Annotated in this window: 359 protein-coding genes, 3 tRNA genes, 2 pseudogenes and 1 riboswitch (2 of these 365 only partly in view); of the genes and pseudogenes, 178 read left to right on the top strand and 186 right to left on the bottom strand. The window is 69.1% G+C overall.

What is annotated here, in order from left to right; all coding sequences use genetic code 11:
• Together FOH10_RS02430 and FOH10_RS02425 are read left to right on the top strand one after the other, a co-directional pair.
• Nucleotides 1-1,073, top strand: partial view of an adenylate/guanylate cyclase domain-containing protein gene (locus tag FOH10_RS02430; RefSeq protein ID WP_244961543.1) — the 3' portion only. The gene continues 484 nt to the left of window position 1, outside the view; only the last 1,073 of its 1,557 coding nucleotides appear in the window; its start codon lies off the left edge, out of view; it ends in the stop codon at nt 1,071-1,073.
• Between the two features lie 390 nt (nt 1,074-1,463).
• Complete coding sequence (locus FOH10_RS02425; protein WP_143979464.1) at nt 1,464-1,913, top strand: hypothetical protein; 450 nt, start codon at nt 1,464-1,466, stop codon at nt 1,911-1,913.
• Between the two features lie 311 nt (nt 1,914-2,224).
• Here FOH10_RS02425 and FOH10_RS02420 read toward each other — a convergent pair whose 3' ends face one another.
• From FOH10_RS02420 to FOH10_RS02405, 4 genes are read right to left on the bottom strand one after another with little or no spacing between them, the layout of a single operon-like run.
• On the bottom strand, nt 2,225-4,315 hold the full coding sequence (locus FOH10_RS02420) for a thioredoxin domain-containing protein (protein WP_143983813.1): 2,091 nt from the start codon (nt 4,313-4,315) through the stop codon (nt 2,225-2,227).
• A 38-nt stretch (nt 4,316-4,353) separates the two neighbouring features.
• The gene (locus FOH10_RS02415; protein WP_143979463.1) at nt 4,354-6,117 is read right to left on the bottom strand and encodes an ABC-three component system protein; all 1,764 of its coding nucleotides are present in this window, start codon (nt 6,115-6,117) and stop codon (nt 4,354-4,356) included.
• Nucleotides 6,104-6,358 (bottom strand): ABC-three component system middle component 6, encoded by a 255-nt coding sequence (locus FOH10_RS02410; protein WP_143979462.1) that lies wholly within the window; start codon nt 6,356-6,358, stop codon nt 6,104-6,106. The genes FOH10_RS02415 and FOH10_RS02410 overlap by 14 nt, the downstream gene beginning before the upstream one ends.
• Nucleotides 6,342-7,298 carry an ABC-three component system protein gene (locus tag FOH10_RS02405; protein ID WP_143979461.1) on the bottom strand — a complete coding sequence of 319 codons (957 nt, stop codon included), beginning with the start codon at nt 7,296-7,298 and terminating at the stop codon, nt 6,342-6,344. The genes FOH10_RS02410 and FOH10_RS02405 overlap by 17 nt, the downstream gene beginning before the upstream one ends.
• A gap of 139 nt (nt 7,299-7,437) precedes the next feature.
• On the opposite strand from FOH10_RS02405, the gene FOH10_RS02400 reads away from it, so the two are divergent.
• Both FOH10_RS02400 and FOH10_RS02395 read left to right on the top strand, forming a co-directional pair.
• Nucleotides 7,438-7,662, top strand: a complete 225-nt coding sequence (locus tag FOH10_RS02400; RefSeq protein ID WP_143979460.1) for a type I restriction-modification system subunit M N-terminal domain-containing protein — start codon at nt 7,438-7,440, stop codon at nt 7,660-7,662.
• Between the two features lie 126 nt (nt 7,663-7,788).
• Nucleotides 7,789-9,042, top strand: a complete 1,254-nt coding sequence (locus FOH10_RS02395; RefSeq protein ID WP_244961541.1) for a Fic family protein — start codon at nt 7,789-7,791, stop codon at nt 9,040-9,042.
• Nucleotides 9,043-9,556: 514 nt separating this feature from the next.
• Here FOH10_RS02395 and FOH10_RS02390 read toward each other — a convergent pair.
• Entirely contained in the window at nt 9,557-10,360 is an 804-nt protein-coding gene (locus FOH10_RS02390) for an aminotransferase class IV family protein (RefSeq protein WP_143979459.1), read from the bottom strand.
• 208 nt (nt 10,361-10,568) lie between these two features.
• Nucleotides 10,569-11,402 (bottom strand): DUF3558 domain-containing protein, encoded by an 834-nt coding sequence (locus tag FOH10_RS02385; RefSeq protein WP_143979458.1) that lies wholly within the window; start codon nt 11,400-11,402, stop codon nt 10,569-10,571.
• 326 nt (nt 11,403-11,728) lie between these two features.
• Between FOH10_RS02385 and FOH10_RS02380 the strand changes: the two genes are divergently transcribed.
• Entirely contained in the window at nt 11,729-12,919 is a 1,191-nt protein-coding gene (locus FOH10_RS02380) for an NAD(P)/FAD-dependent oxidoreductase (RefSeq protein ID WP_143979457.1), read from the top strand.
• Between the two features lie 134 nt (nt 12,920-13,053).
• Complete coding sequence (locus tag FOH10_RS02375; RefSeq protein WP_143979456.1) at nt 13,054-13,992, top strand: sigma-70 family RNA polymerase sigma factor; 939 nt, start codon at nt 13,054-13,056, stop codon at nt 13,990-13,992.
• Between the two features lie 56 nt (nt 13,993-14,048).
• Here the strand turns inward: FOH10_RS02375 and FOH10_RS35375 are convergent, their stop codons facing one another.
• The gene (locus FOH10_RS35375; RefSeq protein WP_244961539.1) at nt 14,049-14,579 is read right to left on the bottom strand and encodes a hypothetical protein; all 531 of its coding nucleotides are present in this window, start codon (nt 14,577-14,579) and stop codon (nt 14,049-14,051) included.
• A gap of 228 nt (nt 14,580-14,807) precedes the next feature.
• Between FOH10_RS35375 and FOH10_RS02365 the strand changes: the two genes are divergently transcribed.
• Nucleotides 14,808-15,641: a class I SAM-dependent methyltransferase gene (locus FOH10_RS02365; protein WP_143979455.1), complete on the top strand. Its 834-nt coding sequence runs from the start codon at nt 14,808-14,810 to the stop codon at nt 15,639-15,641.
• A gap of 5 nt (nt 15,642-15,646) precedes the next feature.
• On the opposite strand, the gene FOH10_RS02360 is transcribed toward FOH10_RS02365, so the two are convergent.
• The gene (locus FOH10_RS02360; RefSeq protein WP_143979454.1) at nt 15,647-16,432 is read right to left on the bottom strand and encodes an alpha/beta fold hydrolase; all 786 of its coding nucleotides are present in this window, start codon (nt 16,430-16,432) and stop codon (nt 15,647-15,649) included.
• Nucleotides 16,433-16,547: 115 nt separating this feature from the next.
• On the opposite strand from FOH10_RS02360, the gene FOH10_RS02355 reads away from it, so the two are divergent.
• Nucleotides 16,548-17,015 carry a carboxymuconolactone decarboxylase family protein gene (locus FOH10_RS02355; RefSeq protein WP_143979453.1) on the top strand — a complete coding sequence of 156 codons (468 nt, stop codon included), beginning with the start codon at nt 16,548-16,550 and terminating at the stop codon, nt 17,013-17,015.
• Between the two features lie 273 nt (nt 17,016-17,288).
• Here the strand turns inward: FOH10_RS02355 and FOH10_RS02350 are convergent, their stop codons facing one another.
• Both FOH10_RS02350 and mca read right to left on the bottom strand, forming a co-directional pair.
• Nucleotides 17,289-17,570, bottom strand: coding sequence for a hypothetical protein (locus tag FOH10_RS02350; protein WP_029931339.1), 282 nt, complete (start codon nt 17,568-17,570; stop codon nt 17,289-17,291).
• Nucleotides 17,567-18,445 carry a mycothiol conjugate amidase Mca gene (gene mca, locus FOH10_RS02345; protein WP_029931338.1) on the bottom strand — a complete coding sequence of 293 codons (879 nt, stop codon included), beginning with the start codon at nt 18,443-18,445 and terminating at the stop codon, nt 17,567-17,569. Before mca ends, FOH10_RS02350 begins: the two co-directional genes overlap by 4 nt.
• Nucleotides 18,446-18,600: 155 nt before the next feature.
• Between mca and FOH10_RS02340 the strand changes: the two genes are divergently transcribed.
• Both FOH10_RS02340 and greA read left to right on the top strand, forming a co-directional pair.
• Nucleotides 18,601-19,020, top strand: coding sequence for a DUF4307 domain-containing protein (locus FOH10_RS02340; RefSeq protein ID WP_244961537.1), 420 nt, complete (start codon nt 18,601-18,603; stop codon nt 19,018-19,020).
• 244 nt (nt 19,021-19,264) lie between these two features.
• The gene (gene greA, locus FOH10_RS02335) at nt 19,265-19,759 is read left to right on the top strand and encodes a transcription elongation factor GreA (protein ID WP_029931336.1); all 495 of its coding nucleotides are present in this window, start codon (nt 19,265-19,267) and stop codon (nt 19,757-19,759) included.
• 226 nt (nt 19,760-19,985) lie between these two features.
• Here the strand turns inward: greA and FOH10_RS02330 are convergent, their stop codons facing one another.
• Nucleotides 19,986-21,131 carry a cystathionine gamma-synthase gene (locus tag FOH10_RS02330; RefSeq protein WP_143979451.1) on the bottom strand — a complete coding sequence of 382 codons (1,146 nt, stop codon included), beginning with the start codon at nt 21,129-21,131 and terminating at the stop codon, nt 19,986-19,988.
• 125 nt (nt 21,132-21,256) lie between these two features.
• Between FOH10_RS02330 and FOH10_RS02325 the strand changes: the two genes are divergently transcribed.
• The 3 genes from FOH10_RS02325 to FOH10_RS02315 all read left to right on the top strand — a co-directional run bounded on the left by FOH10_RS02325 (nt 21,257) and on the right by FOH10_RS02315 (nt 23,454).
• The gene (locus FOH10_RS02325; RefSeq protein WP_039817048.1) at nt 21,257-21,670 is read left to right on the top strand and encodes an ankyrin repeat domain-containing protein; all 414 of its coding nucleotides are present in this window, start codon (nt 21,257-21,259) and stop codon (nt 21,668-21,670) included.
• 131 nt (nt 21,671-21,801) lie between these two features.
• Complete coding sequence (locus tag FOH10_RS02320; RefSeq protein WP_039817049.1) at nt 21,802-22,977, top strand: acyl-CoA dehydrogenase family protein; 1,176 nt, start codon at nt 21,802-21,804, stop codon at nt 22,975-22,977.
• A gap of 135 nt (nt 22,978-23,112) precedes the next feature.
• Nucleotides 23,113-23,454 (top strand): DUF6401 family natural product biosynthesis protein, encoded by a 342-nt coding sequence (locus FOH10_RS02315; RefSeq protein WP_143979450.1) that lies wholly within the window; start codon nt 23,113-23,115, stop codon nt 23,452-23,454.
• Between the two features lie 282 nt (nt 23,455-23,736).
• Here the strand turns inward: FOH10_RS02315 and FOH10_RS02310 are convergent, their stop codons facing one another.
• From FOH10_RS02310 to FOH10_RS02295, 4 genes are all read right to left on the bottom strand, one after another.
• A complete protein-coding gene (locus FOH10_RS02310; RefSeq protein ID WP_143979449.1) occupies nt 23,737-24,831 on the bottom strand; it encodes a mechanosensitive ion channel family protein in 1,095 nt (364 codons plus the stop codon).
• A gap of 144 nt (nt 24,832-24,975) precedes the next feature.
• Nucleotides 24,976-25,599, bottom strand: coding sequence for a transglycosylase SLT domain-containing protein (locus FOH10_RS02305; protein ID WP_039817050.1), 624 nt, complete (start codon nt 25,597-25,599; stop codon nt 24,976-24,978).
• Nucleotides 25,600-26,404: 805 nt separating this feature from the next.
• A complete protein-coding gene (locus FOH10_RS02300) occupies nt 26,405-27,550 on the bottom strand; it encodes an AbrB family transcriptional regulator (protein WP_143979448.1) in 1,146 nt (381 codons plus the stop codon).
• A 277-nt stretch (nt 27,551-27,827) separates the two neighbouring features.
• Entirely contained in the window at nt 27,828-29,222 is a 1,395-nt protein-coding gene (locus FOH10_RS02295; protein ID WP_039817198.1) for a cystathionine beta-synthase, read from the bottom strand.
• An 83-nt stretch (nt 29,223-29,305) separates the two neighbouring features.
• Here FOH10_RS02295 and FOH10_RS02290 point away from each other — a divergent pair, with 83 nt between their 5' ends.
• The 4 genes from FOH10_RS02290 to FOH10_RS02275 all read left to right on the top strand — a co-directional run bounded on the left by FOH10_RS02290 (nt 29,306) and on the right by FOH10_RS02275 (nt 33,444).
• Entirely contained in the window at nt 29,306-29,800 is a 495-nt protein-coding gene (locus tag FOH10_RS02290) for a hypothetical protein (protein ID WP_143979447.1), read from the top strand.
• Between the two features lie 107 nt (nt 29,801-29,907).
• Nucleotides 29,908-31,128, top strand: a complete 1,221-nt coding sequence (locus tag FOH10_RS02285) for an acetyl-CoA C-acetyltransferase (RefSeq protein WP_039817052.1) — start codon at nt 29,908-29,910, stop codon at nt 31,126-31,128.
• 132 nt (nt 31,129-31,260) lie between these two features.
• A complete protein-coding gene (locus FOH10_RS02280; protein ID WP_143979446.1) occupies nt 31,261-31,563 on the top strand; it encodes a hypothetical protein in 303 nt (100 codons plus the stop codon).
• 252 nt (nt 31,564-31,815) lie between these two features.
• Complete coding sequence (locus FOH10_RS02275) at nt 31,816-33,444, top strand: FAD-binding protein (RefSeq protein ID WP_143979445.1); 1,629 nt, start codon at nt 31,816-31,818, stop codon at nt 33,442-33,444.
• Nucleotides 33,445-33,536: 92 nt separating this feature from the next.
• Here the strand turns inward: FOH10_RS02275 and FOH10_RS02270 are convergent, their stop codons facing one another.
• The 4 genes from FOH10_RS02270 to FOH10_RS02255 all read right to left on the bottom strand — a co-directional run bounded on the left by FOH10_RS02270 (nt 33,537) and on the right by FOH10_RS02255 (nt 36,480).
• Nucleotides 33,537-34,412 carry a Bax inhibitor-1/YccA family protein gene (locus FOH10_RS02270; RefSeq protein ID WP_143979444.1) on the bottom strand — a complete coding sequence of 292 codons (876 nt, stop codon included), beginning with the start codon at nt 34,410-34,412 and terminating at the stop codon, nt 33,537-33,539.
• A 249-nt stretch (nt 34,413-34,661) separates the two neighbouring features.
• A complete protein-coding gene (locus tag FOH10_RS02265) occupies nt 34,662-34,949 on the bottom strand; it encodes a helix-turn-helix domain-containing protein (protein WP_143979443.1) in 288 nt (95 codons plus the stop codon).
• Nucleotides 34,946-35,638, bottom strand: coding sequence for an HAD family hydrolase (locus FOH10_RS02260; RefSeq protein ID WP_186000687.1), 693 nt, complete (start codon nt 35,636-35,638; stop codon nt 34,946-34,948). Before FOH10_RS02260 ends, FOH10_RS02265 begins: the two co-directional genes overlap by 4 nt.
• Complete coding sequence (locus FOH10_RS02255) at nt 35,635-36,480, bottom strand: GntR family transcriptional regulator (RefSeq protein ID WP_143979441.1); 846 nt, start codon at nt 36,478-36,480, stop codon at nt 35,635-35,637. Before FOH10_RS02255 ends, FOH10_RS02260 begins: the two co-directional genes overlap by 4 nt.
• Before the next feature lie 139 nt (nt 36,481-36,619).
• On the opposite strand from FOH10_RS02255, the gene FOH10_RS02250 reads away from it, so the two are divergent.
• From FOH10_RS02250 to FOH10_RS02245, 4 genes are read left to right on the top strand one after another with little or no spacing between them, the layout of a single operon-like run.
• On the top strand, nt 36,620-36,871 hold the full coding sequence (locus FOH10_RS02250) for a hypothetical protein (RefSeq protein WP_143979440.1): 252 nt from the start codon (nt 36,620-36,622) through the stop codon (nt 36,869-36,871).
• The gene (locus tag FOH10_RS34655) at nt 36,868-37,038 is read left to right on the top strand and encodes a hypothetical protein (protein ID WP_186000686.1); all 171 of its coding nucleotides are present in this window, start codon (nt 36,868-36,870) and stop codon (nt 37,036-37,038) included. Before FOH10_RS02250 ends, FOH10_RS34655 begins: the two co-directional genes overlap by 4 nt.
• 2 nt (nt 37,039-37,040) lie before the next feature.
• Complete coding sequence (locus tag FOH10_RS34650; RefSeq protein WP_186000685.1) at nt 37,041-37,217, top strand: hypothetical protein; 177 nt, start codon at nt 37,041-37,043, stop codon at nt 37,215-37,217.
• On the top strand, nt 37,214-37,516 hold the full coding sequence (locus tag FOH10_RS02245; protein ID WP_143979439.1) for a Clp protease N-terminal domain-containing protein: 303 nt from the start codon (nt 37,214-37,216) through the stop codon (nt 37,514-37,516). Before FOH10_RS34650 ends, FOH10_RS02245 begins: the two co-directional genes overlap by 4 nt.
• Nucleotides 37,517-37,519: 3 nt before the next feature.
• On the opposite strand, the gene cutA is transcribed toward FOH10_RS02245, so the two are convergent.
• The 6 genes from cutA to FOH10_RS02215 form a co-directional block, all read right to left on the bottom strand.
• Complete coding sequence (gene cutA / locus FOH10_RS02240; protein ID WP_244961535.1) at nt 37,520-37,777, bottom strand: divalent cation tolerance protein CutA; 258 nt, start codon at nt 37,775-37,777, stop codon at nt 37,520-37,522.
• 235 nt (nt 37,778-38,012) lie between these two features.
• Entirely contained in the window at nt 38,013-38,936 is a 924-nt protein-coding gene (locus FOH10_RS02235; RefSeq protein ID WP_143983810.1) for an LLM class F420-dependent oxidoreductase, read from the bottom strand.
• A gap of 44 nt (nt 38,937-38,980) precedes the next feature.
• On the bottom strand, nt 38,981-40,129 hold the full coding sequence (locus FOH10_RS02230; protein WP_143979437.1) for a class I SAM-dependent methyltransferase: 1,149 nt from the start codon (nt 40,127-40,129) through the stop codon (nt 38,981-38,983).
• Nucleotides 40,130-40,261: 132 nt separating this feature from the next.
• Nucleotides 40,262-41,680, bottom strand: coding sequence for an MDR family MFS transporter (locus FOH10_RS02225; RefSeq protein ID WP_143979436.1), 1,419 nt, complete (start codon nt 41,678-41,680; stop codon nt 40,262-40,264).
• Nucleotides 41,681-41,763: 83 nt separating this feature from the next.
• Nucleotides 41,764-43,440, bottom strand: a complete 1,677-nt coding sequence (locus FOH10_RS02220; protein ID WP_244961534.1) for a DUF885 domain-containing protein — start codon at nt 43,438-43,440, stop codon at nt 41,764-41,766.
• Nucleotides 43,441-43,482: 42 nt separating this feature from the next.
• Nucleotides 43,483-44,400, bottom strand: a complete 918-nt coding sequence (locus FOH10_RS02215; RefSeq protein ID WP_143979434.1) for a ribonuclease Z — start codon at nt 44,398-44,400, stop codon at nt 43,483-43,485.
• A 175-nt stretch (nt 44,401-44,575) separates the two neighbouring features.
• On the opposite strand from FOH10_RS02215, the gene FOH10_RS02210 reads away from it, so the two are divergent.
• Both FOH10_RS02210 and FOH10_RS02205 read left to right on the top strand, forming a co-directional pair.
• Nucleotides 44,576-44,989 (top strand): DUF6153 family protein, encoded by a 414-nt coding sequence (locus tag FOH10_RS02210; protein WP_143979433.1) that lies wholly within the window; start codon nt 44,576-44,578, stop codon nt 44,987-44,989.
• An 89-nt stretch (nt 44,990-45,078) separates the two neighbouring features.
• On the top strand, nt 45,079-45,690 hold the full coding sequence (locus FOH10_RS02205; RefSeq protein ID WP_143979432.1) for a DUF305 domain-containing protein: 612 nt from the start codon (nt 45,079-45,081) through the stop codon (nt 45,688-45,690).
• A gap of 214 nt (nt 45,691-45,904) precedes the next feature.
• Here FOH10_RS02205 and FOH10_RS02200 read toward each other — a convergent pair whose 3' ends face one another.
• The 3 genes from FOH10_RS02200 to FOH10_RS02190 form a co-directional block, all read right to left on the bottom strand.
• Complete coding sequence (locus tag FOH10_RS02200) at nt 45,905-46,195, bottom strand: hypothetical protein (protein WP_029931316.1); 291 nt, start codon at nt 46,193-46,195, stop codon at nt 45,905-45,907.
• 151 nt (nt 46,196-46,346) lie between these two features.
• Nucleotides 46,347-47,855, bottom strand: coding sequence for an amino acid permease (locus FOH10_RS02195; RefSeq protein WP_143979431.1), 1,509 nt, complete (start codon nt 47,853-47,855; stop codon nt 46,347-46,349).
• A 559-nt stretch (nt 47,856-48,414) separates the two neighbouring features.
• On the bottom strand, nt 48,415-49,455 hold the full coding sequence (locus tag FOH10_RS02190; protein ID WP_143979430.1) for an NAD(P)-dependent alcohol dehydrogenase: 1,041 nt from the start codon (nt 49,453-49,455) through the stop codon (nt 48,415-48,417).
• 101 nt (nt 49,456-49,556) lie between these two features.
• On the opposite strand from FOH10_RS02190, the gene FOH10_RS02185 reads away from it, so the two are divergent.
• Nucleotides 49,557-51,044: a flavin-containing monooxygenase gene (locus tag FOH10_RS02185; RefSeq protein WP_244961532.1), complete on the top strand. Its 1,488-nt coding sequence runs from the start codon at nt 49,557-49,559 to the stop codon at nt 51,042-51,044.
• 180 nt (nt 51,045-51,224) lie between these two features.
• On the opposite strand, the gene FOH10_RS02180 is transcribed toward FOH10_RS02185, so the two are convergent.
• From FOH10_RS02180 to FOH10_RS02170, 3 genes are read right to left on the bottom strand one after another with little or no spacing between them, the layout of a single operon-like run.
• Complete coding sequence (locus tag FOH10_RS02180) at nt 51,225-51,533, bottom strand: chorismate mutase (RefSeq protein ID WP_143979428.1); 309 nt, start codon at nt 51,531-51,533, stop codon at nt 51,225-51,227.
• 11 nt (nt 51,534-51,544) lie between these two features.
• Complete coding sequence (locus FOH10_RS02175) at nt 51,545-52,138, bottom strand: TetR/AcrR family transcriptional regulator (protein WP_143979427.1); 594 nt, start codon at nt 52,136-52,138, stop codon at nt 51,545-51,547.
• 40 nt (nt 52,139-52,178) lie between these two features.
• The gene (locus tag FOH10_RS02170) at nt 52,179-53,405 is read right to left on the bottom strand and encodes a cytochrome P450 (RefSeq protein ID WP_143979426.1); all 1,227 of its coding nucleotides are present in this window, start codon (nt 53,403-53,405) and stop codon (nt 52,179-52,181) included.
• Between the two features lie 168 nt (nt 53,406-53,573).
• On the opposite strand from FOH10_RS02170, the gene FOH10_RS02165 reads away from it, so the two are divergent.
• Nucleotides 53,574-54,098: a GtrA family protein gene (locus tag FOH10_RS02165; RefSeq protein WP_143979425.1), complete on the top strand. Its 525-nt coding sequence runs from the start codon at nt 53,574-53,576 to the stop codon at nt 54,096-54,098.
• 10 nt (nt 54,099-54,108) lie between these two features.
• On the opposite strand, the gene FOH10_RS02160 is transcribed toward FOH10_RS02165, so the two are convergent.
• A complete protein-coding gene (locus FOH10_RS02160; protein ID WP_143979424.1) occupies nt 54,109-55,608 on the bottom strand; it encodes an amidase in 1,500 nt (499 codons plus the stop codon).
• Nucleotides 55,609-55,701: 93 nt separating this feature from the next.
• Here FOH10_RS02160 and FOH10_RS02155 point away from each other — a divergent pair, with 93 nt between their 5' ends.
• Both FOH10_RS02155 and FOH10_RS02150 read left to right on the top strand, forming a co-directional pair.
• On the top strand, nt 55,702-56,319 hold the full coding sequence (locus tag FOH10_RS02155) for a TetR/AcrR family transcriptional regulator (RefSeq protein ID WP_244961530.1): 618 nt from the start codon (nt 55,702-55,704) through the stop codon (nt 56,317-56,319).
• A gap of 257 nt (nt 56,320-56,576) precedes the next feature.
• Nucleotides 56,577-58,082, top strand: coding sequence for an MDR family MFS transporter (locus FOH10_RS02150; protein ID WP_143979423.1), 1,506 nt, complete (start codon nt 56,577-56,579; stop codon nt 58,080-58,082).
• A gap of 151 nt (nt 58,083-58,233) precedes the next feature.
• Here FOH10_RS02150 and FOH10_RS02145 read toward each other — a convergent pair whose 3' ends face one another.
• The 3 genes from FOH10_RS02145 to FOH10_RS02135 all read right to left on the bottom strand — a co-directional run bounded on the left by FOH10_RS02145 (nt 58,234) and on the right by FOH10_RS02135 (nt 60,356).
• Entirely contained in the window at nt 58,234-58,653 is a 420-nt protein-coding gene (locus FOH10_RS02145; protein ID WP_143979422.1) for a DUF4254 domain-containing protein, read from the bottom strand.
• Nucleotides 58,640-59,104: a hypothetical protein gene (locus tag FOH10_RS02140; RefSeq protein ID WP_143979421.1), complete on the bottom strand. Its 465-nt coding sequence runs from the start codon at nt 59,102-59,104 to the stop codon at nt 58,640-58,642. The genes FOH10_RS02145 and FOH10_RS02140 overlap by 14 nt, the downstream gene beginning before the upstream one ends.
• A gap of 196 nt (nt 59,105-59,300) precedes the next feature.
• Entirely contained in the window at nt 59,301-60,356 is a 1,056-nt protein-coding gene (locus tag FOH10_RS02135) for a mechanosensitive ion channel family protein (RefSeq protein WP_143979420.1), read from the bottom strand.
• Nucleotides 60,357-60,508: 152 nt separating this feature from the next.
• Here FOH10_RS02135 and FOH10_RS02130 point away from each other — a divergent pair, with 152 nt between their 5' ends.
• From FOH10_RS02130 to FOH10_RS02110, 5 genes are all read left to right on the top strand, one after another.
• Nucleotides 60,509-61,381, top strand: a complete 873-nt coding sequence (locus FOH10_RS02130; RefSeq protein ID WP_143979419.1) for an alpha/beta fold hydrolase — start codon at nt 60,509-60,511, stop codon at nt 61,379-61,381.
• A gap of 343 nt (nt 61,382-61,724) precedes the next feature.
• Nucleotides 61,725-62,654, top strand: coding sequence for a glucosyl-3-phosphoglycerate synthase (locus FOH10_RS02125; RefSeq protein WP_143979418.1), 930 nt, complete (start codon nt 61,725-61,727; stop codon nt 62,652-62,654).
• Nucleotides 62,655-62,688: 34 nt separating this feature from the next.
• Complete coding sequence (locus FOH10_RS02120) at nt 62,689-64,107, top strand: condensation domain-containing protein (protein ID WP_143979417.1); 1,419 nt, start codon at nt 62,689-62,691, stop codon at nt 64,105-64,107.
• Nucleotides 64,108-64,116: 9 nt separating this feature from the next.
• On the top strand, nt 64,117-65,796 hold the full coding sequence (locus tag FOH10_RS02115) for an MFS transporter (RefSeq protein WP_143979416.1): 1,680 nt from the start codon (nt 64,117-64,119) through the stop codon (nt 65,794-65,796).
• Nucleotides 65,797-65,838: 42 nt separating this feature from the next.
• Nucleotides 65,839-66,291: a flavodoxin domain-containing protein gene (locus FOH10_RS02110; RefSeq protein WP_143979415.1), complete on the top strand. Its 453-nt coding sequence runs from the start codon at nt 65,839-65,841 to the stop codon at nt 66,289-66,291.
• 22 nt (nt 66,292-66,313) lie between these two features.
• On the opposite strand, the gene FOH10_RS02105 is transcribed toward FOH10_RS02110, so the two are convergent.
• Nucleotides 66,314-66,778 (bottom strand): hypothetical protein, encoded by a 465-nt coding sequence (locus FOH10_RS02105; protein ID WP_143979414.1) that lies wholly within the window; start codon nt 66,776-66,778, stop codon nt 66,314-66,316.
• Nucleotides 66,779-66,998: 220 nt separating this feature from the next.
• On the opposite strand from FOH10_RS02105, the gene FOH10_RS02100 reads away from it, so the two are divergent.
• Nucleotides 66,999-68,009: an AraC family transcriptional regulator gene (locus tag FOH10_RS02100; RefSeq protein WP_143979413.1), complete on the top strand. Its 1,011-nt coding sequence runs from the start codon at nt 66,999-67,001 to the stop codon at nt 68,007-68,009.
• Between the two features lie 51 nt (nt 68,010-68,060).
• Here the strand turns inward: FOH10_RS02100 and FOH10_RS02095 are convergent, their stop codons facing one another.
• The 3 genes from FOH10_RS02095 to FOH10_RS02085 all read right to left on the bottom strand — a co-directional run bounded on the left by FOH10_RS02095 (nt 68,061) and on the right by FOH10_RS02085 (nt 69,761).
• Nucleotides 68,061-68,603, bottom strand: coding sequence for a carboxymuconolactone decarboxylase family protein (locus FOH10_RS02095; protein WP_143979412.1), 543 nt, complete (start codon nt 68,601-68,603; stop codon nt 68,061-68,063).
• Between the two features lie 222 nt (nt 68,604-68,825).
• On the bottom strand, nt 68,826-69,275 hold the full coding sequence (locus FOH10_RS02090; RefSeq protein WP_143979411.1) for a YdeI/OmpD-associated family protein: 450 nt from the start codon (nt 69,273-69,275) through the stop codon (nt 68,826-68,828).
• A gap of 75 nt (nt 69,276-69,350) precedes the next feature.
• On the bottom strand, nt 69,351-69,761 hold the full coding sequence (locus FOH10_RS02085) for a VOC family protein (RefSeq protein WP_143979410.1): 411 nt from the start codon (nt 69,759-69,761) through the stop codon (nt 69,351-69,353).
• A gap of 155 nt (nt 69,762-69,916) precedes the next feature.
• Between FOH10_RS02085 and FOH10_RS02080 the strand changes: the two genes are divergently transcribed.
• On the top strand, nt 69,917-70,180 hold the full coding sequence (locus tag FOH10_RS02080) for a hypothetical protein (protein WP_143979409.1): 264 nt from the start codon (nt 69,917-69,919) through the stop codon (nt 70,178-70,180).
• A 240-nt stretch (nt 70,181-70,420) separates the two neighbouring features.
• On the opposite strand, the gene FOH10_RS02075 is transcribed toward FOH10_RS02080, so the two are convergent.
• Nucleotides 70,421-70,894 carry a YybH family protein gene (locus FOH10_RS02075; protein ID WP_143979408.1) on the bottom strand — a complete coding sequence of 158 codons (474 nt, stop codon included), beginning with the start codon at nt 70,892-70,894 and terminating at the stop codon, nt 70,421-70,423.
• Nucleotides 70,895-70,946: 52 nt separating this feature from the next.
• A complete protein-coding gene (locus FOH10_RS02070; RefSeq protein WP_244961528.1) occupies nt 70,947-71,513 on the bottom strand; it encodes a sigma factor-like helix-turn-helix DNA-binding protein in 567 nt (188 codons plus the stop codon).
• Between the two features lie 32 nt (nt 71,514-71,545).
• Here FOH10_RS02070 and FOH10_RS02065 point away from each other — a divergent pair, with 32 nt between their 5' ends.
• The 8 genes from FOH10_RS02065 (at nt 71,546) to FOH10_RS02030 (ending at nt 82,631) form a co-directional block, all read left to right on the top strand.
• Nucleotides 71,546-72,058, top strand: coding sequence for an NADPH-dependent FMN reductase (locus FOH10_RS02065; protein WP_143979407.1), 513 nt, complete (start codon nt 71,546-71,548; stop codon nt 72,056-72,058).
• Nucleotides 72,059-72,394: 336 nt separating this feature from the next.
• Nucleotides 72,395-73,957, top strand: a complete 1,563-nt coding sequence (locus tag FOH10_RS02060; protein ID WP_221937918.1) for a Na+/H+ antiporter NhaC family protein — start codon at nt 72,395-72,397, stop codon at nt 73,955-73,957.
• Between the two features lie 221 nt (nt 73,958-74,178).
• Entirely contained in the window at nt 74,179-74,637 is a 459-nt protein-coding gene (locus tag FOH10_RS02055; RefSeq protein WP_186000684.1) for a DUF4231 domain-containing protein, read from the top strand.
• Between the two features lie 26 nt (nt 74,638-74,663).
• Entirely contained in the window at nt 74,664-78,908 is a 4,245-nt protein-coding gene (locus FOH10_RS02050; protein ID WP_143979404.1) for an nSTAND1 domain-containing NTPase, read from the top strand.
• Nucleotides 78,909-79,050: 142 nt separating this feature from the next.
• Nucleotides 79,051-79,869 carry a CPBP family intramembrane glutamic endopeptidase gene (locus FOH10_RS02045; RefSeq protein WP_228812487.1) on the top strand — a complete coding sequence of 273 codons (819 nt, stop codon included), beginning with the start codon at nt 79,051-79,053 and terminating at the stop codon, nt 79,867-79,869.
• 537 nt (nt 79,870-80,406) lie between these two features.
• On the top strand, nt 80,407-80,877 hold the full coding sequence (locus FOH10_RS02040; protein WP_143979403.1) for a hypothetical protein: 471 nt from the start codon (nt 80,407-80,409) through the stop codon (nt 80,875-80,877).
• Between the two features lie 9 nt (nt 80,878-80,886).
• Nucleotides 80,887-82,059, top strand: a complete 1,173-nt coding sequence (locus tag FOH10_RS02035) for a helix-turn-helix domain-containing protein (protein ID WP_143979402.1) — start codon at nt 80,887-80,889, stop codon at nt 82,057-82,059.
• 362 nt (nt 82,060-82,421) lie between these two features.
• Nucleotides 82,422-82,631, top strand: coding sequence for a hypothetical protein (locus FOH10_RS02030; protein WP_143979401.1), 210 nt, complete (start codon nt 82,422-82,424; stop codon nt 82,629-82,631).
• Nucleotides 82,632-82,640: 9 nt separating this feature from the next.
• Here the strand turns inward: FOH10_RS02030 and FOH10_RS02025 are convergent, their stop codons facing one another.
• Nucleotides 82,641-82,898 (bottom strand): VOC family protein, encoded by a 258-nt coding sequence (locus tag FOH10_RS02025; RefSeq protein WP_221937917.1) that lies wholly within the window; start codon nt 82,896-82,898, stop codon nt 82,641-82,643.
• A gap of 921 nt (nt 82,899-83,819) precedes the next feature.
• Here FOH10_RS02025 and FOH10_RS02020 point away from each other — a divergent pair.
• Both FOH10_RS02020 and FOH10_RS02015 read left to right on the top strand, forming a co-directional pair.
• The gene (locus FOH10_RS02020) at nt 83,820-84,179 is read left to right on the top strand and encodes a hypothetical protein (protein WP_143979400.1); all 360 of its coding nucleotides are present in this window, start codon (nt 83,820-83,822) and stop codon (nt 84,177-84,179) included.
• A 581-nt stretch (nt 84,180-84,760) separates the two neighbouring features.
• Nucleotides 84,761-85,087, top strand: a complete 327-nt coding sequence (locus FOH10_RS02015; protein WP_244961527.1) for a MerR family transcriptional regulator — start codon at nt 84,761-84,763, stop codon at nt 85,085-85,087.
• Nucleotides 85,088-85,495: 408 nt separating this feature from the next.
• On the opposite strand, the gene FOH10_RS02010 is transcribed toward FOH10_RS02015, so the two are convergent.
• Together FOH10_RS02010 and FOH10_RS02005 are read right to left on the bottom strand one after the other, a co-directional pair.
• Nucleotides 85,496-85,852: a YbaB/EbfC family nucleoid-associated protein gene (locus FOH10_RS02010; RefSeq protein WP_143979398.1), complete on the bottom strand. Its 357-nt coding sequence runs from the start codon at nt 85,850-85,852 to the stop codon at nt 85,496-85,498.
• Nucleotides 85,853-86,066: 214 nt separating this feature from the next.
• Nucleotides 86,067-86,789, bottom strand: a complete 723-nt coding sequence (locus tag FOH10_RS02005; RefSeq protein ID WP_244961524.1) for a HEAT repeat domain-containing protein — start codon at nt 86,787-86,789, stop codon at nt 86,067-86,069.
• 472 nt (nt 86,790-87,261) lie between these two features.
• Between FOH10_RS02005 and FOH10_RS02000 the strand changes: the two genes are divergently transcribed.
• The 4 genes from FOH10_RS02000 to FOH10_RS01980 all read left to right on the top strand — a co-directional run bounded on the left by FOH10_RS02000 (nt 87,262) and on the right by FOH10_RS01980 (nt 89,805).
• Nucleotides 87,262-87,492: a ribbon-helix-helix domain-containing protein gene (locus FOH10_RS02000; protein WP_143979397.1), complete on the top strand. Its 231-nt coding sequence runs from the start codon at nt 87,262-87,264 to the stop codon at nt 87,490-87,492.
• Nucleotides 87,480-87,911 (top strand): type II toxin-antitoxin system VapC family toxin, encoded by a 432-nt coding sequence (locus tag FOH10_RS01995; RefSeq protein ID WP_244961522.1) that lies wholly within the window; start codon nt 87,480-87,482, stop codon nt 87,909-87,911. The genes FOH10_RS02000 and FOH10_RS01995 overlap by 13 nt, the downstream gene beginning before the upstream one ends.
• A 137-nt stretch (nt 87,912-88,048) precedes the next feature.
• Nucleotides 88,049-88,621 (top strand): LysR family transcriptional regulator, encoded by a 573-nt coding sequence (locus FOH10_RS36195; protein WP_425326126.1) that lies wholly within the window; start codon nt 88,049-88,051, stop codon nt 88,619-88,621.
• A gap of 800 nt (nt 88,622-89,421) precedes the next feature.
• Complete coding sequence (locus tag FOH10_RS01980) at nt 89,422-89,805, top strand: hypothetical protein (protein WP_221937916.1); 384 nt, start codon at nt 89,422-89,424, stop codon at nt 89,803-89,805.
• A 134-nt stretch (nt 89,806-89,939) separates the two neighbouring features.
• On the opposite strand, the gene FOH10_RS01975 is transcribed toward FOH10_RS01980, so the two are convergent.
• The 9 genes from FOH10_RS01975 to FOH10_RS01935 form a co-directional block, all read right to left on the bottom strand.
• A complete protein-coding gene (locus tag FOH10_RS01975; RefSeq protein WP_244961520.1) occupies nt 89,940-91,061 on the bottom strand; it encodes a DUF3089 domain-containing protein in 1,122 nt (373 codons plus the stop codon).
• Nucleotides 91,062-91,400: 339 nt separating this feature from the next.
• Nucleotides 91,401-91,474, bottom strand: a tRNA-Leu gene (locus tag FOH10_RS01970).
• A 151-nt stretch (nt 91,475-91,625) separates the two neighbouring features.
• Entirely contained in the window at nt 91,626-92,486 is an 861-nt protein-coding gene (locus tag FOH10_RS01965) for a cutinase family protein (protein ID WP_143979395.1), read from the bottom strand.
• Between the two features lie 293 nt (nt 92,487-92,779).
• Nucleotides 92,780-94,243, bottom strand: a complete 1,464-nt coding sequence (locus FOH10_RS01960) for a peptide MFS transporter (protein ID WP_143979394.1) — start codon at nt 94,241-94,243, stop codon at nt 92,780-92,782.
• A 118-nt stretch (nt 94,244-94,361) separates the two neighbouring features.
• On the bottom strand, nt 94,362-95,336 hold the full coding sequence (locus tag FOH10_RS01955) for a Ppx/GppA phosphatase family protein (RefSeq protein ID WP_143979393.1): 975 nt from the start codon (nt 95,334-95,336) through the stop codon (nt 94,362-94,364).
• A gap of 26 nt (nt 95,337-95,362) precedes the next feature.
• Entirely contained in the window at nt 95,363-95,902 is a 540-nt protein-coding gene (locus FOH10_RS01950; protein ID WP_143979392.1) for a DUF501 domain-containing protein, read from the bottom strand.
• Nucleotides 95,899-96,471 (bottom strand): FtsB family cell division protein, encoded by a 573-nt coding sequence (locus FOH10_RS01945; RefSeq protein WP_143979391.1) that lies wholly within the window; start codon nt 96,469-96,471, stop codon nt 95,899-95,901. The genes FOH10_RS01950 and FOH10_RS01945 overlap by 4 nt, the downstream gene beginning before the upstream one ends.
• An 80-nt stretch (nt 96,472-96,551) precedes the next feature.
• Entirely contained in the window at nt 96,552-97,838 is a 1,287-nt protein-coding gene (gene eno, locus FOH10_RS01940; protein ID WP_143979390.1) for a phosphopyruvate hydratase, read from the bottom strand.
• 180 nt (nt 97,839-98,018) lie between these two features.
• Nucleotides 98,019-98,780, bottom strand: a complete 762-nt coding sequence (locus tag FOH10_RS01935) for a lytic transglycosylase domain-containing protein (RefSeq protein ID WP_143979389.1) — start codon at nt 98,778-98,780, stop codon at nt 98,019-98,021.
• A 222-nt stretch (nt 98,781-99,002) separates the two neighbouring features.
• Here FOH10_RS01935 and FOH10_RS01930 point away from each other — a divergent pair, with 222 nt between their 5' ends.
• The 6 genes from FOH10_RS01930 (at nt 99,003) to FOH10_RS01905 (ending at nt 106,307) form a co-directional block, all read left to right on the top strand.
• Nucleotides 99,003-100,076: a TauD/TfdA family dioxygenase gene (locus tag FOH10_RS01930; protein ID WP_143979388.1), complete on the top strand. Its 1,074-nt coding sequence runs from the start codon at nt 99,003-99,005 to the stop codon at nt 100,074-100,076.
• A 30-nt stretch (nt 100,077-100,106) separates the two neighbouring features.
• Nucleotides 100,107-101,069: an ornithine cyclodeaminase gene (locus FOH10_RS01925; protein ID WP_029931274.1), complete on the top strand. Its 963-nt coding sequence runs from the start codon at nt 100,107-100,109 to the stop codon at nt 101,067-101,069.
• Nucleotides 101,070-101,127: 58 nt separating this feature from the next.
• On the top strand, nt 101,128-102,546 hold the full coding sequence (locus FOH10_RS01920; protein ID WP_244961518.1) for a type III PLP-dependent enzyme domain-containing protein: 1,419 nt from the start codon (nt 101,128-101,130) through the stop codon (nt 102,544-102,546).
• 126 nt (nt 102,547-102,672) lie between these two features.
• Nucleotides 102,673-103,824 (top strand): PLP-dependent cysteine synthase family protein, encoded by a 1,152-nt coding sequence (locus tag FOH10_RS01915; protein WP_143979387.1) that lies wholly within the window; start codon nt 102,673-102,675, stop codon nt 103,822-103,824.
• The gene (locus FOH10_RS01910; RefSeq protein WP_143979386.1) at nt 103,821-105,218 is read left to right on the top strand and encodes an MATE family efflux transporter; all 1,398 of its coding nucleotides are present in this window, start codon (nt 103,821-103,823) and stop codon (nt 105,216-105,218) included. The genes FOH10_RS01915 and FOH10_RS01910 overlap by 4 nt, the downstream gene beginning before the upstream one ends.
• A gap of 135 nt (nt 105,219-105,353) precedes the next feature.
• Nucleotides 105,354-106,307 carry a phosphodiesterase gene (locus tag FOH10_RS01905; RefSeq protein WP_186000683.1) on the top strand — a complete coding sequence of 318 codons (954 nt, stop codon included), beginning with the start codon at nt 105,354-105,356 and terminating at the stop codon, nt 106,305-106,307.
• Between the two features lie 7 nt (nt 106,308-106,314).
• On the opposite strand, the gene FOH10_RS01900 is transcribed toward FOH10_RS01905, so the two are convergent.
• Nucleotides 106,315-107,769 carry a stealth family protein gene (locus tag FOH10_RS01900; protein ID WP_143979384.1) on the bottom strand — a complete coding sequence of 485 codons (1,455 nt, stop codon included), beginning with the start codon at nt 107,767-107,769 and terminating at the stop codon, nt 106,315-106,317.
• A gap of 511 nt (nt 107,770-108,280) precedes the next feature.
• Between FOH10_RS01900 and FOH10_RS01895 the strand changes: the two genes are divergently transcribed.
• From FOH10_RS01895 to FOH10_RS01885, 3 genes are all read left to right on the top strand, one after another.
• Nucleotides 108,281-108,757: a pyridoxamine 5'-phosphate oxidase family protein gene (locus tag FOH10_RS01895; RefSeq protein WP_186000682.1), complete on the top strand. Its 477-nt coding sequence runs from the start codon at nt 108,281-108,283 to the stop codon at nt 108,755-108,757.
• Between the two features lie 132 nt (nt 108,758-108,889).
• Nucleotides 108,890-109,465 (top strand): TerD family protein, encoded by a 576-nt coding sequence (locus FOH10_RS01890; RefSeq protein WP_039817089.1) that lies wholly within the window; start codon nt 108,890-108,892, stop codon nt 109,463-109,465.
• Nucleotides 109,465-109,761, top strand: coding sequence for an MTH1187 family thiamine-binding protein (locus FOH10_RS01885; RefSeq protein ID WP_143983801.1), 297 nt, complete (start codon nt 109,465-109,467; stop codon nt 109,759-109,761). Before FOH10_RS01890 ends, FOH10_RS01885 begins: the two co-directional genes overlap by 1 nt.
• Before the next feature lie 66 nt (nt 109,762-109,827).
• Here the strand turns inward: FOH10_RS01885 and FOH10_RS01880 are convergent, their stop codons facing one another.
• From FOH10_RS01880 to FOH10_RS01855, 6 genes are all read right to left on the bottom strand, one after another.
• Nucleotides 109,828-110,649, bottom strand: a complete 822-nt coding sequence (locus tag FOH10_RS01880; RefSeq protein WP_143979383.1) for a DUF5602 domain-containing protein — start codon at nt 110,647-110,649, stop codon at nt 109,828-109,830.
• Between the two features lie 107 nt (nt 110,650-110,756).
• Nucleotides 110,757-111,452, bottom strand: coding sequence for a sensor domain-containing protein (locus FOH10_RS01875; protein WP_143979382.1), 696 nt, complete (start codon nt 111,450-111,452; stop codon nt 110,757-110,759).
• A 482-nt stretch (nt 111,453-111,934) separates the two neighbouring features.
• Nucleotides 111,935-112,666 (bottom strand): nucleoside triphosphate pyrophosphohydrolase, encoded by a 732-nt coding sequence (locus tag FOH10_RS01870; protein ID WP_425326125.1) that lies wholly within the window; start codon nt 112,664-112,666, stop codon nt 111,935-111,937.
• Nucleotides 112,663-116,280 carry a transcription-repair coupling factor gene (mfd, locus tag FOH10_RS01865; protein WP_143979381.1) on the bottom strand — a complete coding sequence of 1,206 codons (3,618 nt, stop codon included), beginning with the start codon at nt 116,278-116,280 and terminating at the stop codon, nt 112,663-112,665. The genes FOH10_RS01870 and mfd overlap by 4 nt, the downstream gene beginning before the upstream one ends.
• Before the next feature lie 442 nt (nt 116,281-116,722).
• Nucleotides 116,723-117,370 carry a TetR/AcrR family transcriptional regulator gene (locus FOH10_RS01860; RefSeq protein WP_029931261.1) on the bottom strand — a complete coding sequence of 216 codons (648 nt, stop codon included), beginning with the start codon at nt 117,368-117,370 and terminating at the stop codon, nt 116,723-116,725.
• Between the two features lie 216 nt (nt 117,371-117,586).
• The gene (locus FOH10_RS01855; protein ID WP_029931260.1) at nt 117,587-118,201 is read right to left on the bottom strand and encodes a TetR/AcrR family transcriptional regulator; all 615 of its coding nucleotides are present in this window, start codon (nt 118,199-118,201) and stop codon (nt 117,587-117,589) included.
• Nucleotides 118,202-118,565: 364 nt separating this feature from the next.
• Between FOH10_RS01855 and FOH10_RS01850 the strand changes: the two genes are divergently transcribed.
• The 6 genes from FOH10_RS01850 (at nt 118,566) to FOH10_RS01825 (ending at nt 123,195) form a co-directional block, all read left to right on the top strand.
• Nucleotides 118,566-118,636: transfer RNA gene (locus tag FOH10_RS01850), tRNA-Gln, on the top strand.
• 76 nt (nt 118,637-118,712) lie between these two features.
• Entirely contained in the window at nt 118,713-120,194 is a 1,482-nt protein-coding gene (gene glmU, locus FOH10_RS01845) for a bifunctional UDP-N-acetylglucosamine diphosphorylase/glucosamine-1-phosphate N-acetyltransferase GlmU (RefSeq protein WP_143979380.1), read from the top strand.
• 32 nt (nt 120,195-120,226) lie between these two features.
• Entirely contained in the window at nt 120,227-121,171 is a 945-nt protein-coding gene (locus FOH10_RS01840; RefSeq protein ID WP_228807301.1) for a ribose-phosphate diphosphokinase, read from the top strand.
• Nucleotides 121,172-121,311: 140 nt separating this feature from the next.
• On the top strand, nt 121,312-121,620 hold the full coding sequence (locus FOH10_RS01835) for a hypothetical protein (RefSeq protein WP_029931257.1): 309 nt from the start codon (nt 121,312-121,314) through the stop codon (nt 121,618-121,620).
• Nucleotides 121,621-121,699: 79 nt separating this feature from the next.
• Nucleotides 121,700-122,554 carry a hypothetical protein gene (locus FOH10_RS34645; protein ID WP_186000955.1) on the top strand — a complete coding sequence of 285 codons (855 nt, stop codon included), beginning with the start codon at nt 121,700-121,702 and terminating at the stop codon, nt 122,552-122,554.
• Between the two features lie 5 nt (nt 122,555-122,559).
• Nucleotides 122,560-123,195: a DUF2461 domain-containing protein gene (locus tag FOH10_RS01825; protein ID WP_143979379.1), complete on the top strand. Its 636-nt coding sequence runs from the start codon at nt 122,560-122,562 to the stop codon at nt 123,193-123,195.
• A gap of 518 nt (nt 123,196-123,713) precedes the next feature.
• Here the strand turns inward: FOH10_RS01825 and egtD are convergent.
• The 4 genes and pseudogenes from egtD to egtA all read right to left on the bottom strand — a co-directional run bounded on the left by egtD (nt 123,714) and on the right by egtA (nt 128,678).
• The gene (egtD, locus tag FOH10_RS01820; RefSeq protein WP_143979378.1) at nt 123,714-124,685 is read right to left on the bottom strand and encodes an L-histidine N(alpha)-methyltransferase; all 972 of its coding nucleotides are present in this window, start codon (nt 124,683-124,685) and stop codon (nt 123,714-123,716) included.
• A 1,201-nt stretch (nt 124,686-125,886) separates the two neighbouring features.
• Nucleotides 125,887-126,043: pseudogene (locus FOH10_RS01810) on the bottom strand (ergothioneine biosynthesis protein EgtC); the annotation flags it as partial.
• The gene (egtB, locus tag FOH10_RS01805; protein WP_143979377.1) at nt 126,043-127,383 is read right to left on the bottom strand and encodes an ergothioneine biosynthesis protein EgtB; all 1,341 of its coding nucleotides are present in this window, start codon (nt 127,381-127,383) and stop codon (nt 126,043-126,045) included. The gene egtB and the pseudogene FOH10_RS01810, both read right to left, overlap by 1 nt.
• The gene (egtA, locus tag FOH10_RS01800; RefSeq protein ID WP_143979376.1) at nt 127,380-128,678 is read right to left on the bottom strand and encodes an ergothioneine biosynthesis glutamate--cysteine ligase EgtA; all 1,299 of its coding nucleotides are present in this window, start codon (nt 128,676-128,678) and stop codon (nt 127,380-127,382) included. Before egtA ends, egtB begins: the two co-directional genes overlap by 4 nt.
• 183 nt (nt 128,679-128,861) lie before the next feature.
• Here egtA and FOH10_RS01795 point away from each other — a divergent pair, with 183 nt between their 5' ends.
• Nucleotides 128,862-130,049, top strand: a complete 1,188-nt coding sequence (locus FOH10_RS01795) for an aminotransferase class V-fold PLP-dependent enzyme (protein ID WP_143979375.1) — start codon at nt 128,862-128,864, stop codon at nt 130,047-130,049.
• Between the two features lie 108 nt (nt 130,050-130,157).
• Nucleotides 130,158-131,828 carry a fatty acyl-AMP ligase gene (locus FOH10_RS01790; protein ID WP_143979374.1) on the top strand — a complete coding sequence of 557 codons (1,671 nt, stop codon included), beginning with the start codon at nt 130,158-130,160 and terminating at the stop codon, nt 131,826-131,828.
• On the opposite strand, the gene FOH10_RS01785 is transcribed toward FOH10_RS01790, so the two are convergent.
• Genes FOH10_RS01785 through FOH10_RS01775 form a run of 3 tightly spaced genes read right to left on the bottom strand, consistent with a single transcriptional unit; the run spans nt 131,814 to nt 133,004 of the window.
• On the bottom strand, nt 131,814-132,020 hold the full coding sequence (locus FOH10_RS01785; RefSeq protein ID WP_143979373.1) for a tautomerase family protein: 207 nt from the start codon (nt 132,018-132,020) through the stop codon (nt 131,814-131,816). The genes FOH10_RS01790 and FOH10_RS01785 overlap by 15 nt on opposite strands.
• A 1-nt stretch (nt 132,021) precedes the next feature.
• A complete protein-coding gene (locus FOH10_RS01780; protein ID WP_143979372.1) occupies nt 132,022-132,423 on the bottom strand; it encodes a nuclear transport factor 2 family protein in 402 nt (133 codons plus the stop codon).
• Nucleotides 132,420-133,004, bottom strand: coding sequence for a flavodoxin family protein (locus FOH10_RS01775; RefSeq protein ID WP_143979371.1), 585 nt, complete (start codon nt 133,002-133,004; stop codon nt 132,420-132,422). Before FOH10_RS01775 ends, FOH10_RS01780 begins: the two co-directional genes overlap by 4 nt.
• 95 nt (nt 133,005-133,099) lie before the next feature.
• Here FOH10_RS01775 and FOH10_RS01770 point away from each other — a divergent pair, with 95 nt between their 5' ends.
• Nucleotides 133,100-133,999: a LysR family transcriptional regulator gene (locus FOH10_RS01770; protein WP_143979370.1), complete on the top strand. Its 900-nt coding sequence runs from the start codon at nt 133,100-133,102 to the stop codon at nt 133,997-133,999.
• 10 nt (nt 134,000-134,009) lie between these two features.
• Here the strand turns inward: FOH10_RS01770 and pth are convergent, their stop codons facing one another.
• Both pth and FOH10_RS01760 read right to left on the bottom strand, forming a co-directional pair.
• Nucleotides 134,010-134,591, bottom strand: a complete 582-nt coding sequence (gene pth, locus FOH10_RS01765; protein ID WP_143979369.1) for an aminoacyl-tRNA hydrolase — start codon at nt 134,589-134,591, stop codon at nt 134,010-134,012.
• 21 nt (nt 134,592-134,612) lie between these two features.
• Entirely contained in the window at nt 134,613-135,221 is a 609-nt protein-coding gene (locus tag FOH10_RS01760; protein WP_143979368.1) for a 50S ribosomal protein L25/general stress protein Ctc, read from the bottom strand.
• 444 nt (nt 135,222-135,665) lie between these two features.
• Here FOH10_RS01760 and FOH10_RS01755 point away from each other — a divergent pair, with 444 nt between their 5' ends.
• Both FOH10_RS01755 and FOH10_RS01750 read left to right on the top strand, forming a co-directional pair.
• Nucleotides 135,666-136,055 carry a VOC family protein gene (locus FOH10_RS01755; protein WP_143983798.1) on the top strand — a complete coding sequence of 130 codons (390 nt, stop codon included), beginning with the start codon at nt 135,666-135,668 and terminating at the stop codon, nt 136,053-136,055.
• A 153-nt stretch (nt 136,056-136,208) separates the two neighbouring features.
• The gene (locus tag FOH10_RS01750; protein WP_143979367.1) at nt 136,209-137,831 is read left to right on the top strand and encodes a peptide chain release factor 3; all 1,623 of its coding nucleotides are present in this window, start codon (nt 136,209-136,211) and stop codon (nt 137,829-137,831) included.
• A gap of 14 nt (nt 137,832-137,845) precedes the next feature.
• On the opposite strand, the gene FOH10_RS01745 is transcribed toward FOH10_RS01750, so the two are convergent.
• Both FOH10_RS01745 and FOH10_RS01740 read right to left on the bottom strand, forming a co-directional pair.
• Nucleotides 137,846-138,364 carry a nuclear transport factor 2 family protein gene (locus tag FOH10_RS01745; RefSeq protein WP_143979366.1) on the bottom strand — a complete coding sequence of 173 codons (519 nt, stop codon included), beginning with the start codon at nt 138,362-138,364 and terminating at the stop codon, nt 137,846-137,848.
• A 108-nt stretch (nt 138,365-138,472) separates the two neighbouring features.
• Entirely contained in the window at nt 138,473-139,351 is an 879-nt protein-coding gene (locus tag FOH10_RS01740; protein ID WP_081592701.1) for an Abi-alpha family protein, read from the bottom strand.
• Nucleotides 139,352-139,712: 361 nt separating this feature from the next.
• On the opposite strand from FOH10_RS01740, the gene FOH10_RS01735 reads away from it, so the two are divergent.
• On the top strand, nt 139,713-141,053 hold the full coding sequence (locus FOH10_RS01735; protein ID WP_143979365.1) for a DUF445 domain-containing protein: 1,341 nt from the start codon (nt 139,713-139,715) through the stop codon (nt 141,051-141,053).
• Complete coding sequence (locus FOH10_RS01730; RefSeq protein ID WP_081592702.1) at nt 141,044-141,877, top strand: Abi-alpha family protein; 834 nt, start codon at nt 141,044-141,046, stop codon at nt 141,875-141,877. Before FOH10_RS01735 ends, FOH10_RS01730 begins: the two co-directional genes overlap by 10 nt.
• A 199-nt stretch (nt 141,878-142,076) precedes the next feature.
• On the opposite strand, the gene FOH10_RS01725 is transcribed toward FOH10_RS01730, so the two are convergent.
• The 3 genes from FOH10_RS01725 to FOH10_RS01715 form a co-directional block, all read right to left on the bottom strand.
• The gene (locus FOH10_RS01725; RefSeq protein WP_143979364.1) at nt 142,077-143,888 is read right to left on the bottom strand and encodes an ABC-F family ATP-binding cassette domain-containing protein; all 1,812 of its coding nucleotides are present in this window, start codon (nt 143,886-143,888) and stop codon (nt 142,077-142,079) included.
• A gap of 109 nt (nt 143,889-143,997) precedes the next feature.
• A complete protein-coding gene (locus FOH10_RS01720) occupies nt 143,998-144,930 on the bottom strand; it encodes a 4-(cytidine 5'-diphospho)-2-C-methyl-D-erythritol kinase (protein ID WP_143979363.1) in 933 nt (310 codons plus the stop codon).
• Between the two features lie 133 nt (nt 144,931-145,063).
• Nucleotides 145,064-145,816, bottom strand: coding sequence for an SDR family oxidoreductase (locus FOH10_RS01715; RefSeq protein WP_143979362.1), 753 nt, complete (start codon nt 145,814-145,816; stop codon nt 145,064-145,066).
• Between the two features lie 74 nt (nt 145,817-145,890).
• Here FOH10_RS01715 and FOH10_RS01710 point away from each other — a divergent pair, with 74 nt between their 5' ends.
• The 5 genes from FOH10_RS01710 (at nt 145,891) to FOH10_RS01690 (ending at nt 150,602) form a co-directional block, all read left to right on the top strand.
• Complete coding sequence (locus FOH10_RS01710) at nt 145,891-146,496, top strand: TetR/AcrR family transcriptional regulator (protein ID WP_039817106.1); 606 nt, start codon at nt 145,891-145,893, stop codon at nt 146,494-146,496.
• 102 nt (nt 146,497-146,598) lie between these two features.
• A complete protein-coding gene (locus tag FOH10_RS01705) occupies nt 146,599-146,805 on the top strand; it encodes a heavy-metal-associated domain-containing protein (RefSeq protein ID WP_143979361.1) in 207 nt (68 codons plus the stop codon).
• Between the two features lies 1 nt (nt 146,806).
• Complete coding sequence (locus tag FOH10_RS01700) at nt 146,807-147,703, top strand: hypothetical protein (protein ID WP_143979360.1); 897 nt, start codon at nt 146,807-146,809, stop codon at nt 147,701-147,703.
• Nucleotides 147,703-149,940: a heavy metal translocating P-type ATPase gene (locus FOH10_RS01695; RefSeq protein WP_143979359.1), complete on the top strand. Its 2,238-nt coding sequence runs from the start codon at nt 147,703-147,705 to the stop codon at nt 149,938-149,940. The genes FOH10_RS01700 and FOH10_RS01695 overlap by 1 nt, the downstream gene beginning before the upstream one ends.
• Before the next feature lie 143 nt (nt 149,941-150,083).
• Entirely contained in the window at nt 150,084-150,602 is a 519-nt protein-coding gene (locus FOH10_RS01690) for an LpqN/LpqT family lipoprotein (RefSeq protein WP_186000681.1), read from the top strand.
• A gap of 314 nt (nt 150,603-150,916) precedes the next feature.
• Here the strand turns inward: FOH10_RS01690 and rsmA are convergent, their stop codons facing one another.
• Both rsmA and FOH10_RS01680 read right to left on the bottom strand, forming a co-directional pair.
• Complete coding sequence (gene rsmA / locus FOH10_RS01685; protein ID WP_039817110.1) at nt 150,917-151,795, bottom strand: 16S rRNA (adenine(1518)-N(6)/adenine(1519)-N(6))-dimethyltransferase RsmA; 879 nt, start codon at nt 151,793-151,795, stop codon at nt 150,917-150,919.
• A gap of 76 nt (nt 151,796-151,871) precedes the next feature.
• Entirely contained in the window at nt 151,872-153,032 is a 1,161-nt protein-coding gene (locus FOH10_RS01680; RefSeq protein WP_143979358.1) for an alpha/beta fold hydrolase, read from the bottom strand.
• Between the two features lie 138 nt (nt 153,033-153,170).
• On the opposite strand from FOH10_RS01680, the gene FOH10_RS01675 reads away from it, so the two are divergent.
• The gene (locus FOH10_RS01675; RefSeq protein WP_143979357.1) at nt 153,171-153,938 is read left to right on the top strand and encodes an SDR family NAD(P)-dependent oxidoreductase; all 768 of its coding nucleotides are present in this window, start codon (nt 153,171-153,173) and stop codon (nt 153,936-153,938) included.
• Between the two features lie 159 nt (nt 153,939-154,097).
• Here the strand turns inward: FOH10_RS01675 and FOH10_RS01670 are convergent, their stop codons facing one another.
• On the bottom strand, nt 154,098-155,225 hold the full coding sequence (locus FOH10_RS01670; RefSeq protein WP_039817233.1) for a resuscitation-promoting factor: 1,128 nt from the start codon (nt 155,223-155,225) through the stop codon (nt 154,098-154,100).
• Nucleotides 155,226-155,434: 209 nt separating this feature from the next.
• Nucleotides 155,435-156,262, bottom strand: a complete 828-nt coding sequence (locus FOH10_RS01665) for a TatD family hydrolase (protein ID WP_143979356.1) — start codon at nt 156,260-156,262, stop codon at nt 155,435-155,437.
• A 68-nt stretch (nt 156,263-156,330) separates the two neighbouring features.
• Between FOH10_RS01665 and metG the strand changes: the two genes are divergently transcribed.
• The 8 genes from metG to FOH10_RS01625 all read left to right on the top strand — a co-directional run bounded on the left by metG (nt 156,331) and on the right by FOH10_RS01625 (nt 166,653).
• Nucleotides 156,331-157,914 (top strand): methionine--tRNA ligase, encoded by a 1,584-nt coding sequence (metG, locus tag FOH10_RS01660; RefSeq protein ID WP_143979355.1) that lies wholly within the window; start codon nt 156,331-156,333, stop codon nt 157,912-157,914.
• 404 nt (nt 157,915-158,318) lie between these two features.
• Nucleotides 158,319-159,371: a 3-oxoacyl-ACP synthase III family protein gene (locus tag FOH10_RS01655; RefSeq protein ID WP_039817114.1), complete on the top strand. Its 1,053-nt coding sequence runs from the start codon at nt 158,319-158,321 to the stop codon at nt 159,369-159,371.
• Between the two features lie 7 nt (nt 159,372-159,378).
• Nucleotides 159,379-160,293, top strand: a complete 915-nt coding sequence (locus FOH10_RS01650) for a hypothetical protein (RefSeq protein ID WP_143979354.1) — start codon at nt 159,379-159,381, stop codon at nt 160,291-160,293.
• Nucleotides 160,290-161,963, top strand: a complete 1,674-nt coding sequence (locus FOH10_RS01645) for a fatty acid CoA ligase family protein (RefSeq protein ID WP_143979353.1) — start codon at nt 160,290-160,292, stop codon at nt 161,961-161,963. The genes FOH10_RS01650 and FOH10_RS01645 overlap by 4 nt, the downstream gene beginning before the upstream one ends.
• Nucleotides 161,963-162,235 (top strand): hypothetical protein, encoded by a 273-nt coding sequence (locus FOH10_RS01640; protein WP_143979352.1) that lies wholly within the window; start codon nt 161,963-161,965, stop codon nt 162,233-162,235. The genes FOH10_RS01645 and FOH10_RS01640 overlap by 1 nt, the downstream gene beginning before the upstream one ends.
• Nucleotides 162,232-163,275: an NAD-dependent epimerase/dehydratase family protein gene (locus FOH10_RS01635; protein ID WP_143979351.1), complete on the top strand. Its 1,044-nt coding sequence runs from the start codon at nt 162,232-162,234 to the stop codon at nt 163,273-163,275. Before FOH10_RS01640 ends, FOH10_RS01635 begins: the two co-directional genes overlap by 4 nt.
• Before the next feature lie 13 nt (nt 163,276-163,288).
• A complete protein-coding gene (locus tag FOH10_RS01630; protein ID WP_143979350.1) occupies nt 163,289-164,485 on the top strand; it encodes a peptide synthetase in 1,197 nt (398 codons plus the stop codon).
• Entirely contained in the window at nt 164,482-166,653 is a 2,172-nt protein-coding gene (locus FOH10_RS01625) for an MMPL family transporter (RefSeq protein WP_143979349.1), read from the top strand. Before FOH10_RS01630 ends, FOH10_RS01625 begins: the two co-directional genes overlap by 4 nt.
• Here FOH10_RS01625 and rsmI read toward each other — a convergent pair.
• Nucleotides 166,617-167,462 carry a 16S rRNA (cytidine(1402)-2'-O)-methyltransferase gene (rsmI, locus tag FOH10_RS01620; RefSeq protein ID WP_143983796.1) on the bottom strand — a complete coding sequence of 282 codons (846 nt, stop codon included), beginning with the start codon at nt 167,460-167,462 and terminating at the stop codon, nt 166,617-166,619. The two genes, FOH10_RS01625 and rsmI, sit on opposite strands and share 37 nt — an antisense overlap.
• Nucleotides 167,463-168,111: 649 nt before the next feature.
• Between rsmI and FOH10_RS01615 the strand changes: the two genes are divergently transcribed.
• Entirely contained in the window at nt 168,112-169,719 is a 1,608-nt protein-coding gene (locus FOH10_RS01615; RefSeq protein WP_143979348.1) for a dolichyl-phosphate-mannose--protein mannosyltransferase, read from the top strand.
• 7 nt (nt 169,720-169,726) lie between these two features.
• On the opposite strand, the gene FOH10_RS01610 is transcribed toward FOH10_RS01615, so the two are convergent.
• The gene (locus tag FOH10_RS01610; RefSeq protein WP_039817128.1) at nt 169,727-170,098 is read right to left on the bottom strand and encodes a GntR family transcriptional regulator; all 372 of its coding nucleotides are present in this window, start codon (nt 170,096-170,098) and stop codon (nt 169,727-169,729) included.
• A 7-nt stretch (nt 170,099-170,105) separates the two neighbouring features.
• The gene (arcA, locus tag FOH10_RS01605) at nt 170,106-171,335 is read right to left on the bottom strand and encodes an arginine deiminase (RefSeq protein WP_051037704.1); all 1,230 of its coding nucleotides are present in this window, start codon (nt 171,333-171,335) and stop codon (nt 170,106-170,108) included.
• A 296-nt stretch (nt 171,336-171,631) separates the two neighbouring features.
• Here arcA and soxR point away from each other — a divergent pair, with 296 nt between their 5' ends.
• Nucleotides 171,632-172,147: a redox-sensitive transcriptional activator SoxR gene (gene soxR, locus FOH10_RS01600; RefSeq protein ID WP_143979347.1), complete on the top strand. Its 516-nt coding sequence runs from the start codon at nt 171,632-171,634 to the stop codon at nt 172,145-172,147.
• Here the strand turns inward: soxR and FOH10_RS01595 are convergent.
• The 7 genes from FOH10_RS01595 to FOH10_RS01565 form a co-directional block, all read right to left on the bottom strand.
• Nucleotides 172,122-172,970, bottom strand: a complete 849-nt coding sequence (locus FOH10_RS01595) for an SDR family oxidoreductase (protein WP_143979346.1) — start codon at nt 172,968-172,970, stop codon at nt 172,122-172,124. The two genes, soxR and FOH10_RS01595, sit on opposite strands and share 26 nt — an antisense overlap.
• Nucleotides 172,971-173,114: 144 nt before the next feature.
• A complete protein-coding gene (locus FOH10_RS01590) occupies nt 173,115-174,920 on the bottom strand; it encodes a putative bifunctional diguanylate cyclase/phosphodiesterase (protein WP_244962029.1) in 1,806 nt (601 codons plus the stop codon).
• 67 nt (nt 174,921-174,987) lie between these two features.
• Complete coding sequence (locus tag FOH10_RS01585) at nt 174,988-177,132, bottom strand: Rv1355c family protein (RefSeq protein WP_143979344.1); 2,145 nt, start codon at nt 177,130-177,132, stop codon at nt 174,988-174,990.
• 2 nt (nt 177,133-177,134) lie between these two features.
• A complete protein-coding gene (locus FOH10_RS01580) occupies nt 177,135-177,872 on the bottom strand; it encodes a hypothetical protein (protein WP_143979343.1) in 738 nt (245 codons plus the stop codon).
• Nucleotides 177,873-178,125: 253 nt separating this feature from the next.
• Complete coding sequence (locus FOH10_RS01575) at nt 178,126-178,560, bottom strand: effector binding domain-containing protein (protein ID WP_039817131.1); 435 nt, start codon at nt 178,558-178,560, stop codon at nt 178,126-178,128.
• Nucleotides 178,557-179,000 (bottom strand): GyrI-like domain-containing protein, encoded by a 444-nt coding sequence (locus FOH10_RS01570; protein ID WP_029931205.1) that lies wholly within the window; start codon nt 178,998-179,000, stop codon nt 178,557-178,559. Before FOH10_RS01570 ends, FOH10_RS01575 begins: the two co-directional genes overlap by 4 nt.
• A 125-nt stretch (nt 179,001-179,125) precedes the next feature.
• Nucleotides 179,126-179,818: a trimeric intracellular cation channel family protein gene (locus tag FOH10_RS01565; protein ID WP_143979342.1), complete on the bottom strand. Its 693-nt coding sequence runs from the start codon at nt 179,816-179,818 to the stop codon at nt 179,126-179,128.
• A 116-nt stretch (nt 179,819-179,934) separates the two neighbouring features.
• Here FOH10_RS01565 and FOH10_RS01560 point away from each other — a divergent pair, with 116 nt between their 5' ends.
• The 4 genes from FOH10_RS01560 to FOH10_RS01545 all read left to right on the top strand — a co-directional run bounded on the left by FOH10_RS01560 (nt 179,935) and on the right by FOH10_RS01545 (nt 182,392).
• Nucleotides 179,935-180,624 carry a uracil-DNA glycosylase gene (locus FOH10_RS01560; RefSeq protein WP_221937915.1) on the top strand — a complete coding sequence of 230 codons (690 nt, stop codon included), beginning with the start codon at nt 179,935-179,937 and terminating at the stop codon, nt 180,622-180,624.
• A 97-nt stretch (nt 180,625-180,721) separates the two neighbouring features.
• On the top strand, nt 180,722-181,087 hold the full coding sequence (locus FOH10_RS01555; protein ID WP_143979340.1) for a type II toxin-antitoxin system RelE/ParE family toxin: 366 nt from the start codon (nt 180,722-180,724) through the stop codon (nt 181,085-181,087).
• Complete coding sequence (locus tag FOH10_RS01550; RefSeq protein WP_143979339.1) at nt 181,084-181,401, top strand: helix-turn-helix domain-containing protein; 318 nt, start codon at nt 181,084-181,086, stop codon at nt 181,399-181,401. Before FOH10_RS01555 ends, FOH10_RS01550 begins: the two co-directional genes overlap by 4 nt.
• Nucleotides 181,402-181,759: 358 nt before the next feature.
• On the top strand, nt 181,760-182,392 hold the full coding sequence (locus FOH10_RS01545; protein ID WP_221937997.1) for a TetR/AcrR family transcriptional regulator: 633 nt from the start codon (nt 181,760-181,762) through the stop codon (nt 182,390-182,392).
• Here the strand turns inward: FOH10_RS01545 and FOH10_RS01540 are convergent.
• Nucleotides 182,374-183,324 (bottom strand): phosphotransferase family protein, encoded by a 951-nt coding sequence (locus FOH10_RS01540; RefSeq protein ID WP_143979338.1) that lies wholly within the window; start codon nt 183,322-183,324, stop codon nt 182,374-182,376. The genes FOH10_RS01545 and FOH10_RS01540 overlap by 19 nt on opposite strands.
• A gap of 129 nt (nt 183,325-183,453) precedes the next feature.
• On the opposite strand from FOH10_RS01540, the gene FOH10_RS01535 reads away from it, so the two are divergent.
• Nucleotides 183,454-183,526, top strand: a tRNA-Ala gene (locus FOH10_RS01535).
• 93 nt (nt 183,527-183,619) lie between these two features.
• Nucleotides 183,620-184,291, top strand: coding sequence for a type II toxin-antitoxin system VapC family toxin (locus tag FOH10_RS34640; protein ID WP_186000680.1), 672 nt, complete (start codon nt 183,620-183,622; stop codon nt 184,289-184,291).
• Here the strand turns inward: FOH10_RS34640 and FOH10_RS01525 are convergent.
• Nucleotides 184,210-185,385 carry a DUF3558 family protein gene (locus tag FOH10_RS01525; RefSeq protein WP_143979337.1) on the bottom strand — a complete coding sequence of 392 codons (1,176 nt, stop codon included), beginning with the start codon at nt 185,383-185,385 and terminating at the stop codon, nt 184,210-184,212. The genes FOH10_RS34640 and FOH10_RS01525 overlap by 82 nt on opposite strands.
• 136 nt (nt 185,386-185,521) lie before the next feature.
• Between FOH10_RS01525 and FOH10_RS36190 the strand changes: the two are divergent.
• Both FOH10_RS36190 and FOH10_RS01515 read left to right on the top strand, forming a co-directional pair.
• Nucleotides 185,522-185,566 (top strand): annotated as a pseudogene (locus FOH10_RS36190) (hypothetical protein); the annotation flags it as partial.
• 165 nt (nt 185,567-185,731) lie between these two features.
• The gene (locus FOH10_RS01515; RefSeq protein ID WP_143979336.1) at nt 185,732-186,136 is read left to right on the top strand and encodes a hypothetical protein; all 405 of its coding nucleotides are present in this window, start codon (nt 185,732-185,734) and stop codon (nt 186,134-186,136) included.
• A 76-nt stretch (nt 186,137-186,212) separates the two neighbouring features.
• Here FOH10_RS01515 and FOH10_RS01510 read toward each other — a convergent pair whose 3' ends face one another.
• Nucleotides 186,213-186,788 carry a hypothetical protein gene (locus FOH10_RS01510; RefSeq protein ID WP_143979335.1) on the bottom strand — a complete coding sequence of 192 codons (576 nt, stop codon included), beginning with the start codon at nt 186,786-186,788 and terminating at the stop codon, nt 186,213-186,215.
• A 26-nt stretch (nt 186,789-186,814) separates the two neighbouring features.
• Here FOH10_RS01510 and FOH10_RS01505 point away from each other — a divergent pair, with 26 nt between their 5' ends.
• Complete coding sequence (locus FOH10_RS01505) at nt 186,815-188,674, top strand: outer membrane protein assembly factor BamB family protein (RefSeq protein WP_143979334.1); 1,860 nt, start codon at nt 186,815-186,817, stop codon at nt 188,672-188,674.
• Between the two features lie 259 nt (nt 188,675-188,933).
• Here the strand turns inward: FOH10_RS01505 and FOH10_RS01500 are convergent, their stop codons facing one another.
• The 4 genes from FOH10_RS01500 to FOH10_RS01485 all read right to left on the bottom strand — a co-directional run bounded on the left by FOH10_RS01500 (nt 188,934) and on the right by FOH10_RS01485 (nt 192,027).
• Complete coding sequence (locus tag FOH10_RS01500; RefSeq protein WP_143979333.1) at nt 188,934-189,614, bottom strand: hypothetical protein; 681 nt, start codon at nt 189,612-189,614, stop codon at nt 188,934-188,936.
• Entirely contained in the window at nt 189,611-189,826 is a 216-nt protein-coding gene (locus FOH10_RS01495) for a hypothetical protein (protein ID WP_143979332.1), read from the bottom strand. Before FOH10_RS01495 ends, FOH10_RS01500 begins: the two co-directional genes overlap by 4 nt.
• A 72-nt stretch (nt 189,827-189,898) precedes the next feature.
• Nucleotides 189,899-190,726 (bottom strand): hypothetical protein, encoded by an 828-nt coding sequence (locus FOH10_RS01490; protein WP_143979331.1) that lies wholly within the window; start codon nt 190,724-190,726, stop codon nt 189,899-189,901.
• Nucleotides 190,699-192,027: a hypothetical protein gene (locus FOH10_RS01485; protein ID WP_143979330.1), complete on the bottom strand. Its 1,329-nt coding sequence runs from the start codon at nt 192,025-192,027 to the stop codon at nt 190,699-190,701. Before FOH10_RS01485 ends, FOH10_RS01490 begins: the two co-directional genes overlap by 28 nt.
• A gap of 74 nt (nt 192,028-192,101) precedes the next feature.
• Here FOH10_RS01485 and FOH10_RS01480 point away from each other — a divergent pair, with 74 nt between their 5' ends.
• Complete coding sequence (locus tag FOH10_RS01480) at nt 192,102-192,584, top strand: ESX secretion-associated protein EspG (RefSeq protein WP_143979329.1); 483 nt, start codon at nt 192,102-192,104, stop codon at nt 192,582-192,584.
• A 97-nt stretch (nt 192,585-192,681) separates the two neighbouring features.
• Here the strand turns inward: FOH10_RS01480 and FOH10_RS01475 are convergent, their stop codons facing one another.
• Together FOH10_RS01475 and FOH10_RS01470 are read right to left on the bottom strand one after the other, a co-directional pair.
• On the bottom strand, nt 192,682-193,887 hold the full coding sequence (locus FOH10_RS01475) for a DUF3558 domain-containing protein (protein ID WP_143979328.1): 1,206 nt from the start codon (nt 193,885-193,887) through the stop codon (nt 192,682-192,684).
• Between the two features lie 102 nt (nt 193,888-193,989).
• Nucleotides 193,990-195,816: an outer membrane protein assembly factor BamB family protein gene (locus FOH10_RS01470; protein ID WP_186000678.1), complete on the bottom strand. Its 1,827-nt coding sequence runs from the start codon at nt 195,814-195,816 to the stop codon at nt 193,990-193,992.
• A 316-nt stretch (nt 195,817-196,132) separates the two neighbouring features.
• Between FOH10_RS01470 and FOH10_RS01465 the strand changes: the two genes are divergently transcribed.
• Both FOH10_RS01465 and FOH10_RS01460 read left to right on the top strand, forming a co-directional pair.
• On the top strand, nt 196,133-197,977 hold the full coding sequence (locus FOH10_RS01465; protein ID WP_143979326.1) for an outer membrane protein assembly factor BamB family protein: 1,845 nt from the start codon (nt 196,133-196,135) through the stop codon (nt 197,975-197,977).
• A gap of 497 nt (nt 197,978-198,474) precedes the next feature.
• A complete protein-coding gene (locus FOH10_RS01460; protein ID WP_143979325.1) occupies nt 198,475-198,966 on the top strand; it encodes a DUF488 domain-containing protein in 492 nt (163 codons plus the stop codon).
• Here the strand turns inward: FOH10_RS01460 and FOH10_RS01455 are convergent.
• The 3 genes from FOH10_RS01455 to FOH10_RS01445 form a co-directional block, all read right to left on the bottom strand.
• On the bottom strand, nt 198,963-199,793 hold the full coding sequence (locus FOH10_RS01455; RefSeq protein WP_143979324.1) for a hypothetical protein: 831 nt from the start codon (nt 199,791-199,793) through the stop codon (nt 198,963-198,965). The two genes, FOH10_RS01460 and FOH10_RS01455, sit on opposite strands and share 4 nt — an antisense overlap.
• Nucleotides 199,794-200,159: 366 nt before the next feature.
• Complete coding sequence (locus FOH10_RS01450; RefSeq protein WP_143979323.1) at nt 200,160-200,561, bottom strand: PIN domain-containing protein; 402 nt, start codon at nt 200,559-200,561, stop codon at nt 200,160-200,162.
• Nucleotides 200,546-200,791 carry a type II toxin-antitoxin system Phd/YefM family antitoxin gene (locus tag FOH10_RS01445; protein WP_143983795.1) on the bottom strand — a complete coding sequence of 82 codons (246 nt, stop codon included), beginning with the start codon at nt 200,789-200,791 and terminating at the stop codon, nt 200,546-200,548. The genes FOH10_RS01450 and FOH10_RS01445 overlap by 16 nt, the downstream gene beginning before the upstream one ends.
• Before the next feature lie 239 nt (nt 200,792-201,030).
• Here FOH10_RS01445 and FOH10_RS01440 point away from each other — a divergent pair, with 239 nt between their 5' ends.
• Together FOH10_RS01440 and FOH10_RS01435 are read left to right on the top strand one after the other, a co-directional pair.
• Complete coding sequence (locus FOH10_RS01440; RefSeq protein WP_143979322.1) at nt 201,031-201,747, top strand: histidine phosphatase family protein; 717 nt, start codon at nt 201,031-201,033, stop codon at nt 201,745-201,747.
• Between the two features lie 96 nt (nt 201,748-201,843).
• On the top strand, nt 201,844-202,233 hold the full coding sequence (locus FOH10_RS01435) for a hypothetical protein (RefSeq protein WP_143979321.1): 390 nt from the start codon (nt 201,844-201,846) through the stop codon (nt 202,231-202,233).
• A gap of 33 nt (nt 202,234-202,266) precedes the next feature.
• Here the strand turns inward: FOH10_RS01435 and FOH10_RS01430 are convergent, their stop codons facing one another.
• Nucleotides 202,267-202,956: a PAS and ANTAR domain-containing protein gene (locus FOH10_RS01430; protein WP_143979320.1), complete on the bottom strand. Its 690-nt coding sequence runs from the start codon at nt 202,954-202,956 to the stop codon at nt 202,267-202,269.
• Between the two features lie 277 nt (nt 202,957-203,233).
• Here FOH10_RS01430 and FOH10_RS01425 point away from each other — a divergent pair, with 277 nt between their 5' ends.
• A complete protein-coding gene (locus tag FOH10_RS01425; RefSeq protein ID WP_029931197.1) occupies nt 203,234-203,434 on the top strand; it encodes a hypothetical protein in 201 nt (66 codons plus the stop codon).
• Between the two features lie 119 nt (nt 203,435-203,553).
• Here FOH10_RS01425 and FOH10_RS01420 read toward each other — a convergent pair whose 3' ends face one another.
• Nucleotides 203,554-203,856 carry a hypothetical protein gene (locus FOH10_RS01420; protein WP_143979319.1) on the bottom strand — a complete coding sequence of 101 codons (303 nt, stop codon included), beginning with the start codon at nt 203,854-203,856 and terminating at the stop codon, nt 203,554-203,556.
• Between the two features lie 551 nt (nt 203,857-204,407).
• Between FOH10_RS01420 and FOH10_RS01410 the strand changes: the two genes are divergently transcribed.
• Nucleotides 204,408-205,322: a helix-turn-helix domain-containing protein gene (locus FOH10_RS01410; protein ID WP_143979317.1), complete on the top strand. Its 915-nt coding sequence runs from the start codon at nt 204,408-204,410 to the stop codon at nt 205,320-205,322.
• Nucleotides 205,309-205,518 (top strand): DUF397 domain-containing protein, encoded by a 210-nt coding sequence (locus tag FOH10_RS01405; protein ID WP_143979316.1) that lies wholly within the window; start codon nt 205,309-205,311, stop codon nt 205,516-205,518. The genes FOH10_RS01410 and FOH10_RS01405 overlap by 14 nt, the downstream gene beginning before the upstream one ends.
• A 28-nt stretch (nt 205,519-205,546) precedes the next feature.
• Here FOH10_RS01405 and FOH10_RS01400 read toward each other — a convergent pair whose 3' ends face one another.
• Nucleotides 205,547-205,801: a hypothetical protein gene (locus FOH10_RS01400; RefSeq protein ID WP_143979315.1), complete on the bottom strand. Its 255-nt coding sequence runs from the start codon at nt 205,799-205,801 to the stop codon at nt 205,547-205,549.
• 18 nt (nt 205,802-205,819) lie between these two features.
• On the opposite strand from FOH10_RS01400, the gene FOH10_RS01395 reads away from it, so the two are divergent.
• Nucleotides 205,820-206,470 carry a hypothetical protein gene (locus FOH10_RS01395; protein WP_143979314.1) on the top strand — a complete coding sequence of 217 codons (651 nt, stop codon included), beginning with the start codon at nt 205,820-205,822 and terminating at the stop codon, nt 206,468-206,470.
• Between the two features lie 253 nt (nt 206,471-206,723).
• Here FOH10_RS01395 and FOH10_RS01390 read toward each other — a convergent pair whose 3' ends face one another.
• Both FOH10_RS01390 and FOH10_RS01385 read right to left on the bottom strand, forming a co-directional pair.
• Nucleotides 206,724-207,356 (bottom strand): winged helix-turn-helix transcriptional regulator, encoded by a 633-nt coding sequence (locus tag FOH10_RS01390; RefSeq protein ID WP_143979313.1) that lies wholly within the window; start codon nt 207,354-207,356, stop codon nt 206,724-206,726.
• Between the two features lie 147 nt (nt 207,357-207,503).
• Nucleotides 207,504-208,568 (bottom strand): GlxA family transcriptional regulator, encoded by a 1,065-nt coding sequence (locus tag FOH10_RS01385; protein WP_143979312.1) that lies wholly within the window; start codon nt 208,566-208,568, stop codon nt 207,504-207,506.
• Nucleotides 208,569-208,644: 76 nt separating this feature from the next.
• On the opposite strand from FOH10_RS01385, the gene FOH10_RS01380 reads away from it, so the two are divergent.
• Nucleotides 208,645-209,454, top strand: coding sequence for a dienelactone hydrolase family protein (locus FOH10_RS01380; RefSeq protein WP_143983794.1), 810 nt, complete (start codon nt 208,645-208,647; stop codon nt 209,452-209,454).
• On the opposite strand, the gene FOH10_RS01375 is transcribed toward FOH10_RS01380, so the two are convergent.
• Complete coding sequence (locus FOH10_RS01375; RefSeq protein ID WP_143979311.1) at nt 209,444-210,049, bottom strand: isochorismatase family protein; 606 nt, start codon at nt 210,047-210,049, stop codon at nt 209,444-209,446. The genes FOH10_RS01380 and FOH10_RS01375 overlap by 11 nt on opposite strands.
• 125 nt (nt 210,050-210,174) lie before the next feature.
• On the opposite strand from FOH10_RS01375, the gene FOH10_RS01370 reads away from it, so the two are divergent.
• The gene (locus FOH10_RS01370) at nt 210,175-211,146 is read left to right on the top strand and encodes a GlxA family transcriptional regulator (protein WP_244961516.1); all 972 of its coding nucleotides are present in this window, start codon (nt 210,175-210,177) and stop codon (nt 211,144-211,146) included.
• Here FOH10_RS01370 and FOH10_RS01365 read toward each other — a convergent pair.
• Nucleotides 211,143-213,041: a CocE/NonD family hydrolase gene (locus tag FOH10_RS01365; RefSeq protein WP_186000676.1), complete on the bottom strand. Its 1,899-nt coding sequence runs from the start codon at nt 213,039-213,041 to the stop codon at nt 211,143-211,145. The genes FOH10_RS01370 and FOH10_RS01365 overlap by 4 nt on opposite strands.
• Before the next feature lie 180 nt (nt 213,042-213,221).
• Here FOH10_RS01365 and FOH10_RS01360 point away from each other — a divergent pair, with 180 nt between their 5' ends.
• Nucleotides 213,222-213,887: an SAM-dependent methyltransferase gene (locus FOH10_RS01360; protein ID WP_143979308.1), complete on the top strand. Its 666-nt coding sequence runs from the start codon at nt 213,222-213,224 to the stop codon at nt 213,885-213,887.
• Between the two features lie 79 nt (nt 213,888-213,966).
• On the opposite strand, the gene FOH10_RS01355 is transcribed toward FOH10_RS01360, so the two are convergent.
• Nucleotides 213,967-214,743: a GntR family transcriptional regulator gene (locus tag FOH10_RS01355; protein WP_143979307.1), complete on the bottom strand. Its 777-nt coding sequence runs from the start codon at nt 214,741-214,743 to the stop codon at nt 213,967-213,969.
• A 183-nt stretch (nt 214,744-214,926) separates the two neighbouring features.
• Between FOH10_RS01355 and FOH10_RS01350 the strand changes: the two genes are divergently transcribed.
• Nucleotides 214,927-215,979, top strand: a complete 1,053-nt coding sequence (locus FOH10_RS01350; protein WP_143979306.1) for an aminotransferase class V-fold PLP-dependent enzyme — start codon at nt 214,927-214,929, stop codon at nt 215,977-215,979.
• Between the two features lies 1 nt (nt 215,980).
• Here the strand turns inward: FOH10_RS01350 and FOH10_RS01345 are convergent, their stop codons facing one another.
• Entirely contained in the window at nt 215,981-216,388 is a 408-nt protein-coding gene (locus FOH10_RS01345) for a hypothetical protein (protein ID WP_143979305.1), read from the bottom strand.
• Between the two features lie 525 nt (nt 216,389-216,913).
• Between FOH10_RS01345 and FOH10_RS35365 the strand changes: the two genes are divergently transcribed.
• The 3 genes from FOH10_RS35365 to FOH10_RS01335 all read left to right on the top strand — a co-directional run bounded on the left by FOH10_RS35365 (nt 216,914) and on the right by FOH10_RS01335 (nt 220,003).
• Nucleotides 216,914-217,105, top strand: a complete 192-nt coding sequence (locus FOH10_RS35365) for a hypothetical protein (protein ID WP_244962168.1) — start codon at nt 216,914-216,916, stop codon at nt 217,103-217,105.
• Nucleotides 217,072-218,424: a protein kinase domain-containing protein gene (locus FOH10_RS01340; protein WP_244962027.1), complete on the top strand. Its 1,353-nt coding sequence runs from the start codon at nt 217,072-217,074 to the stop codon at nt 218,422-218,424. The genes FOH10_RS35365 and FOH10_RS01340 overlap by 34 nt, the downstream gene beginning before the upstream one ends.
• A 229-nt stretch (nt 218,425-218,653) precedes the next feature.
• Nucleotides 218,654-220,003 carry a hypothetical protein gene (locus tag FOH10_RS01335; protein WP_143979304.1) on the top strand — a complete coding sequence of 450 codons (1,350 nt, stop codon included), beginning with the start codon at nt 218,654-218,656 and terminating at the stop codon, nt 220,001-220,003.
• Between the two features lie 88 nt (nt 220,004-220,091).
• On the opposite strand, the gene FOH10_RS35360 is transcribed toward FOH10_RS01335, so the two are convergent.
• Nucleotides 220,092-220,880, bottom strand: a complete 789-nt coding sequence (locus FOH10_RS35360) for a C40 family peptidase (RefSeq protein ID WP_244961514.1) — start codon at nt 220,878-220,880, stop codon at nt 220,092-220,094.
• Between the two features lie 398 nt (nt 220,881-221,278).
• On the opposite strand from FOH10_RS35360, the gene FOH10_RS01325 reads away from it, so the two are divergent.
• Nucleotides 221,279-222,082, top strand: a complete 804-nt coding sequence (locus FOH10_RS01325) for a hypothetical protein (protein ID WP_143979303.1) — start codon at nt 221,279-221,281, stop codon at nt 222,080-222,082.
• 30 nt (nt 222,083-222,112) lie between these two features.
• On the opposite strand, the gene sepX is transcribed toward FOH10_RS01325, so the two are convergent.
• The 4 genes from sepX to FOH10_RS01305 form a co-directional block, all read right to left on the bottom strand.
• The gene (sepX, locus tag FOH10_RS01320; RefSeq protein WP_143979302.1) at nt 222,113-223,345 is read right to left on the bottom strand and encodes a divisome protein SepX/GlpR; all 1,233 of its coding nucleotides are present in this window, start codon (nt 223,343-223,345) and stop codon (nt 222,113-222,115) included.
• Nucleotides 223,346-223,510: 165 nt separating this feature from the next.
• A complete protein-coding gene (locus FOH10_RS01315) occupies nt 223,511-224,161 on the bottom strand; it encodes a GNAT family N-acetyltransferase (RefSeq protein ID WP_143979301.1) in 651 nt (216 codons plus the stop codon).
• A gap of 9 nt (nt 224,162-224,170) precedes the next feature.
• Nucleotides 224,171-225,430 carry a molybdotransferase-like divisome protein Glp gene (glp, locus tag FOH10_RS01310; protein ID WP_029931178.1) on the bottom strand — a complete coding sequence of 420 codons (1,260 nt, stop codon included), beginning with the start codon at nt 225,428-225,430 and terminating at the stop codon, nt 224,171-224,173.
• A gap of 43 nt (nt 225,431-225,473) precedes the next feature.
• Nucleotides 225,474-226,418, bottom strand: coding sequence for a UTP--glucose-1-phosphate uridylyltransferase (locus tag FOH10_RS01305; protein WP_143979300.1), 945 nt, complete (start codon nt 226,416-226,418; stop codon nt 225,474-225,476).
• 297 nt (nt 226,419-226,715) lie between these two features.
• Here FOH10_RS01305 and FOH10_RS01300 point away from each other — a divergent pair, with 297 nt between their 5' ends.
• From FOH10_RS01300 to mscL, 4 genes are all read left to right on the top strand, one after another.
• Nucleotides 226,716-227,303, top strand: coding sequence for a 5-formyltetrahydrofolate cyclo-ligase (locus FOH10_RS01300; RefSeq protein ID WP_143979299.1), 588 nt, complete (start codon nt 226,716-226,718; stop codon nt 227,301-227,303).
• 88 nt (nt 227,304-227,391) lie between these two features.
• Nucleotides 227,392-227,700 (top strand): FmdB family zinc ribbon protein, encoded by a 309-nt coding sequence (locus FOH10_RS01295; RefSeq protein ID WP_143979298.1) that lies wholly within the window; start codon nt 227,392-227,394, stop codon nt 227,698-227,700.
• A gap of 113 nt (nt 227,701-227,813) precedes the next feature.
• Nucleotides 227,814-228,506 (top strand): SAF domain-containing protein, encoded by a 693-nt coding sequence (locus tag FOH10_RS01290; RefSeq protein WP_143979297.1) that lies wholly within the window; start codon nt 227,814-227,816, stop codon nt 228,504-228,506.
• A 132-nt stretch (nt 228,507-228,638) separates the two neighbouring features.
• On the top strand, nt 228,639-229,043 hold the full coding sequence (gene mscL / locus FOH10_RS01285) for a large conductance mechanosensitive channel protein MscL (protein ID WP_143979296.1): 405 nt from the start codon (nt 228,639-228,641) through the stop codon (nt 229,041-229,043).
• A 94-nt stretch (nt 229,044-229,137) separates the two neighbouring features.
• Here mscL and FOH10_RS01280 read toward each other — a convergent pair whose 3' ends face one another.
• The 7 genes from FOH10_RS01280 to FOH10_RS01250 form a co-directional block, all read right to left on the bottom strand.
• On the bottom strand, nt 229,138-229,803 hold the full coding sequence (locus FOH10_RS01280) for an MspA family porin (RefSeq protein WP_143979295.1): 666 nt from the start codon (nt 229,801-229,803) through the stop codon (nt 229,138-229,140).
• Nucleotides 229,804-229,867: 64 nt separating this feature from the next.
• Nucleotides 229,868-230,548, bottom strand: a complete 681-nt coding sequence (locus FOH10_RS01275) for an MspA family porin (RefSeq protein ID WP_143979294.1) — start codon at nt 230,546-230,548, stop codon at nt 229,868-229,870.
• A 433-nt stretch (nt 230,549-230,981) separates the two neighbouring features.
• Nucleotides 230,982-231,173: a hypothetical protein gene (locus tag FOH10_RS01270; RefSeq protein WP_029931170.1), complete on the bottom strand. Its 192-nt coding sequence runs from the start codon at nt 231,171-231,173 to the stop codon at nt 230,982-230,984.
• A complete protein-coding gene (locus FOH10_RS01265; RefSeq protein WP_178070443.1) occupies nt 231,163-231,663 on the bottom strand; it encodes a MogA/MoaB family molybdenum cofactor biosynthesis protein in 501 nt (166 codons plus the stop codon). Before FOH10_RS01265 ends, FOH10_RS01270 begins: the two co-directional genes overlap by 11 nt.
• 98 nt (nt 231,664-231,761) lie before the next feature.
• Nucleotides 231,762-233,258: a S1C family serine protease gene (locus FOH10_RS01260; RefSeq protein ID WP_143983792.1), complete on the bottom strand. Its 1,497-nt coding sequence runs from the start codon at nt 233,256-233,258 to the stop codon at nt 231,762-231,764.
• Between the two features lie 544 nt (nt 233,259-233,802).
• Nucleotides 233,803-235,188, bottom strand: a complete 1,386-nt coding sequence (locus FOH10_RS01255; RefSeq protein ID WP_081872904.1) for a sensor histidine kinase — start codon at nt 235,186-235,188, stop codon at nt 233,803-233,805.
• Between the two features lie 104 nt (nt 235,189-235,292).
• Nucleotides 235,293-235,979 carry a response regulator transcription factor gene (locus FOH10_RS01250; protein ID WP_029931166.1) on the bottom strand — a complete coding sequence of 229 codons (687 nt, stop codon included), beginning with the start codon at nt 235,977-235,979 and terminating at the stop codon, nt 235,293-235,295.
• 330 nt (nt 235,980-236,309) lie between these two features.
• On the opposite strand from FOH10_RS01250, the gene FOH10_RS01245 reads away from it, so the two are divergent.
• From FOH10_RS01245 to FOH10_RS01225, 5 genes are all read left to right on the top strand, one after another.
• The gene (locus FOH10_RS01245; protein ID WP_244961512.1) at nt 236,310-239,462 is read left to right on the top strand and encodes an ATP-binding protein; all 3,153 of its coding nucleotides are present in this window, start codon (nt 236,310-236,312) and stop codon (nt 239,460-239,462) included.
• Nucleotides 239,459-239,866, top strand: coding sequence for a roadblock/LC7 domain-containing protein (locus tag FOH10_RS01240; RefSeq protein ID WP_029931164.1), 408 nt, complete (start codon nt 239,459-239,461; stop codon nt 239,864-239,866). The genes FOH10_RS01245 and FOH10_RS01240 overlap by 4 nt, the downstream gene beginning before the upstream one ends.
• A 13-nt stretch (nt 239,867-239,879) precedes the next feature.
• Nucleotides 239,880-240,248 carry a DUF742 domain-containing protein gene (locus tag FOH10_RS01235; RefSeq protein WP_029931163.1) on the top strand — a complete coding sequence of 123 codons (369 nt, stop codon included), beginning with the start codon at nt 239,880-239,882 and terminating at the stop codon, nt 240,246-240,248.
• Nucleotides 240,229-240,909, top strand: a complete 681-nt coding sequence (locus FOH10_RS01230) for a GTP-binding protein (RefSeq protein WP_143979293.1) — start codon at nt 240,229-240,231, stop codon at nt 240,907-240,909. Before FOH10_RS01235 ends, FOH10_RS01230 begins: the two co-directional genes overlap by 20 nt.
• Before the next feature lie 69 nt (nt 240,910-240,978).
• Complete coding sequence (locus tag FOH10_RS01225; RefSeq protein ID WP_051037718.1) at nt 240,979-241,782, top strand: MHYT domain-containing protein; 804 nt, start codon at nt 240,979-240,981, stop codon at nt 241,780-241,782.
• 107 nt (nt 241,783-241,889) lie between these two features.
• Here the strand turns inward: FOH10_RS01225 and FOH10_RS01220 are convergent, their stop codons facing one another.
• Nucleotides 241,890-242,696 (bottom strand): VOC family protein, encoded by an 807-nt coding sequence (locus FOH10_RS01220; RefSeq protein ID WP_143979292.1) that lies wholly within the window; start codon nt 242,694-242,696, stop codon nt 241,890-241,892.
• 190 nt (nt 242,697-242,886) lie between these two features.
• Between FOH10_RS01220 and FOH10_RS01215 the strand changes: the two genes are divergently transcribed.
• A complete protein-coding gene (locus tag FOH10_RS01215) occupies nt 242,887-243,873 on the top strand; it encodes a DUF1906 domain-containing protein (protein WP_186000675.1) in 987 nt (328 codons plus the stop codon).
• Nucleotides 243,874-244,157: 284 nt separating this feature from the next.
• Here the strand turns inward: FOH10_RS01215 and rpmF are convergent, their stop codons facing one another.
• Genes rpmF through mrf form a run of 3 tightly spaced genes read right to left on the bottom strand, consistent with a single transcriptional unit; the run spans nt 244,158 to nt 245,935 of the window.
• On the bottom strand, nt 244,158-244,331 hold the full coding sequence (rpmF, locus tag FOH10_RS01210; RefSeq protein WP_029931158.1) for a 50S ribosomal protein L32: 174 nt from the start codon (nt 244,329-244,331) through the stop codon (nt 244,158-244,160).
• Nucleotide 244,332: 1 nt separating this feature from the next.
• Nucleotides 244,333-244,605 carry a type B 50S ribosomal protein L31 gene (locus tag FOH10_RS01205; RefSeq protein WP_029931157.1) on the bottom strand — a complete coding sequence of 91 codons (273 nt, stop codon included), beginning with the start codon at nt 244,603-244,605 and terminating at the stop codon, nt 244,333-244,335.
• 4 nt (nt 244,606-244,609) lie between these two features.
• Nucleotides 244,610-245,935 carry a ribosome hibernation factor-recruiting GTPase MRF gene (gene mrf / locus FOH10_RS01200; RefSeq protein WP_143979290.1) on the bottom strand — a complete coding sequence of 442 codons (1,326 nt, stop codon included), beginning with the start codon at nt 245,933-245,935 and terminating at the stop codon, nt 244,610-244,612.
• 101 nt (nt 245,936-246,036) lie between these two features.
• Here mrf and rpmB point away from each other — a divergent pair, with 101 nt between their 5' ends.
• From rpmB to rpsR, 4 genes are read left to right on the top strand one after another with little or no spacing between them, the layout of a single operon-like run.
• Entirely contained in the window at nt 246,037-246,273 is a 237-nt protein-coding gene (gene rpmB / locus FOH10_RS01195) for a 50S ribosomal protein L28 (protein ID WP_039817163.1), read from the top strand.
• Nucleotides 246,274-246,284: 11 nt separating this feature from the next.
• The gene (rpmG, locus tag FOH10_RS01190; RefSeq protein ID WP_029931154.1) at nt 246,285-246,455 is read left to right on the top strand and encodes a 50S ribosomal protein L33; all 171 of its coding nucleotides are present in this window, start codon (nt 246,285-246,287) and stop codon (nt 246,453-246,455) included.
• A 1-nt stretch (nt 246,456) separates the two neighbouring features.
• A complete protein-coding gene (gene rpsN / locus FOH10_RS01185; RefSeq protein WP_029931153.1) occupies nt 246,457-246,762 on the top strand; it encodes a 30S ribosomal protein S14 in 306 nt (101 codons plus the stop codon).
• 33 nt (nt 246,763-246,795) lie between these two features.
• Nucleotides 246,796-247,050: a 30S ribosomal protein S18 gene (gene rpsR / locus FOH10_RS01180; RefSeq protein ID WP_011211513.1), complete on the top strand. Its 255-nt coding sequence runs from the start codon at nt 246,796-246,798 to the stop codon at nt 247,048-247,050.
• A gap of 185 nt (nt 247,051-247,235) precedes the next feature.
• Here the strand turns inward: rpsR and FOH10_RS01175 are convergent, their stop codons facing one another.
• The gene (locus tag FOH10_RS01175; RefSeq protein WP_186000674.1) at nt 247,236-247,718 is read right to left on the bottom strand and encodes an SRPBCC family protein; all 483 of its coding nucleotides are present in this window, start codon (nt 247,716-247,718) and stop codon (nt 247,236-247,238) included.
• Nucleotides 247,719-247,819: 101 nt separating this feature from the next.
• The gene (locus FOH10_RS01170; protein ID WP_172544772.1) at nt 247,820-248,380 is read right to left on the bottom strand and encodes a LysM peptidoglycan-binding domain-containing protein; all 561 of its coding nucleotides are present in this window, start codon (nt 248,378-248,380) and stop codon (nt 247,820-247,822) included.
• A gap of 206 nt (nt 248,381-248,586) precedes the next feature.
• Between FOH10_RS01170 and FOH10_RS01165 the strand changes: the two genes are divergently transcribed.
• Nucleotides 248,587-249,045: a hypothetical protein gene (locus FOH10_RS01165; RefSeq protein ID WP_143979288.1), complete on the top strand. Its 459-nt coding sequence runs from the start codon at nt 248,587-248,589 to the stop codon at nt 249,043-249,045.
• Between the two features lie 110 nt (nt 249,046-249,155).
• On the opposite strand, the gene purH is transcribed toward FOH10_RS01165, so the two are convergent.
• The 6 genes from purH to sucC all read right to left on the bottom strand — a co-directional run bounded on the left by purH (nt 249,156) and on the right by sucC (nt 257,577).
• A complete protein-coding gene (gene purH / locus FOH10_RS01160) occupies nt 249,156-250,757 on the bottom strand; it encodes a bifunctional phosphoribosylaminoimidazolecarboxamide formyltransferase/IMP cyclohydrolase (protein ID WP_143983791.1) in 1,602 nt (533 codons plus the stop codon).
• Nucleotides 250,758-250,768: 11 nt separating this feature from the next.
• Nucleotides 250,769-251,425 (bottom strand): phosphoribosylglycinamide formyltransferase, encoded by a 657-nt coding sequence (gene purN / locus FOH10_RS01155; RefSeq protein ID WP_162836500.1) that lies wholly within the window; start codon nt 251,423-251,425, stop codon nt 250,769-250,771.
• Between the two features lie 64 nt (nt 251,426-251,489).
• Nucleotides 251,490-253,079 carry a cell division protein PerM gene (locus tag FOH10_RS01150; RefSeq protein WP_143979287.1) on the bottom strand — a complete coding sequence of 530 codons (1,590 nt, stop codon included), beginning with the start codon at nt 253,077-253,079 and terminating at the stop codon, nt 251,490-251,492.
• Between the two features lie 1,011 nt (nt 253,080-254,090).
• Nucleotides 254,091-255,143 carry a DUF5336 domain-containing protein gene (locus tag FOH10_RS01145; RefSeq protein WP_143979286.1) on the bottom strand — a complete coding sequence of 351 codons (1,053 nt, stop codon included), beginning with the start codon at nt 255,141-255,143 and terminating at the stop codon, nt 254,091-254,093.
• A gap of 337 nt (nt 255,144-255,480) precedes the next feature.
• Complete coding sequence (gene sucD, locus FOH10_RS01140) at nt 255,481-256,395, bottom strand: succinate--CoA ligase subunit alpha (protein ID WP_143979285.1); 915 nt, start codon at nt 256,393-256,395, stop codon at nt 255,481-255,483.
• A 15-nt stretch (nt 256,396-256,410) separates the two neighbouring features.
• Entirely contained in the window at nt 256,411-257,577 is a 1,167-nt protein-coding gene (gene sucC, locus FOH10_RS01135; RefSeq protein WP_143979284.1) for an ADP-forming succinate--CoA ligase subunit beta, read from the bottom strand.
• Nucleotides 257,578-258,765: 1,188 nt separating this feature from the next.
• Here sucC and FOH10_RS35355 point away from each other — a divergent pair.
• Nucleotides 258,766-259,602: a M23 family metallopeptidase gene (locus FOH10_RS35355; RefSeq protein WP_228807288.1), complete on the top strand. Its 837-nt coding sequence runs from the start codon at nt 258,766-258,768 to the stop codon at nt 259,600-259,602.
• Between the two features lie 111 nt (nt 259,603-259,713).
• Here FOH10_RS35355 and FOH10_RS01125 read toward each other — a convergent pair whose 3' ends face one another.
• Entirely contained in the window at nt 259,714-260,700 is a 987-nt protein-coding gene (locus tag FOH10_RS01125; protein WP_143979282.1) for an aldo/keto reductase, read from the bottom strand.
• A gap of 146 nt (nt 260,701-260,846) precedes the next feature.
• Between FOH10_RS01125 and FOH10_RS01120 the strand changes: the two genes are divergently transcribed.
• A complete protein-coding gene (locus FOH10_RS01120; protein WP_051037721.1) occupies nt 260,847-261,209 on the top strand; it encodes a hypothetical protein in 363 nt (120 codons plus the stop codon).
• 164 nt (nt 261,210-261,373) lie between these two features.
• On the opposite strand, the gene FOH10_RS01115 is transcribed toward FOH10_RS01120, so the two are convergent.
• The 4 genes from FOH10_RS01115 to FOH10_RS01100 form a co-directional block, all read right to left on the bottom strand.
• Nucleotides 261,374-261,682, bottom strand: a complete 309-nt coding sequence (locus FOH10_RS01115; protein WP_143979281.1) for a hypothetical protein — start codon at nt 261,680-261,682, stop codon at nt 261,374-261,376.
• Nucleotides 261,683-261,686: 4 nt separating this feature from the next.
• Entirely contained in the window at nt 261,687-261,875 is a 189-nt protein-coding gene (locus FOH10_RS01110) for a hypothetical protein (protein ID WP_029931140.1), read from the bottom strand.
• 68 nt (nt 261,876-261,943) lie between these two features.
• Complete coding sequence (pcrA, locus tag FOH10_RS01105) at nt 261,944-264,367, bottom strand: DNA helicase PcrA (protein ID WP_143979280.1); 2,424 nt, start codon at nt 264,365-264,367, stop codon at nt 261,944-261,946.
• An 87-nt stretch (nt 264,368-264,454) separates the two neighbouring features.
• A complete protein-coding gene (locus FOH10_RS01100) occupies nt 264,455-265,351 on the bottom strand; it encodes a bile acid:sodium symporter family protein (protein ID WP_039817261.1) in 897 nt (298 codons plus the stop codon).
• Between the two features lie 182 nt (nt 265,352-265,533).
• On the opposite strand from FOH10_RS01100, the gene FOH10_RS01095 reads away from it, so the two are divergent.
• Nucleotides 265,534-266,769, top strand: coding sequence for a PucR family transcriptional regulator (locus FOH10_RS01095; RefSeq protein WP_244961510.1), 1,236 nt, complete (start codon nt 265,534-265,536; stop codon nt 266,767-266,769).
• Nucleotides 266,770-267,083: 314 nt separating this feature from the next.
• A complete protein-coding gene (locus FOH10_RS01090) occupies nt 267,084-267,389 on the top strand; it encodes a chorismate mutase (protein ID WP_029931136.1) in 306 nt (101 codons plus the stop codon).
• Between the two features lie 217 nt (nt 267,390-267,606).
• On the opposite strand, the gene FOH10_RS01085 is transcribed toward FOH10_RS01090, so the two are convergent.
• On the bottom strand, nt 267,607-269,058 hold the full coding sequence (locus FOH10_RS01085; protein ID WP_143979278.1) for an NAD-dependent succinate-semialdehyde dehydrogenase: 1,452 nt from the start codon (nt 269,056-269,058) through the stop codon (nt 267,607-267,609).
• 298 nt (nt 269,059-269,356) lie between these two features.
• Between FOH10_RS01085 and pgi the strand changes: the two genes are divergently transcribed.
• Nucleotides 269,357-270,994, top strand: a complete 1,638-nt coding sequence (pgi, locus tag FOH10_RS01080) for a glucose-6-phosphate isomerase (protein WP_143979277.1) — start codon at nt 269,357-269,359, stop codon at nt 270,992-270,994.
• Between the two features lie 84 nt (nt 270,995-271,078).
• Here the strand turns inward: pgi and FOH10_RS01075 are convergent, their stop codons facing one another.
• Nucleotides 271,079-274,000, bottom strand: coding sequence for a helix-turn-helix transcriptional regulator (locus FOH10_RS01075; RefSeq protein ID WP_186000673.1), 2,922 nt, complete (start codon nt 273,998-274,000; stop codon nt 271,079-271,081).
• Nucleotides 274,001-274,122: 122 nt separating this feature from the next.
• On the opposite strand from FOH10_RS01075, the gene FOH10_RS01070 reads away from it, so the two are divergent.
• Complete coding sequence (locus tag FOH10_RS01070) at nt 274,123-276,888, top strand: helix-turn-helix transcriptional regulator (RefSeq protein ID WP_143979275.1); 2,766 nt, start codon at nt 274,123-274,125, stop codon at nt 276,886-276,888.
• A 24-nt stretch (nt 276,889-276,912) separates the two neighbouring features.
• Nucleotides 276,913-279,621: an ATP-binding protein gene (locus tag FOH10_RS01065; protein WP_143979274.1), complete on the top strand. Its 2,709-nt coding sequence runs from the start codon at nt 276,913-276,915 to the stop codon at nt 279,619-279,621.
• A 232-nt stretch (nt 279,622-279,853) separates the two neighbouring features.
• On the opposite strand, the gene FOH10_RS01060 is transcribed toward FOH10_RS01065, so the two are convergent.
• On the bottom strand, nt 279,854-280,993 hold the full coding sequence (locus FOH10_RS01060) for an FAD-dependent monooxygenase (protein ID WP_143979273.1): 1,140 nt from the start codon (nt 280,991-280,993) through the stop codon (nt 279,854-279,856).
• A 78-nt stretch (nt 280,994-281,071) separates the two neighbouring features.
• Nucleotides 281,072-282,442 carry a DUF1731 domain-containing protein gene (locus FOH10_RS01055; protein ID WP_143979272.1) on the bottom strand — a complete coding sequence of 457 codons (1,371 nt, stop codon included), beginning with the start codon at nt 282,440-282,442 and terminating at the stop codon, nt 281,072-281,074.
• Nucleotides 282,443-282,781: 339 nt separating this feature from the next.
• Here FOH10_RS01055 and FOH10_RS01050 point away from each other — a divergent pair, with 339 nt between their 5' ends.
• The 4 genes from FOH10_RS01050 to FOH10_RS01035 are packed head-to-tail and all read left to right on the top strand — an operon-like array spanning nt 282,782 to nt 286,873.
• Nucleotides 282,782-283,381 carry a chemotaxis protein CheB gene (locus FOH10_RS01050; protein ID WP_221937913.1) on the top strand — a complete coding sequence of 200 codons (600 nt, stop codon included), beginning with the start codon at nt 282,782-282,784 and terminating at the stop codon, nt 283,379-283,381.
• Nucleotides 283,378-285,198, top strand: coding sequence for a CheR family methyltransferase (locus FOH10_RS01045; RefSeq protein WP_143979270.1), 1,821 nt, complete (start codon nt 283,378-283,380; stop codon nt 285,196-285,198). The genes FOH10_RS01050 and FOH10_RS01045 overlap by 4 nt, the downstream gene beginning before the upstream one ends.
• Nucleotides 285,195-286,109, top strand: coding sequence for an ANTAR domain-containing protein (locus FOH10_RS01040; RefSeq protein WP_143979269.1), 915 nt, complete (start codon nt 285,195-285,197; stop codon nt 286,107-286,109). Before FOH10_RS01045 ends, FOH10_RS01040 begins: the two co-directional genes overlap by 4 nt.
• A complete protein-coding gene (locus FOH10_RS01035; RefSeq protein WP_143979268.1) occupies nt 286,106-286,873 on the top strand; it encodes an ANTAR domain-containing protein in 768 nt (255 codons plus the stop codon). Before FOH10_RS01040 ends, FOH10_RS01035 begins: the two co-directional genes overlap by 4 nt.
• Nucleotides 286,874-286,905: 32 nt before the next feature.
• Here the strand turns inward: FOH10_RS01035 and FOH10_RS01030 are convergent, their stop codons facing one another.
• Together FOH10_RS01030 and FOH10_RS01025 are read right to left on the bottom strand one after the other, a co-directional pair.
• Nucleotides 286,906-288,528 carry an acyl-CoA dehydrogenase family protein gene (locus FOH10_RS01030; RefSeq protein WP_143979267.1) on the bottom strand — a complete coding sequence of 541 codons (1,623 nt, stop codon included), beginning with the start codon at nt 288,526-288,528 and terminating at the stop codon, nt 286,906-286,908.
• Between the two features lie 9 nt (nt 288,529-288,537).
• Nucleotides 288,538-289,143, bottom strand: a complete 606-nt coding sequence (locus FOH10_RS01025; protein WP_029931129.1) for a TetR/AcrR family transcriptional regulator — start codon at nt 289,141-289,143, stop codon at nt 288,538-288,540.
• 65 nt (nt 289,144-289,208) lie between these two features.
• Between FOH10_RS01025 and FOH10_RS01020 the strand changes: the two genes are divergently transcribed.
• The gene (locus FOH10_RS01020) at nt 289,209-289,982 is read left to right on the top strand and encodes a crotonase/enoyl-CoA hydratase family protein (protein ID WP_143979266.1); all 774 of its coding nucleotides are present in this window, start codon (nt 289,209-289,211) and stop codon (nt 289,980-289,982) included.
• A gap of 523 nt (nt 289,983-290,505) precedes the next feature.
• Nucleotides 290,506-291,744, top strand: a complete 1,239-nt coding sequence (locus tag FOH10_RS01015; protein WP_186000672.1) for a hypothetical protein — start codon at nt 290,506-290,508, stop codon at nt 291,742-291,744.
• A 238-nt stretch (nt 291,745-291,982) separates the two neighbouring features.
• Here the strand turns inward: FOH10_RS01015 and FOH10_RS01010 are convergent, their stop codons facing one another.
• A complete protein-coding gene (locus FOH10_RS01010) occupies nt 291,983-292,288 on the bottom strand; it encodes a hypothetical protein (protein ID WP_029931126.1) in 306 nt (101 codons plus the stop codon).
• 59 nt (nt 292,289-292,347) lie between these two features.
• Complete coding sequence (locus FOH10_RS01005) at nt 292,348-293,037, bottom strand: pyridoxamine 5'-phosphate oxidase family protein (protein ID WP_143979265.1); 690 nt, start codon at nt 293,035-293,037, stop codon at nt 292,348-292,350.
• An 81-nt stretch (nt 293,038-293,118) separates the two neighbouring features.
• Between FOH10_RS01005 and pdxR the strand changes: the two genes are divergently transcribed.
• The 5 genes from pdxR to FOH10_RS00980 all read left to right on the top strand — a co-directional run bounded on the left by pdxR (nt 293,119) and on the right by FOH10_RS00980 (nt 299,925).
• Nucleotides 293,119-294,528, top strand: coding sequence for a MocR-like pyridoxine biosynthesis transcription factor PdxR (gene pdxR / locus FOH10_RS01000; RefSeq protein ID WP_143979264.1), 1,410 nt, complete (start codon nt 293,119-293,121; stop codon nt 294,526-294,528).
• Between the two features lie 57 nt (nt 294,529-294,585).
• Complete coding sequence (locus FOH10_RS00995) at nt 294,586-294,831, top strand: DUF2630 family protein (protein ID WP_029931123.1); 246 nt, start codon at nt 294,586-294,588, stop codon at nt 294,829-294,831.
• Nucleotides 294,832-294,909: 78 nt separating this feature from the next.
• Nucleotides 294,910-295,086: riboswitch (M-box (ykoK) riboswitch) on the top strand.
• 263 nt (nt 295,087-295,349) lie between these two features.
• Nucleotides 295,350-295,568 carry a hypothetical protein gene (locus tag FOH10_RS00990; RefSeq protein WP_143979263.1) on the top strand — a complete coding sequence of 73 codons (219 nt, stop codon included), beginning with the start codon at nt 295,350-295,352 and terminating at the stop codon, nt 295,566-295,568.
• Nucleotides 295,569-295,625: 57 nt separating this feature from the next.
• Nucleotides 295,626-298,334 (top strand): magnesium-translocating P-type ATPase, encoded by a 2,709-nt coding sequence (gene mgtA, locus FOH10_RS00985; RefSeq protein WP_244961508.1) that lies wholly within the window; start codon nt 295,626-295,628, stop codon nt 298,332-298,334.
• Between the two features lie 79 nt (nt 298,335-298,413).
• Entirely contained in the window at nt 298,414-299,925 is a 1,512-nt protein-coding gene (locus FOH10_RS00980; RefSeq protein WP_143979262.1) for a carboxylesterase/lipase family protein, read from the top strand.
• A 326-nt stretch (nt 299,926-300,251) separates the two neighbouring features.
• Here the strand turns inward: FOH10_RS00980 and FOH10_RS00975 are convergent, their stop codons facing one another.
• The 4 genes from FOH10_RS00975 to cobF form a co-directional block, all read right to left on the bottom strand.
• A complete protein-coding gene (locus FOH10_RS00975) occupies nt 300,252-301,118 on the bottom strand; it encodes an Fpg/Nei family DNA glycosylase (RefSeq protein WP_029931120.1) in 867 nt (288 codons plus the stop codon).
• Nucleotides 301,119-301,172: 54 nt separating this feature from the next.
• Nucleotides 301,173-301,817 (bottom strand): MBL fold metallo-hydrolase, encoded by a 645-nt coding sequence (locus FOH10_RS00970; RefSeq protein ID WP_029931119.1) that lies wholly within the window; start codon nt 301,815-301,817, stop codon nt 301,173-301,175.
• Nucleotides 301,818-302,238: 421 nt separating this feature from the next.
• A complete protein-coding gene (locus FOH10_RS36025) occupies nt 302,239-306,642 on the bottom strand; it encodes an AAA family ATPase (protein ID WP_143979261.1) in 4,404 nt (1,467 codons plus the stop codon).
• Nucleotides 306,643-306,713: 71 nt separating this feature from the next.
• Nucleotides 306,714-307,475 carry a precorrin-6A synthase (deacetylating) gene (cobF, locus tag FOH10_RS00960; protein ID WP_143979260.1) on the bottom strand — a complete coding sequence of 254 codons (762 nt, stop codon included), beginning with the start codon at nt 307,473-307,475 and terminating at the stop codon, nt 306,714-306,716.
• 20 nt (nt 307,476-307,495) lie between these two features.
• Between cobF and FOH10_RS00955 the strand changes: the two genes are divergently transcribed.
• From FOH10_RS00955 to FOH10_RS00925, 7 genes are all read left to right on the top strand, one after another.
• Nucleotides 307,496-308,302, top strand: coding sequence for a thymidylate synthase (locus FOH10_RS00955; protein WP_143979259.1), 807 nt, complete (start codon nt 307,496-307,498; stop codon nt 308,300-308,302).
• Nucleotides 308,299-308,805: a dihydrofolate reductase gene (locus FOH10_RS00950; protein ID WP_425326124.1), complete on the top strand. Its 507-nt coding sequence runs from the start codon at nt 308,299-308,301 to the stop codon at nt 308,803-308,805. The genes FOH10_RS00955 and FOH10_RS00950 overlap by 4 nt, the downstream gene beginning before the upstream one ends.
• Before the next feature lie 117 nt (nt 308,806-308,922).
• A complete protein-coding gene (locus tag FOH10_RS00945; protein WP_039817302.1) occupies nt 308,923-309,249 on the top strand; it encodes a cupin domain-containing protein in 327 nt (108 codons plus the stop codon).
• Nucleotides 309,250-309,344: 95 nt separating this feature from the next.
• The gene (locus FOH10_RS00940; RefSeq protein ID WP_143979258.1) at nt 309,345-310,349 is read left to right on the top strand and encodes a Dyp-type peroxidase; all 1,005 of its coding nucleotides are present in this window, start codon (nt 309,345-309,347) and stop codon (nt 310,347-310,349) included.
• 3 nt (nt 310,350-310,352) lie between these two features.
• Nucleotides 310,353-311,150 carry a family 1 encapsulin nanocompartment shell protein gene (locus tag FOH10_RS00935; protein ID WP_029930164.1) on the top strand — a complete coding sequence of 266 codons (798 nt, stop codon included), beginning with the start codon at nt 310,353-310,355 and terminating at the stop codon, nt 311,148-311,150.
• Nucleotides 311,151-311,398: 248 nt separating this feature from the next.
• A complete protein-coding gene (locus FOH10_RS00930) occupies nt 311,399-311,932 on the top strand; it encodes a hypothetical protein (protein ID WP_143979257.1) in 534 nt (177 codons plus the stop codon).
• Between the two features lie 28 nt (nt 311,933-311,960).
• Nucleotides 311,961-312,356 carry an NUDIX hydrolase gene (locus tag FOH10_RS00925; RefSeq protein ID WP_186000671.1) on the top strand — a complete coding sequence of 132 codons (396 nt, stop codon included), beginning with the start codon at nt 311,961-311,963 and terminating at the stop codon, nt 312,354-312,356.
• Here FOH10_RS00925 and FOH10_RS00920 read toward each other — a convergent pair.
• On the bottom strand, nt 312,346-313,968 hold the full coding sequence (locus FOH10_RS00920; RefSeq protein ID WP_143979255.1) for a DHA2 family efflux MFS transporter permease subunit: 1,623 nt from the start codon (nt 313,966-313,968) through the stop codon (nt 312,346-312,348). The two genes, FOH10_RS00925 and FOH10_RS00920, sit on opposite strands and share 11 nt — an antisense overlap.
• A 251-nt stretch (nt 313,969-314,219) precedes the next feature.
• Between FOH10_RS00920 and FOH10_RS00915 the strand changes: the two genes are divergently transcribed.
• Nucleotides 314,220-315,974 carry a TerD family protein gene (locus tag FOH10_RS00915; protein ID WP_186000878.1) on the top strand — a complete coding sequence of 585 codons (1,755 nt, stop codon included), beginning with the start codon at nt 314,220-314,222 and terminating at the stop codon, nt 315,972-315,974.
• Nucleotide 315,975: 1 nt separating this feature from the next.
• Here FOH10_RS00915 and FOH10_RS00910 read toward each other — a convergent pair whose 3' ends face one another.
• A complete protein-coding gene (locus FOH10_RS00910) occupies nt 315,976-316,632 on the bottom strand; it encodes a TetR/AcrR family transcriptional regulator (protein WP_029930169.1) in 657 nt (218 codons plus the stop codon).
• Between the two features lie 258 nt (nt 316,633-316,890).
• Here FOH10_RS00910 and FOH10_RS00905 point away from each other — a divergent pair, with 258 nt between their 5' ends.
• The 6 genes from FOH10_RS00905 to atzF all read left to right on the top strand — a co-directional run bounded on the left by FOH10_RS00905 (nt 316,891) and on the right by atzF (nt 323,763).
• Nucleotides 316,891-318,423 carry a high affinity choline transporter 1 gene (locus FOH10_RS00905; protein WP_143979254.1) on the top strand — a complete coding sequence of 511 codons (1,533 nt, stop codon included), beginning with the start codon at nt 316,891-316,893 and terminating at the stop codon, nt 318,421-318,423.
• A complete protein-coding gene (locus tag FOH10_RS34635) occupies nt 318,420-318,575 on the top strand; it encodes a hypothetical protein (RefSeq protein WP_186000670.1) in 156 nt (51 codons plus the stop codon). The genes FOH10_RS00905 and FOH10_RS34635 overlap by 4 nt, the downstream gene beginning before the upstream one ends.
• A 62-nt stretch (nt 318,576-318,637) precedes the next feature.
• Nucleotides 318,638-319,390, top strand: coding sequence for a DUF1989 domain-containing protein (locus FOH10_RS00900; protein ID WP_143979253.1), 753 nt, complete (start codon nt 318,638-318,640; stop codon nt 319,388-319,390).
• Between the two features lie 67 nt (nt 319,391-319,457).
• Nucleotides 319,458-320,075, top strand: a complete 618-nt coding sequence (locus FOH10_RS00895) for an urea amidolyase associated protein UAAP2 (protein ID WP_143979252.1) — start codon at nt 319,458-319,460, stop codon at nt 320,073-320,075.
• A gap of 125 nt (nt 320,076-320,200) precedes the next feature.
• A complete protein-coding gene (locus FOH10_RS00890) occupies nt 320,201-322,153 on the top strand; it encodes a 5-oxoprolinase/urea amidolyase family protein (RefSeq protein WP_143983786.1) in 1,953 nt (650 codons plus the stop codon).
• Complete coding sequence (gene atzF / locus FOH10_RS00885) at nt 322,150-323,763, top strand: allophanate hydrolase (RefSeq protein ID WP_143979251.1); 1,614 nt, start codon at nt 322,150-322,152, stop codon at nt 323,761-323,763. The genes FOH10_RS00890 and atzF overlap by 4 nt, the downstream gene beginning before the upstream one ends.
• 11 nt (nt 323,764-323,774) lie before the next feature.
• On the opposite strand, the gene FOH10_RS00880 is transcribed toward atzF, so the two are convergent.
• Nucleotides 323,775-324,938, bottom strand: a complete 1,164-nt coding sequence (locus FOH10_RS00880) for an epoxide hydrolase family protein (protein WP_143979250.1) — start codon at nt 324,936-324,938, stop codon at nt 323,775-323,777.
• 63 nt (nt 324,939-325,001) lie between these two features.
• Between FOH10_RS00880 and FOH10_RS00875 the strand changes: the two genes are divergently transcribed.
• Nucleotides 325,002-325,952: a helix-turn-helix transcriptional regulator gene (locus FOH10_RS00875; RefSeq protein ID WP_143979249.1), complete on the top strand. Its 951-nt coding sequence runs from the start codon at nt 325,002-325,004 to the stop codon at nt 325,950-325,952.
• A gap of 5 nt (nt 325,953-325,957) precedes the next feature.
• On the opposite strand, the gene FOH10_RS00870 is transcribed toward FOH10_RS00875, so the two are convergent.
• The 7 genes from FOH10_RS00870 to FOH10_RS00840 form a co-directional block, all read right to left on the bottom strand.
• On the bottom strand, nt 325,958-326,431 hold the full coding sequence (locus FOH10_RS00870) for a MarR family winged helix-turn-helix transcriptional regulator (protein ID WP_244961506.1): 474 nt from the start codon (nt 326,429-326,431) through the stop codon (nt 325,958-325,960).
• A 109-nt stretch (nt 326,432-326,540) separates the two neighbouring features.
• Nucleotides 326,541-327,959 carry a vanadium-dependent haloperoxidase gene (locus FOH10_RS00865; protein ID WP_143979248.1) on the bottom strand — a complete coding sequence of 473 codons (1,419 nt, stop codon included), beginning with the start codon at nt 327,957-327,959 and terminating at the stop codon, nt 326,541-326,543.
• A 177-nt stretch (nt 327,960-328,136) separates the two neighbouring features.
• Entirely contained in the window at nt 328,137-329,711 is a 1,575-nt protein-coding gene (locus FOH10_RS00860) for a hypothetical protein (protein WP_143979247.1), read from the bottom strand.
• Complete coding sequence (locus FOH10_RS00855; protein ID WP_143979246.1) at nt 329,699-330,463, bottom strand: ABC transporter ATP-binding protein; 765 nt, start codon at nt 330,461-330,463, stop codon at nt 329,699-329,701. Before FOH10_RS00855 ends, FOH10_RS00860 begins: the two co-directional genes overlap by 13 nt.
• Before the next feature lie 238 nt (nt 330,464-330,701).
• Nucleotides 330,702-375,101: a non-ribosomal peptide synthase/polyketide synthase gene (locus tag FOH10_RS00850; RefSeq protein WP_143979245.1), complete on the bottom strand. Its 44,400-nt coding sequence runs from the start codon at nt 375,099-375,101 to the stop codon at nt 330,702-330,704.
• 292 nt (nt 375,102-375,393) lie between these two features.
• A complete protein-coding gene (gene cobM / locus FOH10_RS00845; protein ID WP_143979244.1) occupies nt 375,394-376,158 on the bottom strand; it encodes a precorrin-4 C(11)-methyltransferase in 765 nt (254 codons plus the stop codon).
• A gap of 80 nt (nt 376,159-376,238) precedes the next feature.
• Nucleotides 376,239-376,664: a PPOX class F420-dependent oxidoreductase gene (locus FOH10_RS00840; RefSeq protein ID WP_143979243.1), complete on the bottom strand. Its 426-nt coding sequence runs from the start codon at nt 376,662-376,664 to the stop codon at nt 376,239-376,241.
• A gap of 100 nt (nt 376,665-376,764) precedes the next feature.
• Between FOH10_RS00840 and FOH10_RS00835 the strand changes: the two genes are divergently transcribed.
• The gene (locus tag FOH10_RS00835; RefSeq protein WP_143979242.1) at nt 376,765-377,418 is read left to right on the top strand and encodes a helix-turn-helix transcriptional regulator; all 654 of its coding nucleotides are present in this window, start codon (nt 376,765-376,767) and stop codon (nt 377,416-377,418) included.
• A gap of 31 nt (nt 377,419-377,449) precedes the next feature.
• Nucleotides 377,450-377,914, top strand: a complete 465-nt coding sequence (locus FOH10_RS00830) for a DUF3291 domain-containing protein (RefSeq protein WP_143979241.1) — start codon at nt 377,450-377,452, stop codon at nt 377,912-377,914.
• A 4-nt stretch (nt 377,915-377,918) separates the two neighbouring features.
• On the opposite strand, the gene FOH10_RS00825 is transcribed toward FOH10_RS00830, so the two are convergent.
• Together FOH10_RS00825 and FOH10_RS00820 are read right to left on the bottom strand one after the other, a co-directional pair.
• On the bottom strand, nt 377,919-378,317 hold the full coding sequence (locus FOH10_RS00825; protein ID WP_052373782.1) for a hypothetical protein: 399 nt from the start codon (nt 378,315-378,317) through the stop codon (nt 377,919-377,921).
• A 77-nt stretch (nt 378,318-378,394) separates the two neighbouring features.
• Nucleotides 378,395-379,114 carry an SDR family oxidoreductase gene (locus tag FOH10_RS00820; protein ID WP_221937911.1) on the bottom strand — a complete coding sequence of 240 codons (720 nt, stop codon included), beginning with the start codon at nt 379,112-379,114 and terminating at the stop codon, nt 378,395-378,397.
• A gap of 100 nt (nt 379,115-379,214) precedes the next feature.
• On the opposite strand from FOH10_RS00820, the gene FOH10_RS00815 reads away from it, so the two are divergent.
• On the top strand, nt 379,215-380,060 hold the full coding sequence (locus FOH10_RS00815; RefSeq protein ID WP_143979239.1) for a helix-turn-helix transcriptional regulator: 846 nt from the start codon (nt 379,215-379,217) through the stop codon (nt 380,058-380,060).
• Here the strand turns inward: FOH10_RS00815 and FOH10_RS00810 are convergent, their stop codons facing one another.
• Together FOH10_RS00810 and FOH10_RS00805 are read right to left on the bottom strand one after the other, a co-directional pair.
• On the bottom strand, nt 380,061-380,693 hold the full coding sequence (locus FOH10_RS00810; RefSeq protein ID WP_039817326.1) for a LuxR C-terminal-related transcriptional regulator: 633 nt from the start codon (nt 380,691-380,693) through the stop codon (nt 380,061-380,063).
• Nucleotides 380,690-381,847: a sensor histidine kinase gene (locus FOH10_RS00805; RefSeq protein WP_143979238.1), complete on the bottom strand. Its 1,158-nt coding sequence runs from the start codon at nt 381,845-381,847 to the stop codon at nt 380,690-380,692. The genes FOH10_RS00810 and FOH10_RS00805 overlap by 4 nt, the downstream gene beginning before the upstream one ends.
• A 131-nt stretch (nt 381,848-381,978) precedes the next feature.
• On the opposite strand from FOH10_RS00805, the gene FOH10_RS00800 reads away from it, so the two are divergent.
• Both FOH10_RS00800 and FOH10_RS00795 read left to right on the top strand, forming a co-directional pair.
• Entirely contained in the window at nt 381,979-383,028 is a 1,050-nt protein-coding gene (locus FOH10_RS00800) for an ABC transporter permease (protein WP_143979237.1), read from the top strand.
• 26 nt (nt 383,029-383,054) lie between these two features.
• Nucleotides 383,055-383,783 (top strand): ABC transporter ATP-binding protein, encoded by a 729-nt coding sequence (locus tag FOH10_RS00795; RefSeq protein WP_143979236.1) that lies wholly within the window; start codon nt 383,055-383,057, stop codon nt 383,781-383,783.
• A gap of 60 nt (nt 383,784-383,843) precedes the next feature.
• On the opposite strand, the gene FOH10_RS00790 is transcribed toward FOH10_RS00795, so the two are convergent.
• Entirely contained in the window at nt 383,844-384,710 is an 867-nt protein-coding gene (locus FOH10_RS00790; protein ID WP_143979235.1) for an endonuclease domain-containing protein, read from the bottom strand.
• A gap of 127 nt (nt 384,711-384,837) precedes the next feature.
• Entirely contained in the window at nt 384,838-385,443 is a 606-nt protein-coding gene (locus FOH10_RS00785) for a peptidylprolyl isomerase (protein ID WP_143979234.1), read from the bottom strand.
• A 192-nt stretch (nt 385,444-385,635) separates the two neighbouring features.
• On the opposite strand from FOH10_RS00785, the gene FOH10_RS00780 reads away from it, so the two are divergent.
• Nucleotides 385,636-386,499: a hypothetical protein gene (locus FOH10_RS00780; protein WP_143979233.1), complete on the top strand. Its 864-nt coding sequence runs from the start codon at nt 385,636-385,638 to the stop codon at nt 386,497-386,499.
• A 3-nt stretch (nt 386,500-386,502) separates the two neighbouring features.
• Here the strand turns inward: FOH10_RS00780 and FOH10_RS00775 are convergent, their stop codons facing one another.
• Nucleotides 386,503-387,465 carry a helix-turn-helix transcriptional regulator gene (locus tag FOH10_RS00775; protein ID WP_143979232.1) on the bottom strand — a complete coding sequence of 321 codons (963 nt, stop codon included), beginning with the start codon at nt 387,463-387,465 and terminating at the stop codon, nt 386,503-386,505.
• Between the two features lie 92 nt (nt 387,466-387,557).
• Between FOH10_RS00775 and FOH10_RS00770 the strand changes: the two genes are divergently transcribed.
• Nucleotides 387,558-388,694 (top strand): epoxide hydrolase family protein, encoded by a 1,137-nt coding sequence (locus FOH10_RS00770; protein WP_143979231.1) that lies wholly within the window; start codon nt 387,558-387,560, stop codon nt 388,692-388,694.
• Between the two features lies 1 nt (nt 388,695).
• On the opposite strand, the gene FOH10_RS00765 is transcribed toward FOH10_RS00770, so the two are convergent.
• The 6 genes from FOH10_RS00765 to FOH10_RS00740 all read right to left on the bottom strand — a co-directional run bounded on the left by FOH10_RS00765 (nt 388,696) and on the right by FOH10_RS00740 (nt 396,847).
• Nucleotides 388,696-390,651 carry an acetoacetate--CoA ligase gene (locus FOH10_RS00765; protein WP_143979230.1) on the bottom strand — a complete coding sequence of 652 codons (1,956 nt, stop codon included), beginning with the start codon at nt 390,649-390,651 and terminating at the stop codon, nt 388,696-388,698.
• Nucleotides 390,652-390,657: 6 nt separating this feature from the next.
• Nucleotides 390,658-391,506, bottom strand: coding sequence for an HpcH/HpaI aldolase/citrate lyase family protein (locus FOH10_RS00760; RefSeq protein ID WP_143979229.1), 849 nt, complete (start codon nt 391,504-391,506; stop codon nt 390,658-390,660).
• Between the two features lie 70 nt (nt 391,507-391,576).
• Nucleotides 391,577-392,062: a MaoC family dehydratase gene (locus FOH10_RS00755; RefSeq protein ID WP_143979228.1), complete on the bottom strand. Its 486-nt coding sequence runs from the start codon at nt 392,060-392,062 to the stop codon at nt 391,577-391,579.
• Entirely contained in the window at nt 392,059-393,219 is a 1,161-nt protein-coding gene (locus tag FOH10_RS00750) for an acyl-CoA dehydrogenase family protein (RefSeq protein ID WP_029933080.1), read from the bottom strand. The genes FOH10_RS00755 and FOH10_RS00750 overlap by 4 nt, the downstream gene beginning before the upstream one ends.
• Nucleotides 393,216-395,255 carry an acetyl/propionyl/methylcrotonyl-CoA carboxylase subunit alpha gene (locus FOH10_RS00745; RefSeq protein ID WP_143979227.1) on the bottom strand — a complete coding sequence of 680 codons (2,040 nt, stop codon included), beginning with the start codon at nt 395,253-395,255 and terminating at the stop codon, nt 393,216-393,218. Before FOH10_RS00745 ends, FOH10_RS00750 begins: the two co-directional genes overlap by 4 nt.
• Before the next feature lie 5 nt (nt 395,256-395,260).
• Nucleotides 395,261-396,847, bottom strand: a complete 1,587-nt coding sequence (locus tag FOH10_RS00740; RefSeq protein WP_143979226.1) for a carboxyl transferase domain-containing protein — start codon at nt 396,845-396,847, stop codon at nt 395,261-395,263.
• 95 nt (nt 396,848-396,942) lie between these two features.
• On the opposite strand from FOH10_RS00740, the gene FOH10_RS00735 reads away from it, so the two are divergent.
• Together FOH10_RS00735 and FOH10_RS00730 are read left to right on the top strand one after the other, a co-directional pair.
• On the top strand, nt 396,943-397,536 hold the full coding sequence (locus FOH10_RS00735; RefSeq protein ID WP_143979225.1) for an SACE_7040 family transcriptional regulator: 594 nt from the start codon (nt 396,943-396,945) through the stop codon (nt 397,534-397,536).
• 418 nt (nt 397,537-397,954) lie between these two features.
• The gene (locus FOH10_RS00730; protein ID WP_143979224.1) at nt 397,955-399,247 is read left to right on the top strand and encodes a M20 metallopeptidase family protein; all 1,293 of its coding nucleotides are present in this window, start codon (nt 397,955-397,957) and stop codon (nt 399,245-399,247) included.
• Between the two features lie 2 nt (nt 399,248-399,249).
• On the opposite strand, the gene FOH10_RS00725 is transcribed toward FOH10_RS00730, so the two are convergent.
• A complete protein-coding gene (locus tag FOH10_RS00725; protein ID WP_043602538.1) occupies nt 399,250-399,690 on the bottom strand; it encodes an SRPBCC family protein in 441 nt (146 codons plus the stop codon).
• A gap of 144 nt (nt 399,691-399,834) precedes the next feature.
• On the opposite strand from FOH10_RS00725, the gene FOH10_RS00720 reads away from it, so the two are divergent.
• Nucleotides 399,835-401,133 (top strand): TetR/AcrR family transcriptional regulator, encoded by a 1,299-nt coding sequence (locus FOH10_RS00720; protein WP_143979223.1) that lies wholly within the window; start codon nt 399,835-399,837, stop codon nt 401,131-401,133.
• Here the strand turns inward: FOH10_RS00720 and FOH10_RS00715 are convergent.
• A complete protein-coding gene (locus FOH10_RS00715; protein WP_115061467.1) occupies nt 401,130-401,429 on the bottom strand; it encodes a hypothetical protein in 300 nt (99 codons plus the stop codon). The two genes, FOH10_RS00720 and FOH10_RS00715, sit on opposite strands and share 4 nt — an antisense overlap.
• Before the next feature lie 272 nt (nt 401,430-401,701).
• Between FOH10_RS00715 and FOH10_RS00710 the strand changes: the two genes are divergently transcribed.
• The 3 genes from FOH10_RS00710 to FOH10_RS00700 all read left to right on the top strand — a co-directional run bounded on the left by FOH10_RS00710 (nt 401,702) and on the right by FOH10_RS00700 (nt 404,416).
• Complete coding sequence (locus FOH10_RS00710) at nt 401,702-402,562, top strand: esterase/lipase family protein (RefSeq protein ID WP_186000668.1); 861 nt, start codon at nt 401,702-401,704, stop codon at nt 402,560-402,562.
• Between the two features lie 134 nt (nt 402,563-402,696).
• Nucleotides 402,697-403,695, top strand: coding sequence for an AurF N-oxygenase family protein (locus FOH10_RS00705; protein WP_143979221.1), 999 nt, complete (start codon nt 402,697-402,699; stop codon nt 403,693-403,695).
• 238 nt (nt 403,696-403,933) lie between these two features.
• Nucleotides 403,934-404,416 carry a nuclear transport factor 2 family protein gene (locus FOH10_RS00700; protein WP_244961504.1) on the top strand — a complete coding sequence of 161 codons (483 nt, stop codon included), beginning with the start codon at nt 403,934-403,936 and terminating at the stop codon, nt 404,414-404,416.
• Nucleotides 404,417-404,902: 486 nt separating this feature from the next.
• On the opposite strand, the gene FOH10_RS00695 is transcribed toward FOH10_RS00700, so the two are convergent.
• The 5 genes from FOH10_RS00695 to mftF all read right to left on the bottom strand — a co-directional run bounded on the left by FOH10_RS00695 (nt 404,903) and on the right by mftF (nt 452,303).
• On the bottom strand, nt 404,903-405,118 hold the full coding sequence (locus FOH10_RS00695) for an MbtH family protein (protein WP_143979220.1): 216 nt from the start codon (nt 405,116-405,118) through the stop codon (nt 404,903-404,905).
• Between the two features lie 83 nt (nt 405,119-405,201).
• Nucleotides 405,202-430,524 (bottom strand): non-ribosomal peptide synthetase, encoded by a 25,323-nt coding sequence (locus tag FOH10_RS00690; RefSeq protein ID WP_143979219.1) that lies wholly within the window; start codon nt 430,522-430,524, stop codon nt 405,202-405,204.
• A complete protein-coding gene (locus tag FOH10_RS00685) occupies nt 430,524-448,808 on the bottom strand; it encodes a non-ribosomal peptide synthase/polyketide synthase (protein ID WP_143979218.1) in 18,285 nt (6,094 codons plus the stop codon). Before FOH10_RS00685 ends, FOH10_RS00690 begins: the two co-directional genes overlap by 1 nt.
• A gap of 538 nt (nt 448,809-449,346) precedes the next feature.
• Nucleotides 449,347-450,714 carry a GAF domain-containing protein gene (locus FOH10_RS00680; RefSeq protein WP_039817442.1) on the bottom strand — a complete coding sequence of 456 codons (1,368 nt, stop codon included), beginning with the start codon at nt 450,712-450,714 and terminating at the stop codon, nt 449,347-449,349.
• A gap of 188 nt (nt 450,715-450,902) precedes the next feature.
• Nucleotides 450,903-452,303, bottom strand: coding sequence for a mycofactocin biosynthesis glycosyltransferase MftF (mftF, locus tag FOH10_RS00675; protein WP_143979217.1), 1,401 nt, complete (start codon nt 452,301-452,303; stop codon nt 450,903-450,905).
• 196 nt (nt 452,304-452,499) lie between these two features.
• On the opposite strand from mftF, the gene mftR2 reads away from it, so the two are divergent.
• Together mftR2 and FOH10_RS00665 are read left to right on the top strand one after the other, a co-directional pair.
• Complete coding sequence (gene mftR2 / locus FOH10_RS00670) at nt 452,500-453,126, top strand: mycofactocin system transcriptional regulator MftR2 (RefSeq protein WP_051037764.1); 627 nt, start codon at nt 452,500-452,502, stop codon at nt 453,124-453,126.
• A 52-nt stretch (nt 453,127-453,178) separates the two neighbouring features.
• The gene (locus FOH10_RS00665) at nt 453,179-454,237 is read left to right on the top strand and encodes a ferredoxin--NADP reductase (RefSeq protein ID WP_143979216.1); all 1,059 of its coding nucleotides are present in this window, start codon (nt 453,179-453,181) and stop codon (nt 454,235-454,237) included.
• Nucleotides 454,238-454,320: 83 nt separating this feature from the next.
• On the opposite strand, the gene FOH10_RS00660 is transcribed toward FOH10_RS00665, so the two are convergent.
• The 4 genes from FOH10_RS00660 to FOH10_RS00645 form a co-directional block, all read right to left on the bottom strand.
• A complete protein-coding gene (locus tag FOH10_RS00660) occupies nt 454,321-455,058 on the bottom strand; it encodes a DNA alkylation repair protein (RefSeq protein WP_143979215.1) in 738 nt (245 codons plus the stop codon).
• A gap of 290 nt (nt 455,059-455,348) precedes the next feature.
• On the bottom strand, nt 455,349-456,377 hold the full coding sequence (locus FOH10_RS00655) for a hypothetical protein (protein WP_143979214.1): 1,029 nt from the start codon (nt 456,375-456,377) through the stop codon (nt 455,349-455,351).
• A gap of 101 nt (nt 456,378-456,478) precedes the next feature.
• Nucleotides 456,479-457,099, bottom strand: a complete 621-nt coding sequence (locus FOH10_RS00650; protein ID WP_029933061.1) for a TetR/AcrR family transcriptional regulator — start codon at nt 457,097-457,099, stop codon at nt 456,479-456,481.
• A 5-nt stretch (nt 457,100-457,104) separates the two neighbouring features.
• A complete protein-coding gene (locus FOH10_RS00645; RefSeq protein ID WP_029933060.1) occupies nt 457,105-457,452 on the bottom strand; it encodes an SPW repeat protein in 348 nt (115 codons plus the stop codon).
• 159 nt (nt 457,453-457,611) lie between these two features.
• On the opposite strand from FOH10_RS00645, the gene FOH10_RS00640 reads away from it, so the two are divergent.
• The 3 genes from FOH10_RS00640 to FOH10_RS00630 all read left to right on the top strand — a co-directional run bounded on the left by FOH10_RS00640 (nt 457,612) and on the right by FOH10_RS00630 (nt 459,927).
• Nucleotides 457,612-458,793, top strand: a complete 1,182-nt coding sequence (locus FOH10_RS00640) for an NAD(P)/FAD-dependent oxidoreductase (RefSeq protein WP_186000667.1) — start codon at nt 457,612-457,614, stop codon at nt 458,791-458,793.
• 69 nt (nt 458,794-458,862) lie between these two features.
• Entirely contained in the window at nt 458,863-459,639 is a 777-nt protein-coding gene (locus FOH10_RS00635) for a glutamate racemase (RefSeq protein ID WP_143979213.1), read from the top strand.
• Nucleotides 459,640-459,705: 66 nt separating this feature from the next.
• A complete protein-coding gene (locus FOH10_RS00630; protein WP_039817449.1) occupies nt 459,706-459,927 on the top strand; it encodes a hypothetical protein in 222 nt (73 codons plus the stop codon).
• Between the two features lie 78 nt (nt 459,928-460,005).
• On the opposite strand, the gene tuf is transcribed toward FOH10_RS00630, so the two are convergent.
• Nucleotides 460,006-461,196, bottom strand: coding sequence for an elongation factor Tu (gene tuf / locus FOH10_RS00625; RefSeq protein WP_029933056.1), 1,191 nt, complete (start codon nt 461,194-461,196; stop codon nt 460,006-460,008).
• A 117-nt stretch (nt 461,197-461,313) separates the two neighbouring features.
• A protein-coding gene (gene fusA, locus FOH10_RS00620; protein ID WP_039817451.1) for an elongation factor G crosses the window boundary here: on the bottom strand, nt 461,314-461,373 show its end. The gene runs 2,043 nt beyond the window's last position; the window shows 60 of its 2,103 coding nt (coding positions 2,044-2,103); its start codon lies off the right edge, out of view; its stop codon occupies nt 461,314-461,316.

Raw genomic sequence — 461,373 nt, 5'->3', positions numbered from 1 at the left:
CGGTGGCGGAGGTGCTCGGCGGCACCACGCACTGGAGTTCCACCGTGCTGGTCCGGGTGCTGGTGACCTTCGCGGTGACGGGGGCCGTCCCGCTGTTCATGCTCATCACCGTGCTGGCCGATCCGGTGCCGTCGCCGGACGACCGGATTCGGACCGGCATCTATCTCGCCATCGTCGGACTGTCGGCGGGCGTGGTGGCGACGGCGGCGCTGGCCCGCGCGGTCGCCACCCCCATGCACACACTGCGGATGGCGCTGGACCGGATCGCCCGCGGCGACCTCGACGTGCGGGTGCCCATCGGCAGCGCCAGTGAACTCGGGCGACTGGAACTGTCGGTCAACGAGCTGGCCGCGAACCTGAGCGAGCGCGAACGCATGCGCACCGTCTTCGGCCGCCACGTCGGCGCGGAAGTGGCCGAGCGAGCACTCGCCGGGGGCGCCGACCTCACCGGCGATATGCGCGTGGTGACGGCGCTGTTCGTGGATGTGACCGGGTCGGTGGCGCTGTCCACCGAACTCCCGCCGGACGCCTTCGTGGCCAAGCTCAACCGGCTGCTGTCCACGGTGGTCGCGGCCACCGAGGACAACCACGGGCTGGTCAACAAGTTCGAGGGTGACGCCGCGCTGTGCATCTTCGGCGCGCCGATCTCGCTGTCGGACAACGCCACCCCCGCCCTGCGCGCGGCCCGCCGCATTCGCGACGAGGTGGCGGCCGCCGGAGAACTCGACATCGGCATCGGCGTGGCGCGCGGCCTGGTGTTCGCGGGCGATATCGGAGCCGACACCCGCCTCGAGTTCACCGTCATCGGCGACGCGGTGAACGAGGCGGCCCGCCTCACCACCGAGGCCAAACGGGCCCCACGGCGCATCCTGGCCAGCCGCGCCGTCATCGACGCCGCCGCCGACTACGAACGCTCGCGATGGACGCTGCACGAAACCATCCTGCTGCGCGGCCGCAAGACCCCGACCGACTGCTGGACGGACCTGGCGGCGCGGCGGGTCGCGGAGCCGACGCCGCCCGAAAACACCGCCGACACAACCGAACTCGCCGAACCTGCCACCGAGACAGGCTGACCGGCACCGCAGCTCGGGACTCCGGCTCAGCGGCGGGCTCCCGGACGACTCGACGGGGGCCGGGTGGCCGTGGCGCGACGTGGGCGCGGCAGGTAGCGGTCGTTCAGGGCACGGGTGGTGTCCGCTCGATTGGGCGGCGCGAACACCCCCGATCGACGGCTGTCAGTCATGCACGGTCATCGCCTCGAGCACCACGTGCTCGTCGATCGCGCGCTGGACAGATTGAGAGGGACATGTTTCGGACTGTAGGGCCAGAGTCGGCGGTGGGCAAAAGATTATGTCGCCGAGTTCGAGAGCGGCCCCGGGGCCGTGGCCCCATACCGGCGGGTGAGTTCGAGCGATACTCGCGGGTGATCCGGTGTGCGGCCGGTCGCGCGCACAGTGGACGGCATGATCGAGAGCTCGTTGCCGGGGACCGCCGAGGTCACGCGTACCCGAGCGGCGTCAGTGGCGCTGCACTCCGTGCTGATCGCCGTGTACTGCGGTGTCGGCGAAACGCTGCTGCGGGCCGCCATGCTGCTCGAACGGCCCGATGCCGATATCGGCGGGCTGCTGCCCGGGTTGGGGCTACGGGCCGCCATCTATCTGACGGTGGTGGTGCTGGCGTTCCGGATGGCGGCCGGGTCCGCCTGGGCGCGTTGGGTTCTCGCGGGCGGACTCGGGACCGTGGGCCTGCTGTCCCTGCTCGTGGAGCCGGTGCGGGCGGTGCTCACCGCGCCTCACATCAGTGAGCTCACGATGGGCTGGACCACGGAATCCGTTGTGGTCGGCTTCCTTCGAGCCGTGCACATTCTGGCCGTACTGGTCGCCCTCCCCGCCCTGGCCCGCGCGGGCCGGTAACCGCGCCGGGGACCGCTGCCCCGATGGCGACCGTCGCCGCCCGCGACCCACCCCGACCACGCCGCCCTGCGCTCACCTCCCGCCGCGATGTCCGGGCCCTCGCCTCCCGCCGCGATGTCCCGGCACTCGCAGGTCGACCTGCCCTCCCGATCGCGCTCCCCCATGGCGCGATTCGCGGGTCGCGCCCGTGCCCGACGACCCGACGTCGACAGCACCACTCGTCCGACGCCGCGCCCCGATCTCGCGGTCGTCGCCCGGGAGATCGAGCGGTCTCGCGCTGACGTACAAGGGATTCGGAGTCCCGCCGTGGTTCAGCGGGCGAGGGAGTCGCGCAGGTCGTCGGTGGAGGTGACCGGGAGGTCGCAGACCGCGCCGCGACAGACGTAGGCGGCGGAGCGGCCGGAGACGGGGTGGCGGTCGGTGAGCAGCGGGGCACTGTCCGGGGCGCCGGTCACGATCACCGTGCCACCGGGCGCGGATTCCCATGCGGTGAGCGCCAATCCGGCCGAGTAGCCCTGACTGTCGTCGGGCGAGACGGCGACCGCCACCTGGATGGGTCCGCGCACGGCGGCCTCGGCGACGGTCAGCCAGTGCCCGCCCGAGCGGGGCGCGCGGGCCAGCACGAGCGCACCGCGTTCGAGGGTGCGGTCGGCGAGTTCGCGGTAGCGGGCGGCGCGATCCGGATCGCTGAGCGCGGCGGCGGTGAGCAGCGCCTCGGCCATCGCCGAGGCCCCGGACGGGGTGGCTCCGTCCAGGGGATCGCGCGGGCGGGCGACCAGGGTTTCGGCGTCGTCGGCGGTATCGAACCAGCTGCCGGGCGCGTCCGGATCGGCGAAGTGCGCGATGGCGGCGTCCAGGATGCGCTGAGCGTGGTCGAGCCAGCCGCGGCCGCCGATGGTCTGATGCAGCGCCAGCAAACCCGTTGTGAGCCAGGCGTAGTCCTCCAGCACCCCGGGTGCCGCACCCGCCACGCCGCCCAGCGAGGCCCGCAGCACCCGGTCGTCGACCACGTGCACGTCCAGCAGGAACAGCGCGCACGCCTCGGCGGCCGCGATCCAGTCCATGCGGCTGTGCGGGCCACCCGCCTCCGCCAGCGCGGTGATGGCCATGCCGTTCCAGGCGGTCACCACCTTGTCGTCGCGTTCGGGCTGCGGGCGGCGGTCGCGGGCGGCGCGCAGGGTCTCCCGAATGCGTTCGTAGCGTTCGTATTCGCCGCTGGGCTCGCGGTAGCGGGTGAGCACCGAGGTGCCGTGTTCGAAGGTGCCCGCCGTGGTGACGCCGAAAAGCTCGGCGGCCCAAGCCCCGTCGATGGCTCCCAGCGCGCCGTTGAGTTCGGCCGGGGTCCACACGTAGGTCGCGCCCTCGACGCCGGGCCGCCCCGGTTCCAGCTGCGTGTCCGCGTCCAGCGCCGACGCGAAGCCGCCCTGTTCGGTGCCGAGATCGTCGAGCAGGAAGCGCGCTGTCTCCCTGGTGATTCGCAACGGCAGCGATTCCGGCGCGCCCGCGTCCGGCACCCGCCGGGCCAGATGCGCGTACACCCGCAGCAGTTGCGCGTTGTCGTAGAGCATCTTCTCGAAATGCGGCACCACCCAGGCGGCGTCCACCGAATAGCGCGCGAACCCGCCGCGCAACTGGTCGTAGATGCCGCCGCGCGCCATGGCCTCCGCCGTGAACGTCACCGCGTGCAGCGCCTGCTCGTTCCCACCGCGCTCATAGGCCCGCAGCAGCCCCTCCAGGAGCGCCGACGGCGGAAACTTGGGCGCGTTCCCGAACCCGCCGCGCTCGTGATCCAGATCCCGCAGCACCGCCGTCACCGCGTGGTCGAGCAGCTCCGGCCCCACCGCCACCGTCCCGTCCGGCAGCCCGCCCGACTGCTGCCGCAGCGCCTCCCCCACCTGCGTGGCCGCCCGATCCACCTCCCCGCGCCGATCCCGCCACGTCCCCGACACCGCCGTCAACAACTGCGTGAACGACGGCATCCCGTGCCGAGGCGTCTTCGGGTAATAGGTCCCGCAATAGAACGGCTCCCCCGCCGGCGTCAGAAAACACGTCATCGGCCAGCCCCCCTGCCCCGTCATGGCGACGGTCGCCGCCATGTACACGGCATCCAGATCCGGCCGCTCCTCCCGATCCACCTTCACACACACGAAGTTCTCGTTCATGAGCGCGGCGGTGGCGGCGTCCTCGAAGGACTCGTGCGCCATGACGTGGCACCAGTGGCAGGACGCGTACCCGATCGACAGCAGAATCGGCACGTCCCGCGCCGCCGCCTCGGCCAGCGCGGCGGCATCCCACTCCCGCCAGTCGACCGGGTTGTCGGCGTGCTGAAGCAGATAGGGCGAGGTCGCATCAGCCAATCGGTTCACCTCTCCAGCCTTCCACACCGGACCCGGCCAGAACATGATCCGCGGAACGCGATCAGCTACCACATCGTGGCGCACTACCCGAAACGGAAACCGAACAGCCCACCGGTATCCGTCTGGTCGGTGAGTCGAGTAGGAAGAACGTAGGGCAGAGAATCGAAAGCACCTTCGCTCTGCGCCTCCACACTGGCCAGAAAATCGGAGTTCAACGTCACGATGTATTGAAAGCCGTGTTGCTCGGCAAGCCTGGCTCCGATATTCAGGCACGACGCGACCTGCCGTCCGTCGATCGCGTCGAAGAGGTGACTGTCGTGCACAAGAATCCGTGGGGCCCGTCCAGCTCGAATGGCCGCGATCACACAGACGATGTCCAGGATGAAGGTTTCGACGCTGCGGACCCCCGAGCTCGCGTCACCCGAGATGCTCGGCCGGATGTCGAGAATTCCCTTGGAGCTCGTCGAGATGAGCAGCGCGGCCTCCCGATCGGTGTAGATTTCCGCGCCGAGTTCGTTGAACAGCGCAATCGATTCGTCCAGGCGATCGGCTTGGTCGTGCGTCTCCGCGCGCACCGCGGTGACGAGCTCGGCGGTCTTGAGCTTGATCGTGTCGCCGATGGTGCTGATCTCACGAGCCGCATCGAGACGCCGTTCGATATCGGCGACCTCGGCCTCGCGCTGCGCGAGATCGCGCTGCGCGCTCGAGAAAGTATCGAGTGCGACGGTCTCGCTGAGCAGGTGCATGACCTGCGATCGCTGCCGGTCCAGCGCCCGACGCTCATGGTCGATCGCCTCGAGTCGCGATCCGACAGCGCCCAGTTCCTGCTCCAGGAACAGCTTTCGGTTCCGCACCACGGACTCGTGGAACGCGGCGACCTCTTCGTAACGCCGTGTCACCGAATCGGGCAGTACCAGACCGATTTCGGCGTAGACCCGCCCGAGCCGCTCGGTGAGTTCGGTGTCCTCGCTAGCCGAGAGGACATCCCGCAGCGTCTCATCCAATTCCCGTGCGCGCCGCTGCAGGCTCAGGCCTTCATCATTGAGTTTGCGGATCTCCCCGGTCAGTTGGTCGGCTTCACGCTGGTGCTCGGCGTACCTCTCGTCGACCTTGAACGCTTGCAGGTCCGCCCGGACCCGGTCGCGCAGCCTGCGGGCGGTGGCCAATTGCGCACGCAGCGCGGACTCGTCGAGCGAGAGGTGAGTGAGCGCACCCTCCTGCACGGCTTTCCGAATCGCTTTGCCCTGCTTGGAGAGCCGATCGAGCTCGCCGGCTTTGCCGAGTACCTCCGGCGACAGACCCAGCATGAATCCGAGCTTGACTCCGGACTCCCAATCGGTCTCGGACTGATGACCTTTGATGGGATTGCCGAAGTATGTGCGGAGCAGCTGTGCCCACAGTTGCCCGGCGGTCGGACGGGCGACGGTCTCCGGTATGTGAAAAACCTCGCGTGCGAGCAGCCCTCGCCAGTCGTCCACCCGGAGTTCCTCCGCGGAATCCGAACCCGGCCAGTTGGTTACTCGAACCTTCGTGCTCGGAGACACGGCGCGAGTGACCGTAGCGTTACACGTGACGCGCCGACCCGTCGTAGTGGCTGGACGACCGGCGGGGATCTGAAGCTCGGCCGTGAATCGATGCTCCGACAGCTCCGCCGCGCGGAACTCGCCGGGCAGTTCACCTCCGAGCAGGTAGCGCAGAATCTTGACGAAACTCGTCTTGCCGCTGCTGTTCCTGCTTTCTCCCTGTTCGGAACCGACGCTTCGGTCCGCGAGGAGGATATTCAGCCCGGGACCGAACCGCAGCGTCTTGAATCGCGCGTCCGATGCGGTGAGCTCAGTGAGAAACATGTGCGCGCCTCAGCCGACCGTCGTCGAGGGTATCGATCAGCCCCATCGTGTACAGGGATGCGAGGGCGAGGGAGAACCAGTCGAAGGTGATCAGCCCGGACGCCTTCGCCGTACGCTGTCGCGAGTCGTACCGCCGCCACAGCGTGGAAACCGGCACCGGATCACGCAGCTCTTCGAGGAGTTCGGAACCGATGGTGATCAACGCACGCTCCGGCGACACACCCTTAGTCGGCAGCAGCATCGGACACCTCCGCACCGGAAGCCGACCCCGCATCGGTCGGCATCTCGAAGATATGACAGGAGTCGAAGAAATACGACAGCACGGCGAACGCCGCGTTGGCTCGCGTCGCGTCCATCCGCACGTTGGGACCGGCGACCGCCGCGTAGAGGCGCTCGAGGATCTCGGACGGGGTGGTCGTGACCGCTCGCTGCTGTTCGTAGAGGGCCCGGAAGCGCGCGCCGTGCGCATCGAAAAGTCCGGGGTCCGAACAGGATTGATACCACTCGTCAATCCTCGGAGCCAAGAGTCGGCCATAGTTGAACTCGGCACGGCTGGCTTCGGACAGCGCGTTGAAGTCCATTTTGCTCGCGGGAACCGGCAGCACGGCTCCCCCGGAGTCAACCGGGCCCGCCCCAGATCCGAGCTGGTCGAGCAGTGGAATCAGGTCCTCCAGTTCGACATTGGCGATGCCGGGCGCACCGGGGAAGAGCTCGTTCAGAATTGCCGTGTCGAGGGTGGAAACGACTTCGCTCCACAGCTTCTCCGGATTCACCAGGCGAACGGTCAACGGGCGGCTCGATCCGGGACCATAGGAGCGTTGCATGTCGACGACGACCTGCGTGGCCAGCGGACCGACCGGAGCATTCGTGACAAAACGCCAGGTGTGAAACGAAGCCCACTGATCCACCGCGCGATCGAAGTCCGATCGGATCTTCTTGGCCAGTTCCCGCTCGGCATCGCGGCCCGGCCGCTGTCCATAGCAGGCGTACATGATCGTCCCGGATTCCGCGAGCCCGTCGCAGCCCCCGTCGCCGAGCCGGCCCGTGGGCGCGGGATTCATGAAGTCGTCATGAAACCGCCCGAGCACCTTCTCGACATAGTCCTCGAAGAACGAACCCGACTGGAAGCACGCTTGCTGATGCCGGCCGTGGTACCAGTCGAGCCAATTGGCCGTCAGCACCCTCGACACCTCCATCGCACCCGCTGTCACCTCGACCGGCCCAGACTACCGGCCATCGACGGGAGCGCACCGGAGGATCGAACGTGCGCGCCCGATGCGACCACGGTCGCCCCGGCCCGTTCGATAGAGTTCGGCAGTAATCACAGGCGAACTCCGCACAAAGATCGATAGTCTCTGGGATGCCTTCTGGTCGGGCGGCATCTCCAACCCCCTCGAGGTGATCGAGCAAATCACCTACCTCATGTTCCTGCGGCGACTGGATGACGTCCAGACCGCCAAGGAGCGCAAGGCGACTCGCACCGGCCGCCCGATCGACCGTCCGATCTACACCGACGAAACCGATGCGCTGCGGTGGTCGAGCTGAAGAACCTCCACCCGGATCTGATGTTCCCCCTGTTCCGCGACCAGGTGTTCCCCTGGCTGCGATAGCACGGGTACTCGCCCCTCACGTCCGGGTTAACTGGGATTGATCGTTGCACTAGTCCTGGTTATGAGGTTAACTCGGACTAACAGCGTGATTTTTCCGGGTTGGGAGGCGTTTGTGTCGACAAAGTGGCCCGCACACGGCCGGGAGCGGCGAGCCTGGCAGCAGACGCATCGCGGCGGCACCCGGGACGATCGGATGCTGCGGGAGATCGAGGTGTCCCTGCCACCAAGGATCGCCGGACAGGCAGTTGACGTCGATGCCGCATTGTCGACCGAATTGGAGGCGGCGGTGCGGGAGATCGCGGTGTTGGACGCCGCATATGGGGACCAACTCGAGGCATTGGGGTTGCTGCTACTGCGCACCGAGTCGGTGGCGTCGTCGAAGATCGAAGCCATCGACGCCGATCTCGACGACTACGCTCGCGCGCTACACGGCATTCGGAGCAATCCTTCGGCGGTGGCGATGGCCGCCGCGACAGACGCGCTGGACGCACTGATCGGCTCCGCCTCCCGCGAGCGCCGAGTCACTGTGCCGAATTTCCTTGCCGCGCACCGCATTCTCATGGCCGGTGACAAGAGCGAACACATGTATGCGGGGCACTTCCGGGACATGCAGAACTGGATCGGCGGCAGCGACCATTCGCCACGTGGTGCGCTCTACATCCCGCCACCGCCCGACACCGTGGCCGACTACATGGCCGATCTGGAGACGTTCGTCAACCGGAGCGATCTGTCGGCGCTCGCGCAAGCGGCAATCGCGCACGCGCAGTTCGAGTCGATCCACCCGTTCACCGACGGCAACGGCCGGATCGGGCGGGCGCTCATCAACAGTGTGCTGCGGTTGCGTGGCGTAACCACACTGGTGGTGGTTCCGCTCGCGTCGGCACTGGTAGCCCGCCGCGACCGCTACTTCGAGCTGCTCACGCTCTACCGCACAGGTGACGTGCGGCCGCTCATCTCGGATTTCGCGCGATGCGCGGCGGTCGCGGCGGCCCAGTCGCGGACGACAGCCGAGCGGCTGCGCGACGAGATCCCGCGCGAGTGGCGCGACCTGCTCGGCGGTGTGCGCGCCGGCAGCGCCGCCGCCGCTCTACTCGGACACTTGCCTGCCCACCCGATCCTGTCCGCCGAGGAGGCGGAAGCCCTGACACATGCTTCTCGCAGCAGCGTTTTCGCAGCGATCGACCGGCTGGCCGAAGCCGGCGTACTACGGCCGCTCACCGACCGGAAACGTAACCAGATCTGGGGTGCCGGCGCAGTCCTCGACGAACTCGACGACCTCGGCGTCCGCATCGCCGACGCGGCTCGCCCAACGTGATCCCCATGCGGGCGAGTCAACCGACCAGCTCCCCACCGTTCCGGTACCGGTCGACTTCCTCGCCGACGTCCGCATGCTGGCCAACAAGCTCGACCTGAGGAATCCCCCGGCACGGCTGCCGTGGAAGCTCTGCCGCATCAACAGCCCGGCCTCCCGATACCGCAGCGAGCCCGCTCGCGCGGCGCACCGAGAAAGCGAGTTCCCGACGTGACCGAACCTATCCCATCGGGTGAGGATCTCCGAGAGGATGACCGTTCCCTCGGTGAGCGCGAAGCCCTAGCCCAGACAGCGGCATCCTCCGCCGGACCATGCACGCCGCGGGAGACACTGGCGCTGAGTGCTCGACCCGAGCCCTCGGCAGATCAGGATCGATCCGGTCAGCATGCGTTGACCCCACCACAGCAATGGCACGGCAGAGCAAGGCCGCCTCGACTGGATACACACAGGACCGGTTGGTTCAGCAGTGACGCCGAGACCGGGGAACGGCCGCCTCCCCAGGCGGTCGTCACCATTCTCATAGCACGAGGAGTGGTTCGGCGTCATAGGCTCGGTGCAGCAGCTCGACGAACGCTTCTGTCTCGGAAAAGGAGACCGAGTCGATTCGGTGTACCGCGATGCCCGGCGTCCACGAGTTCATGACCACCGCACCGGACAACGCCGAAAGGTCCGATAGGCGGATTTCCTGGTCGCGTTGGGCGACCCCGAGCCGCTCGAGCTGCCTGCGCACTATTCCCATCGTGGTGCCGTGCAACATATCCGCCATCGGCCACACCACCGCGGTCCCGTCCCAGAAGGCCAGATTCCAGATGGATGCCTCACTGAACCGACCATGACGGTCGAGGAACGCGGCATCGTCGAAACCCTTCCCGACGGCCTCACGCAGGTAATACGTCTTGGCCACCTCGCCGACGTGCTTCACGGTGGGCAGGACCCGCTCGTGCTCGATCGCCGCGAGCGCGAGCGGACCGTCCGGACCCGACGAGGCAGGTCCGGTCCGAATCAGCACCTCGGGCTCGATATCGGTTCCGGCGACAGTGAATTCGCCTGCCGGTGAGTACACTGTCACGGTCAACGACAGGTCGGCCGGACCGTCCGCGAGCGCGGTCCGCAGATAGGCCCGGATCTGCTCGTCCGGCAATGCGCGGCCGAACATCCGCGCCGACGCATTCCGCAGCCGCTCCAGATGCAGGTCGAGCCCGCGAATGCGGCCGTCCCGCACTTGCATAGCGGTGAAGTGGGCGTACCCGGCGAAGGCAAGCGGAGTCAAGTCCTGGGCAGTCGCGGAGCGGCCATTGCTGTGAGCAACATAGGAGGTCATGCGTTCGAGCCTGCCGCCCGACGCCGGAACCAACCAGTGTGCGGCTATCGGGGGTGTAGCAACACCACCCTGCAACCTGCGCCTGCCGGATCGAACAGCGTTTCTCGATATCGCACACGAACCCGCATCGACCAGCGTCGCCGCACCGATACCGGTCGGGAGCGGGAGTCGGCGCAGGCAGGCCGCAGTGGATGTGTGGCCGGAGGAGTCAGGGCAGGGAATTGAGCAGTCCGGCGCCGACTCGCTGGATGGCGAGGCACGCGTCCTCCCCATCCGGCTGGGAGTTCCGCAGGGTGAACACGAAGCTGCCGGATTCGGCGGGGGTGACGAGCAGGCAACCGATGTTGTTGCTGTCGGATGCCGCACGGAATACGGCGAACTCGCGACCGTAGTACTCGCTGCGGCGGAGGTCCTTGTAGTTACCGGGCGTGAGGACATGATCCATCGAATCGCCCGAGTGCGTCAGGATCAGTTCGAAGGTTCGATCGGTGGACCGCCACTCGCAGGCCGCGAACATCGATTCGGTCATTCGCACCTCGGTAGCGGGGTCCAATCCCACCGCGACGAGATCGGACTCGGGAAGCGAACAGGGATCCCAGAAGGTGCCGGACGCGGACTCCGTGGTCGGCGCGGCGGTGTCGGCCCGCGTGGGTTCCGATACGGGGCTGTCGACCGGAGCGGGATCGGGCGCGGGGCTGTCAGCCCGCGTGGGTTCCGGTGCCTTCGTGCCGCCGTCTCCCGGCGGCGTCGTGGCCCCGATCCCGGGGTTTGTCGTGAGCGCGCCGGTGGTGGTCGTCACTGCGGTGGCCTCGCCTGGAGCCGCTGCACTGCCGGTGGAGTCGGTGGTGCAGCCGGCGATCGCCAATGCCGCGCCACCCAGCACCGCTGCGATGCGGAGCGCGGTGGTCCGCGTGCCGCCACCCCGGAGACAAGGGGCGGGGTGAAACTCGCGAGTGCGTGTCATGGTCGGTAGATACCTCCAGTTAGGCGGTCCGAAAGCGTGCTCCCGGAGCCGGTTTCGACTATCACGCGGCGCCTTCACCGTATGGCGCGCACCGGGATCGCACTATCGGATGAGTGCCCTAATTCCCGAGCCGTCGCCGCACTTCCGGGGTGCTCGATCGGTGAGATGGTCGATAGCGGCCCGCAGCACCGCCACGTGCGCGGGTGCGGCCGGCGATCATCCTGCCGGCCGCCGGGGCCGCGATGACCTGGGTGGTGATGCCGTTCCTGATACGTCGCTGCGCGATCTGGCTGGCCCGCTGAGCCACCGAACGGGGAGATGGTGGCCCACGTCACAACCGCACCCTGTCAGGGAATCGGAGCCTGTCTCGTTCAGGTGGTACGCGAACCAGACAGGAGCGAATCATGACCCACCGCATCGTCGTTCTCGGGGCCGGATACGCCGGGGCCTTCTCCGCCGGATACCTGGCCCGCCAACTGCACGCCGACGACTTCGAGATCACCGTGGTCAACGCCGAACCCGATTTCGTCGAGCGGCTGCGGCTGCATCAGCTCGCCGCCGGGCACGATCTTCCCCACCGTCCGCTCGCGGAAGTGTTCGCGGGCACCGGCATTCGGGTGCGGGTGGCGCGAGTGACCGGCATCGACGTCGACCGGCGGGCGGTCACGGTCGCCGACGGCGACGGCGTGGACCGGCTCGAATACGACACGCTGCTCTACACACTCGGCAGCACCGTCGCCGACCACGGCGTGCCGGGCTTCGCCGAGCACGCCTTCCATGTGGCCGCCCGGCCGGCCGCGCTCGCCCTGCGTGCCCGCCTGGACGAGCTGGGCAAGGGCGGTCAGGTGCTGGTGGTCGGCGGCAACCTGACCGCGATCGAGGCCGCGACCGAGATCGCCGAAGCCCATCCGAAGCTGCGGGTCAGCCTCGCCACCCGCGGCGAACTGGGCGGCTGGCTGGGTCCGAAGGCGCGCGCCCATCTGCTGCGCGCCTTCGACCGGTTCGGCATCACGATCCACGAGCACACCGCCATCGAACGCGTGGAGGCGGCGCGGGCCGTCGCCGCCGACGGCACCGTGTTCGCCTCCGACGCGACCGTGTGGACCGCGGGTTTCGCCGTCCACCCGATCGCCGCCGCCAGCGGTCTCGCGACCGAGCCCAACGGCCAGATCACCGTCGACCGGCAGCTGCGGTCGATCTCGCATCCGGAGGTTTACGCCGCCGGCGACAGCGTCTTCATCCTCGGCGACAACGGTCGGCCGTTGCCGATGTCGTGCGCGTCGGCGGGCTACACCGGCACGCAGGCGGCCTCGGCGATCGTCGGGGACCTGACCGGACGCAAGATCAAGACCACCGCGCTGTCGTATATCGGCAACCACATCAGCCTCGGCCGCAAGGACGGAATCTTCCAACTGGTCGACCGACATGGCGATGCCAAGCCCGGAGCGCTGCGCGGACGCTCGGCCGCACGGGTGAAAGCGGCGATCATCGCGGTCAGTGCCTGGGCCACCAGCCACCCGACCATGGGGAAGCCGAGTCACAAGTACCGATTGGCCACCACCGCCGAGCACGCACGCCAACCGGTCACACCGTAGTGGTCGCGGTGTCGTCCTCCCCGCTGTGTTCGACCACTCCGCCTGCGGAGTTCACTCCGAAGTCGGCCGCGCGCACGCGATCCGCCGCCATCGGCGCGGCACGCCCGACGTGGTCGTCACATAGGGTCGGGCACATGGACACCGCCACCGTGGCCCGTTTCGAGGCCAGCCGCGATCGGCTGGCCTCGCTGGCCTACCGGCTACTCGGCTCGGCCGCCGATGCCGAGGACACGGTGCAGGACGCGTTCCTGCGGTGGCAGGCCGCCGACCGCACCCGCATCCAGGTGCCCGAAGCATGGCTGACCAAGATCGTCACCAATCTCGCGCTGGACCGACTGCGCTCGGCCGCGGTGCGGCGCGAACGCACGGTCGGCGCGTGGATGCCCGAACCACTGCTCGACGGCGACCCGATGCTGGGCCCGGCCGATACCGCCGTGCAGCGGGAATCGGTGAGTCTGGCGGTGCTGACGCTCATGGAGCGGCTCTCGCCGGTCGAACGGGCCGTGTACGTGCTGCGCGAAGCCTTCTCCTACAGCCACGCCGAGATAGCCGAGATACTCGACATCACCGAATCCGCCAGCCAGCAGCACCTGCACCGCGCCCGGCGTCGCGTCACCGCCGAACGCCAGGCCACCGCCGCCGATCCGGCCTCCGCCCGGCGCATCGTCGAGGCGTTCGTCGATGCCGCCGCCTCGGGCCGCACCGAACGCCTGGTCGCACTGCTGACCGCCGACGCGACCGGCGTCTCCGACGGCGCGCTGGGACTGGCCGAGCAGCTGATCCGGTACACGAACCCGCAGCGGCTCGCCGCCGCACTGCGGGCCGGTTTCACACCGTCGGCGGCCAAGCGGAAACTCGTGGGCGGCTCACCCTCGATCCACGCCGCAGTGGTGAACGGCTGCCCGGCCATGCTGTTCGTCCTCGACGACCGGGTCTTGGGCGTCACGGTGCTGGAGGTCCGCGACGACAAGATCGCAGACGTGTACGGCATCGCGGCCCCGCACCGGCTGGCCCGCCTCACCGATCAGTGGCGGCGGCGCGACCATGACGCCGCGCTGATCGAATCGTGGTGAGCAGCGCCAAGTGACACGCGGCCCGGGCGGAGTCCGACTCGATCGCGACTTCGCGCCTACGGCACGAACACTTCCGCTGTCGCCGGAATCGACGGGCGGTCGGTGCGCACGGTGAGCTGCACCCGCCCCGGCCCGGTGTGCGCCACCAGGATGGCGGGAGCGTGGCGCTGCCCCGCGGGGACGAACTGGCTGACGCTGCCGGACTGACCGGTGTCGATGTTGTGCCAGTCGACCACGGCGGTGACATCGCAGGCGAGGAACTGCGGACCCCAGTAGCCGACGGGCGAGAAGCCCTGGGTGATGCGCAGGACTATCGCGTGCGTTGCGCCGGGTGCCTCGGAGTATTCGTACAGGGGGCCGTCGAAGGCGGTGCCGCCGGTGGTGAACATGCCCGCGCAGATGCCGTTGCCGAGGGTCCAGGTGGGGGCGAGGTTGAAGCTGTTCTGCTCACAGGAGCGCGGCTCCACATTCGACCAGCCGAGCTGGCAGGGGCTGCCCGGGTGTTCGGCATTGGCGGGCGCGGCGGCGACGGCCACGCCCGCGCCCAGGAAGGTGGCGGCGGTCAGGTACCGGATCGTGCGTTTCATGGTCGTACTCCACTCGACGTCGGGCGGTTGTCTACGAGCTGTCGTGCACTGCTACCGGCGGTGTCTATCACGGTCGTCGATCACGCCGGACGCGACGGGCCGACCGGTCTGCCTGTATCAATACCGTCGGCGGGACGAGACGACGCGTTACCGGGACCCGATCGCACCCGAACAAGCCTGGCAGACCGATGAGCGCGGTTTGACAGCGCCGCCCGGGATGGTTGCGGCATGGAAATCGCCAATATCGAACAGCACCGACTATGGAACGGCGCCGACGGCGCGCACTGGGCGGCACATCAGGCCCGGTACGACGCCATGGCCGCACCCGTCAACGCGGCCCTTTTCGACGCCGCCCGCATCCTGCCCACCGATCGGGTCCTCGATATCGGGTGCGGCACCGGGCAGACCACGAGAATCGCCGCCCGCCTCGCCGTGCGCGGCCACGCGACGGGCATCGATATCTCGGTCCCCATGCTGGACAGCGCCCGCCGGACGGCGGTCGACGAGGGTATCGACAACATCACTTTCGAACAGGGCGACGCCCAGGTATTCCCCTTCGCCACAGCGGCATTCGAGGTGGCGATCAGCCGGGCCGGGACCATGTTCTTCGAGGATCCGGTGGCCGCCTTCGACAATATCGGTCGTGCGCTGGTGCCGGGCGGCCGAATCGCCTTTCTCTGCCACCGAGAACTGGACGAACGAGACAACCCGATCCTCGCGACGCTCATCGCGCATCTGCCCGCAGCCGACTTCGGCGAGCAGCTGTCCGCGGTGACGGACTTCGCCGACTCCTCCGTCGTCGACGCGATCCTCGACCGCGCCGGATTCGTGGATCGCGCCGCCACCCCGGTGGTCTATCACGCCCCGCTGGGGCGAGATGCGGTGGACGCCACCGACTTTCTGCTCCGAGCCCAGTTGCGCGGCTTCGTCTCGTCCGCCGAACCGACGACGCTGCGCCGGATCCGGGATGCCCTCGTCACCGCCCTGCGCCCGTACGAGATCGACGGCGAGGTACGGCTGCCCGCAGGAGGCTGGGTCTACGCGGGGAGCTGCCGATCCTGACCGCGCTACTCGACCGGCTCTCCGGACACCTCACGCACCCCGGTGGCGTCCTCGATGACGCGGACCACCCGAGCCGGGTCGTCGATCATCGGGACGTGACCGACCCCGGTGAGCACCTCGAACCGCGCACCGGGCACCCGCTCCCGCGCAATAGCGCCATTGACGTCGAGCGGCAGAATGCGGTCATACTCCGACCAGGCGATCGTCATCGGGCACGGCACCGGGTCCAGCGGCGCGATTTCCTCGGTGGAAGCGAGGATGTCCATGGTCGCCGCACAGCCGACCAGATCGTCCACGATGGCGGTGGCGTCCGCGCGAGACAGCCGCTCACCGTGCTGTGCCACCTCGCGTAGCAACAGTTTGCGCACCGGTGGAACGGCGAGGCCCACCGGCGCGAGTCGGTGCGTGGCCGAGGCCAATCGGGCAAGCCAGCGCAGCGTCGTGGTGCCGTGCGTCTGCTCCGCTACACCGGCCGTCCAGAATCCGGCGGGCGAGAGCGCACAGACGGTGCGCGCCCGACCGCGCCGCGCGAGTTCCACCGCGATCCAGCCGCCGAGCGAGTTCCCGGCCAGATGCGCTGTCTCCCAACCTTTCTCATCGAGCAGTCGCTCCATATCGTCGACCAGATCGCGGATCCGCACCGGCCGCCGCTCCGGTGGCACGCCACCCCGATGCCCCCGCAGGGTCGGCGCGAGCACCTCGTGGCGTTCGGAGAGGCTGGGCGACAACTCCTTCCACGCCCGCCCCGACATGGTCACACCGTGCAGCAACAGCAGTGGCGGCTTCGTCATCCCGGCTCCTCCCGATCCACTTTCCCGAACTGTATCGCCGAGCGATGTCACACCCCAGTCGACCGCGTCGTCAACCTGTCGAAGCACCACGAACCCGAACAGGAAAGAGAAGACGATGACCCGGTTCGCCCTGTACGAGAACGAAGTCGCCGCCAAGTTCACCAAGCGCCTGGTGACCGCGGCCCGCGTGATCGACGATTCCACGCTGCCCAAGCCCACTCAGGAACTGGTGAAGATCCGCGCCTCCCAGATCAACGGCTGCGGCATGTGCCTGGACATGCACACCAAGGACGCGGCACATGCGGGCGAGACTCCGCTGCGCCTGGCCATGATCGCCGCCTGGCGCGAGTCGACGGTCTTCACCGAGGCCGAACGCGCCGCCCTCGCCCTCACCGAGGAAGGCACCCGGCTGGCCGACAACGGCCGCGGCATCTCCGAACAGACCTGGTCCGAGGTCCGCAAGCACTTCGACGACGACCAGATCGGCGCCCTGATCGCCCTCATCGCCACCATCAACGCGTGGAACCGCCTCAATGTCATCGCGGGTCTGCCGGGCGGAGAGTACGTCCCCGGCCAGTGGTGAGAGCCGGTTCCACCGGCCGCCTCACCTCGAACCGTTGTGTCGACGAAGCTAGGCGGCGTGGCCTGGCGTCAGGCTCGACGGCCGGCGCGTGACAGGCCCGGCGTTGCGCCGGACGCCGAAATTGAGATGCGGCGGCCGGCCCGCTCCCGCTACAGTCGACCACCGCGCCCGAGTGCACAGGTACCAGGCTCTCAGGGCGACCAAACTTCCCTCGCTCACGATCGGAGCCCGCTCCGGATGTCCGGCGCGGGCTCCGATCGGTTCGGGCGAGGCTCAGGAAGCGCCCGAGGATTCGTTCTTCCTACCCTGCTCGACCGGCTCCGCCTCGGCCCGCACGGCTCCGGGGTCGGTGCCCTCGTCCGCCGCCTGATCCGGTTCCGGGTGCTCCGGGGAGAAGGTGGCGGGCAGGTTCTTGATGTGCTTGTTCATGCTCCAGATGAGCAGCACCGTGCCCGCCAGCAGCACCAGGACGATGACCAGGCCCAGCGGGGACGCCTTGCCGAACTCCGGACCGGTCGGGGTGCCGGGGGTCTGGGCGAGCAGGGCTGTGATCATCGGGGGGCTTCCTCGTCGGCGTCTTCGATTCCGGCGAACAGGTCGGTCTCCGGGATGGCGGTGCGCACCCGGGTCTGGGCGAGTTCGAACTCCTCGGTGGGCCACAGCCGCTGCTGCATCTCCAGTGGAATCGCGAAGAACGCGCCGTTCGGGTCGATCTGCGTGGCGTGTGCGCGCAGGGCGTCATCGCGCTGCGGGAAGTACTTGGCGCATTCGACCTGGGTGGTGACCCGAGCCATGATATCGCCGCGCTCGGCGGCGTACTTGCGCATGCGGTCCATCCAGTCCTGCATGGGGAACGGTTCGCCGATGCGCTCGTACTCCTCGGCGAACAGTTCCAGCCGGGCCAGGCTGAAGCCGTGGTTGTAGTACAGCTTCAGCGGCGTCCACGGCTCGCCCGCGTCGGGGAAGCGCTCCGGATCGCCCGCGGCGTCGAACGCGGCCGCCGACACCTTGTGGCACATGATGTGGTCCGGGTGCGGGTAGCCGCCCATCTCGTCATAGGTGGTGATGACGTGCGGCTTGAATTCGCGCACCACCTTCACCAGTGCCTCGGTGGCCTCGTCGAGGGGCACCAGCGCGAAGCAGCCCTCGGGCAGCGGCGGCAGCGGGTCGCCCTCGGGCAGCCCGGAGTCCACGAATCCCAGCCAGGTCTGCCGGACGCCGAGCGCCTTGGCCGCCTCCGCCATCTCCTCGCGGCGCACGTCGGAAATCCGGTCGAGAATGCCGGGGATGTTCATGGCGGGGTTCAGGATATCGCCGCGCTCACCGCCGGTGAGGGTGACGACGAGGACCTCATGCCCTTCCGCGGCGTAGCGGGCCGTGGTCGCCGCGCCCTTGCTGGATTCGTCGTCGGGATGGGCATGCACCGCCATGAGGCGAAGTCCGCTCACTTCTCGTTCACCTCACCGATCACAGTCTTCACCTCAATGCTCTCCGCCGGGCAGTCCAGGCAGGGGGTGTCAGATCTTCATTCCCTATAGTTCCATCCGATTGTTATTTGTTCCGACCTACCCCCCGGGAGCGCGCAGTGGTGATCCAGAGACCGGCCGACCGGTACGGAACAGCACCGCGCAAGACCCCCCGATCGGCCCTGATCCTGCTCGGCATTCTGGTCGTCGTCGCCGGTCTCGTGGTCGCCTACCTGGGCTATCGCCAGTACGGACCGCAGGACATCGAGGCCGAGCGCATCGGCTACGACATCATCGACGACTCCACCGTGACCCTCGACTTCAAGGTCACGCGTGCGGATCCGAACAAACCGGTCGTGTGCTACGTTCGGGCATTGGACCCCGACCAGGTCGAGGTCGGCCGCCGCGAGGTGCTGATCGCGGGCTCAACGGACAAAACCGTCCGGATCGATACCGTCATCCGCACCTCGGCCCGTACGGGCGCGGCCAGCGTCTACGGTTGTAGCGACAAGGTACCCGCCTACCTGCACGCTGGCTGAAAAGTCCGGTAAGCGACCCGCTTTGGCGCTTCTACCTGCGCATTTCCGAATCGTGCTAAAATGATCCGACACACGGTTCCGGACCTCGGAGCCGTGTTTGCTGCATTGGCGGCCAGCGCTGTCGGGTACCTCCCCCAGAGATCGCTCTAGCCGCTCACTGTCGCTGTGCCCGCTCGAGGCGGTTTCGGCGACGGGTATCAGGGAATCCCGGCATGCCGGGAACAACTACTAGGGAGTGATCGAGATGACTGAGACGAACGTGACCTGGCTGACCCCGGAGTCGCACGAGAGGCTCAAGGGCGAACTCGACGCGCTCATCGCCAACCGTCCGGTCATCGCGGCCGAAATCAACGAACGCCGTGAAGAAGGCGACCTCAAGGAGAACGGCGGCTACCACGCCGCGCGTGAAGAGCAGGGCCAGCAGGAGGCGCGCATCCGCCAGCTGCAGGAACTGCTCAACAACGCCAAGGTGGGTGTGCCGCCGAGCAAGTCGGGTGTCGCCCTGCCGGGTTCCGTCGTCAAGGTCTACTACGACGGTGACGAGACCGATACCGAGACGTTCCTGATCGCGACCCGCGAAGAGGGTTTGGGCCGCGCCGACCTGGAAACCTACTCGCCGAACTCGCCGCTGGGCGGCGCTCTGATCGACGCCAAGGTGGGCGAGACGCGCGAGTACACGCTGCCCAACGGCAACACCATGAAGGTGACGCTGGTCAGCGCGGAGCCCTACCACAGCTGACGACCGACCGCATCGAGCATCGCGGCCCCCGGTCCTCACCGACCGGGGGCCGCACTCGATAGTGGGCGCGCACAGCACAATTCGACGAACCGAATACCGCGATGACCGCGGGGCGGGTCGCCACGCCGCATGGCACGGCCGGCCCGGGAGGTGCCCCGCTCGTCGAACGCGAACGGCCGCATCGGATCTCCTCCGATGCGGCCGTTTCGTGCTCATGGGCGGCGGCTCAGGCCAGCGCCTGCTCGATATCGGAGAGCAGATCGCTCACATCCTCGATGCCCACCGACAGCCGGACCAGGTCCGCCGGAACCTCGAGGGCCGAGCCCGCCGTCGACGCGTGCGTCATCGCGCCGGGATGTTCGATGAGCGATTCCACGCCGCCCAGCGATTCGGCCAGGGTGAAGATCTTGGTGCGGGCGCAGAAGTCGAGCGCCGCGTCCTTGCCCCCGTGCAGGCGCACCGAGATCATGCCGCCGAAGCGCCGCATCTGCTTCTGCGCCACGGTGTGCCCCGGGTGCTCCGGCAGCCCCGGGTAGATGACCTGGGCGATCTTCGGATGGTTGGCGAGGAATTCGGCCAGCGTCTCGGCGTTGTCGCAGTGCCGGTCCATGCGCAGGGCCAGCGTCTTGATGCCGCGCAACGTCAGGAAGGCGTCGGTGGGGCCGGGGACCGCGCCCGCGCCGTTCTGCAGGAAGGCGAACTTGGCGTCCAGCTCCTGGTCATCGGTGATGAGCGCACCGCCGACCACATCGGAGTGCCCGCCCAGGTATTTGGTGGTCGAGTGGATCACGATATCCGCGCCCAGCAGCAGCGGCTGCTGCAGATACGGCGAGGCGAAGGTGTTGTCCACCACCAGTTTCGCGCCGCCCCGATGTGCGACCTCCGCGATGGCCGCGATATCGCCGATGTTCAGCAGCGGATTGGTCGGGGTCTCGATCCACACCAGTTTGGTGTTGGGGCGCATGGCCCGCGCCACCTCGTCGGCGTCGCTCACCGCGGCGACCGAGTACTCGATGCCCCATTCGGTGAACACCTTGTCGATCAGCCGGAAGGTGCCGCCGTAGGCGTCGTTCGGGATCACCAGGTGATCGCCGGGCCGCAGGGTGGCGCGCAGCGCGCAGTCGGTGGCGGCCATACCGGAGGCGAACGCCCGCCCGTAGCTGCCCGACTCCAGCGCCGCCAGATTGGCTTCGAGAGCCGTCCGGGTCGGGTTGCCGGTGCGCGCGTACTCGTAGCCGCCGCGCATTCCGCCCACTCCATCCTGGGCGAAGGTGGAACTCGCGTAGATGGGCACGTTCACCGCACCGGTCTGAGGGTCGGGGTCGAACCCGGCGTGCACGGCCCGTGTGGAGAAACCCAGCTGATCGCTCATGAGCCGAGTCTATTGCGCGTGCCGATCGCCCCGAATTCGCGGTGGGTGCACGCCGCGCGGCGGCCGCGGTTCGTCTCGGGGACGATCCGCCGCCGCGATCGGCCGGTGGTGGTAGTACTGGGCTCATGAGCGATGCGAACGCCGACACCCCGCAGCCCGACGCCGACGTCATCGAGCTGGCCACCAAGATCTTCGACCTGGCCCGCCAGGGCGATGCCGCCACCCTCGCCGCCTACCTGGACGCGGGCGTCCCCCTCGACCTCACCAACGCCCGCGGCGACGGCCTGCTCATGCTCGCCGCCTACCACGGCCACCGCGACGCCACGAAGGTCCTGCTGGACCGCGGCGCCGACCCCGACAAGACCAACGACGCCGGCCAGACCCCGCTCGCGGGCGCGGTCTTCAAGGGCGACGCCGACCTCATCCGCGACCTCCTCGCCGCCGGAGCCAGCCCCGACGCCGGCGCCCCCACCGCCCGCGAAGCCGCCGAGATGTTCGGCCAAACCCACCTCCTCGAACTCTTCGGCCCACGCGCCTGATCACCGTTCGACACCGCAACCCGCCCGCGTAGACAGGTGCTCGTGGTGGCGGGCGGCTGGCGACGCGACATCTGTCGGGGGTTGTGATCGGGGGCGTTGTGGCACCGGGCTCGCCCTCATAGGCTGGCGCAATGGTCACCGTAGACGAGCTGTTCGCGATCGAGTCCCTGCTGTCCGCCGAGGAGACCGACATTCGGGATACCGTGCGGGCTTTCGCGGCGGAGCGGCTGCGGCCGAATGTGGCGGACTGGTTCGAGGCGGGCACGTTCCCGGTTCGGGAGATCGCGCCCGAGCTCGGGAAGCTGGGGCTGCTCGGCATGCACCTGGACGGGTACGGGTGCGCGGGCACCTCCGCGACGGCGTACGGACTGGCGTGCATGGAGCTGGAGGCCGTGGATTCCGGTGTGCGGAGCATGGTTTCGGTGCAGGGGTCGCTGGCCATGACCGCCATCCACAAGTACGGGTCGGAGGAGCAGAAGCAGCGGTGGCTGCCGGGGATGGCGTCCGGTCAGCTCATCGGCTGCTTCGGATTGACCGAGCCGGATTTCGGGTCCAACCCGGGCGGTATGCGGACCCGGGCCCGGCGCGACGGGGACGACTGGATTCTCGACGGCGCCAAGATGTGGATCACCAATGGCTCGGTGGCCGACGTCGCGATCGTCTGGGCGCAGACGCAGGAGGGAGACCGGCAGGTCGTCCGCGGATTCGTAGTCCCCACGGACACACCGGGTTTCAGCGCCCGCGAGATGCACCGCAAGCTGTCGCTGCGTGCCTCGATCACCGCGGAACTGTCCCTGGACGGCGTCCGGCTGCCCGCCGACGCACTGCTGCCGGAGGCGCGCGGCCTGGCCGGACCGCTCGGCTGCCTGAGCGAGGCGCGGTTCGGCATCGTCTTCGGCGCGCTCGGCGCGGCCCGCGACTGCCTTTCCGCCGCAATCGATTACGCGCGCACCCGGGAGGTCTTCGACAAGCCGCTGGCCGCCTACCAGCTCACCCAGGCCAAGCTGGCGGATATGGCCGTCGAACTCGGCACCGGCCAGCTGCTCGCCCTGCACCTGGGCCGACTCAAGGACCGCCACGAGATCCGGCCCGAGCAGATCAGCGCGGGCAAGCTCAACAGCACCCGGGTAGCCATCGCCATCGCCCGCGAATGCCGCACCATTCTCGGCGCGAACGGCATCACCCTGGAGTATCCGGTGCTGCGGCACGCCAACAACCTGGAGTCGGTGCTCACCTACGAGGGCACGGCGGAGGTGCATCAACTGGTGCTCGGCGAGGCGCTCACGGGGTCCAAAGCCTTCCGCTGACGCGACCTGACACCCCGGCACAGCCGCTCATCGCCAGGACTGTCGTCGAAACGCGCCTCCGGCACCTTCGTGCGGAATCGGTCGGTGCGCGGAAACTCACAGTGGCGAATGCCCGCCGATTGCTAGCATGAGCGGGTGTTTTTGCTCGGCTCCGCGTTGCTCGAAGTGTCGGCGCGCAAGACTCTGAAAAGCCTGCACCGGACGCACGGAGCTCCGGCGACCCTGGCAGCTTCCGCCTACCCGGCGGTCTCGGCGCTGGTCGACCAGCACGCCGCCGCCGTCCGCGACATCATCGACCTGGGTGTGGAGAATTCCGGCAACGTGCCGGTGAGCGTCCTGCTGGCGGGCTACGCGCGCGGTCTGCTGGACAACTTCCGCGAACTGGGCGGAGCCCCCGCCGCACCGCACGACTGGATCTCGGCCGACTGGCTGCACCTGCGGCTCGCGGGCGTGTGCCAGCTCGCCCACAGCGCCTGAACCGCCGCTACCGCCTCCCATACCGACCGGCGAACGCCCCGCACAGCCGAATCGCCCTCGTGCCGCACCCACGGAGTCGCTGCCGGTGCCCACGCCACCGCGCCGCGGCGGGCCTGCGGTCGGCTACCGGGCGTTTGCGCACGGCGCGGCCACTCGTCCGGATTGTTCGATTCCTTCCGCACAGCACATCGGCCGCGCACGAAAGGTGCGCGGCCGATGTAACTCGAGCTGCGCGAGCCGACCTTGCCAGCCGACTGTGCAGAGCCCGTTAGGGCAGTGTCCTCAGCGGTCGACGGAAGGATCGTCCCAGCCGGTATCGCCACCGGCCGGGCCGGAGTAGCGCCCCCGGCCGCCCATCGGCGGATCCTGGCGGTGCCAGCCGGACGCATCACCGCCGCCGTACTGTCCGCCGCTGTAATCCATCCGCTCACCGCCGGACCCCATCTGACCGCCGCCATACCCGGACTGCCCGCCGCCCTGGCCGGACTGCCCGCCGTAGCCGCGCTGTTCGGATCCGCCCGAACTCGGTTGCGCACCACCGTATCCCGGCTGCGCGCCGTAGCCCGACGCACCGACAGGCTGGTCGGCCCACTTACCGGGCGGCATCTGCTGCCCGGACGTGGACCGCTGCCGCGCGGCCTCCCGCTGCCGGGCGGCGTCCTCCCGGCCGCGCTGGTACGCCTGCGCGTGTCCCTTGAGTTCGGGCATCTCGCCCTCGATGCTGTTCAGCCAGCGATCCCAGCGCTGCTGCATGGGCCGCACCAGACCACCGCCGAAGCCGACCACCAGCACACCGCCGATGGTGGCGAGCACGGTGATGAGAATCGGCATGGTCACCGAGGTGCCGACCCCGATCTGGTTCAGGGCGGCGATGATGCCGATGCCCCAGATGAAGACGGCCGCGACCCGGCCCAGCATGCGCCCGTATTCGAGCCCGCTGAGCATATTGGAGACCAGATCCTTGACCGCGCTCGCGATCGCGCCGGCGATGCACACGATGACGATGGCGACGAAGGCCCGCGGCAGCCAGGCCACGATGCCGTTGAGCATATCGCTGACCGGGTTCGGCCCGAAGGCGCCGAAGCCGAGTTGCAGCGTGATCAGCAGGATCGTGTAGTACGCCAGTTTGGCGAGGATGTCGACCGCGTCGTAGTTGCTGTTCTCGAGCATCCGATTGATGCCGCCGCGCTCCACCATCCGGTCGAAACCGATCCGGTGCAGTATTCGTGACACCAGTTTGGCGACCACCTTGGCCACCAGCCAGCCGACGACCAGGATGACCAGGAAGCCGGCGAGTTTGGGCACGAACGTGGCGACGGAACTCCAGGCGTCGGAAAGCCCACCCTGGATATCGATAGCCAGACTCGAGGAGTTCATCAAACCCCATCCCTTCGCTATCTGTTCCAGCCGGGTTGCCAGAACTTCGCTCCAAGGGGGGTTATACCCCTGAACGAACACCCTAAATGGCAGTTTGCGAAAAAGTTGCCAATTAGGGTGTTCGGAGGCCGCGACGGCGAGTTGTCAGTACGCGCCGAAGACGTTGTCCATCGATCCGTAGCGGGCGGCGGCGTAGTTGCAGGCCGCCACGATGTTCGCGACCGGATCCCACACGTCGTACGGGGTGCCGGGGACGTGGTAGGCGGCGAAGGTGGGGTCGATCACCTGCAGCAGGCCCTTGGACGGGATGCCCATGGCCGCATTGGAGTCGTACAGGTTGATGGCCTGCGGATTGCCGCTCGACTCCCGGATGATGTTGCGGTAGATGCCCTCGTAGCTGCCCGGGATGCCGTGCGCGCGCATGATGTCCAGCGCTTCGCGGATCCAGCCGTCGAGATTATTCTCGTACACCGGGGCGGGGGCCGGCGCGGGCTCGGGAGCCGGGGCCGGAAGTTCGGGGGCGGGCATCGGCGCGGGAGCGGGCGCTTCGGCGGCCTTTTCGGCCGGAGCGGCAGGCTCCGCGGTGGCCGCGAGAGTCTCGGCGAGCGAGACCTTCTGGATCTCGGAGGAGCTGGCGTTGCCGCCCGCGGTGGCGATGGCACCGAAGACGCCCACGGCGAGCACGGCGGCACTCGCGGTGCGGGCGGCGGCAACCACCTTGCTACGTTTATGAGGGCAGCGCAGAGCGGTCAGGGTGTTGGTGGGCATGGCGAAGTTGGATTCCTATTCGGTCTCGGCCGTCGCTTGGCCTGGAAGACAGCGCGCCACACCGGGCGAGCGCCGGGGCGGCGCTCGTCGGACGCGCTATCGGTCTGTTGTGGGAGCTGCGTTCAAACCCGTTGCGGGCGAAGAGGAATCAATTCCTGTGCAGCGTGCGCGAGGCGTTCAGTGCGGGACGCGGGCGGCCGCTGCGGCCGTGGCGCCTCCCGGCGCCGGCGTCATATTCGTTTTCCGCATAGGCGTTGGAACTCCTCGCGTCGATCAGACTTGTGGTCTGTTTCTGACAAGGTCACAGCCTGATTGCGCTACATGAACACTGCCTGAACCACAGTTGAACTACAGGTGAACCACGCGAGTGTAAGTCTCGCTCACCTGCTCGAATTCCAGCCCTGACCTGGTCATCCTGTTCCAAACTGAAAGTGATGCAGCTCACTTAGAAAGTTATCGCATCGCGCTGGACATGAGCCCGAATCGCCGGATTCTCGGCGTGTCGCGATCGTTTGGCTAACGGTTCGGACCACGCGGGGCCACGGTCGCGCGGGGGTAACGTCTCGATTCCGAGCCGGTCGTAATCCCCTCCGCCGAGCCGCGGGCGGGCCGGGGCGCACCGCACCGATACCGGGTCGATGGCAAGAGCCGACAGCCGCGGTTCACCCCGCGAACACGCGGTAACTCACCGTATGCGCGAGCACGCCACATCGGTGCCCGGCACGGTCTCACCGGCAAGCGGGCCGCAAGCAGCGCGGAATCGCTGGCTCGCGCGCGACGGGAAGGCGTGGGCCACGGTCCGCGTTCACGCGGCCACCCGGACCGGCTCGGGCAGCACCACCGCCCGCTCGGGTTCCGGATCGGCGCGGCGGCGCAGCACGCGCATGATCAGCGGGAGCAGCAGCACCATGAGCAGCAGGCGTACGCTCTGCACGCTGGTGATGAGGGGCATGTTCGCGTCCATCCCCTCTCCGGTGGCCAGGACGGCGTTGATGCCGCCCGGGGTGGTGGCCAGGTAGAGGTCGGACAGCTCCAGGTCGACCACCCACGCCAATCCGAACGCCAACGCCGCGACCAGTCCGGACAGCGCCACGATGGCGGCCGTCATGCCGGGGATCATGCGCGCCATCTCGACCACCACGGCGCGGGTGAAGCGGGTGCCGACCTCGAAGCCGATGAGGACGAACAGCAACTCCTTCAACAGGTTGGTGGGCGCGTAGCCGTGGCTGATGCCGAGCGCGGTGAGCACGGCGGTGACGAGCATGGGGCCGATGAGCGCCGGGCTCGGCAGCCGCAGCCAGCGTCCGAGCCGAAGACCGATGAGGCACAACATGATCGCGATGGACAGCCCGGCGACCTGATCGCCGCGGCCGACGATCATCCAGGACGGCAGATCGGGATCGGTGACCGCGCCGCCCAGCACCGCCGCCCCGTAGCTGCCGCGCTCGCCGTCGTCCAGGAACGCCGCCAGCGCGGGCGCGGTCAACGCCACCAGGGCGACCCGCAGGTACTGCATGAACGCCACCCGCCGCGGGTCGGCCTCCAGCTCGTCGGCCACCGACACCACCGCCGCCGACCCGCCCGCCAGCAGTCCCAGCGTCGCAGTCGGCAACTCCACCTTGGCAATTCGCGCGAACACCAGCGCGATGAGGATGCTCACCAGCACCGTCGCGGCGGTCACCGCCAGCACCGGCAGCAGATCCCATCCGATCGAAACCAGCAGCGAGACTTCGAGATAGCTGCCCATGAGCACACCCAGCATGGCCTGCACCCCGAGTGACACCTCCCGCGGCAGCGGCGCGGGCAGCCGACCCAGCAGCGCCAACCCGGCTCCGACGACGATCGCGACGATCATCTGCGGTGCGGGGAACCGGACGCGTTCCAGCAGCTCGGCGAGACCGAGCACCGTGCCCAGAAGGGCCGCCCACGCAACCACCTGCCACCGGCTCATGCGTGCTGATCGTTCTCGCCGAGTATGAACAAGCAGTAACACGGTAGTTATCGCCCGTGACACGCCGCGGTGATTCGAGTCGCACCGCGATCGCCACCCCGGCCGAGGTCACGAAATGTGACCTCCACCTCGGGATTTCGATCATTTAGCTCGATCGAACCATTGTGTGCAGGCGTGGTGGCGACGAGATCCGGCTCGCCAGACGGCTATTCCCCCGCGATACGAAGAAGCCCGCCCGACATCCGGTCGGATGGGCTTCGGCGCACGGGCCGCGCGCTCAGTGCCCGAGGGCTCCGGTGCTCAGGAAGCCGAGCAGATCGTGGCGGGTGATCACACCGACCGGCTTGCCGTCCTCGACCACCATGAGGGCGTCGGTCTCCTCCAGCGCCTTGGTGGCGGCGGACACCGGTTCACCCGAACCGATCAGCGGGAACGCGGGGCTCATATGCTGCTTGACCGAATCGGTGAGGTGGGCACGACCCTCGAACACCGCGGACAGCAGATCGCGTTCGGACACGCTGCCCGCGACCTCCCCCGCCATGACGGGCGGTTCCGCGCCGACCACGGGCATCTGGGAGACGCCGTATTCGCGCAGGATCTCGATGGCGTCGCGCAGCGTCTCCTGCGGGTGGGTGTGCACCAGATCGGGCAGCGCACCGGACTTGCCGCGCAGCACGTCGCCGACGAGCGGTTCGGTGGCGGCGGAACCGTCCAGCCGCGAGCGCAGGAAGCCGTACGAGCTCATCCAGTCGTCATTGAAGATCTTCGACAGGTAGCCGCGGCCGCCGTCGGGCAGCAGCACCACGACCACCGCGTCCGGATCGCGCTCGGCGACCCGCAGCGCGGCCACCACGGCCATACCGCAGGAGCCGCCGACCAGCAGCCCCTCCTCGCGGGCCAGGCGGCGGGTCATATCGAAGGAGTCGGCGTCGGAGACGGCGATGATCTCGTCCGGGACGGCCGGGTCGTAGGCGCTGGGCCAGAAGTCCTCGCCCACGCCCTCGACCAGGTAGGGGCGGCCGGTGCCGCCGGAGTACACCGAGCCCTCCGGATCCGCGCCGATGATCTGCACTTTGCCGCCGGAGACCTCCTTGAGGTACCGGCCGGTGCCGGTGATGGTGCCGCCGGTGCCGACGCCCGCCACGAAGTGGGTGACCTTGCCCTCGGTGTCGCGCCAGATCTCCGGGCCGGTGGTCTCGTAGTGCGAGTCCGGACCGCCCGGATTCGAGTACTGGTCCGGCTTCCACGCGCCCGGAATCTCACGCACCAGGCGATCGGAGACGTTGTAGTAGCTCTGCGGATCCTCGGGCGCGACGGCGGTCGGGCACACCACGACCTCGGCGCCGTAGGCACGCAGGACGTTGCGCTTGTCCTCACTCACCTTGTCCGGACAGACGAACACGCACTTGTAGCCGCGCTGCTGCGCGACCAGCGCCAGCCCCACACCGGTATTGCCGGAGGTGGGCTCGACGATCGTGCCGCCCGGCCGTAGCAGCCCGGCCTGCTCGGCGGCGTCGATCATCTTGACGGCGATGCGGTCCTTGGAACTGCCGCCGGGATTGAGGTACTCGACCTTCGCGGCCACCAGTCCCGAGTTCGGACCCACCACGGAGTTCAGCCGGACCAGCGGGGTGTTTCCGATCAGATCGACGACATGGTCAGCAATGCGCATGCCCCCCATCGTTGCAGAAAGGAGATCGGGGCCTGCGCGCACATCGGCCGATGGCGGGGCGCGCCACACTACCCTGGGCAGCTATGACATCGCCGACGAGCGTTCGCAGTGCCGCGGTGTTCGGAGCTCTCGCCTGTGCCGCAACGGTGTTCGCGGCCACGCCCGCAGCCGCGGCGGCCGTCGAATTCCCGCAGGTGCCGAGCCTGATGCGGAACGGATACTGCGGAGGCGCGATCCGCACGTGGGCGGAGACCGGGCCGGAGTATCCGGGCCGGGCGATCATCAATGTGCAGGCGCTGCCGATCGGTGGTCTGGGACCGGGCACGTATTCGGCCGCACCGCTGTGCGAGACGGTCACCACGGTCGCCTGGCGGAATGTGAACACGGGCGCGGCGGGCGAGTACCGGGTCACCGTGGTGGCGGGGATCTACGGCAGCATCCAGTACGCGCAGTTCCAGGACACCGGGCCGGGACGGGTCGACGTGACGATCTACACGGATATGCCGAATGTGCCGCAGCACGGCAGTTTCGTCGTTCCCGCGCCGCCCCCGCCGCCCGCCGAGCCCGCCGAGCAGTGAGAAATCCCACCGTCACTGAACGGGATACCGGCATACCGGATGTTTCCCCGCTCACACGGCCGTCGTAGATTCGAATGCGGTTCCACCCCTGCGAGTAAGGAGTCCTCATGCCAGAGGCCGTCATCGTTTCGTTCGCCCGTTCGCCTATCGGCCGCGCAGGCAAGGGTTCGCTGGTGAGCATGCGCCCCGACGACCTCACGGCGCAGATGGTGCGCGCGGCACTGGACAAGGTGCCCGCCCTCGCGCCGACCGATATCGACGATCTGATCCTGGGCTGCGGTCAGCCCGCCGGTGAGGGCGGCTTCAACATGGCCCGCTCGGTCGCCGTGCAGCTGGGCTACGACACCCTGCCCGGCGTCACCCTCAACCGCTACTGCTCCTCCTCGCTGCAGACCACCCGGATGGCCTTCCACGCCATCAAGGCCGGTGAGGGCGATGTGTTCATCTCCGCCGGTGTGGAGACGGTGTCGCGCTTCCCGAAGGGCACCGCCGACGGCTGGCCCGACACCCACAACCCGCTGTTCGCCGACGCCGAGGCGCGTACCGCCAAGCGCGCGGAGGGCGGGGCCGAGGTGTGGACCGATCCGCGCGAGAACGACATCCTGCCCGACGTCTACATCGCCATGGGCCAGACCGCCGAAAACGTCGCCCAGTTCACCGGCATCTCCCGCGAGGAGCAGGACCACTGGGGTGTGCGGTCGCAGAACCGGGCCGAGGAGGCCATCAAGTCCGGCTTCTTCGAGCGTGAGATCACCCCGGTGACGCTGCCCGACGGCACCGTGGTCTCGACCGACGACGGCCCCCGCCCCGGCACCACCTACGAGAAGATCTCGCAGCTGAAGCCGGTCTTCCGCCCCGACGGCACCATTACCGCCGGTAACGCCTGTCCGCTCAACGACGGTGCGGCGGCGCTGGTGGTCATGAGCGACACCAAGGCCCGCGAGCTCGGCCTGACCCCGCTGGCCCGCATCGTGGCGACCGGCGTCTCGGGCCTGTCGCCGGAGATCATGGGCCTCGGCCCGATCGAGGCGGTGCGCAAGACCCTGAAGACCGCCAACATGACCATCGACGATCTGGACCTGTACGAGATCAACGAGGCGTTCGCGGTGCAGGTGCTCGGTTCGGCCCGCGAACTGAACATGGACCTGGACAAGCTGAACATCTCCGGCGGCGCCATCGCCCTCGGCCACCCCTTCGGCATGACCGGCGCCCGCATCACCGCCACCCTGATCAACAACCTCCAGACCCAGGACAAGCAGTTCGGCCTGGAGACCATGTGCGTGGGCGGCGGCCAGGGCATGGCGATGATCATCGAACGCCTCAGCTGAGCCGTACCCGAGTCGACCGACTCCGCCAAGCCGAAAGGCCCGCCCGACCTGACCGTCGGGCGGGCCTTCCGCTGTTGTGGGGAGAGGACGACGATGCGACGCCCGCCGGGCCAAGTCTTGTACAATTTGTACATGAATATCGAGCCTGCGAATCTACGAGACCTACCCACCGCGACATTGGCCGAAGCCCGGGCCGACCTTCCGAAGCTGGCGAACCTCGCGCACTACACCGGGCAGACCACTCTGCTCACGAGGTACGGGAAGCCATGGGCGGTCATCGCACCCATCTCGGCCGCACTCGTCGACGAACCGCACTCGCAGGGCGAGGACATCTCGCACCTCGCCGAACGTCTCGCAGCCCTGGGCGGGAGTACCGCGACCACGAGCGACATCGTCGCGGCGCTGCGAGAAGTGCGTGAGGAGGGTGATACATGATCGTTGCCGACGCGTCAGCCGTCGTAGAACTTCTGGTTGGTGATTCGAAGAAGGTCGCCGCACGGTTCGCCAGCAACCAGATATGCGTCGATAGTGACGGTCTAGCACCTGAGCGGGACCATTGCCTTCGGTTCGGTAGAGATGTCGGCCGGAGTCTCGCTCTCGCGCCCGAAACGCACCCAAACTAGAACACGTTATTGTCTTCCCACGAGTTCCGAGCGGCCGGGTGGCCGGTGTGGGAGGGTGACAGCAATGGTGCGGACCTGGGACGAGGCGGCGGACGTGCTGGTCGTCGGGTACGGCGGGGCGGGGGTCGCGGCGGCGCTCGCGGCGCGGGAGGCCGGGGCGGGGGTGTTGGCGATCGATCGGTTCGGTGGTGGGGGTGCGACCGCGCTGTCCAGGGGCATCATCTACGCCGGGGGTGGGACGTGGGTGCAGCGGGCGGCCGGGGTCGCCGATGATGTCGATGCCATGTACGCGTACCTGCGTGCCGAGGTCGGCGACGCGGTGGGCGAGGCGACGCTGCGCCGGTTCTGCGAGGAGTCACCGGCGATGGTCGACTGGCTGACCGAGCACGGTGTGCCCTTCGAGGCGTCGCTGTGCCCGTACAAGACCTCGTATCCGACCGACAGCCACTACCTGTACTACTCGGGCAGCGAAATCGCCGGTGGTTTCCGGGAATTGGCCACTCCGGCGCAACGCGGGCATCGCGCCCACGGCCCGGGTGTCTCGGGCAAGAAGGTTTTCGAACCGCTGGCCGCGTCGGCCGCGGCACACGGCGTGGACGTGCGAACCGCCACCAGGGCAACGCGACTCGTCGAGGAGGACGGGCGCGTGGTCGGCGTGGAGGCCGTGACGCTCGCGCACGCACCCCGCGCGGTGCAGCGGCAGTTCGCGGCGCTGGCGCGGATCTCGGCGAAACCCGGTGTGTACCACCCGGGTTTGCGACGCGTCGTGCAGCGCCGCCTCGACCGCATCGAACAGCGCTACGGCACCGCGACGCGGCTGCGCGCCCGCGCCGCCGTCATCATGACCACCGGTGGGTTCATCGCCGACGGCGAGATGGTGCGACGGCACGCACCCGAGTACCCGTGGCCGTCCGGCCTGCCGCTGGGCACGGCGGGCGACGACGGCAGCGGTATCCGCATGGCGCAGGAACTCGGTGCCGCCACCGACAAGATGGGCACCATCTCGACCTGGCGGTTCATCGCGCCGTCCAGCGCCTTCTTCAGCGCGCTCGCGGTGGACGTCAACGGTGAACGCATGATCGACGAGTCCCGCTACGGCGCGGCGCTCGGCGGTGCCATCGTCACCCGGCCCGGCCAGCGGGCGTGGCTGGTGCTCGACGCCGACCTGCTCGCCGAGGCCCGCGGCCAGCTCGCCACCCAGTCGGTGTGGTTCCAGCGCATGCAGACCGAACGACTGCTGCGGTTCGGCCGGATCACCGGCGGTTCGCTCGAGGAGATCGCCGCGCGGGCCGGTATCGACCCGACCGGGCTGCGGCGCACCGTGGACGCGCACAATGCCGCCATCGCAGCCGACCGCCCCGACCCGATGGGCAAGCCCGCCGATATCCGCCGCCCGCTCCAGCGCGGCCCGTTCACCCTCCTCGACATCTCGGTCCGCTCCGCGCTCACCTACCCGACGCCCATGCTCACCCTCGGCGGCGTCCGTGTGGACGAGACCACCGGTGCCGTGCTCACCGGCACCGGCGAGCCGATCCCGGGCCTGTTCGCGGCGGGCCGCACCGCCGTCGGAGTCTGCTCGAACGGCTATGTCAGCGGCCTGTCGATCGCGGACTGCGTCTTCTCCGGCCGCCGCGCGGGCGTACACGGCGCGCGGGCGACCGCCGCACACCCGGACGGACTGGCGAACGCCTAGCTCGGCGGGGAGAGCGTGCCCCTCCCGTGCGGGGCCGGACAAACGACAGGGCGGGCACCGGATTTCCGGTGCCCGCCCTGTTCTCGTCTCCGCTAGTCGTTCTGGAAGTACGACAGCAGGCGCAGGATCTCGATGTACAGCCACACCAGCGTGACGGTCAGGCCGAGGGCGACGCCCCAGGCCGCCTTCGCCGGGGCGTTGGCGCGGATGAGCTGGTCGGCGGCGTCGAAGTCCAGCAGGAAGCTGAACGCGGCGATGGCGATGACCACCAGGCTGAAGATGATGGCGATGGGGCCGCCGTCCCGCAGGCCGAAGCCGCCGGGGGTGAAGAACGCGGCGATGAAGTTACCCAGCACCAGCACCAGGATGCCGATCATGGCGCCGACGATCATGCGGGTGAAGCGCGGGGTGACCCGGATGGCCCCGGTCTTGTAGACGACCAGCATGCCGAAGAACACGCCGAAGGTGCCGAGCACGGCCTGCGCGATCATGCCCGCACCGCCCACGCCGCCGAATTCGACGCCGGTGAACATGTACGACAGCGCACCGAGGAACAGACCCTCGAACGCCGCGTAGCTCAGCACGATAGCCGGGTTGTCCTGCTTGCGCCCGAAGCTGGCGACCAGCACCAGGCCCAGACCCACCAGGCCGCCGACGATCACGAACAGCGGCGCGAGGTTGTGGTTGTACGAGGTGAGGCCGTACGACAGGATCGCGCCGAGGGTGACCACACCCAGCGTGATACCGGTCTTGGTGACCACGTCGTCGATGGTCATCGGCCGAGTGGTCGGCACCGGCATCTGCTGATAGCCCTGCGGCGGGTAGCCACCCGGAGGCTGGCCGTACCCGTACGGCTGCTGCTGTGCGAACTGTCCGGCTCCAGCGGCCGCCGAACCAAATCCGGCGTAGCCGCCGCCCTGCTGCTGCGGCGTCAGGTTCCGGAAGACCGGATTGCTTGTGGTGCGCAAGGCGCGTCCCTTTCTGGAGTCGTGGCTCACGACACTCGTGGCCTCGTTCTACAGTCTCCAACGTCCGACGGCGACTGTCAGTTCCCGACACCCACCGCGTTTCAGACAAATCGGACTTTACCGCGTGGTCGGTCTGTTGACCGACTCACGGAAGAGTCGATCATGGCTGGTATCGCTCATGACCATATCCGCGATCCGCTCCCAAAGGACCAGACCCCACCGAAATCCGGCCGCTTCCCCGGACGGGGGTCACCGGCCGCGCGCCGCCGCACGACCGTCGCGTCCGTCCGCCTCGATCGTTATGCCGTACCCGAGCTCATTCATCATCCGCGCGAGGCTGCGGACAGTGAGGTTCCGCCCTCCGCAGAGTTGTCGACTTATCTCGGCCGGCCGCACTCCCAGCCTGGCGGCAAGTTCTTCCTTGCTCGTGCCGGTGGCAGCCAAGGCTTCATGAACCATCTCCGTGGCCGCGAGCAGCAGCCGCTCTTCGGCGAGCAGCGCATCGGCTTCCGGTGTGCGTCGAAACCAGGTTGTCAACGCGCCTGGCCCTTCTCCCTCACCGACTTCACCTCGTGCAAGATCACACCCAAGTCCGTAATGGTCACGGCCGGGGCGTACGGCGCGAACCGCTCCGCTTTACCCGGCTTGTTCGCATAGGCGATGGCTGGGATGTGGGCGGCATGGGCCGCCTGGATGTCTGCTACCGAATCGCCGATGAAAACGCAGTCCTCAGAGACTACTTCGAGGTGGGACATGGCGGCATGGAGCAGGAACGGTGTGGGTTTCAGTTGACTAAGATCGGCCGAGGTTCGCCCGAAAACTCCACGAACACAACTGTCCAGGTCATGTTTCATGAGATATGCACGAATTGACGCCGCCGAGTTGTTACTGACCACTGCCACCAGACCATAGCCAGCCGCCACGGCGCGAATCACAGCACCGGCATGGCGAGTCGGCTCCGCACTGTCGACGGCATCGAGCTCGAGCCGGGTGAGTTCGCGCTCCACCCGCTCCGCCCGCTCTCCTCCGAGTTGACCGGCGTACCGGAGAACAGCGAGTGGGTCTGCGCTGGCCGCGATCTCATCGGGCACGGGAGCATCGAGCATCTCCACCAGCCGGATCGCTACGGTCCGGCTGGCGGTTCCGGCGAACACAGCGCAGATTGGTCCGTCGAAGTCGAGCAGCAGGCAGCGGCGCTCTCGCAGTAGGTCACTCGGCGCGGTCACGGTTGGTAGTCCTTCGCCACGGAGGTCCAGATGCTGTCGAACCATAGGAGGGACTGTTGGACGAACTGGCTGCCCATCGAATCCGCGTCACCGTCACGCGCGTAATGAAAAAGCGAGGCATCCTTTCCCATCAGGTCCCAAATCCCCACCACCTCACCGTCCAACTGAACGGCGTGGTCACGGATCGGGTAGTACCCAAAGAACGTCTGTTCGCCGTTCAGAATGTACAGCTTGAACAACGGCACTGCGGGATAGGTGCGCACCTGGGCTGATGCGTTTGTGACAATACCGAGTTCAGCCAGTTCGTTCACCGAATCGACCACTGCGCTGACGTGCCGCTGCATGATTCGAGCGGCGCGCGCCCGGAAGGCTGGGCTGTCCGAGAAGTCCTCGGTGCGAGCTGGCAACGTCCAGGGACGCGAAGGGTCGGGCACGAGCAGCCGCACCGTCAGAGACTCGGGTCGGAGGCGGCCCTCGCGAATCCGGTCCAATGGTTCCGCGATGGCACCATGAAGCGTTTCACCCGAGAACCCAGCGAAATCCACTGCTACAGAGGGGGCTTCGAACGCCTGCTCGATGTGTGGCCGAAGCCCCACGGGCCGTTGGGTGCGTTCACGAACAAAGGTCCCACTACCCGGCCGGGTAATTACCAAGCCCTCTTCACGGAGAGCCCGAATCGCAGCCTCGGCAGTGGCCTTCGCAACCCCGTACCGCTCCACGAGCTGAGGTCCGGATGGCAGCCGTTCGCCAGGGGCAAGTTTGCGAGTGAGGATTGCCGCTCGCAGTTGGTTGGCAATCTGCCGCGATGCCGGGCGCGGATCGTCCGGGTCTATGGCATTCATCCGCACAAGCGTATCGGATCCACCCAGATACCCTAGGGAGCTATTGAGTTCCCTAGGTAGGTTGGGTAGCCTTGCAGCTATTCGAGCAGCTCCCCTGGCCAGAACCACCCACCGACAGCTAAGTGTTGGAGGCCGAACAGTGAACATCACCGAGGCCAAAGTCCTCGCCACACTCACTCCCGGCGGACACCTCACCGCCGCCCAAATCGCCACTGGCGCAGGTATCTCCAGCAGACTGGCCGACCACGCGCTCGAACACCTCACCGATATCGGTATGGTCGGCACCCCTGCCGGTTATCGACGCGGCATCTGGGCAATCACGGCCCGTGGCCGTGCGTTCGCCGCGACGCCGCGCGGACGTGGCCTGCTCGACGTCCCTGCGGGCGTGTGACAATGGACCTCCTGGCCTTCGCCCTGCTCCTCGCAGGCATTCTCATCCTTGCCAACACCTGCGGCCACCAGCCACCGCGCCACCGCCACGGGCTGCCGTTCCGCGAGCTCCAGGCTCGCCTGGAATTCGAAACGACCCGTACCCATCTCCCGTTGCGGGGGTGGTGAGCTTGCGCTTCGAGTACCTCAACCATCACAACCGGGAATGGGGCCGCCGCGACCCCAACCTCGCCATGCAACTCCACATCGACTGCCATCCCGACACGTGCGAGACCAAAGCCGCCGCCTGGAAAGTGTTGGTGGAGGCCGGGAAGATCGTGCCGGACTCGAACCGGAGCCGCGCGTGACCGACCACAAGTGGGAGCAGATCGGCCGCGACCGCGTGCGCCGCTACTACGAGATGGAGAGCGACCGTGTCGCGGGTGCCGTCGAGTGCGGACACCGGCTGTGGGAACTGCTGCACCACGGGCTGAGGCTGGCCGCCGCCGAGGGAGCCACCCGCATGGGCGCGGAACATCTGCTGCTGCACATGCTGTGCGACCCGACCGCGATCCCTACCCGGGAACTCACCGAGATGGGGTTGGACCCAGGAACGCTGTTCACCCGCTTGGCGGACGTGACCCGCCGCGAACCACACACGCCGTGACGCCTATTCCTGTGCAGCTGTGAACTTCTCGACCCAATCGGCATAGTGGTCGGTGGCCCACTCCACGGGCGAGGCGAGGATTTCGGGTCCGGGTGCCCAGGGATGCAGTTCGAGAATCCGGGTGGCCAGCTTGTCGCGGACGGCCGTCGAGGTCTTGAGGGTTACGCGCCATTCCTGGCCTTCGCCGAGTTCACCGCTGTGCCAGAACACCGAGAACGCTGGGCCTGTCACCTCCGCACCAGCGGCGAGCCGTTCGGCCACGACTGTCCGTGCGATCCGCTGTGCATCCTCCTCGGTCGGAGTTGTCGAAGTAACCGACCACACCCTCGCCGTTGTCATGAGCCAACAGTAGGCCGCGATAGCAGCGCATGTCAGAGATCGGTCGCGGGTGGCTTCGGCATGGTGGTGTCGTATCCCATCGGAAGCACCACGTGGAGCGGGCGGCCCGTGAACATGTCCACACGCGCCGCCCACACCCACGCGCGGACGGTGGGACTTACAGCTGGCTCATGACCTTGTCCGCGATCAATTCCAGGTGGTCGAGGTCGTGCAGGTCCAGGATCTGGAGGTATACCCGGCTGGTGCCCGCTTCGTCGGCGTAGCGGCCGAGCTTGTCGACCACCTCGTCGGGGCTGCCCGCCAGGCCGTTGGTCTTCAGTTCGTCCACCTCGCGGCCGATGGCGGCGGCGCGGCGGGCGACCTCGGCGTCGTCGCGGCCTACGCAGGCGATGAGGGCGTTGGAGTAGACCAGCTCGGCCGGGTCGCGTCCGGCGTCTTTGGCGGCGGCGCGGACCCGCTCGAACTGGGCGGCGGTGTCGGGGATGGAGGAGAAGGGCATGTTGAATTCGTCGGCGTAGCGGGCGGTGAGGCGCGGGGTCCGCTTGGCTCCGTGGCCGCCGATGATGACGGGGATCTTGGGCTGAACCGGCTTGGGGAGGGCGGGCGAGTCGACCAGGGTGTAGTGGTCACCCTCGAAGCTGAAGGTCTCCCCCGCCGGGGTGCCCCACAGGCCGGTGAGCACCGCGAGCTGCTCCTCGAAGCGCGGGAACTTGTCGGCCGGGAACGGAATGCCGTAGGCGGTGTGCTCCTCGGCGAACCAGCCTGCGCCGAAACCGAATTCGACGCGGCCACCGGACATGGCATCCACCTGGGCGACCTGGATGGCGAGCACGCCAGGATGGCGGAAGGTGGCCGAGGTCATGAGGGTGCCGAGGCGGATGCGGGAGGTCTCGCGGGCCAGTCCGGCGAGGGTGGTCCAGGCGTCGGTGGGGCCGGGCAACCCGTCGGCGTCGCCCATCTTCAGGTAGTGGTCGGAGCGGAAGAAGGCGTCGTAGCCCAGGTCCTCGGTGGCCTTGGCCACGGTGAGGAGGGTGTCGTAGGACGCGCCCTGCTGCGGTTCGGTGAAGATTCGAAGATCGATTCGGGCCATGCGTCCCATTGTGCTCCGGGGACTGTTCGGTCGTTTTACCGGCCGCTGTCGTGCAGGCCGCGCACCGACCGCGTCACGGTGAACTTCCGGTTACGCCCGATCACCTCGGTCTTGCCGACCATGCGCTCCATCACCCCGCGATAGTTGAGATGCGAGTTGTAGACCGTCCACAGCTCACCGCCCGGCCGCAGCACCCGCCCGGTCTGCTGGAACATCTTGATCGCCGAGCCGGTGTGCACGGCCGCACCGACATGGAAGGGCGGATTGCACAGCACCAGATCGGCGCTGTTGTCGGGCGCGTTGGACATGGCGTCGTCACGCAGCACGGTGACCCGGTCGGCGACCGCGTTGACGGCCGCGGTGGCCCGGCTGGAGGCGACCGCGGCGGCGGACTGGTCGGTGGCCGTGACCCGCAGTCCCGGACGAGCTTTGGCCAGCGCCACCGCGAGAATGCCGGTGCCACAACCGAGGTCGATGGCCTCGCGGGCATCCGGCTTCATGCGCTTCAGGAACTCCAGCAGGTACCGCGTCCCGATATCGAGGCGCGGCCCGGAGAAGGCCGCCCCGTGCGCCACCACCTCGAGGTCACGGTCGTCGAGCCGATTGCACACCGGGAACGGCGGATCACCAACGGGTTTGGGCTCGGTGGCGGTGAGGATGCGGGACTTCTGCCGACCGCGGCTGGCCCGCACCGAGCCGAAGGAATCGCCCAGCACATCGTTCATGGCGGGGGTCAGGTACTTGTCGCGGCCGCCCGCGAACACCTCCACCTCCGGATCGGCGTAGCGGGCGATGGCGTCGGCGATCTCGGCCAGCCCGGACAGCGCACGCGGCAGGCGCAGCAGCACCACCCGCACATCCGCGAGCAGGCGGCGGCCGAGTTCGTGCGCCGCGTAGCGGTCCGCGAGTCCGACCACGCGGGCATTGTGGGCCAGGGCCTGTTCCCCGGTGAGCAGATCCTGATGCACCCGCACGCCGCGCAGGTCGTGCGCGGCGATGGCCCCGAGGGTGAGCGCACCGTAGCCGTCGTCGATCACGGCGACCCGCCCGTCCCCCGCTGTCGCGAGGGATTCCGCCGCCACATCCAGCATCAGCCGGTCGGCGGCGTCCACCGCGTAGAGGTTCTCCGCCTCCACATCCGGATACCGCCGCAACCGGCTCAACACATCCTCGACCTCAACCACACCTACAGTGTGCTAGATCATTGCCACGCTGTCCCATTCGGCCGGTTCATTGTGCTATCTCGTTACGAGATCGCCTGCGCCACCCGGCAATACCTCGCAAACCACTCGCAACTACCGCAGCGAAACTGCGAATCACTGGGTTGCTGAGGCTTCGCGCACTCGCGGCATCATGGCCGAGGCGGCGACCATGACCACCGCCATCCCGGCGACGGCGAGGAATACCAGGTGGATGGCCGGGGACAGCACCTGCGGCGCGGGATGATCGCTGCCGCCGACCCGGGAGTTCACCAGCGCACCGAACACCGCCACGCCGACGGCACTGCCGAGCGAACGGGCGAACATATTGGTCGCGGTCACCACCCCGCGCTCGGTCCAGTCGACGGCGGACTGCGCGGCGATCAGGGTCGGCGTCGCCACCAGGCCCATGCCGGTGCCGACGATGAAACAGCCGACGGCCACCCGGAGCAGCCCGGAATCGGCGTCGACGAGCAGCAGGGTCGCCGCCCCGACCGAGCCGAGCGTGCTGCCGATGAGGGCGGTGCGCCGGAAGCCGATGCGCAGGTACACCTTTCCGGCCTGAGAGGCCGCCAGCGGCCAGCCCATGGTGAGCGCACCGACGGTGAGCCCCGCCGCCAGCGCGCCCGTACCGAGCACACCCTGCGCGAAAGTCGGCACATACGAGGTCAATCCGAGAATCACCGCGCCGATGAGTAGCGACACCGTACTGCTCGCCACCACCACGCGCCGGGTGAAAACCCACAGCGGCAGAATCGGATTGGCGGCCCGACGCTCGACCAGGCCGAACAGCACGAGCGCCAGCGCCCCGCCGCCGAAGAGCGCCAGACTCGTCGGCGCACCCCAGGCCCAGGCGTGCCCGCCCTCGAGCAGGGCGAGAATGAGCGCGCCCGCACCCACCGTGAGCAGGGCCGCGCCCAGATAGTCGATGCGATGCGTCTGCCGGGTCGCCCTCTCGGTGAAGTGGCGTGCCAGCATCCACGCGGCCAGGGCGGCGAGCGGCAGATTGATCAGGAAGATCCAGCGCCAGCTCACGTACTCGGCGAAGACGCCGCCCAGTACCGGCCCGAGCACCGAGGAGGCGGCCCACACACTGGCCAGATAGCCCTGCACCTTGGCGCGTTCGGCGACGGTGTACACATCCCCGGCGATGGTCATGGACATGGGTGCCACCGCGCCCGCACCGATGCCCTGCACGGCCCGGAAGGCGATGAGCGCCACCATGCTGGTGGCCAACCCGCACAGCATCGACCCGAGCGCGAAGACCGCGATGCCGAACAGCATGACCGGTTTGCGGCCGAGCATGTCGGCGAGCTTGCCGTAGATCGGCACGGTCACCGCCTGCGCCAGCAGGTAGATGGAGAACAGCCACGGGAACTGCGCGAATCCGCCCAGTTGATCGGTGATGGTGAGCACGGCGGTGGCGATGATGGTGGAATCCAGCGCCACCAGCGAGGTCGCCAGCATGAGGGAGGCGAGCAGCGGCCCCCGCTCGGACCGGAAGCCGATGTCGGGACGCACCTCGGTGGCTGTCATCGGCATCCTCTTCTCGTTAGCTCGACTTATCAACTGGGTCGAACATATTCGAGGGGCCGCTATTCCCTCACCGGGTTTTCCGGCTACAGCGTCGCGGCCAGCTCCCGCAGCACCGGCAGGCTCACCGAGCCCGAACCGAGCACCACATCGTGGAACGCCTTGATGTCGAACCCGGCCCCGAGCCGCTGCCGCACCTGCTCGCGCAGGCGCATGATCTCCAGCTGTCCGACCTTGTAGGCGACCGCCTGCCCCGGCATGGCGATATAGCGGTCCACCTCGATGCGGATCTCCTCCACCCCCACCGGCGCGTTCGCCACCATGAAGTCGATGGCCTGCTGCCGCGTCCAGCCCTTGGCGTGCAGTCCGGTGTCGACCACCAGGCGGCAGGACCGCCAGGAGTCTCCGGCCAGCATGCCGATCCGGCCGAGATCGTCCGGATAGAGTCCCATCTCGTCGGCCAGGCGTTCGGTGTAGAGCGCCCAGCCCTCCACGAAAGCGGTATTGGAGAAGGACTGGCGCTGGAAACGCGGCAGTCCGTCGAGCTCATTGGCGATGGTGAGCTGGAGATGATGCCCCGGAATTGCCTCGTGGTAGGCAACCGAGGCGGTCTCGTACCGGTTGCGGCCCTTGGCGTCGTACTGATTGACGTAGTACGCCCCGTTGCGGGAACCATCGGCGGCGGGCGGGAAGTAGTAGGCGGCGGGCGCGTCCGCGGCCAGGAATTCGGGGACGGGGAGGATATCGCAGGACTGCCGAGGCAGTCTGCCGAACCAGTCCCCCATCACCGCACCGGCCGCGGCCAGGCAGCGCCGGGCGTCGGCCATGATCTCGTCGCCGTCGCGGTAGCGCAGCTCGGGATCCTCCCGCAGCCTGGTGAAGATCTCGCCGAGGTCGTCGGTGCCGAACAGCCGCGCGCCGACCTCGCCGTATTCGGTGCGCAGCGTGGCCAATTCGGCCAGGCCGAGTTCGTGGATCTCGTCCGCGCCCAGGTCGGGCAGGGTGGTGTGGTGGCGCAGCAAGCGGGCGTAGATATCGGCTCCGTCGTCGCCGAGCCAGGACAGGCCGGGGCGGTCGTCGGGGCGCGCCACCGGCAGCAGTTCGGTGGCGAGCGCCGTGCGGTAGGCGGCGAACGCGGGGCGGATGACATCGCGTGCCACCTCGGCGAGCTCTGCGCGCCACGCGGATTCGCCGTCCCAGTCGGGCGGGCCCGGGAAGGTGACGAAGGGGTCGGCGGCGAGATCGGAGGCCAGGTAGCCGTCGAGCTGATTGAGCGAGCGTTCGATGGTGATGCGGGCGGGGGTGCGTCCGGCGGCCACACCGTCGCGGAAGCGCTGCACCGCCTGCGCCATGAGGTCACCGAACTGCCGGTAGCGCTCGAGCAGCCCCGCCGCGTTCTCCGGTCGCGGCGCGTTGAGCTGCGGGGCCATGGTGAGCATGGCCGCGTGCACGCCGGTCATCTGGTCGGAGGCCAGCTCCGCGGGCCGCCAGCCCAGCTGGTCGATGGCGGAGGCGAGTTCGGTGCGCAGCAGGCTGCGGGTGATGCGGTCGGTATCGGACAGCCGTCCCGGATCGAGGGCGTCCACCGCACCCAGCAGTTCCTGCCAGGTGCCGAGCAGCCGGGCGTCGGCCGCCGCGGAGAGATCCTCGATGCGGTCGTCGAAGCGCCTGTCCCCCAACAGGGTTGCCTCACTCGGTGAGGATTCCAGGAACGCATCCCAGAAGCGGTCCGCCAGCTCGATCAGCTCGTCGTGTGCGTCCATGCGATTCATCATGCCGCACACCCACCCGCCGCCACGGCGGAGTTATCGTCTGGGCGGCACCGGGATCCGTGCCAGGTCCGTCGCCACCACGATCTCGCCGTCGAAGTGGGCGCGCGCCTGGTCGAGGTGGTCGTCGAGGGTGCCGTAGCGCTGGGAGAAGTGGGTGAGCACCAGGGTGCGCACGCCCGCGGCGGCGGCCACCTTGCCCGCCTGACCGGCGGTGAGGTGGCCGTACTCCTCGGCAAGGTCGATCTCCGCGTCGAGGAAGGTGGCCTCGATGACCAGCATGTCGACCCCTTCGGCGAGGGCGTACACGCCGTCGCACAGGCGGGTGTCCATGACGAACGCGAAGCTCTGGCCCGGACGCGGTTCGCTCACCTGGTCGAGACCGATTGTGCGGCCGTCGATCTCGATGCTCCCGGCATGCTGCAACTCGCCGACGATGGGTCCGGCCAGGCCGAATTCACGCAGCAGATCGGGGACGATGCGCCGCCCGTCGGGCTCGTCGATGCGGTAGCCGAAGGCTTCGACCGGATGCGACAGCGGTTCGGTGCGCAGCGTGAAACCGGCGTCGGGGGCGGGTAATTCGCCCGCGGCGGCAATGGGGCGCGGGCGGAGTTCGGCATGGTGGCGGTAGGCGGTGGAATCGCACAACCGTTGATAGAACCGTTCGCCGGAGGCCGGGTAGTACACGTCGACCGCATGCGGCACCCGGTCCAGGCTGATGCGCTGCACGACACCCGCCAGCCCCAGACTGTGATCCCCGTGGAAGTGCGTGATGCCGATGCGGGTGATGTCGGTCGCCGACAGCCCCGCGTAGATCATCTGCCGCTGCGTCCCCTCCCCCGGATCGAACAGCAACCCCTCGCCGTCCCACCTCAGCAGGTAGCCGTTGTGGTTGCGCTGCTTGGTCGGCACCTGGCTCGCGGTTCCGAGAATGACCAGTTCGCGCTGTGACACGCGCGCCACGCTACCGCCTATAGCCGACGAACCCGAGTCGGAGCGCACCGCGCGTTCCGGCCACCGGCCCCCGCCCCGGCCGGAATCGACACGGCCACGCGGCCTCGAATCGCCCACCCAAAATACCAGCAGGGGGTATACGGTCGATCCGAAATCGCGTCGCTACACTGGCCGCGTGGACGAACAGCAAACGCCGCGCGCCGCCGGGTACACCCGCGCGCTGGCCCTGTTCGTCCTGCTGGCCGGGGTCGTCATCATGCACTCGGGAGCCTTCGCACCCAGCGGCGGCGGCCACCACGGGGCAACCGGGCCGGAAGCCTCACGCCTCACCGTCCACAGCGCCGACCCGTCCGCGCACGCACCGTCCTGTTCGGGTGGTGACTGCACGCCGAACAATGCCGGATCACACGGCTGCGTCTTCGTGCTGACGGCGCTCGCACTGGCGCTGGTGCTGGCGGCCCTGTACTGGGTGGGCTGGACGCGTCCCGGATGCACCGGCCCACGCCCGCGCTGGTGGCGTGCGAAACGCTCCCGTCCGCCGCCGTGGACGGTCCTCACTCTGGCCGAATTGGCGATTCTCCGAATCTGATGGGCAGCGCCGCCGCGTCGCCTGGGCGCGGCAGCGCGATCATCCCTGCCTTCATCACATTCACACGCCAATTGCCAAGGAGTACAAACATGTTCGAATCCACCCGGGTGAAGCTCGCCGTTCTCACCGGACTCTCGTCGGCCGCCCTGGTCGCCGCCGGGTGCGGCGGGAACGACGCCGCGACGGTCCAGGCGGTCGGCGACGATGCCACCACCTCGGTCGCGGCCGCCACGCGCAGCGATTTCAATGCCGCCGACGTGGAGTTCCTCCAGATGATGTACCCGCATCACGCCCAAGCCGTGGAGATGGCGAAGCTGGTGCCGGGCCGCACGCAGAATCAGGAGCTCATCGCACTCGCGCAGGCCGTGGAGCAGGCGCAGGCTCCGGAGATGCGGCAGATCTCCACCCTGCTGGTGAGCTTCGGCAAGCCCGCACCCGGCGCGGGTGGCGGGCACGCGGGCCACGGCGGCATGCCGGGCATGATGTCGCCGGAGCAGATGACGGCCCTGGAGCTGGCCAGCGGCGCGGCCTTCGACGAGAAGTGGATGACCATGATGATCGAACACCACCAGGGTGCGATCGCCATGGCGGAGACCGAACTCGCCCAGGGCGTGAACGCCGAGGCCAAGCAGCTGGCGGAAGCGATCATCACGGCCCAGCGGATCGAGATCGACCAGATGCGCAAGATGCTGGGGCAGTAGGTGGTCTGCGTCCCGCTGCCTGACGGCAGCGGGACGCGGGGTGGGAAGTGCCCGAGCGCGCGACCCATGCGCGGTCCCACGACCGACGCACCAGTCCACCTACCACCAACACACGCCCACCAGCCTCGGCCGAGGTATGGCGGTGCACCCGAATAACACGAGGCGGGCGGGTCGATGTCGACCCGCCCGCCCTGGGTTGCACTCGCCCCGGGCGCTACGTCCCGATGACCGAGTTCATGATGGTGCCCGCACTGGTGGCGGTGGCGCCGCCGATCATGGCCCCGGCCACCATCTTCGGAGATTCGAGTCCGCCACCGCTCCACTTCTCCCAGGCGAATCGGCCACCGCCGTAGGTGATGGCGGTGACGCCCGACAGCAGCACGAACCAGTTGAAATAGCGGACCAGCTTCATGAGTTTGTCGGCGACCGGCGGCGTTTCCGGCGTCGGGTTGCCGACCTGCGCGATGACCGTCGTATACGTGTCGTGTACGGCGGCGAGAAGCATGCTCACAATCGGTTCCTCTCGGATGCTGAGGTGATGCTGGTGTGGCATGTGACGCTTATCTCGATTATCAGAGCCATTGAACATCACTCGCGGTGGTGGCGTCATGACGACACACCACCACCGCGACCTCGGAGCCGGAACCGGAAGTTAGCTACTTCCCGGTAGCAGCCTTCCCCAGCAGGGAGTGGCGACGACCGTAGAGGAAGTAGACGACGAATCCGATCGCCATCCAGACCACGAACCGCAGCCAGGTCTCCACCGACAGGTTGAACATGAGCCAGGCGCAGGCCAGCACCGACAGGATCGGCAGCAGCGGCACCAGCGGCACCTTGAAGCCGCGCGGCAGGTCGGGCCGGTTGCGGCGCAGCACGATCACACCCACCGACACCAGCACGAACGCGAACAGCGTGCCGATGTTCACCATCTCCTCGAGCGTGCCGAAGTCGACGAACCCGGCCAGCACCGCGCACACCACGCCGACGATGGCGGTCAGCCGCACCGGCGTGCCCTGCGTTCCGGTGTGCGCCAGCTGGCGGGGCAGCAGCCCGTCGCGCGCCATGGCGAACAGCACGCGGGTCTGCCCCAGGTACATGACCATGACGACCGTGGTCAGACCGGCCAGCGCGCCGATGGAGATGAGGTTCTTGGCCCAGTCGACGCCGTGCACCGCGAAGGCGGTGGCCAGCGTGGAGTTCCCCTCCAGCTCGGTGTAGGGCACCATGCCGGTGAGCACCAGCGAGACGCCCACGTACAGGACGGTCACGATGACCAGCGAGCCCAGGATGCCGCGCGGGACATTGCGCTGCGGGTCCTTGGTCTCCTCGGCGGCGGTGGCGACCACGTCGAAGCCGATGAAGGCGAAGAACACGATGGAGGCTGCGGCGAGCAGGCCGTACCAGCCGAAGGTGCTGTGGCCCGCGCCGGTGACGAAGGAGAACAGCGACTGGCGCAGGCCCTCGTTGGCGGCCTCACCGTCCTGCGACGGCGGAATGTAGGGGGTGAGGTTGGCCTTGTCGAAGTAGGTCGCGCCCACCACGATCACCAGTGCGATGACGGCCAGTTTGATGGCCACTGCCACCGCCGACACCCGCGAGGACAACTTGGTGCCGCGCGCCAGCAGGATGCCCAGGATGGCGATGAGCAGTACCGCGCCCCAGTCGAAGCTGACCGGTCCGAGGTCGACCACCGGGGTGTGTCCGCCCAGCACCACGCCCAGGTACTGCGACCAGCCCTTGGCGACCACCGCGGCGGCCAGCGCGAATTCCAGGATGAGGTCCCAGCCGATGATCCAGGCGGCGAGTTCGCCGAAGGTGGCGTAGGAGAAGGTGTAGGCGCTGCCCGCCACCGGCACGGTGGAGGCGAATTCGGCGTAGCAGAGCGCGGCCAGGCCGCAGGCGACGGCGGCGAGCACGAAGGCCAGTGAGACGGAGGGTCCGGCGAGGTTGCCCGCGGTGCGCGCGGTGAGGGTGAAGATACCCGCGCCCACCACCACGGCCACGCCGAAGATGGTGAGGTCCCAGGCGGTCAGGTCCTTGCGGAGTTTGGCATCGGGTTCATCGGTGTCACGGATGGATTGTTCGACCGATTTGGTGCGGAACAGTCCGCTGCTGCGGCCCGCCCCCTGCCCGGTCGTGTTCCGATCAGGGCCCGATAGCGCCATGGTCTCTCCTATGTCTGGCTTCTCGGCAACAATGCAGTTCGGCACCGGGCGGGTGTCCGCCCGATGCCTGTGTCGTTCGCCTTCACCGCGACCTGAGGGCACAACTGCCGGTCATGCCCCGATCGCTGCTTCCGGTCTCGGGGCGAGACAAGAGTTGTCGGCGTCACACGGAACGGTAGCACTGGCTGGTACGTACCAGTGCAGCAACCGCCGAGGCAACATGAGCTGGTCTACGGCACGGGCTCGCGGGTCGTGATCGACCGGGAGCAGCCCCGGCACGGGCGCGGTGATGCCGATTCCTCGCGGACGCATCCCTCGCGGACACACCCGCCCCGCAGCGGCGACTACCCTCGCGCCGCAATCGCCGCCCCATGCTCCCGCCCGGCACCCGGGTTGCAACGAACTCACTCGACCGGACTACCCGTCGACTCACCGGGCATGCACTCGTTCTCGCGGGTCGGGAGCGATAACCCACCCGGCACACGCGCGGCGTCACGAGCCGGGAGCCAATTACCCACCCGGGCACTTGTAACGCGGCGTCGGAAGCCGACCCAAGTCGCTACGGCACCAGGACCGCACGGCCTCGAATCTGCCCGGCGTCCAAGCGCCGCAGCGCCTCCGAACCGTCGGTGAGGTCGAAGCGTTCGACCTCCATGCGGAGCTTGCCCGCCTGCGCGAGTGCGACGCAGTCGTAGAGGTCGCGGCGGGTGCCGCCGAGGGACTTGCGCACCGAGGCGCCCCAGGGCCAGCCGGGTCCGCCCGCCGGTCCGGTGGTGATCTCCGGTGCGCCGTCGCCGATGCCGACCATCCGATACGCACCATTGGGCGCGACGGTCCGCACCGCGAGCGTGGCGGTCGCGTCGGCGCCGACGAAGTCGAAGACCGCGTCCGCGCCGCGACCGCCGGTGAGGTCGAGAATCTGCTGGGCGGCATCGTCTTCGGCGAGGATGCCGATATCGGCGCCGCAGTCGGCGGCCAGTTCCAGCTTCTCCTTCGCCACGTCGACGGCGATTACCCGCACCCCGCTGACCGCCCGCAGGATCTGCACCGCCACATGCCCGAGCCCGCCGATACCGATGGCGACCGCCGTTCCGCCGGGCCGCAGTTGCTCCCGTGCCCCCCGGATGGCGTGATACGCGGTGAGTGCGGCGTCGGCCACCGGTGCGGCCTGCACGAAGTCGAGATCTCCGATGGGAACGAACGAGGTCGCCGGTACCCGAACGTATTCCGCCATCCCGCCCTCGACGGTGAGCCCCGGACACGGCGGCATGGCGGTCCGTCCGGCGGCCAGGCACACATTCTCGTTGCCGCTCACGCATTCCCGGCATACGCCACAGGTCCAGAACAGGTACACCACGCCGCGCTCCCCGATCTCGCGGCCGGCGACGTCCGCGCCGACGGCCTCGATGGTGCCCGCGATCTCGTGGCCGAGGGTGAGCGGCTCCTCGCGGATTCGGACCGGGAAGTTCACCAGGGTCAGGTCCGAATGGCAGACACCCGCCGCGCCGACGCGCAGCAGCAGATCGCTCGGGCCGATCTCGGGGACGGGGATATCGCGGACGGCCACGGTTTCGGGGCCGGTCCACTGCAGTGCTCGCATGGTGATTCCTTCGGAGTTTCGAGCGTGATCTGGCGCACACCGTAGCATTCGCTATACACTGCGTCCAGCGAATGACTCGGTGTCCAGCGAGGAGTGTCTACGTGCCGAAACACCTTGTCGACCAGGCTTTTACCACTCCGCGCATTGCCATCGTCGGGGCCGGGATATCCGGTATCGCCGCCGCCGTGGCGCTGCGGCGGGCCGGATTCGAGGACTTCACCCTCTACGAGAGGGGCACCGACTACGGCGGCACCTGGCGCGACAACACCTATCCGGGCCTGGTGTGCGACGTGCCCTCGCGGTACTACCAGTTCACCTTCGCCATGAATCCCGAATGGACGCGGCTGTATTCGACGGGCGCGGAGATCAAGGCATACCTGTGCCGCGTGGCGCGGGAACGAGACCTGCTCCGCCGCACCCGATTCGGTGTCGAGGTGGTGGGCGCGGAGTACACCGGGGCGGGCTGGCGGGTCACGCTCTCGACCGGCGAGGTGGAGCACTGCGATTTCGTGCTGTGCGCCACCGGATTCCTGCGCGATCCGCACGTGCCCGCCATCCCGGGTCTGGACTCCTTCACCGGAACCGTCATGCATTCGGCGCGCTGGGATCACGATGTCGAGCTGACCGGCAAGCACGTCGGGGTGATCGGAACCGGCTCCACCGGAACCCAATTGGTGAGCGCGCTGGCCGGACAGGTGCCTCGGGTGGTGCTGTTCCAGCGCACCCCGCAGTGGATTCTGCCGACCGTGAACCGCGAGTACTCGGCGGCGGCCAAGGCCGTGTACCGGCGCGTACCCGCACTCGGCAGGCTGGCCTACGGCGGCAATCGCGCCGCCTTCGCGCTGTTCTCCCGCGGACTGGTGCGGCCGGGTCCGGTGCGGCGATTGGTCCAGTGGGTGGTGGCGCGCAATCTGCGCACGGTGCGCGATCCGGAACTGCGACGGCGGCTGACCCCCGACTACCAGGCCATGTGCAAGCGCCTGGTGGTCTCCGACCGCTTCTACGCGGCCGTGCAGCGCGCGGATGTCGACCTGGTCACCGCCGGTATCGACCGGGTTCTCCCGGACGGCGTGCGCACCACCGACGGCGTCGAACACCGTCTCGACATCCTGGTGCTGGCAACGGGATTCGACTCCCACGCCTATATGCGCCCGATGGCGATCACCGGCCTCGGCGGACGCACCCTGGACCAGGTCTGGTCGCATGGCCCGCGCGCCTTCGAGGGCATGATGCTGCCCGACTTCCCGAACCTGTTCATGCTCATCGGCCCGCACAGCCCCGTCGCGAACCACCCGCTCACCGCGGTCGCCGAGGCGCAATCCCACCGCATCGTGCACTGGCTGCGCCGCTGGCGCGCAGGCGAATTCACCACCGTCGCCCCGACCCGCACGGCCACCGACCGCTACAACGCCGGCCTGCGCGCCGCCGCACCCGGCACGGTCTGGACCACCGGCTGCCGAAGCTGGTACCTCGGCGCGGACGGCCTCCCCGAACTGTGGCCCGGAAGCCCCGGAGCCTACGAGAAACTCATCCGCCGCACACCCGCCCCAACCGACTACCTACTGACCCCCGCGATGAGTCGACACTGAACCACCGGCGCAGCCCGTATCGGCCCCCGCCACACCGAGCGCCCCACCGCCGCGAACAAGCGCCCGCGCGAGCAACACCAGCTCGGGCAACCGGCCACACGCCCTATCCGGACTGCTGCGCTTGGGCAGTCTGCGCCAGGGGCGCAGGGTGGGCAAGCGCAGCACACTCCAACCGTGCGCCTACTCCGCTCCCGCACCACGCCCGGCGATCTCCGCATACTCCCCGAGCTCCAACTCGATGAACGCCCCGATCATGGCCCGCCACACCGCCTCCGCGACCTCGGGTGCGAGCCCACCCGCGCGCGCCCGCTCCCGCGCCAGCCCCACCACCCGCTCCACCCGGTCGGGCGCGCGCACGGCCTGTTCGTCGGTTTTGAAACGCGCGGCGGCTCGCACCAGCCGCTGACGTTCGGCGAGCAACCCGACCAGTTCCCCGTCGAGCGCGTCGATGCGAGCACGGACCTGATCGAGCGATTCGAAATCGGACACGGTGGGCGACCCTAATGCCCCACGACCGCGCGACTCACCAGCGGGGCCACGAATTCCTCGAGCATGGCCCGCTCATCGGCCTCGTCCCGGCCGGGCGCGGCCAACAGCGACACGATCACCCGGGTCAGCCAGCGCGCCAAGCGTCCACGCTCCTCGCGATCGACGACCGAGGTCGCGAACAGCCCACCGGCGATGGCCTCGATCACCTCGGAATCCTGACTGATCCGACCGGTGGAACCGGACTCCCCGGGCCGGAACCACGCCATCAGCACCGGATCCGACCGCACCTCCCGCACCGCCGTCAGCATGGCGGTGACGACCTGTTCGGGAGCGTCCTCGACCGTCTTCACCTGCGCGAACACCCGCGCGGCGATCCGGCGCGCCTCCCGGTGCACGAACGCCAGGCGCACCGCCTGCCGATTCTCGAAGTACCGGTACAGGGTGGCTCGCGAGCATCCGGCGGCCGTGGCGATGTCCCCCATACCCACGGCCCACGGCCCCCGTTCGGCGAACAGTCGCGCCGCGGCGTCGAGTATGCGCTCGGCCGCAAGATCGGCCCGCTGCTCCGCCAGCCAGTCCCGACCTCCACGCCTGTCCTTCGCCATAGCCGCCGAGGGTATGCGATCGCTCATGGGCACCGCCCGGTCACGCCGCGCGGAACGGCACGCTGACCGGCCAGCGCACGTAGTTCCCATCCGACCACCGCACCCCGTCCAGGTCGACGCGGAACTCCGGGCAGCGCGCCAGCAGTTCCTCGAGCGCGACCCGGGCCTGCATGCGCGCGGCCGCCGCGCCGAGGCAGTGGTGGTGGCCGTGGCTGAAGGTCAGAATGCGCTTGGGCTGCCGGTGGATGTCGAGTTCGCCTGCGGTGGGCCCGAATTCGCGCTCGTCGTGATTGGCGGACGCGTAGAGCAGCAGCACTTTCCGTCCGGCCGGAATGGTGGTGTCGTGCAGTTCGACGTCCCGGGTGGTGGTGCGGGCCAAACCCTGTACGGGCGAGGTCATCCGGAGGAATTCCTCCACCGCGTCGGGAATGAGCCCGGGATTCGCCGCGAGTCGTGCGCGCTGTTCCGGATACCGGTGCAGCAGTTGCACGGCCCCGCCGAGGTTGCCGGTGGTGGTGTCGTTGCCGCCGGTGATCATGGTGAAGGCGAAGCCGAGAATCGCGAGGATGCCTTCGTCGTCGCCCTCCGCGCCCAACCCGGAGGCCAGCAGGTGCGAGATGGTGTCGTCCTCGGGTCGGCTGCGGCGGCGGGCGATGAGTTCGGCGAAGTAGCCCACCATGTCACCCAGCGCCGAGGGCATTTCGGCGCCCGCGGCGAGCTTCGCGCCATCCACCGCGCCGCCGACGATGGCGTGGGTCCACTCGTCGAACTTCTCCCGATCCGCCTCCGGCACACCGAGATAGTGGGCGACCACCATGGTCGGCAGCGGTTTGAACAGTTCGGCGACGATATCCCCGGATCCGGCCGCGCGCAGGCGCTCGATCCGTTCCACCACGAACGCCCGCACCGCGGGTTCCACCGAATTGACCTGGCGCGGTGTGAATCCGCCCGCGACGCGGCGCCGGAAGTCGGTGTGCTCGGGTGGATCCATGAAGACGAACGGCTTGATCGGAATGCCCGCCGCCTCGAGGTTCATATAGTCCACGGTCAGCCCGGAGGCGGACGAGTAGGTCTCCGGATCACGGGCCGCCGCGTACACATCCGCGTGCCGCGAGAGCACGTAGAAGTCCTCCGAGGCGCGCCCCGCCGGGAGCACCCGGTGCACGGGATCGTGTTCCCGCAGCGCGGCGTACATCGGCCAGGGATCGCGCCAGCTCTCCCCCGACATCAGCTCGAATCGAACTTCCTGAGACGCCATTGAACTCATGAATCGACGGTAAGACATATTGCGGATTCTGTCTAGAACACGTTCCAGTACCACGCCGCCGTCTCACGATGACTCAGCTCCCCGGCGGTCGACGTCCCCGCATCGAATCGACCCCGGCGGATCGGCATCGGCCGAGCGACCGCGCGGCTCGTCGGCTAGCCTGGCGGCGTGTTCCTGGTCCAGGCTGTCGTCGCACGCGTGCCGAGCCGAATGCTGTCGCTGTTCGTTCGCCACGCGGAGCTGCTGAAATTCCTGACCGTCGGCGGGATCGCCTTCGTCACCACGGTCGTGCTGTTCTTCGGCCTGAAGTGGACCGTCCTACAGGAGAAGCCGGTCACCGCGAATGTGATCGCGGTGCTGCTCGCCACCGTGCTGTCCTACATCCTCAACCGGGAATGGGCCTTCACCGCGCGGGGCGGCCGGGAGCGCCGCCACGAGGCGGCGCTGTTCTTCCTGGTGGCCGGCATCGGCATGGTGATCAACCAGTTGCCGCTGGCGGTGTCCAGCTATGTGTTCCAGCTGCGCACCCCGCACGTCTCCCTGCTGGTGGAGAACATCGCCGATTTCATCAGCGCCTCGATTATCGGCACCCTGCTCGCCACGGTGTTCCGCTGGTGGGCCATGCGCCGATACGTCTTCCCGCACACCGTCGTTCCCGATCTCGAGCGCGAGGATCCGGTCCAGCGCCGGTGAGCGCGCGCAGCTAATCCGCGGCCACCACACCGAGATTGTCCGGGTACCGATCGAACCACGGTCGGGCGGTTTCGATTTCGGCTGCCAGCTGGAGCAGCAGATATTCGGCCCCCGAGGGTCCGACGAATTGGACACCCAGCGGTACGCCGGTTTCCGTCCAATGCGTGGGCACGCTCATGGCGGGGCGGCCGGTGATGTTGGCCAGCTGCGTGAACGGCACCGCGGACAGGTTGGAGGTCACCAGATCGACGTAGAAATCGGTGCGGGAGAGCAGCTTTCCCGCGCCGAGGCGCAATAGCGGCGGCAGCACGGTATCGGCGAGCGCGGGCGTGCGATACTGCCCGATCCGCAGCGGCGGCGTGGCCAGGGTGGGGGTGAGCAACAGGTCGTAGGTGTCGTGGAAGGCCGCGAGAGCGCGGGTGTAAATGTTCCAGCGCGCGTGCGCCGCCATGAGTTCCGGACCGGTGACCGCACGGCCGACGGCGGCGAGCACCTGGGTGTCGATATCGAACTCCGTGGGCGACGCCCCGCTCACCTCGCACGCGACCGCGAGTTCCGCGGCGGCCATGGCGGTCCAGGCGGTCATGAAGTCCATGGCCATCCGCGTGCCGTCGATGGCGGGCGCGGCCGGTTCCACGGTGTGCCCCAGACTCTCCAGCAGACGCGCGGCGTCCTCCACGGCGCGCACCGCTTCGGCGTCCACCGGTGAGCCCGTAGGCGATTCGCAGGTGTAGCCGATGCGCAGGCGGCGTGGCGGTTCGGCGACCGCGTCGCGGTAGGGCCGATCGGGTCGCGCCACCGCGTACGGCGCACCGGGGTCGGGCTGACTCAGGATGTCGAGCATGACCGCCGAATCACGCACGCTGCGCGCCACGACGCCGTCGGTGACCGCGCCGAACAGCGGGTCGCCGTAGAGCGGTCCGCTGGAGATGAGCCCGCGGCCCGCCTTGAGGCCGAACAGTCCGGTGCAGGCGGCGGGGATGCGGATCGAACCGCCGCCGTCGCTGGCCCCGGCCACCGGGACGATGCCCGCCGCCACCGCCGCCGCCGAGCCGCCGGAGGAACCACCGGGAGTGCGGGTGGGATCCCACGGATTGCGGGTGGACCCGAAGGTGCGGGTCTCCACGACGGCCTTGCTGCCGAATTCCGAGGTGGTGGTCTTGCCGAAGATGACGAGACCGGCGTCGAGCCAGCGCTGTACGACCGTGCTGTGCCGTTCGGCGGTGACCTTGCGCAGCGGTCCGGTGCCGCCGGAGGTGGGGTAGCCGGCGTAGTCCTGTCCGAGGTCCTTGATGAGGAACGGCACTCCGGCCAGCGTGCCGTCGAGCGGACCGGCGGCGCGCGCTCGGCCGGTGCGCTCCATCAGCAGGCTCACGGCGTTGATCACCGGATCGATCGCGGCGCAGCGGTCGAGCGCCAGCTCCAGCAGGTCGGTCGGGTGTATCTCCCCGCGCTCGACCAGGGCGGCCAGGCCGACCGCGTCGTGGGCGCGGTACTCGTCGAATCGCATACTCGTCTCCTTCCGAGGGCCGTCCCGGGCCTCCCCACCGATAATAGGCGTACCAATCGGTTACGTAACCACTTGGAACGGTAAAATTTCCCCATGGCGGAAACCGATAAGCTGCCCGCGATGAGCGAGAAGAGGATCGACGGCCGGACGCTGCGGTTTCAGCATCGCCGCCCGGAGCTGCTCGCCGCCGCCACCGAGTACGTCCTCGACAATGGCGTACGCGACCTCACGCTGCGTCGGGCCGCGCAGGCCGTCGGCGTCAGCCACGCCACCCTCATTCGACATTTCGCCACCAAGGACGCCCTGCTGGCGGAGGTCCTCGAACATATCCGCGCCGATTTCGAACAGCGCATCCTCTCCGCGGAGATCCTGCGCGTCGAGTCGGCGGTCGACCTGCTGCGGGCGGCGTGGCGGCATCTGTGCCAGCCGCGCGAGCAGCGACAGTTCCTGGTCCTGTTCGAATTGGTCGCCACCGCCGCGCGCACACCGAACCACCCCAACGCCCGGCTCGTCACCGACTGGCTGACGGTGATCGAACGCCAGCTGGCGCGGTACGGCTGGCCGTCGGAAAGCATCTCCCGGACCGCCACCCTGATCCTGGCTCAGGTGCGCGGACTGCAATTGGATCTGATCACCACCGGGGATCGCGCCCGCGTGGACGACGCCTTCGAGGCGGTGGTGGAATTCCTGTCGCGAACACCGTCCGCCTGAAATTCCACAGCGTCGTGACCAGGGTCACAACCCCGGGCGGCGTTGCGAAAATGCCTGGTAATCAGGGAGTTTCGCGGAGCGATCGGGCCCAAGGACACGAATAATCGGATGAATCGTCGCGGCGTCGGCAGGAATACTGACGCCCGGCCGATGAGTTGTGCCGACTGTTCTCGTCTGATCAGGTGTAGCGCCCGGACGACGTCGTCTCGGCATCCGGCCGCACCGTCTTTCGCTCACGAACGCCCGGAGGTACCCGTATGCCCGCCGACATATCCGCACCGCCGTCGCGCGGACCGGCCCCGACGGGGGGAAAGACGCCGACGGTCATCCGGCTGCTGGTGCTCGCGACCTTCGTGGTGATCCTGAACGAGACCATCATGATCAACGCGATTCCGCGCCTCATGCACGATCTCGACGTCACCGAGCGCGCGGCGCAGTGGGTGTCCACCGCGTTCATGCTCACCATGGCGGCGGTCATCCCCGTGACGGGCTGGTTCCTGCAGCGGGTGAGCACCCGGCAGGCGTACGCCATCGCCATGGGCGTCTTCCTCGCGGGTACCGCCCTCTCCGCCGTCGCGCCGACCTTCGCGGTGCTGCTGGTGGGCCGCGTCATCCAGGCCGGTGGCACCGCGGTCATGATGCCGCTGCTGATGACCACACTCATGACGGTGGTGCCCGAACAGGATCGCGGCCGGGTCATGGGCAATGTCACCCTGGCCATCTCGGTGGCTCCCGCCATGGGCCCGGTCATTTCCGGACTGGTGCTCCAGGCCGGTTCGTGGCGTTGGCTTTTCGTGCTGGTGCTGCCGATCGCCGGTACGGTCACCTGGCTGGGCCTGCGTCGCCTGGACAATATCGGGGAGCCGCAGACCGGCGATATCGACTGGCTCAGTGTGGCGTTCGCGGCCTTCGGCTTCGGCGGCCTCGTGTACGGGCTGAGCAAGTTCGAGACCGATCACATCGCGGTTCCGGCCCTGCTGGTCGCCGCCGGACTGGCGCTCATCGCGGTGTTCGCGTTCCGGCAGCTGCGGCTGCAGCGTTCCGGGGTGCCGCTGCTGGATCTGCGAATCCTGTTGTCGAGCACCTACACCAAGGCACTCATCCTCATGTCGGTGGCCTTCCTGGCCATGCTCGGATCGATGATCCTGCTGCCGCTGTACCTGCAGAACCTGCGCCTGCTGTCGCCGCTGGAGACGGGTCTGCTGGTCATGCCCGGCGGCCTGGCCATGGGTCTGCTGGGTCCGACGGTCGGCCGCCTCTTCGACCGCTTCGGCGGGCGACCGCTGGTGATTCCCGGCGCCATCGGCGTCACCGTGGCGCTGGCCGGTTTCACCCGGATCTCCATGAGCATGCCGTACTGGCAGCTGCTGGCGCTGCACATCCTGCTGATGATCTCGCTCGCGGGTCTGTTCACCCCGGTGTTCACGCTGGGCCTGGGCGCGCTGCCGCCGCACCTGTACTCGCACGGCAGCTCCATGCTGGGCACGCTGCAGCAGGTCGCGGCCGCGTTCGGCACCGCCCTGGTGGTGACGGTCATGTCCGCGCGCATGACCCAGCTCGTGGAGACCGGCACCGAACCGGTGACCGCCCAACTCGACGGCATGCGCCTGGCCTTCGCCGTGTCCGCGGCCCTGTCGGTACTCGTCATCGTGACCGCGATCCTACTCCCGAACCGGGCCCCCGCCCCGGAGGAGACGGGTGAGGATGTCGCGAGCGATGCGGAGACAGCGGAGAGCGCCGCACCGCTCCTGGTCAAGGACTGAACCGACGGGCACCACGTAGGCTCGGGCACCAGCCGGTCCACGCCACCGTCCGCGGACGGCCAGCGGCTTCCGGACTCCTCCGCGCGCGGCACGAATCCCCGCACCCCCTCATGGGTGCGGGGATTCGTGCTTCGCGGCCGTCAGCGGCGGGTCACGGTGTCCTGCCGGTCAGATCGGTCCAGGCGTCGGCGAGGGCGGCCAGCCGGTGCCAGGCGGCGTGCACCCGGTCGTCGGCGATGTCGATATCGGAGTGCAGCAGGCGGTCGGCGTGGGCGTGGGCGGCGGCCATCCGATCGACGAACCCGCCGACCGATTCCGGACGCCGCGGCTCCGCGCTCACCCAGCCGTCGATGGCGGCGGCCAATTCGGCGCGACGGCAGTCGATCTCGGCGGCGTGGCCGGGCTGTGAGCGGCGCAGCCGGTGCAGTTCGGCCAGTGCCGCGGCGGCGTCGAGCAGCGGATGCCCACTCCCCTGGTCCGTGTCGGCGGCGCCGAACGCGGCCAGCAGCTCCTGCCATCTCGGCAGCGGCTCCCGCGCCGCGACCGCGACCGCGCGCTCACGCGGGAACATGGTCGGCTCCGCGCAGAATGGCCGAACGCGCCGCGTTCAGCACCATCGCCCGGTGCGGCAGGGACAGACGGCCGGGCTCGGGTTCGCAGGCCCAGTGCCAACCGAGCCGATAATCCGAGACCGGCAGCATCACCTTGCCGCCGACGGCGGGCACGGTCACGCCGTGCGCTCGCAGCCGACCGAGAAGCCGCTGCGGCACAGCGTGATACGGCGTCGGCGGGGCGACGAGAAACCACCAGTTCCGCCCGCGCGGATCGGCCACCGCGGGCGTTGCGGGCAATCCCGCCAACTGATCTCGGACATGGCGGCCCAGCCGCTGCGGCAGCCCGATGGCCTCCACCGCCCGGCCCACCGTGAGGTAGGGCCGGTCGGCGAACAGCTCCACGGGAATTCCGTAGCGCACGCGCAGCAGATGGGCGGATTCGTGTGGGGAACGGCAGGATTCGAACATCGGGACCTCCGAGCGACGAGCGGTGCGCGGGACCCAGTGTGCGCCCGGGAGTTTGCCGGTGTGATGACGCGCACATGGCGTCCGCGTGACCGTCTGTAAAGCCAGCTGTCCCAACCGTGAACGCCCGGCTGTGAGACCCGAATGCGGCCCTGTCGGCGCGTTGGCCGCGGGTTCGCTACCGCCCCCGGCGTACCCGCTATTCCGCCATGGCGGGCGTGCCGCCGCTCACCATGGCGGTCGGGATCTTCGGGAGGGCGTACGGGTGGTAGCGGGCGAGCCAGCCGAGCAGTTCCTCGCGCACCGCGCAGCGCAGATCCCAGACGTCGTCGGCATTGCGGGCCGACATGGAGGCGCGGACCACGATGGCGGTCGGGGTGCTATCGGTGACCAGCAGGTTCCACTTGCGGCCGTCCCAGTCCTTGCGGCCGCGCAGGAATTCGTGCAGGTGCTGGCGCAGTTCCGGCACCGGGGTGCTGTGGTCCAGGTACAGGAAGACGGTGCCGGTGATCTGCGGACCGCCCTTGGACCAGTTCTCGTAGGGCTTGCTGTTGAAGTACGAGATGGGCATGGTGAGGCGGCGGTCGTCCCAGATGCGCACGGTGAGGAAGGCCAGGGTGATCTCCTCGACGGTGCCCCACTCGCCCTCGACCACCACGGTGTCGCCGATCTTCACCGAATCGCCGAACGCGATCTGCAGCCCGGCCATCAGATTGCCGAGCGTGGACTGGGCCGCCACACCGGCGATGATGCCGATGACACCGGCCGAGGCCAGCAGCGACGTGCCGAGGGTGCGCAGGTTGGGGAACAGGATCAGCATCGCCACCGCGGCCGTGGTCACGACCAGCACCGTGGTGACGATCCGGCGCACCATGCCGAGCTGGGTGTGCAGCCGCCGTACCCGCGCGGTGTCGGCGGTCCGGTTGGCGTACTTGTCCAGGGTGTTCCCGGCCACCGCGTCGGCGGCGCGCATGACCAGCCACGCGGTGGCGAGTATCGCCAGGGTGGCCAGCACATTGCGGATCACGGCGTCCTGCTGGAGTTCCAGTTCCGCGAGCGGATACGTGAAATGCAGTCCGGCGCTGGCGAGCAGCGCCTGCAGGGGCAGCTGTATCCGGCGCAGCAGGGTGGCCAGCGACGATCCGGGGTGCCGGTTCGCGCTGTACCGCAGTACCCGGTCGATCAACAGTCCGGCCATGATGCTGACGGCGAGGGTGCCGCCGAAGACTATGAGCGGCCGCAATACGTCTTCCAAGGTGTCAGGACTCCTTGCCTTGGCGTCTCGGTCCTCTCTCCACGTTACATTTCGATAACGGGCGCGCCGCAAGGGGGAATCGCGACCCGCCCGGAACGCATGCGCCGACCGTGGGTTTCCCCGGCCCGACGGGACCCGTAGGGTGCTGGGTCGTGATGCCACAGGCGGTTCGGGACTGGCGCGCGGGCGGACGGATGCTGCGCTGCCGGGCGGGTTCTGTGTTCGTCCGTTCGGCCCCGGGTTCGGGTTCGGGTTCCACGGTCCTGCTGTTGCACGGATACCCTTCCAGCTCTTTCGATTTCCGCCACATCGTGGACCGGCTCGACGGTCGGGCGTGGATCACGCTCGACTTCCCCGGCTTCGGTCTCTCCGACAAGCCTCGCCCGCACCGCTACAGCCTGTTCGAGCACGCCGACACCGTGGCCGAGGTACTCGAGCGGACCGGCACCTCGGGCCCGGTCGCCGTGCTGGCCCACGACATGGGTACCTCGGTCGCCACCGAATTACTCGCCCGTGAGATCGAGGGCACGCTTCCGTTCGAACTCGACCGCGCGGTGTTGAGCAATGGCAGCGTGATTCTGGAGAAGGCCACCCTGCGACCCATCCAGAAGATCCTGCGCGGCCCGCTGGGACCGGTCGCGGCGCGCCTGGCCAATCGGATCGTCTTCACTCGCGAATTCTCCCGACTGTTCTCGGCGGCGCACCCGCTGAGCAGCGCGGAGGCGGCCGCCCAGTGGGCGCTGCTGTCGCGGGCGGACGGCCATCGCATCGCCCATCTGCTGACCGCCTATCTCGACGAGCGCGTCACCCACGCGCAGCGCTGGCACGGCGCGGTGCGGGACTGGGACAAGCCGCTGGGGCTGCTGTGGGGCACCGCGGATCCGGTGGCCACCACGGCGGTGCTGGATGGGTTGCGCGCACTGCGGCCCGGGGCGCGGGTGGTCGAACTGACCGGCCTCGGCCACTATCCGCAACTCGAGGATCCGGACGCGTACGGCGCGGGAGCTCGCGAGCTATTGCTCTAGCAATCTCTCGGCTAATATCGTGATACACGTCGTCGTACCATTTGGCACAATAAGCAATTCTCACACTATGATTCAAAACAGCGGAATTACCAGCTGAAAAGAACTTGCCTTACAGCGACCCCCGTCACTACATTATTGAAATGCGACTGCGGTCACGATTATTCCATACCGCACATGCCCGATTTGCGTGGCCTAACCGCAAATAAGTTAATGCTCGGTTACCACCGCCTGAAACCTATTACTTAAATCTGGTCAGTCGCTCAGCGGCGTTGTAGCTTCTCCTCATCGCAACGCCGCGATTCGCAGTGTCAACGCATTCCGAGCACCAGAAGAGGTGGTCGATATGACCGGTCTGTTCGCGAAATCTGATGAGGGCATCCGCACCTGGGCAAACCCGGGGTGGACGGCGCGCGACCTGATCGCCGCCAAGGACGGACGGACCGTCTCCGTAGTGCTTCCGGCACTGAACGAGGAAGCCACCGTGGGTGAGGTGGTCCGGGCCGTGCGGCGTCTGCCGGCCGGCCTGGTCGACGAGTTGATCGTCATGGATTCCGGGTCCACGGATGCCACCATGCGCGTCGCCGCCGAAGCCGGCGCCACCGTGGTCAGCCGGGAATCGGTACTTCCCGACCATCCCCCCGTTCCGGGAAAGGGCGAGGTGCTGTGGCGCTCCCTCGCCGTCGCCTCCGGCGACATCGTGATGTTCATGGATTCCGATCTCATCGATCCCGATCCGCAGTTCGTCCCCAAGCTCATCGGCCCGCTCCTGCTCGACCCGGCCCTGGTCTTCTGCAAGGGCTACTACCGTCGGCCGCTGCTGGTGGGTGAGTCGTTCGACGAATCCGGCGGTGGCCGGGTCACCGAACTCGTGGCCCGCCCGCTGCTGGCCGCGCTGCGCCCGGGGCTGCGCCACGTGGTGCAACCGCTGGGCGGGGAATACGCCGCCACCCGGCAGGCGCTCGAGCGGCTCGCCTTCGCGCCGCACTACGGCGTGGAGATCGGGCTGCTGATCGACGTCTTCGACCAGTACGGTGCGGAGGGCATCGGGCAGGTCGACCTCGGCGTGCGCAAGCACCGCAATCGGCCGCTGCACGAACTCGGGGTGATGAGCCGCCAGATCGTCGCGACCGCGCTCGGACGCTGCGGGCTCCCCGATTCCGGCGCCGGAATCGTCCAGTTCCCACTCGGCGTGGACGGATTCGTACCCCGCGAATTCGACCTGCACGCGCAGCAGCGGCCGCCCATCCGATCGCTGCTGAAAATCGCGTCCTGAATTCGACTTCCACCATTTCAGAGGACTCCTTGCCATGATGCAGAGCGGACTCATCGACGATTGGCGGCCGAAAGGCGGCCAGTTGACCGTCATCCGTCCCAGTGAAACCTCGCGGGCGGCGGCTTTTCGCGCCCGCGCCGATGCCACCCCACCGTCCTTTCAGCAGGACGCGTACCTGGAAATGGCGCGCACCGCGAAACTGTCGGGTCGCCGGTTCGATCGCCTGGTGCTGTGCGCGTTCACCCTCGACGGCGCACCCGATATTCCGGCGCTGGTCCGCGCCACGACCGCGATCGTGCGGCGACACGATTCCTTCCACAGCTGGTTCGAGATCGACGGCGCAGCCGGAATCCAGCGCCGCGTGCTCGCGCCCGAGGACATCCAGCTCACCGCCGACTCCTGGGGTGAGATCGACGGCCCGCTGGTGAGCCGCATTCTCCAGCGGCTGACCCCGGGGCCGACCAGCTGGGACTGCTTCACCTTCGCGGTGATCGACCACGGCACCTCGTTCACCTTCGTGGTGGCCTCCGATCACATCAACTGCGATGCCGTCTCCGGCGGGATCATCAGCGGTGAACTCGTGCAGCTCTATTACGACCCGAGTGGTGCGCAGCACCTGGACGCCGTGCCCGCGGCGAGCTACCGCGAGCACAGCGGCCGGGAGCGTTCCCGGGCCGCGGCGCTGGACGCGCGGTCACCGCAGATCGTGGCCTGGGCCGATCGGATCATGGCCAATGGCGGCAGGCTGCCCAGCTTCCCGCTGCCGCTGCGTGATCCCGGTACCCGAGAGTCGGCGTCGGCCGCCTCGGACCGCCGGGTGCTGCTGTCCGGCGACGCGGCCGACCGCTTCGAGGCCGAATGCGAACGTGCGGGGGTGCGCCTGGTGTCCGGCATCTTCGCCGCCGCGGCCCATGCCGAGTACGAATTGTCCGGTCGCACCCGGTATTTCAACCTGTCGCCGAAGAACACCAGGGTCAGCGCGGCCGAACGGCGCTCGGTGGGCTGGTACGCGAGCCTGATTCCGATCGCCTTCGACTTCGACCCCGCGGAGAGCTTCGCCGATACCGCCCGCCGCGCCGACGCCGCCTTCGCCGACGGCCGCTGCCTGTCGGAGGTGTCGCTGCACCGGGTCGTCGAATTGCTGGAATCCCAGGACGGATTCGAGGTCCGGCGCGGCTGGGTCGCTCCGATGCTGTCATTCCTGGACATGCGCAAGCTGCCCGGCGCGGAGTTGTTCACCGCGATCGACTTCTCCTTCTTCGGCAGCCGCGGTACCTCCGAGGAGGTGTACTCCTGGGTGCAGCGCACCCACGACATGATCTGGATGGCATCGCTGTTCCCGGATACCGATATCGCCGCGCGTTCGATGGCCCGCTACTGCGATGCGCTGACCGAGGTCATGGAGTCGATCACGCACTCCGAGACCAGCCCGCTCTCCCTCGATGTCGCGTAGGGGCAGCCCATGAGCGCACTGCGCGTATCGCGGGACACCGCCGCCCCCGCGGCGCACTCCTCGGCTTGGCTCGCGGTGACGGCCGTGTTCATCGCCGTGTTCATGCAGATGCTGGACGCGACCATCGTCACCGTCGCGATCCCGGATATCGTGCGCGAACTCGGTGCGAGTTCGGCCGAATCCTCGCTGATGCTCACGGGTTACACCGTCGCGCTGGCCTGCTCGCTGCTGCCGAGTGCGCGGCTGGGGATGCGGTGGGGGCGCGGCGGCTTCTTCACCGCGGCGCTCGCGGTGTTCGTGGGGGCGTCGGTGCTGTGCGGTATCGCGCCCACCCCGCTCGCGCTCATCGCGGCGCGCGTGCTCCAGGGTGCGGCCGCCGGAGCCGTCTCCGCGCAGCCCATCGCGATCATCAGCGCGCGGTTCGCCGACACCGGCCGCCGCAATCTGGCCTTCGCGCTGTACGGTGCGACCGCAGGTACGGCGGCCATGCTCGGCCCGCTGGTCGGCGGGCTGCTGCTGGGCGCGAATCCGCTCGACCTGTCGTGGCGGTCGATCTTCCTGGTGAACCTGATTCCCGGAGCGGTGGCGCTGGTGCTGGCCGCCCGGCAGTTGCGCGGCTCGGTGGCGTCCGAGCGCTGCACCGTGGACGTCGGTGGCGCGATACTGGCGGCGATCGGCCTCTTCCTGCTGGTCTACGGACTGTCGATCGGCCGCGAACACAGTTGGTCGACAACGATTCTCGCCATGCTGGCGGCATCGGTGGCGGTACTGGCGGCCTTCGTCGCACACGAACGCCGGACGGCCGCGCGGGGCGGTGCGCCGCTGGTCGATCCGGGCCTGTTCGTCTCGGCGCGCTTCGCCTACTGGATCGTGGCCTGCCTGGTGGTGTACGGGGTGTTCGCGGCCTATCTGTTCACCATGTCGGTATCGCTGCAATTCGGGCTCGGGTACACCGCGCTGCGCACCGGTGTGACCACCCTGCCCTTCTCGGCCGGAGCGGTGGCCGGGGCCCTGATCGCACCGAAATTCGCGCGGGCGCTGGGCAATCGGATGGTCGGTGTGGGGTGTGTGCTGTTCGGGGTGCTGCTGGTGGGCTGGCTGCTGGCCCTGGATCCGTCTCCGGCCGGGCTGTCGTGGCCGGTGCTGCTGGTGCCGCTGCTGCTCGGCGGCTTCGGTGTGGGGGTGGCGGCGGCCCGCTTGCAGATCGCGGTGGTGGCGGCGGTGCCGCCGCGGTCGATCGATTCGGCGTCCGGGCTGGTGCCGACGGCACAGCAGGTCGGGAACTCGCTGGGGGTGGCGCTGATCGGCATTCTGTTCTTCCACTCCGTCGCCGCCGGCGCCCCGGCGGCGGTGAGCACCGAACGGGACCAACTACAGCAGCGACTGACGGCGGTGACGCCGTTCGCGCCCAGCATCGCGGGCGAATTCTCCCGGTGTGCGACGCTGCAACTCCAGTCGCCCACGCCGGAGCGCACTCCGGCGGGCTGTGATCATTCCGAATCGTCTCAGCAGCAGGGTAATTCGGCGCTGCGTGAACAGGTGGCGACGGCGGTCCGCGAGTCGTCGGAGAGTCTGGCCGGGACGGTGTTCGTCTCCGCCTTCCGGGATTCGATCCTGGTACTGCTCGTTCCGGTCGGGCTGGCGAGTCTGCCCTTCCTGCTGCGTCGGCGGAAGACTCCCATCAGATAAGTTAGCCTAGGCTAGGCTAACTTATCCGAGAAGGGAGACGTGGTGCGCGTCGTCATTCTGTTCGGTTCCGAAATGGGTACGTCCGAGGCGGTCGCGGAGTGCGTCGCCGACGAACTGTCGGCGTACGACGTCTCGGTCTACGACATGACCGACTTCGACCCCGGCGACCTGACCGCCGACGATTTCCACATCGTCGTCTGCTCCACCTACGGCGACGGCGACCTGCCCACCGGCGCGGAACCCTTCTTCGACCGGCTCGACGCCACCACGCCCGACCTGGCCGGGCTGCGCTTCGCGGTCTTCGGACTCGGCGACACCGTCTACGGCGACACCTACAACCGCGGCGGCGAGATCGCGGCCGAGAAGCTGACCGCGTGCGGCGCGACCCAGGTCGGCGAGCACGGCCGCCACGACGCCTCGACCGAGGTACGGGCCATGGACATGGCGCGCGAGTGGGCGCGCACCCTGCCCATCCCGGTCCCGGCCGCGGTTTGAGTACGCCGCGCCCCTGTGAAGGTCAGCCCTGCCGTACCGGCTGCTCAGCCGGTACGTCGGCCTTCTCCTCGGTGTCGCCGAGGGCCCGCTGCGCCCGGGCGACGGCCCATTCGGCGGCGTCGAGGCAGTAGCGGGCCAGGACGACGGCGACCTCCGCGACATCCTCGGCGCTCTGTACCGCACGCGGCGAAGCCTTCCCCGTCGCCTCGCCGTGCGCATCGGCCTGCCACTGCTCGAAATCGGCTCGCATGGCCTCGAACTGGCGCTCCAGCGCGTTCTTGGTCTCGGCCCACCAGCGCTGCGTCGCCTCCCGCATCTCGGTGGCGGTGTGCTCGAACTCCTTACCCTCCCGCTCGACCGCGGTCTCGAACTCCTCCCGCCGCGTCTGCACCGCGGCCCGGTTCTTTTCCCGCGCCGCCGCCGACGCCTCCTCGATCCGCTTGACCCGATCCGACAGTTCCAGCAGCGATTCCGACAACGGTTTCATGGCGTTCCTCCTCGAAAGTCGGCGCTGCGCCGACACATTCGTTTACGACCACCTCAGCCTGATCCCGGCGGACGCCCATCCCAAGGGCAGAAGGTCACCGCACCTCGACGTCCGAGGACACCAGCGTGGCGGACTCCGGCGGCTCGAACGCGCCAGAAAGCGGACATTCCACGCCAATCATGCGGACATACTTGACAATTCTGGCGGTTAATATGCCTCGGTGATCGACAGGACTGTTCCGGCCTACCTCGCGCGCCTGATCGCGGATGCCGCCCGTACGGCGGGTATTCCGCAGGCCGAGATCGACCGGGCACTCGGGGCCGTACCCCTGGACACCGCCGACCCCCGGATACGGATCCCCACCGCCACCCTCCATCACCTGTGGGACACCGCCGTTCACGCCCTGCAACCGCTCGGCGGGGGCGTGCGGGTGTCGTCCCGCTGGGAGCGCGGCATGCTGCGCACGGGCGACTACCTCGTTTCCTCGTCGGACACCTTGGCCAGCGGGTTCGTCGCGCTCTCCGCCAATTTCGCGGCCGTTACCAGTCCGGAGTCGCGGCTGGAGGTGAGTAGTGAGGACGGTGCGCTGTCGGTCGCGTATCTGGGGCCGGAGCCGAGCGAGCTGGAACAGATCATCGGCGAGTTCGCGCTGGGGCTGGTGATCCAGCAGGCCCGCGCGGCACTGCACCGGGACATCGCTCCGCGGCAGGTGTTGCTGCCGGGCCGCGCGCCCCGCCATTACGATCACCTGCGCCGCTTCTTCGGCACCGACGCGATCGACTTCGGCGCCGACCACGCGCGGGTGCTCATCGACGAGCGCGATGCGCGCGCCGCCCTGCCCGGCTCCGATCCGGCGCTGCACGCCATCGTGACCGATCACGCGGCCACGCTGATCACCGCGGCCCGGCCGGTACTGGGCTGGCTCGACAAGGTGTACGCGGAGATCGAGGCGATCTTCGACGACGGGAGTTCACCGGATTTGAATCGGGTCGCCGCCCGGCTCGCCATGAGCCCACGCAGCCTGCAACGACGGCTCGCCGAGGAGCAGATCAGCTGGCGCGAGATGGTGGAGCGCGCCCGGCAGGAGCGCGCCACCCGGCTGCTGCGCGACGCCTCGCTGACGCTGGAATCGATCGCCGCCCGCGTCGGCTACAGCGATGTGCGCGCCCTGCGCCGCGCCTTCCACCGCTGGTACGGCACCAGCCCGGCCGAGCTGCGCCGCACCGGCTAGATCGCCCGCCCCGGAACGCGATCCGCGCCCCGGGCGGATTTCCCCGTCGATCTAGCTGTCGGCGCGCACCACCGGCCAGTCGATCTCGACGCCACCGGCCTTGTTGAAGTAGTTGGTGAACACGTTCAGCGCGACGTTGCCGAGCACCTCCGCGATCTCCTCGTCGCCGAGACCCGCCTCCCGCGCGGACTTCACATCGGCGTCCTCGATGCCGCCGCGCGTGCGCACCACGGCCGCCGCCAGCGTCAGTGCGGCCTGCGCGGTCGGATCGGTGCCCTGCCCGCGTCGCGCCCGCTCGGTATCGGACGCCTGCAGGCCCGCCAGGTTGGTGCCGATGTAGGTGTGCGCCGACAGGCAGTAGTCACACCCGTTCTCCTGCGCCACCAGCAGCGCGATCTGCTCCCGCACCGCGGCCGACAGCTTGCCGCCGCCCAGCGCGCCGGAGAAGCCCAGGTACGCCTGCAGCACGGCCGGGCTGTTCACCATCGCCTTGGTCATATTCGGGGTGACGCCGAGCGACTTCTGCACCGTGGCAAGCAGTTCCGCGGCGACGCCGGTGGCCTGTTCGGGCTGCACGAGGGGGAGACGAGACATGATTCTTCCTTTCGATGAGCGATCCCGGAAGCGCGAATCCCGTTGATTCGCTTCCGTTTTCGGACACTTCGAAAGGTACGGAGGAATCCGCCCCGCGCCGAGGGTCCGCGCCGCCACACAGCGGACGGTTCACGACCGATTCGAGGGACATTTCCCGACAGCATCGGACATCCGGAATCGGACAGGTCCGATTCCGCGCGGTCGACGCCGATCGGCCTCGGCTCAGTCGCCGTACAGTGCGGCGAGCACGGCTTCGATACGACGCTGCCGGGTGGGCGCGGTCTTCGCGTTCTCGACCGCGAGCGCGTGCTGCCGACGGCGGCTGTAGGAGAGCGCGTCGAACGCTTTGCGCAAGTTGGCTTTCCGCAACGCGGCGGCAAGTTCGTCGGGCACATCGACCTCGCGCGGCTGCTCGTCGAGGGTCAGCTCCATCTCGATCTCGTCGCCGAGTTCGATCCCGGCGGCGGCTCGATTGGCGGCGCTGAGCCCGATGAGAAGTTGCCCACGCATGGCGGCGACCCGACTGCGCCAGCTGTGCCCGTTGACGGTGATCAGCACGGGTGCCCGTCTACCCGCCCCGAAATCCTCGATGACCTGCTCCGGAACCTCCACTCCGGCCGCATTGCCGGAGGGGATCACGGTCGCCCGGAATCGCGCGTGTTTGTCCGCCATCACCACTGTCTATCACTCGCTGTGTTTGCGGTTCGGCGTCGACGCGCGCGGCGTCGACGCCGAAACGACGGTCCACTACTCGGCGTACGCCTGGTCCGCGCCCTGAGCGCTGAATCCGATGCTCCAGACATAGCCGTCCGGGTCCGCGAACGTCCCGCCGTAACCGCCCCACTCCGTCGCCGCGGCGGGCTTGAGAATCGTCCCACCGGCCTGCTCGGCCTCGTTCAGGATCTCGTCCACCCGAGCCTCACTGCGCACCACATAGGTGAACACCATCCCGCCGAACCCGCTGCCCTCCGGGCTCACCCCCATCTCCGCGGCCAGCCCGTCGCGCCCGTACAGCCCGATCAGCGTCCCCCCGTCGGCGGCGAAGAACACCGACACCCCGTAATCCCGCTCGACCTTCCACCCGAGCCCTTCATAGAACCGCTTCGACCGCTCCATATCAGCGACCCCCAGCAGCACCGAACTCATATTCGCCTTCATCCCTTGCCTCCTTGGTCCGTTCAGGCGGGTCATACACACATCAGCCACGCTATGGGCGCCCCGAAGGCCAGCGCTTCTCGATTCCTGACCGATTGCGCATCGAGGTCCGGCTACTCCCTGGTCGTCCGAATTCGCTCCCCGATTACTCTCGGTCCATGGAAGCCCTTCTGATATTCGGCGCACCAGCTGTGATGCTGGCCGCCTACTGGTGGGCATTTCGCAGAATTCGCCGCAAGCAGCGGCGAGGCGAATGGTCCAACGGTCCTCCGGGACCAACATACGGAGACTGGGCCCTCCCCGGCTTCGATCCCACCGAAAGCGCAACGGCGGAGAACCACATCGAACAGATCGACAAGGATCGACGTCCGCCACCTGCGCCGCACCGGCTCGACGACAACCGAAACAACCTGCCGGAGTGACTTCACCGAACCGAGCGCGTCAGCGCACTCCAGGTCGCGGCGATTTGGCTGAAGGACTCTTCGCGATACAGCCCGTGCACGCGGCCGACTCTCCCTGACACCGCGGCGCCGCACTGCGTTCGACCGGTGCGGCTAGAGGCTGTCGAGGAAGTCCCGGATCGGCAGTCCCGAATGGCACGCGTTTCCCTCCCAAGGGTTTTCGAGGGCCCCGGCCGGACACGACGGCACCGACAGGGCGCGTCAGGGCTCGAGGTCGACCACACCCCTGCCGCTCATGATGTCGAGCGGCACCGAGACCTGGTCGTGTGCGATCAACCAGGTGTTGTCGATCTTGCGCATCCCGAACGTCACTCGAACCCACATGCCGCTGGTTCGTGTTCCACTCCTCAGCACCCCGCTGAGACGACCGTACGCGTGCCCGAACGCCACCTCGCCGCCGACGGTGAAGGTCAGGTCGCGCAGCTCGTAGTCCACGGTCTCGAAGGCCAGGAATACCCGCGCCCAGTTCTCGAGTTTGGCCGCGATCCCGACGTGTCGCAGTGGCGGCTCGATGTCGAAGGACACGACATCGGGGGTGTACAGCCGCTTCAGGACGTCGAGATCCTTGGCTCGCAGCCCGTCGACCAATTTGCCGATGTGGCGGTGTATCTCGGCGTCGTCCGTCGTGTGTCCCGGGCGCGTTCGAAGGTCGCTGGGCGTGATCGGTTCTTCCATACTCCCTCCGACGACACAGGCGCCCGAAATGTGAGGCGGATATCGATTCAACTCACCCGGCGGTCCATGCCCGCAGCTTCTCCGGGTTCCGGACCACCCAGACCCGGGTGATCCGACCGTCGGCGATATCGAAGGCGTAGACCGAGATGATCGTGCCGTCGAGTCGCGCGACCAGGCCGGGTTGTCCGTTCACCACCCGCTCCGCCAGGGTGATCGCGGGGCCGCTGGTGGCGAGCTGCATCCAGGCGCGAGCGATCCGCTCGGCGCCGATGATCGGGTCGCGGAATGTCGGGGCCAGCCCGCCGCCGTCGGCCGTGGCGATCGCCCGCGGATCGAGCAGGCCGACCAAGGCGTCGATATCCTTTGCCTCCCAAGCCTGTTTGAACTCCCGGACCACCTCGGCACGGTCGGCACCCGGTGCGCTGCGGGAGCGGTCGACGCGGCGGCGCGCGCTGGAGGCGAGCTGCCGGCAGGCGGCCGGGGTGCGGCCGACGACCTCGGCGATCTCGGCGAAGGAGTAGCGGAAGACGTCGTGCAGGACGAACGCCACCCGCTCGGCGGGCGTCATCGAATCGAGCACGATGAGGAAGGCCATGCCGATCGACTCGTCGAGGGACACCCGATCACCGCCCCAACCGCAATGGCCCCCAGATCGCCCGGTGGGTACTCGATACGGCGTCACAGCGCACCGACGTCGAGGTCGAACTGATCGATCTGCGCGACCACCCGCTGCCGCATCTGGACGAACCGGTGGCGCCGATGTTCGGCCCATCGGTCCACCCGCACACCCGCGCGTGGGCGGAGCGAATCGCCCCGTTCGACGGCTACCTGATCGTGACACCGGAGTACAACGGCGGCATCCCCGGCGTCCTGAAGAACGCCATCGACCACCTGTTCACGGAGTGGACCAACAAGGCGGTCGGATTCGTCTCCTACGGCGCGGGCGGCGGCACCCGCGCCGTGGTGCAACTGCGGACGATCTGCGGCACCCTCGGCATGGCCGACGTGGGTTACCAGGTGGCGATCTCGGTGCTCACCGACTTCGAGAACTTCACCACCTTCACTCCCCGCGACCACCACACCGACGCCTTGCACAAGACACTCGACCAGCTCGTCGCGTGGAGCACCGCGCTCGCACCGCTGCGCGCGCTCGTCGGTTCATGAGGAAGCCGATCCTGGTCGATGCCCGCCCCGGCGCGGTGACCGGATAGACGCGTGAGATCCGCAACAGGTTTCCCATGTGCGGGAAGCGTGGGATAGAACCACCATCGCTACACCAAGTATCGTGCCACTAAGTGACGGCACATTAGATACGAGGAAGCTTTTCCGCCGCCGTCGCCAACCGGAACGCGGCCTCGCCGGGCACGGATACCACTGCGACACAACGTGTTCAGTGGACAGCGACCGTCTCCCAGCGGGAGTTCCGCCCTGGATCGCATCGGAAAGGTCGCCATGTCCACGGAATCCATAGATTCGATATCCGAGATCCGAGAAACGAGCGTGGACTCCGCTCGGCCCGGCGGACCGAGCGCCGACGCGGCGGAGGGGAAGGTCTCCCCCGCCCGGCGCATCGGCCGGTCACGCGGCCTCATCGGGGTGATCGCCATTGCGGTCGGTTTGATCGCCCTCGGATTCCTTTCTCCCGGAACGCTTCCCGGCGAGGGTGAGCATGTGGGCGCGTTCAGCCTGCTGCCTGCCCTGGTCACCTTGGTGGTGGTATTCGCCACCAAGAACGTGGTGGCGGCGCTGTTCCTCGGTGTCGTCACCGGCGGCGTCGTGAGCGCGGAGTACAACATCGTCGACGGGTTCATGCTCCCGTCGCTGGGCACCGTCTCGTTCGCGACCATCCTGCTGGTCTACCTGTGGGCACTGGGCGGGTTGATCGGCCTGTGGACGCGCACCGGCGGCGCGCAGGCATTCGCGGAGATGGCGGGCCGCACCCTGGTGCGCGGCCCCGTCAGCGCCCGGGTCTTCGGCTGGCTGGTGGGCGTGCTGTTCCATCAGGGCGGCACCATCTCGACCATCCTGGCCGGCACCACCGTGCGCCCGCTCACCGACAAGCACAAGGTGTCGAAGGAGGAGCTGACCTACATCGTCGACTCCACCGCCTCCCCGGTCGCGACCGTGCTCCCGTTCAACGCCTGGCCGCTCTACGTGGCCGGGCTGATCGTGGGGACCACCCCGCTGTTCACCACCGAGGATCAGGGCATCGCGTTCTTCATCAGCTCGATCCCGTACAACTTCTATGCGATCTTCGCGCTGCTGGCGACCCTGCTGTTCGCCTGGGGAAAGCTGCCGTGGGTCGGTGGTGCGATGAAGAAGGCCATCCACCGCGCCCGCACCACCGGACAGCTCAACTCCCCGACCGCCAAGCCGATCACCTCCGACGAGCTGGTCACCATGAAGCTGCCCAAGGACTACTCGCCGGGTCTCGCCGACTTCGCCGTTCCGATGGGCGTCCTGCTCACCGTGGTAGTCGGCTCCTATGCCATCACCGGGAAGGTGCTCATCGCGCAGGGGTTCGGCCTGGCTGTGATCACCGCGATCGTGCTGGCGCTGGTCAAGGGCCTCCCGCTCGGCGAGGCCATCGAAGGCTTCGTCGACGGCTGTAAGGGCGTGACCGTCGGCGCGCTGATCCTGGCCTTGGCGGTGACACTCGGCTATGTATCCAAACAGCTCGGCACCGCGAACTACATCGTCGAGACCACCTCGAACTGGGTGGTGGACCCGCTGCTGCCCGCCATCCTGATGGTCATCTGCATGGTGGTGGCGTTCTCCATCGGATCGTCGTGGGGCACCTTCGCGGTCGTCTTCCCGCTCGCGATGCCGCTCGCCTACGCCATCGACCCGAATCCGATCTACCTGCACCTGTGCTTCGGTGCCGTCGTCGGCGGCGCGGTATTCGGCGACCAGGCCTCCCCGATCTCGGACACGACGATCCTGTCCGCCCTCGCCTGCGGTGGCGACGTCATGGATCATGTGCGAACTCAACTCCCGCTCGCCTTCGCCGCCGCATCCCTCGCCGCGGCGACCTCGACCACCCTGGCGTTGGTGGTGCTGTAAGGGGGTTGTCGCACAGACGGATTCGTGTCCTACGGTGCGGGTGGTGACACCCGCACCGTAGCTGCGGCTCGAGCCGGATCGGATCACCGATCCAGGAGATGACAATGCCCGGTCGGCAGACGAATATCACGAATACTTAACGGCCGCTGGGTAGTTGATATACGGGCCTTTCACCATCATCGACGCAAAGTCACTCGCAGACCTGTGCTATGAGTTGTGCTGTGGTGGAGGCGAATAAGACGCACGTGGTGGGGGCACCCGGTAATGACGATCCGATATGGGCGCGACTGACCGATCAGCTCACCTGGTATCGAGTCCACGCCAGACGAGCGAAGCGGCTCTACACGACGGTGAAAGTGGTGCAGTTGCTGGTCGGTGCCACCGTGCCGGTCGTCGCCCTCATCTCCGCACCGGCGCTGTTGACCGCGAGCCTCGCGGCCGTCGTGGTCGTCGCGGAGGGGGCCGAGCAGCTGTTCCAGTGGCATTCGAACTGGCTGCGATACCGCTCCACCGCGGAATCACTCAAGCAGCAGCGGTATTTGTATCTCGCCGGCGCGGGCCCGTACGGTGCCGACGATCGCCGGCAAGCGCTGGCCGAGCGGGTGGAACGCATTGTCTCCCAGGAGACCAGCGCTTGGCTCACCGATGCCGAGCGTAGCGAGCAGGCGTCGCGGCAGTAGCGGCGGCGAGGGGAGGGGGCAGATCGGTGACGCGAATATTCCTCAGTCATTCGAGCAAGGACAATGCCGAGGCGATCGCCCTGCGGCAGTGGCTGATCGAACAGGATCCGAGCCTGGCCGAGGACATCTTCCTCGATCTGACTCGAGAGACCGGTATCCCGGCGGGGGTTCGCTGGAAGGACGCCCTGGTCCGCGCCAATGAACGCTGTGAAGCCGTCATCTGCCTACTGTCGGCCGACTGGCTGGCCTCGCGGGAATGCGCGGTGGAGTATCGCACCGCCGAGAATCTCGGTAAGCGCATATTCAGCGCCCGGCTGGAGCCGCTGACCGACACCGACATCACCCGTGAATGGCAGCGGTGCGACCTCTTCGGTGACGGCCCGCGGACCGAGATCGCGGTGGCCGGCCACTCCCCCGTCACCTTCCGCACCGAGGGCCTGCACCGCCTGCTGGACGGCTTGCGCACGGCGGGGCTGGGCGCACAACACTTTCCGTGGCCGCCGTCGAACGACCCCCAACGCTCGCCCTACCGTGGCTGGCAGCCCTTCGAAGCGGTCGACGCCGCGGTGTACTTCGGTCGTGACGTTCAGATCGTGCGCGCGATGGACATGCTGCGCGGCATGCGCGCCGGTGCGCGACCTTCGGTGTTCGCGATCCTGGGTCCTTCGGGCACGGGGAAGTCCTCGTTTCTGCGCGCGGGCCTGCTCCCGCGACTGGCCCGCGACGACCGCCGGTTCGCAGTGCTCGATATCGTCCGTCCGGAGCGGGCCGCGCTCACCGGCGCTCGGGGTCTGGCGGCCGCGATCCATGGCACGCGCACTCGGCTCGGGCTGTCCGGCCCGTCGCTCGGCGACATCAAATCCGCACTGCCGCACCGCGTCGACCTGGTCCGGCAGTGGCTGCGGGAGATCACGCGCGCCGCTCACGACCGATTGATCGACCCCGCCGCGGCCCAACCCACCCCGGTGCTGCCCATCGACCAAGCCGAGGAACTGTTCGGTGCCGACGCCGGGGTCGAAGGCGGACAGCTCCTGGACATACTCGCCCGTGTTCTCACCGACTCCGACCCCGCACCCCTGCTGGTCGCGCTGACCGTCCGCACCGATCGCTACGAGTTGTTCCAAACGGCACCGCAATTCGCCGATATCGACACGCTCGTCTTCGATCATCTGAAACCGCTGCCTCGCACCCGCTTTCGCGAGGTGATCACGGGCCCCGCGGCCCGCGCCACCGCTGCCGGCCACCGTCTCGAGATCGAGCCCGCTCTGCTCGACCAACTCCTCGTCGACTGCACCGACGGCGCCGACACGTTGCCGCTGCTAGCGCTCACCCTGTCCCGGCTGTACCAGGACTACGGCGACGACGGCATGCTGACCCTGGACGAGTACGTCGCGATGGGCGCGATGAATCGTGTGGTGCGCACGGAGATCGACAATCAACTGTCCGGCGACCCCACCGAACGCCGCACGCAACTGAAGCTGCTGCGCAGCGCGTTCATTCCATGGCTCGCGACCATCAACCCCGAGAACGACCAGCCGCTGCGCCGCATCGCCCGCTGGAGCGATCTGCCCGCCGACAGCCGACCTCTCGTCGATCTGCTGGTCGAGGCCCGCCTGCTGGTGAAGGACCATCGCAACGGCGAGACCGTGGTCGAAGTGGCGACGGAAAGCCTGCTGCGCCAATGGGATGAACTCGCCGGATGGTTGCGCCACCGGGCGGAGGAACTCAAAGACGCTGACGCACTGGAACAGTCGGCGCGCTCCTGGGAGCGCAACGAGCACGACGAGGCCTGGCTGCTCGAAGGCACCAGACTCGTCGAAGCCGAATCACTGGTGACCGAGCCCGGCTTTCGAGAGCGGCTGGAACCGGTTCGCGCCTATATCACCGCGTCTCGGGCGCGGGAGAACGAACGCGCCGAGGCCGAGAAGCGCCGGCAGCACAAAGAACTGCATGTCGCCAAGGAACGCCAGCAGGCGGCGGAAGCGCTCGCGGCGGCGGCGGCGCGTGCCGAGCTGAAGGCGCAGGAACACGCCGCCGCCATCCGGACACAGTCACGCGGACTGCTGGTGCTGGCGGCGGTTTCACTGGTGATCACCCTGGTCGCGGTGGTCGGCTTCGTGCAGGCGCGCGAGGCGAGAAACGATGTGCGGGAGCGCGCCCGGGAAGGTCTCGCGCTGCAGCTCATCGCGGAGAGCAAGGCCATGGCCAGCGGCCTGCAAGGCGGTGGATCCGTACTCGCGATGCAACTGACCCTTGCCGCACTCGAGCTCTCGGAGAACGAGCGCGTCCGTACCGCCGCGGTCGATCTGCTGTACGCGAACCCGGATCTTCGATGGGTGAACGAACTGGAGCCGATCCACACCGTGGGATTCAGCCCCGACGGCACCCGTGTCCGGGCGGGCACCACCGGCGGCGCGGTCCACAGCTTCGACGCACGAACCGGTCGCGACGCCGGTGCGCCGACGGTCGACGCACAGCTCCTGACGCGCGCCCTCAGCCCCGACGGCAGCCGGGTCGCGGTGTGGGACAATGGGTTTCGAGTGCTCGACATTCGTACGGGACAGACCCTGTATCGAGCCCCGGACGGCGAGGGATGGGTCCCGGCCGCCACCTTCAGCCCGGACGGCCGACGCATCGCCTACGCCGACCAGAACCGGACGATTCAGGTGGTGGATATCGAAACAGGCGTCGTGGTGGCCGAACCTCCGACGGATTCGCACCCTGCGCTGTCCGCCCTGGCGTTCAGCCCGGACGGCCGCCTACTTGCCGTCGTGGGCGGCACGGCGTACGTGTGGGAGATCGATTCCGGCGAGGTGATCACCGGAGCGCTCGTCGAGGACTTCACCGCCGTGGCGTTCGCTCCTGACGGACGACGAATCGCCACCGGCGATCAGGATGGTTCGGTTCGGGTGTGGGATATCACCGAGGATGAACTGACCGGTACGGGGATCCACGGCCATACCGGCCGTGTCGATGCCCTCGCGTTCGGTCCGGACGGGACGATGCTGGCATCCGGCGACGAGGACGGGACGGTTCGCGCATGGCAGATCGTCCCGAGCGATGACGGACGATCGAGCGTGATCTACAAGGCCGCGGGTCCGCTGACCGGTCATGTCGGCCCGGTGCAGGCGGTCGGGTTCAGTCCTGACGGCCGCGGCATCGTATCCGGTGGCAGCGACGGAACGGTCCGCGTCTGGGAGCCACCGCTGGGTCGGTTCCGGATCGACGACCCCGGCTTTCTCGAACGCTATATCCAGGCAGTGGCTTTCAGCCCGGACGGGTCACGTATGACCGCGGCTTATGCGAGTGGGGCGGTGCGTGTGTGGGATGTGCGCAACGGCCATGCCGCGAGCACACCCTTGGACACGCGAGTCGACGTCCCCGATGAGCTTCAGGGCTCGATAACCGTGACACTCGATGCCGACGGCAGTCGAATGGCTATGGTGCCCGAGGACGGGGCCGTGTACATCTGGAACGTCGACACGGGAACCCTGATCGCGGGGCCGGTGCGAGTGCCCGGAGACCGGCTGCGAGCTGTCGCATTCGATTCCGCCGACCGGCTGGTGGCCACGGTCGAGACGGGGAATGCGGTCCAGGTTGTCGCGGTCGAGTCAGGCCAGGTGATCGGCGATCCGATGACCGAACGCGCCCGTGATTTCACCACAACGTATCTGAGTCCGGGTGGCAGTTGGCTCGCCACCGCCGACAGCGACGGTCGCGTCCGAATCTGGGATGTCGAGAGCGGTCGCAGTCGGGGACGGCCGATCACGCCGGAGCCGCGACTGGGCACGCTCGCCGTGAGCGCGGACGGTGAGCGCGTTGCCACCGGTGGGAGCGACGGCCGGGTGTGGATCTGGCAGGTGGAGACCGGTGAGACCATTGCCGGACCGATGTCCGGCCACCTCGGCACCGTCGTGAACGCCGCATTCAGCCCGGATGGCAAGTGGCTGGTCACGGTCGGCCAAGACGGAACCACTCGGCTGTGGGACGCTGCCACGGGAAGCGCCCGGGGCAGTTCCAGGGGTATCTCCCAATTCGGCCTGGATTCTCTGTCGAGCGTCCTGACCTTCCATCCGGAAGGCAAGACCTTCGTGACCTCCGATATCGAGGGGGTCGTCCGCGAATGGCCGATATTCGAATCCGTGACGACGGAACTCTGCGGCAGGCTTACCGCGAACATGAGCCGGAAGACCTGGCGCGAATGGGTTTCCGCGGACATCGAATACCGCCGGCTCTGCCCCGCCCTCCCCATCGCTCCGGACGGCCCCTGACCCTGCACGGCCCGGCGTTCCGTATCAGCCCTTCGGAACCGAGCACCCATGTCCGCAGGCGTGTCAGGGCGGTGTCAGGGCCGTGTCAGCCGCGTTGGCGACGGTGTTGCTGTTGCGCACCACGTCATCGAAAGGAAAGTCATTGCCCACCACCGCTTCTTCGAACTCGGCCGATTCGACCTGGAACGGTATGGTGCCGGTGGCACTGGCCGAGCGCCTGCTCAGTGACCGTCATTCCCTACCGCTGTCCGTACTGCTGCACCTCGTCCCCGGTGCCGCGATCGTCGCCGCCTATCTGCTGATCGGCAGGCCGTTCACCGAGGCCATCGGCTATCCCGGCTTCCTGGGCTGGGCGATCGCCCTGTGCCTGATTCTGATCCCGATCCTGGCCGGGCTGCTGTGGCTCGGACGCATCCGCAACGGCCACGTCTCGCTGCGCGGCGTACTGCACTACCTGGATAGGCCGCTCCCACGCGGGAGACTCGTCGCCATGGTCATCCCCCTGATCGTGTGGATGATGGCGCTGAGCTTCGCGCTGGCACCGGTGAACGCCTACTTCAAACCCTTCTTCACTTGGCTGCCGTACGTGGATGCCGCCGAGCGCGGGGGTATCACCTATCTCGACGGCTACCCGCACTCGATAACCCTCATCACCATGGTGATCTGCCTACCGCTCACGGGGATCGCCCTTCCGCTCATCGAGGAGCTGTACTTCCGCGGTTTCCTGCTGCCCCGCATCGCCCACCTGGGCCGGTCGGCGCCGGTGGTCAACACATTCCTGTTCTCGCTGTACCACTTCTGGACGCCGTGGGTGCTGCTGTCCCGGGTGATCTTCACCCTGCCCGGATACTGGTGTGCCTGGCGGTACAACGACATCCGGCTGTCGATCGGCATGCACGTGGGTGCCACCTCGATCCTGGCGACACTCGGCACCCTCGCCATCGCGCTGAACCTCATGTGAGGAGTTCGACGGGCCGGGGTCGGGCGCCGCCACGGAGTTGATCGTGTCGCCGCCCCAACTCAGATCCGACTCCTCGGCGATCTCGTAAGCCTCGAAACGACTGTCGGCCAACACCGCATCGATCAGCGCCCGTGAGCCGGCGACGATCGTGGAGTCGAAGTCGATCTCGCTGGCCACGACCCACGCGTGGTCGGCGGGCCAGAGCAGCTGGGGCATCACCCCGGGAAAGTCGGTCGTCCATCCCAGGCCCGTCGCATACACCCAGCCGGGATCCGCGAGCTCGGCAAGACCAGTGTCGAACAGTAAGAAGTCACGTCCCGGCCAGCGTAGGAAAGGCCCCGACTCGACCGCCTGTCGAACCTCCGGCGCGACGGACACAGCCAATTCGGCGTCGATTCGATCGCGCTCACCCTCGACGTCCCGCGGATCGCCGTCGGTGGCCGCGACGAACACCGCATCGGCGGATGTATTCAGCTCACCGAATCCGTTCCACACCCCAGCCGTCACCTGTTCGGGTGTCTCGGTGGCCGCACGCAGGTGAACGCAGAGCGCGGCCAACAGCTTCGGATCGAACCACCCCTCGACGGTCTGGCCGACCTCCCAACCGTCGTCGAACGACATCGCCGCCTCGTCCTCATCATCGGTGAGTCTGCGCCACTGCACCAGCGGATGCATCACTCTCCCATTGCGCGCGGCGACCTCGGCCCACGGCCACATCGCCTCCGCCACGATCGCGGGATTGCCCCACTCGTCGGTGACCGTGACATCGCGGCGGATCGCCTCGACCGGATGCAGAATCCGCGCATACGCCTCGAATCCGGTACCGGCCACACTGCCGACCCCGTGCTCGCCGACCCGCCCGAGCAGCCACCCACCACGCTCGACATCCGTTGTGAACCACACCCGGTCAGCCTAGTGAGCGCGGCTCGCGGACAGTCCGGCTTCAAGTCGGCTCCGGTCGCCGGCGTGACGTCGGAAGCCGTGCACGAACAACGCGACCAGTCGTAGCGTGGTGGCATGAGTGTGGTGGCAGGCATCGGCGCGCGCCTGCAATCAATTCGACGGCGGCGCGGGCTCACGCAGAAGGAGTTGGCCCAGGCTGCGGGCGTCTCGGTGTCATGGGTCCGCAAGATCGAGCAGGGTGAACGCGAAGACGTCCGTATCGACAGCCTGCGCCGATTCGCGGTCGCGCTCGAATGCCCCCTGACCGCACTACTCGGGCCGAACCCCAGTCCGCCCGAAGGGGGCGGCGAGGGGAACGCATTGTGGTTACCGACACGTGACGCCATCGCTGCGCCGGTGCCAGCAACAGAGCCGGACCCGGTAGCTAGCCGGAGCCTCGGCGAATCGCTGGCGGCGGCGGTGACGCTGTACCACAACAATGAATACGAGACGCTGGCTCGAATGCTGCCGCGCCTGATCGAGGACAGCAAGACAGCGACGCCGCTGATGCGGTCACGGGTGCTGCAACTGGCCGGCTCGGTGATGGTGCAGACCCGCCAGCTGAAGACCGCGCGCACCGCCCTGGAACAAGCCCTGGCGGATGCCGAGGCTACCGGCAACGTCCTGGACGCGGCATCGGCGATCATCACGCTGTGCTGGCTGCTGTTGGTGGAGAGGCGATTCGAGCAAGTGCGCGAGCTGGCAGTGGCGTGGGCCGACCGGGTAGAGCCGCGCCTATCGGTAGCGAGCACGCAGGAGATATCGACGTGGGGGTGGTTGCTGCTGCGTGGCTCCGCAGCCGCGATCCGCGATAACCGGGCGGACGAGGCAGACGAGATGATGCGCCTCGCGCAGGCCGCTGCGGTTGCCGTACGCCCGAAAGCAATTGGATACCACCAGTATTGGACGACATTCGACCCCGCCACGGTCGCTATGAAGCGAGTCGAGAACGCCGTTGTCGATGATCGCCCGGACCTTGCCCTGCGACTCGCGAGAGACGTTCCCACCAGCCTGCGGCCGACGTCGGACAACCGCAATCGCCACCTGCTCGACGTCGTAGCGGCGCACGTCGAACTGCGCCGCTACGACGCGGGTTTCGAGATCCTTCAACGGCTGTCGCAGGAAGCACGGCCATGGCTCGTCGAACAGCGCATGGCGAAGGATCTGCTCGGACGCATCATCGGGCGTCGCCGGACCCTCACCGCAGATATGCGCGAGCTGTCCGACCTGATGCGACTGGAGTACTGACGGCCACAGTGCTCTCTGCACCGCGCCTGGTGGCACTTCCCGAACTCCCCTCCCGAGAGTGCCATTGTTGGCACTTCCGCCGACTGTGAGGCTCGAAGGTAGGCAGCGTCGCCGGGTGAACCCGTAGCCATCCCCGGCGCCGTCGCCTCCCAAACACCCGCTCACCGGAGGGAAACGACGGTGCGATTCGACTGCCTCAGCCACCACAACCGCGAATGGGGGCGGCAGCACCCAGGCCTCGCCATGCAGGTACATATCAACTGCCACCTCGACACCTGCCACACCAAGGCCGCGGCATGGTCGGCCCTGGTCGACGCCGGGAAGGTCGTCCCCGATTCGAACCGGCCCGTCAGGACTGAGCCATGACCGCCCGCGACGGCGGCCACCTCTCCTACCTGCACCGCGACGATGGCATCTGGCCGGTCGGCGAAGACGGTTGGCCGATCACCGCCGAACAGCTGGCCGAGCCGGATTGCGATATGCGCGGGGCGCTCAGCCTGCTGGGCCACAATGGCGAGATCATCGACGTGGAGCCGGAATCCGTCGAAGACGTCGAGCCGGACGCTCCATGACGTCCCTTCTTAGTCGACAATCTCGGACTGCGGCGCGATCCCGGCAGGCCACGACTGGGCAGGACCCAGTAGATCCCACCGGTTGCCGGCAATGTCCACGAAGACCGCGACCCGGCCATACGGCTCGGACCGCGGTTGTGTCACGAATTCGACGCCCGCTGCGAGCAGCCGAGCATATTCCGACTGAAAGTCATCGACCCGCAGGAAGAACCCCACGCGACCAGCAACCTGACCGCCGACCACGATCGCCACCAGCTCCAGATGCACCCATCTGAGCATAGGCACGCGTCCGGTGCGGCCAACCGCAGTTCAGCGGTGCTTATTGCCCTTCTTCTCGAAACCCTCGATTGCGGGCTGCGGGTTGGCGGATTTGGCCTTCTTCTCCGCTCGTTTCTCCTTCAGGGTCTTGCCCTGAGCCTTGGACATTTTGCTACGCGGAGATTTATCGGACAACTGGTTGGTCCTCTGTTCGGAAAGCCTCGATGGCCTCGTTGCCTCGACCCTACGCCACCACGGCAGGTCCCAGTTCCGTATCGGGGCAGGCGGCTCGCGATCGATCAGCGGCGCTACCGAGGGGCAGCTTCCAGTGCGGGATCGCCATGCTCCGGCTGGCCGGAGCGCAGTCTGGCGTGAACGCACCCACGCGCAACGGCCGGTCGACTCCGACTGATCAACCACTGTCGGTGCGGGCGGTCCGAGCAGATTCCACCCGCTTCCCGCGATGTCGAGGAAGACAGCAACCTGCCCGCTGGCTCGCTGCCACCTACGCCGGTGTTCTGGCCACGGCCCCCATGTGTGGTCGGTCAGCCAGAGCAGCTGAAGCGTCACCCCCGGGGATCGGATGCCCAGCCCAAGCCCGCCGCATACACCCAGCCGGGGTCGGCGAGACCGGTGTCGAACAGCAGGAGTTCACGCCCTCCCGCCCATTGCGCGCCGCGGCCTCGCCCCACGGCCAGCACGATCCTGGTAGGTCACGACTGCCGTCCGCGGAGCCCGCGCATCCTGACGACCTTCGGCTCTGCCGCCCTCGGGATCGGTTGATGCATCGTAAAGGCAGGCGACTGAAAGGAATTCGACGATGCTATCGCTGTCGAGACGCACCGAGACCGGCACATACGCAGTGCGGCACACCGACCGCGGCCACCACGAACCAGCAGACTGCTCGGATCGTCGGTTGCTCTGCTCGGCGTGGCGGCCTCCGTCCTGGTGACCGCGCCGGATGCCGCCGCGCGGGTGACCGGCCTACACGCCTCACCCGGGCTCAGCTGGGGGCCGACCCAGCAGTACGGCACCAATTGCACCTACACACTGACCGCGACCGTCGACGACGCCGCCCCGGTGTCGTTCTACGACTTCGACCCCTCGACAGTCTTCTCACCGAGCAACTACATCCAGCCGGTCGACGGTGTGGCGACCGTGCAGTGGACCCCGACGAACCCCGGCTGGCACCGGATCGTCGCCTACCAAACCTCCGAGGGCGGTCCCGCAATCAATCTCGAGGTCGGCACCGGCATCAACACCGGCTCCGCCTGCCTCGTCTTGCCGTAGCGAGCAGACGCGGGCCCTCATCCGATCGAACGAAGGTCACCCGATCAGAGCAGCGGCCACTTACACCCCGCATCGATGCACTTCGACGGGGGAATCGCCAGGTCGTGCCGCCGACTGATCCTTCCGATGGGCGATCACTCACCAGAAAATCTTCAGTGGCCACTCTAGACATTCCATATGCTGTTGGGTAATTTCACTGTTGTCAAAATGAGAGATCGAGTGACTGGGCAGGTGAACTGCCTGGTATGCGGTACCCCGCCCCGCCGCCGCAGGCGAGCATCCGGCTGGCCCACTGGCTGCTGGACCGCCGCCGGCGGGGCGGGCACAGCAAGAAGGCTCGCAGACAAGACGCGTACGCATGGAGGTGGTGGCCACTGAGTAGTCGAAACCCAGTTGTACGACCCGAGTGCTCTCGGGAGCTGTGTATGCCATCGGCCCTTGGGGGCCGGTGAGCAACTCGACCCTTTCGTATACGTATTTCCCAGGCCCCGGCGCTCAGTGCGCCGGGGCCTCTGGCCGTTGGCAAATTGAGAGGTGCTGTGCAGCAACCGGATATGACTCCCACTCCGGATAGAAGCCGGGTGGACCGACTAGACGACGAGGATTTCCCCGCCTACAGCATGGGTCGCGCCGCCGAGCTCCTCGGTGTGACCCAGGCGTTTCTGCGCTCCCTGGATGGTGCGCGCCTGTTGACCCCGCAACGCTCGGAGGGTGGGCATCGCCGCTACTCGCGCTATCAGTTACGGATCGCCGCGCGGGTGCGTGAGCTGATCGATGCAGGGAACTCCTTGGAGGGCGCCTGCCGGATCGTGATCCTGGAAGATCAGCTCGCGGAGGCGCAGGCGCTCAACGCCACCCTGCAGCACGCCCTCGATACGCACGAAGCCCGCGACTCGGAGCACCCGTAGCCCGTGCGGGCCAACGCAGGCAGCCCGCGGTGAGTGGCCAACGAAAGAGCTCCAGATGGCGCAGACGTCCTGGACGCGCGAACCCGTCTGCTCCTGCTCCACAGGTGTGCCGGCCCTCCGACTTCGATGTCGAAGCCGTGCCCCGGGGTGGCACGTACAGTATCTACAACAATGCGGTCCCGTCATGAGCTGCGAATATCCGTGCCGAACGACCGGACGATCCCGATGCGCATGTGCTGCGGGCGAAAGCGGAAGTATTGTGCGCCTGGAACGCTCGGGGGAGCGCCTACGCGAGTCAGACCTCGGCACGGCAGGTTCCACTGACTCGGCATCGAGTCGCGGAGGCTGTCACGCCGAAACCATTCCACCGCAACGGTTGTCTCATCGTCCCGTGGGTTTCGATTTTGATCACACTGTGCGTGTTATGAGCAGCGGGTTGAGTTCTTCCCACTCCGGCGTGTCCGCTGCGGTGTTCGGGCTGGGGGCTTTCTGATCCAGGAGTCCGGGCGTTTCCAGCAGTTCCGTGTACCGCTTGGCGGCTTCGGTTCGGGCCCGTTCCCGTGCGGCCTCATGGCATGCCATGATGGCCTTCGCCAGTCGCTCGGGTTCCACGGACATGGCGGCCTCTGAGATGTGCAGCTTGGTGATCGTCCCTTCCAGGTCGGTCTCGACTACTACTGCACCGCCGGATGTCTCGGCACGACCCCGGCCCGCTTCGATCGCGCTGTGTAGACGCGCGTTCCGCTGCTCCGATTCGGAACTCATGGTCGACCCCCTGATTGTCGTTCAAGCGCACCCCGTGATCTGTCCGGAGCATCGGCCACCAACTTAGGGGCGCTGAGGTGATAACCGCAATCGATGGGCGGTGCCGTTGCCCGCTTCGAGGGCGCTGCAGCCGGGGCGGGTTTCCACGAAACGGTCGTCCAGTCAGAAGTCGTTGGAAAGGACCAACATTCGGTTCTTCGCACACTGGGCTTGTCTAGGATGGCAGCTTCTCCAAAGCGCGTTTTGCCTGCTTGCGGATGGAGGCATACGGATGGTCCAGCAGTGGTTCGATCAGGTGGCGGACGCCGGTTGCTTTCATCTGGACCAGTGCTTTGATCGCGGCTTCACGCGGACCAGTGCCGAGGTAGCTGACTGCGAGATCGCGTGCTTCCGGTGTTTTGACCTTGCCGAGGTACTCGACGAGCGCGCTCTTGGGGGTGCCCTCCGGCAAGTTGGCGAGCAGGTCGGCGATCTGTGCAAAGTTCTGCTTGGCGGCGATCACCCCCAGGCCGGCGCATGCCCATTCCCGGTGCTGGGTCGGTAGAGGTGGTTGGTGCCGTACCTGGGCGATGAGGAGGTCGATGGCTTGCTGGTTGCCGCGAGCGGCGGGGTCGATGAGGTTGCGGATGAGTCCGGATCGAATGATGGAGCGGTGCTCGGTTTCGGGACCGGGGATTCGGGTCTCGAGGTGGGCGAGCCAGTCGATGAAGATGGGGATGCCCTGTGGGATGGTTCTCGGGCCGTTGGACAGATCGTCGAGGGTGTAGCACGGCACATTCACGGCCGCGAGTTCCTCCATGATCCGTCGGTCGAAACCGTGTTGACCGTGGACGTACCGGGCAGGCACGTTGTTCATCCAATCCGTGCCACCGTTTTCGCTGCCAGCGGGCATGTGTTTGTAGGTGATGGGGGCGTGATCAGGGGTCATCGTTGTCATCCAGTTCTTTTCGCAACAGCTGGATCTGGCCGGTTCGGATCTTGTCTGCGATTACAGGGTCGTCGATCTGTGTCCGGTGATCGGGTTGCGTCGCCATGCGTGGCGGTTACGACGGACGGCCGCCGCCACACAATGGGGCATGGCTACAGCGGAACGATAGGCCGTATGCACGGTCCAGGCGCGCGGGCCTGGACGGGAAGGCCATTCGGCCTGTCGCTCGGTCCGCCTTCGCAGCCAGCAGTCGATGACCCGGCTTGTCGCCACTTCGACTACCCCAACGACGCCAATCCACGCCGACGTCAGCGGAAATCAGCAGTTCATGGGGTTGGGTTGTGTCCATGCTGTACGTGCCCCCGGTCGGGCACGTACAGCACCTACAACAAACCGGGCGCGCGGTGAACTGCGGACTTTCGCTGTTTTCCACGTGAGGCGGCCTCAGCGCCACTAACATTTGTAGGTATGCTGGCATACCATGAAGCGGACAACCGTGAAGCTACCCGACGAGCTTGACGAGCGCCTGCGCCACGAGGCGGCGCGGCGCGGTATCACGGTCGCCGAGCTGACGCGCGAGGCGATCACCCAGTATCTTTGCGCACCCACCGGTGCGCGGCGACGGTTCGGCGCGGCAGCGGCGGGCCGCAGCGGGCGCTCGGATGTGTCGGCCCGGATCGATGAAATCCTCAGCCGAGAGTGGGATCGATAAGCGCCCTGATCGTCGACGCCGGGCCGTTGTACGCCTACGTCGACGCCGACGACGCACACCACGAAGCCTGCCTCGAGCTGCTCCAAACACACCACGGCCCCCTCGTCGTCCCGACCCTCGTCATCACCGAAGCCGCCTACCTCATCGCTACCCGACTCGGAACCGAAGCCGAGGTGCGCTTCCTCGGAGACTTGGCCGAGGGCCTGTTCGTGATCGAGCCCGTCCACGCGGCGGATTGGCTCCGCATCGCCGAACTCGTCGCGAAATACCGAGACCTGCCACTGGGAACTGCTGACGCCTCGGTAATCGCCGCAGCCGAACGCCGGAACCTGACCTACATCGCCACCACGGATCGACGCCATTTCTCCGTGGTCCGACCGCGTCACGTCGACGCCTTCACCCTGTTGCCCTCCCGCTGAGCCACACCGCGATTCGAGCCGTTGCGGTCTTTCCGATCGCACCCGATCGGCGCTCCGTCGGACTGTCCGATGCGCCGACCCCTCTGCCTACCGCGCCGGACGCGATCGAATTGCGCCACCTGCGGGCATTCGTCACGGTGACCGAGGAGCTCAACTTCGGCCGGGCCGCCGCCCGGCTATACGTTTCACAGCCGGCCCTGATCCGCCAGATTCGCGCGCTGGAACGACTCGTCGGCTGTGATCTGTTGCGCCGCACCACCCATCAGGTGGAACTCACCCTGGCGGGCGAGGCGCTACTGGACCGAGCCCGCCGCATCCTCGAGGGCGTGGACGAGGCGGTGCTGGCGACACGAGCGGTCAGTGGCGAACTACTGGCTCGAATCACCCGCAACTGGGAGCTGTTCGGGACAGCCGACGCCGAACTGCACTCCATGCGTACGGCATACGAGGATCTGCACGCGCAATTCCCTCCACCGCAGGACATCTCGATCCGGCCGATCACCGTCGGCGGGGTGTCGAGCTTGCCTTCCTGCCCGAAGCCGCCGATGCCCTCCGCGCCGCAGGTCGCTTCATCCAAGACCACACCGCCGCCACTCACGCCCACTCTCGTATTCGCCCCGGTGCGTAGGCTGCGCTGTGCCCCGGTGGGGCACGTACAGCATCTACAACAACGCGGACCCGTCGCGAACTGCGAATTTCCGCCGATATGAAGGTAGTTCGGGGTTCATCGCCGATCGTCACGGTGATCGGTCGACCACCGTCGATGGCCTACGGTGACGGCCCACCAGAGTGTCTCGATGGGAAGCGCGAGGAGGCGATCACCGAACGACAGGGAGTGCTGTCCGGAGTAGTCGCCGACGCCGCCGGTGCCATCGTGTGGCAGGTGAGCGTGGACTCCACCATCGCCCGCGCACCGTCACGCCGCCGACGCACGCCACGACGGCCCCGCCCAGGCCGAACCGCCCGGCGGGATCGAGGTCGAGCCCGCCGATCACGCCCTCGGCCGCTCCCGGGGCGGTTGGACCACCAAAACCCATCTGGCCTGTGAGCAGGGTCGCAAGGTGCTATCGATCGTGATCACTGCCGGTCAGCGCGGTGACAGTCCGCAGTTCACGGCCGTGCTCGACGGTATCGCGGTGCCCCGCCTCGGCAACGGCCGCCCGCGTACCCGGCCCGAGCGGGTGCGTGCAGTTCGGCCGCCAACCGCGCGCACCTGCGCCGCCGTGGGATCAAGGCGACGATCCCGATCAAGGCCGACCAGGCCGCCAACCGCAAGAAGAAGGGCTCCGCCGGTGGACTACCACCAGCCTTCGACGCCGAGGACTACAAGCTGCGTCACGCCGTGGAATGCGGTATCGGCCAGTTGAAGGAAAACCGGGCGGTGGCAACCAGATTCGACAAACTCGCCGTCCGCTGCCAGGCCACCGTCCGTATTGCAGCCATCAACCAATGGCTACGACACGGGTGAGGGCGGGCCGAATGGATCGCGCGGGGCACGTAGTCTCGCGCGGTGCACTCTCATCTGAGCTTTGAGAACCCTCCTGCGCTGCCTCACGAAGTCGTGGTCGAGACGTTGGAGCGGGCTTTGCGTGACTGCACGGCCGAAGGGGAGGCCGCGAGTGTCCTGGTCGGAAGCGCGTTGAACGACGACGACGTTGAGTTCGTCGAACACTGGTGCGTGCAGGTTGGGACACGGGCTGTGCCGGGTAGTCCGTTGCTTGGGCTGGCCGGTCTGTGCCTGGGACACGCCGCTCGGCGTTTCGGGCGTCTCAGCGATGAAGCCCTCGCACTGGCGAAGTCGCTGGCCGCGCGTGCCGAGGCCGACCCGTCGGACGTGGACAGTCGGGCCGTCGACGGGTATGACGACATCCGAAGCTACCTACACCTGTGGTGAGACGCCGCCGGTGCGGCCAGGCGGCGTTGCCTGCTGCGGCACCAAGCCGTGTGTGGCTACGACACGACTGAGAGCGGACACCCACCCACTTTCAAAACGCAGCCTAGTCGCGATTGGTCGCGGCGTTGCCGGGATCAGTTGCCGCCGACGTGCTCTCGACTCAACCAAACCCGCGTCTGGGTGGAGACGAGATGCAGCAGGTCTTGCTGGACGATATTCATGTCGAAGGCGTGCAGGCCCCAGTTCGCGTTGGGGATGACCGGCAATGCTGTGGCGGGCGGAACGCCGTTGCCGCCGCCCTCGATCATCAGGACGCGGGCCCCGTCGGTGGTGCAGTGGCCCCTGTATCCGGTCACTGCCTGCCCATTGATCATGCTGTGCAGGTCCGCGTCGGCACCGGAGGCCAGGTCGGCAGGATTGGTGCACAACACCTCGTACCCCGGCCCGTAGGGGAGGCCCCCACGAGTGAGGAGAGTGTCCGGAGCGGCCGGCACAATACCGAATTTGGTGTTCGGCGGCGGGCTACCGGCAAATGTCGACCACGCCATCACGCAGCCGATCTGGTCATCGTGGGTGCATGCGGGGACCGAGGAGAAATCACCACTGGCCGTTTCACCCACGGCGACAAGCACATCGGCCCCGGGGATGATCGCGGACACCAACTGACGTTGTTGCGGCGTGCCGTCGATGCGGTTACGGATCAAGGTGCGCAGCAGGATCGAACCCTGCGAATGCCCGATCAGCACTACGCCGCGCCCGTGGTTGTAGTGGGCCATGTAGTCGTCCCATGCGGCCTCGACGCTGTCGTAGGCGATATCCATGGCGTGAGCCTGCTCGGCGGTCGAGGCGGCCAGGCCGGCTATCGTGCGCTGCCGGTACGTCGGCGCCCAGATATCGCATCGGCCGTCGAAGGGCGCGACCTGGGCGCCGGCGGCGATCGCCGCGGTGGGCTCGACGGTCGGTTCGGCATTGATCGACGGCTGCAGCGAACTCGACGGATAGACGTAGAAGCAGTCGATCGGTGCGCCCGTGCCTTCGCCGCAGGGGTCGCCGACCTGGCCCGGTCGGCACAACCACACGGTCCCGGCGTTGTCGGCATGGGCCGGACCCGCGGCGAGCACACCGCTCGCCGCGACCAGCATCGCGGCGACGGTGCGGCCGATGAGACGCAGGCTGGCTCGGATCCGGTGACCGTCCCGGCGGCACGGGCGGCGGCCATGGCCGGTCCGCTGTCGGAAATGGTTGCTCAACAACATGATCAAAACCCCTGCCGGTTCGTGACGCGGCTCGGAAGCCATTGTTGGTTCAGATACATGACCAACAGCATGGGCAAAGGCATCGCCCGGTGTATTGGACAAATGTCCTCTTAGGGCAACGTCGTGCCCTCGGGACGTCGGCGACGTACTCGGCGAGAGCCGCCGACTTCAGGATTCCGGGGCCTTGCCGCAATGGTGTTCCCTGGGTTTCTCGGAGCCGGGTTGCTGGACTTCATGCCACGATGGTTGTGTTCTCGAACTCTATCGGGGTTCGCATGCCGAGGCTGCGGACCTGCGACGAGCCGAGACATCCGGAGTCGCCGTCCGTAGCCATGTATGTGCCCCCGGTCGGGCTCGAACCGACACTGGGCGGATTTTAAGTCCGCTGCCTCTGCCAATTGGGCTACGGGGGCGCGGGGGTCAGCCTACCGAGCCGTACGGTTGTGCCGGAATCTTCTGGGGGTGGATTCGGGTGGGTGTCACAGGTGCGCCGCGGGGGATGGCCCGGGATGCGGTGGTCGGGCCGGGTACCGGCTGGTTGGAGCTGGTACCCGGCCCGGAGGGTCAGGCGGTGCGGGCGATGCCCGCGAGCCAGTTGCGGAGCCAGGAGGTGGCGGTGGTGCCGTTGGCGTCCACCACGTAGCCGGGGTAGGACTGGTGGACGCCGGAGCGGTAGAACTCCTCCACCTGGCGGGCCCACTGCTCGCTGGCGGGGTCGTCGGCGGGGGCGGTGAGGATGGCGTTCCAGCCGGGGGTGAGGGCCTCGCCGAGGATGGCTTGGAGGGTGAGGGCGTAGTTGCCGAACTGGAGGGGGTCGGGGGCGGAGAGTTGGGTGAGGAAGCCGGCGAAGCGGCCCGCCAGGTCGTCGGTGGGGACCGAGCAGTAGAGATCGCCTGCGGCGCAGATGGTTCGGACCTTGGGGGCGAGCCAGCCGAAGCCGCCTACGCGCGCGCCGCCCGCACCGGCGCCGGGGACGGGCGGGCCGACCAGGATGTCGGTGGGTGAGCGGCGGGGGTCGGAGAGCAGGCCGACGGCGACCACCCGGTCGGGCGGGACCACGCCGAGGCCGGTGCCGATCTCGGCGGCCAGATCACCGGCGGCGTCCGCACCCTGGCTGTAGCCGACCAGGGCGAAACGTGTTGCGCCGCAGCGGGCCGCCATATCGGCGATCAGGCCGCGGGCGGCGTTGACGGCCTCGCGCTTGGAGCGGCCGTAGACCTCGCCCTCCCAAGGCAGGGCGGTGGCCGCGTAGCTGACGTAGTCGGTGCGCACGCTGCCGGGCAGACCATTGGTCACCAGGGACAACATGCCCTGTTTCGGATCGTCCCGGGAGGTCTCCCAGGTGCCTGGCACCGCCACCACGTTCAGGGCGGGGCAATCACCCGGCGCGGCGTCCGCGCGGGGTGCGCCGGTCGCCCACACCATGCCCGCCGCCACCGCGGCCGCGACGGCGACACCGGCCAGACGAATAGCTCGCGTTCCACGCCGAAGCCCAGTTGCTCGCAACGACAAGGCCACACTCCTTGCTCGGTTCTCCGCACGCAGCGGATCATCATCCACACCGCGTGGATCGCGACGCTGCGGAAATCCACGCCCAGCCGACGGCCGAAACGACCGTAGCGAACTTCAGGCTTTCCGCGAAAGTGCTTTGCGAAGGTATTAACAATCCGTTTGGCCGGAGGTGACGACAGCGGCCGTCACCTCCGGAGCCGGATCGGTCAGTGCACGCCCTCCATGAGGCGGCTCACCCGGGGCGCGATGAACCAGACGGCCACACCCACGGCGATGGTCACCAGGCCGGTGATGCCGAAGTAGGCCAGTTCGTGCGCGGGGTCGTAGTACTTCGACAGCACGCCGGACATGGAGGTGCCCATACCCACCGAGAAGAAGTACAGGGCCATCATCTGCGCGCGGAAGGCGTTCGGGGCCAGCTTCGTCGTCACCGACAGGCCGATGGGCGAGAGCATCAGCTCGGAGACGGCGAACGCGCCCAGTACCACGAAGACGAACAGGATCGGCACGGACTTGCCCTCGGTTCCGGAGAACACGGTGAAGAGCATGAAGGCCGCGCCCATCCCGATCACGCCGATGGCGAACTTGCGCGGCGTACTCGGCGCGCGGTTCCCCAGCCTCGTCCACATGATGGCGAACAGCGGCGACAGCGCGATGATCCACACCGGCTCCATGGAGCCGATCCAGTTCGACGGCGCGGTCCAGCCGAAGACATTCCAGTCGATGCGTTCGTCGGAGTACACCGCCAGCACGGTGAAGATCTGCTGGAACAGCGACCAGAACACCGCGTTCGCGATGAACAGGGGAATATAGGCCCGCACCCGCACCCGCTCGATGGGCTCCACCTTGGCGCTGGTGAGCATGATGACGAAGTAGGCGATGGAGGCCAGCACGATCACCCCGGTGGTGACGTCGGGCAGATTCTCCAGGGTGAGCAGCCCGGTCACCCACGCGAGCACCACCACCACGCCGAAACCGGCCACCGCGGCGACCGTGCGCGGAATCTCGGGGCGCGGCAGCGGGTTCGGCACCTCGCGGCCGTGGTCGCCGAGATTGCGGCGGAACACCACGTACTGCGTCAGCCCCAGCGCCATGCCGATGGCGGCCGCGCCGAAGCCGTAGTGGAAGCCGACATGCGATTGCAGCAGGCCGGTGATGAGCGGACCGGCAAAGGCGCCCAGGTTGATGCCCAGATAGAACAGGGTGAACCCGCCGTCCGCGCGGGCGTCACCCTTGGCGTACAGGGTGCCCAGCAGCGAGGAGGCATTGGCCTTGAGCGCACCGGAACCGAGCGCCACCAGCACCAGGCCGACCGCGACGCCCGCCAGGTCCGGAATGATCGCCAGCGCGATATGACCCGCCATGACGACCACGCCGCCGTAGAAGACGGTGCGCTCCATGCCGAGCACCCGGTCGGCGAGCCAGCCGCCCAGCACCGTGGAGAGATAGACGAGACCGTCGTACGCCCCGACGATGCCGGTGGCGGTGGCCTGCGGCATGGCGAGACCACCCTCGGTGGTCGAGTAGTACAGGTAGTAGCCCAGGATCGTGAGCATGCCGTAGAACGAGAAACGTTCCCAGAGCTCCACGCCGAACAGATTCGCGAGGCCGATGGGGTGCCCGAACAGGGTGCGTTCGGCCCCCTCCTTCGCGAGAGGTGTAGCTGTCATGTGCGTCACCCTCCCATATTGGGCAATTGAACAGCAACATCGGGGACGCACTCCCGTCACCGCTTGTTCAACCGCACAAACGGGCCGTGACCTGGGTTGTCGCGGCCATGCGCCGATCCTATCGCCGGGGTGCGACCGACAGCGCGATGCCGTCCAGGATGTCGTGCTCGCTGACGATCAGCGCGCCGATTCCGGCGCGGCGCGCCAGCTCGTCCGCCAGCACCTCGGTGATCACCGCACCGCCGCCGATGACGTCCACCCGGCCCGGATGCATGGGGCCCAGCGCCGCTCGCTCGTCGTGCGTCATCCCGATCAGCCGATCGCAGACGGCCCGCACCTGCGGCAGGGTCAGGCGCGTGAGATGCACCTTCTCCGAATCGTATTCGGGCAGGTCGAGGGCGACGGCCGCCAGCGTGGTCATGGTCCCGGCCACCCCGACCCAGGTGCGGGCGCGCTCCACCGGCACCACGCCGAACGCCTGCGCCAACCGTTCGGAGGCGAAGAACCGCCCGGACGCCACCTCTTCCGGCGTCGGCGGGTCGCCGCGCAGGCAGCGTTCAGTGATCCGCACACAACCGATATCGGCCGAATAGGCCGCCTGCACACCGGAACTGTCGCCCAGCACCACTTCGGTGGATCCGCCGCCGAGGTCGACCACCACGAAAGGCCCGTCGGCACTGGACAATTCGCCAACGGCCCCGGCGAAGGACAGCCGCGCCTCCTCGTCCCCGGTGATCACCTCGGCCTGCGCACCCGGCACCACGCGCCCGAGTTCCTCGCGGGTCATGGCGAAGAAGTCCTCGCGGTTGCTCGCATCGCGGGTGGCGGAGGTGGCGACCATGCGGACCCGCGAGACCCCGGCGTCGAGCATGAGATCCACGTAGTCGTGCAGGGCGGCGCGGGTGCGCTCGATGGCCTCGGGATGCAGCGAGCCGGTCGCGTCCACGCCCTGCCCGAGCCGAACGATGCGCATCTCCCGGTGTACATCGGTCAGATGCGGCGTCGCCGACGCCTCCCCGGCCGGGGCGACATCGGCGATCAGTAGTCGGATGGAATTGGTGCCGCAGTCGACGGCGGCGATCCGGTCGGTCATGAGCTACTCCTCGAATACTCCTCCGGCTACTCCGCGGCGGCCGAATCGGTCCCGTACGCTTCGTATTTCGGCCAGTCCGCGGGAATCGCGGTGCCGCGCAGGCCGTGGTCGGCGGCCAGCGCCACCGCTTCGTCGCCGAGCGGATTCACTCCCGGCCCCTTGGCCAGCGAGTGCGCGATCAGCACGTGCAGGCACTTCACCCGATCGGGCATGCCGCCACCGGCGAAATCGGTGCCCAGCGATTCGATGGCGTCGCGTTCGGCGAGATAACCCTCGTAGGCCGCGCGGTAGGCGGCGACCAGTTCGGTGTCGCGTCCCAGCCGCTCGGTCATCTCGCGCATGAGTCCGGTGGTCTCCAACCGGCTGGCCTCGGCGGTGAGCCGCGGATCGGTCAGATAGAACAGCGTCGGGAACGGGGTGCCGTCGGGCAGCTTGGGCGCGGTCTTCACGACGGCGGGCACGCCGTCGGGGGTGCGGTAGGCGATGGCGAGCACCCCGCGCGGGGCGCGCCCCAGCTGCTCGGCGACGATCTCGAGATCCCGGTCGGTGGGCTCTTCGTACGTCACCCGGGTGCTCCTTCCTGCGTGGGTGTGGGCTGCGGCTCGGAGATACTGCGCCACAGCTCGGTGTACCAGGGGTCGGGTTCCCGCGGCTTGCTGGTCGGGCTCGGCACCGCGGGTTGTTCGATACCGGGCACCTGCACGATGTAGGGGGTTTCGCCGGGCATCACCAGCCGCAGCCGGTCTCGTGCCTCGGCCCGGGTGTAGGCCGGATCCTGTTGCTGCGCACGGCGATCGCGCAGCTCCGCCACCTCGGCCTCCAGCTGTGCCCGCTCGGCGGCGAGCTGCTGGGCCTCGGCGCGCTGGGTGAAATAGGTGCGCAGCGGCACCGCGAGGGTGAGGGCCAGAGCGGCGACCACCGCGGCCAGCAGCACCGCCCGCCCGGTGGACAGGCCGAGGATCTTGTGTTCGGACCGTGCGGGTTTCGCGGATTTGGCGGCGCGCCGGGCGGCGGCCCGCGCTCCGGCGGTGGTGCGGCCCTTGCCGCTGGCCGCCGGCCGCGATCTGGCGGATCGCGACGAGCGGCGGTCCCCGCGTCCGGCCGGACTGGTACCGCGCGCTCGCCGCTCCGTCATCTCACACCTCGAAACTCAGCCGATTCGACACCCGGGGGGCCGTGCGACCCCCGGGCTACCGATTTCCCGAGCCCGATTATTCAGCCTTCGAACGCGAAACGCGGGAAGGCGACGTCACCGGCGTAGCGCGCCGAGTCGCCCAGGGCGTCCTCGATGCGCAGCAGCTGGTTGTACTTGGCCACGCGCTCCGAGCGGGCCGGCGCGCCGGTCTTGATCTGACCGGAGCCGACGGCCACGGCCAGATCGGCGATGGTGGTGTCCTCGGTCTCACCGGACCGGTGGCTCATCATGGTCTTGTAGCCGTTGCGGTGCGCCAGGTCCACGGCGTCCAGGGTCTCGGTCAGGGTGCCGATCTGGTTGACCTTCACCAGCAGCGCGTTGGCGGCGCCCTTGGCGATGCCCTCCTCCAGGCGCTCCGGGTTGGTGACGAACAGGTCGTCGCCGACCAGCTGCACCTTGTCGCCGATGGCGTCGGTCAGCGCGACCCAGCCGTCCCAGTCGTCCTCGGACAGCGGGTCCTCGATGGAGACGATCGGGTAGGCCGACAGCAGTTCGCTGTAGAACTCGTTCATCTGGGCGGCGGTGCGCACGCTGCCCTCGAACTTGTATCCCTCACCGGCGGTGTAGAACTCGGTGGCGGCCACGTCCAGGGCCAGCGCCACATCGGTGCCGAGCTTGTAGCCCGCCTTCTCGATGGCGGAGGCGATGAGGTCCAGCGCGGCGCGGGTGCCCGCGACGTCGGGGGCGAAACCGCCCTCGTCGCCCAGACCGGTGGACAGGCCCTGCGACTTCAGCACCGACTTGAGCGAGTGGTAGACCTCCGCACCCCAGCGCAGCGACTCCTTGAAGGTCGGCGCGCCGATCGGGGCGATCATGAATTCCTGCACGTCCACGCCGGTGTCGGCGTGCGCGCCACCGTTCACGATGTTCATCATGGGCACCGGCAGCACGTGGGCGTTGGGGCCGCCGACGTAGCGGAACAGCTCCAGGCCGGAGGATTCGGCGGCGGCGCGGGCCACCGCCAGCGACACGCCCAGCAGGGCGTTCGCGCCCAGGCGCGACTTGTCGGGGGTGCCGTCCAGGTCCAGCAGGGTCTGATCGACGGTGCGCTGCTCGACCGCGTCCAGGCCGATCACGGCCGGGGCGATCTCGTCCAGCACGCCCTCGACGGCCTTCTGCACGCCCTTGCCCTGGTAGCGGTCTCCGCCGTCGCGGAGTTCGACGGCCTCGTGCTCGCCGGTCGACGCGCCGGACGGCACCGCCGCCCGGGTGAGGGTGCCGTCGTCGAGAGCGATCTCGACCTCGACGGTGGGGTTACCACGAGAATCCAGGATCTCGCGAGCTCCGACCTGTTCGATGATGGCCACGAAACGACACTCCTTCGGCTGCTTGCTCGGCAGGTCGCACGGCATTCCCGTGCGGTGCCGAGCCTAACGCAAGGATGCCCGGCCGCTCGCCCGGCCAGCCGGTCCGCACGACCGGCGCAAGCGGACCGCGGCCGGTGACCGGTGGTTTCCGCCGGACGCGGTCGGCCCGGCGGACCGCGCTCAGGCTCTGCGCCCCACGCTGTAGGCCGCCGCGCGGTCGCGCACAGTGTCCATGTAGACGTTGGACTGGTTGTAGGTGAGCAGCGCCCGCTGCCAGCCCTCGGGGCCGGTGAGGTCGCCGCCGCTGGCGCACAGGTAGCGGGCGGCGGTCAGGGCCGCGTCGTCGATGCTGTCCGGATCGGCGATACCGTCGCCGTTGGCGTCCACGCCCCAGCGCTGCCAGGTCTCCGGGATGAACTGCATCGGGCCGAGGGCGCGGTCGTAGACGGTGTCACCGTCGAGCCGGCCGCCGTCGGTGTCCTCGATGCGCGCGACGCCGGGCGAACCGTCCAGGGGGATCCCGCGAATCGGCGGCGACACGGTGCCGTCCGCGGCGACATCGGCGCCGCGGTGGGTGCCGTGCCGACTCTCGACGCTCGCGATGCCCGCGATGGTGGTCCAGGCGATGCCGCAGTCCGGCCGGGCGCGCGCCATGACGGCGGCGGCGTACCCGTAGGCCTCCAGCGACACCACCGGAATGCCCAGGACGCCGGACTGTTCCTCGGCCCAGCCGCGCAACTGCGCTGCGGTGCGGCCGGGCGCGTCGATGTCGATGACGGGCAGCGGCGCACCCGGACCGGGCGGGATACCCTCCGGAATGGGCGTGAGATCCACTGCCCCGCAACCGGTTAGCAGCACGAGGGCGCACGCCGTGCCCAGCAGGCCGGCGCGGGAGATGACGGCGCCAGCGCCGGCCTTCACGAAACGCACGTTATTCATCATCCAGACGAAGCGGTGCGTCGGCCACGATGCGCCGATGCGCCCGTGCCGAATCGGCGGAATCCGGGGCGCTGGCAATCTTTCAGCACTACCCTTCCATGCCAACCCGCTATTTCTCTGCGACACGCCGGACGGGAAACACAGGCTAGCCTAACCTCATTAAGCCGTGTACTTTTCACCATCGAACGTCCGCGCACCAACGATGCGAAGAAGGGACAACCCTCGGTGAAAAGCGTTCTCTTCGAACGTAACTCGCTTCACCCCGCCGAACTCGAACGACGCGCGCTGCCCGCGGCGGCGTCACGGTCCATCCGCGACCTCGCCCATGAGATCGCCGTCACACTCGGACACGATCCGGCGATATCCACCACCCTCGCACATACGACGCTGATCCACACGATCGATTCCCGCTACCGGGAACTGCCCGACGCCGTACACGAGGCCATGCGCGCACCCGCCACCGCGGCGGGTGTCACCATCATCGGCGACCTGCCCGTGGCCGACGCCGAACTCGGCCCCACCCCCATCGACTGGCGGCAGGCGGCGGCCTGGGCTGGCGATCCCGTCCGCTGCGCCGCCTCCTTCGAACTCGACATCGCCATGCTGCTGCTGGCGCGCTGTGCCGGTGAGCCGTTCGGCTGGCAAGGCCAGCAGGCGGGACGGCTGGTCAACAACATCGTGCCCAGTCCGGGCCACGAGCAGGAGCAGACCGGGGCCAGCAGCACCACCCTGCTCGCCCCGCACACCGAGGACGCCTTCCACCCGGAGCGCGCGAACCTGCTCATGCTCGGCTGCCTGCGCAACCCGGACCGGGTCGGCACCACGGTGTCGTCGGTGCGGCGGGTGCGGCTGGAGTCCTGGCAGCGGGCACGACTGGAACGGGCGCTGCTGCCCATCCATCCGGATCTGTCCTACGGCAGCGAATTTCCCGCCAGCCCCGCGCCCGCCGTGGCCACACTGGGCAGTGACGCGGACGCGCTCACCCTGCGCTTCGATCCCGCCTACACCCCGCTCGACGAGGCGGACGCCGAATTCCGGGCCGCCTACGATCATTTGGCGCTGGAGCTCGAAAGGGTGTGCATCACCGCGGCTTTGACCCCGGGAGAACTGCTGCTGGTGGACAATGACGTTGTGGTGCACGGCCGGGTGCCCTTCAAACCCCGGTACGACGGCACCGACCGCTGGCTCAAGCGGGTGAACATCCGACTGCCCGGGCGGCATCGCGCCGAGGCCGAGAGCACCGAGAACGGGTACGGCCAGCGCACGGTGTCGCCGTTCCGCAACGACCCGAGGAATTAGCAGGTGAATACCCGATCCACCCCGCTGCGAGTGCTCAGCCGCAGCGATCTGGCCGATGTCCCGATCAGCCCGGGCGAGGTGGTGCGCGCCGTCGAAGACGCGTACCTCGCCTTCGCGGAGGGGAATTCGGATAACCCGCGCAAGCTCAGCGTGGCGCATCCGGACGGCTGGTCGGTGGCCTACGCCATGCTCGGCCGCGACGGTCGCCGCCGCGTGGTCGCCATGAAGACGTCCTACAAGTTCGATCCGCACCACGATCGCAGCACCAAGCGGTACTACACCACCATCACGCTCTACGACGACGCCACCGGGCTGCCCATCGCCATGATGGACTGCGCCCGGGTCGGCGCGCTGCGCACACCCGCGGTCTCGGCGCTGCTGGTGCGCGAGACCGTCCGGCCGGGTGCGCGCAGCGTGTTGCTGATCGGCACCGGCACCCAGGGCCGCAACGCCCTGCCGCACCTGCTGGCCGCCAACCCACAGCTCGACCGGCTCATGCTCTACGGCACCCATCCCGAGGGACTCGAGGCCGTCCAGCGCGAGCTGCTGCGCCACCAGCCGCGCGCGGAACTGGAGATCGTCTCCGACCCGCGGGCGGCCGCCCGGGACGCCGACGTCGTGCTGGCCACCGCCGGGCCGGGCACCAAGGTCGCGGTGGAGGCCGATGATCTCGCGCCCGGCGCGGTGGCGGTGCTGGTCGGTTACGGGCTGGCCCCCTCCACGCTCGGCCGGGCCGATCGCGTGATCGCCACCAATGCCGAGCAGATGGCCCTGACCGGCACCGATATGGCCGATGCCGACGGCCGACTACGTCCGGTCGACGCGGAGCTACCCCAGATCCTCAGCCGCCGCGCGACCGGACGACTATCCGACGACCAACGCATCTTCGTCTACAACAGCGGTCTCGTGCTCACCGATATCGCGGTGGCGCACGCACTGGCGACGCTCGCGATCGCCGAGGGGCGCGGCACGGAGGTGCCGCTGTGGGACTGACCGGGTGCGACAGCGAAAGGGGAGAACGCTGACGGACTTCACGAAAACCCTGACCGCGGTGGCGGATACCAACGGTGCCGGTACCGGTACCACCGATACCGACTCGCACACCGCCAACTCGCACACCACCGACCTCGATGGCATTACTCGCGATGGCATCACCGCCGCACCGCTGCCCGCCCACCGCGACGGTTGGGAGCGGAAGCTGCTGACCCACCCGAACCTGTTGCGCGAGATGGCGACCGAGATCGGCGGTCCCTTCCACGTCATGTACCCGGCCCGCGTCGGGCACAATATCCGCGCCTTCCGCCAGGCGTTCGCCACCGCCGGTGTGGTGGGCACGATCTACTACGGCAAGAAGGCCAACAAGGCCGACTGCGTGGTCGCCGAGTGCGCGGCGCACGGTGCGGGCGTGGATGTTTCGAGCACCGCCGAACTGCACGCCGCCGTGGCCGGAGGAGTCGACGGCGGGGACCTCATGGTCACCGGACCGGCCAAATCCGATGAGCTGCTGCGGCTGGCGGTGCGTGCGCGTGCCGTCATCGCCATCGACGCGCTCTCCGAACTCGATCGCCTGACCGCGCTCGGCGGTCCGGCGCGGGTGCTGTTGCGCGCGCTGCCCCCGGGATCCGACAGCCGCTTCGGCCTGCGCGGCGATCAACTCGACCTCGCCGTGGCGCAGATCGACCCGCAGACGATTCGGCTGGAGGGCTTCAGTTTCCATCTCAGCGGCTACGACTACCGGCCCCGCGCGGAACTGGCGGCGGCACTGCTCGACCGCTGCCGGGAGGCACGGGGCTGGGGGCACCCGATTACGACCATCTCGATCGGCGGCGGCTTCGGTGTCGACTACGTTGCCGAGGCGGCGTGGACGGCGTTCCGGACCCGGCTGAGTCCGCACTGGTTCCACGGCGATTGGGAACCGAAAGACCTCTACCCCTACCACTTCCCGCAGCCCGGACCGCACATGCTGACCCGGGTGCTGGAACACGACGGCCTGGCGCAGCGGCTGCGCCGCGAGGGCATCGGACTGGCGATCGAGCCCGGTCGCGCGCTGCTGGATCGCGCCGGGAGTACGGTTTTCGGCGTGCAGGGCGTGAAAGACCTAGTCGCCCACGGGCATTCGTACCTGATGCTGACCGCGAACGGCACCAGCCTCAGCCTGTCCGAGCAGTGGTTCGGCAGCGAATTCCTGCCCGATCCGGTGCTGTGGCCGCCGGAGCCGGGCACGGTGACGCCGACGGCGGTGGGCGGCGCGTCCTGCCTCGAGGACGACATGATCAGCAGGCGGCGCATTCCGCTGCCGCGCGCCGCCCGCACCGGCGATCTGCTGGTCTACCCCAATACCGCCGGTTATCAAATGGACTCCAATGAGTCCGCCTTCCACGATCTCGCCATTCCACCGAAGGTCGTTCTCCGGGACATTCCGGGCGATTCCTACGAATGGTCGGTGGAATCCCGAATTACCGAACGGTAGCTGAAACTCGGGCCGCGGTGGTGCTGACAACTCCACCACCAACGCTTAGGCTTACCTAGCGTTTCAGTCCGTTCGGCCGCGCTCGAATCCATCCATGCCCTACCCGATGCTGAGGAGAATCCCGCGATGTCGGTTGTCACCCGTGTGACAGACCTGATCGGACACACCCCGCTGTTCGAACTGGCCGCCACTGACACCGGCACCAGGCTGTATCTGAAACTGGAGAATCTCAATCCCACCGGCGCGGCGAAGATTCGCATGGCCCGCGCCATGGTGGACGATGCCGAACACCGCGGCCTGCTCTCCCCCGGCGGCCACATCATAGAGTCGACCTCCGGAAATACCGGACTCGGCCTGGCGGTTGTAGCGGCTGAGCGTGGGTATCGCTTTACCGCGGTGGTCGACCACCACGCCTGTAGGGACAAGTTGCGCGCGATGAAAGCCATGGGTGCCGAACTGGTGTTCGTAGCGGAGGAAGGCGATGACAGCCTTTCCACCTCGGCGCGTGAGGAACTCGCCGAGAAAATGGCGCGCGAGGAATGCGAGGCCGCGCTCGGCGCCGGAAGAGCGCCGAATGCGTACTTCACCGAACAGCACAACAACGACGCCAATGCCCTCGGTTACTACGCGCTGGCCGACGAGTTGCTCGATGAACTCGGGCGGGTGGATGTGTTGATTTCCGCCGTCGGCACCGGAGGCTCCATGTTCGGCACCGCGCGCCGCCTGCGCGAGCGCGGAATCGAACCGCTGCTCTACGGGGTGGAGCCAGTCGGCTCCATCGCCTTCGGCGGACCGGCCGGCCCCTACTGGCAGTCCGGCACCGGCACCCCGGAGGGAGCCGATCCGGGCAAGATCGTCGCCGAGGACCTGGGCCTGCTGAAGGAGGGCGTCAAGGTCTCCGATGTGGAGGCGTTCGCCACCGCGCGGGTCCTGGCCGCCAAGCTCGGTCTCATGATCGGCGGCTCCGCGGGCGGTTCGGTCTTCGCGGCCCTGCGGCGACTCGACGACTTCCCGGCCGGATCGACCGTGGTCACCATCGTCTGCGACGGCGGTGAGAAATACCTCGACACCGTGTTCGACGACGAGTGGATGAACGACCGCGACCTCCTGGACGCCGAGACCGAACGCGCCGTCGCCGCACTGCTCGACCGGCTCCCGTCCGCGGCCCGCCGCGACGCCGCGTCGGCGGCCGAGGCGGCGCGCACCCCGCGCGCGACCCACACCATCCTGCTGCCCGCCGACCAGCGCGCGCCGGTGTCCGGAGTCGCGGCCAAATGAACTCCGCCACCAGGCAATCCGACGGACGACGGCTCACCGCGCTGGCGACGCCGATCGCACTGACCCAACTGGCCCAGGTGGCGGTGTCCACCACCAATATCGCGCTCATGGGCACACTCGGGGTGCGGCAGGTGGCGGCGGGCGGACTGGCGCTGGTGCTGTTCAACCAGATCCGCACCATGTGCGTCGGGCTGATCACCGGCACCGGCAATCAGGTCGCCATCGCGGTGAGCCGTGCCGACAAACGCGGCGTGAGCGCGGAGCGCGAGGTGCGCGAGGTGGTGCGGTCGAGCTTCCTCATCGCCACCCTGGCCGGCATCCTTGGCGGCGCGCTGCTGATCGGGCTCGGTTGGAGCCTGCAATGGCTGGGCCAGGACGCCTCGGTGCTGGAGGCGGCGCGGCCCATGATGGTGGCGCTGGCCCCGGGTCTGCTGCCCTGCCTGTGGTTCCAGGTGCTGCGGCAGTACACCGTCGGCATGCAGCGACCCCAGGCGCTGCTGCTGGTGACGCTCGGCTCGGTGGCGCTCAATCTCGTTCTCGCCCTGGGCCTCATGTACGGCTGGCTCGGCCTGCCCGCGCTCGGGCTGACCGGTATCGGCGTGGCCACCTCACTGGTCTTCCTCATCACCTTCGGCGTGTTCTGGGCCATGGTGCGCCGCGACCCGAAACTCGGTCCGACGCTGCCGATTCGGATGTGGCCCGTGCGCATGCGGACGGTGCGCGACGAGTTGAAGCTGGGCACGCCCATCGCGCTCACCTACGGCTCCGAGGCGGGCATGTTCTCGGTGCTGGCCCTGGTCATGGGCACGCTGGGGGCGGCCGCACTGGCCGCGCACAATGTCGTCTACCAGATCGTCTACATCGTCTTCCAGGTCGCCATCGGCCTCTCGCACGGCTCGTCCATCCTGGTGAGCACGGCGGTGGCGCGCGACGAGTACCCGCACGCGCGCTCGGTGGCGTGGCTGGCACTGCGCTACGCGGCGGTTGTCGCCGCGGTCACCGGCGTGGCCTACGTCCTCGCCCCGGACTGGGTGCTGAAACCCTTCCTCGGCGACGCCAACGGCGAAACCATCGCGCTCGCGCACACCCTGCTGTTGATCGCCATCGTGCTCCAGTTCTTCGACGCGGCCCAGAACATCGGCGTGGGGCTGCTGCGCGGCCTGAAGGACACCAAGGCGGGGTTCCGACTGTCGCTGATCGGCTACTGGGCTGTGGGATTGCCCACGGCGCTGCTGCTCGCCTACCCGCTGCACCTGGAGGCGGCGGGCGTCTGGTGGGGTCTGGCCGCCGGACTCGCCACCACCGCTGTGCTGATGCTGCGCCGCTACTTCGCGCTGCTGGACGCGCGTGAGCAGGAGCATCCCCGGGTGCTGGCCAATAGCCTCGGTGGTTGAAGCCGACACGTAAATCTCACCTTTCCGCAAGCATGCCGTCACTGGGCACGGGCAGGCTGGAAGAAACGGCTTCGCTATCCTGGCCGACGGAATCGGCAAGCAAGGGCGAAGACGAAACCGCCGGGGAGGATGTCCGTGTACATCACCAGAGTCGCCGAGTACCCGAGACCAGATCACGTGCTGTTCCATTTCAGCGATACGCACCTGATCGCCGCCGACACCGCGCTCTACGGCACGGTGGACGCCGAGCGACGCCTATCCCAACTGCTGGCGCAGGCCGAGGCCAGCGGCATCACCCCGACCGCCATCGTGTTCACCGGCGACCTCACCGACCACGGTGAGCCGGGGGCGTACACCAAACTGCGCAACCTGGTGGAGCCCTTCGCCGAGCGGGTCGGCGCGCCGCTGGTGTGGGTGGCGGGCAATCACGACGACCGCACCGCACTGCGCGAGAACCTGTTGGACGAGCCGGGTTCCACCGCGCCGTACGACCGGGTGCACATGTTCGACGGGTTGCGCGTCGTGGTGCTGGACACCACGGTGCCCGGCCACCACTACGGCGAGATCACCCCGGCCCAGCTGGAATGGCTGCGCACCGCGCTCTCCGAACCCGCGCCGTTCGGGACCGTGCTGGCCATGCACCATCCGCCGGTACCGTGCGTGATCGACCTGGCCGTGACGGTGGAGCTGCGCGATCAGCGCCGCCTCGCCGACGTCCTGGACGGCACCGACGTGCGCGCCATCCTGGCCGGGCACCTGCACTTCTCCACCAGCGCCACCTTCGCCGGGATTCCGGTGTCGGTGGCGTCGGCGACCTGCTACAGCCAGGACCTGGCGGTGGCCCAGGGCGGCATCCGCGGGCGCGACGGCGCGCAGGCATTCAACTATGTGCACATCTACCCGGACACCGTGGTGCACTCGGTGGTGCCGATCGGGTCGGGGCCGACGGTCGGGGAACCGGCCACCCCGGAGCAGGCGGCGCGCAAGCTCGCGGACGCGGGCATCGTCATCCCGCCGGCCGCCGGGATTCCGCACGTCGTGCAGCGACCGGCCACCACGCCCGAGAACGACGGCGAATCGGTCAGCTGAAAGCGGTTCAGGCGGCGCCTGATTCGAACAGCGCTCCGCCCACCGTCGCCGGCTTCTCCCACGGAGCGGGCTCCGGGTAGTAGGTCTCCAGGAATTCCGAGACCGCCCGCACCCGCTCCGCCTCCGGCACCTCCGGGAAACTGCCGTCGTTGAGGCAGAAGAAGTCCACATTGCGCCGTGCGGCCAGCCCGTCCAGCAGCGCGAGCCCGGTGTAGAGGGTGGTGTCGACGTAGCGCACCTTGGCGCGCTCCTGCGGCACCGCCCGGCCGGTGAACAGGGCGTAGTAGTGGTAGAGCGAGTTGGTCACCGAGATATCCGTGGCGGCCCGGAACCGGCTGGTGCGGGTGCGGGCGAAATCCGCCGCGAACTCCCGCTCCATCTCGTGGAGTACGCTGCGCCGCAAGGGAACCGGCGTGTGCTCCAGATGCCGGGTGATGACATGGCCGAACCGCTGCCGCAGCAGTGCCCGGTTCACCCGCGCGGCGTTCTCGAATCCGCTGCGGCGCTCGTTGTTCGAGCCCGGCCCGATCCGGGTGTCCGCCTCGATGAAGCGGCTCACCCCGGCCGGGGTGAAGAACATGGACGGGCGCACCGGGCGAGCGAAGAACATATCGTCGTTGGAGTACAGGAAGTGCTCGCTCAGACCCTCGATGTGCTGCAACTGGCATTCCACCGCATGGGAATTGAAGATCGGCAGCCCGCTGCGGTCCGAGAAGTGGTCCACGGCACGGACAATGGTGACCTTCGGGTCCTCGGCGAGCCACTCCGGCACCGCGGAGTCGGTGGCGATGAAGATGCGCCGGATCCACGGCGCGTTCTTGTGCACCGCGCGCAGCGCGTAACGCAGCTCGTCGATCTGGCGGATGCGCGCATCGGCCTCATCCCCCTCACCGACCACGACCTGCGCCATCATGCCCGCGCGCCGCGCCCGGAACTCCGGATCGGAACCGTCCACCCAGGAGAACACGATGTCGATGTCGAAACCCACGTCCGTGGCGTTGGGCGCGAACATGCCGGCGAGCGTCGGCCAGCTCAGCTCGTAGAGCAGCACCGTGGACTGTTCCACGTCGGCCAGATCGAAGACGGTGCGGGTCAAGGCGTTCGGCCGCGGGCACTCCACGGTGTCGCCGTGATACTCCCACAGTTCGAGTTCCACATGATGCGCCGGATCCAGGTCACGACCAAGCCGGAACACATTGCGCTGCCGCTCATTGCACGAGAAGCCAGCCACCATCGCCGCACCCAGCACCCGGCGCAGCGCCGCTCGGTGCACGGCGTCCACCGCCAGCACCAAGCGGTGATCGCAGTCCCGCACCAGCAGGAACGGCAGCTCCGCCGCCATCAGCTCCGCCCGCAGATATCGCAGATCATCCACCACCGCCGTCGACACCGCCAGATTCGCGGCGGTCGACCGCGCCACCATCTCCACCGTCTCCGGCTGCCCCGCACCCATATCCACCATCACCGTTCTCCGCTCTGTCGCGCTTATCACCTCACGTCTGGACACATGCGGCCGACGCGACCCGCCCGTGGTCGGGGCGAGTCGCGAAATCCGCTGGGCGCATTCAGAAGAACGGAGCGGTGAGTATGGTGCGCGGATACAGCCGCTGCCGATGCGGGTGGAATCCCATGTCGCACTCACCTCACTCACTCATGCGACGCGCCCGACGCGCGCCTGTTGGATGCTGCTGCGTTCGTCGACGCCGGATGCGGCGGACGATCTTCACCGGGCGGTCATCGGCCGGTTACTCGCGCGACCTCGATTGGACGAGGAACTGTTACGAATGATGAACCTCCGAAGTCGGTTCGTCAATCGAATCGGTGCCGAGGTCCGGAAGGGTTTTCACATCCGTAACCGGCGGCAGGTGAGCAGTTCGTGATCATCGGACGCCAGCCGGGCAGCGTCACAACGCCTTACACTGCAAGTAGCGCAGTCCAGCCCGCTGCGTCGACACGATCGTGAGGTGACGAAGATGGTTACGCGTGCCCAGCAGCGTCAGGAGCCCTCGACAGACCATCCGCGGTTGGACGCACTGCCGGAGTGGCCGGTCGACACCATCGCGGTGCTCGTGACCACCGACGGCGGCCCGCACGCCATCCCGGTCTCGTGGCCGGTCCGCGCGGGCGACCACCGCATTCTGCTGAGCCTGAAATTCGATCGCGGCTCGCTGGCCCGGCTGCGCGAGCGCCCCGAGGTGGCGCTGCTGATTCTCGGCGGCGGCGATGTGGCACTGTGCGCGCGCGGCAACGCGCGGGTGGTCGCCGATCCCATGCCCACCGCACGCGACTATGTGGCGGTGGCCATCGAGGTGGAGGCCATCGACGACCACCGGCAGTCGGCGTTCACGGTCGCGGCCGGTATCCAGCGCACCGTGCTCGATCCCGGCGAGCTGCGCTATCTGGAAGAACGCGTGGCGGCGCTGCGCGAACTCGCCGCCGGACTCGACTGACCGCGCGCGGCGACGGGGCTGATCACCGGCGGTCCGAGCCGCCATTCCAGAAATGAACTGGCACAACAGGTCACCATTTCGACCATAATCGGGTGGGGATGCGGTACGAAGGGCACCGCGGGGAAGGAGATCATGAGCGTCAGCCTGGCCAAGGGCGGAAATGTTTCGCTGTCCAAGCAGGCCCCCAATCTGACCAAGGTGCAGGTCGGCCTCGGCTGGGACGTGCGCACCACCACCGGTGCGGACTACGACCTGGACGCGAGCGCGCTGGCCTGCGGATCGAATATGCGGGTGCTGTCGGACGCGCATTTCATCTTCTACAACAACCTGCGCTCGCCGGAGGGGACCATCGAGCACACCGGTGACAATCTCACCGGTGAGGGCGACGGCGACGACGAGGTGATCAATGTCGACCTGGCCGCCATGCCGCCGACGATCACCAACGTCTTCTTCCCGGTGTCCATTCACGACGCCGAGGCGCGGCGGCAGTCCTTCGGGCAGATCCGCAATGCCTACATCCGGGTGGTGGATGCGGCGACCGGTTCGGAGCTGGCCCGCTTCGACCTGACCGAGGACGCCTCCACCGAGACCGCCATGGTGTTCGGTGAGCTGTACCGGCACGGGGCGGAGTGGAAGTTCCGGGCCATCGGCCAGGGATACGCGTCCGGCCTCGCGGGTATCGCCCGCGATTATGGCGTGAACGTGTGATGCTGGTCGCCTTCTCGGTGACACCGCTCGGAGTCGGCGCGGACGTGGGACGCGCCGTCGCCGAGGCGGTTCGGGTGGTGCGCGCCAGCGGCCTGCCCAATGAGACCAATGCCATGTTCACCACCGTCGAGGGGGAATGGGACGAGGTGATGGCGGTGGTCAAGCAGGCCACCGATGCCGTGCTGGCGGTCGCGCCGCGATGCAGCCTGGTGGTCAAGGCCGATGTGCGGCCGGGGGTGACGGGGGCCATGACGGCGAAGGTCGAAACGGTGGAGCGCTACCTCGCCGAGGAGTGACCGGCGTGGGGTGCGGGAGGTATCCGGTCAGCGGCCGACCTCGGTGCCGATGCGCCGGGCCGGTCGTCAGGACGCGGTGCGCTCGGTGAGGCCGGTCAGGACGATCGAGTACTCCCGGCTGGCGGCGTCGTAGCGCACGGCGTAGCCGGTGGCGTAGTGGCCCGATTTCCGCACCGCCTCAGGCTGTTTCAGCTCCGCGGCGAAATCGGGCTCGGTCAGCAGCCAGTCCCGGGTGACCATGGGCTCGGCGAACAGGTATTCGCCGTCCCAGGTGCCCGCGAGCACGGCCTGGGTGAACTCGTAGGTCTGCGGGTGGAACGGCGTCGTCGAATCCACCCAGCGCAGGCCCGCGCCGGGCACCGTCTCGGTGGCCGGGTCGCCCGCCGGAACATAGTCGCGCGGCAGGTATTCGGCCGCCGGGAAGCGGGCCGCCTTGGTGGCGAACTCCGCGTCCGCGGGGTCGATCGCCGCCACGGCCGCCGGCTCACGCAGATAGAACCGCACATCGAAATGCGGTTCGTCGAAGATGCCGACCGGCGGATGGCCGTGCGCCAACCAGTCGACGGCGATGTGGTCGTAGGCGGTCGCCCGGGCCTGCGAAGGCAGTTCGTACACTTCGGCTTTCGGGAAGGGCGCGCGGCCCGCCAGCGCGTCGCCGTACGCGTCGTGGTCCGGCAGGCCGTCCAAGGCCGCTGCGGTGAAACGCAATCCGAGCTCGATCGGATCGCCGTCGGATCCGACGACCACATAGGTCCGCGCCGTGCCGTCGCCGAGGGAGCGCTCCGGACCGTAGAAGGTGCCGCCCGCGGCGTCGCCGTCCCCGGAGCACCCCGGGAGCCCCAGAATTCCCAGCAGTACGACAGCCATGGCGAATCGTCGCGAACGCATGGCGTTCAGGGTACGGAGGGCGGGCGCTCGGACACAGCCCCGGCGATCCCCTATTTCCTGCCCCCGAACAGGGCGAATCACACAAATCGCGCAGCGGGGAACAATACTCAGCGGCGACCGACCTCCGTCGCGATGCGGTCCGCGATCACCTGTGCCGCACGGGCATTGCCGACCGAACAGGTACTGGCCTCGATCACGGTATTGCCCGTGGCGCGCGCGAGGTTGTCGCAGATCCAGTCATTGCCCTGCTCGGTGGTGGTCCAGCCGACCGCGGCCTGCCCCTCGGGGACGGAGCGGGTGGTGTCGGCGACCCGCCAGGTCAGCGAATCCTGCCCAGAGGCCGCGACGGTGACGTTTCGATCCCGGCAGTCGGCAATGACCGCGCGGTACCGGTCGACGAGCGCCTCCGCACCGAGGAAGTTCCGGAACGTCACCACGGTCTGATAGACGAAATGCGTGTACCGGTCCCCCGGCTGCCGGAACACCCTGGTGCGCAAGGCCGTCCAGTCACCGCCGTACACGCTGTCGTGCCCGGTGTACACCAGTGCCGCGCACCGCGCGGGGCTGATGGTCTCACTGGGCGTGGCGGTACTCGCCGCCTCGTACGACTGCGTCAGCCCGCTGGTGTCCACGATCGACTCGATCTCCGAGATCGACAGCAGCACCTCCCCCACCTGCTCCGCCCCCAGCCGCGGCAGGCTCGCCACCGCCGGATCGGGCTCGGCCCTACCCCCCACCACCTGTCCGCACCCGGTCACCAAGAACAGCACGGCTACCGCCGCCGCAATCCCACGGCCCCGCATGCCGCCTCCCTAGAACCGACATCCCGAACCTTCGGGGTTGCCCGCTACCGTTCCCACGAAACCTACCGCGCCACCCCGTCCACCGGAACCGGCGAATGCTCACCGGTGCACGTACTCCCGCCGGAAATCTCCGTCCTCCGGGAAGACGACCCCGAATCGTTCCCGCCCGGGACACGCGCATCCGCGACACCGTGCCACGACGGTAGACGACTCGAACTGGACCAACCACAGAGCAGGGCAATGACTGGATCTGCGACAACCTCGCGCGCGCCACGGGCACGCTGGCGCGAATGTTCACCGACGGCACCGGCGGCGGGCGCACGCCCGGGAGATCGGCTGGCTCGGTGGCGGCGCTGCGGCGGGATACCGTGCCGGCCCGGCCCCAAGGCACACGCACATCCGCGGCATCCGAGCCGCGGTGGCTCGCACCGGCGTCGATCACGCCGATGCGACTCGGTGACCTCAGCGGTGGCCGGGGCGGGTCAGGCTTGGGGCCAGAAGCGGAGCCAGTCGTCCGCGGTGAGTGGGGAGCGCGTGCCGCGTGCCGCTTCAGCGCGGTCCTCGGCGGTGCGGATGGCGGTGACGAAGGTGAGAGTGGACTTGCGGAGGCGTTCCTCGGCGCTGTCGCCCCGGTCGAGGGTGATGGTGCGGAGGTCGTCGGGGACGAGGTGGTCCGGCAGGCCCGCTGTGCGGCTGCGGGAGAGCACCTTCTCGGCCAGGGCCAGGGCGGGCTGGGCCATGGCTATGCCGTCCAGGCAGGAGCGGCGGGACTTCTCGGTGGATTTGCGTTCCTCCCAGGCGCGTTCCTGGGCGGCGATCTTCTGTTCCAGGGTGGCGTCGGGGCCGATCGAGTCGTCGAGTAGATGCGGGCTGCGGTGGGTGAGCTTGTCCACCAGGGTGGCGGCCACGTCGGCCACGGTGAACTCGCCTGCGGCTTCGGCGATTCGGGAGTGGAAAAGGACCTGGAGCAACAGGTCGCCCAGTTCCTCCCGAATGGTCGGCGCGTCGGCCTGCTGAATGGCGTCGAGCAGTTCGTAGGTCTCCTCGAGCAGATACGGGCGCAGCGAGTCGTGGGTCTGGGTCACCTCCCAGCCGCCGAAGTTCCACAGCCGGTCCATGACATCGACCGCCTCGGCCAGCGCTTCGGTCATGCGGGCGGTATCGGCCGCCTGCCCGGTGCCGGATACCGTGCGCCCGTTCGCATCCCCGCTCATCGGGCCGCGCTCACCTCGGTCTCCACGGTGAGATCGACCGCGCCCTGGGCCTTTCCGTCCAGGGCCAGCAGCAGATCGGCCACCCACTGGAGCAGCTGCACATCGCGAATGCGGTGCGCGCCGACACTGTCCTCCACGCGCGGCAACGGCAGCTGAACGATGCCGGTGGCGGCGCGGTAGCTGGTATTGGGGTAGATGCGCTTGAGCCGCAACTGTTTCGAGTCCGGCAGTTGCAGCGGCGCGATCTTCAACGTGGTGCCCGTGACGCCGATCTCGGTGACGCCGTACTCGCGGGCCAGCAGCTTCAGCTTGGCCACCGAGACCAGGCGGCCCACCTCCACCGGCAGCGGTCCATAGCGGTCCACCAACTCCTCGACCACGGCCGCGATGGCCGAATCATCCTGCGCGGCGGCCAGTTTGCGGTACGCCTCCAGGCGCAGCCGGTCGGAGCCGATGTAGTCGGGCGGGATGTGCGCGTCCACGGGCAGGTCGATGCGCACCTCCTTGACCTCCTCGTCCACGGTGATGGGCCGACCGTCGGCGGCGGCGCGGTACGCCTCCACCGCCTCGCCCACCAACCGCACGTACAGGTCGAAGCCGACCCCGGCCACATGTCCGGACTGTTCCGCGCCGAGCACATTGCCCGCACCGCGAATCTCCAGATCCTTCATGGCGACCGCCATACCCGCGCCCAGATCCGAATTCTGCGAGATGGTGGCCAGCCGGTCGTAGGCGGTCTCGGTGAGCGGCTTCTCCGGCGGATACAGGAAGTAGGCGTAGCCGCGCTCGCGGCTGCGTCCCACCCGGCCGCGCAGCTGGTGCAGCTGCGACAGGCCGAGGGTGTCGGCGCGCTCCACGATCAGCGTATTGGCATTGGAGATGTCCAACCCCGTCTCGATGATGGTGGTGGACACCAGCACGTCGTACTCGCGCTCCCAGAAGCCCTGCACGGTCTTCTCCAGCACGTCCTCGTTCATCTGGCCGTGCGCCACCACCACCCGCGCCTCGGGCACCAGATCGCGAATCCGCTTGGCCGCCTTGTCGATCGAGGACACCCGGTTGTGCACGTAGAACACCTGGCCGTCGCGTAGCAGCTCGCGGCGAATGGCCGCGGCCACCTGCTTGTCGTTGTACGCGCCGACATAGGTGAGGATCGGATGCCGTTCCTCGGGCGGGGTGAGGATGGTGGACATCTCGCGGATTCCGGCCAGCGACATCTCCAGGGTGCGCGGAATCGGCGTGGCGGACATGGTGAGCACGTCCACGTGCGTGCGCAGCGCCTTGATGTGCTCCTTGTGCTCGACGCCGAACCGCTGTTCCTCGTCGATGACGACCAGGCCCAGATCCTTCCATCGGACGCCGGTCTGGAGCAGCCGGTGGGTGCCGACGACGATATCCACGTCACCGGCGGCCATCCCCTCCATGATCTCGCGCGATTCGGCGGCGTCGGTGAAGCGCGAGAGGCCCTTCACCGTCACCGGGAAGCCCGCGGTGCGCTCGACGAAGGTCTGCAGATGCTGCTGCGCCAGCAGCGTGGTGGGCACCAGCACCGCCACCTGCTTGCCGTCCTGCACCGCCTTGAAGGCGGCGCGCACCGCGATCTCGGTCTTGCCGTAGCCGACGTCACCGCAGACCACGCGGTCCATCGGCACCGACTTCTCCATATCCGCCTTGACCTCGGCGATGGCGGTGAGCTGGTCGGCGGTCTCGGTGAAGGCGAAGGCGTCCTCCATCTCCTGCTGCCACGGCGTGTCCGGGCCGAAGGCGTGACCGGGCGCGGCCTGGCGCGCCGCGTACAGCTGCACCAGTTCGGTGGCGATCTCGCGCACCGCCTTGCGCGCCTTGCGCTTGGTGTTCGCCCAGTCGGAGCCGCCGAGTTTGGACAGCGACGGCATCTCGCCGCCGACATAGCGGGAGAGCTGGTCGAGGGCGTCCATGGGGACGAACAGCCGGTCGCCGGGCTGGCCGCGCTTGGACGGCGCGTACTCGATCACCAGGTATTCGCGCCGGGCACCGCCGACGGTGCGTTCGATCATCTCCACGAAGCGGCCGATGCCGTGCTGATCGTGCACGACCATGTCCCCGGCCCGCAGCGCCAACGGGTCGACCTGATTGCGGCGACGGGCGGCGAGCTTCTTGCCCTCCTGCGGGGCGGTGACGCGATTGCCGGTGAGGTCGGATTCCGCGACCACCACCAGCTTGGCGTCGTCGAACACGATGCCGTCGTGCAGCGAACCGCACAGCACGCCGACCAGACCGTCGACCGGCCGCGCTCCCGGCTCCAGCGCCGTAGCGGGCACCTCGGCGTCGCGCAGCCGCTCCAGCACGCGCTGCGCCGTACCGTGTCCCGCGACCACGATCACCGCGCGCCCGCCGGTGGTGACGTGGGCGCGCAGCGACGCGAAGATGGTGGCGACCAGTTCCTCGGATCCGCGGGCGGCGGGGGCGGACAGCACCGGCAGCGCGATCTCGTTCGGATCGTCGGCGGCCAGCGGGCTCAATGTCCACCAGGCCAGGCCCCGCCGCTCGGCGTCGGCGTGCACCTCGTCCAGGCCGCGGTAGGCGGAGGCGGCGAGGTCGAGACCGTGCGCGCCCAGCGGCGCGGCCCCGCCGAAGGAGGCGGCCGTCCACGACGCCTCCAGGAACTCCTGGCCGGTGCGCACCAGATCGGCCGCGCGGGTGCGGATCTTCTCCGGATCGCAGAGCAGCACCTGGGTGTGCGCCGGCAGGGCATCGGTGAGCAGCCGCAGTTCGCCCGGTTGCAGCACCGGCAGCAGCGCCTCCATCCCCTCCACGGGGATGCCCTGGGCCAGCTTGTCCAACATCTCCACCAGGGCGGCGTCGGCCGGGTTCTCGCTGGCGACCTGGGCGGCGCGCTCACGAAGGTCGTTGGTGAGCAACAGTTCCCGGCAGGGCTGGGCGATCACCACCTCGGTGGGGATATCGGGCAGCGAGCGCTGGTCGGCGACCGAGAAGGCGCGCAGCTCGCTCACCTCGTCGCCCCAGAACTCCACGCGCACAGGGTGATCGGCGGTGGGCGGGAAGAGGTCGAGAATGCCGCCGCGCACCGCGAACTCGCCGCGCTTGCCCACCATGTCGACCCGCTCGTAGGCGAATTCCACCAGCCGCGTGAGCAATTCGTCGAAGTCGTGCTGCGCGCCCAGGCGCAGAACGATGGGCTCGATATCGCCGAGCCCGCGCGCCATGGGCTGCATGAGCGAGCGCACGGTGGTCACCACCGCGCGCAGCGGTTCGCCGTAGAGCGTCTCGTCGGGGTGCGCGAGCCGGCGCAGCACCTGGAGCCGCCGCCCCACGGTGTCGGCGCTCGGGGACAGCCGCTCGTGCGGCAGCGTCTCCCACGACGGGAACTGCGCCACGGCGTCGCCCAGGATCTCCGCGAGTTCCACGGTGAGGTCGTCGGCCTCCCGCCCGGTGGCCGTCACCACCACCAGCGGTCGCTGCTCGGCAATGGTCGCCGCCACGAACGGCCGCACCGCCGACGGCGCGACCAGCATGGCCGACTCCCGCCCGATCAACCCCGCGACCTGCCGCAGCGCCGTATCGGCCGCAGCCGCCGCGGCCAGTCCGGCCAGAGGTGGACGGTTCGAGGACATGGGCAGACTCCTGGACGCGGATCAGCGATTCGGACGGCCAACCGAGTCTAGTAGTCCACGCCGACACCGCACCCCGCCGCCCCACGCGGCGAGCATGCCGAACACCGACGGAGGCGACACACCACACTCACCGGGTGCGCGCCACCCCCGCACGGCCCCCGAATCACCCTGCCCGCGCCCCATCCCAACTCCACCCACGAACGATCACCCGCCAGGATTCACCACTCCACACCGGCAACTCCCCAGAGTGTGCGGCGCGTCCCGCTGCCGGCCCCAGCAGAGCAGAGAAGCGATCACCACCCCGAACTCACAACTCCCGCCCAAACACACTCCGGGGTTTGCGGCGTGTCCCGGTTCTGGACTGAGCGAAGCGGAGGAGCGGAGGGAAGAACCGGGACCTCCAGCGCCGCAAACCCCGCCGGAGCGGAGCGGAGGCCAGAAATTACAGCACGTAGCGGCGCAGGCGGCGGGCCGCGAACTCGCGGAAGTAGGCGACCTTCTCCTCCGGGACGATGGAGGGGAGCAGGAAGTACCAGGCGCGTTCCATGCGGTTCGCCATCTGGTCGATGGAATCGGTGCTGACGGCGACGATGTGCACGCCGGTGGTCATCTCCTGCAGCAGCAGGCCGATGGTCTCGGGGTCGAGGTCCGGCTTCAGGTCGCCCTGGGCGATGGCGCGTTCGGCGAGCAAACGGTGGGTCTCGCCCCAGGTCTTGGCGATGTTGTCGCCGTTCGCGCCGCGGTAGTCGCCGATCTGGTGGGTCAGTTTGAGCATGGCGCCGACCATCGGATCGTTCATGGTCAGGTCCGCGACCACGTAGGTGATCCCGATGCACGCCTCCAGGGCGGGCACGCGCGGATCGAAGAAGCCCTGGCAGGCGCTGACGAGTCGCTCATTGCCCTGGTCGACCACCGCGCGCGCCAGTTCTTCCTTCGAGCCGAAGTGAAAGTACAAGGCGCCCTTGGTCACATTCGACTGCGCGATGATCTCCGACAGGCTCGCGTTCGCGTAGCCCAGTCGCAGAAAGACATCGGCAGCACCCGCGAGCACGGAATCGCGAGTGATCTCCGCACGCGCTTGCCTAGCCATCAGATCCGCCTGTCATCAAACCAGCCATCCTGAAGTAGACCGACATCCCGAAGTAGACCGACATCACAGCTCGAACAGCACTCGAAGGATGGGTGAACCGTACCACCCGACTGCGCGCCGCCAGCCGATTCGAGCATTCGGCCCGTCCTCCTTCGCAATTCGCTGGTTAACTGTCCAGTTCCGCCCCCGCATAACCGACATTTCACGTGACCGTGTTCATACCCCTTTGCGGGCGGGCCATTCCGACGCCAGCTTGGGGTCCGCTTCCAAATGCGTGAGACCGTTCCAGCACAGATTCACCAGGTGCGCGGCGACCACTTCCTTGGAGGGCTGCCGTTCGTCCAGCCACCAGGTGGCCGCGGTCGCCACCATGCCGACCAGCGCCTGCGCGTACAGGGTCGCGAGGCTCGTATCGAAACCTCGCTTTTCGAAATCCCCGGCGAGTATGTGCGCCACCTGATTCACCGCCTCGTTGAGCAGGCTGGAGTAGGTGCCCTCGGCGGCGGAGGCGGGCTGGTCGCGCATGAGGATGCGGAACCCGTCGGTGCGCTCCTCCATATAGGTGAGCAACGCCAGCGCCACCTGTTCCAGCCGCACCCGCGACCGGTTCTGGGTGAGGGAGGCGGTGATCATGTCGAGCAAGGTGGACATCTCACGGTCCACCACCACCGCGTACAGCCCTTCCTTACCTCCGAAATGCTCGTACACCACGGGTTTCGAGACCTGGGCCCGCTGCGCGATCTCCTCTATCGACGTCGCGTCGTAGCCCCGCTCGGCGAACAGCGCCCGCCCGATCTCGATCAACTGCTGCCGTCGCTGGGTCCCGGTCATACGCGGGCGCGACACGCGGTTCCCCTCACCCGAACCCACCGCTTCGCCTCCCTGCGATCCAACCGACTGTCCTACAACTGTTTCAGATCGTGCCGCCTCGGCGCTCATCCACCCGTGCGATTCGCTCCTTCGCGTTCGTGAAACGCAACAACTGATCTAGCATGGTTCCGGGTAACTCACCGGGAACGACCAAAACTCGGCCACGTCGTCCACCGCCGGTCCACGGCGAGGGTCGCGGAGCACCCCACGACCGGCGAACGACGCGGGGCGGCGGGGGAGAGTGGCGGGTGGCCGCGTCTTCATGCGAGGATCGTTCCCGCATGCCATGACGCACGGGCGTACCAAACGGTCCGCCGGTGTGCAATCCGCCGTAGTGTAATGGCAGCACAACTGATTTTGGTTCAGTTTGTCCAGGTTCGAGTCCTGGCGGCGGAGCAAGTCTTGCCAACGGGAAGGCCATGTGCCCACCACGACAGCCCCACTAACGATGACAGGCAGCCGAGGGAGATCCATGCCACAGCAGACCGCCGTCGTCGTTCTCGCCGCCGGAGCCGGAACCCGAATGCGGTCCAAGACCCCCAAGGTATTGCACCCACTGGGCGGCCGAAGCATGCTCGCGCACGCGCTGCATGCGGCGAACGAGATCGACCCCGCGCATCTCATCACCGTGGTCGGGCACGACCGCGAACAAGTGGGAGCGGCCGTCGGGCGGGTGAGCGCGGAACTCGGACGTGAGGTGACCCTCGCCGTGCAGGAGGAGCAGCGCGGCACCGGGCACGCGGTGCAGTGCGCGCTCACCGCCCTGCCCGCCGACTTCTCCGGCGACCTGCTGGTCACCTACGCCGATGTGCCGCTGCTGGACGGACACACCCTCAACGCCCTGCTCGACGAGCACCGCAGCTACGCCGACAGCTCCGCCGTCACCGTGCTCACCTTCGAGCCCGACGACCCGAACGGCTACGGCCGCATCGTGCGCGACGCCGACGGCCGGGTGCTCGAGATCGTGGAGCACGCCGACGCCACCCCCGAACAGGCCGCCATCACCGAGGTCAACTCGGGCGTCTACGTGTTCGACGCCGCGGTGCTGCGGGTCATGATCGGCCGCATCGACACCGCCAACGCCCGGCACGAGCTGTACCTCACCGATGTGCTGAAGCTGGCCCGCGAGGCCGGGCACGCGGTGCACGGGGCGCGGCTGCTGGACTGGGCCAAGGTCACCGGCGTCAACGACCGGGTGCAGCTGGCCGAGGCCGGGCGCACGCTCAACCGCTACATCGTGGAGCGGCACATGCGCTCCGGAGTCACCGTCATCGACCCGGCCACCACCTGGATCGACGCCGGCGTGCGCATCGGCCGCGACGCCGTGATCCGGCCGGGCGTACAGCTGTTGGGCGACACCGTGATCGGCGAGGACGCCGAGATCGGGCCGGACAGCACCCTCACCGATGTGGTGGTCGGCGACGGCGCGCGGGTGGTGCGCACCCACGGCGACGGCGCGACCATCGGGGCGGGCGCGACTATCGGTCCCTTCACCTATCTGCGGCCGGGCACCGTGGTCGGGGTCTCCGGCAAGCTCGGAGCCTTCGTCGAAACCAAGAACGCCACCATCGGCGCGCATTCCAAGGTTCCGCACCTGACCTACGTCGGAGATGCGACGATAGGCGAGCACAGCAACATCGGCGCGTCCAGCGTCTTCGTCAACTACGACGGGGTGAAGAAGCACCACACGGTGGTCGGATCCCATGTGCGCACGGGCAGCGACACCATGTTCGTGGCACCGGTGACGGTGGGTGACGGGGCGTATACCGCGGCGGGTACTGTGCTGCGTAGAAACGTCCCCCCGGGTGCGCTCGCCGTGTCCGGTGGTGCGCAGCGCAATATGGAGGGCTGGGTGCAGCGCAACCGGCCCGGCACGGAAGCCGCCCGCGCGGCCGAGGCCGCTCTCGCGGCCGCAGACACAACCAACGAGCAAAAGGATGGCGAACGTCAGTGACCGCGTTCTCTACCGATAACCAGAAGAACCTGATGCTGTTCTCGGGACGCGCTCATCCCGAGTTGGCGGAGGAGGTGGCCAAGGCACTCGATGTCCACGTCACCCCGCAGACCGCCCGGGACTTCGCCAATGGCGAGACCTTCGTCCGGTTCGAGGAATCGGTGCGCGGCTCCGACGCCTTCGTCATCCAGAGCTTCCCGGCTCCGCTGAACCAGTGGGTCATGGAGCACCTGATCATGCTGGACGCGCTCAAGCGCGGTTCGGCCAAGCGGATCACCTCGGTGCTGCCGTTCTACCCCTACGCCCGCCAGGACAAGAAGCACCGCGGCCGCGAGCCCATCTCCGCCCGCCTGATCGCGGATCTGCTCAAGACCGCGGGCGCGGACCGCATCATCACCGTCGACCTGCACACCGATCAGATCCAGGGCTTCTTCGACGGCCCGGTCGATCACATGCACGCGCAGGTGCAGCTGGTCGAGCACATTCGCAACAACTACCCGCTGGAGAACGTCACCGTCGTCTCCCCCGACGCGGGCCGCGTGAAGGTGGCCGAGAAGTGGGCCAACGCGCTGGCCGACGCGCCGATGGCGTTCATCCACAAGACCCGCGACCCGCTGGTGCCTAACCAGGTGGTGGCCAACCGCGTGGTCGGTGAGGTCGAGGGCCGCACCTGCATCCTGATCGACGACATGATCGACACCGGCGGCACCATCGCCGGCGCGGTGAACGTGCTCAAGGAGGCGGGCGCGACCGATGTGGTCATCGCCGCCACCCACGGCATCCTCTCCAGCCCGGCCGCCGAGCGGCTGGCGAAGTGCGGGGCGAAGGAGGTCGTGGTCACCAATACGCTGCCGCTGACCGAGGAGAAGAAGTTCCCGACGCTGACCGTGCTGTCGATCGCGCCGCTGCTGGCGCAGACCATCCGCGAGGTGTTCGAGAACGGTTCCGTCACCGGGCTTTTCAACGGCAACGCCTGAGGTTCGCAGGGCAGGCCCCCGGCACCGATATCGGTGCCGGGGGTTTGCCGTTTCCGGGGCGGTTTTCCGGTAGCGTTGAGCCGAAGCAGGTGATCACCTGTTTGCTGCCGGTGTGCTGTAGCACGGAGAGGTGGTGGCCCATGGCCGATGACGACGACCAGTTGATGGACGAGGTCCTCGACATGGACGATGACGACACCGACCTCGACTACGACCTCGGCGACGACGACCAGGCCGACGAGGTCCGCGAGTACGAGCGCTACATCGCCGACCCGCCGGAAGACCTGATCATCCGCAATCGCGAGAACGACGACCACGGCCGCCTCGGCATCGAGAGCGAACTCGACCAGGAGTGGACGCGCCGACGCCGACGCGAGGAAGCACGCGCCGAGGACGACCGGCCCGCCGAGGTCGCGGCCCTCGAGATCGTGGACGAGCCGGGCGACTGAACCGGCGCTCTTTCGCCGAAACCACCTGCGCTGTGATACCCATGGAAAGCGTTCACAGCACCAGTGAGGAGGGCGCGTCATGAGCACCCCACCGAACGACCCGAAGGCCGGTGACGGGCCGGGAGACGACGTGACACGGCGCATTCCGGACTCCGCGCCCGGTGTGCCACAGTACGGGCTGCCCGGGCAGGGCCCGGAAGCTCCCGGCGGTTCGGATACCGGGGAGCGTCCGTCCGACAGCGGCACCCCGTCGCTCCAGAAGGGGGCACCGCCGCCCGGAGAGAGCGCACCGTCGTCAGGAGAGAGCGCACCGCCGCCCGGAGAGAGCGCGTCGGCGTCCGGGGAGACCCAGCCGTCGTCCGGAGAGGTCCAGCCGCCGTCCGGGGAAGGCGCACCGTCGTCCTGGGAGAGCGCGCCGCCGCCCGGTCAGTACCCGCAGCCGCCGCAGTATCCCGCGGGCGGGCAGTACGGCTACCCGTCGGGTGATCCGCAGGCTCAGGGCGGGTATCCGCAGCAGCCGTACGGACAGCCCGCCGAACCGCCGTATGGGCAACAACCCTACGGTCAGCCGGGATACGGGCAGCAGCCCTATGGGCAGCAGCAGCCCGGGTACGGACAGCAGCCTTATGGCCAGCAGCCGTACGGGCAGCAGCCTTACGGTCAGCAGGGGTACCAGCCGTATCCGCAGCAGGCATACGGCACGCCGCAGCAGCCCCGCACCCAGATCTTCTCCATCATCGGATTCGTCTGCGCGGGGATCGCGCTGCTGTTCTGTCCGCCCGGATTCGGTATCGCGGGCATCATCCTGGGCTTGGTGGGCAACAGCAAGGGCGAACCGCTGGGCAAGTGGGCGGCTATCGCCTCCGGTATCTGCATGGTCCTCGGCCTCCTCATCGGGCTCGCCATCGTCGGCACCGATCTGGTGCCCAACTGATCGCGATGGAGTTCACCGGATTTCCGCTCGCCGGACTCGACTTCTACGAGGATCTCGAGGCCGACAACTCCAAGACCTTCTGGAACGCGCACAAGCGGATCTGGGAGGAGTCGGTGCGCGACCCCATGCGGGCGCTGGCGGCCGAGTTGGAACCGGACTTCGGCCCGGCCAAGATCTTCCGGCCGTACCGGGACGTGCGGTTCTCGAAGGACAAGTCACCGTACAAGAACCACCAGGGCGCGGTGGTGCACACCGCCGAATCGTGCGGATGGTACGTGCAGATCGGCGCGGGCGGACTGTTCGTGGCGGGCGGGCTGTACACGGCCTCGCCCGCCCAGCGGGCCGCCCTGCGCACCGCCATCGACGACGCGGTGCGCGGGGCGGAACTGGAACGCCTGCTCGACCAGGTGAATGCCGCCGGATACACCATCGGCGGCGACAAGCTGAAGACGAAACCCAAGGGCTTCACCGCCGACCACCCCCGCATCGACCTGCTGCGCCACCAATCCCTCGTCGCCACCCGGGATTTCGGCGCACCCGCCTGGTTGACCACCGCGAAGGCCGCCGGGCAGGTGCGCACCGCCTGGGAGGACCTGCGGCCCCTGGTGGAGTGGCTGGCAGCGGTCACTGCCCAGCGCTGACCACCGTCCACACAACGGCCACCCACCCCACCACCCTGCTCCGAATCCACCACTCCGCCACCATCAGCCGCCCCACCGCGACCCGACGAAGTCCACGCGATACGCCGCAGACCGGCAATTGTCCGCCGTAGCGCTGTCGTGGCCGCCCACCGCGTTCCCGCTACCGTCGCCCGCCGCGACCCCGCTACCGTCGCCCGCTGCGGTCTCGCCGTTCGGCACGCCGTGGGTCCGCCGCCCTTCAGCACACCGCCCGCGATCCCATCGCGCGGCACACTGCGGTAGCGCCTCTGCGCGGCAACTCGGCCCTCCTGCCTACCCGCCACACTGCGGCGTTCGCACGCGATCAGGTGGCGCACCAGACCTGGGCAGGACCGCATCGAGGCCGCGCAGGTCACCCGGTTCTCCCGCAATCAGATCGTCCAGCGGGTGCTGCTCATCGGCCTGGTGTACATGGCCTACCCATATTTCAGCGCGGTGCCGACCTTCACCCCAGTGGTCGGCGTCGCTCATCCGGGCGGTCAGCGCCGCTCGGCGAGTACGAGAGCGAAGCGGCCGTCCGGGTCGGTCCATACCCGCTCGGTGGCGAAACCTGCTGCGTCCAGTTCGGTTTCGAGTCCTTCGCGGCGGAACTTGGCGGAGATCTCGGTGCGCATCTGCTCGCCCGCGGCGAAATCGACGGTGAGGTCGAGGTCGCGGACCGTCACGGTCATGGACTCGGTGGCCTCCAGGCGCATTTCGATCCACTCGTTGTCGGTGTCCCACCGCGCTACATGGGCGAACTTCTCCGGATCGAAGTCGGCGTTCAGGCGAGAGTTCAGCACTCGCAGCACATTCCGGTTGAACTCCGCGGTGACTCCGGCGGCGTCGTCGTAGGCGGGCACCAGGACCGCCGGGTCGATGACCAGTCCCGCACCGAGCAGCAGCTGTTCCCCGGGCTCCAGCACGGCGTGGATTCCGGCCAGGAACTCGGCGCGCTCGGCGGGAACCAGATTGCCGATGGTGCCGCCGAGGAAGGCGATCATGCGCCGCCCGCCGCGCGGCAGATTGTCCAGGGTGGCGGTGAAATCGCTGACCACGCCGTGTACGGCGAGCGCGGGGAACTCGGCGGCGATCTCATCCGCCGCCGCCCGCAGCGCCGTGGCCGACACATCCTGCGGCACATATGTTTTCAGCGGACCCTCAGCGCTCAACGCACTGAGCAGCAGACGGGTCTTGGCGGCCGATCCGGCCCCCAGCTCCACCAGCACCTCGGCCTGCGCCGTGCACGCGATCTCCCCCACCACCCGCTCCAGCAGCGCCCGCTCGGTGCGCGTCGGGTAGTACTCGGGCAGTTCGGTGATGAGTTCGAACAGTTCGCTGCCGCGCGCGTCGTAGAACCATTTGGGCGGCAGCCATTTCGGTGTCGCGGTGAGCCCGGTCCGGGCGTCCGACCGCAGCGCCGCGGTCAGGTCGTCGTCGGTCAGATGAATCTCCAGCGTCGCGGCAGTCATGAGCGCGCCCTTCCCGTTTCGATAGCCAAGTCCTCCACGACCAGCCGTCCCGGCCCCGCGACGACCACCTGGCGATCGGCGATCGGCCGCCACCGTGGATCGTCGTCGTAAGGCTCCGAGGCGACAATCGCGAAAGTGTCGGTGACCAGCACCGACAACGAGTGATGCCACGTCGTGGCCCACCATGTCCGTCCATCCCCCAGCAGCAGATTCAGCCGCGCCTTCGGCGACCGCTCCACCACCGCCGCCACCAGCCGCCGCAGCGCGTCGGCCGGATCGGGCCGCACCACCGCGCCGGCAACGGTTTCGGCGTCGCCGACGGCGGTCCGTTCCAGCAGGTCGTGCAGGATCACCCAGAGCACGGCGGAGTCGGTCAGCGACTCCGCTGCCAGCAGGGGCGGCGAGTCGAACTTCGCCGCGATATCGGCCAGCACATCACGCCAGCCCGGAATGGCCCCGTTGTGGCTGAAGGCCCAGCGACCGCGCGTGAACGGCGCGCAGGCCCCCCGATCCAGCGGCAGTCCGACCGTGGCCGAGCGCACGGCACCCAGCACGGCCGTGGAACGGATCTGCGGCAGCACCTCGTCCACGGCCGGATCGGTCCAGATCGGCGCGGCATTGCGGTACCGGCTGACCGACAAGGGCACCACCCCACCACGATCACTCGCATCGGATCGGCCGCCACCGGACGCACCGGTCACGCCACCAGCCGCTCCCGATACATCACCTCTTCCGGGTCCGCCACGACCGCCGACTCCGGACAGGTCACCACGGGACACGCCAGGTCCACCCTCGACACCGGATACACCGGTGCCGTCGGGCACACCCGGTTCGGTGACGCCGGACGCTCCGGAAGCACCACGGCCATCCGACATCCCTGGCCCGCCATCACCGGCGGTGCCGGACCCACCGCCGCCATCGGACGCTTCGGGGGTAGTGCCGCTACCGGACGACGCGGAACCATGCTCGGGGCCCGCGGACTCGGGAGGCGTGGCGAGGTGTCGGGGCCGAGGTGGTTCCTCCGGTCGGTGCGGGTCGCCGTGTTCGGTGTCCGATCGCCGCGGCGCGACCGTCGCCCCCTCCGCTCCGCCGGACTCGGAGGCCGACTGGGCCTCGGCGCGGGCGAAGGCGGTCATATCCGGGGCGGTGCCGCCGTGCCAGGCGGTGCCCGCGCCGTGGTCGGTGGGGGCCGCCGCGGTGGGGAGCCACCAGGCCACGCCGAATCCGTCGGCATTGATGGTGCCGCCGCCGCGCATGTCGCGGGGTGCCCAGGACTGGGTGCGCAGGGAGTGCGGGCCGCGGGTGAGCAGGTCGCCGACGGGGATCGGCGGGCCGACGTAGCCGATGTGGCGGCACATCAGCGGTCGTCCGATCGAAGGTCGCGGGCCAGGCGGAAGCCGGAGAAGATCTGACGGCGGATGGGGTGGTCCCAGTTGCGGAAGGTGGCGCGGCAGGCCACCGGGTCGGCGCCGAAGGAGCCGCCGCGCAGCACCCGGTAGTCACCCCCGAAGAAGACCTCGGAGTATTCGCGATAGGGGAAGGCGCGGAAATCCGGATAGGGGTCGAAACCGGAGGCGGTCCACTCCCAGACGTCACCGATGAGCTGGTGGACGCCGAGCGGTGACGCACCGGCGGGATACGCGCCGACCTCCGCCGGTTCCAGGTGCCGCTGCCCGAGATTGGCGGTGGCCTCCGAAGGTTCGTCCTCGCCCCACGGATAGCGCTGGGAGCGGCCGGTATTCGGATCGAATCGGGCCGACTTCTCCCATTCCGCCTCGGTGGGCAGTCGTTTGCCCGCCCAGGCGGCGTACGCCTCGGCCTCGAACCAGCACACGTGCACCACCGGCTGCCGCGGCCGCACCGGGGCCATGGTGCCGAAAACCCTTCGCCACCACCGGCCGCCGCCGTCCTGCTCCCAGAACTGCGGTGCCATCAACCCGGCCTCGATCCGGTGTGCCCAGCCGCGCTCGGACCACAGCTCGGGCCGGTCGTAGCCGCCGTCGGCGATGAACTCCAGATACTGCTCGTTGGTGATCGGCGCGGCGTCGATGGCGAAGCCCGGCACCCACACTGGATGCGCGGGCCGCTCGTTGTCCAGTGCCCACGGATCGGTATCGGTGCCCATGGTGAATTCGCCTGCGGGAATCACTATTTCCCCGTCGACCGACACCTGGGCGGCCGGTGCCGGCGGTGCCGAGAGCACCGCCTCCCCCGTCCGCAGCTGATGCGTGGCCAGCATGGTCTCGTCGTGCTGCTGCTCGTGCTGGGCGATCATGCCGAACGCGAACCCCTGCTCGACCAGCTCGCCACCGTGCAAGGGACTGCGGTCCAGCACATCCCACACCTTGTCCCGCACGGTGCCCACGTACGTGCGGGCCTCCGACGGTGACAGCAGCGGCAGCGCCGGACGATTCGCCCGCGCGTGCTTGAACGCGTCGTACAGCTCGTCGATATCGGCGCGCACCGGCTCGCGCCCGCCCACATCGCGGACCAGCCAGAGTTCCTCCTGATTGCCGATATGCGCCAGATCCCACACCAGCGGGCTCATGATGCGCGAATGCTGGGCCACGAGTTCGGCCTCGTCCACGCAGTCGGTGAGGGCGATGGTGCGCCGTCGGGCCCGTTCCAGCACGTCGGCGATCCGTCCGCGCAGCCGTTCGGTCTCGGCGCGATCGCTGCCGGGTAGGTGAATCGTCATGAGAGAGCTCCGAATTCCTCGGTCGGGCTGATACCTCGCGCGCTGCGCCGCGCCGCCGCCGCTAGTTCCGCGGCGGCCTCGGGTGTCGCGGCGTGCGCGGCGGCGAGTTCGAGCAGTTCCACGGCGGCCGTCCGCAGTTCCGGATCGTCCAGTCCGCCGCGCGCGGCCTCGGACCAGCGCCCGGCGGTCGGTGCGGCCACGGCCGTCGCCTCCGCCACCACGTCGGGGGTCGACAGCAGTGCCTCCACGGCGTGGATGGGCACCGTCCACCCGGCACCGGGCTGCGCGTCGATATACCGGACCTCCAGATGACCGGAGGCCCGCACCGGCGGGAACAGCGTGGTCAGGTGGTAGTCGAGGTCGGCGAGGTCGGGTCGCCGCCCGATCTCGTCGTCCAGCGCCCCGCACAGCCAGTCCGCGAAGGTCGCCTCCGGCGGCGCCGACCAGTCCCCGCCGTCGCAGCGCACGCACAGCAGCGGGACATCGAGGGCCCAGCGCGCGTAACCGCTGACCGGATCCGCCCATTCGTGCACCGGCGGCCGGGTGCGCGGGTTGTCCAACCGCAGCCAGGTGCGCATGCGCTGCGACGCCCACTCCCCCTGCGGCGCGCCGTGCAGGGCCGGAGAACAGGCGAAGGCGGCGACCAGCGCCGGACCGACGGTGTAGAGGGCGGTCCAGCGGGCCGAGACCTCCGCGGCATCGGCCCCCGCGTCCACGCTGACCTGGGTGGCGGCGGTATTGCACATCATGAGCAGGCCGTAGGGCCCGATACCGGCGAAGGCCCGCTCCATGGCGCGGTAACGCGGCAGCCGCAGCACCCGCCGGGCCGCGCGCTCGGCGTCGGCGGCGGCGGAAAAGGTTCGGATACCTCGGAATTCGAGCAGCTCCCGCAGCAGGGAGGCGTCATGTCGCAGGCGCTCACACAGTTCCGCGGCATTCGGGAAAGGGGCGCTGGACAATTCGATCTGGCCACCCGGTTCCAGGGTGACCCGGCTTCCCCCGGGCAGTTCGACGGCCGGAGAATCGGGGGAAATGGACTGTGGCGCATAGGGTCCCAGCGCGTCCGCGAGCACAGTCGGGTCCGGACGCGAATCGCGGGCCGAACACTCACCCCGGGCGGTGAGCCATTCCAGTTCGGCTCCGATGAGCGCCGGTGGACCGAGCTTGAAGCAGACACCTCCGATATACGCCTCGGCCGCGGCCCGGGAGGACAGCCCCACCTCGGGTGCGGAATCCGCACGCGCATCCGTGAGCACCGCGCCCGGCGGCTTCGTGCGGGATGCGGTCACAGCCATGTCAACCTCCGCTCTCGGGTCGGGGCGACGCACGCCGACCAAACCAGAGTAGCGACGGTGTCCGACACCAAAAGTGACGAAATGGGGAACACCGCAGGCCGGACGGTTGATTCCGAGTCACCATCGTGTCTGATTCCGACCAAACGAACGGGTCTTTCCGGACCAGTCGATATGGTCGATGACATGCTGAATCTCTCCGAATTGCGCGCCGACACCCCCGGTTGCGAGGGGCAGGTATTCCTCGACAGCGCCGGCTCCTCCCTGCCGCCGCGCACGGTCGTCGACACCGCCATCGCCCATCTGCGCCGCGAAGCGGAGATCGGCGGCTACCGCGCCGCCAATGAACGCCTCGACGACCTGCACGCCGTCAAGACCGCGATCGGCGCGCTGATCAACGCCGACGCCGACGCCATCGCCCTCAGCGACAGCGCCAGCCGGGCGTGGAGCGACTTCTTCTACTCGGTGCCGCTGGGGCCGGGCGACCGCATCCTCATCTCGGGCACGGACTACGGCAGCAATGCCATCGCGGCACTCCAGCGCGCCCGCCGCAGCGGGGCCACGGTGGAGGCCATCCCCGGTGACGGCAGCGGCCAACTCGATCTGGACGCCCTCGCGAGCATGCTGGACGAGCGGGTGAAGCTGGTGTCGCTGGTGCACGTGCCCACCAACGGCGGCTTGGTCAACCCCGTCGCCGACGCCACCCGCATCGCGCACCGAGCGGGCGCGCTGGTGCTGCTGGACGCCTGCCAGTCCACCGGGCAGCTCCCCCTCGACGTGGCCGAACTCGAGGTGGACGCCCTGTCGGCCACCGGCCGCAAATGGCTGCGCGGCCCGCGCGGCACCGGCTTCCTGTACGTGCGCCCCGAACTCGCGGCCACCATGGAACCCGGCCGCCTGGATCTGCACAGTGCCGAATGGACCGCGCCGCACGACTACCGCCTGGCCGACGGGGCGAAGCGCTTCGAATTCTGGGAGTGCGACGTGGCCGCCCGCCTCGCCCTGGGCGCGGCCGTGCGGTATCTGCTCGACCTCGGCCCGACCCAGGTCTACCAGGCCATCGCCGAACGCGCCGAGTACCTGCGCAAGGCACTGGCCGAGATCGGCGGCGTCACCGTGCACGACCGCGGCACCCAGCACGCGGGCATCGTGTCCTTCACCGTCGCCGGTTACGAGCCCGCGGACGTGCGCGATCGGCTCGCCGCCGAATCGGTCACCGTCACCGTGAGCCAGCGCGGATCCACCCTGCTCGATATGACCGCCCGCGACCTGCGCGCGGTGGTCCGCGCCTCACCGCACTGCTTCGTCAGCTTCGACGACCTGGATCGATTCGTCGCAGCTGTCACGACACTCACGAAACGAACCAATCGGTAACACGCCGACGTACACCCTCCTGTTGGGCGAAACCGGGTTAACAGACCCGCGTGTCGGCGGGATAGTGGGAGTGTCCCCGACCGCGGAGACAGGGTGAGGGAGTGCGACGTGAGCCGGTTCACCGAGGAAATGTATGCGACGGCGCGGACATCGGTTCGCGGGCTGGTGACCGGTGAGCCGGATGCCCCGCTGCGCCAGACCTGGGGCGAGATCCATGCCGTCGCCCGGCGTATGGCGGGCGGGCTGGCCGCCGCGGGCATCGGGCACCGGGACGCGGTGGGCGTGCTGGCGGGGATGCCGGTGGATATCGCCCCCTCCTGCCAGGCCGTCTGGATGCGCGGGGCGTCCATCACCATGCTGCATCAGCCGACGCCGCGCACCGATCTAGAACTCTGGGCGCGCGATACCGAGACGGTGCTGCGCATGATCGACGCCCGCGCCGTCGTCTTGGGCGCGCCCTTCGAGGCCGCCGCGCCGCTGCTGGTCGAACGCGGGATAGCGGTGGTGCTCATGGACGAGCTGCGCGGCGGTGCGGATACCGATCCGCTGCCCACCGAGGAGTCCGATATCGCATTGCAGCAGCTGACCTCCGGATCCACGGGTTCGCCCAAGGCGGTGCGGATCACGCACGGGAATTTCTTCGTCAATGCCTACGCCATGTTCGATCGGGTGAAATTCCAACTCGACGACGATGTGATGGTCAGCTGGCTGCCGCTGTTCCACGATATGGGAATGGTCGGATTCCTCAGTGTGCCGATGCAATTCGGCGCGGAAGTGGTGTGTGTGACACCGCTGGACTTCCTGCGGCGACCGATGCTGTGGGCGGAACTGATTTCCACGTATCGGGGAACCGTCACCGCGGCACCTAATTTCGCCTACTCGCTATTGGCCCGCAAACTGCGGATGGCCGCGGACGGCGCGGTGGATCTCAGCAGTGTGCGCTACATGTGGAACGGCGCGGAACCGGTCGATCCCGATACCATGGACGCTCTGGCCGCGGCGGGTAAACGGTTCGGACTCAACCCCATGGCACTCACCCCCGTGTACGGCATGGCCGAAACCACGCTGGCCGTGTCGATTCCGGATCCCGGCCTCGGGCAGGTGGTCGACATCGTCGACGCCGACCTGCTGGAGGCGATCGGCAAGGCGGTCCCCGTCCGGCATCCCGAACACCACTACGGCAATCTGCGCCGCCTGCCCACCCTCGGCTATCTGGTCGACAATCTGGAGGGCCGGGTGGTGGACGCCGACCGGCAGCCGCTGCCGGTGCGCTCGGTGGGCGTCATCGAATTGCGCGGTCCGGCGGTGACTTCCGGCTATGTCACCGTGGACGGCTTCCGCGGCGCCCAGGACGCGGACGGCTGGCTCGACACCGGCGATATCGGCTATTTCACCGAGGAGAATCTGGTGGTGGTGTGCGGCCGCATCAAGGATGTGATCATCATGGGCGGCCGCAACATCTTCCCCACCGATATCGAGCGGGCGGCCATGCGGGTCACGGGCGTTCGTCCCGGCAATGCGGTGGCGGTGCGCTTGGACGCGGGCCAGAAGCGCGAGAGCTTCGCCGTGGTGGTGGAGAGCAACGAGCACCAGAATCCGGAGGAGGTGCGGCGTATCGAGCACGAGGTGGTGCACGCCGTGTTCTCCGAGGTGGGCGTGCGCCCGCGCAGCGTGACGGTGCTCGGCCCCGGGGCGCTGCCGAAGACCTCCTCCGGCAAACTCCGCCGCTCCGCCACCGCCCAGCTGTCCCGCGGCCCCGGACCGTCAGCGCCCGGCTGAGCGTCGATACTCCGGCACCGACAGGCCGCCGATGCCCCAATCCTCCAGGGCCACTTCGTCGATCACGACGAAGGTGGTGGCCGGGTCCTTGTGCAGCACCCGGGTCAGCAGGTCGGTGACGCCCGCGATGAGTTCCGCCTTCTGCGCGCGGGTGACACCCTCATCGGTGACCTTGATGTTGACGTAGGGCATATCAGTTCTCCACGAGGTCGTAGTGGAACACCTTGGCGATGATCCGCCAGCTGCCGTCCACCTGAACGAAGGTGAGCAGATCGGTGAATCGCTTTGCCCCGAGCGCACATTCGACGCGCGCCAGGGCGGTGACGGGACCGGCGAACTCCACCGACAGGATGCGGTCGTGCCGCTCGTCACCGCGGGCCGCGGGCGCTTCCCGGGCGGCGACGATCGGGAAGTACTCGGCCATGGTGAGCCGTAGCAGCGGCCCCTCGGTGGCGGTGGCGTAGATCGCCTGCGGATGGAAGACCCGGTCCAGCAGGGCGGTATCGCCGTAGTGGAGCCCGTCGAAGTACAACCGCAGCGCCGCCCGGACATCCGCCTCGGCACCGCCGGAATCCGCCGTCCTCCCGACGCTCATGAGCCCACCCGCGCGAGCGAGCGGTCGCCCGTCCACCGCATCGTCGCGGCGGCGACGCGGCGGCCCAGGTGTTCGGCGGTGGCGAGGTCGCCCGGCCCGGGAGCGATCTCCGGTGCGGCGTCGGCGGGTGCGTGCGCCATGGCCCCGAGGAAGCCGCCGACGCGGTTGAGGTCGTCGGCGGATTCGAAATCGCCGGGCAGCAGGCCGAGCCCCACCCACACCATGCCGTGCTGCATGGCGAACAGCGACAGCGCCTGCAGCGTCGCCAGTTTGTCGCCGCTCACCCCCGCCGAGGTGGTGAATCCCGCCGCCAGCTTGTCCCGCCACTGCTGCCGCGCCCACCGGCCCGACGTGGCGTCCAGGAACGCCTTGAAGGGAGCCGACGGTCCGCCCATGTAGGTGGGCGTGCCGAAGATGATGGCGTCGGCGGCGTCGATGGCGGCCCAGGCGGAGTCGTACTCGTCGACGGAGACGAGGGTGACCTCGGTGCCCGGTACCGCCGCCGCGCCCCGGCGCACGGCCTCGGCCTGCTCGCGGGTGTGGCCGAAGCCGCTGTGGTAGACGACGGCGATGGTGCTCATACGCGGTTCCTTTCAACAGGTGGTGAGATCAACGCTAGGAACCGCACAGCGATAACACCACGACCTAGTTTGGATATCGGATATAAGCTGACGTTATGGATGTCGATATCCGCGATCTCGAACTGCTGGAGGCGCTCGGCAGCCACGGCACCCTGACCGCGGCCGCCCGCCACCTCTACGTCAGCCAGCCCGCGTTGAGTCAGCGGCTGCTACGCCTGGAGGACCGCCTCGGACTGCCGCTGTTCGACCGGCGCGGACGGAATCTGGTGCCCAACGACGCCGGTCGGCGCATGCTCCAGGCCGCCGGGAGTGCACTCGGCGAATTACGTTCGGCGCGTATGGATCTGCTCGAACTCGGCGCGGGTCGCACCCGGCCGGTGCGCATCGCCTCCCAGTGCGCGGCCAGCTACGAGTGGATGCCGTTGGTGCTCAGCCGCTTTCGCCAGCGCATGCCCGACGCCGAGGTTCGCATCGAAACCGTGCGCGACGACGAGATGATCGACGCGCTGCTCGAGGATCGGCTCGATGTCGCCATGATCGCCAAACTGGATCGCCGCATGGACCGGGTGCGGCTGGAGCGGCTGTTCGACGACGAGATGCGCGCGGTGGTGGCGGCTCATCATCCGTGGGCGCTCCGCGATCACGTCACCGTCGCCGATTTCGACGACGTGCACCTGGTGCTACCGGATTCCTATGATCAGCAACGGGTTCCGGCGCCACCGCTGCCGGTGCCGGAGGGCGCGCGCTACGGTCGGCTGACCACGGTGGCGACCGGATTCGATGTGATCATCGAACTCGTGGCGGCGGGTGATTCGGTGACCGTCATGCCCGCCTGGGTGGCCGAGCGGACGCGCGAGCGCGGCGATGTGACAGCCGTCCGCGTGGGGGCCGTCCCGGAGCGGCGAACCTGGTACTGCGCCACCCGGCACGACGAGACGTCCACGCCCGTCAAGACTTTCGTGGAGTTGGTGATCGAGCAGATGGGCAGGCGCTGATCCGATCGAATCAGTGCAGCTGGTTCTGCGCCGGTTCCAGGCCGACGCGCAGCAGCAGTTCCACCGCGTCGGCGGCCTGCTCGACGATCACCGGGACCTCTTTGCGCTCCGGGCCGGAGAAGGGTTTCAGCACGAAATCGGCGGGGTCCTGGCGGCCGGGCGGACGGCCGATGCCGAAGCGGACCCGCAGATAGTCCTTGGTGGTGAGCGACTGGGAGACCGAGCGCAGGCCGTTGTGGCCGCCCTCGCCGCCCCCGCGCTTCAAACGCACCGTGCCGAACGGCAGATCGAGTTCGTCGTGCACCACGATGACCTCGGTCGCGGGCACGGAGAAGAAGCGGGCCAGCGCGGCGACCGGGCGGCCGGACAGGTTCATGAAGGTGCGCGGCTTGGCGATCAGCACCTTGCGTCCGTCCAGGCGCGCCTCCAACAGGTCGGCGCCGGACTTCTTGTGCACGGTGAAACGACCGCCGACGCGCCCCGCGAGCACGTCGGCGACCAGGAAACCGACATTGTGCCGGGTGCGCTCGTATTCGGGTCCGGGGTTACCCAGACCGACCACCAGCGCGGGCCCGGCTGTTGCCTCGGTCATGTGAACCGTTGCGGAGCAGTATTACTCGGCGGCTTCGGCGGGGGCCTCGCCCTCGGCCTCACCCTCGCCCTCGGTGGCCTCGGCAGCCGGGGCGGCGATGATGTTGACGATCAGGGCCTCGGCGTCACCGGCCAGGGTCACGCCCTTGGGCAGCTCGATGCCGCCGGCGGTGATCTGGGTGCCGGCCTCGATGCCCTCGATGGAGACCTCGATGGCCTCGGGCAGCTTCATGGCGTCGGCCTCGACCGAGAGGACGGTGGCCTCCTGGGTGACCAGGGTGCCCGCGGCGGCCTCGCCGACCAGGGTGACGTGCACGTCGGCAACGACCTTCTCGCCCCGCTTGATGATCAGCAGGTCGGCGTGCTCGATGTAGCGGCGGATCGGGTGCACGACCACCGACTTGGTCATCGCCAGCTGCTTCTTGCCGCCGATCTCCAGGTTCAGGATGGCGTTGGTGCCGTGCTCACGCAGGATGGCGGCGAACGCCTGGGCGTTCACGGCCAGGTGCTGCGGATCGGAGTTGTGGCCGTACAGCACGGCGGGAACATTGCCGTCGCGACGGGTGCGACGCGCGGCGCCCTTGCCGAACTCGGTGCGTACGGTGGCTTCGAGAAGGTTGGCGTCGGACATGAGAGGTCTACTCCTACGGCTCGGACTCTGTCGGCTGCACACCAGGGGACCCATCCCCGGTTGGTGTTGGTCTGCTCGTCCGGCAAGGGAGAACGAACATGGACGGCCGATAGCCGAGCCGCGTCGATCACGGTGGGCACAGGTGCCAACACCCTCGCCGAGACAACCCGAAGAGATTAACACGCGCCGAACGCACCCCGAAAACGCACCCCCGCTCCCGGACATGCCGCCGCACCACACGCGCCACCCCGAAGCCTAGATCCCCCGCCCGTCGCCCGCACCCCGAATTCAGCGAACCGGTCGGTCCCTTCGCCACCCGCGTATCCGCACACCCTCTGCCGCAGGCTCCGCCCAGCCCCGGCGGACAACGGTGTCGCCGGGGTCTACACACAATCGCGGGCTCCCGGGCCGGGATCGGCGCGGCCTAGAATCGCGGAGGTGAGTATGGCGCGCCTGGGATCCATCACCCTCGATTGCGACGACCCCGCCGCACTGGCGACCTTCTGGTCCACGCTGCTCGGCGGCGAAGTCACCTACTCCAACGCGACCGTCGCGGTGGCGCGGGTCGGCGACCTGCTGATATCGGCAATGCGCGTCGAGGACTACCGACCACCCACCTGGCCCGAGGACGCCCTCCCCAAACAGATCCACCTGGATCTCGGAGCGGACGACCTGGACGCGGCCGAGGCCGAGGCCGTCCTCGCCGGCGCCACCCCGGTGGCGAAACAGCCCGCCCCCGACCGCTTCCGCGTACTCCTGGACCCCGCCGGACACCCCTTCTGCCTGACTCTGACCGCCAACCTCACCCGCCTCGGCCTCCACCCCCGGACCTGAACGCACCCGGGGGGAACTGGTGGCGGCATCGGCCGAGTGGACCCCGCCACCAGTTCCCCCTGATCTTGTCGGGCCGAGGCGCCAACCCACGGGCGGGATGGTGGGCCCGGCCCGTTACCCTGGAGCGGTTGCCGATGCCTCGAAGGAGCTCCCGTGACTTCCCCGACCACCCCGACCGACGCCGTCCCGCGACGGTTGGCCGATGAGGTTGCTCGGCGGCGCACCTTCGCGGTGATCTCGCATCCCGACGCCGGTAAGTCCACGCTCACCGAGGCCCTCGCCCTGCACGCCAAGGTGATCTCCGAGGCCGGAGCCATCCACGGCAAGTCCGGGCGCAAGTCGACCGTCTCCGACTGGATGGAGATGGAGAAGGCGCGCGGCATCTCCGTCAGCTCGACCGCGCTGCAGTTCGAGTACGGCGACTGCGTGATCAATCTGGTGGACACCCCGGGTCACTCCGACTTCTCCGAGGACACCTATCGCGTGCTCACCGCGGTCGACGCCGCGGTCATGCTCATCGACGCCGCCAAGGGCCTGGAACCGCAGACGCTCAAGCTGTTCCAGGTGGCGCGCGACCGCGGCATTCCGGTCGTCACCGTGATCAACAAGTGGGACCGGCCGGGTCAGGCCCCGCTCGAACTGCTCGACGAGATCGTGGACCGGATCGGCCTCACCCCCACGCCGCTGTTCCTGCCGGTCGGTATCGCGGGTGACTTCCGCGGCCTGCTGCGGCGCGGCGAGGAGGGCGCTCCCGTCGAGTACATCCACTTCACCCGCACCGCGGGCGGCGCGACCATCGCACCCGAGGAGCACTACACCCCGGAGCAGGCCCTGGAGCGCGAGGGCGATGTCTGGGTCACCGCCGCCGAGGAGAGCGAACTGCTCTCCGCCGCGGGTCAGGACCACGACCAGGAGCTGTTCCTCGCGGGCCACACCTCCCCCGTCATCTACGCCTCCGCCATGCTGAATTTCGGTGTGCGCCAACTGCTCGAGACGCTGGTGCGGCTCGCCCCGCCGCCCGCCGCCCGCAAGGACGTGACGGGCACGCCGCGCGAGACCACCGATCCGTTCAGCGCCGTGGTGTTCAAGGTGCAGGCCGGGATGGACACCGCGCACCGCGACCGGCTGGCCTTCATGCGCGTGGTCTCCGGCGAGTTCGAGCGCGGCATGGTGGTGACGCACGCCCAGACCGGACGTCCCTTCGCCACCAAGTACGCGCTCACCGTCTTCGGCCGCGAACGCACCACCGTCGACACCGCGTACCCGGGCGATGTGGTCGGCCTCGTCAACGCCAACGCGCTGGCCCCGGGCCACACCCTCTTCGCCGGGAAGAAGGTGGAGTTCCCGCCCATCCCGTCCTTCGCGCCGGAGCACTTCGCCACCCTGCGCGCCCGGAGTGCGGGCAAGTACAAGCAGTTCCGCAAGGCCATCGACCAGCTCGACTCCGAGGGCGTGGTGCAGGTGCTGCGCAACGACGTGCGCGGCGACGCCACCCCGGTGCTGGCCGCCGTCGGCCCGATGCAGTTCGAGGTCGTCACCGCCCGCATGCAGGCGGAATTCAATGTCGAGACCCAGCTCGACCGCCTCCCCTACTCGCTGGCCCGCCGCACCGACGCCGAATCGGCCCCGGAACTGTCCCGCCAACGCGGCGTGGAGGTGTTCACCCGCAGCGACGGCGTCCTGCTGGCGCTGTTCGGCGACAAGTGGAAGTTGCAGTACATCCAGAAGGAACTGCCGAAACTCACGCTCGAGCCGCTGGTCGCGGGCGCGGAGTAGAGCGGCCCGGCCGCTCAGCCCATGGTGGCCTCGGGCGGACTCGGCTCGGTACGGTTGGCATCCGCGGGTTCGCGGGCGATGAGCCCCCAGCGGCTGGAGGTGAGTCGCAGGCTGGGCAGATCGGACAGCGACAGCACCACCTCGTAGGTGCGTTCGTAGCCGGTGTGCGCGATCCGCCAGACCCCGTCCTCGCACTTCACGTACTTGTCGGTGTAGAAGGCCGCCCCGCGTAGCAGCATATTGTGGCCGGGAATGAGCACCGTGTCGGCCAGGTACCAGGTGCCGGTGGCGGTATCGCCGTCGACGTCGATCTCCGGGTGGTCGCAGCGGTGTTCGGTGATGACGTGTGGTCCGAGCGTGTTCCGCATGAAGGCGAGGAAGGCGTCGCGGGACTCGAATTGCAGATACTCGCTGTAGGTGGCGGTCGCCTCCGGGACCATGGTGTCGGCGAACTCGTCCCACGCCTTGGTGTCCAGGGCGCGCAGGTAGCGGAACTTCAGCCGGCTGATCGCGGCGACGGCATCGGCGTCCATACCTCCCACAATCCCATCAGGGATACGGGATTCTCGCCGATTGGCGCAGATCTGTACCGATTCGCTATCGCCCCGGCATCCCAGCGGTATCGAATGCCGGATCGGCGGTCACGAGTCGATGCTGAAGCAGGTGTGGCAGAAGTCCTCGCCGAACTCGGTCAGCCGCAGACTCTTCCGCACGATCTTGGGCACCCGACCGGCCTGCTTCAGGGCCGCTTCCACCACCGGCTGCACCTCGAGCACCATGTAGCGGCTCAGCACCACCGGATCGTCGGAGGTCATGGTCAGGCCCAGCCGGTTCAGGTTGATCAGATAGAGGCGCGACCGGTCCGGATAGCGCACGCCCGCCTGCTCGGGCACCGAGGTCAGATCGCCCGCGACCAGCTCCGAACCGATGCCGAGCGGCCGGTTGGTGCGCACGTCCACCGACGGCTGCGGGCCGTTCAAGGCCATGAACCGCAGAATGCGCGCCTCGTCGGGGGCCAGCTCGTCGAGGATGCGGTCGTAGGCCGGATGCACGTCCTCGGTGAAGTACACATCCGCCGAGCGCGCCAGCAGCGCGTCGCCGCGGCGGCGCAGATCCTCCGCGCTGGCCGAGCGGATGAGGCTGCCGTTGACCGGCAGCGCCTGCTGCGCCGGGCCCACGGGTGTGGGCACATAGCTGACGATCTCGCGCACCGACCCCTCGGTGACGCCGAGCGCGCTGCGCGCGATGGACCGCAGCGCCGCCCCGGTCCGTTCGGCGATATCGGCCGACGACTCGCCGTCCAACGCGGCCTGGGTGAGCTGCTTGGTGATCTCGAACGAGGTGTCGACCGCCCACTGCCCGCTGCGCACCGCGGTGCCGACGGCGAGCCCGGCGGCCCGGAACGCCCCGCGGATCAGCCGCGCCTCATTGCTGATCTGCCGCTGCTCCACATCCGAGCTGCGCTCCACGGCACGGGAACCCGGACGGACCACCGCGTGCCCGGTCCTGTCGTCTGCCACGTCTACTCCGAAGTTCGCCAGGTGAACGAAACCGTTCACAGATTATGCCGCCGACAGACCCCAGGCACGGTGAACCGGTCAGCCATGCGAAGGCTACCCCGTCCTCGCCCGGCGACACCCGCCCAACATGACCCCCGACACCGTCAACCGAATGGGATATGGCTGTGGTCCCCGCCATTGTGGCGGCAGTGTCCGCGCGACGACACATCGGGGTGGGTCTTTGTGACCGAGATCTCGGAGCGCGCGAACCGCGAGTGGACCGGCTACCTGAATCGACAGTAAGGTCCGACTGCCGACGGGGTGCTAACTTGAGCGTGCCGGTACAGCGGCTCGTACCGGTAGGGGTCGGCAGGAGGGTGTCGTGCTAGAGAGTGTTTTCGGAATCCACCCGACCATTCTGCTGGAGATCATTACTATTCCGTTGTTCACGGGGGTCATCGGCTACATCACCAACTGGACCGGTGTGCTGATGCTGTTCAAACCGCTCAACTTCCACGGCATCCGGATGCCGGGGTTGGCGGCGTTGTTTCCGTACCTGCCCAAGCGAATTCAGGTGCTGCCGCTGCTGCAGTACGACGGGCGGATGGGCTGGCAGGGGATCGTTCCGTCACGTGCGGACAAGATGGCGTCCATCGCTGTGGACAAGGGGTTGGCCAAACTCGGGAGCGTCGCGGACTTCTATCGGGAACTGGAACCCGACAAACTGGCTGAACATCTGACCGAAATAGCGGAAGTTCAGATCCGCGACATCGTTGAAGAGATCTTGAAGCGGGAACATCCGCAACTCTGGTACAACCTGCCCACGCAGGTTCGGGAGCTGATTCACGAACGCGTCCGGCAGCAGCTGCCCGAGATTCTGCGGGAGCTCACCGATGAACTCGGCGCCAACATCGATCAACTGCTCGATGTCAAGCAGATGGTGATTCGCTACTTCCAAGCGCGGCCGCAGTTGCTGAACAGCGTTTTCCAGGTGCTGGGCGCCAAGGAACTGCGGTTCATGCAGAATTTCGGCTTCTACTTCGGCGCACCCATGGGCCTGGTGCTGGTCGCCATCCTGCAGACCGGCCGGATCTACGAGATCGGCTGGCTGAACACCTGGGTGGTGCTCCCCATCGGCGGCGTCATCATCGGCTGGGTGGTGAACTGGGTGGGCATCAACCTGATCTTCGAACCCGCCTACCCGAAGTGGTGGTGCCCGTGGCGGCAGGGGCTGCTGATCAAGCGACAGCCCGAAATCACCGAGGGTTATGCGGAATTGGTATCGCGGGAGATCATGACCGTGGCCAATATCGGTGACGAGCTGCTCAACGGCCCGCGCTCGGACCGGACCGTGCAGATGCTGGAGGACATGCTGCGCCCGGCCGCCGACCGGGCGCTCGGTCCGGCCAAGGGCGCGGTCAAGTTCATGCTCGGCAGTCGCGAGTACGACACCCTCCAGTCGACCCTCACCGCCGAGGCCACGCGCATCGCGCCCATCGCCTTCGCCGACCCGTCGTTCAATGTGCAACAGGGCAAACAGGTCTCGGAGTACATCGCCAAACAAATGTCGGCGCTGAGCCCGCCCGAGTTCGTGGACATGCTGCGATCGGCCATCAAACAAGACGAATGGCTTTTGTTCGTCCATGGCGGCGCGCTCGGGCTGCTCGCGGGCTACGCTCACATCCTGGTCTTCGGAACAGGAGTAGCGACCACATGGATCTGAGCGAATCCGATGCGGACGGCGACGATCGGGAGTACTCGACCGAACTCGCCGTACGACCGACACCTCCGGTACCGGTCGTGCCCGAACCCGAGCGCACCAGCACCGTGCGCACCACCACCGGCGTCGTGCGGGTGGCGTGGTCGGCGCTGACGGAGGTGACCGCCTGGGGCGTCGGCACCGCGCTCGGCGTCACCGGAACCGTGCTGCGCGGCAGCATGTCCGGGCACCCGCCCCGCACGATCCTGACCGAAGCCGGTGCGCAGGTGCGGGATTCGCTACGGCAGGCGCTCGGGGTGCATCCCACGCCCGGGCCGGAGCCGGTGCCCGATACCGCCACGGTGACCGCCCTGCGGGCGCGCGGAGCCGAACTCCTACGGCAATCGGCCGACCTGCACGGGGCCGAGGAGAGCCATCCCGCCTACGCCCGCATTCTCGGTGAGCTGGCCCCCGACGAGGCCCGGATAGTTCGATTCCTCTACCTGGACGGGCCGCAGCCCGCCATGGACATCCGCGTCAGCCGCACCGCCGGCACCCGCGGCGGCTGGTTCAACCTGCTCGGTGAGGACGCGGGCCTGCGCTACCCCAACCGCACCGACGAATACCTCACCAATCTGCGCCGCCTGGGCCTGATCGACCTGGGCCGCGAACCGCTCGGCAACCCCAACCGGTACCAGCTGCTGGAGGCCCTACCCGAGGCGCGAAAGCTGCTGAAGCGGACCGGTTTCGGAACCAAGGTGCTCTACCGCACCATCGAGCTCACCAGCTTCGGCGGCGGCTTCGTGCGCACCTGCCTCCCGATCCCCAGCCTGGACCAGGCGCTGTAGGTCGCCACCGAAAGCCCGCCACGGTTCCGCCGCCACCCCACCGTCGTTCGCGGCAGCGGCCGACCGGAGCGGCCCACGGCGACATTGCCAAGCGGCTGCCGGTATCTGGCAGATGCTCGAAGGCCACCGCCCGCGGTCGCCACCGATGAACGGCCGGGGGACGTGTGATCGGCTGCCTCAGGCGGGGTGATCGGCTGGCTCAGGCGTTGTCGGCCAGCTCCAGCCAGCGTTCCTCCGCCGCGTCCTTCTCCGCCTGCACCTGCTTCAGCTCGCCGCCGAGGGAGATGAGCTTGTCCGGGTCGGTGGCCGCCTCGGCGAGGGCGGTGTGCAACTTCTGCTCGCGTTCGGTGAGCTTCTCGATGGAACGTTCCAGTTTGGCGAGTTCCTTGCGGGCGGCGCGGTAGGCGGCCGAATCCGTGGTGGGAGCCGTGGTATTCGCCTGAGCGGTGGGTTTGGCGGGGGTGTTCCTGGCCTCGGTAGAGGCGGCGCGCTTGCGCAGGTACTCCTCGATGCCGCCGGGCAGATTGGTGAGCTTGCCGTCGCCGAACAGCGCCCAGGTGGAATCGCAGATGCGCTCGATCAGGTACCGGTCGTGGGAGATCACCACCAGGGTGCCCGGCCAGTTGTCGAGCAGGTCCTCCAACTGCTGGAGGGTGTCGATATCGAGGTCGTTGGTGGGCTCGTCGAGCAGCAGCACATTCGGTTCGCTCATCAGAATGCGGGTGAGCTGCAATCGACGCCGCTCACCGCCGGAGAGGTCGCCGACCGGGGTGCGCTGTTTGGCCGGGGTGAAGCCCAGCCGCTCGGCCAGCTGACCGGCCGAGATCTCCTTGTCACCCAGCATCATTCGCTGCGCGACATCCTGAACCGCCTCCAGCACCCGCATATCCAGCGGCAGGTCGTCGAGTTCCTGGCGCAGCCAGCCGATGCGGACGGTCTGCCCCTGAATCCGCTTACCCGCCTTCGGGTCCGCGTCACCGGCCAGGGCGCGCAGCAGCGTGGTCTTGCCGGAGCCGTTCACGCCGACCAGGCCCACCCGCTCGCCGGGCGCGAGCCGCCAGGTCAGATCGCGCACCAGCTCCCGATCGTCGGGTGTGGCGAGGGTGACGTCCTCGAGTTCGATCACGACGCGGCCCAGGCGTTTACGCGCGAAGGAGGCCAGTTCGACGGTGTCGCGCGGCGGCGGCACATCGGCGATCAGCGCCTCGGCGGCCTCCACCCGGTAGCGCGGTTTGGAGGTGCGCGCCTGCGGGCCGCGCCGCAGCCACGCCAGTTCCTTGCGGGCCAGATTCTGCCGCCGCGCCTCGGCGGCGTCGGCCTGCCGGGCCCGTTCGGCGCGCGCGAAGATCCAGTCGTTGTAGCCGCCCTCGTAGGTCTCCACCTTGCCGCCCACCACCTCCCAGGTGCGGGTGGCGACGGTGTCGAGGAACCAGCGGTCGTGGGTGACGACCACGAGCGCGCTGCGCCGGGCCAGCAGATGCCGGGCCAGCCACTGCACGCCCTCCACGTCGAGGTGGTTGGTGGGCTCGTCCAGCACCAGCAGATCGAGATCGCGCACCAGCGCGGCGGCCAGCGCGACCCGGCGGCGTTCGCCGCCGGAGAGGTTCGTGACGAGCGTGTCCATGCCCAGGTCGGCGATGCCGATGCCCTCGACCACCGAGCGAATCCGCGGATCGGACGCCCACTCGTGTTCGGCCACCCCGTCGGACCCACCCGCCGCCAGCTGATCCTCGGCCAAGCCCGCCAGCACCACCTCGCCGACCGTCGCCCCATCCGGCAGCACACCGCGCTGCGTGACCACCGCCATGCGCAGCCCGCCCATGCGGCTCACCCGGCCTTTGTCGGGCTCCTCGATCCCGGTCAGCACCTCCAGCAGGGTGGTCTTACCCCCGCCGTTCAGGCCGACGACCCCGATCCGGTCCCCCTCGTGGATACCGAGCGAGACATCGTCGAGCAGCGGCTTGATGCCGAAGCTCTTGCCGACCTGTTCCAAGTTGATCAGGTTAACCATGAATCCTTCTGGGTCGTACGGCGCTGTGTGCCGAGAGGTGGCGTTTGCCGTCAGCCAGCGTACCGAGACCGGGCCGTGCGGCTGCGGTCCGTGGTTCGGCAGCCGGCGATCAGCCTCGGCCCGCCGCGTCGCCGATGACGCGCGCGCCGGGCACCGGGCCGGTGGCGGTGCGGACGCTGCGGCACACGCCCGCGCCCGAGAGTTCGGCGGCGACCGCCACCGCGACCTCCTCGCTCTCGCAGAGGAAGGCGCAGGTCGGGCCGGAGCCGGAGACGATGCCCGCGAGCGCGCCCGCAGCCACGCCACCGCGCAGGGTCCGGCGTAGCTCCGGTTTCAGCGACAGCGCCGCGGCCTGTAGGTCGTTGCCGAGCAGCGGTGCGAGTTGATGCGGATCGCCGGAGGCCAATGCCTGCAGCAGCGCCTCGGGGCTGTCCAGACGGGGCGGGTCGCCGACCTCGCGCAGCCGGTCCAGCTCACGGAAGACCGCGGGTGTCGACAGGCCGCCCTTGGCCAGTGCCAGCACCCAGTGAAAGCTGTTGCGGGACAGCACCGGAAGCAGCTTCTCGCCGCGCCCGCGGCCCAGGGCGGTGCCGCCGTGCAGCGCGAACGGCACATCGCTGCCCAGTTCCGCGGCGATGTCCAGCAGCTGTTCGCGGCCGAGTCCCAGCTCCCACAGGTCGTTGAGGCCCACCAGCGCGGCCGCGGCGTCGGCGCTGCCCCCGGCCATCCCGCCCGCGACCGGAATGCCCTTGTCGATGGCGATTTCCACCAGCGGCGCACGGCCGTCCAGATGTGCCAGCCGGACCGCCGCCTTCCACACCAGATTGGTGCGGTCGGTCGGTACCTCGGCCGCGCCCTCCCCCGTCACCTTCACCGCCAGCGAGCCCGCCGGAGCCAGGCGCACATCGTCGCTCAGCGACAGCGCCTGGAAAACCGTGGTGAGGTCGTGGTATCCGTCGTCGCGCAGATCGCCCACCCCGAGGTGCAGATTCACCTTCGACGGGGCGCGCACGACCACGGGACCGGGTACAACAGACAGCACGGGCCAAGCCTAGTGCGCACCGGGCGCCGATAACGAACGGCGGCACAGCCCGCCGGAGATCGCGCCGACGCACCGTGCCGCCGTCACCGGATCGGCGGAAGTACCACCCACCGGCCGATCCGGGGCCTTCGCACTACAGCAGCGCGCCACCGGTGGCGTCGATCCACTGGCCGGTCACCCAGCGGGAGTCGGCCGAGGCCAGGAAGCCGACCACATCGGCGATATCCGCGGCCTGCCCGACCCGGCGCAGCGGCGACATGGCCGCCACGGTCGCCTGCGCCTCGTCGTTGCGCAGCCAACCGGCGTTCATATCGGTGTCGACGACGCCCGGCGCGACCGCGTTGACGGTGATGCCGCGCGGCCCGACCTCCTTGGCGAGGATGGCGGTGAACGCGTCCAGCGCACCCTTGGTCATGGTGTAGGCGATCAACTCGGGCATGTGCGCGCCGTGCGTGAGCCCGGTGGAGATATTGACGATGCGGCCGCCGTCGCGCATGCGTTCCAGGGCGGCTCGCGTGATGAAGAACGGGGCCTTGGTGTTGACGGCGAACACGCGGTCGAAGGACTGCTCGTCGGTACCCCCGATGGGTTCCCGGATGCCGTCGATGCCCGCGTTGTTGACCAGGATGTCGAGCCCGTCCGCCTGTGCGTCGAAGGCGTCGAACAGGGTGCGCGCGTCTCCGGGCACCCCGAGCGCGGCCTGAATGGCGAAGGCCGAACCGCCCGCCGACTCGATGGCGGCCACGGTCTCCTTCGCGGCGGCCACGTCGCGGTTGTAGTGCACCGCGACCCGTGCCCCGTCGCGGCCGAGTCGTTCCGCGATACCGCGGCCGATGCCGCGGCTGCCGCCGGTCACCAGTGCGGTCTTCCCTGTCAGTGCGCCCATGTGCATGCCTTTCTCTAGCAGTCGCTACAGAAAGAAGATAACACATTGAATAGCGAGCGCTATAAAATAGGTTCATGGCCGCACCGACGCGGGGACGTCCCCGCTCCTTCGATCGAGACGCCGCACTGGACAAGGCGATTCGCCTGTTCTGGCGCAAGGGGTACGAGGCCACCTCCACCCGCGACCTCACCGAGGAGCTCGGCATCGGCGCACCCAGCCTGTACGCCGCCTTCGGCGACAAGCAGCAGCTGTTCACCGAGGCGGTGCACTGCTTCGGCGAACGCTACGGCGGATTCGCCATGCGCGCCTTCGCCGAAGCGCCCACGGCGCGCGGCGCCGCCGAACGCCTGCTGCGCGAGGCCGCGGCGGCCTACACCGAACCCGGTCGCCCGGCCGGATGCATGGTGATCAGCGCCGGGGCAAACACCACCAACAGCGAGATCGCCGCACTGCTCCGGGATAAGCGCAACCACAACGTGGCCATGCTCGAGGAACGCATCCGGGCCGATGTCACGGCCGGAATACTGCCTGGGGACACCGATCCCGCCGCGCTCGCGCGGTACACGGCGGCGGTCTTGCAGGGCATGTCCCAGAGCGCCCGGGACGGCGCGACCGCCGCCGAACTGGACAAAGCCGCGGAACTGGCCATGCGCGCCTGGCCCGAGGAGATCGCGCGCTGAGATTTCCGCCGACGAGCCTTGCGTCGGGTACCCCTTGGGGGTATGTTCATCGGTGTTGGGGATACCCCCACACCGTATGATGAACGCGAGAAGGAGTCTGACATGGCCACCAGCACCTACACCGTCACCGGGATGACCTGCGGCCACTGCGTCGGTTCGGTCCAGAAGGAGATCGGCAAGATCGATGGCGTCACCACTGTCGACGTGGACCTCGCGAGCGGTCTGGTGAAGGTGGAGTCGAACACTCCCCTCGCGGACGCCGACGTCGTGGCCGCCGTCGACGAGGCGGGTTACCAGGTGGCGGGCTGAGATGAACGATCGACTGAGATTCGCCGCGTTCGGCGGCGGACTGGTCGTGCTGTTCGGGGCCGCGCTCGGGATCGGCGCCCTGGTGGGCGACCCGAGCCCGGCCCCCGGGCACGACACCGCGCAGAGCCAGGCGGCCGATGCCGGCTCCCTGGGCCTGGCCGACAGCGAATCCGGCTACACCCTCGGTGAGATCAGCGCTCCGACCACGGCGAATCAACCCGGCGTACTGAGCTTCCGGATCACCGGACCGTCCGGAACCGTCACCGCCTACGACGAACAGCACGAAAAGGACCTGCACCTGATCGTGGCCCGCACCGACGCGGGCCAGTTCCGGCACGTGCATCCGGAACTGGCCGCGGACGGCACCTGGTCCATCGACTGGACCTGGAAGGAACCGGGCACCTACCGGGTGTTCGCCGATTTCGCGCCGACCGGCGGGCCGGGTGGGCTCACCCTGAGCCGGACCGTCACCGTCACCGGGCAGGCCGCACTCCAGCCCCTGCCGCCGCCGTCGCGCACCGCCGAGGTGGACGGGTACCGGGTCACCCTCACCGGTGAGCTGACCACCACCGGAAGCCAGCTGAGCTTCACCGTCACCCGGGACGGCAAGCCGGTCACCGATCTGCGGCCCTATCTGGGCGCGTACGCGCATCTGGTGGCGTTGCGGGCCAGCGACCTCGCCTACCTGCACGTCCATCCGCAGGGTGAGGTCGGCAAGACACCGGCCGGACCGGAGGTGGCATTCCACGCGGAAGCGCCGACAGCCGGGGATTACCGTCTGTACCTGGACTTCTCGCACGGCAACGCGGTGCACACCGCCGAATTCACCATTACCGCTACTACCGCCCCCGCACCGGTCGATCCGGTGGGGCACGGAGCACACGAAGGAGGTCACTGATGAGCGCACCCACTACCGAGCGGTCCGTCGAACTCGAGATCGGCGGTATGACCTGCGCCTCGTGCGCCTCCCGCATCGAGAAGCGGCTCAACAAGCTCGAGGGCGTCACCGCGTCGGTGAACTACGCCACCGAGAAGGCGAAGGTCAGCTTCCCCCAGTCGGTGACCGCCGACGACCTCATCGAGCAGGTCACCGAGGCCGGTTACACCGCGGCCGTGCACACCACCGAACCGGCGAGAACCGAAGCGGCCGAGGATGATTCTCGCCCCAGCGCCACCGCGGAGCTACGCCACCGGCTGCTGGTGAGCCTGGCGCTCGCACTGCCGGTGGTGGCGATGTCCATGATCCCGGCGCTCCAGTTCGACAACTGGCAGTGGCTCTCGCTCACGCTGACCGCACCCATCGTGGTGTGGGGCGGCGCGCAGTTCCACCGCGCCGCCTGGGTGAACGCCCGGCACGCCACCGCCACCATGGACACGCTGATCTCGCTGGGCACCATCGCGGCCTTCAGCTGGTCGGTGTACGCGCTGTTCTTCGGCGACGCGGGCATGCCCGGTATGAAACACCCCTTCACCCTGAGCATTTCGCGCACCGATTCGGCCTCGACGCTGTACTTCGAGGTCGCGGCCGTGCTGATCGTGGCCATTCTGGCGGGCCGGTACTTCGAGACCCGCTCGAAGGAGAAGGCCGGATCGGCGCTGCGCGCCCTGCTCGACATGGGCGCCAAGGAGGTGTCGGTACTGCGCGGCGGCGTCGAAACCCGCATCCCGGTAGCCGATCTGACGGTCGGCGCGGAATTCCTCGTCCGTCCCGGAGAGAAGGTCGCCACCGACGGCGTGGTGGTGAGCGGCAGTTCGGCCCTCGATATGAGCATGCTGACCGGTGAGTCCGTGCCGGTCGAGGTCGGGCCCGGCGACGAGGTGGTCGGGGCGACGGTGAACGCGGGCGGCATGCTGACCGTGCGCGCCACCCGCGTCGGCGCGGACACCCAGCTGGCGCAGATGGCCAAGCTGGTGGAGGACGCGCAGAACGGCAAGGCGCAGGTGCAGCGGCTCGCCGACCGGGTGGCCGGGGTCTTCGTGCCGATCGTCATCGCCATTTCGGTGGCGACGCTGGGCTTCTGGCTCGGCACCGGGACGGCCACCGCCGCCGCGTTCGGCGCGGCCGTGGCGGTGCTGATCATCGCCTGCCCGTGCGCCCTGGGCCTGGCCACTCCGACGGCGCTGCTGGTCGGCACCGGGCGCGGCGCGCAGCTGGGCATCCTGATCAAGGGCCCGCAGGTGCTGGAGTCCACTCGGCGTATCGACACCGTGGTGCTGGACAAGACCGGCACCGTGACCACCGGCAAGATGACGCTGGCGCAGGTGATCCCGGCCGCCGGGCAGGACGCGGACGAACTGCTCGCGGTGGCCGCGGCGGTGGAGCACGGTTCCGAGCACCCGGTCGCTACGGCCGTGGTGGACGGTGCGGCGGCCGCGGGCCTGACCTTGGAGCCGGTGGAGCAGTTCGTCTCCCACGGCGGCAAGGGTGTGCAGGGTCTCGTCGGTGAACGTGCGGTGGTGATCGGGCGCACCGCGCTGCTCGAGGATTGGTCGATCACCCTGCCGGAGTCGTTGGCGCAGGCCAAGTCCCAGGCCGAGGACGCCGGGCACACCGCCGTCGTGGTGGCCTGGGACGGCACCGCCCGCGGCGTGCTGGTGATCGCCGACGCGATCAAATCCACCAGCGCCGAGGCGATTGCGGATCTGAAGGCGCTCGGCCTCACCCCGGTGTTGCTGACCGGCGACAATGCCGCCGCTGCACGCACGGTGGCGGATCGAGTCGGCATCACCGAGGTGATCGCCGAGGTGCTGCCCAGCGACAAGCTCGACGTGATCAAGCGACTCCAGGACGAGGGCAAGGTCGTCGCCATGGTCGGCGACGGCGTCAACGACGCCGCCGCGCTCGCCCAGGCCGATCTCGGTCTGGCCATGGGCACCGGCACCGATGTGGCGATCGAGGCCAGCGACATCACGCTGGTGCGCGGCGATCTGCGCACCGTGGCGGCGGCCATCCGGCTGTCCCGGGCCACCCTGGGCACCATCAAGGGCAATCTGTTCTGGGCCTTCGGCTACAACGTCGCGGCCATCCCGCTGGCCGCCGCGGGCATGCTCAACCCCATGCTCGCGGGTGCCGCCATGGCGCTGTCCAGTGTCTTCGTGGTCAGCAACAGCCTGCGCCTGCGCCGCTTCGCCTAGGCGGCACGGCGATACGAGAATCGACCGGGTCGATCGGTACCCGCCCCAGCGGAGGCACCGATCGACCCGGTCGTCGATCGTCGCGCGCCGGTCCATGGCAGACTCCCCTGCGGCCATCCGTAGTCGATCCGAGAGGACCTCTCGTGAGCACCCCCACCGGCCCCGATGGGCTGCCCAGCATTGCCGAATACCTCGCCGCGGCGGGTGTGCAAGTGGAGTCCGTCGCGCCCGAAGCCCCTGGCGCCCCGCAGATCTCGATTCCGGTGCCGGAGGGGTGGCAGCAGATGAACCCGGCGCAGTTCCCCGGCGCGTACGGGGTGTGGGCGACCGCGCCGGAGGGCGGCTGGGCCGACAACGCCGTGGTGCTGGTCGCGAAGTTCTCCGAACCGATGGACTCGTCCAAACTGCTGGAGTGCGGGTTCACCGATGCGCGGCGACTGCCGGAGTGGCAGGAGCTCGATACCCACACCGGCGAGTTCAACGGCTTCCCGTCCTCGGCGATCACCGGCACCTATGTGGTCGCGCCGATGACCCTGTGGGCCTACAACCGCTACGTCATCGTCGAGGACCGGTATCTGGTGCAGCTGACCGTCACCACCCGCGCCGACCACGACGGCGCCGACGCGGCGGCCATTGTCGCGGGGCTGGCCGTCTCGGCCTGAAACCGGTGCGGCCGCCGCTGACTCGACCCTGATCTCGGCCCCGCCCGGCGCGACGGCCTCGAGCCCGGCGCGGCGGCCTCACCCCAGCGCGGCGGCATCCAGCCCGGCGCGCTGCGTGGCGGCCACAGCCCGACCGCACTGCCTCTCAGCGCCGCGCGTCCTGCCCACCTCCGCGCGGTCCGCCCCCGAGTTCGTGCGTTCGGCCTCGGCCTCGAGGCGTCACGACCCAGCGGCCCGATGCGTCACGACCCAACCTCGGGGGCGTCACGGCTCAGCCGCGAGGCATTGGCGGATCGGCCCCGTATGATTGCGCCTCAGCCTTGTTCGGCGAGGCGGACGAAAGCGGCGGTGTCGAGCGTTTCGCCGCGTGCGGTGGGCGCGATTCCCGCTGCGACGAGGCGTCTTTCGGCTTCGGCCGGGGAACCCGCCCAGCCCGCCAGGGCGGCGCGCAGCGTCTTGCGGCGCTGCGCGAAGGCCGCGTCCACGACCGCGTAGACCCGCTGCCGGAACTCGGCGTCCTGCGGCCAGGGGGAGACGGTGAAGCGGTCGATGCGGACCAGACCGGATTCGACCTGCGGGACCGGCCAGAAGATCTGGCGGCCGACGGTTCCGGCACGGCGAACCGGACCGAAGAAGCCCGCCTTGACGCTGGGGACGCCGTAGACACGACCACCGGGTTCGGCGGCCAGACGCTCGGCCACCTCCAACTGCACCATGACGAGTGCGGTTCGGATACTGGGGAATTCGGCCATCAGCGTCAACAGCACCGGGACCGCGACGTTGTAGGGCAGATTCGCCACCAGCGCCGTGGGGGCGGCGGGCAGGTCGGCGGCGGTGACCTTCATGGCGTCGGAGAGCACCACGGTCAGTCGGTCGGACAGCTCGGGCGCCCGCGCCGCCACCGTATCGGGCAGGGCGCGGGCGAGCACCGGATCGATCTCCACCGCGATCACCCGATCGACCACATCGAGCAGGGCCAGGGTCAGCGATCCGAGTCCGGGCCCGACCTCGAGCACCACATCCTCGGGACCGACCCCCGCCGTGGTCACGATGCGCCGCATGGTGTTGGCATCGTGCACGAAGTTCTGACCGAGCTGTTTGGTCGGCCGCACCCCGAGCCGTTCGGCCAGCTCCCGCACTTCGGCGGGACCCAGCAGAGCGGCTCGACCACGGGCGATATCGGACTCGGACACGCCAGCAAACGTATCAACCCGGCCGCGCCGAGCCCGCACCTGCCCGCGCGGTGACCGGACCGCGAGCTCGGGTGACCTACGGCAGCGTCGGCGTCGACAGCACGCGGGCCACGAAGCCTTCGATGGCCGCCCACATCTGCGGGTTGAGTTCGGTGTGCTCCCCCATGCCGACGACCGTCGAGTAGTCGACACCGTTGGCGGTGAACTGCGCGGCCAGGGCGGCGTGCAGCGGGGAGGGGACGACCTTGTCGGTGGCGTTGAGCAGCAACAGGATCGGGGCGTCGTAGCCGCTGGTCGGCACCGCCATGTAGTCGGTGACGGCGGCGCGGAAGCGCTCGTCGGCGAGCGGTCGGGCCAGCATCTCACCCACCGAGATGCCGTCCACGACCTTCATGATGCCGTCGAAGCAGAGCCCGCTCGCGTCATCGAGGACCTGGCGGCCGCGCGGGGTGAGGTAGCTGTTCAGATCGAGTTCGGGACGCGTGTCGCGCAGTCCGGCGAACATGCTCACCACGAAACCGTTGACCGCGGTGCCGAGCTGGCCCGGCACCGCGGGCACGTACGGTCCGACGAACGGGGCGACCTTCTCGATATCCGAGGCTGGATCGACCGCGATGGTGCCGCGGAAGTCCAGGTCCGGCAGCAGCGCCGATTGCAGGTGCGCGGTGCCCAGCGCCGCGTGGCCGCCCTGTGAGAAGCCGGTGACCGCCCACGACCGCGACAGATCCGAGCGAATCTCGCGCGCCGCCCGCACCAGATCGATGGTGGCGGTCGCCTCGGTGCGCAGTTCCAGGTACGGGTGCGGTCCGGTGTCGAAGCGGCCGAGGCCGAGGAAGTCGGGCGCGACCACGGCGAAACCCTTGTTCACGAAGTACTGGAGGACCGCGTCCTCCTTGGGCCGGCTGAATCGGCTCCCGGCGCTCTGCCCACCGCAGCCGGGTCCGAGTCCGGAGGTGCCGTGGTCGTAGGCCATGATCGGCCAACCGCCCGCGGGTGGCACGCCCTCCGGAACGATCAGCGCCCCACTGGCTTGCACCGGTTCGCCATTGGAGCGCGTGGTCCAGTAGTCGACGGAGTACCCGTTGGCCATCCCCCGCCATCCGGGTGGCTGCGCCGCCGCCGCGATCGGGGTGCCCGCCGCGGCCGCCTGTGCCGGGGCTCCCGGAACACTCAGCAGCGCACCCGCCGACATCGTGATCGCGGCCAGGACACGCGTCCACCCGCCGAACACTCGCATGCAATCCTCCATCAGGTCCCGACCCGGGAACGACTTTCGAACCGCCATGCAGCCTAATGAACTGAACGACAGTCCAGTCTGAAAATTCTCTGGCAATCCGTCGTTGACCACGCCTGTAACTTGTTCTAATTTCGGGCGATGGATCGCAGATACGACGGCCGTCGCGTACTCGTCACCGGAGCGGGCTCCGGCATCGGACAGGGCATCGCCCTGCGACTACTGGCCGAGGGCGCGCAACTGGTCGCCGCCGACATCAACGAGACCGGACTGACCTCCACCGCCGAGGCCGCCCCCGCCGACCAGCGCGATCGGCTGCGCACCCGGACGGTGAACGTGGCCGATCAGGAGTCCACCCGCACCGCCGTGGCCGAGGCGGCCGAATTCCTCGGCGGCCTGGACGTACTCGTGAACGCGGCGGGCATCATGCGCGGCGGGCACACCCACGAACTGCCCCTGGAGACCTGGAACCAGGTACTCACCGTGAACCTCACCGGCACCTTCCTCATGATCCAGGCGGCCCTGCCGCACCTGCTGGAATCACAGCACGGGGTGGTGGTGAACTTCTCCTCCACCAGCGCATTCGGCGCGGCCCCGTACATGGCCGCGTACGCCGCGTCCAAGGCCGGGGTGAACGCGCTCACCCACTCCATCGCGCTCGAGTACTCGAAAAAGGGGCTGCGCGCGGTGAATATCGTGCCCGGCGGCATCAGCACCGCCATCACCTCGAACCTCGACATTCCCGCCGACGCGGACTGGACGCTGATGGCCCGACTGCCCGGCTGGCTGGAGGGCGGTGCGCTGGGCAAGCCCGAGGACATCGCGGGCGTGGTGGCCATGGTGGCCTCCGAGGACGGCCGCTATATGACGGGCACCGAACTCCGCGTGGACGGCGGCGCGCTCATGTGACGGTCGGCGACCCGAGCGGGCCATACAGACGATGCGACAACCCGAACGGCACACGGGCGATGCGGCAGCCCGAGCAGGTCGTATACGCGACAGGCCGCTTCGGTCATGCGGGCAGATGCCCGCGCGGGCGATGGGAATTGCCGACGCGGGTGGCCCAGCTCAGCTCAGACCCAGGCGGCTGGTGCAGGCGGGCCAGGCTCCCCAGCCCTGCCGCTGCCGGGTCACCTCGGCGATGGCGATCTGCTCCTCGCGGGTGGCCAGGTCGGCACGGGGCGCGTAGCGCAGTCCGCCCTGCCGGGCCCAGGTGTTCGCGTCGAACTGGATGCCGCCGTAGTAGCCGTTGCCGGTATTGATGGCCCAGTTGCCGCCGGATTCGCACTGGGCCAACGCGTCCCAGATGGCGCCGTCCTTGACCGGCGGCACCTCGGTGCCCGGCTTGGCGCCCTTGCGGATGGTCTTCGGCTCGGCGGGGACGATGACGGTCGAGTCGATGAGTTCCCGGCCCGCCTCCTGACCGTTCACGATGGAGACGGCGAAGGTCGCGTCGTGCACGCCCGGCTTACCCGGATTCTCCACCACGGTCCGGCTCATGTTCAGCTCCGGATCCTCGATGATGTTCTCCGGCGGATCCAAAGGGATTCGCTCGGTGCGGTTCTCGATCACGCGACGGGTGACGACGATCTTCATGCCGTCGGTGAGCGGAGTGTCGGCGGCGGGCTCCACGGTGTCCTGATTCACCAGCGGGCGGCCCTGCACCTTCAGCAGCTCGCCGACGGTCGGCGCGGCCAGCCGCACCAGGGTCGGCGGGCGGCCGTTGTCGGAGAGTTCCAGCGTGCGCGGGCTGGTCACCAGTAGCTGCCCACCCTCGAGCGGCAGCGGCGTGGGCCGGGCCGGGGAGGTGAACACATCGCTGGGCAGGCTCAGCTTCACCAGCGCCTCGGCGACGGTGAGCGCGGTGGTCCACACCTTCTGCTGCTGACCGTCGACGGTCAGCGCGACCTCGCGGGCGCGGTTGAGGGTGATGGTGGCACCGTCGGCGACGGTGGCGTTCGCGGCCGGGCTGACATCGTCCTTGTCGTCGACCGAGAATCCGGCCGCCTTCAGCACCCCGCGCACATCGCGGTACATGGTGCTCTGGAGGTATTTCTGCCCGTCGACCACGACGGTCACCGTCTTGTGGTTCACGATGGCCAGCCCGGCGCCGACGACGAGCGTGACGAGCATCGCCGCGATGGCGCCGTACAGCAACGGCGAGCGCGACGAGTTGATCTTCGTCAGAGCGTTCATCGGAAATCCCGGCATGGTCACAGTACGATAACGAGGGGGTCATGAATTGACAACCACTCCACGCGTACCGGGGCGTTTCAGAATAACGACCCGATATCGAAGCGCTGGTTGGTCACGATTCGGCTAGATCATAGTGAGCGAAGCCACACCGCGCGACTCACGGGTGGAAAGTTCGCAACCCGTGACTTTCTCGCAGAAATCGTGCGAGTTCAGATTCCGTAGACCAGCCGCGCATTCGCCGTGGTGATCTTGGCCAGCCGCACCGGATCCTGTTCGCGGAGTTCGGCCAGCGCCCGCACCGTGTACGGCAGGCAGTACGGCTCGTTCGGCGCGCCACGGAAGGGATGCGGAGTCAGGAAGGGCGCGTCCGTTTCGACCAGAATCCGATCCTCCGGCACCAGTTTCGCGGCCTCCCGCAATTCGTGGGCATTCTTGAAACTCACCGTTCCGGAGAAACTCAGGTAGTAGCCCTCCTCCACGCACGCGATGGCCATGTTCGCGTCGGAGGAGAAGCAATGGAAGATCACCGTGTCCGGCGCGCCCTCGTCCAGCAGGACGGCGAGCAGATCATGGTCGGCTTCCCGGTTGTGGATCATGAGCGGTTTGCCCAGCCGTTTGGCCAGGTCGATATGCCAGCGGAAGCCCTCGACCTGCTCCTCGATATCGGCGCAGCCCTCCAGCTTGCCCGGCCAGTAGTAGTCGAGTCCGGTCTCGCCGACGGCCACCACGCGCGGATCGGCGGCCAACTTCTCCAACTCGGCCTTGGCCGCGTCGTCGAGGGCGTTGGCCCGGGTCGGATGCAGTGCGACGGCCGCGTGGACCCGCTGATCCCAGTGCGCGGCGCGCACCGCGAAACGGGCGGCCTCCAGGTCGTCGGCGATCGTCACCACCTGTCCGACGCCCACCGCCTGGGCCCGATCCACAATGGCGGCAACCGATTCCGCGTCGCTCGCGCCGCAGGCGTCCAGATGGGTGTGCGCGTCCACGAGCGGGGACAGCGGTTCGGGCGGTTCCGGCGCGGGTCGCTTCTTACTCATCGACACCACCGCTTACAGGGATATTGAGGGGAGCGACAGCAGGCACGCCGATTACAGTAGGACACACCATGAGCGCATCCGACCGCACAGCCACCCCTGGCGCCTCAGCACCGGCCTTCTACATCACCACGGCCATCGCCTACCCGAACGGTGCGCCGCACATCGGGCACGCGTACGAGTACATCTCGTCCGATGCCCTGGCTCGCTTCAAGCGGCTCGACGGTTTCGACGTGTTCTTCATGACCGGCACCGACGAGCACGGCCAGAAGGTGCAGCAGGCCGCCAAGGCCGCGGGCGTGCCCGAGCGCGAGTACGCGGCGGGCAACTCGGACGTGTTCGAGCGGATGGACAAGGCCCTCGACGTCTCCTTCGACCGGTTCATCCGCACCACCGACGAGGACCACCACGCCGCCTCCATCGCCATCTGGGAGCGGATGGCCGCCAATGGCGACATCTACCTCGACACCTATTCGGGCTGGTACTCGGTGCGCGACGAGGCGTTCTACACCGAGGAGGAGACCACCGTCCTCGACGACGGCACCCGGGTCTCCACCGAGACCAGGACGCCGGTGGAGTGGACCGAGGAGTCGAACTACTTCTTCCGGCTGTCCAACTACCAGGACCGGCTGCTCGAGCTGTACGAGACGCGGCCGGACTTCATCGCGCCCGCCACCCGGCGCAACGAGATCGTCTCCTACGTCAAGGCCGGGCTGAAGGATCTGTCCATCTCCCGCACCACCTTCGACTGGGGGGTGCCGGTGCCGGGCGATCCGGAGCACGTCATGTACGTGTGGGTGGACGCGCTCACCAACTACCTCACCGGCGCGGGCTTCCCGAATACCGATTCCGCCGCGTTCCAGAAGTTCTGGCCCGCCGATCTGCACATCATCGGCAAGGACATCACCCGCTTCCACTGCGTGTACTGGCCCGCCTTCCTGATGTCGGCCGGTATCGAGTTGCCGAAACGCGTGTTCGTGCACGGGTTCCTGTACAACAAGGGCGAGAAGATGTCGAAGTCGGTCGGCAATGTGGTCGATCCGATGGAACTCGTCGACACCTACGGCCTCGACGCCGTGCGCTTCTTCCTGCTGCGTGAGATCTCCTACGGACAGGACGGCTCCTACAGCCACGAGGCCATCGTCGGGCGCATCAATACCGACCTGGCCAACGAGTACGGCAACCTGGCGCAGCGCTGCCTGAAGATGGTCGCCCGCGACTTCGGTCCCGTGGCGCCGACGCCCGGTGAGTTCACCGAGGACGACCGGGCACTGCTGGACCGGGCGAACGGGCTGCTGGAGAAGGTGCGCGCCGAATTCGACCAGCAGCAGATCCACCTCGGCCTGGAACAGCTGTGGCTGATGCTCGGCGAGACCAACCGCTACTTCTCCGCGCAGGCCCCGTGGACGCTGGCCAAGGCCGGTACGCCGGAGGGCACCGCACGGGAGGGCACCATCCTCTACGTGACCATGGAGGTGCTGCGCATCGTCTCGATCCTGGTGCAGCCGGTGATTCCGGGTTCGGCGAACAAGATCCTGGACCTGCTGGGTCAGACCGGCCGCACCTTCGCCGATATCGCCACGCCGATCCAGCCGGGCATCGCGCTGCCCGCGCCGGAGGTGGTCTTCCCGAAGTTCGTGGAGCCCAAGGCGTAATCGCTCGAAAAGGGCTGTCGCCCAGACAGTTTGCTCACCGCTGGCCGGGTACGAGAAATCGTGCCCGGCCGCTCTGCGTTCGGGGGTCCGGAGGCGGTGAAGTCTCTCACAGCGAAACCGTCAGTCCGATAATCAAGACTGGTCGTTCGCACAGATTTCCCCGGGTAACCGACGGTTGGCCCCGAGACCGCGCCGACACCAAGATCACCTGCTCACCCGAGGTGAAGCACTGATAGCCGAATCTCATGCAGTTCGTGAGACTTTCGGTTACAGAAATTGTGACAAACCCAAATGTCTCAGACAGTTGGCCTCGATCGACGATGTCGCAGACGAAGTTACCCTCGGGTAGCCTTCCATGCGTCCCCGCTATCGAATGAATTGCTCCCTACTTCCGAGGAGTCCCCGTGCCGTATTCACGATTCGAGGCGATCGGCGCATATCTGCCGTCCAAACGAGTCACCACCGAAGAACTCGTATCGCAATTGAAAACCGCACCCGGCTTCGATCTCGAAAAGATCACGGGTGTCCAGGAGCGGCGTTTCCGCTCCACCGAACCCGGGAACGTCGAAGATTCCTTCACTCTCGCCATGAATGCGGTGGAGGACTGTCTGTCCAGGTCACAGTATGCGGCCTCGGATCTGGACGTGATCATCTCCACCTCGATCACGCGGTCCAAGGACGGCACCAAGATGTATATGGAGCCCTCCTTCGCAGGTGCGATCGGCCGCGCCATCGGCGCGCGTGAAGATGTCATCACCTTCGATCTGTCGAATGCCTGCGCGGGTATGCTCACCGGCACCTACATTCTGGATCGAATGATTCGCTCGGGTGCGGTGCGGCGCGGAATCGTGGTCAGCGGCGAGGCCATCACCCCCATTGCGGAAACCGCCGTCGAAGAAATCTCCGAGAAATACGATCTGCAATTCGCCTCACTCACCGTGGGCGATTCCGGGGCGGCCGTCGTACTGGATGAGGCAGTCGACGACGCCGACAAGATCCACTACATCGAGCTGACCACGGCCTCGGAGTACTCGCACCTGTGCCTGGGCATGCCCAGTGACAAGTCACAGGGTGTGGCGCTCTACACCGACAACCGGAAGATGCACAACGAGTCGCGCTTCCTGCTGTGGACCGATACGCAGAGCGGTTACCTGGACAAGCAGGGCACCACCTTCGCGGACGAGAAGTTCGACTACATGATCCACCACCAGTTCGGCGCGGGCGCGGTGCCGTTCATCAACGCCATCGCCGCACGGGAGTTCGGCGTCCCGATGCCGCCGGATCTGAATGTCATCCACAAGTACGGAAACACCTCCACCACTTCACATTTCATCGTGCTGCACGACCAGCTGAGCCAGCAGGCCATTCCGGCCGGAGCCAAGCTGCTCATGGTCCCGGCCGCCTCCGGCGTGGTCGCCGGATTCCTGTCCACCACGATTTCTTCGCTGAAGGTCTGAATCTGCTATGGGCGTGCGCATCAAATCCACCGGAACCAGCCGGGACACCGACACTTTCAGCATCGTCGAGCACAGCGCCCGCGCGGCGCGGCAGAGCCTGGAGCGGGCCGGTGTGCGGCCCGACCAGGTGGGGGTGCTGATCAACACCGGCGTGTTCCGCGACTCCAACACCGTCGAACCCGCTGTCTCGGCGCTCATTCAGAAGGCCGCCGGGATCGGGCTCGACTACGCCAAGGAGGACCCCCGGTCGTTCTCCTTCGACCTCATGAACGGCGCGGTCGGCGTGCTCAACGGGGTGCAGGTGGCCCAGTCGGTACTGGCCACCGGCAGTGCCGAACACGTGCTGGTGGTCTCCGGCGACACCCACCCGTCGCTGACGCGGTCGGCCGCCGACGACGAATTCCCCTACGCCACCGCGGGTGCCGCACTGTTGCTGGAATTCACCGACGAGCCGGAAGGTTTCGGCCGGGTGCACACGGTCTCGGGTGCGGGCACTCCCGCCGTCGAGTCCTATGTCGACGTCGCCACCATGGGCACCGTGGGCCGCGGTCTGATGACCGTGGAGCGCGACGCCGACGCCGAGGACCGGCTGCTCGCGGTCGCCTTGCGGGCAGCGCGGGCCGCGCTCGACGAGGCGGGTGACATCGATCCGGCCGATACGGCGGTGATCGCCTCCACGCCGAGCGCGGCGTTCCCGGCCCGGCTGGCCGCCGAAATGGGCATCGCCCCCGAGGCGGTGCGGACCCCAGACCTGTCCCAGGGCGATCCGCACACCGCCGCGCTGCCGCTGGCCTATGACGCCGCCGCACAAGACGATTCGCTGTCGGCGTACCGTCAGGTGCTCTTCGTGGCCGCCGGCGCCGGTCCGGCCGCCGCCGCGGTGCTCTACCGCCTGCCCGCCCTCGCCGGGGCCGCCGCGTGACGGCGGGCACCTATTGGAAGGCCATCGACCGCTTCCGGGCGGTCGTGGCCGACCAGCCGGATCGCGAGGCCGTGATCTTCCCGGGTGGCACGAACCCGTCCGGGCTGCCGGACTACCGGTACCTCACCTATCGCGAACTCGACGCCTGGTCCGACGCCATCGCCGAACGGTTGAGCGCGGCCGGTGTCGGGCGCGGCACCCGCACCATCGTGCTGGTGCTACCCAGCCCCGAGCTGTACGCGATCATGCTGGGGCTGTTGAAGATCGGCGCGGTACCCGTGGCCATCGACCCGGGCATGGGCCTGCGCAAGATGCTGCGCTGCCTGCGCGCCGCCGATGCCGAGGCGTTCATCGGCATCCCGCCCGCGCACGCGGCCCGGGTGCTGTTCCGCAACTACTTCCGCGGCGTGCGGGTGACGGTAACGGTCGGCAGGCGCTGGTTCTGGCGCGGCCCCACCCTCGCCAGCTGGGGCACCCGACCGACCGGAACCCTGCGGCAGCGCGAACCCGCTCCCGATGACGAGCTGCTGCTCATCGCCTACACCACCGGCAGCACCGGACCGGCCAAAGCCGTCGAGATGACGCACGGAAATCTCTCGGCCATGGTCGAGCAGGTGCACGCCGCGCGCGGCCACGTCCCCCCGGACACCTCGCTCATCACCCTGCCGCTGGTCGGCATCCTGGACCTGCTGCTCGGCGCGCGCTGTGTGCTGCCGCCACTGATTCCCAGCCAGGTCGGGTCCACCGATCCGGCGCACGTGGTGGATGCGGTCAACCGGTTCGGCGTGAAGACCATGTTCGCCTCCCCGGCCGTGCTGATCCCGCTGCTGCGGCACCTGGAGCACACCGGGGCGGCGGTGCCCAGCCTGCACAGCATCTACTCCGGTGGTGCGCCGGTGCCGAACTGGTGCATCGCGGGCCTGCGAAAGGTGCTCGCCGCGGACGCCGAGATCCACGCGGGTTACGGCTCCACCGAGGCGCTGCCCATGTCCACCATCGAATCGCGGGAGCTGTTCGACGGTTTGGTGGAGCGGGCGCAGCGCGGCGAGGGCACCTGCATCGGCCACCCCAGCGACCGGGTGCGCGCCCGGGTGGTCGCGATCACCGACGACCCGCTACCCACCTGGGATCGGGTGGAGGAGCTGTCCTCGGAGCTGTACGCCACCAATGGAATCGGCGAACTCGTGGTCTCCGGGCCGAATGTGAGCACCCGCTACTTCTGGCCGCCCGAGGCCAATACGGCGGGCAAGATCCACGACGGCGACACCGTCTGGCACCGCACCGGCGATCTGGCCTGGATCGACGCCGAGGGCCGAATCTGGTTCTGCGGCCGCAAGAGCCAGCGCGTGCACACCGCCGACGGACCCATGTTCACCGTGCAGGTCGAACAGGTCTTCAATACGGTGCCGGGCGTGGCCCGCACGGCGCTGGTCGGGGTCGGACCGCGCGGCGGGCAGACACCGGTGCTGTGCGTGGAGGCCGAGCCGGGTGCCGACGTCGACGCCGTCGCCGTGGCCCTGCGCCAGCGTGCCGCCGAATTCGAAGTCACCGCAAAGGTTTCCCGCTTCCTGTTCCACCCGAAGTTCCCGGTGGATATTCGGCACAATGCCAAGATCGGCCGCGAGCAGCTGGCGATCTGGGCGCAGCGGCAACTAGGGACGGAGAGGTAATGAAGGTTCTCGCACTGCGCGCGGTCCCGATCCTGGGCTGGCTGTACCTGGCGGTCGGCCTGATCGCCGCGCTGACCGGTCGCGCCCCGGCCAATCGGCTGCTGCGCGCCGTCTTCTGGATCGACGCCTTCCTCAGCGTCGTGGTGCACGCGGCCCAGATCCCGGCCGCGCTGCGCGCCGCCGAGGGCAGCGGCACGTCACCGGTCGAAACCGCCGTGCTGACCCAGATCTTCGGGCTCACCTGGTGGAAGACACAGGAGGTGGCGGCGTGAAAGCACTCGTGACGGGCGCGTCCGGATTCCTCGGCGGCGCCATCGTGCGGCGCCTGGTCCGCGACGGCGACTACGACGTGGCGATTCTGGCGCGGCCCACCAGCAACCTGCGTGACCTCGCCGACGTCATCGACCGCATCGAGATCGTCACCGGCGATCTCACCGACGCCGGATCGCTCGACGAGGCCACCAAGGGCGTCGACGTGGTATTCCACAGCGCGGCGCGGGTCGACGAGCGTGGCACCCGGCAGCAGTTCTGGGCCGAGAACGTCAGCGCCACCGTGCAACTGCTGGCCGCCGCGCGGCGCAACGGGGCTTCCCGCTTCGTCTTCATCTCCAGTCCCAGTGCGCTCATGGACCGCGACGGCGGCGATCAAGTCTCGATCGACGAATCGGTGCCCTACCCGAGCCGCTACCTGAACCTCTACTCCGAGACCAAGGCCGCCGCCGAACGCGCCGTGCTGTCGGCGAATTCGGAAACCTTCACCACCTGCGCGCTGCGCCCGCGCGCCATCTGGGGCGCGGGCGACCGCAGCGGGCCGATCGTGCGGCTGCTGGGCAAGGCGGCCGAGGGTTCGCTGCCGGATCTGTCCTACGGCAAACAGGTTTTCGCCTCGCTGTGTCACGTCGAGAACATCGTGGAGGCCAGCGTCAAGGCCGCCGCGTCCGACCGGGTCGGCGGGAAGGCGTATTTCGTCGCCGATGCCGAGCAGACCGACGTGTGGGGCTTCCTCGGCGAGGTCGCCACCGACCTCGGCTACGAGCGGCCGAGCCGGCAGCCGAACCGGCGGGTGCTCGACGCCGTGGTGTCGGTCATCGAAACCATCTGGCGGGTACCGGCCGTCGCCACCCGCTGGTCGCCGCCGCTGTCGCGCTACGTGGTGGCGCTGATGACCCGCACCGCCACCTACGACACCTCGGCGGCGGCCCGCGATTTCGGGTACGTGCCGGTCGTGGACCGGGCGCAGGGGCTGCGCGAACTGCTGGCCTGGCTCGAAACCCAGGGCGGCGTCGAGGAATTGACCAAGAACATTCGGTGATTGAGAGCAGGCCATGAGCAACGACACCGGTTTCCGCCGACCCATCTCCCCCACCGAGCTCATCTACTTCCCGATGCGGGATCTGGCTCCGCCGTTCCTCATGCAGCTGGCGATCGAGGGCACCGGCACCCTCGACGCCGACGAGCTGCGGCGCGCGGTGGCCACGGCGGCGCAGGCCAATCCGGGCGCGCGGCTGATACGAGACGGAAAGTACTGGGTGGACAGCGGCATCGCGCCCGCGGTGCGGGTGGTCGACCACGCGCTGCGGTTCCCGGAGCTGGAGGCGGATCCGGTGCTCACCAGCCCGATCGGCCCCACACCGGAATCGACGGTGGAGGTGCTGCTGCTGACGGCCGCGCCGACCACCGTCGTCTTCCGGGTGTTCCACGGGGTGATGGACGGCATGGGCATGATCATGTTCGTCACCGATGTGCTGCGGGTGCTGCGCGGGCAGGAGCCGGTGGGCGCGGCCGATCCCATCGCCGACGCCGAACTGGTGCGCAAGGTCGGCGCGCCGGGGCGGCCGACGCTCATGAACCCGAGCTTCCGTTCGGCGGTCGGTCACGGACGGCAGGAGCCGGGTGAGCATCGTCATCTGCTGCGCTGCCGCACCATCAACGCCACCGGACCGCGCGCGCTGGAGCGGGTCGCCGCCATCCTCACCGAGTGGGGTGGACCGCGCTCGCGCATCATGATTCCGGTCGATCTGCGCCGCCATGATCCGGAGCTGCGCTCCACCGCCAATCTCGCGCTGCCGCTGTTCCTCGATGTGCGCGGCGTCGCCACGGTGGCTCAGCTCAACGAGATGAAGAAGGCCGGGCTGCGCGAGGGCCGCGAGCTCAATCAGATGGACAACAGCGGGCTCACTAAACTGCCTCCTGCCGTGGGGCGTTCGCTGCTGCGGACGCTGAACTTCGTCGGCTCCCGGTGGGGCTACAACCTCGCCTCGGCCACCGTCTCCCATATGGGACGCTACGACTTCGACGAACTCGCGGTGCCCGGCTTCCGTCCGACCGCCGTGCGGGTGCTGCCGCAGCACAGTGTGGCCATGCCGCTGCTGTTCGGTATGACCGAGGGCGACGGGCGCACCGAACTCTCGGTGTCGGCGCGCAGCGGGCGGGGCATTCCGGAGCGCCTCGAGGCGCTGTTGGACAAGATCGTTCACACGCTGGAAAGCGAATTCGCGCAGACGGATTCGGCGGCCTCATGACGCGGTGGGCGCGGATGGTGGTGGCCCGGCCGCGACTGGTGCTGGCCGCCGCCGTGCTGTTCGCACTGCTGTCCGGAATCTTCGCCGCCGGGCTGGCCGAGAAGGTCAGCGCGGCCGGATTCCAGGACCCCGGCAGTGAGTCCACCGCGGTGGACAGCTGGGTGACGGAGCGGTTCGGCCCGCAGAACCCGGACATCATCGCCATCTACACCGCACCCGAGGGTCAGACCCTCGACGACATCGGTCCCCGGATTCAGCAGGCGGTCCAGCGGATCGACCCGGCACTGCTCGACCGCCCGGTCGAAACCTACTGGAACAGTGCGCGACAGCAGTATCTGCGCTCACCCGACGGGCAGCGCGCCCTGGCCGTGGTATTCGCCGCCGGGGACGACAATCGGCGGATCGCGGTGTACCCGGAGATCGCGGCCGAACTCGAGGTGCCGGGCATCCGCACCCAGCTGACCGGATACAGCGCCCTGGCCGATGAGATCAGCCAGCAGTCGCGGCGCGATCTCATCGTCGCGGAGGCGATTTCGATTCCGCTCACGGCCGTGGTGCTGGTGCTGGTGTTCGGCGGCATCGTGGCGGCGCTGCTGCCGGTGGCGGTGGGCACGCTGGCCGTGATCGGGGCGCTGGGCGCGGTGGGGCTCATCGCCCACGTCACCGAGGTCAGCGTGTTCGCCATGAACGTGGTGTCGCTGCTGGGGCTCGGATTGGCCATCGACTACGGGCTTTTCGTGGTCGGACGATTCCGGGAGGAACTCGGGCAGGGCCGCGCCGTGGACGAGGCGGTGACGCGGGCGCTGCTCACCGCCGGACGGACCGTGACCTTCTCGGCGCTGCTGCTCATGTGCGCCTTCGCGGGCACCTTCGTCTTCCCGCAGGCGGTGCTGCGCTCGCTGGGGTTCGGGGCGATCGCGGCGGTGGCGCTGGCCGCGCTGCTGTCGGTCAGCGCGCTGCCCGCCGCGCTCATGCTGCTCGGACCGCGGATTCGCCGGTGGAGCTGGCGGGCGGACGCCTACGAGCGCGCCGAGGAACGGGCACAACGGTTCTGGGGCCGCGTGGTCACCGCGGTCATGCGGCGGCCCGGTACGGTCGCCATCGCCGTGGGCGGACTGCTGCTGGTGCTCGCCGCGCCGCTGACCGGGGTGCGGTTGGGCGATGTCGACCACACCGCGCTGCCGCCCGGCAATGAGAAGCGGATCGCCGTCGAGGAATTGAGCGCCGACTTCGCCGCCGCCAACAGCGGCGCCACCGTACTGCTCACCCGCGCCGACGGAACCGCACCCGCCGGCTCCGACATCTCCGCGGGGCTGCGCGAGATCGGGGCGGTACCCGGTGTGCGCCAGGTGCTTTCCCTGGGCACACGAGACGGTGCCGCCGTCCTGCACGCGGCCCTGGCCGCGCCCGATCGCTCACCGGACGCCCAGGAGATCGTGAAAGACATTCGGGCGCTGCGCCTCGACGGTGTGGAGCTGCGGGTGGGCGGTGCGAGCGCCGCCACCGTGGACAGCGTCACCGGCGTCCTCGACGCCATGCCGCTGATGCTCGTGGTCATGGTCGCCGCCACCCTGCTGGTGCTGCTGCTGGCCTTCCGCTCCGTGGTGCTCCCGCTCAAGGCCGTCCTCATGGCCTTCCTCAGCCTCGCCGCCACCTTCGGCATCCTGACCTGGATCTTCGACCAGGGCCATCTGGCGGATGTGCTCGGCGTCAGCCCCGGCCCGCTCTCCGGCGGGATGATGGTGCTCATCATCGCCGTGGTCTTCGGCCTGTCCACCGACTACGAGGTGTTCCTGCTGTCCCGCATGAAGGAGGCCCACGACGCCGGAGCCGACACCACCGCGGCGGTCCGCACCGGCACCGTGCAGACCGCGCGGGTGATCACCGCCGCCGCGACCCTGCTCGTCCTCATCACGGGCGCGTTCACCATCTCCCCCCTGACCCCCATGCGCTTCCTCGGCCTCGGCATGGTCATCGCGCTGATCATCGACGCCACCCTGGTCCGCATGCTCCTGGTCCCCGCCCTGGTGAAACTCATGGGCGAGGCCAACTGGTGGATGCCCGGCCGCCGCCCGCCGAAGCCGCCGGAATCGACCACCGCCACCGCCCCGGCAGAGCCGGTTCAACAGACCTATTCGGCCGAACGGGCGGCCAGTACGGCGTCGTAGAGTTCCTTGCGGGACGCGCCCGTGGTGGCGGCTACCTCGGCGCAGGCGTCCTTGAGTCGCAGTCCCTTGGCTGCCAGGCCCTCCACGCGCTCGACCAGGTCTTCGGGGGCGGCCGAAACCGGTTGTGCGCCTTCCAGAACGACGGTGATCTCGCCGCGCGCGCCGTCGACGGCCCAGGCGGCCAGTTCGGCCAGGGTGCCGCGGACGACCTCCTCGTAGGTTTTGGTGAGTTCGCGGCAGACGGCCGCGCGGCGTTGGGGCCCAAGGATTTCCACCGCGTCGGCCAGACAGTCGGCCAGGCGGTGCGGGGCTTCGAAGAACACGCAGGCGCGGGGTTCGGCGGCCAGTGTGCGCAGCCATTCCTTGCGCTGGCCGGATTTGCGCGGCGGGAAACCGTCGAAGCAGAACCGCTCGACCGGCAGGCCGGACAGGGCCAGGGCGGTGGTCACGGCCGACGGGCCGGGCAGGCAGGTGATCGGAAGCTCGCGCTCGACGCAGGCGGCGACCATGCGGTAGCCGGGGTCGCTGACCGACGGCATACCCGCGTCGGTGACCAGCAGCACCGTGCGACCGGACTCGATCTCCGCCAGCAGCATGGGAATCCGGGCGGTCTCGACGTGATCGTAGAAACTCACCACCCGCCCCGCGATCTCGATTCCGAGCGCCCTGGCCAGCGACCGCGTGCGCCGGGTGTCCTCCGCCGCGACGATATCGGCCGCGCCCAGCGCATCCCGCAACCGCTGCGAGGCGTCACCGACATCCCCCATCGGCGTAGCGGCCAGCACCAGCCGCCCCGACGCCTCACCCATATCGCTCACCGCTCCTCGTCATCGTCTCGAAAGCCGCGTACAACCACCCGCGACGCTCGCTCGCCGGGTACGACGCAGGAGCCACGCGGCCCGAACGACAGACCGCGGCGGCTCCGACAGCGACACGGCCGAATGCGCCCGTCCGCCGCGCCCAGCATACGGACGCCGCCGAAGCCGACACACCCGCATCGTGCCGGGTCGCGACCGGCGCACTCTCGCCACCGGTGCGCGACATCCTCGATTACCGGCATGCACCCGCCGCTCCTACGGCACCCCGATCCTCGGTGCCCCGGCGCTGCCGCACCCCGGTCCCCGCTTTCCCAGACCTCGGTCGCGCGGTATCCGGGCACCCTGGTCGCGCCCAGCGTTCGTTTCGCCACGGTCTTCCCGCACACCGGTCCCCGCACCTCGGCCAGTCGGCTCCCCGGCATCCCTGCATGGGTGCCCCGCTCGCTCCCCGCCCCGAGCCTTCGAACGCACCGGACATACAGGCAGCCACAAGCTCGGGTACCCGCCGCGCACGAGCCAGCGACGGCTGCCCACGCGATCCCGGCGTCCACACACGAGCGCGCTGCATGCTCAGGCCGGAGGCTCGCGCCCGAACTCACCGGCCGCGCCCCGCCACCGGCGCACCGCATACCATCGGGTCGTGACCCAGGTGACCGATACTCGACCGTCCGCCCCGGACAATGGGGTGGCGACGTCCAGCCCGGCACCGCTCACACCGTCGCTGGAGATCGGGCCCACCGATCGGGTACGCGGGTGGGTGGTCACGCTCGTGCTCACCGCCATCGCGGGGTTCACCCGGTTCCTCATGCTGGGGTATCCGACCGACGGCAAGACACCGGTGTTCGACGAGAAGCATTACGCGCCGCAGGGCTGGCAGGTGCTGACCGGCGGCGGGGTCGAGGACAATCCCGGATACGGGCTCGTCGTGCATCCGCCGGTCGGCAAGCAGATGATCGCCATCGGCGAGGCCATCTTCGGTTACAACGGCTGGGGGTGGCGGTTCACGGCCGCCGTCTGCGGCACCGTGCTGGTGCTGCTGGTGATCCGCATCGTGCGGCGGATGACGCGTTCCACGCTGGTGGGCGCGTTCGCGGGCATTCTGCTGATCGCCGACGGGGTCACCTTCGTGTCCTCGCGCATCGGCATGCTGGACATCTTCCAGGCGCTGTTCGTGGTCGCCGCGTTCGGCTGTCTGATCGTGGATCGCGACGAGATGCGCGCCCGCATGGCCAGGGTGCACCGGGAGGGCCGGATCGGGGACAGCCCGTACGGTCCCCGCTTCGGGGTGCGCTGGTGGCGTTTCGGCGCGGGCGTGCTGCTCGGCCTGGCCTGTGGAACCAAATGGTCGGGACTGTACTTCGTGGCGGCCTTCACCCTGCTCAGCCTGGCCTTCGACCTCGCCGCCCGGCGCGGTTACCGGGTGCGCCTGCCCTGGCAGGGCACCGCGGTGCGCGATCTCGTCCCCACCGCCTACGCCCTGGTGGTCGTCCCGGTGCTGGTCTACCTCGCCACCTGGTGGGCCTGGTTCGGCGGCGAGACCACCTACGACCGCTGGGTGGTCGGCAGTCCCAAACTCGGCAGCGACGGCCTGTTCGCCTGGGTGCCCGACGCGCTGCGCTCGCTCTGGTTCTATTCGGCGGAGGTGCTGCGCTTCCACGAGGGACTCACCAATTCGGCGGGCAATCACCATCCGTGGGAATCGAAACCGTGGACCTGGCCGATGGGCCTGCGCCCGATGCTCTACTACTACGCCGACTCCGGCGTCACCGGCTGCGGCAGCTCACAGTGCGTGAAGGCCATCATGCTGATCGGCACGCCCGCCCTGTGGTGGGTGGCACTGCCCGTGCTGGGCTGGGCACTGTGGCGGACGCTGGTGCGGCGCGACTGGCGGTACGCGGCGGTGCTGGTGGGCTACGGCGCGGGCCTGCTGCCCTGGTTCCTGTCGCTGGACCGGCAGATGTACTTCTTCTACGCGGTGCCGCTGGCCCCGTTCCTGGCCATGGCCGTGGCCCTGGTGCTCGGCGACATTCTCGGGCACGCCGCGCCGAGCGGGCGACGGCTATCGGGCGCGCTGGAGTGGCAGCGGTTCACGCCGACCAGTGAGCGGCAGGGGTTGGGCCTGCTCATCGTCTGCCTGTATCTGGCGTTGGTGATCGCGAACTTCATCTGGCTGTGGCCGATTCTCACGGCCTATCCGATCACGATCGGCAACTGGCACGACCACCTGTGGCTGCCGAGCTGGCGGTAGCGCCCGGTCAACCGGGGTCGGATTCCCCCAGCGCGGCCCGCAGATAGCGCACCGCCGCCTCGTCGTCCAGGCCGAGGCGGCGGATCACGCTCACGTACTCGGTGGCGGCGCGGCCCGCGGTATCGCTGGTCGGGTCGCCCGAGGAGGCGATGAACGAGCCCAGCCTGCCCCGGGTTTCGAGCACACCGTCCTGTTCCAACTCGCGGTAGGCCCGCGCCACCGTGTTCGGGGCCAGCCGCAACTGGGCGGCCAGCGCGCGCACGGTGGGGATCTTGGTCCCGGCGGCCAGCTCACCGGATCGCACCCGGGCGATGACGCCCTGCCGCAGCTGTTCGTAGGGCGGCACCGTCGAGTGGTGGTCGACCGGGATGTCCAGCATGGTCTTCTCACACCTCCTCACGCGACAGCGGACAGGACAGGCAGCGTGGACCGCCGCGACCGGAACCCAGTTCCGACCCCGGAATCTGCAATACCTCGATGCCCGCGTCCGCGAGCCGCGCGTTGGTCATCTCATTGCGCTCGTAGGCGACGACGACACCGGGCGCGAGCGCGAGCGTGTTGTTGCCGTCGTCCCACTGTTCGCGTTCGGCGGTGACACCGTCCAGACCGGTGTCCACGACCCGCAGTTTGCCGATTCCCATGGCGTCGGCCGCCACCCGCAGGAAGGGGTCGGGGCCGCCGATGCTCACACCGCCGCCGTCGGTCTTGCGAATGGCGAAGGCGCACAGGGAGTCCTGCACCGCCGGGTACATCACCACCGCGTCCACGTCGACCATGGTGCACACCGTGTCCAGATGCATGGTGGCACGGGTCTGGGCGATCGGCACCACGAGCACGGTATGGGCGAGGTCGTCCTCGAAGAGGCTGCGCGCCAGGGCCTCCGCGCCCGCCGGGGAGGTGCGCTCCCCCACCCCGACCGCCACCACGCCGGGTGACAGCAGCAGTACGTCGCCGCCTTCGATGGGGGCGGTGTGCGATTCGTAGGCGCGGCGCACGTGCAGGAAGCGCGGGTGGAAGGCGTAGATGAGGTCGGTGAGCGAGGTCTCGCGCACCCGCGCGGGCATGGCCAGCGAGGTGATGGCGAAGCGGCGGCCCACCCAGAACGAGGAATCGCGGGTGAACAGCAGATTCGGCAGCGGGTCGATGACGAAGTCGTGCCCGTGGTGCATGCGCCGCACCAGCGAGGTGGCGTCCGGCCCGAACGGCAGTTCGTCGAAAGTCATTCCGGCCATGAGGATCTGGGCCAGCTCGGGCGCGGGCACGGTGCGCAGGTAGGCGGCCAGCTCATCGGCGAGCACATGCCCGAGCCGCCGCGCGTCCACCGCGCCGGAGATGCCCTGGATCCGCGCCGCGCCGCTCACCCGCAGGGTCTCGGTGAGCAGATCGGCCAGCAGCAGCACCTCCACCCCGCGCCCGCGCAGGACGTCGGCGAAGGCGTCGTGCTCCTGCTGCGCCCGCTCCACCCACGGGATGGCGTCGAAGAGCAGCTGGTCGTTGTTGCGCGGCGTCAATCGCCGCAACTCGTCGCCCGGCCGATGCAGCAGCACCGTGCGCAGCGCGCCGACCTCGGAGGTCACGGAAAACGGTCGCGCGGCGGGCGCAGCCTCAGTTCCCATGACACGACGGTAGTTCGCATTCGCGCCGAAGGCAGGGAATTGGTCGTCGCACGGGGCTCGCGCCGCCGCACGCGTGGCTGTCCGTACCCGCTCGCACCACCGCCGCACGCCGGCTTCGGCCCGCCCGCAAGCCGGGCCCGCGGTAGCCGCACCGAGCCGCGAGAAGCGGAGCCCACCAGCCGCATCGCACGCGAGCACACGGTGCCGCACCGCGGACGACAGCCGCATCGCATCCAGAGCACGGGTGCCGCGCGGCCCGCGCGAGAGCGCCGGTCAACCTCGAGTACTGTTCAGGTATGCAACACGCGTCATGGCAGGCGAAGGAACTGACGCCCGGACAACTCTCCGAACGCAGCGGCGTGGCGGTCTCCGCCCTGCACTTCTACGAGCGCGAGGGGCTGCTGCACAGCCGTCGGACCAGCGGCAATCAGCGCCGCTACCCGCGTGAGACGCTGCGTCGCGTGGCCTTCATCCGCATCTCCCAGCAGGTGGGCATCCCGCTGGCGGAGATCCGCAAGGCGCTCGACAACCTGCCCGACGGCCGTACCCCGACACGCCGGGACTGGGAGACCCTGTCCACCGCGTGGCGCGCCGACCTGGACGACCGCATCGCACAGTTGATCGCGCTGCGCGACAATCTCACCGGCTGCATCGGCTGCGGCTGCCTGTCACTGGGCACCTGCAAGATCGTCAACGCGCACGACCACCTCGGCGACGAGGGGCCCGGTGCCCGCGTCCTCGACATCCACGCCGCGGACCACTGCGCCGAGCCGCGTCCGGAATGCACTACACCTTCGGCAGAAACGTCGTGAACAGGTCGTTGGCCCGGCGCATGACGAATTCGTAGGGCCAGGCGAACTTCCGCGCCCACCAGTAGCCGAAGCGGATGTCGAACTGGGTGTGCACCAGGTAGGTGCCCTTCTCCACCGCCCGCACCATGATGTCGGCCACCTGCTCGGGCTGCTTGGCGTGCCGCCGAAACCGCTTGATCCACGCCTGGATTCGCGGATCGTCGCGATCCGCGCCGACGATGTCCACGGTGTGCACCAGGGGTGTGTCCACCGCGCCCGGCACCACCAGGTGCACCGCGATGCCGTGGCGCTCCAGATCGAACCGCAGTACCTCCGACACCCCCCGCAGCCCGAACTTGCTGGCGCTGTAGGCGGCGTGCCACGGGAAGGCCAGCAGTCCGGCCGCCGAGGACACGTTCACCAGCGCGCCCCCGCGTCCGGCCTCGATCATGGGGGGCACGAAGTTCTCGATCACGTGGATGGGGCCCATGAGGTTCACGTCCACCATGCGCTTCCAGTGCCGATGCTCCAGGTTCTCCACGGTGCCCCAGGTGGATACGCCCGCGATGTTCATGACCACATCGACGGAGCCGAGCTGCTCGTGCACCTGCTCGGCCCACCCGGTCACGGCCTCGTAGTCGCTGACATCCAGTGCGCGCGAGTTCTCGACCACCCCGCCTTCGGCGCGCACCTGGTCCACGACCTCGGCGAGGCCCTGCTCATTCACATCGGTGAGGACCAGCCGCGCCCCCTTCCGCGCCGCCGCCAGAGCGGTGGCCCGGCCGATACCGCTCGCCGCGCCGGTAATCACAGTCTTCTTGCCGCTGAGCTTACGACCACGCACGCTGATCCATCCCTCGAAGTTGACAGCCCTGTCGCAGGGGCACGCTACCCGCGAACAGAGTTGTTCGCCATTGGAAAGTCCCATGACAACGCCCCTATTTCCGGGGTCGCGTCGATTTCAACAACCGGACGGCCGTCCAGGTACCTAGCGCGGCGCGGACCCCGGCAGGTCGAGATCCAACGCGATCCGCCCGGCCGCCAGATGCGCCTCCACCTCCTCGGCGGGCATGGGACGCGCGATGAGGAATCCCTGGGCGCGATAGCAGCCCAGTGCCACGAGCGTGCGGGCCGCCACGGTCGTCTCCACACCCTCGCCGACGACGCCGAGACCGAACGAACCAGCAAGCCCCACAATGGATTTCACAATCGCCAGGTCGTCGGCGCTGGCGCCCAGCCGCTGCACGAAACCCCGGTCGATCTTCACCGCGTCCACCGGCAGCGCCTTGAGGTGCGACAGCGAGGAGTAGCCGGTGCCGAAATCGTCGATGGCGATCTGCACGCCCATCCGCTTGAGCCCGCGCAGCGTCACCTGGGTGCGCGCGAGGTCTTGCACCACAACATGTTCGGTGATCTCCAGGCAGACCGACGAGCCGTCGATGCCGAAACGCCGCAGAATATCCTCCATGGTCTCGACGAAGTCGAGACTCACCAACTGCACCGGCGACACATTGATGCGAATAACCACATTCGACGCCAGCCCCCGCCGCCGCCATTTCGCGAACTGTTCACAGGCCGAGCGAATCACCCAGCGCCCCAACTCACCCGCGAGGTTGGTGGCCTCCGCGACCCCCACGAACGCCCCCGGCGGTAGCAGCCCCCGGGTCGGATGCTGCCAGCGCACCAGCGCCTCCAGCGCCACCACCCGCCCCGTCCGCAGATCCACCTCGGGCTGATAGTGCAGCAGCAGCGACCCGTCCGCCACCGCCCCGCGCAGATTCAATTCCACATCGTCCTGGAGTTCGAACTGCGCCCGCATGGCGTCGGTGAACACCGCGACCCCGTTGCCCCCGCTCGACTTCGCCGACAACAGTGCGTGGTCGGCCCGCCGCAGCACATCCGCCACCGTGGTCTCCCCCGGAATCCCCACGGCCACACCAACACTCGCTCCCCGACTCACCGATTCCCCACCCACGGTGACCCGCCGCCCGATGAGCTGCCGAATCCGCGCCGCCTCACTCTCCGCCGCCACCGCGTCCATCGGCTTGGCCGGCACGATCACGAACTCGTCACCCCCGAGCCGGGCGATCATATCCGCCGGATCCAGATTCTCGCGTAGTCGTGCCGACAGCGTCCGAATGAAGTTGTCCCCCGCCGTATGCCCGAGAAAGTCGTTGAGCGCCTTCAACCGATCCAGATCGAGGAAGAACGCCGCCACCGGCCCCAGATTCCCGGGCCGCAACCGCTCCTCCATATGCTCGAGCAGCGCCCGCCGGTTCGCCAGGCCGGTGAGGTCGTCGTGCATGGCGATGTAGCGCAGGCGGTCTTCGGCCACCACGCGAGCCTGTAGTTGTGCGAAGAGCGCGGCGATCGCCTTCAGCACATTGATCTCGCGGGTGGACCATTCCCGGTCCCCCTGCTTGATGAATCCCAGCAGCCCGGTCGATTCGCCGCGCGAGACCAGCGGTACCGCCGCCGTGGACACATTGGCGATGCCGGAGGACCGCGCGATCGTGTCCTGATAGTCGTCGAACGGGTGGCTGGGGCGCACGATCATGACGTCGAGCTGGTTCTCGCTCATCGCGAACGCGGAGTCGGCCGTCTCGAAGTGAATGACCCGCAGAGGATCCGGTTCCACCGACACGGCGCGGTGCGGCCATTCGGCGATCAGTATCGACGCGCGCTTCTCACGATCGGTGTGCCGCAGGTAGCTGAAATCCACGTCGAAGTGCTCGACCAGCCAGGACAGCACGCGCTCGCTCGCCGCCACCATGGTGGTGGCGTCGACACCCATCAACTCGGAGGCAACCTGGGTCACCAGTGAGTCGAGCGTCCGCCGAGGCACGTTGTCTCCGATCTCACTAACCGCGGGTGTCCGCGTCCGGTACCGGAAGTCGCCGGCTGCGGACCGTGGCATCGGCCGCGTAGCTCAAGCGCAGCACCAATGCCATGGTCTCGTGCTCAGGCACTTCCAGTAGGTCAAGGAAACGGCCCTGAAGTGACGTTAGTGTATCGGCGAACTCCGGGGAAACCGTGGACAACTCCGCCGGTCGGCGGGCGAACAGAAAGGCCGGCGATACCGGCTGAACGGCCAAACCGTACCGCTCGGCCTCGATCCACACCCGCTGCACGACCTCACCGGCACGCGCGTAACCGGCCAGTTCGTCCCCATCGTCCGGCGGCGGCACCCGGTAGGTCACGGCCACCAGGGCCGAACTCGACAGCACCCGATCGCGGGTGTACGACCCCAGCGCCTCCCCGCCGTCGAAATCCCGTAAGCGGGCCATCACATCGGCGCGCCGTCCGATGCCGAGTGTCGCCGCCTCGTAGGGCGCGAACTCCATACTGCGCAGGTCCAAGCCGGTGCGCAGGTCATCGCCCGGACCGCGCAATTCGGAGAACATCTCCGCGTGCATCTGGGGTGTGAGATACCGACAGCGGTCGGCCGTGCCGAGCAGATCCGCGGCCGATGTCACCGCGGACCGGGTGACGGCACATCGCAGCGCCCCACCGGCAGCCTCGGCGACCCTCGCGAGACCGGCCAGGATGTCGGCATCCAGCGCGGCGCCCGTGCCGAAGTGCCGGTTGGTGTGGCGGTCGAGAATCGCGGAATAGTCGCACGCGAGCGCCGGATCACTGCCGTCACCCAACGTCAGTACCGCGGTCAGCGGCGCCGCTCCGTTCGTCAGCAGTCGACTGGAACCGAGCAGCCCCGCCGCGGCCGCGGCCACCCGCGCGTTGTACAGCGCCGCGCCGACCGCGAGCGCGCTGCCGCGATACCCGATATCGATGACGGTGGATCGTTCCGGCGCCAAGGCGATCTCGATCGCATCGTCGGTGCATCGCAGGGTCCACGGCTGGGCATTACCACCGGACGGTGCACATTGCGCGGCCGCCAGCACCGCTGCCACCCCACTCCGCGGCGCCGATTCCGGATCGGCCTCCGGCCAGGCGGCCTCGCCGGGTGGAACCGGCTCGGCGATGGCATCGAGGCAGCTCTCCAGATCGACGCGGGTGCGACCGGACGGCAGCTTGCGGCCCAGGCCGAGCTGTCGTACCGCCGTAGCGGCGATGGCCGCGCCCAGATGCACGTCACCGCCCAATTGCGGCCAACTGGAGATGGTTTCGCCGACCTCGACCAGGCTGGCCGCCATGGAGGCAGAGAATCCCGCAGCATCGAGAATCCGCACCACGTGCGGGGCCTTCTCGCGGGTCGTCAGTCCGCGTAGGTCCGCGGAACGCGTGTCACCGAGCAGACCGTGGAAGGGCGGGCGGGTGGGTTCCAGGTCGAACCGCTCCACGTCGAGCAGGCCACGGTCGCTGGTGTCCATGATGACCGGGATGGCGCGCCGACGCGCGGCCTCCCGCACCGTGAGCTTGATGTCCAGGGAGTCGCATTCCTCCACGACGAGGGACAGGCCGTCCAGGAAGGCATCCACATTGTCGCCGTCGACACCACCGGTGAAGACCCGCACCGGTAGGTAGGGATCGAGCTCAGCAACCCGCCGGGCAGCGACCACGGCCTTGTTCACGCCGATATCGAACAGGGTTCCCGGCAATCGGTTCAAATTGGATAGCTCGACGGTATCGAAATCCGCGAGGCGTAGCTCACCGCATGTGCCCTCCATCACGAGTACATGCGCAATGGAATGACCGACGCTCTGCCCGACGATGCCGATCTTTTGCCGCGCGAGGGTTTCCTGCTCGGCCCGCGTGATTTTGTTCCTATTGCGATCCAGGCGAATCGCACGCATGGTTTCGGGCCCCGGCAGGCCGAGTACCGTCCCTCGCCAGGGGTAGTAAATCCAGCGGTCGGAATCGATGGTTTCCGCGAGCTGCGGCCTCGATACCAAGCCATTGAACTCGGCGCGCAGCAAATCGCGAAGATCACGAAAGGTGACGCCGCCGTCCGCTCGTAACCGCGCCAGTTCGGCTGCGTCACCGAGATCGGATTCGTCGAAGAACAGCGGCCGGTACGCATCGGCCGCGACACCATCGGTCGCCATGCCTACGCCAGCCCTCCGCGGCAGCGGGCCGGATCGGGCAGCATCGCCGAATGCGCTTCCAGCTGGGCGGTTTCGGCATCGATCAGGGCGAGCTGAGCAGGCTCCGCGACAGTGCGGATGTTGGGGACATCCCACCACATCGGGACGGTCCGGTAGCGCTCGTCCGGGTAGGGAACGGGCGGAATCCACCACGCGATGACGCCGCCCGCGGTGCGGTATCGGTCAGCGGCGTGCGAGGCGGCCGTCCCGAGCCCGTACCGCGCCCCGAGCAACCGCGTGAGGTGGACGGCGCCGCGGGGGATCGCGGCACCGAGCTCGATGCGGCAGTCCGCATCCCGGGCCACCCAGGCCGCTTTCAACTCCACGACCCCCTCGGGAATCCGATCGGAGATCATCCTCCGGAAATGAGCCTCGCCGGGCTGGCCCGTCCACTCCAGCAAAGCGGCGGCCTCGTCGATATGCGCGTAGGGCCCCTGCGCCCGCAGACCCGCGACCACCTGCCCGTCGGCATCCAGGGCCGTCATGAACAGGGCGGTGGAATGTCCGTCGATCACGTTGTCGTAATCGAGCGCGACATCCACGCCGTAGTGTCGGTAAACGCCCAGCGCACCGTCGATGTTGCGGCGCCACAGTCGCGGATGTGCCTGCGGTGTGCCGATGTAGAACGTGCACCCCGACGGTTCATCCCGAAATCGCAGCAAGTCCGTACCAGCACTTTCCGCGATCAGACCGACAGCCATACAGTTCCTACTCCGTTGCTACGCGACCACTTCGCGCCACTACCGAACTCGTCCCGATACGCTCATGCATCCAGCGCGCGCGACGCAGGCACCTAGGGGAGTATCCGCCACGCACATGGAATTGTCCAGGCGTCTGGCAAATCTCCCGAAACCCTCATGCGCATGCGGAAACTTAGCCCGGTCAGATCATTGCTATCAGTCACGAAATACAACCACAAGACTGGTTGGTTCCAATTTAGTTAACTGGCAGCTATCAGATCAGGATGGAGATGAAGAGCTCCACCTCGGAGGTGCCGCGCCAGATCTCGATCTCCTCGCGGTAGGCGCGGGTGATCTCCGCCGATGCCGTCGCATCGTCGACCTGGGCCCAGACGTCCTCGACCGGATCGTGGTAGTCGCCGTTGGGCTCGAAGCGGGCGTACACGCCCTTGGGAACCTTGATCAGCACATCGCCGACGGGCACCTCGTGCACGTCGGGGTACTCGTAGGACACCAGCACGTTGTAGTTGCCCGCCGGATCCGGCACGTAGACGGTGGCCAGCGGCGGTTCGAGGCCGTTGCGCTCGCGCAGCCGGTCGCGCAGGAACTCGATGAGCTCACTGTTGCTCACCTTGAAGCTGGGCCGGACCCGCGGCACCACCAGGCCGCCGTAGATCGCGCCGGGGCGCACCACGATCGAATAGCTCATGAGGCTTCGACCGCCAGATACAGGTCGATCTTGTACGCGTGCGGATAACACTCGAAGTCGCCGGTGTAGGTGCGTTTGATCTGCTTGTGCTCCTCGGCGAACGCGATCTGGGTCCATAGATCGGTCATGATCTGCGGGAAGTTGCCGACCGAGGAGAACCGCGCGTACGTGCCGCGCGGCAGCCGCGCCACCACATGCCCCCGGGTGACCTCGTCGAACGAACCGCACTGGTAGCCGACGATCTGCGTGTTGTAGGTGCCGAGTTCGGCGGCGAAATCGGTGTAGGCCGCCGCCAGCGGGCCGCCGAGTTCCTGATGCAGCACCGCCGCCCAGGCCACCTCCAGATCGTGGTCGCGCAGTTCACCGAGCGCGCGTTTCGGACTGCGCACGGGCAGACCGGCAACCCACGTCTCGTCCCGCTCGACGATCTCAAACTGCATGGAAGAAACTCTCTCGAGGTGTGATCGCATGGGCAGGTGCGCAATCCGTATTGCCCGCGTCGGCCAGCATCGACATGCTATCAACCGAGTTAGCCCAGCCTTGGCGACACGACCGCGAGCAGGTGTCACGGTGCGTCGGGCGCCGCGTCCCGGCGGCGATGCGGACGGGCCAGCGGGGCGCGCCAGTGCAGGCGCAGCGCGGCCACCCGTATGCCGAATGCGACCGCGCCCGCGAGCGCGCCCGTCCAGTAGGTGTAGACGCCGAAGTGCAGCAGTGTCGCCGTGGCGGCGGCGCCGACCAGCGCCGGGATGGCGTAGACCTCCTCGTCGGGACGCAGGATGCTCGGGGGACGTCCGGCCAGCACATCGCGGACGACACCGCCGCCCACCGCGGTGAGCACGCCCAGCGCGGCGGCCGAGAAGGCCGACAGCCCGTGGTGGTAGGCGGTGACGGTGCCGGTGACGCAGAAGCTGGCGAGGCCGACCGCGTCAGCCATGGCGAGCGGGGTGCGAACGAGTCGCCGCGGCGGGTGCCAGAAGAAGATGATCAGCGCGGCCAGCAGCGCGGTGGCCGGATAGCGGAGATGGACGAAGGCCGCCGGTGGCGTCGCCCCGATGACGAGATCGCGCATGATGCCGCCGCCGAGTGCGGTGCAGACGGCCAGCACGGCAATACCGACCAGGTCGTATCTCTTGTGGACTGCCAGCAGCGCACCGGACACGGCAAAGGCGAAGACCCCCAGCAGATCTCCCACCTCCTGTGCGATACCGGCCGCACCGCCCAGCTCCGCCAGGTAGGCCATGTACGCACCCTCCATGTCGCAAATATTCGGCAATCGGGCTAAGTATGCCCGGCTGTCCGATTTCGGCCTGTCATGGGACGGCGTTGCGGGCGGCATGGTTGGCTGGAACCGTGTTCCGCACGATCTCCGATATGGAGGACGACCTTGTCGAGTGCCGAGCCTGCCCGCGTCTGGTGGCGTGGCGGGAGCGGGTCGCCGACGAGAAGCGCGCGGCCTTCCGCGAGGAGGCGTACTGGGGTCGACCGGTGCCCGGATACGGCCCGGACGATGCGAAACTGCTGGTGGTCGGCCTGGCTCCGGCCGCGCACGGCGGCAATCGCACCGGACGGATGTTCACCGGGGACCGCAGCGGCGATGTCCTCTACGCCGCCATGCACGCCGTCGGCCTCGCCAATCAACCGACCGCCGCACATCGCGGCGACGGCCTGCGCCTGCTCGGCGCCCGCGTCACCGCCCCCGTCCACTGCGCCCCGCCCGACAACAAACCGACCACCACCGAACGCGACACCTGCCGCCGCTGGCTGATAGCCGAACTCGACCTCCTCGCCCCCACGCTGCGTTCGATCGTGGTCCTGGGCGGCTGGGGCTGGCAGGCCCTGCTTCCCACCCTCGCCCAATCCGGCTGGGCACTATCGAAACCCAGACCCAAGTTCGGCCACGGCGTCCACACCACCATCACCCCCACTCACCCCGACCGCACACCCCTGCACCTGTTCGGCTGCTACCACGTCAGCCAGCAGAACACCTTCACGGGCCGCCTGACTCCGGCCATGCTGGAAGCCGTGCTGGCCGAGGCGAAGGGCGCTGCTGATATCCGGTGACGACTGAAGCACATCCACCCACGCGTGTCGCCTTCCACCAGCAGCACGTCCCACGAAAACGCGCCGCCCATCGTATAGTAATTCCTATACTCACCGGGTGGCCGACCAAGACTGGGACATCTACGTAGTCGATGAGGTTCGGGAATGGATCGAGCAACTGGAAGGAGCCGACTTCAACCGAGTCGTTCAGGCCATCGACGTATTGGCCGAGTTCGGCCCTGGTCTCGGACGCCCGCTCGCGGATACGATCACCGGTTCGAGGATCCCGAATCTGAAGGAGTTGCGTCCCGGCACCGTTCGAATCCTGTTCGTGTTCGATCCCTGGCGCTCGACCGTTCTCCTGGTAGCCGGCGACAAACACAAGAGATGGGAGTCGTGGTACCGCGAGGCCATTCCATTAGCTGAGCAGCGCTACGAGACATACTTGAAGGAACGACGAGAAGAACTGGAGGAACCGCGATGAGCGGATACTCGCGCTGGCGGGACATCCGCGCCGGGCTCGTCGATCGCGCGGGCGGCGAAGAAGCTGTCGCCGCCGGCAGGGAAGAACTGCTGGCTGAAGTGATCGGTCAGCGGCTGGCCGAGATCCGGCTGTCCCGTGGGCTGACCCAACAGCAGATCGCCGACCGCATGGGAGTCACCAAGGGACGGATCTCACAAATCGAGCGCGGACATATCGCAGGCTACGAACTGCTGGCTCGCTACGCGACCGCGCTCGGCGGCCGACTGCAACAGTCGATTCACTTCGACGACGGAGAGACAGCCGCAATCGCGTGAGCCCGGGCTGCACAGCCAGCAGCCGAGGTCTTCGGCACCGTCGAAGACAGGATCGCACCGTGTGACGTGTGGTCCGGCAACACTGGAAGCCGTTCTGGCCGAGGCGACATCGGCTGCGGGTCTCGATAGTGGGTAGCCGGTACGGCGATCGCCGAGGCTCCGACCGCTGATGGCGTGTGCACAGCTGGTGATCCATCCGGTCGGGCCAACTTCGCGACCGCCACCGTCTACGCGCTCATTGCGGGCGTGGCTCCGGCGGGCGCCGGGTGGCGGCTCCGGTGGCAAGCGTGATCGGTAGTCCGGTCGACCACGCGGCGCGGCTCGCTACGATGCGGGCGTGAGCAGGGGTGACGAGAGTGTGGAGGAGGTCGCCGCCGAGGTGGCCGAGCCGCGCGGCGGGCGGCGGCGGGAGCAGACCCGGCAGCGGTTGCTGGACGCCGCGTTCGACGCGTTCGCGGATGAGGGGTTCGGGCGGTGTTCGGTCGAGCAGGTGTGTGAGCGGGCCGGGTTCACCCGGGGCGCGTTCTATTCGAATTTCACCTCGCTCGAGGAACTGTTCCTCGCCATGTGGGAGCAGCGCTCCAGCCGGATGCTGAGCGAGGTGCGGGCGGTTCTGGACGCGCCCGCCGCGGTGACGGTGTCGCAGCCGCGGCAGGTGGTGGAGCATGTGCTGGCCGCGGTTCCCGTGGACGACAAGTGGTTTCGCATCACCTCGGAGTTCACCGCGCACGCCCTGCGCACCCCGGCGCTGCGCCGGGCCATGGTGGCTCGGGAGGAGTCGATCGCCGCGGCCCTGATCCCCGTGATCGTGACGCTGCTGGAACGTGCGGGACGCATCGTCCCCGATCCGCGCGCCCTGGGCCGCGCACTGGTCGCAGTCCACGACGGCACCCTCGCCCAATGCCTGCTGGAACCGGACAATCCGGCCGTGCGCGAGGGGCGGGTGGACCTGTTCCTCCAGGTCGTGCTGGCCTACAGCACCCCCGCCTGATCCGTGAGCCCGTCCAGCGCCCGCACCAGGCGGCCGAGGCTCTGCTCCCGCAGGTCCGGCATATCGTTCTCGATCCCGTGCAGGAGGTCGTCGGCCGGGTCGGCACAGGTCCAGAACTCCAGCTTGCGCACCAGCGACGCGTCCAGCTCCCGCCCGCGCCCCTGCTGCACCTGCCGCACGAAGTCGGCGCCCGCCTCCGCCCACAGGTAGCACAGGTCGTAATCCGGATCCCCGACCTGCGTATCCCCGAAGTCGATCACTCCGCTGATGCGATCGCCCTCGATCAGCAGATGATCCAGGCTCACATCCCCGTGGATCAGGCTCGGCCGGTACGCGAAGTTCTCCACATCGCCCAGGTACCGCTCGTACACCGCCACCAACCGCCGCCCCCGCTCCGCATCCAACAGCGGCACGACCTCGTCCTCCAGCATGTCCAGGGTCTCCGCGAAGTCCGCCCGGAAATCGGCCACCTCCACCCCCAATTCGACCGCCCGTTCCACCGGAAACGCGTGCACCTGCTCCAGAAACTCCGCCACCTGCCGCGCCGTCCCCGCCCCGAGCAGCCCACGCCGATGCCACTCCTCCGGCAGCACCACTTCACCCGGTACCACCGGATACACACAGAACTCCCCCGGCCCCAACGGATTCGGCGCCGTGAACGCGAACCGCGGAATAGGCAGCCCCACCCGCGGCCCCAACTCCGGAAGCAACCGAGCCTCCCGCACCATCCCCTCCGCCCCCCACTCCCCCTTCGGCAACCGCATCACATACCGCCGCTCCCCCACCGCGACGATCATCGCCACACTCTCCATCCCCGCCCCCAACACCGCGATCTCCCCCGCGGCCAACTCCACCCCCAACTCCCCAGCCCCCACCAAGGCCCCCCGAACCCGCCCGTCCCAATCCCCCGGCAACTCGATACGCGCACTCATGTCCACCCCCGAATCCTAAGCACCCCCACAACCGATTTTCCGCCCCAAACACCCCTCTGACCAGCCGATTCGTCCTCCCCCGAACCCACCTGCTAAAGTTCTTCACCGCAGACCGGAAACGGACTGCACGGGGCTATAGCGCAGTTGGTAGCGCGCTTCGTTCGCATCGAAGAGGTCAGGGGTTCGATTCCCCTTAGCTCCACTTCACACGGGCCGCAGGTCATTGACCTGCGGCCCTGGTGCATTTCCGGCAATGTTGCGAACCGAACGGGTGCCCTACGCGGCCCCTACGTTCATGAAGGCGAAATCGAGCGTGTACCTGAATCCAGAGCAGGCTGCCCGTCCCGAGGAGGCTGCCGAGGCGACGGGGCGACCAGAAGCGGAGTTGATCCGTGAGGGGACCGACTTGGTGCTGCTGCGGTCGCACCGGTCCGTCGCACTCGCCCTTGGCCGTCGTTCGATTGCGGCGATCCTGGGTTTGCCACCAGTGAGGAACTGTTCGGCGCGGCACACGGCGAGTGAGCTTCTTCATCGCCGACACCTCGGCCGCATCGCCGCCTATGACCGCGCCACCGAACTGAACGAGCGGACCCGTGAATTCCTCTCCACCTCCGTCGCGGTCGTTTCGCCACTCGTACTCGACGAGGTCGATCATCTGCTCGTCGCGCGATTCGGAAAAGACCGCCGCACAGCCGATCTCGTCCTCGACGACCTGCTCACCTCCGCGGAGGAAGGCGCGGTGCTCGTGCCACCGGTGGACCGCGATGACCTCCGGGTCGCTCAGAAGATCATCGAACAGTATCGCAGCCTCCGGCTCGACCTGGCCGACGCGGTCACTGTCGTGCTCGCCGAGCGCTATTGCCCGAGAACGCCCGCAGAATGGCGTTATCGACCCGGCGGCAAGTACTGGACCAGAGGATCGGCGATTCGGAAGAGCTTCGTACACAGTGCGTCTCGGTCCCGATGATCGTAGTCACGCGACCTGACCGTCATCTCGACCACACCAACCGCGGCGGCGTATCGCTCCCCCTGCGGCGCGTCGAAGGCGAGGTTGCACTGGTTGCCCTCGGAGATAGCGTCGGGCAGGCTCATGGCCTGCCGGCCGCCCACGGTGATCGACTGGAAGCTCGGGTAATGGCCCGGGTAGTAGAAGACACTTGTGAACCGGTTGGCTCCCGCGCTGACCGAGAACGTATAGTCGTCGGTCTCCCACCCGCAGGTCTTGGCGTCGTCCAGCAGGCTGAAAACCTTGGTCGCCTTCGCGGCTGGGTCCAATCCCACCTGCGCTATCGCGGAGTCGGGAATGGTGCACGGATCCCAGACCGATATGGCGGAGGGTTCGCGCAACGGCGTGCTGACCGCCGACACCGGAGGCAGCGTGCGGTCGAATGTGGTCTGCGGCATGGTCGCCGGCAGTTCCCGAGCGAGAGCGGCGACAATGGATTCGGCGCCCGACCGGAGGTCGGCCTTCATATAGCGGGAACTGTAGACCGGGACGGCGTCACCGCCGGTCCAGTCCATGCCGACGACCTCGACATCGATCCTGAGATTGCCGACTTGAGCACTCGCGCCGGCCACGTCTCGATCCAGAAATCCCGAACCGGTCCAACTGAGCGCCTCATCGCCCACACCGGGCAACGGTGCGGTGGTGTCCACACGGGAGCCGAACCCGCCGGCGGGCCTCATGGTCGTCGTGATCGCCGGCAGGGGCACATCGACCATGAGGCCGATCTCGACAGTGCGAGACATGGGTCCGGCCTCCGGTGCACTGCTGCCATGCGGCACCGGGTCCTCCAAAACGAGGATGCAGCGGACCCTTCGGTACATGTTGTCAATTTTCGTTTCCAGCGTCTGCAGCCGCTTGTCCGTCCGGTACAGGTCACCGATGTACTCACGCAGAACCTCCGCGACCGGCCCGTCGATATCCGCGCAGGAGGGCGGCAAGGTGAACCCGGTGGTATGGTCGGCATCCCCATCTGTCCAGCCGGAGCAGCCAGCCGCCAACGCGCAGGCCCCGAAAAGTAACAGTGACAACGCAAACCGACCGGCCACCAGGTACATCTACCATATCGGTGTCGACAACCAGCAATCGAAGAAGCCAGGATGCCGTCCTCGAAGTCGAGATGAAGCCGCTGGCTTGTCGGCGCATCGCCGCGGCCAACGCTTCCACTGACGCAAGTCCAGTTACAGTGGCGCGGGCGAGAATTGCGTGGAGGTTGCCCCCGCCGGAGAACACGTCTAACTAAGGCACAGTAAGCGTCCCGACGACGGCTAATTCGACTTCACCCCCTGACAGCGGGTTTCGCCGGTTGGCCATCGTTGTGAGATTCCCGACAGACTTCGTTCCGAGGGTCTCGCAGGTCGCCCATGGCCCACGATGAATCGCCAATGAACCGAGGGGATTTCGATGTCCGCGAGCACCGCACGGCGGTCGAAGAAGAAGACGATCCGGGCGGTGACCTTGCTGCTGCTCATGGTCGGTCTGCTGGTGCCGGCGAAGTACGCCGACGTGAAGACGCGCGTCACCGGCGAACACGTCACCGCCTTTGTCGACGCCTGCCGTTACCAGAATGCCGGACGCGGTTCGGGCTGGCGGTGTACCGGCGACTGGACCTTGGCCGACGGTACTACCGGGTGGGGGAAGCTCTGGGGACTCGAAGACCGCAGGACCAGCGGGTCTCCCGTCGCGGTGTATGCGACGCGAGAGCGTGCGGTCACCGATAGTTGGTCGCACATCGCGACTTTCGCCGCCGGTGTGGTCGCGCTGGTTGCTCTCGCCGTTCTCGCAGTCTGGCGGTACCGGCAGCTCTGACCAGCCGGTAGGCGCGGCTGGCCCCTGTCGGCTCGGTAGTGATGCGCGCCTTCGCCTGCTCGCGGAGCCTCACCCGCTACCTCTCTCGGTACCATCGCCGACCGGTGCGGACCGCGATCGTGGCGAGCAGAGCCGCCGCGACACACCCGAGACAGAGGTACACCGTCCAGCGCGCACTGTCGATGACCGCGACATTGCCTCGGACTCGCGTGGCGATGACCGATCCGGTGGGGCGGTCGTCGGAAACCCCCTCCAACGGGGCGGATCCACGGCGACCATCGCCCTGCGTCCATGTGCCGGCGCAGACGAAACCGAAGGTCGGTCGGTCGGGATTGCGCAGCCGGCAGTCACTGATTCGCGCGGTCACCGGTTCGCCGGTGAAATACACCGAGATCTCGCGGTAAGAGATGAGCGCTATTCCGGTCAACCCGATCAAAACGATCACGGTGACGACGGCAAGACCTTCCGGCCAGTTCCTCATTCGCCACACCTCCTCATCGTCGGCGAGCGCGTGCCTGGTAGTCCCCATGACCGTGAGTATTCCCGGCGGATCAGAGGGAGCGGTTGGCGGCCGTGATCGTCCCGGCGCTGAGCGCGGTGGTGCGGTGTGCTGGAATGTGCGGACGGTGATCTGTTTCGTCGGCTCGAGCAACAGGATTCGGGGGGGTTGGTTCTGTCATGACTACAGACCCAGATCTGGAACTCTCACCCAGCCGCAGCGCGCGCATTCGGGCCGGGTTGGCGGGTGTGGGGTTCGGGTTGCTCGTCGGTGGCGCGTTACTGGGGATCTACAGCCGTTGCCTCGCCACTACTGCCACCTTGCATGACTACAAGTGGGATCATCGTACACCTTCGGTGGTAGGGGTGGCCGAACGATTCGGTGTCGCGGCAGCTATCGCGGCCACGCTGCTGATCGCCGTGACGGTCGCCGCGTTCATCCGTGGCCGCCGGTCCGGCGGGGACGAATGGCTCGAGGGCGGGCTCGAAAGATTGGCCATGGTCGTCGCGATCGGCTCCACGGCGACGCTGTTGCTGATGGTATGGGCCGGTGAGCTGCCCGACAAATACGAGCACCTGCGCACGTCGTATCCGTATTTCTCGCGGCTGCCGACGGCCGTCGCGGCGGTGGGGCTGGTCGTGGTCGGAAGCGTGCTGGTGTTGCCGCTACTGCGGCGGGTGACCGTCGCCTGGCGGGTCGGGTACCGCACAATGTCAACAGCTGTCGCGATGGGACTGGTGGTTTCAGCGGCCGTCTCGGTGGTGGCGGTTCGAGCCGGTGACGACACCGCCAATATCGATCACGTGACCGCCGCCCCCGGTGCCGCCGCACCGGTTCCCGGGCGGCTGGGTGCGCAGCGGTACCGGATCCCTGTACCGAGCAAACGCGAGATCGTGGTCGCGGGCACCGGATTCGTCGTCGCCGCCGAGGGCGGGCTCATCGCGTACGACGGGGCCACGGGCGCGCCGCGCTGGCACTATCTGCGGGTTCCACAGAACGGCACACTGAACCTCGGCTACAAGCCGAAGTCATTGCTGGCGGTCGCTAGCGGCGCGGTCATCATCGCCCGTTGGAAAGAGTTGGGGTACAAGGCTTTCGACGCGTTCACTGGTGAAATACTTTGGACCGCTTCGGAGTATGTCGACGACCTGGAACAGATCAATTGGGCCTGGCCGGTGACGGCACAGTCGGGTAACCCGCCTGCTCTGGCGTATGCGAACCCACCTGCTCTGGCATTGGCGAACCCGACACAGATCGCCGGCTACGATCCGCGCACCGGCGCCCGCGAGTGGATGACCGACACCGAGTTCGCTGACTGCCCTGTGGCCGAACGCAATTCGTGGAACAGGACAATTACGGACAAGGCCACTGGGAATGCTCTCTACCGGGCGCAACTGTGTAGCGCAGACGGCCGGTCTTGGACGCGAATCCTGTCCCTCGACCCCGCGACCGGCGCCGTGGTCGGCACCCGGGACATCGCGCACCACAGCAGCGCGCGCGGCACTTCTATCTTGATCCGGACGCTGGGCAACACGCTCGAGGTGGTCTGGCAGCCGCCAGACAGCCGCGACCAGATGGTGGTCCGGGTCACCGCGCCCGCCAACCTGGCCACCGCACCGATCCAGCAGCGGGGCAAGCATGTCGACGACATCGACCCCACCGGCCGGGATCTGCTCATCTCCCACAGTAACGGTCCCGGCAACCCTATCGTCTCCGAAATTCTCGACACCGATACCGGTTTGCCGCGCTACCAACTGGCCGAGGAAACTGGCGCACGCCCGCGTCCGGGGTATCGCGTCTTCCTCGACGACGAGCTCGTGGAGGTCGACGATTGGGCCGACCGGAACGGCAGCCGAGAGCTGCGATCATGGAGCCGCATCGACGGATCGGTGACCACGACGACGACCGTCGAGTCTTGTGGACAGTTCGACCAGCTTGCCACCGTGTTACCGGTACCCGGCGCGACGATCGTCGTCTGCCCGGCTGGATCGGAGAAATCAGACGACTCCGCGATCGTTGGATTCGGGGCGGGCGATTGACCATGCCGACATGGTCGAGCGATGGCGGGTGTTGCGGGGCCCTCGGGTTCGGTGTCACCGTACCTGCCACCAGACCGGTAGCAGAACCCGATTAGGACCCACCATCGACTCTGGCACGACAGCGCCACACCGAAGGCAGACCTCGCCCGTCCTGGGCTGGTTGTTCCCTGAGCAGTTTGATCAGCGATGCGGTATCAGGCGCTCGCCCGTAACGCCCAGCGGGTTTATCGGATGTTGCCCTGCCCAATCCGAATTCAGATCACTGTTCCGGCAGTCTGGCGACAACCTTCCGGGAAATTGTGGCCCACTCGTCATCGGTCGGCAAGGTGATCGATAGGGGTGTGTTCTTGTCGATGAGGTCCGTCATGCCCGTGAAGATCGAGATGCTGACGATGTAGGCATCGGTATAGATCGTGACACCCGAGCGGTTGTCTTTTACGAGCACTTCACGGGCGATTCCTGGGATCGGATGGTCGCCGGGAACATCTTGCAACTCGAGGACGACATCCAGGGGCATGCCCTGCATCGCGCGTCTGACGTTGATCTGTGCCAGCGGAGACATCAGATCCTTCAGGGCGAAATAGTACTCGCAACTACGGTATTCGGAACCGTCATGCTTGGTGAAGGCGTTGTTCTCGCCCTCCTTGACATCCACATCGACGAGCGTCTTGACCTCGGCCGCGGTAAGAATGCACTCGTCTTCGAGCACATCCTGGTCCAAAACCGATGTGCGGGTGGGGGTTTGCTCGGTCGTGGAGATCGAGGGCTGTGCATCTGCCGACGCCTCACTCTCATCAGCATTGCTGCAGGCACTGCTTGCCATGACGACCATTGCGATCGGAACGGCCATGATTACTCGCCCGATACGCGCGCGCATCGTCATCGTTCGGTCTCTCACTCGCCAGTCTCGCTTGGTGGGCATGTCGCCGTTCATCGTCACCAGGGAGGCTCTGCGGCGATACGGGAATTCTCGTGCAGGAAAACCCGCTCCTCGTAACTTATTTCACCGGCCCAGCTGGGTTCGGCAGCTGACGCGCCTTTCTTGCCCGACTGCTGGTTCTGGTTCTTCACGTCCGGCTCAGTTGTGCCGGATTCGGCGAGCGGCTTACGCAGCAGTGCCCGGAGCTCGGGTGGGAGATTCCGCTCACTCATGGTTCCTCAGCTCTCCTCGGAGATAGATTCTGCATGCCCGTGCTTATCAGCGCGATTCGATACCCATGACGATCACACCGGCGGGGCAGGCCAGCCGGGATACGCCGGTTGAGCGGGCAACGGGGCGTCGAGGAAGACATTCTCATTTTCGGCGGGTGCATCGGGATAAAGACTCAAAGCCCATGCGTCGCAGGCGGCTCGGTGGGCGGAATCTTCACCGGAGGGGAAGTACACCTGCCAGCTGTCGAACAAATTCCCGGTCGGGGCTTGCCAATGCAGCCGGTCTGGTGCGGGCTCATACGGGCCAGCATCGAACTCTGCCGCCTCGTCACCGATTCGAGCGAGCCGGACATCCGCCGCAACTCCCCGATCGTAGGAGCTTATGTAGGTCCTACCATCACCAAACTTGCGGAGACTCGTGGATGCATTCGTTAGCGCACAGAATTTGGCGTGGAACCCGTCTTCGGTGGGCTGGATCTGCTGGATATGGACCTGGATGGTTCCTGAGTGGGTACCCCGGTAGACTGTAGCGTCTTCGTAGAACTCGGCTTTGCGGGGCTCGACAGCATCCATGTACCCGGGATAGGTGACCTCGGGACCGGCGTACCCCGCGATGCGGTCGGCTTCGATGGAAGCCCGTACGAGGGTGGCTTCGGGCGAGAACAGGTCGATGCCGGGTTCGGCCGACCACACCACGGTGGCATCACAGACCTGTTCCGGCGGCCTGTACCGGCCCGACCCGTCGTCCGCGCACGGACTGACAGCTTCGGAGGTGGTGTCGGTGCCGGGGCTTTCACTATCGGTACACCCGGTGAGCACCACCGCCGCGGCAAGGGTCGCGGCGGTGCACCGCAGCACGGTTCGAGTGTTCGTCATTCTTCTGATGAGTGGTTGATCCACGTATTGTTTCCTGCTTCCGCAGCATCGGTACTGGCGAGCACATCATCCACCGAGTCCTTGTAGCTTAGATTGCCGGGGCGAGTGAGTTTCGTATATGCGTCGCGGTCGGTACCGTGATTGGCATTGCCCAGATATTCCTTGAGCCGGTCCTTATCGATACCAGCATCAGTGAGCACCGAACGGACCGTCTCCCCGGAATCCTCTGCACCGTAGGGCATGTCCCCGATTGCTTGGTTGTATTCGGTGAAGCTCTTGAGGATCACCGCGCTAGTGCTGCCGTCGTCGGCTTGGAATCTGTGGACGAACTGGTCGGGGAGCGTGTTGACGTCGATTGCTCCTTGCTTGACGAGGGTTTCGACCATGGCGAACTGTCGGTGTTCCTCGGTGCCGAATGTCGTGGAGTTGTAGTCGAGCGTCACGCCATTGGGGTTCCTGAACTCCAACTGCGGCGCCCTCCCGGCTTCCTGCGGCTGGACTTCGATGAAGTCGTTCTTGACGAATTCCGACGCCGAGGCCACCATCGCGCCCACGGGAAGACCACTCGGGGTGGCGAGGCCGCCGACCATGATCTGCGCGGCGGTGTAGGCGGTGTTATAGCGCGCCTGCTGGTCAGCGGCGAGTTTGTCATAGTCGCCCTGGAGTTCACCGAGGCTGGCACCGATTCCTTCGTTGACCAGCCAGGTGAGCCGGTTGGCGTATTGGCCTCCCCGGGACCGACCCATACCGTCGCCGGCCTCGTCTGTGGCGAAGATCGAGTCCATGCGCATGGATTCGGCCAGCGCCGCCGCGTTGATGATGGTTCCGGCCTGGAGATCGGTATTGAGAACGGTCATGACCCGTGTGGCTTCGATGGGGCTGTCGAAGACCTCGCGGTCGAGGGTGGGGGTGTCACCGAATCCGACGGTGCCGGACAGGTCGTCGGTCATCCCGACCATCTTGCCCACGTAGGGTTCCAGGGCGGTGGCCATCGAACGGGTGAGTTCGGGGTTGACCTGCCCGAGCGCGTCGCTCTCCTTGCCCTCTCCCATGTCGAGCCAGCGTTCGAACGGGCTGGTACCACCCTCTGTTTCGGTGCTCGACAGCAGTTGCGTGAGCCCGAACGCGGCTTGGCCGGCACGCACGTTGGCATCGGTGGGGCCCACATCGGGGTCGACACGCGCGTCTTCGCCGATCCAGCCGAACATGCCGTTGCCGAGCGTTGCGCCGCCGTCGTCCCAGTCGTGCGTCATCAGCGGCACCATCACATTGTCGCGGTCGTAGCCGTCACCGAGCACACCGTTCTCGTTGTTGCCGGTGAGCAACGCGTAGTTAGCCTCTTCATTGCGGGTACCGGCTTCGACTCCTCGCCGCCCGCACAGGCGGCCACGGTTACGTAGTGACCCAACTACCCGGCAAGACTCCGGACGCGGGTGGCAGCTTCACCATCGCCGCCTGCGATCCCGTCGCGCTGGCCGATACCGTCGTCGCCGCTCTGCCAGACGAAGCACCCGGCGCTCAGGCCGAAATCCCGCTGGCGGCACCAGCTTCGGGCACCGAGGATCTCGACCAGTTCATCGCGCAGTCACCCACGGCCGCCGACCACGGCAACGTGGTGAGCGTGCGATCCAAGCGCTTCTTCCGGGTACGGCCCACGCGGATGGGTGTCATCGACATCGCGCAGGGCAACTCGGTCTTCGGTCCCCGCGGCATCACCGACCACCGCCTGGAATGGCGCGACCTGCCCGACCACGGCCGCTACGCCATCCGGCACGCGGCGCCATGGAAGGCGATCGGCGTCGACGCCCAGAAGCTCACCACGATGATCAACATGTACGTCGCCGACATCATCCGCGTGATCAAAGTCGAACGAGGCAGCTGAACAGCAACCGGAAATCGCCAGCAGCATCGAGCCACTCCGCAACAGCCGCTGTTCAGACCGCGGATCGTTCGTCGGCTGGCGCATGGTGCGAAGTCTCCTACACGGTCGGTGGCAGGTCTTCCTGCAAGACGGTCACGACCCGAGTCAGCTCATCACACAGTTCGGATTGTGAGCGATCCTCATTCAAAGATGCCTCGAACTTGAGCGTTCGGCCTCCGAGGTTAGGAATATTGGCCGGCTCCGGCAGCTCGAACGCGAGGACGCACCAGAGATCGGAATCGCGCCAGCGCACCTGGACCGCATGGCGGTCGCCGATCGTCACCGGCTTCGGATCTACATAGGTGCGTTGCTCATAGACCGACCACTCGAATGGCGCTTCATGGGAGTAGACCCTGACGCGATACCACTCGCCGTCCCATATGCACCTCGCGATGCCGGACTCCGCCGAGCGGATTTGCGTCTTCACATCGAGCCCGGCGGCAGTGAGCGCTCGCTCCGAAATTCGGCAGGGATCCCACACCGCCGGTTCGGCTGCGGTCGTGGTCGGTGCGCGGGTCCGGCTGGTCAAGGACGGAATGGTGAGCACCGATGTCGTCAGCATCGACGGAGTCTGTTGGGCAAGGGCTTTGGCGATCGCTTCGGCACCGGACTGCAGGTCCGCGCGGAGTTCCGGTGAGTCGCTCACCGTTGGCCTCTCGGGGTCTCCGGACCAGTCCCTGCCTGATGTCTCGACGATCACCTTGAGATTGCCGATCGCGAATTCCACACTTGCCCGCGTCATCTCGATAGAACTCTCCGCCTCCACCCAGATCACCGCGTCGTGACCGATACCTGCGATCGGCGTCGGTTGCGGGCTGGTGCTGAAGTACGTCTTGTGCTCCATCAGGCTGCGGGTCGTCGTCCCGGCCTCGATGGGATACAGCGACAAGAAGTACGAGATCGAGACATTCCGCCACATCGGTGCTCGGTCTGGCGCGAGAGGTTCGCGAAGGACCGAGCCGCCGAAGGTCTTTGTGCAGAGCAGAGATTGACTGGTATCCCCGGCATCACGCTCGGCATCGTCGAGTTCGGCGTCCGGGAGGTACACCCGGCCCGCGAACTCCTTGATCGCCCCCTCAGCGGGCTTCAATGCCTCGGTACAGTCGACCGGTAGCTCTGAGAATCCCGCCGCGTACTGCGACCTCACCGGGCCCGAACAACCGGTCGCGAACAGCACCGAGGCCACCAGTAGAGCAGGTACCGCGAAGAACCCGCGAACGCGACGAACACCCACCTGTGAATCCCCTCCCAAGATGTAGGACACCGGACAGTTTCCTTCCTCCCGACTTCGACCTCGACGCCGACTGAAACCGGGCGACCCGATGGCCGGCGTCACCGGCGACGTGATCGGACGCCGGTGAGGCTCTCATCGGGCGGGTTCGGCGGTGTAGCCGATGACGGTTGTCGGTTGCTCGTCGTAGCGGAGCGGGGAGCACACCACCAGCAGCGCCGACGCCGCGGTCACGATGGTGGGGGATTGACAGTATTCGTCGCCTGTTTCGACTGGTTGGGCGCTCGCTGGAGCACCGTTCTCACGGCTCCAGGAGCGCACATGCAGCCGGTAAGGGCCCAGCGTTCGGTCCCGCACGAGTGCGGCTATTTCGGTTCCGAGGAAGACGACCGAGGGGCCCATCTTCGTCGATTCGAGACCGGTGTTCGTCAGTGTGAAGGCGAGAGTGTCACGGTCCGCGTCTCCTATCTCCAGCCGGTCGCCGGTGTCTCGGGAGGAGAAGTGTCTCGCCACTTGCGGTCCGGACGGGTCCGCCCCGTATAGGCGGTAGCTGCTGCCGTAACGGATAGGGGTGCTCGGCACGTGACCGGGTGCGTCGATCAGCATGTGCGACGCCCCGAGGCCGGTATCGCGGTCCGACCAAGAGACGACGGCCGTATTCGCCATCCTCTCCACCCCGGCGTAGACATCTGAAGACTTGCTCCGATCGGCGGTTGGCCGGTGCGCGAAGTCTCTGCTGGCGACCTGCGCACCGGTCGCGGCGTCGAACGCACGGACCTGGTACCAGGATCGGCCGTCCTGCTCGCAGTCCACGACCCAGTAGATGGTCGTGTCGGTGGCGGCGTGGCTGATGTGGGGATTCCAGTTCCGATTCAGGCCCGGACACGAAGAGAAGTCGATCTCGGTGAGCCACAGTCGTTTTCCGGTGCGAGCGTCGTAGCGTGCGGTCTGTGTCGCGGTGGCCAGCAGCAGCGATTGCGGCGCTGTAGTGGCGTACTCGCGGCCGACGTCGAACCAGCCGGACTGGGATTTGTCGCGGAGGAAATCGGAGTCGGCCCATAGGATTTCACCGGTGACCGCGTCGAACGCCCGATAGCCGAGACCACGCCAGACGGCCAGCACCACCGCGCCACCGTCAGCGGCCAGCAGGGAGTCCGAGGCGTAGCCCATCGTGGACTCACCGTTTTGCGGGGTCCGTCGGTAGTGCCAGCGCTCGACTCCGGTGGCACCGTCGTAGGCGGTGATCCCGGCCGGTGTCGCGATGACGAATCCGGTTCCCGCGGCGACGATATCGATGTCCCTGTCGTCCTGCTCGCGAGGCGGTAGTCGGATGCGGTACCGTTCGGCGCCCAGCCGGTCCGGGCTACCGGGGATGGCGGCAGGTGCCGCCGTGGTGTGGTCGATATTGACGCTGTCGTCTCCGGCACGCACCGCGACCACTCCGAGCGCTGCCGAAACCGCCAACCCCACCACGGCGGGAACGGCGATCGCGCGGTAGCCGATACCCCACACGGTGGTGACGCGGCGGAGCAAACCGAGCACCAGCAGCCCACCGATCGCGACGAGGACCGTCGCCGCCATCGCGGTCGGCAGGCGAGTGAAGTAGGGGTGATCGGTGCGGATGCGTGCATACAGGCTCGGCAGGTGATGGAAGTAGGCCATACCCGCCAACACCACCAGGGTGAATCCGGCGATGAAGGTCGTCCACGCCTCGACGGCCCCCTGGTAGTTCTCCGAGCCCTCGGATCGGCGGCCTCGCCGGAACGCCGCAACGGTCACCACGAGCAGCAGTACACCGGCTATCGCCGCCGCGACCGCGAAGGTCTTCGGCGCGTCCTGCGGAAGACCCGAGGGAAGCTTCAACGGCACGGTCGACGCCCAGAACCAGCTGTACAACCCCAGCGCCGTACCGCCGAGGAGCAAACCGAACCCCAACCCCACCAGGACAACTCGGACGCGCATCCCAGCTGTGGGATTGTGTTCGGTCGTCGACGCCGTCGGTGTCACCTGTATCCCCCAGTCCTCGGTGGTCCGCCCCTCCGAACCGCCGGATATCCGGACCCGCAGCGGGCTGACCATATGCGGCGAACAGCATAGCCATGATCGCAAGGTCGGCAGCGTGCGAGCGGTCGCAATCGCTGTGGCCAGGTACACATCGGGCTCTCGGCGTTCCCGATCGAGTCCTCGTGCACCGCGCAGCGGCATCGCGGATTCACCGTCCGGTCAGGGTGATCTTGGCGGCTATCATTCGCCTGTTCTGAAACTCGGAGGGGGAGATATGGATTCGCGGCCTGACAGAGCACCGGCGGCGGTATCCGCGGTAATCGGTGGCTTGGGCCTCGGTCTGTTGCTGGATGCGGTCGCGCTCGGCCTGTACAGCCGGTTCCTGGCCGACACCGTGCCGTTGTATGACCTCAGCAATGAGGTGCCGGTGGTCGGGGTGGCGGAGCGGTTGGGCCTGTGTGCGGCGATAATGAGCGCGATAGTGCTCGCTGCGGGTGTCGTGAACTTCGCCGCCGCTCGGCGTGGAGATATACGCTTCGTCGGCCGTCGCACCGTTTCAGCGGACTCGGTGTCGTTCTGGGCGATCAGCGTTGTCGTCGTGGTCCTTGTCGCGGTGATCGGTGTGGGCTTGATCAGCCACCCGTTGACGGTGTACGGCACGGTTCGAAGCAGCTACCCGTACTTTCCGCGGCTACCGGCGGCCATGGCCGCATACGTCCTGGCCGCTGTGGGCACGCTGTCGGCGTTGGTCGGCATCCTCGGCGGGCGACGGATGCACGGTCGCTCGGCCCGGCTGGTCTCGATAACCGTGGCCTTGGGTGTGCTGGTCTCGGTCGGTGTGTCGACCGCTGCGATCCGGGCAGGCGACGACAACGTCAATATCGACCACACGACCGCAGCCGCCGCTGCCGAAATTCCAGCCTTGCCAACTGCATTGGGCACCAAGCACTATCGGCTCTTCATCCCCGACGACGGATCGGGTGTCGACATCGTCGTGGCGGGTCGGGGACCGGTGATCGGTACCGGTGCCGGTATCACCGCCTACGACGGTGCCACCGGAGCCGAGCTGTGGCGCTATCACCGACGTGAGCAGTCCGGCCAGCACCTGCTGGCGTACGTAGGTGAGTCACTGATATCGACCGATGGCGGTGCGGTCGTCATCGCAGGCTGGCACGAGGTCGGATTGATCGCCTTCGACGCGGTGACCGGTGAAATTCTCTGGAGTGATTCGGATTACACCCGCGATAGACGGTCGGGTCTCCCTTGGGAGGAGCGGCTCCGACACCCGAACACCCGGGTCGAGGCGGCACCGGGACCGCTGGTGTTGACCCACCCCACCCGAATCAGTCGATACGACCCTCGCACCGGAAAACGTTTGTGGCTGACCGACACCGCTTACTCCGACTGCGGTGGACCACAATTCAACGCGGCCGAAGCCGCGCCGAGCGATCAGGTGACCGACAACGGTATCTACCGTGCCCAACCGTGCAGCACCGAGAACCTCACCTGGTGGCGCATCACCGCCATCGATCCACAGCGCGGCACCGTGATCGGCACGCGCGACATCGACCACCAGCCGACCAGCGCCCGGCACGCCATCCCTCGCATGCGGAAGATGGCCAACACCATGGTCGTGTCGTGGCCACTCACCAATACTTGGCGCGACTACGCATACCTCGTCCTCGACTCCCCCGACCAGCTGGAAACCACGCCGATCACCGACAACCGACCGGTCAGCGCCGACCCCTTCGGCAGCGATGTGCTGCTCGAACGCTGGCTAGGGACGGAACGTCCCCGCAGCCTCCACTTCGAAGTCGCCGCAATCGGTTCCGACACCGCCCGATACACCGTCGAGGGGATCCGAGGCATGGACAGTGCCGACAATTCCCGAATATTCCTCACAGACGAGCTCGTCGAATTCGACCTCTATCAACTCGACAGTGGGTTCGACCTCCAGATACGCGCTTGGCGGCGGACCGATGGCAGCCCATCAGACGTGCAATCGATCGAGCGTGACGGTGGGTGCAGCCGCACGGTCCTACTGGCCGTCCCGTCCGCGCTCCTGGCTGTCTGTCACGGCACCCAAGACGTCGCAGTCATTGGCTTCACCCAGCAGTGAACCTGGCGCGGATGATGCGATGTGCCGGGCGAGCGTATGTCTGGGCAGTCATCAGGATGGGCCCGATGTCGTAGCGAACGCTGCTACCGCCGTCTGCCTAGTCCCGGGGAGCCACCCCTGACCGTCCGCACGCTGACGGATCGAGTTGATTGTCGCACGTTCACCGACGGTGGCGGATCAACGCCGGATCTGCTGCGAACTCTGCCGCGACGCCACTGTGGGGCGAGGAATCGGATCCCTCGTCACCCTCTAACACCATTGTCATGCCCGAAAATGACGCCGCCGCATCGAACTCGGTGCCGATCTCGGCGAGCAGTGACGTCGCGACTGCGCGTCACCCGAAGATCTGGCAACCGAGAACCTGCTCCGTCGCCGACCGCGGTCCGGCAACGAAGTACTTGTATCGGATCGGGTCGAATTCTGCTGCACTGAGACTGTCGATAGTGTGTGATGAAGGCCGATCTTGATCGAACAATCATTCGTCGAAGAGTGTGAGGATGACAACGCTGAGGAATCCGGTTGACCTGCAGTCTCCCCGCACGGACGCCGGGCGGGTACCTGCACTGGTGAGCGTCGGGTACGAAGGGCACAGCCTCGAGAGCCTGGTGCAACGGCTACTACTCGAGAAGGTGCAGATCCTGGTGGACGTTCGCCTGAACGCCTCCTCACGCAAGCCAGGTCTATCCAAGACCAAACTGTCGGAATCCCTTCGAGCCGCTGGCATCGAGTACATACACCATCGAGCGCTCGGCAACCCCAAAGACAACCGTGACGGATTCCGCAACGGTGAACCGGCGAGCCGAGCCCGTTTCCGTGAGGCGTTGTCCACAGATGCGGCGGCCGACGCACTGTCGCACGTGGTCGAGTTGCTGGACGGCGGTGTCGTGGCATTGCTGTGCTACGAACGAGACCACGCCACATGCCACCGAGCGATCGTCGCCGAGCATCTCAAGGCCGCTGCCCCGGACATCGAAGTATTCCACCTTTAGAACAAGGTGAGGTCGAGCTCAGCCAGTTTCGGCGGATACCACGTGCCGAGAATCGAGAACGTCTGGTGACGGCGGGCTTGATTGCCGATAAAGAAGTGCAGGTCGACCGATGGATCACACATCTGATCGGCCCACTTCTGCTTGATCATTCGCTTGGCCGCAGCATCGCCGTGTCTTCGGCGCCATTTGCGTCCGGCCTCTCCCAGCTCCCAGTCCAGCACCTTCTGGTTGTGGCCAGGACAGGACTCCGATCGGCACCTGTACTTGTATCGGACTTCGTACGGCATCGGCTCCAGCGGCGGCAACCCGGGCCCCAAAAGCGTGTCCTCGCTGGCTCTCTTAATCTTCGCCAGCTGATCGCCATCCCAGGGCTTGCCCGGCTCGACAATCACCTTGTCGACGATTGGCTGAATCAGACCCAGTGATCTCGGCGCACCGTGCGATGCCGAGCCAGTGTCGGCACGTAGCCCGCAGGTGGTTACGCTGCCCACCAAATCCCCCAGTAATCTGCGGCGCAGCGACCATCCGCGACTGGCCGACACCTGTTCGGAGACACGCAACGAATACTGATCTGGGCGGTGCGACTCGACCCGGATGTCCTTGCCGCCATGAGCCCGAACATCGACCGTCACTCGCGCATACTTCGCAAACTGGTACTCGTCTCCGATGCCGCGGAACCGCACCGGATACAGCCGAATCCATGTGGGCGGTCCATCGTCCAATCGCGCCCCGGCCACGCAGACGGTCTCCTCGTATGTTGCCGACGGAGAGGGGTAGGTCTTCACGGTGATCAGAATCTCGGCAGTCTGGAAGCCCGGCTTCGCCATCTCGTCCCCCTACAGGTGTTGGCTTGCCACCAATCAACCTGTACCACAAAGGAAGCCGATGAATGCCACCCTTGTCGCTATTTCGAAGCTGCGACCTGACGGCACCTTTCAGCAGCTGCTCGGTGACGCTCTCGGCCCGCACCGCGCTCCGCATGTGCGGACCCTGGCCGACTCCTGCCGACATCTGGAACCTGTGCACCTGACCATCGAAAGCCCTTGCGCGCGAGCCATACCCGCACCGGTCGACTACGACGACCAATCCGCATTCCCAAGGTATCCGAGCCGAAAGTTCACGGCTCGGTTCGGCGTTTTCGATCTGGTTCGGCTCCTGGGAACCATCTGTGGCGGTGCGCGAAACGTTGGAGGTCAGCAGGTCAGGCAGTCCACTTCGGGTAGCGTGCCGAGGTTGGCCTTGGTATCGGTGGTGACCACTGTCCGGCGCGTGGCCGCTGCCGTGGCGGCAATGATCAGGTCGTGGGCGCCGCGCGGCTGGCCAGTCCGGCGGACGTATGCCATCAAGCGGGCATGTGCACGTGCGACATCGAGGGTGTGGTCTTCGACGGGCGTGGCCGCGATGAATGCGTCGACGAACGCCTTCCGCGCGCCCTGGTGAACTGCATCGGCGAGTTCCACGCCCAAGTACAACTCGGAGGCTGTGATCATCGCGATCGCGATGTCGTCATCAGCGCGCAATACCGTTGCCAGATCGAGCTTTGCGCGTTCGGCGGCGATCACAACGCCGGTGTCGAGAATCAGTCGTCTTCCCACGCTGCGCTCACTCCGTCGATGAGAACCTTGCGGGCGGCTTCGATGTCCTCGCCAAATCCTTCGAGCGGCGTGCGGCCCGCGAAGAACGCGATGACCTCCGCGCCGTTCTCGCGGGCAGCGGGAATTATCGTCGCGATTCGGCGACCGCCGCGCGTAACCGTGATCGTCTCGCCGTGCTCTGCCTCGTCGAGCACCGCCGAGAGATTACGTGCGACTTCGGTGGCGGTCATGATCTTCACGGAAATCATATTATCTGATTCGAGACGGCCCGCAGGTCGGATGGGTGGTCTCGACATAAACTTGCGACGTTCTCATCGGATCTCCGTCGCGCGCTGGGAGAGACGGGGCACCACACCCGCCCTCGACCATTCACCGGGACACCTCTTTGCGGCCGTCGGCGCCCGGACCTACCGTCCCTGAGCAGGCCATATCCCTATCCGGTGTGGGCCGCATCACTCGAGGAGTATCCATGCAATCAATCGCATCTCGCCTGTCCACGATGGTCGGATCGGTCGTCGCGGCGGTGGCAGTTGTGGCGGCTGGAGGCGGTACCGCGGTAGCGGCACCGCCCGGTGAAATGACTCTGACCTTCGTCCGTCATGCGGAGTCGGCCGGCAACGCGTCCGGCCTCATCGACACCTCCGTCCCCGGTCCTGAGCTGACCGACAAGGGGTGGGTACAAGCCGAGGCTGTCTCCGGGGCGCTGGGGGACTGCAAGTTCATCGACGGCGTGTACGTCTCGACGATGGTGCGGACCCAGCAGACGGCGGAGCCGGTCTCGGAGCGGTGTGATCGTCCAGCGGTCGTCGAGAGCGGCTTCCACGAGATCGAGGCCGGGATCTACGAGGGCACACCCGAGCGGGATGCGATGCGGGGGTACTTCGCCGCTCCGCTGCAGTGGATGCAGGGCAACCTGGATGCTCGCATCCCCGGCTCGATCAATGGCCATGAGTTCAAGCAGCGGATGGACGCCTCCATTCAGGGCATCCAGGATCGCGGCACCAAGCGTGCGGTTGTCTTCTCGCACGGCGGCGCCATGATGGTCTGGGCGGTGATGTCGCTCGACAACGTGGACGTGAGCAAACTGCAGACCGACCCGATTCAGAACACCGGACGGGTGGTCGTGAAGGGGAAGCCGGGCAAGGGCTGGAAGCTCGTGTCCTGGGACGGCAGCCCCGCTGCCTGAGCGCGTCCTCCGCCCGCCGACCCCCACCAGGCACCCACCGATCGCCTGATGGGGGTCTGCGGGCGGAGACGGTAGTACTGATACCGAGTCCTACCAATGTCTTTCGAGATCGGTGAACGACGAGCGGTGACCTACAGTACGGGCATGCGTTGCCAACGACAGCCGTACCTCATCCACCTCGTGCTCGGCGGTGCGACCGCTCTCGGCGTGCTCACCGGTTGCGGTTCCGGCGAATCGAGCGCCGACGAGCAGGCGTCGCCCGTCACCTGCGCTGAGTTCTTGCGGATGAGCAGCGCCGAGCAGTTCGATGCGGTAGAGCGGGCGGTGCAGAACAAACCGGGCTGGCAGCTCGAGGCGGCGGAGGGTGATGGGCCGTCGATGGCGTTGCGGGCGGCGACGACGATGGTCACGAAGAACTGCAGCCTGCCCGATGCTGCCGAGCGGACGGTCGCGGAATCGGTGCGCATCCCGTCGACGACGCCGTGACGAGGGGACGCGGAAGACTGGTTGTCCGGGGCGTCAGGGGGTCTGTTCGTGGATGGTGAGTAGCAGGTGGTCGAATGCGGCCACGGTGTTCGGGGGTGGGGGTGGGAGTTGGGGGAGGGCGTCGAGCAGGGCTTCGGCCAGGTCGCGCAGTTTGGTGTTGGTTTCCTGGGAGCGCCATTTCAGGACCTTGAACGCCTGGTCGGAGTTGATGTCGTACATGCGCATCAGGACGCCCTTGGCCTGTTCGATCGCCGCGCGGTTCTCCACCACTTCGGGGATCACGGTGTCGAGGGTTTGACGTTCGGCCTCGGCGAGGGTGTCGGACAGGTCGATGTAGTAGCCCGAGGTACCGACCGGGGTGCCGGTGGCGTCGAGGATGTGGTCGGCGACCAGCATTACGCGGTGCTCGACGCCTGCGGTGTCGAGGAAGCGATGGCGGCTCGAGAAGGGCTGGCCGTGAGTCAGTGACCGCGCGATGGATTCGGCAACCTGTTCGCGATCGTCCGGGTGCTTGTGCGCCAACAGCAACTCGGTGGTCGGTTCGATCTCACCGGGGGCGTAGCCGTGCATGCGGTACACCTCGGGCGACCACTCCCAGCGTTGGGTGGCGAACCAGAAGCGGAAGCTGCCGAACCCTCGCTCGTTCGAGGTGAGCTGGTTCGGCTCACCGGTGGTGCCCGGGCACGGCACGGCGTCTCGAGCAGGGTCGACAGTATCTGTCATCACGCAAGTATGACCCCCCGCGCGCGCATCGGCGTCCTTCTCGGGATTCCACTGCGGCACGGGACCGGTGGGCTGGTTTCTCAACCCGACCGGTATCGATGGGTTATCCCCATTCGCGCTGTCTACGCCTAGGCCGCGGGCGAATCACCGAACCGGTGCAGTGACCTGTTACTCGAGTAGCTGATGGTTTGTTCGTCGCTCGGCGGGTAGAGCCTGAACGTGGATGGCCACACCGGGCGCATCCACTTCATAACTCCCGACACAGGAGGTGTGACACATGGCTGATCCGAACAACCCCGGACAGTTCGGCAACCGCTCCGACACCGCAGAGGCGGCCAGCAAGGGCGGACAGGCCAGCACCGGCAGCTTCGGTGAACCCAATGCCGCCGACCCGCACGAGGCCGGGCGCAAGGGTGCCGAAGCCCAGCCGCAGGAGGCGAAGGTCAAGGGCGGCCAGCACAGCCACGGCGGCCACTGACCGCGTCATCGCGCGGGCCGGGTACAGACTCCCCCGGCCCGCGCACCGCGTTCAGCGGTAGGACCTTGAAAGTCGTTCTGTCGCACAGTGATCGCGCCGAACTGCGCGGGACCCCGTATTCAGTTCGTATTCACGGTGTGATCCGCGATGGCGGCGGTGACCGGGCAGCGGTCGTCGACCGCGGACGGTTCGATGCCGTCGAAGATCGTGTCGAGGATGGCGGCGCGGTCGAGAGTCGATGGGAAGATGTGGGTAGCGCGGGCACTGCGGATCACCGCGTGTAGGACAGCGGCGTAGATGTGAGTGCGGGGGACGGTCAGGCGCCAGCCGTTGCGTTCGCGGGCGCGCAATCGGGCGTCGATGGTGTCGAGGACGTCCACGATGACCTGGATCTCGATTCGGTCGGTGTCATCGCAGGGCATGGCGGCCGCCGAAAAATGTTGCGCCGTAGCCGAACAGGTTCCGCACGTGGGCCAGCCAGGACCTGGAGGGTATGACGGACGTGGGGGTGGCGCGCGGATCGAGCACCATCCGTCCGGTCGCGACCAGCGCATCGCGGGCGCGCCGCCGGACTCGACAGCGATCCGTTCCGCACGCGAGATGCACCTGCATGGCGCGGTGGGCTCGGTCGGCCGTCAGGTCCCCCGGATCTGTGTGGCACGACCCCAATCCACGCATGGCGTACCCGATGGGGGCGGTCGTGCCGGTCGCCGGTTCAGCCTGGGGAGTCTGCCGTCTCTCACGTTCGATGCGGTCGATGATCGCCTGCACCGACCACGGGTTGTTACGTGCCATTGTGTTACCTCCCATGCCATCGCTGTGGTCCAAGCACAGCACCGGACAAGGACCGGAATCACGAAAATCGGAATCCCGGCAACAAGTCTCCTGAAGCCCCATAGACTGATCCGGAAACGCAGGGAACCGCACCCGATTTCGCGATCCGACCGACCCGATTCCGCAGAGGGACACCGGTATGGCCAGTGCGCACGACGAGACCGAGTTCCACCCGAGTTCGACACTTCCGCGACGGCAACTCGGTCGGTTCCTACGCGAGTGGCGTGACGCCAACGGATTCACTCTCGCCGCTGCCGCTAAGCTGGTAGACCTGTCCACATCCGCGCTCCAGCGCGTCGAGGCCGGTCAGACCCAGAAGGTGCGCAAGCAGGACGTGCGCGCGCTGTGCGAGGTCTACGGTGTCGGTCCCGCGGATACCGCCGCAGCCATCGATCTCGCAGCACTCGCTCGGACGCAAGGCTGGTATCACGCCTACGGCGGGCTGTACTCCGACGCGTTCAACATGTACGTCGGGCTCGAGGCCGCCGCGCACCGGCTGACCACCTATCACGAGCATGTGCCGGGATTGTTGCAGACCGCCGACTACGCTCGTGCAGTCATCGGCGCATATCCCGGTTTCACCAGCGCCAGTGATGTCGACCGTCGCATCGAGCACCGGATGAAGCGCCAGGCCATTGTGACTCGCAAGACCAATCCTGTTGTGCTGGAAGTTCTCTTGCACGAATCCGCTCTCCATCGGATGGTCGGCGGCCGACAGGTCATGGCAGCACAATTACGTCATCTGGCCGAGGTGTCGAAGCGCCCCAACGTCGCCATGCGGCTGTATCCGTTTTCGGCAGGACTGCCTTGGGGATTGCCGCATGGATCGTTCACGATCCTCGCGTTCGACGACCACGGCACAGACGCACCAATCGAGCCGCCGCTCGTTTTCATCGAAGGCGGCCCCACCCAGGACGTATATCTGGAAAAGCCCGATGACGTGCGGATCTATAGTCGATATGCGGCGGCGATTCGGAGCGCCGCGCTGGACGAGGACACAACCCGGGAGTACATCCGCCGGGTCACGAAGGAGTTCGAGTATGACCAGACCTGAGCCCGGATTCGAATGGTTCAAGAGCAGCCACAGCGGAGCCACAAGCGATTGCGTGGAAGTCGCGTGGCTGCCCGAAGGCCGTGTCGGAGTGCGGGATTCGAAGAATCCGACCGGCCCGGCCCTGGTTTTCACCCCCGGCGCGTGGGATGCCTTCACCGCGAGCACGGCACACGGGGAGTTCGACCGCCCGGCGTGATCTGCGATGCGGTCTTCGGGTGCGTCGCCTAGACGGACGGGTTCTGCGGTTTGCGGCGGCGCAGTCGCTGGCGGATTCGGGCGCGGAGGCCGACGGGGGTCTCGGGCGCGGAAGCGGTGGGGGGCTGTTGCGCCGCGGTCGCCTGCACGTATCGGATGTGCAGTTGTTCGCGGACCTGGTCCGGGGTGTACGCGCGGCGGCGGCGCTCGGCGCGCACGATCACCACGCCGGTCGCCACCACGCCGGCCGCACCCGCCAATCCCACTGCCTTCCACCACCTCATACCGCATAGGCTACGTCCATGACGGGGACGAGCATCGGACTCGACCGGGCGATCGAGCTCACCAGGACCGGTGACATCTGGTTGTTTCGTGGGTATTCGACGGCCGATCGGGCGATTCGGATGACGACGAACAGTCCGGTGAACCATGTCGGCATGTCGGTGGTGCTCGATGATCTGCCCGCGCTGATCTGGCACGCGGAGCTCGGGCGGTCGCTGCCCGATATGTGGACGGGTACGGCGCATCGGGGCGTCCAACTGCACAATCTGCGCGACGCAGTGCTGGTGTGGGCGCACCGCTACGGCCAGCGGGCCTGGTTGCGGCAATTGGATCGTCCGGTGACCCGCGAGATGGAAGACAGCCTGCTGCGCACCATCGCCCGGCTCGACGGGACACCCTTCCCGTCCACCGCGAGCCTCGCCGGACGCTGGCTGCGCGGCCGAATCCGCATACCGCGCCGCCGGGACGCGGCGGCCCGGGAGTTGGAGAACGCCTATTGCGCGGAGATCGTGGCCGCGACCTATCAGGCGATGAGGTTGTTACCGCAGCGCCGCAGCCCCAATTGGTATGACCCGGGCCGGTTTTGGAGCGGGGACGAATTGCGATTGGAGAACGGTTTCGCGCTGGGCGGCGAGATCGAGGTGCGGGTGCCGGACGCACCGAACACCTGACGTCGGTCCGAAACCGGCCACGATCACGCGCGGACTACCGCGGCGCTGAGCTCGGCGACCTCGGATGGCGCGCACGTTCCGAGCGGCGGATCGGCCACGACGCATACTCCCGGGCGACAGACCGCCCACGAGACACACTCCCGGGGCGACAGACCGCCCACGAGACACACTCCCGGGGCGACAGACCGCCCACGAGGCACACTCCCGGCAGACGGGTCGGGTTCGCACCCGACTCGAATGCCGACACGTTCGACTACCGCACTCGAGCGCCCCCGAATACGGCGAGCAGGTCCGATTTCCGGCCCCGGAGCTCACTCGCCGCGAGCGCCTGCTCGACGGTGAGCATGCCCGAGGCCAACCCCAACACGACGGCGGAATCCCCGCGCAGCACCGTGTCGGGATCCTCGCCGCCACGCTCGACACGCGCGCCGGTCTCGTCGACATGCACGATCACGGTTTCGTCGTCGACGGTGAATCCGATGGTCGTCGGTTCGTCGGTGCGCCGGTCGCGCAGCAGCGCATCGAGGGCGACCACCAGCCAGTGCTCGCGGAAGGTGTCCTCCCCCGGGCCGGAGATCATCAGCGGGGTGCTCCATTTCACCAGCGCCGCAACGGTATCGCGGAGCTCCCTGCCCCAGGGCGTGAGCGTGTACGCGACACCGTTGCTCTCGGTGTCGAGGGTGCGCGCGACGACGCCCACTTCCTCGAGCTCCCGCAGCCGGGAGGCGAGCAGATTCGTCGCGATCCCCGGCAGCCCGTTCAGCAGCTCGTTGTAGCGCGCCGGACCGACCAGCAACTCCCGAACGATGAGCAGGCTCCATCGCGCGCCGACCACATCGAGCGCCCGCGCCAGCCCGCAATATTGACCGTAGGACCGCTGTGCCATGGCCCTCCTCCGCCGCGCTTGACTTTTTGCATCTTGCTTGACTTCACGATACTCCGGGGATCATCCAGGGTGCTGGCGCGCACCGGGCACTCATCCACACGATCGGGAACGCCCGCCACGCCGGGTGCGCCGACATCGCCCGCTAGCTCATCGACGGCGTGAGCGGCCGGTGATCGACCGAGGAGTCCGGTCGATCACCGGTGCACCGTCCACGACGGGCGACGAGATCCGTTCGGAGGCTTGATGGTTCGCGCGGGAGCGGGTGGTGGTGGGAGTTTCGCCGGTGTGGCGGCGGTAGATGCGGCGGAAGGCGGCGGGGTCGGCGTAGCCGACGGCGGCGGCTACGGCGTCGATGGGGTCGCGGGTGGTGGTGAGGAGGGTGGCGGCGTGGCCGACGCGCAGGCGGTGGACGAATTCCGTGGGGGTGATGCCGAGATGCTCGTGGGTGCGGCGGGTCAGGGTGCGCGGGGAAACGGCTGCGGCGCTGGCCAATTCGGTCAGGGTCAGTTGGCGGTGGAGATGGGTGGTGACATGTCGTTCGACGGCGCGCAGGGTGGGGTCGGAGGCGCGCAGGTGCTCGAGGACCATGTAGCGCGACTGCGACATGCGGGCGTCCAGGACCAGGTAGCGGGCCACCCGGTGAGCCAGATCGGGACCGGACAGCCGGGCCAGCAGAGCGAGGACCAGGTCGGCGTGCGCGAAGGCCGCGCCGGCGGTGAGGACGGAGCCGCCGTCCACCACCATACGGTCGGCGCGCACGGTGATGTCGGGATGCATCCTGGTGAACAGCGGGGCCAGCCACCAGGTGGTGGTCGCCTCACGCCCCGCGAGCAGACCGGCGGCGGCCAACACGAAGGTGGCCGAGCACGAGGCGGCCACCGTGGCACCGTTGGCGGCGGCGTCGCGAATCAGATCGATGGCGCGCAGCGTGTCGGGGCGGGCCAGCAGGGCGCGCACGCGGGATGCGCTGGCCGCCGACGGACCGGGTAGCACCAGCACATCGCCTGGTCCGAATTCATTGCCTACCAGGGGGATACGATTCGTCACCGCGATATCGCGCCCGGTGCCGGACCGCACCGGGTCGCCGTCCACCGATACCACCCGCTGGCGCAGACGGAGATCGTCGGCGAACCCGGCCGCCGTATCGACGACGTCGATTCCCAACCCCAGCGCGCCCTCCAGCACTCCGTCCAACACCAGGTGGGTGATCATATGGCGAGATTAGACCGAAGTATGGCGTTCCGGTCAATGGTGGAGCCGGTCCGACACCGGCAGGGTGCACATCGTGATGAGACATTCCTCGGATGATCCGCTCGACGACTTCACACGCCGGGAGATCACCCTCGAAGACACCACCCGTACGGTCCGGGTGAGCGGCACCGGCCCCGCGGTGATCGTGATGGCGGAGATGCCGGGCATCAGTCCGGACGTGGCCCGCTTCGCACGGTGGGTGCGCGCCGCCGGGCTCACCGTCTACCTGCCCTCGCTGTTCGGTCGCGACGGCGCGTATCCACACGCCGACGAAGGGGCCGAGGTTTTCCGGAAGGTCTGTGTCAGTGCGGAATTCCGCGCGTTCGGCGCGGGAAGGTCCAGCGCGGTCACCGGATGGCTGCGCGCGCTGGCCCGCCTCGCCCACGAGGAATGCGGCGGACCGGGCGTCGGCGCGCTGGGCATGTGCTTCACCGGCAATTTCGCACTCACCATGATGCTGGAGCCCGCGACGCTCGCGCCGGTCCTGTGCCAGCCCTCGCTCCCCCTCGACGATCCCGGCGGACTGGAGATCTCCCCCGACGAGTTGTCCACCATCCGACAGCGCCTGGACCGCGACGACCTCACCGTGCGCGCCTACCGCTTCGCGGGTGACCGCTTCTGCACCGGCCAGCGCTTCGCCGCCTACGCCGCGGCACTCGGCCCCCGCTTCGAACCCCGCGTCCTCCCCGACTCGGCGGCGAATCCGGCCCCACCGCCCTTCTTCGCCCAGCATGTCGCCAGCCCGCACAGCGTCGTCACCGCCCACCTCGTCGACGCCGAGGGCGAGCCCACCACGCGGGCGCGCGACGAGATCATCTCCTTCCTCACCGAGCGACTCACGGGGTGAGCGCGTCGACCGACGGCACGACCACGCCGAACAGGTCGCCGATGGCGGTGAGGGCGGCGGTCTGTAGATCAGCCGCGGACACCGTGGTGCCGTCCGGACCCGACAGCGGCCGGGTGGCGGTCGCGTCGGCGACGACGGTGGGTCGGTAGCCGCGGTAGCAGGCCCCCTCCGCGGTGAACTGCACGCACATATGGGTCATGAATCCGGCGAGCACCAACTCCGTTCCGGAGCCGAGCCGGTGCAGCGCATCCGCGAGTTCGGTGTCATGAAATCCGTTCGGCACCCGCTTGACCACCACCGACTCCCCCGGCAGCGGCGCTACGGCGGGGTGGATCGCGCCGATGTCCGCGCGAATGTCGTACGGGCCGCCGGGCCCGCCGTCGTTGACGATGTGCACGATCGGGCGGCCCAGCTCCCGGGCCGCCGCCAGCAGCCGCGCCGCCGCGGCCAGGGCCGCTTCGGCGTCCGGGAGCGCCATGACGCCGGTGGTGTAGGTGTTCTGGAAGTCGATCATCACCAGCGTGGCCTCGGCGAGCCGGGGCGGCTGCGAGTCGAGGCCGCTGACGGTGCGCAGAGTCGGTGCGGCACTGGTCATCTCGGTGTGTCCCTTCGGTGGGTGAACTTTGACGGAGTTCACGATCGCGCATCCCGAACGCACTCGACAGTGGCTTACGTGCCTACAATCGACGGAATCGGGCCATCGATAGCGGAAGGGTCGCCGTGGATGTGATCGCGGTCGTGGCGTTCGACGGGATCAATCCGTTCCACCTGTCGGTGCCGTGTCTGGTGTTCGGGGCCGAGCAGCCGTCGTCGGAACTGCCGCCGGTCGAGGTCCGGGTGTGCACGCCCGACGCGGCTCCGATCGTGACGACCGCCGGATTCACGGTGTCGACCGGTTTCGGCCTGGAGGAGATCGCGGACGCCGCGATGGTGATCGTGCCGAGCTGGCCCGATCCGGAGTTGGCCGCGCCGACCGAGATACTCACGGCGATTCGGACGGCACACGACCGTGGCGCCCGGGTGGTCGGGCTGTGTCTGGGGGCGTTCGTGGTGGCGGACACCGGATTGCTGAACGGTCGCCCCGCCGCCACACACTGGAAGTGGGCCGAGGTGTTCGCACGGCGATTTCCGCAGGTGCTGCTGGATCGGGAATCGCTGTATGTCGACGACGGGGATATCGTCACCTCGGCGGGCACCACGGCCGCCATCGACACCTGCCTGCATCTGCTGCGCGGCCAGCACGGCGCCGAACTCGCCAATCGGGTGGCGCGACGGCTGGTCATGCCGCCGCATCGGGCGGGCGGACAGGCGCAGTTCATCGAACACCCGTTGCCGCCAACGGATTCGGAACATCCGCTGGCGGCCACGCTGCACTGGACGATCGAGCATCTGAACGAGGATCTGACCGTCGACCGGTTGGCCGCGCATGCCGCCATGAGTCGCCGCACCTTCACCCGGCACTTCCGAAAGACCATGGGCACCGGCGCCGGTGACTGGATCGCCACCCAGCGCGTCGCCCTGGCGCAGCGGTTGCTCGAGACCACCGACCTCACCGTCGAACGCATTGCCGAGCGGTGCGGGTTCGGCAGCGCGGTGACCATGCGCGAACAGTTCGCGCGCACGCTCGGCACCACACCCTCGGCGTATCGCGGCGCCTTCCGGGGGCCGGAGCCGGTCTCCGGGCGGCGCTAGTCCGGGGACACCGCCAGGTAGGTGAGGTAGCTGGGATGGTCGGGGTCGAGAACTATGGTCTGGCCGTTGATCTTTCGTTTCACCGTGGGCGGCAGGAAGTGCCGGGGGACGCTGGTGGGTGCCACGGCGACGCGCAGGCGATGACCGGCGCGCAGGACCGCCTCGGTGGCGTTGATCTCGATATCCATGTCGAAGGGCTCCCCCGGCACCACCGGCAGCACCGAATCCGCGCGCAGCGTGTGATGCGGGAACACCAGTTCCCCGTTCACGTAGCGGCTGCGCTGCTCGTCGATCGCGCGCAGTGAGGACAGCAGTGCGCCCCGGGTGAGCACGGCCGAGGTGCCGTCGGGCTCCACATCGGTGACGGTGACCGACCAGAAGGCGTCCGTCCCATGGGCTTCCACTCGCAGATGCACCGTGAGCGGACCGGACAGCACCAGATCGGAATCCAGCGGTTCGGTGGTGAAGGTGACGGCGGTGGCCTCCGCGCGACGGTCGTCGGTGCCGAAGCGGCGCCCGAACAGGGTGGCCAGGCCCAGGGACATGAGCGCGGTATTGCCGGAGGCCAGGCTGCCGCGGGCGGTGGGCAGCGGCAACCGGGTGATCTCTTCGGGCGGAAGGAAATCCAGTGAGGCATCGGTGTCGGCGTGGTCGGCGGCGCCGCTCGGCCGCGCCGTGAGGTACAGCCGCCGCACCTCGGCGGCGGGATCGGGGAACCGGGTCCGCGACACCCATCCGCCGCCGCCCTGCCGCCGCACGGTCACCGGCCCGTACCCGTCGATGCCGTTGTCGATTCCCTTGAGCCACTTGTCGAACCACGCGCACTGCAGTTCGTCCAGGGCGGGCGGGTTGCCGTCCGCGCCGAATCCGCTGCCGACGCTGATGTGGTAGCCGTCGTCGACGAGCACCTGCTTGGCACCGTCGGTCAGCGCGAGCCGGTCGAACATGTGGAAGTTGGAGCGGTTGTAGACGTCGTGCCAGGCGCCGTGGATCCAGGTGGCCGCCGTGATGTCCTCGAAACAGGGCAGCCGGGCCGCCCACCGGTCGTTGAGGAAGCCGTCGGGATGACCGTCGCCGGTGGCGATGCGGGCGGCCAAGCCCAAACCGCTCGCCGGATAGCGGAACCGATCCCGCAGGTACGGCCGCAGCACCTGGTTGCGGACCATGCCGCGCGGGGAGGGCACGAACTTCCCGGCGTTCACCGCCGCCAGCCACACCGCCATGCCCGGCGTCGGCACACCGCCGGTGAGCCCCAGCTCCCGCACCGGGTCCTCACCGGCGACGATGGCGAAGACGGCGTCGAGCCCCTCCGGCCGCTGCCCCGCCGCGATCAGGGCGGCGATGCCGCCGTAGGAGATGCCCGTGATCGCGAGATGTCCATCGCACCAGGGCTGTTCCCGAATCCACCGCAGCACCTCGACGTAGTCCTGATGTTCGCGCGGACTGAAGAAGTCCCACGTGCCGGTGGAGGAACCGGTACCGCGCACATCGACCACCAGATCGGCGTATCCGCGCGACACCAGCGTGCGATTGGACGCCCACACGTCCACCGCGCCCCCGGCCGGGGTGTGCAGCAGGTCGCGGCCGCGGAAGCGACGCCGATCCGACGGCCGCACCGCGTTTCCCGCACGCCGCGCCACCCGCCCGAACCGCCCGGCGACCCGATTGCCCATCCGGTTGTACGGCGTGAAGTTCACGACCACCGGGAACGCATCGGGCACCACCTCGGTGCGCCGGTAGGCGGGTCGGGTCAGATCGGCGCACAACACCGCGCCGTCCGACATGGGGATCGTGACCGTGGTGTCCACGTGCACGGTGGGATACCGCTCCGGGCCGATGTCGAACCGGGTGTCGGGCGGTAGGGGTACGGGAGCCGGGGTGATGGGCGCGGCCATGGAGCATCCTCTCGACATCGTTGTCTGGGCCACTATGGCCCGATCGCCGATGAATCAACGGTAATGTCGAGCGAATGCGCCTGTCTACTGGTTGATTCATCCGTCTCAGACGATTACGGTCCGTTATGTGTTCCGTAACGGGTTGACCTCAACCCAGGTTGAGGGGGGAGGCTCGACCGTATGAACCCGTCAGTCGAAACCTGGAATGCCGTCTACGACAACGACACCGCGCCCTGGGTGATCGGAGAACCACAGCCCGCCATCGTGGCCCTCGAGCGCGCGGGCTGGATCCGCGGGCGGGTCCTCGACCCCGGCAGCGGGGCCGGTGAGCACACCATCCTGCTCACCCGCCTGGGCTACGACGTGCGCGGGGTGGACCTGTCCCCCAGCGCGGTGGAGTACGCGCGGCGCAATGCCGCGGCACAGGGCGTGCCGCAGGCGCGCTTCGACGTGGCCGACGCGCTGCGCTTGGCCGAATCCGAGGCACTCGCCGTGAACGGGCGACCACCCGCCTTCGACACCATCGTCGACAGCGCGCTGTTCCACATCTTCGGCGAGGAGCCGGAGTTGCGCGCCGAGTACGTGCGCAGCCTGCACTCGGTGTGCGAACCCGGTGGGCGGCTGCACATCCTGGCGCTGTCGAATCGCGAGCCCGGCATCGGCCCCCGCATCGGCGACGACATCATCCGCGAATCGTTCACCGACGGTTGGGAACTGGAGGAGCTGAGCCCGTCCCGCTATCTCGGCCGGGTCACCGAACCGGTGGCGGAAGAGGCACAGGGACTCCAGGTACGGGACGGTCGGGTGAACGTGGCCGCCTGGCTGGCCCGCCTGCGCCGCTTGTGACACGCCGCCGCGGTCCGGAGAAGTCCCGCGGCACACCGTGAGTGCGGTCGGCGCGGCTGCCCGGCGCGGCCCCGGACACTCAGGCGGTGCGCGCCGACCGCCGCGCCTCCGGCTCACCCGATGCCCCGACCAGCTCGGCGAAGCGGGCGACCACCTTGGCGTGGTACATCTCGAACAGGTCCTCGAACAGTGCGAGCTGCGCCGCGCTCGGCCCGCCGTCGGACTCCCACACCGCCAGCAGCGCCCGCCACACCAGGACGTGCAGGTCGGGTCCGGCGGCGTAGTACGCGGCGACCGCCTCGGGTACGTCCAGCACCGTCTCGCCGATGGAATTCAGCACCGCCCGGCGCATACCGTGGTCGAGCACGGTGAGCAGCCGTCGCACCAGATCCAGTTCCAGGGCCAGCATGGCGCGATGATCCGGCTCGGGGGTGCGGGCCAGGGTTTCCAACTCGTCCACGGCGGCCGTCAGCTCGCCCGGATGGAGTCGCTCCGCGCCGTCGGTGTAGGCCACGAGGGCGTCGAGGACGATGCCGCGTTCCTCGGCCACGATGTCGCGGAACATCTCCGCGGCGACCTCGGGCGTGCCCAGCGACAATTGGAAGACCCGACGGTAGACCTCCGCGCCCCCGTCCGCGCGCACATCCCGAATCACGAAGCCCTTGCCCCGATACGCCTGCGCGAACCCGTAGGACTCCAGCCTGCCGAGCACCAGCTGCGCGGTGGCCCGGTTCATCTCGAACTCCTCCGCGACCTGCCGCACCGAGGGCATGAGGTCACCCGCTTCGTAGTCCCCCGCGACGACGCGACGAGCCAGCTCGTCCGCGACATCGGCGACCACCGTCTGGGCTCCCATCGCATCGTCCTTCCTGCCGATTCAACGTCTGAGACAGTCTAGCGCCCCGGGAGCAACTCACCGCCACATCCGGGCGTGGGGCTGCGCACAACCCAGCGTGCCGGGCTATACAACCGGCAATTCGGGCCAGATTCGCCGTGCTGGCTCTTGTCGCCGCCGCCCGGCCGCTCGCACGATGAGGGGATGTCAGCCGAATCCGCCCTGCTGCCGTCCTCGGTCCGGGAAGCCTTCGCACCCGCCGTCACCTACCTGAACGCCGCCAGCTACGGCCTGATGCCGATCACCGCGGTGGACGCGGCCGGAGCCGCCGAACGGGAACGCATGCGCGGCGAATTCGACATTCCCGCCGTCGACGCCGTGGCCGCCTCCTGCCGGGCGTCGTTCGCGCGACTCACCGGAATGCGGGCCGATCAGGTGGCCCTCGGATCGCAGGTGTCGCAACTGGTGGGCCTGGTGGCCGCGAGCCTGCCCGCGGGCGCGCACGTGCTCGTGCCCGAGGGGGAGTTCACCTCGGTGCTGTGGCCGTTCCTGGCCCGGCCCGAGCTGCATGTGCGCACCGCCGCACTGGCCGATCTCCCGGAAGCCGTTCGCCCGGAGGACGATCTGGTGGCCGCCGCGGCGGTGCAGTCCGCCGACGGCGCGGTGCTCGATCTGCCCGCCACCGTCGCCGCCGCCCGAACCCACGGGGCGCGAACGCTGTTCGATCTGAGCCAGGCCGCGGGCTGGTACCCGGTGCACGACACCGGGGCCGACTGGGTGGTCAGCGTCGGATACAAGTGGCTGCTCGGTGCGAAGGGCACCGCCTACCTCGCGGGCACCGGCGAGGCACTGAACACGCTGCGCCCCTTGGCCGCCGGTTGGTACTCGGGCTTCGATCCGTGGCAGACCTGTTACGACGGCCCGCTGCGGCAGGCCGAGGACGCCCGCCGCTTCGACGTCTCCCCCGTCTGGCCCGCGGTGCTGGCGCAGCGTCCGGCTTTCGATCTCATCGAGGCCGTCGGCATCGAGGCCATCCACCGCCACGATGTCGCACTGGCGAACCGGCTGCGCGCGGGTCTGGGCCTGCCCGAGGGCGATTCGGCGGTGGTCTCGCTCGCCGTCACCTCGGACACGCTGGAGCGGCTGCGGGCGGCCAAGGTGGTGGGCTCGCTGCGCGCCGGACGGCTGCGACTGGCCTGCCACCTGTACAACACCGAGGACGATGTCGACCGCGCCCTGAACGTGTTGCACGGCTAGCTCACGGCGTCAGCTCCACGCCGCGCAGCCGCAGATCGGCGGCGATCCACTCCACCCCGGCCTCGGTCGCCTCCAGGGTGTCCGGCCCGATCCAGCGAGCCAACCCCCACAGCGTCAGCGCGGCCGCGACCGGACGCCACTCGGCGACGATCTGCGCCGGGGCCGCCTTGTGCCGGGGCGTGCCGCCGGCGTTCACGCTCGACCCGCACACCAGCCGGTAGAGCAGACCGCGCAACCGGTGCGCCGGTTCGCGTTCCCGTGCGCCCGCGGGCTCCCCCGAGAGCGCCGCGGCGGAACCCCGCTGCGCCCTGGCCACGTGGTGGACCTCCTCCGGCGTCAGGAAGCGCCGCGACGTCAATTCCGCCACCCCCGACAGTTCGCGCTCCTGCCACACCCCGTTCGCCTTCACGACGCCACCGTATGCGAGCACCGCCACCCTCGACACGACCCCAACACCGTGGGCATCAGACCCCTGGCGGGGATGCTCGCATAGGCCGCTTTCCGGTGCGCACCGCGGCGCACTCGCTACCTGAGCGTTCCGCGCCCGCCGCGCCCCACGGTGCGGCCTCGCACGGCACCCCCGGCCGTCGATTTCCGGCCGCCGATCGGGAACAACCCCACTCACCAGCGATTTCAGCTCCGACCACCAGCCCCCTCGCAGCGAGTTCGGCGAGGGTGCCGGAGCGCACATCGTCGCGGACGCGTGGCTCCTGCCGCCGGGACGTTCCGAAAGCTGCCGTGGCGAACGGCAATTCGGGCAGTGCGCCTACGACGTAGCGTCCGGGCATTGCCGCGAGGCCGGGCGGCCGATACCGATCGGCAGGCGCACCTGCCCGCCGACGGGATCCTCCACCCACGAGGGCGACGGCTGCGGGCCTCGGGATCGCCGCTGGGGCACTGTGGGATTCGCGGCGAGTGTGGTTGGGTTGTCGGGGTGGAGGGAACTGTCTTCGGGCGCTATCGCCTCCTCGGACTGCTCGGCGAGGGCGGAATGGGGCAGGTCCATCGCGCCTACGACACCGAGACCGATCGTGTGGTGGCGCTCAAGGTGCTGCCGCCCGACTTCGCCGACGATCCCGTGTACCGGGAGCGATTCGCCGGGAGGCGCAGGCGGCCGCCAAACTGACCGAGCCGCACATCATTCCGATCCACGCCTACGGCGAGATCGACGGTCGGCTCTTCCTCGACATGCGGCTCGTCGAGGGCATCGACATGTCCACCCGGCTGGCCACCGACGGCCCCATGTCCCCGACCGCGGCGGTGTCCTATGTCGGCCAGATCGCCGCGGCACTGGATGCCGCGCACCGGGCCGGACTGCTGCACCGGGATGTGAAGCCCTCCAATGTGCTCACCACCGCGGACGGTTTCGCGTACCTCATCGACTTCGGGATCGCACGCGGCGGCGACGACAGCAGCCTGACCACCACGGGTGCGGCGGTCGGCACCTTCGCGTACATGGCTCCCGAGCGGCTCGCGCACGACGAGTGCGACGGCCGGGCCGACGTGTACTCGCTGGCCTGCGTGCTCTACGAATGCCTCGCCGGGGCGAAGCCGTTTCCCGGGGACAGTGTGGAACGGCAGATCGCCGCGCACCTGTCGAAACCGCCGCCGCGTCCTTCGCTGGCGGACGCGCGGATTCCGGCGACCTTCGACGAGGTGATCGCGCACGGAATGGCGAAGGACCCGGCGCAGCGCTATCCGTCCGCGGGCGCGCTGGCCGCGGCCGCGCGGCAGGCGCTGACGGGCGGCGTGACCGAGGCGGGCGGCGAGACGTCCAGAACGGCCGCCACGCAACTCAATACAACGCCCGCGCCCGCGCCCACCCCGCCGTATTCGCATCCGGTGTGGACCCGCACCAGGGCGACACCGGGCACGTCGACCCGCCGGACCGTGCTGGCCGTGAGCACCGGGGTCGCCCTGCTGCTCGTGGCGGCGGTGGTGGTCGGCCTGCTCGTGGACCGCGACTCGTCCTCGGCGGGGCCGACCGGCAGCGCGAGTCCCGGACCGCCGCCGCTGGCGACGACCACGGTCGCGGCGACAACCGGTGCGACGACACCGTCCCTGACGCCGACCGCGCCCGCACTGGGCCCGTGGCGGGCCGACACGACCACCGAGGTCGCCACTCCGGAGTCGAGCGCTGTCGGGCTGGCGAACTACGTCCGCGACCATTACGCCCTGCTGCCGTCCGACACCGCCGCCGCGTGGGCCCGCCTGACACCGCGCTATCAGGACTTCGTCGGTGGCTACGCCGCATACCAAGACTTCTGGGGCACAGTCGGTTCCGTCACGGTTTCGGAGGTAAGTCCGAATCCGGCGGATCTGACGGTCACCTACCGGCTCTCACTCCGCTACGCCGACGGTCGGACCGGAACCGAAACCCGGCGGGCTCAGTTGGTGCGGGCGGATGACGCGTACCGGATCGACAGCGCGGAGCTCGTACCCTGACACGCGCGATCCGAAACCTTTATGTCCGTTTCATTGCAGGTCATCCGACCGAACCTAACGGTGCGTAATCGAGCGATTGTTGGGCGTGTCGCGCGCGGCACGCCGAGACGGACTGGACTGAGGGCAAATCCCCAGTTTCGTCTGAGCGAGCCATCGACTATTAATGGCATGTGCGATTGCCACTCGTGAACACCTGTCCAGGGTCGGATCGTCTGCTGCGGGAGGAGATATGACGATCGAGTTTCCGTTCGAGGACGATGTCACGCAGCTAGCCAATCGCGTCGAGAAGGCGCGGGGACGGCTGGCGTATCAGTTCGATCCTGCCCTGACCGAAGCGCTGTCCGAAGACGAGCTGGCTGCCGAACGGGAGCTGGCCGAACGGATTCGCATCCAGGACCGCGAACAGCGATGGAAGCAGGTCCAGGCCACCGCGGCGGCGGCCGACCGCGCCAGGGCGACCGGCGAGGAGATCGAGAAGGCCGATATGCGAGATCTGCTGATGGCGCGCAAGGCCATCGCCGCGCAGCGACGCGAATCCAGCCCGCATGCGAAACTGGCCTCGCTCTACAAGCACCGTGCGTGGTCCCTGCGCGCCCTGGCCGGCGTGGTCGGCGCGGGCATGCTGTGGTCCGCGGTCAACGTGCAGCAGAACATCGCGCCCGGCGGCCCCGGCAATCCGCTGTTCTGGTTCAGCTACCTGCTCGAAGGCATGATCAGCGTCTGTCTGATCATCATCATGATCGGCACCAACAAGGTGGCCGAATGGGGTGTGCTGGAGAACCGCCGCCAGGTGCACATCGCCGAATTCGCCCTGCTCTCACTGACCGTCGGCCTCAACACCTACCCGTACGTGGCCGCCGGGGACTGGTACGAGACCGCGGTGCACGCCGTCGCGCCGGTCATGATCGGCGTCGCGCTGCTCATCCACAATGCCGTCAGCGCGCGCTACGGCCAAGCCATCGGCCATGCCACCGAACAGATTCGGGGCCTGCCCGATCCGGCCGAGCAGATCCGGCAGAAGTTACAGGTGCGCAGGCTCTCCACCATGGCGGACTACAAGATGACCGCGCCGCACCAGGCCGTCGAGAAGGCACCCGAGCGCGCCGAGACCAAGGAGGGCAGCCCGAAAGATCCGGTGCTGGACGCGGAAACGGTCCCCGCCGAGGATGCCGAAGCCGCGGGCAAGGGCCGCACTCCGGCCCTCGAGGCCGCCCCGGCCGACCGCAAGGGCACCCCGGCGACCACGAAGAACGGTGCCGCACCCAAGCGCAACGGCACCGCGTCGGCCACCGCCGCCACGAACACCATCCCGGCCCCCGCGGCGCCGGAGAAGCGCACCACGGCGGCCGAGACCACCCGCGCGTCGGCCGCTGCGGCCGCCGAGCTGGACGCCATCTGGGCCGAGACCATCAGCTCGCCGGTGATCGCGGGCAAGAACAAGGACGACAAGGACGGCTCCGACGCGAGCGATATCTACGACACGGGTCAGTTCCGCGTCGCGGACGACCTCGAGCGTGAACTCGCCGAAATGCAGGCCGAGCGCCGTCGCGCCCGCACCACCAAGCAGCGCCGGAACTGAACCGGCTGCTCCTGAGCGCAATCGCTGACGTCCCGGTCGGATGCATCCGACCGGGACGTCGGCGTTCCGGCCATCGGATGTCGATCGGTCAGTACCGGCGAGCGCCGGTGATCGGCATATCGCCGAGTTCGGTCTCGGTGACGCCGACGCCGTAGGTGGAGGCGTGGATGATCCGGCCGTCACCCGCGTACAGCGCCGAATGCCCGCCGCCGTAGAACGACACCAGATCGCCGGGCTGGAGCTCGTCCACGCCGACCGGGGTGCCGACGGCCAACTGGCCCTGACTGGTACGCGGCAGATCCACTCCCGCCTCACGGTAGGACCACTGCACCAGACCGGAGCAGTCGAAGGAGTCCGGCCCCGTACCGCCCATGCGATAGGCGGTGCCCAATTTGGAGCGGGCGGCCTCGACGGCCCGCTCCCCCGTGGTCGGACGGTCCGGAACCGCCACGGGGGCCGGATTGTCGGTGACGCCGGGGATGCCGACCAGTGGGGGCACGCCCTCGGGCACGGGGAACGTGCCGAGACCCGCGACGGTGACGCTACGGGAAGCCGCCGGGGCGGCGGCTGGTTGCGGCGCTGGCGGCGCCATGGCCGCCGGGGCGGCGTCGGGGACGGTGAGCACGCCCGGCGCGGTATCGAACGTCGATGCGCCCGGCGCGGGTCCGGGGCCGAAGCCGAAGCTGCCCGCGATGTCGTTCGGAATCTCGATGACGCCGAAGCCGGGCACCGCCACCGGCTCGGCCTTCGCCGAACCAGCGGAGTAGAGCAGAGCCACGGCGAGGCCCGCGGCGCCGAGCGCCCCGACCACCAGTGGCCGCCAAGAAATGTGCCGCGCGAAGAAACGAAACCGTTGTCTGTCTCCGCCTGTTTCCATGATGCAGTCCTCCGATCGAGCTGTGAGCTACTCGGTTGACACTCATCACATCCACACTTCGACATTGCATGGTTCGCTTGTTCACAGGGTTATGCACAGTCCGACACGCGAGTTTCGATAACGAACGACTAACGTAACGCACCACAATGCGGCGCATCACTGTGTCCAATTGGACACAGTGGACCGGGCGGCAGGCACGAGAATCCGGTCGTCACGGCGATTTTCGGCGCCCAATCCGGAGGCATCGCACGCATGCGTGCGAGACTTTTCCGGCATCCGCCGACGCTCCTCATCCTTGGAGGATTGTTCATGATCAAACCCCCTGGAACTGCGGCAATCCCCCGGGCACGCGATGAGTTCGGCGCACGCGACGGTCTTCTGGGCGAGGTTTCGGCCTGATGCGGAAATCCTCGTCCGACAGTTCCGAATACCCGCCGTCGCGCAATATCGGATGGCAGCGATCGGAATTCGAGGACGGCATTGCGGAGGGCAGCCCGATAGCCATTCGGCTGGGCACGGTACCGCCGCCACAGGAGGCCGCGCCCACCGTGCTGGAATTACCCACGCTCACGGCGGGTGAGGGACCGCTGAGCGAATGCGAGCACGCGCAGCTGGCCGTCTGTGAATCGTCGATCGACACGCTGCGCCAGGCATTCTGGTCGGCCGGGCGGGCATTGCAGATCGTCCGCGACGGCCGCCTCTACCGCAATGGGTACGCGACCTTCGACGACTATGTGGAGCAGCGCTGGGATATGCGGCGCTCCTACGCCCACAAGCTGATTCGCGCCTGGCCGCTGGCCGCGCGCCTGCACCGGCACGCGCCCGCCATCAACGAGGGCCAGATTCGCGAACTGCTGCCGGTGGCGGCCGAGCACGGCGACGACGCGGCCGTGACGGTCTACACCACCCTCGCCGCCGAGAACGTCAAGATCACCGCCGCCACTCTCCGCGAGGCGGTAGCGCTGCTGCCACCGCGCTTCGACGAAGCCGATGTGGTCGAACGACTGCGCGCCTGGCAGCGCGGCGACCACCCCGAATCAACGACCGCCCGCCGCGCCGGGCCCTTCGCCGCGATGGAGGCGCGCCTCGCCACCCTCACCCGCCGCGCGGTCCGCGAGTCCAGCGGCGACCCCGCCGCCGCCCGCGAATTCGCCGCCGCACTGCGGGCTCTGGCCGAACGAATCGAGCAGCAGATCGGCTGACAATGCACCACGCGGCAGGGAGAGCGGGGTCTACTCGCCCACCGCGCGGCGCATGCGGGCGCCCGCGGCGCGCTCGCGGGTTTCACGGGCGGTTGCGGCGTCGAACATCTCCAGATGCTCGAACATCGGATCCTCGTCGTCGGGTTCCAGGAGTGTGGCGCGGCGCAGTCGGGTGCGCGCGCTCTCCCGGTCGGGTGAACGGTGATCGACGACGCGGCGTGGAGACTCCTCCTCGTCGTCGTCCGCGTCCCCGCGGTGGCGGTTGCGAGCCAAACGGGCGGCGCGGCGGCGGCGGATATCCTCCTCGATCCGCACCTGCTTGCGCAGGTAGGCCAGATAACCCACCAGGACGGCCGCGGACAGCGCGCACAGCCCCCACACCCGCGACGACACCAGCAGCCCGCCCGCGGCGAAAAGCACCACACTGCAAGCCAGTCCGAGCACGGCCCGCTGACGGAAGCGATAACGGGCGGCGCGGGCGATGGCATCGGCCTCCGGGTCGTAGCCGCCGCGACCCCGCCGCGAGGGGATGAAATCCCGCTCGTCGTACTCGGATTCGTCCTCGTCGTACGGTTCCGGCGTGGGAGCGGCGGGAATCCGGGCCATGACGGCCGAGGCCCGCGCGGCGGCCGGACCGGGTTCGTCGTCCGCCGCGAGGCCGGAATCGTCCGCGCCGGAAGCGGATCCGGCGACGTAGTCGGGGGCGGATTCGGCGACGTAGTCGGGGGCGGATTCGGCGTCGTAGTCGGAGTGGGGGTCGTCGAGCATATCCGCCTCGTAGGCGGCATCCCGCTCGTCATCGTCGACATCGTCCGCGTCGACCGGGGCTTCGTCGAGGTTCACGGGGCCGTCGGCATCGAACTCGTCGGCCGCCTCCACCCGATCCTCGTCCGAGTCGACGAATTCGTCGTCGAGGTCCGCGCCGGACTCCGCGTTCGGCGCGGCAACCGTATCGACTTCGCGGTCGGCCTCGAAATCGTCGTCGCCGGTGGCGGTCTCGTCGTCCGATCTCGTCATCCGATCCTCCGCATCATCGGTGTGGGGATGCTCAACTCTCCGGGTGGGTACATAGTCGGGGTCGGTGTCGTGGCCGGCGGCGGGCCGTTTCCTGATGAGTCGCTTGGCGTCACCACGATGCAACACCCGGGTCGCCAGGGCCGCGTCGGTGGTCTGCCGAATGCGCGGATGCCGTCCGGCGAGCATGGGGAACAGCACGAATACCCAGAGCACCACCAGACCGATCCACAAGATCGAATTCGGCATCGTGCTCCACCTCCGTCCCGCCAGGCCCCAGTCCCTTCGACAGCAGTCCCTTCGACATGCGCCGCATGGTGGTACAGGCGCACCACCGACGTCCGTAGGCTAATTCGGCAACATAGGAATTCCCGGCAGGCGCGCCGTCCACACCCGCCACACTAGTCACAGGAGTTAACCCGGGGTTGCCCGTCCGGTACGAATGAGGCGATTCACCACCGTGCCCGACACCTCCTCGACCGTCATGCCGACGAGCAGATGGTCGCGCCACGCGCCGTCCACGTCCAGATAGCGCTGCAGCAGCCCTTCCTCCCGGAACCCCACATTGCGCAATACCGCCTGGCTGGCCAGGTTCTCCGGGCGCACGGTGGCCTCCACGCGGTGCAGCCCGACCTCACCGAAGCAGTGGTCCAGGCCCAGCGCCAGGGCGGCCGTGGCCACGCCCCGACCGCCCACGTCCTTGGACACCCAGTAGCCGATCCAGGCCGAGCGCAACGCGCCGCGCACGATATTGCCGACCGTCAGCTGACCGCTGAACTGGCCCTCGACCTCGATCACGAGCGGGATCATCGCGCCGCGCCGCGCCTCGGCCTTCAGACTCGACCACAGCGCCGGCCAGTTCGAGGCGTGATTGCGCGCCTCCCAGGAGCCGCGCCCGGTCGGCTCCCACGGCTCCAGGTGTTCTCGATCACGCAGCCGAATCCGGCTCCAGGCGCTCGCATCCCGCAAACGGATGGGGCGCAGGGTCACGCGCCCGGCCGCCACCCGCACCGGACCCAGATGAGCGGGCCACCCGGGATGCTGACCAGCCCGGAAGACATTCATGTCCACCCGTCACCCACGCTGCGCGAGAAAGGCGACCCGCACCTCGTCACCGGTGCGCACCTCGGTGACCTCCGGATCGATCACGATGAGCGAATTGGCCTCCGCGAGCGTGGCCAGCAGGTGCGAGGACGCGCCGTTGGGGCCGCCCAGGGGCTGCACCAGATATTCGCCGGTCTGCTCGTCGCGCATGAGTTGGGCGCGCAGATAACCGCGCCGCCCGGGAATGGAGGAGATCGGCAGGATGGTGCGCGCCTTCACGATGCGACGCATGGGATGGCGGCGGCCAAGCGCGATGCGGATCAGCGGGCGCACCATCACCTCGAAGACCACCAGCGCGCCGACGGGATTCGAGGGCAGCAGGAAGGTGGGCACCTCATCGCGCCCCAAACGCCCGAACCCCTGCACCGAGCCCGGATGCATGCCGACGCGGGTGATCTCCAGTTCGCCCAGGCCCTCGAGCGCCTCCCGGATCTGCTCCGAGGCCCAACCGCCGACCGCGCCCGCGATCACCACGACCTCGGAACGCACCAGTTGCCCCTCGACCACATCGCGCAGCCGCTTGGCGTCGCCGCTCACGATGCCGACCCGGTTCACATCGGCTCCGGCGTCGCGGGCGGCGGCGGCCAGGGCGTAGGAGTTCACGTCGTAGACCTGACCGGGCCCGGGGGTGCGGTCGATGTCGACCAGTTCCCCACCCACCGACAGCACCGACAGCCGGGGGCGCGGATGCACCAGCACCTTGTCGCGGCCGACCGCCGCCAGCAGGCCCACCTGCGCCGGACCGATGATGGTGCCCGCGCGCACGGCGAGATCACCGGGCTGCACATCGTCGCCGATGCGGCGCACGTAGTCGCCGGTGCGCACCGGCTCGTAGACCTTCACCCGCGCCCGGCCGCCGTCGGTGAAGTCCAGCGGCAGCACCGCGTCGGCGAGCGTGGGCAGCGGGGCGCCGGTGTCGACGCGCACGGTCTGCCTGGGCTGCAGGCGAATCGGCTGCCGCGATCCGGCCGCCACCTCCCCCACCACCGGCAGGGACAGATCGATGGGATGGCCGTCCTCGTCCCGGATATCGGCGCCCGCACCCGAGACGTCGACGCTGCGCACGGCGTAGCCGTCGATGGCCGCCTGGTCGAAGCCCGGCAGCGGGCGCTCGGTCACCACGTCCTCGGCGCACAGCAGTCCCTGAGCCTCGGAGATCGCCACCCGTACCGGGCGCGGCGCGACGGCCGCCGCGGTCACCTTGATCTGCTGATCCTCAACCGAGCGCATTCAGCCCTTCCTCGTTCCAACCCGACCCAACCGGTCACGCGGATCATTCGTACGAGGTCGGCTGCGGATCCCAATCCGGACGCAGGCGCTGTTCCAGCCACTCGCGTAGGGCGGGGCCGTATTCCTCGCGTTGCAAAGCGAAATCGACCGCAGCACGAAGATAGCCGCCCGGGTTGCCGAGATCGTGGCGCGACCCACGATGCACCACCACGTGTACCGGGTGGTCCTCGGCGATCAGCAGTGCGATGGCGTCGGTGAGTTGCAGTTCACCGCCCGCACCGGGCTCGATGCGGCGCAGGGCGTCGAAGATGGCGCGGTCGAGCAGGTAGCGGCCCGCCGCCGCGTAGGTCGAGGGGGCGTCCTCCAGTTTGGGCTTCTCCACCATGCCCTTGACCTTCAGCACATTCGGATTGCCGCCCGCCACCGGATCGACGTCGAAGACGCCGTAGGAGCTCACCTGGTCCTTGGGCACGTCGATGGCGCACAGCACCGAGCCGCCGAAGGTGTCGCGCACCCGATTCATCACGGCCAGCACGCCGCTGGGCAGCACCAGATCGTCGGGCAGCAGCACGGCGACGGCCGTCTCGTCGTCGTCGAGCACCGACTCCGCCTGCGCGACCGCATGTCCCAGCCCGAGCGGCTCCTCCTGCACGACGGAGGTGACGTCGAGCAGGGCCGGGGCCTTGCGCACCTTTTCCAGCAGCGCGAACTTACCGCGCTCGGCGAGCGTGCCCTCGAGGACCAGATCCTCGACGAAATGCGCGACCACCCCGTCCTTGCCGGGCGAGGTCACGATGACCAGTCGGCTCGCACCGGAGTCGGCGGCCTCGGTGGCGACCAACTCGATACCGGGGGTGTCGACCACCGGTAGCAGTTCCTTGGGCACGGTCTTGGTCGCGGGCAGGAACCTGGTGCCGAGTCCGGCCGCGGGCACCACCGCGGTGCGGAAGCACGACCCGTTCCCGGACTGTCCGGCATCTGCTGTCATGAACACACCCTATCCATCCGTCACCTGGGCCGAAGACGCGTTCGACAGCGCTCCGACATGCCGGAGAGCCTATGCGGCGAAACCGTGACGAGCGCGTCGAACGTCACTGCTCACACGGGGATAAGCTGCCCGTTCGGAGGGGTGCCGAAACCGTCCACAGCGCCCCGCTATCGCGCGGCAACAGCGATATTCGCAGCTGGCGGCGGAAGTCTCAGGTCGAAAATCGGACACTGCGACACCTATCACACCGCCGTACCGGCGTCGGGGGACGGCGACGGCAACACCTAGGGTGAGGCCGTGACGACCGGCGAATGGGACAAGCAGGCATGGCGGGCCGAGATACTGGCACGCCGTGCCGCCGTCTCCGCCGAGCAGCACGCGACCGAGGCCGCGGCCTTGGCGGCCGGAGTGACGGCACTGCGTGCCAGCGGCTGGGTGTGCGCCTACGTCCCGGTCGGCACCGAGCCCGGCTCGCTGGCCCTGCTCGACGCGCTGCGCGCCGGTGGCGCGCGGGTGCTGCTCCCGGTCACCGGCCCACCCGGCCCGCTCACCTGGGCCGAATACCTCGGCGGCGACCACCTCCGCTGCGCCCGCTACGGCCTGCTGGAACCGGACGGCCCGCCCATCCCCGACGCCCTGGGCCTGGCCGAGCTGATCCTGATTCCCGCCCTGGCCGTGGACCGCCGCGGCGTCCGCCTGGGCCGCGGCGCCGGCTACTACGACCGCACCCTGCACGCCGCCCACCCCACCGCCCGCCTCATCGCCGTGGTCCGCGACGACGAACTGGTGGACCACCTCCCGGAAGAACCCCACGACCACCGCATTGGCTGGGCCCTGACCCCCCACCACGGCCTCCGACAACTGGCAGCCGACACCAACGACTGACCCCGCCCCCGGAACAAGTGGTCGATTACCTGCGTTGGCACTATCGGCTGTAGAGTGCTAAGTCGACAAAGACCGTGGAGGTTACCCGATGCCTACCTACTCGTACGCCTGCACCGAGTGCGACAACAAGTTCGACATCGTGCAGTCCTTCTCCGATGACGCATTGACCGTCTGCCCCGCGTGCGACGGCAAGCTGCGCAAGCTGTTCAACTCGGTGGGCATCGTGTTCAAGGGCAGTGGCTTCTACCGCACCGACAGCCGCAACGGGTCGACCTCGAGCGAACCGGCCAAGGCGGCGGCGTCCTCCGACAGCGGCTCCGCGGCCAGCGGTTCGACCTCCACCGCGTCGACGGCTTCCTCCAGCTCCAGCACCGGCTCCAGCACCTCCGCGGCCTGACGGACCCGGGCCGAAACAGGCTCTGTCCACACCGCTTTCGTTATCCACAGCCGACCCCTGCGGCAACCGTCCGCGGGGTCGGCTGGACCGTGTGCGGCCCTAGGCTCCGGGCCATGAACCGATTGCGCTCCGCGCTCGCCGAACTGCCACGACCACCGTGGTCGGACGGCGTCGTCCCGCGCCGCCTGGTGGCGGTGGGCCTGCTGGCGACGGCGGCCGTGCTGGCACTGCGCGGCGATCCGGACGACCGGCGCACCGATGTGGTGGTCGCCGCCCGGGAACTACCGCCCGGACATACGCTCGGCCCGTCGGACGTCCGCACCGTCGGCCGCGAAACCGCCGGGCTGCCGGAGGGTTTCGCGGGTGATCCCGCCGCGGTGCTGGGCGCGACGCTGACGGGCGCGGTGCGCGCGGGTGAGATCCTCACCGATGTCCGCGTCGTCGGCCCCCGGTTGGCCGCCGCTGCGGCCGGTACCTCCGACGCGCGCATCGTCCCCATCCGCCTGGCGGACGACGCGGTCGCGTCCGTACTGCGCGCCGGTGACCGCGTGGACGTGGTGGCGGCTCCGGCCGAGGCGGCTCCGGCCGAAGCGGCATGGGAGGAGCGATCGCGGCGGACGGCCGGAGCCGACGCCACGCGACCGGTCCGCGTGCTGGCGACCGATGCCGCGGTGATCCTGGTGTCCGGGGCCGACGAGCCACGCGATGCCGGTGACCGGGTGGTGTTGGTGGCGCTCGACGCCCGGCATGCCGCCGCGGTCGCCGCCGCCTCGCTACAAACCGCCCTCACGGTGGTGTTCCACTGACCGGCACCGTCGGTCGATTACCATCCCGGTAACCCCTGATGAAACACCAGTGCACGGCTCCACCGGACGCACCGTCCGGCGCTCGTATCCGACCCGCCCCGGCGCGGCGATCAAGCAGAGGGAGTTTCGGCCATGCTCAAGGGATTCAAGGATTTCCTGCTGCGCGGCAATGTCGTGGACCTGGCGGTCGCCGTGGTCATGGGCACCGCATTCGTCGCCATTGTCACCGCCTTCAGCAATGGCATCATCAACCCATTGTTGGCCGTATTCGGCGAGAGTGACGAACTCGGGCTGGGATTCCAACTCGTGGCCGACAAACCGGCGACCTTCATCGCCATCGGCCCCATCATCACGGCCGCGCTCAACTTCGTCATCATCGCATCCCTGCTCTACTTCATCGTGGTGGTTCCGGCGAACAAGGCCAAAAAGCGCTGGGGCACAGCCGAAGCCACGGCAACCGAGCTCGAATTGCTCGCCGAGATTCGCGATCTGCTCGCCGCGGGACCCGAACGCAGCGGCGGCAAACACGAATCCTGAACGGCAGCCCACCACCCGGTGAACAAGTGGCGCTGAACAAAGAAATGGGCCCGGTGCGAAAACGCACCGGGCCCATTCTCGGATCAGGCGTCGATCAGCCGAGGCTGAACGGCTGGCCCCACAGGGTGACCGTGCTCATGACGTTGTCCGTCTCGACCTTGACGGTCACGAAGGCACGCGCCTGCGCGTAACCAGCGCAGCCACCGAGGCCGATGGTGGTGTCGGCCCAGGTCACCGAACCGCTGGTGCCCTTGAACTTGTTGTTGGTGCTGTGATCCTCGTTGCCGTAGTCGTCCGGCTTCTCGATGTCGAGGACGTAGAAGCGCGCCGCCTGGCCGGGGCCGAGCGACAGGCTGCCACCGGTGGAGGCACCGAGGGAGGCGCTGCCGCCCTCTTCCAGCGGAACGCTGCCTTCGATACCGCCCTCGACGCCGCCGCCGCCGATGTTCACCTGGCAGCCGACCACGTAGCCGGGGTAGATCTTGCCGGTGCTGGCACCGGACAGCTCGACCTGAGCCGAACCGGAGACCCAGGCGTTGCGGTGCAGCGGGGTCGAACCCATGGACGGGCTGATCAGCGCGGACTCACCGACCAGGCGGACGGTCACCACGGTGCCGTCGGACAGGGTCTTGGTGATTTCGCCGCCCGGCAGCGGCACGAAGGTGTCGGCGTTCGCGGCGCCGGTGGAGAACAGGCCCAGGGCGACGGCGGCAGTGGCACCCACACCGGCCAGCCGAGCCACGGTCTTACGGATGTTCATATTGTTTTCCCTCAAGGGTTTGAATTCGCTTGCGCGAGAAGTGATTTGGCGAGACCGGGACGCGTCAGCCAATGCTGAACGGCATACCGTAGAGGGTGGTCTTCGAGTAGTGGTCGCCGATGATCTCGACCACGGTGTAGGACCGGGCCTGCGCGTAACCCGCGCAGCCCTGGATCTGCATCTCGGCATCCATGTACTCGACCGAGTAGACACCCGGCTTCAGGATGTCCTTGCCCTCGACCTCGACCCACTTGACCTGGCCGGGGCCCAGCTCCAGGCCCATGGACACGCCGCCACCGAGATCACTCAGGTTGATGCTCGCCGACACGCCAGCGGACACGGCCTCGTCACCGATGCTGACCTGGCAGCCGATGATGTAGCCGGTGCTGATCCGCGAAGCGCCGTGGGTGGACGAGTTGTTGGAGCCGTCACGACCCGACGGGCCGTTCCAGGGGCCCGGCTCACCCTCGGGGGTGCTACGGACATCGGCGGTGGCATTGCCACTCACCCACACGGTGCGCCCGGCACCGTTGGCCGCCAGCGACGGCGACACGATCGCCTGCTCGCCCGTACGCGTGATGGTGACCTCGCCACCCGGGCTCGTCTTCTGGCCGTCCGGCAACGGCACGAAGGTATCCGCGTGGGCAGCACCGGTCGACATAAGGCCGATGGCAACGGCCGCAGCCGCGCCAGCGCCCGCGATCCGGGCACCACGACGCAGACCGTTGGTGCGGTTCTCGCTCATACTTCCCCTCATCAGGTTTCTAGCGGTCAGCCTCGACACCCGAGGCTGAAATGGGGTCCTCTCAGGCCCAGCTCAGTTTGTCGCCTTTTTGTTGCCACTGTGTAACTAATGACAAATTTTGTGCTCCAAGCGAGTTCAGCCACAGGAACCCGGGCCAGGTTCCTGGTGCAGTGGGCGCGGCAACGCCACACTCCGAGACTGGAGAACCCACGGGTTGTACAGCCCGAAGTGGGACATTAAACACTCAGGCAATGACTGAGCAATGTAAGAGTTGGTAAACACCGTGTGATCTGGATCACAGTGACCATGATTCTCATATCACTTGATTTGCATAAGTGCGGTGAGCAGGGAAGTCGTAGAAACAACGAAAAGGCTCGACGCTAAGCGTCGAGCCTTTGCCGGCGACAGCCGGCGCAGATCACACGGATCAATTTCAACCGTGATGCGGCGGCACCTGCGACCGCAACCAGTCGTCGGACGCACCCGAGTTCGGCTCCGGCGTCCGTTCGTCCCGGGTGGTAGCTGGCAGGGTGTCGCCGAAGACCCGCGCGAGTCGAGCCGCCTCGGCCACGGAGAGCTTCTTGCGCCGTGGCGGCTCGGAATCGCGATCGGCGTCAGAGTTCATCCGCGAGCCCGGACAGCTGCTCGATCACCCGGATCGCCAGCGGGCCGAGGGTGGCCATACCGTCGCGGACGGCGGCGCGGGTGCCGGGCAGGTTGACCACCAGGGTGCTGCCCGAGACGCCCGCCAGACCGCGGGACAGGCCCGCGTCCACCGAACCGGCGGACAGTCCGGAGGCACGCAGTGCCTCGCTGATCCCCGGCAGTTCCCGGTCCAGCACCTCGGCGGTGGCCTCGGGAGTGCAGTCGCGCGGGGACATGCCGGTGCCGCCCACCGAGATGACCAGATCCACGCCGCCGATCACCGCGGTGTTGAGCGCATTGCGGATCTCGACCTCGTCGGCCTGCACCGACACCGAGGCGTCCACCAGGAAGCCCGCTTCGGTGAGTAGCTCGGTGACCAGCGGACCCAGCGAGTCCACCCCGCCATGGGCGGTTCGGTCGTCGACGACCACGACAAGAGCACGGCCCGCCACAGCGGCATCGATTTCCATGGTGCTCACCGTAGCGTCCTTGTCCGACAACGGCTCCCAACCCCCGTCTCGGAGGATTCGCTCCGCTGCCAGCGCGATCGGTCTGCTGCGTACTTGGCTCATCGGCCGCCCTCCACTACCTCGCCGAGGGTCACCTCGACGGTTCTCGAATTGTTGCCCTGCTCATCGGTGTAGGTGATCTTCACCTTGTCGCCCGGCTGGTGCGAGCGCACCGCCGCGATGAGCGCGTTACCGGAATCGATGACCTGGTCATCGAGCTTGGTGATGATCGCGCCGTTGGGGATGCCCGCCGCGGCGGCCGCGCCGTCCGGGGTCACCTCCACCACCCGCGCGCCGTTCACGTCGTCCTGGCCGCGCACCTTGATCCCGATCTGGGCGTAGGTGACCTTGCCGGTCTTGATCAGCTCATCGGCGACACGCCGGGCCTGGTCGACCGGGATGGCGAAGCCGAGGCCGATGGAACCGCTCTGGCCGCCGGACAGATCGGAGACGCCGAGAGTGGCGATGGCGGTGTTGATGCCGATCAGCTTGCCGTTCATATCCACCAGCGCGCCACCGGAATTACCCGGATTGATGGCGGCGTCGGTCTGGATGGCGTCGATCACCGTGCCGGTCGAACCGGCATCACCGCTGGTGGACACCGGGCGATTGAGGGCGGAGACGATTCCGGTGGTCACGGTGCCCGCGAGACCCAGCGGCGAGCCGACCGCCACCACGGACTGACCCACCTGGAGGTTCTCCGAGCTGCCCAGTTCGATCGGGGTGAGGCCGGACTTCCCGCTCACCTTGATAACCGCCAGGTCCGAGACCGGGTCGGTGCCCACCAGGGTGGCCGGAGCGGTGGAGCCGTCGCTGAACGCGACCTCCATCCGGGCGTTCGGGCCCGCGCCGCTGACCACGTGGTTGTTGGTGAGGATCAGGCCGTCGGTGGACAGCACCACGCCGGAGCCTTCGCCCTCGGCGCGATTGCCCTCCACCCGGATCATGACCACGCTCGGCACCACCTTCTGGGCCACCGCCTGCACCGACCCCGCGGGGGCGTTGGCGACATTGGTGGCCTTCTCGCGTGGGGCGTCGAGGGCATTGGTGACGGCCGGGCCGCCACCACCGTCGCGCGTCGCCAACGAGCCGCCGACCACGCCGCCGACACCACCGCTCACCAGCGCCAGCACCACCGCGCCCGCCACCAGCGCGGTGCGCTTGCCGCCCTTGGGCGCAGGGCCGCCCGGATAACCGTGCTGCCCCGGCCCACCGGGCCCACCGGGTCCACCGGGCACGCCGGGACCGCCCGGCCCACCAGGTCCGTCGAATCCGCCGGGGCCGTCGAATCCGCCTGCTCCACCAGCGCCGCCGGGGCCTTCGAATCCGCCTGGTCCACCAGGGCCGCCGGGGCCGCCATAGCTGCCCATGTTGTCCGAGCTGCCGGGTCCACCCAGGCCACCCTGGGAGCCTGAGCCGCCAGGACCGCCCAGGCCGCCGGGACCGCCCGAGGTGCCTGAGCCGCCTGGGTTACCCGAGCCGCTGGGGCCGCCGGGGCTACCCGAGCCGAACGGTCCACCGCCATATCCGGGGCCACCCGGACCTCCCGCACTCATGGCGGTGGTCGGGTGCGACCCGGTCTGGTAGCCGCCCTGCCCGGAAGTACTCATACCCGACGCATACCCAGCCGGATGCGATTCACCGACGGGAATCTCCGCGGTTCCCGACACATCGTGGCCCGCGCCCCGCCCCGCCGCGCCGTATGCCGGAGTGCCGGGGCCGTACGGGGTGGCCCCACTGCCGAAAGGGACTGCCCCGCCGAAAGACCTACCGCCGCCGTGCGGCTGCCCCGGCGCACCGCCGTACTGCCACGTCGCATGGTCATCGGAGGCACCGCCGAACTGCTCGGTCGCCGGACCACCGGCGGCGTCGCCGAACTGCCGCGCGGCCGGGTCACCGGCGGCGTCGCCGAACGGACGGGTGGCCGGGTCGCCGGGGGCCGGGTGGGCCGCGCCGGGCGCTTCGGGCCGATCGCTGCGCTTGTCCTTCGAATCGTCGGTCATATCTCTCGTTTCTCCTCGAGTCTGACGACCAGCCTGGTGGCGACGGCTGAGAGCGGACTGAGATCGCGCTGGCTTTTCGCCGAGCATTCGTGCCAGGTCAAGCGGTTACCGGAGGCGGTGCGCCGGTCCCGGGAAGAACGATACGGATCAACGCGCCGCCGCGGTCGGATCCGTCGATCGTGATGGTGCCGCCATGTTTGGTGACCACCTGCTTGACGATGGCCAGCCCCAGCCCGGAACCGGGCATGGAGCGCGAGGCGGTGGTGCGGTAGAAGCGCTCGAAGACCAGTTCCCGTTCGGCGGGCGGAATTCCCGGCCCGGCGTCGTCCACGGTGAACTCCAGCAGCCCGCGCCCGTTCTCGGTCATGCGGACGAAGACCTTGGCCCCGGACGGACTCCATTTGGCGGCGTTGTCGAGCACATTGAGCAGTGCCCGCTCCAATCCGGCCTCGTCGCCGTAGACGAACCACGGCCGCAGGGCGGCGTCGAATTCGATGCCGGTGCGCCGCCGCCGCACCCGCTCCAGCGCGCGTTCGGCCACATCCCCGATATCGACCTGCTCGTACACCGTCTCCGGGGCGTCCTCGCGCGCCAGATCCACCAGATCGCCCACCAGCGTGGACAGTTCCTCGATCTGCGCCATCACGTCGCCGCGCAGTTCGGCCATGTCCTCGTCCGGGATGCGCGGCGCGCCCGGGCGGCTGGAGGCGATGAGCAACTCCATATTGGTGCGCAGCGAGGTGAGCGGGGTCTTGAGTTCGTGCCCGGCGTCGGACACCAATCTGCGCTGCCGCTCCCGGGATTCGGCCAGGGCGCGCAGCATGGTGTTGAAACTCTCGGTGAGCCGGGCGAGTTCGTCGTCACCGGACACCGGGATGGGGGTCAGGTCATCGGTGCGGGCCACCCGCTCGGTCGCCGCCGTGAGCCGCGCGACCGGACGCAAACCGGTGCGCGCCACCGCCGTTCCGGCCGCAGCCGCCAGCACCACGCCGCAGCCGCCGACCACGAACAGCAGCCAGGCCAGCCGATCGAGCACCTCGCGGGTGGGTTGCAGCCGTTGCGAGACCACCAGGGTGGAGCCGGAATTGGTGCGCCGCGCCAGCACCCGCTGATTGTCGACGGTGCGCAGCGAGAAGCCGAGTTCGCCGCGCGCCACCGCCTCCTCCTGTGAGCCGATGGGCGGTTTGGTGGCCTGCGGCGGCACGTAGCGCTGTAGATCCGCACCGTCCGGGAAGATCAGCGCCACGCCCACGTCGCTGGAGTACAGCCCGGCCAGCACGATGGACTGGAAGCCGAGGCTGTCGAAGTTGTTGTCGATCATCAGCGCGGCGCGGGCGCGCAGCTGTGCGTCCACGTCGGCGTACAGCGAGCGCGCCACCATGGCGTAGGCGGCGATGGAGGTGACCGCGACGGCGACCGCCACCAGCGAGGCCGCCAGCAGCGTCACCCGCCATCGCAGCGATACCGACCGGGTCAGCGGCATGGGCGGGCGCAGTTCGGCCGCGTCCTTGCCGAAGGAACCGGCCGGATGCCCGATTCCGGCGACCACCGGCCGCCGCGGAACGGTTCTACCCACGAGCGCGACTCCTACGGAGGGGTTTCGCGCAGCACATAGCCGACGCCGCGCACGGTGTGGATGAGTCGCGGCTCGCCATCGGCCTCGGTCTTACGGCGCAGATATCCGATGTACACCTCGAGTGCGTTGCCGGAGGTGGGAAAGTCGTACCCCCACACCTCCTCCAGGATGCGACTGCGCGTCAGCACGCGCCGCGGATTCGCCATCAGCATTTCCAGCAGTGAGAATTCGGTGCGGGTGAGCGAGATCTGTCGTTCGCCGCGCCATACCTCTCGGGTAACCGGATCCAGCGACAAATCAGCGAACTTCATCGTCTCCGAGGAATCCGCCGGATCGGCGGTCGTGCGGCGCAGTAGTGCGCGCAGTCGCGCGAGCAGTTCCTCGAGTGCGAAGGGCTTGGGCAGATAGTCGTCCGCGCCCGCGTCGAGGCCGGCCACTCGCTCCGATACCGAATCCCGCGCGGTGAGAACCAGAATCGGCAGATCGTCACCCGTGCTGCGCAGGCGGCGGCACACCTCGAGGCCGTCCAGCCTGGGCATCATCACATCCAGCACCAGAGCGTCCGGGCGCTGTCCGACCACCTTGTCCAGGGCGTCGACGCCGTCGACGGCGAGGTCGACGGTGTAGCCGTTGAAGGTCAGCGAACGCCGCAGCGATTCGCGAACCGCGCGGTCGTCGTCGACTACCAGAATGCGCATGGCATCCAGTCTGACCGCAGCGACTGAGAGGTGACTGAGAAGGCGGCATCCGACACGCCGAGTGACACCATGGAGTGACCTGCGTCTTTCTATTCGACAGTGATGCGTGTCGGCTCTGGTGCGCGAATGCGAATTCGAAAGATGTTGCGCCCAGCTACTTTCGGAGTCCGTCACGGTGAGTCGTCCGAATTGCCGATGCACACTTCTCGCGGTATGTTGCGTGCCGTAAAAGAAGACCCTTAGTTGGTTCCGCGCGGGTTGAACCCCACATCCGTACAACCGCATACGACCCCGGGGTCCACTCGTGAAAGCGGAGGCGACGGAAACGGGATGGAAGCTGCACCCCGGTCCTGGCAATTCAGCCTGTCCAACTGGCCCGTCACTCGCAAGGTCGGCATCGTACTGGTGCTACCGGTGCTCCTAGCCTCGACCTTCGCGGTGCTGCGCATCAACGGCGAATTGCAGACCATCAACCAACTGAGCACCGGCACCGAACAGGCCGTGGTCTTCGACCCCACCATCAAGTTCGAGTCCGCCACGCAGGAACTCGCCGTCGCGGCCATCAACGGGTTCGGCAATCCGGCGGCCGACCCCCTGATCGACACCGCCACCACCACGTTCGACCAGGCCGCCGCCGACCTGGAGACCGTGCTGCGCACCGCCAAGCCCGGCGCCGCCGTCACGGACGAACTGACCCAGACTCTCGCCATCGCCCGCAGCATGCGCAACTCGCTGCGCACCGGTTCGGCACAGACCATCGGCGAACAGGCCGACACCGTCTCGGGCAAGATCCAGAACGCGCTGTCGACCTCGCAGTCCGTCGCCGACCTCCGGGTGCAGCAGCTGTTCCTGCAGATGGGCACCGTGATGACCGCGAGCCGCCTGCTCACGCAGGAGCGCATCATGCTGGCCACCCCGGGCGCGGGCACCAACCCGGCGCTGCGGACCCGGCTGCTCACCGCCATCGGCGCCGAGGTCACCATGCTCGAGGTGTACCGCGGCATGCAGCCCGAGCAGGCCGCCGCCTACACCACGCTCAAGGACGCCGCGCAGGCCCGCATCGGCATCCTCATGCAGAACGTGCCCGACCCCATGGCCGTCCCGGCCATGACGGAGTCCATCAACACCAGCGTCGACGCCTACCACCGCGAAGCCACCGGACTCGCCGCCGCTCTCGACGACAATCTCGCCGCCCTGAGCACCGAGGCCCGCAACAACGTGTTGCGCGATACCTCGATCGTCATCGGCATGCTGCTGGCCGGTCTGGCCATCGCGCTCGTCGTGGCGCGCTCGCTGGTCGTCCCGGTCCGCCGCCTGCGCCGCGACGCCCTCCAGGTCGCGCACATCGACCTGCCGCAGGAGCTCGAGGTGGTGCGTTCCGGCGGCACCACCCCCGAGATCAATCCGGTCGACGTGCACACCACCGAGGAGATCGGCCAGCTGGCCCGCGCCGTCGACGACATCCACGCCCAGGCGCTGCACCTCGCCGGTGAACAGGCGCGACTGCGCCTGCAGATCGGCAATATGTTCGAAACCCTGTCCCGCCGCAGCCAATCCCTGGTGGAGCAGCAGCTCAACCTGATCGAGGAGCTGGAGCGCGACGAGGACGACTCCGAGCGGCTGCAATCGCTGTTCCGCCTGGACCACCTCGCCACCCGCATGCGCCGCAACGGCGACAACCTGCTGGTGCTCGCCGGTACCGCGCTGCGCCGCGGCCACCTGCCGCCGGTGCCGCTGTCGGACATGCTGTGGTCGTCGGTCTCCCAGGTGGAGGACTACCAGCGCGTCGAGATCGGCACCGTGCCCGACGGCATCGTCGCCGGTGAGCCCGCGGTCGATATCGAACACCTGCTGGCCGAACTCATCGACAACGCGCTGCGCTACTCGCCGCCGACGACGCCGGTGGCGGTGTCGGTGGCACGGGCCGTGGACGGCGGCTACCTCATCGAGATCACCGACCGCGGCCTGGGCATGAACGCCGAGGACCTGCAGTCCATCAACGACCGGCTCGCCTCCGGTGGCGAGGTCAATGTCGAGACCGCGCGCCGGATGGGCCTTTTCGTGGTCGGCCGTCTGGCCAAGCGGCACAACATCACGGTCAGCCTGCGCCGCACCTCCGCGATGGTGGCACAGCCGGGCATCACCGCGAGCGTGCACCTGCCGGGCAGCCTGGTCTCCCCCGCGCCGGAGCGCAACGACAGCAGCACCGGCAGCTATCCGCTGACCGGAACGCTGCCGGTCGCGCCCGCGCTGCCGCTGCATCCGCAGAGCCAGCCCGCGGCGCTGAACACCCAGTTCACGAACCTGAGTTCGCCGATCACCCCGCCCGCGACCCCCGCGATCGCACCGCCGCGGCTGATGCCGGTGCCGAATCCGCCGGAAACCAAGCCGCGGTTCGGGGTCACCAGTTCCGGCCTGCCGCAGCGGCGTACGCCCGCCAGCGAGCCGGTCGAACCACCGCCGAGCGAGATGCCGCGGGAGGCCGCTCCCGCCGAACCGACGCCGGTGGACTTCTGGGGCGAGAACCGGGAGTGGGACAACAGCGAGACCCAGCAGTACAAGGCCAGCGATGTCGAGGCCTGGGGGCTCGCCCACGGCGGCGGACGCAACCAGCCCGCACCCGAGACCGCGGCCCCGACCGGTGCCGGCCAGGGCTTCAACGGTTTCGAGAACGCGGACGGCGGCCGGGACAGCGGCTTCGCACCCGCTCGCGGATTCACCACCGGCAACGGGTCCGGCGGCGGGAACGGATTCGGCGGCAACGGCAACGGTGCCGCCATCCCGGGCGGTGGTCCCGCCACCCCTGACAACGGTCCCACCACCCCTGGCAATGGTTTCGTCACCATCGGCGGCAACGGCCGTGACAATGGTGGCAATGGCAATGGCGGCACGGGCAGTAACGGCAACAGCGGCAACAGCAACCGCGGTAGCGGCACCGACGGCAACGATTCCGCGACCGGCGGTGGCGGTTTCGGTGCGCGCGGCGACTCCCCCAGTGGCGGCGCTGGATTCGGCGGTGACTCCCCCACCAGCGGCGGCACCGCTTCCGCTGCCCCGAACGCCGACGGCGCCGCCGAGCGCCCGGCCACCGCACCGCGGCCGCCCGCGCCCGCCCAGGCGCTGCGTCCGGTCGGCGAGGCGCCGACACCCATCTTCCAGCGCATGGTGTCGGAATGGCTGGTCGAACCGGCGGTCGGCGGGCAGGGCGGGGCCGCGTGGACCTCGTCCTCGGACGCCGGATGGGCCGCCGCCGAACAGGCCATGGAACCGACGACCGGCGGGAAGACCCAGGGCGGCCTGCCGATTCGCCGCCCCGGCGCCCAGCTGGTCCCCGGCGCGGCGGTACCCGCGGACGAAGAGGGTGCACGGAATCCGGAAGAGATTCGTCACAGCTTGACCAGGCATCTGAGCGGGGTTCTCAGTGGACGGGCAGACGCCCAGCACAAAGACGGAGACCCATACAACGACGGAGGGCATGCATGACCGAACAGCGCACCACAACCGATGAGAACCTGAACTGGCTGGTCACCCGGTTCACCCGGGAGGTGCCCGGGGTCTCGCACGCCGTGCTGGTTTCCGCCGACGGTCTGCTCCAGGCCACCAGTCCGCACCTGCCCAACGACCGCGCCGAACAGTTGGCCGCCGTCACCGCCGGGCTGGCCAGCCTGTCGGCCGGCGCGGCCCAGCTGTTCGACGGCGGCAAGGTGATGCAGTCCATCGTGGAGATGCAGCGTGGCTACCTGCTCGTCATGAGTGTCGGCAATGGTTCGCACCTGGCGGTGCTGGCCAACAAGCAGCACGACATCGGACGCATCGGCTACGAGATGGCGCTTCTGGTAGACCGCGTCGGGTCCGTGGTGCAGGCCACCGCCCGCCAGACCGCGTGATCGGCCACCGCACATGTCCGCACCGAACGGCTCCGGCCGGCCGACATCGCGTGTCCGCCCATACGCACTGACCTCCGGCCGCACCGAGCCGGCGGTCGAACTGCCGCTGGAGGCGGTCGTCGAGACCCTCTCCTACACCGCCCATTTCGACTGGCCGGCGGGCGACATCCGGACCGAGATCCTGCGTCTCGGCACGGCCCGGCTGTCGGTGGCCGAAATCGCTGCGCACCTGCAGCGGCCACTGGGCATGGTACGTGTGGTGATCGGTGACCTGGTGGTCGCCGGAACACTGCGCGTGCATTCGACTCTGAGCGATCAGGCCTCCTTCGACGAGCGCCGATCTTTGATGGAGAGGACCCTGCATGGACTCCGGGCGCTTTGACGCCGCGCCCTACAACGGCGGCCCGCAGCACCCGAACAACGGGGCGGCACAGCAGTACCCCCCGCGTCCCGGTGAGGGCGGCGAATTCCGCACCGCCTCGACGAAGATCGTCGTGGCGGGCGGATTCGGTGCGGGCAAAACGACGTTCGTCGGCGCGGTCTCGGAGATCGTGCCGCTGCGCACCGAGGCCATGGTGACCGGGATGTCCGACGGCGTGGACGACCTCGCCGCCACGCCGGGCAAGGAAACCACCACGGTCGCGATGGATTTCGGCCGCATCATCCTGCCCGGCAACCTGGTGCTCTATCTGTTCGGCACGCCCGGGCAGCGACGGTTCTGGTTCATGTGGGACGACCTGGTGCGCGGTGCCATCGGCGCGGTCGTGCTGGTGGACACCCGCCGCATCGAGGACAGCTTCGCCGCCGTCGACTTCTTCGAGGCCAAGAAGCTCCCGTTCCTGGTCGCGGTCAACCGCTTCCCCGACGCACCCCGCTTCCCGGTGGGCGAACTCCGCGAAGCGCTCAGCATCCGCGAGGGTGTGCCGATCGTCGACATCGACGCCCGTGATCCCGATGAGGTGCGCCGTTCCCTCGCCGCGGTCACCGAGTACGCCATCGAACGTCTCATGGCCCAGCAGCGCGAAAGCGCCTGGCGCGGTTAGGCAGCCGTACCCCGTTGGCAGGCGGGGCGCGGACCGGACAGACAGAACAGACCTGGGAGTATTTACCGCGTGATCTACTTCGCAATGGGCTACTGGATCATCGCGCTGGCGTTGATCGTGTCGGCGTCGGGGGCGGCGGTCGGCCTGGCCTGCATCCGGCAGTCCACCAAGTCGGTGACCGCACGGTTCCGGTTCGTGTGGATGTTCGTGGCCGCCTGCTCCATCGGCGGCGTCGGCGTCGCCATGCCGATCTTCGTCTCCATGCTGGGTGTGGGGGCGCACGGCAGTCCGGTGCGCTACGACAGCATGCTGATCGCGGTCTTCTCGGCGCTGTCGGGGACCACCGTGCTGGCCGCGCTCGTCATCGCCGGGCGCACCCTGAACTGGGTGCGGCTGGGGATCGGAGCGGCGGTGATGGGCGCCGGACTCGGCTCCATGGAGCTGGTCGTGCTGCTGGCGGTGCACGTCCAAGGCGAGGTGGAGCGCAATGTGCTGTCGATCATCGCGGTGTACGCCATCGCGCTGGTGCTGTCGGTGGCGGTGCTGTGGTTCAGCCTCACCGTGCGCTCATCGCTGCTGATGCTGGGCGGTGCCGCCCTGTGGGCACTGGTCGTGACGGGTATGCACTACACCGGCCTGGTCGGCGTCAGTTTCGACGTCGACCATGCCGCGCCGACCCCGGAGGGTGTGGACCTGTTCAGCTTCTTCGTGCCGTTCTTCATCATCGGCTCACTGGCGCTGGCGATTCCGATCACGGCCATTCTGGTCGCCCCGGACCGCCGGGAATCCGGTGCGGTGCCCGCGCTGTCGCCGGTCGGTGACGCCCGCGAGCGGGGTGCGGCCGCCGACCGCATCCCGGAAGCGGTGCGCTGAACCGACTTCCGATATCGCCCGGAGCGAGGTATCCCCGGGCCCGCCGTGCAGGGCCGGACCGTGTGATCGGTCCGGCCCTCGGCGTATGCGCGTACCGTGACGCCGGGTCACCCGATCGGGTCGGGCAGTTCGCCGACGGCCCGGCTCGGGTCCGACAGCGCGAACAGCTCCCCCTGCGGTGCGGCCAGAATCGCCATCCGGCCGAAGGGCCCGTCCGCCGGGGCGAGCAGTACGATCGCGCCGAGTTCCTCGGCCCGCGCGACCCCCTCGTCGATACCGTCGTATCGGAACCAGGTGAGCCAGTACGGGCGAGCGGGCGCGTCGCCGTCCCGGCTGGCGTCGCTGATACCCCCCGTGCCCTCCGCGCGGCCGGGCGGGGCGAACACCGCGTAGCGCATCACCTCGTTGTCGTATTCGGTGTAGGCGAAACCGAAGACGTCGGCGTAGAACCGCTTGGCGGCCTCGTAGGCGCCGGTGTGCAGATCGTTCCACAGGTACGCGCCGTGCTCGTTGTGGACGGCGGCCCCGTTGTGCGCCCGCGCCTCCCACACCGCGAACGGCGCGCCGGTGACATCGACGGCGACGAACATGCGCCCGGAATCCAGGACGTCGAACGGCGGCAGCAGCAGCGTGCCACCGGCCTCGCGCACCCGTTCGGCGGTGGCGTCGGCGCTCTCGACCGCGAAGTAGGTGGTCCACGCCGCGGGCATGCCCGATTCGGGTGTGGGTCCGATGCCCGCGACGGCCCGGCCCTCCCGCAGCGCCATCAGATAGCCGCCGGGCTCCTGGTCGGCGCCCTGCACATCCCAACCGAACAGTCCGGCGTAGAACGTCCCGGCCGCGGCCGGATCGTCCACCTGGCAGTCGACCCAGCACGGCGTGCCGGGTGGCCAGGCTGCGCTGCGAATAGGCATCGATCGTCTCCGTTTCCATATCGCGACAAGTGATCTCGAGTGCTCGGGGCCGAATCAGACCGCTCCCCCTGCGACGTGATGCCGGTCACACGGCCGCACCAAGTCAACCACCCGAATGCGACGAATTCCCGAACTGGCCGATTTCCGGATGCACGGGCGGCGGCGCGTCTCGCGAATTACAGTGGGAAGCATGCGTTTCGGGCTGGACTACGCAGGAGGTCGGCCCGGTGGTGCTGCGATCCGGGCCGCGGGTTTCGATTTCGTCGTCCGCTACCTCTCCGACGGCGGCCCCACCCTGCCCGGCAAGCTGCTCACCCCTGCCGAGGCCGATGACCTGCGCGCACACGGTATTTCGATCGTCTCGAACTGGGAGACCTACGCCACCCGCATGCTCGACGGCTACGGCGCCGGGGTCACCGACGCGCGGGCCGCGCTGGCACAGGTGCTGCGCTGCGGCGGCCGCCGCGATCGGCCCATCTACTTCTCCGTGGACTTCGACGCCACCCCGCAGCAGCAGGCGCCCATCAACGCCTACCTCGACGGCGCGGCCAGTGTGCTGGGCCGTGAGAACACCGGGATCTACGGCGGCTACTGGCCGATCAGCCGCGCCCTGGACATGGGCACCGCCACCTGGGCGTGGCAGACGGTGGCCTGGTCGGGCAACAACCTCGAACCGCGACGGCACATCCTGCAACACGCCACCCAGGTGGACGTGAACGGTGTGCGCTGCGATGTGAACACCACCGACCGAGCCGATTTCGGCCAATGGGACTTCGAACAGGAGGATGCGGATTTGACACCCGAACAGGAGGCGATTCTGCGCGACGTGCAGATCCAGTTGCGGGGTCCGGGCCTGTCCGGGTGGCCGCAGTTGGGCACCGATCCGGAGGGGCGGTACCGCACCGTGGTGGACGGCCTCGCCGCCGCGCTGGATCACATCGACGAATTGCGCACGGAGATCAGCGAACTGGAGGCGACCACCGCGGAGCTGGTCAAAGAGGTCGAACGCCTGTCCGGCCCGCACTGGCCGTGGCCGTTCTCGCTCATCGAGGGACCGGCCACCGCGGTCGGCAATCGCATCGAACAACTACTGCCGGATCTGCCGCTGCCGGGCTGGGGTGACGACGGCGACGACCGGGCCGCGAAGGCCGCGGAAACTCCGGAAAAACGCCCCTGAACTGGCGATGAGCGGGTTCTCCGGTAATCCGGAGAACCCGCCCTCGGCCCCGAGAATACCGCCGCCAGGGCACGAGTTCATCACTTCCCGAAGACTTTTTGACAGCTCCGTCACCATTGCGACGAAGAGCCCATATGCCACAACACGGGCAAAGGCGTCGAACCGCAGGTGCGGTTCGACGCCTTCGGCTTTCAGTCCCTGCCCGGACCGTCGGCTTCGTTCCGGTCTATCGGGACATCCGGGCATTCCGTATCAGTGATACGCGTCGCGTATCGATCGCTACCTCAGAGCTTGTCGAGATCGACCAGTCCGCGGCGCACGGCGGGCACCAGTCGGCGCGGCACCTTGTGCACGACACCGTTCACCGTGACCGGGACCAGATCCGGCGGCGTCGCCTTCCACTGCGACCGCCGGCTGCGGGTATTGGACCGGGACATCTTCCGCTTCGGAACCGCCATCTCAGTTCTCCTCTCCCTGCGTCGCGCGGCGACGCTTGCCGTAGCGGCGCTCGAACTTCTCCACCCGTCCGGCGGTGTCCAGCAGGCGCTGCGCACCGGTCCAGAACGGATGCGAGTCCGAGGTCACGTCGACCACCAGCAGCGGGTAGGTGTTGCCGTCCTCCCACTCCACAGTGCGGTCCGAGGTGGCGGTGGAGCGGGTCAGGAACCGCTTGCCGGTGTTGTTGTCCTGGAATACCACCGGGTGGTAGTCCGGGTGGATACCTGGCTTCATCGCATTACCTTTCGTTGGAACGGTTGTCGCCGGTGGCGGGGCCGGACGATTCGGTGCCGACCGAGCGGGTCTCCTCGGACGCCTCGCACGGATCCTCGTGCCAGTCCCCGAAGGGGTCCTCCCACTGCGCGACTCGCTCGGGGGCGCGCCGCACGAGGCGCAGTTCGTCCTCGTCGACCAGCGCCCAGTGCAGGGCCTCGCGGATGGTGTTCGGCTCGGCGTCGTGGGCGAGGATCACCAGGGAGATGTCGCGATCGCCGAAATCCGGATCCCAGCGCAGTGCGGCCATCGCCACTCGGTCCGGGTCCGCCTGCGTCCGTTCGGATTCGGTCATGGCGGCCAGCCACTTCCCGGCGCTGCCGACCCGCAGGCCGCCGCCCGCGGACTCCAGCCACACCACCTCGTCGGGCTGGGTGGCCAGCCAGACGCGGCCGCGCGCGGTGACCACACCCTCGAACAGGACGTCCAGCGCGGAGTGCAGACGCTCCGGGTGGAAGGGGCGGTCGGTGGCGAATTCGATGAGGGTGACGCCGTTCTCGGTGTCGAGCGGCGGCTCGCCGCGCAGCAGCGGGGCGTGCGCGCCGAAGCTGCGGCCGCGCCGGGCGTCGGCGGGAATCTGCTCGAGCAGGGCGCGCAGGTCGGTGCCGGACGCGCCGTCCGGGTCGGCCACCCACAGCACCGGCGCGAGCGGCACCAGCCGGTCGAGGACGGCGGCCAGGCGGGCCTGTTCCAGCGCGTCCACCGCGCCCACCTCGACGGCGATGACGGCATCGGCGAATTCGACCTGGCCGACCGCCAGTTGGGCGACGGTGCGCTCGTCGTCGGTGGTGACGTGGCCGCGGTCGGCGAGGGTGTCGTCACCGGTGGCGTCGGTCAGCCAGTCGCGGGTGTCCACGCAGGTGAGCACGGCCTCGATGCGCACGCTGCGCCCGGCCGGACCGTCCACGCGGCCGTGTACACCGGTGACGGTCACATTCTCGATGGCCTGACAGACCGCCTCGGCCTCGAACGCCGGATCCAGGGCGAGCACGATGCGCCGCACCGAATCACGCTGTCCCAGTACGCACAGGTAGGGCAGCAGGTCGGCGCGCAGGGTGCAGGAGACACAGCCGTGCGCGAGTTCGAGGATGGTCTCGCTCTCCCGGCCCTCGCTGTGCACGATCCGGCGGACCACGCCTTGGCGCAGTTCGCTCAGGTCGTGGCGGACCACGACGGTGCCCGGCTCCGCGAGTTCACCCGCGATCTGGTCCACGCCCGCGGCGGCACGCCCCGGCAGGCCCGCGACCACGAGGACGGGCTTGCGGTCGTCGTGCATCCCCGGCACCACCATCACCTCTTCCGATAACGATTTTCATTTACCGGAAGGTAACGGTACATTGTCCGGCAGGCATTGTCGAAAACGATTGTCATCAACAACTGGAAGGGAGTGACATGTCGGCCATCTGCCAGGTCACCGGGCGCAAACCGGGATTCGGCAAGTCCGTATCGCACTCGCACAAGCGGACGAACCGGCGGTGGAACCCCAATATCCAGCGCAAGACCTACTACCTGCCCAGTGAGGACCGGCGCATCACGCTGACCGTCTCCACCAAGGGCATCAAAACCATCGACCGCGACGGGATCGAGGCCGTGGTGGCCCGGCTCCGGGCGCGCGGCGAGAAGATCTAGGAAGGCCGCCGATGGCATCCAAGTCGACCGAGCTGCGTCCGGTCATCAAGCTCAAGTCCACCGCGGGCACCGGGTACACCTACGTCACCCGCAAGAACCGCCGCAACGATCCCGACCGGATGGTGCTCAAGAAGTACGACCCGGTGGTGCGCAAGCACGTCGACTTCCGCGAGGAGCGCTGACGTGGCCAAGAAGTCCAAGATCGAGAAGAACGAGCGGCGCAAGATCGTGGTGGCGCGCTACGCCGAACGGCGGGCCGAGCTCAAGGAGCTCATCCGCAAGCCCACCACCTCCGACGCCGACCGCGCCGCCGCACAGACCGCCCTGCAGAAACTGCCGCGCGATGCCAGTCCGGTACGCTTGCGCAATCGGGACGCCTCGGATGGACGCCCACGCGGCCATCTCCGGAAGTTCGGTCTCTCGCGCGTGCGCGTGCGCGAGATGGCACACCGGGGCGAACTGCCCGGTGTGCACAAATCGAGCTGGTAAGCAACCACATCTGGTGAGTAAGGAACCGCTGACATGGCAGTGAAGCGAGCACCGTCGAAGAAGGTCCGCGCTGAGCAGGCCCGACGTCCGAAGAAGAACCCCCTGATCGCCGCCGGTATCGAAACCGTCGACTACAAGGACGTGAACCTGCTCCGCACGTTCATCTCCGACCGCGGCAAGATTCGCAGCCGCCGGGTCACCGGGCTGACGCCGCAGCAGCAGCGACAGGTCGCCGTCGCGGTGAAGAACGCGCGGGAGATGGCGTTGCTGCCGTTCACCAGCCGCTGACGCGACTGTCGGACGTAAAGGGTTGAGCCCCCGATGCTTTCGCATCGGGGGCTCGACGCGTTTCGCGGGGCGCGACCCCAGACGCGTACGCGGGCAGGCTCGATGCGCGAGCCCGAGAGGTTCAGGGGGCTACGGCGGCGGGGGAAGCGCGGTTCGGGTGCGGCGTGTTGGTCGGCTACGTGGGGTCAGACGGTGGCTTGTTCGGCTTCGCGGATGGCGCGGGCGAGGGTGGCGGTGGCGTAGCGGCGCCAGAGGGGGGCGACGATGTAGCGGACGAGGCGGGTGCGGCCGGGGTGGGGGAAGAAGGAATAGGTCCAGCGGACAAGGGAATTGCGGCCTGCGGGGGTGAAGGTCCACTCGCCGTCGACCTTGGCCACCAGACGGCGCATGGTGCCGGTGAATTCGGTCAGTTCGTAGCTGAAGTGGCGGGCGCGGGTGTAGCCGGTGAGTTCCTCCCGGGCGGTGGAACCGTCGGAGAGGACGACGGTGCGGGTATTGCCCGCGGTATCCCACGGGCCGGACTGGTCGCGCACCTCGCGGACGGCGGGCAGTGGACCCATGCCGGTGAAGATGGTGGGCAGATCGATGGGGGCGATCACCTCCATGGCCGTCGCCGCCGAGGTGCGGCAGGTGGATTCGACGGTGACCGGAACGTAGCCGAGGCTCATGGCACACATTGTGCCGGGAAGTTTGCCGACGCGCCCGGAACGAGAAGAGCCCCAGCGCCTTTGACGCCGGGGCTCGATGCTCGTTCCGCGCGACCGTCCGCTTACGGGATGGTCAGCACCTGGCCGACATTGATCAGATCCGGATTGTCGATGCCGCTGGCCGACGCGATCTCGGGGTAGCGGTTGCCGTCACCGTAGTACTGCTCGGCGATGGCCCACAGGGTCTCACCGGGAGCGACGGTGTGGGTGCGCACCTCCGGAGCCGGCGGCGGGGCCGGAGCCTCCGCCGCGGGGGCCGCGACGGCCTCCGGCTCGGCCTGGATCGGGTTGTCGGTATTGGTGCCCGACGACCACAGCGCGCCGCCGTCCTTGCCGTACAGCACGACATTGCGGTCGGGCTGCACGACCAGCCGGTCCGCGTCCTTGCCATTGGTCTCGGTGGACCAGGCCGCGCCCTCACCCTTGTACAGCACGAAGTTGCCGTCCGCCTGCAGCACGGCCCGCTCGACACCCTGATCGTGAGTGGAGGTGTGCCAGACGACATTGCCGTCCGGCTCCGTCAGCACGAGGTTGCCATCATTCTGCAGAGTCAGGGTGTAGGCACCACCCTTCAGGGACTGACCGAGCCCAAGTTCTTCGCCTACATGCAACGCGTCGCCCACGATGCGTCCTTTCGGAGGGGGGATCTTCGGTAAATCGATGGCGGGAGAAGTGCATTCGCGCATCTGCCGAACAGGCTACTGCTCGGACGCCGCGCACCGGGGAGATACGCGCCGCAACGGATGAGATTTTGACGACGCTTCGCCAGAAGTTCGCCGGAGGATCGGACCGGACGTGTGGAATCGGCCGGACGATTAGGGTTGGGGCCATGTACGGGAATTGGGGACGCCGCCTCGCCGCGGCCACGACCGCCGGGCTGCTGAGCCTGACGATCGCCGCCTGCTCGAGCTCGGACGACAACGCCGACACGCCGCGCGGCACCACCGCCTCCACCACGGAGACCACACCCACCGAAGCCCCCGAAGGTCAGCTGGGCCGGGCCTTCACCGCCGACCCGACCATCGTCAACCCCCGCCCCATCCCCTTCGACAGCTGGACCCGCCTCGCCCCCGACAAGATCGCGGTGAACTTCCAGACCGGCTCCCCGGAGTGCTACGGCGTGGACGCCACCACCACCGAGACCGACGAATCGGTCACGGTGGAACTGCGCGCCGGAACCCGGCCCGAAGCGGTGGGTCGGATGTGCACCATGATCGCGGTGTTCGGCACCCTCGAGATCCAGCTGGAGAAACCGCTGGGCGACCGAACAGTGTTGAGCGCCAAGTAGATAGCGCCAAGTAGACAGCGACACGGAGAAACAGCGCCGACTAGAAACAGCGCCCGGAAAGCAGCCGAGCCGGTACGCGTCACCCGCGTACCGGCTCGGCGAATCGTCGGTCAGTGCGCGAAGTGGCGCGCCCCGGTGAAGTACAGCGTGACCCCGGCCTCGCGGCACAGGTCGATGGTGTCCTTGTCGCGGATGGATCCACCCGGCTGCACGATCGCGGTGATCCCGGCGGCCACCAGCTGCTGCGGCCCGTCGGAGAATGGGAAGAAGGCATCGGAGGCCGCGACCGAGCCCTTGGCGCGGTCACCGGCGCGCTGCACCGCCAGCTGTACCGCGTCCACACGGTTGACCTGCCCCATGCCGACGCCGACGGACGCGCCGTCGTGGGCCAGCAGAATGGCATTGGATTTCACGGCACGGCAAGCGCGCCAAGCGAATTCGAGATCGGCCAGGGTCTCGGCGGAGGCCGCGTCACCGGCGACCAGCTGCCAGTTGGCGGGCGCGTCACCCGCGGCGTCGAGGATGTCGCGATCCTGCAGCAGCACACCACCGCTCACCGGACGCAGCTCCGCGCCCTTGCGCCGGGGCGCCTCGGCGATGAGGATGCGCACGTTCTTCTTGCGCCGCAACACGTCCACGGCGCCGTCGGCATAGCCGGGGGCCACGATGACCTCGGTGAAGATCTCGGCGACCTGCTCGGCCATCTCCACCGACACCTCGCGGTTGGCCGCGATCACGCCGCCGTACGCGGAGACCGGATCGCAGGCGTGCGCCTTGCGGTGCGCCTCGGCGATATCCGCGCCCACCGCGATGCCGCACGGGTTGGCGTGCTTGATGATCGCCACCGCCGGCGCCTCGAAGTCGTAGGCGGCGCGCCAGGCCGCGTCGGCATCGGTGTAGTTGTTGTACGACATCTCCTTGCCGTGCAACTGCTGCGCCTGCGCCAGCCCGGCCGGTCCGGCCGCATCGGTGTAGAGCGCGGCGGCCTGGTGCGGGTTCTCGCCGTAGCGCAGCACCGACTCACGGGTCCAGGTGGCGCCGATCCACTCCGGAAAGCGCTGCGCGCCTTCGGATTCCACACCCTCGGAAACCGCGGCGGGAGCGGCGGCCGGAACCGCGACCGAGGTCATCCAGCTGGCGACCGCCACGTCGTAGGTCGCGGTGTGCTGGAAAGCCTTGGCCGCCAGCTCGGTCCGCCGCGCCAGGGTGAAACCGCCGTCGCGCACCGAGGCCAGCACGTCGTCGTAGTCGCGGGTGTCGACCACCACGGCCACCGACGGGTGGTTCTTGGCGGCGGCGCGCACCATGGACGGTCCGCCGATGTCGATCTGCTCCACGCACTCGTCCACGGTCGCGCCCGAGGCCACGGTCTGGGTGAAGGGGTACAGGTTCACCACGACGAGCTGGAATGCCTCCACGCCGAGTTCGACCAGCTGGTCGACGTGCTCCGCGCGGCGGGTGTCGGCGAGGATGCCCGCGTGCACGCGCGGGTGCAGGGTCTTGACGCGGCCGTCCAGGGTCTCCGGAAAGCCGGTCAGGTCCTCGACCTTGGTGACCGGAATGCCCGCGTCGGCGATCTTGCCCGCGGTGGAGCCGGTCGACACCAGCTCCACGCCCGCGGCGTGCAGACCGGAGGCCAGCTCGATCAGGCCCGTCTTGTCGTAGACGCTGACCAGGGCCCGCTTGATCGGCTTGCGCGCTGCCGGGTCCATCTGTGCCTCACTCACCGGAGAACTCGCTCATCTGGAATAACTGCCTTTCGTCCATCGGAGACAATGCCTCGCGTCGCGACGGCGGCGACCACCTCCGCCAACAACCGCCGTTCCACAACCTTGATGCGCTCGTGCAGCGACGCCTCGTCGTCGGCGGGCAGCACGGCGACGGCTTCCTGCGCGAGGATCGGCCCGGTATCGACACCGGCATCGACCAGATGCACGGTGGAGCCGGTGACCTTGACCCCGTACGCGAGCGCGTCCCGCACACCGTGCGCGCCCGGGAAGGCGGGCAGCAGCGCGGGATGGGTGTTGATGATGCGGCCGCCGAACCGGTCCAGGAAGACGGGGCCGAGGATCTTCATGAAACCCGCCGACACCACCAGATCGGGTTCGCGGGCGGCGACGGCCTCGGTGAGCGCGACATCCCAGGCGGCACGATCGTCGAAATCACGCAGGGCGACCCGGAAATTCGGAATGCCGTACTCGTCGGCGTGGGCGGTGGCGGCGCAGTCGCGGTCCACGCCGACGGCGACGACGCGGGCCGGATAGTCCGGTTCCCGGGTGGCGGCGAGCAGCGAACGCAGCAGCGAACCGGTGCCGGAGGCGAGCACGACGACGCTCGCGGGCGCGGTGGGCGGCAGCAGCTGGGCGGGCGTGGACGTCAGCGCACTACTCCCTGTGAGTCGGGCGGGGCGGGGGGCGGGCGGCTGCGAACCGCCGCCCTAGAGCCTAACGACCGTCCACTTCACCGGTGTCGAGCAGGTCCGCCTCCACCACTTCGGCGTCCACGATGTCGGCGTCGGCCGGGTCGTCCGCGTGGGGTTCGGCGGTGAGGGCGGGCGGTTCGTCGACGAGTTCGCCGTCGACCTCGACCACGCGCTCGGTGCCGTCGGGCGCGTCTTCGTACTCGTCGTATTCGTCGTAGTAGTCGGCGTCCTCGTAATCGTCGGAGTCGTACCGGCTGTCGGAGTCGTACTCGTCATCGGAGTCGTACTCGCCATCGGAGTCGTACCGACCGTCGGAGTCGTATTCGTCGTCGTAGTCGGCGTATTCACCATCGGCGTAGTCGTCGGCGGCGTAGTCGTCGTCGGCGGCGTACCCGGGGTCGGCGGCGGGGACGACGAACCACCGCGCGGCGACCATGCCCACGTATCCGGGCAACGCCAGCCAGAGGAAGGCCGGTATCGCCAGCAGCAGCAGGTTCGGACCGATCTGCCCGAAGGAGCCGAGCACACCGCCGGCGAGCGAACCCAGCAGCGTGAGCAGCACCGCCGCTACGGCGGCCGAGGTGAGCGTGGCCCACGGGGCGGTCGGCCGATCGTCGGTGGTGCGTCCGATGTCCAGGCCGCCGAGCACGCCCACCGCGGCGGGCGCCAGCAGCAGCACGACCCACCAGCCCGCCGCCGGACCGGTCGGCACGGCGGCCGCGATCGGCACCGCCGGAATCGGCGCACCCGTGACCTCGAACAGGCTCAGCGAACCGGCGCCGATGTGCACCTGTCCGCCGACCAGCACCGCCACCGCGTCGATGAGCACATTCGGCAGATAGGCGACCGACAGCAGCGTCAGCCCGAGCACACCCGCGATATCGCCCGCGGCCCGGTAGGTCTCACCGATGGCGGACCAGTGCGCCAGGAAGGACACCAGGGTGACGGCGGCGGCGACGAGCAGCAGTCGCCACACGGCCCGCACCCCCGCCCGCACCCCGGGCACCACCCAGTGCGGCACCGGCGCCGGGGACAGCGCGAGCAGCTCCCGCCACCGGCGACTGCCGATGCCCGCGGCGGCCGCCAGCAGGTGCAGGCCGAAGACCCAGCCGAAGGCGGCCGAGGTGTTCGGCGGCTGCAACGACACCACCGCGGCGGCATCGTCGGCGACGGCCAGACAGACCGCCGTGATGAGCAGCGGACCGCCCAGCGCCGCGCCGACGATCCAGCCGAGGTCGGCGCGGTTGCTCTCGTCGGGCACCGCGTGGGCGCAGTCGCGCGCCGCGATCCAGAGCATGAGCCCGGTCGGCAGCAGGGGCAGCAGTCCCAGTGACGTCTTGCCGATCACCAGCGGAACCTGATGGACCGCGAGCCAGCTCGCCGCGATCGCGCCTCCGGTCCCCTCCAGCCCACTGCCCGCCGCCAACAGCGCCCCCGACACCAGTGCGACGATGACGAGCAGGGCGATGCTCGACGCCCGCGCCGCCACCACCAGCAGCACCCGAGCCCGCTCCGGAGTCAACGACCCGAATCCGCCGCCGGGTCCCCCCGAACCCGGTTCCGGCGGCTCGATATCGCTCAGACGCGCCAATGCGGCCTTCGCAGCGCTCATGGACATCCACCCTGGCAGCTTCACCCACGGCGACGCCTCAGGCGCGCCGCGCACCCGCCCCCGGGAACGCCCTCGCTCCCGAGCACCGCTCGATCGCCCGGCACGGCCACGCGCCGCTGCCGCCCTGGACGCCCGGCCCGGCGGCCCGAAACCTCCGCGCCCACGCTCCACATCCGTATCCAGGGTGTCCGCGGGACCGCTGCCGCGCGCTGCTACGTCGATGCGCTCGTCCGCTGGACGCATACGTCTTCCGCCCGCACGCGCCCGCGCGCCGCCGCGCTCGGAGCCGTCGACGGGCTGCCGCCGGTCGTCCGCGTATGCCCGACGGTCGACGCCGGGTTCGGCGGCACCGCGCCGGGTACCACCCGAACGGCTCCCGGACGGCCCGGTGCGTGTCCTGCGAGGCTCACCCGCGTAGCCCCGGCGGTCATCGCCGAATTCATCGTGACGCGATGTGGCACGGATGTCGGCGGACGCGGACGCCCGTCTCGCGGTGGTACGCCGTCGAACCCGAGACAGCGCATGGCGCAAGCCATCCCACGGCATGTGGCCGGATGCGCCGTCGGGCGTACGGCGTGGTGTGGTGGCCCGACGTGCGGGGGGAGGGCCGCTGCCCTCTCCCGAGCGGCGGGGACGGCGGGGTTCGCGCGGGGGTTCTGAAGGAGTCACGGTGACAGGGCAATCCGATTCGAGCGTGGTCGACGACCCGACCGCCGAGGCCGGATGCACCGTCTCGGCCGGATCGGGCCCGAGCGCGACACGGCGTTGCGAGCGCGTGGTGGGCGATCGAACGTCGTGGCGGAGGGGACGGCGAGCCGAGCGGCTACGGCGGTGAGTGGCGGGCGGCGGTGATGCCACCGCGGCGGATCGACGAGGCGAGTGGGGCAACGATTGCGGGGTCCGCGAACGAAGTCCGGTGGCCCGCGAGCGGCCCCGGGTGGCCCGCAAGCACAACGGCCCCCGGTGTTCCCACCGGGGGCCGTTCGTCACGTCGGTCGATACCCGGACCGACTACTTGTCGTCCTGCCCCGGCCGGAACGCCTTGGTGGCGTCGGCGGCCGGATCGGCGCTCTGCTCACCGCCGAACGGCTTCTCCTGGCCGCCGCCGTACTGCTGACCGCCGTACTGCTGGCCGCCGAAGTGCTGGGTCGCGCCCTCGTCCGGGCGCGGCTGCGGCTGCGAACCGGTGCCGTAGGGCGACTGGCCGTAAGACGGCTGCTGACCGTAGCCACCCGGCTGACCGGGCTGCTGGCCGTAGGCGGGCTGCTGACCGTAGGACTGCTGACCCGGCTGGCCCGGCTGCTGACCGTAGGAGGGCTGCTGCTGGTACTGCGGACCGGTGCCCTGGCCGCCGCCGAAGGACGGCTGCTGGCCGTAGCCGCCCGGCTGGCCCGGCTGCTGACCGTAGCCACCCGACTGGCCGTAGGACGGCTGACCGGGCTGCTGGCCGTAGCCGCCCGGCTGGCCCGGCTGCTGACCGTACCCGCCGGGCTGACCGCCCTGGCCGTACCCGCCGGGCTGCGGCGCGGGCTTCGGGGCCGGGGGCTTGAGGATCCCCAGCTCGAACAGCAGGGCCGCGATGGCGACCACGGTCTGTGCGAAGGCGAAGACCAGGACGACGATGCCGCCCCACTCCAGCGAGACGGAATCATCGAGCGAGAAGACAGTGAACAGCAGGGTGAGGAACGCCGCCAGCGAGGCGGCGGCCGCGATCGGGGCCCAGTTCTGCTTGGAGATCAACGACAGCCCGGCCAGGATTCCGGCGATCAGCAGGAGAGCCAGCGGCGCGGAGCCGCCGCCCTCGAAGAAGCTGGCGGAGGTGTCCACGTCCACCGAGCCGCCACCCAGGTCGAAGCTGGTGAACGGCGTGAATCCGAGCAGGAAGGTGATGACACCGAGCGCGGCGACACCGATGGCCAGGAAGAACGGCAGCCCCTTGCCCGTCGCGGCCGCGGCGCTCGCTCCACCGGTGGGACCGGCGGCGGGCTGCTGGCCGAAGCCGGGTGCGGAGGAGGGCGTCGGCGCGGGCGCGTTGTACCCCGAGCCCCCGGTCGGGTATGACATGTCGTCGTCTCCTATCGAATAGTTCACGAACAGCGCTGGCTGCTCCCCCGACGCTACTGCACCAGACCGTCCGGGTCACCATCTACCGCCGCCCGCGACCGGCGCGTTTGCGCCGAACCGAACGCATGCTACCCGGCGTCGTATTGCGTAAGCCGTTGGGCGACAACACCGTTCGCCGAAAGCGCGGGACAAGCCCGCTGGACGGGCGGCGGAAACCCGGCCGGATCGGCGTTTTCCGGCCACCAGGCGATAACGGTTCGGATACGCGAAGGCCGCCCACCGGACACGGCGGGCGGCCTTGCGACATCGGATCGGCGCCGGTGCGCCGATATCCGAATCAGGCGCTGATGCTGGCCTTCTCGAGGATCTCGCGCGCGAGGGCGGCGGTCTCGGACGGAGTCTTGCCGACCTTCACGCCCGCGGCCTCCAGGGCCTCCTTCTTCGCCGCGGCGGTGCCCGACGAACCGGAGACGATGGCGCCCGCGTGGCCCATGGTCTTGCCCTCGGGGGCGGTGAAGCCCGCGACGTAGCCGACGACCGGCTTGGTGACATTGGCCTGGATGTAGGCCGCGGCCCGCTCCTCGGCGTCGCCGCCGATCTCGCCGATCATGACGATGAGCTTGGTCTCGGGATCCTTCTCGAACGCCTCGATGGCGTCGATGTGGGTGGTGCCGATGACCGGGTCGCCGCCGATGCCGATGGCGGTGGAGAAGCCGAAGTCCCGCAGCTCGTACATCATCTGGTAGGTCAGCGTGCCGGACTTGGAGACCAGACCGATCGGGCCCTTGCCGGTGATGTTGGCCGGGGTGATGCCGACCAGCGACTCACCCGGGGTGATGATGCCGGGGCAGTTGGGGCCGATGATGCGGGTCTTGTTGCCCTTCTCGACGTTGTAGGCCCACGCGTAGGCGGTGTCCTGCACCGGGATGCCCTCGGTGATGACCACGAGCAGCGGGATCTCCGCGTCGATGGCCTCGATGATGGCGTCCTTGGCGAACTTCGGCGGCACGAAGGCGATCGACACGTCCGCGCCGGTCTCCTTCATGGCCTCCGCGACGGTGCCGAACACGGGCAGCTCGACCGCATTGCCGTCCTTGTCGGTGTGCGCCACGGTGGTGCCGGCCTTGCGGGCGTTCACGCCGCCGACGACCTGGGTGCCCGCCTTCAGCATCAGCGCGGTGTGCTTGGTGCCCTCGCCGCCGGTGATGCCCTGGACGATGACCTTGGAGTCCTTGTTCAGGAAGATAGACATTGTGGTTCGTGTCCTTTACTTGGCCGCGGCCAGTTCGGCGGCCTTGTCGGCGCCTTCGTCCATGGTCTGAGCGAGGGTCACCAGCGGGTGGTTGGCGTCGACGAGGATCTGGCGACCCTCCTCGACCTTGTTGCCGTCCAGGCGGACGACCAGCGGCTTGGTGGCCGCGTCGCCCAGAATCTCGAGTGCCTTCACGATGCCGTTCGCGACCGCGTCACAGGCGGTGATGCCGCCGAAGACATTGACGAACACCGACTTGACCTGCTTGTCGCCCAGGATGACGTCCAGGCCGTTCGCCATGACCTCGGCGGACGCGCCGCCGCCGATGTCGAGGAAGTTGGCGGGCTTGACACCGCCGTGGCCCTCACCGGCGTAGGCGACCACGTCCAGGGTCGACATGACCAGACCGGCGCCATTGCCGATGATGCCGACCTCGCCGTCGAGCTTGACGTAGTTGAGGTCGTTCTCCTTGGCCTTGAGCTCGAGCGGATCGGTGGCGTCGATATCCGCGTAGACCGCGTGGTCGGGGTGGCGGAACTCGGCGTTCTCGTCCAGGGTGACCTTGCCGTCGAGGGCCAGGATCTCGTTGTCGGGGGTGCGCACCAGCGGGTTGACCTCGACCAGGGTGGCGTCCTCGGAGATGAACACCTCCCACAGCTTCTGGATGGTGACCGCGGCCGCGTCCAGGATGTCGGCGGGCAGGTGGCCCTGCTCGGCGATGGAGCGCGCGAAGGCCAGGTCCACGCCCTTGACGGCGTCGACCGGCACCTTGGCCAGGCGGTCGGGCTTGGTGGCGGCCACTTCCTCGATCTCCATGCCGCCCTCGACCGAGCACATGGCCAGGTAGGTGCGGTTGGCGCGATCGAGCAGGAAGGAGATGTAGTACTCCGACGCGATGTCCTTGGCCTCGGCGACCAGGATCTTCTTGGTGATGTGACCCTTGATGTCCAGGCCCAGGATGTTCTGGGCGTGGGTGAAAGCGTCTTCGGGGGTGGCGGCGTACTTCACGCCACCGGCCTTGCCGCGGCCACCGACCTTGACCTGCGACTTGATCATCACAGGCTTGCCGATTTCCTCCGCGATCGCGCGAGCGTCCTCGGCCGAGTCCGTGACGCGGCCCTCCGACGAAGGCACTCCGTGCTTCACGAAGAGTTCCTTCGCCTGATATTCGAAGAGATCCATGTACTCACCGTCTCGTCTGCGTTGTTGTGACAACGTCTTTGTTGGCGGCCCGTCGTCAGCCCGTAGCGACCGCTTGCAGGTCGCCCGTGAAGGCCAGTGGGTCGGGTCGGACTCTAATCAGTCACATGGAGCCGAAATCAGCCGCATACAGCCTAAGTGGCGCAGGTCACGGTACAGTCTCCAGGGCCACAAAACCGCTGGGTATGACTACTCGCGAGTAGCTTTCGGACCGCGTGGCAGGTGAACGGGACGAATCCCGCAGAGCGGTACAGACTACGACGCCTTGTAGTGGAACGGGCTCACACAGTTACCCACAGCACAGTGAGGCAATCCCGGAGGGCGACGTGATGAATGTCACAGCATCGACACGACAGGGGTTCATCGCTTGCCGACCCGCAATCGTTTCGTTACCGTCGTTGCGGTCGATGTCACAACACGGTCACGGCAGGAGGACGGCAAGCTTGACGCAGCACAGCGCTCCGCAGGTAGGAAGCCGCTCCGCAGGCGACCCGTCGAAATCGAGCTCCCTCCCCGCAGGTCGGACGAACGCCCATGAGTGACGGCGTATTCCCGACCGGGCGGCGCGCGCGGGCCAATCGGTACCGACAGGACGACGAAACCTTCGGCGACTCCGGACATTTCAGCCATAACGCCCAGTCCGGCGGCGGCACCCGATACGAGCACGGCCAGGTCTACGGCTGGCAGGCGCCCTCGTCCGCGCAGGGCGAGTGGAATGCCCACGGCGGCTGGGACGCACACGCCGCGAGCGCGCAGGGCACCGCCGACAACGGTTACGGCGACAACGGTTACGGCGACAACTGGAACAGCGGCACCTGCTATGACGGCGCCAGCTGGAACAACGCGGCCGACGCCGACTGGAACAGCGAGACCGCCGACTGGAACGACGGCGGCGCTCGAGGCGACTGGCACGCCGACGCCGACGGCTCCTGGAACGGCAAGACCGACGGTTCCTGGAACGGCAACGCCGCCAACTGGAACCGTGATTCCGGCAGCGCCTGGGACGGCGACGCCGCGAACGGCGGCGCGGGCGGCTGGGGCGAATCCGCCGCCGAATGGTCCGGTGACTCCTGGAATTCCGGCGACGACGCCTGGGAGTCGCCCGCCGATCCGAACCCCTCCGACGAGCATCGGCCCGTCTACACCTTCCGCACCGCGTCCGGTGAGCCGCTGGAGTTCTCCCGCGACGGTGCCCGCGTCGATTCCGCCGCCTCCGGCGCGCCCGAATCCGCCGCCCCCGCATCGCGTTCCGCCACCCGCGCCGCGCGCAACCGCCGTTCGGGCGGCGCGCACCGGGTGCCCGCCCCGCCCGCCGCGCTGAAGGGCCGCGCGGCCGTGGTGGCCGTCGCCGCCGGCGCCGTGGTGGCCGCCGGGCAGACCGGCATGGACACCGCGCCGACGACGGGCGAGTTCCAGGCCGCCGATCAGGTCACCGAACTGGCCGCCCAGAGCGTGAGCCTCACCGGCGCGGAGACGCAGGATTCGGGAGCACCGCAGGTGCTGAACGTTTCGACGCCGATGGACCTGGGCTCCTTCGACGACATCCTGCGCAAGGGTGAACAGTTCGCCGCCGATCTGGCCGCCCAGGAGGCCGCCAAGCTGCGCCCGCTGTTCACCAAGTTCACCAGCGGTAATTTCACCTCCGGGTTCGGCGCCCGCTGGGGTGTCCAGCATCTCGGCATCGACGTGGCCGCCCCCATCGGCACCCCCATCTACGCGGTGGCCGACGGCGTGGTCCTCGAAGCGGGTCCCGCCTCCGGTTTCGGCATGTGGGTCCGCCTCCTCCACGACGACGGCACCGTCACCGTCTACGGACACATCGACACCGCCACCGTCTCCCAGGGCCAGTACGTCATGGCGGGCGACCAGATCGCCACCGTCGGCAACCGCGGCTTCTCCACCGGCCCGCACTGCCACTTCGAGGTCTGGCTGAACGGCGTGAACAAGATCGACCCGGTCCCGTGGCTGGCCTCCCGCGGCATCGCCCTGGGCCCCCAGCGCGACTGACTCTCGATACCTCCGTAACTCTGGTGTGGACGCGCTGTTCTCCGCGCGCCCACCGGCCTTCCGCGCACCCGCCACAGCCGGTCCCAGGACGCACCCCGCCGGGGAGTGGCGTCACGCTCGGAGCGTGTATCCGCTGGTGTCGACTCTGGAGACCTGCTCGCCGTAGATGCCCGGTGCCGTATCGCAGCTCGCGATGAAGTCGCCGGGGAAGCCGAGGTCGAAAGGAGCGGCGGCTTCCAGGGTTTCGACCGCTTCGTCCGACAGCATGAGCTCGACCGCGCCGAGGTTCTCGGTCAGCTGTCCCGCGCTGCTGACGCCGACGATGGGCAGGACGGCGGGCGAGCGGTGGCGGGTCCAGGCCAGGGCGACGTGGGCCGCGGGCACGCCCAACTCGGCGGCGACCTCGTCGACCGCGGCGGCTGCCGCGCGCTGGCGCTCGGTGAACCGGCCGGGGTCGGCGCGGCGTCCGGCGCGACCGGACAGGACGCCCTGCCCGAGCGGCCCCCACGCCGTGACGCTCATGCCGAATGCCTCCGCCATCGGGATCAACTCGCGTTCGGCATCCCGCCACAGCAGGTTGTAGGGCACCTGGAGTCCGGCGAACGGGGTGCGGTCGCGCAGCTCCGCCACCGTGTTCGCGCGCGCGACCACCCAGGCCGGCGCATCGGAAATGCCCAGATGCAGGACCTTGCCGGAGCGAACGGCGTCATCGAGCGCGCGCAGCGTCTCCTCGATGGGTGTGAGCCGATCCCAGACATGCACCCAGTAGACGTCGATGTAGTCGGTGCGCAGCTTCCGCAGGCTCTGTTCCAGGCTCAACATCAGGTTCTTGCGGTGGTTGCCCGCCGCGTTCGGGTCGGCGGCGTCGCGGGTCGGCGTGTATTTGGTGCCGATGACGAAGCGATCGCGGTCGCGCAGCGCCGAGCCGAGTAGTTCCTCACTCGGGCCGTACATGGGTGCGGTGTCGAGGAAGTTGCCTCCGGCGGCGGCGAAGACATCGAGTATGCGGCGGTATTCGTCCGCGTCCCGCAGGGCCATGGTGCCCAGCACCAGTTCGGACACGCGGAGGCCGGTTCGGCCGAAGAGTCGGTATCGCATGACGACCACTCTGCTGGGTGGCCGCCCGCGCAGGGAGACCGTGCCGGGGCCACGCTCCACGGCCCCGGTATACCTGGCGATTCCTTCCGATCGGTAACAGTCGACGCCACCGCACCGACGATCCTTCGGTAACCGGAAGGAGTTCCATGAGAAAAACGATTGCCGCCGCGGCACGGGTCGCGGCCGCTGGTGTTTCGGGTGTGGCCTTCGTAGCGATCGTCGGTTCCGGGAGCGCGCAGGCGGCGCCGCAGGATTGCGCCGTCGAGCGCGATCTGTTCGGCGCGTCGGCCGTGTGCCAGCCCGACGGGGGCAGCAATTACGTCCTGCATGTCGACTGTTTCGGGCTATACGCCAGTGGTCCGTTCCCGATGTACGGCGTCGGGCCGTACACCGCGCTCAGCTACCCGTTCACGCCGAACGGCGAGCGCGTCACCACGGGGTGCACGGGGATGGGTCCCGGTGTCGTGGCCGTGGCGACCAACGCCTATGTCGAGGTCTACCAGGGCTAGCCAGCCTCACGACGGCGATCCTTCCGGGCTCGGTTGGTCTATCCCGCGCTCGGAGGTCGTTCCTGCCCTCGGCGATCGCTTCCACATTCGGCGATCATCTCCACGCTCGGCGGTCGCCGCGTACAGGGGAGGCGGCTCGGTCGGTGCCGGGCGCGGGGGCGGCCTCACAGGTCGAATCGCGCCCGCATACCCACCTTGACCTGCTCCAGCGTCTCGCCCCCGATGGCCCCCTCGTAGGTGACGAGGCTGGTGCGCCGGTAGATGGTGATGTCGTAGAGCGCGATCACGTGCGGCGTGCCCGGGATGGGAACCGACAGCAGCCGGTGCGCGGCGGGCACTTCGTCACCGGGGTGTACGAGCGCTACCACCAGCAGCGGATTCTGCTGCACCACGGCGTCGGCGTCCAACAGCACCACCCGGCGTTCCTGCCCGAACAGTGAGCTGGCCGCCATCCACAGCTCACCCTGCCGCATCGGCTCAGTCTGCATCGGAGGCTTCGAATTCGGCCTCCGCGCCGAGCCTTTCGTCGGGTGGGCGGTCGCGCAGTTCGGCGAGATCCTCCTCGAGCAGCCGCTGCCGCACCGCACGGGTGACGTAGTCGTTCATATCCGCGCCCGCGGTCGCTCTCAGCCGGGTGGCGATCGCATCCGGAAGTAACACGGTCATTCTCGTCGCCATACCTTCGAGTACACGCCCTGTCGCACCGCCCCGGCAAGGGGGCGGCGGGACGAGGGTCAGAGCTTGACGAGGGTGCGGCTGTACTGCGGAATCAGTCTGATCTTGCCCGCGGTGCCGAAATCGATTGTCACCGTGGCCAATGCGCCGAACCCCTCGGCGGCGACCACCCGCCCCAGGCCGTACTTGTCGTCGCTGACCCGGTCCCCCACCGCCAGCACCAGACCGGTGTTGTTGCGTTTTCCGGCGGAGGCGGGAGCCGGACGGCGCTCGCCCCCGCGATCCCGCACGCCGGGCCGGGGTTCGCTCCAGCCGTCGCCCCGTGTCCAATCCCGTTCGAAGCCTTCGTCGTCGCGTCGCCGCCGGAATCCGCTGGACTGTTTCGGCGCGGGTTCCAGGCGACGCCAGTCCAGTAGGTGCTGCGGAATCTCCTGGAGGAAGCGGGATTCGGGATTCGAGACGGGCTGGCCCCAGCCGGAGCGCACCACCGCGCGGGTCAGGTACAGCCGTTTGCGGGCGCGGGTGATGCCCACGTAGGCGAGGCGGCGTTCCTCGGCCAGTTCGGTGGGATCGCCGAGCGCGCGCATATGCGGGAACTGCCCGTCCTCCCAGCCGGTCACGAAGACCACCGGGAATTCCAGCCCCTTGGCGGTGTGCAGGGTCATGAGGGTGACCACCCCGGTGCCCTCGTCGGGAATCTGGTCGGTATCGGCCACCAGCGACACCCGCTCCAGGAAGGCCGCCAGCGACCCGGGTTCGGGTTCGCCCTCGGCGGCCTCGGGCAGGATGCCCTCGGCCCGCGCGGCCTCCACGTTGTTGCGCGCCTCGGAACTGAATTCCCGTGCCACGCTGACCAACTCGTTGAGGTTGTCGAGCCGCGCCCCGTCCTGCGGATCGTCGGACGCCTCCAGTTCGGCGCGGTAGCCGGTGCGGTCGAGCACCGCCTCCACCACACTGCCCACATCCGGGAAGTCCAGATCCTCCTGCGCGCCCGCCGCCCGGATCTGCTCGAGCAGGTCCAGGAAACCCGCGATGGCCCGCTGCGAGCGGGTGTTGAGCAGCGCCACCTTGCCGTCGGCCGCATCGCGCAGCGCCTGGGCGAAACCGATGCCGCGCTGTTCGGCGTGGACGGCCACGCAGGCTTCGGCCCGGTCGCCGATGCCGCGGCGCGGGGTGTTGAGAATGCGCCGCAGGCTCACCGCGTCGTTCGGATTCTCCAGCACCCGCAGGTACGCGACGATGTCGCGCACCTCCTTGCGCTCGTAGAACCGGACGCCGCCGACCACCTTGTAGGGCAGTCCCATGCGGATGAAGATCTCTTCCAGCGCCCGGGAGTTGTTGTTGGTGCGGTAGAACACCGCCACATCGGCGTAGTTGGCATCGCCCTGATCCACCAGCCGGTCGATCTCGCGGGCCACGAAGGACGCCTCGTCGTGCTCGTTGTCGGCGACGTATCCGACGATCAGGTCGCCGTCGCCCCGATCGGTCCACAGCTTCTTCTCGCGCCGGTTCTCGTTGCGGGCGATGACCGCGTTGGCGGCGGCCAGAATATGCTGGGTGGAACGGTAATTCTGTTCCAGCAGAATGGTTTCCGCGTCCGGGAAGTCGCGCTCGAACTCCTCGATATTGCGAATGGTGGCACCGCGGAAGGCGTAGATGGACTGATCGGCGTCACCCACCACGCACAGTTCGCTGGGCGGCACCTCGGAGTCGGCGGCGAGATGATGGCCCACCAGCTCGCGCACCAGGATGTACTGCGCGTGGTTGGTGTCCTGGTATTCGTCGACGAGCACGTGCCGGAACCGCCGCCGGTAGTACTCGGCCACATTCGGGTGCCGCTGCAGCAGCGCCACGGTCTCGCCGATGAGGTCGTCGAAGTCGAGGGCGTTGGCCGCGCGCAGCCGCCGCTGGTACTCGTCGTAGACGCGGGCGACCACGCGCGGGAACTCGGTGTCGTCGGTCTCGGCGTCGGCGGCGGCCTGATCCGGGTCGATGAGCTCGTTCTTGAGGTTGGAGATGGCGGTGGCGAGCAGGCGCGGGGTGTACTTCTTGGCGTCGATGTCGAGATCACGCCCGATCATGGCGAGCAGGCGGCGCGAGTCGTCGGCGTCGTAGATGGAGAAGTTGGAGTTGAGCCCCGGCACCAGTCCGGCCTGGGTGCGCAGGATGCGCACACAGCTGGAGTGGAAGGTCGACACCCACATGCTGGCCGCGCGCGGCCCGACCAGACCGGCCACCCGTTCCCGCATCTCGGCGGCGGCCTTGTTGGTGAAGGTGATGGCGAGGATCTGCCCGGGATGCACGTCCCGCGCGGCGAGCAGGTAGGCGATACGCCGGGTGAGCACCGCGGTTTTGCCCGAGCCCGCACCCGCCACGATCAGCAGGGGCGACCCGGTGTGCATCACCGCGGCGCGCTGTTGCGGGTTCAACCCCTCGAGCAACCGCTCGGTCTTCTGTTCGTCCTCAGCCACCGTCGCGTTCATCGTCTGTCCACGCTACCGGCGGGCACCGACACCACGACATCCCGCTGGCCCAGGTGTCCGAATAATGCCGGTAGCGTGCGCGTCCGCTCAGGTGGCGGCGCGGACCTCCGAGCCCGCGTCCGCCCCGGCCCGCGCGCTCCGGCGGGCGAGCAGCCAGGCCGCCACCGCCGCCGGGCCGAACATGACGATCCCGTACATCGCCCCGGGGATCGCCATGGTCTCGTCCTCCAGCACCGAGACCGCCACGGCGATGGCGAGTGTCGCGTTGTGGATGCCGATTTCCATTGCGGAGGCGATGGATTGGCGCGCGTCCACCCGGAACAGGCGTGGCACGAAGTAGCCGATGAGCAGGCTCAGGATCGACAGCAGCAGGGTGATCGCGCCGAGCCGGCCGATATTGTCGGTGAAAGTGCCGAACTCGCTGATCGCCGCGACCACGATGACCAGCACCAGCACCACGATCGACGTGATCTTGACCGGTCGGCGCATGCGCTCGGCCCAGGCGGTGAAGCGGCGACGCACCACCATGCCGATGGCGACCGGGATCAGCACGATGGCGATCACCTGGAGGAACTTGTCCGGTTGCAGCCCGATGCCGCTGTCGTCGTCGAGGAAGGCCGCCAGCGACAGCGTCACCACCACCGGCATGGTGAACACCGCCAGCACGGAATTGATGGCGGTGAGGGTGATGTTCAACGCCACGTCGCCGCCGGCCACATGGCTGAACAGATTCGCCGAGGTGCCGCCGGGCGAGGCGGCCAGCAGCATCATGCCCACCGCGAGCGCGCCGGTGAGCCCGAACAGGTACACCATCCCCAGGCACAGCAGGGGCAGCACCACGATCTGGCAGACCAGGGCGATGGCGGCGGCCTTCGGATAGCGCAGCACCCGGGCGAAGTCGTCGACGGTCAGGGTGAGACCGAGACCGAACATGACCAGGGCGAGAGCGAGCGGTAGGAATACCGCGAAAATCGAGGATCCCAAGGGTATCTCCTGACAACAGCATGTCCCGGCCGACCGGATGGCACCGGGATACGCCGAATACTGACGGATGCGCGCCCGCCGCGAACTGTGTTTTCCGACGAAGAACCCCGCCCGTATTGTGCCCGGCGACAACCGCGCCGTGGGACAGTGGGCGAACACGGCAACGAGACCGAGGGGTGCGCTTGAACAGGCAACCGGTAGCCGATCCCGTGATCATCGACGGCAGGCCGCTGGCCGACCAGCTGGCGCAGCGCACGCACGCCATCGTGACCGCGACCGTCGAGCACGTCCGCGGGCAGGTGGCGTTCTACCGCACGCTGCCGCCCGAGGTGATCCGCCGCGACGTCACCGCGATCGTGCGGCGCAATCTCGAACTCTTCGTCACGACGCTGCACGAGAACCGCGATCCGGAGCCGCACGAACTGCTCTCCATCGAGCAGTCCGCCCGGCGGCGGGCCGAGGAACGGGTGCCGCTCACCGATGTGATCAGCGCCTACCACCTCGGGGTGCAGCTGTGGTGGCGGACCATCGCCGAATTGGCCGGGCCGGACGACGCCGACGCGCTCGCGCGGGCGGGCGTGCTGCTGCAACGGCACCTGCAATCGGCGACCCGGGCGGTACTGGCCGGGTACGGCGCGGATCAGGCCCCGATTCCACCGCAGGACCACGACCGCCGCCGTCTCTACCGGGCGCTCACCTCGGGTGAGGACGTGGCCGAGGCGGCGCGGTCGGTGGGCCGCACGCTCGCGCCGCGGTACTGGGTGGTGGCGCTGCGGGTGGCCGCGCATCCCGACGAGCGGGTCGAGGGCATCGACGCGACGGTGGCCTCCCGGCGCAAACTGCGGCGGCTGGAGTACGCGCTGGACCGGCTCGGTCGCGGCGAGACACTGCACATGGTCACCGAGCAGGGCGGCGGCGCGCTGGTTCCGGCCCCGGAGGTCGATCCGGAATCGCGGTTCGAGGAGTTCGCCGCGCACCTGGCCGAGCTGGGTCGAGATATCGGGGCCGAGACCGTGTGCGCGGTGGATTCTGCTGTACCGCAGGACATTCCGGAGGTCCACCGGGAGGTGGACGAGCTGCTGAGGGTGGCGCTGCGCTATCACCGGCGCTCGGGTGTGGTGCGTTTCGCCGATCTGGCGGTGGAATACCAGCTCACCCGCCCCACCCGGGTATCGCGGATCAATGCCGCCGCCCTCGCGCCGCTCGCCGGTGATCCGAGCCTGCGGCTGACGCTGGAGACCTACCTGGCCCACGATTCGAGCACCACGGCGACCGCGGCGGCGCTGCACGTGCACTCGAATACCGTGCTCTACCGCTTGCGCAAGATCACCGAGCTGACCGGTCTGGACACCACCAAGACCCGGGATCTGCTGCGCATGGCGGCGGCGTTGGCCGCCGCGCCGCGGGAGTCGCCGTGACCGCCGTCGATCGCAGTCATCCGGGAGACCGAGGGGTCCGAATACTGCGAGTGGAGCGAACATCCGGAGGATCGGCGTGCGGAGGAAACTCTCAGGAGATTCCAAACGTATTCGTTTTGCATGACCCCTAGCCCGTGGCAGACTGGCCAGGTGACCAGCGCTCCACGAAGACCAGTTACCTGAGCGCGCCCATTCGGGGGACAATGTAAGACCGACCAGGTCGGCTTTCCACGTTGCAAGTCATGGTGAAGAACCGATCGGTAACGCTGCGGGTCTGCCCGCCGATCGACGTTCTGACCACGAGGAGAAGAAGTATGAGCATCTCGACGACGGGACAAGACAAGCCTGCGACCGGCTCCGACTCCGCGCTGCCCACCGAGGCGGAGATCGACAAGCTCCGCAAGGAGATCGACAAACTCGACGCCGAGATCCTGGCGGCCGTCAAACGCCGCACCGAAGTGTCCCGCCTCATCGGCCGCACACGCATGGCAAACGGCGGTCCCAAGCTGGTGCATTCGCGCGAGATGAAGGTGCTCGAGCGCTTCAGCGAACTCGGCCAGGAAGGCCACACCCTCGCCATGCTCCTGCTCCGCCTCGGCCGCGGCCGCCTCGGGCACTGAAATTTTGGCCTCCGCTCCGGTCAGTCCAGAACCGGGACGCGCCGCGAATCGGGAGGGTCGAGGTCAGGGGCCTGATGGCTGGAGTTGAGTGCTGGTGAGCGGTAGGTAAGACTTCGCGGCGTTCGACGAGCTCCGGGTTCGACGGGCTCCGCGTTCCCCAGGCCGCCCCGGGTGACTATTCACCCCGGGGCGGTCGGTTTTTTCTGTGCGCGGCTGGCTACGGGAGAGCGATGTACTTGGTGTCGAGGTATTCCTCGATGCCTTCGAAGCCGCCCTCGCGGCCGAAGCCGGATTGTTTGACGCCGCCGAAGGGGGCGGCCGGATCGGAGATGACGCCGCGGTTGACGCCGACCATGCCGGTCTGCAGGCCCTCGGCGATGCGGAGGGCGCGGTCCAGGTCGCGGGTGTAGACGTAGGCGACCAAGCCGTATTCGGTGTCGTTGGCGGCGGCGAGGCCCTGCTCCTCGGTGTCGAAGCCGACGATGGGGGCGACGGGGCCGAAGACCTCCTCGCTCAGGATGCGGGCGTGGGCGGGGACGTCGGTGAGGACGGTGGCCGGGTAGAACCAGCCGGGACCGCCGGGGGCCTTGCCGCCCAGCGCCACGGTCGCTCCGGCCGCGACGGCGTCGTCGACGAGTTCGGTGACCGTGGTCAACTGGTCCTCGTTGATGAGCGGGCCGAGGGTGGTCGCGTCGTCGGTGCCGGGTCCCAGTTTGGCCTCGGCCATGGCGGCGACCAGTTTCTCGGTGAACTCGCGCCGCACCGAGTTCTGCACGTGGAAGCGGTTGGCCGCGGTGCACGCCTCGCCGCCGTTGCGCAGCTTGGCCAGCAGCGCCCCCTGCACGGCGGCGTCGATATCGGCATCGTCGAACACCACGAAGGGCGCGTTGCCGCCCAGTTCCATGGAGGTGCGCAGCAGGCCGTGCGCGGAGGACGCCACCAGCTTCTTGCCCACCGAGGTGGAGCCGGTGAAGGTGAGCTTGCGCAGGCGCGGATCCTCCAGCAGCGGCGCGGTCAGGGCGCTGGAGCGGCTGGTGGTGAGGACCGACAGCACGCCCTCGGGCAATCCGGCCTCGGCGCACAGCTTGGCCAGCAGCAGCATGGTGAGCGGGGTCTCACCCGCCGGTTTCACGATCATGGTGCAGCCCGCCGCCAGTGCGGGACCGATCTTGCGGGTCCCCATGGCGAGGGGGAAGTTCCACGGCGTGATGGCCAGGCACGGCCCGACCGGCTGCTTGTGCACCATGATGCGGCCGGTACCGGACGGAGCGGTCTGGTAGCGCCCGTGCACGCGCGCTGCCTCCTCGCTGAACCACCGGAAGAACTCGGCCCCGTACTTGACCTCGTTGCGGGACTCCGGCAGCGCTTTGCCCATCTCCAGGGTCATGAGCAGCGCGAACTCCTCGGCCCGCGCGGTAATGGCCTCGAACACCGACCGCAGGATCTCCCCGCGCTGCCGGGCGGGCGTCGCGGCCCAGTCGGCCTGCGCCGCCACCGCGGCGTCCAGCGCGCGGACCCCGTCTTCGGGCGTGGCATCGGCGATCTCGACGAGGACCTCACCGGTGGCGGGATTACGCACCGGAAAGGTGCCGCCACCGGTGGCGTCCACCGGTCCGCCGATCCAGAGCTGAGTGGGAACGGATTGCAGTAGTTCGCTTTCGGACACCATGTCCCCAGCCTAGGAGCAGGCCACCGTGACCCGCCCCCAATTCACGAGACACCGTGTCCTCGCCACCTCGCCGTCCCGACATGCCGCCTCGCTCCCACCCTCGCCGCTCCGACCGCCCCCGACCCCTTCACGGCCCCAGGGTGGCACCCCGTAGGTTCGCGGCGCGTCCCGGTTCTGGACTGACCGGAGCGGAGGAGCGAAGCGGGGGAGCGGAGGGAGGGAAGAACCGGGACTTCCAGCGCCGTGAACCCGCCCGGAGCGCAGCGGAGGGCAAGAAATTTCAGTAGTGTCGGCGGACGTGAGCAGCGACATCACCGCGACGGCGGCCTGGCGGAAACTGCACGATCATCATGCGGCCCTGGCCGACCGTCACCTTCGTGAGTTCTTCGCCGACGATCCGGAGCGCGGGCGTGAGCTGATCGTGCGGGTCGCGGACCTGCACATCGACTACTCCAAGCACCGCGTGACCCGCGAAACCGTGGACCTGCTGGTCGAATTGGCGCATACCGCCGACGTGGAGCGCCACCGCGACGCCATGTTCGCCGGGCAGCACATCAACACCTCCGAGGACCGCGCGGTCGGCCACTGGGCACTGCGCGCACCGGCCGGGCGGCGCGCCGAGATCGACGGCGCCGACGCCACCGCCGAGGTGCACGAAGTGCTCGGGCGCATGGGCGAATTCACCGATGCGCTGCGTTCGGGGCAGTGGCGCGGCGCGACCGGTGAGCGCATCGACACGGTGGTGAACATCGGCATCGGCGGCTCGGATCTGGGTCCGGCCATGGTGTACCGCGCGCTGCGGCATTACGCGGATGCCGGAATCTCGGCCCGGTTCGTCTCCAATGTCGACCCCGCCGATCTGGTGTCCACGCTCGCGGGCCTGAACCCGGCGACCACGCTGTTCATCGTGGCGTCCAAGACCTTCTCGACGCTGGAGACCCTCACCAACGCCACCGCCGCCCGCCGCTGGCTGACGGCCGCGCTCGGCGACGACGCGGTGGCCAAGCATTTCGTGGCGGTGTCCACGCACGCCCAGCGGGTGGCGGAGTTCGGCATCGACACCGCGAACATGTTCGGCTTCTGGGATTGGGTCGGCGGCCGCTATTCGGTGGATTCGGCCATCGGCCTGTCGATCATGGCGGTGATCGGCAAGGAGCGCTTCGCGGAGTTCCTGGACGGCATGCACCGGGTGGACGAACACTTCCGCACCGCGCCGCTGGGGCAGAACGCACCGGTGCTGCTGGGCCTGCTCGGCGTCTGGTACTCGAACTTCTTCGGCGCGCAGTCGCGGGCGGTGCTGCCGTATTCCAATGACCTGGCCCGCTTTCCGGCGTATCTGCAACAGTTGACCATGGAGTCGAACGGCAAGTCCGTGCGCGCGGACGGCACGCCGGTGACCACCTCCACCGGTGAGATCTTCTGGGGTGAGCCCGGCACCAACGGCCAGCACGCGTTCTACCAGCTGCTGCATCAGGGCACCCGGCTGGTGCCCGCCGATTTCATCGGATTCGCCCGTCCCACCGATGATCTGGCGACCATGGACGGCACCGGCAGCATGCACGACATCCTGATGTCGAATCTGTTCGCCCAGACCAAGGTGCTGGCCTTCGGCAAGACCGCCGCCGAGATCGCCGCCGAGGGCACCGACCCGAACCTGGTGCCGCACAAGGTGATGCCCGGCAACCGACCCACCACCACCATTCTCGCCCCGGTGCTGACCCCCTCCGTGCTGGGCCAGCTCATCGCCCTCTACGAGCACCAGGTGTTCACCGAGGGCGCGATCTGGGGCATCGACAGCTTCGACCAGTGGGGTGTGGAACTCGGCAAACAACAGGCCCTGGCCCTCGAACCCCTCCTCACCGCGGCGGAAGACCCCGAGCCCGGCGCGGATTCCTCCACCGACGCCCTGATCGCCTGGTACCGCGCCAACCGCTGACGGCGCCCGCCGGTCCGCACCGGCCGTGTCGTCGCGCGTACACGCTCCGGGCAGCGCGCCTCCGGGGCTCGCCGCCCGTCCGGCTCACTCCGACCAGGCGGTGCGCAGTGTCGCGCGGTCGTCCACGCCGAGCTTCCGGCAGGCCGCGTCCAGGTGGTGCCCGACGGTTCGCACGCTGCGGAACACCTTGGCGGCGATATCCCGTTCCGTGAGTCCGGCGGCGGCCAAGCGCACCACCTGTAGTTCGAATGTGGTCAGCGGCTCCCCTGGCACGCGGTGTGCCTCGGCGACGCGGTGCTCCTCGGTGCGCCGGTCCGCGGCGACGCGGTGCTCCTCGGTACACCGGTCCTCGGCGACGCGGTAGACATCGACGACGCGGAGCTCCCCGGGCGGCCGAGACTCTCGCGGCGCGCCGGTCTCGCCCCCCTGTTCCACCAGCCCACGCAACTCCGCGCGGGCTCGATCCGCCCACGGCACCGCCCCGAGCCGCTCGAATGTCTCCAGTGCTTCCGCCAGCGCGGCCCGCGCCTGGGCCTCCCTGCCTTCCCTGCGCAGCCATTCCCCGTAGAGCAGCCCGGTGCGCGCATGGTCGTACCAGCGCTGCGCCGCCGCGTGCAGCCCGAGCGCCTTGCCGAACAGCTCCCCGTCACCGCTCAGCAGCCCCCGGCACCGCAGGGCGATCCCCTCCGCCCACGGCTTGTCCAGGGCCGCCGCCCAGGTGTCGATCTCGGACATGGCGGCGCTGGCCCGATCGGGTCGCCGTGCCCGCACTGCCGCCTCGATCAGGTCCGCGAGCAGGTCGGTCCAGTGCCCGCGCGCCTGCTTCGGCTGCTCGTACAGTTCCCGCAGCCGGTCGAGCGCCTGCCGGTAGCGCCCGTAGCCGAGATCCAGCAGCGCCAGCGCCCAGTGCCCGTGGGTGACATCGATGGCGTTGAAGTCGCCGGGCTCGTGCCGCAGTGTGCGCCCCGCCAGCTCCCGGCACCGCGCCTCGTCGCCGCGCACGGCCGCGATCATGGCGAGCAGCGCCTCCGCCGTCGCCACCCGCCCCGGCTGCCCGGTGTCGGCGGCGACCCGGAGGCTGTGGGCGGCAATGATTTCCGCCTCCCGGAATCGGCCCAGGATGAGTTCCGCATTGGCCAGGACGCAGCCCACCGACGGGCACCAGGTGATCATGCCGCGCTCACACACCAGCCCGGCCAGTTCGGTGAGCTGTTCCCGCGCGACCTCCATATCCCCGATGAGCGCCGACTGCGCCGCGAACGCGTGCCGCAGCGAGATCATCTCCAGCGGCACCGTCCGCCCGAAGGCCACGTTCGCCCGGATCAGCGCGATCCCGCCGACCGGGTCGCCGGTCTGCATGACCATCGGTCCTCGCAGCGCGGACAGCAGCGGCTCCCGCATGGGCCCGAGGGCCAGCTCCGCCAGCCGGTGGTACGCCGTCCGGAAATCCGCGAGATCGCCTGCGGTCCACGCGATCCGGCCCGCATCGATGAGCAGCCACGCGGCCCGTTGCGGGTCGAGGTCGGCGACGTGTTCGGCGGCGTCGAGCATGATCTGATAGGCCCGGTGCGGTGACCCGACCTCGAATTCGATCGTCGCCCGGACGCCGAGTATCCGCGCCCGCTCCCCCGGTGCGAGGCAGAGCTGTTCGGCCGTGTCGGCGAGCCGCAGGGCCTGGTCGGCGCATCCGGCCGCGAGTGCGGTCTCCACGGCGCGGGTGAGCCTGCGGCCCCGCACGACGAGATCGGGCGTGAGCCGGGCGGCCGCTTCGAGGGCGCTGACGGCGCTGGCGTGCGCGGTGTGCGCGCACGCGTAGTCGGCGGCGGCCTCCAGTGCGGCGGCGACGGTTTCGTCCGGTGTGGTGCGGGCGTGGGCCAGCTGCCAGGCGTGGCGTACCGGATCGTGGCCGAGTTCGGCGGCGAGGGCGAGGTGCACCGCCGTCCGGTCGGCCGCATCCGCCGCCCGGTAGGCGGCCGTGCGCTGGAGCGGATGCCGGAAGGTCACGGCCTGCCCGGATCGGTGCAGCAGGCCGGTGTCCGCCGCGGCGGTGAGCGCGTCCCCGGTGTAGCCGAGGCGATCCAGGACCCGGGCGACCAGCTCGAGATCGCCGGTCTCCTCCGCGGCGACGACCAGCAGCGCGGTGCGCACGGCCGCGGGGTATCCGGCGATGCGATCCGCGTAGCCCGCGCACAACCGCCGCGTCAGCTCCTCCGCATCGCCTACCTCGGCAGCAGTGTGCGATGAACCTCCGCCCATCCGATCCGCACGCGACAGCCCTCCGCTCGCCGCATCCCCCCGCGGCAACACGTCCCCCCGCACCGGCCCGTCGGCGGCCATGGCGGGAAATTCCGAGGCCGCCAAGGGGTTCCCGGCAGCGGCCCGCAACACCCGGTCGCGCGCGTCCGGGGTGAGATCCGGGAAGCGGTGTGCGAGGAGAGCGGCGGCGGACTCGTGGTCCAGCGGTGCGAGCCGGAGTTCGGGCAATCCGTCGGCGCGGAGTTGGGTATCTCCGGCGAAGAGCAGGGCCAGGTGTTCGGCATCGAGGCGGCGGGCGGCGAACAGCAGGGCGTCCAGGCTGGGGCGGTCCAGCAGGTGGGCGTCGTCGATCAGGCACAGTACCGGAGCGGGCGCGGCGAGTTCGGCCAGCAGCGAGAGCACGGCCAAGCCGACGCAGAAGCGGTCGGCAGTGTCGCAGACCAGTTGGCCGAGTGCGGTATCCAGGGCGAGGCGCTGCGGTGCCGGTAGTGCGTCCAGAGCGTTGTCGGCATCCTCCCCCACAGCCCCCAGCAACCGGCGCAGGCCCGCGAAGGGCAGGTCGGAGCCGTTCTCGATACCGGTGCAGCGCAGCACCCGCCAGCCCGCGGCGGCGTCCTCGACCGCGTCCAGCAGCGCGGTTTTGCCCAAGCCCGGGTCGGCGATCACGGTCAGCACACGACCGTGGCCCGCCCGTGCGTCGTCGAGCAGGTTGTGGATGTGCTGTATTTCTTTGACACGACCGAACAGCACATGCGACAACCTATGTCCCGGACCGGGAATCAGCAAATGGTGAACGTTCTGATTTCGCTCCGTGCGCGCAGGTCGGCCGCACATACCGAAACGGTCGGTCGGTCCAAAGAGAATGACCGATTATGACCGCGCGAACACTCGACCCACCGACTCCCGACTCGCCGCGTCCCGCGGCGCCGTCCCTGGTCGGCCGCACCGCGGAAATACACCGCATCGCGGCCCTCACCGCGGCTGCCGCCGCGGGTCGCGGTGGTGGACTCGCCGTGCTCGGCGATCCGGGCACGGGCAAGTCGGCGCTGCTCGAGTACGCGGCAGCGGCGGCCCCCGACTCGGTGCTGGTACTGCGCTGCACCGGAGTCGAGAGCGAGTCCGAATTGCCGTTCGCCGGGCTGCAATTGCTCCTCCAACCGTTCCTGCACCGGCTCGATGCCCTCGCCGAACCACATCGCGGCATCCTGCGCCGGGCCTTCGGCCTGAGCGCCGCCGCGTCGAATCCCTCGAACGACCGCATCGCGGTCGGCCTGGCCACCCTGGAACTGCTGGCCGAGATCGCCGCCGAGCAGCCGCTGCTGTGCCTGATCGACGATGCGTGGTGGCTGGACTGCCCCTCGGTGGACGCCCTGCACTTCGCCGCGAATCGGCTCGATGCCGAGGCGGTGGCGCTGATCTTCGCGGCGCGACCGGAGTACCGCACCGCGCTGCCGGTAGTGCGATTGGGCCCGCTCGACACCGCGCACTCCCGAACCCTGTTGGATGAGCGGTTTCCGCAGCTCGCCCCCGACCTGCGCGACCGGGTGCTCGCCGAGGCGGCCGGAATCCCGCTGGCCATCCTGGAATTGCCGCGCATGGATCTCGACGCACTGCCGGTGGAGCCCCTGCCGCTGCCCGAACGGCTCTATGCGGGTTACTGCGAACATATTGCGGCTCAGCATGACTCGACGCGGCTGGCACTCCTGGTGGTGGCGGCCGACGAGACCGGGTGCGTCACCGTGGTGCGACGCGCCCTGCGCCGGCTCGGGCTGAGCGATGACGCACTGGTGGCAGCCGAGCACTCCTGCATGGTCGTCGTCTCCGGCACCCGCGTGACCTTCCGGCATCCGCTCAAGCGCTCCGCCGCCTACCGGTTGGCTCCGTTCACCAGTCGCCAGACCGTGCACGCGGCGCTGGCCGGGGTACTGGCCGACGATCCGGACCGCAGGGCCTGGCATCTGGCCGCCGCGACCGCCGCACCGGACGAAACCGTCGCCGCCGCAGTGGAAGCCGCAGCGCTGCGGGCCGCCGACCGCAGCGCCCACGGTGCCGCCGCCACCGCCTTCGAACGCGCGGCGCGACTCACGCCCGATCCGGTGCACGGTGCCCGCCGCCTGATTCGTGCCATGGCGGCACTGGTGGAGGCGGGACGGCCCGAGCATGCGCTCGTGGTCGCCGACCGGCTGGACCCCGCGGTGCTGGATGCGTCGCGTCGGACCCGCCTGCACGAACTGCGCGCACAGATCGCCGTCGAATCCGATTCGCTCGGCACGGCCTACGATCTGTTCCGCGCAGCCGCGGCGGAATCCGCTGTCGCGCAGCCCTATCGGGCCGGTCTGCTGCTGCTCGACGCCGCGCGCGCCGCCTGGGTCGCCGGTGATCTGCCGGGCCTGCTCCGCGCCCGCGAGCACCTGGCCGACCTGGCCCTCGGCACCTCCGCCGCACCGCTGCTGGCCGCCGTGGAGGGTCCGATCCAGCTGGCGACCGGCGCCCAGTCCGCCGGTGTCGCGCTCATTCGCGCCGCCACGAGAACCGGGCGGTCGGCACCGGATCCCACCGCGCGGTTCACGCTGGCCCTGCTGGCCACCCTCGCCTCCGATATCGAGCAGGCGCACGCGCTGCTGACCGATCTGGCCGCCGAGTACAGCACGCTCGGCATGGCCGGGCGGCTGCCCGCGGTGCATGGCGCGCTGGGCACGATCCAGCTGCTGCTCGGTCGTTTTCGTGATGCCGAGGCCACCTGCCTGGAGGCGGCCCGGTTGGCCGACTGCACGGGCACGCCGAGCCGGGCGCGCCAGGCCCGGTCCATCCTGGCCGTCCTGGCCGCGGTGCGCGGCGACGCCGATCGCTGCCGGGAGCTGGCCGACCCGCAGCCGCGGCACCCGCGCCGCGCGGTGAACACCATCGACGCCGCGCACACCGAATGGGCACTGCTGCACCTGGATCTGGCACAGGGCCGCTACGAGGCGGCGGTAGCGCGGGGTGAGGCGCTGGCCAACAGCCCGCACCGGCCGCTGGCCCAGTGGCCGCACCTGCTCGCGGACCGGGTGGAGGCTGCCGTGCGCCAGCGACAGCCGGAGCGGGCCGCCGAACCGCTCGCGGCACTCGTCGAATTCGCCGCCGCGACCGAGAATCCGTGGGTGCGGGGCCTGGCGCTGCGCTGCGGCGCGCTGGTGGACGGCGACGCCGACCGGTACGAGGAAGCGCTGCGCCTGCACGCCAAGGCACAGCGCGGGTTCGACCACGCGCGCACCGCACTGCTGTACGGCGAATGGCTGCGGCGGGAGCGCCGGGTGCGGGAGGCGCGCACCCGGCTGTCGACGGCGCTGGCGGACTTCGAACGGCTGGGCGCGCGGCCCTGGGCGGAGCGGGCACGGGCCGAGTCGCGGGCGGCAGGCGGGGCCGAGCCCACCGATACCGCAGCGCCCGCGCCGAATGATCATCGCGTGGGACTGCTCACTCCGCAGGAACTCCAGGTGGTTCGCCTGGCAGCTCTCGGCGCGACCAACAACGAGATCGGCGCACGCCTGTTTCTCAGCCCCAAAACCGTTGGGCACCACCTCTATCGGGCCTTTCCGAAGCTCGGGGTGCGCAGTCGCGTCGAACTGGCGCGACTGCTGGCCGACGAACCCTGGTGAGCCGTCGCCGGGCGGAGGAGTGAATTGCGGCCCGATCGCCCGAGCGGCAAAGTGCTGGTAATGCTCTACGGCCGCGCGACCGAACAACATCGCATCCGGACCCTGCTCTCGGACGCCCGCGCGGGGCGCAGCGGGGCGCTGGCGGTGCTCGCCGGTCCCGGCGAGGGCAAATCCGCACTGCTGCGCCGGGCCGCCGAACTCACCGATCCGAGTTGGCGGATCCTGCGCTGCACCGGTATCGAGACCGTGGCCGAACTCCCCTTCACCGCCCTGCGGCAGTTGCTGGAACCCGCGCTGCCCCACCTGGATGTACTGCCGGAGCCGCAGCGGGAGGCGCTGAGCTGCGCGCTGGGACTGCGGCCGCTGGCGAATCCGGAACGGTTCCTGGTGGGCCTGGCGACGCTGTCGCTGCTGACGGAACTGGCCACCGACGCCCCCGTGCTGTGCCTGATCGACGACGCGCAGTGGCTGGACCAGTCGTCGCTGGACGCCCTGTTGTTCACGGCCCGCAGACTGGGCACGGAGAGCGTCGTGCTGCTGTTCGCGGGTCGAGCGCCGTTCCGCGCGCCGGGGCTCGAGCGCCTGTGTCCGGCCCCGCTGAATTCCGAACAGGCGCGAACGCTGCTGGCGGACCACTTCCCGATGCTGCCGGTCGAGGTGCGTGACCGGGTGCTCGCGGAGGCGGCGGGCAACCCGCTGGCACTGCTGGAGCTGCCGGGCATGAATCCCGGGCTGTCGCAGGTGGGTCCGCTGGCGCTCAGCGATCGGCTGCTGGCCGGATATCAGCAGCACATCGCGGCCTTGCCGGAGGCGGCGCGGCGGGCCCTGCTGGTGGCCGCCGCCGACGACGCCGGTGAGCTGGCCACGGTGCTGCGGGTGCTGGCCGCGCTCGGGGCCGGTCCCGATGCGCTCGCGGCGGCGGAGCGCGGCGGCCTCGTCGATATCTCGGGGCAGCGCGTGCTGTTCCGACATCCGATCATGCGGGCCGCGGCGTACCGCAGCGCGCCCGCCGACGCGCGGCGCGCGGTGCATGCGGCACTCGCCACGGCGCTCGCCGACGATCCGGACCGGCAAGCCTGGCACCTGGCCGAGGCTGCTCGAGAGCCGAACGAAACCGTCGCGGCCGCACTGGAATCGGCCGCAGTGCGGGCGCGGGATCGCTGTGGGCACGGGGCGGCGGCCAGCACGTGGGAGCGCGCCGCACAGCTGTCACCGGCTCCGCGCGAACGCGCCCGGCGTCTGGTCGAAGCCTTGGAGAACGCGGCCAGCGCCGGACGGTTCGACAGCGCCGAACGGCTGGCCGACGAGCTCGCACCGCTGCCCGCCGATCCGGTGTGGCGCGCCCGGATCGCCAGGGTCCGGGCGTACACGGCGATCGAGCGCGGCGCACCGGAGCGGGCGTATCGACTGCTGCGCGCGGGAGCGGCGGCCGTGGCGGCGACCGACCCCGAGCGTGCGGCGGTACTCCTCCTCGAGGCCGGTCGATGCGCCTGGGCCGCAGCCGATCTGGGCGCGCTGCGGGAGGCGCGCGACCAGCTGCGGGAGCTGCCGCCGAGCCCGGACCGCGACCGCTTCCTGCTCGCCTACGACGGCGCGCTGGGTCTGTACGCCGACGATCCGACCGATGGCATCGCGCTGTTGCGCCGCAACCGGGCCACCGCATCCGAGCTGCGGCAGCGGGATCCGGTGGTGCGCCTGGTGCTGTCGACGCAGGCGATTGTGCTCGGCGATACCGACGCCACCCGCGACCTGCTCACCGAACTCGCCGAGGACTGCCGCGCCCAGGGTGCGGCGGGCTGGCTGGCCACCGTCGAATCACGCGTGGCCCAGGTGGAATTCATGGCCGGGCGGTTTCGCGAGGCGGAGCTGCTGGCCACCGAGGCCGCCCAGCTCGGCGACCATGCCGACCAGCCGGTGCGCGGCACCCACGCGGCCGCGGCACTGGCGCTGACCGCCGCCGCGATGGGCGATGCCGCACGCTGCCTGGAGCTGGTCGAGAGGTACCGGCAGGGGCCGCCCATCGCCGCCATGCACCGCACCCAATTCGATTGGGCGGTGGCGGTACTGGATATGGCTCGCGGAGACTTCGAATCCGCACTGGACCGGATGGAGGCCCTGGACCGCACCCCGATGAATCGGCACGGCCAGTGGTTGTCCGTCTACGCCGACCGCATCGAGGCCGCGGTGCGCACCGGCCGGCCGGAGCGGGCCCGGGAACCGCTGGACGCCCTGCGGATCTGGGCCGCGGCACTGGATGCCCCGTGGGCACAGGCGCTGCTGCTGCGCGGGCGGGCGGTACTGACGGGCGACCCGGATGCCTACACCCGAGCCTTGGACCTGCATACCGCCGCGGGCCGCTGGTTCGATCGGGCCCGCACCGGGCTGCTGTACGGCGAATGGCTGCGCCACCAGCACCGCCTCGCCGCCGCGCGCACCGAATTGCACACGGCCGCTGACTCCTTCGACCGGGTGGGCGCGAACTCCTGGGCGGAGCGGGCACGCGCGGAGCTGCGTGCCGCGGGTGCGGTGGCGGCCACCGGCCGCGAATCCGTCGCGGCTTTGACACCGCAGGAATTGCAGGTGGCGCGGCTCGCCGCGACCGGAGGCACCAATCGGGAGATCGCGACCCGCCTGTTCCTGAGCCCGAAGACGGTGGGACATCATCTGTCGCGGGTCTTCCGCAAGCTCGGGGTCGCCAATCGAGTGGAACTGGCCCGCCTGGAGCTGAATTGAGCCCGTGACGGTCCGGACGGAGCCCGTGGTGACGAGGCGGACGTCGAGTTCGGGGGAGGCCGCCTCGCCACACCGGCCGTCCACGACCGGTGACGGTCGCGGACGGATCGGCGGTGCAGCGAGGGATGCCGTACCGCCGATCACCAGACTAGGAAGACGGCGGTCGCGCCGGTATCGGGCGAATGCCCTAATCGGCTGCGGCGGCAACCGCCCACAGCGGAGTCGGCGGCGCTCAGCGGGGTGGATGCCAGTCGAGCGTGGGCGCCAGTGAGTTCAGCATCACCCGGCCCGGGAGCAGCCGCAGTGCCAGATTCCGGGCCGCGACGGCCGGGCGCGAATGCCGGTGCGCGAGTACGCCCATGAGATGGGAGCGCTCCGCGATGCCCTGCACGCGGGGACGCCGCGCGCGGTCGTAGGCGGCGAGTGCGGCGGCGGTCTCCTGGTGTGCGTCGAGCGCGGCCGCCAGCGTGAGGGCGTCCTCCAGAGCCTGATTCGCGCCCTGGCCCAGATTCGGTGTCATGGCGTGCGCCGCATCGCCGAGCAGCGCGATCCGGCCGTTGGCGAAGCTGTCCAGATGCGGCAGTTCGAGAATGTCGTGCCGCAGCACCGCCGACTCGGTGGCGGCCGCCAACAGTTCGGGAATGGGGTCGTGCCAGGAACCGAAGCGACGTCGCAGCTCCGCCAGCTCACCCTCGTCGCCGCGCTGTCCGGCCGGAACACTCGCGGCGGCATAGAGATAGACCCGACCGTCCGGCAGCGGCGCGAGCCCGATCCGTTGGCCGCGCCCCCAGGTCTCCCCGCCGGAGCGCACCGGCCGCGGCGGGGAGACAACCAGCCGCCACGCCGTGTATCCGACGTAGCGGGGGCGCGGCGCGTCGGGCCACAGTCGCGTGCGGATCGGGCTGTGCAGACCGTCGGCGGCGATCACCAGATCGGCCCGCGCGGTACCGCGCCGGTGCACCACCTCCACCTTGGCTCCGACCGTGCGCACCTCCTCCACCTCGGTGTCCACGTGCAGGGCGCGATCGGGGACGGCGGCCCGCAGGCTGTCCACCAGATCCGCCCGGTGCAGGACGACGAGGGGACCGAAGCGGCGTTCGAACTCGCGGGTGTCGGTGCGCGACAGCCAGCGGCCCGAGGGGGTGCGGATGCCCGCCGTGGTCTCCGCCAGGGCACGCGCCCGGACGACAGCGCCGAGCCCGAGGGCGTCCAGGGCGCGCAGACCGTTGGGGCAGATCGAGATTCCCGCACCGACCGCACCGAAGTCACGGGCCTTCTCCAGCACCGCGACCTCCCACCCGCGCAGCCCCAGCGCGCGGGCCGCCGCCAGTCCCCCGATACCGCCACCGACGACGATGGCTTCCCTGCCCATTGCGACTCCCTCCGACGAACACACCAACGCTAGGGACGGGTGTGCCGTGGCGCTATCGGGCGATCGCCCGTATCCGGTTCAGCCCGGCAGGATTTCGGCCAGGGCTTCGTCGAGCGTCGGATAGCGGAAGCGGAATCCGGCCTGCCGCAGCACCTCCGAGGTGGCATGGCGGCCGGTGAGCCCGAGGGCCGCGTCGGTGCGCAGCACCACCGCGCCGATCCGCAGTACGGCCGCCGGCGTGGGCGGTGCGGGCGGCCGGTGCAGGCGACGCCGCAGCGCGGCCATGAGTTCCCGGTTGCGCACCGGAAAATCGGTGGCGGCCACCAGGATTCCGCCGGGCAGCGTGACCTCCGGGGTCATTCCGAGGGCGGCCCGGACGATGGCCAGCCAGTCCTCGCGGTGGATCCAGCTGAACCACTGCTCGCCGCTGCCGACCCGGCCGCCCAGCCCCGCCTTGGTCAGCGCCGCCAGCCCGCGCACGGCGGGGGCATCGGGATCCAACACGATGGAGGTGCGCAGAATCGTCCGGTGTTCGGCCGCGGCCCCGTCGAAGGCCCGCTCCCACGGTTCGGCGACGCCCGTCATCTGCGGCAGGCCGACCGGCAGCGGCGTGCGTTCGGTGCAGCGGGTCTCCCCCGCGTCCGACCAGATGGCCGTGGTGCTGGCCTGCACCCAGTGGTCGAGCGGCCGGTCCAGGGTTTTCGACGCCGCGACCAGTGCGGCCGTGGAATCCACCCGGCTGTCGCGCAGTACGGCGATATTCCGTTCGGTCGGACGGCAGTCCACCAGCTTGCCCGCCAGGTTCACCAGCGCGGTCCGCCCCGGACCGCGCAGCGCCGCGACCCACTCGCCCTGGCTGCGGCCATCCCACTCCACCTGGGTGAACGGCGAGCTCGCGTCCGCGCGCCGGGTGAGTACGGTCACCCGCTGCCCCCGGCACACCAGATCCGTGGCCAGGCTCCGGCCCAGCGCACCGCTGCCCCCGGCGATCACCACCGTGAGCGCGTCCGCGGCGGGTTCCAGTCCGGCGGCCCGAGCCAGTCGCGCGAACCCGACGCGGGCGTCGGCCTCCAGCAGACCGCCGACCACCGTCCGCGCCACCGCCGCCGACGCGCCGACGAAGGTGATCCGCTGCCCGACCACCGTCCCGCCGGTGCGTGGTGTGAGCGTCCACTCCACCCGCATGGTCCCGGCGGGTTCGGGCTGCTCGAGCACCAGGCGTCGGCCCGGCACCACCGTGGTGATCGTGAACGGATCGGCGAAGCGTTTGTGCACCGCCTCGTAGACCGGCCCTCGCGGCAGGTACCCACCTGTCACACCCACCTCGGGCGGCCCCGCCAGCGTCACCGACGTGACCGCCGGATTCCACCGCGGCCACTGCCTCGGGTCCCCCACCACTTCCCAGAGCCGTTCCGCCGGAAGTGCGATGAACTGCGTGTACTCACCCATCGAACGCCGTCCTAACCCCGCGCTGCCGCGCTCCCCGTCGAGCGCGTACCCCCAATCTATTGCCGCCCGCGCGGTCGACACAGCACCAACGGTCCGTGCTCTTCCTCACCCGGCGAACCGCCCACTCGGTATCGCCGGAGTTCCTTCGGAATCGATTGTTGCGCAGTATGATTCGTAGCTGTCGGATACCGCTACAGAAAGTGGTATCACATGTGTCGCACTCCACCCGCCCACCGTTCCCCGTCCGTGCTCGACACCGCCGCGGTCACTGCCCGTCGCTGCCCCGCTGAGGTCTTTGTGCCCTGGTCGGCGCGACAGCCCGACGGGCACGATCGGATCGTGGACACCGCAGCGCCCTCCACCTCGAACTTCGACGTGGTGGCCGTCGCCGCATCCGCGGGCGGCCCCGCCGCGCTGATCCATGTCGTCGGCAGTCTGCCCGCCGACCTGCCGGTCCCGGTGCTGCTGGTGCAGCATCTCGACCCGCGCCACCCCACCCTGCTCGCCGATATTCTCACCCGTAGGTCTCGGCTACCGGTTCGGCTGGTGTGCGGCGGCGAGCGAATCGAGCCGGGCACGGTGTACCTGGCGCCGCCCGCCCATCACATGCGGGTGGGGCCGTGCGGTCAGTTACTGCTGTCCGACGAGGAGCCGGTGCATTTCGTGCGCCCCTCCGCGGATGTGCTCTTCGAATCCGTCGCCGACCATTACGGGCCCCGGGCCATCGCCTGCGTATTGACCGGTTCGGGCAACGACGGCGCGGCGGGAGCCAAGGAGGTCAGAAACCGCGGCGGCACCGTCATCGTCGAGGACCCGAACGAAGCACGCTTCGACGGCATGCCCACGGCGGCTATCGCCGCGGGCGCGGCCGATCTCGTGCTGCCGCTCGGCGATATCCCCGCTGCCATCCGACGGCTCGTCGAGGTGAGGCCCGAGTGAGCGGAGCGCTCGAGGAATTGCTGGCCTTCCTGCGCGAATCCCGCGGCTTCGACGTCGACCGGTACCGGCGGTCCGCGCTGGTCCGCCGTATCGACACCCGGCTGCGGGCCGTCGGCGTCGAGGATTACGCCGACTACCTGGACCTGCTGGAGAGCAGCGCCGAGGAGTTCACGCGGCTGTTCGATGCCGTCCTCGGCAAGGCGACCAGCTGTTTCCGCCACCCGCGGGCATGGCAGTACCTGCGTTCCGACGTCATTCCGGAACTGCTCGCCGCCCGAGAGCCCGGCGAGGAACTGCGGGTGTGGAGCGCGGGCTGTTCCAGCGGCCAGGAGGCGTACTCGCTGGCGATCACCTTCGCGGAGGCGATCGGCATCGAGCAGTGCGTCGAACGAGTCAAGATCTACGGGACCGACGTGGACGAGGCGGCGTTGCTCGCGGCGCGGGCCGGCACCTACGGCGGGCGCGCGCTGGCCTCGCTCTCGACCGAGCTGCGCGAACGCTACTTCGACCGTTCCGGTGCGGACTACGTCTTCCGGCCCGACCTGCGCCGCCGCGTGATCTTCGGTCGGCACGACATCACCCGCGACGCCCCCATCTCCCGCCTCGACCTGCTGGTCTGCCGCAACGTCCTGCTGTACTTCCCCGCGGAGACGCAATCGCAGATTCTGGACCGCTTCAGCTTCGCGGTGTGGGAGGGGGGTTATCTGTTTCTGGGCAAGGCCGAGAGCCTGCGCGCCGACGACCACCGGTTCGAGCCGGTGCAGGTCCGACACCAGATGTATCGGCGGCGAACCGACGACACCGTTTCGGTGCTCGCGGCGATCACACCGCGGCTGGGCACCGTGCCGCCCGAGCAGGAGCAGGCGGAGCGCCGAGCGCGTTTCAGCGCACTCGCGCTGGAGTACGCGCCGTTCCCGGCGCTCGCGGTCGATGCGGCCGGTGTGATCGTGGTGGCCAACGGCAGGATGCGCGAGCGGTTCGACATCAACCGGGTCGAAGGGCGGCCGCTCAACGAGCTGGAAATCGCCTACCGTCCCGCCGACCTGCAGCCGCTCATCGCGCGTGCGGTGAGCGAGCGCCACGCCGTCCGGGTCGCCGTGACCGGAACCGACCTCAGGACGGCAACGCCGCGATGCTGGGAGGTGCGGGTCGAACCACTGTGGGCCGACGACGGCTCCACGCTCGGCGTGCTCGTCACGTTCACCGACACGACTCGCACCACCCGACTGGGGCACGACCTCGAGGACAAGCAGGCGGAGCTCGAGCGCATCTCCTACGAATTGCGGTCCACGAACGAGGAGCTGGAGACCACCAACGAGGAACTGCAGTCCAGCATCGAGGAGTTGGAGACCACCAACGAGGAACTGCGGTCCACGAACGAGGAATTGGAGACCATCAACGAGGAATTGCAGTCCGGCAACGAGGAACTCGAAACCATGAACGAGGAACTGCGGATCCGCACCGCGGAGCTGGACGAGGCCAGGAAGTTCCTGGAGGGTGTGCTGGCCAGCGTCGAAGCCGGAATCGTGGTGTTGGACAGCAAGTTACGGATCCATAGCTGGAACCGAGGCGCGGAGCGGCTGTGTGGCCTGCGAGCGGACGAGGTCTACCAGCGGCCCTTCGCCGACCTGGACTGTGGATTGCCGGTATCGCGGTTGCGGGGCACCATCGAATCATGTCTCGAATCGGCGAGTTCGTCCGGGCCGATCGAACTGGAGGCGACCGATCCGCTCGGCCGCCCGATCGTGTGCACGGTGAGCTGTACACCGCTGAACGGCAGCCTTGACGGGCTGGTGCTGTTGATGGAAGCAGTATGAACATGCCCTCGCATCCGGAGACGCCGGACGAGATCCGGCAGGAGTGGCACGAATTCGCCACCGACCTACGACGGGCCGCCCGCGCCACGGAGCTGGCCGAGAAATACGAGCGCGAAGCCGACCGCCCACCGGAGACCATGCGGCCGTTCCGGGAGCGGATGGCCGCCCTGCACCGGCGCATGGCGGCGCGGCACTTCGCCAGCGCGCGGCTGCACCGCTTGCACGCCATGCGGCTGCAACGCTGGCACGACGCCGAACACGCCGGGCTGCGGCCGGTGTTCCTGGCCGCGGCCGCCGCCCGGCTGCGCATGGACGACGTATCCGTCGCACTGTTCGACCACGATCACCATGAGCTTCTCGTCGCGACCTCCGGCCCCACCGCGCGCGCCGCGCACGATATCGAATTGACGTTCGGCGAGGGCCCGGCCCGGGACGCCCTGTACAGCCCGACCCCGCTCCTGGTCGCGGCGGGCGGCATGGCGCGGCGCTGGCCACACTACGGCCCCGCCGTCGCCGCCCTGGGCGTGCGCGCGGTCATGGCAACGCCCCTGCCGACGCCGATCGGACGCTACGGGACGCTGTGTGGTTTCACGGTCGACTCGACCGCGGACCCGTCGACGGCGGCGGTCGACCAGATCGCGGACGCGATCGCCCTGAACATCGGCCTCACCGTCTGGGAGGCGGGCATCCCCCTGAACGACGCCGACCCCGCCGAGCCGGATCCGCTCACCGCGGTCAATCTCGCCGTCGGCATGATCGCCGCGCAATACGGCTGCTCGGCGGACGCCGCGCTGTCGGTATTGCGGGCGCAGGCGTACGCGGAGGATCGCACGGTTACCGACCTCGCGCGCCACCTGGTCGGCGACGCGGCGGAACGACCCGGTACCGACTCGATGAGCGACGACCGATGACGAACGCCCTCACCAGCGGCATGACCGCCCTCACCGCCCTGTTGCTCACGGCCGAGGACATCGACGCGGTGCTGAACGAAACCGCCGAGACCGTGGCCACCATGCTGCCCCTCGCGACTGACCGCTCGCCGCCGGTATCGGTCAATCATGCCGCGGCGGAGGGGCTCTCGGCGGGCGCACAGAATCTGCGGCTGGGGCCCGGCCGTGGAATGCCGGTTCCGTGGTTGGAACCCGAATACCCGGACCGACCGGAATCGGTGGTGGAGACGACGGCGGCCACCGGACCGGCACACCCCTATCTGCGGTACCTGCTGTCCCTGGGGGTCACGGCGGTGTCCGTGTGCCGACTGCCCACCGACGGCGAACCGGATGCCATCCTGGCGGTGCACACCACTCGGCCCGCGGGCTTCGACCCGCCCACGGTGCACGCGATCTCCGAGACCGCCCGGCATCTGCGGGTGCTGCTGCCGGTGGCGATCGCCAGCTCCCGACAGGCCCGGCTGGCCGAACAGCTGTACGGCGCCCTGGCCTCACGGTCCACGATCGACCTGGCACTGGGAATCATCATGGGGCAGCGGCACTGTAGCCGGGACACCGCTTTCACCCTGCTGCGCGAGCATTCCCAGCGCACCAACCGCAAGGTCGCCGAACTCGCCGCCGAGGTGGTCGCAAAGGTCGGCGGAGAATCGCCCCGCGCACCGCATTTCGACCCGCCGGCCCGGCGCAAAACCACCGGCGATCGGCAGCGGCACAGCCGCGCCTAGGGGCGCTCCCCCCGGACGTCCCCGACGGGCGGTCAGCTCACGTAGGCGCGTTGCAGGATCGCCTCGGTGTCGATGCCGGTCGGCAGGGTGCCGAACGCGACGCCCCAGTCACCGCCGAATCTCGTGGCGCAGAAGGCGTCCGCGACCGCGGCGTTGCCGTGCCGCACCAGCTGCGCGCCCTGGAGCACCAGCGCCATCGACTCCACCACGCGGCGCGCCCGGTACTCGATATCGGCGAGATCGGTGAGTTCCTTGCCGATTCGGTCGATGGCCGCGTCCAGGTGCGGATTGGCCCCGCGCGCCCGTGACACCTCGTCGAAATACGCCTCGACCGTTTCGGGCTGACGTCCCATGGCGCGCAGGGCATCCAGGGCCGCCACATTGCCGGAGCCCTCCCAAATGGACATGAGCGGGGCCTCCCGGTACAGCCGCGGCATCCCGGAATCCTCCACGTAGCCGTTGCCGCCCAGGCATTCCAGCGCTTCGGCGGCATGCGCGGGGGCACGCTTGCACACCCAGTACTTGGTGACGGCCAGGGAGATCCGGCGCAAGGCGGCCTCGGCGGGATCGGTCGCGGCGCGGTCGGTCGCACCCGCCAGCCGCATCATGACCGTGGTGGCGGCCTCGGATTCGACCACCAGGTCGGCCAGCACATTGCGCATGGCGGGCTGGTCGATCAGCTTCTTGCCGAAGGCGTCCCGGTGGCGGGCGTGGTGCACCGCGTGCACCACCCCGGCGCGCATGCCGGTGGCCGAGCCGATCACGCAGTCCAGGCGGGTCATATTGACCATCTCGATAATGGTCTTCACGCCCGCGCCCTCCGCGCCGACCAGCCAGCCGGTGGCGTTCTCGTACTCGATCTCCGAGGAGGCGTTGGACTTGTTGCCCAGTTTGTCCTTGAGCCGTTGCAGGCGAAGGGGATTGCGCGAACCGTCCGGCAGCACGCGCGGCAGCAGGAAGCAGGACAGGCCGCCGGGGGCCTGCGCGAGGGTCAGGAACATGTCCGACATGGGCGCGGAGGTAAACCACTTGTGGCCGACGATGCGGTACGTGCCGTCGGATTGCGGTGTGGCCGTGGTGGTGTTGGCGCGGACGTCGGAACCGCCCTGCTTCTCGGTCATGGACATGCCCGCGATGAGACCGGCCTTGCCGGACGGCTCCCGCAGGCCGTAGTCGTACACCCGCGACGCCAACAGCGGTTCGTACTTCGCGGCGAGTTCCGGATTGTGCCGCAGCGCCGGAATCACCGCGTAGGTCATGGAGATCGGGCACATATGGCCCGCGTCGGCCAGACCCCAGGTGTAGAACTTGGCGGCGCGCGCGACGTGCGCACCGGCGCGGTCGTCCTGCCAGGGCGTGCCGTGCAGGCCGTGTTCCACCGCCACCCGCATCAGATCGTGCCAGTGCGGATGGAATTCCACCTCGTCCACCCGGTGGCCGTAGCGGTCGTGGGTGCGCAGCACCGGCGGATAGTCGTTGGCCAGCCGTCCCCACTCCTGCGCCCGCGCGCCCCCGGCGAGCGCGCCGAGCTCGCGCACCTCGTCCTCGGCCCAGCCCGCGCCCTCGCGGTGCAGGCCCTCGAGCAGCGCGGGATTGCGAGAGTTGTCGAAGGGGACTATGTTCGGCACCTGGTTGAACACGTCGTGGGTGTGCATGGGTGACTCCTATGTCGAGGATGCCCGCACGCCGAGGGCGCGCAGTGCGAAGGCGACGAGATCGGGCAGCACCGTCTCGCGTGGCAGTTCCTGGGCCAGCGGACCGACCAGCACCTCACCGATCGCGCCGACCAGGGCGGTGGCGCTGGTGCGTGGATCCTGCGGTGGCAGTTGGCCATTGGCGACGCCGTCGGCCACGGCGGTTTCGAAGGTGTCGGCGAAGGCCCGGCGGAAACGCAGTCGCTCGGTGTCGACGGCGGTGTCCACCGGTTCGGCCAGCAGTACGTAGGCGAGTTTGGGATTCTTCAGGGCGCGTCCGGCGAAGGTCTCCACGGCGGCGGTGACCCGCTCCACCACGCCGCCGTCGGCACTGGCGTCGGCCACGGCGCTGACCTCGCGGGTGACGACCTCGCGGAAGACGGCGGTCACCAGTTCGGCCTTGCCGCTGAAGTTCTTGTAGACGGTGCCGGTGGCGACACCGGCCGCGGCGGCGACGGTGGCCATGGACAGTCCGGCGAATCCCTGTTCGGAGAGCACCTTCATGGCGGCCCGCACGATCGCCCCGGCCTGGGCGTCCAAGCGGGCCTGCACAGCGGGGGTTCTGCGATACGCCACGAAAGAAGTGAAGCACGGATTCATTTCTTCGCGCAAGGGTGTGTGCACGGCCGTGTGTACGGCGTATGGTCGGTCCCGTGAGCGTACGAGTCGAACGCAACGGCCCCGTGACCACCGTGATCCTGCACCGCCCCGAAGCCCGCAATGCCGTGGACGGACCCACGGCCGCGGCGCTGGCCGACGCCTTCCGGGAATTCGACGCCGACCCGACCGCCGCCGTGGCGGTGCTGTGGGGCGAGGGCGGCACCTTCTGCGCCGGGGCGGACCTGAAGGCGCTCGGCACCGAACGGTCCAATCGCGCGGCCGAGGACGGCGACGGACCCATGGGTCCGACCCGCATGCGGCTGTCCAAACCCGTCATCGCCGCCGTCTCCGGCTACGCCGTGGCGGGCGGGCTCGAACTCGCGCTCTGGTGTGATCTGCGAATCGCCGAGCAGGACAGCACTTTCGGCGTGTTCTGCCGCCGCTGGGGCGTACCCCTCATCGACGGCGGCACGATTCGCCTGCCGCGCATCATCGGCACCGGCCGCGCCATGGACCTCATCCTCACCGGCCGGGCCGTCGGCGCGGCGGAGGCCCTGCAGATCGGCCTGGTCACCCAGGTCGTCCCGCCCGGCGAATCCCGCCGCGCCGCAGAGGAACTCGCCGCCCAACTCGCCACCCTCCCGCAAACCTGCCTGCGCTCGGACCGCATGTCGGTGCTGGAACAGGACGGCCTCGACGAGACCGCCGCCCTCCGCAACGAGTTTCGCCACGGCATGACCGCCCTCGCCGACGGCGCGCTCGACGGAGCCCAGCGCTTCGCCGCGGGCGCGGGCCGCGGCGGCAGCCCGGCCTGACCCGACCGCGCCGCGCCCGCCCGGCCACAACCGATCGACGGCGTCCAGACCAGGCAAACCGACTCGGACGCGCCGGGCGAGTGCGTGACCGCGGGGCGAACCGCCCACCCACCGAAGCCATTCACGGCAAAACACACCAGCACCGCACCCGGCGTACACCGATCCACCGCGACCGCCCCGCCGATCGATGCGACCACCGCACGAGCCGGAGGCGCGAACGTCGCGCGAACCGGCGTAACCGCTGCACAACCAGCGCGCGAACCAGCGCGCGAACCAGCGCGCGAACCAGCGCGCGAACCAGCGTAACCACCGCACCAACCGGTGCGGCCACCGTGAACCGGCGCGCGAACTATGTGGCCGCCGCACAAATCGTTGCGGCTATCGCACCGACAGGCGCCGTAGTCGGGCGAGTCGGATGCGCCGACGTCAGGTGGGCCGATGCGATCTGGGTTCGGCGGCACCGATCGGCTCGGCCGGAATCGAGGCTCGCCGGTTGTCGGTACCGGTCGGTACGCTGCCTGCGATGAACCGGCTGACCGTGGTGGACGAGATGTTCCTGCGGGCGCATCGGGGTATGGGTACGCCGATCGCGCTGCAGGGGATTTGGCGTACCGCCGACCGGGTGGGGTCGGAGTTGCTGCGGGATGTGCACGAGGCGTTGCGGACGGGGCCGCTGGGGCGGCGGGTGGTGCGATCGCGGATTCCGGGGGCACGGCCGCGCTGGCAAGTGACCGGTTGGGCGCATCCGCTGGTGCTGGCCGGGGAGCCGCTGGCCGCGCACACCCTGCTGGAGTGGGCCGACGGTCAGGGTGCGGACCTCGATCCGGAATTCGGTCCGGGCTGGCGGCTCTCGGCCGCACCGATCGACGACGGCGGATCCGTTGTCGCCCTGACGTGTTCACACGCCCTGGCCGACGGCCGCGCTCTCACCCTGGCCGTGGACAACGCGCTGGCGGGCACACCGCTGGCGACACCCGCGGCCCCCCACTCGGATTGGGCGGACGCCCGCCGCCAATGGTCCGTCGTGCTGGGCGGCACCGCCCGCGCACTGCGCCGCGGCATCCCCCGCCGACCACCGTCTCCCCCGGCGCGAGAAATACCGTCCGGCCACCCGGACGCCGCCCCGCGCAGCGCCGTACTCCAGATACCGGCCCGCGACTGGAACCGCGTTGCCGTCGCCCACGGCGGCACCGCCAACAGTCTCTTCGTGCACGCGGTGGCGAATATGCTGTGGTCCACGGGCTTTCCCGAGCCCGAGATCGCCGTCAGCCTCCCGGTGGACACCCGCGACGAACCCCGGGTGGACAACGACCTCGCCATGACCGAGATCGCCGTGCGCCGCACCGACACCCCGGCCACCATCCGCCACCGCGCCCGCGCCGCCTACGAACACCGCATGACCAGCCCGGGCGGTATGCCCGAGGAACTACTCCAGGTGCTCCCGGACCGCTGGGCGCACGCGCTGGCCCGCGGCGCGGGCGAGCGAGACATCCTGTGCTCCAATATCGGAACCCTCCCGGACTCGCTGCTCACCCTCGGCCCACACCAGTGCACAGGCGTGGCGGCCCGCGCCATCCATCCGGGCCTGCGCGCCGACACCTTCCCACGCACCCGCCTCTCCACCTACTTCACCCGCATCGCCGACACCTACACCCTCGGACTGGTCGGCCTCGACCCCCAACACATCCCCACCGCCGCGGACCTACGCGACCTCGCCAGCACCACTCTCGGCCGACTCGGCCTCACCGCCACACCCTGGTAGCCGCCCGACCCCGCTCAGCTCGGTCGCATTGGGCTCCGGCTGATCACCTCAGCTTCTCACCACAGCACCTGCCAGCCCTGTGACCACGCCCGCACCACCGTGCGCGGCTCAGCCTCGCCACCACGTCCACGGCCGCGCTCGACCGAGCCGACGAGGCCGCACCCGGTGCGCCGGGCCGATTGCGCCGCAACGGGTTCCAGCGCCCCGGCACGGGCGCGGCAGACCGCGCGCCGTGCTCTCAGCCCACCTCGTTGATGTAGAGCGAGTACAGGTATTCGCCGAACTGCGCGACCGTCCGGATGTCGGGCGGGGTGGTGAGGTAGTAGCGACGCTCGTACTCCGCGACATCGGCCGCGGTGAGCGGCCGGGTACCCAGATCGAGGGTGAGGTCGTAGGCGGCGCGCAGGGCCTCCAGGCTGAACGGCTCCTTTCCGGAGCCGATTCGGGCCGCGGCCAGTGCGGCGGCGGACTCGGCCTCCCGCCGCGCTATGAAATCCAGCAGGCGCGTCGGCCCGCCCTCGGCGTCATCGCTATCGGGATCCATGGGGACCTCCCGGCACTAGATCGAATCACCTTCAGTGTGACCGTGATTCGATCTTTCGGCTACCCCGCCACCGGCGACCCCGCGATCCGGGCCAGCACATGGTCGGGTACCGGCACTCCCGGCTCCAGGTCGTCGGCCGGTACGGGGGCGTCCCACAGCTGCCGCAGCGGCAGCACTCCGGCCCACACCCCACCGGCGGCGACATCCTCCGGTTCGTCGATCGGCCCGCCCTCACGCACCTTCACCGACGCCTCGGTGAGGTCGAGCGCCAGCACCAGCGTGCCCGCGAGCTCCTTCTTGGTCGGCTGCCGCACCGCGGGCCAGGCGCCGGGCGTGACATTGTCGACGACGATCCGCATGGCCCGCAGCTGCTCATCCGGATCGGTGACCGTGGTCGGCCGACCGTGGATCACGGCCGACCGGAAGTTGATGGACAGGTGCATCGCGGCACGCGCGTACACGATGCCGTCCACATGGGTGACCGATACCGACACCCCACCGGTACTCGCGGCGCGCAGATTGCCCGATCCGGTGGAGCCGTGCAGGTAGAGCGTGTCCCCGTCGCGCCCGTAGATGGTGGGCACCACCAGCGGCGCGCCGTCGATCACCACGCCGAGATGGCAGAGGAACCCGGCGTCCAGCACGGCGTCCAGGACCGCTCGGTCACTCCGGGCGCGGTGCCGGTAGCGCGTCGGAGTGCTGCGCGGCGTGGGCGACAAGGGGGTCCGATTCGACGCTGTCTGACTCATATGACCAGCATGGCCGCGCCAATGGACCAGTAGAATATCCATTTCTGGATGATTTCGACAGACCACTTTTGAGGCGGACCCTTGACGGCGACCACATCCGAGAACGCGGCACACCGCCCGACCCCCGCCGACGACCTCCCGATCACGCTCGACCGCGCGGCATCGACGCCGCTGTCGGCACAGATCGCGGACCGACTGCGCGACGCCGCCGCCACCGGGCTCCTGCACCGCGGCGACCGCCTGCCCTCCTCGCGGGCACTGGCGCTGCGCCTCGGCGTGAGCCGCACCGTGGTCACCGCCGCCTACGACCAACTGCACGCCGAAGGCTGGCTCGGCGGGCGACACGGATCCGGCACCTACCTGACCGCCGCCCCACGACTGGCCCCGGAGTGGTCGCCGGCCGCCTCCGATGCGGACGAGGCGACGGATCTGGCCGATCTGGCCCCCGGTGCACCGTGCGTGGAGGCCATCGACCGCGCGGCGTGGCGACGGGCCTGGCGGGCGGCCGCCGTCCCGATGCCCCTGGTCCGCCGCAACCGCGCCGGTGACCCCGGCTACCGCGCGGCGGTGGCCGAACACCTGCTGCGGCATCGGGGATTGGGCGCGTCCGGCGGCAGTGCGGTACTGGCCACATCGGGCACCAGCGCCGCGGTGAGCGAGCTGGCGGCCGCGGTGCTGCCCCCGGGCGCGGCGGTGGCCATCGAGGATCCGGGCTACCGCCGGGCCGCGGGCGCGTTCCGGGCGGCCGGAATCGAGTTGGTGCCGATTCCGGTCGACGACCACGGCCTGCGGGTGGACCTGCTGCCGGACGGCGTGAGCGCCGTGTATTGCACTCCCGCGCACCAGTTTCCGCTGGGCGCACGGATGCCCGCCGAGCGGCGGGTGCGGCTCGTCGAATTCGCCCGCCGCACCGGCGCTCTGATCATCGAGGACGACTACGACGGCGAATTGCGTTACGACACCGCGCCCTTGCCGCTGCTGGCCTCCCTCGCCCCCGATGTGGTGGTGCATCTCGGCACCACCAGCAAGATCCTCACCCCGGCCCTGGGCATCGGCTGGCTCGTCGCCGCGCCCGCCGTCGCCGACGCGGTGCTCGCCCATCGCGAACACACCGGCACCGGTCCGGCCGCGGCCGGGCAGCTGGTGCTGGCCGAACTGGCCGCACACGGTGATCTCGCCCGGCATCTGCGCCGACTCCGCCGCGAAATGCAGACGCGGCGCGCCATGGTGGTGGCGGAACTGCGCCGACACGGCCTCGGGGTGATCGGCGACGCCGCCGGATCACACGTGGTGGTGCCGTTGGCCTCGGCCACCGCCGAGGCGGCCGCGGTGGCGGCGGCGGAGCGGCGCGGCGTGCACCTCGGCCGCCTCGACACCCATTACGTCGGGCCGCGACGGCTGTTCGGCGTGGCGCTCGGTTACGCCGCCCTGCCGCGCGCGGATTTGGCGGCGGCACTGCGGACCGCCGGGGAGTGCCTGGCCGCGCCGTAGCATGGACGCGTGACCCGGGCCCGGGTCGCGCTGCAACCGTCGCGGAGTGGAGGCTTCATGACCGATCAGGACATTCTCGCGCGTATCAAGACACTGGTGGATCGCGAGCACGAGCTGCGGTCCAAGACCACCGGCGGTGAGCTGGACCCGGAGAGCGAGCGCGCCCAACTGGCCGAGCTCGAGGTGCAGCTGGACCAGTGCTGGGATCTGCTGCGGCAGCGCCGGGCCCGGCTCGATCAGGGGCGCGATCCCGATTCGGCCCAGCCGAATTCCGCCCAGCAGGTGGAAGGCTATCTCCAGTAGGTTTTTCGGCCCCCGATCGGGGGCCGATTTTTTCGGGATTTGACTTATCCGAATTCGTGCGACACCATTGTCGACGTTCATGCACCTCGATAGGTGAGGCTCCTACGCGAACACAGGCCACTGATCTGACGACGTCGAGAGACGCCCAAGGTTAGGACAGGTCTTCCCGGATTAAGGGATGTACCCGAAGTGGCTTCCCGGCTCGATGCCGAGACACGTCGCGTAGTGCCGAAACTCTGACGAGAGGGGTGCTCACCAGGGAAACGTCCCTGGCCCGCTCCCTGCTGTGCTTTCGATTCGGCGTCCCCGCACGCCTCGGCCGCAAGGAGGTGAGATCCGCAGGATGACACCCGGTGGAAGTCCGTATCCGTCTCGATCACTCTGCATTGTCTCGCCCGGTCGCGGCATTCCTTCGTACTGACCGTTCGGCGAATTCAGCGCATTCTCAGGCAATTGTCATGTCCTCGACAATTGTCCATCCCAGCGTGCGCGAATTCGGTTGAAAAGATTTCGAAGCGATGAATCGCGGCCCCGTCACCGAGGAGTTCGCCATGACCTTCATCGCACGTCGTACCCCAGCCACCCTGACCACCGCCCTGCTCGGCGGCTGCCGCCGCGGCGCGCACCGCCTGTGGACACGCCGGAATCTCACCCCGCAGGAGCGGGCCAACCTGCTGGCGGGCTACACGCCACCGGCGGTGGTCAGCGCCTCGCTGGGCTGCCACCCGAAGCGGTAGGCGGCCACGCACCGACACCCCACAGTCCCGATGCGGCTACCGCGCGAGGAGTACCTCATGACCATGTCCACTCCGCTGTCCCTCCAGCAGCCGGAACCACCCACCCACCGCCCGTCCCGCCGGGAACGCCGGGCCGCCGAGCTGGAGGACCGCACCCGCGCGGTCGGCGCGAAGCTGGTCGGCATCAGTGCCCGACCGGCGAAACAGGTGCTGCACGACCTGGATTCGGTGCGCGCCGGCCTCGACCACGCCGACGCCGATCAGCGGCTGGCGCAGTACGGCCCGAACAAGATCGCCCACGAATACGTTCCGCACTGGCTGGTGCAGCTGGTGCGGGCGTTCGGGAACCCGTTCATCCTGGTGCTGGCGGGCCTGGCCGTCGTGCTCTACCTGACCGGCGACGCCGAGGGCGTCATCACCATCGGCATCATGATCACGATCAGCACGCTGATCCGGTTCTGGCAGGAGTTCCGTTCCAATCGGGCCGCCGAAGCGCTGGCCCGGCTGGTCACCACCACCGCGGCGGTGGTGCGGCGCGATGCGGGCGCACCGCGCGGCCGAGCCCGGGAAATCCCCATGGCCGAGGTGGTGCCCGGCGATATCGTGCAGCTGGCCGCCGGTGACCTGGTGCCCGCCGATGTGCGGCTCCTCGCGGCCAAGGACCTCATGGTCGCCCAGGCCGCCCTGACCGGTGAATCGCTGCCGGTGGAGAAGGCCGACACCACCACCGGCGACACCCGGCGGCACACCCGCCCCGACCCCGCCGATGCCGACAACCTGGTGCTGATGGGCACCTCCGTCACCTCCGGAACCGGTACGGGGGTGGTGGTCGCGACCGGTTCGGACACCTACTTCGGCTCCATGGCCGACATCATGGTCGGCGCGCATCCGGAGACCGCGTTCGACACCGGAGTGAAGCGGGTCGCCTATCTGCTCATCCGGTTCATGCTGGTCATGGTGCCCGTGGTGTTCGTCGTCAACGGCTGGAATCAGGGCGATTGGACCTCGGCGTTCCTGTTCGCGGTGGCCGTGGCGGTGGGCCTCACACCGGAGATGCTGCCGGTGGTGGTGACCGCCAATCTGGCCAAGGGCGCGGTCGCCATGAGCAAGCGCAAGGTCGTGGTCAAGCGGCTGAGCGCGATTCAGAATCTTGGCGGCATGGATGTGCTGTGCACCGACAAGACCGGCACCCTCACCGAGGACCGGGTCGTGCTAGACCGATACCTGGACATGCACGGGCGGCCGAGCGACGAGGTGCTGCGGTTGGCGTATCTGAACAGCCACTTCCAGACCGGATTGCGCAATCTGCTGGACCGCGCCGTCATCGACCGGATGGACGAGGCCGAGGAGGTCGTCGTCGACAGCCGCTATCGGCTCGCGGACGAGATCCCCTTCGATTTCGTGCGCCGCCGGATGTCGGTGGTGCTCAGCGACCGGTTGGGCGGCCTCGCGGAGAACCAGCTCGTCTGCAAGGGCGCGGTGGAGGAGGTCGTCGCGTTGTGCCGGTTCGCACGCGACGGCGACCGCGAGATCGCCATGTCCCCCGAGCTGCGCGAACGCGTGATCGACGTGGCCGAGCGGACCAATCGCGAGGGCCTGCGGGTGGTGGCCGTCGCCACCCGGGCGGTGCCGATTCGCGACCGCTACACGGCGACCGACGAGACCGAATTGACGCTGGTCGGCTTCCTCGCCTTCCTCGATCCGCCCAAGCAGGACGGGGCCGCGGCGCTGAAAGCCCTGGCGGACAACGGCGTCGAGGTGAAGGTGATCACCGGCGACAGCGAACTGGTGGCGGCGCGGGTGTGCGCGGGCGTCGGCCTCGCGGTGGGCGAACCGGTCACCGGCGCCCGACTGGAGCTGACCGATGACGCGGATCTGCCCGAATTGGTGGAACGCACCACACTTTTCGCCAAGATCGACCCGGCGCAGAAGGCGCGCATCGTGCGCACCCTGCACGCGCGCGGCCACACCGTCGGCTTCCTCGGCGACGGCATCAACGACGCGGCGGCGCTGCGTGAGGCCGATGTGGGCATCTCGGTGGACACCGCGGTCGATATCGCCAGGGAATCCGCGGACATCATCCTGCTGGAGAAGGACCTCATGGTGCTCGAACGCGGCGTTATCGAGGGCCGCCGCACCTTCGGAAACACCATGAAGTACATCAAGATGACCGCGTCGTCGAATTTCGGCAATGTGTTCTCGGTGCTGGTGGCCTCGGCGTTCCTGCCCTTCCAACCCATGCTGGCGGTGCACCTGCTGGTGCAGAACCTGCTCTACGACATCTCACAACTCAGCATTCCGTGGGATCGCATGGACGAGGAGTATCTGCGCAAGCCGCAGCAGTGGAACGCCCGGGATCTCGGCCGGTTCATGCTGTGCATCGGCCCGACCAGCTCGATCTTCGATATGAGCACCTTCGCGCTGATGTGGTTCGTGTTCCAGGCCAACAGTCCCGAACACCAAACGCTGTTCCAATCCGGCTGGTTCATCGAGGGGTTGCTCTCCCAGACCCTCATCGTGCATATGATCCGCACCCGGAAGATCCCGTTCCTCCAATCCCGGGCGGCCCTGCCGGTGCTGCTGACCACGGGCACGATCATGGCCGTCGGCATCTGGCTGCCCTTCTCGCCGCTGGCGGACGTCCTCCGGATGCAGGCCCTGCCGCTGGCGTATTTCCCCTGGCTGGTGCTGACGCTGCTGAGTTACTGCCTGGTGGCGCAGCTGGCGAAGACGCTGTACATCCGGAAGTTCGGCAGTTGGCTGTGATCGGTTCGGTCCGGCCACGTATTGGCAACAAGTCAGTAGGGTCTAGCGGGCGGGTGGGTCGCGCCTATACCGTTTTCCAATGGTGGCAACGATCGATATCACTACTGCCGACGGCGTCGTCCGCGGTTCCCGGGGCCGCCGCGTGGCGCGCTGGCGGTCCATCCCCTATGCGGCGCCGCCGGTGGGAGAGCTGCGATTCCGGGCGCCGCAGCCGGTGCGGCCCTGGGCCGGGGTGCGCGACGCCCGGGAATTCGGCCTCGCCGCGATGCAGCATCGCAGCGGCGCTCGCATCGGGCCGCGACAGCAGCAGCCGACCGGCGAGGACTGTCTGACGCTCAATATCACCGCGCCGGTACGGCATTCGGCCACGCCGCGCCCGGTCATGGTGTTCATCCACGGCGGTGGGTACATGATCGGCACCTCGGCGCTGGGACTGTACTCCGGGGCGCGGCTGGCCGTGCGCGGTGATGTGATCGTGGTGTCGCTGAACTACCGGCTGGGCGGATTCGGCTATGTGGACTTCAGCGAATATTCCACGCCCGAGCGGCGATTCGATTCGAACCTGGGGCTGCGCGACCAGGTGGCGGCGTTGGAGTGGGTGCGGCGCAATATCGCGGCCTTCGGCGGCGATCCGGACAATGTCACGATCTTCGGCGAATCCGCCGGGGCGCACGCCGTGTTGAGCCTGTTCGCGACCCCGGCGGCGGAGGGTCTGTTCCATCGGGGTATCTCGCAGAGCCCGCCCGCGGCGTGGGCGGCCAGTCCGGACGACGCCAAACTTTTCGCCCGCCGCTGCGTGGAGGGTCTCGGGGCCGGTCCGGAGGAGGCATCGCGTGCGCTGATCTCGGCCGGTGCCAATGACATTCGCCGCGCGGTGGACCGGGCCGTCGCCACGGTGCTGCGGGAGCAGCCGGGACTGTTCCCGGCCGTGCCCATGGTGGACGGCGACTTCCTGCCGCGTTCCCCGCTGGACGCGCTCACCGAGGGCAGCGCGCACCGGCTGCCGCTCATCATCGGCAGCAATCGCGATGAGGGGACGCTGTTCGCGCGGCTGTCCGATACGCTGCCGACCACGCCGGAACGCATTCGCAAGGTGCTCGCGCATTCCAGCGCCGAGGCCGCGGCCCAGGTGGTCGCCGCCTATCCGGGCTTCCCGGACCCGAAGGTCGCGGTGCGCATGGGTGGGGATTTCGTGCTCTGGCGGTCCACGGTGACGGCCATGGAGGGACACAGCCGCTACGCGCCCACCTACGGCTACCGCTTCGATTTCGCCCCGCGCGCACTGCATCTCGCCGGATTCGGAGCCACCCACGCCTTCGACCTGATCCCGGTGTTCGGGGCCAGCGACACCCCGTTCGGACGCGCGCTCACGGTGGCGGGCGGCCAGCGCGGCATGCGCTCGGTGACCCGGCAGTTCCAGGACAACTGGCTGTCCTTCGCCCGTGACGGCGCACCCCTGCCGTCCTGGCCGCAGTACACCGAGGACCGGCGCACGACCATGATCATCGACTACCCGCCGCGACTGGAGGACGATCCCGACCGCGCCAAACGCCTCGCCTGGCAGGGAATTACGGTACCGACACTGATCTGAACCGACCCGAGCGCGGCGGGACCACCGGGCCCGTGGGCACCTTCGACCGGGCCCGTAACCGCGACCGCCGCCTGTGCTCGGCCACCAAATCCAACGGCAAGCCGTCATGGGTGCCGAGCCGACCCGGCTGAGCCCAGCCCACGCGAGGTCGCGGATGGCCGCGCCGAGAGCGATGGCGGCGGCGAGCACCGACCGGCGCATACGGCCAGCCGAAGCGGTGCGCCAGCGGCGCATTCGCGGCGGACACACCTCCCCACGACAGTCGGCAGCAGGCCCACCGGCGTATGCGCGCCCGACACGCCACCGTGGCTCGCGGGGCCGCCGCCCTACTTCAGCAGGCGCGACATGCGGCGGTCGGCGAGGATCTTGCCGCCGGTCTGGCAGGTGGGGCAGTACTGGAAGGACTTGTCCGCGAAGGACACCTCGCGGACGGTGTCGCCGCAGACCGGGCACGGCATGCCGGTGCGGCCGTGCACCCGCATGCCGGAGCGCTTCTCGCCCTTGAGCCGCGCGGCGTCCTGACCCACGGACCGCTCGACCGCGTCGCGCAGTTCCGCGCGCATGGCCGCATACAGCCGGGACAGCTGCTCCGCGTCCAGAGTTCCGGCATTCGCGAACGGCGACAGCCGCGCGGTGTGCAGGATCTCGTCGGAGTACGCATTGCCGATACCGGCGATGACGGTCTGATCGGTGAGCGCGTTCTTCACCCGCTGCGAGGTGCCGTGCAGCAGTTCGGCGAATTCGGGCTCGCTCACCGCCAGCGCGTCCGGACCGAGGCGGGCGATACTGGGCACCGCGAGCGGATCGGCGGTCAGCCAGACCGCGAGCCGCTTCTTGGTGCCCGCCTCGGTGAGGTCGAAGGCCGGGGTCGCGCCCTCCGGGGTGAACAGGTGCACGCGCAGGGCGAGCGGCCCCTTCCCCGGTTTGGGCGGGGCGGCGCCGGGCTCGTCGAGCCAGCGCAGCCAGCCCGCCCGCGACAGGTGCGTGATCAGCCACAGCCCGTCACAGTCGATGCCGAGGTGCTTACCCCAGTGCCCCACCCCCGTCACGTCACGCCCGGACAGCGCGGTCACCGGCGGATCGAAGGTTTTGAGCACGCTCAGCGCCGCCACATCGACCCGACCCACGACCGCGCCCACCGCATGCTCGGCGAGGAATTGCTCCAGCGCCACGATTTCGGGTAACTCGGGCACACCCGAAGCCTACCGGCACCCACCGACATGGCGCCCGATGTGAACACGCCCTGGTCAGACAAGCGAGCGGCCCGCCAGCAACCCCTCGCGCGCCTCGCCGACCAACTCCGCCCACGGCCGCTCCCCTAGTTCGGTCACGCCGGACTCGCCCAGGAAGGCGCTGGAGACCACCACGTCCGGAGTCAGTTCGGCCAGCACATCCAGGCTGGCGACCAGCGTGTCCTTATCGCTGAAGCCCTCCAGGTAACCGGCCCACCAGCGGCCGTCCTCGCCCCGGATGATGGTGTCGCCGGTGAACAGGTAGCGCTTACCCGCGATGGTGGCCAGGTAGTTGGTGCTGCCCACGGTGTGGCCGGGGGTGGGGATGACCTCCAAACCCTCGAACGCGGTGTGCCGCGTCGTGAACGGATCGTCCACGGTGGTGGCGGTGACCAGGTCCGCCTCCGACTCGTGCAGGTGCAGTCGGGTACCGAACCGCTCCTTCAGCGTGGCCAGGGTGGAGGTGATCTCGTCCTGGTGGCTGAGGTACTGGTCGGCGACCCCGCCGAGTTCGGCCATGCGGTCGAACTCGCTCTCGATGCTGGTGTTGTAGAACAGCACGTTGCCCTCCGGGCGGGTCCACAGGTAGGCGCGGGTGGTCAGGCCCGGCGCCGGGTTCTGGGTTTCGGTGACCCACAGGTCGGTGGCGATGCGCTCCATGATTCGCTCCTTCGGTCCGGGCCGTTCGGCGGCCGCTCGGTGCTTTCACCCGGAAGGCGCGAGACCGAATCCAGCGCCGCGAGATTCGGCAATTCCCGCGCGACACGGACCGCGAAACAATGTCCGGCACGAAATGTCAGCGGTGCGGGCATAAATGTCATGGTTGTCCAGACGTTTGCCCCCATAGGGTTTCGCGCTGTCGGCCAATTGCGAACGCCCCCTTTTGTAGGGCCGACAGTGTGGAAGCTCCGCCCGGGTGGCCCACCCCGCTCGGACGGGGCTTCCAAACATCGGGTGGCCGGACCGCGCGGCTAGTCGGTACCCAGCGGCCGGTCGGTGCCCCAGCGACTAGTCGGTGCCCAGCGGCTAATCGGTACCCGACGCCCGGTCGGTGCCCCCAGCGACTAGTCGGTGCCAGCGGCTAATCGGTACCCGGCGGCCGGTCGGTGCCCAGCGGCCGATCAGTGCCCAGCGTCCGGTCGGTACCCCAGCGGATCTCGCGCTGCGGCTGATAGCGGCAGACCAGGCCGAGGGATACGCAGGCGCGCAGATGTTCGGCCAGCTCCGGATGCGCGTGGTCCAGGCGGCGCAGGGCGTCGCGGACGCGGGCGGAGACGGTTTTGCGGGCGCGTTCGGCATCATCGCCGAGGCGGCGGGTGCGACCGCCCAGTCCGGCCGCGCGGCGGAGTTCGTCCAACAGGGCGGCGCGCTCGGTATCCAGTTCGGCGGCGCGGTCGTCGTCGGAGCGGGCTGTGGCGCGGTCGATTTCGTCGTCGAGCCGCTCGAGTCGGCGGCGGAACTCGGCCTTGGCGCGCTCGTCGAGCACGGTGTCGGCGCCCAGTCCGCGGGCGGCCGACGCGGTGGCCGCGGCGGTGCCGGTACCGGTGAGCAGTTCCATCGACGAGATGTCGTGCCCCGGATTCGCGATGAGCGTGTGCAGATCCCGCAGCCCCTTGATATCGGGCAGGTGCGCCGTCTGTCCCGCGAACCGCAGCGTCCAGACCCCGTCGGCGAGCCGGAAGACATTGGTGGCCGGTTCGATCGCGGTATGCGCGCGCAGCACGGCGGCCCGCGTCGGCGCCGTGCCCAGCCGCCGCAATTCTCGCTCCGCCGCCTCCCGCCACGGCACCGACCGCATGCGACGCGCCGCCGCCGCAGCCGCCTCCAACTCGACCGCGGCACTGTCGCGATCGCCCGCCGCCGCGTCGAGCCGCCCCAGCCAGTAGGCGTACGGCCCGTACACCGCGCCGCCCCCAGCGGTCACCGCCCACAGCTCCCGCAGCGGAGACAGCCACTCCCGCACCGACTTCCGCAACTCCGCGTCCTCGAGCGCCACCGCCGCCTCCGCCAGCGCGATCAGCGCCCCGGCATGGAAGTGCCGCGGGTACGTCTCCAGCAGTACCCGCACCTCATCCACCCCGCGCCGCACCGCATCCACCACCCCAGCCTCGTCCTGCCCCCACCACGGATCACCAGCCCCGGGAGACGCGGTGTCGGCCCCGGGAGACGTGATGTCGCCCCCGGACCCAGCGGCGACCCCGAAAGAGGCCGTGTCAGTCCCGGATGCAACACCGGCCCCGAGACACGCCGAGTCAGCTTCGAACGCAGCAGCGGCATCGCGAGACATGCCGTCGGCCCCAAACGTGGGGACATCCGAGGGAGACGCCGTGTCAGCCTCGGACACAGCACCGGCCCGGAAAGACGCCGAATCAGCCTCGAACGCAGCGGCGGCCCCGGACGACGCCGAGCCCGCCCCGGACCCAGCGGCCGCCCCGGACAACGCCGAGCCCACCCCGGACCCAGCAGCCGCCAGGCGGCGCGCCGCGGCGAGTAGGAGCGGTGCGACGGCGTAGGCGCTGGGCAGCTGCCGATAGCGGGCGGTGAGGCGGGCGATAGCCGGCTCGTCGGCGGCGGTCAGCGCCAGTGCCCAGCGCTGTTCGAGCCACAGTGGCAGGCGGTCGACCTCACCGCTGCGCTCGCCGAGGGCGTACGCGTCGTCGATGGCCGCCGCGGCGGCGTGGCTGCCGGTGACGGTGGCCAGTGCGCCCGCGCGGGAGCGGGCGATGAAGTGGGGGCGGGGCAGGCGGGTGCGGTCGGCGTAGGCGGTGAGAGCGGCCTGTTCGGAGTGCGCGCGTGGATCACCGAGTTCCAGCAGGGCCGCGATGCGCAGCACATACCCCTGAATCCGCAGGTCCTCATCGCCCACGCAGTCGGCGACGGTATGGATCTCCGCCGCGAGCGCCAGCCGTTCGGCGGCCGTCCCCGGCCGCCAGACGGCATCGTGTCGTGCCAGCAGGCTCGCCCCGATCGTATGGGCATCCCCGCAGGCCCGCGCCAGCCGCAGCGCCCGCGCGCTCATCTCCTCCGTGACCGCCTCACCCCGACGCGCCCGCCGCGACCACCCCGTATGCACCCGCACCCGCGCCGCCGCCGCCAACACCCGCACCGCCAGCGGATCCCCCTCCGCCCGCTCCCGCACCAGCCTCCGATGCGCCTCGTCGATGAGCTCGACCTCCCGTGCGGCCGCCCCCTCCGGATCCGTCATCCCGAGCCCCTGCAACCCGAGCACGGCCCGCGCGAACAACTCCGCCGCCACCCTCGGCACCGAATTCACCGCATCGGTAACCGAATTCATTGCACCGGGCACCGACTCCACTCCATCGGGAGTGGGCTCCATGTCACCGGGACACCCCTCCACCCGTACATTTGCCGACTCGCCCGCGCCGGGACACGACTCCATCACTCCTTTTGCCGACTCACCCCCGCCGGGACACGGCTCCACCCCAGCGGACACCGACTGCGGCCGCATGTCGGCAGTTGTCTCTCGTCTGTCACCCGCGGGTGCCAGCCCACCGTCAGCCGGAGCATCGTCCGCTCGGTCCGCGCCGGTACGCGCTCCACCTCCACCGCTCCTGCACACACGCGCGCCGTACCCGAGCTCCGCCGCGCCGCGCCTTCCTGCCGCATCCATCTCAACGTCTGTACCCTCACCGCCGCGACCTCCACCGAACTCGCGGTCCGCGTCTAGCTCTCGCCCGTACCTGAACCCTTTCCGATCGGGCTGGTCAGCCGATTCGCGGTGTGCCGCACGGGATTCGATGAGGACGGTCTCGTATGCCGCGCGGGCTTCCGGGAGTTCGCCCGCGCGGTGGGCGGCGGCGGCCAGGGCGAGGCCGAGGTGGCCGCGGCGGGGGAGGTTGTCGGGGGGTAGCAGGGTGAGGGCTCGGCGGTAGTGGTGGGCGGCTTCGCCGGCGGCCGAGCGGGTGCCGGCGTCGGCGGCCGCGCTGAGCAGGTAGTGCAGGGCGCGGGCGGCCGCGGCGGGGTCGCCGGATCGGGTCAGCTGGTAGGCGTGGTGGGCGAAATCGCTTGCGGTCGCGCCGGTTACATCGCGGGGCAGGCGCTCCAGGGCGGCGAGGACGTCGGCGTGCCGCCGGTGCAGGTTCACCGCGTCCAGCCGCGCCAGCAGGGTTTCGCGAATCAGGTCGTGTACGAAGACGAACCGGTCGCCACTCGGCCCGCCGAGGGCGGTACCGGTGCGGCCGACCAGACGCGCGCGCACCGCCTGGGCAAGGGTGTCGGCCAGTTCGGCCGGGGTGGTGCCGAGCGCGGCGGCGACCACGGGAACGGCGAATTCGCGTCCCACCACCGCCGCGACACCGAGCGCCGCCACCACTCGCTCCGGGAGCGGGGCCAGTCGCGCGTCCAGGGTCTGGCGCACGCCCGGAGTCAGGGCGTCGATGGACCCGCCACCGTGCCACAGCCGCGTGGCCTGTTCCGCCAGAAAGGGATTGCCGCCGCTGGCGCTCGCGATACGCCGCGCGATCTCGGGCGGCGGTGTGCTCCCGGTCAGCCGGGCGGCCAGGGCGGCGGTCTCGACCCCCGACAGCCCGGCCAGCTCCACCGTCTGCGCGGCCGCCCACACCTCCGGGAAAACCTCACGCAGCGGATGCTTTTCGGCGGCGAGCTCGGTATCGCGCACCGCGGCAACCACGGCGATCCGCTCGAACCAGGCATGGCGCGCGAGAAAGGTCAGCACCCGCACCGACTCCGGATCGGCATGGTGCAGATCATCGATCACCACGAAGACCGGACGCTGCCGCGCCGCACTCACCAGGGCGGCGGTGACCGCATCACCGATCTCGAACAGCGCCCAATTCCCCTGCACCGCTTGGCCCGAGCGCGTGCCGCCAAGACCAGCGACATCCGCGGTCACCGCAGTGTCCGAAGCCTCCGTAACCCCCGATCCGGCAACGCCTGAAACTCCGTCGCCCTGAGCAGGTCCCACCTCGTCCGAGGCTCCTACCACGCCAGAGGCCCCCGCGACGCCCGAGACTCCCGCCCCCTGCCAGGCCCCCGCATCGCCCGAGTCCGCTGCCCCCCGCGAGGCCCTCGGAGCGTCCGAGGCTCCCCCAGCCTCAGGCCGCACGGCGGCAACCGGACGGCTCCTGGCACCCGGCTGCCCCCTGGCATCCGCTCCGGGCGTCCCCTCCGTCAGCGCGATCAGCGCCGCTCCGGCGGAATCGACGACCGCGGCCCACTCGTCGGCGTCACAGCGATCCCGCAGCCGCCGCAGAATCTGCACCCACGGCCAGTATCCGGGCACGCCGTCCCCGCTCCAGGCGGTGGCCGCCAGCACCAGCGCCGCATCGGTGAACTCCTCGAGCACCTGCGTCATGAGCGCGGTCTTGCCGATTCCGGCCTCACCGGCGACGAGGATCAGCCCGCCGTGGCTGGTCAGCGTTCGGCGCAGGTGCTCGCGCAGCACCGCCGCCGACTCCTCCCGGCCGATGAGCGTCACCGGACCCGCACCACCTTCCGATCCCACCACCGGCAGCCTAACCCGGCGGACCGTTCCCGCAGGTCGGGAACTCGTCGCCGGGCAGCTCGGCGGATGATTCAGCCGCGGCGCAGCAGATAGATGTCCATGATCCAGCCCTTCGCCGCACGCAGCTCCGCACGCCGGGTCACGATCTCCTGCTCCACTTTTCGCAGCGGCCCCGAGATGAGGGTCTCATCGGGCATACCGAGGTAGGCCCCCCACCAGATGTGCACGTCGTCGCCCGGTACGGACGTGAAGGAGCAGTCGCCGTCGAGCATGACGAGGGTGGATCGGTCCGAGGGCAGGCCCTCCTCGCGCAGCCGCCGACCGGTGGTGATCTGCACGGGTGCGCCGATCTCGTGCAGCACCATGCGATGTCCGGCGGCGAGCGCCTGCGGGCTGGTGATGCCGGGAATGACCGTGTACTCGAACCGCGCCCGCCCCCGGCCGAGCACCCGTTCGACCATGCGCAGCGTGCTGTCGTAGAGCGAGGGGTCACCCCAGACCAGGATGCCGCCCACGCCCTCGGTCGCGGCGAAGGCCGCCTCCAGCAGTTCGCTGCGCCGTTCGTGCCAGTCCGCCACCACCCCGCGGTAGGCGTCGTCCGCACCGGCGGCGGGCACCGACCGGTCGCGCGGCGGGTCGGGGATCTCCACGACCCGATACGGCCGTCGCGCGTGTTCTTCGAGGATGGTGGTGCGCACATCCACCAGTTCCCGCTTCTCGGCTCCCTTGCCGATGACGAAGAACACGTCCACCCGACGCAGCGCCTTGATGGCCTGCACGGTGACCTGGTCCGGATCCCCGGCGCCGATTCCGATCACATAGAGCTGCCGCACACTGCGTAAGCTTGCCAGGCGTGGACGCCCCCCGAGACACCCAGTACGAGGACCTGCTGCGGCTGGTGCTGGACAGCGGCACCCCGAAATCGGATCGGACGGGCACCGGCACCCGCAGCATCTTCGGCCATCAGCTGCGCTACGACCTGTCGCGTGGCTTTCCGCTGGTCACCACGAAGAAGGTGCACCTCAAGTCCATCGTCTACGAGCTGCTGTGGTTCCTGCGCGGCGACTCCAATGTGCGCTGGCTGCAGGAGCACGGCGTCAGCATCTGGGACGAGTGGGCCGATGCCGACGGCGAGCTGGGCCCGGTCTACGGCGTGCAGTGGCGCTCCTGGCCGACCCCGGACGGCGGCCATATCGACCAGCTCGCGCAGGTGCTCGAGACGCTGCGCACCGATCCGGATTCGCGCCGCATCATCGTCTCGTCCTGGAACGTGGCGGAGCTGAACCGCATGGCGCTGGCCCCCTGCCACGCCTTCTTCCAGTTCTACGTGGCCGACGGCAAGCTCTCCTGCCAGCTGTATCAGCGCAGTGCGGACCTGTTCCTGGGCGTGCCGTTCAATATCGCGAGTTACGCCCTGCTCACCCACATGGTGGCGCAGCAGGCCGACCTGGAACCGGGTGATTTCATCTGGACCGGCGGCGACTGCCATATCTACGACAACCACGTGGACCAGGTGCGCGAGCAGTTGGGCCGGGAACCGTATCCGTTCCCGCGGCTGCGGCTGCGTCAGGCCCCGACCCTGTTCGAGTACCGATACGAGGATGTGGAAGTGCTGGACTACCAGCATCATCCGGCGATCAAGGCCCCGGTGGCGGTGTGAGCGCCGACAGCGCGGTGCGGGTGCGGACCGTCGGGCTCATCTGGGCGCAGACCCTGGACGGCGTCATCGGGGTGGACAACACCATTCCGTGGCGAATTCCGGAGGATATGGCGCATTTCAAGGAGGTGACCTGGGGACATCCGGTGATCATGGGCCGTCGCACCTGGGATTCGCTGCCCGCGCGCTTCCGTCCGCTGGCGGGCCGCCGCAATATCGTGGTGACCCGCGATCCGGAGTGGGCGGCGGCGGGCGCCGAGCGCGCTGGGTCGCTGGAGCAGGCGTTCGCCCTCGCCGGCGACGAGCCGGTGTGGGTGATGGGTGGCGGTGAAATCTACCGTGCCGCACTGCCTTCGGCGACCGAACTGATGGTCACCGAGGTGGATGCGGATATCGCCGGCGACTGCTACGCCCCCGCCATCGGCCCGGAGTGGTCGGCCGAATCCGAACCGTGGCGCGAATCCACCACGGGTCTGCGGTATCGCTTTCGGCGTTATACGCGGTAACACGGATCACGCGAATATCGCGTGTACGGCAATTCCCGCACACGAACCGGCGAAATAGCCGAGCGGTTCGAGGCCGTCGGGCATACTCACGGATACCAGCCCGGCGAAAGGCAGTCCATGGACAAGAAATCGCTGACCGCGGTCGCCCGCCAGCAACTGAAGATCGCCGCCACCGCCTCGAGCGGGCGCAGTTCGCAGACGATCTACGGTGGGCACGCCCACTCGCTGCGCCAGACCGTGATCGCCCTGACGGCCGGTCAGAGCCTGGCCGAGCACGAGAATCCGGGTGAGGCCACCATGGTCGTGCTCAGCGGCACCCTGACCCTGATCAGCGGAGCCAACGAGTGGAAGGGTTCGGCCGGTGACCTGCTGGTCATCCCCGACGCCCGGCACAGTGTGAAGGCCGTGGACGATGTGGCCTTCCTGCTCACTGTGGCGAAGTAGACGCCAGAGCAAACCTGCTGGTCGGTACAGCCCACCGGCAGACACAGGGCAACCGGAGGACCGCCGCACCCGATCGTGGTTCTAGGCTGGAGCCCATGGGTGAGCCGCAGCCGATCCTCGACCCGCTGACACCCGCCGCGATCTTCCTCGTCGCCACCATCGACGAGGGGGGCGAGGCGGTGGTGCGCGATCTACTCGCAGACCTGCCCGGGTTACGCCGGTCCGTCGGATTCCGGGTGCCCGGCTCGGGTCTGACCTGCGTGGCCGCCATCGGCTCCGCCGCCTGGGACCGCCTCTTCGCCGGGCCGAAACCCGCTCGGCTGCACGAATTTCCGGGATACGAGGGCGACAAGCACCAGGCCCCGGCCACGCCCGGCGACCTGCTGTTCCACCTCAAGGCCGAGAATCAGGATGCCTGCTTCGAGCTCGCCATGAAGATCGGGGAACGACTCGCCGGGGCGGCCACCATCGTGGACGAGACCCAGGGCTTCCGCTACTTCGAGCAACGCGACCTGCTCGGCTTCGTGGACGGCACCGAGAACCCCGAGGGGCAGCTGGCCCGCTCGGCCACCCTGGTCAGCACGGAGGACGCCGAATTCGCCGGGGGCAGTTACGTGTACGTGCAGAAGTATCTGCACGACATGGACGCCTGGCGGGCGCTGTCGGTCCCCGAGCAGGAGCGGGTGATCGGCCGCACCAAGGTCGACGACTTCGAACTCGACGACGCCGACAAACCCGCGGATTCCCATATCGCCGTGAACGATCAGGACGACCTGGGTCAGATCACCCGGGCCAATATGCCGTTCGGCAGTGTGGCCGCCGGAGAGTTCGGCACCTACTACATCGCCTACGCGGCCGACCCGACCGTGATCGAGACCATGCTCGAGCGCATGTTCCTCGGCAGCGACGAGGCCGCCTACGACCGCATTCTCGATTTCTCCACGGCCGTCACCGGTACCGCGTTCTTCGCGCCCGCCACAAGCTTTTTCGATGAGCTGCCGGACGCACCCGCACCGGCGGAGCGGGAATCTCCGGAGGCGGACGATGTTGACATATCCGGTAACGGTTCCCTCGGTATCGGCACGTTGAAAAGGAGCTAAGGCATGAACAACCTCCATCGCGAACTCGCGCCGATCACCTCCGCGGCCTGGGCGGCCATCGAGGAGGAGGCGACGCGAACCTTCAAGCGGCACATCGCGGGTCGCCGCGTGGTCGATCTGTCGGGTCCGCACGGGGCCGATTTCAACGCGGTCGGCCTGGGCCGCACCACCGTCATCAACCCGCCCGACGAGGGTGTGCAGGCGCGGCAGCGGCTGGTGGCTCCGCTGGTGGAGCTGCGCGTGCCGTTCAGCCTGACCCGCGAGGAACTCGACAATGTGGAACGCGGTGCGAACGACACCGACCTGGACGCGGTGAAGGACGCCGCCAAGAAGATCGCCTTCGCCGAGGACCGCGCCATCTTCGAGGGCTACCCGGCCGCCGCCATCACCGGTATCCGGTCCAGTACCTCCAATGAGCCGGTGAAGCTGCCCGGCGACCCGCGCCTGGTCCCGGAAACGATCGCGCAGGCGCTGAGCAAGCTGCGCCTGGGCGGTGTGGACGGCCCGTACTCGGTGCTGCTGTCGGCCGACCTGTACACGGCGGTCAGCGAGACCTCCGACCACGGCCACCCGATCCGCACCCATATCGAACGCCTCATCGACGGCCAGATCATCTGGGCCCCCGCCATCGACGGCGCCTTCGTCCTGACCACCCGCGGCGGCGACTTCGACCTGCAACTGGGCCAGGACCTCTCCATCGGCTACCTGTCCCACGACGCCAATACGGTGGAGCTGTACTTCCAGGAGAGCCTGACCTTCCTGGTGTACACCGCCGAGGCCGCGGTCCCACTGGAAGCCTGACCCGATACACCGGTCGTGCCCCGTACGGGGCCGTCGTCGTAGATTTCGCTGGTCACGAGCGTGTCACCGGACCAGCGGCCGCGAGCGCCAGTGCGCCGCCGACCCCCGGCAGCGCGCCGATTTCCGAGCCGTTCCGGCGACAGGCCGGGACCGGTGCGCTGCGGCGTCGGGGTGCGACGGAAAACCGGTCAGCCGGGTTCGACGAAGTCCCGGTACCGTGGCGCGGAACGACGGATGCGGGAGGCGCTATGACCACGGTGGTGCGGGCCGGGGTGGTGCCGCGCGGGCGCGCGGCCACGTACGGGTCGGTGGGGGCGCTGACGCTGCTGGCGGTCTGCGGAGCGACGGTGGCGGCGTTCGGGGTGAACCGGGTGTTCACCGGTATCGCGGTGGGAGCCGTCGCGGCCGTCGCCCTGCTGCTGGCGCTGTTCAAGCGCGACGGGGTGGTGCTCGGCGAGGACGCCATCGTGCGGCGGACGCCGTGGTCGGCGGAGACCATCGCCTGGGATCGGGTGGTGGCGGGCCGCTTCGCACTCGACGAGCACGGCCGCTGGGCGCTGGCGCTGGATCTCAACGGGGGCGAGGAGCCGCACGGTGAACTGGTGTTGCTGTCGATTCCCCCGGTGGTGCGGCCCATTGCCAACGCCTACGACATGCGCAAGCGCGAGCAGGTCGGCGAGATCCGAACCATGCTGCGGCACAAGCGTATTCCGGTGACCGTCCTGCCCGAGATCGCCGACGCGCTGACCCGGCACTGGAAGTTGGCCCCGCCCACGCACTGAGCTATCAACGCTCCCTAAGCTGGTTCGGGTGATTCGCACCGCTGCCCTGGCTCATATCCGCGATCGCCGTCTCATTCAGGCCCGATCGGTCGGCAAGGACGTCTTCTACATGGCGGGCGGCAAGATCGATCCGGGCGAGACGCCGGAGGCCGCGCTGCACCGCGAGATCCGCGAGGAACTCGGTGTGGGCGTGACGGCGGTGAACGAACTCGGCGTCTTCCGCGCGGAGGCGTACGGCCACACCCCGGGCACCCGGCTGCACATGACCTGCTTCACCGCCGAACTCACCGACGATCCGCGGCCCAGCAGCGAAATCGCCGAGATCCGCTACTTCACGGTCGCCGAATACGCCGCCATGCCGCACGTCGCCCCCGGCTCCCTCATGGTCTTCCACCACCTGCGCGAGCTCGACCTCATCGACTGACCGGAGTCTCGGGCGGCCGGTGCGGGATCCGGGTGGCGGCGGCCAGGCCCAGCAGCAGGAAGATCGTGGCGGCCAGCAGGGTGGTGCGGGTGGCATCGGTGAAGCCTTGGAGCAGGGCGTTCAGCACCTCGGTGACGCCTTCGTGTTCGCGGACGCCCGCGATGGCACCGCCCGCCGATTCCCGGGTGGCGGTGGCGATGGTGTCGGCGGCCTCCTCGGGCAGGTTCGGCACCGCGGCCAGCCGTTCGGCCAGATCGTGGCCGAGCGCCACCGACAGCAGACCGCCCACCACGGCCGTGCCGAAGGCCGAGCCGACCTGGCGCACCGTGCTCTGGGTGGCCGATCCCTGCCCGGAGTTCTCCGGCGGCACCTCCCCCAGCACCGTCCCGGTGAGCTGCGCCGACGCCATACCGAGCCCGATGCCGTAGACGGCGAGCATGCCCGCCAGCCACCACGCCGAAATATCCGGCGTCACGAACAACGCGGTCGCCGCCACCGCGACCGCCTCCAGTCCCAGCCCGATCTGCACCACCCGCACCGGCCCGTACCGACGCACCAGTCCTTCGGCGATCCCGGCGGCCAGGAACGCGCCGGCGGCCATGCCCGCGAGCACATAACCGGCCTGGAGTGTGGACAGCCCCAGCACATTCACCATGAACAGCGGCAGCACGAACAGCAGACCGAATTCGCCCAGCGCCACCGCGAAGGCGGCGACATTGCCCCACCGGAAACTCGGAATCCGGAACAGCGCGGGGTCCAGCAGCGCCGAGCGACCGATCAGGATGCGATGCCGCTCCCAGCGCACGAACAGCCCCAGCGCCAGCACGCCCAGGGCCAGCAGCACCGGAACCGGTGATATCGGCGCATCGGCCGACCAGGTGAACCCCAGCAGCGGGAACTCTCGCAGCGGCTGCCACCACCCGTAGCTCTGTCCTTCGATGAGGGCGAACACCACGAGCGCGAAACCCGCTGCGCTGAGCAGGAAGCCATCGACGTCGAGACCGGGCGCGGCCTTGCCCATCCGGGTCTCGGGGACGAACAGCAGCAGCCCGACCAGCACCACCGCCCCGAACGGGATGTTGACCAGGAAGATCCACGGCCAGGTGTGGTCGGTGGTCAGCCAGCCGCCGAGCAGCGGCCCGATGGCGGCCACTCCGGAGATGACCGACCCCCACACGGCGAACGCGATCACGCGATCCCGCCCACGGAAGATCGCGTTCATGGTGGCGAGGGTTCCGGGCAGCACCGCCGCCGCGCCGACACCCTGCACGATGCGCCCCCAGATGAGCGGCCCGGCGCTGGTCGCGGCGGCGGCGAGCAGACTGCCCGCCACGAAGATCACCACGCCGAGGGCGAAGAGCCGTCGACGGCCGAGCCGGTCACCGAGCCGTCCGCCGGTGATCAGCAGCGCGGCCAGCACCACCGCGTAGACGCTGGTGATCCATTGCGCCTGAGTGAAATTCAGGTGCAGGTCGGCGATGATCACCGGCAGTGAGACCGCCACGATGGTGCCGTCCAGCACCACCATGGACAGTCCCAGCGCCAGCACCGCCAGCGCCAGCCATTTCCGCGCACCCGTCGGCGTCGCGGCCTCCAGCTCCACTTCCGACATTCGTCGCTCCCCAGGGTCGGGCAAGTCGTGTAGTCGTGCTGATGGTTCGCCACTCACTCCAGGCGGCGACGGAACCCGGTCCAGTGTAGCGGCGAAAAGTCCCATTCAAGAGCTTTGATAACGATTCGGAACGCGTTGTGCTGCACATTTGCCAGATCACCCACCGACGGGTCGGAATGGTGCCGGGAGGTTGCGCCCGACTTCTCCAGGGACAGCGCACCCGTCGATCGGATACGTTGAGAGACGTGTCGATGATGAAGGGCGCCAATGTTCCGGTGCCGAGTTCCGCGGTCCGCGTGGAGTTGGGGTGGCAGTCGGGTCCCGGGGTTCCGGATGCCGACGCATCGGCCCTGCTCCTGATGTCATCGGGCAAGGTGCGCTCCGATGCCGATTTCGTGTTCTACAACCAGCGGCAGCATCCGTCGGGTGCGGTCAACCACGAGGGCAAGCAGCAGGGGACGCAGGTCACCGATGTGCTCTCGGTGCGGCTGACCCAGGTGGAGCCGCAGATCGAGAAGATCGTCATCGCCGCCTCCTCCGACGGCGGCACCTTCTCCCAGCTGCGCGGCCTGCACGTGCGGGTGGTGGACGCCGATTCCGGTGCGGAGGTGGCCCGTTTCGACAGCACCGACGCCACCTCCGAAACCGCCTTCGTCCTCGGCGAGCTGTACCGCCGCCAGGGCGCGTGGAAGTTCCGCGCGGTCGGGCAGGGTTACGCGTCCGGACTCGCCGGTCTGGCAACGGATTTCGGCATCTCCGTCGACGATGCCCCGGCGCAGCCGCAACCGGGCACCGCGCAGCCGCAATCGACTCCGGCGCAGCCACCACCGATCCCGACACAGCCGCAACCGGACCCGGCATCCCAGTCCGGACTTCCTCCACAGCCGTCCCAGTTCAACACCCCACCGCCCCAGCCGTTTACGCCCGCCGCGGCTCCGGGATACCCACCGCCGGGCCAGCAGCCGGTACCGCCGGGCCAGCAGTACCCCCCGCCGCCCAGCCACGGCCAGCAGTACCCGTCGCCTCCGCCACCGGGCTACCCCTCCGACCCGCACGGACAGCCCGGCCAGGCCCCCGGCTATCCGCCGCCCGGCCAGCCCGGCTACCCCATGCCGCCGGGGCAGCATCAGTCCGGCCCGCAGGGCTACCCCGCACCGCCCGGCCAACACCACACCGGCCCACAGGGCTACCCCGCACCGCCCGGCCAACACCACACCGGCCCACAGGGTTACCCGACGCCCCCGGGCCAGCAGCAGACCGGCCCGCAGGGCTATCCGGCCCCGCCCGGCCAGTACCCGCCGCCGAATCCCGGCCAGCACCAACCACCGTCGGCACCGGCCCCCGGTCAGTCCGCGCCCACGCCGCCGGTCAACCTGGGCAAGATCTCGCTGACCAAGGAGGCACCGGCGGTCTCGCTCACCAAGCAGGGTGCGAATTCCGGTGTGATGCGGGTGAATCTGAACTGGACCGTGCCGAACGCGCCGACCGGGCTGTTCGGCCGTCGTCGCGGCGGCAGCGGCGGCCTGGATCTGGACCTGTGCTGCTTCTGGGAGCTCACCGACGGTTCCAAGGGCTGCATCAGCCCGCTCGACACCATGGGCAACCTGCACCGCGCGCCGTTCATCGAGCTGGATCAGGACGACCGCAGCGGCGCGAGCGCCGGTGGGGAGAACCTGTCCATCAATCTCGACCACACCGCCCAGTTCCGCCGCATTCTGGTGTTCGCCTCGCTCTACGAGGGCGCGAACGACTTCCGCGGCGTGCACGCCACCGCCACCCTCTACCCGGTGGGCTCCCCGCCGATCGAAATGACGGTGGACGGCTGCGTGGACGATTCCCGCGAAATGGTGCTCGCCCTGATCGAGAACATCAACGGCGAGTTGGTGGTTCGCCGCGAGGGCGTCTTCGTGCGCCCGCCGCAGGGCCGCAAGTACTGGGGCAAGCTGGCGGTGGATCAGGCCTACCGCTGGGAACTCAAGTGGGGCACCTCCAAGGGCAAGTCCTGAGTCAGGGCTGCTCGACCAGGTCGATGGCGGCGGCGCGGATCTCGTCCGCGTCGCCGTGCCAGCCCAGCAGATGCAGGATGGCGTCGGGGATCAACCGCTCGGCGTAGGCGGGTGACGCTCCTTCGTCGGAGCGGATATTGATCACCGATTCGACGAGTCGGAAGGGCAGCAGTTCGCTGCCGGGTGCGGCGTCGCCCGATTCCGACACCACGCGCGCCGCCAGGGCCTCGTAGTGGCGGCGCAGCTCGTCGCGGCGCTCCCGGAAGGCCGCGAACCGAGGCGATCGCAGTTCCGGCAGCAGGTACAGCGCCCCCAGATTCCATCGCGCCGCGCACAGCTGTCGCACGTCGAACCAGGCCAGCGCGTAGAGCCGCACCACTGCGGGCTCCGGCCGCCGCGCCAACCGTTCCGCGAGTTCCAATGCCGCCGTGATGGTTTCGGCCAGCAGAGCGTCGAGGATGTCGTCCTTGGCTGCGAAGTGGTGGTACAGCGACGCCTGCCTGATCCCGACCGCGTCGGCGATGCCCCGGGTGGAGGTGCTGCCGTAGCCGTTGGCGGTGAACAGCTCGGCGGCGGCGTCGAGGATCTCGGCGCGCGGCGTCGTGCCCTGTCGGCGGCGGGGCTCGAGGCGGGGACGCCCGGGTCCGATATTGGTCACGACCTCATTCTGTCCTACCCGGACTCATAGCCCATTTCACCAGGTGAGAGGTTTCTGTCATTCGACAGAAATACGCGCAACGCAGAAGTTACCGGCGGCCACGAGACGGATACACCGCCGTCACCACCGATGCCATCGCACGGCGAAAACTTTCAGTCGATAGGTATTCGCCTCGATGAAGGACCCGCCGATGGCCGCCCGATCGCTCCCAGAGCCACCCCATCCGTCCTGTGCCCCGTCCACCGGAGGGGACCGAGCATGATCGTCACCGGTATCGCGATCAGCGTGGTCGCCGTCATCGCCATCGGCCTGTTCGTGGCCCGCAAGGTGGACGGCGACAGCACCAACTTCCTGGTCGCCGGACGCTCCCTGGCACTGCCCCTGGTGGCGGCCGGCCTGATGGGCCAGGCCGTCGATTCCAATGCGACCCTGGGCAATACCGACCTCACCAGTTCCCTGGGCTTCTGGGCCGGGGCCTCGCTGCCACTGGGTCTGGGCCTGTGCCTGCTCATCACCGGCATCTTCTTCGCCGCACCGATGAACCGCATGGGCCTGCTCACCCTGCCCGACTTCTTCCGCATCAAGTACGGCCGCGGCATCGAGCTGACCTCGTCGCTGCTGATGATCTTCAGCTTCTGCATTCTGCTGGCAGGCAACCTGGTGGCGGGCGGCTACATCTTCGAGCGGTTCCTCGGCATCCCCTACACCGCGGGCGTGCTGCTCATCGTCACCATCGTGCTGTCCTACACCGTGGTCGGCGGCATGTTCAGCGACGCCTACACCGCGCTGGCACAGATGCTGATCACCATTATCGGCTCGCTGGCCCTGCTCATCTGGGTCGGCTCCACCATGGGCATCACCATTCCGGAGGGCATGGGCCCCTTCGACTTCGGCCAGCTGACGAACACTTCCGAAGGCGCGCCGATCAACTGGGCGACCCTGATCTCGCTGGGCATCGGCGATATCGTCGCCATCGACTTCATGCAGCGCATCTTCTCGGCGCGGTCGCCGCAGATCGCCCGGCGGGCCTGCTTCGTCGCCGCCGCGGGCACCGCCGTCGTCGGCGTGCCGTACGCCATTGTGGCCCTGTCCATCTCGGGCGTGGTCGGCGACGGCGACGGGCCGATCCTGCTGCGCCTGCTGGCCGACCAGGCTCCGGCCGGTCTCGCCATCCTGGTGCTGTCGGCCATTGTCGCGGCCTCCTGTTCGACGGCCAACGGGGCGATCCTCGGCACCGCCTCGGTGGCCACCCGCAATGTGGCCGGTCGACGCCGGGCCACCGACGCGGCCGGACACGACACCCTGCTGCGGCATGTGCGCTTCACCATGATCCCGGTGGTCGCGGTGGCGGTGCTGTTCGCGGTGCAGGTGCCGCAGACCGGCATTCTGCTGACGCTCGCCTTCGATCTCATGCTGGCCGGACTGATCGTGCCGTTCGTGGCGGCGCACATCACCGATCGGGTGAGCAGCGCGGCGGCGGCCGCGTCCATCATCGCCGGCCTCGGCACCCGGCTGGTGCTGTTCGTGCTCACCCCGACCGTGTACGGCGCGGAGAACACGCTGTGGCATATCGACAACAGTCTCATCACCGCGAGTTTCGACGGCTGGCCGACCTTCATCGCCTTCCTGGCGGCGCTGGTGACCTTCCTGGTAGCCCTGGCGGTCTTCCCGGCCCGCCGGGAGCCGGTTGCCGCGGCGACCGCACCGCGTCCGGCAGACCCGCGAGCGGCCGACTCGCCGCCGGTCCCGGCGGACGCGGCCGCGCAGCCCGCCACGGTGCCGACGACATGAGGCGCGTGAGCACGCCGGACAGCGCCCTGCCGGGCCGCCCCGCCCTCGCCGTCATCATCACCGCGCTGCTGGAGCGGCTGCTCGTGTGGGCGGTCCACCGGGCATCGGGCACACCGCCGTCGGAGCGGCGACATCCCAGACCCACCAACTGATTCCGCCCACCCCGGCTGTCGTCCGGGGTGGGCAGCCATCCCGACTTGCGAAGGGAACCGATATGACAGGCACCGCATCCACCACCGAGGCACGGGCACACGCCAGATCACAGGCGGCGAGCGCGGCCATCGCCGGACCCGACCTGCCGGAAGGAATCGACGGCAGGACCGTCACCTTCGCCGCTCGTATTCCACCGGGCGGATACGCCACGGCGGTGCTCGGCCGGGGCACCCGCCTGCGACTGGCCGATCCGGCGGGCGCGGCCTGTGCGCACCTGTTCCTGCTGCGCGCCGAAGCACCGTGGGAGCGGCTGAATGTCGCGGATACGGTGAAGGTGCCGTGGCAGGCGTACCTGGGTGCCGGGCATCCCCTGCTGTCGGACCAGGGCCGGGTGCTGGCGACCGTTGTGTCCGACAGCTCCGGCCACCACGACACCCTGTGCGGTCCGAATGACGCGGCGCGGCAGCAACTTCGCCTGGCGGCGGCCAAGCACGGCCTGGCCCCGCGCGATCTCGGCCCCACGGTGTCGTTCTTCCGGGGCGTGCGCGTGGAAGCGGACGGCGCGTTGACCGCCACCGGCGGCGCGGGCGCGGGCGCGGCCGTCGACCTGATCGTCCATCTGCCGGTGACACTGTTGATCGCCGCTGCCGCGCACCCGCTGGACGACACCCCGGTCACCGACCTGGATGTCGTCGCCTGGTCGGCCCCCGACGAGCTGACCCGGGTCCACAACCCCGACCCGGAATACCGGCGCGCGGTGGAGAACACCGAAACCGCCTGGCGTGCCGCACATCCACGGGAGGCGATCGCATGAGCGGCCGGGTGAGCAGCCGACTCGGCGCGACCACACAGCGCCCCGATCATGCGCGAAAGGACACAGCATGAGCACCCTCGAACGCACCGTCGTCCTGGACGAGACCGTCCCCGCCCGCGTCGGCTGGTCCACGGTGGTCCGCGCCGGTGACCGGCTCGACATCATCGACCTGCACGGCAATCAGGCGGTGGACTGCCTGCTGTACTCGGCGTCCGATCACACCGAACGCTACAGCGCCCAGGCCACCGTCGCCGCCCAGCGCAACATCTTCCTCACCACCGGCAGCGCCCTGCGCACCGATTCCGGCACCACGCTCATGACCGTCGTCGCCGACGAGGTGGGTAATCACGACACCGTGGCGGGCGCCTGCTCCCAGGAGTCCAATACGCTGCGCTACGGCCACCACACCCGCCACCAGCACGCCTGCGTGGAGAACTTCCTCGCCGAGGGCATGAAGTGGGGACTGGGCAAGCGGGACCTGGTCTCGAATATCAACTGGTTCATGAATGTTCCGGTGGAGGCCGACGGCACGCTGGGCATCGTGGACGGGCTCTCCGCGCCCGGGAAGAAGATCAGCCTGCGCGCCGAGATCGACACCCTGGTGCTGGTCTCGAACTGCCCGCAGATCAACAACCCCTGCAATGGTTTCGATCCCACCCCGGTGCGCATGGTGGTGAGCCGATGACGGCGGCGGTGACCCGCGCGACGGCCGCACCGGCGACATCTGGTCGCCCAGCCGAAACGGCGGATTCCACGCCGGTGCAGCCGGATTCGTTCATCCCGGGTGCCGCGACGGTGCTGCGCCCCGGCATGCAGTCCACGGTGCAGGACTGGCCGGGGCGGGTGGGCTACTGGCACGTGGGCGTACCGCCCTCGGGCCCCATGGACGATCTGTCGTTCCGTCTGGGCAACCGGGCACTGGGCAATCCCGAGGGTGCGGCCGGACTGGAATGCACACTCGGCGGCCCCGCACTGCGCTTCGACGCACCGACCCGGGTGTGCGTCACCGGCGCACCGGTGCCGGTGACGGTGAACGGCCAACCGGTCCGGCAGTGGCGCAGCGTCCGGGTGCCCGCCGGAGGAGTCCTGGACATCGGTGCGGTGCGCGGGCCCGGCATGCGCAGCTATCTGCTCATCGCGGGCGGCATCCAAGCGCCCGAATACCTCGGCAGCCGTGCGACATTCACCCTCGGCAAGTTCGGCGGACCGCGCGGCCGCGCGCTCGCGGCCGGTGATGTGCTCACCTTCGGCGCACCGACCGGCCGCGGGAGCGCGGGCGTGCCGGGCGACGAACAGCCGGTGCTCACCCGCCGCTGGGAACTCGCGGTCACCGAGGGGCCGCACGGTGCGCCGGAGTTCTTCACCCGCGCCGATATCGACGCCATTGTCGGCACCGACTACGAGGTGCATTTCAACTCCGACCGCACCGGCGTGCGCCTCATCGGCCCCAAGCCGCACTGGGCGCGTCTGGACGGCGGTGAGGCCGGGCTGCATCCGTCCAACATCCACGACACCGCGTACTCCGTCGGCGCCCTGGATTTCACGGGCGACACCCCGATCCTGCTCGGCCCCGACGGCCCGAGCCTGGGCGGCTTCGTCTGCCCGGTGACCGTGGTGGCCGCCGACCGCTGGAAGCTGGGCCAGCTCACCCCGGGTGACACCGTGCGCTTCGTTCCGGTGCGGGCCGATCGGGCCGCCTCGCTGCACGCGATCGGGCCGGGCCGCCGGGCCGACTGGCCCATGGTGCTCTCCGGCGGCGGCGACGGCGATGACGGCGTCCTGGCTCGGCGGGAGAGCGAGGACGGCACCGCCATCACCTACCGGCGCGCCGGAAACGACGGCGTACTCATCGAATACGGCGAGATGACCCTGGATCTCGGGCTGCGGGCGCGGGTGCACGCCCTGCACGAACATCTGCTCGAGCGCGCCGAACCCGGCATCACCGAACTCACCCCGGGTATTCGCTCCCTCCAGGTGCGCACCGACCCGGACCGGCTGCCCACGGCCGCGCTGCTGGACCTGCTCGCCGAGGCTCAGACGGTGCTGCCGGCCGCCGAGGAACTCGTGGTGCCCAGCCGCACCGTGCACATGCCGCTGTCCTGGGACGATCCCGCCACCCGGGAGGCCATCACCCGGTACATGCACGGCGTGCGCGCCGACGCGCCCTGGTGCCCGTGGAATATCGAATTCATCCGGCGCATGAACGGATTGGCGTCGGTGGACGAGGTTTTCGATACGGTCTTCGCGGCGGAGTATCTGGTGCTCGGCCTGGGTGACGTGTATCTGGGCGCGCCCGTGGCCACCCCGACCGATCCGCGCCACCGCCTGGTCACCACCAAGTACAACCCGGCCCGCACCTGGACACCGGAGAACGCCGTCGGCATCGGCGGTGCCTACCTGTGTGTCTACGGCATGGAGGGGCCGGGCGGCTATCAGTTCGTCGGCCGCACCACGCAGGTGTGGAATCACGCCTCGTCCGGTATCGGCGAGGAGCCCTGGTTGCTGCGCTTCTTCGACCGCATTCGCTGGTATCCGGTCTCGGCGGCGGAACTGCTGGACCTGCGCGCGGATTTCGCGGCCGGACGCGGAGCGCTGCGCACCGAAGCGGGCGAGTTCCGGCTCGCCGACCATCGCGCCTTCCTGGACGAGAACGCCGACACCATCGCGGATTTCCGGGCGCGTCAGGCGGAGGCGTTCGCGGCCGAACGCGAATCGTGGCGTGCGGCGGGAGAATTCGCGGAGACGAAGGAGAGCACGACATGACGGTGTGGATTCGACGGCGTACCGAGGCCGAGATCGCCGCCGACCCCGTGCCGGACGGCCCGCTGCGCGGGCTGCGGCTGGCGGTCAAGGACAATGTCGATGTCGCCGGACTGCCCACCACGGCGGGCTGCCCCGATTTCGCCTACACCCCCGCCGCCGACGCACCCGCGGTCGCGGCCCTGCGGGCGGCCGGCGCGGTGGTGGTCGGCAAGACCAATCTCGATCAATTCGCCACCGGGCTGGTCGGCACCCGCTCCCCCTACGGCGCGGCGCCCAACGCACTGCGGCCCGAATTCATCTCGGGCGGTTCGAGTTCCGGCTCGGCGGTGGCCGTGGCCCGAGGTGAGGCGGATATCGCCGTCGGCACCGATACCGCGGGTTCCGGCCGGATTCCCGCCGCGCTCAACGGGATCGTCGGCATCAAACCGACCGTGGGCGTGGTGTCCACCGTGGGCGTGGTGCCCGCCTGCCGCTCCTACGATTGCGTGACCGTCTTCGCCGCCGATCTGGACCTGGCGAATCGCGCCATGGCGGTGATGGCGGCCGATGCGCCGGACCGGCTCTGGCCCAGCGATATCCGGCTGGCCGCGCCGCCCGCGCCCGTGGTCGCGGTCTTCAGCGAGCTGCCGGAACTCGACGAGGTGTGGCGGGCGGCCTTCGCGCGCACGGTCGCGGCGCTGCGGGAGCGCGGGGTCACCATTGTCAAGATCGATCCGGCCCCGTTCCTGGCCGCCGCCCGCCTGCTGTACGACGGTGCGCTGGTGGCCGAAAGATACTCCGCTGTCGGAGAATTCGTGGACACGCACCCCGAGTCGACCGATCCGACGGTGGGCTCCATCATTCGCGCCGCCCGCGACCTGCCCGCCCACCGGCTGGTCACCGACCTGGCCGAACTGGAGCGGCTGCGCGGGCTCGCCATGGCGAGTATGGCCGGAGCCGATGCCCTGCTCATCCCCACCGCGCCCGACCATCCCAGTATCGAGGAGGTGGCCGCCGACCCGGTCGGCGTGAACTCCCGGCTCGGCACGTACACCAATTTCTGCAATCTGTTCGACCTGTGCGCGGTGGCCGTTCCGGCCGGGACGGCGGGTGCGGCCCAGTTCGGGGTGTCAGTGGTGGCGCGCGCCTTCGAGGACGCGGTGGCCTTGGATATCGCCGCCCTGGTGCTGAACCGGCGGCCGCCCGAATCCGCCTGGCCGCTGGCGGCAGCGGCCAGCACCGAACTCGTGGTGTTCGGCGCGCACCTGCGCGGTCAGCCGCTCGCATTCCAGCTCGACGATCTCGGTGCGCGCTGGGCCGGTCCGGTGCGGACCGCCCCGCGCTATCGACTCGCTGCCCTGGACACCACCCCGCCCAAGCCCGGGGTGACCCGCCTGCCCGAGGGCGAGGCGGGGGTCGCGGTGGCGGGGGAACGGTGGCTGCTCGCTCCCGCCGCCCTGGGTCACTTCCTCAGCGCCCTGCCCGCACCCATGCAACTCGGCGCGGTGGAACTCGAGGACGGTTCCTGGACAACCGGTTTCGGCTGCGACGCGGCGGCCGCGGCCGGCGGCAAGGACATCAGCGAGTACGGGGACTGGCGCGTGGCCCTGCGCGCGGGCGCGGTCGGCTGACTCCGGGCCGCTCACCGCAGACCGCGGAAGAACTCCCGGATATCGTCGGTCAGCAGTTGCGGTTCCTCCATGGCGGCGAAGTGCCCACCGCGATCGGCGACGTCCACCCAGTGCGTGATCGTGTGCTCGGCCTCCGCGTACTTGCGGATGCCGATATCGTGCGCGAACACGATCGCGCCGGTGGGCACGCCGGAGTTGACCGGCTGCCGACCCCACGCCTGGTCCTGCGCGTAGCCGACGTAGGCGGCCGATCCCGCGGTGCCGGTCAGCCAGTAGATCATCACATTGGTCAGCAGCCGATCCCGGTCGATGATCTTGTCCGGCGCCACGGCCCGCGGATGCGTCCACTCCCGGAATTTGTCCATGATCCAGGCCAGCTGCCCCACCGGGGAGTCCACCAGCCCGTACGCCAGCGCCTGCGGGCGCGTGGACTGGATCGCGATATAACCGAATTCTTCCCGCATGAACGCCTCCACCCGGCGGATGCGATCGCGCTCGAGATCGGTGAGCGCCGCCATCTCCGCCTCCGACAGCGGCACCTGCGGGAACGGTCCGGGCCCGTTCATGTGCACGCCGATCACATGATCGGTCGCCACCCGGCCGACCTCCGGGCTCACCGCCGCACCGATATCACCGCCCTGGACCCCGTAGCGGTCGTAGCCGAGGCGACGCATGAGTTCGGCCCAAGTGCGCGCGATGCGCTCCACACTCCACCCGGAATCGGCGACCGGACCGGAGAACCCGAATCCGGGCAGGGACGGAATCACCAGGTGGAAGGCGTCATTCGGGTCTCCACCGTGGGCGCGGGGGTTGGTGAGCGGACCGATCACCTCGAGGAATTCGACGATCGACCCGGGCCAGCCGTGCGTCATGAGCAGCGGCACCGCATCCGCTTCGGGCGAGCGCACGTGCAGGAAGTGAATGCGCTGTCCGTCGATCTCGGTGGTGAACTGCGGGTGCCGATTGATCCGGTCTTCGGCGGCGCGCCAGTCGTATTCGGTGCGCCAGTAGTCGACCAGTTCGCGCAGCCAGTGCGTGGGTACGCCGGTGTCCCAGTCGTCGCCGGGCAGCGGTGCGGGCAGGCGGGCGGCGTCGAGTCGGGCGCGCAGATCGTCGAGTTGCCGTTGCGGAATCTCGATCCGGAAGGGGGTGATTTCGGTGCTTCGGAGGCTCATGAGAACTACGTTATGAGCCACCTAGGACAGCTTCCGCCCTAGCTGTACGGCAGACTTCGGATTGTGTTGGAAACTTCCGCGCGACTGCTGCGACTGCTGTCGCTGCTCCAGACACCGCGCGACTGGACAGGTTCCGAGCTGGCGGAACGCCTCGAGGTGGACGTGCGCACGGTCCGCCGCGATATCGACAAACTGCGCACCCTCGGCTACCCGGTGGACGCCGTCGCGGGCGCGGCCGGATATCGGCTGGGCGCGGGCGCGAAGCTGCCGCCCCTGCTGCTCGACGACGACGAGGCCATCGCCGTGGCCGTCGGGCTCCGCACCGCGGCGGGCGGCACCATCGCCGGTATCGAGGAGAGTTCGCTGCGCGCCCTCGCCAAACTCGAACGGGTGCTGCCGTCGCGATTGCGGCATCGGGTGGCGGCGCTGGAGGCAGCCACGGTCACCGTGCCCGCCGGAGCCGCCCGCGTCGACCCGGATGTGCTCACCACACTGGCCGCCGTCATCCGCGATCACGAGCGCCTGCGCTTCGACTACCGCACCCACCAGGGCACCGAGAGCCGCCGCACCGTCGAACCACACCGGCTGGTCCACACCGGGCGGCACTGGTATCTGCTCGGCTGGGATGTCGACCGCGACGACTGGCGCACCTACCGCGTGGACCGCCTCACCCCGCGCATCCCGACCGGCCCGCGCTTCACTCCGCGTGACGCGCCGGAGATCGATCCGGCGGGGTTCGTCTCGCGCGGTGTGAGCACCGCGCCGTATCGCTACCAGGCGCGGATCACGCTGTTCGCGCCCGCGGCGGTGGCCACCGACCGCATCGCGCCGACGGTCGGCGTGATCGAGGCGGTCGACGCGGACACCTGTGTGCTGCACACCGGTTCCGACTCCCTCGACGAATTAGCCGTCTATGTGGGCGTTTTCGGTTTCGACTGCCGAATCCACGAACCGCCGGAACTCATAGCCCACATCCGAACCCTCACCGCCCGGCTCACCGCGGCCACCGAGTAGCGCGATCACTCCGCGGTGCGGACAGGGTCGGCGCGCATCGCGTCGCGGATCGTGCGCAACCCAGCCACCATGGCGTCGAGCTGCTCGGCACCGAGCCGCCCGATGAACCACTCGTCCACCGCATCGAGATAGGCGGGCAGCACCCGGGCCACCCGGGTCGCCCCGGCGGCGGTGAGTACCGCGTAGAAGCTGCGGCGATCCCCCGGCGCGGATTCGCGGCGCACGAAACCGTTGCGCTCCAAGCGGTCCACGAGCCGGGTGACACCACTGGTCGACAGGCCCGTCTGCGCGGCCAGATCGGTCATGCGCAGTTTGCGTCCCGGCGAGCGGCTCAGCCGCATGAGCGCGTCGAGGTCGAGGCCGGAGAGTCCGTACTGCTTCCAGAGCGGCTCGAGTTTCGCCATGAGGCCGTCGTGGACCTCCAGGAACAGGCCGATGGTCGAGAGTCGGGGGTCCTCGAGGAGGCGTTTGGGGTCCACGGCAGCAGAGCCTAATCGCGTCGCTGACACGCGGATAGTTGACACGCGGAACACCGGGTCGAGCTTCTTGCCACCGCAATGTTCCGCACCGCAATCATCTGACGAGTGGTCAGGGCACCCGCGGACCGGCCGCCTGATCCTGCTTCAGTCCGTCGGTCCACAGATTGTCGGCGATATCGCGGCCGAGGCGCACGCCGCCGATATTGCACGACAGGTCCATGCCGCCGTCGGGCCCGGTGACGAAGGCGTCGAAGGACCAGTGCACACCGAGGTAGACGCGGCTGCGGCCGTTCTCCTCCATCATCTGCCAGAGGCCGCCCGGGAAGCGGCGGATGTGCCGGGGGCGGACCACGCCGTCGTTGTCGGTGGTGTGACCGTCGAGTTCCCCGGAGACGAAACCCATTCCGTCGGTGAGGGTGTCGGGGCCGTCGGCATCGACGCCGTAGAAGCGGCGGGCCATCTGGAAGGCGGCCGCGCCGAAGGTGGCGTGCCCGGAGGGGTAGGCCGGGAACGGCGGGCTGAAGTTGAAGGCGACCACATTGCTGCGCGGTGCGCCGTAGGGCCGCCAGCAGGGGTCGCAGTCGGCGTCCAGGGCGTCTCCCGCGGTGCCGTCCGGCCCCATGGACGGGTCGAACTCGCGGATGCCGAGGATCGGACGCCAGAGGTTGTGCCGGTACTTGTCGTCCCAGGCCAGAATTCCGGCATCGGCGAGCGCGGTGTTGACCAGCGCGAACAGCCGGGCGTTCTGATCGGGCGTATTGTTCCGCGCCGCCGCGAGGTCGCGCACGATCTGATTGAAGAAACGGGGCGGGGTGCCGAGTCCCTTGGCTCCGTCGTAGGCCCAGAACAGCCCCACCAGGGTTTCGGCGGCCGTCCGCGGGGCGATGCCGGGCGGCAGTGTGGCGGCGGCCTCGGGCGCGATGCCCTTCCCGCGCACCTCGCGCAGCGCCTCGAGGTAACGCGGATCGTTCCCCTTCGGCGGCGGGTCCAGGGTGTAGCGGGTGGTCACCGCGAAACACCGCGAACGAGCGCCGTAGGCAGGCGCGTAATACCCCTGGGCCGGATTCACCGGGTCCGGGCGGTGATTGGGCGGAGCGGTATCCGGCATGTAGTTCTTGTCGTCGGTACCCGGATCGCCCTTGCGGGCCCGGAGCACCGCGCGGGCGACGGCCTGCCCGTGTGCGGTGCCGCGCCCGACGCCGGGTCCGGGCAGTTCGGCCTCCCGCAGCGCCCGGTCCAGACGAGGTGTCTGCGCCGGATACAGCGCCGTGAGGGTGGTGTGGGCGGCCAGCGCCACCGCCGCCGCCACCGAGGATCCATTGGCCGCCACCGGCGGCGCGGTGAGCCAGGTGCCGTGCGGCGCACCGACGATGGAGAAGTACGCGTCGTGCATGGCCAGGTGCACGATGGCGAAGGCCCGTGAGCTGCCGATCGGGCCGCGCACTCCGCGTTCGGCCTGCTTCGGTTCGGTATGCGCGATCCGATCCGATTCGAGCGCCACCGCATTCCAATACAGAATCTGGTCCACTTGTCCTGCCTCCCAGGGGAATCGACTGCGACGGGCGGACGGAGATCGACATCTCTCGCCCGGCGCTGTCAGCATGCGCTGGTTTCCTGCGAGTCTCGGCAGTAGTCGGCTACCCGAATTCACGGGGGCGACGGGACGGCATCCGAGTAGCCCGCGTCCCCGGCGTGTGGGATCGGGTCAGCGGGGTTTGACCTCGGCGAGCAGCTCCGGCCCGCGAGCCTCCAGCCGCTTGGTCGCCACCGAGACGCCCAGCAGCCCGAACCCGATCCCGACCGCGACCCCCACCGGCAGGGCCGACCACAGCAGGAACGAATTATCCAGGCTCGCACCGATTCCCAGCAGGGCGATGACGGGAAGCGATGCCACCAGCTGCCCCAGCCCCACCGCCAACTGCATGAGTATCTTCGCGCAGCCCGGATTGCCGGAGGACGCGAAGGGGTTGCCGCGGTTCGGCGGCATCGGATAGGGGGCATAGACCGAGAGGAAGATCACCGCGGCCGCGCCCACCCCGAGCAGGACCGGCAGCGTGGACAGCGCCCACGGGTACATATTCGTTTGCCCGACCGCGCCCGGCAGCACCACGGCGGCGATCACGGCGACCGGCGCGACCAGCAACAACCACGCCAGCACCCGGCCGCGCACATCCGCGCGCGCCGCATCCGGTGTGACCAGTGTCTGCCAGAGGGCGGTGCCGTCGAAGCCGTACAGATTGGTGGCAGACATGGCGGCCAGCCACACCACGAACGCGCCCGAGAACGGCAGGAAGGTGGTGCTCCCGTTCTGGATGGCCAGGAAGACCGGCAGCGCGAAACCGATGAGCAGCAGCGGCAGCAGGGTGGCCCGGCGGCGGCCGTCGCGCCACCAGGTGCGCAGTTCCTTGCGAACGACGGCGCCGGTCGGACTGATGGGCACGAGGCGGTCCAGCAACCCGGCCCGCCCGCTCGCGCGCACCTCCTCGGCGGGTGCGGGCGGGGTGGTGAGGCGGCGGCCGAGCAGCCACGCCCACGCCTCCCACAGCAGCAGCGACAGCACGACCAGACCGGCCAGGGGCAGCAGGGCCCGCAACCAGTGGCCGGAGGCGGCGGACTCCACGGCGTAGGCGGCCCATCCGGACGGGACCGCGCGCAGCAGGGTGCCCACGCCCTCGGGTGCGTCGCGCAGTTTCGGGCCGAGACTGCCGACGATCAGATTGAGCGGGTAGTAGGCCAGCCCGAGCAGTCCGGCCAGCAGCACACCGAGATCACGGCCGCGTCGGGACCGCATGGCCGCGCCGATCCACCCGGTGAGCGCTCGCGACAGCAACACCACGAAGATCAGCTGCAATACCGCCCCGACCACCGCCACCAGCACCGCGCCGATGCTGTATCGCGCCGCGATCAGCACCAATCCGGAGAAGGCGAGCAGATTCACCAGCACCGCCGGGCCGACGAAGGCGGCGGCCGCCAGACCGTAGGCGAGTTGCCGGTTGCTCAGCGGCAGCAGGCGGAAGTGCTCGGGTTGCAGCGTCTCGTCACTGCTGCCGGTGAGAATGGGCCCGCACAGCCAGCCCAGCGTCCAGGCGGTGTACAGGGCGGCGGCGATATTCGTCGCCCCGTAGAGATTGTCGGGCGCGCCGAAGCCGACCAGCAGCAGGGTGATCGCGGCGGCGATGACGCCGAAGACGATGCCCAGCCAGAAGCCGATGGCCCCGCGCCCGCTGCGCATGCCGCGTGCGGTGAGCCGCAGCCGCATGCGGATCATCACGCCAACCACGACAGCCCCTCGTCTCCGGCCACCCGGCCGCCGACCAGCCGCACGAATGCCTCCTCGAGGGTGCCCTCGCCGCGCACCTCCGCGACGCTGCCGCCCGCCACCACCCGGCCGTGGCTGATCACCGCGACCTGATCGCACAGGTTCTCCACCAGCGCCATCACATGGCTGGAGAGCACCACCGCTCCCCCGGCGGCCACGAACCGCTGGAGAATGGTGCGGATGGTCGAGGCCGACACCGGATCGACCGCCTCGAACGGTTCGTCGAGCACCAGCAGTTTCGGTGCGTGCAGCAGGGCGGTGGCGAGCCCGATCTTCTTGCGCATACCGGCCGAATAGTCCACCACCACGGTGTTCTCCGCGCCGTCGAGTTCGAGCACGTGCAGCAGTTCGTCGGTGCGCTCCACCACCGTCGCCTGCGGCATGCCGCGCAGTAATCCGGTGTAGTTCAACAGCTCTCGTCCGGTGAGCCGTTCCGGCAGCGACAACCCGTCCGGCAGCACCCCGACCATGGTCTTGGCCCGCACCGGATCGGTCCACACCTCGGTGCCGAAGATCCGGGCCGCCCCGTGGTCGGGCCGCAGCAGCCCCACCGCCATCGACAGGGTGGTCGTCTTACCGGCCCCGTTCGGCCCCACCAGCCCGAAGAACGACCCGGGCGGCACGGCCAGGCTCACGCCCTCCACCACCCAGGGCCCGCCGAACTTCTTGTACAGCCCGTCCAGCTCGAGCGCCGGTCGCCCGTTCGCCTCCATGGTGCCCCTCTCCCGGGCGCCCCTCGCCCATCACGAATATAGGTGCGACCACCGCGAACGGTAACGAACGCCGCAGCCGCCGGGCCGTACCCGCGTGCCCGCTCGGCGGCCGGAGCGGCTCGATCCCCAGTACGTCCAGGCAGAGTGGTGCCCGGTCGATGGTGACCTCGATCGGGACGTGGCGTCGGCGCGGCGACGGTCCGCCGGTGCGATCGCGCACCGCACCGGCGGTCGCCGACTAGTCGGTCGCCACGATGCGGATCTCGTCATCCACGGCCGCGGTGTCCTCGCCCGGCACCGTGAACCAGTGCGTGACCTCTTCCTCGAGGTCGGCCTCGACACCGTCCTCGCCCGGGAGCACCGAGAGCGCGCCCGCGGTGGCCGCGGTGAGGAATTCGTCCACGGCGGCCGGGCCGGTGGCGGCGGTGGTGTAGAGGGTCGACTCGTAGTCGATCTCATGCACCTCGCGGAGGCGGTCGGCGCGGTCGAGGGCGTCGGTCTGGGTGAGGGTGGCCCAGATGCCGTCGGCTTCGCGGGTGACGAAGGCCGGGGTGTCCTCGGTGAGCGGGCGCACGCGGTCGGCGTAGGAGACCGGGTGGGTGGCCGCCGCGGCGATATCCGCCTGCACCTGCGGGTCGGTGGGGACCAGCCAGCGGATGTTCTTGGCGGCCGGTTCCTCGGCGATGCCGAATCCCGCTCCGGCGGCGATGATCTCGCCGAAGGAGAGGCCGTCGGCGAACAGCACCGCGGCACCGGCCTTGTGCACGGCCCAGGCCGCCACCACACTGTCCGCCGAGCGCGGCAGGGCGATGGCGACGATATCGCCGGGGCCCGCACCGCGGTCGATGAGCACCCGCGCCAGCTGCGAGGAGCGGCGGTCGAGCTCGTGGTAGGCGATCTCCTTGCCGGCGGCCAGCAGCGCCGGAGCCTGCGGATCCTCCTCCACCACGGCGGCCAGTGCCTTGGCCACCGTGCGGTCGCCGAGGCGGGTGGTCTCCGGCGCGGACTCCACCGCGGGAGCCGTGCTCTCGGCGAGGATGCGGGCGCGCTCGGTGTCGTCGAGGATGTCGATGTCACCGATCAGGCCGGTCGGATCGCCCAGCAGCGCGTCCAGCACGCGGTTCAGGCGCGCCGCCAGGGTCGCCACCTCGTCGGCGGTGAACCGGCTGGTCAGGTACCGCATGGCGATCTCGATGGTCTCCTCGGCCATCACCACCAGCGTCATCGGGTAGTGGGTGTTGTCGTTGACGCCCACACCGGTGACCGACATGCCGTCGATGGAGCTGGCCGCGGCGACCGCGTCCTTGTCCATCGGGTAGGACTCGAACACCACCAGGGTGTCGAACTGGCTGCCGATACCGGTGGCCCGCTGGATGTCGGTGAGCCCGATGTAGTGGTGGTCGAGCAGGTCGGCCTGCTCGCGCTGCACCTTCTCCAGCATGCCCTCGATGCTCAGGCGGTCGTCGATGCGGATGCGCACCGGCAGGGTGTTGATGAACAGACCCACCATGGTCTCCACCCCGGGCAGATCCGCCGGGCGGCCGGAGACGGTCGCGCCGAACACCACATCGCCGCGGCCGGTGAGCCGACCGACCAGGATGGCCCACGCGGTCTGCACCACCGTGTTCACCGTGACGCCCAGTTCGCCGGCGCGCTTGGTGAGCGCGCGGGTGCGTTCGGCGTCGATTTCGGTGGCGTGGCGGCCGATCTCGTAGGTTTCCTCGCCGCGCGGTTGCGGCGCGAGCTGGGTCGGCTCGGTGACGCCGGACAGCGCCCTGGTCCACGCCTGGAGCGAGGCATCCCGGTCGCGACCGGAGAGCCAGGCGAGGAAGTTCCGGTACGAGGTGATCCGCGGCAGCGCCGAGGTGTCGCCGCGCACCGCGTACAGCACCAGCAGGTCCTGCATGAGCAGGGGCATGGACCAGCCGTCCACCAGGATGTGGTGGGTGGTGATCACCAGGTGTGACCGTTCGGCACCGGTACGGAACAGGGTGAACCGCATGAGCGGCGGCGCGGTCAGGTCGAAGTGCGTGGCGCGGTCGTCCTCGATGAGTTCGCGCATGCGCGACACCCGCTCGTCCTCCGGCAGATCGGTGAGATCCACCTCCCGCCACGGCGCTTCGGCCCGGTCCAGCACCACCTGCACCGGCTTGCCGTCGGTATCGGTGACGAAGGCCGTGCGCAGGTTCGGGTACCGGTCCACCACACTCTGGGCGGCGGCGTGCAGCCGCGCCACATCCACCGTGCCGCCGAGGTCGAGCACGGCCTGCATGGTGTAGACGTCCAGGGTTTGCTGGCTCTGGGCGATCATGGCCTGGAAGAGCAGACCGCCCTGCAGCGGCGACAGCGGCCAGACATCTGCCAGCGCCGGGTAGTCGCGCTCCCACACCTCGATATCGGTCTGGCCGATCGAGACCAGGTTCATATCCGACGGCGTGAAGCCGCCGGCGTCGGCGCGCTGGGCGTGGGTGGCGAGCGCGGTCAGCGCCGCCACGAACAGGTCCGCGAACTCCTGTACCCGTTCCACGCTGAGCAGCCCCGTCGGGAAGGCGAAGGCCGCGCCCAGCTGCGGGCCGTCCTCGCCGTCGGTGACGATGGCATTGATGTCCAGGGTGGCGTTGGCGGGCATGTCGCGGTCCATGTCCGCGTCCAGCTGCCCGAGGTCGGCCACCGGCACCCAGCCCAGTTCGGCGAGCTGTTCGGGCACCTCACCGGTGGAGACGCGGCCCAGGTAGTTGAAGCTGATCTGGCCCACATCGCGCAACCGGTCCCGGGTCTCGGGGTTGAGGTGGCGCAGCAGACCGAAGCCGAGGCCCTTGTCGGGCACGGCGAGCAGCTGCTCCTTCACCGATTTGACGATGTCGCCCAAGGCTTTTCCACCCGCGAAGGCATCGTCGAGATCGGCCTCGCCCAGATCCAGGCGCACCGGGTAGGCGCTGGTGAACCAGCCGACGGTGCGCGAGAGGTCCGCGCCCGCGACCACGTCTTCCTCGCGACCGTGACCCTCCAATTTGATCAGCGTCGCGGAGCGACTCGCTGAGGGGTGGTGGTCGGGCGACGGGTGGGCAAGCGATGCCGAACCCGCACCGCGCCAACGCGATACGGCCATGGCCAGCGCCGACAGCAGACCGTCGTTGACACCGCCCCGGTACAGGCCCGGAATGGCGGTCAGCACCGCATCGGTGACCTCGGCCGGAATGGTGACCTCGACCCGCTCGACCGTGGCGAAGGTGTCCACGGCCGGATCGAAGGCACGCGAACCCAGCAGCGGATCCGGTGTCTCCGTGACGCCCTGCCAGAACTCGAGTTCCGCCACCCGCTCCGGCGCGGACGCCGCGTCCACCAGGGCGTGCGCCCACCGTCGCATGGAGGTGCCGTTCTCGGGCAGCGCGACCGGCTGTCCGAAGGCCAGCTGCGACCAGGCCGTGGCGAAGTCCGGGATCAGGATGCGCCAGGACACGCCGTCGACCACGAAGTGGTGGGCGGCGATGAGCAGCACGTCGCGGCGCCGGTGCCCATCGGCGGCGCCCTCCGTGGTTACGCGAGCTGCCGCCTCCGGGCGCGTCGCTCCCGCCGGCTCGAACGCGAACCACACGAACTGCACCATGGCCGCATTGGCCGGATCGAGGCGGCCCAGCGCACCGTCGAGTTCGGCGGACGCCACCCGCGACAGCTCCGCATCGGAGATGTCGGCGGGCACCATGACCTTCTGCACCAGTGCGTCGACGTCCACGGCACCGCGTTCCAGCGCCTCGAAAGCCCAACCGTCCGTGCCGTCTCCGCGCAGGCGCGCGCGCAGCACATCGTGGTGGTCGAAGACCGCCCCGAGGGTGCCCACCAGTGTCTCCCGGTCGATGCCGTCCGGCAGCCGCAGCGCCATGGACTGCGAGAACCGCTCGTAGCTCGAACCACTCGACAGAATGGCCGTCATGATCGGCGTCAGCGGAATGTCGCCGACCCCGCCGCCGGGCAGTTCCGCGAGCTGCTGCTGTTCGGCGTCCCCGCCGCGCACGGCCACCTCGGCCAGTCCGGCCACGCTGCGCTGCTCGAACACATCGCGCGGGCTGAACACGATGCCGCGCGCCTTGGCCCGCGACACCAGCTGGATGGACAGGATGGAGTCGCCGCCGAGCGCGAAGAACGAATCGTCCGCGCCCACCTGCTCCACGCCGAGCACCTCGGCGAAGACGGCGGCCAGCTCACCCTCCAGATCGCTGACAGGAGCCCGGAATTCGCGCGGAGCGAGCACCGGTTCGGGCAGCGCGCGCCGGTCGAGCTTGCCCGCGCCGGTCAACGGAATCTCGTCGATGACCGTGATCGCGGTCGGCACCATGTATTCCGGCAGTCGCGCGGCGGCATGTTCGGTGAGCGCGGCGATATCGACGGTGGCACCGGCCACCGGCTTCACATACGAGGCGAGGATGGTGGTTCCGGCCTCGGTCTTGTGGCCGAGGGTGACCGCGAAGTCCACGCTCTCGAAAGCCGTGAGCGCGGCGTCGATCTCGCCGAGTTCGATGCGGAAGCCGCGCACCTTCACCTGGAAGTCGTTGCGGCCCACGTACTCCACCACGGCGCGGTCGAGCGCGTCGTGCCGCCAGCGCACCACGTCACCGGTGCGGTAGAGCCGGTCGCCCGGCGCACCGTACGGATCGGCGACGAAACGTTCGGCGGTCAGTCCCGGTCGCGCGTGGTAGCCGCGCGCCAGCTGCACACCGGCCACGTAGAGCTCACCGGCCACGCCCTCGGGCACCGGGTGCAGGCGGGCGTCGAGCACCATGGCCCGCATACCGCGCACCGGTCCACCGATGACGACCGGATCACCGGCCGACAGCGGATCGGAGATATTGGTGGCGATGGTCGCCTCGGTGGGGCCGTAGGCGTTGTGGAAGCGCCGCGGCGCACCCGGATTCTCCGACCACTTGGCCACCAGATCAGCGGAGACGGCCTCACCACCGGCGATGATCACCTCCATGCCGGACAGCTGCGCGGGGTCCAGCGAGGCCAGCACCGACGGCGTGATGAGGCCGACCGACACCCGCTCGCGGGAGATCAGCTCGCCCAGCTCGTCCCCGCCGTAGGTGCCCGGGGGCACCACCACGAGCGCACCGGCCGCGCCGACCGCGAGCAGCAGTTCCAGCACCGACGCGTCGAACGACGGCGAGGCGAAGTGCAGTGCGCGCGAACCGGAATCGAGTCCGTAGCGCACCACCTGCTCCAGGCTGAAGTTGGCCAGACCCGCGTGGGTGACCACGACGCCCTTGGGCATGCCGGTGGTGCCGGAGGTGTAGATGACGTACGCGGCGTGCTCGGCCCGGATCGGAGCCCAGCGGTCGGCGTCGGTCACCGGATCGGCCGCGTAGCCCTCGGCTTGCGCCAGCACCGCGGCGTCGTCGAGGGACAGCCAGCCCGCCAGACTCTTGACCGGCGGCAGCTTTTCGGCCTCGGCCGTGACGGTCAGGCCCAGTACCGCACCGGAATCCGACACCATGTGCGCGATGCGGTCGGCCGGGTAGGCCGGGTCGATCGGCACGAAGGCCGCACCCGACTTGGCCACCGCCCACACCGCCAGCACCGACTCGATCGAGCGCGGAACGGCGACGGCCACCAGCACATCCGGTCCGGCGCCGCGCTCGATGAGCAGTCGCGCCAACCGCGAGGACGCCGCGTCGAGTTCGGCGTAGCTGAGGGTCCGGCCCTCGAACACCACGGCCGCGCCGTTCGGATTGCCCTGGGCGGCAGTGCTCATCAGCTCCGGCAGGGTGGCCGGGGCCACCGGTGCGCCGCCGGTGCGGGTAAGCAGATCGGTGCGCTCGGCTTCGGCGAGCAGGTCGAGATCGCCGACCGGCCGCTGCGGCCGCGCGGTGAGCTGTTCGAGCAGGCGGGTGAAGCGCTGCGCGAACACCTGCACCGTGTCCTCGTCGAACAGGTCACGCGCGAAAGCGAATTCGGCGTACATACCCGCGTCATCGGACGCTTCCCGGATGGTCAGCGACAGATCGAACTTGGCGGTGTCGTTGTCGAAATCGACGGCGGAGACCCGCAGCCCGGGCAGTTCGAAACTGGTGTCCGGCAGGTTCTCGAACGACAGCACCACCTGGAACAGCGGATGCCGCGAGGTGGAGCGCTCCGGGTTGATCAGCTCGACCAGCCGCTCGAACGGAATGTCGGCGTGCGCGAAGGCCGCCAGGTCGGCGTCCTTCGCGTGGGCGAGCAGTTCGGCGAAGCCCCGCTGCGCGTCCACCTCGGTGCGCAGCACCAGGGTGTTGACGAACATGCCGATCACATCGTCGAGTTCGGCCTCGCCGCGGCCCGCGATCGGCGTGCCGATGGCGATATCGGAGGTGCCCGACAGGCGCGACAGGAACACCGCCAGCGCGGTGTGCACGACCATGAACATGGTCGCGTTCTGCTCCCGCGCGATGCGCTGGAGTCCCTGGTGCAGCTCGGTGCCGATCGGGAAGAGCACCCGGCCGCCGCGGAAGGACTGGGTGGTCGGCCGCGGGCGGTCCGCGGGGAGGTTCAGCTCGTCCGGGAGGTCCGCGAGGGTGGTCTTCCAGAACGCGGCCTGCGCGGAGATGAGGCTCTGCGGGTCGTCCTCGGAGCCCAGCACCTGGCGCTGCCAGATGCTGAAGTCCGCGTACTGCACCGGCATCGGAGCCCAGCCGGGGGCCACCCCGGCGGTGCGGGCGGCGTAGGCGATCATCACGTCGCGGGTCAGCGGGCCCATGGACCAGCCGTCGGCGCTGATGTGATGGGCCACGAAGACGAGTACGTGCTCGACCGTGGAGGACTCGGCGGTCCGGCCGCCGCCCAGGGCGGCGGTGGCGTCCGGGCCTACCGCGCGCAGGGTGGCGGCTTCGACCGCGTCCAGGATGCCGAGGGCGGATGCCTCGTGTTCGCCTAGTTCTTCGGGGGTTTCGACGCGGAACAGCTTGGCGCGCAACGGGACTTCCGCTGTGACGTCGAAGCCGGTCGCGATGACGGCGGCGATGCGGTCGCGGATCTCGGTCGCGTCGACCGGGATCGGGGTCAGGTTCGGGACCGCCTGTGCGGCGGGGACGATGACCTGGGATGCGGTGCCGTCTGTCTGGGGGTAGATGGTGCGCAGGGTTTCATGGCGGGAGATCACATCCGCCACCGCCTGCTGTAGCGCCTCCACATCCAGGTCGCCGGTCAAACGGACCGCGACCGGGATGTTGTAGGCCGCCGACGCCGTATCGAACTGGTTCAGGAACCACATCCGCTGCTGCGCCAACGACAACGGAACCCGCTCCGGACGCGGCTGCGCCGTCAACGCCCGACGATCACCCGCACCGGCGTGCTGTTCCACCTTCGCCGCCAAACCCGCGACCGACGACGCCTCGAACAACACACGCACCGGAACACGCGCGTCCAGGGCCGCACCGATACGAGCGGCGACCTGCGTCGCCAACAACGAATTACCGCCCAGCGCGAAGAAATCATCGTCCGCACCGACCCGATCGGCACCCAGCACCTCGGCGAACACACCCGCCACGATCTCCTCGATCGGGGTCGCCGGCGCACGGAAAGCCGTGGACTCGAACTCCGGCTCCGGCAACGCCTTACGGTCGAGTTTGCCGTTGACATTCAACGGGAGTTCGTCCAAGACCACGAACGCCGACGGGACCATATAGGACGGCAACGCCGCCGACAACGCCTGCTTCAACCCGGCGGTATCCAGCAGCGCGGGCTCGGAGACGCCCGGACCAGCCATCGACAACGGGTCCGCGCCCGGGGTGCGCGGCTGCGCTTGCCCACCCTGCGCCCCTGGCGCAGACTGCCCAAGCGCGACAGCCGGGACCACGTAGGCCACCAAGCGATCGCCCGTGCGGGCATCCGACTTCGCCAGCACCGCCGTCTGAGCGACCTCCGGCAACGCCAGCAGGGCCGCCTCGATCTCACCGAGCTCGATACGGAAACCGCGGATCTTCACCTGGAAATCGGTACGACCCCGATACTCCAACTCACCCGATGCCGACCACGCCACCAAGTCACCCGTGCGATACATCCGCGAACCATCAACCGCGAACGGATTCGCGACGAAACGATCCGCCGTCAGGTCCGGACGAGCGAAATAACCACGCGCCAACTGGACACCCGCGAGATACAGCTCACCCGCGACACCGTCCGGCACCGGATGCAGACGCGAATCCAGAACATAGACCTGGCTGTTCCACTCCGGAACACCGATCGACACCGAACCCGAATCCGCATCGGTCACCAAATGCGTGGTGATCGACACCGCCGCCTCGGTCGGGCCATACAGGTTGAACAGCCGCGCCTGAGCATTCGCCACGCGGAAACGCTGCGCCACCGCGGCGGGCAGGGCCTCACCGATGGCCAGCACACGGCGCAACGACGCCGCCAAGGTGCCACCGGACTCGGTGATCAACGCGTCCAACATCGACGGCACCACATGCAAGGTGGTGACCCGCTCCCGAGCCATCAGCTCATTCAGATACGCCGGGTCACGGTGGCCGTCGGGCGCGGCGATCACCAAGCGGCCACCCGACACCGCCCCCGACCAGAACTCCCACACCGACAGGTCGAAGGTCGCAGCCGTCTTCAGCAGGACCGCGTCATCGGCGCCGAGGCCGAACTCCGCCGTCTTCCACTGCAACTGGTTCGCGATGGCCGCGTGCGGCAGCGCCACGCCCTTGGGGCGGCCGGTGGAACCCGAGGTGAAGATGACATAGGCCGTGTGGTGCGGGCGCAAGGGGGCGACCCGCTCGGCGGCAGTGACCGCCGCGCCGTCCAGTGACGACAGGTCCAGGTCGTCCAACGCGATCAGCGGCGCGGCGTCGGTCGCGAATTCCGCTGCCGCGTTGGTGATCACGCACACCGGCGCGGCGGTCTCCAGGATGTAACCGGTGCGGTCGGCGGGCTGGTCGGGGTCCACCGGCACGTACGCACCGCCCGCGACCGAGACCGCGTACATGGCCACCACCAGATCCACCGAACGCCGCAACGCCAGCGCCACCCGCGCCTCCGGACCGACGCCCAGCGAGATCAGGTGCCGGGCCAGGCGATTCACGCGTTGGCCGAGTTCGGCGTAGGTCAGCGCCTCGCCGTCGGGGCCGATGAGCGCCACCGCGGTCGGCTTGGCCGCCACGGTCGCCTCCAGCATCGACACCAGCGTCGCCGCCGAATCCGTCTGGTGCGCGGTGGCATTGCGCGCGGTCAGCAGTTCGGTGTGCTCGGCCGGGGCGAGCAGGTCGAGATCGCCCACGGGGGTGCGCGGCGCGGCGATGATCTCGCCGAGCAGCCGGGTGAAGCGGTCGACGAAGCCCTGCACCGTGTCGCGCTCGAACATATCGGTCGCGTAGGTGAAGAAGCCGGTAATGCCCTCGGGCGCACCGGTTTCGTCGTAGCGGTCGGTGGCGATGAGGTGCAGGTCGAACTGGGACAGCTCGGTGTCGATATCCAGTCCGGACACGGTCAGTCCGGGCAGTTCCAGGCTGGACTGGGCCAGGTTCTGGAAGGACAGGCCGACCTGGAACAACGGATGCCGGGCGGTGGAGCGCACCGGGTTGAGCACCTCGACCAGACGCTCGAACGGCACGTCGGCGTGTGCGAAGGCCTGGATATCGGTTTCGCGCTGGCGACGCAGCAGGTCCGTGAACGGCTCGTCGGCCGCCACCTGGGTGCGGAAGACGAGGGTGTTGACGAACATGCCGATCAGGTCGTCCAGGACGGCCTCGCCACGACCCGCCATCGGGGTGCCGATGGCGATGTCGTCGGTGCCGGACAGTCGGGCCAGCAGCACCGCGAGCGCGGTGTGCACGACCATGAACAGGGTCGCGCCCTCGGTGCGCGCCAATTCGACCAGCGCGCGGTGGGTGTCGGCGTCGACGTGGATCTCGACCCGGCCGCCCTGGAAGGACTGCACGGCGGGCCGCGGCCGGTCCGAGGGCAGGTCGAGCTGGTCCGGCAGCCCGGCGAGGGCCTGCTTCCAGTACGCGACCTGCTTGGTGGCCAGCGAGTTCGGATCGTCCTCGCTGCCGAGCAGTTCGCGCTGCCAGATGGAGTAGTCGGCGTACTGCACCGCCAGCGGAGCCCACGCGGGCTCGGAGCCCATGGCACGGGAGGCGTACGCCGTCATGAGATCCCGGGTCAGCGGGCCGACCGAGGAGCCGTCACCGGAGATGTGGTGCACGACCATGGCGAGGACGTATTCGCCATCCGCGATCTCGAACAGCGCCACCCGCAACGGCACCTGGGTGGTGACGTCGAAGATGGTGGAGGTCAGCTCCACCACGGCGGCCGCGACATCCTCGATATCGACGCTGCGCACCTCGAGCTGCGGCACCGCCTGGGCGGGCGGCAGGATGACCTGCACCGGCCCCTGCTCGGTCTGCGGGTAGACGGTGCGCAGGATCTCGTGGCGGGCGACGACATCCGCGACGGCGGTGCGCAGCGCGTCCACGTCGAGCGCGCCGGACAGCCGCACCGCCACGGGCACGTTGTAGGCGGCCGACGAGGTGTCGAACCGGTTGAGGAACCACATGCGCTGCTGCGCCAGCGACAGCGGGATGTGCTCCGGGCGCGGCCCGGCCGTGAGCGCCTTGCGGCCACCGGCCCCGGCGTCGAGTTCCACCCGCGCCGCCAGCGCGGCCACGGTGGACGCCTCGAACAGCAGTCGCACCGGCACCCGCGTGTTGAGCGCCTCGCCGAGACGGGCGGCCACCTGGGTGGCGAGCAGGGAGTTTCCGCCCCAGGCGAAGAAGTCGTCGTCCAGGCCGATGCGGGCGGTGCCCTCGACGCGCAGCACCTCGGTGAACACCGCGGCCACGATCTGCTCGATCGGAGTGACCGGGGCGCGGAAGACCGCCTTCTCGAAGGTGGGTTCCGGCAGCGCCTTGCGGTCGAGCTTGCCATTGGCGTTGCGCGGCAGCACATCCAGCTGCATGAACACCGACGGCACCATGTACGACGGCAGTTCGGCCGACAGCGCGGATTGCAGGGCGCGCTTGTCGATCTCGCCGCCGCTGCTCACCAGGTAGGCCACCAGGCGGTCGCCGACGCTCGGATCGTGGTGGGCGACAACGGCGGCGGACGCGACGGCGTCCTGGCGCAGCAGCGCGGCCTCGATATCGCCGAGTTCGATGCGGAAGCCGCGGATCTTCACCTGGAAGTCGGTGCGGCCCCGGTACTCCAGCTCGCCGTTGTCCGTCCAGGCGACCAGGTCGCCGGTGCGGTACATGCGGGAGCCGTTGTCCTCGAACGGATTCGCAACGAAGCGGTCGGCGGTGAGATCAGGTCGCGCGAAGTAGCCGCGCGCCAGCTGATCACCGGCGAGGTACAGCTCACCGGATACGCCCACCGGCACCGGCCGCAGTCGCGCGTCCAGCACGTACACCCGGCTGTTCCATTCCGGCGCACCGATGGACACCGACATCTCGTCGGCATCGGTGACCCGGTGGCTGGTGATGGACACCGCGGCCTCGGTGGGGCCGTACAGGTTGAACAGCTCGGTGCGCGGGCAGGCGCGGCGCATCCGCTGCGCGACCGAACCGGGCAGCGCCTCACCGATGGCGAGCACCCGCCACAGCGAATCCGGCAGCCCGACTCGCTGCGCGTCGCCGCTCGCGGTCTCCGGATGCGGCGTCCCGGAGCCCGCCGTGAGCAGGGCGTCGAGCATGGACGGCACCACGTGCAGCGTGGTGACCCACTCCCGGGCCATGAGCTCGTTCAGGTACGCCGGATCCTTGTGCCCGTCGGGCAGTGCGATGACGAGTCGGCCACCGCAGGCCGCGGCGGACCAGAACTCCCACACCGACAGGTCGAAGGTGGCGGCGGTCTTGAGCAGCACCGCGTCGGCCGGGTCGAGCCCGAATTCGGTGTTCTTCCAGAGCAGCTGGTTGACCACCGCACCGTGCGGCACCGCGACGCCCTTGGGACGGCCGGTCGAACCGGAGGTGAAGATGACGTAGGCGGTGTTGGCGGCGGTCAGCGCGCGCACCCGCTCGCCATCGGTGATCGGCGCGGTCGGGTAGGCGGACAGGTCGATCTCGTCGATGCGCACCACATCGGTCACGTCGGTGGTGAAACCCTCACGGCCCGTGGTGAGTACGGCGGCGGGGGCGGCCGTCTCCAGGATGTAGCCGACGCGTTCGGCGGGCTGGTCCGGGTCGACCGGCACGTAGGCGGCACCGCTCTTGGCGACCGCGTACATGGCGACGACCAGGTCCACCGAGCGCCGAATGGCCAGGGCCACCCGGTCTTCGGTGCCGATGCCGCGCTCGATGAGGTGGCGGGCCAGGGTGTTGACCCGCGCGTCGAGTTCGGCGTAGGTCAGCGTCACGGTGCCTTCGGCGGTGTCGGCCACGATGGCGTCCGACTTCGGATCGGCGGCAACGCTGGCATCGAGCAGCGACACCAGGGTGGCGTCGCGGTCCACCGGCTGCGCGGTGTCGTTCCACGCCCGCAGGATGCGCTCGCTCTCGGCCGCGTCCAGCAGGTCGATCTCCCCGACCGGCACCGCGGTGTCGGCGAGGACGGCATCGAGTACGCGCAGGAACCGGTCGGCGAAGCCGCGCACCGTGGATTCGTCGAACAGGTCGGTGGCGTAACCGAATTCGGTGAGGATCTCGGCCGGAGTGCCGTCCTCGGCGTACCGATCGTAGAGCGTCACGTGCAGATCGGTCTTGGCCAGCTGCGATTCGAACTGGACCGGGGCCACGTGCAGACCGGGCAGCTGGAAGCTGGTCTCGGCCAGGTTCTGGAAGGACAGGCCCACCTGGAACAGCGGGTTGCGGGCGGTGGAGCGCACCGGGTTCAGCACCTCGACGAGCCGTTCGAACGGCACGTCGGCATGGGCGAAGGCTTCCAGGTCGCGTTCGCGCACCTCGGCCAGCAACTCGGCGAAGGTCGCGCCGCCGTCCACCCTGGTGCGGAACACCAGGGTGTTGACGAACATGCCGATGAGATCGTCGAGTTCCCGCTCACCACGGCCCGCGATCGGGGTGCCGACCGCGATGTCGTCGGTGCCGGACAGGCGCGACAGCAGCACCGCCAGCGCGGCGTGCACGACCATGAACAGCGACGCGTTGTTGGCGCGGGCCAGTTCGTGCAGGCGGGCGTGCCGCTCCGGGTCGATGTCGAAGCGCAGCGCCTTGCCGTGGAAGGACTGGGCGGGCGGGCGCGGGCGGTCGGTGGGCAACTCCAGCTGGTCGGGCAGCTCGGCCAGGGCCTGCTTCCAGTAGGCGACCTGCTGTGCGGCAAGCGATTCGGCGTCGTCCTCGGAGCCGAGCACCTCGCGCTGCCACAGCGCGTAGTCGGCGTACTGCACCGGCAGCGGAGCCCAGCTCGGGGCGTCGCCCTCCACGCGCGCCATATAGGCGGCCATGACATCGCGTGCCAGCGGGCCCATGGAGGAGCCGTCGGCGGAGACGTGATGGACGGTGAAGGCCAGCACGTGTTCTTCGGCCGGGGCATCGGTGATGCGGAACAGCCGCACCGCGATGGGCACCTCGATGGTGACATCGAAGGTGGTCATGGCGAATTCGACGATCTTGCCTAGTAGGCCCTCCTCACGCACGCCCTCGGGGACGAGCATGAGATCGGTCTGCGAGGCCGGCAGGATCTCCTGGCGCGGTCCGGCCGCACCGCCGGGGTAGATGGTGCGCAGCACCTCGTGGCGGGCGATGACGTCCCCGATGGCCTCCTCCAGCGCGGTGAGGTCCAGGGTGCCGGTGAGCCGCACCGCCAGCGGGATGTTGTCCACCGCCGAGGTGCTGGTGTCGAACTGATTGAGGAACCAGTAGCGCTGCTGTGCCGGGGACAGCGGAATCGACTGCGGCCGTTCCCCCGCCAGCAGGCGCGGGCGGGCACGTCCGGATCCGGCATTGCGTTCCACGCGAGCGGCCAGCGCCGCCACGGTGGACGCCTCGAACAGGTCGCGCACCGCGAGCCGGGTGTCCAGGGCCGCACCGATGCGGGCGGTGACCTGGGTGGCGATCAGCGAATTGCCGCCGAGTTCGAAGAAGTCGTCGTCCACGCCGACCCGGCCGAGGCCGAGCACGTCGGAGAAGGTGTTGGCGACGATCTCCTCGATCGGGGTGGACGGGGCCCGGAACACCTTGGCCTCGAACACCGGCGCGGGCAGCGCCTTGCGGTCCAGCTTGCCGGAGGCATTGAGCGGGAAGGTGTCCAGCACCACGTAGGCCGACGGCACCATGTAGCCGGGCAGCTCGTCGCCCAGGGCCGCGCGCACCGAATCACTGTCGACGACCTGGCCCGCGGCCGGGATGACATAGCCGACCAGCTGATCGCCGAGGCGGTCGTCGTGGCGCACCACAACCACCGCCTGCGCGATGGCGTCCAGCGCGGTGAGCGCGGATTCGATCTCGCCCAGTTCGATGCGCAGACCGCGCAGCTTCACCTGGAAGTCGGTGCGGCCCAGGTACTCCAACTCACCGGCACCGGTCCACTTCACCAGGTCGCCGGTGCGGTACATGCGCTCACCGGTGCCGAACGGATCGGCCACGAAGCGGTCGGCGGTCAGATCCGGGCGGTCGACGTAGCCGCGCGCCAACTGCACGCCCGCGAGGTAGAGCTCACCCGCGACCCCCGGGGCGACCGGGTGCAGCCGCGAATCCAGCACGTACACCCGGGTGTTGAAGACCGGCGCACCGATCGGCACGGAGGCGATGTCGGCGTCGGTCACCTCGTGGAAGGTGACATCGACCGCGGCCTCGGTGGGGCCGTACAGGTTGTGCAGCTTCGCGCCGGTCAGCTCGCGCAGCTTCTGCGCGGTCGGCGCGGGCAGCGCCTCACCGGAGGCGAAAACGTTGCGCAGGCTGGTGCATTCGGCCGCACGATCCTCGGCCACGAAGACCGACAGCATGGACGGCACGAAGTGCGCCGTGGTGACGCCGTGCGCGGTGACGAGTTCGGCCAGGTACGCGGGGTCGCGGTGGCCGTCCGGCTTGGCGACGACCAGGGTCGCGCCGATCTGCAAGGGCCAGAAGAATTCCCACACCGACACGTCGAAGGTGGCCGGGGTCTTCTGGAGCACCACGTCGTCCGGGGTGAGGCCGTAGGCGGCCTGCATCCAGACGAGGCGGTTGACGATGGCCTCGTGGCTCACCGCGACGCCCTTGGGGCGGCCGGTGGAACCGGAGGTGAAGATCACGTACGCGGTATTCGACGGGGCCAGCGGCGCACGGCGTTCCGCGTCGGTCAGCGGCGCGTCGCTGTAGGCCGACAGATCCAGGCGGTCGATCTCGAGCGCCTCGTAGGCACCGGCGTCGAAGCCGTCCCGCGAGGTGGTCAGCACCGTCACCGGTCGCGCGGTGTCGAGCACGTAGTGGGTGCGCTCGGCCGGGTGATCCGGATCCAGCGGCACGTACGCGCCACCGGCCACGGTCACGGCGTACATGCCGACGACCAGCTCCGCCGAACGCCGCATGCCCAGGGCCACCAGGGAATCCGGGCCCACGCCCTGGGCGATGAGGTGGCGGGCCAGGCGGTTCACCCGGGCGGTGAACTCGCCATAGGAAACACGTGTCCCCTCGAATACCAGGGCGGTGGCATCGGGGCTGGTCAGGGCCTGCGCCTCGAACATCGACACCAGGGTCGCGGTGCGGTCGACCGCTGCGCCGGTGGCGTTCCAGTCGTGCAGCACCAGGGCGCGTTCGGACTCGTCGAGCAGGTCGATATCGCCGACGAAGGAGGTCGGCTCGGCCACCACCGCGCTCAGCATCCGCACCAGCCGCTCGGCGAAGCCCGCGACCGTGTCGGCCTCGAACATATCGGTGGCGTAGGCGAATTCGGCGTACATGCCCTCGACCGCACCATCGTCGCCGAGGCGTTCGGTGAGGTTGAGGTGCAGGTCGAACTTGGAGGTGACCACATCCAGCGGAACGCCCGCGACCTCCAGGCCCGGCAGGGTGAAGCTGGCCTCGCCGGTGTTCTGGAACGACAGCATGACCTGGAACAGCGGGTGGCGGGCCTGCGAGCGCGGCGGATTCAGAATTTCCACCAGCCGCTCGAACGGCAGGTCCGCATGGCCGAAGGCGGCCAGGTCGGCGTCCTTGGTACGGGCGAGCAACTCGGTGAACTTCTCGCCGGTGTCCACGCCGGTGCGCAGCACCAGGGTGTTGACGAACATGCCGATGGCGTCGTCCAGCACCGCTTCGCCACGGCCCGCGACGGCGGTGCCGATGGCCACGTCGTCGGAGCCGGACAGGCGCGACAGCAGGGCCGCGAAGGCCGCGTGCACGACCATGAAGAGGCTGGCGCCGTGTTCGCGGGCCAGGCGGTTCAGGCCGTCGAGCAGGGCGGTGTCGATGGTGAACTCGTGCACGCCACCCTGGTTGGAGGCCACGGCGGGGCGCGGGCGGTCCGAGGGCAGGTCCAGCTGGTCCGGCAGCCCGGCCAGCGCATCGGACCAGTACGACACCTGCTGCGAGATCAGCGAGTCCGCGTCGTCCTCGGAACCGAGCACATCGCGCTGCCACAGCGCGAAATCGGCGTACTGCACCGGCAGCGGAGCCCAGCCGGGGGCGTCGCCGTTGGCGCGCGCCGCGTAGGCGACCATGACATCGCGTGCCAGCGGGCGCACCGACCAGCCGTCACCGGAGATGTGGTGCACCACGAAAACCAGTACGTGCGTGGGCTGTTCGGCGTCGCTGACGCGGAACAGCTTGGCGCGCACCGGGACTTCGGCGGTGACATCGAAACCGGTGAGCACCAGTTCGCTGATGGCGGCGGTGATGTCGGCTTCGCCCACCGCGACCGGCCCCAGGTCCGGAATGCGGTAGCCGGCGGGCAGGACGACCTGTACGCCGCGACCGCGATCGTCGGTCGGGTAGTAGGTGCGCAGCACCTCGTGCCGGTCCACCACATCCCCGACGGCATGCAGCAGCGCGTCCACATCGAGATCGCCGGACAGCCGCACGGCCATCGGAATGTTGTTGACCGCCGACTGGGCGTCGAAGCGGTTCAGGAACCACATGCGCTGCTGCGCCAGCGACAGCGGAATCTCCTCGGGCCGCTCCCCCGCCACCAGGGCGCGGCGTCCGCCGCTGCCGGTCTCGGTCTCCAGGCGCACCGCCAGGGCCGCCACGGTGGGGGCCTCGAACAGCAGGCGCACCGGCACCCGGGTGTCCAGGGCCGCGCCGAGGCGGGCGACGACCTGGGTGGCGATGAGCGAGTTGCCGCCGAGTTCGAAGAAGTCGTCGTCGATGCCGATGGCCTGATCGGTGCCCAGCACCTCGGCGAAGACGCCGGCGACGGTCTCCTCGATCGGAGTGGCGGGGGCGCGGAACTCGCGCGCCTCGAACTCCGGCTCGGGCAGGGCCTTGCGGTCGAGCTTGCCGTTGGCATTGAGCGGCATGGCGTCGAGCGCCACCAGGGCGGCCGGAACCATGTAGGACGGCAGGTGCGCCGACAGGTGCGCGCGCAGGGCGTCGGCGTCGATCGCGCCGGCGCTCGGTACCACGTAGCCCACGAGGCGGTCGCCGGTGCGGGCGTCGGAGCGCATGACGACCACGGCCTGCGCCACCGACTCGTGCGCGGTGAGCGCGGATTCGATCTCGCCGAGCTCGATGCGCAGACCGCGCAGCTTCACCTGGAAGTCGGTGCGGCCCAGGTAGACCAGCTGACCGGCGCTGTCCGGCGCACCGTTCGCGGTCGTCCACTTCACCAGGTCGCCGGTGCGGTACATCCGCTCGCCGGGGTGGAAGGGGTCGGCCACGAAGCGATCCGCGGTCAGGTCGGCCCGGCCGACATAGCCGCGCGCCACCTGCGCGCCCGCCAGGTACAGCTCGCCGGCGACACCCGGGGCGACCGGGTGCAGCCGCGAATCCAGCACGTACGCACGGGCATTCCACACCGGTGCGCCGATCGGCACCGCACCCTGCACGTCGTCGTCGGCCGCCGCGTAGGTGGCGTGGACGGTGAACTCGGTGGGGCCGTACAGGTTGTGCAGCTCGGCGGCACTGATCCGGCGGTACGCCTGCACCGCATCGGCGGTGAACGCCTCACCGGCCACCAGCAGGGTGCGCAGTGAGGTGAGCGCCGCCGGGTCCGCGCTGCCCGCGAAGACGGTCAGCATGGACGGCACGAACGAGGTCATGGTGACCCGCTCGGCCGCGATGATGTCGGCGAGGTACTGCGGATCGCGGTGCCCGTCGGGTGCGGCGACCACCATGCGGCCGCCGGTGGCCAAGGGGCCGAACAACTCCCACACCGACACGTCGAAGGTGGCGGGGGTCTTGAACAGCACTACGTCGTCGGCGTCGAGCCCGTATTCGGTGGTGATCCAGCGGATCTGGTTCACCACCGCCGCATGCGGCACCGCGACGCCCTTGGGGCGGCCGGTGGAACCGGAGGTGAAGATCACGTACGCGGTATTGGCGGGCCGCAGCGGCCGTGCCCGTTCGGCGTCCGTCACCGGAGTGGCGGCGTGGCCGGTGAGGTCGAGGGTGTCGATCTCCACCACGTCGTGGGCGGTCCGGTAGGCGTCCCGGGCGGTGGTCAGCACCAGCGCGGGGCGCGCCACCTCGAGCACGTAGTCCAGGCGCTCGGCGGGCTGGTCGAGATCCAGCGGCACGTACGCGCCACCGGCCTCCAGTACGGCGTACATGGCGATCACGAGGTCGGCGGAGCGGCGAATGGCCAGGGCCACCAGCGATTCCGGACCGACGCCCTGGGCGATCAGATGCCGGGCGAGGCGGTGGACCCGTTCGCCGAACTCACCGTAGGTGAGGGTGCTTCGGTTCGCGGACGGTCCTGCTCCGACTGCGGACAGACCTGTCCCCTCGAAGGTGAGCGCGGGCGCGTTCGCGCTGGTCGCGGCCTGTGCCTGGAACAGCGACACCAGTGTCTCGGCGGCCCCGTCCGGCACCCCGTCGACGATGTCGACGGCGGTGTCGTTCCAGGTGTCGAGCACCAGCCGCCGCTCGTCGTCGGCGAGCAGGTCGATATCGCCGATCGGCCGCTTCGGTTCGGCGGCAACGGCTTTCAGCAGCGCCTCGAACCGCTGGCCGAATTCGACCATGGTGTCGGCGTCGAACAGATCGGTGGCGTAGATGAGTTCGGCTGCGATGCCCGACGGCCCGGCGGCGGCACCGGACGGCGCGGCGCCGTTGCCCGACACCTGTGCGGCCGCGTTCATCTCCTCCAGCACCAGTTGGAGGTCGAACTTGGCGGTGTCGATGGGCATTTCGACGCCGCTGGCGGTGAGGCCGGGCAGCTCCAGTTCGGCCGGTCCGGTGTTCTGGAACGACAGCATGACCTGGAACAGCGGGTGCCGGGCCTGCGAGCGCGCCGGGTTGAGGATCTCCACCAGGCGCTCGAACGGCAGGTCGGCATGGCCGAAGGCCGCGATATCGGTGGCACGCACCGACGCCAGCAGTTCGGTGAAGGAGCTGCCGCCGTCGATCGGGGTCCGCAGCACCAGGGTGTTGACGAACATGCCGATCAGATCGTCCAGGGCGCGTTCGCCACGGCCGGCCACCGGGGTGCCGATGGCGATATCCGCCTCGCCGGACAGTCGCGACAGCAGCGCCGCCAGCGCCGCGTGCGCGACCATGAACAGCGTCGCGCCGTTGGCACGGGCCAGCTCCACCAGACCGGCATGGGTGTCGGCGTCGATCCGGAAGGTGTGCGTCGCGCCGCGCCCGCTGGCCACGGCGGGGCGCGGCCGGTCGGCGGGCAGGTCCAGCTGTTCGGGCAGACCACGCAGGGTGTCGCCCCAGTACGAGATCTGCTGGGAGATCACCGATTCGGGATCGTCCTCGCGGCCGAGCACCTCGCGCTGCCACAGCGCGAAGTCGGCGTACTGGACCTCGAGCGGCTGCCAGGCCGGCTCACCGCCCTCGACGCGCGCGCTGTAGGCGGTCATGACGTCCCGGGTGAGCGGCAGCATGGACGCGCCGTCTCCGGAGATGTGGTGCACCACCAGGGCGAGCACATGTTCGGTCGGGGTGATCTCGAACAGGCGGGCCCGGAACGGCACCTCGGCGGTGACGTCGAAGCCGCGCAGCACCAGATCCGAGAGCGCCTGCGGCAGTTCGGCTTCGGTGACGTCCACCGGTGTCAGGTCGGGGATGACCTGGGCGGTGGGCACGATCTCCTGATGCGCGGTGCCGTCGATCTCGGGGTAGCGGGTGCGCAGGGATTCGTGGCGCGCCAGCACATCCGCGACCGCGATCTGCAGGGCCTGCCGGTCCAGCAGACCCGACAGCCGCACGGCGGCCGGAATATTGTCCACGGCCGATTCGGGATCGAACCGGTTGAGGAACCACATGCGCTGCTGGGCCAGCGACAGCGGCACCAGCTCGGGCCGCGGTTGCGGGGTCAGCGCCTGGCGCGCGCCGCTGCCGGTCCGGCTCTCGGCGCGATCGGCCAGGGTGTGCACGACCGATGCCTCGAAGATCTCGCGCACGCCGATCTGGGTGTCCAGGGCGGCGGACAGCCGGGCCGCCACCTGGGTGGCGGACAGCGAGTTGCCGCCCAGGGCGAAGAAGTCGTCGTCCAGGCCGACCCGCTCGCCGAGCACCTCGGCGAAGACACCGGCGACGATCTGCTCCACCGGGGTGGTCGGGGCGCGGAAGACCGCGGCCTCGAACACCGGCGCGGGCAGCGCCTTGCGGTCCAGCTTGCCGGAGGCATTGAGCGGGAACTCGTCGAGCACCATGAGCACCGACGGCACCATGTAGGACGGCAGCTGATCGCCCAGTTCGGCGCGCACCGCGTCGGCGTCCACGGTCCGGCCCGGGGCGGCGATCACATAGCCGACCAGCTGATCGCCGGTGTGCTGGTCGTGGCGCACCACGACCACCGCCTGCGCCACCGAATCCAGCGCGGTGAGCGCGGTTTCGATCTCGCCCAGTTCGATGCGCAGACCGCGCAGCTTCACCTGGAAGTCGGTACGGCCGATGTACTCGAGTTCGCCGTCGGCGGTCCACACCACGAGGTCGCCGGTGCGGTACATACGAGCGCCGTCACCGAACGGATTGGCCACGAACCGATCCGAGGTCAGATCCGGCCGCGCCACATACGCGGTGGCCAGCTGATCACCCGCCAGATACAACTCACCCGCGACACCCACCGGAACCGGCCGCAACCGCGAATCCAGCACATACACCTGGGTGTTGAACACCGGGCGGCCGATGGCGACCGTCTCGGTGTCGGCGGCGGTGACCTGGTGGTAGGTGACGTCGACCGCGGCCTCGGTGGGACCGTACAGGTTGTGCAGCTCCGCGCCGGTCAGCTCGCGCAGGCGGTGCGCGGGCTTGGGCGAGAGCGCCTCACCGGAGGCGAACACCATCCGCAGGCTGGTGGCCTGCGCGGCCGCCGCCTCGGCGACGAACACCGCGAGCATGGACGGCACGAAGTGGGTGACCGTGACGCCTGCACCGGCGATGAGCTCGGCGAGGTAGGCCGGATCGCGGTGGCCGTCGGGCTTGGCGACCACCAGGTGCGCGCCGACCTGGAGCGGCCAGAAGAACTCCCACACCGACACGTCGAAGGTGGCCGGAGTCTTCTGCAGCACAACGTCTTTGCCGGTGAGGTTGTACGCGTCCTGCATCCACACCAGGCGGTTGACGATCGCGCCGTGCGAGACGGCGACACCCTTGGGGCGACCGGTGGAACCGGAGGTGAAGATCACGTACGCGGTGTCGGCCGGACGCAGCGGCACCAGCCGGTCGGCGTCGCGCAGCGGCGCGGCCGAGTAGCTGCTCAGGTCGAGCAGGTCGATCCGCACCTGCGCGGTGTCGATATCGAGATCCGCGCCGGAGGTCAGCACGGTGACCGGGTCGGCGGTGTCGAGAATGTACTCGATGCGCTCGGCCGGGTGGTCGGGGTCCAGCGGCACGTACGCGCCACCGGCGGCGACCACGGCGTACATGCCGACCACCAGGTCGATGGAGCGGCGCATGCCCAGGGCCACACAGGTTTCCGCGCCGACGCCGCGCTCGACGAGCCAGCGGGCCAGACGGTGCACGCGCTCAGCGAACTCGGCGTAGGTCAGCGGGTCGGTGTCCTCGAAGGAGACGGCGACGGCGTCCGGGGTGCGGGCGGCCTGTGCCTCGAAGAGCGCGATCAGGGTCGCGGCGGCGTCACCGTCGGCGGTGCGCACGATATCGCCGTTGATGGCGGCCACATCGGCCCCACCCGGATTCGACACCAGGATGGACAGGTCGAAGTCCAGGTCGACGGTGGTGTCGTTCCACTGCTCCACCACCAGCGAGCGTTCGGCGGCGTCGAGCAGTTCGATATCGCCCACGGCCGCACCGGGTTCGGCGGTGATGGCGTGCAGCACCCGCACCAGGCGGTCGGCGATGCGGCGAACGGTGTTCTCGTCGAACAGATCCCGCAGATAGCCCGCGCGAATCCGCAGGCGGCTGTCGAGCTGCGCGATGAGCGTCAGCGGGTAGTGGGTGGCGTCGGCGGCGTCCAGGCCGGTGACGGCCATACCGTCGATATCGGCGGCCTGCGCGCGCAGTCCGTCGGCGTCGACCGGGTAGGACTCGAACACCACGAGGGTGTCGAACAGTCCGCCGACCCCCGCCGCCGACTGGATGTCGGCCAGGCCGATGTAGTGGTGATCCAGCAGATCCGCCTGCTCGCCCTGAGTGCGGGTGAGCAGCGCGCGCACCGTCTCGGCCGGATCGAAGGCGATGCGCACCGGAACGGTGTTGATGAACAGGCCGACCATGGATTCCACCCCGGCCAGCTGCGCCGGGCGGCCCGACACCGTGGTACCGAACAGCACGTCGTCGCGGCCGGTGAGGCGGCCGAGCAGCATGCCCCACGCGGTCTGCAGCACGGTGTTCGGCGTGACGCCGAGCTGTGCGGCCAGGTTGGTCAGCCGTGCGGTGGCGGCCTCGTCCAGGTCGAAGAAGTACTCGCCGGACAGGGCCGTAATCTCACGGCCGGCGTCGGGCCGGGTGAGCAGGGTGGGCTCGGAGACGCCGCGCAGCGCCCTCTGCCAGGCCGCGAGCGAGGCGGAGCGGTCCTGCCGCGCAACCCATTCCAGGAAGTTGCGGTAGGAGCGGACCGGCGGCAGCGCACTGCTGTCGGCGCGGGTCGCGTACAGCACCAGCAGGTCCTGCATGAGCAGCGGCATGGACCAGCCGTCGAGCAGGATGTGGTGGTTCGCCACGGCCAGCTGCCAGCTGTCGGCCCCGGTGCGCACCAGCGTGAAGCGAATCAGCGGCGGCTGCGTCAGGTCGAAGCGCCGCAACCGATCGGCGGCGATGATCTCACCGGCCGCGGCCGACCGCGCATCGGCGTCGGCATGGGTCGCGCTGAGGTCGTGGTCGGTCCACGCCACCCGCACGCTGTCGAGCACCAGCTGCACCGGGTTGCCCGCCGCGTCGTTCAGGTAGGCGGTGCGCAGGATCTCGTGCCGGTCGATCAGCGCCTGGGCGGCGGCGCGCAGGCGGTCGGCGTCCACGCGGCCGGTGAGGGTCAGCACCGCCTGCGCGGTGTAGACGTCCACCGAGGTGGCGGCCAGCTGCGCGTGGAAGAGCAGACCGGCCTGCAGGGCCGACAGCGGCCACACCTGATCGAGGCCGGGGAAGCGGCGCTCCCAGCCGTCGATATCGCGCTGGGTGACCCGCACCAGACCGAAGTCGGACGGCGTGTGCCCGCCCGCGTCGGCCGAATCGGCATGCCGGGCAACGGCTTCCAGTGCGGAGGTCCACAGCTGACCGAAAGCGGCGACCTCGTCGGCGTCGAGCAGGGTGCTCGGGTAGCCGATATTGGCGGTGAGCTTGTCGCCCACCACGATGGCGTTGATGTCGATCGGCGCCATGGCGGGCATGTCGGCGTCGTACGCGCCACCGAGATCGCCCAGTTCCGGGGCCGGAATCCAGCCGAAGCCGCGCAGCGATTCGGGCACATCGCCCTCGTTGACCCGGCCCAGGTAGTTGAAGCTGACCTGGCCCGGCAGTTCGGCGGGCAGCTGTCCGGCCGTCGCCGGGTTCAGATAGCGCAGCAGGCCGTAGCCGAGGCCCTTGTCGGGCACCGCGAGCAGCTGCTCCTTGACGGCCTTGATGGCGCGGCCCATGGCCGGGCCACCGGCGAGGGCGGCATCGACATCGATCTCGGACAGGTCGAAGCGCACCGGGAAGATGGCGGTGAACCAGCCCGCGGTGCGGGACAGGTCGGCACCCGGCACGACCTCTTCCTCACGGCCGTGGCCTTCCAGACGAATCAGGGCAGACTTCTCCCCCGCACTCTCCCCCGCGGTACCGGCGGGCGTGATGCCCCGGTCCGCGCGCCACTTGGCGACGGCCAGCGCCAGCGCGGTCAGCAGACCGTCGTTGACACCGCCGTGGAACAGCGCGGGCACCGTGGTGAGCAGCGACCGGGTGACCTCGCCGGACACCTCGACGTGGTGCTTGCGCACGACCTCGGTGACGTCCACGGCCGGATCCATGGGCCGGGCGGTGAGCAGCGGATCGGGGCCGTCGACCACGCCGCGCCAGTACTCCAGCTCGGCGATCCGCTCCTCGCTGCGGGCCTCCCGCTCCAGCGCGTGCGCCCAGGTGCGCATGCTGGTGGCGGGTGCGGCGAGTTCCGGCGTCTGGCCGGAGGACAGCTGTCCCCAGGCGGTGACGAAGTCGGGCACCAGGATGCGCCAGGTGACGCCGTCGACCACCAGGTGGTGGGCGGCGACGATCAGGCGACCGGCACGGGTCGGCTCACCCTCGGACGCCGGGGACGGTTCCAGCCATACGAACCGGATCACCACGCCCGCGGCCGGATCGAGCCGGTCCAGGGTGGCGTCCAGGGCGGCCGACGCGGTGTCGAACAGCGCGGCGTCATCGAGCGCGGCGTCGAACACGGTGTGGTCGATGAGCGCGTCCACATCCACGGTGCCCGGCGCGGCGGTCCGGACCGTCCATTCTCCGGACTCGTTGCGGTACAGGCGCGCCCGCAACATGTCGTGGCGGTCGATGACGGCCGCGACGGTGGCCGCGATACCGGCGCGGTCGATGCCGACCGGCAGTTCCAGGGCCATGGTCTGGTTGAAGCGGCCGAATGAGCCGCGCCGCTCCGCCATGAACCGCACGACCGGCGTGAGCGGCAGCTCGCCCACTCCGCCGCCGGGCAGCTCTTCCAGCTTCGGCGCGGTATCACCCAGCGCCGCGGCGGTTTCGGCCACCGCGGCCAGTCCGGCCACGGTGCGCTGTTCGAACACGTCGCGCGGACTGAACACCACGCCGCGCGCCTTGGCCCGCGACACCAGCTGAATGGAGACGATGGAGTCACCGCCCAGGGCGAAGAACGAGTCGTCGATACCGACCCGATCCAGACCCAGCACCTCGGCGAAGACCTCGGAGATGGTGTGTTCCACCGGATTACGCGGCGCACGGAAGGCGGCCTCGGTGGTGAACACCGGCTCCGGCAGCGCCTTGCGGTCCAGCTTGCCGACCGGGGTCAGCGGCACCCGGTCCATGGTCATGATCGACGACGGCACCATGTAGGCGGGCAGGCGCTGTTCCACGTGCGCGGTAAGGGTCGGCACGTCGATGACATGCCCCTGCGCCGCGACCACGTACGACACCAGCGACACCGCACCGGCGGCATTGCGGTGGCCGATGGTGACGGCGAAGTCCACGGTGTCGTGCGATGCCAGCGCGGCGTCGATCTCACCGAGTTCGATGCGGAAGCCGCGCACCTTCACCTGGAAGTCGGAGCGGCCCACATACTCGACCTCACCGCGATTCCAGCGCACCACGTCACCGGTGCGGTACATCCGCGCCCCCGGCACATACGGATTCGCGACGAAGCGATCCGCGGTCAGGCCCGGCCGCGCGTGGTAGCCGCGCGCCAGCTGAATGCCCGACAGGTACAGCTCACCCGCGACCCCCTCGGGCACCGGCCGCAACCGGTCGTCGAGGATCAGCGACTGCATACCCCGGATGGGGCCGCCGATGGTGACGGTCTCCCCCGGCGTCATGGGGCCGCTGATATTGGTCATGATGGTGGTCTCGGTGGGACCGTAGCCATTGTGGAAGGCACGAATACTGCCGTCCGCCAACGGAATCGCCCACTTGGCCACCAGTTCCGGCGGTACCGCCTCACCACCGGCGCACAGCATGCGCAGGCTGTCGAGCCCGGTGGGATCGAAGGTGGCGATGGCCGCCGGGGTGATGAAGGCGTGCGTCGCACCCTCGGCGCGGATCAGCTCGGAGAGCTCCTCACCGCCGTAGACACCCGGCGGCACCACCACGAGGGTGCCCGCCGGACCGACCGCGAGCAGGAACTCCAGCATGGACGCGTCGAAGGACGGCGACGCGAAATGCAGTGCCCGCGAATCGGTGTCGAGGTGGTAGCGCTCGATCTGCTCGGCACTGAAGTTGGCCATACCGGCGTGGGTGACCACGACGCCCTTGGGCAGACCGGTGGAGCCGGAGGTGTAGATGACATACGCCGGATGCTCCGGCCGCAGCGGGCGCACCCGCTCGGCCGCGGTGACCGGCGCGCTGTCGTAGCCGTCCAGCTCGAGTTCGTCGAGCACCAGCCACTGCGCCGATTCCGGCAGTCCGTCGCGCACCGAAGCCACGGTCAGACCGACCGGGGAACCCGAGTCGGTGACCATGTGGGCGATGCGGTCGGCCGGGTAGGTCGGGTCCACCGGCACGAAGGCGGCACCGGTCTTGGACACCGCCCATTCGGCCAGATAGGAGTCGGCCGAACGCGGCACGGCCACGGCGACCAGATCCTCGGTGCCGATGCCGCGCTCGATGAGCAGGCGCGCCAGGCGATTCGAGCGCGCGTCGAGTTCGGCGTAGGTGAGCTCGACGCGGTCCGCACCGGCGCGGCCGGGGTAGACGACCGCGATGCCCTGCGGATTGCGCGCGACGGCGTCGGCCATGAGCTCCGGCAGGGTGCGCGCGGGCTCGGCGGGCGCACCGGTGCGGGCGATCAGGTCGGCGCGTTCGGTGGCGTCGAGGATGTCGATGCCGCCCACGGTGATCTCGGGATCACCGGCGATGGCGGTCAGCACCCGCTCCCAGCGCTGCGCGAAGGCGGCGGCGGTGCCGGCGTCGAACAGGTCGATGGCGTAGGTCAGGGCCAGCGCCATGCCGTCGGTTCCGTGCTCGGACAGGGTGAACTGGAGATCGAAGCGGGCGACGTTCTCCTCGAGATCCAGCGCGGAGACGGTCAGGCCGGGCAGCTCCAGGCTGGTGCGGTCCAGGTTCTGGAAGGCCAGCACCACCTGGAACAGCGGGTTGCGCGCCTGCGACCGCTCGGGCGCGAGCAGTTCCACCAGCCGTTCGAACGGCACGTCGGCATTGCCGAAGGCGTCCAGGTCGGTGCGGCGCACCCGCTCCAGCAGATCGGTGAAGTGCTCGGCCGGATCGATGGCGGTACGCAGCACCAGGGTGTTGACGAACATGCCGACCAGGTCGTCGAGCGCCTGCTCACCACGACCCGCGACCGGGGTGCCGATGGCGATGTCGTCGGTACCGGACAGGCGCGACAGCAGCACGCTCAAGGCGCTGTGCATCACCATGAACAGCGACGAACCCCGCTGGCGGGCAACGTCTTCCAGCGCAGCGACGAGTTCCGGCGACAGCGTCCGATGCAGCGTCGCGCCGCGATGGGAGGCCACGGCCGGGCGCGGGCGATCCGCGGGCAGGGTCAGCTCGTCCGGAATGCCGTCCAGGGTGCGCTGCCAGTAGCCGACCTGGCGGGCGAGCAGCGAGCCGGCGTCCTCCTCGGAGCCGAGCACCTCGCGCTGCCAGATGGCGAAGTCCGCGTACTGCACCGGCAGCGGGGACCAGCCGGGCACCGCGCCCTGGGTGCGCGCGGTGTAGGCGGTCATCACATCGCGGGTCAGCGGCCCCATGGAGAAGCCGTCACCGGCGATATGGTGCACCACCACCACGAGCACGTGCTCGTCGGCGTCCTCGACCCGGTACAGCCGGGCACGCAGCGGAACCTGTTCGGCCACATTGAATCCGGCGGTGGCGAACTCGGTGACGCGGGTGGTCAGCTCGTCGGCGGCGACCTCGACCGGATTCAGGTCCAGACGGACCTCGTCGGCGGGGACCACCACCTGCATGGGGGTGCCGCCGTGCTCGGGGTAGCGGGTGCGCAGCGACTCGTGGCGGCGCACCACATCCGCGACGGCGAGTTCCAGTGCGGCGGTGTCGAGTTCACCCGTCAGGCGGATGGCCAGCGGCAGGTTGTAGGCCGCCGAACCGGTGTCGTACTGGTTGAGGAACCACATGCGCTGCTGCGCGAACGACAGCGGCACCAGTTCGGTCGCACCGCGCTGGCGGGCGACCAGCTTGGCGCGCGAGACGCCGTCGGCATGCGATTCGATGCGGGCCGCCAGGGCCTCCACGGTGGACGCCTCGAACAGGGTGCGCACCGCGACGGAGGTGTCGAGAGCGGACCCGATGCGCGAGACCACGCGGGTGGCGATGAGCGAGTTGCCGCCCAGATCGAAGAAGTCGTCGTCCAGGCCGACGCGCGGCAGATCGAGGACATCGGCGAAGACGGCGGCGACGGTCTCCTGCACCGGGGTCTCCGGCGCGCGGAAGGCCCGGGCCTGCACCGCCGGGGCGGGCAGCGCGCGGCGATCCAGTTTGCCGTTGACGGTCAACGGAATTCGATCGAGCACCACCAGCGCCGACGGCACCATGTAGGACGGCAGCCGCTCGCCCGCACCCGCACGCACGGTGTCGAGGTCGGGCGCGGCGCCCTCCTCGCCCACCACGTAGGCGACGATGCGCTGATCGCCGGGCTGATCCTCGCGGACGATGACCGCGGCCTGCGCGATACCGGGCTGCGCGAGTACGGCGGCCTCGATCTCACCGAGTTCGATGCGGAAGCCGCGCACCTTGACCTGATCGTCGGCGCGCCCGAGGTATTCGAGTTCGCCGAAGCGGTTCCAACGGGCGACGTCACCGGAGCGGTACAGCCGCTCACCGGGCACACCGAACGGGCTGGCCACGAACCGGGCAGCGGACAGGTCCGGGCGGCCCAGATAGCCGCGCGCCAATTGCGGCCCGGCCACGTACATTTCGCCCGCGACACCGACCGGAACCGGATGCAGACGGTCGTCGAGCACGTACACCCGCAGGCCCGCGATGGCGCGACCCACGATGCTGCCGGTGGCGGCCGCGATGGTGGCGGCGTCGAGCGCGCGGTGCGAGACGTGCACCGTGGTCTCGGTGATGCCGTACATGTTCACCAGCACCGGCGCGCTGTCACCGTGGCGGGCGATCCAGTCACCGAGGCGGCGCAGCTCGAGGGCCTCACCGCCGAACACCACATACCGCAGCGCCAGCGGCGCGACGGCGGTACCGGATTCCCGGCTGGCCACCGACGCGATGCGATCGGCCTCGGCCAGCTGGTAGAAGGCCGACGGCGTCTGGTTGAGCACCGTGACCCGTTCGCGGCGCAGCATTTCCAGGAACTGCTCGGGCGAGCGCGAAGTGTAGTAGTCGACCACGACCAGTTTGCCGCCGTAGAGCAGCGGCCCCCACAGCTCCCACACCGAGAAGTCGAAGGCGTAGGAGTGGAACAGCGTCCACACATCCGCTGCGCCGAAACCGAATTCGCGATCGGTGTTGGCGAACAACCGCACCACGTTGGCGTGCGACACGGCCACGCCCTTGGGGCGGCCGGTGGAGCCGGAGGTGTAGATGACGTACGCGACGTGCTCGGGCCGCAGCGGGCTGAGCCGTTCGGCGTCGGTCACCGGCGCGTCGTCGGCATCCTCGATATCGCCCGCCTCGACGGTGTACCCGTCGAGCACCACGGTCGGCAGCGTGGCGGGCAGTTCCACCTGCACGGTGGAATCGACCACGACGCTGGTCGGAGCCGAATCCTGGAGCAGGAACGCGATGCGATCGGCCGGTGCGGTCGGGTCGACCGGTACATAGCCCGCACCGGTCTTGATCACCGCGAGCAGCGCGACCACCAGGTCCAGCGAGCGCGGCAGGATCACCGCGACCAGGGATTCCGGTCCGGCCCCCTCCGCGATGAGGCGGCGGGCCAGCACATTGGCGCGCCGGTCCAGTTCCGAGTAGGTCAGCTCGTCGTCGCCGAAGCGCACCGCCACCCGCCTGGGATGGGCGGCCACCGCGGCGTCGAACAGACCCGACAGCGTGGCGGTCGGATCGGCGAACAGTCCACTGCCACCGTCGGTTCCCGCGGAGACCCAGTGCTCGGCCACATCGTGGCGTTCGGTCTCGCCGAGCAGGTCGATATCGCCGATGACGGCGGCCGGGTCCTCGGCCACCGCGCGCAGGATGCGCACCAGCCGGTCGGCGAAGGCGGCCACGGTTTCGGGGTCGAACAGTTCGGTGGCGTAGTTCCAGGACAGGCCGAGCGAACCGTCGGCGCGCTCGCCCACGGTCAGCTGCACATCGAATTTCGCCGTGCCCGGGTCGAATTCGACGACATCGACGTCCAGACCCGGCAGCGAGACCGAACCCGCGTCCTTGGCGGAGGCGGCCTCGAAGGTCAGCGCCACCTGGAAGAGCGGGTGGTGCGACTGCGAACGCTGCGGGCTGAGCACATCGACGAGACGTTCGAACGGCACGTCGGCGTGCGCGAAGGCGGCCAGGTCGGTGCGGCGCACCTCGGCGAGCAGATCGGCGAAGGCCGCGTCGGAGCGCACCGGGGTGCGCAGCACCAGGGTGTTGACGAACATGCCGACCAGATCGTCCAGGGCGCGGTCACCGCGTCCGGCGATCGGCGTGCCGATGGCGATATCGGTGGCGCGCGACAGGCGCGACGCCCACGCGGCCAAGGCGGCGTGCACGACCATGAACAGGGTCACGTCATGGTCGCGGGCCACGGCTGCCAGCGCCCGGTGCACCTCGGCGTCGATCGAGAAGTCGTGCGTCCCACCGGCATTGCCGGCCACCTCGGGGCGCGGCCGGTCGGCGGGCAGTTCGATCTGGTCCGGCAGGTCGCGTAGCTGTTCGGTCCAGTAGCCGAGCTGACGCGCCGCGGCCGAATCCGGGTCCTCCTCGGATCCGAGCACGGTGCGCTGCCACAGCGCATAGTCGGCGTACTGCACCGGCAGCGGAGCCCAGTTCGGGGCCTCGCCGCGGCTGCGGTCCAGGTAGGCGGCGACCACGTCGCGCAGCAGCGGGCGCAGCGAGAAGCCGTCACCGCTGATGTGGTGCAGCACCAGCACAAGCACGTGTTCGCGCGGGCCGAGGGTGAGCAGGGTCGCCCGGAACGGCAGTTCGCGCGTGACATCGAAGTGCACACCGGCCGCCGCGGTGACGCGGGCGATCAGATCGTCCGCCTCGATCTCCTCGGCGTCGAGATCGAAGGAGACCTCTCCCGGGGAGAGGACGCGCTGATAGCCGTTGCCCTCCACCTCGGGGTAGACGGTGCGCAGCGCCTCGTGGCGGACCAGCACGTCGCCGATGGCGGCGGCCAGGGCGGTGGCGTCGACCTCACCGGTGAGTCGCAGCGCCACCGGGATGTTGTTGACGGCGGTGCGGTTGTCGAAGCGGTTGAGGAACCACATGCGCTGCTGCGCGGGCGACAGCGGCACCAGCCGCGCCGACTCACCGGTGTCCAGGGTCACCGGGGCGGGCCGCTCCTGCGGTGTCAGCGGCAGTCGCGCGCCGGTGCCGACGCGCGATTCCAGGTGCGCGGCCAGCGCCGCCACGGTGGACGCCTCGAACAGGGTCCGCACCGGGATGTCGGCGTCCAGAGCGGCCGACAGCCGGGCCGCCACCTGGGTGGCGATGAGCGAGTTGCCGCCCAGTTCGAAGAAGTCGTCGTCCAGGCCGACGCGTTCCACGCCGAGCACCTCGGCGATGGTGCCCGCCACGGTCTGCTGCACCGGGGTGGCCGGGGCGCGGTAGACCTTGGCGGCGAAGGTGGGGGCGGGCAGCGCCTTGCGGTCCAGCTTGCCGGAGGCATTGAGCGGGAAGGCGTCCAGCACCATGAAGGCGGCGGGCACCATGTAGGCCGGAAGCTGTTGGGACAGCTCGGCTTTCACGGCCTCCAGTTCGATGTCACCGTTCGCGACCAGGTAGGCCACCAACTGGTCGCCGGTGCGCTCGTCGTGGCGCACCACGACCACCGCCTGCGCGATGGCGTCCAGCGCGGTGAGCGCGGATTCGATCTCGCCCAGTTCGATGCGCAGACCGCGCAACTTCACCTGGAAGTCGGTACGGCCCAGGTACTCCAGCTCACCGTCGGCGGTCCAGGTGACCAGGTCACCGGTGCGGTACATACGAGCGCCGTCACCGAACGGATTGGCCACGAACCGATCCGAGGTCAGATCCGGCCGCGCCACATACGCGGTGGCCAGCTGATCACCCGCCAGATACAACTCACCCGCGACACCCACCGGAACCGGCCGCAACCGCGAATCCAGCACATACACCTGGGTGTTGAACACCGGCGCGCCGATCGGCACGGTGTGCACGTCGGCATCGGTGACCTCGTGATAGGTCACGTCGACCGCGGCCTCGGTGGGGCCGTACAGATTGTGCAGGCGCGCACCGGTCAGGGCGCGCAACTGCTGCGCGGTCGGGCCGGGCAGCGCCTCACCGGAGGCGAACACCTGGCTCAGGCTGGTGGCGCGGGCCGCGGCGGGTTCCGCCACGAACACCGCGAGCATGGACGGCACGAAGTGGGTGACCGTGACGCCTTCGCGGGCAATGAGTTCCGCGAGATAGACCGGATCCCGGTGTCCGTCCGGCTTGGCGACCACCAGGCGCGCGCCGACCTGCAGCGGCCAGAAGAACTCCCACACCGACACGTCGAAGGTGGACGGGGTCTTCTGCAACACCACGTCGTACGCGGCCAGCCCGTACTGGGCGTGCATCCACACCAGGCGGTTGACGATGGCGGCGTGCGAGACGGCGACGCCCTTGGGGCGGCCGGTCGAACCGGACGTGAAGATGACGTAGGCGGTATTGCCGGGCCGCAGCGGAGCGCGGCGATCGGCATCCGTCACCGGGGTGTCGGCGAAGTCGGACAAATCCAGTTCGTCGATGCTGTATCTAATTGCCCTCCGCTTCGCTCCGGGCGGGTTCGCGGCGCTGGAGGTCCCGGTTCTTCCCTCCTCCGCTCCTCCGCTTCGCTCCCCCGCTCCGTCAGTCCAGAACCGGGACGCGCCGCGAACCGACGGAGAGTCGCCGTCGGAGGTGGTGTGCGGGTCGGTGTCGGAGGTGGTGAGCACGCACACCGGATCGGCGGTGTCGAGGATGTACTCGGTGCGCTCGGCGGGGTGGTCCGGGTCCAGCGGGACGTACGCGCCACCGGCCAGGGTGACGGCGTACATGCCGACCACCAGGTCCAGGGAGCGGCGCATGCCCAGGGCCACGTGGGATTGCGGTCCGACGCCCTCGGCGATGAGGAAGCGGGCGAGTTTGCGTGCCCGTGCGGCGAACTCGGCGTACGACAGGGTTGTCCCCTCGTACGAGACCGCGGTTGTGTCGGGGGTGCGCTCGACCTGGGCCTCGAACAGAGAGACCAGGGTGGCGGCGGCGCCTGCGGCGACCTCCGGCAGGGCGGCGGCCAGGTCGAAGCCGGTGGCATTCCAGGAGTCGAGCACCCGGGTGCGCTCGGCGGCGCTGAGCAGTTCCAGATCACCCACGCGCACGGTCGGATCGGCGGCCACGGCCGACAGCACCCGCACGAAACGCTCGGCGAAGGTGTCGGCGTACGCGCCGTCGAAAAGATCGGTGGCGTAGACGAGTTCGGCGTCCATGGCCGCCACGTCGGCATCGGCGGCGACCTCGCTCAGCGTGAGCTGGAGGTCGAACTTGGCGGTCTGCTGGTCGATATCCAGCTGTGCCACGGTGAGGCCCGGCAGTTCCAGGGCCGTGCGGCCGAGGTTCTGGAACGACAGCATGACCTGGAACAGCGGATGCCGCGCCTGCGAGCGGGCCGGGTTGAGCACCTCGACCAGGCGCTCGAACGGCACATCGGCGTGCGCGAAGGCTTGCAGGTCGCGCTCGCGGACCCGCGTCAGCAGCTCGGCGAAGCTCTCCCCGGTATCGACCTGCGAGCGCAGCACCAGGGTGTTGACGAACATCCCGACCAGGTCGTCGAGGGCCTGTTCACCACGACCGGCCACCGGAATGCCGACGGCCACATCGTCACTGCCGCTCAGGCGCGACAGCAGGGCGGCGAAGGCGCTGTGCACCACCATGAACAGCGTGGTGCCGTGGGTCTGGGCGACCCGGTTGAGCGCGGTCACCAGCTCACCCGGGAGCTGGAAGCGGTACGTCCCGGCCCGATAGGAGGCGACGGCGGGCCGCGCCGCGGTGGACAGCCGCAGTTCGTCCGGCAGTCCGGCCAGGGTGTCGCGCCAGTAGTCGAGCTGCTCGGTGATGAGTGAGCGCGGGTCGTCCTCGGAGCCGAGGGTTTCGCGCTGCCACAGCGCGTAATCGGCGTACTGGACCGGCAATTCGGCCCAGCCCGGGGCCTCGCCGTCACTGCGCGCGACGTACGCCGTGATGAGATCGCGCACCAGCGGATTCATCGAGAAGCCGTCGGCGGCGATGTGATGGGCGACGAGCACCAGCACGTGGTCATCGGCGGACAGGCGGTAGACGCGCAGTCGCAGCGGGGGTTCAGCGGTGACGTCGAAGCCCTGGGTCACGAATGCACCGATGGCGCCGAACAGTTCGGTCTCGGCGACCTCCACCACGTCCACCACCGGGATGGCGCGGGCGGCGGGCAGCACCTGCTGGTAGGCGATGCCGTCGGCCGACGGATACACCGTCCGCAGCGATTCGTGCCGTGCCACCACATCGGCGACCGCGCTGCGCAGCGCGTCCAGATCGACCGCGCCCGTCAGCCGGACGGCGGCCGGAATATTGTTGGCGGCCGACTCGGTGTCGAAGCGGTTGAGGAACCACATGCGCTGCTGTGCCAGCGACAGCGGCGGGTGTTCGGGGCGGGTGCGGGCCGTGAGGGCCTGGCGCACACCACTTCCGGCGTGCGACTCCACTCGCGCGGCCAGCGCCGCGACGGTCGGCGCCTCGAAGAGCGCGCGCACACCGATCTCCGTCTTCAAGGCCGAGCTCAGGCGGGCCGTCACCTGCGTGGCGACCAGCGAGTTGCCGCCCATCTCGAAGAAGTCGTCGTCCGCGCCCACCCGTGGGATGCCGAGCAGATCGGCGAAGATCTGGGCGATGATCTCCTCGATGGGCGTCGAAGGCGCACGGAAACGCCTGGCCTCGAAGACGGGTGAGGGCAACGCCTTGCGGTCCAGCTTGCCGGAGGCGTTGATCGGGAACTCGTCCAGCACCACCAGCGCGGCGGGCACCATATAGACCGGAAGTGACTGCGCCAGTGCGGACTTGATCACATCAGCATCGACGGCGGCCTCGGATTCGCGCACCACGTAACCGACCAGCTGACTACCGGCATGGGGATCCGAGCGGACAACCACCACGGACTGCGCCACACCCGGCTGTTCCATCAGCGCCGCCTCGATCTCACCGAGCTCGATGCGCTGGCCACGCAACTTCACCTGGAAGTCGGTGCGGCCCAGATACTCCACCTCGCCTGTCGCCGTCCACCTCACCAGGTCGCCGGAGCGGTACATACGGCTGCCCGGTGCGCCGAAGGGGTCGGCCACGAAACGGTCGGCGGACAGGTCGGGGCGGCCGAGATAGCCGCGCGCCAGCTGATCCCCCGCCAGATAGAGCTCACCCGCGACACCGGGCGCGACCGGGTGCAGACGTGCGTCGAGCACATAGAGCCGGCTGTTCCAGACCGGGCGGCCGATGGGCAGTGACACGGCGTCGGAGTCGACGACCTCGTGATAGGTCACCTCGACCGTGGTTTCGGTCGGACCGTACAGGTTGTGCATGCGCGCACCGGTGAGTTCACGCAGCTTCTGCGCGGTCACGGCGGGCAGCGCCTCGCCGGAGGCGAACACCTGCCGAAGTCCGATTGCCCTCCGCTGCGCTCCGGGCGGATTCGCTGCACCGGACGTCTCGGCGGCGTCGGATGCCGGTGCCGATTCGACAGCGGCCGATTCGAGCGCGGTCAGGAAGATCGACAGCATGGAGGGCACGAAATGCACCGAGGTGATGCCCTCATCGGCGATGATCTGCGCGAGATACATCGGATCGCGGTGGCCGTCGGGCTTGGCGAGGACCATACGCGCGCCGGTTTGCAAGGGCCAGAAGAACTCCGGGACCGACACATCGAAAGTGACCGGAGTCTTCTGCAACAGCGAGTCCCTCGGACCGATCGGGTACAGGTGCTGCCCCCACAGCAGGCGATTCACGATCGCACCGTGCTCGACCGCTACGCCCTTGGGACGACCGGTCGAACCGGAGGTGAAGATCACGTAGGCAGTCTGTAGGGGCGAAATCGTATGCCCGCGATCGCTATCGGTGACCGGGTCAGCGGAATACGGCTCCAGGTCGAGCGTGTCGATCTCCAGTACCGGCACATTGCGGCCGGTCACGAAGTCGTCGCGGCTGGTGGTCAGCAGTGCCGCCGGGCGGGCGATATCGAGCACGTAGTCGACCCGCTCAGCGGGCTGGTCCGGGTCCAGCGGCACGTACGCGCCACCAGCCTCCAGCACCGCGTAGATGGCGACGACAAGGTCGGTCGATCGGCGAATGGCCAGCGCGACCAAGGATTCGGCGCCAACGCCGAGAGCGATCAGCTTCCGAGCCAGCTTGTGCACCGCGCCGGCGAGCTCGGAGTAGGACAGAGTGGTCCCCTCGAACGTGACCGCGGGCGCGTCCGGGCTGGTCAGGGCCTGCGCCTCGAACAGCGAAACAAGGCTGGGCGCCGCGCCTTCCGGCAGCGCGGGCAGAACCTCGGTGAGGTCGAAACCGGTGTCGTTCCACTCGACCAGCGAGCGCCGCTTCTCCTCGTCGTCGAGCAGGTCGATGTCGCCGACCGGCAGATTCGGATCGGCCGCGACCGCGTCCAGGACGGTGTGCAGCCACCGCGCGAAGGACGCGACCGTGGGCTCGTCGAAAAGATCTACGGCATAGGAGAATTCGGCCGAAAGACCGATGTTCTCGCCGTGCTCGTCCTGTGCTTCCTGGAGGGTCAGCTGTAGGTCGAATTTGGCCAGACCGGGATCGTAGTCGATGCCGTTGACCCGCAAGCCGGGCAGTTCCAGGCTGGTCTGCCGGGTGTTCTGGAAGGTCAGCATGACCTGGAACAGCGGGTGCCGCGCCTGCGAGCGGGCCGGGTTGAGTACCTCGACCAGACGCTCGAACGGCACATCGGCGTGCGCGAAGGCGTGCAGGTCGGTATCCCGGGCAGCCGCGAGCAGGTCGACGAAGCTCGCCTCACCATTCACCTCGGTCCGCAGCACGAGGGTGTTGACGAACATGCCGATCAGGTCGTCGAGTGCGGCCTCACCACGCCCGGCAACCGGGGTGCCGATAGCGATATCGGTGGTGCCGGACAAGCGCGCGAGCAGCACCGCCAGGGCACTGTGCATGACCATGAACAGCGAGGCATTGTGCCTGCGGCCCAGATCCACCAGCCGCTGCTGGGTTTCGGCCGAGATGACGAACGGGTAGGTGCCGCCGCGGTAGCTGGCCACGGCGGGCCGCTGCCGATCGGCGGGCAGCACCAGTTCGTCCGGCAGATCGGCGAGCGCCCGGGTCCAGTACTGAATCTGCTTGGAGATCAGCGATTCCGGATCGTCCTCGGAACCCAGCACCTCGCGCTGCCACAGCGCGTAGTCGGCGTACTGCACCGGCAGTTCCGCCCAGGCCGGTGCCTCCCATGAGGTGCGGGCCGCGTAGGCGACCATGACGTCGCGGGCCAGCGGTCCCATGGACCAGCCGTCGGCGGAGATGTGGTGCACCACCATGCCGAGCACGTACTCGGATTCGCTGATCTCGAAAAGCCGGGCGTGCAGCGGCACTTCGCTGGTGACGTCGAAGGCCATGGACGCCAGCTCGATGAGGTGCTCGACCAGATTGCCCTCGGTGACCGGCACCGGGGTCAGGTCGGGCACGATCTGCGCCGCGTCCAGCACCCGCTGCACCGGACCGTTGCCGGTCTCCGGGAAGACCGTGCGCAGCGATTCGTGGCGGTCGATGACGTCGATGACGGCGACCTGCAGGGCGGCCACGTCGAGTTCACCGGAGAGCCGGATGGCGACCGGGATGTTGTTGACCGCCGACGCGGTGTCGAAGCGGTTGAGGAACCACATGCGCTGCTGGGCCAGCGACAGCGGGATGTCGGCGGGCCGCTCCCGTGCCACCAGGGCCTTGCGCGCACCGTCACCGGCGTGCGATTCCACCCGCGCCGCGAGGGCGGCGACGGTGCTGGCCTCGAACAGCATGCGCACCGGCACCCGGGTGTCGAGCGCGATGCCCAGGCGCGAGGCGACCTGGGTGGCGATGAGCGAGTTGCCGCCGAGTTCGAAGAAGTCGTCATCCACGCCGACACGAGCGATGCCGAGGACCTCGCCGAAGATCTGCGCGACGATCTCCTCGATCGGCGTTGTCGGAGCGCGGAATTCGCGCACCTCGAACACCGGGGCGGGCAGCGCCCGGCGGTCCAGCTTGCCGGAGGCGTTGAGCGGGAAGGCATCCAGCACCACGAACGCGCCCGGCACCATGTACGCGGGCAGGGTGCGGTGCAGCGCCGCCTTGACGCCGTCGAGGTCGATCGGACCCCCGGCCACCACGTAGGCGACCAGTTGATCACCGGCGACGGTGTCGATGACCAGCACCACGGCCTGATTGACCGACGGGTGGTCGAGCAGCGCGGTCTCGATCTCGCCGAGTTCGATGCGCTGGCCGCGGAACTTCACCTGGAAGTCGGTGCGGCCGATGTAGTCGATGACGCCCGGCTCGTTCTGATTCCAGCGCACCAGGTCGCCGGTGCGGTACAGGCGCGAACCCGGCTCCCCGAAGGGGTTGGCCACGAAGCGTTCCGCGCTCAGCTCGGGTCGGCCGAAGTAGCCGCGCGCCACCTGCGCGCCACCCAGGTAGAGTTCACCGGGCACCCCGACCGGCACCGGCCGCAGGCCCTCGTCGAGCACGTACGCCTGGGCGTTCCACACCGGACGCCCGATCGGCACCGAGGTCGGGGTCGGCGCGGTGATGGGTGCGTAGGTGGCGTGGACGGTGAACTCGGTGGGGCCGTACAGGTTGTGCACGGCCGCGGTGGAGAAGCGCCGGAAGGCGGTGACGGTGGCGGGCGGCAGCGCCTCGCCGGCGACCAGCACCGCGCGCAGCGACAGGCATTCGGCCGCCGACGCGCTACCGGCGAACACGCTCAGCATGGACGGCACGAACGAGGTCATGGTGACGCGGTGGCGGCCGATGACCTCGGACAGGTACATGGGGTCGCGATGCCCGTCCGGCGCGGCGATGACCAACTGCGCGCCGACGGCCATGGAGCCGAACAGCTCCCACACCGACACGTCGAAGGTGACCGGCGTCTTCTGCAGGATCACATCGGTGTCGTCCATGCCGTATTCGGCGGTGATCCAGGCGATCTGGTTCAGCACCGAGGCGTGCGAGACGGCCACGCCCTTGGGGCGGCCGGTCGAACCCGAGGTGTAGAGCACGTAGGCGGTATTCGAACTGCGCAGCGGCGCATGCCGTTCCGCGTCGGTGATCGGAGCGTCGTCGAACTCGCCGAGGTCGAGGGTGTCCAGGCGCAGCACCTGGCAGTCCCGGCCGTCCACGTCGTCGTCGGTGGTGGTCAGCAGCACCACCGGCCGCGAGCTGGCCAGCACGTACTCGGTGCGCTCGGCCGGGTGGTCCGGATCGATCGGCACATAGCCGCCGCCCGCCGCGTGCGTGGCGTAGATGGCGACGAGCATGTCGACCGAGCGGCGAATCCCCACCGCCACCAGCGATTCCGGACCGACGCCGACGGCGATGAGCTTGCGTGCCAGGCGGTTCACCCGTGCGGAGAACTCCGCGTAGCTCAGCTCGGCGGCGGGACCGAACAGGCCGCCGCTGCGCTCACCCGGATCGAAGATGAGCGCGGTGGCGTGCGGCCGCTGCCGCACCTGGCGCTCGAACAGATCCACCACGGTGACCGCGTCCGGCACCGCGTGCGCGGTGTCGTTCCAGGCGCGCAACACGGTGGCGCGCTCGTCGGCCTCCAGCACGTCGATATCGCGCACCACGATGTCCGGTGCGGCGACGGCGGTTTCGAGCACGCGCAGGTACCGGCGGCCGAAGGCGGCCACGGTCGCGGCGTCGAACAGATCGGTGGCGTAGGAGAGCACCACCGACAGGCCGGCGGGCTCACCGCGCAGCCCGCGCTGCTCGGTCATGGTCCACTGCAGGTCGAACTTGGCGATATCGACCTCGAGCTCGTCCGCGGAGACGGTCAGGCTCGGCAGCTCCATGGTGCCGTGCGACATCTCCTGGAACGACAGCATGACCTGGAACAGCGGATGCCGCGCCTGCGAACGGGTCGGGTTGAGCACCTCCACCAGGCGCTCGAACGGCACATCGGTATTGGCGAAGGCCGCGAGATCGGTTTCCCGGGTGCGGGACAGGAAGTCGGTGAAGCTCTGCGCGCCGTCGACCTCCGAGCGCAGCACCAGCGTGTTGACGAACATGCCGATGAGGTCGTCGAGCGCCTGCTCACCGCGACCGGCCACCGGGGTGCCGATAGCGATATCGGTGGTACCCGACAGTCGCGCCAGCAACACGGCCAAGGCGCCGTGCATCACCATGAACAGCGAGACACCCTGGGTGCGAGCCAGATTCGTCAGCGCGGCGTGCAGTTCGGGATCGATGTCGAAGGTGACCCGGCTGCCCCGGAAGGACTGCACCACCGGGCGGGCCCGATCGGCGGGCAGATCCAGCTGATCGGGCAGGCCCGCCAGGGCGTCACGCCAGTAGGCGATCTGCTTGGCGGCCATGGACTCCGGATCGGATTCCGAACCCAGCAGCTCGCGCTGCCAGATGCTGAAGTCCTGATACTGCACCGGAAGCGGCGTCCACGCGGGCTGTTCCCCGGCCGTGCGGGCCAGGTAGGCGGCGGTCATATCGCGCGAGAGCGGTCCGAAGGAGAAACCGTCCGCGGCAATGTGGTGCACCACGAAGGCGACGGCCAGATCGGTGCCCTCGGCCGCGGAGGCGACGCGGAACACCCGCACCCGAATGGGCAGCTCGCGCGAGACGTCGAAACCGACGGAGGCGAAATCCGCCAGCGCCCGGGGCAGTTCGGCCTCGTCGATATCGTGGACCTCGATGCCGAGATCCACCTCCGACATGGGCAGCACCAGCTGGTAGCCGCCGTCCCCGGATTCGGGGAACAGGGTGCGCAGCGACTCCTGCCGCGCCACCACGTCGGTCAGCGCCAACTGGAGCGCGTCGATGTCGACCTCGCCCTGCAACCGCACCACGAACGGCAGGTTGTAGGTGGGCACGGTGGGATCGAACTGGTTGAGGAACCACATGCGCTGCTGGGCCAGCGACAGCGGCACCCGCTCCGGGCGCGGCTGGGCGACCAGCGGCGGCCGCGAAACCTCGTCCGGCGCGGTGGTTTCCACCCGCGCGGCGATTCCGGCGACAGTCGGGGTCTCGAACAGCGCGCGCACGCCCAGGCGTGCCCCGAAGGCGGCCGAGATGCGCGACACGACCTGCGTGGCGACGAGCGAGTTGCCGCCCAGATCGAAGAAGTTGTCGTCCACGCCGACACGGCCGTGGCCGAGCACATCGGCGAAGATGCCCGCCACGATCTCCTCGGCCGCGGTGCGCGGCGCTCGGAATCCGGCGGCGTCGGCGCTGAACACCGGCTCCGGCAGCGCCTTGCGGTCCAGCTTGCCGGAGGTGTTGAGCGGGAAGGCGTCCAGCACCATGATCGACGCCGGAACCATGTAGCTGGGCAGCTTCTCGGCCACGAAACGGGTCAGCTCCGCCGGTTCCACGGACTGGCCCGGCCCCGGCACCACGTAGGCGACCAGCTGCTGACCGGTGGCGGTGTCCATGACCAGCACCACGGCCTGCGAGACCGACGGGTGGGCGAGCAGATCGGTCTCGATCTCGCCGAGCTCGATGCGCTGACCGCGGAACTTCACCTGGAAGTCGGTGCGGCCGATGTACTCCAGCACACCGACAGCATCCGATTCGCCGCTCGCGGCGATGTTCCAGCGCACCAGGTCACCGGTGCGGTACATCCGCTCGCCGGCACTCGAGAACGGGTTGGCCACGAACCGGTCCGAGGTCAGGTCCGGACGGCCCTTGTAGCCGCGCGCCAGCTGGCGGCCCGCGAGGTACAGCTCACCCGCGGCACCGATGGCGGCCGGTCGCAGCCGCGAATCCAGCACGTAGACTTCGACATTCCACTCGGGCACACCGATCGGCACCGTGACGGTGTCGGCGGCGGTGTTCTCCCAGTAGGTGACCGAGACGGCGGCCTCGGTGGGGCCGTACAGGTTGTGCAGGCCCGCGTCCGTGATCCGCCGGAAGCTCGCGCCGGTCTCCGGCGGCAGCGCCTCACCGATGACGAAGACGTACTTCAACGAGGCGCACTGCGCCGCGGAGGCGTGCGCCACGAACACCGTCAGCATGGACGGCACGAAGTCGGTGACGGTGACCCGGTGCCGCTCGATCATCTCCGCCACGTACAGCGGATCCCGGTGCCCGTCCGGCGTCGCGACCACGAGTTTCGCGCCGACCAGCAGGGGCATGAAGTAGCCCCACAGCGACACGTCGAAGGTGGTGGCCGTCTTCTGCAGGTACACATCGTCGGCCGTCATCGGATACTCGTGCAGCATCCACAGCTCTTGGTTGACGATGGCGTGGTGGGTCACCGCCACACCCTTCGGGCGGCCGGTGGAGCCCGAGGTGTAGATGACGTAGGCGGTATTCGAGCTGCGCAGCGGCGCACGACGATCCGCGTCGGTGACCGGCTCGGCGGAGTACGCCGAGGTGTCGAGGGTGTCGAGTTCGACCCGGCGGACCGCCGCCGGGAGATCGAGATCGTCACGGGCGGTGGTCAATACGCAGACCGGTGCCGCGGACTCCAGGATGTAGGCGGTGCGATCGGCCGGATGATCCGGGTCGATCGGCACATACGCGCCACCGGCCCGCAGCACGGCATGCATGCCGATGACCAGCTCCAGCGAACGCCGCATCCCCAGGGCCACCAGCGATTCCGGACCCACGCCGTCGGCGATGAGGAAGCGCGCGAGACGGTTGACCCGTGCGCCGAATTCGGCGTAGGTCAGGGTCGCACCCTCGAAATCCAGGGCGATATTGTCCGGCGTCAGCGGGATCTGCGCGTCCAGCAGCGCGGGCAGCGTGGTATCGGGGACCTCATGGCCCGCCTCGTTCCACTCCACCAGCGTCTTGGTGCGTTCGGCGGCGGTGGTGATCGGCAGGCTCCACACGGCCTGCTCGGTATCGGCCGCCAGGAAGCGGTCGAAGAACTCCAGGAAGCGCGAATGATGGCCGCGTGCTTCGTCTTCGGTGTAGAGGTTCGGGTTGGTCTCGAAGTCGATGTGGTTCCGGGTGCCCTTGACCGACTGGTAGAAGTTGACGCCCAGATCCTCGATGGAACCGGTGGACAGCACGCTATACTCGCCCACCACGTCGCCGAGCACGACCTCGTTGTGGAACAGCATGATGTTGACCCACGGGCCGAAGAACTCGCGGGTCACCACACCGTCGCCCGCCGCGTCGCGGCGAATGTCCTCGTGGCGGTAGCGCTGATGGCGCAGTGCGCCCGCGACCGCCACGGTCACCTGGCCGAGCAGGTCGGTGACGGTGGTGTCGTGGCCGACGTGCAGGCGCAGCGGCACGATATTGGAGGTCGCGCCGCCGGAGCGGCGCATGGCCGCGGTGGTGCGGGCGGTCACCGGCAGGCTGAGGATGACGTCCTCGGTGCCGGTCCACTGCGCCAGGTAGGTGGCGAACCCGGCGATGAGCAGGCCCGCGGGCGTGGTGTCGTAGCGGGCCGCGGCGGCGTCGAGCAGGCCGCTCTGGTCGTCGGACAGGGCGGCGCTGGCGACCCCGTTGAGCGGGGCGGGCGGCGCGGAGCGACCGGCGAGGCTGGAGCCCTCCTCCAGACCGGCCACCCGCTCGGCCCAGTACTCCTTGTCGCTGGTGAAGCGCTTGGAGTCGCGGTAGGCGAATTCCTGCTCGACCAGGGTGCGCAGATCGGTGGCCTTGGACGGCGTCGGCTGTTCGCCGCGCACGTAGGCGGTGTAGATCTCGGCGACCCGTGTCATATAGGTCACGGCGCCGAGGCCGTCGAGCGCGATGTGATGGATGCGGGCGTACCAGAAGTAATGATCGTCACCCAGCCGCAGCATGGCCGTGCGGATGAGACGGTCCTCGACGATGTTCAGCGGGTGGCTGTAGTCGGCGCGCATCCACGCCTGGGCGGCAGCCTCCGGGTCGGCCTCGTCGCGCAGGTCGATCTGGTAGATGGTGCGGTCCAGCGTCGGGTCGACCATCTGCATGGGCTCGCCGTCGCGCTCGACGATGCGCAGGAAGCCCGAGCCGACCTCCAGCGATCCGTCCACCATGGCCTGCTCGAGCAGCGGAATATCCAGTTCACCGCGCAGCTCGACGTACTGGGCGATGTTGATCGGCACCTGGGGGTCCAGGTGCTGGGCGTACCAGATACCGAGCTGCGCCGGAGACAGCGGAAAAAGCTCCCCCGAACCGGGCGTCACTTCCCCGCTAGCTTCGCCGTTGCCGCCGAAATCCAGCCGGTCCAACCCAAACCTCGCTTCCGGAACACCACAGCAGCGCTCCCCGCCGACACCCGCGCAGGACGCACGGCTGTGCCAGCGGCGTCCTGTTCGGGGTTCATTTCGATATCAATCAGACAAAAATGTTCACAAGGGCTATCCATCCCGCCGTGCGATCTCGTTACATGGGCACGACCACACTCGCGGGCCGGAAAACGGCCGTTTTCAGAACCTTGCTGCTGACCACCGAACCAATCTACCGTCCGGAGTGGCCACAGGACCAAGAAGGGTCATAGCCCTTAGCTATCAGCGCATTTCATCATTCATGGGATGAAATATGGCTCCGGTCCCGACCGGGATCATAGAGGTGCGACTGCGCGCAGGAGACCGATTCGGCCAGCGCCCGGCCCACCAGGATCACCGCCGCCTGCCGCAGCTCGGCCGCCTCCACCCGGTCCGCGATATCGGCGAGAGTCCCCCGCAGGATCACCTGCTCCGGCTGACTGGCCCGATAGACCACCGCCACCGGACAGTCCTCCCCATACTCGGGTGCGAGCTCCCGCGCCAGCGACCGAATCCGCGTGATCGCCAGATGCAGCACCAGGGTGGCCCGGGTCCGTGCGAAGTTCTCCAGCGCCTCCGACTCCGGCATGACCGTCGACCGCGCCCGCGTCCGGGTCAACACCACCGACTGCGCCAACTCGGGCACCGTGAGCTCCGTCCCCAGCAGCGCCGCCGCCGCCGCGTACGCGGGCACCCCCGGCGTCACATCCCAGGGGATCCCCAGCGCGTCGAGCCGCCGCGTCTGTTCGGCCAGCGCCGAATACAAGGACGGATCCCCCGAACACAACCGAGCCACATCCTTCCCCTCCCCGGTGGCCCGGGCGCAGTGCGCCACGATCTGATCCAGATCCAGCCCCTGCGTATCCACCAGCTCGGCCCCCGGCGCACAGTGCCCCAGCACCTCGGGATCCAGATAGGTCCCCGCGTACAGCACCACCGGCGCCGCCGCCAGCACCCGCACGGCCCGAACCGTCAGCAAATCCGCCGCCCCCGGCCCCGCCCCAATAAAGTGCACCGTCACCCCGCGAGTGTATGGAGTCGCGAGGGGGAACCGGTGGCGGCATCGGGCGAGAGCGGTCCGCCACCAGTTCCCCCTCGGCGTCAGTCCGACACGTCGAAGGCGGCGATGACCTTCGTGGGGCGGAGGCGGACGACCAGTTCGCCGGGGACGCCGTTGCGTTTGCCGAATTCCTCGGCGCGGTCGGGGCCCATGTAGCGGCCGCCGATGGCGGTGGCGGTGCGGACGAGTTCGCTGAGGTCCTCGGAGGTGGTGGCCTCGCCTTGGACCTGCACGAATCCATAGGGCGGTGCCTCCAGGTCCACGCAGAGCGCGAGGCGGTTGTCGCGGGCGAGGGCCTTGCCCTTGGCGGAGGTCTTGCCGGTGTTGAAGACCAGTTCGTCGCCCTCGACGATGAACCAGATCGGCGTCACCACGGGACGTCCGTCGGCGGCGGTGAAGGCCAGCTTGCCGGTGCGGGTACCCGCCGAGAGGAACTCGCGTACTTCGGGATCGGAGAGGGAAGCCATGGGCCTACGGTACGGAGGGCGTCGGACGATCCACGCCAACCGAACCCGGGACACGCCTCCGCGCTCTATAGCAGATTCCGATTGTTCTTAGAATGGCCCGGTGGAGGATATCGGCGCCATCGGCGTACTACAGGATCCCGTGCGGCGGCGGCTCTACGAGTACGTGGCCGGTCGCGGTGAACCGGTGAGTCGCAATGAGGCCGCGGCAGCGGTCGGGATCCAGCGCCCCCTGGCCGCGCACCATCTCGACAAGATGGTGGCGGCCGGGCTGCTGGAGACGGAGAGTCGGCGACTGTCCGGGCGGTCCGGGCCGGGCGCGGGGCGACCGGCGAAGCTCTACCGGCGGGCGGCGGCGGAACGTCAGATCTCCCTGCCGCCGCGCGACTACCGCACGGCCGCGGACCTGTTGGCGCAGGTGGCCGAGGAGGCGCGGCTCGATGCCGCATTGGCGGCGGCCGCGCGCCGGCGGGGCGGGGTGCTGCGCGGGGATCGCGAGCCGGTGTGCGATCTCGTCGACGCGGCCGAACTCCTGGCCACTCGGGGGTACGAACCGTTCGACGAGGACGGCGTCCTGCGCATGCGCAACTGCCCCTTTCACGCCCTGGCGGAGGCATATCCGCCCCTGGTCTGCGGAATGAATCTCGCCCTGCTCGAGGGTCTGCTGGGGGGTTCGGACCGGGTCCGGGCGCGCATCGACCCGCGGCCCGGCCTGTGCTGCGTGGCCGTCGAGGCTTCTAAAACAAATGAGGATTGACATAGAACGAGCGTCGTGGTGAGGTGAGCGCATGACCGGCCATCACCTCGCCCAGCTCAACCTGGCCATCCTCAAACACCCCCTCGACGACCCGCGCATGGTGGACTTCACCTCGAATCTCGAACCCATCAACGCCCTGGCCGAGAGTTCGCCCGGCTTCGTCTGGCGGCTCGTGGACGATTCCGGCAAGGACGCCACCACCATGCGACCGGTCGGCGCCGACGTGATCGTCAACCTGACCGTTTGGGAGAACCGAGAAGCGTTGTGGGACTATGTCTATCGCAGCGGCCACCTGGAATTCCTGCGCAGGCGCGGCGATTGGTTCGAGCGCCCGCGCCAGGACATGATCGTGCTGTGGTGGATCCCGGCCGGGCACATCCCGACCCTCGAAGATGCCATCGAACGCCTGACCATGCTGCGCGCCAACGGCCCGTCGCCCCGAGCCTTCTCACTGCGGGAGAACTACTCCGCCGCGGACGCGCAGGCGCTGGCGTAAGCCCTCACGACACCCAGCGCCGCAGAGCGTCGATGGTGGTCTCCGGAGAAGTGTTGAAACAGAAGCGGATTCCCGGCGCGACCGCGGTGGTGACATTCACCAGCCGTTCGAACAGCAGCGTGTGCTCCGGAGCCATGCGCACGCCCGCGCCGATCATCGCCACCCGGAACGGACCGTCTCCGGCACAGCGCCGCACCGCGACCTCGGCCTCGTCCGGATCGGCGGACACCTGACACGACACGATGTCGAACCCGGCATCCCGCAGCGCCGCCTCACCCGCCGCGATGCGCGCGGTCAGCTCCGCCTCGGTGATCTGCGGATAACGGCTGTAGTCCACCGCGCTCGGATGCAGCCCGATGGACAGCACCCGATCCGTCACCCGCACGTTCTCCTCGCCTGCCATATCGTTCTCCCTTGTCAGCCATACCACTACGAGCGACAGCACCACCACGACACCCGCGATTCCCGCGACCCGACGCCTCACCACGGCACCGCGCCCTGGCGATCGAAGAATCCACCGGTCGGGCCGTCCGGTCCGATCTGGGCGAGCCGCACGATCGCATCGGTCCCCTCGGTGACGGTCTGCGTCCCGGAGTGCCCGTTGAGGTCGGTGGCGGTGTAACCGGGATCGACGGCATTGACCCGGATGCCGTCCAGCCCGCGGGCGTATTGGACCGTCAGCATGTTCAGCGCCGATTTGGTGGCCGGATAGCCGAGAGCCGGTGGCAGCACGCCATCCCACCGCGGGTCGGTGAGCACGGCGACCGACCCCATACCGCTCGACACCATGACGATGCGTGGATTCTCGGCCAGGCGCAGCAGCGGCAGGAAGGCACCGGTCACGCGGACCGGACCGAAGACATTGGTCTCGAACACCTCTCGCAGCGACTCGACGGAGGTCTCGGCGGGGTGGGCGCGGGGCCCGCCGATCGCGGCATTGTTGACCAGCACATCGAGTCGGCCCACCCGCCCGCGCACCACATCGACCGCCGCGCCCACGGACGCGTCGGAGGTGACGTCGAGGGCGACGAACTCCACCTCCAGCCCCTCCACCGCCAGCTCGCGGGCAGCGACGGTGCCGCGCCCGACATCCCGGGCGGCGAGGAACACCCGCCACCCCATGGTCGCGAAGCGGCGCACCGTCTCTCGGCCCAATCCCTTGTTCGCCCCGGTCACCAGGGCCGTTGTCGCAGCGGTCATGGTCCCAGCCTGGGGGCGCCACTCCGGCCCCGCCAGGACCGCTGCGCCCTGGGACCGGCGGTACCACCCCGGCTCGCGGGGATGCGGGCACGATGGACGCATGGACAGAGCGGAATTGGCGGCGGTGTTGCGTGGTGCGCGCGCCCGGATCCGCCCCGCCGACGTCGGACTGCCCGCGGGGCCGCGGCGTCAGGTGCCGGGACTGCGGCGCGAGGAGGTCGCGCAGCTGGCCGGGCTCAGTGTCGACTATGTGGTGCGGCTGGAACAGGGGCGCGGCCCGAAACCGTCACCGCAGGTGCTCGGCGCGCTGGCGCGGGCGCTGCGGCTCGGGGACGACGATCGCGACCTGCTGTTCCGGCTGGCCGGTGCCGCGCCGCCGCAGGCCGGACGGGTGCCCATGCTGGTCAAGCCCAGCGTGCTGCGGCTGCTGGAACGGCTCGGTGATCTGCCCGTCCTGGTGCTGTCGGCCAAATCCGATGTGCTGGCCTGGAATTCGATGGCGGCCGCGCTGCTCGGCGACTTCTCGACCTGGTCCGGGTCACAGCGGAATATCATCTGGCAGCGCTTTTTCGGCTCGGACACCGGGCGGGTGCGAGTGGTACCGGAGAGTGCGGCGGCGGCCTCGGCGGCGCAGTGCGTCGGTTGTCTGCGCAGCGCGCAGGCCCGCTATCCCGACGACCCCGACCTCGCCCGGTTGATCGCCGAGTTACGGTCCCGCAGTGCTCGTTTCGAGCAGCTGTGGCGGGAGCCGCATTCGGGGCAGATCCGGGCGTCCACCAAAACCATCCAGCATCCCGAACTCGGCCGCCTGACCCTCGACTGCGACGCCCTCGAGGTACCGGATTCGGATCAGACCGTGGTCGTGTACTCGGCCGCGCCGGGCACACCGGAGGCGACGGCCCTGGAACTGTTGCGGGTCACCGGAACTCAGCAGTTCACCCGGTGATCAGATCGCGCCGTGCTCACGCGCCCGCGCCACCGCCGAGGTGCGTGACTTCACCCCGAGCTTGGCGTAGATGTGCACCAGATGGGATTTGACGGTGGTCTCGCTGAGGAACAGCTGCCGCCCGATATCGCGGTTGGACAGCCCGTCGGCGACCAGGCGCAGCACTTCGATTTCTCTGGGGCTCAACGTGGTATCGGGTTTGCGGACCCGGGTCATGAGTTTCGAGGCGACCGACGGCGACAGCACGCTCTCGCCCGCGGCGGCCGACTGCACGGCGGCCAGCAGTTCGGACGGCGGCGTGTCCTTCAGGATGTAGCCGACCGCCCCCGCCTCGATCGCGCCGAGAATATCGGCGTCGGTGTCGTAGTTGGTCACCACCAGCACATTCGGCGGATTCGGTAGGGCGCGCACCGCCGCCGTGGCGTCGGCGCCCGACTTGCCCGGGCCGAACCGCAGATCCATCAGCACCAGATCCACCGGCGTGGTGGCGCAGAAGGCGACCGCCTCGTCCGCCGTCGCCACTTCGCCGACCACCTCGATGTCGTAATCGGCGCGCGCCGCACCGGAATCCAGCAGTGCGCGCAGACCCGCCCGCACGATGGCGTGGTCGTCGGCCAGCAGGATCCTGATCATTGCTGATCCTCCAGGGGGAAGGAGATGGTGACGGCGGTGTGCCCGGGCTCGGATTCCACGTCCATGGTGCCGCCCTGCTGCTCCACCCGGTTGCGCATGGCGGTGAGACCGAAGGTGCCCGACGGCGGGTGGGCCAGCACGCTCGCGGGTATCCCGACACCGTCGTCCACCACATCCAGGTGGACGGCGTCGTCGGCGTAGGTCAGGGTGATGCGCATGCGCTCGGCCTCGGCGTGCCGCACCACATTCGAGACCGCGCCCTGGGCGATGCGCACCAGGGCGGCCTCCATGGACATCGGCAGTCCGTGCGGAGTGCCCTCGACCAGCATCTCGGTCTCCAGACCCGGGGTGGCCGCGCGCTGGGCGATCCGCTCCAGCGCCTGGGTCAGCGACTGCCCCTCCAGCGCGGCGGGCGTGAGTTCGGCGATGAGCTGGCGGGTTTCGACGAGACTGTCGGCGGCGGTCTCGCGGGCCAGCCGAATCTGTTGCAGCGCCGGGTGATCGGGGGCGGCCCGTTCGGCGGCGTGCAGCAGCAGTTGAATACTGCTGAGGCCCTGGGCAACCGTGTCGTGGATCTCCTGGGCCAGGCGCTCACGCTCGGCGAGCTTTCCGGCGGTGCGTTCGCGCTCGGCGAGAGTCTCACGGGTGGTGAGCAATTCGTCGATGAGGCGCTGGCGTTCGGCGGCCTCGCGATACAGCGCGGAGTAACCCAGCCCGATGGCGACCGCCACCACCGCGCCCAGGACCGGCCCGACCACCGCACCCACCGACCAACCCCGGTGCATGGCGAAACCGAACACCGACAGCGCCGTTGTCGCCACCACCGCCGATAGGCCCCAGTAGCGCGGCAGCAGGTGCAGGTAGAGGAAGAACAGGCCGAAGACCAGGTACACCGCGTCCGGGGCGAGCATGACCAGGCCGAGCCAGAGCACCGTGAGCACCAGCAGCCAGACCCGCGCCGCCGTCGGTCGGCTCTTGAACAGCGCCCCCGCGAAATAGACGCCGAGGAACGCGCCCGCGATCACCACCACGGCGACGGGATGGGAGTTCGACACCAGATTGCGTGCCGCCACGAAGACCGTCAACGTCACCACCAGGGCGTGCAGGCCGAGCTGCAGGGCGGCGAAGACGGGGGTCAGGGGCGAACGGTGCACGTCAGACAGCTTATGCCCGGCTACCGGGGCGGCATCCTTCGAAAGTTGGAAACGCCGCCCCACCGTTCGCTGGTCGGCGTTTCGTTCCGCGGGGCGATGGCCCGGGCACGGATCGGCGACAGAGTGGAGGCATGTTCGTCGCGCTCCGAGATCTGCGCGCCGCTCGCGGCCGCTTCCTGCTCATCACCCTGGTGGTCACCATGGTGGCCCTGCTCGTGAGTTTTCTCAGCGGCCTCACCTCCGGTCTGGCGCACCAGAACATCTCCGCCGTACAGTCGCTGCGGACCGATACCGTGGTGTTCGCCGATACCGGCGGCGCGGCGTCGTTCGACACCTCGACGCTGACCGCCGAGCAGGTGGACGCGTGGCAGCGCACCGGCGGCACGGTGGACCCGATCGGCATCAGCCGCACGCGCGCCACCGCCGCGGATGGCCCGCCGACCCAGGTGGCGTTGTTCGGGGTCGGCGGCACCCCGTTCGGCAATCGAGTGGCAACCACCTCGGGTGAGGTGGTGCTCAGCAGTTCGGCGGCCAAGGAGCTGCGCGCGCACGCCGGGGACACGGTCGAACTGGGTTCGGGCGCGTTCACCGTTCGTGGGGTGACCGGTGACGACTGGTACGCGCACACGCCGGTGGTGTGGATGACGCTGTCGGACTGGCAGACGCTGAGTCCCGGATCCGGTGCGGCCACCATTCTCGCGGTGTCAGGGGTCTCCGACCTCGCGGCCGCCAACGCCGCCGCGCACACCATCACCACCTCCACCGCGGATTCGCTGTCGGCGATGAGTTCGTACGAGGCCGAGAACGGTTCGCTCACCCTCATGACGGTCATGCTCTTCGCCATCTCCGCACTGGTGATCGGCGCGTTCTTCACGGTGTGGACGATTCAGCGCACCGCCGATATCGCGACACTGAAAGCCCTGGGCGCGACCACCGGTTCGCTGGTGCGCGACGCGCTGGGGCAGGCGCTGGTGGTGTTGCTCATCGGCGTGGGGCTCGGGGTCGGCGGCACCGCGCTGGCGAGCCTGTTCCTCGGCGACGCACTGCCTTTCGTGCTCAGCGCGTCCACGACGCTGTTCCCCGCGGCGGCCCTGATCGTCCTCGGCCTGCTCGGCGCGGCCTTCGCCCTGCGCTTCCTCGTCACCACCGATCCGCTCACCGCACTCAACCAAGCCCGCTGACAATGGCTGCCGCACAGGAGTTCTCGATGTCCACCGCACTCACCGTCACCGACCTGACCCTCACCTACCCCGACGGGTCCGACCGCGTCACCGCCCTGGACCGGGTCGCGCTGTCCGTGCGCGGCGGCGAGATCGCGGCCATCACCGGCCCGTCCGGCTCGGGCAAATCCAGCCTGTTGGCCGTGGTGTCCACACTCATCCGCCCGGACTCCGGCCGCGTCGTACTCGACACCGGATCCGGCGCGATCGACCTCACCCGGCTGAACCGCCGCGCGGCCGCCGCCCTGCGACGCGAACAGATCGGCATCGTCTTCCAGCAGCCCAACCTCATTCCCGCGCTCACCGCCCTGGAACAGCTGGAAACCATGACCCATCTGGGCCAACGCCTGCTGGTCTCGCCCGCCCGCCGCCGCGCCACCCGCACCCGCGCCCGCGACCTCCTCGCCGCCGTCGGCCTCGCCGACCACGCCCACAAGCGCCCCGCCCAACTCTCCGGCGGTCAGCGCCAGCGCGTGAACATCGCCCGCGCCCTCATGAACGACCCGGCACTACTGGTAGTCGACGAACCCACCAGCGCCTTGGACCAGGAACGCGGCGCGGCCATCATCGACCTCATCGTCGAGGTGGCCCACACTCACCACCCCGCCACCCTCCTCGTCACCCACGACCCCACCCACCTACACCACATGACCACCGTCCACACCATGCTCGACGGCCACCTCACCCCCACCCGCCCCGCCCACCTGGCGGCCTGACACCGAGGGGGAACTGGTGGCGGACCCCTCTCGGCCGATGCCGCCACCAGTTCCCCCTGATCATGAAAACCCTTGGGTGCGGAGGGCGGCGTGGACGCGGTCGAGGATGGTGTGGGGGCGGCGGTGGAGGAGGGTGGCGTTGACTCGGACGATGCGCCAGCCCAGGGATTCCAGGATGGCTGTGCGGTCGATGTCCTTGGTGCGCTGGGCGGGGTCGGTCCAGTGTTGGACACCGTCGTATTCGACGCCGACGCGCCACTGTTTCCAGCCCATGTCCAGGCGGGCCACGAAGGTGCCGTAGTGGTCGCGGACCACGAGTTGGGTGGTCGGAGCCGGAAGGCCGTGGTCGATGAGCAGTAGCCGGGTGTGGGATTCGGGCGGCGACTCCGCTCCGCCGTCGACCAGCGGGATGAGGTCCGCCAGTCGGCGCACGCCCCGCGCTCCCGGATGGCACCGCGCCGTCGTGGCGATCTCACTCGGCTGCAATCCGGTCGCCGCGCAGAGGGCGTCGACGATCGGCAGCGCCTGCTCCCGCGGCAGGCGGCGGCCGATATCGAAGGCAGTGCGGGCGGGGGTGGTCACGCGGAAGCCGTCGACGTCACAACACTCGTGCGCCGCCAGCGTCATCCTGGTGACGTGTATCCCCGGCGGCGGCTTGGCATGCTCCGGCCGCGCCAGCTCGGCGGGTCGCGTCGGCTCCAACCATCGCGTCCCGTGCAGAGCGGCTGCCGAACACCCCACGACCACCGCACTGCCCTTGGCCCAATGTGCCGCCGCCCGAGCGATTCCCGCCGCGTCGAGCACCACCCCGCGCCGCAGGTACACATCGGGAAACACGCGCACGAAGTCGTGCCGCAACTCCCACCGCGTCACCACGCCCGCCGCCCGCGCCCAAGCCCCCGGAAACGGCCCCTCCAACACCCCCATACCCCAACACCATCCACCCCTCCCCCGCCCCGCGCCACTCCCCCTGTGGATAACTGCGCGAGGGGGAACTGGTGGCGGACCCCTCTCGGCCGATGCCGCCACCAGTTCCCCGTGATCGATCGACCAGTTAGAGCTGGCCGCAGTCGGCGATGTGGATGGGGGCGGTGGTGGCGCCGGAGTCGGTGCCGGCGCGGGCTATCGCGTCGAGGAGAGGGAGGCCCTCGGTGACCTGGCCGAAGACTACGTGGCGGCCGTCGAGCCAGGGGGTTTCGGCGAAGGTGATGAAGAACTGGGAGCCGTTGGTGCCGGGGCCGGAGTTGGCCATGGAGAGCACGCCGGGACCGGTGTGGGTACGGCTGAAGTTCTCATCGTCGAACTTGCCGCCGTAGATGCTCTCGCCGCCGGTGCCGTCTCCGGCGGTGAAATCGCCGCCCTGCGCCATGAATCCGGGAATCACCCGATGGAACGCGCTGCCCTTGTAGTGCAGCACCGCCCCGCTCGAACTGGTCCCCTTCTCCCCCGTGCACAGCGCCCGGAAATTCTCGGCGGTCCGCGGCACCACATCCGCGAACAGTTCCATGACAAGGCGTCCCACCGGCTGCTCACCGATGGTGATGTCGAAGAAGACATATGGATTGTGGCCGTGGGCAGCGGCGGTTCGAGTGCCGAACGCCACCGCTCCCACAGCGGCAGCGGCGGATACGAGAGCGGACCTACGTGACAGCGGAGTCATCGACCTTCTTCCTGTTCGGATCGGACGGCAGCATGCCATATGCCGCGCAGCACCGGGTCCGAACCGCACAGGGGTTCCGATTCTCGCACCGAATACGACGGAAAGGGCATTTCGAAAGCCGTCTGCCAATCCGATGAAAGCCGTTGCCTCACAACCCACTCCGTATCGTGTTCGACACGCTAGCCTGCGTCCATGCCCAGCGTCTTACACGAGGTGGTGATCGATCTGTTCCGCCAGCGCCCTCAACTGGCGGTCGAACTGCTCACTCTCGCTGGAGACCAGCAACTACCAAGGTTCGACAACGCCCGCCTGGAGCCGGGGGACTTCCCCGACATCTGCCCGACCGAGTACCGGGCCGACACCGTCGTCGTGCTCACCGAAGACTCGACCCCGGTCCTCGCCGTCGTGGTCGAGGTGCAACTGCGACCGGACGGCGACAAGACCTGGAGTTGGCCGGTCTACCTGACGACGCTTCGAGCACGGCTGCGGTGCGCAACAGTCCTGCTGGTGCTGTGCCCTGACGAACACACCGCCCACCGCTGCCGCACCCCGATCACCGTGGCCCCCGCCTTCGTGCTCACACCTACGGTTATCGGGCCGGCGAATGTTCCGGCGGTCACCGACGCCCGGTCCACGGTCGCGAACCCTGAACTGGCCGTCCTCTCGGCGATCGCCTATCGCAACCGTCCCGAGCGAGACGCGGTCCTGACCGCACTTGTCGAGGGCGCGCTCGATGTTCCCCATGGCAAAATGTATGTCGATCTGGTGATGGCCATCCTGCCGCGGACAGCCCGGAGCTTCCTGGAGACTCTCATGACTACCGGCACCTACCAATACAAGAGCGAGTTCGCCCGGCGCTACTTCTCCGAGGGAGAAGCAAGGGGCCAAGCAAAGGGAGAGGCCCGCGCATTGCTCACTGTCCTGCACGAACGTGGGATGGTGCTGCCGGAGTCGGCTGTCACACGGATCCACGAGTGTGATGACACCGAGTTGCTCAACACCTGGATCGCGCGTGCGGTAACCGCCGGCAGCCTCGATGAGGTGTTCGACGACTGAAGGTCACGACCGCAGGGCCCGGTCGATGCGGGAGCGGAGGGTGTGGAGTTCGGTGGCGAGTTCGGGGGGATCGTGGAGGTCGAAGTCGACGCCCAGGTCGAGGAGGCGGTGGGCGAGCCATTCCGGGGAGTCGTCGCGGTGGGCGTCTAGGCGGCAGGTGTGGTCGTCGAGGGGGAGGATGTCGCCGGGGAGGTCGCCGAGGCGGCCGGTGACGCGGTGGGCGGGGGCGTGGATGGTGGCGCGGACGTGGAATGTCGGTGTGCCCCAGTCGGTTCGCTCGCCCGCCACGTAGGCGGCGGGGCTGTCCGCCGGTAGCGGGCGGGGTGTGAAGCGGGCGGCAGTGGGGTGCGGGCGGGTGATGCGGTCGACGCGGAAGGAGCGCCAGGCGTCGCGGTCGAGGTCGAAGCAGACCAGGTACCAGCGGTGGCGGGTGGAGACGAGGCCGACGGGTTCGGTGTGACGGCGGGATTCGGCCCCGGCGGCCGAGTGGTAGGTGAAGCGGACGCGTTCCCGGTTGGTGATGGCGGCGGCCAGGGTGGTGAGGATGTCCGGGTCCACCGGCGTGCGGCCGGACACCGGTGTCGCGGTCGCGGTGGCCAGGACGCGGACGCGGCGGCGCAGTGCGGCCGGGAGCACCTGTTCGAGTTTGGTCAGGGCGCGGACGGACGCCTCCTCGATCCCCGCGACCGCCACACCCGCGGCAGCGCGCAGACCGACCGCGATGGCGACGGCTTCCTCGTCGTCCAGCAGCAGCGGCGGCAGGGCAGCGCCCGCGACCAGGCGGTATCCCCCGGCCGCGCCCAGCGTGGCCTCGACCGGGTAGCCGAGTTCGCGCAGGCGCTCGATATCGCGGCGCACCGTGCGATCGGTGACGCCCAGCCGTTCGGCCAGTTCGCTCCCCGGCCAGTCACGCGGGGTCTGTAGCAGCGAGAGCAACCGCAGCAGTCGCGCCGGTGTGTCCGTCATGTCTGCCATTGTGCCGTTCATCTAGGAACGAATCAGTCCTAGATGGCACATAGCGTGTCGCTCAGATCGCACGAACGACACAGGAGCCGGTAATGACCAACGAGATCCGCCCCTTCCGCATCGCCGTCCCGCAGGCCGATATCGACGACCTGAACGACCGCCTCGCCCGCACCCGCTGGTCCCCGTCGCTGCCGGGACAGGACTGGGACAAGGGCGTACCGGTCTCCTACCTGCAGGAGCTGGCCGAGTACTGGCGCACCGAATTCGACTGGCGCGCAGAGGAAGCCGCACTCAACGAGTTTCCGCAGTTCATCACCGAGATCGACGGCCTGGACGTGCATTTCCTGCACGTGCGCTCGCCCGAACCGGACGCGCTGCCGCTCATCCTGACCCACGGCTGGCCGAACAGCTTCGTGGAGTTCACCAAATCCATTGGCATGCTGACCGATCCGCAGCGGAACGGTGGCGATCCGGCGCACGCGTTCCATGTGGTGATCCCGTCGGTCCCCGGCTTCGCCTTCTCCGAGGCTCCCCGGGAACTCGGCATGTCACCCCGCAGGGTGGCCGAGATGTGGGTGGAGCTCATGGACCGACTCGGCTACGACCGCTACGGCGTCCAAGGCGGCGACCTGGGCGTGTACGTGGTGCAGGAGATGGCCATCGCCGCACCGGACCGCGTGGTCGGCGTGCACATCGACGGCGGAGTCGGCATGCCCACCGAGGCGGATGTGCCGGCCATGAATGCCGAGGAGCGCGCGGAGTGGGACATGATCCAGAAATGGATGACGGGTGTGGACCACCACGTCCTGTTGCACGCCGCCCCGCAGACATTCGCCGCCGCGTGGACGGACTCCCCGGTCGGCCTGCTGGCGTGGCTGGTGCACAAGTTCACCGAATTCGCCCCACTGGCCGACCATCTCGAGGACGCCGTCGAACGCGATCACCTGCTCACCAATATCAGCCTGTACTGGTTCACCAATACCGCCGCCACCTCCAGCTGGCCCATGTACAACGGCCTCGGTGACGACGGTTTCGCTTGGCCGAAGGGCCAGCGGCTGGTACCCATGGGCGTCTACGGCGGCGGCTCGGCCCTCATGCGCCGACTCGCCGAACGGGACAACCTCATCGCCCATTGGCCCGAGGGCAATACCGGCAACCACTTCGTCGCCATGGAACTGCCCGAGATGCACACCGCGGACATCCGCGCCTTCTTCGCGAAGATGCGCTGAGTCAGGACTTGGCGGGCCGCTGCGCGGCGTACCAGTCCAGCAGTTCCGGGACGTCGATGGCGTTGGGCGAGACCACGCGCGACACATCGGCTCCCTGGAGCAGTTTCTTCAGCGGCACTTCGAGTTTCTTGCCGGTGCGGGTGTGCGGGACGGCGGGGGCGACGATGATCTCGTCGGGTACGTGCCGTGGCGAAACCGCTTCGCGGACAGCGGTGTTGATGCGGCGCTTCAGATCGTCGTCGAGTTCGATGCCGTCGGTGAGGACGACGAACAGGGGCATCCAGTAGCCGCCGTCGGGTTGTTCGATGCCCAGGACGAGGGATTCGGTGATTTCGGGGAGGGCTTCGACGGCTTGGTAGATGTCGGCGGAGCCCATGCGGATGCCGTTGCGGTTGAGGGTGGAGTCGGAGCGGCCGTGGACGATGATGCTGTCGTGGTCGGTGATGGTGATCCAGTCGCCGTGGCGCCAGATGCCGGGGTAGGTGTCGAAGTAGGCGTGGTGGTAGCGGGTGTGGTCGGGGTCGTTCCAGAAGCGGACGGGCATCGAGGGCATGGGGGCGGTGATGACGAGTTCGCCGACCTCGCCGTGCACGGGGTGGCCGTGGTCGTCGTAGGCGGCGACGGCGGCGCCGAGGTAGGGCACCGAGAGTTCGCCGGGCCAGACGGGGACGGTGGGGACGGCGCCGAGGAAGGCGGAGACGACGTCGGTGCCGCCGCTGATGGAGGCGACGGGGAGGTCGCCGATGTGGTCGCGTAGCCACAGGGAGGAGGACGGGGGCAGGGCGGAGCCGGTGATGCCGATGCTGCGCAGGGCGGTCAGGTCGTGGTCGCGGGCGGGGTGGGTGTCGGCTTTGGCGCAGGCCAGGACGTAGCCGGGGCTGGTGCCCAGGACGGTGGTGGCGGTGGTGGCGGCGAGTGTCCAGAGGGTGTCGGTGGTGGGGTGGGTGGGGCTGCCGTCGTAGCAGACGATGGTGGCGCCGACGAGGAGTCCGGCGATTTGGAAGTTCCACATCATCCAGGAGGGGCTGGTGTACCAGAAGAAGGTGTCGGTGGGGCCGAGGTCGGTGTGCAGGGCGATGGCTTTGAGGTGTTCGAGCAGGACGCCGCCGTGGCCGTGGACGATGCCTTTGGGTTTGCCGGTGGTGCCCGAGGAGTAGAGCACCCACAGGGGGTGATCGAAAGCCACCGACTCCGTGGCGAATTCACGCCCCTTGGCGTCGGCGTCGGCCTGTCCCAGCCCGATGGAGTCCCACGGCAGTGCCCCGGGCACCGAGCGGCCCAGGCGCGATACCAGCACCGTCGACCGCAGTGAGGGCAGCCCGCCGCGCAGCCCCTCGATCTCCTCGCACTTGTCGTGTTCCTTGCCGCCGTAGCGGTAGCCGTCGGCGGTCACCAGCACGACCGGCTCCAGCTGCCCCAGCCGATCCAGCGCGGCGCGAGCCGAATAGTCCTGCCCGCAGGCGCTCCACACCGCACCCAGACTGGCGGTGGCCAGGAAGGCGATGACCGCCTCGGGGATGTTCGGCAGGTAGCCGACGACTCGATCGCCCGGCCCGACACCCAGTTCGCGCAGGGTGTGCGCGAAGGCGATGGTGCGGGAAACCAGTTCCGCCCAAGAGATCTCGACGATCTCGGCATCCTCGCTCACCGCGAGGATGGCGGGCCGGTCGGTGCGCGCCTGCCGCAGCACCTGATCGACGTAATTGAGCCGGACGTCCGGAAACCATTGCGCCCCGGGCATATCCGTCGAGGCCAGCACCTCGCCCGGCGCATCACCGAGGTCGAAGTACTCCCACAGCGACTTCCAGAATCCGGGCAGGTCGTCGACCGACCACTGCCACAGCGCCCGGTAGTCCGGTACGGACACCCCCGTGCGACGTTCGACGAACCGTGCGAAATCGGTGACTCTGGCCGACGCGATATCCGCTTCGCTCGGCACCCACTGCGGTTCCACCACTACCTCCTACGACGCCACGTTCGCGCTGTCGGCACCCTGTGCCCGGCGCACGATGCGCTCGGCGTGCCGGAGCACGGGTGCGTCCACCATCCTGCCCTCGAAGGTGAAGACTCCGCGGTGATTCGGCACCTCCGCGAGCAACCTTCGCGCCCAGTCGATCTCCGCGCCGGTGGGCGCGTAGGCGCGGCGGATCACCGGTACCTGACTCGGGTGAATGGCGACCTTGGCGTCGAAACCGACGGCCACCGCGTCGAGCGCTTCCGCCGCGAGGCCGTCGAGATCCGGAATATCGAGATACACCGAGTCGAGCGCGAATTTGCCGTACGCCTTGGCCGCCAGCAGCGACTGCGAGCGCACATGCCGGGCCACGTCGCGGTAGCTGCCGTCGGCGTGCCGGCTGGAATTGCCGCCCAGGCCCGCGACCAGATCCTCCGCGCCCCACATGACGCCGATGGCGTTGCGCGCCATGACCGCCCGGCCCACCGCCAACGCCCCCAGCGGCGATTCCACCAGCGCGATCACCTCGTAGTCGGCGAGCGTGGTGATCTGTTCCGCCGATTCGCATTTGGGCAGCATGAGACGTCGGTAGTCCGTGCGGGCCACGGCGTCGAGATCGAGCATGTGCTCGACCGTGCCCGCGGCGTTGACCCGGACGACGGTGCGGTCCGGGTCGAGCGGTGTCGCGATGAGCGCCTCCCGGGCCGCGGCCTTGTCGGCCTCGGCGACCCCGTCCTCCAGGTCGATGATCACCACATCGGCCGCGGCGGCGGCTTTGGCGTACCGCTCGGGTCGATCGGCGGGGCAGAACAGCCACGCCGGTCCCGCCATCTCCCAGCCGGTCCCCGGATTGCTCATGCTGTATCCCTTCGGGCCTGAACGGAGCGCCGCGTGGTGACGCTCCGCTGCCTGCGCCGCGCCTGACCGCTCACGCCGGTGCCTGCTTCCGTACCAGTGTCTTCCGGACCGCGGTGGCGACGATATCGCCGTGCTGATTCCGCCCGGTATGCGCGAAGGTCACGATCCCCTCCCCGGGGCGGCTCTTGGATTCCCGTTTGTCGGTGACCACGGTTTCGGCGTACAGGGTGTCGCCGTGGAAAAGCGGTTTCGGAAAGGCGATATCGGAGAAGCCGAGGTTGGCCACAATCGTGCCCTGCGTCAACTGCGCTACAGACAAACCAACCAGTGTGGACAAGGTGAACATGGAATTCACCAGACGCTGATGGAAGGGCGGCAGCGCATCGGCGAACGCCGCGTCCAGATGCAGCGCCTGCGTATTCATGGTCAGCGTCGTGAACAGCACATTGTCGGCCTCGGTAATGGTGCGGCCCGGCCGGTGCTCGTACACCACACCGGTCTCGAACTCGTCGAACCACAGGCCGCGCTGCACGACGCGGCGGACATCGTCGTTCACAATCCCAACTCTCGACCGATCAGCATCAACTGCACCTCCGTGGTGCCCTCACCGATTTCCAGGATCTTGCTGTCGCGATAGTGCCGCGCCACAGCATATTCGTTCATGAACCCGTAGCCGCCGAAAATCTGGGTGGCGTCGCGGGCATTGTCCATGGCGGCCTCGCTGGCGACGAGTTTCGCGATCGAAGCCTGTTTCTTGAACGGTTTTCCGGCGAGCATGAGCGCGGCGGCGTCGTAGTAGGCGGTGCGGGCGGCGTGCGCGCGGGCCTCCATGCGCGCGATCTTGAAGGCAATGGCCTGATTCCGGCCGATCTGCTGGCCGAACGCCTCGCGCTCCTTGGCGTAGCGCACGCTCTCGTCCACACAGCCCTGTGCCGCACCGACCGACAGCGCCGCGATGGCGATCCGGCCCTCGTCCAGAATGCGCAGGAAGTTGGCGTAACCGCGGCCCTCCTCGCCGAGCAGGTTCTCGGCGGGCACCCGCACATCGGTGAAGCTGAGCGGATGGGTGTCGGAGGCGTTCCAGCCGACCTTGTTGTACGCGGGTTCGGCCACGAAGCCCGGCGTGTCGGTGGGCACCAGAATGGTGGAGATCCGCTTCTTGCCCTCCACCTGGCCGGTCACCGCGGTCACCGTGACCAGCCGGGTGATATCGGTGCCGGAGTTGGTGATGAACTGCTTGGAGCCGTTGATCACCCAGGTGTCGCCGTCGAGTACGGCGGTGGTGCGGGTGCCGCCCGCGTCGCTGCCCGCACCCGGTTCGGTGAGCCCGAAGGCGGCCAGGGCGCGACCGCTGGTGAGCTGCGGCAGCCACTCCTGCTTCTGCTTGTCGTTGCCGAAGCGGTAGACGGGCATGGCACCCAGTGAGACTCCGGCCTCCAGGGTGATGGCCACGCTCTGGTCGACCTTGCCGAGTTCCTCGAGGGCCAGGCACAGCGCGAAGTAGTCGCCGCCCATGCCGCCGTACTCCTCGGGGAACGGCAGGCCGAACAGGCCCATCTCGGCCATTCCGGCCACCACCTCGTACGGGAAGCTGTGCTCGGCGTCGTGTTTCGCCGCGACCGGCGCGACCACCCGGTTGGCGAAATCCCGCACGGTGAGCGCGAGTTCGCGGTACTCGTCCGGAAGCGATCCGGTGGCGAGGAAGTCGGTCATGCGCTGTGTCCTTCCGAAACTGACTCGCCCGCGGGCACCACACGCGCGAGCGGCTGATCTACCTTCACCTGATCGCCCGCCTCGACCAGCAGTTCGACCCGGCCGTCGATGGGGGCGGTGAGCGAATGCTCCATCTTCATGGCCTCGACCACCACGACGGTGGTTCCGGCGGTCACCTCCGCACCGGCGGTGACGGGCACGGCGATGACCGAACCCGGCATGGGGCTGAGGATTTCGGCGTCGCCGACGTGTTCGACCGCGCCGCGCACGTCGGCCTCGGCCACCTCACGCAACTGCGCGACGCCGGTGCGGTCGGCGAGCCAGAGGTGGCCGTGCCGTTCGGCGACCCGGTGGCGGGTGCGCACCCCGTCCAGGACGAGGGTGAGCCACTGTCCGCCGTCCCTCGCGGGTCCGTCGAGTTCGGCTGTGAGCGTGTACTTCTCGCCGTTCTCCAGCCGAACTTCGGCCCGTTCGGGCGTACCCGTGAAGGATACGTGCGCGGTCCGATCGCCACCGCTGAGCCGCAGCACGGTCGGGGCGGTGCCGCCGATGCGCCAGCCGGAGGGGATCTCCCACGGGTCACGGGCCGCGCTCGGCCAGCCGCGCAGCCACAGATAGCTGGCGGCGGCGATGAACTGGTGGTCCACCACGGGTGCGGGCACGAAGTCACCGGCCCGGCGGTCCAGCAGCGCGGTATCCAGCTCGCCCGCGACCACATCGGGGTCGGCGAGCAGGAAGCGCAGGAAGTCGATATTCGTGCGCACCCCCAGTACCTGCGTATCCGCCAGGGCCGCATCGAGTCTCGCCAGCGCGGCGCGGCGATCGCCGCCGTGCGCGATGACCTTCGAGAGCATGGGGTCGTAGTCGCTGCCGACCACCGTGCCGACCCGCAGACCCGAATCCACGCGCACGCCTTGGCCCTCCGGTTCGGCGAGCGCCAGCACGGTACCGCCGGTGGGCAGGAAGTCGCGGCCGGGATCCTCGGCGTAGACGCGGGCCTCGATGGCGTGCCCGGTCATCTTGATGTCGTCCTGGTTCACGAACAGCTTCTGCCCGGCCGCGATGCGCACCTGGCACTCCACCAGATCCACGCCGGTGACCATTTCGGTGACCGGGTGCTCGACCTGGAGCCGGGTGTTCATCTCCATGAAGAAGAACTCGTCGGGCTTGTCGGCGGAAACGATGAACTCCACGGTGCCCGCGCCGACATAGTCCACGCTGCGCGCGGTGGCACAGGCCGCCGCGCCGATGCGGGCGCGGGTGGCGGCGTCCAGCAGCGGTGAGGGCGCTTCCTCGATCACCTTCTGATGCCGCCGCTGCAGGCTGCACTCGCGTTCACCCAGATGCAGGATGTGACCGTACTGGTCGGCGAGGATCTGCACCTCGATATGGCGCGGGCGGGTGACGAAGCGCTCCAGGAACAGGGTGTCGTCGCCGAAGGCGGCACCGGCCTCGCGGCGCGCGGAGACCAGGGCGGCGGGCAGCTGCTCCGGCTCCGTCACCAGGCGCATACCCTTGCCGCCGCCGCCCGCCGAGGGCTTCACCAGCACCGGATAGCCGATATCGGTTGCCGCCTCGATCAATTCGGCATCGGTGAGGCCGGGCCGCGCGATGCCGGGAACCACCGGCACCCCGAAGGCGGAGACCGCGGTCTTGGCCGCGATCTTGTCGCCCATGATCTCGATGGCGCGGGCGGGCGGTCCGAGGAACTCGATACCGGCCGCCTCCAGCGCCGCCGCGAAGGCCGAATTCTCGGACAGGAAGCCGTATCCCGGATGGACCGCCTGCGCGCCGGAGCGCACGGCCGCGTCCACCACCCGGTCGATATCCAGATACGACTCGCGGGCGGGGGCCGGGCCGAGGCGCACCGCCGTATCCGCCTCGCGCACGTGGCGGGCGTCGGCGTCGGCGTCGCTGTACACCGCGACCGAGCGAATTCCCATGGCCCGCAGCGTGCGCATGACGCGGACCGCGATCTCGCCGCGGTTGGCCACCAGCACGGTGTCGAAGGCGACGGGGTGGGCTTTGTTCATCATGGTGGTCACATCCGGAAGACGCCGTAGGAAACGGGTTCGATCGGGGCCTGCCCGCACACCGAAAGGGCGAGGCCGAGCACGGTTCTGGTATCGGCGGGAGCGATGACGCCGTCGTCCCAGAGCCGCGCGGACGAATAGTAGGGATGGCCCTGATGTTCGTACTGCGCCCGGATCGGGGCCTTGAACGCCTCCTGATCCTCCTCCGACCAGGGCTGACCATTGCCGTCGAGTTGATCGCCGCGCACCGTCGCCAGCACCGAGGCGGCCTGCTCACCGCCCATGACGGAGATGCGCGCATTCGGCCACATCCACAGGAAGCGCGGCGAGTACGCCCGCCCGCACATGGAGTAGTTGCCCGCGCCGTACGAACCACCGATCACCACGGTCAGTTTGGGCACCCGGGCGCAGGCCACGGCGGTCACCATCTTCGCGCCGTGCTTGGCGATGCCGCCCGCCTCGTAGTCGCGGCCCACCATGAATCCGGTGATGTTCTGCAGGAACACCAGCGGAATGGTGCGCTTGTCGCACAGCTCGATGAAATGCGCCCCCTTGAGCGCGGATTCGGCGAACAGCACGCCGTTGTTGGCCACGATGCCCACCGGGTGGCCGTGGATGCGGGCGAAACCGGTGACCAGGGTCTTGCCGTATTCGGCCTTGAATTCGGAGAATTCGCCGCCGTCGACGATGCGGGTGATGACCTCCCGGACGTCGTACGGGGTGCGCAGATCCGTCGGAACGACGTCGTACAGCTCATCCTGCGGTGCGATGGGATCCACCGGGGGCGCGACCTCCCACGGGGTGGCGTGCTTGGGGCCGAGGGTCGCCACGATCTCGCGGACGATGCGCAGCGCGTCCTGATCGGATTCCGCGAGATGGTCGGTGACGCCGGAGATCTTGGAGTGCAGTTCGCCGCCGCCGAGTTCCTCCGCGGTCACCACCTCACCGGTGGCCGCCTTCACCAGCGGCGGACCGCCCAGGAAGATGGTGCCCTGCTCGCGGACGATGACGGTCTCATCGCTCATGGCGGGCACGTACGCGCCACCCGCGGTGCAGGAACCCATGACCGCGGAGATCTGGGCGATGCCCTTGGCGCTCATGGTGGCCTGGTTGAAGAAGATGCGGCCGAAGTGCTCGCGGTCCGGGAAGACCTCGTCCTGTTTGGGGAGGAACGCGCCGCCGGAGTCGACCAGGTAGACGCAGGGCAGATGGTTCTGCGCGGCGACCTCCTGGGCGCGCAGGTGCTTCTTCACCGAGAGCGGGTAGTAGGTGCCGCCCTTCACGGTCGCGTCATTGGCGACCACCACGCATTCCCGGCCGGATACCCGGCCGATGCCCGCGATCACGCCCGCGCCCGGGCATTCGTCGTCGTACATGCCGGTGGCGGCGAGCGGGGCGAGCTCCAGGAACGGCGAGCCCGGATCCAGCAGCTGATCCACCCGCTGCCGGGGCAGCAGTTTGCCGCGGGCCAGGTGCCGCTCCCGCGCCTTCTCCGATCCGCCCAGCGCATTGGCCGCCAGCCGCGCCCGCAGGTCCTCGACCAGCGCCAAGTGCGCGGACCGGTTGTCCGTGCGGACTCGTTCGGTCACCGTCATCACGTCATCCTGTTCGATCAGTTAATCGCCGATAACTGAGAAATAAGATAATCTTCACTAACTGAGTTGTCCAGATCCGATGAAGGGAGTGCGCGGTGAGCAGCACCGAACCCGTGACGCTCACCCGTCGCGAGCAGCTCAAAGCCCAGCGGCGGCAGCAGTTGCTGGAGGCCGGGGCCCGGCTGATCGCCGATCGCGGATTCCTGGGCATGCGGCTCGACGACCTCGGCGCGGCGGCGGGCATCAGCGGCCCCGCGGTGTACCGCCACTTCCCCAACAAGGAGGCGCTGCTGGTCGAGCTACTGGTCGGCATCAGCCAGCGCCTGCTCGACGGCGGCCGCGCGGTCGTCGCCGATGCCCCCACCCCCCGCGCGGCGCTCACGGCCCTGGTCGACTTCCACCTCGACTTCGCCTTCGGCGATCCGGAGCTCATCCGCATCCAGGACCGCGACCTCGAGAACCTGCCCGAAGCGGCGCGCCGCCAGGTGCGCCGCACCCAGCGCCAGTACGTCGAGGTCTGGGTGTCCGTCCTGCGCGAGCTGCACCCCGACCTCCCCGAACCCGCCGCCCGCGTGCAGGCACACGCCACCTTCGGCCTGATCAACTCCACCCCGCACAGCGCCCCCGCCACCATGGCCTCCCGCGCCCGCCCCATCCTGCGCCGCATGGCTCTGGCCGCGCTGGAATAGGCCGCGCCCGAACCCGCGCCCGAACGCCGCCGGAAGTCCCTCCCGAGCACCGACGCGATACCCCCGCCATCACCAGCGATTTCCCATCGGCGACGCACCATTCCCGCGCACCATCGCGATAGAGCACTCCAGCGCAGTCGACACCACATACACCCGCACACCGCGAACACCGCACACCCGCACACCGCGAACACCGCCACACCCGCACACCGCGAACATCGCGAACACCGCCACACCCGCACACCGCGAAGCGGCACACCCACACCATCGACGCGGCGCTCTTCTGCGCCAGCGTGCAACCTGGGCCACCGCGCAACGCACGCGCCCTCTGCCGACGCGGCACCGCATGACCGACCGACTGCTCGGCTCCGACCGCGACTGTAGCTATCATCTGGTTACCCATGTGAGCGGAGGCGTTATGACGACCGACGGGATCTACGCCGAACTCGATGCCGCCGCGGCGGCGGTGGCCGATCGGGTGGTGCGGTGGCGGCAGCATCTGCATCAGCATCCGGAGCTGTCCAATCGGGAGCGTGAGACCGCGCGGCTCATCGCCGATCACCTGCGGTCGCTGGGGCTCGACGAGGTGCGCACCGGTATCGCGGGGCACGGCGTGGTGGGGGTGCTGCGGGGCGGGCGGCCGGGTGATCGGGTGGTCGCCCTGCGCGCCGATATCGACGCGCTGCCGGTGCCGGATCAGTGCGGGATGCCGTTCGCCTCGCGGATGGTGGACGAGGACTATCCGGGCGGCCCGTTTCCGGTGTCGCACGCCTGCGGGCACGACTGCCATACCGCCATGCTCATGGGCGCGGCCACCGTACTCGCCGGAGTTCGCGAAAAGCTGGCGGGCACTGTACTTTTCGTCTTCCAGCCCGCCGAGGAGGGGCCGCCACCGGAGGAGAAGGGCGGCGCCCGCGAGATGCTGACCGAAGGCGTCTTCGCGAATCCGGTGCCCACCATGGCGTTCGGCTTCCACGTGGTGCCGCTGCCCAAGGGGTACATCGGATATCGGGTCGGCAATCAGTTCGGTGCGTCATGTCTGGTGAAGATCACCCTCACCGGGCAGCAGGTGCACGGGTCCACGCCGTGGATGGGCATCGATCCCATGCCCGCCGCCGGTGCGATCATCACCGGCATCGGCCAGATCTACCGACAGGTCAATGCTTTCGACCCGATCACCGTGACCATCGGGCACGTGGAGGACGTGGGACGGTTCAATATCATCGGCCAGACCGTCACCCTGTGGGGCACCATCCGCTGCACCGTCGAGGCGGATATGGCGGAGGTGCGGAAACGGCTGGACACGCTCGCCGACCACACCGCTGCGGCGTACAACTGCTCATCGACGGTGGAATTCCTCCAGGACGTGCCCGCCGTGGACAACCGCCGGGAATGGGTGGAGCCGGCGCTGCCGACCTTCCGGCGGGTGGCGGGCGCGGAGCGCGTGTTGCCGATCCCGCCGACCCTCGGCTACGACGACGTCTCGGAGTTCGTCAACGCCTATGGCGGGCTCTACGTCACCCTCGGCGTGCAGGATGTCGACCTGGACCCGGCGACGGGTACCCCGCGCCCCACACCGGGCGGTCGCGGCATGTACATGAACCACAATCCGCACTTCTACGCCGACGACGACACGCTGGTCACGGGTGTGCGGCTGCACTGCCAGGTGGCCTTCGACCACCTGGCGGGCACGCTGGCACCCGCCGAATAGCCCTACTCCCCGCGCAATTCCTTTGTGGCGGTGCGTAATACGAGATGAAAGCCGCCGCGCACCAGCGGCAGGTAGGCGCGGGTGGACAGCTTCGGGCACCGGTTGTCCACCTCGAAGGTGGAATACCAGTTCACCAGCGTGCCCTCGGCGTGCTCGGACAGCTCCAGCTTGCCGTCCTGGGTGCGTAGCCGGGGCACGGACGAGAGCACCCGGTAGCGCACCCGCGTCGGCGGGGTGTACTCGACGATCTCCTCGGTGAGCCGCATGAGCGGCGTCACTATCAGCCGCACCGCGCCCACCCCGTTGCCATTGGTGTCACCGGGCCGGACCAGCGTGACCCGTCTGATCCAGGGCACCCGTTGGAAGTTCGTGACATCGGTGAGCCAGTCGAACACATCGGTGATGGGCGCTGGAATTGTGCGCTCCACCTCCACCCCGCGCATAGCGGCTCCGTTCCTCGCGATCGTGCCCATGCAGACTACGGGCCGGATCGGCCGGGGCGGCGAATAATGCTCGCGGCGAAGAGATCACAATTCGGACGACCAACCCTGCACGGCGGCAAAGGCGCTGGTCGCTACCATGGCGACATGAACGTAGAGGAGCGTCGCAAGACCCGTGCCGAACGCGACGACGCTTCCGCGGCCGCACCCGAACGGGTGATCCGCCGACGGCCCAAGAACCGGCGCGCCCAGATCGCCGCCACCTCGGCGGCCGCCTTCGGCTCGCTCGGCTATCACGGTGTCTCCATGGAGGACATCGCGGCCCGCCTCGGCATCAGCTCCGCCGCCCTCTACCGGCACTATCCGAGCAAGTACGCGCTGTTCCGGGAGGAGCTGCTGCGCCTGGGGCAGCTGACCGTCACCGCGGTCACCCTTCCCGAGGATGCCGCCGACTGGACGCCGCACCAGCGGCTGACCCAGGTGCTGGAGTCGCTCATCGCCGACACCATCGCCAACCGCGCCACCGTGGCGCTGACCCGGTGGGAAGGCCGTTACCTCGACGACACCGACCGCGCGACACTGAACGAGCAGTTCGCCGAGGCGGTGGCGATCGTGCGCGGCCTGATCGGCGAGGTGCGGCCGGAGCTGGACGGCCACGACCGCGCGGTGCGGGCCGCCGCACTGTTCAGCATCATCACCAGCATCGGTGATCACCATGCCGCCATGCCCGCCAAAGCGCTTACCGCACTGCTGCTCTCGACCTGCTACCAGGTGATCGACTGCGAATTGCCGCCGCCCGCCGACATTGTCGAACCGATGCGCGCGGTGGAGATCCCGCAGTCGTTCAAACATGAACTGCTGCTGCGCAAGGCGGTGGAGCTGTTCCACGAGCGCGGGTACCCGAACGTGAGCATGGAGGACATCGCCTCGGCCGCGGATCTGTCGGCGGCCTCGGCGGTGTACCGGTACTACCGCTCCAAGAGCGATCTGCTCGCCGCCGCCTTCCGCCGGGCGGCCGATCGGGTGTCGGGGGCGATCGGCCCGGCCACGGCCTCCTCGTCGAGCCCCGCCGAAGCCCTGACGAAACTCATCGACCTCTATGTCGGTGGCTCGTTCGCCGAACGTGAGCTGACCTACGTCTACTACGCGGAGTTCGGGCACGTATCGCCGGAGGAGCGGACGGTGCTGCGCAATATCCAGCGGCTCATCGTGGCGGAATGGGTGCGGTTGCTGGTGGCCGTGCGTCCGGAACTGTCCGAGAGCGAGGCGCGGATTCTGGTGCACGCCGCCTTCGGGCTGGTGGTGGATCTGGGTCGGGTGTTCGGCGACGATCCGCGGATCTGCCCGCCCGCCCGGGTGGTCCGCCTCATGCGGGTGACGCTGTTCGGCGCGGTGGCCGGGTCATCCGGCCCGGCCACCTCGTCGACGGTCGGTGGGCACCACTAACCGTCGGCCGCGAAGGACGACACCGGAATGAAGGGCGCGTAGTCGCGGACGCAGCCGTCCTCCCAGCCCCACAGCGAGATGGGATCGACGGATACTCCGTTCTGGAGGATCAGTCGCCAGCCCGTATCCTCCCGCTGCCAGATATCGCCGTCTCGGTCCCAATACAGACCGATCGATTGGGGTTCGATCGGGTTATCGTCCAGCATCGGTACGGGAACGACCGGTCGCACACCCCTGCGGCCGATAGCCTGCATGGCGAAACCCTGGTGCTCGACGGATGCAATGTCCGTAGCCATTGACTTTCCCTCCTCGTGTCGATGTCTAGAACTATTCGCTACCGCATTTCCGGGGAACTTTCGCGCAGGTCAGGGCGTGTCTTTCCAGATAAATTATTAGCCCATTATTAGCCAGCAAATGTTTATGCGAATTCGGCACCTTTGCGCCAGACGACAGCTTCGCTCGGCGTCGGACAGTAAGGTGCTGCGCGAGTAGGTATTTCCGGGCAAGCGACCGAGCGAGGCCGCCTGAGGTCACGCGAAAGGCTGTGCGGCACATGAGAATCAAGTTGATGACTGGACTGACGGCGGTAACACTCGGGACGATGGCGGCGGTGTCGCCCCCGGCCGCTGCGGAGTCCCGGGACGGACTGCCCGCCATCGCGCCGGGCACGACGGTGACACCGGCCATCGACTGCGCGCCGAGCGCCGAACACCCGTATCCGGTCGTGGTGCTGCCGGGCGGGGACGGCACGGTGCACGAGACGGCCGACCAGTGGGCGACGATCGTCGACGCGTTGAATGCGGCGGGCTACTGCACGCTGCTGTTCCAGGGCGGTGTGGTGAACGAAACTCGCTGGGCCGGTGATATTCCCAGCGGTGCCCGGCAGCTGGCCGACTTCATCACCGAAGTGCGGGAGACCACCGGGGCGGAGCGGGTCGACATCGTCGCGCACTCGGCGGGAACCGTGGTCGCGAACTACTTCCTGAAGGTCCTCGGGGGCGCGCCGCGGGTGGCACACGCGGTATTGCTCACGCCCGAGGCGCGCGGTTGCGACGGCCGGGGCTCGCTGCGCCAGCTCGGTATCGACAATCTGCCGGTCGCCCCGGTGGAGATCCTGCGGGCCCTGCCCATCCTGGCTCCGGCGCTGGCCCCCAGCATGGGCAATGCGCTCCAGCTGTCACCGCTGTCGGATGTCTACCACGCCGTCTTCGATGGCCCCATCGCGCAGCCTGGGGTCGAGTATTCGGTGCTGTCCACCCGCAACGACGAGGTGGCGACGCCCGCCACCGTGTGCACGGTCATCGACGAACCGGGCGTGACGATGGCCTTCTACGAGGACCGGTTCCCGGACGCGCCGGCGGTGGGGCATTCGACCATACGCTCCAGCGCCCTGACCGCGGGGTGGATTCTGACGCGGCTGACGAGCTGAGTGGACAGCCGATGCGATCGGAGACTTGTATGTAACTCATGTTCTCACATACCTTGGAGAGAGCTGCACCACACCGGCGTGGTCGGCGTGCCTCCCGAACCGCGGGCACGCCGCGCGGCAACCAGGAGGCGACGATGACACTTTCCACCGCACCGGGCACCACCCCCGAGGTCCGTGACTACGGCGAACTGCTGCGCACCCTGTCGGAGGGATCGGTGGACCGGCACTTCGACCCCTACCTCGACATCGCCTGGGACTCCCCGGAATTCGCCATCGACCGCGACGATCCCCGCTGGGTGCTGTCCCCGGAGGTCGATCCGCTCGGGGCCACCGAGTGGTACCGGAACCTGCCGCTGGAACGGCAGATCGAGATCGGGCGCTGGCGGATCAGCAATTCCATCAAGGTCGGCGCGGCCTTCGAGAGCGTGCTGATCCGCGGAATGATGCAGTACATCATGAAGCTGCCCAACGGATCCCCCGAGTTCCGTTACTGCCTCCACGAGATGACCGAGGAGTGCAACCACATCCAGATGTTCCAGGAGCTGGTGAATCGCATCGGCGAGGACGTGCCCGGCATGCGACCCATCTTCCGGGCGCTGTCACCCTTCATCGGTGTCGCCGGCGGCTATGCCTGGGCGATTCTGTTCATCGGGATCCTGGGCGGCGAGGAACCCATCGACCACTACCAGAAGGCCATCATCCGGAACGGGGCCAAGCTGCCGCCCGCGGTGGTCCGATGCATGGAGATCCACATCGCCGAGGAGGCGCGGCACATCTCCTTCGCCAACGAGTTCCTGAAGGAACACATCCCGGCCATGAACCTGGTGTACCGCAACGTGTGCGGCATCGCCTTCCCGCTGGCCATGCGCTGGCTGGCGGGTGAGATCATGGCTCCGCCACCGGAGTTCGCCCGCAGGTTCGACATTCCCCGCTCCGTCATCAAGGAGGCGTTCTGGCAGGCGCCGCACTCGCGACGCATCCTGTCCGACTACTTCGGTGACATGCGCTCGCTGGCAACCGAACTCGGGCTGATGAACCCGGTCACCAAGCGGCTGTGGCGGCTGCTGCACATCGACGGGGACCTGTCCCGGTACCGCAGCGAACCCGTCCGCCGTGTCGTGCGGGTCGCCTGAGCGAGGGTGAGGTCAACCGCGTCCGAACACTCGATGAACAGCTCGGACGCTCCTGGCCGACAGCTCGTTTCGCCCTCGACCTCGTCGCGTGCGCGGTGGCACCATGTGCGCCGCCGCGGCCCGGCAACTCCGCGGACCCATCGCACTGCGCGGGTGAGCGAGCGCGCATGGTTGCGCGGCGGGAGCGGGCACGCTTGGATCGATCGGCAGTGTGTCCAACTCCGTAGAAGGGGTGACTGTGCACGGTTCCGAACACGAAGAGTTCGTCGCGAAGTTCACGGATTTCTGGAGAGATCCGTCCGCCGAGCGGATGGCGGAGATCCTGCATCCGGACGTGGTGCTGTTACAGCCGCTGGCCGCGCCGATGCACGGTATCGAGGCCGCGCGGGCGGAGTTCCGCGGCATCTGGCGGATGCTGCCCGACCTGCACGCGCGAATCGACCGCTGGCGAGGCGATTCCGATGTGCTGTTCATCGAGTTCCGCCTGCGGGCACGAGTGGGACGCTCCCTGCTCGAATGGCCGAATATCGACCGCTTCGTTCTGCGTGACGGCAAAGCCGTCCTGCGCACCAACTACTTCGACCCGCTGCCCGTCCTGGGCAAGGTGCTGGTGCATCCGTCGCTGTGGTGGCGGTGGTGGACCTCGGGCGTCGCGCGTCCCTGGCGAACCGGACATGGCATCCCCGACTACACCGACAGCCTCCCCCGCGAAACCCACTGAATCGCCACGGCCGCACCGCGCTCCGGCGGGGGCGGGCCGCCGCGGGTGGTTGTGGACCCGCGGCGGCTGTTGCGGTTACGCGGAGCCGCTGGTGGGCGGGAAGGAGACCGAGGATCCGGTCAGGATCATCTGGGCCAGGGTGTTGAAGAAGTTGTCTACTGCGCTGCCGCTGTCCATATCGGCCCCTCCTAGGTGGTGGGGGTCGGGGTGGGAGTCGGCGTGCCGGGGGTGACGGACGTCGACGAACCAGAGGTCAGGACGTGGGCCAGGGCCTGGAACAGGGTGGCGATGCCGCTACCGGTATCCATGGGTGTTCCTTTCGGATCGATCTGCCGTGAAACGTGCTCAGGCAGCGTTGGGGTCGTAGTTGAGGCTGGAGCCGCTGCCCAGCAGCGCCAGCAGCGAGGCGATCAGGGCGTTGACGTCTACGCCGTCCATGGGTGATTCCTTTCTTTCAACTGTTCGGAAAAGTCTTTTCCGACAGGTCTATTCGTTCTCCGCCATGACCTCAATCAACGAGAGCGGACGCATATCGGTCCAATGCGACTCGACGAAATCCAGACAGTTCTGCCGTTCGGCGGGACCGTGGGCGATGGTCCAGCCGCCCGGAATGGCGGCGAACACCGGCCACAGCGAATGCTGCGCCTCGTCGTTGACCAGCACATAGAACTGCGCGTCTGCGTCGTCGAAGGGATTGCTCATCGAATTGCCTTTCTCAGCGGGGGTTTTCGCGTGGGAGCCAGCCGCACGGCCGGGTCACGGCCGTGCGGCGTCGGAGTGGGCGGCTAGCGCGGCCCGGCTTGCCTGCGGACCGCATTGAGCACGCGGCCGATATGCGCGAGGGCCTCCGGTGCGGTCATGCGCCAGTGAGTGGCCTGCACGGCGTGGTTGTGCACCACGCCGTCGATGGCGTCGGACCAGGTCGAGACGCCGGAGGTGCCGCTCGGATCGTCGAAGGCGGCAGCGAAATACAGCAGATCGCCCTTGAAGCGCCGGGGACGGTGCTCGGCGATGAGGCCGAGCGAGCGCACGCCGCCGTCGATGATGCGCGCGATCCGGTCTACCCCGAGGGCAGAGAACGGCTCGCCCAGTGCGGCAAGGTGTTCGGCCACGACGGCGGGTGCGGCGTCATCCAGCTCGTGCGGATCGGCGAGCAGTCCGCCCAGAACCTGTGCGACGGGAATGGTGGTCGGCTCATCGGCGGCGACCGCCAGGGAGCTGTCCAGCATGGCCAGGGTGGCGACGGACTGGCCCTGGTCCTGGAGCAGGACCGCGACGGCATGGGCCAGCACACCGCCCAGCGACCAGCCGAGCAGGTGGTAGGGGCCTTCCGGCTGGACGGCGCGAATCTCGCGGACGTACTCCGCAGCCCACTCCTCGATGGAATCGGGCAGGGACGTATCGGGGGCCAGGGTCGGGGATTGCAGGCCGTAGATGGGTCGGTCGGCGTCGAGGTGGGCGGTCAGACCGGCAAAAGACCAGGCGATGCCACCCGCGGGATGGATGCAGAACAGCGGGGCACCGGTGCCGGTCGGGCGCAGCGGCAGGAGCACGGAGAAGGCCGCGTCCGGGTCGAGGGCGCCGGGGTGTCCGTGGGCGAGGCGGGTGGCCAGTTCGCCCGGGGTGGGGGCGGTGAACAGGACGGACACCGGGATTCGTTCGGCCACTGTGTCGCTCAACTCGGCGGCCAAGCGCACGGCGAGCAGGGAGTTGCCGCCGAGTTCGAAGAAGTTGTCGTCCAAGCCGATGCGCACCGCAGGCAAGACCGTGGCGAAGGCAGCACAAATCTGGTGCTCCAGATCTGTTCGCGGAGAACGGTATTCGCGAGGGGCGAAGGTCGGTTCCGGCAGCGCGTCGCGGTCGAGCTTTCCGTTGACATTGTGCGGTAGTTCATCCAGGACCAGGAAGTCGGACGGGACCATATAGGACGGCAGGGATGCCGTCAGGGCCGACCGGACCCGGGGGAGGTCCAGGGCGGGTTCCGTACCCGGGGTACGCGGCTGCGCCGGAACCACGTAGGCAACCAGTCGCTCGCCGGTGTGGGGGTCCGACTTCATAAGCACCGCTGCCCGAGCCACCTCGGGCAGCGCCGACAGCGCCGCCTCGATCTCGCCGAGCTCGATGCGGAAGCCCCGGATCTTCACCTGGAAGTCGGTGCGGCCGCGGTATTCCAGTTCCCCCTCGGCATTCCACGCCGCCAGGTCGCCGGTGCGGTACATGCGCTCACCCGGGGTGAACGGGTTGGCCACGAAGCGCTCCGCGGTGAGGTCGGGACGTGCGAAGTAGCCGCGGGCCAGCTGGGCTCCCGCGAGATAGAGCTCGCCCGAGACACCGGCCGGAACGGGCCGCAAGCGCGCGTCCAACACGTAGACACGGCTGTTCCATTCCGGGCGGCCGATGGGAACCGACAACTCGTCGGCGGCCCCCACGCGGTGGCTCGTGATCGATACCGCCGCTTCGGTGGGACCGTACAGATTGAACAACTCCACCTGCGGGTGATGGCGGCGGAGGCGTTGTGCCAGTGCGGAGTTCAAGGTCTCGCCGATGGCCAGCACGCGCCGCACGGTGCCTGGCAGTCCGTCGATGAGCAGGGCGTCGAGCATGGCGGGGACGGTGTGCAGAGTGGTGACCCCCTCCCGCGCCATCAGCTCGTCGAGGGCGCGGGGATCGCGGTGCGCGTCGGGAGCGGCGATGACGAGGCGACCGCCGCAGACGGCGGCCGACCAGAACTCCCACACCGAAAGGTCGAAGGTGGCGGCCGTCTTCAACAGGATGGCGTCGGCGGCATGCAGGCCGAATTCGGCTCGTTTCCAGAGCAACTGGTTGACCACCGCTCCGTGCGGCACCGCCACGCCCTTCGGGCGGCCGGTGGAGCCGGAGGTGAAGATCACGTAGGCGGTGTGGGCCGCCGACAGCGGCGCACACCGGTCGGCATCGGTGATCGGCTCGGCCGCAAGCGATGCCAGCGCCGGATCGTCGATGCGCACCAGCGGGGCGACCGCGGTGCGGTAGGACGCGTCGGTGAGTACGCAGACCGGTGCCGACGTCTCGAGGATGTAGTCGGTCCGATCGGCGGGCTGGTCGGGGTCCACCGGCACGTACGCACCACCCGCGACCGAGACCGCGTACATGGCCACCACCAGGTCCACCGAACGCCGCAGCGCCAGCGCGACCCGCGCTTCGGGGCCGACACCCAGCGAGATCAGGTGCCGCGCCAGGCGATTCACCCGATCACCGAGTTCGGCATAGGTGAGCACGACACGGCCGTGCGAGCTCCACGCCACCAGGGCGACGGCGTCCGGATCGGCCGCCGCGCTCGCGTAGAGCAGCGAGGCCAGCGTGGATCGATCGTCCACCGCGGCGGCGGTGTCGTTCCAGTGTTCGAGGATGTGGACCCGTTCCCGGGGCGCGAGCAGCTCCAGCTCACCCACCGGTGTCGTGGGCCGGGCGAGGATCTCGCCGAGCAGACGCTGGAACCGGGAGGCGAGCCCGGCGACGGTGCCCTCGTCGAACAGTGCCGTGGCGTAGGTGATGGCGGCGTCCAGGCCGGCGGGCACGCCGTCGGCGTGATAGCGGTCGGCCACCACCAGATGCAGGTCGAATCGCGATACCGTGGTGTCGTATTCGACCGGGCGGACGGTGAGCCCATCGAGGGCGAACTCACCGCCCGTCACATTGTTGAACGAGTACCCCACCTGGAACAGCGGGTGCCGCGCGGTGGAACGCACCGGGTTCAGCACTTCGACGAGACGTTCGAAGGGCACGTCGGCGTGCGAGAACGCGGCCAGGTCGGTGGCGCGCACCCGGTCCAGCAGAGCGGTGAAGCCCACGGCGGGGTCGATATCCGCCCGCAGCACCAGGGTGTTCACGAACATGCCGACCAGATCGTCCAGGGCGTCCGCCCCACGGCCGGACACCGGGGTGCCCACCGCGATCGCCGCGTCCCCGGACAGGCGTGACAGCAGCAGCGAGAACGCGGCGTGCACCACCATGAACAGCGTCGCGCCCCGGCCACGGCCCACTTCGAGCAGTCGAGCATGGGTTTCGGCGTCGATGGTGAATTCCACCTGCCGCCCGGCCGTGGACACCACCGCCGGACGCGGGCGGTCCGTGGGCAGTGCGAGCTGGTCGGGTAGACCGGCCAACGTCTCGGTCCAGAACCGCAGTTGCCGGGCCGCCAGGGAGTGCGGGTCGTCCTCGGCGCCGAGGCGGGCGCGCTGCCACACCGAGTAGTCGGCGTACTGCACCGGAAGCGGCGACCACGCGGGCGCCCCACCGGTGCGGCGGGCCGCGTAGGCGGTCACCACATCGCGGGCCAGCGGTGCGAGTGAGGCGCCGTCGGCGGCGATGTGGTGCACCGACACCGCGAGCACGTGGTCGTCCTCGGCCACGGCGTAGAGCCGCGCCCGCAGCGGGATCTCGACGGTGACGTCGAAGGCCGCGCCGACGAATTCGGTGACCGCGGCGGTGATATCGGCCGCCGCGACGGGAATCGGGGTCAGCTCCGGCACAGGTGCCCGTTCGGCGGGCACGACCACCTGCACCGGACCGGAGTCGGTGAGCGGGTAGACCGTGCGCAGCGATTCGTGCCGGGCGGTCACGTCGGACAGCGCGGCGGTGAGGGCCTCGATATCCAGATCGCCGGTGAGCCGGATGGCGAGTGGGATGTTGTAGGCCGCCGCCGCGGTGCCGTCGGCGGTGGCCGCGCCGGCGGTGTCGAAACGGTTGAGGAACCACATGCGCTGCTGCGCCGGGGACAGCGGCACCGGACCGTGATCGGTTCGCGGTACGAGCACCGGTTCCGCCGCTGCCGGAGCGGCATCGGCCACGGCCGCCGCCAAGGCGGCGACGGTGGGATGCTCGAACACGGTCCGCATGGCCACGGGGGCGCCGAGGCGGGTGGACAGCCGGGCCGAGAGCTTCGCCGCGCTCAGCGAATTGCCGCCGAGGGCGAAGAAGTCGTCGTCGAGACCGACACGGTCGACGGCCCGCCCCAGCAGCTCGGCCATGGTTTCGGCGACGCGCCGTTGGGTGGCGGTGACCGGAGCCCGATACGCCGCTTCCCGGAAAACCGGTTCCGGCAGCGCCTTTCGATCCAGCTTGGCGGTCGGAGTGAGCGGGATGGCGTCGATGACCATGACGGCGGCGGGCACCATGTAGGCGATGAGCGAACGGGCCGCGAAGGCGCGCAGCGCGTCCACGTCGACGGCTTGGCCGGGCGCGGGCACCACGTAGGACACCAGGGCGATCTCGCCGGTGGTGTCGCGGTGCCCGATCGTCACCGCGCTGTCGATCGCGGGGTGCGCGGTCAGCACCGTGTCGATTTCGCCGAGCTCGATGCGCAGGCCGCGTACTTTCACCTGATCATCGGTGCGGCCCAGGTATTCCAGCGTCGGAGCGGCGGCTCCGTCAGCCGCCCGCGTGGTCCAGCGCACCAGATCACCGGTGCGGTAGAGCCTGTCACCGGGCGCACCGTACGGGTCGGCCACGAAGCGGCCGGCGGTGAGACCGTGTAGACCGTGGTAGCCCCGCGCCAGTCCCGGCCCCCGCAGGTACATTTCACCGGTCACCCCGTCGGGCACCGGTCGCAGCCGACGGTCGAGCACCACGGCCGACAGACCGTCGGCCGGACCGCCGAGTACCGCCGGGGCGCCGGGGCGCAGCGGGGAGCTCATATGGGTGGTGATGGTGGCCTCGGTCGGGCCGTAGGAGTTGTACAGCTCGCGATCTCGTCCCCAGCGCCGGATCAGTTCCGGGCCGAAACCCTCGCCACCCACCGACAGGTGCCGCAGTCCCGACAGTGCGTCCGCGTCCAGGGTGTGCAGCACCGATGGCGTGATGAGCGCGTGCGTAACCCGCTCGGCGCGAATGAGTTCCGACATCTCCGTACCGCCGAAGACATCGGCGGGCGCGATGACCAGGGCCGCGCCGACCGGCAGCGCCATGAGCACCTCCATGAGGGAGGCGTCGAAGCTGGGCGAGGCCCGGTGCAGGACGCGGGCGGCGGCCGTGGTGGGGCAGCGTTCCTGGTGCAGGGCGGCCACACCGGCGATGCCGGCGTGGGTGACCACCACGCCCTTGGGCTTTCCGGTGGAACCGGAGGTGTACATCATCCACGCGGCATTGCCGACGGTCACCGGGCGTACCAGTTCGTCGTCGGTGACGGGCGCACAGTCGGTGTGCCGCAGCTGTACCGCGGTCGCGTCGGCGTCCAGCGGCAGCCATCGGACGCCTGCGGGCAGCGCGGCCGCTGCGGCGGCGACGGTGAGGCCGATCCGCGCGCCGGAGTCGGTGAGCATATGGGTGATGCGCTCGGCCGGATAGGTGGGATCCACCGGCAGGAAGACCGCCCCCGACTTCGCCACCGCCCACAGCGCCACCAGGGAATCGAGCGACCGGGGAATGGCGACGGCGACGACGTCCTCCGCCCCGAGACCGTCGCGGATGAGCAGTCGGGCCAGCCGGGAGGAACGCTCGTCCAGTTCCCGGTAGCTCATGTCCCGTCCCGCGTACACCAGGGCGGTGGCCTCGGGGTCCAGTGCCACGGCCGCGCGCATGATCTCGGCCAGGGTGCGCGGTGCGATCGGGTGCGGACCGCTGCGGTCGAGAATCTCGGCGCGCTCGGCGGGGGCGAGAATCTCGATCTCACCGACCCGACGCCGCGGGTCGGCGGTGACCGCACCCAGCACCCGCCCGAAGCGGCGCAGCAACTCGGCCGCCGTCGACGCGTCATAGAGGTCGGTGGCGTAGGTCAGCTCCACCGGCAGGTGGCCGTCGGCGTCGAGCGTCTCCCCGACGGTGAAGGTGAGGTCGAATTTCGCGACGCTGTCGTCGAAGTCGACGCCCTCCAGCACCAAACCGGGCACCGCGTGGGTACGCGAGTCCAGGTTCACATAGCTCAGGCTGACGGTGAACAGCGGATGCCGGGCCTGGGTGGGTTCGACGCCGAGGGCATCCACCACCCGTTCGAACGGCACGGTGGCGTGGGCGAAGGCGGCCACGTCCACCGCGCGGGTCGCGGCGAGCAGTTCGGCGAAGGTGCGGTCGGGGTGGTCGATGCGGGTGCGCAGGGCGAGGGTGTTGACGAACATCCCGACCATCCCGTCCAGGGCGCTCGCTCCGCGCCCCGCCACCGGCGTGCCGATGGCGATGTCATCGGTACCGGACAGGCGGGCCAGCAGTACCGACAGCGCGGCGTGCAACACCATGAACGGTGTCACGCCGTGCCGCTTGGCGACACCGTCCAGCCGGGCTCCGACGCCGCCGCCGATCCGTCCGCGCACCACCGCACCGCGCCGCGAGGACAGCGCCGGGCGGGGTCGGTCGGTGGGCAGCGGCAGTTCGTCCGGCAATCCGGCCAGCGTCTCGCGCCAGAATGTGAGTTCCTCCGCCGCAACGGTTTCCAGCACTCGATGCTGCCACAGCGTGTAGTCGGCGTACTGCACCGGCAGCGGCGACCAGGCCGGGCCGCTGCCCGAGCGACGGGCGAGATAGGCGGTGACGATATCGCGCAGCAGGGGGTTCATGGAGAAGCCGTCGGCGATGATGTGGTGCAGCACCACCACCAGCACGTGGCTGTGCTCGGCCTCGCGCAGCAGCACCGCGCGCAGCGGCACCTCGGTGGTGACGTCGAAACCGACGGAGGCGATCTCGGCCACCCGCTCGGCCACCGCGCCCGCGACCGGCTCCACCTCCGGCGACAGCGCGGTGTGCGGGGGCAGGATCACCTGGTGCCCCTCCCCGTCGTCGTCGAGCGGGAAGACGGTGCGCAGTGCCTCGTGCCGGGCCACCACGTCGGCGAAGGCGGCGCGCATGGCGGCGTGGTCGAGTTCGCCGAGAATCCGCACCGCGGCGGGGATGTTGTAGGCCGGGGATTCGGGGTCCAGCCGGTTCATCAGCCACATGGGCTGCTGTGCCGGGGACAGCGGAATCGGTGCCGGACGTGGCCCGGCGGTCAGTGCGGGCAGCGCGGGTGCGATGTCGTCCGCGACGAGGCGGGCCGCCAGCGCGTGCACGACCGGAGCCTCGAACAGCGTCGGCACCGGAACCCGACGCCCCAGCCGCTCGCCCAGCCGGGCGGTGACCCGGGTGGCGATGAGCGAGTTGCCGCCGAGTTCGAAGAAGTCGTCGTCCGCGCCGACCGGCGGCAGCCCGAGCACATCCGCGAAGACCGCCGCGACCAGTTCCTCCAGTGGGGTAGCGGGAGTACGGAACGCACGGGCGCGGAACTGAGGCTCGGGCAGTGCCCGGCGATCGAGTTTTCCGGCCGGGGTGAGCGGCAGGGCATCGAGTATCACGATCGCGGACGGCACCATATAGGGCGCGAGACCACGGGCAGCGTGCTCGCGCAGGTCCGCTTCGCCGACCGTACTCGCCTCGGCGAGAACGACATACGACGCGAGCACGGTCTGTCCGAGCTGGTCGGGACGACCGACGGTAACGACCCGCGCCACGGCCGGGTGGTCGGCGAGCACGCTGTCGATCTCGCCGAGCTCGACCCGGAATCCGCGAACCTTCACCTGGAAATCGGTGCGCCCCAGGTACTCCAGTTCCCAGTCTCCGAAGGCTCCGGGTATCCGGCGCACCAGATCTCCGGTGCGGTACATGCGCGATCCGGGCGCACCCCACGGGTTGGCGACGAATCGATCGGCGCTGAGGCCGGGTGCGCCGTGATAGCCGCGCGCGAGGCCGGGGCCGGACAGGTACAGTTCCCCAGCCACGCCCGGGGGGACCGGTGCGAGGCGTTCATCCAATACCAGTGCGGCCGTGCCTGGAATCGGTGCGCCGATACCGACGCGCCGCCCGGGGGCCAGGTCGGCGTAGGTGGCGACAATGGTGGTCTCGGTGGGGCCGTAGGCGTTCAGATAGGTGCGGCCCGGCTGCCACGCGGCCACCAGTTCGGGGGTGGTGACGTCGCCGCCGACGTGCAGGACGCGCAGCCGGTCGAGTCCGGCAGGGTCCATGGTGGCCAGCACGCCGGGCGGGATCAGGGCATGGGTCACCCCCTCGTCTCGCACGAGTTCGGCGAGTTCGGGGCCGCCGTACACCGACGGCGGCGCGATCACCAGCGTCGCGCCGGTCGCGAAGGCGCACAGCCATTCGAGCACGAACGGGTCGGCGACGGGGATGCGGATCTGGAGCATCCGGTCCTCGGCGGTGAGCCCGTATCGCACCACGGCATGGTCAACCAAGGGCCGCAGACCCGCGTGGGTGACGGTGACGCCCTTGGGCTTTCCGGTGGAACCGGAGGTGTAGATCAGGTAGGCCGGGTGGTCCACCCGCAGCGGGGACAGCCGGTCGGCATCGGTCGGATCGGTGGCGCGGTAGCGGGCGCACTCGGCCACCACGGCCGGATCGTCGAGAAGCAGCCACGGCAGGTCGGCGGGCAGGTCCGCCGCGAATTCGGCGAGCGTGACGCCGAGCACCGGCGCGGCGTCGGCGAGGACGTAGCGCACGCGGTCGGCGGCGTGGGCCGGGTCGACGGGGACGAACGCGCCGCCCGCCTTGGCCACGGCCAGCGCGGCGACCACCCCGTCGGCCGAGCGCGGGAAGGCCACCGCTACCCGCCGCTCCGGGCCCACGCCCCGGGAGACGAGCAGTCGGGCCAGGCGATTGCTCACCTCGTGCAACTGCTGATAGGTGATCTCGCCGCCCTCGGCGCGCACGGCGATCCGCTCGTAGCCGTGAATACTGCCGCGGCTCGCGATCTCCGGCAGCAGTGCCGTGCGACTCGCGGCGGGCACGGCGGTGAACCCGGCGCGCTCGGCCGCCGATAGCAGCGGCAGATCACCCACCGCGGTCTCCGGCCGCGCGGCGGCGGCCGTCAACAACCGGAGGAAGCGCTCGGCCAGGACCTCGACCGTCTCGTCGTCGAAAAGGTCGCGGGCGAAGGTGATCTCGCCGTCGATGCCGGCGGGTGCGCCCGCCGCCGTCACCTGGTCGCGCAGGGCCACCGACAGATCGAATCGGGCGGTGTCGTCGCCCGCGGCATCCAGCGTAGTCATGGTGACGCCGGGCAGCTCGGCGGTGGTCGCGGCGAAGTTCTGGAAGGTCAGCGCCACCTGGAACAGCGGATGGCGGCCGCTGGCGCGGGCCGGGCGCACGGCCTCCACCAGCCGTTCGAAGGGCAGGTCGGCGTGGGCGAACGCCGCCATATCGGTGTCACGGACCGATTCCACCAGCGCATGAAAGGTATCGTCGCCGCGCACCTCGGTCCGCAGCACGAGGGTATTGACGAACATGCCGACCAGGTCGTCCAGCGCCGCCTCGCCACGGCCCGCGACCGGGGTGCCGATAGCGATATCGGTGCTCGCGGACAGGCGGGCCAGCAGCACGGCCAGTGCGGCGTGCACCACCATGAAGAGGGTGGCATTGTGTTCGCGCGCCAATCCCGCCAGCGCAGCGTGGGTTTCGGCGTCCACGGTGAAGGCGAAGCGACCGCCGCGGAAGGTCGGCCTGGTACCACGCGGGCGGTCCGTCGGCAGCCGCAGTTCCTCCGGCAGTTCGGCCAGTTGCCGTCGCCAGTACGAAAGTTGCCGACCCGCCAGCGATTCGGGGTCGTCGTCCGCGCCGAGCAGGGCACGCTGCCAGAGGGCGTAGTCGGCGTACTGCACCGGCAGCGGCGTCCAGTCCGGAGCCGCGCCGTGAGTCCGGGCCGTGTACGCAGTGACCAGATCGCGGGCCAGCGGAGCCAGTGACCAACCGTCGGCCGCGATGTGATGGACGACGAACACCAGGACGTGGTCGTCGGCGGCCAGCCGCAGCAGCGCCACCCGGAAGGGCGGGTCGGTGGTGACGTCGAAGCCGGGGGCCACGACGGCGGCGATGTCGTCGGTCAGCCGCGCGGGGTCCGAGGCGACCGGGGCGAGTTCGGCGGCCACCGCGTCCGGCGGCCGTATCCGCTGCACCGGACCGTCCGGAGTGTCGGGGTAGCTGGTGCGCAGCACTTCGTGCCGGGCCGCCACATCGGCGACGGCCGACCCGAGCGCGGCGATGTCGAGGGTTCCCGACAGGCGCACCACCAGCGGGATGTTGTACACGGCGGCGCTCGCCTCGAGGCGGTTCAGCAGCCAGATGCGCTGCTGGGCCGGGGACAGCGGAATCCGTTCCGGCCGCGGGGCCGGGGTCAGCGGCGCACGAACACGGGCGGTGCCGGTCCGGATGGCGGCGTGCGCGGCCAGTGCCGCCACGGTGGGGGCCTCGAAGACGGCCCGCATCTCGATATCGGCCGAGAGCGCGGCCGAGAGCCGGGCCACCACCCGGGTGGCGATGAGCGAGTTGCCGCCGAGTTCGAAGAAGTCGTCGTCCAGGCCGATCCGATCGCGACCCAGCACCTCGGCGAAGACGGCGGCCACCGTGTGCTCCGCCGCGGTGGCGGGGGCGCGGTAGACCTCGGGGGTGTAGGACGGTGCGGGCAGCGCCCCGCGGTCCAGCTTGCCGGAGGCATTGAGCGGCATCTCGTCGAGCACCACGATGGCGTTCGGCAGCATGTACGCCGGAAGGCACTGCGCCAATTCGGCTTTCACCCGCTGCGGGTCGATGTCACCGGCGGCCGTGAGGTAGGCGACCAGCTGATCTCCGGTGCGCTGATCGTGACGCACCACGACCACCGCCTGGGTGACGGAATCCAGCTCGGCGAGGGCGGCTTCGATCTCGCCCGGCTCGATGCGCAGTCCGCGCAGCTTGACCTGGAAGTCGGTGCGTCCCAGATATTCCAACTCACCATCGGCGTTCCACCTCACCAGGTCACCGGTGCGATACATGCGCTCGCCGGCGCCGAAGGGGTTGGCCACGAACCGATCCGAGGTCAGATCGGGCCGCGCCACGTATGCCGTGGCGAGCTGGTCCCCGGCCAGGTACAGCTCGCCGGCGACGCCCGCCGGGACGGGGTGCAGGCGTGCGTCCAACACGTAGACCCGAGTGTTGAAGACGGGAACGCCGATGGGAACCGTATCGACGTCGGCGTCGGTGACCTCGTGATAGGTGACGTCCACGGCGGCCTCGGTCGGCCCGTACAGGTTGTGCAGCCGGGCCCCGGTCAGCTCCCGCAGCCGCTGCGCGGACTTGGACGGCAACGCCTCCCCGGAGGCGAACACCTGGTGGAACCGGATTCGGGTGTGCCCGTCGGTGGCGTCGAGTGCGGCCACGAAGACGGCCAGCATGGACGGCACGAAGTGGGCGACCGTGATGCCTTCGCGGGCGACGAGTTCGGCCAGGTAGGCGGGATCGCGGTGGCCGTCGGGTGCGGCGAGCACCAGACGGGCGCCGATCTGCAAGGGCCAGAAGAACTCCCACACCGAAACGTCGAAGGTGGCCGGGGTCTTCTGCAGCACCACGTCGCCGGTGCCGATGCGGTACTCGTACTGCATCCACACCAGGCGGTTCACGATGGCGGCGTGCGAGACCGCGACACCCTTGGGGCGACCGGTCGACCCCGAGGTGAAGATCACGTACGCGGTGTGGCCGGACCGCAGCGCACAGCGGCGGTCGGCGTCGGTGACCGGGGTGTCGGTGTAGGTCGACAGGTCGAGCCTGTCTATGCGCACCTGCGCGGTATCGACATCCAGGTCGTCACCCGAAGTGAGCACGGTGACCGGATCGGCGGTGCCGAGGATGTACTCGATGCGGTCGGCGGGGTGGTCCGGGTCCAGCGGCACGTATGCGCCACCGGCCATGACGACGGCGTACATGCCGACGACCAGGTCGATGGAGCGGCGCATGCCCAGGGCCACGAAGGTATCCGGGCCGACGCCCTCTGCGATCAGGAATCGGGCGAGTCTTCGTGCCCGGGAAGCGAATTCGGAGTATGTCAGGCTGGTATTGCCGTAGGTCAGCGCGCTCGCGTCCGGTGTTCGCGCAACCTGGCCCTCGAAGAGCGAGGCCAGGGTCAGCGCGGCGTGCTCGGATCGTCCGGCCGTGAGCCCGACCGCGGTGGCATTGCGCTCGGACAGCAGCAGTTCGCGTTCCGCGGAGGCGAGCAGGTCGATATCGCCGACCCGCACGGCGGCATCGGCGACGGCGGTCCGCAGCACCCGCTGGAACCGGTCCGCGAAGGCGGACGCGGTACCGGCGTCGAACAGGTCGGTGGCATAGCGCAGGGCCACCGACAGTGCCGTGCGGCCGTCCTCGGCGGCGATCTCGGTGCAGGCCAGCGACAGGTCGAACTGGGCGGCGGTGTTCTCGATCGGGAAGCCGGAGACCTCCAGGCCGGGCAGCCGCAGGACGGTGTCGTCGCGATGCTCGAAGGTGAGCAGCGCCTGCACGATCGGCGAATGCGCTTGGGAACGCACCGGGTTCAGTTCGTCCACCAACCGCTCGAACGGCAGGTCGGCGTGGGCGAAAGCCCGCACGTCGGCATCGCGGACGGTGCTGAGCAGCTGGGCGAAGGTGGCGTCCGAGCGTACCGGGGTCCGCAGCACCAGGGTGTTGACGAACATGCCGACCAGGTCATCCAGGGCCTGTTCGGAGCGTCCAGCGATCGGGGTGCCGATAGCGACGTCGTCGGTTCCGGCCAGGCGCGCCAGCAGCACCGCGTAGGCGGCGTGCACCACCATGAAGGTCGACACTCCTTGGCGGCGTGCGAGTTCCGCGATCGCGGCGGTGGTGTCGGCGGACAGCGCGAACAGCAGCGCCGCACCCCGGCCGGTCCACACCGGCGGACGCGGGCGGTCGGTCGGCAGTTCCAGCACGGGGGCGAGGCCGGCGAGTTCGGCGCGCCAGTGGGCGATCTGGGCGGCCAGCGCCGAGGCAGGATCGTCGGCGTCGCCGAGCGCTTCCCGCTGCCACAGCGTGAAATCGGCGTACTGCACCGGCAGTGGCCGCCACGACGGCCGGGTGCCCTCGGCGCGAGCGGCGTAGGCCACCATGAGGTCGCGGGCCAGCGGTCCGGTGGACACGCCATCGGCGGCGATGTGATGGGTCACCACGACCAGTACGTGCTCGTCCGGGGCGGCCCGCAGCAGGGCGACGCGCACCGGCAGTTCGGTGCGCAGGTCGAATCCGCGTCCGGCCACGGCCGCCACCGCGCCGGACAGATCCGCTGCGTCTACCGGCTCGAGGTCAGGCGCGGGCACGTCGGTCACGGGGACGATGTCCTGCCGCGGGCCGTCGGCGTCCGCCGGGAACAGCGTGCGCAGCGCCTCGTGCCGTGCCATGACATCGCTGACGGCGGCGCGCAGGGCGTCGATATCCAGGGTTCCGGTGAGCCGGAGCGCGGCGGGGATGTTGTAGAGCGGCGATCCCGGTTCCAGGCGGTTGAGCAGCCACATCCGAGTCTGCGCCAGGGACAGCGGGATTCGCTCCGGGCGCGGCCGCGGCGCCAGTGCCGCGGTCTGCCGGTCGGTGCGGACGGCCCGCGCGGCCAGTTCGGCCACGGTGGGTGCGTCGAAGACCTCGCGCACGCTCAGATCGCAGCCGAGCGCCGCGTTGGCGCGGGCCACCAGGCGCATCGCGAGCAGTGAGTTGCCGCCGCGACCGAAGAAGTCGTCGTCCGCGCCGACGGGTCCGCTGCCCAGCAGATCCGCCACCAGGGCCGCGAGCACTGACTCCACGCCTTCCCGAGGTGCTCGGAAAGCGGTAGTGGCGGCGGTGAACTCGACGGCGGGCAGCGCCTTGCGATCGAGTTTGCCGACGCTGGTGCGCGGCATATCGTCCAGCACCACCAGATGGGCGGGCACCATGTATCCGGGCAGTCGGTCGCGCACCTGCTCCAGCACGGCGGTCTCGGAGATGTCCTCTCCGGCGAGATATCCGACCAGACATTCGGTGCCCGCCGTATCCTGCGCCAGCAGTACGGCGGCATGGGCGACGCCCGGCACCGCCAGCAGTGCCGCCTCGATCTCTCCGAGTTCGATCCGCTGGCCGCGCAGCTTTACCTGGAAGTCGTTGCGGCCCAAATACACCAGATCGCCGTCCCGACTCCAGCGCACCAGGTCGCCGGTGCGGTACATGCGACTTCCGGGCACGCCGAACGGGTCGGCGGTGAAGCGTTCCGCGGTGAGCGCGCCGCGCCCCTGATAGCCGCGGGCCAGCTGCGCACCGGCCAGGTACAGCTCACCGGTGACGCCGGTCGGTACCGGGCGCAGCCGGGCGTCCAGCACATAGGCGCGGGTGTTCCAGTTGGGTCGCCCGATCGGGACCTCGTGGTCGGCGTCGCTCACGCCGAATTCGTGGTAAACGGCGGAGATGGCCGCCTCGGTGGGCCCGTAGGCGTTGTGCACCGCGCCGCCGACGTGCTCGCGCAACAGGGTCAGCAGTTCGGCGGGCAGCGCCTCGCCGCCGGTGTGCAGGTGGCGGAAGGACCGCAGCGCGTCGCCGTGTCCCTCGGCGATGAGCGCCGCCAGCACCGAGGGCACGTGTTCGGCGATGGTGACGCCGAACTCACGCATGAGCCCGGCCAGATGGTCGAGGTCCCGGTGACCGCCCGGCCGCGGAATCAGCAGCGGCGCGCCGACGAGTGCGGGCAGGAAACATTCCCACACCGACACGTCGAAGGTGAGCGGCGCACGCTGCATGATCCGGTCGTCGCGAGTGACCCCGTAGCGGTTCTCCAGCCAGCGCAGCTGATTCATGATGGCGGCGTGGCTGGTCGCCACCCCCTTGGGCAGACCGGTGGAGCCGGAGGTGAACAGCACGTAGGCGAGATTGTCGGGGCGCAGCGGGGCACGGCGCTCGGCGTCGGTGACCGGTCCGGCCGCCAGCGCGGACAGCTCCGTCGCGGTGGTATCGAGGTATCGCACGCCGTCGACCGCGGGCAGGTCGACGCCGCCGACGGTCAGCACCAGCGTGGTGTTCGAGGTCGCGAGGACGTGTGCGATGCGATCGGCCGGATGCTCCGGATCGACCGGCAGATAGGCCGCGCCCGCATGTACGACGGCATAGAGCGCGATCACCATGTCGAAACAGCGGTGCGCGGTGACGCCCACGATGTCGTCCGGGCCGATACCTGCCGCGATCAGTCGGCGCGCCAGCCGATTCGCCCGCGCGGCCAGCTCGGCGTAGGTCAGCGAGTCGCCCTCGAAGCGGAGGGCGACGGCGTCCGGATCGAGTTCAGCCCGCCGGTCGAGCAGATCGGCGAGGGTTTCGCGGGGCAGTTGCCGGACGGTGGCATTGCGGTCGGACAGCAGCAGCCCCCGCTCGGCCACCGACAGCAACTCCACATCGCCCGCCGCACACCGCGGATCGGCGATCATGGCGCGCAGTACCCGTTCGAAGGCGGCCAGGAAGTCGCGCGCCGTCACCTCGTCGAACAGGTCGAGGGCGTAGTGCAGGTGCACGTCGATACCCGCGGGCGCGCCCGCGGTGTCGTAACGGTCGGTGAGGGTCCAGTCCAGGTCGAACTGGATGGGGCGCACTCCCGCGTCGATGGCGGCGATGGCCAGGCGAGCCAGGCGGAACTCGGGCTGGCTGTGATTCTGGAGCGTGAACCCGACCTGGTAGATCGGCGCATGCGCTTGGGAGCGAACCGGATTCAGCACCTCGACCAGCTGCTCGAACGGTACCGCGGCGTGTTCGAAGGCGGCCAGGTCGGTGTCGCGCACCTGCGCCAGCAGTTCGGCGAGGGTGGCGTCGGGTCGGACATCGGTGCGCAGCACCAGGGTGTTGACGAACATGCCGACCAGGTCGTCCAGCGCCTCGTCGCCGCGACCGGCGACGGGTGTGCCGATGACGATGTCGCGGGTGCCCGAGAGCCGGGCCAGCAGGACGGCCAGTGCCGTGTGCAGCACCATGAACGGGGTGGCGCGGGCGGCGTTGGCGAATTCGACGGTGGCCGCGTGCAGGTCGGCGTCCAGGTGGCTGCTCACCTCGCCGCCGCGATTCGTCGCGACGGCCGGACGGGGGCGGTCGGCGGGCAGCGTCAGCGCCTCGGGTACGCCGCGAAGCCGGTTGCGCCAGTACTCCAGCTGCCGAGCGAGTACCGAACCGGCGTCCTCGGCGCTGCCGAGCACATCGCGCTGCCAGAGCGCGAAGTCCGCGTACTGCACGGGCAGGGGGGCGCTGTTGGGCGCGGTGTCGGCGCACCGCGCGACATAGGCGTGGGCGAGATCGCGGGTGAGAGGCGCGAAGGACCAACCGTCGGCGGCGATGTGGTGGATGACGAACAGCAGCAGGTGGGTGGGCTCGTCGGCATCGATGAGCCGCAGCAGGCGAACGCGCAGCGGCACCTCCACCGTGACGTCGAAGGTGGTGCGCGCCAATGCCTCCACCAGGCCCGGCAGCTCCGCGGTGGTGACCGGCTCCGCCGCCGGATCCACCAGTCGCGTGTCCGGCGGCAGGATCAGCTGGGTGGCCTGGCCGTCGTATTCCGGGTACAGCGTGCGCAGGGTCTCGTGGCGGGCGATGAGGTCGGCGATGGCGCTACGCAGCGCGGGAACGTTGAGCTGGCCGGTGAGGCGAAGGGCGAAGGGGATGTTGTAACCGCCACCGCGGGGGTCGAACCGATTGAGGAACCACATGCGCTGCTGGGCGATCGACAGCGGAATGGTGTCGCCGCGGTGCCGGGCGGTGACCGGTGGGAGCGCCACCGGTTCGGCGCCGGTCGGCTCGGCGGTGTCGATCCGGGCCGCCAGGGCGTGAACGGTGGCGTTGTCGAAGATGGTGCGCAGCGGGACGGGCACGCCGGTGCGCTTGGCGAGCCGGGCGGCCAGGCGGGTGGCGACCAGTGAGTTGCCGCCCAGGGCGAAGAAATCGTCATCCGCGCCGACCGGGGTGGTGAGTTCGAGGACGTCGGCGAAGACGGTGGCGACGAGGCATTCCGAATAGCCGGTGGGGGCGCGGAATTCGCGTTCCTCGGGGGCAGGTGCGGGCAGGGCGGTGCGGTCCAGTTTGCCGTTGGCGTTCAGTGGGAGTTCGTCGAGGACGACGAAGGCCGACGGAACCATGTAGGGGGGCAGCGACAGCGACAACGCCGCATGCAGCGCGGCGGCGTCCGGCGCGGGCTGCTCGACCGCGGGAACGAGGTAGGCGACCAGTCGATCGCCGGTCGGGGGGTCGTTGCGTAGTGTGACCACCGCTCGGGCCACCGACGCCTGGGCGGTGAGGGCTGCTTCGATCTCGCCGAGTTCGATGCGCAGGCCGCGCAGTTTGACCTGGAAGTCGCTGCGGCCCAGATAGATCAGCTGCCCGTCGGGGTCCCAGCGCACCAGGTCGCCGGTGCGGTACATGCGCTCGCCGACGCCGAAGGGGTTGGCCACGAAGCGATCCGCGGTCAGCTCGCAGCGCCGGAGGTAGCCGCGGGCGAGCTGGGTTCCCGCGAGATAGAGTTCGCCCACCAGCCCGGGGGCGACCGGACGCAGGCGGGAATCCAGCACGTAGACACGGGTATTCCAGACCGGACCGCCGATCGGGACCTGGCCGTCCATCTCGGCGGGGACCGGCGCGACGGTGGCGTGCACGGTGAATTCGGTGGGGCCGTACAGGTTGTGCAGCGGGGTCGTACCGAGGCGGCGGAAGGCGGCCACGGTATCGGCGGTCAACTCCTCACCCGCGACCAGCAGGGCGCGCACGGAGTCGGCCGCGCGCGGCGGGGCCTCCTCGGCGAAAGCCCGGAGCATGGAAGGGACGAAGGAGGTGATGGTGACCCGTTCGGCCGCGATCACCTCGGCCAGGTAGCGGGGATCGCGATGGCCGTCGGGCTCGGCCACGACCAGTCGGGCTCCGGTCGCCAAGGGAGCGAACAGTTCCCACACCGAGACGTCGAAGGTGGCGGGGGTCTTGAGCAGGACGACATCGTGAATGCCGAGCCGGTATTCGGCAGCGAGCCAGCGGATCTGGTTGAGAGCGGCGGCGTGCGGGACGGCCACCCCCTTGGGGCGGCCGGTCGAACCCGAGGTGAAGATGACGTAGGCCAGATGGTGCGGGCGCAGCGGGGCCAGCCGGTCCGCGTCGGTCAGCGGCGCGTCGTCGTAACCGGTGGTGTCGAGTTCGTCGACGCGGACGCGGGGCACACCGGGGAATTCCGGACCATCTCCGGCGGCGAGCACGCAGACCGGTGCCGCGGTGTCGACGACATGGGCACGACGCTCGGCCGGATGGTCGGGATCCAGCGGCACATAGCCGCCACCGGCGGCCAGTACCGCGTAGATGCCGACCACCAGGTCGACAGAGCGGCGCAGGTCCAGGGCGACCAGGGTGTCCGGTCCGACACCCTGGGCGACCAGGTGACGCGCCAGGCGGTGGACCTGGGCGGCGAAATCGCCGTAGGTACGGCTGATGCCCTGGTGGACGACCGCGGTGGCGAAGGGGCTGCGGGCGGCGCGCGCCTCGAACGGCGACAGCAGGGTCGCGCCGTCGGGCAGCGAGTGCTCGGTGTCGTTCCACTGCTCCAACACCAGGGCCCGTTCGGCGGTGCCGAGCAGGTCGATATCGCCGATCCGGATCCGCGGGTCGGCGATCACGGCCCGCAGTACCCGGACGAAGCGGGTGGCGAAGGACGCCGCGGTCTCGGCGTCGAAGAGTTCGTCGGCGTAGCGCAGGCTGCCGCCGAAGCCGCCGGAGCGTTCGCCCGCCACCAGGTGCAGATCGAATTTCGCGGTGGTGTCCGCGATCTCTATGGGCGTGATGGTCAGACCGGGTAGGGACAGTCGCGCTGCCGTGTTGTCGTCGGTGACGCTGAGCATGACCTGGAACAGCGGATGCGCGCCGGTGGAACGATCGGTGACGAGGTCGTCCACCAGGCGCTCGAACGGCAGGTCGGCATGGGCGAAGGCGGCCAGATCGGCATCGCGCACCCGGGTCAGGAAGTCCGCGAACGGCATCGCGGCATCTACCCGGGTACGCAGCACCAGGGTATTGACGAACATGCCGACCAGGTCGTCGAGTTCACGGTCACCGCGCCCGCCGACCGGTGCGCCGACGGCGATGTCACCGGTGTCCGCGAGCCGGGACAGCGTGGCTGCGAAGGCGGCGTGCACCACCATGAACAGGGTCGCGCCGTGCGAGCGGGCGATGTCTCGGAGCCCGGACAGCACGTCGCCCCCCGCCTCGAACTCGACCGCTCCCCCGGTGTTTCGTGGTCGCGCGGGTCGCGGTCGGTCGGTCGGCAGCGGTAGGAGGGCGGGTAGTTCGGCGAGAGTGTCGCGCCAGAAGCCCAGTTGCCGATGGGCGAGATCACCTGGGGTGGCGTCGGAGCCGAGCAGTTCACGCTGCCAGAGCGTGTAGTCGGCGTACTGGATGGCGAGCGGCTCCCAGTCGGGAGACTGGTTCGCGCGGCGAGCGGTATAGGCGCGCACGAGATCTCGGACCAGGGGCGGCATCGACAGCGCGTCACCGGCGATATGGTGCAGCACCACGACGAGGATGTACTCGTCGGCGGTCGATACGGTGTCCGTGGTGTCCTCGCTGTTCGCGTCCCGGTCGACCAGCAGCAGTGCGAGGCGAGACGGCAGATCGCGGGTGACATCGAACGGAGCGCGCACGATCGCGGCCACGGCCTCGGGCACGTCGGCGGCGGCCACCGGCACCGGACTCAGGCTGAACCCGACCTCTTCGACGGTCAGTACGCGCTGGTACGGACCGGATTCGGTATCCGGGTAGCAGGTGCGCAATGATTCGTGCCGGGCCAGCACATCCAGGGCGGCCCGTTCCAGCGCCGAGGTGTCCAGGTGGCCGCTCAAGCGCAACACCACGGGCAGGTTGTACAAACCGGACCCGCCCTGTTCGCTCTCCAGGCGGTTGAGGAACCACAGCCGCTGTTGGGCCAGCGAGAGCGGCACCCGGTCGGGACGGGCGCGGCGCGTGAGAGCCGGCCGCGGCACGGTATCGGTGAGCGCACCGACAGCGGTAGCGAATTCGCCCACCGCCGGGGCCTCGAAAAGGATGCGGACCGGTATCCGCGCATCCAGTTCGGCGCCGATCCGGGCGGTCACCCGGGTGGCGGTGAGCGAACTGCCGCCGAGGGCGAAGAAATCGTCGTCCAGCCCGACGCGTTCGATCCCGAGCACCTCCGCGAAGACCCCCGCCACCAGGCGCTGGACCGCGTCGACCGGTGCGCGGAAACGCCTGGCCGCCAGCACCGGGATCGGCAGCGCCCGGCGGTCCAGCTTGCCGCTCGCGCCCAGTGGCAGGGCATCGAGTTCGACGATGGCGGTGGGCACCATGTACGCGGGCAGCCGCCGGGTCAGGCCCGCGCGCAGCCGGTCGACATCGAGGTCGGCCCCGGGCGCGCGGACGACATAGCCCGCCAGGTAGTCACCGGCCTCGGCGGTGACCAGCCGGACCGCGGCCTGGGCGACCTCGGGTGCGGCGGCGAACGCGGTCTCGATATCGGCGAGTTCGATGCGCTGGCCGCGGAACTTGATCTGGAAGTCGATGCGGCCCAAGTAGATCAGTTCTCCCTCGGCGGACCACTTCACCAGGTCCCCAGTGCGGTACATGCGTTCGCCGATGCCGAAGGGGTTGGCCACGAAGCGATCCGCGGTCAGATCGACCCGCCCGTGATAGCCGCGCGCCAATTGCGCACCGGCGAGATACAGTTCGCCGGGTACGCCGATCGGCGCGGGGCGCAGTCGGGTGTCCAGCACGTACACCTGGGTGTTCCATTCCGGCTCACCCATGGGTACCGGCTGGTCGCCGGGTTCGTCCACCTCGCGAGCGGTGACGGTGACGGCGGCCTCGGTGGGACCGTACAGGTTGTGCAGTCCGGCGTCGCTCACCGCGCGGAAGGCGGCGACGGTCTCCGGCGGAAACGCCTCCCCGGCGACGAAAACATCGCGCAGCGAATCGAGTTCGCCCGGACGCGCGTGGGTGGCGAAGACCGCCAGCATGGACGGGACGAAGTCGGTGAGCGTAATGCCATGCCGGGCGATGGTTTCGGCGAGGTAGCGGGCGTCGCGGTGGCCGTCGGGAGCGGCGAGCACCATGGTCGCGCCCGCGCGCAGCGGCAGGAAGTAACCCCACAGTGAGACGTCGAAGGTGCTGGCGGTCTTCTGGAGGTAGCGGTCGGCGGCCCGAACGCGGTATTCGGCGTGCATCCACGCCATCTGGTTGGTGATGGCGCGGTGGCTCACGGCCACGCCCTTGGGGGCGCCGGTGGAGCCGGAGGTGAACAGGACGTAGGCCGGATGGTCCGGGTGCAGGGGGGCGCGGCGTTCGGCGTCGGTGATCCGTGCGGCCGAGTGCGCCCGGGGGTCGAGGTCGTCGACGCGGTACAGCGGAGCCTCGAGACCCTCGGGAAGTGTGAAGTCGTCGGTGGTGGTGGTCAGCACCACCCGTGGACGGGCGGTGGTGAGGATGTGGGCGATGCGGTCGGCCGGGTGGCTCGGATCGACGGGCGCGTACGCGCCGCCCGCGCGCAGCACCGCGTACATGGCGATGACGAGTTCGACCGAGCGCGCCATGGCGAGCACGACCAGCGATTCCGGTCCGACGCCCGCGTCGATGAGCAGCCGGGCCAGACGGTTGGCCCGCTCGGACAGTTCGGTGTAGGTGAGTTCGGTGTCGCCGGAGATCACGGCGACGGCGTCGGGCGTGCGGCGTAGCTGGGCGTCGAAGCCCTCGTGCAGGAACCGCTCGGCGACCTTGTGCCCGGTGGCATTCCAGCTCGAGGTGACATAGTCGAGTTCGCCCGCGCCCAGGAGTTCGATATCACCGATCGGACGATCCGGCTGCGCCGTGGCGGTGCGCAACAGGCGCAGAAACTTGGCCGCGAACTCTCGTACCGTCGCCTGATCGAAAAGATCTGTGGCGTAGGTGAATTCGGCACGGTACCCGGCGTCACACTCGGAGACGGTGAGGTTCAGGTCGAATTTGGCGAAATCGGAGCGGAATTCGACCGGCGTGGTGTCCAGGCCCGGCAGCACGGGTGTGGTCGTGCCGAGGTTCTGCATGAACAGCGCGACCTGGAACAGTGGGTGCCGGTTGCGGGCGCGGGCCGGATTGAGCACTTCGACCAGACGCTCGAACGACACGTCGCGGTGGGCGAAGGCGCGCAGGTCCCGCTCGCGCGCGTGCGCTACCAGTTCGGTGAACGACGACCCGGCCACCACCCGGGTGCGCAGCACCAGGGTGTTGACGAACATGCCGACCAGATCGTCCAGCGCCCGGTCTCCCCGCCCGGCGACCGGGGTGCCGATGGCGATATCGGTGGTCCCCGATAGTCGTGCCAGCAGCGCGGCCAGTCCGGCGTGCAGAACCATGAACGGGGTCGCGCCGCCGACGGCGGCCAGCCGGTCGACGGCCGCGCGCAGGTCGGCGTCGATGGTGAACTCGAGCGAGGCGCCACGATAGCTCGATACGGCCGGGCGCGGGCGGTCGGCGGGGAGATCCAGCTGGGCGGGCAAATCGTCGAGTTCGCTTGTCCAGAACTCGAGCTGGCGGGCAACGGTCGAGTCGGGATCGTTCTCGTCGCCGAGCAGCTCGCGTTGCCACAGCGCGTAGTCGGCGTACTGGACCGGCAACGGCTCCCACCCGGGACCGTCACCGTCACGGCGGGCGCCGTAGGCCAGCACCAGATCACGCACGAGCGGAACCAGGGAGACGCCGTCGGCGGCGATGTGGTGCACGACCAGCACCAGGGCATGGTCGGCGGGACCGATCCGGAGCAGTTCGACCCGCAGCGGCACCTCACCGGAGACGTCGAATCCCCGTCCGGCCGCCGCCCGCACCGCATCGTTCAGCCGCTCCGCGACGATATCGCGCGGGGTGAGTTCGACGGCCATATCGTCGCGAACGACCTGGACCGGTCCGGCGGCGGTCTGCGGGTAGTAGGTGCGCAGGATCTCGTGCCGTGTGACCAGATCGGCGACGGCGGCGCGCAGTGCCGACGTATCGAGTTCGCCGCGCAGCCGCAGCGCAACCACGATGTTGTCGACCGCCGCCGTATCGAAACCGTCAGTGGCGGATTCGGATTCGGTGTGCGCCAGGCGGTTGAGGAACCACATGCGCTGCTGTGCGGGTGACAGCGGCACCAGATCCGGACGCGGTCGCGCCACCAGGGCCGGCAGGGACGCCGCCGTGGCGGCGGTGTCGGCCAGCGCGGCCAACGCCGCCACCGTGGGGCGGTCGAAGAAGTCACGCACGTCGATGGCGATGCCCAGCGCCTCGGCGGTGCGGGCGATGGCCCGGGTGGCGATCAGCGAGTTGCCGCCCAGGGCGAAGAAATCGTCGTCCGCCCCGATCTGCTCGACCCCGAGCAGATCGGCGAAGATGGCGGCCACGGTGAGCTCGGCGGCCGTTTCCGGCTCGCGGTACTCGGCGGTGCTGTCGGTGAACACCGGTTCCGGCAGGGCACGGCGATCCAGTTTGCCGTTGGCGTTCACCGGCATGTGGTCGAGCACCGTCAGCAGTGACGGCACCATGTACTCCGGCAGCAGTTCGCGGGTCGACGCGAGCACCGCCGCGGTGTCCAGATCGCGTTCGCCGACCACATAGCCCACCAGATGGTCACCACCGGCGTGCCGGTGCAGCACCACGGCCGCCTGCGCCACCGCGGCGTGACGCAGCAGGGCGGCCTCGACCTCGCCGAGCTCGACGCGCAGGCCGCGCAGCTTCACCTGGAAATCGCTGCGGCCCAGGTATTCCAGTTCGTCGGGACCGCCGTCCACGGTGGGTGTCCAGCGCACCAGGTCGCCGGTACGATACATCCGATCACCAGGCGCGCCTTCGGGATTGGCGACGAACCGCTCCGCGGTCAGACCGGGCCGCGCCACATAGCCGCGGGCCAGCTGCACGCCCGCCAGATACAGTTCACCGACCACCCCGGACGGCACCGGGCGCAGATCGTCGTCCAGCACCAGCAATTCGGTGTCGTCGGCGGCCGCGCCGATGGGCACCGTATCGACGTCGGCGGCGGTAACCTCGTGGGCGGTGACGTCCACGGCGGCCTCGGTGGGGCCGTACAGATTGTGCAGACAGGCACCGCTCACGTCGCGGAAGGCGGCGGCGGTCGCGGCGGGCAGCGCCTCACCGGAGGCGAAGACGGCGCGCAGCGAATCGGCCACCCCCGGCTCACCGCGGTCGAGTGCGAGCGCGGCCTCGGCGACGAAGACCGCCAGCATGGACGGGACGAAATGTGCGATGGTGATGCCGTATTCGTCGATGGCACGCAGCAGGTAGGCAGGGTCGCGGTGACCGTCGGGCGCCGCGATCACCAGCGTCGCACCGGTCTGCAACGGCCAGAAGAACTCCCACACCGACACGTCGAAGGTGAAGGGCGTCTTCTGGAGCACCACATCGCTGTCGTCGAGCCGGTAGAGCCGTTGCCGCCAGCGGAGATTGGCGACAATGGCGCGGTGCGACACCGCCACGCCCTTGGGGCGGCCGGTGGAGCCGGAGGTGAAGATGACGTAGGCGGTGTTGCTCCCTACCGGCTGCGATAGGTAGGGATCCGCACTGAGCGTGGTGGCATCGGGGGCGATGTCCCCGGCGGTGCGCTCGAACTCGTCGATGCACAGCACCGGCACGTCCGCGTCGAGATCCGGCCGATCGTCGGTGGTGGTGAGCACCAGCGCGGGGGCCGCGACGTCCAGCACGTAGGCGATGCGGTCGGCGGGGTGATCCGGATCGATCGGCACGTACGCGCCGCCCGCCTCGAGGATGGCGTACATACCGATCAGCAATTCGACGGAGCGCCTGGCCGACAGCCCCACCAGCACATCGGGCCCGACGCCGTAGTCCAGCAGCCGCCGGGCGAGCGCGTGCACGCGGGTGGCGAATTCGGCGTAGGTGAGACTCTGGTCGCCGCAGCGCAGCGCCACCGCGTCGGGAGTACGCTCCACCTGCTCCTCGAACAAGGTCACCAGGGTTTCGACCGGGGCGAGGTTCGGGACCAGCACCCCGGCGGCCGCGTCGACGGCATCGGCGAGCAGCTCGTCCAGCACGGCGGCCAGCGCGCCTTCCGCACCCTCCATCAGGCCGGGCAGCTGACCGGAGACCACGACCTGGACCAGGGCGTCGGGTTCGAGCGCCCCGCCCATGGCCTCGGCCAGCACCCCGACCTCGGCGGCCAGGGCCGCGTAGGTGACAGTGGTGTCGCCGTGCCGCAGGGCGACGCGCTCGGGTTCGAGCGCGGCCACCGTTTCGATGAGATTCGGCAGGTCCGCTGTGCCGTAGGCGCTGCGCAGCGCCGCGTGACTGCCGAACCGGCTCAGGGCTACCGACTCCGCGTGTTGCATCAGACGTTTCCTTCCGTACTTGCCGAGCGAAGGACCAGACCGCGCGCATCCCCCGCGAGGGTGTGCAGGGCCTGGGTGAGGCCGCCCGCGCCGAGGGCGGCCACGATGCCGGGTGCCAGTCCGGCGAGGGCGACCTGCACCACTGCCTCCGGCTTCGCTGCCGCGCCCATGGCGCGGGCCACGGCGGCGATCTTGGTGTCCAGGGCGTGGTAGGTGATGCGGTGCTCACCGTGGGCGAGCGCGATGACATCGGGTGCGAGGGTGGCGGCGGCCGCGACGAGCGCCGGAAGTTCCGCCGGATGCTCCAGGCTCCGCCCGCCGACGTCCGGATCGACGACGGCGGCAGTGGTTTTCGCCCCGCGTCGCTCCCGCTCCGCCGCGGTGCGGATATCGACCGCACGCACCGGGGTGGCGGGATCGTCGGCGATGGCCCGCAGCACGAGCAGCAGGCGGTCGGCGAGCAACCGGACCGTGGCGGCGTCGAAGATATCGGTGGCGTAGGCGAACCGCAGTCGCAATCCGGTCACCCGACCGCGCTCGTCGTAGCGTTCCATTCCGGTGAGATGCAGGTCGAACTTGGTTTCGCCGAGTTCGGGTTCCAGCACCTGCACCTGCACACCGGGCAGATCGACCTTTCCGGTGGGCATGTTCTGGAAGGTCAGCATCACCTGGAACAGCGGCGAGTACGAGCTGGATCGGGTGCGGCCCATGGCCTCCACCACGCGCTCGAACGGCACATCGGCGTGGGCGAACGCCGCGAGATCGCGGTCGCGCACCTGCCGCAGCAGTTCACGCACCGGCAGCGCGGCGTCGACCTCGGTGCGCAGCACGACCGTGTTGACGAACATGCCGATGAGGTCGTCGAGCGCCCGTTCACCACGGCCCGCGACGGGTGCGCCGATGGCGATGTCGCGCACACCGGACAGCTTCGACAGCAACACCGCGAAGGCGGTGTGCACCACGCCGAACAGGGTCACGCCGTGCTCGCGCGCCACCAGCGCCAGTCGAGCGGTGAGGTCCGTCCCGGCGTCGACCTCGAGCGCGTCGCCGCGCATCTCGCGCCGTGCCGGGCGGGGACGATCGGTGGGCAGCGGGAGCTGTTCCGGCACACCGGCCAGTTCGGCGGTCCAGAACGCCAGCTGCCGGGACAGCAGGCTGCCGGGATCGGTGTCGGAACCGAGCAGCTCCCGCTGCCAGGCGCTGAAGTCGCCGTACTGGATCGCCAGCGGTGCCCAGGCCGGAGTGGCACCGCTCAGTCGTGCGGTGTAGGCGAGCACCAGATCACGGGTCATGGGCGCGACCGAGTAGCCGTCGGCGCTGATGTGGTGCAGGACCACGACGAGCACGTGTTCGGTCGGCGCGGTCCGCCACAGACGAGCCCGCACCGGAGCGGCGGCGGTGACATCGAAACCGGCGGAGACGAACTCGCCCATCCGCGCGTCGAGTTCGTCGTGCGCCAGCGGAACCGGCGTGAGATCGAACTCCACCGCGCTCACGGCGAGCACCTCCTGCACCGGCTCACCGTCGATCTCCGGGTAGCGGGTGCGCAGAATCTCGTGGCGGCCCAGTACATCCCGCACGGCGGCGGCCAGCGCCCGCCCGTCCAGCGTGCCGGTCAGCCGGATGGCGACGGGAACGTTGTAGGCCGCGGCGTCGGGCCGCAATCGGTTGAGCACCCACATGCGCTGCTGGGCGAGCGATAGCGGCGCGGGGCCGGTGCCGACCCGCCGTGTCGGGAGCGGGCGGGCCGCATCCGACTCGGCGGTGGTCAGCCGCTCGGCGAGGCCGCCGACCGTCGGCGCGTCGAATACCGCGGCCACCGGCACCCGCACGCCCAGATCCTCGCCGAGGCGTGCGGCCAGTCGGGTCGCCATGAGCGAATTGCCACCCAGGGCGAAGAAATCGGTGTCCACACCGATGAGCGCGTCGGTGTCGATAACCTCCGCGAACGCGGCGGCCACCAGTTTCTCGGTGACGGTCGCCGGGTCGCGGTGCGCCGTGTCGGGCAGTACCGGATCGGGCAGCGCGGCCCGGTCGACCTTGCCATTGGCATTGAGCGGCAGGCTGTCCAGTACGACCACGGCGGCCGGGACCATATAGCTGGGCAGCGCACGGGCGAGGGCGGCCCGCAGCGCCGCGGCCGTGTCGTGGTGCTGCTCCGGATTCGCCTGCGGCACCGCCGCATAGGCGATGAGCCGGTTCCCGGCCGCGACCGGCCGGGCGACCGCCACGGCGGCGCTAACCCCGTCGCAGTGGCGCAGTACCGTTTCCACCTCACCGAGTTCGATGCGGTGGCCGCCGATCTTGACCTGGAAGTCCGCGCGGTCCAGGTACTCCAGGGCGCCGTCGGCGCGCCAGCGCACGATATCGCCGGTGCGGTACATGCGGCCGCCGCAGAACGGGTCGGCGACGAAGTGGTCGGCGGTACGGGCGGGCCAGCCGTGATAGCCGCGGGCCAGCTGATCACCCGCCAGGTACAGCTCTCCGGGCACGCCCACCGGCACGGGCCGCAGGCGGCCGTCGAGCACGTACCCGCGGCTGTTCCAGGCCGGGCCGCCGATCGGCACGGTGTGCGCGGTCGGCTCGCGCACCTCGTGCGCGGTGATCGAGACCGCCGCCTCGGTCGGGCCGTAGAGGTTGAACAGTCGTGCGCCGCCTGTCTTCTCCAGGAACTCGGCAGCGGTGGCCACGGGCAGGGTCTCACCGATGGTGAGCACGGCACGCACCGGAGCGGGCAGCGGTCCACCCGCCAACAGCATGGCGAGCAGCGACGGCACCGGATGCAGCACTGTGACGCCGTGCCGCTCGATCAAGGCTCGCAGCCGATCCGGATCGCGTTCGTCGCCGGGCGCGGTCACCACCAGACTGCCGCCGGTGACCAGCGGCGACCAGAACTCCCACACCGACAGGTCGAAGGTGGCGGGCGTCTTGAGCAGCGCCCGATCGCCCGGACCGAGGTCGAAAGTGCTTTGCAGCCAGTGCAATTGGTTGACGATGGCCGCGTGCGTCACCGTGACGCCCTTGGGCTTGCCGGTGGAGCCGGAGGTGAAGATGACGTACGCCGGGTTGTGCGCACGCAGCGGACGGACCCGCTCGTCGTCGCGGATCGGTGCGGGCGACAGCGCGGTGAGGTCGAGCACGTCGACCTCGTGCACCGGGACGGCGGTGTCGAAGGGCAGCCCGTCGGCGGCGGTGGTGAGCACGCAGACCGGTGCGGCGGTGTCGATGATGTGGGCGATGCGTTCGCCCGGGTGGTCGGGGTCGATCGGCACGTACGCGCCACCGGCCTTGACCACCGCGTACATGGCGACGACCAGATCGATGCCACGCCGCATGGCCAGCGCCACGGTGCGCTCGGGAGCGACACCGCGGGCGATGAGGTGGCGGGCCAGCCGGTTCACGCGGGCGTCGAACACGGCGTAGTCGAGCGGGTTCCCGTCGGCGTCCAGCAGCGCTACCGCATGCGGAGTACGCGCGACCTGAGCATCGACCAGGGCGGCGAGCGTGGTCGCGGGCACCGGGTGCGCGGTGTCGTTCCAGTCCCGCAGCATCCGCTGTCGCAGTTCGGGTCCCAGTAGGTCGATGTCGCCGACGGCGGTATCCGGCGCGGCCGCGATCGCGGCCAACGTCCTGGCGAACGCGTCCACCACTCGCCGGGCGGTGTCCGCGGTGAACAGGTCGGTGGCATAGCCGAGGGTCATCGCCATACCGGCGGGCGATCCGGCCTCGTCGTATTCGTCGACGGCGAACAGGTGCAGATCGAATTGCGCTATGTCGTTGTCGAATTCGATCTCGGAGACGGTCAGGCCGGGCAGTCGCAGGGCGGCCCGCTCGTGGTTCTGGAAGGACAGGCCGACCTGGAACAGCGGATGCCGTGCGGTGGAGCGTTCCGGATTGAGCACCTCCACCAGACGCTCGAACGGCACGTCGGCGTGGGAGAAGGCGGCGATATCGGTGGTGCGCACCCGAGTCAGCAGCTCCGTGAAGGGCGCGGCGGCATCGACGTCGGTGCGCAGCACCAGGGTGTTGACGAACATGCCGATCACGTCGTCGAGCGCGCTGTCGCCGCGCCCGGCGATGGGGGTGCCGACGGCGATGTCTGGGCTGCCCGATAGCCGGGCCAGCAGCGCCGCGAAGGCGGCGTGCACCACCATGAACAGAGTCGCGCACCGTTCCCGGCCCACCGCGATGAGCCGGGCGTGCAGATCGGCGTCCACGGTGAAGTGAATCCGCTTGCCGCGCAGACTCTGCCGGGGCGGACGGGGATGGTCGGCGGGCAGGTCCAGCTGGTCGGGCAGACCGGCGAGCGTCTCCCGCCAGTAGTCCAGCTGCCGGGCGGCCAGCGAGCCGGTGTCGTGTTCGGAACCGAGCAGCGCGTGCTGCCACAGGGCGTAGTCGGCGTACTGGACGGCCAGCGGCATCCAGGCCGGAGCACATCCGTTCAGGCGGGCCGCGTAGGCCACCACGAGATCCCGAACGAACGGCACCAGCGAGGAGCCGTCGGCCGAGATATGGTGCAGCACACCGACGAATACGTACTCGGTGGCATCGATACGGAACAGCCGGACCCGGACCGGGATATCGACGGTGACGTCGAAGGTGGTGTCCGCGAGTTCCCGAATACGCTGGGGCAGTTCGGATTCTGTGACCGGTTCGGGAGCGACGCTCGGCACGGCCCGATCGGTGGGCAGGATCACCTGCGCCGCCCCGGCGGCCGTCTCCGGATAGACGGTGCGCAGCGACTCGTGCCGGTCGATCACGTCACCGAGGGCGGCCGCCAACGCCTCGACATCGAGTGCACCCGAAAGCCGCAGCGCCAGTGGGATGTTGTAGGCCGTGGAGGTGCGGTCGAAGCGGTTGAGGAACCACATGCGGTGCTGCGCGGGCGACAGCGGCAACCGCTCCGGTCGCACCCCCGCCCTCAGCACCGGCCGTGGGGCGGATTCGGCATCGGTGCCGATGCGGGCGGCCAGGTCGGCCACCCGGGGGAATTCGAACAGCATCCGAACGCCGACTGTCGCGTCGAGAATGCCGCCGATGCGGGCCACCGCCTTGGCGGCCAGCAGCGAGCTGCCGCCCAGGGCGAAGAAGTCGTCGTCCGCGCCCACCTGGTCCATGTCCAGCAGGTCCGCGAACACACCCGCGACGATCTCCTCGGCGAAGGTGGCGGGCCTGCGGTAGGTGCGGGACTCGAAGACCGGCGCGGGCAGTGCCGCCTTGTCCAGTTTGCCGTTGACGGTCAACGGAATGCGCTCGAGCACGACCAGGGCGGAGGGAATCATGTGCTCGGGCAGCCGTCGGGCGACGGCTTGGCGCAGCGCGGCCACTTCGAGCTCGTCCACGTCCGCGGGCACGACGTAACCGACGATGCGGGCCTCGTCGTCCCCCTCGCCGCGTCGCACCACCACGGCCGCCTCCCGGACACCGGGCTCGGCCAGCAGCGCCGCTTCGATCTCGCCGAGTTCCACCCGGAAGCCGCGCAGATTCACCTGCTGGTCGGCCCGGCCGAGGTATTCGATATCGCCGGTGGCGGTCCACCGGGCCAGATCACCGGACCGGTAGGCCAGCGCACCGGGCGCACCGTAAGGGTCGGCCACGAAACGGGCGGCGGTGAGGCCGAACCTATTCAGATAGCCGCGCGCGAGTTGCCCTCCCGAGACGTAGATCTCGCCCGGTACGCCCACCGGCACCGGCAGCAGGCGCGAGTCCAGCAGGCGCATGGCCAGTCCCGGCAGCGCGCTGCCGATCACGCTGGCGCTGCCGGTGTCGGCCGGAATGGGCCGGTACGAGGTGTGCACCGTGGTCTCGGTGATGCCGTACATGTTCACCAGCACCGGAGACTCCGGATGCCGAGCGAACCAACCGCGCAACCGCTGCGGTTCCAGCGCCTCGCCACCGAAGATCACATAGCGCAGCGCCAGATCATCCGCGGCCTCCGCGTCGGCGGCGATCAGCTGATAGAACGCGGTCGGCGTCTGATTGAGCACCGTCACCCGCTCGGTGGCCAGCAGTTCCCGGAACTGACGCGGCGACCGCGAGGTGAAATAGTCGACCAGCACGATGCTGCCGCCGTAGAGCAGAGCGCCCCACAGCTCCCACACCGAGAAATCGAAAGCGTACGAGTGGAACATGACCCACACGTCCGACGGCCCGAAACCGTAGTGACGGTGCGTATTGTCCAGCAGGCGAATCACATTCGCGTGCGGGATCACCACACCCTTGGGCCGGCCGGTGGAGCCGGAGGTGTAGATGACATAGGCGGCGTTGGCGGGGTCGAGCGGGGCGCGCCGGTCGGCGTCGGACACCGGGACATCGGGGTAGCCGTCGAGATCGACGGTGTCCACATCGATCACGGGCCCGCCGAACCAGCCCGCGGGCAGATTCGCACCACCACTGGTCAGCGCACACACCGGCCGCGCGTCATCGACCACGTACTCGATGCGATCAGCCGGATAATTCGGATCGATCGGCAGATAACCACCACCCGCCTTCACCACCGCCAACAACGCCACCACCAGATCCGCGGTCCGCGGCAACGCCACCGCCACCAACGCCTCCGGCCCGACACCGGCGGCGATCAACCGACGCGCCAACCGATTCGACCGCGCATCCAACTCGGCGAAGGTGAGTCGCTCCGCTCCGGCCCGCACCGCCACGGCGGCGGGGTCGATCATCGCGGCCCGCGCGAAACGGTCGGCGATGGTGTCACCGGCCGCGATATCGGCCCCGGTGCGCGACCATTCGTGCAGGGCACGCCGCTGTTCCTCGGCGCTGAGCAACTGGATGTCGCCGACCACCACGGTGCGATCGGCGGCCACCGCGGCCAGCACCTGTTCGAAGCGGCGAGCCAGCACCGCGATGCTGTCGGCGTCGAAGAGATCGCGTGCGTAGGTGATCTCGACCGCCATGCCGCCGGCGCGGCCGTCGGCGTCGATGTGCTCGGTGATGGTGAACTGGAGGTCGAATTTCGCGGTGCCGGTATCGGCGTCCTCGGCACGCACGGTCAATCCGGGCAATTCGAGGTCGGGCAGCGCGAAATTCTGGAAGGTCAGGGCCACCTGGAACAGCGGATGCCGGTTACGTGCCCGGGCCGGAGCCAGCTCCTCGACCAGCCGCTCGAACGGCACGTCGGCGTGCGAGAGGGCCGAGATATCCGTTTCGCGCACCTGCCCGAGCAGCGTGTCGAAACTCAGGCGCGGGTCGACCTCGGTGCGCAGGACCAGCGTATTGACGAACATGCCGACCAGCCCGTCGAGTGCGCGTTCACCCCGTCCCGCCACCGGTGTGCCGATGGCGATGTCGGCGGTGCCGGACAGCCGCGCCAGCAGGACCGCCAGCGCCGCGTGCAGGGTGCTGAACAGCGTCGCATCGTGCTTGCGCGCCAGCTCGGCCAGACCGCTGTGCAGATGCGAGTCGATTCGCGAGCGATGGGTGCCGCCGCGTTCGGTGGAAACGGCCGGGCGCGGGCGGTCGGTCGGCAGGTCCAGATGTTCCGGCAGCCCCGCCAGGCGAGTGCGCCAGTACGCGAGCTGCCGCGCCAGCGCCGACGCCGGATCGGCGGCGGAACCGAGCGATTCCGCTTGCCACAGTGTGTAATCCGCGTACTGGACCGGTAGCGGACGCCAGGCCGGGGCCGTGCCCGAGCGGCGCGCGGCATAGGCGGTCATGAGGTCCGCGGCCAACGGGCCGAGCGAGAAACCGTCGGCGCTGATGTGGTGCAGCACCAGGGCGAGTACGTGCGTCTCCGGGACGGTGTCGAGCCGCAGGAGCACGGCGCGCACCGGGGCCTCGCGGGTCAGATCGAAGCCGGTCGACACGAATTCCGTTATGCGTCCGACGATGTCGGCCGCCGTCACGATCAGCGTCGCCAGCGCTCGCGGTGCCGCGGGAAGCACCTGCTGGTGCGGCCCGTCCGGACCGTCCGGGTAGATGGTGCGCAGTGCTTCGTGCCGATCGATCACATCGCCGAGCGCGGTCGCCAGCGATTCGGTGTCGAGTGCGCCGGTGAGCCGGATGACCAGCGGGATGTTGTCGGCGGCCGAATCCGCGTCGAAGCGGTTGCGGAACCACATGCGCTGCTGCGCGTACGACAGCGGCAGCCGGTCGGGGCGCGGCCGGGCTTCCAGCGGAATGCGGGTACCGGCACCGGCATGCTCCTCGGCATGGGCGGCCAGGGCGGCCACACCGGGATGTTCGAACACCGCGCGGACCGCGAGCTCGGCGTCCAGCGCGGCACCGATGCGCGCCACCGCCTGCGCGGCCAGCAGGGAGCTGCCGCCCAGGGCGAAGAAGTCGTCGGCCGCGCCGACCCGCTCCAGGCCGAGCAGCTCGGCGAACACCCCCGCGACGATCTCCTCCGCGACACCGGTGGGACGCCGGTAACCGGTGGTCTCGAACACCGGTGCGGGCAGGGCGGTGCGATCGAGTTTGCCGTTGACCGTCAACGGAATATGCTCCACCGCGACCACGGCGGCGGGGACCATGTACTCGGGCAGCCGCCTCGCCGCCGCCTCCCGCAGCAGCGCGGGGTCGACCGCGGCGTCGGCCACCACGTAGCCGACGATGCGGGCCTCGTCCACACCCTCGTCGCGTCGCACCACCACGGCCGCCTCCCGGACACCGGGCTCGGCCAGCAGCGCCGCCTCGATCTCGCCGAGTTCGATGCGGAAGCCGCGCAGGTTCACCTGCTGGTCGGCCCGGCCGAGGTACTCCAGTTCCCCCGCCGGGGTCCAGCGGGCCAGATCGCCGGACCGGTAGGCCAGCGCACCGGGCGCACCGTAAGGGTCGGCCACGAAGCGGGCCGCCGTGAGCGCGGGGCGGCCGAGGTAGGCGCGAGCCAATTGGCCACCGGAGACATAGATCTCGCCCGGTACTCCCACCGGCACCGGACGCAGGCGCGCATCCAGTACGCGCAGCGCCAGGCCGGGCAGCGCACCGCCGATCACGCTGGTGGCACCCGTCTCCGGAGTGATGGGCCGGTAGGACGCGTGCACCGTGGTCTCGGTGATGCCGTACATGTTCACCAGCACCGGAGACTCCGGATGACGAGCGAACCAACCGCGCAACCGCTGCGGTTCCAGCGCCTCGCCACCGAAGATCACATAGCGCAGGGCCAGATCGCCAGCGCCCTCCCCGTCGGCAGCGGCAGCGGCGGCGGCTTCGGCGTCGGCGTCAGCGGCGATCAGCTGATAGAACGCGGAGGGCGTCTGATTGAGCACCGTCACCCGCTCGGTGGCCAGCAGTTCCCGGAACTGGCGCGGCGACCGCGAGGTGAAATAGTCGACCAGCACGATGCTGCCGCCGTAGAGCAGAGCGCCCCACAGCTCCCACACCGAGAAATCGAAAGCGTACGAGTGGAACATGACCCACACGTCCGACGGCCCGAAACCGTAATCGCCCTCGGTGTTGTCGAACAGCCGCACCACGTTTCGGTGCGGAACGAGCACCCCCTTGGGGCGGCCGGTGGAGCCGGAGGTATAGATGACATAGGCCGGATGGGCGGGATCCAGCCGCGCGCGGCGATCCCGGTCGGTCACCGGGGCCGCCGAGTAGCCGTCGAGTTCCACGGTGTCCACATCGATCACGGGCCCGCCGAACCAGCCCGCGGGCAGGTCCGCACCACCACTGGTCAGCGCACACACCGGCCGCGCGTCATCGACCACGTACTCGATGCGATCAACCGGGTAATTCGGATCGATCGGCAGATAACCACCACCCGCCTTCACCACCGCCAACAACGCCACCACCAGATCCGCGGTCCGCGGCAACGCCACCGCCACCAACGCCTCCGGCCCGACACCGGCGGCGATCAACCGACGCGCCAACCGATTCGACCGCGCATCCAACTCGGCGTAGCTGAGGGCGGAGCCATCCACTCGCACCGCCACGGCCGCCGGATCGATCGCCGCGGCGGCGGCGAAACGATCGGCCAGCGTGGCCGTCGCGTCCACTCCCGGTGCCGTGGTCGACCACCGGTACAGCAGGCAGTGCCGCTCCCCCTCGCCGAGCAGGCGGATATCGGCGACCGGCAGCGCGGGGTAGGCGGCGATCGTCTCCAGCATCAGCTCGAAACGTCCGGCGAGCATGTCGATGGTCGCCGCGTCGAAGAGATCGGTGGCGTAGGTGATCTCGACATCCAGGTCGCCGGTATCCGGTTCGGCCACGGTGAGCTGGAGATCGAACCTGGCCGTTCCGGTGGTCACCGGCAGGGCCGCCACGCGCAGGTCGGCCACCGCCCCGGCGGGCAGGCTGTGGTTCTGGAAGGTCAGGGCCACCTGGAACAGCGGATGCCGGTTCGTCACCCGGGCGGGGGCCAATTCCTCCACCAGCCGCTCGAACGGCACCTCGGCGTGGGCGAAGGCCCGCAGATCGGCGTCCCGCACCGCGGCCAGCAGCTCCGTGAAGGAGCGCTCCGGGTGCACCTCGGTGCGCAGCACCAGAGTGTTGACGAACATGCCGACCAGATCGTCCAGGGCCCGTTCACCACGACCCGCGACCGGCGTGCCGATGGGGATGTCGCGCTGGCCCGACAGGGTCGCCAGCAGTGCGGCGAAGGCCGCGTGCACGACCATGAACAGTGAGGCGTGCTGACTCTCGGCGAGCCGTCGCAGCCGGTCGCGCAGGTCGGCGGAGACGGCGAAGCGATGCGCGGCTCCCCGACCCGACGGCGTGACCGGACGCGGCCGGTCCGTGGGCAGGGCCAGCACCTCGGGCAGTCCGTCGAGTTCGGCGCGCCAGAAGTGGAGTTGTTCGGCCAGGAGGGATTCCGGGTCGTCGGCCGCGCCGAGCAGATCACGCTGCCACAGCGTGTAATCCGCGTACTGCACCGGCAGCGGCGTCCACTCCGGTGCGTCGGCGGCCCGGCGAGCGACATACGCGGCCAACAGATCGCGGGTCAGCGGGGCGATGGACCAGCCGTCGGCCGCGATGTGGTGCACCGCGACCACCAGCACGTGGTCGTGCTCCCCGGTACGCAGCAGCGTCAGGCGCAGCGGCACCCGTTCGGCCACCGCGAACGGTTCGGCGGCCAGGGCACGAATACGTTCGTCGAGTTCGGCAGGGGCGATATCCGCCGTCACGAGAGCCACGGCCGCCGCGTCGACCGGCAGCACCCACTGCCGCCCGATGCCGTTCACCGCCGGATAGACGGTGCGCAGCGTTTCGTGCCGCGCGACCACGTCGGTGACCGCGGCCGCCAGCGCGTCCCGGTCGAGTTCACCCTCCAGTCGCAGTGCGGCGACCAGATTGTCGGCGACGGACGCGGCGTCGAAGCGGTTCGCGAACCACATGCGCTGCTGCGCGTAGGAGAGGGGCACCGTCTCCGGCCGCACCCCCGCCACCAGCGGTGGCCGCGGACGCTCGATACCGGGGGCGATGTTGTCGGCCAGGCGAGCGACCGTCGGATGCTCGAACAGCAGGCGGACCGGCACCTCCGCGCCCATCGCCGCGGCCAGCCGCGCCGAAATACGGGTTGCGACCAGGGAGTTGCCGCCGAGTGCGAAGAAGTCGTCGTCGAGGCCGACCCGGCGCGCGCCCAGTACCTCGGCGAAGATCTCCGCGACCGCACGCTGCGCGGGAGTCACCGGGGCGCGGTAGGCCGTGGTGCGCACCTGAGGTTCCGGCAGCGCCGAGCGGTTCAGCTTGCCGGAGGCGGTGAGCGGCATCTCGGTCAACCGTGTGTAGGCGGTCGGCACCATATAGGAGGGCAGGGTCCCGCGCAGGCGCTCGCTCAGCACCTCGGCCAGCTCGGATTCGAGGAGATCGGTGACCACGTAGGCCGCCAGCAGCTCACCGGCGGAGTGGTGGTGCACCGTCACCGCCGCCGCGCGCACGTCGGGGGCGGCCAGCAGGGCGGACTCGATCTCGCCGAGTTCGATGCGCTGGCCGCGCAGCTTCACCTGGAAGTCGCGGCGGCCCAGGTATTCGAGTGCGCCCGCGCGGTTCCAGCGCACCAGGTCGCCGGTGCGGTACATGCGAGAGCCGCTGGGGCCGAACGGGTCCGGGACGAAGCGGTCGGCGGTGAGATCGGCGCGGCCGTGATAGCCGCGCGCCAGCTGTACGCCGGACAGGTACAGTTCGCCGGGCACCGTCGGCGGCACCGGTCGCAGGCGGGCGTCGAGGACGTAGGCGTGCGCGCCGGATACCGCGCGGCCGATGGGCACCGGGCCGGACGCGGCCGGGTCGGCGGGGGCGTGGGTGGCGTGCACCGTGAACTCGGTCGGGCCGTACAGGTTGTGCAGGGCGGCCTTGCTCACCCGGGCGAAGGCGGCGGCGGTTTCGCCGCCGAACGCCTCACCGGCCACCAGCACCGTTCGCAGCGAGGCGATATCGGCCGGTGCGACGGACTGTGCGAAGACCGCCAGCATGGCGGGCACGAACGAGGTCATGGTGACCCCGTAGAGCGCGATGGTCTCCGCCAGGTAGGCGGGGTCTCGGTGCCCGTCGTGGGCGGCGACCACCAGGGTCGCGCCGCGCACCAGTGGGGCGAACAGTTCCCACACCGAGACGTCGAAGGTGGCGGGGGTCTTGAACAGCACCACATCGGTGCGGGCGACGTCGTACTCGGCGGTGATCCAGGAGATCTGGTTCGCCACCGAAGCATGCTGGACAGCAACGCCTTTGGGGACTCCGGTGGAGCCGGAGGTGAAGATGACGTAGGCCAGGTTCGCCGCCCGCAGCGGCCCCCGGCGGTCCAGATCGGTCACCGGGTCGGCGGCGAAGGCGGACAGTCCGGCGGTGTCGACGACCACCACCGCCACATCGGTCTCGGCTTCCCAGCCGTCGTCCGAGGTGGTCAGCACACAGACCGGTCGCGCGGTCTCGACCACCCGGCGCACCCGGGCCGCGGGCTGGTCCGGATCGACCGGCACGTACGCGCCGCCCGCGGTGAGCACCGCGTAGGCCGCCAGCACGAATTCGGCCGAGCGCCGCATCCCCAGCACCACCGGGGTGTCGGGTCCGACGCCGAGCGAAACGAGCAGCCGGGCAAGCCGATTGACCTGCGCCGACATCTCCGCGTACGTGAGCACCCAGGGGCCGTCGATGAGCGCGACGGCGGCGGGGGTGGCCCGAACCTGGCGTTCGAATGCCGCGATCACCGTTTCGGCGAGCTCAGCGGTCACGGCGGTCGCGGCCACCTGAGCGCCCGCACCACCCGCGGCCGCCGCGGCTCCCGTGACAGCCGCCGCGCCCCCGATACGAGCGCTGTCGGTCCGCACGGGAGCGCGCTCGACATCCGACGAGTCGGCCACAACCTCCGCACCCGCACCGGTCCTTCTCTCGACGGCGCGCTCGGCATCCGCGATCGCGGTGGCACTCGCGGCGGTGTCGACGGGAACGCTCGGATCGGCGGCGCGGGCGGAAATTGTTGAGGGAGCGCCCAGCTCGAGGACTGCGCGAAGGTCGTTCGCGTCCAGGAGGGGCAGGTCGGCCACCGGGGTTCCGGGGGTGCGGGTGATGGTGTCGAGCAGGCGCAGCAGATAGCGCGCGTACTCGGCGATGGTGGTGGAATCGAATAGATCCGTGGCGAAGGTGAACTCCGCCTGGATCCCCGCCGGTGCCGGACCTTCCCCGGGACCGGCACCGGCGAAGCTTTCGGTGACCGCGATCGAAAGATCGAACTTGGTCACTCCGGTGTCCAGGGTACCCGCCGTGGCAAGCAATCCGGGCAGTTCGACACCGATACCCCCGGCGCCCGTCCAGGACAGCATCACCTGGAACAACGGATGCCGGGCTCGCGAGCGTGCCGGGTTCAGCACCTCGACCAGCTGCTCGAACGGCACGTCGGCGTGCGCGAAGGCGGCAAGATCGACTTCGCGTACCCGGTCCAGCAGCGCGGAGAACGGGATTCGTCCGTCGACCGGTGTGCGCAGTGGCAGCGTATTGACGAACATGCCGATCAGTTCGTCGAGTTCGCGTTCCCCGCGACCGCCCACCGGGGTGCCGATGACGATGTCGTCGCCTCCGGACAGCCGCGCCAGCAGCACCGCGAGCGCGGCGTGCACCAGCATGAAGGTCGAAACACCGTGTTCCTGAGCGGTTTCCGCCAAGCGCACATGCAGACCGGTAGGTACTTCCAGCAGGTAGGTCGCTCCGGCTCCGCTCGCCACCGCGGGACGCGGCCGGTCCGACGGCAGGTCCAACTGCTCCGGCGCGCCCGCCAGGGCCTCGGTCCAGAAGCGCAGCTGCCGCGCCGCGAGCGAGTGTTCGTCGGCGGGGTCACCGAGCCGTTCCCGCTGCCACAGCGTGTAATCCGCGTACTGCAACGGCAGCGGAGCCCAGCCCGGCGCGTGCCCAGCACACCGCGCCGCGTAGGCGGTCGCCACATCGCGCGCCAGCACAGGCAGCGACAGTCCGTCGGCGGCGATGTGGTGCAACACCACCGCCAATGCCAACTCCCGCTCGGCGATCAGGAAAAGCCGTGCGCGAAAGGGAATCTCGTGCTCTAGCTCGAAGCCCTCGGCCGCGAAGCGACGCAGTTCGGCATCCAGCTCCGCGGCGCTGATCGGCTCGGCGTCCGCCCCCATCGCACCCCCGGCGGCAGCCTGCGCACCCGCCACCGGGTCGACCACGCCCGACGCGGAATCGGCTGCACCCGCCAACGGATCGCCCACGCCCGGCACCGGATCAACCACACCCGGGACCTCGGCCGTGCCCGGCACAAGGGGAGTCGCGGCGGGGGTCTGGTCGGCTGGTACGTGGCCGAGCGGTTCGACGGGGGTCGGCCGTGCGTAATCCGCGCGCGGCGCACTGCCGCCGAAGAGTCCGCAGTCCATGCCGTCCGGCCAGCGGGGGTCCACGAACGACGATACCGCGTCGGCCGGCAGCACGCGCTGGCATGCGCCGGCATCGGTGCGTGGGAAGATCGTGCGCAGCACCTCGTGCCGGGCCACCACATCCGCGACCGCCGCCCGCAGCGCCGCGATATCCGCGTCGCCGCGCAGCCGCACCACGAACGGCATGTTGTAGTCGGCGCCGGTGCTGTCGAGCCGGTTCAGGAACCAGATGCGCTGCTGCGCCGGGGACAGCGGCAGTACCTCCGGACGCTCACGCGGCACCGGGACCGATGCGCCGACCTCCGCGTCGGCATCCACGAAATGCTGCTCGATCACGGCGGCCAGCGCCGCGACGGTGGTGGCGCTGAACAGCTCTCGCAGGCCGATCCGGCAGCCGAGCTCGGCGGCCAGCCGCGCCGACACCCGCGTGGCCACCAGGCTGTTGCCGCCGAGCGCGAAGAAGTCGTCGTCGCGCCCGACCCGCTCGTGGCCGAGCACCTCGCCCAGCACCCGCGCCACCGTCGCCTCGACCGGGGAAGCGGGGGCGGTGTAGGCCGCGGCGGTGCGGTGCGGCGCGGGCAGCGCCTTGCGATCCAATTTGCCGGAACTGTTGAGCGGCAGGTCGTCCAGCAGCAGGTAACTGGTCGGCACCATATAGGCGGGCAGGGCGCGCGCCGCGGCGGCCCGCAGCCGCTCCTCGCTCACCGCGCCCGGAGCCGACGGCACCGCATACGCGACGAGCTGGTCGTCGCGCACCAGCACCACGGCGTGCGCCACCCGCTCCACCGCGGCCAACACCGTCTCGATCTCGCCGAGTTCGATGCGCAGCCCACGCAGCTTCACCTGGAAGTCGGTGCGGCCCAGGTACTCCACCTCGCCGCGGGTGTTCCAGCACACCAGATCGCCGGTGCGGTACATGAGTTCGCCGGGGGCCGCGAACGGATCGGCCACGAAGCGCTCGGCAGTCAGGCCGGGGCGCGCCACGTAGCCCCGGGCGAGCTGAACCCCCGACAGATACAGCTCACCCGGGATCCCTACGGGAACCGGTCGCAGACGTGAATCGAGCACGTACAACCGGGTGTTGAACACCGGCGCGCCGATCGGCGCGAATTCGGCGTCCCCGCCGGTCACCTCGTGGCAGGTGACCTCTACGGCGGCTTCGGTGGGGCCGTACAGGTTGTGTACGCGAGCCCCGGTCAAAGCGGCGACGCGCAGTGCCGGACTCACCGGCAGCGCCTCGCCCGAGCACCATACGTGGCGCAACGTTCGAACTGCGTTGCGTCCCCCGGACTCCGCGCGTGCGTCCGCCGTCTCCAGCGCGGTCACGAAGGCCGTCAGCATGGACGGCACGAAATGCGCCGAGGTGATGCCCTCGCGGCGAATCAGGTCCGCGATGTAGTCGGGATCGGTGTGGCCGTCCGGGCGCGCCAGCACCAACCGCGCGCCCACCTGCAGCGGCCAGAAGAATTCCGGTACCGAGACGTCGAAGGTGAACGGCGTCTTCTGGAGGACGCGGTCGGAATCGGTCAGCGCCACATAGCCGGTCTGCATCCAGAGCAGCCGGTTGACGATCGATCGGTGGCTGACCGCCACCCCCTTGGGGCGGCCGGTGGAACCCGAGGTGAAGATGACGTAGGCGGTGTTCGCGGGCCGCAGCGGCGCGAGGCGCTCGGCGTCGGTCAGCGGCGCGCTCGGGTGGCCGTCGAGCTCGAGGGTGTCCACGCTGATCACGGGGGCGTCCAGGGCCGTGGGCCGGTCCGCGGTCCGGGTGAGCACGCACACCGGCCGCGCGGTATCGAGAATGTGGCCGAGGCGTTCGGCCGGATGATCCGGGTCCAGCGGTACGTACGCACCGCCCGCCGCCTGGATCGCGTACATGGCGATCACCAGTTCGGGTGAGCGCCGCAGGTGCAGACCCACGAGCGACTCCGGTCCGACGCCGAGCGAGATCAGATGCCGGGCCAGCCGATTCACACGTGCGTCGAGTTCGCCGTAGCTGAGCTCGCACCCCGGTGCGTCCGGGCAGCGCAGTGCCACGGCGTCGGGCGTCCGCCGCACCTGCGCGGCGAACAGGGAGACCAGCGTGGCGTCGCGTCCCACCGGGCGGCCGGTGTCGTTCCAGGTGCGCAGGCTCACCGTGCGTTCCAGCTCGGTGGTCACCGGCACGGCACCGAGCGGCGTCCGCGGATCGGCCCCGAGCAGCCGCTCCAGGAAGGCGACGAAACGGCCGTGGTGTCTGGCGATCTCGTCGTGGGTGTAGAGGTTCGGATTGGCCTCGAACTCCAGGTGCACCCGGTCGCTGTCGCCGTAGTAGACCTGCATGCTCAGGTCCTCCACCGGACCGCTGGTGAGCACGTGATACCGGCCGGGGGCGTCGCCGAGGGTGAGGTCGGCGGGGAACAGCATGATGTTGGCCAGCGGCCCATACAGCGTCCGCCCGCCGGGTCCGCCGTCGCGATCGGTGTCGCGGTGCATATCCTCGAGCCGATAGCGCTGGTGGCGCAGTGCGCCCGACACCTCCAGCCGGGTGGTGCGCAGCAGCTGCGCCCAGGTGGCGTCGGCGTCGAGTGGCAGCCGCAGCGGCACGATATTGGACAGCATGCCCGCCGAACGCCGCATGACCGCCGTGGTGCGGGCCGTCACCGGCATGGACAGCACGGCCTCCGGGCGGTCGGTCAGGCGTGCCAGGTAGGCGGCGAAGGCCGCCAGCAGCACCACCGCCACCGATGAATCATGGGTGGCCGCAAGGGAATTCATGGACTCTGTCAGCCGCGGCGGCAGTGCTCGGCCGTACCGGAGATTCCCGGCGGCGGGCGCGGCCACGCGCCGCGACAGGGTGGTGGGCTCCAGCCCGCGGATCCGCTCGCTCCAGTAGGCGCGGTCGGTTGCGAAGCGGTCGCTGTCGCGATACGACAGTTCGCCCGCCACCAGCGATTCCAGCGTTCCGGACCGGACCGGGCCGGGTTCGGTGCCGCGCACGCGCGCGGTGTAGCGCTCGGCCACCCGCATGGTGTTGGTGAGCGCGCCGAAACCGTCGAGCACGATGTGGTGCGCTCGCATGTACCAGAACCAGCGCCGATCGGCGACGCGCAGGACGGCTCCGGCGAACAGGCGATCGGTGAGCAGATCGACCGGCGCGGTGGCGTCGGCGCGCATCCATTCGTGGGCGGCGGCGATCGGATCGGCGGCGGCGCGCAGGTCGACGATCTGGTGTTCCACCGACAGCGAGGGGTCCACGACCTGCTGGGGTTGCCCGTCGATCTCCACGAAACGCACCAGGGCGGAACCGAATTCGCGAGCCGCGCCGACCAGCACCTGGTTCAGCAGCGCGGGGTCCAGCTCGCCGGCGACATCCACGTACTGCGCCACATTGATCGGCACCTCCGGATCGAGGAGCTGCGCGTACCAGACGCCCAGCTGCGCCGGAGCCAGCGGGAACGGCACGGGATCCGTCACCACCGGTTCGACCCGCCGGGCCACTCCGACACCATCCAACTCCGTACCCTGCACCAGAGCCTCCTCGATATGACGAATCAACAAGCGGCGAAACGCTTTTCAGGCAGCACAAATCAGGCCCGAGCACCGTCTGCGCGATGCCCGTGCCGCGGAACCACCACGGGAATTCGACGAATGCGCGCCACCCCGCCCACGGGGTGCCACACGCGTGATCTGCTGCGGACTTCCCGGCCGCACGAAAGAGATCCTCTGCCCTCGGATCGGCGGCCGGAACGCGGGTGCGAGGCGGGCCGAAACCATGTGGAGCCCGGGCGCTTCCCGCATCTGGATCTACTGCTCTAGCTCTTCCTCCAACTCACGCGACCACGGGTGGACACTGTCCAAAAGTGGCCGCACTGTCACCTGCGTCACATGGATGCGGTCCATGTATGGCGAAGACTAGGCGTTTACAGAATAAAACGGAACTTTTTCCGGAAAAAAAGTTGGACGAGCGTCTAGTTGGCTCACGGGAGAACGCGGCGGCCACCGCGAATGTGGGTGCCGCCACACTGCGGTCGTCAGATGTGACTGACCGCGCTTTCGGATGTGGAGACTAGGAGCCGAAACGTTGCATCTGCGTTGCATCGGCGCCCATACGCCGATCGAGAACGCGAATCTTGGCTTCTATCTGCGAATACAAGGGAGAGTCCCGGTCAACGGTAGCGCGATAGGCGACCCAGGCCGCCGCGTCGTCACGCCCCTCCGCGCCCGCGGTCCATCTGCTGAGCACGGTCGTATCCCCGGAACGCAGCACGGCGGTGCGCAACCGCACGCGCAACTCATCGCGAATGTCTATGACTCCCGGGGCGGTCGAACGCGGCAGAACCGGCCCCGAATAGAGCCGAACGGCGGCCTCCACGTCACCGGAATCCAGCGCGGCGCGCAGCGCCTCCACATCCGTGGCGATAGGCACCAGCAATCGATAGGGACGCGAACCGAAGACCTTGGAACCCACCACCGAACGCAGTCGCGACACCGCGGCGCGGATGGTGGCGTTGTCCAGATCGGCGTCGTCCAGCAACAGCGCGAGATGGTCCGCGCTCAGCCCCTCGGTGTGTTCGGCGAGCAGCAGCAGGATCTCGGCATGCCGCTGCGACAACGGAACTCGCTCCCCCGCCACGGTCAGCTGCGGCTGCCCGAGCCCGAGCACCTCCAGACCGAGGCGTTCCGGCGCGGGCGGGTGCAGCGCATCGGCGGGATGGCGCACCTGCTGATCCCGGCCGGAGCGCACCGCCGCCAGCAGCAGATCCATTTCCGCGGCGGTGGCGGCGGCCTTCACCAGCGCGAGGATCTCCGGGCGCGCCACCCGCACCCCGCCCGCGATCATGAGCACGCCGACCAGGCGGCCGTCCGGATCGTGAACGGGCGCGGCGGCTCCGGTGATCTGATGCATGCGGTGCAGGAAATGTTCGGGCCCGTGGATCCAGGCCGCGCGGCCGGTGCGCACCACCAGGCCCACCGCATTGGTGCCGACCCGGCGCTCGGACAGGTCGTTGCCCTCCCGCAATCCGGCCTCGGCCGCGGCGCTCACCCGATCGGGCGTGCCGTGCACCGACAGCACCCGGCCGAACTGATCGGCCACCACCACGATGAGCCCGGTGCCGGTGGCGTCGCGCAGCAGCAGTTTGTCCACCAGCGGCATCACCGCGGCGATCGCGTGATTGTCCCGATACCGTTGCAGGTCAGCGCCTCTCAGGCCGCGCCCGTCACCATCGTCCATGGGATCGACGCCGCCGCGCAGGCTGCGCAGCCAGGATTCCAGGACCATCGGCCGCAGCAGACCCGCCAACTGACCCAGTTGTTCGGGGCCGACGCTCAGATAGCCGTGGGCCTGTGCGGCATAGGCTTCGAGCGCACCCAGCTGTGAGCCCGATTCGGCGCCGTGCTGGGAGGGGCTCCCACCTGCGATGTTGCTGACCATTTGCCTTTCCCTTCGGGCACAAACTGTACCGACGAAGGAGTGGATACAACCCGGAAGCAGGTTCTTTGTCCGGCAGGTCACACCGTGACAGCACCCTCGCAAAATGTGAGATGTGTCTATTTATCTTTAATTCGGGTTTGTTCTTCGTGGCCGACGCCCCGGCGCGAGGTTGCGGGAAGGACGCCGGTTCAGTGCGGCGGCAGCGTCGGGCGCAGGGCCACCGCGGACCGCGCGCGGGCCGCTCCCCACCACAGGCCGGTGCCGTGTGCGACGTCGTCCAGACGTTTGCAGGCCAGATAGCGCACCGGGTCCAAGCCGCCCGGTTCGCGATGGGTGAACCAGTCCGCCAGGCCGTCGGCCATCGCCATGGTGAACGCGATGCGGCGAATGCGACGCGACAGCACCATGCTCAGCACGGTGACGGGCCAGTAGTGGCGGCACAGCGCCGACGCCAGCCGCCACAGCCCCGCGGAGAAGCCGCGCGCCAGATAGATGGCCGAGACCCGGGTGGGATTGTCGAGTTCGGCGAAGACACGGCGCAGCCGGGCCAGGGTGGCGCACAGGGTGAGCAGGCCGCAGAACACGCCCGAACGGGTGAGGGTGGCGAACAGCAGGGCGGCCACCGCGGTCCACAGCGGCACCGCCAGCGGCGCCGCCATCCCGGGATGGCGCTGCCCCAACGGCGCCACACCGGCACCTTCGGAGACCTTGTGCGCGAACCACTTTCGCAACGATACCGGGCACTCGTGCGCCACTCGCGCGGCGGGCTCGTAGCGCAGCCGCCAGCCCGCGCGCTCCAGCCGCCAGCACAGGTCGATATCCGCGCCCGCGGTCATGGTCTCGTCGAATCCGCCCGCACGCGTCAGGGCGTCACGGCGCACCAGCAGTGCGGTGCCCGGGACATAGGGCACCGGGCCGCGCGAGCGCACCGCGGACTCGCGGCGGCCACGCTCCAGCGACGCGCGCATGTGCTCGTAGCGGGCCAGCACCGTGGAATCCGGGTCCATGGCCAGCAGGCGCGGGGCGACCAGGGCCACCTTGGGATCGCTGAAGTGACCGAGCATGACCTCCAGCCAGCCGCTGCGCGGCACCACGTCCGACTCCAGGAACGCCACGAATTCGGTTGTGGCGGCCCGCAATCCCAGATTGCGCGCGGCGGCGGCGCCGCGGCGGCGATCCGAGCGCAGCACCGTCACCCGACGGCGGGTACCGCGTGCGGGCGGAATGCGGACCGGGCGATCCGAGCCGTCGTCCACCACGATCACCGAATGCCCGCGCAGCGCCGAGAGCAGCCGCTCCAACCCGGCGGCGTCGTTGTGCAGCGGCACGATCACGGTGACGTCCTCCGGCGAGGGCAGCAATCGCGGGCGCGGATTACCGACACCGGAATCGAGCAGGCGTCTGGCCACCCGGGCCGAGAGCGGATCGGTCACCTCGAGGTAGCCGTCGCCGATCCGGGCCGCAGCCTCCGGCGCGAGCCGCAGCAACCCGGTCGGCGAGCCACCGACCAGGAAACGTCCACCGGAGTAAGTGCGCACCCTGGGATCGATTCGCACCCCGAAACCATCGGGAAGTCGATCATGGCGCATTCCAGAGATGCTAGGTCAGCACATAGGCGGCAAACGGGATCGGCACGCCGCTCCCGAAGACCCGTGCCCGGACCGGAACGTGGCGGGACCACCGGCGCAGCGCGCGCTCTAGACTGCGTGGAACAACAGCAGCGCAGGTAGTAGGGACGGCCGTCGCCGTACCCGCAATGGTCGAGGTGGCATGGGAGTCGGACGTATGCAGTCGAGTGGGGGCGGCAACACTCTGTCGGAGTCCGAGATCGTCGAGGCCGCCCTTCGGGTGGTCCGGCAGGACGGCGTGGAGAAGCTCTCCATGCGCCGCCTGTCCCGCGAACTCGGGGTGTCCCCGATGGCTCCGTACTACTACGTGGCGGACAAGCGCGAGCTACTCGACCTGGTCGCCACCGCCGCCCTCACCGGCGTGCGCAAGCCGCCGCCCGACGCCGGGCCGTGGCAGCGACGGCTGCGCGATCTCATCGACCAGATCGACGAGAAGCTGCGCAAACATCCCGGCCTCGGCGACGTGCTGATCGAACAGATGCTGGGCAAGCAGCTCGATCTCATCGCGGCGCTGATGGAGATCCTGTTCGAGGCCGGGTTCAGCGATCGCAATGTGCTCTCCGGCTACGCGACCATCCATACCTACCTGTTCGGCCGGGGTCGGGTGAATCCGCGCGACCGCTCGGCGCTGCACGACGACCGGGCGCTGCCGGAGGCGGTGGAACGGGCCACCAAGCATTTATCGGACCTGCGTGGGAAGTACTCCTACGACTTCGGAATGGACGTACTGATCGCCGGGCTCGAGGCCCAGCTTGTCCGGCAGCGGGACGGCCACGTAGTATGAAACTAGAACACGTTCTAGTTTGGCCACACAGCGCCGGGTTCGAGAGGACACTATGACCACCGTCGACGTACCGCACAGCTCGCGATCGGCCGTGCTGCGGGTCTCCGCGGTCATCCAGGAGACGGCCGATTCCTGCTCGCTGGTCTTCGACGTTCCCGCCGAACTGCGCGAACGTTTCACCTACCAGCCGGGGCAGTTCCTGACACTGCGCATTCCCAGCGACCTCACCGGGTCGGTGGCGCGCTGCTACTCGCTGGCGAGTTCACCGCACACCGACGACGCGCCCAAGGTGACCGTCAAGCGCACCGCGGACGGATACGCCTCGAACTGGGTGTGCGACAACGTGAAAGCGGGCGACACCCTCGAAGTACTGCCGCCCTCGGGTGTTTTCACACCCAAGAACCTCGACGAGGACCTACTGCTCTTCGCCGCCGGGTCCGGCATCACACCGGTCATGTCGATCCTGAAATCGGCTCTGGCACGGGGCAATTCGCGCGTCGTACTGGTGTACGCCAACCGCGACCACGACAATGTGATCTTCGCCGACGAACTGCGCGAACTCGCCGACAAGAACCCGCAGCGGCTGGTGGTCGTGCACTGGCTGGAACAGCTGCAGGGTCTGCCCACCGCCGACGCGCTCGCCACCCTGACCCGGCCCTACACCGAGTTCAGCACCTTCATGTGCGGTCCCAAGCCGTTCATGGACCGGGTGCACGACGCCCTCGCCCAACTCGGGGTGCCGCGCAACCGCACCCACGCGGAGGTCTTCAACTCGCTGTCGGGCGATCCGTTCGCCGATGTCGCCCCCGCCGAGATCAGTGCGGAGGAGGCCGCCGACGCCGCCGCCAGCGTGGAGGTGGAACTCGACGGCGAGACCCACGAGATGAACTGGCCGCGCAGCCAGACCCTGGTGGACATCATGCTCGCCAAGGGCCTGGACGTGCCCTACTCCTGCCTCGAGGGCGAATGCGGATCATGCGCCTGCACCGTGCTCGAGGGCACCGTGGAGATGGAGAACGCGGAGATCCTCGATCCCGAGGACATCGCCAACGGCTACATCCTCGGCTGCCAGGCCCGCCCGGTCACCGATCACCTCAAGATCCAGTTCTGATCAGCCCCCGGGGTTCGACCCGACAACCACACACACCCACTGGAGGTTCGGCGGCCGGGGGGTGAGTTCGAGGCGGGCGGCCGTCAGCGCTGCGATCGGTATTGCGCGCGCTGGTCGGCGGTGAGGTGTTCGGTGGCGTAACTCAGTGCGGTGCGGCCCATGTCGGCGGCGTGGGCCTCCAGGAAGTCGATGAGGGCGGTCGGGTCCACTCGTTTGCCGACCTCCCGCAGCATCCACCCGGCGGCCTTCTGGATCAGGTCGCGGCGGTCGGACAGCACGCGCTCGCACAGCGCCAGCGTCGTGCTCGCATCGCCCGCCTTGATGAAGGCGAAGGTGGTCAGCAGCGCGATCCGCCGCTCCCACAGCGAATCCGACGCCGCCAGTTCGTACAGCGGATCGCGGGGCTGCTCCAACAACCACGGGCCGAGGATGTGCTCGGCCGACACGTCGACCAGATCCCAATTGTTGATCCGCCCCCGCCGCATCGCGGCCAGATACAGTTCGACGATCGCGCGCTGCTCCTCGGCACTGCCCGTGCGCACCCGCGATGCCTTCGCCATCCGCGCGTTCAGGATCACCAGGGCCGCCAGCCGGTGCTCGTGCACCTCGCTGTCCAGCAGCCGGTCGATCTCCGAAAGCGGCAGTCCCCCGAACTGTTTCGCGACCTTGCGGGTCTGCGGCACCCGCACCCCGATGAAGACGTCACCCTCCCCGTACTCCCCCGGCCCGCACTTGAAGAACCGCCGCAGGTGCGCCGCATCCGCGGGATCGGCGACCTCCGCCAGCGCTGTCCGCACCGCTTCCGCCGTCAATGCGCCCATATCCGGATGGTACGACCATCGGATCCGGCATTCGTCGCGCCATGCGGACACGCGGTCCAGGCGGCGGGTGTGCTCAGGCGGCATGCGCGGATCAGCCGCAGTGACGGCCCCTGGGAGTCGATATAGGCGGCGTTGCGGGCTTCGACGCTCTTGCCGGTCGGAGCAATGCGCATCGACCTGCTGCGCCCGACAGCGGCGGCCCCGGCGACCGAAGCGCGGTGGCGGCAACCTCCCGAATCGGCGTGCACTGCCGTCCCGGCGAGGTGCAGTTGGCGACGGGTCGACCTGCGCTAGTGCCTGCCCGTACCCTCCGACGCGGCCTGTAACAGCGCCTCAGCGAAATTTCGCATCTGGTCCGCCCCTCCGTACCAGGCGGAGACGAGTTCCACGGCGGCCGCGCGGGTGCGGTGGGCGGCGCGAGCCAGTTCGGCGACGGTGATCTCACCGGACTCGGCCTTGGTCGCAGCGGTGTCGAGTTCATGGCTGGCCAGCAATAGCCGCATGACGTGCTGTGGCTCCACGGTCGCGCCGGAAGCCGCGGCTGCCTGACGTTCTCGCGCACGAGTGGGCCGGTCGGCCGGCGGCGGCGCGGAGTGGGAACCACCGGAGGTGGACATATCCCAGGTCCCCGGGGCGGAGGCCGTCGGCACCGTGCCGGATGCCGCGCCCCTGCCGGTACCCGCGGTGAACGCCGAGCCCTCGGAACTCGAAGTGCTACCACTGAACGCCGAATGCCCGCTGGCGGGCGAACCACCGCCGAGCACCGAATCACTGACGCCGGGCGCGCTACCGCCGAACCCAGAATTCCCGGTGGCGGGCGAACCACCGCCGAACGCCGAACCACCGGTGGCAGGCGAACCACCGCCGAGCACCGAATCACCGGTGCCGGGCGCGCTACCGCCGAACCCAGAATTCCCGCTGGCAGACGAACCACCGCCGAACGCCGAACCACCGGTGGCAGGCGAACCACCGCTGTGCGCCGACTGTGCGGTGTCGGGTGTGCCGTTGCCGAAATCCGTGCGCGCGGTCGCGGAGGCGCTGCCGTTGATCGGCGCGAACTCCGAGCGGAAGTCGGCGGGGCGCGAATTCTGCTGGGCGGATTCGGGTTCGGCGGTGCGGTGGCTGCCGGAGTTGCTCCACTGCGCGGGGGCCTCGGGCGGGCTCAGGCGTCCGAGCGCGGCGTGTCCGCCGGTGTCCACGCCGGTCAGCGTCGAATTCGCCGCATACCGTGAGTCCGAGGCATCGGGGTTGGTCAGGCGGTAGTTCTCGGACCGGGAGGTCAGCGTGTGCCCCAGGTCGGAGGTGTAGTCGGCATCCATGGCCGACATTCTTACCGGGCCGTCGTGAACCCCGCGCTCCGGGGCTGAGACGAATCCGTTTTGCGAACAACAATTTTGGGGATGGAATGGATATCGCCAGTTCAGCCCAACTGGGTCATACCGGCCGCCACCACCTGTGCCACATTGAGCACTTCCTCGGCGGTCGGCAGCGTCATACCGTCCAGCGCGTGCAGGCGGTCGGTACTGGCGATGGCGAACATGGCCGACACCCAGGCCGCCGCGCAGGCGCGCAGCGTTCCGGGTTTGACCGGTCCGGGCGCGCTGGCCTGCAATACCCGGGCGGTCACGTCCAACAGCTGATCGCGCATGGAGCGCAACTGCTTACGGACGTCCGGATGGGTATCGGCCTCGCGCCACATGATCACGCGGAGCACAGAGGAGTGGTGGTCGCGCAGGTTCAGCGCGGCATCCAAGTTCACCAGGCTGGTGGCCGGATCGCCGGGGGCGATGACCGCGGCGATGTCCTCGATCGGCCGGGCGGGCACCCGTTCGGTCATCAAGGCGGTGAGTATCGCTTCCTTCGTGGGGAAGTAGTAGAAGACGAGACCCTTGGGTACACCCGCGGCCGCGGCGATGGCGGCGGTGGGGGTCGCGTCGAAGCCCTGTGCCGCGAACAGCTTTTCGGCGGCATCCAGGATGAGCTGACGGGCGTCGCCGTCGACCTTGCGGCTGCGGCGACGCCCCGCTCGCGGTTCAGGCATGTGTATCAGTGTGCCGTATGCATGCGTCCCGCGACCTGTGGAAGCGCCGCCAAGGCGACCACGACGGTCAATACGCCCACGATCCACGCCGTCCACGACGCGTTGGTGTAGGAGCTGAAGTTCATCACCCACGGGGAGAGGAACAGCAGCGCGCCCAGCACGGCCATGGCGTAGTCGGCGGTGGCGCCGGCGACCTTGGCGAGCTGCGCCAGGCCGGTGGCGGCGATCAGGACGCCGAGGACGATCAACGTCCACATCGCCCGGTTGCTGGTATCCACCCAGATGGGCGACAGGGCGGCGATGGCGCCGAGGACGACGGCTACCGCGTCCTGTGCACGGCTGTCGGTGAACATGGTGTGCCTCCTTCAAGGCTTCGGTTTATCCTCCTTTCGTTCTATTCCTGATTGACCGCCCGATCAATAAATGCGCGGATACGATTCGGGAGCGATATGGCTGTGGTGCACGGCACAACCGATCCCCGGGAGTGACTCGAAGAGGTTAGGGTTGCCTCTATGTCACACTCGGTGGAACACGTTCTAATCGTTGGCGCGGGGCTGGCCGGGCTCCGGACGGCCGAAGAACTGCGCCGAGCGGGTTTCGCGGGTGCACTCACCCTCGTCGGCGACGAGGACCGCGCACCCTACGACCGGCCGCCGCTGTCCAAGCAGTTCGTGCGCGGCCAGACCGACGACACCGCGCTGCGGCCCGCCGAGTTCTACGCCGAACAGCGCATCGACCTGCGGCTGGGCACCGCCGTGACCGGAGTGGACACCGCGGCGCGGCAGGTGCGGCTGGCCGACGGCTCGACCCGCGGCTACGACCAGCTCGTCATCGCCACCGGCCTGCGTCCCCGGCGGATTCCGGGACTGCCCGAGGCGACGGGGGTGCACGTACTGCGATCGCACGCCGACGCGGTCCGACTGCGCGCCCACCTCGCCGACGCGCGCCAGGCCGTGGTGGTGGGCGGCGGGTTCATCGGGTGCGAACTGGCCGCCAGCTTCCGCGCCCACGGCGTGCCGGTCACGCTGGTGGAACCGCAGCCCACACCACTGGCCGCCGCACTCGGCACCGAGGTCGGCGCGCTGGTGGCGCGGACACATCGGGCCGAGGGTGTGGACGTGCGCTGCGGAATCGGAGTCGAGGGTCTGAACGTCGACGGCGAGACCGTACGCGGCGTACGGCTCAGCGACGGGACCGCCATCGACGCCGATCTGGTGGTCGTCGGCGTCGGCTCGATTCCGGCGACGGACTGGCTCGCCGAATCCGGTATCCCGCTCGCCGAACCCGCCGCGGGTGGCGGCATCGTCTGCGACGAGACCGGCCGGACCGCCGTGGACGGGATCTGGGCCGTGGGCGACGTGGCCGCCTGGCCGCACCGGAGCGGGCGCAACCGGCGCGTCGAGCACTGGACCAATGCCGGAGAGCAGGCCAAGACACTGGCCTGCGCACTGCTGGGTGCCGAACCGCCCGGTCCGCAGGTGCCGTATGTGTGGAGCGATCAGTACGACCTGAAAATTCAGGTGCTCGGTCTACCCGCACTGGCCGACGAGGTCCGGATCGTCGAGGATCAGGGCCGCAAATTCCTCGCGCACTACTTCCGGAACGGCGACCTGGTGGCCGTGGTCGGGGCGGGCATGACGGGCAAGGTCATGAAGATGCGCGCAAGGCTCGCCGACACCCAGCCCGTGGGCTGAGTACCGGATTCGTCCTGTTCGCCGGACGCGATTCGCACCGCCCGCACCGCATTCATTACCGTGGCAGGGGTGATCGTCGCGCTCATCGATTCGGGCCTGGGCATGCTGCCCACGGGTGCGTGGTTGCGGAAGCTGCGGCCCGACCTGGATCTGCTGCTGCAGATGGATCCCGACGGGGCCCCGTGGGGTCCCAAGCCCGAGCAGTGGGTCATCGACCGGGTGCTCGACACCGCGCGTACCTCCTTGCGCGAGGGCGCGGAAGTCATTGTGCTGCCCTGTAATACGGCCAGCGTGACGGCGCTGGAACACGTGCGCGCCGAAGTCGGCCCCGAGGTGCCGGTGATCGGCACCGTCCCGGCCATCAAACCCGCCGCCGCGGTCTGTTCTAAGGTGGCGGTCTGGGCTACCGCCGCCACCACGGCCAGCGCCTACCAAGCCGATCTCATCGCCCGTTTCGGCGGGAACGCCGAGGTCACGGGCGTGGCCTGCCACGGGCTGGCCGACGCCATCGACCGCGGCGACCTGGCCGCCATCGAACGCGCCATCGCCAGCGCCGCCGAGCGCACCCCGACAGGCACCGAGGGCATCGTGCTCGGCTGCACCCACTACCCGCTCGTCCTCGACGCCATCCTCGCCGCCCTCCCCCGCGGTGTGCGCATCTTCGACAGCGCCGAGGCCGTCGCGGGCCAAACCCTGCGCCGCATGGACGCCCTCGGCCGCCCCACCGCGGGCACCGCCACCGTCCGCGTTCTCACCAGCGGCCGCCCCGGCGAACTCCCGCCCGCCGCAGCGACTTTCGACTCCGGCCGCATCCTCGGCGCGGTCCACGCTCCGCTGCCGAGTTAGCCACCCGAGTCCCTTACCCGGTACCGCACACCGTTTGACCGGCCCGGCAGCGGGCAGATCTGCGGCATGAGCACCGAAGAGGAGCGGCGGATTCGGGAGGAATCCGCGCAACAGGACGAGCGGCCGATCATTCCGGAGCCGGAGGTCGAGGACAAACACCGGCAACGGGCCGCCGAGATCGCGGAAGCCTACGAGGACGACCGACCCACCACCGTGCTACCCGGCTCCGACGGCATGGTCTCGGGCACCGTCGTCTCCGACTGGGTGGACGAGGACGACCGCCCCTGAACGCCCGACGACAGAACCGGAAAACGCAAACGGCGCCGCCCCTTTCGGAGCGACGCCGTCTACCGGTGATTCAGCGAATCACTTGATGATCTTGGTGACGCGACCGGCACCGACGGTGCGGCCACCCTCACGGATCGCGAAGCGCAGGCCCTCTTCCATGGCGATCGGCTGGATGAGCTTGACGCTCATCTCGGTGTTGTCGCCCGGCATGACCATCTCGGTGCCCTCGGGGAGGGTCACGACGCCGGTCACGTCGGTGGTGCGGAAGTAGAACTGCGGGCGGTAGTTGTTGAAGAACGGGGTGTGGCGGCCGCCCTCGTCCTTCGACAGGATGTACGCCTGGCCCTCGAACTCGGTGTGCGGGGTGGTGGTGCCCGGCTTGATGACGACCTGGCCGCGCTCCACGTCCTCGCGCTTGATACCGCGGACCAGCAGACCGACGTTGTCGCCCGCCTGGCCCTGGTCGAGCAGCTTGCGGAACATCTCGATGCCCGTGATGGTGGTCTTGGTCGACTTCTCGCGGATGCCGACGATCTCGACTTCCTCGTTCACGTTGATGATGCCGCGCTCGACGCGACCGGTCACCACGGTGCCACGACCGGTGATGGTGAAGACGTCCTCGATCGGCATCAGGAACGGCTTGTCGGTCTCACGGACCGGGTCCGGGATCGACTCGTCGACGGCGTTCATCAGGTCCATGACGGACTGCGCCCACTTCTCGTCGCCCTCGAGCGCCTTCAGGCCCGAGACGCGGACGACCGGGGCGTCCTCGTCGAACTCCTGCGAGGCCAGCAGCTCGCGGACCTCCATCTCGACGAGCTCGAGGATTTCCTCGTCGTCGACCATGTCGGCCTTGTTCAGCGCGACCAGGATGTAGGGCACGCCGACCTGACGGGCGAGCAGCACGTGCTCACGGGTCTGCGGCATCGGGCCGTCGGTGGCCGCCACGACCAGGATCGCGCCGTCCATCTGGGCGGCACCGGTGATCATGTTCTTGATGTAGTCGGCGTGACCGGGGGCGTCCACGTGGGCGTAGTGCCGCTTCTCGGTCTGGTACTCGACGTGGGAGATGTTGATCGTGATACCACGAGCCTTCTCCTCCGGAGCCTTGTCGATCTGGTCGAACGCGAAGCTCTGGTTCAGGTCCGGGTACTTGTCGTGCAGCACCTTGGTGATGGCCGCCGTCAGCGTGGTCTTGCCGTGGTCGACGTGACCGATGGTGCCGATGTTGACGTGGGGCTTCGTCCGCTCGAACTTCGCCTTCGCCACTGTTGTCCTCCTGGACTAGTAGTGCGTTGCTTTGCAGCAGTGCGTTGTTTTTCTTACAGGGGGTCGTTCAGCCGACCGACTCGGGGCGGATACTCGCGAATCCGCCCCAGCAGCGAACTACTCGCCGGTCGCCTTGGCGATGATCTCCTTCGACACGTTGGCCGGAACCTCCGCGTA

The sequence above is a fragment of the Nocardia otitidiscaviarum genome (genome assembly GCF_007362295.1).
In the GTDB taxonomy this organism is placed as follows: domain Bacteria; phylum Actinomycetota; class Actinomycetes; order Mycobacteriales; family Mycobacteriaceae; genus Nocardia; species Nocardia otitidiscaviarum.
This window is presented reverse-complemented; position numbering and strand designations above follow the sequence as displayed.

Coding starts and splice junctions, on each gene's coding strand:
- FOH10_RS02425 (WP_143979464.1), top strand. CDS start 1,464: ATGATCGAGAGCTCGTTGCCGGGGACCGCCGAGGTCACGCGTACCCGA.
- FOH10_RS02420 (WP_143983813.1), bottom strand. CDS start 4,315: ATGTTCTGGCCGGGTCCGGTGTGGAAGGCTGGAGAGGTGAACCGATTG.
- FOH10_RS02415 (WP_143979463.1), bottom strand. CDS start 6,117: ATGTTTCTCACTGAGCTCACCGCATCGGACGCGCGATTCAAGACGCTG.
- FOH10_RS02410 (WP_143979462.1), bottom strand. CDS start 6,358: ATGCTGCTGCCGACTAAGGGTGTGTCGCCGGAGCGTGCGTTGATCACC.
- FOH10_RS02395 (WP_244961541.1), top strand. CDS start 7,789: ATGAGGTTAACTCGGACTAACAGCGTGATTTTTCCGGGTTGGGAGGCG.
- FOH10_RS02390 (WP_143979459.1), bottom strand. CDS start 10,360: ATGACCTCCTATGTTGCTCACAGCAATGGCCGCTCCGCGACTGCCCAG.
- FOH10_RS02380 (WP_143979457.1), top strand. CDS start 11,729: ATGACCCACCGCATCGTCGTTCTCGGGGCCGGATACGCCGGGGCCTTC.
- FOH10_RS02375 (WP_143979456.1), top strand. CDS start 13,054: ATGGACACCGCCACCGTGGCCCGTTTCGAGGCCAGCCGCGATCGGCTG.
- FOH10_RS35375 (WP_244961539.1), bottom strand. CDS start 14,579: ATGAAACGCACGATCCGGTACCTGACCGCCGCCACCTTCCTGGGCGCG.
- FOH10_RS02365 (WP_143979455.1), top strand. CDS start 14,808: ATGGAAATCGCCAATATCGAACAGCACCGACTATGGAACGGCGCCGAC.
- FOH10_RS02360 (WP_143979454.1), bottom strand. CDS start 16,432: ATGACGAAGCCGCCACTGCTGTTGCTGCACGGTGTGACCATGTCGGGG.
- FOH10_RS02355 (WP_143979453.1), top strand. CDS start 16,548: ATGACCCGGTTCGCCCTGTACGAGAACGAAGTCGCCGCCAAGTTCACC.
- FOH10_RS02350 (WP_029931339.1), bottom strand. CDS start 17,570: ATGATCACAGCCCTGCTCGCCCAGACCCCCGGCACCCCGACCGGTCCG.
- mca (WP_029931338.1), bottom strand. CDS start 18,445: ATGGCGGTGCATGCCCATCCCGACGACGAATCCAGCAAGGGCGCGGCG.
- greA (WP_029931336.1), top strand. CDS start 19,265: ATGACTGAGACGAACGTGACCTGGCTGACCCCGGAGTCGCACGAGAGG.
- FOH10_RS02330 (WP_143979451.1), bottom strand. CDS start 21,131: ATGAGCGATCAGCTGGGTTTCTCCACACGGGCCGTGCACGCCGGGTTC.
- FOH10_RS02325 (WP_039817048.1), top strand. CDS start 21,257: ATGAGCGATGCGAACGCCGACACCCCGCAGCCCGACGCCGACGTCATC.
- FOH10_RS02320 (WP_039817049.1), top strand. CDS start 21,802: ATGGTCACCGTAGACGAGCTGTTCGCGATCGAGTCCCTGCTGTCCGCC.
- FOH10_RS02310 (WP_143979449.1), bottom strand. CDS start 24,831: ATGAACTCCTCGAGTCTGGCTATCGATATCCAGGGTGGGCTTTCCGAC.
- FOH10_RS02305 (WP_039817050.1), bottom strand. CDS start 25,599: ATGCCCACCAACACCCTGACCGCTCTGCGCTGCCCTCATAAACGTAGC.
- FOH10_RS02300 (WP_143979448.1), bottom strand. CDS start 27,550: ATGAGCCGGTGGCAGGTGGTTGCGTGGGCGGCCCTTCTGGGCACGGTG.
- FOH10_RS02295 (WP_039817198.1), bottom strand. CDS start 29,222: ATGCGCATTGCTGACCATGTCGTCGATCTGATCGGAAACACCCCGCTG.
- FOH10_RS02290 (WP_143979447.1), top strand. CDS start 29,306: ATGACATCGCCGACGAGCGTTCGCAGTGCCGCGGTGTTCGGAGCTCTC.
- FOH10_RS02285 (WP_039817052.1), top strand. CDS start 29,908: ATGCCAGAGGCCGTCATCGTTTCGTTCGCCCGTTCGCCTATCGGCCGC.
- FOH10_RS02280 (WP_143979446.1), top strand. CDS start 31,261: ATGAATATCGAGCCTGCGAATCTACGAGACCTACCCACCGCGACATTG.
- FOH10_RS02275 (WP_143979445.1), top strand. CDS start 31,816: ATGGTGCGGACCTGGGACGAGGCGGCGGACGTGCTGGTCGTCGGGTAC.
- FOH10_RS02255 (WP_143979441.1), bottom strand. CDS start 36,480: ATGAATGCCATAGACCCGGACGATCCGCGCCCGGCATCGCGGCAGATT.
- FOH10_RS02225 (WP_143979436.1), bottom strand. CDS start 41,680: ATGACAGCCACCGAGGTGCGTCCCGACATCGGCTTCCGGTCCGAGCGG.
- FOH10_RS02220 (WP_244961534.1), bottom strand. CDS start 43,440: ATGGACGCACACGACGAGCTGATCGAGCTGGCGGACCGCTTCTGGGAT.
- FOH10_RS02205 (WP_143979432.1), top strand. CDS start 45,079: ATGTTCGAATCCACCCGGGTGAAGCTCGCCGTTCTCACCGGACTCTCG.
- FOH10_RS02200 (WP_029931316.1), bottom strand. CDS start 46,195: ATGCTTCTCGCCGCCGTACACGACACGTATACGACGGTCATCGCGCAG.
- FOH10_RS02195 (WP_143979431.1), bottom strand. CDS start 47,855: ATGGCGCTATCGGGCCCTGATCGGAACACGACCGGGCAGGGGGCGGGC.
- FOH10_RS02190 (WP_143979430.1), bottom strand. CDS start 49,455: ATGCGAGCACTGCAGTGGACCGGCCCCGAAACCGTGGCCGTCCGCGAT.
- FOH10_RS02175 (WP_143979427.1), bottom strand. CDS start 52,138: ATGGCGAAGGACAGGCGTGGAGGTCGGGACTGGCTGGCGGAGCAGCGG.
- FOH10_RS02170 (WP_143979426.1), bottom strand. CDS start 53,405: ATGAGTTCAATGGCGTCTCAGGAAGTTCGATTCGAGCTGATGTCGGGG.
- FOH10_RS02160 (WP_143979424.1), bottom strand. CDS start 55,608: ATGCGATTCGACGAGTACCGCGCCCACGACGCGGTCGGCCTGGCCGCC.
- FOH10_RS02155 (WP_244961530.1), top strand. CDS start 55,702: ATGGCGGAAACCGATAAGCTGCCCGCGATGAGCGAGAAGAGGATCGAC.
- FOH10_RS02150 (WP_143979423.1), top strand. CDS start 56,577: ATGCCCGCCGACATATCCGCACCGCCGTCGCGCGGACCGGCCCCGACG.
- FOH10_RS02145 (WP_143979422.1), bottom strand. CDS start 58,653: ATGTTCCCGCGTGAGCGCGCGGTCGCGGTCGCGGCGCGGGAGCCGCTG.
- FOH10_RS02140 (WP_143979421.1), bottom strand. CDS start 59,104: ATGTTCGAATCCTGCCGTTCCCCACACGAATCCGCCCATCTGCTGCGC.
- FOH10_RS02125 (WP_143979418.1), top strand. CDS start 61,725: ATGACCGGTCTGTTCGCGAAATCTGATGAGGGCATCCGCACCTGGGCA.
- FOH10_RS02120 (WP_143979417.1), top strand. CDS start 62,689: ATGATGCAGAGCGGACTCATCGACGATTGGCGGCCGAAAGGCGGCCAG.
- FOH10_RS02115 (WP_143979416.1), top strand. CDS start 64,117: ATGAGCGCACTGCGCGTATCGCGGGACACCGCCGCCCCCGCGGCGCAC.
- FOH10_RS02105 (WP_143979414.1), bottom strand. CDS start 66,778: ATGAAACCGTTGTCGGAATCGCTGCTGGAACTGTCGGATCGGGTCAAG.
- FOH10_RS02095 (WP_143979412.1), bottom strand. CDS start 68,603: ATGTCTCGTCTCCCCCTCGTGCAGCCCGAACAGGCCACCGGCGTCGCC.
- FOH10_RS02090 (WP_143979411.1), bottom strand. CDS start 69,275: ATGGCGGACAAACACGCGCGATTCCGGGCGACCGTGATCCCCTCCGGC.
- FOH10_RS02085 (WP_143979410.1), bottom strand. CDS start 69,761: ATGAAGGCGAATATGAGTTCGGTGCTGCTGGGGGTCGCTGATATGGAG.
- FOH10_RS02080 (WP_143979409.1), top strand. CDS start 69,917: ATGGAAGCCCTTCTGATATTCGGCGCACCAGCTGTGATGCTGGCCGCC.
- FOH10_RS02075 (WP_143979408.1), bottom strand. CDS start 70,894: ATGGAAGAACCGATCACGCCCAGCGACCTTCGAACGCGCCCGGGACAC.
- FOH10_RS02035 (WP_143979402.1), top strand. CDS start 80,887: ATGAGTGTGGTGGCAGGCATCGGCGCGCGCCTGCAATCAATTCGACGG.
- FOH10_RS02030 (WP_143979401.1), top strand. CDS start 82,422: ATGACCGCCCGCGACGGCGGCCACCTCTCCTACCTGCACCGCGACGAT.
- FOH10_RS02010 (WP_143979398.1), bottom strand. CDS start 85,852: ATGAGTTCCGAATCGGAGCAGCGGAACGCGCGTCTACACAGCGCGATC.
- FOH10_RS02005 (WP_244961524.1), bottom strand. CDS start 86,789: ATGACAACGATGACCCCTGATCACGCCCCCATCACCTACAAACACATG.
- FOH10_RS02000 (WP_143979397.1), top strand. CDS start 87,262: ATGAAGCGGACAACCGTGAAGCTACCCGACGAGCTTGACGAGCGCCTG.
- FOH10_RS01975 (WP_244961520.1), bottom strand. CDS start 91,061: ATGTTGTTGAGCAACCATTTCCGACAGCGGACCGGCCATGGCCGCCGC.
- FOH10_RS01965 (WP_143979395.1), bottom strand. CDS start 92,486: ATGGTGTGGGCGACCGGCGCACCCCGCGCGGACGCCGCGCCGGGTGAT.
- FOH10_RS01960 (WP_143979394.1), bottom strand. CDS start 94,243: ATGACAGCTACACCTCTCGCGAAGGAGGGGGCCGAACGCACCCTGTTC.
- FOH10_RS01955 (WP_143979393.1), bottom strand. CDS start 95,336: ATGACCGACCGGATCGCCGCCGTCGACTGCGGCACCAATTCCATCCGA.
- FOH10_RS01945 (WP_143979391.1), bottom strand. CDS start 96,471: ATGACGGAGCGGCGAGCGCGCGGTACCAGTCCGGCCGGACGCGGGGAC.
- FOH10_RS01935 (WP_143979389.1), bottom strand. CDS start 98,780: ATGATGAATAACGTGCGTTTCGTGAAGGCCGGCGCTGGCGCCGTCATC.
- FOH10_RS01915 (WP_143979387.1), top strand. CDS start 102,673: ATGTCGGTTGTCACCCGTGTGACAGACCTGATCGGACACACCCCGCTG.
- FOH10_RS01910 (WP_143979386.1), top strand. CDS start 103,821: ATGAACTCCGCCACCAGGCAATCCGACGGACGACGGCTCACCGCGCTG.
- FOH10_RS01900 (WP_143979384.1), bottom strand. CDS start 107,769: ATGGTGGATATGGGTGCGGGGCAGCCGGAGACGGTGGAGATGGTGGCG.
- FOH10_RS01895 (WP_186000682.1), top strand. CDS start 108,281: ATGGTTACGCGTGCCCAGCAGCGTCAGGAGCCCTCGACAGACCATCCG.
- FOH10_RS01890 (WP_039817089.1), top strand. CDS start 108,890: ATGAGCGTCAGCCTGGCCAAGGGCGGAAATGTTTCGCTGTCCAAGCAG.
- FOH10_RS01885 (WP_143983801.1), top strand. CDS start 109,465: ATGCTGGTCGCCTTCTCGGTGACACCGCTCGGAGTCGGCGCGGACGTG.
- FOH10_RS01880 (WP_143979383.1), bottom strand. CDS start 110,649: ATGCGTTCGCGACGATTCGCCATGGCTGTCGTACTGCTGGGAATTCTG.
- FOH10_RS01875 (WP_143979382.1), bottom strand. CDS start 111,452: ATGCGGGGCCGTGGGATTGCGGCGGCGGTAGCCGTGCTGTTCTTGGTG.
- FOH10_RS01870 (WP_425326125.1), bottom strand. CDS start 112,666: ATGAGCGGGGATGCGAACGGGCGCACGGTATCCGGCACCGGGCAGGCG.
- mfd (WP_143979381.1), bottom strand. CDS start 116,280: ATGTCCTCGAACCGTCCACCTCTGGCCGGACTGGCCGCGGCGGCTGCG.
- FOH10_RS01860 (WP_029931261.1), bottom strand. CDS start 117,370: ATGGCTAGGCAAGCGCGTGCGGAGATCACTCGCGATTCCGTGCTCGCG.
- FOH10_RS01855 (WP_029931260.1), bottom strand. CDS start 118,201: ATGACCGGGACCCAGCGACGGCAGCAGTTGATCGAGATCGGGCGGGCG.
- glmU (WP_143979380.1), top strand. CDS start 118,713: ATGCCACAGCAGACCGCCGTCGTCGTTCTCGCCGCCGGAGCCGGAACC.
- FOH10_RS01840 (WP_228807301.1), top strand. CDS start 120,227: ATGCTGTTCTCGGGACGCGCTCATCCCGAGTTGGCGGAGGAGGTGGCC.
- FOH10_RS01835 (WP_029931257.1), top strand. CDS start 121,312: ATGGCCGATGACGACGACCAGTTGATGGACGAGGTCCTCGACATGGAC.
- FOH10_RS34645 (WP_186000955.1), top strand. CDS start 121,700: ATGAGCACCCCACCGAACGACCCGAAGGCCGGTGACGGGCCGGGAGAC.
- FOH10_RS01825 (WP_143979379.1), top strand. CDS start 122,560: ATGGAGTTCACCGGATTTCCGCTCGCCGGACTCGACTTCTACGAGGAT.
- egtD (WP_143979378.1), bottom strand. CDS start 124,685: ATGACTGCCGCGACGCTGGAGATTCATCTGACCGACGACGACCTGACC.
- egtB (WP_143979377.1), bottom strand. CDS start 127,383: ATGACGATTCACCTACCCGGCAGCGATCGCGCCGAGACCGAACGGCTG.
- egtA (WP_143979376.1), bottom strand. CDS start 128,678: ATGGCTGTGACCGCATCCCGCACGAAGCCGCCGGGCGCGGTGCTCACG.
- FOH10_RS01795 (WP_143979375.1), top strand. CDS start 128,862: ATGCTGAATCTCTCCGAATTGCGCGCCGACACCCCCGGTTGCGAGGGG.
- FOH10_RS01785 (WP_143979373.1), bottom strand. CDS start 132,020: ATGCCCTACGTCAACATCAAGGTCACCGATGAGGGTGTCACCCGCGCG.
- FOH10_RS01780 (WP_143979372.1), bottom strand. CDS start 132,423: ATGAGCGTCGGGAGGACGGCGGATTCCGGCGGTGCCGAGGCGGATGTC.
- FOH10_RS01775 (WP_143979371.1), bottom strand. CDS start 133,004: ATGAGCACCATCGCCGTCGTCTACCACAGCGGCTTCGGCCACACCCGC.
- FOH10_RS01770 (WP_143979370.1), top strand. CDS start 133,100: ATGGATGTCGATATCCGCGATCTCGAACTGCTGGAGGCGCTCGGCAGC.
- pth (WP_143979369.1), bottom strand. CDS start 134,591: ATGACCGAGGCAACAGCCGGGCCCGCGCTGGTGGTCGGTCTGGGTAAC.
- FOH10_RS01760 (WP_143979368.1), bottom strand. CDS start 135,221: ATGTCCGACGCCAACCTTCTCGAAGCCACCGTACGCACCGAGTTCGGC.
- FOH10_RS01755 (WP_143983798.1), top strand. CDS start 135,666: ATGGCGCGCCTGGGATCCATCACCCTCGATTGCGACGACCCCGCCGCA.
- FOH10_RS01745 (WP_143979366.1), bottom strand. CDS start 138,364: ATGGACGCCGATGCCGTCGCCGCGATCAGCCGGCTGAAGTTCCGCTAC.
- FOH10_RS01730 (WP_081592702.1), top strand. CDS start 141,044: ATGGATCTGAGCGAATCCGATGCGGACGGCGACGATCGGGAGTACTCG.
- FOH10_RS01725 (WP_143979364.1), bottom strand. CDS start 143,888: ATGGTTAACCTGATCAACTTGGAACAGGTCGGCAAGAGCTTCGGCATC.
- FOH10_RS01715 (WP_143979362.1), bottom strand. CDS start 145,816: ATGGGCGCACTGACAGGGAAGACCGCACTGGTGACCGGCGGCAGCCGC.
- FOH10_RS01710 (WP_039817106.1), top strand. CDS start 145,891: ATGGCCGCACCGACGCGGGGACGTCCCCGCTCCTTCGATCGAGACGCC.
- FOH10_RS01705 (WP_143979361.1), top strand. CDS start 146,599: ATGGCCACCAGCACCTACACCGTCACCGGGATGACCTGCGGCCACTGC.
- FOH10_RS01700 (WP_143979360.1), top strand. CDS start 146,807: ATGAACGATCGACTGAGATTCGCCGCGTTCGGCGGCGGACTGGTCGTG.
- FOH10_RS01695 (WP_143979359.1), top strand. CDS start 147,703: ATGAGCGCACCCACTACCGAGCGGTCCGTCGAACTCGAGATCGGCGGT.
- FOH10_RS01680 (WP_143979358.1), bottom strand. CDS start 153,032: ATGCGAGTGTTCGGCGGGTGGACGCGTGTCCTGGCCGCGATCACGATG.
- FOH10_RS01675 (WP_143979357.1), top strand. CDS start 153,171: ATGGATCGCAGATACGACGGCCGTCGCGTACTCGTCACCGGAGCGGGC.
- FOH10_RS01670 (WP_039817233.1), bottom strand. CDS start 155,225: ATGAACGCTCTGACGAAGATCAACTCGTCGCGCTCGCCGTTGCTGTAC.
- FOH10_RS01665 (WP_143979356.1), bottom strand. CDS start 156,262: ATGAGTAAGAAGCGACCCGCGCCGGAACCGCCCGAACCGCTGTCCCCG.
- metG (WP_143979355.1), top strand. CDS start 156,331: ATGAGCGCATCCGACCGCACAGCCACCCCTGGCGCCTCAGCACCGGCC.
- FOH10_RS01650 (WP_143979354.1), top strand. CDS start 159,379: ATGGGCGTGCGCATCAAATCCACCGGAACCAGCCGGGACACCGACACT.
- FOH10_RS01640 (WP_143979352.1), top strand. CDS start 161,963: ATGAAGGTTCTCGCACTGCGCGCGGTCCCGATCCTGGGCTGGCTGTAC.
- FOH10_RS01630 (WP_143979350.1), top strand. CDS start 163,289: ATGAGCAACGACACCGGTTTCCGCCGACCCATCTCCCCCACCGAGCTC.
- FOH10_RS01625 (WP_143979349.1), top strand. CDS start 164,482: ATGACGCGGTGGGCGCGGATGGTGGTGGCCCGGCCGCGACTGGTGCTG.
- rsmI (WP_143983796.1), bottom strand. CDS start 167,462: ATGGGTGAGGCGTCGGGGCGGCTGGTGCTGGCCGCTACGCCGATGGGG.
- FOH10_RS01610 (WP_039817128.1), bottom strand. CDS start 170,098: ATGCTGGACATCCCGGTCGACCACCACTCGACGGTGCCGCCCTACGAA.
- arcA (WP_051037704.1), bottom strand. CDS start 171,335: ATGGGAACTGAGGCTGCGCCCGCCGCGCGACCGTTTTCCGTGACCTCC.
- soxR (WP_143979347.1), top strand. CDS start 171,632: ATGCAACACGCGTCATGGCAGGCGAAGGAACTGACGCCCGGACAACTC.
- FOH10_RS01590 (WP_244962029.1), bottom strand. CDS start 174,920: ATGGGTGTCGACGCCACCACCATGGTGGCGGCGAGCGAGCGCGTGCTG.
- FOH10_RS01585 (WP_143979344.1), bottom strand. CDS start 177,132: ATGGCGACCGATGGTGTCGCGGCCGATGCGTACCGGCCGCTGTTCTTC.
- FOH10_RS01580 (WP_143979343.1), bottom strand. CDS start 177,872: ATGGCTGTCGGTCTGATCGCGGAAAGTGCTGGTACGGACTTGCTGCGA.
- FOH10_RS01575 (WP_039817131.1), bottom strand. CDS start 178,560: ATGAGCTATTCGATCGTGGTGCGCCCCGGCGCGATCTACGGCGGCCTG.
- FOH10_RS01570 (WP_029931205.1), bottom strand. CDS start 179,000: ATGCAGTTTGAGATCGTCGAGCGGGACGAGACGTGGGTTGCCGGTCTG.
- FOH10_RS01565 (WP_143979342.1), bottom strand. CDS start 179,818: ATGGAGGGTGCGTACATGGCCTACCTGGCGGAGCTGGGCGGTGCGGCC.
- FOH10_RS01560 (WP_221937915.1), top strand. CDS start 179,935: ATGGAGGACGACCTTGTCGAGTGCCGAGCCTGCCCGCGTCTGGTGGCG.
- FOH10_RS01550 (WP_143979339.1), top strand. CDS start 181,084: ATGAGCGGATACTCGCGCTGGCGGGACATCCGCGCCGGGCTCGTCGAT.
- FOH10_RS01540 (WP_143979338.1), bottom strand. CDS start 183,324: ATGAGTGCGCGTATCGAGTTGCCGGGGGATTGGGACGGGCGGGTTCGG.
- FOH10_RS34640 (WP_186000680.1), top strand. CDS start 183,620: ATGAAGGCGAAATCGAGCGTGTACCTGAATCCAGAGCAGGCTGCCCGT.
- FOH10_RS01525 (WP_143979337.1), bottom strand. CDS start 185,385: ATGTACCTGGTGGCCGGTCGGTTTGCGTTGTCACTGTTACTTTTCGGG.
- FOH10_RS01515 (WP_143979336.1), top strand. CDS start 185,732: ATGTCCGCGAGCACCGCACGGCGGTCGAAGAAGAAGACGATCCGGGCG.
- FOH10_RS01505 (WP_143979334.1), top strand. CDS start 186,815: ATGACTACAGACCCAGATCTGGAACTCTCACCCAGCCGCAGCGCGCGC.
- FOH10_RS01495 (WP_143979332.1), bottom strand. CDS start 189,826: ATGAGTGAGCGGAATCTCCCACCCGAGCTCCGGGCACTGCTGCGTAAG.
- FOH10_RS01470 (WP_186000678.1), bottom strand. CDS start 195,816: ATGCGCGTCCGAGTTGTCCTGGTGGGGTTGGGGTTCGGTTTGCTCCTC.
- FOH10_RS01465 (WP_143979326.1), top strand. CDS start 196,133: ATGGATTCGCGGCCTGACAGAGCACCGGCGGCGGTATCCGCGGTAATC.
- FOH10_RS01460 (WP_143979325.1), top strand. CDS start 198,475: ATGACAACGCTGAGGAATCCGGTTGACCTGCAGTCTCCCCGCACGGAC.
- FOH10_RS01455 (WP_143979324.1), bottom strand. CDS start 199,793: ATGGCGAAGCCGGGCTTCCAGACTGCCGAGATTCTGATCACCGTGAAG.
- FOH10_RS01445 (WP_143983795.1), bottom strand. CDS start 200,791: ATGACCGCCACCGAAGTCGCACGTAATCTCTCGGCGGTGCTCGACGAG.
- FOH10_RS01440 (WP_143979322.1), top strand. CDS start 201,031: ATGCAATCAATCGCATCTCGCCTGTCCACGATGGTCGGATCGGTCGTC.
- FOH10_RS01435 (WP_143979321.1), top strand. CDS start 201,844: ATGTCTTTCGAGATCGGTGAACGACGAGCGGTGACCTACAGTACGGGC.
- FOH10_RS01430 (WP_143979320.1), bottom strand. CDS start 202,956: ATGACAGATACTGTCGACCCTGCTCGAGACGCCGTGCCGTGCCCGGGC.
- FOH10_RS01425 (WP_029931197.1), top strand. CDS start 203,234: ATGGCTGATCCGAACAACCCCGGACAGTTCGGCAACCGCTCCGACACC.
- FOH10_RS01420 (WP_143979319.1), bottom strand. CDS start 203,856: ATGCCCTGCGATGACACCGACCGAATCGAGATCCAGGTCATCGTGGAC.
- FOH10_RS01410 (WP_143979317.1), top strand. CDS start 204,408: ATGGCCAGTGCGCACGACGAGACCGAGTTCCACCCGAGTTCGACACTT.
- FOH10_RS01405 (WP_143979316.1), top strand. CDS start 205,309: ATGACCAGACCTGAGCCCGGATTCGAATGGTTCAAGAGCAGCCACAGC.
- FOH10_RS01400 (WP_143979315.1), bottom strand. CDS start 205,801: ATGAGGTGGTGGAAGGCAGTGGGATTGGCGGGTGCGGCCGGCGTGGTG.
- FOH10_RS01395 (WP_143979314.1), top strand. CDS start 205,820: ATGACGGGGACGAGCATCGGACTCGACCGGGCGATCGAGCTCACCAGG.
- FOH10_RS01390 (WP_143979313.1), bottom strand. CDS start 207,356: ATGGCACAGCGGTCCTACGGTCAATATTGCGGGCTGGCGCGGGCGCTC.
- FOH10_RS01385 (WP_143979312.1), bottom strand. CDS start 208,568: ATGATCACCCACCTGGTGTTGGACGGAGTGCTGGAGGGCGCGCTGGGG.
- FOH10_RS01380 (WP_143983794.1), top strand. CDS start 208,645: ATGAGACATTCCTCGGATGATCCGCTCGACGACTTCACACGCCGGGAG.
- FOH10_RS01375 (WP_143979311.1), bottom strand. CDS start 210,049: ATGACCAGTGCCGCACCGACTCTGCGCACCGTCAGCGGCCTCGACTCG.
- FOH10_RS01365 (WP_186000676.1), bottom strand. CDS start 213,041: ATGGCCGCGCCCATCACCCCGGCTCCCGTACCCCTACCGCCCGACACC.
- FOH10_RS01360 (WP_143979308.1), top strand. CDS start 213,222: ATGAACCCGTCAGTCGAAACCTGGAATGCCGTCTACGACAACGACACC.
- FOH10_RS01355 (WP_143979307.1), bottom strand. CDS start 214,743: ATGGGAGCCCAGACGGTGGTCGCCGATGTCGCGGACGAGCTGGCTCGT.
- FOH10_RS01350 (WP_143979306.1), top strand. CDS start 214,927: ATGTCAGCCGAATCCGCCCTGCTGCCGTCCTCGGTCCGGGAAGCCTTC.
- FOH10_RS01335 (WP_143979304.1), top strand. CDS start 218,654: ATGACGATCGAGTTTCCGTTCGAGGACGATGTCACGCAGCTAGCCAAT.
- FOH10_RS35360 (WP_244961514.1), bottom strand. CDS start 220,880: ATGGAAACAGGCGGAGACAGACAACGGTTTCGTTTCTTCGCGCGGCAC.
- FOH10_RS01325 (WP_143979303.1), top strand. CDS start 221,279: ATGCGGAAATCCTCGTCCGACAGTTCCGAATACCCGCCGTCGCGCAAT.
- sepX (WP_143979302.1), bottom strand. CDS start 223,345: ATGCCGAATTCGATCTTGTGGATCGGTCTGGTGGTGCTCTGGGTATTC.
- FOH10_RS01315 (WP_143979301.1), bottom strand. CDS start 224,161: ATGAATGTCTTCCGGGCTGGTCAGCATCCCGGGTGGCCCGCTCATCTG.
- glp (WP_029931178.1), bottom strand. CDS start 225,430: ATGCGCTCGGTTGAGGATCAGCAGATCAAGGTGACCGCGGCGGCCGTC.
- FOH10_RS01305 (WP_143979300.1), bottom strand. CDS start 226,418: ATGACAGCAGATGCCGGACAGTCCGGGAACGGGTCGTGCTTCCGCACC.
- FOH10_RS01295 (WP_143979298.1), top strand. CDS start 227,392: ATGCCTACCTACTCGTACGCCTGCACCGAGTGCGACAACAAGTTCGAC.
- FOH10_RS01290 (WP_143979297.1), top strand. CDS start 227,814: ATGAACCGATTGCGCTCCGCGCTCGCCGAACTGCCACGACCACCGTGG.
- mscL (WP_143979296.1), top strand. CDS start 228,639: ATGCTCAAGGGATTCAAGGATTTCCTGCTGCGCGGCAATGTCGTGGAC.
- FOH10_RS01280 (WP_143979295.1), bottom strand. CDS start 229,803: ATGAACATCCGTAAGACCGTGGCTCGGCTGGCCGGTGTGGGTGCCACT.
- FOH10_RS01275 (WP_143979294.1), bottom strand. CDS start 230,548: ATGAGCGAGAACCGCACCAACGGTCTGCGTCGTGGTGCCCGGATCGCG.
- FOH10_RS01270 (WP_029931170.1), bottom strand. CDS start 231,173: ATGAACTCTGACGCCGATCGCGATTCCGAGCCGCCACGGCGCAAGAAG.
- FOH10_RS01265 (WP_178070443.1), bottom strand. CDS start 231,663: ATGGAAATCGATGCCGCTGTGGCGGGCCGTGCTCTTGTCGTGGTCGTC.
- FOH10_RS01260 (WP_143983792.1), bottom strand. CDS start 233,258: ATGAGTGCGGGAGGTCCGGGTGGCCCCGGATATGGCGGTGGACCGTTC.
- FOH10_RS01255 (WP_081872904.1), bottom strand. CDS start 235,188: ATGCCGCTGACCCGGTCGGTATCGCTGCGATGGCGGGTGACGCTGCTG.
- FOH10_RS01250 (WP_029931166.1), bottom strand. CDS start 235,979: ATGCGCATTCTGGTAGTCGACGACGACCGCGCGGTTCGCGAATCGCTG.
- FOH10_RS01245 (WP_244961512.1), top strand. CDS start 236,310: ATGGAAGCTGCACCCCGGTCCTGGCAATTCAGCCTGTCCAACTGGCCC.
- FOH10_RS01240 (WP_029931164.1), top strand. CDS start 239,459: ATGACCGAACAGCGCACCACAACCGATGAGAACCTGAACTGGCTGGTC.
- FOH10_RS01235 (WP_029931163.1), top strand. CDS start 239,880: ATGTCCGCACCGAACGGCTCCGGCCGGCCGACATCGCGTGTCCGCCCA.
- FOH10_RS01230 (WP_143979293.1), top strand. CDS start 240,229: ATGGACTCCGGGCGCTTTGACGCCGCGCCCTACAACGGCGGCCCGCAG.
- FOH10_RS01220 (WP_143979292.1), bottom strand. CDS start 242,696: ATGCCTATTCGCAGCGCAGCCTGGCCACCCGGCACGCCGTGCTGGGTC.
- FOH10_RS01215 (WP_186000675.1), top strand. CDS start 242,887: ATGCGTTTCGGGCTGGACTACGCAGGAGGTCGGCCCGGTGGTGCTGCG.
- rpmF (WP_029931158.1), bottom strand. CDS start 244,331: ATGGCGGTTCCGAAGCGGAAGATGTCCCGGTCCAATACCCGCAGCCGG.
- FOH10_RS01205 (WP_029931157.1), bottom strand. CDS start 244,605: ATGAAGCCAGGTATCCACCCGGACTACCACCCGGTGGTATTCCAGGAC.
- mrf (WP_143979290.1), bottom strand. CDS start 245,935: ATGGTGGTGCCGGGGATGCACGACGACCGCAAGCCCGTCCTCGTGGTC.
- rpmB (WP_039817163.1), top strand. CDS start 246,037: ATGTCGGCCATCTGCCAGGTCACCGGGCGCAAACCGGGATTCGGCAAG.
- rpmG (WP_029931154.1), top strand. CDS start 246,285: ATGGCATCCAAGTCGACCGAGCTGCGTCCGGTCATCAAGCTCAAGTCC.
- rpsR (WP_011211513.1), top strand. CDS start 246,796: ATGGCAGTGAAGCGAGCACCGTCGAAGAAGGTCCGCGCTGAGCAGGCC.
- FOH10_RS01175 (WP_186000674.1), bottom strand. CDS start 247,718: ATGAGCCTCGGCTACGTTCCGGTCACCGTCGAATCCACCTGCCGCACC.
- FOH10_RS01165 (WP_143979288.1), top strand. CDS start 248,587: ATGTACGGGAATTGGGGACGCCGCCTCGCCGCGGCCACGACCGCCGGG.
- purH (WP_143983791.1), bottom strand. CDS start 250,757: ATGGACCCGGCAGCGCGCAAGCCGATCAAGCGGGCCCTGGTCAGCGTC.
- FOH10_RS01150 (WP_143979287.1), bottom strand. CDS start 253,079: ATGAGCGCTGCGAAGGCCGCATTGGCGCGTCTGAGCGATATCGAGCCG.
- FOH10_RS01145 (WP_143979286.1), bottom strand. CDS start 255,143: ATGTCATACCCGACCGGGGGCTCGGGGTACAACGCGCCCGCGCCGACG.
- sucD (WP_143979285.1), bottom strand. CDS start 256,395: ATGTCTATCTTCCTGAACAAGGACTCCAAGGTCATCGTCCAGGGCATC.
- sucC (WP_143979284.1), bottom strand. CDS start 257,577: ATGGATCTCTTCGAATATCAGGCGAAGGAACTCTTCGTGAAGCACGGA.
- FOH10_RS01125 (WP_143979282.1), bottom strand. CDS start 260,700: ATGCGATACCGACTCTTCGGCCGAACCGGCCTCCGCGTGTCCGAACTG.
- FOH10_RS01120 (WP_051037721.1), top strand. CDS start 260,847: ATGAGAAAAACGATTGCCGCCGCGGCACGGGTCGCGGCCGCTGGTGTT.
- FOH10_RS01115 (WP_143979281.1), bottom strand. CDS start 261,682: ATGCGGCAGGGTGAGCTGTGGATGGCGGCCAGCTCACTGTTCGGGCAG.
- FOH10_RS01110 (WP_029931140.1), bottom strand. CDS start 261,875: ATGACCGTGTTACTTCCGGATGCGATCGCCACCCGGCTGAGAGCGACC.
- pcrA (WP_143979280.1), bottom strand. CDS start 264,367: ATGAACGCGACGGTGGCTGAGGACGAACAGAAGACCGAGCGGTTGCTC.
- FOH10_RS01090 (WP_029931136.1), top strand. CDS start 267,084: ATGAGCATCTCGACGACGGGACAAGACAAGCCTGCGACCGGCTCCGAC.
- FOH10_RS01085 (WP_143979278.1), bottom strand. CDS start 269,058: ATGGTGTCCGAAAGCGAACTACTGCAATCCGTTCCCACTCAGCTCTGG.
- FOH10_RS01070 (WP_143979275.1), top strand. CDS start 274,123: ATGACCGCGCGAACACTCGACCCACCGACTCCCGACTCGCCGCGTCCC.
- FOH10_RS01060 (WP_143979273.1), bottom strand. CDS start 280,993: ATGGGCAGGGAAGCCATCGTCGTCGGTGGCGGTATCGGGGGACTGGCG.
- FOH10_RS01055 (WP_143979272.1), bottom strand. CDS start 282,442: ATGGGTGAGTACACGCAGTTCATCGCACTTCCGGCGGAACGGCTCTGG.
- FOH10_RS01040 (WP_143979269.1), top strand. CDS start 285,195: ATGAACATGCCCTCGCATCCGGAGACGCCGGACGAGATCCGGCAGGAG.
- FOH10_RS01035 (WP_143979268.1), top strand. CDS start 286,106: ATGACGAACGCCCTCACCAGCGGCATGACCGCCCTCACCGCCCTGTTG.
- FOH10_RS01030 (WP_143979267.1), bottom strand. CDS start 288,528: ATGCACACCCACGACGTGTTCAACCAGGTGCCGAACATAGTCCCCTTC.
- FOH10_RS01020 (WP_143979266.1), top strand. CDS start 289,209: ATGGTCGGTCCCGTGAGCGTACGAGTCGAACGCAACGGCCCCGTGACC.
- FOH10_RS01015 (WP_186000672.1), top strand. CDS start 290,506: ATGAACCGGCTGACCGTGGTGGACGAGATGTTCCTGCGGGCGCATCGG.
- FOH10_RS01010 (WP_029931126.1), bottom strand. CDS start 292,288: ATGGATCCCGATAGCGATGACGCCGAGGGCGGGCCGACGCGCCTGCTG.
- FOH10_RS01005 (WP_143979265.1), bottom strand. CDS start 293,037: ATGAGTCAGACAGCGTCGAATCGGACCCCCTTGTCGCCCACGCCGCGC.
- FOH10_RS00995 (WP_029931123.1), top strand. CDS start 294,586: ATGACCGATCAGGACATTCTCGCGCGTATCAAGACACTGGTGGATCGC.
- FOH10_RS00990 (WP_143979263.1), top strand. CDS start 295,350: ATGAATCGCGGCCCCGTCACCGAGGAGTTCGCCATGACCTTCATCGCA.
- mgtA (WP_244961508.1), top strand. CDS start 295,626: ATGACCATGTCCACTCCGCTGTCCCTCCAGCAGCCGGAACCACCCACC.
- FOH10_RS00980 (WP_143979262.1), top strand. CDS start 298,414: ATGGTGGCAACGATCGATATCACTACTGCCGACGGCGTCGTCCGCGGT.
- FOH10_RS00970 (WP_029931119.1), bottom strand. CDS start 301,817: ATGGAGCGCATCGCCACCGACCTGTGGGTCACCGAAACCCAGAACCCG.
- FOH10_RS00945 (WP_039817302.1), top strand. CDS start 308,923: ATGGACAAGAAATCGCTGACCGCGGTCGCCCGCCAGCAACTGAAGATC.
- FOH10_RS00940 (WP_143979258.1), top strand. CDS start 309,345: ATGGGTGAGCCGCAGCCGATCCTCGACCCGCTGACACCCGCCGCGATC.
- FOH10_RS00935 (WP_029930164.1), top strand. CDS start 310,353: ATGAACAACCTCCATCGCGAACTCGCGCCGATCACCTCCGCGGCCTGG.
- FOH10_RS00930 (WP_143979257.1), top strand. CDS start 311,399: ATGACCACGGTGGTGCGGGCCGGGGTGGTGCCGCGCGGGCGCGCGGCC.
- FOH10_RS00920 (WP_143979255.1), bottom strand. CDS start 313,968: ATGTCGGAAGTGGAGCTGGAGGCCGCGACGCCGACGGGTGCGCGGAAA.
- FOH10_RS00915 (WP_186000878.1), top strand. CDS start 314,220: ATGATGAAGGGCGCCAATGTTCCGGTGCCGAGTTCCGCGGTCCGCGTG.
- FOH10_RS00905 (WP_143979254.1), top strand. CDS start 316,891: ATGATCGTCACCGGTATCGCGATCAGCGTGGTCGCCGTCATCGCCATC.
- FOH10_RS34635 (WP_186000670.1), top strand. CDS start 318,420: ATGAGGCGCGTGAGCACGCCGGACAGCGCCCTGCCGGGCCGCCCCGCC.
- FOH10_RS00900 (WP_143979253.1), top strand. CDS start 318,638: ATGACAGGCACCGCATCCACCACCGAGGCACGGGCACACGCCAGATCA.
- FOH10_RS00895 (WP_143979252.1), top strand. CDS start 319,458: ATGAGCACCCTCGAACGCACCGTCGTCCTGGACGAGACCGTCCCCGCC.
- FOH10_RS00890 (WP_143983786.1), top strand. CDS start 320,201: ATGCAGTCCACGGTGCAGGACTGGCCGGGGCGGGTGGGCTACTGGCAC.
- atzF (WP_143979251.1), top strand. CDS start 322,150: ATGACGGTGTGGATTCGACGGCGTACCGAGGCCGAGATCGCCGCCGAC.
- FOH10_RS00880 (WP_143979250.1), bottom strand. CDS start 324,938: ATGAGCCTCCGAAGCACCGAAATCACCCCCTTCCGGATCGAGATTCCG.
- FOH10_RS00855 (WP_143979246.1), bottom strand. CDS start 330,463: ATGGAGGCGAACGGGCGACCGGCGCTCGAGCTGGACGGGCTGTACAAG.
- FOH10_RS00840 (WP_143979243.1), bottom strand. CDS start 376,664: ATGGCTTCCCTCTCCGATCCCGAAGTACGCGAGTTCCTCTCGGCGGGT.
- FOH10_RS00830 (WP_143979241.1), top strand. CDS start 377,450: ATGACCGGCCATCACCTCGCCCAGCTCAACCTGGCCATCCTCAAACAC.
- FOH10_RS00825 (WP_052373782.1), bottom strand. CDS start 378,317: ATGGCAGGCGAGGAGAACGTGCGGGTGACGGATCGGGTGCTGTCCATC.
- FOH10_RS00820 (WP_221937911.1), bottom strand. CDS start 379,114: ATGACCGCTGCGACAACGGCCCTGGTGACCGGGGCGAACAAGGGATTG.
- FOH10_RS00815 (WP_143979239.1), top strand. CDS start 379,215: ATGGACAGAGCGGAATTGGCGGCGGTGTTGCGTGGTGCGCGCGCCCGG.
- FOH10_RS00810 (WP_039817326.1), bottom strand. CDS start 380,693: ATGATCAGGATCCTGCTGGCCGACGACCACGCCATCGTGCGGGCGGGT.
- FOH10_RS00800 (WP_143979237.1), top strand. CDS start 381,979: ATGTTCGTCGCGCTCCGAGATCTGCGCGCCGCTCGCGGCCGCTTCCTG.
- FOH10_RS00795 (WP_143979236.1), top strand. CDS start 383,055: ATGTCCACCGCACTCACCGTCACCGACCTGACCCTCACCTACCCCGAC.
- FOH10_RS00790 (WP_143979235.1), bottom strand. CDS start 384,710: ATGGGGGTGTTGGAGGGGCCGTTTCCGGGGGCTTGGGCGCGGGCGGCG.
- FOH10_RS00785 (WP_143979234.1), bottom strand. CDS start 385,443: ATGACTCCGCTGTCACGTAGGTCCGCTCTCGTATCCGCCGCTGCCGCT.
- FOH10_RS00780 (WP_143979233.1), top strand. CDS start 385,636: ATGCCCAGCGTCTTACACGAGGTGGTGATCGATCTGTTCCGCCAGCGC.
- FOH10_RS00775 (WP_143979232.1), bottom strand. CDS start 387,465: ATGACGGACACACCGGCGCGACTGCTGCGGTTGCTCTCGCTGCTACAG.
- FOH10_RS00770 (WP_143979231.1), top strand. CDS start 387,558: ATGACCAACGAGATCCGCCCCTTCCGCATCGCCGTCCCGCAGGCCGAT.
- FOH10_RS00760 (WP_143979229.1), bottom strand. CDS start 391,506: ATGAGCAATCCGGGGACCGGCTGGGAGATGGCGGGACCGGCGTGGCTG.
- FOH10_RS00750 (WP_029933080.1), bottom strand. CDS start 393,219: ATGACCGACTTCCTCGCCACCGGATCGCTTCCGGACGAGTACCGCGAA.
- FOH10_RS00745 (WP_143979227.1), bottom strand. CDS start 395,255: ATGATGAACAAAGCCCACCCCGTCGCCTTCGACACCGTGCTGGTGGCC.
- FOH10_RS00740 (WP_143979226.1), bottom strand. CDS start 396,847: ATGACGGTGACCGAACGAGTCCGCACGGACAACCGGTCCGCGCACTTG.
- FOH10_RS00730 (WP_143979224.1), top strand. CDS start 397,955: ATGACGACCGACGGGATCTACGCCGAACTCGATGCCGCCGCGGCGGCG.
- FOH10_RS00725 (WP_043602538.1), bottom strand. CDS start 399,690: ATGCGCGGGGTGGAGGTGGAGCGCACAATTCCAGCGCCCATCACCGAT.
- FOH10_RS00720 (WP_143979223.1), top strand. CDS start 399,835: ATGAACGTAGAGGAGCGTCGCAAGACCCGTGCCGAACGCGACGACGCT.
- FOH10_RS00715 (WP_115061467.1), bottom strand. CDS start 401,429: ATGGCTACGGACATTGCATCCGTCGAGCACCAGGGTTTCGCCATGCAG.
- FOH10_RS00710 (WP_186000668.1), top strand. CDS start 401,702: ATGACTGGACTGACGGCGGTAACACTCGGGACGATGGCGGCGGTGTCG.
- FOH10_RS00705 (WP_143979221.1), top strand. CDS start 402,697: ATGACACTTTCCACCGCACCGGGCACCACCCCCGAGGTCCGTGACTAC.
- FOH10_RS00695 (WP_143979220.1), bottom strand. CDS start 405,118: ATGAGCAATCCCTTCGACGACGCAGACGCGCAGTTCTATGTGCTGGTC.
- FOH10_RS00690 (WP_143979219.1), bottom strand. CDS start 430,524: ATGCAACACGCGGAGTCGGTAGCCCTGAGCCGGTTCGGCAGTCACGCG.
- FOH10_RS00680 (WP_039817442.1), bottom strand. CDS start 450,714: ATGGTCAGCAACATCGCAGGTGGGAGCCCCTCCCAGCACGGCGCCGAA.
- mftF (WP_143979217.1), bottom strand. CDS start 452,303: ATGCGCCATGATCGACTTCCCGATGGTTTCGGGGTGCGAATCGATCCC.
- mftR2 (WP_051037764.1), top strand. CDS start 452,500: ATGCAGTCGAGTGGGGGCGGCAACACTCTGTCGGAGTCCGAGATCGTC.
- FOH10_RS00665 (WP_143979216.1), top strand. CDS start 453,179: ATGACCACCGTCGACGTACCGCACAGCTCGCGATCGGCCGTGCTGCGG.
- FOH10_RS00660 (WP_143979215.1), bottom strand. CDS start 455,058: ATGGGCGCATTGACGGCGGAAGCGGTGCGGACAGCGCTGGCGGAGGTC.
- FOH10_RS00655 (WP_143979214.1), bottom strand. CDS start 456,377: ATGGATGCCGACTACACCTCCGACCTGGGGCACACGCTGACCTCCCGG.
- FOH10_RS00650 (WP_029933061.1), bottom strand. CDS start 457,099: ATGCCTGAACCGCGAGCGGGGCGTCGCCGCAGCCGCAAGGTCGACGGC.
- FOH10_RS00645 (WP_029933060.1), bottom strand. CDS start 457,452: ATGTTCACCGACAGCCGTGCACAGGACGCGGTAGCCGTCGTCCTCGGC.
- FOH10_RS00640 (WP_186000667.1), top strand. CDS start 457,612: ATGTCACACTCGGTGGAACACGTTCTAATCGTTGGCGCGGGGCTGGCC.
- FOH10_RS00630 (WP_039817449.1), top strand. CDS start 459,706: ATGAGCACCGAAGAGGAGCGGCGGATTCGGGAGGAATCCGCGCAACAG.